The sequence below is a fragment of the Pelagibacterium sp. genome (assembly GCF_048264985.1).
Classification (GTDB): domain Bacteria; phylum Pseudomonadota; class Alphaproteobacteria; order Rhizobiales; family Devosiaceae; genus Pelagibacterium.
This window is the reverse complement of sequence record NZ_JBLXCL010000001.1, coordinates 618,549-1,076,709: the sequence shown is the minus strand read 5'-3', so window position 1 is coordinate 1,076,709 and position 458,161 is coordinate 618,549. Positions and strand designations below refer to the sequence as shown.

Genomic DNA, 458,161 nt, shown 5'->3' with positions numbered 1-458,161 from the left:
GCACGACCGGCGCGGACCGGCCGCCGATCTGATCATGGCTCTGCGCTTTTTTTCGCGCCTCCCGACCGGGCGAAAGCTGCATGCCGTGCCCGATCTCGATCGTATTAGCCGTATCCTGCCACTTGCCAGTTTACTGATCGGAATCGGGCCCGCCGGCGTACTGGTTCTGGGCGTTGCGGGCGGGATTTCGCCCCTGTTTGTGGCGATTGCCGCCGCGGCGTGCTCGGCTATCGTCACGGGTGCAATGAGCGAAGATGCTGCAGCGGATGCGGCTGACGGTTTGTTTGGGGGCAACACGGCCGAACGTCGGCTGGAAATCTTAAAGGACAGCCGGCACGGCACCTATGGCGTATTGACCATCGTGTTCATCGTGGGGCTGAAGGCAGCAGCGCTTTCGACACTCATCGTCCAGTCTGGAATGGCTGCAGCCATGATTTGGCTGGCAGTTGGCGTGATTGCACGGTCGGGCGGGCTTTACATCGCCATGGCCTTGCCGCCGGCCCGTAGCAGCGGAGCCTCGGCCACCGTGGGCCAGCTTTCGTGGAACGCTTTCACGCTCGGCCTCGTTTTCGCTCTCGCTATTGCTGCGGTTCTTTCAGTTCCGTTCGCAGGCCCGCTCGGACTAATCATTGGCGTCACTATTGCTGCGCTTGTCGCATTGGGATGGACACGTCTTTGTGACCGTCTGGTGAGCGGTCAAACTGGTGATCTCATCGGTGCATTGCAGGCACTGCTTGAAATTGCCCTATTGGCGACCTTTATGCGTATAGTCACCGGTTGAACCCTTTTGGATTTTTCATGCTGTTTGTTGCCTTCGCAATCCTGATCGTGATCGGCCTTGCCGTCGCCATCAGCGCTGATGCCGGTGCAGTTATCGGATTGACCCAAGCCCAGACTGCAAGCGCCATTCCCCTGGTCGTTATAGCCACTCTGGTCGCAAGCGCCGTAGTCGGCCGCAGACACAAACTTGGAGAAATCGTATCTGGCTTTGTCATCTGGATCGCCATAGGCGGCATTCTTGTGCTCGGTTACACTTATCGCAGCGATGTCGAGCGTATGGGACAACGCGTATTCGGCGCTCTGCAGCCCGGAGCGGCCATCGTTGATCCGCAAACCGGAAACGTCCATGTTTCCCGCTCTTTCGGCGGAAGCTTCAGGGTCGATACAAGCATCAACGGAACCAAGTTGCCGATGATCTTTGATACCGGCGCCAGCGCCGTCGTACTATCGCATACCGACGCGATTGCAGCGGGAATCGACACGGACAGTCTGCGCTATACGATCCCTGTTCAGACGGCTAATGGCACCGGCACCGCCGCGCCCATCCGCATCGAACAGATGGCGGTCGGCAATATCGTGCGACGGAACATCAGGGCCTTTGTTGTTGAAGACAATGCCCTAGAGACATCACTTCTGGGCATGACATTTCTCGAAACGCTTTCGCGCTACACGGTCAGTCAGGATTCTCTGGAACTGCACGATTAGCAGTTGCGCCCGATCCAAAGGCTTCCGCCTCAGCGTCAAATACAACGCGCATGCGGGGGGCTGGTTCGCACGAAGCCCGTACGATAACTTGCGTATGATCCGGTAAGCCAAGGAAATAGCTATGGCCGAGACGAGCAAGTTCTGGGACAAAACCGCGGAAAAATATGCGCGCTTGCCAATCACGCATGAAGACGATTACCTGACGAAGCTAAAAGTAACTCAGTCCTATCTACAACCGGAAATGCGCTTACTCGAGTGTGGCTGCGGGACTGGCGGGACGGCGATCGCCCACGCGCCTCATGTCGCACACATCCAGGCGATCGATTTTTCAGAGAATATGCTGGAGAAGGCACGCCTGCGAGCCCGTGAGGCAGGTGCGTCAAACATCGCATTTGAATGCGCGGATATCACGCTAATTCCCAAGCCGAAGGTGCCTTACGACATGGTATTGGCCATGAGCGTCCTGCATCTGCTTAAAGATCCCGACGCGGTGATCGTCAAGATTTACGAGATGCTTGCTCCGGGTGGTTATTTTGTCTCCAGCACGGCGTGCCTCGGCGATAGCATGGGCTATTTCAAACTGCTGGCTCCGATCGGTCGCGCCGTGGGACTTTTGCCAATCCTCAAAGTCATGTCGACCGAAGACGTCACTGCCAAGATCGAGGCATCGGGGTTTGAAATCGCTCATCGCTGGAAGCCCGGTGCAGATCGGGCATTGTTCCTTGTGGCCCGGAAGCCGCAATAGACTGGCTTATGCCACCCGTACATCCAATGCAGCGCGATCAATCTGGGCAAATGCCGCTGCGATGACTTCGGGTCCTGCGCCAGGTTTACAGGCCTCCACACTCAGAATCTGTCGAAATCTGCGTGCACCAGGCAGCCCATTGGTTAATCCCAGCATGTGGCGCGTGATCTGATTGAGGCGAGCGCCCTTGCCTAACTCGACTTCCGCATAGTTCGTCATGGCCGCCTCGATGTCTTCAAGTTTCGGGCCGACGCGATCATCCTCGAAAAACCGCAAGTCGGCGTCAGCCAGTATCATCGGATCGTGATACGCGACCCGGCCAAGCATCACACCATCTGTATGGCGGAGATGCTCAATGCATTCTTCGACCGACTTGATACCGCCGTTGATGATCACAGGAAAGTCGCCAAGGCGCTGCTTCAAACGATACACACGGTCATAGTCCAGCGGCGGAATATCCCGATTTTCCTTAGGTGAAAGCCCCTTGAGCCAAGCCTTCCGAGCATGGACATACAAGGCGTCGATGCCCGAAGGGCGCACCGCGTCGACGAAGCGATTGAGATCTTCTTCGCTGTCCTGATCGTCAATCCCGATCCGGCATTTCACAGTAATTGGAGTGTCCGTGGCATCAGACATTACTGTCAGGCATTGAGCGACGAGATCGGGCTCAGCCATCAGGCATGCACCGAACTTTCCCGACTGAACCCTGTCGGAGGGACACCCCACGTTGAGATTGATTTCGTCGTAGCCGTACCGGTCGCAAATTCGGACAGCCTCCGCCAATTCAAATGGATCTGATCCACCAAGCTGGACAGCAACAGGATGCTCGCTTTCATCATACCCCAGCAGCCGCTCGGTATCACCGTGGACCAAAGCTGCACTGGTCACCATTTCCGTGAACAGCAGCGCACGTGACGACAACTGACGGTGAAGATACCGACAGTGGCGGTCTGTCCAGTCCATCATGGGGGCGATGGAGAATTTTCGTGCGTCGGTCAGCAATCGGAAGCCTTAAGTGTTTATTTTGAGGATCCGCTAGCACGGGTTTGGGTCTTATGCCAGACCGCGTTGCATGCAATGATGGGCGTTGATCCTGCCAGCATCAAGCCCCGGCTCGTCCATCTGTACCGGCGAGTTGGCTCAGGATGGGGCAATCGGGACGATCGTCGCCCGAGCAGCAATGGGCAAGATGTTTCAACGTGTCCGCCATTTCCTGCAATTCGGAAATCTTGTGTTCGAGTTCGGCGACATGGTCGATTGCAATGCGTTTCACGTCAGCGCTGGCGCGCGACCGATCTTGCCATAATCCGAGTAACGTGGCCGTTTCATCCATTGAAAACCCCAGGGTACGCGAGCGCTTTATGAAGCGCAGTGTATGGACATCGTTGGTGCCATAGACGCGATAATTGCTCTGTGTCCGATCAGCAGGACTGATCAGGCCAATGGATTCATAATAGCGGATCATCTTGGCCGACACGCCCGAGGCTGCTGCTGCTTGTCCGATGTTCATCAGTTTGGGCTCCCGTCCGATTGCAGATTAATGCTTCCCATCATGGCAATGTAGCAAACAGATGGGTTGAGACAACTGGAAACTAGAGCTCGAAAATTGCTTTCGTTCCGGCGTTACGAACCCGATCCACGCGCGCGCCGTCCCAGTGGAAATCGAAATGATCGCCCTGTACGGGAATACCGATCAGATCAGGCCAGAATACTCCGACGCATTGGCCCCCGGGTGCGCGTACGCTGCGATAGATGACGCCATTGCTGCCGCTGGCGCGCAAAGACGCGGCAAGCGCCTGCGACGGTTTGTAGTCATCGCTGATGTGGCATTCCGCAAGCCCACGAACATCATGAAGATCGATGTTGATCGCGTTGACCAGAACACGAAACTGGGACGTCCAACCTGGCGCTTCACCACTCGCGCTCATTGCAACCCCATGATGGTGCGCGACTTCACGAATGGCCACCTCTTCAGAGTTGCCCGCGCTATAAACGCCGTACGTGCCATCGGTAAATCGACCCGGCCTGTCGGCGCTGATATGCACGAAAGGCGCCATCAGCCAGCTCGCCCCCTGCCCGGCGACACGACGTTCAGGAGGAATAAGGTCGAGCCGGCCCAGATGCTCCCAGATGCGTGGATTGGTCTTTGCCTCCGAAGAAGCCAGAGCCTCCCAATCTGCCGGATCGGCAATATCCTCGAACAAATCGATAGGTGGATAGATTGTGCGGATGATCCGAAATGCCCGTCTCCAATCGACACTAGCAATCGGGAGGCTCACCAACAACCTCGTTCAGCATCAAGATAGCTGCGAACGCGAGCCAGAGCAAAAATGCTGCCCTCAGCCATAATATCTACAGGAGAGCGACCGCCGAATGCCGCGTTGGGCTTTTTGATCCAGCCATAACCGCGTGCGGGATCACTGAACAGATAGCGTAGCCCCTTGTGGATACCCATCAGTAATGACAATCGCGTCGCCAGGTCGCGATCGATGCGCCCTACATCGCCTGCCTTCCAGCGGGCATAGGTGCGCGTGGCCAGGCCGCCGAGAATGTCGCGTGACTGGGCATCGGACAATTCCCAACGATCGAACAAATTCACCACCGTCCGCGCCATTGCCGCAGCTTCAGGAGCCGTAATCTGAGGGAGTTCCGGCGCTGCCTTGGCTCTGGGAAGTTCATTCAACATGATTTCACTCCTTGGCACAAGCTAGGTATCTTTGTGCCAATTGGCAAGTCAAAGGACATGCTGACTTTTCGCCAGTCGTTGATGTCGCTAGATAAGGAGTTCCGAGGTAACTTCCAGGCTCCTGTCGTCCCGCACGGCGATATCGCCTTCAGGCCGATGCGCAGCCAGTGTCCGATCACGCTCATGGATCAGCGCCCTGACTTCATCGTCGTGGGCAGCAAGAACAGCCGTGAGCCAACGGTTGACCAGATAGGACGGTCGCGGCATGTGCACATCGAAGTTCTCAAGCAGTGCAATGGTGGGGCCCGCATCCAGCCAGTCGTCACCGACAACCCACTGATTGACCGTAAACAGCCGCTTGAGCTTACCGAAGGAGTCCACGCCCACAGCGACAAGGTGATGGATTGGGCCGGTCGTGCCCTGTGGACGCACAAAACAGTGGTAGTGCCCGTGCTCCATCTTCCCCTCCGGATCGTCTGCAGGATGGGAATGATAAAACCACTGCGCACCCGTTTGCGGATCGAAGACGTCATCCTTCGGATAGTGGGTCCAGACCGACACATCGGCAGCATCGCGAAGGGTCTCGGTCAATACCGTCAGGCCACCTTTGGCAAGAACGCTTTCACAAAAGGCAATTTCGCGTTGGGCCTGCCGCCGGGCGTCGCTCATCAGTTCACCGCGAGATCTGGCGCTTCAGTTGCACCTTGCGGCATCGCCGCAGGAGCGGGTGGCGGCGCAGCACGTTCAGGGGCGGCTTCCTGAGCCTGCGGCATGGGCGCGGGCGGCGGCGGGGGTGACGCCAACTGCACCGCTGGTTCCTCCGGCATTGCCGCAGGCGGCGGAGGAGGAGCGGCCTTGGGCGCGCCGGCAGCACAGGGCGCCGCTGTGACCGGAGCGCCGGCGGCGCAAGGGGCAGCAGCAACTGGGGCCCCGGCAGCACACGGCGCGCCCGCGGCGCAAGGTGCCACCGCAGGGCTTGCGGTGCCCGCTTCGCTTTGCGCTACCGGATTGGCCGCGCGCACAACGGGGTTCGAAATATGGTCGGCAGCAATCGCCACAGTGCCAAGGGCCAAAGCCGCACCAAACAGAATTGTGTTACGTCCGGTGGTCATTTCCTGGCAAATCCATCAAGTCCAAACAGAGGGCGAGCCCATATGCCGATGAATGATCCGGCAAAGGCGCATGCGAACCACAGCCAGCCATGCAGGCTGCCCGAAGCGATACCGGAAAACAGCGCTCCGATATTGCATCCAAACGACAGGCGGGCTCCGTAGCCCATCAGGATGCCACCCACGGCCGCGGCAATCAACGAGCCAAGCGGCAACTTTGCCTTGGGCGCGAACTTTCCAGCGAGAGCGGCTGCAAGCCCCGCGCCGAGGATTATCCCGAAATTCATGACGGATGTATTGTCTGTCAGAACTGACGAACCGAGCGCCTGAGCCTGCGCTGGCCATGTCCAAAACTCCCAGCTCGCCACGGGAATACCGACGGCATCAGCGACTTTGGCACCCCATAAGCCAAAGCCATATGTAATCGACCAGGGGTGACCAGCGACAAGCAAGGTTGCAATGTTGAGAATAGCGAGAACCAGACCCGCGCCAACGAGCGGCCAAGGGCCATAAAGCAGCCACGCCCAACCGGGCCGTTTTGGTGCAGGCTCAGGCTCAAGATCGCCATGCGTCCGTTTTTCGATAACGGCAGTGGCAATTGCAACCAGCGAGAGTGCGATGATAGTCAGACCGATGGCAGCAGGCAGCCCAAACTGGGCCCGCGCGTCAATTACACCCAGCGAGGGCGCCTGAAGCCAGAAAGGCAGATGTGCGGTACCGAGCAGCGCGCCGACGATGAAAAAGCCGAGCGTGACCAACATGCGCGCCGAGCCACCACCTACTGTAAACAGTGTGCCCGAGCCGCAACCGCCGCCCAACTGCATACCGAAGCCGAACATTGTCGCGCCAACAATGACCGAAACGCCAAATGGAGCCAGAGCGCCCACCAGGGGTTGCCCGCCCAAATTTCCTGCTGCGAGCAATGGCATCATGGCTAGCGTCGTAACGCCGATCATCAACATCTGGGCGCGCATGCCGCGCCCGCGTTTTTCGACCACCATGCGGCGCCAGCCGCCGGTAAAACCGAACGCGCCGTGATAAAGTGCAGCCCCAAGCCCACCGCCGATGGCAAACAACGACGCCTGGCGCATATCGACTAGATACCAGATTGCAATAAAGCCAATCAGCAACCCCAACCCTGTGACAAGGGCCGGCCCCCGATCGGAGACTGCAGGGGGGAGATAGGAATGGCGACCGAGAGCGACGTCAGACATGCCGTTCTTTCAATATAAGGAGCTTCTAAACAACACAGATGCCCCGGGTATCGGGGCACCTGCAGGCTCGGACTGGAGGTCGAGAGCTATTCCACCGGGCGCGACGGGTCGGCAGTCCATTCAGCCATGGAGCCGTCGTACATTGCAGCATTTTCGTTGCCGAGAATTTCGTGCAGTCCAAACCAGGCAACCGAAGCCCAGTGGCCCGTATTGCAGAAAACTATGCTGTTTTCATCGGAGGTCAAATCCACAGCTTCAAGCAGGGCGGCCACTGTATCGGGCTGAGCGAACCGAGCGTATTCTGCGCTATAGAACTGGGAGTGCGGAATGTTGACCGATCCGGGAATCGTACCAGCAGTGGCAACGACAGGGCTCTTGGACTGCCCCTCGAACTGCTCAACCGGACGCCCATCAACCAGTGCCGTGCCGTTTTCCAGCGCTGCAAGAACATCGTCGGTCGTGGCGATCAATTCAGGGTGCACCTCTGCGGCAAATTCCGCGGCTTCAGGCGCAGCAAGTTCGGCAACACGCTCGCCGCCGGCGGCGTCGAACTGACGCCAGCCGCCATCAAGTATCGAAACTTCATCGTGTCCGAGATATTTGAACGTCCAATAAACACGGGTTGCACCGCCGATTTCCGAGGAATCGGTCCCCCAAGGCACGATCACAACGTGGTCGTCATTATCGATACCCAGCGACCCTATAAGTGCGGCAACCTGATCCACGGGCGGGATCTGTCCTGGAACGCCCTGAACCTCAGTGCGCCAGCCGGCCGAGCCGTAAGGCGCGACGACGGAGTTGGCGAGGTAGGGCAATTCACCGAGGTCGGTACCCTCCACGTTGTCACGTATGTCGAGGATGACCAGATTATCGGCGCCCGCATTTTCAACCAGCCAATTGGCGTCGACCAGAGGCGTGATTTCCGATTGAGCAATGGCCGGCGCGGTCAAAGCTGCTGAAATGGCCAGTGCCGCTAGGGTCAGGCGCATGGATTGTCTCCTGTTATCTGCTCAGCGCATTATCTCTTTTTGGTCACTTGGGCGCGAGGGCTGCGCGATCAAAATATGTGGCGGAAGCAAAAAAGCCTGCTCGTAAATCGCCCGCGAAGAGCATGGAATTGCCGGCACCTTAATATTGCCATCGCCAAGGCGCTTGGCCGAATGAGATTGGACGGCTAGAGAGGTATCCTACACTTATTGCCCGGCCCCATGCTTACTCTTGTCTTTTCAGCGCTGCTGCCCATTGCTCTTATCATTACGCTCGGGCACCTGCTCAAGCGCTACGGTTTCTTGGGCGACGGGTTTTGGCCACAAGCCGAGCGACTGGCTTATTTCGTCCTGCTGCCTTTGCTATTTGCTCACGGACTCTACAAGGCCGATCTTTCAGAGGCCCCCATAGGCTTGATGGCTGCGGGGCTGATAGGGCCTGCTGTCATTGGCACTCTGGTTCTGCTGGGCTTTAACCATGCAGCCCGGTTCGATGGCCCCACCCTCACATCAGTCATTCAGGGGGGCATCCGGTTCAACAATTACGTCGGCGTCACGGCCGCCGTTGGGTTGCTCGGCGTGTCTGGGGCCGCATTGGCCGCAGTCGTTAATGCAATACTGGTTCCGACAGTCAACATTTTGTGTTCATTGGTCTTTGCCCGCTATGGAAACCGGCAGCCATCGGCTGTGGGCGTGATAAAGTCGATAGCGCTCAATCCCTTGATCCTGGGCTGCGTCGCGGGCGTTGTGCTACGGTTGACGGGAATTACTCTACCGGCTGGGATAGAAGGGTTCATGCAGGCAATGGGACAGGCTGCATTGCCCATCGGGTTGCTTTGTGTTGGGGCAGCACTCAATTGGGAAGCGCTCGGACGCGGCATGAGGCCGGCGCTTGTTGCTACAATCAGTCGTTTCTTGCTCATCCCGACCATAACGGCGGTTATCTGTCTTGCCGTCGGGCTGACAGGACCAGCAGCACTGGTGGTCCTGTTGATACAATGCCTACCCACGGCTTCATCCGCCTATGTCATGGCGCGACAATTGGGAGGCGACGCTCCGCTGATGGCAGGCATCATCGCGTTTCAGACGGTAGTCGGCGTTATCACCGTACCGGTCACACTGGTGTTCCTTGCGCCCCTTGTTGGAGCGGGGCTCTAGCGGACCGATCGATATCCACCCTGCAGACCGTCCTTTGAATAGACCACTTGCCAAAGATGAACCCAGCGGGCTCTGAAGATCGCGGCACAGCTGAGCAGATAGTAGCGCCACATGCGATAGAACCGAGTGTCATATGCGTCAGCGAGTTCAGGCCAGGCCGCCTCGAAATTCTTGTGCCAAGCCATCAGGGTCGGATCGTAGTCGGCACCGAAATTGTGCCAATCTTCCATGATGAGCTGTCCTTCCACCGCCGTGGCGACCTGTTTGGGCGATGGAAGCATACCGTTGGGAAAGATGTACTTTTCCAGCCACGGTTCCCCTGCCCGTCGCGTCAGGCTTCCGCCGATCGTGTGTAGCAGAAACAGTCCGTCGTCGGGCAGCAACTCGCTGATCTTGGAAAAATATGGCCGATAGTTCTTGTAACCAACATGTTCGAACATGCCGACGGAAACGATCCTGTCAAATTGCCCCTCCAGGTCGAGATAGTCCATAAGCCGGGTCTCGATCGGAAGGTCGCCGCGGTTATCGTTGGCGTAAGCCATCTGTTCTTTCGAAACTGTAATACCCAGCCCTGAAACGCCATACCGCTCAGCCGCAAATTTGAGCAAACCGCCCCACCCCGAGCCAATGTCGAGAATGCGCATCCCCTCCTTGAGTCCCACCTTGCGGCAGATCAGATCGAGCTTGGCATCCTGCGCTGCATCAAGTGTGTCGGCTTCGCGCCAATAGCCGCAGGAATAGATCATGCGCGGATCCAGCATTCGCCGGTAAAGATCATTGCCGATATCGTAGTGTTTCTCCCCCACTTCGCGCACATGCAGTCGTTGGGGATTGAGCACCATGCCCTTGATTGTCAAAAGCGCTAGCGCTGGGTCGAACTTAACGCGACTTTGCAATTGGCCGGTCAGGCAACGATACATGAACTGGTCGATCGCCTCACAGTCCCAAAGCCCGTCCATGTAGGCTTCCCCAAGGCCAAGCGTGCCTTGCGTCATAACGCGGCTAAACAGCCTGTCGTCATACACCTGGATATCCCAAGGTCGGGAACCGCCGACTTCGATATCAATCTGGGCAAGAAGATCGGTTATAAACGACTTGAACTTTGCCGACATGGCCACGCTCAATCAAATAACGAGACGCGCTACGGCGCCGGGGAACCCATCTACCTCACTAAAATTTGTCGAGATTGTCCAGTCCTTACCGCTCCCAGTCTTTGCGCATATCTGGCGGCGATTAACATCTGTTTTCATCGTCTGCCGTTTCCATGATGACTACCAATCCCGCAGCTCGATGACCGTCGACTGGCCCAATTACCTCGTTCAATATCATTGCGCGTCAGCGCCACGACATCTTCTCCCAAAAATGCGGCCGCACGCGACACTGGTTTTCAACACCGAGCCGAGGCACTCTGCCTCTTGAACTAACTTAAGAAAAATCCTGCCCGCGATGTCGGCATCGGCAAACCGGGCGCGTCCTCGCCATACAAGGGAGTTTGGCCATGCTCTATGCGATACTTTGCTACAACGATGAAGCTGCAGTGGGCGGCTGGTCAAAGGAACATGACGACAAGATCATGACCGACCTTCTTGCCGTACAGAAGCCCTTGGTCGAAGCGGGCAAGATGGGGCCGGTTGCCCGCCTGATGCCGACCACCGCGGCAACGACTTTGCGCAAGACGGCCGGCGAACCCATGGTTCTTGATGGTCCATTCGCAGAAACCAAGGAACAGTTTCTCGGTTTTTATGTCATCGACGCCGAGAGCCTCGAAGAGGTCGTGCAAGTCGTGCGCGACTTGGCAGAGGCCAATCCCGGCATGGGGTCTTACGAGATCCGGCCGGTCCGTGACTTTTTTCCTGGAGCACAGAAAAAGTGAATGACAAGGATGCCGACTGGATTGGCCTGACACTGTCCGGCGCCCGACCGCGTGCAGTTGCCGCGCTGTACAGGTATTTTCGCGACCTCGACAGTGCCGAGGAAGCCTTCCAGGAGGCATGTCTTCGCGCGCTGAAGTCTTGGCCGAAAAACGGGCCGCCACGCGACCCAGCGGCATGGCTCATCCTTGTCGGCCGGAATTCTGGCATCGACAGTCTCCGCCGCAAGGCACGTTTCACTGCTTTGCCTGACGAAGACAAGATTTCCGATACCTCGGACGCCGAAGCCGACATTGCCGACAGGATCGATGATTCCCATTATCGTGACGACATACTGCGCCTGTTGTTCGTGTGCTGTCATCCAGACCTGCCGGCCACCCAGCAGATCGCTCTAGCCCTGCGGATCGTGTGCGGACTGACGGTCAGACAGATCGCAAGGGCTTTTCTGGTCTCCGATGCGGCAATGGAACAGCGCATTACGCGCGCCAAAGCGCGCATTGCAAAATCAGGCGCTATTTTTGAAACACCCGATGCAGCAGATCGCGCTGACCGCGTGGGTTCGGTTGCGGCAATGATCTACCTCGTCTTCAACGAAGGCTACACATCGGGCGGAGACCGTGCCGAGACGCGCACAACATTTGCTCATGAGGCAATTAGGCTCGCGCGGCTCTTGCTCGGCCTTTTTCCGACCGAACCGGAGCTCATGGGGCTTCTTGCAATGTTGTTAATCCAGCAATCACGCGACGCGGCGCGTTTTGATACGGATGGCAACATTATCCTTCTTGACGACCAGGATCGTTCGCAATGGGATCGCCGGATGATTGAAGAAGGGTTGGCTCTTATCGATAAGGCGATGCGTCATCGTCGACCCGGCGTGTTTCAGGTTCAGGCTGCCATAGCGGCGCTACACGCGCAGGCTGGGGCGCCCGAGGAGACCGACTGGAGCGAAATCGAATTGCTCTACCGCGTTCTCGAGAGTCTGCAACCCTCTCCTGTTGTCACTCTCAATCGGGCTGTCGCTGTGTCCAAAACCGATGGCGCGCAAGCCGCCCTCGACCTCATCGACCCATTGGCCGATGCGCTGGGTGGTTACTTCTACTTCCATGGATTGCGTGGCGGCTTGCTCAAGGATCTCGGGCGCATAGAGGAAGCGCGCACTGCCTTTGGCATTGCTATTGCCCACGCCAACTCAACGGCGGAAGCCGTGCACATAAGGGCCCATCTGGATAAGCTGGACGGCCCACCTCCGCGGGCATGATTTTTTAGATCTCTTTGTCGGCAAGCCAAGCTGCATTCCGTCCTATGCGCACTGCACCCAAGGAGAACAGCATGTTTATCAGGACAACTCTTACGGCAATTGCCTTTGCGGCACTCGCCCTCGTTCCTGTCAGCGCTCAGGAGGCCACCATGGCAGAGACGTTCGATCCCATCCAGATCAGTACGAAAGTGCCAGTCCCCTCCGAAGACGGAACCGTCAATATTGACGGGCTGGAGATGCACTATCAGGTTCATGGCGAAGGAGAGCCACTATTGCTCATCCATGGCGGGCTCATGACAATCGAGGCGTGGGGACCGATCCTCCCCGCACTTGCGGAAAGCCGAAAGGTCTATGCGATCGAACTGGAGGGCCATGGCCGCACCGTCGATCTCGACCGTCCCTTGTCCATGCAGCAATTCGCCCAGGACGTATCCGGCTTCATCGCGCAGATGGATCTGGGTCCAATCGACATTATTGGATTTTCCATGGGCGGAGGCACCGCCATGGGCGTGGGAATCCTGCACCCGGAACTGGTCAAGAACCTTGTCATCATCTCGGCATCCCACCAGGCGGAATCAATCTGGGATTCGGTTCGCGCTGGCTGGCCCTACATGACGGCGGAAATGATGGAAGGTACGCCCATGCTCGCCGCCTATGAGGCCGTTGCACCGCAGCCCGAGCGTTTTGCTGGTGTTGTCGACAAAATTCGCGAGTTGATGATTGCGGACAAAGACAGCTGGACAGATCAGCAGATCGCATCCATTCCGGTGCCAGTCCTGATGATTATCGGTGATACCGATCTCATCCAGTTCGACAAGGCAGTTGAAATGTTCCGCCTGCTCGGTGGCCAGTCCTCGACGGGCGCGATGGGCCCCGAGCTCAATACTGCACGCCAGTTTGCCGTGATCCCGGGCGCTACGCACTACGACATCGTGTTCAAGACAGACGTACTGTTACCGCTGATCGACAGCTTTATCGCTGCGCAAAACAATTGATAAAGAGATTCAATTAGCTGAAGATCGGATTCCGATGTATTCTACTTTGAATCCGATCTTGTGCGTTAGGTGTTGAAATAGAACGGTTTTTGCAGGCCAGAGCCAGGGAGACCAACATGAACATTATCCCCTATCTCAACTTTGCTGGCGATTGCCGCGAAGCTATGAGCTTTTATCAATCTGTGCTTGGTGGCGACCTTGAATTGACCGCCCATAAGGACACGCCATCTTCAGCTCACGTTCCTGCCGAAATGCAGAACCAGATCATGCACGCTTCGCTCACCTGGCGCGATGGCACTTTGTTCGCTTCAGATGCGCCGATGGCGCAAGCCAATTCCTTTTCGGGCGTATATCTTTCTATTCATCCTGAATCCATCGCAGATGCGGAGCGCATGTTCACTGCGCTGAAGGAGGGGGGGAACGTCGAAATGCCATTGGAAGAAACTTTCTGGGCCAAGCGTTTCGGCATGCTCCATGACCGCTGGGGCGTAAAATGGATGTTCAACGTCGATTGAGGCGAACACGCCATGCGCAAAATCATATACTCGATGCAGATGTCGCTTGATGGCTTTATCGAGGACTCTGCTGGCGACTTCGGCTTCACCCGCCCGGACCCGGAAGTCCATGATTACATCAATACGCTCGAAGCCACGACCGACACGCATATCTATGGTCGCAGGCTCTTTGAGACGATGAACGGATTCTGGCCAACAGCCGCAGATGATGCCGAGGCGCCACCCGAAATACGCAACTACGCACGGATATGGAATGCGCTCGAGAAGCTGGTGTTTTCTCGCACGCTGAAGTCGGTAGAGGGGCGAGCCCGCCTTGCAACTGCTGATGTCGTCACCGAAGTTGCTGCCCTCAAGCAAAGTCCCGGCAAGAACATATCGGTCGGCGGAGCGAATTTGGCCCAGTCTTTTATCGAGAATGATCTTATCGATGAATACTGGGTCATTATCTACCCGGTACTGGTTGGAGGAGGAAAACAGATGTTCCCTCCCCTCGCCCGGAAACTAGCTCTTGAGTTGTTCGACAGCCGCAGGTTTGCATCGGGCGTGTCGGTGCTGCTCTATCGCCGCGATCGCCATTAGATAAGCAAAAACTTATCCGCCGTCCTTCCAGCGAATACGGTACAGGTCAAAGCGGCGGTCGCGCAGATTTCGCACTGCGCCTTGCGACCGCGCCCATTGCAACGTCGACACGTTGAGGTCCCCGACAACCACCATCTCCACGTTTTCACTTGCCTCTGCAGCGATGCCATCGCGTGCGAACGGCATATCCGATGGGGTGAAGATCGAGGAGTGCGCGTAGTTGATGTCGAGATTGTCCACATTGGCGAGGTTGCCGGTAATGCCAGAGGTTACGACGTAGCACTGGTTTTCAATGGTCCGTGCCTGGCAGCAATACTTGACGCGAAGATGCCCCTGCCGGGTGTCTGTGCAATAAGGCACGAACATGATGCGCGCACCTTGGTCAGCAAGGCGACGCGCCACCTCTGGAAACTCGCTGTCGTAGCAGATCATCACACCTATCGGGCCGCAATCGGTATCGATGACATCGACGGAGTCGCCACCGACAATGCCCCAATAGTCTCTTTCATCGGGTGTGGGATGCATCTTTTCCTGGGCGTGGACTGTGCCATCACGCAAGAAAATGTAGCAGACGTTCTGAATATCCTCGTCTTCAGTAATCGTGGGATGGGAACCGCCAATAATGTTGATGTTGTATTTGAGCGCCATCTGCTGCATGCGCTCGATGAACTGCGGCGTATATTCGGTAAGGCGCAGGATCGCTTCGTGAGGCGGCTGTTCGGGTTCGCTCGAAAGCAGCATGAGCGTAAAGAGCTCGGGGAATACAACGAAGTCCGATCCATAATCGGCAGCAACGTCCACGAAATACTGCATATGGGTAAAAAACGCGTCGGCGTCGACAAACCGGCGCGCCTCGAGCTGCACTGTTGTCACGCGAACCGTCTCACGGCTCCGCCTGTGAGCCGGACGCTGCTCATCTTCCTCGTCAAAACGCGGATTCCGCCAAACCATTAGCGCTGCATGCCCGCCCGATGCCTTATCGTCGGGGTGGTAATTGCGGAGCAGCAATTCCGGTTCAAAGCCGAGTTTCATCTGGAAACTCGCTACCGGATCCCGCACCTCCCGGTCGACAACGGCCTGAAAATACTGGCTGGCGCGCGGATAGTCCTTCTTGTTGCGCCGATAACCGGGCAGACGACCGCCAAAGGCGATACCCTTTAGCCAAAGTTCTTCGCAGAGCCGCTGCCGGGCTTCATAGAGACGGCGCCCGATACGGTTGCGCTGGCGCCCTGGATCCACGCAAACTTCGACGCCGTACAACCACTCGCCCTTGGCATTGTGCAATGAGCCATAGCCCGCACCGGTGATATTCTCCCAGGTGTGCTGTTTGAAAATCTGGCTTTCGGACAACTGCAATGTGGCTGCATAGCCAACGATATGACCGTCATAAACGGCGACGAACTGCCCTTCAGGAAAGGCGTTGATCTGCCCGCGGATCGTGCCGGGAAGATACGGCCCTTCTTCGGGATAGACCCGTTGAGTTAGCTTGATGATTGCGGGGATGTCGCGAATTTTGGCAGTCCGCACCTCAAGGAGCGGCTTGTCGGAGAGTTTTGGCACGGGGATGGGAACCTCGTTATCGGTCAAATCAACTGCTTTATGCCGGCAGCGCGTTGCCAGCTTATAACAGGACAACGCACTATCGCCACATTTGCTCCAGAGCTATTGCGTCTCTTGGGCAACCAGCGCGACCGCGCGAGCATAGAGCGCTGCTCCATCAATCCCGCTTGCAGCCGCTTCGGCGAACCAGTTGTCGATCGTCACCTGAGCTGCCGCCCGCCAGCGGGCAGTCTCCTCGGATCCGAGGGTCACGATGTTATTGCCCTTGGCCACCGCCTCATCGCGTGCGGCGATATCGTCGGCATCATTGGCAGCACCAAAACGGCCGGCCCATTCGACGCCGGAATTGGCATCGATGACGGCTTTGAGGTCATCTGGAAGCTGGTCATAACTTTCGCGGTTCATCACGAATGCAAATGTCTGAGTATAAAGGCCGTGATCACCTGAAAATTCCGTGTGGTTGGAAACGATCTCCCCGGTGCGAAGAGCAAGAGTTACCTGCCAAGGAATGGTTGCCGCATCAATCACGCCACGCGACAAGCTTTCCGGCACTTGAGGTACGGGCATCCCGATCGCCTCCGCACCCAGATCGCCCAGCATGGCCGAAATAACCCGCGAGCCACCGCGCACCTTGAGATCGGAAAGATCTTCGAGCGTTTCAATTGGCGTATTTGAGTGAAACACGCCGGGACCATGTGTATGGACAGCAATCAACTTCACATCGGCGAACTCGTCCATAGCATTTTCTTCGACAAAGCGCTGGAACGCCCGAGAAGTATCTTCGGCATTGGTGACCAGGAACGGCATTTCGAAAACTTCGGACTTTGGAAAGCGACCGGGCGTATAGCCGAGCACCGTCCAGATCAGGTCGACCACGCCATCTTGTGCCTGATCAAACAGATTAGCCGGCGCACCACCAAGGATCATGGAGGGATAATATTCAATCTCGATACGACCACCCGATTGCGCTTCGACAGTTTCGGCCCAGGGGATCAAACCCTCGCGCGGCACACTGTCGGTCATGGGCAGAAACTGGTGAAGCCTGAGCGTAAACTCTTGAGCCAGCGTAGATGAGATGAAGCCAGCGCCAAACAGCGCTGTTGTGAGCAGGGTTCTGGTGAACATGATTGTGCCCAAAATGCGCGGGACCAGCAAGGGTGCCTCTCACCCTGTGCGAGTTCGATCCCGCTCCGGGCGACATTGGTGTGGCCCGGGCACCGGTTCCCCCGGTGCCCGGCCTGATTAGCCGATCATTGGGCCGGGCTCAATCTCAGAATCTGCCCCGGATCGCCGTCGGTCACTAAATAGAGCGCGCCATCGGGCCCCTGCACCACATCACGGACGCGATGGGAGAAATCATCGCCAAACAGAAATTCGTCCCCCAGCACCTCTTCGCCGTCAAGATCGATGCGGATGAGGTCAGTCCCCGCAAGCGCGCCCATAAAGGCGTCGCCCTGCCAATCGGCAAACAGGTCGCCGTCATAGAATGCCAGTCCCGAGGGCGCCGGAGATGGCACCCAAGTACGTTCGGCTTCAACCAGATCACTTGGCAGGTCGGAAGGTGGATTGATGGGTTGGCCGGAATATTCGGTGCCTTCAGTCAGCAACGGCCACCCAAAGTTACCACCCTTTATGATTTTGTTGAGTTCGTCTCCCCCGCGCGGTCCGTGCTCGGCCACCCAAACCTCACCACTGCCCGGATGAAGCGCAGCGCCCTGCATGTTACGATGGCCATAACTCCAGATTTCTGGCAACGCGCCGTCAATGCCGACGAAGGGGTTGTCCTGTGGGACGCTGCCATCGGGCATGATGCGGATGACCTTGCCGAGATGGGAACCCAAATCCTGCGCCTGAACCCGGAACTGCGCATCGGAGCGCTCTCCTGTGGTGATGAACAGATACCCATCATTGTCGAATGTCAGCCTTGAGCCGAAATGCAGCGTAGAAGGCAATTTGGGCTGCTGGGAAAAGATCACATCGACATCCGTTATCTCCGACATATCCTCGCCCAAAACACCCCTGGCTACGGCAGTAGAGTTGGTGCCGGGTTCATTTCCAGCCTCTGCGTAACTAACATAAACATAGCCGTTTGATGCAAAATCGGGATCAATAGCCACATCGAGCAAGCCGCCTTGTCCCTCGAACACAACATCGGGCACTCCGGCAATCGGGTCTGAAATAGTTCCATCCGAGCGAATGTGCCGAAGATTGCCTGAGCGCTCGGTTACCAGCATGGTGTCGTCGGGCAAGAACACCATACCCCAGGGAAACTGCAGCCCTTCAACGACCGGGGTAAGCGTTACGGCACCTGACTCTGTCTCATAGTCTTGGGCAAGAGCTGGCGACACGAGTGTCGTTGAACACAACAGGGCGATTAGAGTCTTGGATGACATGGGCACACCTTCGGCCAGATGAATTGGACAAACGTTTAATGTTAAATGCAAACTTGTCTGCAACATTTTGGTTCGATCACGATGAATTCAGATCCGGATTAAGTCCGCGACTACGCCGGATATAAACAATATTTTCTCAACACTTTTCTGGCAGGGTTTTCGGCTTCTAATTGATTGTTGGTCCTTATGAAAATTTTAAATTCCAGTTTTTTAGCGCTTTCGGCTCTGATTATTTCAGCCCCGGCTTCATCACAAACTCTGACCCCCGGCGTCTTCCCCGGCGCTGATGTTGTCGCAATCGAGAGCGGTCGACTTGAAGCTGCACTTGCGGCGCTGCCGGCGCAGATCGAAGACACCATGGAGCGCTCGAATGTGCCCGGCATCGCTGTCGCCGTCGTTCACGAGGGCGAGGTTGTTTACGCCCAAGGGTTCGGCGTCCGCGAAGTCGGCACTGATGAAGCGATCACGCCAGAAACCGTCTTCATGGCGGCATCGCTGTCCAAATCCGTTTCTGCAACCATTGCGGCGATCGCTGTAGCAAACGATCAGATCTCGTGGGACGACATTGCCAGCGAGCACCTGCCCATGCTGCGGTTGAGCGACACTTACATCGCGGACAATGCGACGATCGGCGACTTTTTCGCGCATCGCACCGGCCTGCCGCACGCTGCAGGGGACAATCTCGAAGATCTCGGATTTGATCGCGCTTCAATTATTGAGCGCCTTGTCCAACTCGATCTGAACCGGTTTCGGCGTGACTATGCTTATGCCAATTTCGGAACGACCATCGGTGGCGAGGCCGTCGCCGCCGCGGCGGGATTGGCGTGGGAAGATCTTGCTCAGGCTTCCCTTTTCGAGCCGCTTGGAATGAATAGCTCCAGCTACCGGAATTCAGACTATCGCGCGGCGGAAAACCGCGCCGTACTTCACGCTATGGACACTGGTGAGCCTCAAGCATTGTTCGAGCGCGATCCCGACCAGCAGGCACCTGCCGGGGGCTTGTCATCGAACGTTCTCGACATGGCCAATTGGCTCAACCTGGTTTTGAAGCAAGGGACAGTTGCAGAAACAGAACTGTATGCGCCTGGCGACATGCTGCCGGCGATCCAGCCGCAGATTGTCGGCTCACCCAGCCCTATGGCCGGCGGCCGGACGGATGCGTATGGGTATGGCTTTAACGTCGGCGTCACACCGACCGGTCGCGTGATGCTTTCGCACTCGGGAGCGTTCGTGCTTGGTGCGGCCACGCGGTTTGTTATGCTACCGGGCGACGAACTCGGAATCGTGGTCCTGACCAATGCTGCCCCGGTCGGCGCTGCCGAAGCCATTGCTGCCGACTTTATCGACCACTACCAGTTTGGAGAAGCTTCGCGCGATTGGTACGAAGGGTTCAACGGCCTTATGGCGAATTACTTGACACCGGTCGGCAACCTGGTTGGTTTGCCTGAACCTCAGGACACGCCCGATATTGCTGACGCTGCTGCCTATACAGGCGTGTATGAAAACAGCTACTTCGGACCTCTGACAATCGCCGAAAGCGCCGATGGACTGGTTGCCGAGCTCGGTCCAGTGCCGATGCGCTTTCCGCTGGCTCCATGGTCAGAGGACGTCTTTGCCATCTCACCACGTAATGAAAACGCACCAGCGGATTCGCGTTCGTCGGTCACCTTCAGCGAAGACGCCGACGGCAACCGCACAGTGCGCATTGACTATCTCGATGGTGAGGGGCTCGCAACCTGGACCCAGGCTCAGTAGCCCGAGCCACCGCCGGTTCCGAACCACTTCTCGTAATCGGACACCAGCAGGTGGACAGGATCTACATCTTCCTCGATCTCGGAGAATCTGCCGATTGGATCGAGGAAGGTGTTGTCTGTGCGGTCATCATTGACGGTTGACACTTCACCGATCAAAACATCCCCACCTTCTCCCCAGAATTTGTGCCAATTGCCAGGCAGGAGCGTAACGCTTTCGCCTGGCGACAACTCGAGAATGCCGCCCGCTGGCAGCTTACGGCGCAGTCCATCGGTGAGCACGACAACCTCCCCGGAGGTATCGATACCCTCGCCCGTTCCGTCGTCATTGTAGAGCTGGAGCGCCAGTGTGGCCCCGCCGCGATTGATAATGTCCTCGGCTTTGATCGTGTGCCTGTGCATGGGTGAAATCTGATCATGACGCGAAATCATGATCTTTTCGGCATAGAGCATGCCATGGCCTTTGCCCAAATCTGCAGCGTCGCCGTTGCGGACGGTAAACAGAAACAGGCCCAACGCGTCAAAATCGCCCTGCCCATAATCGGTCACGTCCCAGCCAAGGCCCGACCGCAAGATCGTCTCTATATCGTCCCTTTTTTCCTTCATCTCGGACGGCGTCCAATAGGCAAAGGGCGGCAGGATGTAGCCGAACGACCGGATAAATTCATCCGCTTCGGAAATGATCTCATTAACGCGGGAACGCTTCATCCCGTGAACTCCATGACTCAATATGTTTCCGCCAAATGGCTGATCCGCAAACTGTTTTGGAGATCGTTAAGGCTCGGCGTCGCACCCCTGCGGGGCGCGAAGCTAAGCGTTGCCGGGCGCCCCGGCAAGAGGGTGATACAATTGTCCGAAAAATATCCAATGGGATCGACTTGCACAGTGACAAAGAAGGCACAGGCGTCTGTTTGCAACGTCAATTCAGGACCGTTTTTTCCCTGAGTCCAAATTGCGCTTACATTGGCAGCCGGAAGATCGTAATATTTGTGCGCGCGGGGCATAAAGTCGTTTTGTCCAAGCAAACGGTCGTTTTCATCCCGCCATTCGAACGTCAGAAATGCTCCGTTCCCAATCGCTTCTTTCCGCACGCGAACAAGTTCAGATGCAGATTCAAGTCCGAGCATAAAATCTTTTTTATGCAAGGACTTAGCAACGCCTCCCATGTCCACGGCGAACACATCAAGCGCAATATTGGCCGGCTTCGGTCCGTCATTTACGCCCTTGATGACGATATCGTCTCCATCGGGCACCGCGACAACGTTGATGGGAGCGAAGAAACGCCTGGCAAGATAGTGCAGCAGTTTCCACTGTCCGCCGTAGTCAAGACTCGACCAGCTTGCGACCGGCCATGTGTCGTTGACTTGCCAGTATAACGTGCCCATGCAGCGCGGCTTGGTCGACCGCCAAAATTCGATTGCAGTCTTTATCGCCAGCCCCTGCTGGATCTGGGACAAAAACACCATCTCCTCAAACCCCTTTGGAAAGCGGAAATAGCGGCACATCGTTTCGAGAATGCGGGCGTTGCCGCCCTCGTTGCGCTGGTGGGTTTCCATGACCGGCGAGGAGGGATTACGGTCATGGGCCTCAGTAAAACTCTCGATCACGTCCATTGATGTGAACGACTGAAATCCAAATTCAGAAGCGAAGCGCGGCTGAACAGTTCGATAGTGCTCGAAAGGTCTTGCCGAGTGCCATACGTCCCAGAAATGCATGTCGCCGCGCGTATCGATATGCCAGCCATCGGCAAAATCCATATAGCCTAAAGAGGGGGACGATGGCCAAAAGCGGCGCTCGGGATCCTCATCTTCGACGATATCGGCGAGGAGTTTGGACAATCGATCATAATTGGCCAGATGCCGGTCTCGGTTGGCGCGGGTTTCGGGATACCAGTTTAGAGAACCGATGACCTCGTTGTCCCCACACCAAAGGGCAATACAAGCATGATGGGACAGGCGCCTGACCTGCTGGGTAATCTCGGTTTGAACATCATCAAGAAATGCCCTGTCGGACGGGTAGGGCATGCACGAAAACATGAAGTCGTGCCAGACGAGCAACCCCATCTCGTCGCAGAGTTCATAGAACCAGTCCGGCTCGTACTGCCCCCCGCCCCATACGCGGAGCATATTGTAATTTGCGGCTTTGGCGCTTTGCAGCAGGTCTTCGACAGTTTCCTGGGTAATGCGCGATGGGATGGCATCGGCCGGTATCCAGTTGGCGCCCATCATCGTGATGTCGCGGCCATTGATGCGGCATTTGAAGCTGTGGTCGATCTCGTCCTTTTCCACGATCCATTCAAGCTTGCGCAACCCGATCTTGCGGGACGTTTGCTCGCCGTCCAGATCGGTCAAAAGGTCATAGAGCGACTGGCTACCCTGCCCTGCAGGCCACCATAGGTCCGGACTGTGGATTGACACTGTGTGCTCGATGAGGTTTTCGCCAGCGCGAACAGCGACGCTGCCGCCAACGACCTGTCCGTCAATCTTATGGGTTAGAGAAACCTCTCCGGAATCAAAGGCATGGATCCTGGTTCTGATCTTTAGATTCACCTTGCCGTCTTCGTGATATTGGTCGATTTGCACGCTCTCGGTGCGCGCCAGTGGGGTCCGACGCAACACCATCGTCCCGTAAACCCCAATCGGCATAAGGCAGATCCCCCAATCCCATCCGGCGTGGCAGGCCGTCTTGCGTACAAAATTGAGATGCGCGACCTTCTGATTCATTGCCGCATAGGGGATGGAAAAGGGGTGCGCATCAGCCCGCGCTTTTGCGACGTCCGGAACCGTAGCAAAGGCGATGGTGAGCGTGTTTTCGCCCTCCAATATTTTTCCAGTGACGTCGATATCGTAGCGGATAAATTGGTTCTGAGTTTCGGCGATCATTTCCCCGTTCAGGAAGACGCTGGCGATGCAGTCGACCTCAGACAACGTCAGCGTTAGATACCGATCGGTCATGTCCGCCGGAACAACAAACAGGCGCTCGAGCGTCCATGGAGTCTTGTAGACCCATGCGACAACATCCTCGTTTTGTCCGAAATAGGGATCAGGGATCTCGCCTGCTTCGAGCAACGCGGTATGAACATCGCCGGGAAGATTCATGGCGCCGGACCAGCCGCGCTCCGGTGCTGACAAGGAAAAGCGGCCGCCGAGCTCATACACTTTGTAATCGATTACGTCTTTCGATGCAGAGCGTGCTTGATCCATGACATTTCTCCTCCTAGGGCGTTCCGGGACTTGGCAGGTCGTGTACCGCCTTCTACTTTAGTTCGATGCCTGCCGAAAAGTGAAAACAGGCACAAGGAGCATCGCGCCGTGGCACACGATCCCAACGACAGCCCCCATCTCCCAATGCTGCCGCCAACTTATCCAGTGATGTTTCTCGTTGGCGCCATCGCGTGCGAGTTCGTCGTCCCGCTGCAGTTTCTCCAGCAACCGGCCTTGATGTCATGGTCAAGCCTTGTGGCACTGGTCTTGGTCACTTGTGGATTGAGCCTGGCAGTGTGGTCGGCCTTCACATTCAAGGTTGCAGGCACGCATGTGGAACCCATGCTGCCCACACTCAAGATCGTCACTGACGGGCCTTACCGGATCTCCCGCAACCCGATCTACCTGGGATTTCTTCTGATCTTTGGCGGCGTCTCTATCGGATTTTCACTGGAATGGGGACTGGTTGCTGTACCAATCCTCTTGTTCGTTCTCGACCGTGTGGTGGTGCAGCGCGAAGAAGCCTATCTCACCCGCAAATTCGGCGCCGAGTACACCGATTTTCTCGCCAGAACCCGCCGATGGATATGAAGGTTGCAGCTTATTGGGCAGCTTCTTCGTCGTTGAGGTTTAGGAACCCGCCTGATTGGCGCTCCCATAGCCTGGCATAATGTCCACCCCGCGCAAGCAGAGCGTCATGGGTGCCCTCTTCAACAATGCGGCCGTGATCGAGGATAACAAGGCGGTCCATGGCGGCGATGGTTGAAAGTCGGTGCGCAATGGCGATGACCGTCTTGCCATCCATAAGCTTGTCGAGCTGGCTCTGGATCGCAGCCTCGACCTCGCTATCAAGGGCTGAAGTGGCTTCATCGAGTACGAGAATTGGCGCATCCTTGAGCAGAACCCGGGCGATGGCAACACGCTGTCGCTGGCCGCCCGAAAGCTTGACCCCGCGCTCGCCCACCTGAGCGTCGTAGGCTGTGCGGCCACGACTATCTTTGAGATCCATGATGAAGTCGTGGGCCTCGGCACTTTTTGCTGCAGCAATCATTTCCGCTTCGGTCGCGCCCGCCTTGCCGAACAGAATGTTGGCCTTGACCGATCGATGCAGTAATGCCGTGTCCTGGGTGACAACGCCAATGTTGGCGCGCAGGGATTCCTGGGAAACTTTCGAGATGTCCTGCCCATCGATGGAGATGCTACCACTCTCGAGATCGTAGAAGCGCAGCAGCAAATTGACGAGGGTGGATTTACCGGCTCCGGAATGTCCCACCAACCCGATTTTTTCGCCAGGCCGAACGCTGAGATCAACCCCCTCGATGATACCCTTGTCGCGCCCATAGTGAAACTTGACGTTGTCGAACTTGATACCGGCGCCTTCGACTTTGATGGGCTTGGCGTCGGGGGCATCGGTCAGCTCGAGCGGTCGTGCAATCGTTTCCATGGCATTCTGGGCAACACCGAAATGGCGCATCATGCCATTGAGCTGCCCCATCAGCCGCCCTTGCATCATATTAAGCCGCAATACCAGGCTGAGGGTGAAGGCAATGGCGCCGACTGTGATGGCATTGGTGGTCCAGAGCTGGATAGCCAGCATGCCGAACGCGATAATCATCACAGTGCTGAGGAGCCCCATCGACGCCCGCATTCCCGTGACCAAACGCGCCAGCCGGGTCGCGGACTCGAGAAACCGTTCAAAGCCACGTTTCACATATGTATCGTTGTCCTCAGCATTCCCGAAGAGGCGCAATGTCTGAACGTTAGCGAAGCTGTCAGTGATGCGCCCGTTCAGCACAGAGGCATTTTCAGCATTCTCTGCGGCGCGGCTGCGCATGCGGGGCACGTAGTAGCGCGCCATCAGCAGAATGGTCGCAATCCAGATCACAACCAACGCAGCCATGCGCCAGTCGAGCTGCGCAAAAAGGAAAATCGTCGTGCCGGCAAAAATCGTCAATGCCCAGCCGATCTGAATAACGCTGGAGACGAAATCGTTGAGCGACTGGGCGGCCTGAGATACTTTTGTAACCAGCCGCCCCGCAAAATCATCGTTGAAGAACCGGATCGATTGGCGCGAAACATATGCGTAGGTCTGCCAGCGCACCATGGTATTGAAGCCGCGACCTATCGTTTGCTCTTCAACGAGCGCCTGCAACACAGGTGCAGCGAAACGCCCCACAACCACGACCACCAGCATGAGCGTAAGTTCGGTGCCATGCGTCGAGATTAGCCCGGACCAGCCCCCCGCAGAGTCTGTGCTCTCCAGGAGGTCGATGAGCCGCCCCATATAGAAAAAGAACAACGCCTCGAACAGCGACGTCAGGCCCGTAAAAAGCAGGACAGCAAGGTAAGGAGCCTTGGCCTGACGAATGTAGTACCAGAGGAACGCCCATATGGTGTCAGGCGGCTGGATGTCACCTTCATGCTCGAAGGGCTTGATCCATGTCTCAAATATTTTCGAGATTCGGGCAGGAAGGCTGAGGGTCTCTTGCGTCATGCACAATTAAATGGTGCCGACAGCAAATTATGTCAAGATATATCTTAGACACAATCTTCCATCGCCGCCAGCCTCCCCTTGTTCTGCGTTACTGTGCAGCGACCTCCTCAGCGTCCGCGTCGATAAAACCGCCAGACTGACGTGCCCATAGCCGGGCATAGGTGCCACCCGTTTCAACAAGCTCGGCGTGCGTGCCTTGTTCCACAACCCTACCCTCTTCGAGCACAACAAGCCTGTCCATGGCCGCAATCGTCGAGAGACGGTGGGCGATAGCAATGACGGTCTTGCCCTCCATCAGCATGTCGAGCTGACCCTGAATAGCTGCCTCAACCTCGGAGTCGAGCGCCGATGTGGCCTCGTCGAGCACGAGGATCGGAGCGTCCTTGAGTAAAACGCGGGCGATCGCGATGCGCTGGCGCTGACCGCCGGACAGCTTCACCCCACGCTCGCCCACATGGGCATCATAGCCTGTGCGGCCCTTGGCATCGACCAAGGTCAGGATGAAATCATGGGCTTCTGCTTGACGCGCGGCAGCGACCATTTCCTCATCGCTGGCGTCGGGCCGTCCATATTTGATGTTGTCGGCAACCGAACGATGCAAGAGCGATGTGTCCTGAGTGACGACACCAATGTTTGCCCGCAGCGAATCCTGAGCCACCGATGCCACGTCAGTGCCGTCGATCAGCACATGCCCGCTCTGGCGGTCATAGAAGCGCAAGAGAAGGTTGACGATCGTCGACTTGCCAGCCCCTGAACGCCCCACAAGACCAATCTTTTCCCCTGCCCGGATGTTCAAGTTCAGCCCTTCGATGACCTTTGAGGTCGTATCGTCGCCCTTCTTGCCATAGTTGAAGGCAACCTCGTCGAAAGCAATATCGCCCTTCACCCTACCCAGACGCGGCGCCTCCGGTTCATCAGCGACGATTGAGGGCAGTGACAGCGAATTGATCCCATCGCGCACGGTGCCAATGTTTTCAAACAGCGCAGACATTTCCCACATGATCCACTGGCTCATCCCCTGGAACCGCAGCACAATGGCAGCCGCCGCCGCAACAGCACCGGCGCTCACCATGTCGCCCAGCCAGAGCCAGATACCAACGAAACCCACTGCAAACAGCAGCAGCCCATTGAGAATGGTGATGGCCTGATTGAGGATCGTCACATAGCGCATTTGCCCATGAACGGTCTTGAGAAACTCGTCCATAGCCTCCTGAGCATATGTTTCCTCACGGCTTGAGTGTGAGAACAGTTTGACAGTCGCGATGTTGGTATAGCTGTCAACGATGCGGCCGGTCATCATCGAGCGGGCGTCCGCCTGAAGCTCTGAGATCTTACCCAGCTTGGGCACATAATGACGCAGCAGAAGGGCATAAGCGACAACCCAGACAATAAAGGGAAGCGCCAGCCACACGTTGTTCATGGCTGCCAGCACGACAGCGCCGATAAAATACACGATGACATAGTTCAAGACATCGAGCAGCTTCATCACAGTTTCGCGGACCGCCAATGCCGTCTGCATCACCTTTGTCGCGATACGACCGGCAAACTCGTCCTGGAAATAGCTCATGGACTGACGGATCAGATAGCGGTGTGCCATCCAGCGGATGCGCTGGGGGAAATTGCCCAGCAGCGTTTGGTGAATAATCAGGTTCGAGACAAGCACCAGCGCGGGCACGACCAGCAGCACGAACAGGCTCATCCAGAACAGCATTGGCCCTTCATCGGCAAGGAAGGTCTCCTTGTCCGCAGTTGAAAGCCAATCGATTACATTGCCCAAGAACCCGAACAGGGCGATCTCGGCCAGAGCAACGAGCGTGGACAACACTGCCATCGCGATCAAGGGCAGCTTTACGCCATCCATATAGTGCAGACAGAAAGCCAGCAGCGTCTTTGGCGGCTGAGCGGGCGCTTCCGGCGGGTAAGGATTGAGCAGTTTTTCAAACCAGAGAAACATCGGACAACCAAACGGGAAGAGATCCGGCATCACCGTTCGCACCTTCCCACATGCGCGAACGGAAATAGAGGCTAATAATTTAACAAGAGAAAACTTGATAAATTTATTTCGACATTCAGTCAAGCACGGGCGCTTCAGCAAGGACGTTGAAACACCCGCGAATCCGACAGCAAAATTTGCGCCGACCAAGAAGAGAAAGATAGCAGCCTTGGGGACGAGTCGCATGTACCTTCGATGACATTGAGCGCCCTCACACATATCCTTAACAAAGTGGAAATATTTTTCTCGACGCTAAGTGACTCTACCGACTCGACAATTTCAAGGTTCGCCGAGAGCGGCAAAAAATGCCTATGGACAAGAGTCATGCAACTGATTCAAAGTCTTAGCATCACGAAATTGATTGGGGCAGCCGCAGATATGCGGTTGATCGGGCATGGGTTCGGCGGAGACATCCGGCGTCAGCGATACGGGATTCGGAGGCGAAAGCATCCTGCAGCGTATCATTGCGACAAGCAATCTTCCGGCTCCTGTTGTCCTCGCCCTCATCGCCGCTGTTGTTTCCGCCGGCTTTTTCGTAGGCAATGACGCTCTCCGATCGCAAGCTGCACTCGAAGACAGAGTCCAACTGGTTGCAGCTCTTGCCGCTGCGCAGATCGAGCCCGGCCAGTTTTCGACCCAGCCCGCCAGCGCACCTGTCGTCTCGCCGGCACTGCCCGAAGGCACCGATATTGCTATCCTCTCGCGTAGCGGCAATGTGCTGTTCAGTTCGGCACCCGAAATTACCGGGATCGATGTACCGTTCTCACTGCCGACCGAAAGTTACATCCATACGATAACGCCGCTGCCCGCTGGCACCGAACATGTCGCAGTGTTCATGCCGCGACTATCAATTCTCGAAGACCTTGCCTGGAGGCATGGCTGGCTATTGGCCGCTTTGGCCCTGGGGATCATGCTGACGTTCAATGCTCGGAAACCAGCTTTGCGCGGGTCCTCGATGCTTCCGGCAATCGAAGCAGTTCCTTATGGTTTGGCACACTGGTCCGAAAATGGCCAACTGGTTTGCACCAATTCCGCCTTCGCCCGCCTCCTTCGGCTCGACACAGACGAAACGTCGCCCGGCACACTCTATTCAAAGATCAGCGAAGCGATCTCCGGCAAGATTTCAACCCGCCCTGTCCTCGATGCCAAGCGTCAGCGCGTTGTTGAAGTGGCGCGCGAAGACGGTACGGTCTTGATGCTCGATGACCGTCCCTGCCCTGCCGGTGGATTTGTCACAATTGTCACCGACATTACAGAGCGCAAGGCCGCAGACCACCTTCTCGCCTCGATCCGCGAAGAGCAACGCCTTCTTGCCAGGCGCTACCACGAAGAAAAGATCAAAGCTGAAGCATCTAGCCGGGCAAAGACCAGCTTTCTGGCCCATCTCTCACACGAGATTCGCACCCCCCTCAATCACATCATAGGTTTTGCTGACATGATCCGGATGGAAACGTTTGGGCCGTTGGGCGATGCCAAGTACAATTCCTATGTCGCAGACATAAAATGCGCCGGCGAAAACCTTCTGACCTCTTTCGCCGAAATCCTCGAATTCTCCGAACTCGAAGGTGGACGCAAAACGCTGAAGAAGGATCCCATCGCAATCGACGATCTGATGTCGGGCTGCGCCAAAAGGTTTGCGAGCCAGGCCAGCAAGGCCGGAATTAGGCTCGATGTCGCGCGGCAAACAAAGGGCTGGCTTTCGGCGGACCGAGATTATCTCGACCGCATGATGGGCAATCTTATTGAGAATGCGCTTCGCTTTACGCCATCTGGCGGCATGATCCGCGTAGCAGCTTGGCCGGCCGAAAGCGGCGTCGTACTCGAAGTGACCGACACGGGAATCGGCATGTCCAAAGACCAGATGAGCAAACTCTCCCAACCTTTCGTACTTCCTGACGCCGCATTCGCGCGGGACCATAACGGAATAGGGCTCGGCATCGCTTTGGCGCGTGCCATTGCCGAACAAAGTGGCGGGCGGCTGGCTATCGATTCACTCGAAGGTATCGGAACGACCGTCGCCATATCGTTGCCACTTACCCCTGCGGGCGAAGGCCACCTACCCTCTTCGATCAGCGTCGCCCAGGCAGCCTAGCCCCGCATTTTCGCATAGAATTGAGCTGCCGCGTCGCTGACCTCGGCCCGCATTGCGCCAATGTCGGCTTCCAGACGCGAAAAGTCAGGATAATTTGCGCGACGCGCTACAAGCTCACGGAACGCAGGGGTCCAACCATCGTCTTTGAGTGGATCGACAAGGCAAGCGCTCATCAACTGCAGAATCGTCGTGTAAATCGTTTGGATTTCGGCCAAGCGCTCGCCCTGCGCCAGTATCCCTGTTTCAGAAAGCCGAACCAGGACTTTGGCTGGTGGCGCCTGTGGCGTGTCCAGCAGTGCCCCTTCGAGCAGTTGCGCCGTCTGAGCTATGAATTCGAGATCGACCAATCCGCCGTCATGGAGTTTGAGGTCGAACGGGTGACGGGGCGGTCTTTCCTTGGCCATAAGGGCGCGCATTTCGAGCACGTCGTCAACGACCTTGGAGCGTTCCCTTGGTAACGCCAGGATTCGACCAATCTCGGCCTCAACGGTTTTGGCGAGACCGTGATCACTGATCGCCACACGGGCGCGGGTCAGCGCAAGGTGTTCCCAGGTCCAGGCTTCATCACTCTGGTAGGAGCGAAAACGTTTGAGGCTCGTGGCCAGCGGGCCTGAATTGCCGGACGGCCGTAACCGCATGTCAGCCTCATACAGCACCCCCTCCGCTGTGGGCGCTGAAATGGCAGCCACCAGTCGCTGAGTCAGGCGCGTAAAATAGGTGGCGACATCCAGCTCGCGCTCGCCATCCGACCCTTTTGTGCCCTCGGGCACATCATAGAGCAGGATGAAATCAAGATCCGACGTGAGGGTCATTTCCCGGCTTGCCATCTTGCCGAACCCCAACAATCCCACTCGTGCGCCGGGGATCGTTCCATGCCGCTGCGCAAAATTTTCGCGTACTGCTGTGAACAGACGCGCCAGCAGTGTTTCAGCCAAGGCTGTGAACTGACGTCCCGCCTGCTGGGCCGATAGTGCGCCACCAACCAGGCCCGCAGCGATGAGGAATTTCTGTTCCTGGCCGATGATGCGCGCACGATCGATCAAATCCTCAAAACTGCGCGCCTCGGACAAAAACGCATCCACGCTTGCAACAAGCGTTTCCGATGTCGCGACATCGCCCGCAAACGAGGGATCGATCAGCCCGTCGACCACGTGTGCGCGATGGATCACGGCTTCAGCGAGCCTTGGCGCCGAAGACATGAAATCGAGCAGGAGTTGGCGTAAGTGAGCATGATTGCGCAGCAGCGCAAACATCTGCACGCCCGCCGGCAAGCGCATCAGAAAATCGTTGAACCGAGTAAAAGCGATATCGGCATTTCCGCTATCGGCAAACGTCTTGAGCAGGCCTGGAATCAATTCGGTCAAATGCTCGCGTGCTTTCGCGGCTCGGGTCGCAGCATATCCGCCATAATGCCATTTTCGAATTGTTGCAGACACTGCGGCAGGATCCGAGAACCCCAGTTTTTCCAGGGTTTCCAACGTGTCGGGATCATCGTCCGATCCCGTAAATACCAGATTTCCAAGATCGCCCGAAAGGCTTTCCCCTTCGGAGAACAGCTCGGCGTAATAGTCCGACACCCGCGCCAGCGCCGCGCGATAGTCAGCCTCGAAGTCTTCGCGCGTGCGATACCCCATCAACAAGGCGATCTCGGCAACCCCGTCATCGGTCTCCGGCATCACGTGGGTCTGCTCGTCGCGCAGCATCTGAAGACGATTTTCCACGGCACGCAAAAACCAATAGGTTTCCTCAAGGTCGCGGGCAGCCTCGTCACTTATCCACTTACCTTCGACAAGGGCAGCAAGAGCCTGGACGGTGGGGCGCACACGGAGGTCAGGATCACGACCGCCAGCGATCAGTTGCTGAGTTTGCACGAAAAACTCGATCTCGCGGATGCCGCCGCGACCAAGTTTAACGTTGTGCCCAAGCACACGCTGTTCGCCAACTTTGCGATGGATGTTGATTTGGCGCTTCATGGCCTGAATATCCGCGATCATCGCGAAATCGAGATGTTTGCGCCAAATGAAGGGGGCCAGCTCCTTCAGAAATTGAGCACCCACTCCCAGATCTCCGGCACATGGGCGCGCCTTGATCCAAGCCGCGCGCTCCCAGTTCTGGCCCCGTGCTTCATAATAGCCTAGCGCCGCGTCAAACGAGATTGCCACCGGGGTTGAACCGGGGTCCGGACGCAGTCGCACATCTGTGCGAAACACGTATCCGTCGCCGGTGCGATCCTGCATGATCGAAACCAGCCTGCGAATAATCCGCACATAGAATTTGTTGTAATCGGCACCCTCGGGCAACACCGAAATCAGGGGGTCGTAAAAGGCAACGATGTCAATGTCCGATGAATAGTTCAGCTCCTGACCACCATGTTTGCCCAATGCGAATATCGCCAGGCCCGAGTTTGCTGCGCGCAAATCTTCATCAAGATTGGCCAATTTGCCTTCGCGCCCTGCCTCCGCCATGAGGAAATCGAGAGCCGCTTCAAGCGCCGCATCAGCGAGGTCCGACATGCAACGCGTCGTCTCGCGCGCCGTCCACACAGCGCCGATTTCAGCAATCGCTGATAATAGAGCCCCGCGGGCCTTGCCGATCCGCAGGCTGCGAGACAGTTCAACCTCTGTGTCGCAACCACCAGAAGCTTGCATGTCCGCGATCAGGTCGACGAAAGCAGTTTCCGGGTCTGCCAGCAACGCACCGGCAAACCATTTGGCGTGCCGCACAGCCAGGTCGCGCAGATAGGGCGCCGTGGCAAAGATCGGGACCAATGCATGCGAAGCTGCCTCGACAGCTTCGCGTTCAGCATCGTTCAACTCACCAAACAGCTCGACCGGCAAGATACCATCCGGTGCGTTGTCAAGAGCGCCCAATCTCTTCCACAAGGCCGTCATGACAATACCGCCTTATGGCACCGGAAACGTGATGACGGCTCTCGCGCCTGGCGTGTTGTCTTCGAACCGGACATCTCCCCCGTGAAGACGCACAACGGCCGAGACCAGGGCAAGACCCAAACCGGCACCTGGCTCCGTTCGGCTCGCTTCAAGGCGCGCAAATCGTTCAAAAACGCGCTTGCGGTCAGCCTCGGGAATACCTGGGCCTGTGTCGGCAACTTCAATGACGATCCTCCCCGCTTCGCGTCGGGCGGCAATCAGAATGCTGCCGCCGTCGGTATCCTGCCCATATTTTATGGCGTTTTCGACAAGATTTACAAGGGCTTGACCGATAAGTTCTCGGCTCGCATCGAACTTGATTCCGGGCTCGATCATCGTTTCGAGTACCATTCCGGCATCCTCGGCAACGGGGGTATAGAGTTCGGCCACATCGGCCACAACCTCGCTCAGATCGATGTTTGAGAACGCTCCGCTCGATGTGCCCGCTTCAGCCCGCGCGATCAGCAGCAGGGCGTTGAAGGTGCGTATGAGCTGATCGGATTCGGTTATTGTCGTCTCCAGCGCAATGCGCCGGGCTTCCGGATCGGGATTTCGCAAAGCCGCCTCGGCCTTGTTGCGCAATCGGGTCAGTGGCGTCTTGAGGTCGTGAGCGACATTGTCGGTCACCTCCTTTAGGCCCACCATCAGCCGCTCAATGCGTTCAAGCATAGCGTTCAGACTTGTGGCCACAGCGTCAAATTCATCATTGCGACCCGTCACGGGTACGCGCTCGGACAAATTGCCCGACATGATCTTGTTGGACGTGCCGGTAATGGCATCAATGCGCCGTAGCACATAGCGCGCAGTCAGCCCACCTGCCAGCACCGAAAGCACGATTATGCCAACGACACCGCCAAAGAATGTCCGCAGGATGATAGCGTTAAAGCCTCGGCGCTCACCCACGTCACGACCGATTATCAGCCTCAACCCGTTCGGCAGTTCGAGAGATTCCACCATGGCTGTTCCGCTCGTCGGTACAGCATCCTCCGGCCCCCCATAGATTTCGCGGCCGCGCTCATAACTGAGTTCGTAGCGTCCTGGCTCGGCAAGGACCACTGCAGGAAAATCGGTGACGTTGCCTGCGATCATGACGCCGGTTGGATCGCCCAGGTAATAGATCCCGGGGCCTGGCCGGTCTGCCAGGCGCTGCACGGCAAACGCGACGGCGCGCACGCCGGACTGGCTGGCCAGAAGCCGAATCTGGGCGATTTCCCGATCGACGCTGCGCATTTGCTCGCGCTGGATCTGGACGGCGCTCTGATAGGCAATCAAGCCAAGCAGGACGATGGCAAATCCGACAAAGATCGCGATGAACATCGCTGTGAGCCGAACCGTCGTCGTCCGCCACAAGGAACGCATCCGAGAGGGCTTGGGCGTGATGTCAGTCACGGATCATATATCCCGCGCCGCGCACGGTCTGGAGCAGTTGGCGCTGATGGCCCTTGTCCACCTTGCCGCGCAGGCGCGACATGTGCACATCGATGACATTGGTCTGTGGATCGAAGTGATAGTCCCAGACGTTTTCGAGCAACATCGTCCGTGTGACCACGCGACCGGCATTTTTCATTAGATACTCGAGCAAGCGAAACTCACGCGGCTGAAGGACGATAGCCTCACCTGCCCGCTCAACTTTGCGCGAGAGCCGATCGAGCGTCAGATCGCCCACCTGGTAGGACGTCGCGGCTTCACTCGGAGCGGAGCGTCGCGCCATGACCTCGATACGAGCCAGGAGTTCTGAGAAGGCGTAAGGCTTGACCAAGTAATCATCGCCGCCAGCCCGTAGCCCGGTAACGCGGTCGTCGACCTCACCGAGGGCCGACAGGATCAATACGGGCGTCTTGTCGTCCTCGGCACGCAGGGATTCGATGATTGAAAGTCCGTCCCGGCGGGGCAGCATCCGATCGACGATCAGAACATCATATTCCATTCCAGAAGCCATCGCGTACCCGGTCTCACCGTCGCTGGCATGATGGGTGACATGGCCACATTCATCGAGGGCCTGAATGAGATAGGACGCCGCCTCGCGGTCGTCTTCGATCAGCAATATCTTCACAGCGCGGCCCCAAAAAAGTGGGACCGGCCCCGAGGGGCCGATCCCGATGTCATTACTCTTCGATTTCGAGCGGGACGCCCACGAAGCGAACGATACCATCTCGCGAGACCCGCAGGGAAACTGCAGTCTTGCCTTCGCTACGGGCAGCGTCGATGGCCGCTTCGAAATCCTGCGGCGAGGATACAGCACCGCCATTTGCCTGCTCGATAACATCGCCGGGCAGCAAGCCACGAGACGCAGCGGTGCTGTCGTCTTCGATCGACTCGACCACAAGGCCCTCGCCGCCCTCATTGGGAATGACCGTCACACCGATCGATGAGCTTGTCGATTCCGGTGCGACCTCTTCCTCGGGTGCCTGGGGCGATGGAGCAGATTCTTCATCTTCTTCGAGACGATCGAGCGTAACCGAAATATCGAGTTCCTCACCGCCACGAATGACCCCCAGTTCCACATCGGAACCTGGCGACTGTTGCGAAATCAGCCGTGAGAGCTCACGGGCCGTATTCACGCCCTGCCCATTGACCGAGACGATGACGTCACCGGATTCGACACCTGCAGAGGCGGCTGGCGCCCCTTCGATGGGCTGTGTAACCAGCGCACCATTGGAATTGGCAAGTCCCAGTGCATCGGAAAGATCGTCATTGAGGTCCTGAAGCGAAACGCCAAGGAAGCCGCGGGTTACAAAGCCTGTGTCCTGAAGCTGAGAGATCACGCTCTGAGCCAATGCCGCCGGGATGGCAAATGCGATACCGACGTTGCCGCCGGATGGCGAGAAGATGGCAGTGTTGACGCCAACCACATGGCCCTGGGTATTGAACGACGGACCGCCCGAGTTGCCACGGTTCACAGCGGCGTCGATCTGCAGGAAGTCGTCGTAATAGGAAGCATTGATGTCACGACCACGCGCCGAAACGATACCTGCCGTCACGGTACCGCCAAGGCCGAAGGGATTGCCGACAGCAACCACCCAGTCGCCCACGCGAGCTTCCTCGCCGGCGAACTCGACAAACGGCAGATCGGAGCGTTCTTCGCGCACTTTGAGCAGCGCCAGATCGGTGCGCGGATCGGTCCCGATGATGTCAGCGGCCAGCTCGGTATCGTCTTCGAGCATGACTGTCACTTCGCTCGCGTCCTGAACGACGTGATTGTTGGTTACGATGTAGCCATCAGCCGAAATGATGAATCCTGATCCCACAGCCTGCATGAAGTCACGCGGACGGTTCGGACGATCCGGGTTGGGTGTGTTGAAGGGCTCTTCGAACTGATCAAAGAACCGACGAAGCGGGTGATCTTCTGGAAGGTCGGGGAACTCGAACTGGAAATTCGGGCCGCGCTGGACCTGTTGGACGGGCACTTCGGAACGCACCTGCACCGAGACGACCGCCGGCGAAACCGATTCAACGAGGTCGGCAAATCCGGACATGGGGGGAGAACCCACATCGGCGCCAACCTGCTGGGCAATGGCGGGTTGAGTGTTGACGATGCCGGCACCAAGCGTGCCCGCTGCAACAACCATAGCCATCGCGGATGCGGCGATCCACTTGCGCTTCGGCGTAGAAAGCATGTTTGCCATTGGATTAGATCCTCTCTGTTACAAGCAGTGCGAGCCTGCTTTTGGCATCTATCTAATACGTTCGGGCTTTCCGCACAGTTGCATGCGGATTAAATCTTGGTAATGGACGGGGCCGAAATGTGGCCCTAACCCCACACTGCCTGGCGCAGCATTTCGAGCGCCATCAGAGTCAAAATTGCCTTGAACCCGATGCGGAATACGCGCTCCGACACGCGATCCAGCATGCGGCTGCCCACCAATGTTCCAAGAATACCGGTGATGATCATGGCGATCGCCATCGGCAGGTATTGCGCGAAAGCAAAGCCAAACATCGTGAATATCGCGACCTTGGCGATATTATTGAGCGTCATCAGACTTGCTTGAGTGGCGATGAGTTGATGGCGATTGTCAAGCTTGCGCAGGAAGTTGGCGACCAACGGCCCCACCGCTCCCACGAACATGCCAACGCCCCCGATGAGCGCACCCGCAGCGAAATCGGCAATAGCGCCGCGGCCGGTCACGCGCGGCTGGGGAACCCAGACGCAATAGAGGATGAACATCCCGATTACGATCTGAAAGAGGGCCTCGGGGATCGAGACGGCAAGACTGCCTCCCAGCACGATACCCAAAACGCTTCCAGCCCCGAACCAAGCCATCAGGTGCCATTGGATATGGGCGCGCTGAACCACTGCCCGTCCAGCGTTAGAGCCAAGCTGGACAAGGCCATGAACCGGAATAATCACCGCCGGGGGAAAGAACAGTCCCAGCGTTGCCAGCATGGCCATTCCGCCGCCCAGGGAGAACATTGCCGTGATCATCGAAGTAAGAAAACTCACGGCGATCAGTGTCAGGGCGACCCACACGGAAAGGCCATCCGGCAATAGCTGCACTGTATCGATGGTCATGTACAAGGCTCCCTGCCCTTTGATGGCAGAGCTCGCAGACCAGAACAAGCGCGTCGACGCCAGGATTACCGCGCTGCGGGTATCCTAGCTCTTGCGCAATCTCTCCAGCGCCTTTTCCTCATCGGACGACAAACCGGACTTGCCCGTCACGGTCTGGCGGCGGCGAATGGCCCAGATGGCCAGAATGATCAGGCCGCCGGCAAGCAGGATCGGCGTTGCGACCCAGAGAAAGATCGTATGCCCTGCAAACACGGGGTTGAGCAGCACGAACTCGCCATAGCGCGCAACGACGAAATCATACACCTCTGTGTCGGTATCACCGGCAGTCAGCCTGTCACGGACCAGCACACGCAAATCGCGGGCCAGTTCTGCATCCGAGTCGTCGATAGACTGGTTCTGGCAGACAAGACAGCGCAGATTGGCGGAAATCGCGCGGGCGCGCTGCTCGAGCACTGGATTGTCCAGCACTTCGTCGGGTTGAACCGCACCAGCCGACATCGGAAAAGCCAGCGCCAGCACAGTAGCAATGATGAAAACGAACCGCTTCACTGCCCCGCTCCCGAGGGTTTTGCCGCAGACTTGGATTTTGTCGGCGCACCGATACGCATGCGCCGGTCGGCAAGGGAGAGGAAGCCTGCACCTGCCATGAGGATTGTACCCAGCCAGATCAGCAACACGAAGGGCTTGTGCCACAAACGCACGACGCGACCGTCGGCACCGAACCTTTCGCCGAACTGGATATACATTTGGCTCAATCCATACGTCTGGATGCCGGCTTCTGTGGTGGGCGTACCGCTCACCCCGTAAACGCGGCGCTCGGACGAGACCTCTCGATCCCTGCCCCATGGCGCATCAATGGTGAATGTACCGCGGTCGGCACTGTAGTTCGGCCCTTCGAAATGGGCCTCGCCGTCATAGGTGATCGAATAGCCCGCGATATCCAAGGTTTCACCGGCCTGCATGGATGTAACCAGTTCCGTCTGGAAGGCCGTGGCACAGACAATACCGATGACCGAAGCGCCGACGCCGAAATGCGCTATCGCCGTTGACCATGCGGTTTTTGGCAAGCCTTTCAAGCGCCCCCAGCTTTGCGCCCATTTGACACGGCCGATAGCCGCGCGCTCGGCCAGTTCGGCAATCGCGCCGACCATCACCCAGATACCGATACCCAGTCCGATCGGAGCCAGTGAAATCGGAAAGCCCAGGAACCCGAAAACGATAAGCGTCAGAACCAAAGTTACGATAATCGCGGCAAACAACCGCTGGCCGACGGCAACAAGATCCCCACGCTTCCATGCAAGGAAGGGCCCGAAAGGAATAAGCAGCAAGAGTGGGACCATCAGCGCACCGAAAGTCAGATCAAAGAACGGTGCGCCAACAGTTATGCGCGCGCCGGTAAGCGCTTCGAGCACCAGCGGATAAAGTGTGCCGATCAAAACCCCCGCAGTGGCAGCGGAGAGAAATAAATTGTTCAGGATAAGAGCACCTTCGCGGCTGATCGGCGCAAAAAGTCCTCCCTGTCGCAACGTCGATGCCCGCAAGGCAAAAAGCGTAAAGGCCCCGCCAATAAAGGCAGCCAACATGGCAAGGATGATAACGCCGCGCGTCTGATCGGATGCAAAAGTGTGAACCGACGTCAGGATGCCCGAGCGCACTAGAAATGTGCCAAGCAGACTGAGTGAGAAGGTGATGATTGCCAGAAATATCGTCCAGATCTTCAGCGCATTGCGCTTTTCCATGACGATTGCCGAATGGAGAAGCGCGGTTCCGGCTAGCCAGGGCATGAAGCTGGCATTTTCCACCGGATCCCAGAACCACCAGCCACCCCAGCCCAGTTCGTAATAGGCCCAGTAAGAGCCCATAGCGATACCGAGTGTGAGGAAGGACCAGCTTGCCAGCGTCCATGGACGCACCCAACGCGCCCAGGCGGCATCTATCCGTCCCGAAACGAGCGCAGCGACAGCAAACGAGAAACAGATCGAAAACCCGACATAGCCCAGATAGAGCATTGGGGGATGGATGGCGAGCCCGATATCCTGAAGCACGGGATTGAGTTCACTGCCATTAAACGGCGCCGGATCGAGGCGCCAGAACGGATTTGATGTGAACAGAACGAACCCTGAAAACGCAGCGACCATCAAACCCTGATTCGAGAGCACCAGAGTCTTGAGCTCGTTGGGCAAGTTGCGCCCAAACGCCGCCACTGCCGCGCCAAACAGGGTCAGCGTCAACACGAACAGCAGCATGGAGCCTTCATGGTTGCCCCAGGTACTGGTGACCTTGTAAAGCATAGGCTGGAGCGAATGGGAGTGTTGCTCAACCAGCCGCACTGAAAAATCGTCAACGACGAACGCCGAAACGAGAGCGGCAAAGGCCAGCCCGACAAGCGCGAATTGCAATATCGCTGCCTGCGAAACGAACCGTTGTGCCAGTTCGCTCCCGCGCCAGAAGGTAAAGCCTGCGCCCGCTTGGACAATGGCCAGAACGAAAGCCAGAACGAGGGCGAGATGTCCGAGTTCGATCGTCACTTGCGCTATCCTTCCTCGCCTTCCCACACGCCACGCTCGCGCAGGGAATCGGCCACTTCTCGCGGCATGTAGTTTTCGTCATGCTTGGCGAGCACATTGGTCGCCAGGAACGTGCCATCAGTCTGGACGCTGCCTTCAGCGACAACGCCCTGTCCCTCGCGGAACAGATCGGGCAGGATACCGTTGTAACGCGCTGTCATTTCTCCGGCACCGTCATGGACGACAAACAGATTGGCTTCCCCATCCTGTTGCCAACTTCCCTCGAGTACAAGTCCACCCAGACGGATGGGTGTCCCTGGCGAGACGCCGGCTTCAGCGATCTCGGTAGGAGAATAAAAGAACACGATCTGGTCGCGCAGCGCGGTCAGGATCAATCCTGCCGCCAGCGCCAGAATAACGCCGAGGCCAGCGATCACACCGATACGTTTTTGTTTGCGGGTCCAGGCCATAGCCTACTCCATCAATCCCATTTCGCGCCCGAAATCTTCGAGTGCCAATCTGTCCTGCCCCGAAAGTGCGGCAAGTCCGCGTTCGAGGTCGGCGCGCGCCGCATCCTCGCCATCGAGTTGTCTGCGCGACCGCACCAGCTGCATCCAGTCGGCTGCGGGACCGCCTTCGTCATAAAGACGCGCAGCCAGTCCATCGACCATGCCCCGGATCATCACATCCATTGTGGCATCCGGTTCGCTTTCTCCAAGCGTGCCGCTCTGCAACCCGGCTTGCGCTGCAACCAGCCCGGACCGTGCGGTATCCACCCACGCTTCCTCTCCGGTTGCAAGGCCCAACAAGTCCTGCCAAAGCGCCACGGCTTCATCGTATTGCCCCGACTGGGTCAATTCACCCGCCATGTAGAAGCGCGAGCGGATATGGATCGGGTCGGCCGCCATCGCGCTGCGCAAAAGGGTTATAGCTTCTTCATCGGCCTGCCCACCATTTGCCATGATCAAGGCTTCAGCAAGATTGGTTTCCCTGTCTGCCGTGGGAGCTTCAAGCGAGAGCACGCGGCGCCAGGCGTTGGCCGCCTCGGAAAACCGTCCTTGCTCCATATAGATGGGAGCGAGAACCAACCAGCCACGCACGTCGTTGGGGGTCTGCTCCAACTGCGCTTCGACTGTTGCAATAGCGGCATTGATGTCGGTTACAGACATTTGGACCGGAACTTCACGGCCCTCCAGAGGCGCTGCGGGCAGATCGGCGCGCCCGATCCAGGCGTAAACCCCAAGGCTAGTGATAGCGACGATCGGCAAGCTGGCCAACATTATGGCGCGCCCGCCAAAGCCACGCGCCTGACCGGTCGCTTCCTTTTCATGAAGGATCACCTCTCGCGCCAATTCGGCCCGGGCGGCAGTCGCCTCATCGCGGGAAAGCCGGCCGGCTTCCAGATCGCGGTCGATTCCATCGAGCTGGTGGCGGAAAAATGCCCGCGCGGCATCGGGGCTCTGGCCGGCTGCGGCAGTGCGCGGTGAGCCGCGCAGGGTCAATGCGAGGACACCAAGGCTCACCAGAACCAGCAATATAGCGAAAATCCAGAACAAGTGTGAGACTAACCCTTGAAAACCAATGAGATGCCGTTTCTATAGGCCAATCTCGTGCAGATTGCAGTCAACGATTGGGGCGCGCTTTGCCGCACCTCCATCTCGATTGCCACCTCAGAGCAAGGGCCGGACGTACGGACATGACCGAGCAAGCCAAAACAATTGCCGTGGTCGGCGCGTCCCCTTTTGCGTGGCTTTTAGCAGGGCTTTTAGCGTCTGACCATTCACGAGCAATTGTGCTGCTCAGTCCGCCGCCCAATCCATACGCCTTGCGCCCCCTGCCTTCGCTCTCAGTTGCCCCGGTAACACGGCCAGAAACATGGTCGATCGTTTCGGCGCACGCCAAGCCCGCACTAAGGCGCTTGGGCCGCATCGTTCCCAACATTGTTGAGCGGATCGACGTCCGCGTCTTGGCCCACTCGATCCAGGCCAGTATCGCACTTGGGCATATGCGCCATGTTGCCGAAGGCTTTCGCCAGCCGATCGATCCTATTGAGACAAGCCCTCATGGCACCAGCATGGGGCTGCGCGATGTCAGTCTGATCGATTCATCAGCCTTCTACCAGGCGGCACCGGCCTGGCTGGCCGCATCCAATGTCGCAGTACTCAATTCGGTGGACGGCCTCAAGATCAGACGTGATGGCACTGCGCGATTCGGGACAACCTCTATCGATCAGGTCATCCTGGCCGACGACAATGCAATTATCGAATGGCTCGATGCCGACGACATTAGCCAGTTCGCTCGTATCGAACACTGGAGCGGCGTCCAGACCGCATCCCAAAAGGCTGCGCGCTACCGCGCCGGCATCGATCTCGATACCGGAACCGTCTTTTCCCAAACAGGTGATGGTGTCATTCATGCCGCCGCTCGAAACGACGACGGAAAGGCGCTGCTCCGTATTGCCGATTGCTTGGCACTCGATAGTGCACCTCGCGTGGCAGCCAGAACCGAGTTTGCGCGCCTGTTTTCCCATGATGGCGCCCCGATGCTTGGCCCGACCCGGCGCGGCAAGATCTATGTTGTTGCCGGACTGGGGCCACTCGATTTGATTCTGGCGCCCCTGATCGCCGGAATCGTGTGCGAACGCGCAAGCGGCATCGAAGCCGAATGGGCAGCGGCCCATGGCGCCGATTTGCGGCAGCCACGCAGCGAAGTCGCAGAATTCCATCCCGGACTGGTGGCCGGAGAGGCACAATGAGTGAACTCAATCGCCTCGGCAACCAATTGCCCGCCGAATTTGCGCATCCGGTCGTCGATCGAACGCGATCAATTCGCTTCAAACTCAATGGCCGAAAGGTAGCGGGACTGGAAGGAGATACAGTTCTATCGGCTCTGCTCGCCAACGGAATCGTCGCGGCCGGCCATTACGGCAAAGATAGTATCGCGCTCGACGAGAACACGGCGCCGGCCGTTGTTGTCGAAGGCAACGAGGCCCGCGCTGATCTTGCCATGCCGATGGCAATCTGCCCGGCAGTAGACGGCGCATCCTTTCTCACGGTCGGGCCACGCCCAAATGCCACACGCACATTTGCCGCCCGTTTCCTGCCCCAGCGCAATGATACGCTCGGGCTCGACTACGATTCCGGATCGGCCGCCCCTGGCGGCTGGCTCGACACGGAAGCCAGCCGACGCATTTCCGCTGATGTCGCCATTGTGGGGGGCGGCGTTGCAGGACTTTCCGCCGCTCTTGCAGCCGCACAAAAGGGCTTGCGCGTCTGCCTCGTCGAAAAAGAGGCAACGCTTGGCGGACTTTCTATGTTTTTTGGAAAGTCGGAAGGAGAACCGGTCCCTGACGAAACAATCAGCGCGCTGGCCAGCCAGATCGGAGAATCGGGACTGATCACCCTCTCTTTGGGAACGCTGGCCTTCGACATCGCGAGCGGCACAATCGAGGCCATTCGCATCACAAAGACTGGGGCCCTGCCGCAACCTGAACGCCTGGCAATTACTGCAGAGACGATCATCCTGGCGACAGGCATGGTGGGCCGGATGCCCATTTTCCCTGGCAACAGGCTTCCCGGCGTTAGCGAAGCGAGCGCGGCTTGGCGGCTAGCGGCGCGCTACAATGTCTGGCCCGGTCAAAGCGCCCATATTCATTCGCTTACCAATGTCGGCTACCGCATGGCGTTGCTCGGTGCTGCAAGCGAGAAAGCCATCGCCCGAACCAGCGACCCGCGCATAGACCCACAAACGCGGTTCATCGAGTTTTGCAAAGCTTACGGGCATCGCCTTGGCTGGGGCATGGCAATAGGATCGGTTACGCCTGCCGGTCGTTCGGGGCTGGAGGTGAAACTTGCAAATGCTGACAACGGTGCGTCGGACGATCACGCAATAGCTTGCGATCGTCTTATCGTCTCGGGTGGCTGGCAGCCCGACCTCGATCTTTGGCTCAAAGCCTCCGGACCGGTTGAGTGGAATGAAGAAAGCCAGTCCATCGTCGCGGATGGTGCGGTCAATGGCGTGGTTCTTGCGGGAAGCGTTGCGGGCTATCTCAGCCTTGGGGGCTGCGTAGCCCATGGAAGAGCTGCGCTGGAATCGGCGCTGGATGGCCGACACCGCCAGGTCGACGATCCGCGCATCGACCCCGTGTTCGACACGCCCGACGGCCCCTTGCTTGTCTCGCCCCCTACAGATCAGAAATCGGCTTCGGCCTTTATCGCCCCCAGGGCATCGCGTGCGGTGCCAACACTGCAATCAAGTGGCTGGAGGCGCCAGTCTGCCAGCCAGCCGCCACTGGCTGGCCCCCTGACGACGCTGGATGTTGTTGGCGAGATCGTTTCGGAGGGCCTCGACCCCGCGCTGGTGCCAACTTTGTGTGCAGAACGCTGCATCCTGCCGCGTGCTCTGCAGAAGTCAGGCCTCCCAGCACCGTTCGCCGCCCATGTTCCAGAAGGCATCCCGCTCTATCTCGAGCATCGTTTTGGTCCCGACCAGATGCAATGGTCGCTGGATCAGGGCCAGACGCGGCGGCTCGACCCAGGCTGCCTGGTCTTTGCCAATACCGACGACCGCTCGCCGCTTGAAGCAGTTGGGGTCGTATTGGCTGACGATGGCGGAAAATTGCGCGCGCTGCTGCGCAACATGGGCATGAGCGCCGGTGACACCGTCTATATCCGCGACGGCCTGACAACGCTGGCGGCTCGGCTCGATCGCGTATTGTAGGCGCTAGCCTTGCGCAGTGCGGCGCTCCGCGCCGTCGCGTGCCCGGCGCAAAATTTCAGCATATTCGGCGTTGAACCGGATCTCGGCCATCTTGATCCCTGCGTCCAGTCGCTCGCGAGCCACTGGTTCGGCCGGCGCCGCACGGTACATGTCCAGCGCCCGTGTCACGAGCACTTCGACGGTTTGCCCTGTGTCAGACCAGGCCTGGTCGAGCAAGGCGTTGACGGCAAGAGAGTCGCGGCATTTGCGCACCGTCATCAATAGATAGAGTCCATTGAGCGCGGACAGCACCTGATCGGCATCCATTACGTCTTTACCGTCCCGTGGACGCCGCAATGCCTGGGTGACGTTGATGGTGATTTCCTTCATTGGGCGCTCAAGCCGCTCAGACAATCTGGCCGTCAACTCGGTCATTATCGTCCCCCATGGGGATCGTCTCTCGATCTCAAGATTGTAGTTGATCGCGCGCATGAGGCGGTGAAACCTGTCGATCGCCTTGCAGGAAAAGTCGATATCGGCGAACAGATTGGGTTGGCTGGCCAACCGACCGATCTGGCTTTGAGCGTGCCCCAGAACCGCCTCGACCAGCGCCCCATAACCGGCATTGGTGATACGGGCTTCTGTGTTGCCCGCGGCAATTGCGACTGCGGCCGCGATCACCCGGCTGGGATTGGCCATGTGCCCGACCATTGCCTGCATCCAGAGGGCACGGGTCAATGGGTTGGTGATTGAAATCGACTGCAAAGCCGTTGCCAGCGTCGCTTCATCGGAAATCGTCCCGACCGCCACCCCGAACTTTCCAGCCTGTACAAGAAGGGGGCGGCGGCGCATGGCCATGATGATCGGAGCGAGCCGTTCGCGCGCCTCTTCGCCGCCCATTTGTATCGTATTGCGGCGGTCGAGCTCGCGATCGTTCTTTTCGGCGATCGCGTTGACCTTCAATTTCTCAAGAAGTTCGGGAAGCAGCAGATCGAAGGCATCAAGCGGATCGGCCCCGGACCCGATTGAATCTTCAAGTCGCGCGGCCTCTTCGCCAAAAACATCGCGCGCCATCCACGTCCAGATCTTGCCGGCGGTGTCGCGATCGATAGCGCCGGCAAAGCCATGATAGACGGGAGGATCAACGATAACGCCGGACAGCGCTTCCAAAAATGCATGCCTGGCTGCATCGGCCTGTCCCCTGGCTGCGCCAGAGACAGTTATTTGGTCAGTTCCGCCGGGAAATGTATCGGGAAGAGCCATGAGATCCTGTAACCGCGGCGCTGCAAAACAAAGACTTAGCGGATTTTCGCGATTCAGCGAAATCCGAAATACACTTGGGCCGAAGGCAGAACTTACAACCCATCGGGTAAAAAAACCTTTCAAGACATGAAAAAGGGTGCCGCCCGTGGCGACACCCTCCAGTCATTCAAAATCATAACGTCGCCGGTTAGGCTGTAACGCCCCAGGCGCCATCCACTTCGCGGCAGGCCTGACCGGAGCGGGTGTAAGTCTGCCCGCTGACAGTTACACGGTGCGAGAACTCACGGCAGTCAAGGTTGTTGACGCGAACATAGGGGCCAACCGAGACCTGACCCGTCGCACCGCCCGCAGACCAGGTGCGGGGCGCACCGGGGCGGCCGAACTGGAGAGCGTAGAACTGGGCGTCGTTGGCTGCCGAGCGTTGAGCTGGTGTCAACTGGCCGAGAATGGAAGAGTCGATGTATTCGTAGCTGCCGGGATCAAGCCGCGCCTGCTGAATGGGCGTCGAGTCGGACGGTGCGGTCACCGACGGCTGCTGGGGCAGCGGATTTGTCAAAACGGTTGGCTGCGGCATCACCGTCTGGGAATTCTGGAAATTTGCGGTGCGGGTACACCCGGCAACCACCAGAGCCAGAGAAACAAGTGCAATCGCCCTCAACATCTTCATTGCGCAGTACCTTTCGTAGCGGCCCCATTGAGCCCTTTTAATGTCTATCTCAGCCATTACGGCCAAATTGCGGTTTGCCGCGCCCAGTTCAAGTCTGTTGCCGTGCCTGACGTGCGGCAGGGAGCTGAAGTGTTGCCCGAAGGCCACCCAGTTCCGAACGTGCAAGTGTCAGATTGCCCCCGTAAATATCGACGAGTTCCTTGACGATATCGAGTCCCAGCCCGCTGCCCGGCGTTTTTTCGTCCAATCTGACCCCTCGGCGCAACACTTGGTCGGCTTCAGCCTCAGTCAGACCCGGCCCATCGTCTTCAACGACGATCTCGACGCTCCGGTTCCCAGAAATCCCCGATTCTCGGGCCGAAAGGCGAACTTCCGAGCGGGCCCATTTGCAACCATTATCCAAGAGATTGCCCGCCATCTCTTCCAGATCGCCCTCATCGCCCCGAAACCATGGCACGCTGGAAGGCAGATCAATGGCAAGATCGCATTGCTTGTTGAGCTTGCCCATGACGCGGCCGAGCCGTTCGAGAATGGTCCGCGTGTCCGCCCTCTTGCCGACCACGCTCGAGCGCGCAGCTAGCCGCGCCTTGTCGAGATAGGTCGACACGATCCGACTCATATTGTCGATTTCCTCAAGCACGGCAGCGGCCAGCGGGGTCGCGCCACCATCCGCTTCATTACGCAATACGGCCAATGGCGTTTTCAGCCCGTGCGCCAGATTGCCGACCTGCGCGCGCGAACGTTCGACAATTTGCGTGTTGGAGCGCAACAGTTCATTGAGTTCATCGGCCAGCGGCGCGATTTCTTGAGGAAAACTACCTTCGACGCTGGGCTTTTCGCCTTCACGCACTGCCTCGATAGCCTCGCGCAACCGCTCGATAGGCTTTAGCGCAAAGCGGGCGATCATGCCGCTCATTGCGGCCAGGATCAGGCCGACCACGGCCAGGACAATTATCGCCTGTCCGCGAAATGCAGCAGCCCGCACTTCAACGTCGGAGTAGTTTCCAGTCACAGTAATCAGATAGCGGCCGAGATTTTCCAGTGTTACCCAACGCTGGACGGCCCGCAAAGTCTGGTCCCCGTAATCATCGGCGATCATTGCCGAACGCGAACCGGACTCGTTGAATACGCCGACGATGTCAGGCAGCACCGAGCCCACCATTGAGGGCGAAAAGTTCACCAGCGTGCCCGCTTCGTTGCGGATCTGCCAATACCAACCCGAGGTTGGGCGCGAAAATCGAGCATCTGCCAAACCGATTTCGTTTGCCGCCGCCGATTCGAGCTCGAGTGTCTGGCCTACCAGTGAAGAGATCTGGATATCGAGACTTTCGGTAAGGTCGCGATCCAGGGCCTGGGAGTAGAGCTCCGTCAGCAGAAACGCCGTCGCTACGAGCGCAACGATCAGCCAGCCGGCCGATAGCCAGAACAGCCGAAAGGCTATTGAACCCTTGTTCATCGGACCTGTGAGCGCCCGAGAGACAGGGCGGCAACCGGATTTGGGAGGATGCTGATCACGGCTCAATCCGCCAGGATCTGATAACCGAGCCCGCGGATGGTCTGGATCAGCTCTTCAGGCAATTTCTTGCGCAGCCGCCCCACGAACACTTCAATGGTGTTGGAATCGCGGTCGAAATCCTGGTCGTAAAGGTGTTCGGTCAGCTCTGTGCGCGAGATCACCTTGCCCTTGTGCATCATCAGATAGGCCAACAGTCGGAACTCATGGCTGGTCAGCTTAATCGCCTGCCCGTCCACAGTCACCCGGCCGGCCTTGGTGTCGAGCCGCACGGTGCCGGCGGTGATTTCGTTGGAGGCATGGCCCGCCGCCCGGCGCACGAGAGCGCGCAGCCGCGCAAGCACTTCTTCCATGTGGAAAGGCTTTGCCACGTAGTCATCAGCGCCCGCGTCGATGCCCTGCACCTTGTCGCTCCAGCGATCGCGCGCCGTCAATAGAAGAACCGGCATCATGCGGTTTTCCCGGCGCCAGGCCTCAAGCACCGAAATCCCGTCCATCCGCGGCAGTCCTATATCGAGCACAACTGCGTCATAGGGCTCGGTATCGCCCAGGAAGTGGCCTTCCTCGCCATCGGTCGCGCTGTCGCAGACATAGCCGGCGTCGGTCAGCGCTTCACAAATTTGCCTGTTGAGGTTTTCGTCGTCTTCGACAACAAGAATACGCATGGTCTCGCCCCGCCCGCGTTGGACTATTGTGCACTCAATGTCAGATTGCGCGCCTGCCCCGACGCCTCAAGCACTGCAAGCACATAGACCAGCGCCCCGCTCTGTTCGCAAACCTTGACGCTCAGCACTTCTGTCGAAGGGTCGATCCCTTCGCGCGAAAGCACTGCGGCTACCGGCTGGATGCGCCCCTCGGCAAGCGCCGATTGGATCGTGGAATTGTCCCAGCATGCTTCCTGTGCCACGGCAGGCACAACGCCTAGCGGGAGAGAAAGGCTAAGAGCCAGAGCCAGCGATGTGAGTCGGGACATGAATATGTTGGTCATATCCCGACTATTACCGTCACTTTGCTGAACTGCAAATGAATGCTTCGCCCAAAATGTGGCGAAATGGCCTAGACTTTGCCCAGATCGGCCTTCAGCCCGCGCCGCAGAAAAATCACTGCGAGGGCTTCCATAATCATTTGTGGCCCGGAATACTCGCCGAACATCGGAATGCCGAACCCAACGCTTTGCGCTATGCCGACAAGCAGCATCAGCGCGCCAATGATATAGGTCTTATGGCCGTCGAAAACGTTCATTTCTTCAATATCCTTTGTGGTTTGGGATGGTGGTTGCAGCGCAGTCGCAGCAAGGGACGCAGCGCGAATATCGGAGACCCGCCGCGTCCAACCGCGTCCGAAAGACGCCCAGCTTGAAAGGCGCTGCAGGAAACCGATCCGTTGGTCGCATAGTGCATCGATCAGCACGCGCGGGTCGCGCTCTGAGACAGCGGCGAGTGTAAGCGGCCCGACAAACCCATCCGGGGCTGTTCCCACCAATGCCTGCAGCACCCGGACAGCTCGATCTGGCCCTGAATTGACTGCATAATCGAACACAGCGAGATCCAGGCCAGCCGGCAGCGATCCGGCTTTGCATCGCTCCCAGTATAGCGCCTTGTAGATCGCCGCAGCCTCGGTACGACCGAGCGCGACAACCTCAGACTTTTCCAGTGCCCACCAAGGCGCGATGCCGCGCCAGCGAGCCAGGGTCTTTCGGGTTATTCCCATACTTGTTGCCCCACCCGGATCGGAGGGATGATCGGCATAGCCGCCCTCATGTTCGAGAATCTTGGCAAGGCAAAGCGTCCAGCGCGAAGCCGGCATGATGGTTCTCCTGAAATTGAAATCAGCCGTTGTCCGAAAACGACAACTCGATCCAGTCGCCGCCCCGCCTGACCAGCATCAAACTGTCATCGAAGGCGTCGAGCAGGCGATCGCCACCCAGCTTTAGGTTACCGGTTCCATCCTTGAACGTCAGAACATTGCCCGAAGTGCCTGTAACGATCAGAACAGCGCCGTCGAACCCGCCTGCAATGGTGTCGACCTCGTCAGCGGTGCCGCTTTCAGGTGCCGGCACCACATAGCCCGTTGCAGCGTTCAAGATGCCACCCGCAATGCCCGGAAAGCTCACCGCGCACCCTGCAAAGCTGGCGAACCCTACAAATCCAGTCGATGTCTCGAGCGTCATCGCAGTTTTGAAACTCGCCCCATCTTCGCTGACCTTGAAGGCAAAATCGTCACTGCCTGAAAGCCCGATTTCGGCGCGGCCCGACCAGCCTGCCTGAAAAATCACGGTCGCGCTGTCGCTCTGTGTTTCCTTGTTCAGCGTCAGCCTCACATTGCCATTGCCGCCTTCACCGGCAGGAATGGCTGTAAACAAAGCTGCTTCCGAACGCACGGCCAGTCTGTTGGTGCTATCGGCATCGGTGCCGATCCCGACCAAATTCAATCCATTGAAAAGCGGCACCCAGTTGGGGGGTTTGTAGACCACGGGCTGCGCGCCCGAGATGTCCCAGCCGAGCCAACCGTTTTCGGGTTGGACAAAACGCCAACCGCCGGCGCTCCAGGCCGCAATTTTACCGTCTTTCCCAGACCAGGCTCCCCCCGCCTCCGCCGCGATGCCGTAAGTTGCGCCGGGCTGCGGATCAGCCGGTGGTTCCGTCTGAGCCAAGGCTGCAAGCCGGATATGCACCAACGCGTCGAGCAACAGCAGCGCCTCATTATGCGTCACGTGCTTTTGCGCCTGTTCCGAAGCGATCAGCGGCAGATCCAGCCGTGCTGTAAGACTCATGGATACTCTCCCTTTGCGGCCAGTCCGGCGCCAAGCACCTGGCTCACCTGTTGAATTGTGAAGCTGAACGCAGTCGGCAGTGGGCCGAAATCGGCAATCTGATCCGCGCTCGGATAGATCCAGCGGGGTGCGGACACGGTTTCGGTCCGCACCACCGTTTCACTGCTGAAAATAGTGATCCGATAATGTTCGGGCGACACTGCAAGCGCGATGTCTCCATACGTCCAGCCATTGCCGCCCACCCTGCCTCGCCGAAACCAATTCAGTTCGATGTCGCCGGTCGCGCCATTGCGCACCGCATTGAGGTGAACCGGTGCCAGTGGCAGCGCCGCGCCAATATCGAGTTCGACAGTCATCGCTTCGCCCTCGGCATCACGTGGCCCGGCATAGGCAAGGAGCCTGCGCGTATCACCCAGCGCGCTTTGCGGCACAGGCAAGCGCACACAATCTGCATTCACGACCAGCACGCGGCGCCCCGCAGCAGCTTGGCCGACACGAGACCCTTCCTGCCCGCGCAGCAATCGGGTGAGCCGATAGCTCGACACGTCGATCAATTCAGCCTGCTCAAACCCGACAAGCTCCCAATGGCCAGCATCGGTCTCAACGGCCAACCTATTGCTTCCGGCCAGCACTGCCAGAGGTTCAACGGCAGCCAAATGGCCGCTATAGAGTTTCACCGAGACTGCGTTCGCGGCATCCCACAGTCCTGTCGCCCCCTCCGCCAGCGGCTGCGTCAGGACACCAAGTATTCCCGTCGATGTCAGCTTCGCCAACTCGGCGCCGGTTTCGGGGTCACGCAAGCTGATCGGCCCGGGCCAGGGGTCAGACATCGCCGCCGCGACAAGTTGTGTGCTGCCATCCGCCGCCGGCAGATGGGCTATCGTTATGACGGGCTGTGCGGCGATGGGCGGCTTCACTTGGGGCATCCGCCGTTCAATCCGGCTCACGACACCGTTCACTGTCCCGCCATGGGCAGACGCCGACACTTGCCGAACCCGTCCATCGCGTATGGCACCGACACGGAACGGCCCGTCCATCTGCCCTTCTATCGCCACCATGTCCCCAGCCTCGACCGCCAGCATCGATGGCGGCAAGCCAAATTCCAGTCCATCTTCGCCACGCCGCATGGCGCGCAACATGGCCTCAGCTGCGGCGGCGGCATGGGCCGGGTCGAGCACGAGCCCGGTTTCCGCGCCGCCATAGCGCTCGCCTCTAGGAGCCACGGCCAACGCCGTTGCCGTCTGGTAGTCGCGGTCCCTGTCGAAAAAGCTCAGCGTCAACCGCCCGGTTCGCTCGGCGGCGTCCCCCCGCTTGCGCGACAGCATGGGCCCCTGGTCCACGGCGACATCGGCCCGCGTCAACGCATTCACTTTGCGGAGATCGGCGGCGCGCCAGACAATGCCGCTCCTGCCGTCCCGTACCGCCAGCCCAAGGGTTTCGACCAATCCGACCGATGCATCGCGCAGGCTGGTGAGTGCCTCGATCCCCAGCCCATGAACGAGCGGCGCCCGCGTGTCGATCGACTCCACATTCACGCCGAAATCCCTAGCCATCGCGCCAAGGATCTCCCCGGCGCTCGCCGCTCCCAGCCGCCCGTTCAGCCAGTGACCGGTTTCGTAGTTTGCGGCGTCGGACCAGATTTCGGGCAGACCTGGAAACGCCGGATAGGGTCGCGCGTCCCAGCACCAAAGGTAGATGCGGGACGCATCGAGCATCGGCCCTCCGTACAGCTCCGACATGGGATTGTGCCCGCCTGCCGCATGCCAATACTGATGGCAGGCTCGCAACATCTGGCGCTGGATCAGGGGATCGGGCGTCCCGGACGAAAATGGTGGGCGTTTGTCTTCAGCGCTTTTGGGGTCGCCAAACGCATTGGGAGCGTTTGGCCCCTTGTCGACGGCTCCGCACCCCAATTCTGTGAACCAGATCGGCTTGGACCGTGGCACCCAACCTGTCGGTGCTGCACCACGCACACCATCGACACGGTTGTAGTGGCGTTCACCCCAGAAGCTCACCAAATCCTTGTAGCGCCAGATCCAGTCTTCATCGTGCGCGCCATCGGCAATTGGGCTTCGTACCTGCTCTGTCCGGTCCACATCGAAAGCGTAGAACCAGTCGAACCCTTCTCCACCTGCAATATTGGCCTTGAGATAATCGAGATCGTAAATCGAGCCAGCAATTGTAGCATCGGCATGTCCATCGCCGTCCCGCCAGTCGGCCATGGGCATGTAATTGTCGATCCCGATGGCATCGATATCGGGGGCGGCCCACAAGGGGTCGAGGTGAAATATCTTGTCACCAGGCGCGTTGGCGGGCTGGTAACCCGAATATTCAGACCAATCCGCCGCATACGTTATTTGGGTTGCCCCGCCGACGATTGCACGGACGTCGCCCGCCAGCGCGCGCAATGCATCAACGAAGGGAAACCGCGTCGCACCCGACCGCACCCAAGTCAGGTGTCGCATTTCCGAGCCGATCAGCATCGCGTCGACCCCGCCCGTCTGCTGGGCCAGCTCGGCATAGTGCAGGATCATATCGCGATAGCCATTGGCCATGAACGCGTTTACCTGGCTCGTCGCGGCGCTCGTGCCATCGGGCGAACCGGCAACACCCGGCGCCGGATGGCAGGTGATCCGCCCCCGCCAGGGATAGGCTGGCTGGCCCCCATCAAGCGTGTAAGGGTCGATCAGCCCATTGCCCTGCGGCACATCCATCATGACGAACGGATAAAGCGTCACCTTGATGCCGCGCGATTTCAGATCGGCAATCGCTGCCTTGACACTCGCATCCGATGGCGTGCCCCCATAGGCCGGGCCGCCATTGTGCTCGCTGACGCTGTTCACCCCGCCTCGCCCCCTGCCAGCAACCGACCAACTCGTGTCCCGCACTTGCTTTGCGGCGCTGTCGACGCGGGGTTCGACAATGCAATTGCCACATCGCAGATCTGTGCCAAACCAGGCGACCACCAGTCCGACATGTTCGAGATTGGGGCACAGCGCGGTCAACTCATCGATCGAGAGATCCCAATCGGATCGCGCGGCGCTAAGGTGACAGTTTTCCGCATCGGCCCGCCCCGGCCCCAGAATCCGCACCCGCGGCTCAGGGTCGTAGCCGAATTCGGTTGAGCCGGGGATCAGACAGACAGCACGGACGTCGCGCTCCAGGTCGCCGGCCGGACGGCAGATTTCCACCGACAGATTGGGGATGCGGTTTCCGAAAGGGGTCAGATCAAGCCGTTCGAAAACCAGGTAACATATCCCGCGATAGGCTGGCGTCGCGCCTTGGCGTTCAACGATCAACCCATCGCGTTTCTGGCTCTTCGTGCCACGATAAAAGCGGATATCGAGCCCATCAGTTTCAAGTAGCTTGCCATCGGCCCAGATGCGACCGAAATGGGCCACTTCGCCCTCGCAAAGCGCCAGCGCAAAGCTCGCTGCGATGATTTCCTGCTGCTCTCCCGATGCCCCGAACCCCTTGGATCCAGCGCTTTCGGTCGCTATCCGTTCAAGTTCGGTCGCCCAGATGATATTGCCCGAGACCCGGCTCCAACCATAGATGCGCGGTATCGCTCCGCCCTCGCTCGATCCAATCAGCCTGATATCGGAATGGCGTCGCGCTGGAGGTTTCTCGCCAAATATCTGCGCATCGATGGCGCTGCCGGCCAGTGCCCCCAACGCCCTGCCGATGGTCGCCCCGATCGGCCCGCCGATCGCGCCGCCAACCACTTGCCCGGCAAGGGAAAGTGCCAAAGTTGCCATGTGTTCGGTCTTTCAAATGGAAAAAACGTTGATCAGCGTCAGCGCTGGCGATTTCAAAGGCGTGCGGCTGTGCGCGGAATTGCACAGGACGAAACTGTCCCTCACGGAAACCCGAACGCACCGGCCACCCGGCGCGCCCAACTCTCGCCCAGCGCAACCTCGGCCACCCCGATATGTTCTTGTGCGTGCACGAAACGGTCCGGTCCGACCATGATCCCGCAGTGGCGCGCTGGCCGATGCCGCATGAGTCTGAACAGCACCACGTCACCCGCCTCCAGTGGTCCGTCCCGCGCCACCAAGTGTCGGAGCGCGGCCGTTTCCAGCGCATCGCCCGCACCAAGATCGCGCCAGTCGCTGCCATAGGCTGGCACCGGACCAGCCTCGTTGCCGTAAAGCTCACGCCAGATGCCGCGGATCAGCCCAAGGCAATCGGCCCCCGCGCCCCTTCGGCTTGCCTGATGTCGATAGGGCGTCCCGATCCAGGCCCGCGCCAACAGCGCGATGTCAGCGCCCGATCTCATCGCACCACAGCCCGGCCATCCAGCCGATCCTCGGTGCCCGGATAGCGCAACACGAAATCATTGCCCGGAATGTGCGGAAAGCCCTGGAAATTGATGCTATTGGCAAACTTGGCGCCACAGGTCGAAAACCGCTTGTCGCATCCCGCATAGACGGTCAGCGTGTCTCCGATCTCAACCCAATCAGCCACGGGACGGTCGAACCCGAGCGTCGCGCCATCGTGGCGCACAATCGTTTCCTCGATCCCTGCGCGCTTGCCTGTGTCCCAGCGTCCAATACCGTGGGTGAACCAGCCCGCGGCAAATTCCGTTAGCCCGCTCACCAAAACGCTTGTGGCGTCGGGTCTGCCTGAAACGATTGCGGTCGCGCGAAACGTGCCCGTTTCGACGTCTTTTGAGCACCGGCCATCACCCAGCCGTGCGTCGCACATATGCTGATAGAGCCGTCCACGCGGAACGTTCATTGCGTGTTGCCCGGACCGTAACTCGGCTCTGAACACGCCGTCCTCGCGGGTAATCTCGCCAACCGTATCCACCCGGATCAGCTCGCGCTGTGCAATCGACTTCCAGTTGACCCGCCAGCTCTCCACCCGCGCGCCGTCATAGCGGCCCAAAGCAATATCGTCCTCACTGATCGCATCGGAATGGAGCACCCCGAGAACTTCAGCGGTCTCGGCCTGCGCGCCAAGCTTCTGCACGGTCTCCCCGCCATCCAGACCATGCGCCGGATCGAAAATTGTGCCGGAAAATTCCAATCGACCATCATGATCGGTAAAGCCCAATTCAACGCCGTCGGCGCGCGTGATCCGCCAACACCAGCACAACGTTGTCGCGCCGCTTGCGATATGGCCAGCAAACGCCTCGCCAAATTGTCTCATTCGCCGATCACTTCAATAAGAGGAATGGAGGGGGCCAGAGCGGCGTCAAAGCCTGCCATTTCGACGTCGAGCCTGTCGGTGTCGAAGCGGACCGGAACGTCGAAACAAAACCCCGCGGTTACGATTGCGCCGGCCTCGGGCGCGCTCTCCAAGGTCACAGATCCGGTCAGCGGCTCCACAGCAAATGCCCCGACGCTCAATTCAGCGCCATCGATCGCAACGCGCACGCTCGCCGGCTCAGGCTTTGTGATGGGGCGCAGATATGGATCAAAACTCGCCCCGTAATGCTTGACCAACTGGAATGATCTGGTCTCACCGTCTCCGGTCCCGATCCTCTGGTCGCTGGCCATTGTCGTGCCCCCCTCAGGGCTTGAGGAGAAATCGACGGCATCGCGCCACAAGAAGGAATGAAATCGCCCACGGCGCTCCTGGAAAAATGCCAGAACCGTCAGCATATCGGCTCGGGATTTGATCCCGTACCCGGCATTGTAGCGCCGCCGAGCATGCGCCCATCGCAAGTTGCGTTCTTCACGCCCGGAAGCGAGTGTGACCACATCGGTCGCACGCTCGGGCCCACCTTGTGCCCCAAGGGCGATGTCGAGCGGAAACCGCACCTGATGAAATGCCATGCCTAGCTCCCCCGCGTTCCGCGCCGCACAGCGCGCAACAGCATGGCGCTCATTTCTGCTTCGGCCGCTGCAAAGCTGCGCGCGTCGCTGGCCGTGACGTTGAAATTTACAGTCACCGCCTGCCCGCCTCCCGCCGCGACGCCCAGTCGTCCATCGGCCCCGCGCGCAAGCGGCAGTATTGCCTCGGGCCCGGCTTCGCCTGCCAGCCCCCATTGCCCGGGCATGGGGAAATAGGTCGGGCTGGCCAAAACGCCACCCTTGGCGAATGGCTTGACGCTCGCCAGCGCCGGATTGAACCCGGAAAACAGGCTTGAAATGCCTCCCGAAACCATATCGCCCAGTGGTTTCAGCGCCGCCTTGAGCGCGATGTCAGCAAAACTCCGCCCGATATCGGCGAGCAGCGTGCGCAACGAGCGGCCCTCCATGATTGCCGCGCGCAGGCTGCGCGTCAGGGTTGTACCCACCGCATTGCCCAGATCGCCAATACGTTCGAGTTCAATCGAAACATCGCTCATTTCCGCATCGAAACTTTCGCCGAAAATCTCGGTCATTCTCTCTCTCCGTCTGGATGGAGCGCCATCAGCGCGTCCAGGTCATATCGCGCTAAAGCCGCCGCACCCTTGCGACCGGTAACCCCGTCATGCGCTGCCGCCAGTTCCCGCGGCGTCATTGCCCAGAAGGCGCCCGGCGGCAGCCGCATCACACCCAGCCCAAAGGCCATGACCTCGCTCCAGGGAAACCCGTTCATTCGGGTTCACCGAAGGTCGCCTTGAGCAGCCGCACGCAGATCTGTGCAGCGCCACGTAGTCCCCCTTCGATCGAGAGCCGCGCCAGGTCGTCGTCGGTTATCGCGTTGCCCGCCCCACGCAGGCCCGCTCCCAGGATCGCCGTCAGATCACGGGCCGAAACTCGTCCTTCGGCAAAGCGCTCGACCAGCCCATTCAAATCATCGGCCTGAAGGCGCCCTTCGAGTTCTGCCAGCGCGCCCAGGGTCAGGCACAGCGTCTTGCTCTCGCCGCCGATCTCAGCGTCGATTTCTCCGCGTTGCGGATTGGCCATGACATGGCTCCTTGTCGATTTTGGAAGTCGGACGACCTAGAGGGCTGTAAACGCAATTTCTCCGGCGCTTTCCAACGCCAGCTCGAACGTCACCTCGCCCCCATGATCGCCAGCGAATTCGAGCGCTACGATCTGGAACGGGCCTTGAACGGTCCCGAAGCCGGGCAATATCAACTGCCAGTTCCTGATTGTTCCGGCGAAAAACAGGGAACGCACCAGAGCGTCTGAGGTCTTGTCCTTAAATATGCCGGACCCGGACACAGACGCGCGCTTGATCCCCCCGCCCTCGAGCAATTCGCGCCAACGTCCGGCGCTTTCGGCGTCGGTCGTATCCACGCTCGCCGCGTTGAAGGCGAGTTGCTTGGTGCGTAAGCCAGCAACGGTCAAAAAGCTGCCGGCCCCTGTCTCGTCGAGCTTCAAAAGCATGTCCTTGCCGCTTTGGGCCGTCATCTCAATCGTCCTTTGGTTCGGAAAAAAGTCGCAACTCGACCGCCGCACGCGCCCGACCCGTTGCCAGATCGATGGCCGTGGCAGTTCGCACATGACGCCTATGGGTCAAGACATTGTTCTGGGGTGCCAGCATCCCCCTCACCGCAACTCGCTCGATCCTGTCCGCGATCTGCAGCGCTGCGGCACGCGAAGGTTGCGGGCTCCAGCAGTGAACGGTCAGTCGGTGTTCGAGGCCCGGCGTATCGTCACCGTCACGCGGCACCGCATCGTGGCGCAGTATTGTCACATAGGGCGGTCGTTTGCCCTTCGGCGGCGCATCGAAAATCGCACCGGCCCCGATCAGCACTGCCAGCGGCGCATCGTCGGCCCACGCTGAGACCAAGGCGTTTTGAACATCTTCCAAAGCCCGCATCTAGCCCACCATCGCCGTCTCAGAGCACAGGCAGGCGAGGTAGGCTCGCCGCCCGTTCAGATCTTCAGCCTCCACGATCTCCAAGGGCCGTCCGCGATAGACGATACGGTCGCCGGGTCCGATATCTTTTCGGAACCGCAGCACGACGGCATGGGTCGACGTGGCCGCACGCCCATCGCCCTCGCGCATGATCCGCGCCGAGCGCGAGCGCACCCGCGCCCAGACCGATGTGATTGGCAAAAACAGTGTTTCGTGCCCGCCGTCAGGCATGAGCGCCATATCGCGGCGTTGCAATTGCACCCGGTCTCGCAGCGTGCCGACCGGTGGCACCTCGCCCCTCACAGCCGCACCCGGCGATGGCTTGCGACCAGCCGCTCGAACCCGGCCGGCACCGGAGCCCCAGCCCCGCTCACCAGCACGGAATCGCGATTCTCGTACCAATACGCCGCGAGCGTTTTTAGCGCTTGGAGCAAATCGGCCGGCACGTTTTCGGGGTCTGTCGCGAACCCGGCCACATAGTCGATCTCGATCCCCATGCGCGCGCGCAAAACCGGCGCGCCGATGATGGCCCCTGGCAAAATGATCCTTGCGGGGTTGGCCTGCCCATCGGGCAAGACTTGATCGAGATCGATCTGGTGCTCATCACCCGCCGCGTCAAAGCATCGGATTTCACTCACTGCGATCATAGGAGACACCGGCAGCTTTATCGCACGGTCATCGGGCCATTGATCCAGCACCAGCCGCCAGGTCTGGGCGAGCAGCGCCTTGCCTACCAGGCTCTCGACATGAACGCGCGCCGCCACGATCAACGCCTCGATCAACCCATCTTCCGCCTCGTCCTCAACCCGCAAATGGGCCTTCATCTGCACAAGCGAAACCGGCTCCTGGGCGGGACCCGCCAGAAGGTATGATGTCATCTTTGTTCTCTTTGATGTGTTGTGTCGCGCCAACGGCAGCGACCTGCCTCTTCAGGAAAGCCGCTGCCGGAATGGATCAGGGTGTGGCGAGAACGGTGTTGGCCGAGAACCGGAGCGGAGCGTACTTTGGTACGTGAGCACCGGAAGCGCAGGTCAATGCCGGTCGCAGCCCGCCCTCATTCATTCCCCGAATTTGAGGAGCTTGATGGCGTCATAGTCCGCAATACCGCCGCCAACGCGCTTGGTTGTATAGAACAGCACGTAAGGCTTGGCCGAATAGGGATCGCGCAGGATGTTGACGCCCTGCCGGTCGACGATCAGATAGCCGCGCCGGAAATCGCCGAAGGCCACCGAGAGGCTGTCGGAGCCAATATCGGGCATGTCCTCGGCCTCGACCAGCGAAAAGCCCATGAGGCTGGCGCGCCCTTCGGGCGAGGCCGCCGGTTGCCAAAGATAATTGCCCTCGGCATCCTTGAGTTTGCGCATTGCCCCTTGAGTGCGCCGGTTCATGAGCCATGTCGCGTTCTGGCGGTAACCGGCCTTGAGCGCATAGACCAGATCGACAAGGGCGTCGGCCGGATCGCTGGCGCCGAAGCCGCCATCAGCGCCGGTCGCAATGGTGCCAAGCTTCTCCCAGGCCCAGTTTGCTTCATCGACAGTGTCGGCGGTCAAAAAGCCCGAAGGCTTGTTGACCCCGTCACCGAGAACGAACGCCGTCGTTTCCTGCTCGGCGAAGGCCGCGTTGACTTCCTCGGCAATCCACTGGCCCACATCCACCGCCGCGTCGTCCAGAAATGCCTGCGTCGCTGCGGGCATTGCGTAAAGTTCTGTCGTCGGAAATGTCAGCTCATCGATCACCTGGGTATTGGTCTGGGTGCGCGCTGCCGTCTCGCCGACCCAGCCGACCTGCGGACCCGTCACTGTGATAGGCTTTTTATAGACCGAAGAGGAAACTTGCCGTACGCCGCAGATTGCGCGCATGGGCGAAATCGCCGTAAGCAATTTGGCGATTTCGGTTTCGGTCTCCCCTGGCACCAGATAGCCGCCATCGGGGTTTGAGCCAACGGAAAGCGCCTTCTCCTCACCGCGCTTCACATAGGCCGAAAACGCATCCTTGTATTCGTCGCTGGCAACGGCCCTGCCCCCCTCGAGTGCGGGGCGAGCTTTGTCTACAGCCGCCTTCTCGAGAGCCGATTTGTGCCCGTCGAGCACGGTATTGAGCCGGTCGAGCTTGCCTTCGAGCAGGGCATCGGCGCTGCCACGCTTTTCGAGTTCGCCCAACCGCTGATCGTTGGTCGATTTGAACTCCTCGAAGGCGTTCATGAAATCGGCGAACAGGGCGTTCACATCGCCAGCAGGAAGCGCCGCCGCCTTGTTTTCAAGGCGCGGTTCGATAGATTTGGTCATCTCTGGTCCCTTAGTTTTTGAAAAGTGCTTTCGCCGCGCCAAGCGTTGCGGCCAGTTTGGCGTTACCGCCCGGCACCGACGAAATCCGTGCCGCCTCCATCATCGGAAATGTGACGATGGAAATCTCCCAAAGGTCCACGGCCCACAGCCGCCGCGTCCCCGTCTTGCCTTCGCGGGTGGCCCGCACGGCTCGAAACCCGATGGAAAGCCCGTCGATTGCCCGCTGTGCGATCAGCGCCCGCAGGCTCGCCGCCCGCGGCACCCCATCGAGCAGGCGCCCTGAAACCTTGAGCCCGAAACCGTCCTCGACGATCTCATCCCAAAGCCCGACAGGCTCCTTGGGGTCGTGCTGAAACAGCAGCCGCACTTTGGCTGGCACGCGGACACGCAGCGTGTCGCGGAACGCACCGGGCATCACGACGTCTCCACCCCCATCGACCCGACCGAACACCGATGCATAGCCCGAGAACCGCCCGTCAGCGTCGATAGTGACACTCATCGCGCCGCCTCCGGCTTGGCCTTTGCGGTCTTGGCGGGCCGTTTGGCCAGCGTTCCCGCAAGGTTCCAGGCGAACTGGCGAAACACTTGCGTGGCCTCGCCCGACCCATTCTTTGCAGTCTTTTTGGTCCCCATCAGTCCTTGTCCCTGAACAGTTTGTTGAGGTGCGCAATCTCGGTCACGAATGTGTTGAAGCGCCTGTTGGCGGTCGACACCTCCCTAAGCAGCTTGAACACCGCCACGCTTGCCCCGCCCGCCCATAGAAACAGCGCAAGATGCGCCAGATCCCCCTTGGCCAGAACCGTCGAAATGATCTCGTCCATATCCCTGCCTTTCCCTTGGCTCAGGCCCTGGGTCCGAACCCTAGCAACTCGCGCTTTTCGCCATCGCTGAGGAAGCTGGCATTGCCCACCCGCTCCCAATCCATCGCGCGGTCCGTGGCCAGCGCTTCGATCCCGTCGAAATCGGGCACCAGTTGCACCCCGCCAAAACCGGGCGACAGCCAATGGGTGAGCGATCCCACCACCCCCCGCACCAGCGGGATGATCGTTTGCCGCCACAGCGCCCGGCTGGCTTCGGCATAATTTGCGTAAGTGTTGTCCCCGGGGATCCCCAGCAGCATGGGCGGCACGCCAAAGGCCAGTGCGATTTCCCTTGCAGCCGCGTTCTTGGCATCGAGGAAGTCCATTTCCGCCGGTGTGAGCGCAATCGCCTTCCAGTCGAGCCCGCCTTCGAGCACCATTGGCCGCCCGGCATTGATTGCGCCGGCAAACCCGTCTTCCAGTTCACTCTTGAGCCTTTGGTACTGATCCTCGGTCAGATTGCCCGCCGCCGCATTGTAGACCAGCGCACCCGATGGCCGCGCCGCGTTTTCCAGCAGCGCCCTGTTCCATGCCGTAGCCGCATTGTGCGTCTCAAGGCTCGCCTGCGCAGCCTGCAACGGGGCCTGCCCGTAATGATCGTCCAGCGGATCGAACAGCGTCAGATGCAGAACCCTGCCCACCGGCCCATTGTCGAGCATCAGCTTGTGGGTCCGCCCGCCCGCCGTATAGGCGTAGCCAATCGGCCAGCCATCCTTGCCAGCGATCACTGCCATGCGGTCGGGCCGCAGCCCGTAAAGCCCCCTGACTTCCCCTTCAACGATCGCGGCGTCGAGATAGGCGTTGCCCGCCAGTTGGAGATAGGAAAAGACGCTTTCAAGCAGCCCCTTGCCGTCCTGGCGCGGATTGGGCCGCTCCAGAAGCGCAAGCAGAGGATGATCGGTTAACACCCTGTCCCCATCGCGCACCTCGAGCGGCACCCGCGCCGCGTTTTCCGCCACCATGCGCACACAGCGATAAACGATCGGGTTTTTAGCGAAACCCTCATTGGCCAGGGCCGCAAAACCCTTCTTGCCGCTCCCCCCAATCCCGAGCGGCGCAAGCTGAAACAGCGTGTGCGGCGCCACCGATTTCTGTTCAGCACCCACACGCGATCGCCCGCCCACAAGGCGCCCCAGCCAATCGGCCATTGTCTCATCCTTTTCTGAAGATTTGGGAGATCGCCGCAGCATCTCCATCATGCCAGAACTCTACCCCACCAGCGTGACGCGGGGATAAGTCAGTTCAAAAATCAAACCCGCACCCGAGGTACCGGCCCATTACGCAGCAACAATTCGGTCACCGCCCACACAAGCGCATCGAGCCGATCCGGCGAATGGCCCTCTGCCAATCCGTCCGGCCCGAAGGCGCACAATTCGTCTTCGAGCTCGGCAAACATACCGGCATGTTTCACCCGCCCCTGCGCATAAAGTGCGGCGACCGGCTCGGCGCGCACCCATTTGCCGCGATTGGCCCGCGCTTCGAGCACCGGCACGCTCGCATCGACCTGGTGCATGAGGTTCTTGACCAGATCGCCGCCCTGGTTCACCTCGGCGAGGATCGTATCTGCATTAAATTCGTGAAACGCGGTGATCGCCACTCGCGCCCAGCCGACAGGGGTTACACCCTGCACCGTCCGGTCGGCCAGAACCACAGCGTCATCGCCACATCGTCCCGCGACGATGATCCCGCAGGCATCGGAATTCTTGCCGCCGGTCACTGGAGGATCGACCGCCACGACGATCCGGGTCAGGCCTGGAACCTTGTCAATCCGCCCTGTCTCGATCTGGCTGCGGCTCCAGAGCGCGCCGGGCAATTCCTCGACCATCTCACCGTCGAGTTCCTGGCGGCCCAGCACTGTTTCATTGTATCGCGCAACGATCGCCTCGAGAAACGCCGGGGCCAGATTGTCCTTGTTGGCCCGTGTGGTCATTCGTGTCACGACAGTATTGGGATCGGCAAGCAGGCGCTTTAATAGCCGCGTCGGCTTGGGCGTCGTCGTTACCATCTGGCGCGGTCTGGCTCCGATACGCAGGCCAAACTGAAGCATGTCCCAGGCGGCTTCCGCTTTTGGCCATTTGGCCACCTCGTCACACCAGGCTGCAGCAAATTGAGGTCCGCGAAACCGCTCAGGGTCATTGGCAGGCAGCAGCCAGGCTTCAGCGCCATTTGGCCAGGCGAGGATTCCGCGCCCGGCATCAAACCGGGGACGTTCGGCATTGGGATGAACCGAAATAATTCCCGAAACGCCATCGACCATGATGGCGCGCGCCTCCGCCATGGTTTCACCCACCAATGCGATTGGGGAAACCGGCCGAGCACCGGACACAAGCTCGCGCACCCATTCGGCTCCGGCCCGTGTCTTGCCCGCACCGCGCCCGCCCAGCATCAACCATGTTGTCCAGTCGCCTTCGGGCGGGCGTTGCATCTGGTGGGCCCAAAGCGCCCAACATGTCTTGAAATTTTCGACATCTGAAGCTTCGAGCATACTGGCCCGTGCCAACATCGCCGCCTTGTGCGCTCGTGTAAGCGGGGGGAGTTCAGTCCTCGGTTTCAAGTCTTGAAATCCGGTCAGTGAGGCGTTCGCGAATGGCTTCCAGCTCGGGATCCATGCGAACCCTCTTCTTCTGGATCTTCTTTTCGGCAGCCTCCAGCGCTGTGATCTTGTCGATTGCCTTGGTCATGGACTCGAGCATGCGCATTTCGGTAGCACTCATAGGTTCCTCGCTCAGTTTGCGTTCGAGTTGGGTGATCTGCGCCTCAATCAGACCCAGCAGTCGGGCCAGCAGGCTCTGGCGCCGCTGCCGCCCGGTTCCCGGCTTGCGCAGCACCCAATGGTCTTTGCGGCGACGCGTGTTGAGCTGGTTGAGGGTAAGGCCATGCTCACTTGCAATCTCGGTCAACGGGATGTCCGATTGCTCATAATCGGCGCGCACGGCGTCCCAGTCCGGCTGTAGAGTTCCGCTCATCATCCGTTCCGACACTGTATTGGAAAAGTACGATGAGATCGCTGACCGCAGGGCAGTGTGGAGGGTCGCTGCCCCGGCCGCACCAATCTCACCGTGCCACAACATTAACCCACCGGCGTGACGCGGGGATAAGTTGTGTTGAACTCTTTTTTGCCAATGTGCATTAAAGAGGCGCAACATAATTGGAGTCATCAATGCGCACGTTCACGCTCGCCCTTCTCATCGCATCTGCCCCGATGGCGCCCGCCTTCGCTGACAACCATGATTGGCCGCAGGAGGGAGACCTCTCCATCGAGCAGGCCATGGAAATCGCCTATGGAGAGGGCATCGCCGTATTGCGAGAAGTTTCATTCGATGACGGTCGGTGGGAGATCGAAGGCCTTTCAAATGCTGGCGCAGAAATCGAGTTCGATATCAACGGCACGACCGGCGAGATTATCGGACGGCAATAGCGGCGGCCCGCAAGGGCACAAAGGTCCGCTGGTGCTGAGGCCAGGGCATAGCCTGCGGCAAGATCGTGGGGCGCTTCGCCAGTAAGGTCGAGCGCTCCATCAAGGATGCCACGGTCAAGCGCATCGCCAGTGTCAGGCAACCCTGATTTCTCATCGAGCACGCGGATGGCGATCTGGTTCTAAAATCCCGTTCTGAAATCGAGCGCTCCTATTCGCGACTATTGATGTAAGAAACTGCCTCGTGCGCGGACTGAATGTTCAACCCACAAAGGAATTGATCACCATGAACCGCGCCCTTGCCATTACCCTTTTTTCAACCCTTTCTCTCCCCGTCATGGCTCAAACCTCCGAGACCCTCGACATCGGCCGCGAACGCTCCGAGGCGTTTCTGTCCGGTCAACTCGATCTCATCTGGGAGGACATGACCGAGCAAATGCACGATGGGCTTGGGTCGCTCGAAGCGTTTTCCGATTTTCACCAGCAGGTCACCGCCCAGCTGGGCCAGGAAGCCACGATCCTTGACGAGGAGGCCACCACCCAGGATGGCTATTCGATCTACACGCGCATCGCCCAATGGTCGTCCAGCGACACGCCCATTGTCATGCAGTTCTCGTTTGATACCGAAGGCATGATCGCGGGCTTTTTCATCCAGCCCGAGCCACAGGCCGCGCCATCAGCGCATCTCGATTATCAAACGCCATCCGATCTGCGCCTGCCCTTCGATGGGCAATGGTATGTTTTCTGGGGCGGTCGCGACGTCGCCGACAATTACCATGCGGCCGATCCCGCGCAGCGTTTCGCCTATGATTTTTTGATTCAGGAAGAAGGCAAGTCCTACGAGGGCGCCCCCGACGTGCTGGAAAACTATTTCTGCTGGGGCCGAGAAATTCTCGCTCCCGCCGACGGTCAGGTCATTGCCATGGTCGACGACCTGCCCGACCAGCCAATTGGCGAGACCGACGCGGAAAACCCGGCCGGCAATCACGTGATCCTTGCCCTTGCTGACGGTGAGTACGCCTTTCTCGCGCACATGGCGGAAAGCTCGATACGCGTTCAGCGGGCCGACACTGTTGCAAAGGGCGACGTGCTCGGCCTGTGCGGAAATTCGGGAAACACATCCGAACCGCATCTGCATTTCCACCTTCAAACCACGCCCGACCTGATGGACGGCGAGGGCCTGCCCGCCCAGTTTCAAACCTACATGGCGGACGGGGAAGCTATCGAGAGCGGCGAACCTTTGCGTGGGCAATCGATCTCCAACGCTGAATAACGGCCGCCAACTTCAGCAACCCAAAATGGGCAAAAACTCGGCCATTTAAGGAACTTCCCGCCACACTCAAAGTTGTCCCTCCAGGACGTTTTGTTTTCTCGGAGGGGACAATGGCTGTTAGGCACCGCGGCTTTGGGTTTTGGGCGACACTGGCTATCGGGGTTGTTGTCCTCGTTTTCGGCGTTCCCATTCTGGCTGGCGGGGTTTGGCTCGCGGCGCTGGGGGGATCGTGGTATTACATCCTCGCCGGCATCGGCCTTGTGCTCACGGCTATGTTTCTGTTCCGCCGCTCGATGCTGGCCGTTTGGATTTATCTTCTGACCTTTGCCGGCACAGTCGCCTGGGCAGTCTGGGAGGCCGGCCTGGATGGCTGGGCGCAGGTCCCGCGTCTGGTCGCGCCAACGCTGGTTCTGGTTTTCGTGCTGGCGACAATTCCTGCGCTACGTGGCCGCTTGGCGCGCCCCGCCGGTGCCGTTGCCGCCGCACTGGTTGGTGGCTTGGCCCTTGCAGGATCCATTACGGTCCTGACGCTATCCCAGAACGGGACCGCGATCGCGCAGGATACGCCGCCGCAGGACGACGCAGAGCCCGCTTCAATCGAAGAAACCGACACACCCGTGACCGGGGATTTGCCTGAGCAACCCGGCCAAGTGCCAACAGGCCAGGTCCCAGCCGTGGAGCCAGGACCGGCCGGTGAAGATAATGACGCCTCCAACGTCGCTGACCAGCCCGCTCCTGCCTCGCAGATCGAAGATGCCGATAGCGCCTCGCCAACTACGCCCACCGGCGTCCAGGCGCGTGCTCCTCTTCCCACGATGGAGGTAGGAGAGAACTGGCCGGCCTATGGCGGCAATTATCACGGCACCCGCTATTCGCCGCTCACCCAGATCACCGCTGACAATGTGAGCGATCTGACACGCGTCTGGGAGTTCAATTCCGGCGACATGCCAGAAGGTGAAGGTGCCGACGTACCAGGATATTCGCCTGAAAATACACCGCTCAAGGTTGGCGACGATCTTTATCACTGCACGGCTATGGGCATGATGATCTCCATTGACGCAGCGACCGGGCTTGAAGAATGGCGCTACGACCCGGAAGTGCCCACCGACGCCATTCCCTATGGCGCCACCTGTCGCGGCGCCGCCTATTTCGAGGTCCCCGATGCCGCCCCCGATACCATGTGCGCTACGCGCATCCTCTGGGGTACGCTCGATGCACGGCTGATCGCAGTTGACGCGCGCACGGGACAACCCTGCCCGGATTTCGGCATGGCCGGCGAGGTCTATCTCGAAGCCGGTCTCGGGGATACGGTACCAGGCTGGTACGCCATCACCTCGCCCCCCACGATCGTACGCGGCATCGCCGTTATGGGTGCCCAGGTCAATGACGGCCAGGCAGAAGATGCCCCATCAGGCGTCGTGCGCGGCTATGATGCCGTCACGGGCGAGTTTGCTTGGGCGTGGGATCTGGAAAACCCCGACAGCCGCACAGCGCCGCCCGAAGGCGAAACCTATTCGCGCGGCACCCCCAACATGTGGACCATCGCTGCCGCCGATGAGGAACTTGGTCTCGTCTATCTCCCCTTGGGCAATTCCGCAGTCGATTATTACGGCTCGAACCGCTCGGACCTCGAGAACGAGTACGCGACGTCCATAGTGGCTGTCGACGTTACGACGGGCGACGACGTCTGGCACTTCCAGACAGTGCGCAATGACGTCTGGGACTACGATCTTGGCTCCCAGCCCGCACTCGTCGTTTCCCCCGGCGATCAGGGCGACGTCCCGGCGATCATCGTATCCTCCAAGCAGGGCGACATCTACGTGCTCGACCGCGCAACGGGGGAACCACTATTTGCTCCCGAAGAACGCGAAGTACCCCAGGGTGGGGTCGAACCCGACTATCTCTCGCCCACCCAGCCCTTCTCCAGCTACCACACGCTCGCCTTTGAGCCGCTCGAGGAAAAGGACATGTGGGGCATGACGCCGCTCGATCAGCTCTGGTGCCGCATTCAGTATCGCCAGGCTCACTACGAGGGCATCTACACGCCACCCACCACCGATCAGTACTGGATCCAGTATCCCGGCTACAATGGCGGGCAGGATTGGGGATCATTGGCCATCGACGAAGACCGCGGCATCATGATCGCCAATTACAACAACATGCCCAACCACAACCGGCTCATCCCGCGCGAAGAGGCCGACGAAATGGGCGTTCGCGCCATTTTCGAACCCGAATGGGAGCGAGGCGCCGGGGGCGAAGCCGGACCCCAGCTCGGATCGCCCTACGCCATCGAAGTGAATGCCGGCTGGCGCCAGCCGACGGGTCTGTTGTGCAGCGCCCCACCCTATGGCGGCATAAGGGCAATCGATCTGGAGACCGGCGAAACCCTGTGGGACAAACCCTTTGGCAGCGCCCGCAAGAATGGCCCTTGGGGCATCCCCTCAATGTTGCCGCTCGAGATTGGCACCCCCAACAATGGCGGTCCGATCGTCACCGCCGGCGGGTTGATCTTTATTGCCGCCACCACTGACGATCTGATCCGGGCCATCGATATCGAAACCGGGGAAACCGTATGGCAGGACACCCTGCCCGGCGGCGGGCAGACGACGCCCATCATCTATGAAGTCGCGGGCCGCGAATTCCTGGTTGTCGCTCCGGGCGGCCACCACTTCATGGAAACCCCGATTTCGGATGCCGTCATCGCCTGGGCTCTCCCCGAAACCGGTGAGGCCGTCGAGGGCGCCACAGGCGAGTGAGCCAACAGCGCCACCCGCATGATCTATGCGGGTGGCGTGCCGAATTCATCTCTGCAACCTGCGCCACCATCGCCACTTGACCGGCAGGTGCAAATCCGATTTGGCTTCACGCTCCGAAACCTCTTCAGGATCGTTTGCCCAAGATGCGTGGCCAGCTCGCACTGTTGCTCTCTTCCCGGCGCTGGGAGCAATTCATCATCGCCGTGATCATCGTCAACGCGATCACGCTGGGGCTGGAGACGTCACCGGAAGTGATGGCCGCCATCGGCCCGGTGCTGATGGGGCTCGATGCAATCATCCTGACCATCTTCGTCGTCGAAATCGTGCTTCGCCTTTATGCTCACGGGCTCAAATTCTTCCGTGATCCGTGGTCGATATTCGATTTTGCCATCGTATCGATTGCGCTGATACCGGCATCTGGCCCCTTCACGGTGCTGCGCGCGCTGCGCATCCTGCGTGTCTTACGGCTCATCTCGGTCGTGCCTTCGCTGCGCAAGGTCATTGGCGGGCTGGTCGCTTCCCTGCCCGGCATCGCGTCGATCTTTGTTCTGCTCATGCTGGTGTTTTATGTCTTCGCAGTCATGGCTACAAAACTTTACGCCGCCAGCTTTCCCGAATGGTTCGGTTCAATTCCGGCATCGTTTTACACGCTGTTCCAGGTGATGACGCTGGAAAGCTGGTCGATGGGTATCGTGCGTCCGGTCATGGAGGTTCATCCTACAGCCTGGATCTTCTTTGTGCCCTTCATCGGCGCAACGGCTTTCACTGTGCTCAACCTGTTTATCGGTGTCATCGTTTCGGCAATGCAGGAAGAACATGATTCCGAAGCCACTACGCAGCGTCAGGAGCTGCGCGGGGAAACCGAATTGGTTCTTGCCGAAGTCCGTGCCCTGCGCGCGGAGGTCGCAGAGATGCGCAAGGCCCAGAACCCGGGCGGCTGAGAGCTGGGAAATGGAAACTTTTCCACGTTCATCTAACCGTCATCCCGAAGTGACCTGACCGTCACACAAGACAAATAGCGTCCGCCTCGATCGAAACCCCATGGAGGCAACCATGTTTCGCCGGACGCTAATGTCTTCCCTCGCCATCGCTCTTTGTGCGACAACCGCCATCGCTCAGGATATTCCTCAGTCTGAAAGCGATTACTTCACAGCCGGCCAGGCGCTTATCGCTGCCCGTGCCGATAGCCAGCCCAACACAAACACCGCCAAGAACGTGATCCTGTTCGTTGTTGACGGCATGGGCGTTTCCACGAACTACGGCATCCGTCTCTATGACGGCCAGCAGCAGGGGCTTTTGGGCGAGGAGCATAACCTCCCCCACGACACATACCCAAACTCTGCAATCATTAAGACCTACAACATCAACGCTCAGACCCCCGATTCCGCACCGACAGCCGGCGCCATGAACTCAGGCGTCAAGCAGGTCTTCAACACCATCAACCTCGACGAAACAGCAATCCATGACGATTGCTCGAGCGAAGTTCCGCTCCGCCTGTTCTCCGAAATGGCTTCGGATGCCGGCAAGTCGGTTGGTGTTGTCTCCACGGCCCGCATCACCCATGCCACTGGCGCCGCCGTTTATGCCAAGACGGCAAACCGCAACTGGGAAAACCAGGCTCCAGAAGGCTGCACCGACATCGCGACTCAGCTGGTCGACCAGTTGGAAGCCGGCGTCATCGATATCGCCCTGGGTGGCGGTGCCCGTTCGTTCGCTCCGGAAGGCACGACCCTCGAGGTTGGCACCGGCAACCGCTCCGACGACGTCAATCTGGTCGAACGCGCGACCGGCTTCGGCGCTCAGTATGTGTTCGATGCCGAAACGCTTGCCGCTGCCGATCGCACCCAGCCGATCCTGGGCCTGTTCACCAATTCGGACATGAGCTACGAGCATGACCGTCCCGAAGGTGAACCTTCGATCGCCGATATGACCCGCGCCGCCATCGAGGCGATGGAAAGCAATGAAGACGGCTTCTACCTGATGGTCGAGCCGGGCCGCGTCGATCACGCCAGCCATGGCGGCAATGCCCACCGCACCTTCACCGACGGCGTTGCTTTCGCTGAAGCTCTTGCTCTTGCCGACGAAATGACCGACGACGAAGACACGCTCATCATCGTCACCGGTGACCATGAACACGCCATCGTCTTCAACGGCTATTGCGGTCGCGGCACCCCGATCACCGGCCTGTGCTACGACGTCGCCGCCGGTCAGGTCGAGCATTCCGATGAACTCGCCCTGGCTGCTGACGGCCTGCCCTACACCGTTGTCGGTTTCGGCAATGGCGCCGGCTCGATTCTCGTCGAGCAGGAAGACGGCACCTATTCGGGTTCGCGTCCTGAACTGACCCAGGAAGAAGCCCAGGATCCGGACTACCTCCAGCAGGCTCTCATTCCAGCCTCCTCGGAAAGCCACTCGGGCGTTGACGTCGGTCTTTGGTCCAAGGGCCCCTGGTCGCACCTGTTTGGTGGCACGATGGATCAGGAAACCATCTTCCATGTCATGAACTACGCTGCTTTCGGATCGGCCGAATAACAGCCCCGTTCACGCTTTTGGGAGGGGCCGGGTTTCCGGCCCCTTCTTCATTGCACTGTCATAAGGCCTGACACGTGACCTGCTAGATACGGTTGCGAACCGCTCACTTCTCACGGGCATAAGGAATCTCAGTCATGAACCGTCGCGGATTTTTTGCCACCGCATCCGGCGCCGTTCTCGCCGCCCCCTTGATCGTCACTCGCGCTTTTGCCGCCGAACCCCAGGTTCGCCTGCGTGAGCTCTACGAAAAAGACATGAGCTTCACCCCGTTTGCCGAACAACACGCTGGCGGGCGCGTCGCAATCGAAGGGTTCATGGCGCCGCCGCTGAAAGCAGATTCCAATTTCTACGTATTGACCAACGTGCCGATGGCGGTCTGCCCGTTCTGTTCTTCGGAAGCCGAATGGCCCAGCGACATTTTGGCTGTCTATGCCCAGCGGATCGTCGACACCATTCCGTTCAACGTTAAGATCGTTACCCGCGGTACCCTTGAACTGGGGACATACACCGATCCGGAATTGGGCTTTGTCAGTCGCGTTCGGCTCGTCGATGCCGTTCAGGAACGCGCCTGAGATGCGCCGGGCTGATGCAACCTGGAGTGCGCCTGCAGGCTGGCTCACAGATATGCCGGCGCTAACCCAACCCCCTGGGCCGATCCTTCCGCCGCGTTTCCCGGGCGAGGGCCGGATCACACGACCAGCTGGCCCTTCCGGGCATTCGCGGCGTCTGGATCGACACTCCGGTCAGGAAAAATCGCCGAATTCTTCAGTATCCAAACCCGCTTGAACCAATGACCCTCAGCCTTTCCGTCACCGCGCTTGAGGTCAGGGCACATTCGGGCCGACTCCTCCTTGCCGTGCCCGAATTTTTTCTTGTCCCAGGCACATGCCTGGGTGTGCGCGGCCCGTCGGGCGCCGGCAAATCGACCTTCCTCTTTTCCCTTGCAGGCCTTGTCGAAAACGCTTCGGGCGCAATCGCATGGGACACCACCGATCTGATGCTCCTTTCGGCCGAAACGCGCGCCAGATTCCGTCGCAATCACGTCGGCATGGTGTTTCAGGACTTTTTGCTGTTCGAGGAACTGTCTGCCGCCGCCAACGCCGCGCTACCCGGAGCCTATGCGTCCCGCGCCCGCCAGTCGGGCATCGCACAAACCGCCCAATCTGTCCTTGCCCGTCTTGGCATCACCCATGGCGCACGTACAGTCGAGAGCTTTTCGGGCGGCGAGCGCCAGCGCGTCGCCATCGCCCGCGCTCTTGCAGCAAATCCCGAGATCATCCTCGCGGACGAACCCACCGCCAGCCTAGATCGCAACACCGCGGACGGATTGATCGACGATCTCGTCACCCTCGCTCGTGACGAGGGCAAGACGCTGATCGCGGTCAGTCACGATCCCGCAGTCTACACGCGCATGGATCGGGTCATCGAGATAGTCGATGGCCGTATCGTTTCCGACGAGCTCAATCGATGAACCCGCTCGCGCCGCTGTTCCGCGCCATCGAGTGGATGCCGGTCGCCTGGCAGGACATTACCGCCCTCATCGTGCTGCTGGTGCCCGCCCTTGTCGTCGGGGCGCTTGTCCTTTTCGGTTTCCGCCCCTTTCCATTGGTCAGTGCAATGCTCTGGCGCTTCCGCTGGACCAATGTACTGTTCATCGCCCTGATCGCCGTTTCTGTCGGCATCGGGGTGGGGCTGATAGCCCAGGAGCGTGGCCTGCGCCAGGGCACTGCGCGCGCAGCCGATCCATTCGATCTCGTCGTTGCCGCGCCGGGTAGCGAGATCACCATGCTGTTCGCCGCTGTCTATCTCCAGCCTTCTGATGTCCCCCTGCTCTCGGGCGAAATCTACGACACCGTCGCCAATGCGCCCGACGTGTCGCTTGCCGCCCCCATCGCCTATGGCGACAGCTACAATGCCTTCCCCATTGTCGGCTCGACAGCCCAGTTCGTCACCCACATGTCCGGTACACTGGCGGAGGGCGAGATGTTTGTCGCCCACACCGATGCGGTCATCGGCGCGCGCGTGGACCTTTCTATCGGCGAGAGCTTCTCTCCGGCGCATGGCGTTGGCGATGTCGCTGAACATGACGCACATGGGAATTTCGACTACACGGTTTCGGGTCGCATGGCGCCCACCGGCAGTCCGTGGGATCGCGCCATTATCGTGCCGGTCGAAGCAGTTTGGGAGATCCACGGCCTTGCCAATGGCCACGCCCCCGAAAACGCCGACCAGCTCGGGCCGCCCTTCGATTCCGCTTACTTCCCGGGCACCCCGGCCATCCTGGTTTCAGCTGAACAGCTCTATGCCAATTATGCGCTACGCGCCCAGTTCACCACGTCGGAAACCATGGCCTTCTTTCCCGGCGCAGTTCTGGCCAGCCTGCACAGCCTGATGGGCGATGTGCGCCAGGTGATGAGCGTCATGGCGGTCGTCACCCAAATCCTCGTCACTGCCGGCGTTTTGACCGGACTTGTCATCCTCACGCGCCTGTTCGCCCGCCGCCTCGCCCTTCTGCGCGCGCTGGGCGCTCCGGCCCGGTTCGTCTTTTCGGTGGTTTGGTCCTATGCGGCCACGCTGATTGTTTTTGGCGCCATCGGCGGCGTCGCCGTGGGTTACGCCGCTTCGGCAATCATTTCCCGCGCGGTCACCGAGCGCACCGACATTTTGGTCAACGCCACCCTTGGCTGGCCGGAATTCCATCTCGTCGCGGCCTTCGTGAGCTTTACGGTGATCCTTGCACTCCTGCCCGCTTTCATCGCCTTGTCACGTCCCGTTGTTACCGATCTGCGCAGTTAAGATATAACATTTACCCTGGAGCACGATCATGATCCGCGCACTGTTTGTTTCCTTCACCCTCTTGGCAAGCCCGGCCATCGCGCAGGACGGCCATCGCGCAGACGACGAGCATGAACACGATGAGCACGTCGCCGAGGCCAGCGGCATCCGCGCCATTCACGCCTGGGCCAACGCCACCGACGCTTCGACAGCATTGGTCTATGTCGAGATCGAAAATGGCTCTGACACCACGGTGACGCTTATCGGCGCGGAAACCGAGATTGCAGCAAATGCCGAGATCGTCGGGCTCGAAAACACATCTGGCGAACTTCGGTACACCGCTATACCCGCCCTGCCGATCCCAGCTGGTGCAGGTATGGTGTTCGCCCCCAACGGTCTGGCCATTGCGCTGTCAGGCCTCTCGGGCGCTCTTGTGCAGGGCGATCATTTCGATCTCGAACTTGAATTCGAAGACATTCATCTCGACCTCGAAGTCGAAATCGAATCCGCATCGGCCACCCAGCACAGCCACGCCGGCCACAATCACTGAGATATCAAGGCGCCGATTTCATCGGTGAGGTCGGCGTCCTCCCAATCCACTGCCCCTTGCCGGCGCCAGAGTACAGTGCCTGTTTCATCAACCACCACGGTGCTCGGATACCCCAATATCGCGAACACGCTGCCGACATTGCCCTCGATCCGCTGATAGCTCGCGAGCGCCACCCCCAGATCGTCCATATAGTCTGCAATCCGCCCGTAGCCGGCAGTATCGACCGAAACCACCACCAGTTCCCCCGGTTCCAGCCCCTGCGCAAAAGTATCGAGCAGCGGCAATTCCTCAAGGCATGGCGCGCACCAGGTCGCCCAGAAATGCAGGATCGTCGGGCCGTCCACCAGATCGCCCAGCGCTGCTGTCTCCCCCGCCGCGTTGCGTACAGCGACCGTCGAAAGATCGACACCCGTCTCCTGTCCGGATGCAAGGCCCGGCACAAACGACAAACAGACGATCGGCAGAAATCGGAAAATGTTCATCTGCCTATCCTACCCCTTTACCGTTTCACCCAAGTGACAGCCGCCGCCATCGGCGCTATGTCGGGGACAAGACGCGATCCAGGGCTTTGTCATGCACGAAATCATCCGCTCCATCCTTTCCTCCTCGGTTTATGACGTTGCCGTCGAAACCCCGCTCGAAAAGATGGGTCCGCTGTCCGACAAGCTTTCCCGCCCGGTGTTTCTCAAGCGCGAAGACCTTCAGCCGGTCTTTTCCTTCAAGCTGCGCGGCGCCTACAACAAGCTCGCCTCGCTCACCGATGCCGAGCGCGAAAAAGGCGTAATTTGCGCCTCAGCGGGCAACCATGCGCAAGGGCTCGCCTATTGCGCCACCCGCATGGGCACCCGCTCGGTCATCGTCATGCCCACCACCACACCCTCGATCAAGGTCAGCGCGGTGCGGCGTCTTGGCGGCGAAGTTGTCATCTTCGGTGATACATTCGATGACGCCCGCATCCATGCGCTCAGTTTGTGCGACAGTGAAAACCTTACCTTCGTCCATCCCTATGACGACCCGCAGGTCATCGCCGGCCAGGGCACTATCGGCGTTGAAATCCTGCGCCAGCACGGCAGCCCCATCGCCGCGATCTACCTGCCCATCGGCGGCGGCGGTCTTGCGGCCGGGGTCGCGGCCTACGCCAAATTCCTACGCCCGGACATCAAGCTGATCGGTGTTGAACCGGAAGATGCCGCCTCGATGAAGGCCGCTTTGGCCGCGGGGCACCCCGTGCCGCTGAACGAGGTGGGCATCTTTGCCGATGGCGTGGCCGTCAAGCAGGCGGGCAACCACACATTCGACATCCTCAAGGATAGGCTCGATGAGATCGTCACAGTCTCCACAGACGAAATCTGCGCCGCCATCAAGGATGTATTTGAGCACACCCGCGCCATTGCCGAACCGGCTGGCGCCGTATCTCTGGCCGGACTGCGCAAGCACGCCCCGACCCTTGAAAACTCCGGTGCTGCTATTGCCATTTGTTCGGGCGCCAATATCAATTTCGACAGGTTGCGCCACGTTGCCGAACGGGCCGAGCTTGGTGAACGCGCCGAAGCCGTTCTTGCCGTCACCATTCCCGAGCGCCCCGGCGCCTATCGCGCCTTTATCGGCCTGTTGGGTGACCGAGCCATCACCGAGTTCAATTACCGCATAGCACCGGGCAATTCGGCCAATATCTTTGTCGGCATCGGGCTCAAGCGCGGCGAGGCCGAAAAGGCCGAGATTATTGCTCTGTTGCGCGAACACGGCCACACCGTCCTTGATCTGAGCGACAATGAAGTCGCCAAGCTCCACATCCGCTACATGGTCGGTGGGCGTGTCGAGGGCTTGCAGAACGAATTGCTCTACCGCTTCGAATTTCCCGAGCGCCCCGGCGCGCTGCTCAAGTTCCTCGAGGGCCTGGCGCCGGACTGGAACATTTCCCTGTTCCACTACCGCAATCACGGCTCCGACTATGGCCGCATCCTGATCGGCATCCAGGTGCCAGCCCTCGAGCGCGACGCGTTTGAGACCTATCTCGATGCGCTCGGCTACGCCCATTGGGACGAAAGCGAAAACCCAGCTTATTCGATGTTCCTGGCCGCCAGCCCTGCCCCGTTGTGAGCCGGAACGACTGCGCTGTTCGGACGCTGGCATGCACACGGCCAAGCATTTGACTTTTCTTTGCTTTGGGCCATGATAGCACCATGACGTGCATTTGGTTTGCTCATCATTGTCCAGGCAAAGGCCCTCTCCTCATAGGATGAGAGCCTGGCGTTGCTACCTGCCACTGAGCAAGAGCGGCGCCAGGTAAAACCCCTTCACCCCGATATCGCATTTCAAGAACGAAGCGCCACAACGCTGCGGGCTTTCCGCGCGTCGTCGCGATGTGTGAGCAATGACCTATAAGTACTCCTGCACCTTCCCCATCACCGGCGGTAACAAGCTCTCGCGCTTTCAGAGCTGGGCTGCCGAACACGCGCCCGACATCTCCGTCAACCTGCCTCCACAGGTTCCGATCAAGACAGAAGCCCTGACAGTGCGCGTAAAATCGGTTGAAGACCGGCGCAAACTGATTGAACGTCTGGCGGTCGCCCAGTTCTGACAAAAACACTGCATGGCGGGCCGGCCACGGCCCGCCCTTTGGCATGTAACCCGGATGGTTCCAGCGAAAGCCCAAGTCGATCGACAACAGCAGGCCATGGGCACCTATTTGCAACCTACTGTAGTGGCTTGATTTTTACCGGAAGTTAAAAGGCCAACGATTAGAAGGACGTGGGGGAACTCGTTCCAATTACAAAGATTGCCCATCATGTTCAGACGATCAAGGTCCGTGGCCAAGCAAACAGGCTTTGCAGCAAACTCAGACCAGATGGCGGATGCGCTGCTCCGGTCCCAAGCCCTCATCGAGTTTACTCTTGATGGAACCGTCGTTTCGGCCAACGCCAATTTTCTCTCACTCATGGGCTACAGCCTTGAAGAAATTGCCGGGAAACACCATTCGATCTTCGTTGATGCAGACTATGCAGGCACTTCGGATTACCAGACGTTCTGGAAACGGCTGAGAAGCGGCGAATATGAAAGCGCCGAATACAAGCGCATCGCCAAGGGCGGCCGCGAAGTCTGGATCCAGGCAAGCTACAATCCGGTGTTTGACGCTGAGGGCAACACGGTCGGCATCGTAAAATTCGCAACCGATGTCACCGCCCGCAAGGTGACCGGCGCAGACGCCCGGGGCCAGATTGCCGCCATCTCCAAGTCACAGGCCGTCATCGAGTTCGATCTTTCGGGCACCATCCTGAACGCTAACAGCAATTTCTGCGAAGCGCTTGGCTATCCGCTCGAAGAAATTTCGAGAAAGCACCATTCGATGTTTGTCACGCCACTCGAAGCGAAAAGCGCCGAGTACGCTCTTTTCTGGGATCGTCTCCGCGAGGGCAATTTCGACAGCGGCGAATACCGCCGCATCGGCAAAGGTGGACGCGAAGTCTGGATACAGGCCAGCTACAATCCTATCTTCGACCCCTCCGGGCGCCCATACAAAGTCGTCAAATACGCCACCGACATCACAGCACGCAAAAACGCTGTGGCGATGCTGGGCGACCAATTGGGCCAGATGGCTGATGGCAGCCTCATCGATACGCTTGAGACGGCGATGCCCGAGGAACTCGAGGCCGTCCGCGTCGCCGTAAAATCGACGATCGTCCAATTCTCCTCGATCGTCCGTCAGCTATCGGAAACCAGCACTGGCCTTCGCGATGCGACTTCGGAAATCGCCGTGGGGTCTCGTGATCTTGCCGAGCGCAGCGCGTCGCAAGCAAGTTCGGTTGCCGAAACCACAAGCGCGATTGAGGGCCTGACCCAGACAGTCAATGCCAATGCCCAGCGAGCAATCGATGTCAGCACCGGGGCGGAGAAGGCCACGGGCCTTGCTGCCGAGCTTGGCGAAGCCATGGATGAGGCCGATCTGGCAATGGGTGCGATCACCGCATCGTCGACAAAGATCGCAGACGTGATCAAGATGATTGACGACATCGCGTTTCAAACCAATCTTCTCGCCCTCAACGCTTCGGTCGAAGCTGCGCGTGCTGGCGATGCGGGCAAGGGTTTTGCCGTCGTCGCCGTCGAAGTCCGCCGGTTGGCGCAATCGGCGGCCTCTGCTTCCAACGATGTCAAAAAACTTGTCGAAACCTCCCAATCGGAGGTCAAGAAGGGCACAACGCTGGTTTCGCGGGCAAATGGTCAGGTTGGGCACCTCCTCGCCTCATTGCGCGAGAGTGCCCAATTGATCTCCGAGATTGCTGGAGCAACCAACGTTCAGGCCTCCGCGATCGCCGAAGTCAGCGCCGCCATTGGCCGGATCGATACAATGACCCGCAACAATGCGGCCTTGGCCGAACAGACGCGTTCGGCCAGCGATCGCACCGAAAACGAGGCGATGTCGCTCGACACCATCGTCAACCGCTTTACCTTGGAGCGTACGCCGCATCGGCCCGTCCGGCAGCGAATTGCCAGCTGAATGAAAAAAGGCCCGGACGAAACCGGGCCTTTTCTTTATCCTTCCTCGACAAGCCGCCTGAGCTTGCCAATTGCCGTTTCGGCGCTTTCCTCATATGCGATGGTGCCGAAGAACTGCCCCTGGCCATCGATCAGGAAAACCGAGGCCGTGTGGTTGACGTTATAGCCGCCGCCCTCGAGCGGTGCTTTTTCGGCGAGAACGCCCCAGGCCTCTGTCATCTTTTCGATCTCCTCGGGCTCCCCGGTGATGCCGGTGATCCGATCGGAGACCCAGCCCACATATTCGCCAAGCACTTCGGGCGTATCCCGCTCAGGATCGACGCTGACGAAATAGGCGTCCAGCTTATCGGCGTCATCGCCCAACTGAGCGTACCAATGCTGCATGTCACCGAGCGTTGTCGGGCACACGTCGGGGCAATGGGTAAATCCGAAAAATACCATGGCGGGCTTGCCCACAAACACCGACTGGTCGACCGGTGCGCCGGTATGGTCGACAAGCTGGTAGTCCCCGGCGCCATACTGGCCCTGTGGCGCAGCGGCCAGCTGGGTCGATGGAGTGGTTTGGGAATTGTTGTAGTAGAGCAGCCCTCCGGCCCCGACCGCTGCGACAGCGACCAGGGTCCAGAGAACAACACGCACAGTTCCGAGTGTCGAGTTGGCCATTTGGCTCAATGTCCCTCATGTTCCGAATGGCTCGTGGTCGACGCACCAAACGCCTGTACCGCCAGTTCGATTTCAATCGCTCCGGCCCGTTCGAACGTCAACGTCACCGGCACGGTTTGTCCTTCGACAAATGGCTCGGAAATGTTCATGAACATCAAATGCAGTCCGCCGGGCGCCAGCGTTACCGTCTCACCAGCCGGGATCTCGAGCCCTTCAGGCAGTTGCTGCATCTTCATAACGTCGTCGACAACAGCCATTTCGTGAATCTGCACGTCGGGGGAAAAAGATGACTCCGCCGAAACCAGCCTGTCGGCTTGGTCGCCTGTATTGGTGATTGCGACATATCCCCCTCCAACCGGGGCATTGGGCAAAGTAGCGCGGGTAAACGCGCTGGTCAGTTCCAGGTCGCCCAGCGTGACAGCCTCGCCGCCATGATGAGCATGGTCGGAGGTGTTGTTTTCGCCCAGGCTGACGACGGGTTCCCAGCCAAGCGCCACATCACCGCACATCTGTTCGACGGCAAACAGGATATCGGTTTCGGGCAGGTCATCGGCAAATGTGCCGGTAAATGCGAATTGTTCATGGCTGTCATCCGGCACCGATCCTCCGGACCAGGTGGTCTGGGCCACCTGCCCGTCGACGGACGGCATTTCAAGCACCCAGCCATCCTTGTCTTCGGCGGTCACATCGCCGAAGCCCTCGGGCAAGTTCACACGTACAGTGTCGGTCGGCGCGCCATCGCAACCATGTGGCAGCACCAGCACACCCCTGAACGACGCGCCAGGTGTCGATTGGGTATCTTCGAACGTCATATGAGCCAGGGCAGGCGTTGCAACGGCTATTATGGATGCAGCGGCAATCGCCGCGCGAGAAACAGAGCGGATCATCAGTGATCTCCGACAAGTAATGGTCTGAAAGAAGTTTATGCAGTTCAGGCCAGAACTGGCGGCGCGCGCGAATTTTTTGGCGAGTAGGCAGGATCGTCGCTGACGATCTCATCAATTGCGATCAAATCGGCGGTGATGAACTGCACGTAAGCCGGCTCTGCCACGCAGGGTGCGGGCGGAAGGTCTGCGACACCGGCCCGGCAGGCGTGACAGGGCGAGTGACCGCCACTCTCGTCGTCGGGTGCGCCCCCACAGAACGAGAGGTCCGCGACGGAGAACGACAGCCCGTCAACTGGCGTTTCCAGTGCGACCGGCTGATGCACGAACGCGAGAAAGACCAGCGCCAGAACGACCAGCGCCTTTACGATTTCTCCAACGATGTCGCGCGCAAGGCTCATGCCGTTGCCACCCAGACCGCTTCCTGTTTCGCCAGCGCTTTTACACGAAGCTGCGAAAATGCCAATGCGGCCAATTCGCATACTCCGGCGTCGCGTTTCCCAACCGCACTATAGCCGACCCAGTTAAGTCATACTTATTGACATTTTTCGGTTCGTCCTACCGTCCTCAGACTTGCGCTCACTTCCGCATCCGCCTTCAGCACCCAAAAATGTAAGCGATGACATCGCCAGATTACGGGCATTTGTCAAGATCACGACCAGACAACATTCGTGCTTTACATATAGTAATACTATATGCAATCTTTCGACCCGCGGCACGATTGAGGGGAGGCTTCAATCGGCGCCATCAGGAGGAAAATTCATGAAATTCGTAAAGCAGCTTGCGCTGGGCGTGAGCACACTCGCCCTTCTCGGATCCGCCGCCATGGCGCAGGAAGGCCTTGAAGGCATGACCATCGGCTTCTCCCAGATCGGTTCGGAATCGGGCTGGCGCGCCGCCGAAACTTCAGTAACCCGGCAGCAAGCCGAAGAATGGGGCGTGAATCTCCAATTCTCTGACGCCCAGCAGCGCCAGGAAAACCAGATCCGCGCCATCCGCTCGTTCGTCGCCCAGGGCGTCGATGCCATCCTTCTCGCGCCGGTTGTTGCGACGGGCTGGGAAGAAGTTCTGAGCGAAGCCAAAGACGCCGATATTCCTGTCGTCCTGCTCGATCGTGGTATCGAAGCGCCTGAAGACCTTTACCTTACCTCGGTTGCTTCCGATCAGGTCCTTGAAGGCCGCGTCGCTGGCGACTGGCTCGTCGAAACCGTCGGTGACGAGGACTGTCGCGTCGTCGAGTTGCAGGGCACGGTGGGTTCGTCCCCCGCCATCAACCGCAAGCAGGGCTTTGAAGAAGCCATCGCCGATCACGCCAATGTCGAAATCGTGCGTTCCCAGACCGGCGACTTCACCCGCGCACTCGGCAAGCAGGTGATGGAAGGATTCCTTCGCGCCGAAAATGGTGGCCAGGACATCTGCGCTCTCTACGCGCACAATGACGATATGGCCGTTGGCGCCATCCAGGCCATCAAGGAAGCCGGTTTGGCACCGGGCGAAGACATTCTCGTCGTCTCTATCGATGCCGTGCCCGACATCTTCACCGCCATTGCTGCCGGCGAAGCCAACGCCACCGTCGAGCTGACCCCAAACATGGCCGGCCCGGCATTCGAAGCGCTCGACGCCTATCTCAACGATGGCACTGAGCCCGAAAAATTTATCATCACCGAATCCAAGCTTTACACTTCGGACGATGATCCCGAAGGCGAAGCCGAACGTCGCCGCGACCTTGGCTATTGATCTGAACCGGGGGAGCGCCTTGCTCCCCCGCCTTCCCCTCTCCGGAGGCGAAGCAGAGGTCGGATAAGGTGCAGTGCGCTCGCTCCGACGTCCAAATTCCAAATTCGAGACCACCAATGGCCCAACCTGCCCCCATCCTCGCTGCCTCGGGAATCGAGAAGTCGTTTCTCGCCCACAAAGTGCTCGACGATGTCGGCATCGAATTGTTCCCCGGCGAGGTTCATGCCCTGCTTGGCGAGAACGGCGCGGGCAAATCGACCCTCATTAAAATTCTCACCGGCGCCTACAGCAATGATGCGGGCACCATCACGCTTGACGGCACCCCCATCCATCCGCGCGACACCCGCCACGCGCAGGAATTGGGCATCGGAACCGTCTATCAGGAGGTCAATCTCCTGCCCAACATGAGCGTTGCGGACAATCTTTACGTTGGTCGCCAGCCCATGAAGTGGGGCATGGTCGACACTGGAAAGATGCAGCGCGACGCGCGCAACCTGCTTGCCCGCTACGATCTCAAGATCGATCCGGGCGCCCAGCTCGACAGCTTTTCTGTCGCCGTCCAGCAGATCGTCGCCATCGCCCGTGCAGTCGACATATCAGGCAAAGTGCTCATCCTCGACGAGCCGACCGCCAGCCTCGACCAGCACGAGGTCGAAATTCTCTTTGAAATCGTCCGGCAGCTAAAAGCTCAGGGCATGGCGATCGTCTTCATCACCCACTTCCTCGATCAGGTCTATGACATCGCCGACCGCGTCACGGTGCTGCGCAATGGCAAGCGCATCGGCTCGCGGCCGATAGAGGAACTTGGTCGGATGGACCTTGTCACGATGATGCTCGGCGAGGCGCTCGAACACGAAGACGCTATGCGGATCGGGGTCACCCGAAAGCCCGGCGAACTCTACGCATCGTTCAAGAACTACTCCCTCACCGGGAAGGCAGCCCCGTTCGATCTCGATTTGCACAAGGGCGAGATCGTGGGCGTTGCGGGGCTGCTCGGCTCGGGCCGCACCGAAATGGCGCGCCTGCTGTTTGGCATCGATAAGCCCGACACCGGGCAGTTGACGGTGTCGGGCAAATCCGCATCCATACGCGAACCGCGCGATGCCATTGCGCTCAATTTCGCCTTCGCGCCAGAAGATCGCAAGCTGGACGGGATCGTTGGTGACCTCACTGTACGCGAAAACATCATCCTCGCGCTCCAGGCCCATCGTGGCTGGATCAAACCAATGGGCCGCGCGGAACAGGCCGAACTGGCAGACCGCTATATCGAGGCTCTCGATATCCGTTGCACCGGGCCCGAACAGCCGGTCAAGTTCCTCTCGGGCGGCAATCAGCAAAAAGTGGTTTTGGCCCGCTGGCTGGCGACCAATCCCAAACTGCTCATCCTTGATGAACCCACGCGCGGCATCGACGTTGGCGCTCACGCCGAGATTATCAAGATGATCAACCGCCTGTGTGACGAGGGCATGAGCCTGTTCGTCATCTCGTCCGAACTCGACGAGATCACTGCCTACTCCTCCCGCGTCCTCGTGCTGCGTGAACGCGCCATCGCCGGAGAGCTGACGGGTGAAGCGATCAACACAACAGCGATCATGGAAATGATCGCCAGCGAGCCGGAGGCACGGCCCCAATGACCCGTTCTATTTTCTCGGTCATCAAGCCGCAATTCATCGCGCTGGCGGCAATTCTGCTCATCAACTGGATCCTGTTTCCCGGATTTTTCAATCTGTTCATTCGCGACGGTCGCGTCTATGGCTCGCTGATCGATGTGCTCAATCGCGGCGCACCGGTCGCCATTCTGGCCATCGGCATGACAGCGGTCATTGCCACCCGCGGGGTCGACCTTTCCGTCGGCGCGGTCATGGCCATTGCGGGTGCGGTCGCCGCCACCATGGTTCAGGGCGATGGCAACGCGCTGATTATCGTCCTCGTCGCCGGTCTGGGCGTTGGCCTTCTTTGCGGGTTGTGGAATGGCGCCCTCGTCGCCGTGCTCGGCCTGCAACCGATCATCGCCACCCTGATCCTCATGGTCGCCGGGCGCGGCATTGCACAAACCATCACCGAAGGCTTCATCGTCACCTTCAACGATCCCGGCTTGATTTTTCTCGGCTCCGGTTCCGTCCTCGGCCTGCCCACGCCCATCATCATCATGCTGGTGCTGGCCGTCGTCACAACGCTTGTCATGCGACTTACCGCTCTTGGCCTGTTCATCGAATCCGTCGGCATTAACCGCTCCGCCTCGTCTTATGCCGGCCTGCGTGCGCGCTCGCTGCTCATCGGCGTTTATGCCTTTGCTGGGTTCTGCGCGGCCATTTCCGGTATCATCGCTGCAGCCGACATTCGCGGCGCCGATGCCAATAATGTCGGCCTTTGGCTCGAACTCGACGCAATTCTCGCTGTCGTGATCGGCGGTACTTCATTGATGGGTGGACGGTTCTCAATTCCAATGTCGGTTATCGGCGCGCTCATCATCCAGGCCATGAACACTGGTATTCTGGTCTCGGGCTTTCCGCCCGAATTCAATCTGCTGGTCAAGGCAGCGCTGATTATCATCATTCTGGTCGTGCAGTCCCCGTTGGCCGGCCGCATTTTTCATTTTGCCGCCCGCCCCCATAAAAAACGCTCTGAGGTCAGCTCCCGATGAACCCGCGTTACTGGCCGCTGATCGCCACAATCACCATCTTCATCCTAGCCTATGCGCTGGCCGTGATGCAGTTCCCTGCCCTGTTCTCCACGCGCGTTCTGGGCAATCTGCTGACCGATAACGCCTTCCTCGGCGTCGCGGCGGTCGGCATGACCTTTGTCATCCTCTCGGGCGGCATCGATCTGTCGGTCGGCTCGGTCATTGCCTTTTCGTCGGTCCTGATCGCTGTTCTTGTCACCCAGCTGGGCATTCACCCCCTACCCGCCTTTGCCATAACCTTGCTGGTCACGACCGCCTTTGGCGCGTCGATGGGCGCGATGATCCATTATCTCGAGGTGCCGCCATTCATTGTCACGCTCGCCGGCATGTTTCTGGCGCGTGGCCTCACCTTCCTGCTGACCCAGGACTCAATCTCGGTCAGCCATGATTTCTATACCTGGGTACGCCAGTTTTATTACGTCATGCCTGGCGGCGGCCGCCTGACCTTCAATGGCGGGCTGATGCTTGTGGTCTTTGCCATCGGCATCGTTGTCTGCCACCGCACGCGGTTCGGCGCCTATGTTTATGCACTGGGAGGCAACGCCCAGTCGGCAGCCCTGCTCGGCGTTCCCGTCGCTCGCACCACAATCGGCATCTACGCGGTTTCGAGCTTTCTCGCCGGCCTCTCCGGCGTTGTCTATTCGCTCTACACCTCTTCGGGGTATCCCTTGGCAGCCGTTGGCGTCGAACTTGATACCATCGCTGCAGTCGTCATCGGAGGCACGCTGCTTTCGGGCGGCTTCGGCTTCATGCTCGGTTCACTGGTCGGGGTCTTCATCCAGGGAATGATACAGACCTACATCGTTTTCGATGGCACGCTATCGAGTTGGTGGACCAAGATCGTCATTGGCGGCCTTTTGTTCGGCTTCATACTCCTTCAACGCGTCATCATTGCCGCATCCAAGCGCGACTGGCGCAAAAAGAAGGTGGCAACAGTCCGAGCCTAAACGCCGCCGTTCAGGGCATCATCGCCGCTTCGGCGAAAGCCGGGACTCCATGGGCGCCACAGCATCCACCGGGGACGCGGCAAATCCTGCCACTCTGGATGGCGCTGGTTCTGCGCCAGCCGGCATTTTCGCACCGTCTGGGTGCGTAGATGCAGCGCGACGCAGGTGTCTTTCCCCGGGGAGATGCAATGTCGGGTCAAGCGGCTGTTGCACTCTTCGGGCGTATCCTTGCTGGCTCATTTCCCAATGTGCGCAAATAGCTCTTGAAGGAGCAAGCGGTCAGTCGGTCGGCGCGCCCTTGCCTTTGCCACGCTCTGCGAGCGCGTCCGTACGCGCCCGCAACCCGTGCAGAATGTCGCCAAGGAAGCGTTTGACCACATCGAGTTCCTCGCCCGAATATTGCGCGAGCACGGTTTCATGGAGCGGTTGTGGCCCACGCGAAAAGGGCCGGAACCGTTCTTCCTGTGTCGTGGGGCCCAGCGAGAGCAATGTCACCCGACGATCCGTGGGGTGCTGGCTGCGCGTCAGATAACCTTCTGCTTCGAGCCTGTTGATCATGATGGCGGTCGCTCCGCTCGACATGCCCAGGTGCCTGGCCACGGCCGATGGCGTCGCCTCCTTGCCGTGGCTACGCACATACCCGATAGCCATCATGTCAGAGAGATTGAGACCCGCCGCCGCCGAGTAAGCGCGGTAAGCCCGGCTCATCTCATCTGTCAGGTCACGGACCAGGGCGTCGATGTCATCGTTCATGCAGCATTTCCATTTCAGAATACCTCTAATGCAAAGATACTATGTTGCAAAGCTAAATAGTTCGCCTTAGATAGCAGCCAATCATTGCACGATCAGGGTAGAACAATGGCGCAGGCAGCTCCACACAACGATGACAAAATCCAGTCCGAACTCACCAGTTCAGGCTCTGTCGCGCCGTTTCGATCCGAAATGTCCCGCGAGGTAACGCAGGCACCCCAACCTGCCGACACCGCATCCGAACCCGTGCCGCCACGCAGCCGACGCAAGGCGCGCCTTTTCGGCCTTGGCATTCTGGTTGCATTGGGTGCCTGCATTGCCTGGTATCCGCTCTCTGACCATCACGCACCCTATTCGGGGGGCGGGTCACTGGTTGGCGACGTCACCCAGATCGCGGCGCGGGTATCAGGTCCGGTCTCCCAGGTTCTGGTCACCGACAACTCCGAGGTTCGCGAGGGGCAGCCCCTATTCCATATCGATGAAACGACCTTCCTCATGGATGTGGCCCAGGCCAGCGCGCAGCTTGACCAGACAACGGCCTCGATTTCGTCGGCTGGCGCCGCTATTCCGACAGCGCGCGCCAAGGTCGAGCAGGCTGAAGTCGGCCTTGCCAACGCTCAGGAGACGCTCGATCGCACACTGCAATTGTTTGACCGCGAGCTGACCAGCACGGCCCAACTCTCCCAGGTTCAGGCCAATTTCGACACCGCCGAGCTTAACGTGACTGCTGCCCGAGCCGAACTCGAGCGCGTCACAGCCTCGGCCGGCCCACTCGACGACACCAATCCCAACATCCGTGCTGCGCAGGCCGGTTTGGAAAAGGCACGCTTTGGTCTCGACAATGCCACGGTGCGCGCGCCGGCCGATGGCTATGTCACCAACCTTTCGCTCACGCCGGGTCAGTTCGTGGGCGCAGGATCGCCAGTCATGACGTTTATCAGCGAAGGCCGCGACACTGTCATCGCCGACTATCGGGAAAACCAGTTGGTCAATGTCAGCCCTGGTGACAGGGCTATCGTCATCTTTGAGGCAGCCCCCGGTCGACAATTCGAAGGCACTGTGGACAGCATTGCCTGGGGCATCAGCAATGGCCGTGTCTCGAGCAATGGGCTGGCGCAATCGTCGACGGATAGCCGCTGGTTTCCTCCAGCCCGCAAGATCCCGGTCCGCATTGTCATCGACGATCCCGACGCCCTGCCCGCCAATGTCCGGCTCGGTTCGGAAGCCGGCGCGCTGATTGTCCCCGATCAGGGTCTCATTCCCGCAATCGCCCAGTCCCTGCTCGGCGTCCGCGGCATGATTTCCGGCTTTAACTAAGGCCATTGGCATGGAACAGCTTCCTCGCGTTGACCCGCTCGAAGATCCCTATCTGGCGCTGCGCACCGCGCTGACCGTCGCGTTGTGCATCCTGTTGGCCGAACCTATGGGCATTTCCCAGCCCATGATGCCCGTCGCCATCGGCATGAGCATGTTGTCGAACCAGCGCGGCGGATTGAATGTGCGCACTTTCGCGGGCCCACTGGCGCTGCCTGTCATCGCCATCGTATTCAGCTGGATCGCCGCCGTCACCGTTGGCGAACCCATGCTGTTTCTGGCCATCAACATCCTTCTGGCTGCGGGCGGTCTGGCGCTCATGCTGTTTCGCGGCTCGCGGGCGGGCATGTTGCTCACCGTCTTTCCGGCGATGATGTCCATGTCGGCGCTCTATAGCGAATACGCGCTTGCTGCCATTCGCGACAGCATGGTCATTGGCGGGGTGCTGGTCGGCGCCGGCGCCGTGCTCACCAACATCCTTTTTCCGCCAACCACGCGCCGCATCCATGTCGAAACGCCGCGACCGCTCAAATCCGATACGCCCATCGCAGAACTCGCCATTAGGATCGTCGTTTATTTAGCGACCCTGCTGGTGACCTTCTCGACCGGCAATATGAGCATGCTGATCGTACCGATCATGCTTGTCTTCATCTGTTCCGAGCCTGACAGGGGCGGCCGTATCGAGCAAATCGTGGATCGCGGCGGCGGCACCATTGTGGGCAGCGGCGTCGCAATCGTCGCGCTGGCCATCTACTATCTGGTTCCCCAGTTCGCCGTTCTGCTTTTGGTTTTGACCGCCATCACCTACTTCCTCATCGAAGGCATGACGTGGGGGCGCAACAGGCCGCAGTTCTATCAATATGTCTGCTCGGTCGCGCTTGTGATGGTCCTTTCCTCGGTCACCGGCACCAATTCTGCGTTCGAAGTGGTGTTTCAGCGCATAGTTCTGACAATGGGCATCATGCTTGCCGGCATTGCGCTGCTCTCACTGCTCGAGGCAATATTTGTCGCGCCAAAGCCCCGTCGCACCGCCAGCGCCGCTGTCTGAACTGCTTGTGCCGCGCTGTTGAAAACAACACGCAGTGCGGCCGCCAATCCCGGCCAAGTCTATAAAATCGAGACTCTGCGACAATTTGCGCTTAACTTTACGTTAAGGGGTCAAAACTTGAATGCCGGGCTATCACGGACATTAAGCAACCAGATGGCGCCCTAGAGCGGCGCAATGCCCCTTCATCCGATCCGTGCGTGCCTTGGCGCGTTGAGGGGAAAATGGATGTCGGACATCTATATTGTGGGCTTCGATGGGACCGAAGCTTCGGGCCGCGCTGCCGATCTCGCAGCCGACCTCGCCAGAACATCGGGTGCAACGCTGCATTTCGTGCTGGTGCTCGAATGGTCACCCTACAGTTTTCTAAGTCAGGAAGAGCTGGCCGAGCGGCATAAGAGACGCGAGGAAGAACTCCTGCGCGCCGCCAAAATTGTCGAGCCGGTCGCCGCCAAATACAGCGCCACTGGCCTAACCACGACCCATGAAGTGCGGTACGGCCACGCCGGCGAGATCATCGCGGGCATCGCCAGATCCTCGGGAGCCAAGCAGATCTTTGTCGGCCGCCAGGGCTCAAGAAAGCTCTCAGACCGCCTTCTCGGCGGACTGACCATGGCGCTCGTCCAGATCGCAACGGTACCGGTCACTGTGGTCCCGTAAGGGTCGCATCCAATCAGACTTCGCCCAGGCCGACGGCAAAACGGCATGGTGCGAAAGTTCAAGGGGACAAGAAATGAGAAATCTGTTTTTGGCACTGGCGCTGCTGCTGCCGCTGTTCGCGCTACCTGCATCTGGGCAGGAGGAAGAAAATGAAGGGGCCGCCGAAGTCGCCATCGAAGCTCAGGAGACCATCGAGCAAACAACCCGTACAGTCGACATGATCATCAACGACGCGATCTCCCCGTTTTCAAACGCGGTCGTCAGCGTCATTTTCTTTTCAGTGCCTATCGCTGGCGTGGACTTCCCGCTCATCGTTGGGTGGCTGGTCATCGCCGCGACCGTGTTCACCCTCTATTTCGGGTTTATCCAGTTCAGGGTTTTCGGCCACGCCATCGCCCTTGTGCGCGGTGATTACGCCGACCCCAACGACGCCGGCGAAGTTTCACACTTTCAGGCACTTGCAACGGCGCTGTCAGGCACAGTTGGCCTTGGCAACATAGCCGGAGTTGGAGTTGCCATTGCCGTCGGCGGACCCGGCGCGACCTTCTGGATGATCCTTGCTGGCCTTTTGGGAATGGCATCGAAATTCACCGAATGCACATTGGGCGTCAAATATCGCAATGAACTGCCAGACGGCCGCGTATCGGGCGGGCCGATGTACTATCTGTCCAGGGGACTGGCCGAGCGCGGCATGGGCGGGCTGGGCAAGTTCTTTGCAGTGTTCTTCGCCATCTGCTGCATCGGCGGCGCGCTTGGCGGCGGCAACATGTTCCAGGCGAACCAGTCGTTCCAGCAGCTCGTCAACATTTCTGGCGGCAATGATGCAAGCCCGCTGGCCGGCTATGGCTGGCTGTTCGGGCTGGTCATGGCCTTGATCGTTGGCGCCGTTATCATCGGCGGCATCAAGTCGATTGCCAAAGTCACCGAAAAGATTGTGCCCTTCATGGGGGTTCTCTATGTCGGCACGGCGCTCATCATCATCTTGATGAATATCGGCAGCATCGGCTGGGCATTCTCCCAGATCATAGGCGGGGCGTTCTCGCCAGAAGGTGTCGCTGGCGGCGCCATCGGCGCACTCATCCAGGGCTTTCGCCGGGCAGCGTTTTCCAACGAGGCCGGGATCGGTTCGGCGGCCATCGCCCACTCGGCGGTCCGCACGAAAGAACCTGCTACCGAAGGCATTGTCTCGCTGCTTGAGCCCTTCATCGATACCGTCGTGATCTGCACGATGACCGCGTTGGTCATCATCTTCACCGGCGCTCTCGATACCGGGCTTACAGGCGTGGACCTGACATCGGCAGCCTTTGGCGCGCAGTTCAGCTTCTTCCCCTATATTCTGGCGCTGGCCGTGCTGTTGTTTGCGTTTTCGACAATGCTCAGCTGGTCCTATTACGGCCTGAAATCGTGGACCTATCTGTTCGGCGAAGGCAAAACCAAGGAAAACACCTTCAAGATCATCTTCTGCGTCTTTGTCATCATCGGCGCCTCGATGAGCCTTGGCCCGGTCATCGACTTCTCGGATTCGATGATCTTTGCAATGGCACTGCCCAACGTCATCGGGCTGTACCTCCTGATGCCTGTCGTCAAACGCGAAGTGAACCAGTACTTCGCCAAGATCAAATCGGGCGAAATCAGGAAAATGAAGGGACACTAGAGGGGAACCTCACCACCCTGAGATGACATTTGCGGAAGGGCGAGGATAATTCTCGCCTTTCTCATTGCGGGCCGGATCTGGCAGGCGCTTCTGCAATGGGGTGGAAAGGAGACGGTCGGCTTATCGGGACAATGACTCCGGAAGCTGCACTCTGTTAGGCATCATCGTCGGATAACAGAGCTTCGATATCATCGAGCTGCGACTGCCAGTCCACCCCGTCATCAACGCCCCAAATCCGTAAGGTGAAGAGCCCTTCCACAGCCAGAAATGCGGTTCTCGCCGCTCGCGCCTCTCGTGACTGTCCCATTTCATTCAGGATCGAACGGTACCAGTCTGCTGTGTGCAGGCGGTTCTGAGGATTTTGCATGTAAGCGATCATAAGGCCGGCCATCTTTGCGTCGATGGCACCTTGTGACGAGCGCATTGCGGCAATGTAGCTGCGGACAAATTCCGTCGGAGTCGAGCTCCCGACATCGCGGACAAGGGCATCGAACTGGGTGGTCCACCGGTCGACAAGGCCCTTCACCAGGTCATCCTTGGACGCAAACGAATACTGGACGCCGCCCTTTGAAATCCCCGCCGCTTTGGCGAGGGCGTCAATCGTCAGCGCTTGCGGTCCCTCGGCATTCACGATGTCTTCTGCCATCGTCAAAAGGCTGTCGCGGCTGATTGTCGGTTTCCGTCCCATTCATTTTCCTTCACGCAAATCAAACATCGCGATTGAAATCCATACGTATGTATTTATATGGGGCGGGTCAATTTTCAATCAGGTGTGTCAATGTCCGCCCCATACCGTGACCCCAGGCGCTGGCTGGTACTTGTCGCCGTCATGCTCGCGTTTCTTCCTGTCGTTATCGACATGACTGTGCTGCACGTCGCTGTGCCTACTCTAACGCAATCCCTCGGCGCCTCCAGCACTGAGGTCCTGTGGATCATCGACATTTATCCCCTGCTGATGGCTGGGTTGCTTGTCCCGATGGGGACACTCGCCGACCGGATCGGCAACCGAAAAGTGATGCTGACGGGCCTCGTGATCTTTGGCGCCGCCTCCGTTCTTGCCGCCTTTTCGCAGAGTGCTGGGATGCTCATCGCTGCGCGCGTTCTGCTTGCGCTGGGCGGCGCGATGATCGTACCTTGTGTTTTGGGAACCATTCGCCGCACCTTTGAAGATGACGGTGAGCGCGCGATCGCACTGGGACTGTGGGGCACTGTTGGATCTGCGGGTGCTGCCGTGGGGCCGCTCGTTGGTGGTGGCCTTTTGGAACATTTCTGGTGGGGTTCGGTCTTCCTCATCAATGTTCCGATCATGCTGCTGGTTGCGCCGACGTGCTATTTCCTGTTGTCACGCAATGAGGTGACCTCGCCTGGCAAGTGGGCCCTCGGTCAGGCACTGCTGCTCATCGCGGGCATGATTTCCCTTGTCTACGCGACAAAGGCGGGGATTGGCGGCAGTCATTCTCCTTGGATAATCACGCTGATCGTCGCTTTCGGCGTGTTTTTGCTCTCGCTTTTCGCCAGAAAGCAGATTCTCTCGGACAATCCGATGCTCGACCTGTCCCTGTTCTCCCATCCGGCAATCGTCGCTGGCATCGTCATGGCCCTTGTTGCGACGGGCGCACTGGCGGGTGTCGAACTGACTCTCGCCCAGGAGCTGCAATACGTGATTGGCAAGTCGCCGCTCGAAGCCGGTATTTTCATGGTCCCGATCATGATTGCGGCTGCAATCGGTGGTCCCGTTGCTGGCGTCTTGTCCAACACATTTGGCCTGCGTCGCGTGGCATCACTGTCGCTGCTGATGGGCGCCGGTACATTGGCTTATCTTGGTAGCGCAGACTTCCATAATCCGGGACTGCTCGTACCGGCCGCCCTTGCGATGGCCGGTCTCACCCTCAGCATCGGACTGACCGCATCATCCATTGCCATCATGGGGTCTGTCCCGCCCGAGAAAGGCAGCGCTGCGGGGTCGTTGGAGGGAACAGGCTATGAACTGGGAACCGGCCTCGGCATCACCCTCTTCGGAGTGTTCATGGCCATGATTTTCAGCCGTGCGCTTGAAGTTCCCCCCGACCTTGCATTGCCGCTGGCGCAGCAGGCGGGCCGTTCAATCGGGGACACCTATCTGGTTGCAAACCAACTTCCTGCCGAACAGGGCGCTGCTCTCATAGCGGCAGGCAAGGCGGCCTTTAGCGCGGCACATGTCACCTTGTTGTCAACGGCGGCAGCAGTGATCGGCACCTTGGCCGTTGTTGTGTACTTCCTTTTAGGGAGCTATCGCCCAACAGAAAACTCTACCCATTGACCATGATATCCATTGCCGGGCAGCATCCGGGCCGCCCGGCATTGGCCCCATGGGACCGCCGACTGCTCGCCTATATTTTCGCGAATAACCGGGCTGTAAGTGGTAGCATTTGGGAACTTGCCGCGCCCTCACAGCCGACCGAAATGGGGGTCGGAACCAGCAATCCCGCCCTCTCTGCTACTCTTTTCTCAAGCACTGTTCAGATGCAGAATGTTCCCGTCGGGGTCCTTGAACCAGACCATCTTGAAATTACCTGAACTGTGGATTCCGTCTTTATAATCGACGCCCATTTCAGGATAGTGCTCGAAACTAATGCCCTTTTCGCGAAGCTGGGCGACGATTGCCTCGATATCATCGCCGCAATCCCAGACTACGGCGTTGGCCGCGTTGGTGCCGGCAAAGTCGGATGGATAGACGAGCAGGTGCGTGCTGCCCGTCTTGTAAACCAGAACGCCGCCCATGCCGTCCTCTTCCAGGGCAAGCCCGAGCGTTTCACTGTAGAACTTGCGCGCCACTTCAATGTCGGCGGTGGCTACGATGGCAGACGAATGCTTGTCCTTTAACTGCGCCATGATGGTTCTCCCTTAGCGATACACTTCAAGGACGCAACGCGTCATTGCGTTCCGACACCCAGCCAAGAAAAAAGGCGGGATCTCTCCCGCCTTTCAATATCTCTGTCGTCAAAGCGTAGCGCTTAGCGGGCCGCTTCGACCTCTTCAGTCGTCAGGACGCCGAAATCATTGCCCCACGAGTTGCGGATGTAGGTGCCAAGCTGGGCAACGTCTTCGTCGCTGAGCTGATTGCCGAAAGCGGGCATATAGCCAAAGCCATGGATCAGCGTGTTGGCAACGAAGCTGGCATCGGCCAGGTTTTCGTTACCGGCCAGCACTGCACCGGCGCCGCCCTGTCCGCCAGCGCCGTGGCAGCTGGCGCAGTTGGCGGCGAATTTCGGTGCGCCTGCATTGGCAACAGCGGCAACATCGGAATCGCTGGTGATCGCATCGGCAGAAGCCTCGTCGCCTTCAGCTTCCTTACCGGTGTTGGGATCTTCCCATTCCGCCGGCCCCGCTTCGCCGCCAGCTGCTGCATCGCTGCTGTTGCCTTCGACGACACCAAGTCCACCCCCGTCTTCACCATAGGTGAACATCAGGATCGAGCCAGGGTTGTGCAGCACCGAAGTGTTGAGACCCTCGCCGAACTTCTGGGCTGCCGAACCGAAAGCGTCGGTTGCGATGAACACAGTCTTGCCGTCCGGCGAAACGATGACGTCACGATACCGGTTCTGCGTGCTCAACCAGGCTTCCGGCAGACCGTCTGCTTCCTGGCCGTCCTCAGTCAGGTGCTGGACATAAAGCGTGCCATGCTTGAGCGTCGGGATGAGGACAGAGTTGTCCCATTCGGCAATACCGTCTTCTCCAGCGCCGTAATACAGAATGGAGGACGGGGCGACTGTGGGATCACAGATATAGCCACAGATCTGGCCGAACTCGTAACCGTCTTCGACAGTGAAGAACGTCGCGATCGGGTCGATCATGTCGCCCTCGAAATCGCTTTCCTTGAACTGCGGTACGGAATCGGGAATCGGCGTTGCGTTCCGGTCGACACCTTCGGGGCCTTCGCTCCAGTTGATATAGGTGTAGGCTTGATCGTCGATGAAACCGGCGACGCTGGGCCAGCCATAGTCGCCACCGGGCTGGATGATGTTAAACTCATCGTCACTGGCCGGGCCATGTTCGGCTTCGTAGAGCGTTCCGTCGGGACCGAAAGCGATACCCTGCGGGTTGCGGTGACCGTAGCTCAGGATGTGGCTCTTGACGCCATCGATCTCAGGATTGTCGTCGGGGATAGAACCATCGAGGTTAAGGCGAAGAACCTTGCCCGAATATGTACGCCAATCTTGGTTGTCGACTTCGTCCTGAGTCGGCAGAGCCTGGGCCAGGTTCGGACGCTGATAGTTACGGCCGAAGTTGGCGCCCTGCTCACCGATCGAATAATACAGCTTGCCATCAGGACCGATCACCACGCGACCGGCATTGTGGTCGTTCCAGGCCGGCAGCCCGTCGAGCACGATCGTCGGATCGACGAGTTGCTGGAGATTGCTGTCATAGCTGTAGCGCACGATCTGTGCAGAAGGATCGGGCTCTTCTTCTGTACCGTTGTTGATCGTATAGCCGATGAAGACGTAGTCGTTGCCGGTGCCTTCGAGCAGCTCGGGGTGCAGCGCCATGCCGAGCAGCCCTTCATGCTGAGGGCCGGTATAAACGTCTTCGAGCGTCAAAAGAAGCTGCTGTGCGCCGGTCGTGGGATCGACACGGGTGACTTCACCGCTGGTGCGCTCGGTCAGCCAGATCATGTCGTCGGGCCCCCAACGCATAGCCCAGGGATTGGACAATCCGGTTGTCAGTACACGCGAAGAAAAAAGCGAGCTATCACCGCTTTGAATTTCAACCGGCGTCACCTGCGCAGAAACCAAGCTTGTGGACAGCATGAGGGCCGCGGCAATCGCGCCTCCCATAAACGCTGTCGCAATCGGAGCCCGGCCCCCGCGTGCTTTATGTCGCGTTGCCATGAGCATTCTCCTATGAATTTTCTTGAAATCGTCTGTGAGGATACGACCGCTAATAGGCGGCGCAGATGCCCGCGCATACAACGTACAAGCGGGCGACAGGTTCCACTACAATCAAACTTTCATTATATCAAACAAATGTGGTGTGATCGGACGACCTTATCAACCGCAAGCTTCACGCACCGGCTGAAGGGCCGCTTCAATGCCTTCGAGCTGGAAGCTGACGGTCACTGAGCGCTGGGATTGTGGTGTCGCGCGCACCAACAATCGCTGAGTCTGCTGGAGCTGCCCGATAACTGCTTCTGCCGCCTGCGTTTCGAAAAAACCGATCGCCAGACGATCGGGCGCAAGATCGACCGATTGGCTGCGAGGGGGCTGGCGATCGTATTGAAGCGTGATCGTGGCGCTGTTCGATGTCGGGGTTCCCATAGCAGAACCAGCGAAGCTGAACTGAACGATGGTTTCGCCTTCCACGCACAGAACAGTCAAACGCGCCGGCGCGCGACCACCGGCCAGGGCGGGGATAAGCTGTTCTGATTCGAGTGTAGCGAACGGCACCTCGGTGCCTTCGATCTGGGACACTTCGATCCCGCTGACCCACAACCCCTGCTCGGCGTCACTCTCGGCATTGCCACCGGTGAACTGGCCCGACCGGAAGATCGAATCGTAACAGGAAAGCCGTTCGCTTGCCGGACCGATTGCCGCGCAGCGTTCGGGCGCCGTCTGGGCCAGCGCGGGCACCGCCGCAGCCGAAAATCCGGCTACCGCCACCAACGCCGCCAACCCAATTTTTATCATACGCCCTGTCTCCCGCAATATTTTCTCATTGTTGGGCAATGTGGTGGCCCCAAACGCTCAAGTCCATACATTTTCACGACATTGTTTGCTGGAGGTTGGCAGCGGGCATGCCCGCTCCTACATTGCTGGTTACGTCCCGCCCAAGAGGAGCCATTCATGCCGCACCATCCTGCCTACGAGTTGATCGCCGAGGAACAGATCGACGAGGTCAACGCCCTGGTGCGCCACTACCGGCACAAAAAGACCGGAGCCGAGATCCTCTCGCTCATCAACGATGACGAGAACAAGGTGTTCGGCGTGTCTTTTGCCACGCCGCCGCAAGATTCGACGGGCTTACCCCATATCCTTGAACATTCCGTCCTCTGCGGCTCGGAGAAATTCCCTGTCAAAAAGCCCTTCGTAGAAATGCTCAAGGGGTCATTGCACACATTCCTCAATGCCATGACCTTCCCGGACAAGACAGTGTATCCGGTGGCCAGCCAAAACCTTGCCGACTTCTATAATTTGACAGAAGTGTATCTGGATGCTGTGTTTTTTCCGCTACTCACGCGCGAAACCTTCCAGCAGGAAGGCTGGCACTACGAGGCTGAGACCTCCGATGACCCGCTGATTTTCAAGGGCGTCGTCTTCAACGAGATGAAGGGTGGCTTCTCATCTCCCGATCAGGTCAACTACGCATACGCGTTGCAATCACTTTTCCCCGATGCGGTCTATGCCAACTATAGTGGCGGCGATCCGCGGGTAATGCCCGATTTGACCTATGAACAGTTCAAGGACTTCCACACCCGCTATTATCATCCGTCGAACGCGCAGATCATTTTCTATGGCGATGATGATCCGCAAAAGCGCCTCGATCTTCTCGACGCTGTGCTTTCCCGATTTGAAAAGGGCGAGAAAGCTCAAGCACTTGCACCGCAGAAACGCTTCGACTCACCGCGCCGTTTTGAAAAAACGTACCCGGCTGACGATGCCAATAAGCGGTCATCATTTGTCACCCTCAACTGGATGCTCGACCCGACCGACGATGTCGAAGAACAGCTCGCGCGCACTGTTTTGCGCCGCGCACTTGTGGGCAACTCGGCGGCCCCGCTTCACAAGGCATTGATCGAATCCGGACTCGGCGAAGCCATAATTTCGTCAGCGATCGAGCTGTCGCAGCCGGTTCTCAATTTCGGACTTCGCGGCGCTGACGCAGACGATGCTGAAAAAATTGAAACCGTAATCCTGAACACCCTCGCCCATCTCGCCGAGCACGGCATTGATGAGGCGACGATCGAAGCCACTCTGAACTCGCTTGAATTTGAACTGCGCGAGCAGAATACCGGTGGCTATCCACGCGGAATTGCTTACTTTTTTGCCGCACTTGGCAATTGGCTCTATGGCCGCGATCCAATCGATGGACTGCGATTTGAATCGGCTTTGAGCAGTCTCAAGGCACGCATCGCTGCGGGGGAAAAGCCTATCGAACGGCTTATTCGCACCAACCTGCTCGACAACACTCACCGTTCCACGCTTGTCCTCCGGCCAGATCCCGAGCAGGCCGAGCGCGAAGAGGCTGCCGAACGCGCGCGGCTCGATGCAGCACGCGCGGCGATGAACGACAACGACATTGCTTTGGCCGTAGAAACCACCAAGAAACTCAAAGCTCTCCAAAACGCCGCCGACAAGCCCGAGGATCTTGCCAGGATCCCGACCCTTACAGTGTCTGATTTGCCGCGAGAGGGGATGAGTATCCCCACCGAGGAGGTTGCCGTCGAGGGCGTCCGCACACTCGTTCACGACATCGCCACCAACGGTATCGTCTACCTGGATCTCGGATTTGATCTCAAGACGCTACCCCGCGAACTCTTGGCGTACCTGCCGCTGTTTTCACGAGCGCTCAAACAAACTGGAACCACAAAAGCAGATTTCGTCGCGCTTACCCAGCGCGTCGGCCGTTCGACCGGGGGGATCGGAATTTCGCGGCTCAATTCCCCGATCCTCGACAGCGACGAGGCTGCATCATTCCTGCTGGTCCGGGCCAAGGCAACATCGGAGAAAACCGGAGAAATGCTTGATATCGTTCACGATATCCTCACCGATGCCCGCCTCGACAATCGAGACCGAATCCGCCAGATCGTCGCTGAAGACAAAGCCCGCGCCGAAGCCTCGTTGGTGCCCGCTGGACATCAATACGTCTTCAGCCGTCTACGCGCCTCGCTCCATGAATCCGATTGGCTGTCAGAACAGACCGGTGGCGTCACCCAATTGCTGTTCCTGCGTGAACTGGCGAAAAAGATCGAAGACGACTGGGCATCGGTCCACTCGGCACTCCATGAAATTCGAGGCCATCTCATCAACGCTAACGCGGCGATTGCCAATGTCACGATGGACGGCAGCGCCTGGCCCGGATTTGCTGACGAGCTGAAAACCTTCATTCAAAGACTGCCGCGTCATGATTTTGTCCGGGCCGACTGGTCGCCCCTGCCCAATCCCGCAAATGAGGGCCTGACCATTCCAGCCCAGGTCAACTACGTGGCAAAGGGCGTGAACCTAAAGGCCCTTGGCCATGAGCCGACCGGATCGCTCTCTGTGGTCACCAAATACCTCGGCACCACCTATCTTTGGGACAAGGTGCGGGTCGAAGGCGGCGCATATGGCGGGTTTGCAAGCTTCAACCCGCTTGCCGACACCTACGCGTTCGGCTCGTATCGTGATCCAAATCTTGTCGCAACGCTGGATGTCTACGATGCGGCTCCCGGATATCTGCGCAAGGGAGTTTCACAATCCGACATCGCACGGTCGATCATTGGTACCATCGGCGATCTGGACCCCTATCTTTTGCCCGATGCCAAAGGCTATACGGCTCTGGTCAGAACGCTGACAGGGGTCACCGAGGCCTACAGGCAAAAACGCCGCGAGCAGGTCCTTGCGACATCTGAAGCAGACTTTGCCAAGGCTGCCGATCTTCTCGACGAAGTTGCCCGCAACGGTCATGTCGTTGCAATGGGGTCGGAGAAAACGATCACTGCGGCCAACCGCGAGCGGAATGGCTTTCTTAGCGTGTCCAAAGTGATTTGAGCTGTGAGCATGAGTATTTTCGAGCAGACGAGATTTGATGATTTCGTCGCAGCGATGGCGGGAACCTCACTGGTCGATCAGTGGGAGTCCCACGTTGCCAAAGTTGGCGGCAAAGTATTCTTATTGCTGAGTACCGATAAAGGTGATCGGCGCATCACGTTCAAGTGCAGCGAGGATAGCTTCGAACTGCTCAGTACGCTCGACGGCGTGGAACAAGCGCCATATTTTGCCAAGCGAAAATGGGTTTCGGTCGCAGAAAGCGCCGAGCTTTCCGCGACCGAGGTAGAAGCCTATGTAAACAGATCGTACGAACTTGTGGCAGCCGGCCTGACGCGCAAGGCGCGTCAGGAGCTTGGCATAGGGGGCTAAGCCGCGGTTACACGCCAGACGATGTGTCCGACATCGTCCGCAACCAGCAACGCTCCGTCCTTGGCGACGCTCACGCCAACTGGGCGACCGTTGGAGTACTTCTCGTCGTCGGAAAGGAACCCACTCAGGATTTCAATGGGTTCGCTCGAAGGGTGTCCGTTTTCGAAAGGCACTAGAATTACCTTGTAACCAGAGAGCTTCGAGCGGTTCCAAGATCCGTGCTGTCCGATCACCATGCCAGCGGGAAGACCAGGCAGCGTATCGGCAGGAAGCCAGCACAAACCAAGGGACGCCGTATGGCCGCCAAGCGCGTAGTCCGGGGCTGTTGCCTTGGCAACGAGATCGGTCCGCTGCGGCTGCACTCGGTCATCCACGGTGTCGCCCCAATACGAGAACGGCCAGCCATAAAAGCCGCCATCCTTGACTGAAGTGAGATAATCGGGGGGCGTCTCATCGCCCAGCCCATCGCGCTCGTTCACGACGGTCCACAACTGTCCGCCAGCGGGCTCCCAGGCCATGCCGACAGGATTACGCAATCCGCCGGCAAATTCGCGGCTTTGACCCGTCGCCAGATCGAGTTCGACGATACAGGCTCGCCCCTCCTCGGTCTCAAAGCCTTCCTCGGCAATGTTGGAAAGTGAGCCGATGGCAACGTAGAGCTTGGTTCCGTCTGCGCTGGGAATGAGGTTTCGCGTCCAGTGACCGCCATCTTTCATCGTGAAGATGGTCTTTCCCTGAGCAGCTATGCTGGTCTGTCCCTCTTCGTACGGAAAGGCCACAACGCTGTTGGAATTGCCCACATATAGTATCGATCCGACAAGCGCCATGCCGAAGGGCTGGTGCTGGTTTTTGAGAAACACTTCTCGAACTTCGGGGACGCCATCACCGTCGGCATCGCGCAGCAGCGTGATTTGGTTGGCGTTGGGGAACGTCGCGCCGGCTCGCTTCATGGTGCGGTTCATGGCGTAGTCCATAAAGCCACTCACCTTGCGCGGGATGGTTGCGGATTCGGCGACAAGGACATCGCCGTTGGGGAGTGAATAGATCCAACGCGGGTGCTTGAGCTTTTCGGCAAAAACATCGGCTTTCAGGCCAGTCGCCGTCCTTGGCTTGGCGCCGCCGAGCCAGCCGCGCGCAGTCGGCATTTTCAACATTGGCACTGTACCTTGCGGCTTTGCTGCGGGAATGGCGGGCTTTTTCCCGAACTGCGGCGCATGCGTTTTAACGCGCATGTTCCACCACATATAGCCACCGCCAATAACGATGACCGCAAGCACCGCGATCACCAAAAAAAATGTCCAGACCGACATAAACCCTCCCCGGGGACGAGATTTCCAAAGGTGATCTATTGCGCGAACTCAGCAATGCAGGCAACCACGTCCCGAAATTTTCCTGCGTACCGTACGTTACGGTACGGTTTGCCTTTACACTGGATTGTCACCGCGTTAGAGATAGGTAACGGTTCCGCTGGCGTCCGAGGAGATGCAGGCAGGAACGGGCTCCGAGCCGACTTTTCTCATTTTCGCAGGTGAAATCATGCCCGCATATCGTTCTCGTACAACGACCCATGGCCGCAACATGGCCGGCGCTCGCGGCCTTTGGCGCGCCACTGGAATGAAAGATGGCGATTTCGGCAAGCCGATCATAGCCGTCGTCAATTCATTCACACAGTTCGTGCCCGGCCATGTGCATCTCAAAGATCTTGGACAGATGGTGGCGCGCGAAATCGAGCGCGCTGGCGGCGTTGCCAAGGAATTCAACACGATCGCCGTTGATGACGGAATCGCAATGGGCCATGATGGAATGCTCTATTCCCTGCCCAGCCGCGAAGTCATCGCCGATAGCGTTGAATACATGGTCAACGCGCATTGTGCTGACGCCATGGTCTGCATTTCCAACTGTGACAAGATCACTCCGGGCATGCTGAACGCAGCCATGCGGCTCAACATACCCGTCGTATTTGTCTCGGGTGGCCCGATGGAGGCCGGAAAGGTTGTTCACCGCGATAAATTGCAGGCGCTGGATCTTGTCGACGCTATGGTTGTCGCCGCTGACGAGAGCTACACCGACGAGGAAGTTGCCGCCATCGAAGAGGCTGCCTGCCCGACCTGCGGCTCATGCTCGGGCATGTTCACCGCTAACTCGATGAACTGTCTCACCGAGGCGCTGGGCTTATCTCTGCCCGGCAACGGCTCTACTCTGGCGACTCATGCCGACCGCAAGCGCTTGTTCCTCGAAGCTGGCCATCTCATCGTCGATTTGGCACGGCGCTATTATGAGCAGAACGAAGACAGCGTGCTGCCGCGTTCGATTGTTACCAAGCAAGCTTTCGAAAATGCCATGGCGCTCGACATTGCTATGGGTGGGTCGACCAACACTGTGCTTCATATTCTGGCTGCCGCCTACGAAGGCGAAGTCGATTTCACTATGGACGACATCGACGCGCTCTCGCGCAAGGTGCCAGTGTTGTGCAAGGTCGCCCCGGCAAAACAGGACGTTCACATGGAAGACGTCCATCGCGCCGGCGGCATCATGAGTATTCTCGGCCAACTTGATCGTGCTGAGTTGCTGCACCGTAATTTGCCGACAGTGCACAGCGCCACCCTCGGCGATGCTCTTGATCGCTGGGATATATCGAGAACCAATTCGGAAAGCGTGCGACAGTTTTTTATGGCGGCGCCTGGCGGCGTGCGAACAACGCAAGCCTTCTCAACCGAAAATCGTTGGGCCGAGCTTGATCTCGATCGCAAGGACGGTGTCATCCGCGCGGCTGAACATGCGTTTTCCAAGGATGGCGGGCTGGCCGTGCTCAAGGGAAACATTGCGCTTAACGGCTGCGTGGTCAAAACAGCGGGCGTTGATGAGTCCATCCTCAAGTTCACGGGTTCCGCTGTAGTCTATGAGAGCCAGGACGACGCCGTTTCGGGCATTCTGACGGGCAAAGTTAAGGAAGGCGATGTCGTCGTTATCCGCTACGAGGGCCCCAAAGGCGGCCCTGGTATGCAGGAAATGCTCTATCCGACCAGCTACCTAAAATCGAAGGGACTGGGCAAAGCTTGCGCGTTGCTGACCGACGGGCGATTTTCGGGCGGCACGTCCGGCCTGTCGATCGGCCATGTCTCTCCCGAGGCTGCACAAGGCGGCGCGATTGGGCTGGTTGAAGCTGGCGACAAGATCGAAATCGACATTCCCAACCGCACCATCAATCTATTGGTTGCCGACGCTGAAATGGAACGCCGCTGGGCAGCGATGGACGCCAAAGGCACTGACGGCTGGAGGCCAGAGGCGCCTCGGAAGCGGAAGGTGACAACAGCGCTCAAAGCCTATGCTGCTTTTGCATCTAGTGCAGATTTGGGTGCGGTTCGAATTCTTCCTGAATGACACGGTGCCGGCCGATTGGCCGGCACACCTCATACCGGCGTTGCGTGCATCCGACCCGGACAAGCAATGCCGGAAACTTTTGGCTCAATGCCGGACCATGCGCAGTCTCCCATCGGTATTTGGGGCTTGCATGACAAGGCAATTGAACTACGCTCAAGTTTAACTTCCCCGTTCCTGCCAGGCGTACTTCATGTCCAGTTCGACCGTAGGGCACCAGGACCGCCGCCTGTTCGCGATCGGCCTGGCGCTTGTCACCTACATCTTCTTCACGCTTTGCGACACGTTTGCAAAATGGATGGCGCTCTCGGGCATGCCCCCCACCCAGGTCGCATTCGGTCGCTACTTCGTGCAACTCGCCTTCATGGCAGGCGTATTGCTGCCGCGTACGGGCCTGGCTAGTTTCAAGACCCGCCGTCCGATTCTGCAAATTCTGCGCGGCTTCGGGCTGCTGGGCATGACCGCGTTCAATTTCTTCGCGCTGCTCTATCTGCCGCTCACAGTCACGTCTTCGATCATGTTCGGCATGCCGCTGCTCATCACTGCGCTGTCCGTGCCCTTTCTGGGCGAGCAGGTCGGATGGCGCCGCTGGATGGCCATTCTGGTCGGCTTTGTCGGCATCATCATTATCATTCAACCTTGGGACGCCAATTTCCATTGGGCGATCTTCCTGTCTTTGGGCAGCATATTGTCAGCGGGCTTCTATTTTATTCTGACACGCAAGCTGACGGAAACAGAAACAACCGCAAGCCTGCAGCTCTATGCGGGGTTGATTGGCACGGTTTGCCTGCTTCCATTCGCCCTGGCCAACTGGACGTGGCCGGATGGGCCGCTTGCCTGGATAATCTTCATGGGTGTCGGTCTGGCGGCGATGACAGGTCATCAGATATCGATCATCGCCCATCGCTACGCGCCAGCTTCGGTTCTCGCACCGTTCGCATATAGCCAAATCATCTGGATGACACTCTCGAGCTGGCTGATCTTCAGCCAACCGCCAACGCTGTGGCTGTTCGTTGGTGGCCCCATTGTCATCGGTTCGGGACTGTACATCTGGATGCGCGAGAGAACGCTCGCGAAGACCTCGGTCAGTCCGATTTCGCCGCCCGAAGCCGAACAGCGTACCGATGTAAATCCGGAGATTGCCGGTCGCGCTTGAAGCGCTGTTGCCAATTGACATCACTGTGAACGAAGTTTGCCAATGGACTTGGCGAGTCAAATTCTCTCGATTATAAAGCCAGTCCTTTCACTCGAACCCTTGGAGGCGTTGCATTGCTGAATCTCATCACGCCCTCAACGGGTAGCGCACCGGCTTTCCCTCGATAAAAGCCGCAGTGCCCGCCGGCCTCTCCGCACCGGAGACAACGGCTCTTTTCCAACTTTTGCGACACAGTCAACGGACGTCTCAGGCCGTCGGCTCATATGTTTGAAGGACCAGTGCGCCTGAACGCCTGGCACTCGTAATGATTTCAAAAAAGCAGTCTTCGCGGACCAACGTTTTCCGCACGGTTTTTCAGTTTGTAGGCAGATACTGGAAGCGCCAGCCGATGCGACTGGCAATGATCAGCGCTCTGATCGTTGCAGCCACTCTGGCAGATGTTCTGACCCCCTACTACGCCGGCCAGATCGTCGATGCCGTGGCATCGGGCGCGACCGGCGACGCCGCTTCGCTAAACAGTGCACTTGCGGCGTTCGGGATTCTAATTGCGCTCGGTCTTGGCGCCCTGATCCTGCGGTTTTTCTTCTTCCGCAGCATCATCACGTTCACGCTGGCGATGATGAAAGAGATCGTCGGCGAATCCTTTTTCCGGGTTCAGCGGTTCTCGACCGATTGGCACGCGAACACTTTCGCCGGTTCTACCGTCCGCAAGATGACGCGTGGCATGTGGGCAGTCGATCTGTTCAACGACACCATCTTGATGGCAATGTTGCCTTCGATCGTCATGCTGGTCGGGACCACCGTGTTGCTTGCCGTGTTCTGGCCCTTGATGGGCTTGGTGATCGGCATCGGCTCACTTATCTACATCGGGCTTACAGCCTTCATGACGGTAACTTATGTGGCTCCCGCAGCTTCGCTCTCCAATAGCTGGGACACGCGTACTGGCGGCGCTTTGGCGGACGCGGTGAGCTGCAATGCTGTGGTCAAGGCATTCGGCGCAGAGGACCGCGAAGAAAATCGGCTCGATTGGGTGCTCAACAAGTGGCGCAAGCGCACCGACCGCACATGGAATCGCGGCAACATCAACGGGACAGTGCAGGTAGCAACGCTACTGGTGCTACGTGCGGCCATTCTGGCGACGGGCCTGTTTCTCTGGCAGCAAGGCCTCGCCAGTGCCGGCGACATCGCGTTCGTTCTGACCTCGTTCTTCGTGCTCCAGGCCTATTTGCAGGATGTCGGCATGCATATCCGAAACCTCCAACGCTCCGTCAACGACATGGAAGAGTTGGTTGAAATGGACGCCCAGACGTTCGGGATCGCCGATGCGCCTAAAGCTGCTCCGATTGAAATCGGGAAAGGTGCGATCGCTTTCAACAGCGTCACTTTTCAATATGGGGGCCATACCAATCCGCTCTACAAAGACTTCTCGGTCGATATTTGCTCTGGCGAAAAAATCGGGCTGGTCGGGCATTCAGGTTCTGGCAAGACAACTTTCGTCAAGCTGATCCAGCGGCTGCACGATATCAATGAGGGCCGGATTTTGATCGATGGCCAGAACATTGCTGACCATACTCAGGCAAGTCTTCGTGGACAGATCGCGATCGTGCAGCAAGAACCGATCCTGTTTCACCGGACGCTAGCCGACAACATCGCTTATGCGCGGCCTGAGGCAACTCGCGCCGAGGTGATTGGGGCGGCCAGGATGGCCAACGCACATGACTTCATAACCACCCTTCCCAGGGGCTACGAGACCATGGTGGGTGAACGCGGCGTCAAACTGTCCGGCGGCGAACGCCAGCGGGTGGCCATTGCGCGTGCATTTCTGGCTGACAACCCGATCCTGATCCTGGACGAAGCGACATCGAGCCTGGATTCCGAGAGCGAGCTCCTCATCCAACAAGCCATCGAGCGCCTGATGACTGGTCGCACAACACTGGTGATCGCACACCGGCTTTCGACAGTCCGTGCACTCGACCGCATCCTGGTCTTTGACAAGGGCCAGATTGTTGAAGAAGGCGACCACATGGCGCTGATCCGCCGCGAAGGTGGCATCTACCGCCGGCTGTTCGAAAAACAGGCGCTGGAGCTGACCAAGGGGCTGGTTGCCTAAAATTGCCCGAACCGCTCGGTCTCCTCGTCGGGGCCGAGCGGCGCCGCTGCACCGACCGAGTTGAGGTGAGCGTCGATACTGGTGGAGACGCCGTCGGCGGCCGTGGCAAATTCCTCCGCCATGCCCCGGACAGGGCCAGCTCGACATGCTCACCGGTGGCGTGCAGGTCGTCGCAGCGGTTGGAAATCTCACACTCGCCTCGCCGCCGCAGTTTCCGGCAGCCCCAGGGGCGTGGCCTGGGTAACGGCACTCGATTCGGAGTACCGGTTCTACCGGCAGGCGCTCCATGGTGAACATGCGGATTTTTGCGGCGCCGGGCGTAGACGTTGGGGTCGTAGGCCGAGAAGGCAGTAGATTGCTGTCGGAAACATCGTTTGCGCCCCCGCTTTTTGCCGCTGCTCTGGCGCTTCCCACGGGATCTCTCCACGAATGCCATTGATCTGGGAGAGACAGGGCGGGACCCAATTTTTGGATACGGCTTGGTCCAGCTGCCCGACTGTTGAGGTGGGGAACAATAACAAAAGCCATCCCGAGCGTTCGCCGGGAGGGCATGTGCAATGACTAATGATCAAACGTCATCATCCCGCCAATCTTCATCTCCCCGATCGTCGTCGTCGAAGTCAAAGCTGCGGTCTTCGCACGTGATGCGAATATCAATAGGAGATTGCGCATGGCATGGCAGCGTCAGCAATGGACGCCGGTGAGCAGCGCAGTTGCAGTTACGAGGGCGCGGGTTTTCATCTCTACCGCCTTGGGTGTGGTTGGCCATCGGCGGTATACGAAGGAGCTAACGGATAAAATCTGTTCCTATTCCCCGACGTCACATTCGGATGAGAACCATTGCCTCAAAAATTGCGATGAGGTGCAATGTTGCGCCGGTCACTACGAAGGCATGCCAAAGCACGTTCTGAAAGGCGAGTTTTTCCCAAAGATGAAAAATTATACCCGCTGAATAGGCCACACCACCCGCGACCAGAAGCCAGATGGCCGTTGCAGGGAGCGCGGCTTCCAGAGCCTGAAAGGCCAGAATGCCGCTCCAGCCGATGGCAAGATAAAACGGGATGGCCAGCCGGCCGAAATGTTGCGGAATGAAAAGCTTGAGAGCAATGCCGATAAGTGCCGTGGCCCACACGAAGATCAGCAATTTGTCGGCTATCGGAACATCGCCCAACGCAATCAGCAAGGGGGTGTAGCTGCCGGCAATGAACAGGAAGATCGCCGCCTGATCTATCCGCGCCAGCCAGGCTTTTATCGGCCCCAAAGGGCACAGATTGAAAGCCATGGAAGCGCTCAGCAGCGAGACGAAGGAGGCGACATAGATGGCGACGGCGGCAATTTCGGCGCCAGTTGCATGGACGACCGCCAAGCTGATCAGGACGGTGCCGGCAATCACGGCGACCAACAGCCCTACGCCATGGACCACGCCGTCAGCGATCAGTTCGGCAAGTGTAAACGCTCGCCTGTGCCTCAGGACGTATGCCCTGGCGTTGCGACTTAACTTAGCGCGCATACCTGCCACCTCCTGGTGCGTTGGTTCTAGCCTGGCACCTCAAATATAATGTTTAGTGAGGCAGAATGGTGAAGCGGGCTCTGCGAATTTCCATGCGTGCATGCGCGCGCAGGCAGCAGTTCAGTGCACTCCCAGGGACTCGGTCGCTTCGCTCTCGTCTCCGACCGGGTTGGCGTCTTGCGGCAGAGCAGCGAAGCTAACGCAATTGCGACCAACCTTCTTTGATTCATAGAGCGCAATATCGGCCTGAGCGAACCATTGTATTGGCGAACGCAATCGCGGGTCGAATGGTGCGACGCCGAAGCTGGCCGTTACCGAAACAACCTTGCCTGAAAATCGGAAGCGCAATCCGCTGATTTCTTCACGCAGACGTTCAGCGCATTGACTGGCCTCATAGGCCATAGTTTCGGGCAAGAGCATACCAAACTCTTCTCCGCCCAACCGGCCTAGATGGTCTGTGGACCGAAGGCATTCGGCAGCCCTGTTGGCCACGGATTTTAGAACTTCATCGGCGATTTCGGCACCAAAAGCCGAGTTGACCCGATGAAAGCCATCCACATCGACGAAGACAAGTGTTGCGGGCCGATCGTAACGTAGCGCCCTTGCATATTCGCGATCAACTTCCGTCCTGAAGCTACTGCGCGTGAGGGCCCCGGTAAGATAGTCCACGTCGCTCGGTTGGTGCGAGACCAGTTCGGACATTACCAGTTTAGACAGATGGCTTGCCATCGCCATGTCTTGATCGTCAAACTGACGCGGTTTGCTGTCCATCATCGACAGCGTACCAATCACATAACCATCCGGGGTAACCAGTGGCATTCCAAGAAATGCCCCGACTGCCGCCCCACCAGGGCGGCACTCAAGTTCAGCGCAGCACGGGTCGGATTTCACGTCATATATGGATATCGGTTGCTTTAGAGAAATACAAAGCGCTGCAAGAGATTTGTTTCGCTCGACGCGCTTGTATTCAACCCCGGCTGCCGCAAGAACAATTTCCGCGCTCCGGTCGACAATTGAAATTGTCACAAACGGCGCAATGGCAATTCTCGCCAGTTCCAGAATGTGGTCGAAAGATTCGATAGGCGCGACTAGCGCAGCGGCAAGCCGATTGAGCGCAGCCAACCGCCCTTCTTCGCCCGTCGAAATGTCCATAACCATGGGACGTTCCTCTAGTCCTTGGGACAGGTTGGCAGACTACGCGAAAACTGACAACCTTCGGACATTCACTGGGTTGTATGGTTACCCGGTTCTGACTGTCACATCATTAACGGAGCGCTGCAAGCAGACCACTTGAGGCATGACCGTCCGCAATAAGCCCCGCCGCGCGCTGAAAGGCGATGATGCCCTGCCTGGTCTTGGAGCCAATGATGCCATCGGGCGTTCCTACGTTGAAGCCCCTGCGATTGAGTAGACCCTGTAGTTCCTCGCGCTGGGATCGGGTCAATCCGGCCTCGTTGGAAGGAAACGGACGAACAAACGGCCCAACGCCCAGAATGCGGTCTGCAAGATGTCCAACGGCCAGAGCATAATTGTCTGAATTGTTGTAGCGCTTGATGACATCAAAATTGGCGAGCAGCAGGAAGACTGGGCCGCCGCTACCGGAGGGCATAAAGATACGCCCCATATCTCCAGCTCTAGGGAAGGAGCGCCCCCCTGTCCTGCGGACGCCCATGCTCTCCCATTGGCCAAGGGTCTGGCGCCCCACGTCCCAAGCACGGCCGTAATCAAAGTTCGCCGGAAGCTGGACCTCGTAACCCCAGGTCTCACCATTGCGCCAGCCGTGGGAGTTCAGGTAATTGGCCGCTGAGGCCAACGCGTCGGGAACCGAGTTCCATATATCGCGCTTGCCATTCCCATTGTAATCGACAGCGTAGGCAACAAAACTGGATGGCATGAACTGGGTATGCCCCATGGCGCCAGCCCAGGAGCCTACCATTTGCGGTGCAGCCACGTGCCCAGCCTGCAAAATTTGCAGCGCGGTCAAAAGTTCGTTCTTAAAGAAGTCCCGGCGATAGTTCCCGTAGGTTAGCGTGGCCAGAGCATGAATGACATTATTGCCGCCCATGTAAGAGCCATAATTGGTTTCCATGCCCCAGATCGCCAAAACGATCTCGGACTGGATGCCGAAACGCTGTTGGGTTACGCCTAGTGTCTGTGCCCATTCGCCGCGCATGCGCTGACCGGTGGAAACGCGGGTGGACGATACGGCGTCAGCCACGTACTGGCCGGTAGTTTTCACCGATTCCGGCTGACTGCGCGTCAAACTCATAATGCGGTCAGACGGCGCGAAGCCGGAGAAAGCCTGCTCAAAAATTGCTCGGGAAACACCCCGTGACGACGCCTCAGGCCAAACTGAAGCGATGAAGTCCTGAACATTGGCAAATGCAGGGCGCGGCAGCAAAAGCGCAGCGCCTGCACCTAGCCCAAGCGCCATTGCACGGCGCCGAGACAGGACAGGCAAATCGAAAATAGAGGCGGTATTACGCATGGAGGGACCTTTTCCGCTTCCAATCGCAAGTCATCGTGCCACGCATTTGTGGCGACACGCTGTCCGCCCCCAAGATGACAGCATGTGAAGACCTGGCTACTGAATCAAACTCACTTCACCAGTTTGGCTCAAGGGGCTTAAGGTCGTGTTAAGCACGTTGGTTCACGTTGTCGCAGCACTTGAACCGTTGTTCACTCTCTCGTGAGGGCCGACATACCGCATAGCAGCTAGTTCAACTCAGGGCGCCCCGGTTGCGGACCGATATCACCTCTGGAGAAAGCTAACGGCGCCAGAACGCCGGGCTGAAAAGAACCAGTATTGCCAGGATTTCAAGGCGCCCCGCCAGCATCGCAAATATCAGTGCCCATTTTGCCAGCGGCTCCAGTGTCGAAAAATTACCGGCAGGTCCGATAATTTCGCCAAGGCCTGGCCCGACATTTGTAAGGGCAGTAAGCGCCCCGGTGAAGGCAGTCAGAATATCCAGTCCCGTAAAACCAAGCACCAGCGTGACTGCAAGGAGAAGCAGCAAGAACGCAGAGACGAAGTGATGCACTGACTTGATGGCTTGCCAGGGCACCTCTCGACCCTCGTAACGAACGACGAACAGGCCATGGGGATAGATCAGTTCCTTAAGCCCATTGCGCAGGGACTGAAAAATTATGATCAATCTATAAGTTTTTATGCCCCCGCTTGTTGAGCCGGCCGAGCCGCCAAGAAATGTCGCAAGCAAGAATACGGCGGTCACGAATGGCCCCAATAGCGTGTAGTCCAGGGACGCGAAGCCGGTTGTCGTTACGACCGAAACTATATTGAAGGCAGAATGGACAGCAAGCGCTCCGGGGTCCGCTGCCCAATTGCTCAGCGCCCCCAGGAACACAGCGAAACTCAAGATCGCCAGTATCGAGAGCAACACCGGAACCTGCGCCTCAAGGGCCGCAGAAAACCGGCCGGTCGTGACCGCACGCAATATGGCGATAAAGGGCAGCGCCCCGGCGATCATGAACACAGTGCCAACGATCAGGACGGGCAAGCCGAAGTATCCCATCGAAGCATCGTGAGTTGAATATCCTCCTGTCGAAACCGTTGCCATCGCGTGATTAATAGCATCGAAACTCGACATACCAGCAAGCCAGTACGCCAACGCACAGGCGAGCGACAGGCCAAGGTAAAGCCCCACCATGGACCATGAGAACTTTGTGAAACGCGCGAACGGTGAATCCGCCTGCGCGGAAGATTCGAGCTTATAGATCAGCATCCCTCCGACCCGAAGAAACGGCAAGAGCAGCAGCCCCATAGCGATGATACCAAGTCCGCCGAACCATTGCGTCATCGACCGCCAAAGCAGGAGTCCCGGAGGCATATCGTCAAGCCCGGAGAGAATTGTTGAGCCGGTTGTCGTAATCCCCGAGGTTGCCTCGAACACTGCATCGGTGAACCCGATCGAGAGCCCGGAGAGAAAAAGCGGCAAGGCTGCGACCACGGAGGTAGCCGCCCAGATCATATTTACCAGAAGGAAGCCGAACTTAAGACTGAAGGGCGGCATTTCCCGCCGCGTGGCCAAAACCAGGAAGCCGGAGGGCACTCCTGCGGCAAGCGCCGAGAAAAGAAAGGCCTGCCAGTCCGGGTTGCCGACCGATAGATCGGCCAACATCGGAACGAGCATCATGCCCGAGAGCACAAGCGTAAAAAATGCGGTGACGTACGCTGTCGCCCCAAGCATGTCCCTGCCCCTCCAGCGTGGCGGGAGACCGTTTACGCCCAAGTTTGTCAGAAATCAACGGCCTGAACGAGGACGCTTGCACCCGGCAGCGTCCCCAATACGCTAATCAAGAAAGATTACCAGCCAAACACAAACCCAAGACCGCTCTGCCCACCAGACTGGTCGACATGGGCGCTGGTACCCTCGCCGAACTGGAATAATCCATAGCTGTTGTTGCCACCATGCTGGTTAAGAGTGCCGTTGTGATTGTTGCCTTCCTGATGGACGACACCGAGATTACCGCCGCCGGCTTGGCTGAGGCCAGCTATGTTGTCGAACCCGCTTTGTGTGATCGATCCGCTCTGAATGCCGTTATAGAGCGCGTAGAGTCCAAGGCCGGTCTGCATCATCTGGCGCTGTTCGGCGTTTGCCGGATTGAGGTTGATCGAGAGTTGGCCAGCGACGGCGGGCGCCGATAAAGTTCCTAGCCCGATGACGAGCGCAAGGCCGGCGGCTTTGAGAGTTTTGATGTTGCGTCCCATAATTCTGCTCCTATGGTTCTTTTTTGCGCTGTCGCGCTTCCATGAGAGCCACTATGCAGCTTGCCAGCTGAACCGACATCGAAGGTGCCGTTTATCTGCGGTTAAGTTTGTTTGGACCTCGAATTCCCAGTCACATTGGAACCTGTGCGGCGCGTTGCTTGTTGTTGCTCATGAGGGGCCGCGCCACGCCGGGACGCTCCTGCCATTTTCGTTTTCCCATTCGCTCTTCAGAGGGGCCAAAAGGATTTGCCATGGACGACACCGAAACTCACGACCGATCCCAAAACCCACTCGTGATCGCGCTTGGCGCAGCCGCCGTCCTCGGTTGGGCAGCCTTTCTGATCTTGTGGTTCACATCATCGACGACGACGGGCGGGTTGCGCAACGAAGTCAATAGTTTGACCTCCGAACGCGATCAATTGGCCACTGATGTGCGCACTATGGAGGAATCGGGAACCACACTTGAAGAACTCGAATCTGAAATTGCAACACTGACAGACGAACGCAACCAGCTCTCAGAAGAACGCGAGGCCATTGTGGCCCAACGTGACGAGGCGCAAGCCGCGCTCGAAGGGGCCAATACCGAGCTCGATACAGTTCAGAGTGCTTTAGCCGAACGCGAAGGCAGGATCGAAGAATTGCAGAGCAATCTGTCCGAGGCCGAAGTTTCATTTTCAGAAGTGCAGGACCGCATTGCCCAAAGCACTGCAGAGCTTGCAGATGTTGGAAGTCGCGTACAGACGGCCCGGAGCGAAGAAGCGGAATTGCGCGAGATGGCCGCCCAATTGTCTCAGGAGGCAGCGGATGCGACGCGCACCTCTGCGGAACTGGAAAGCGAAGTGCAAGCTGCGCGCGAAGCCCAAGCGGCAGCCCAAAGCCAGCTAGCCGAACTTAGGGCCAGCCAGGCACAGTTCGAGGACCAGCGGGCATCTCTTGAAACTGTTGTGGCTGAACTTGAGGGGCAGCATGCCGAACTGGAGACCCAGATTGCCGATGCACAGGCTCAGCGCGACGATGTTCAGGCCCAACTGGAAACACTGACTGAAACACTTTCAGACCGCAGCAATCAACTAGAATCCCTCGAAACGGAAATCGCCTCACTTCAGGAGACCGGCGACGCCGCGGCCCAAGCACGTATTGCCGGCATCGTTCCGGGACGGTTCGTGGCGCAAGGCTCGGGCACGAACAGCCTGACATTCCTTTTCGGCGAGGATGGGTCATTTGCCGCGTGGTCGGGCGTTGTACTTGATGCCCGATCCGCCGAACCCTCAATGAGCGGCACATACACGGCTGGCGACGGCTCGCTGACTATTGAGAATATAGACGGCGGCGGGTCGGTCTCGACGCCTTTCGAATGCGATATCGAAGCTGGCGAAAGCGGGTTGTCTGTTGGTGGCGATTGCATTCTTTCAGGCCTGACAATGCGGCAAGTTCGATAACACAGCGACAAAGGGGCTCGCATTCGGAGCCCCTTTTCATCACCCATTTTTCCAGTGCACCATTACGTCCACTTGCCCTGTGGGCCGAGGCAGGTGTGCACCGCTCCGTCAACTTCGACTGTGAGAGCGATGTCATAGGCGGGCGCTTTGCTCACCGAGACACGCCCAAGGCTGATCGGCCCGGCTGTAGGTACTGAGAAGCCACCTCCCTGATTGATGGTCGAGCTGTTTGCTCCCCCCACTGTCTGTATGGACAAACGATAAGTCCCGTTGGCTGGCCCCTGCGCGTTATAGACAGCTTCCAGCGTCATGGCGTTAGCGGTTCCAGTAGAGATCACCTCGCATGGCACTGGGCGTGTAGACTCAGCGATTTCGTCGGTAGATCGCGCAAAGCTGGCGGTGCCAACAGCGGAAAGCGCGACTATGGTGCCAAGAAAAGAGAGCGTGTAAGCCCTGCGGCGATTGATAGTCATGAGCAGCGTCCTTTGCTTAAAGCCGGGTAGGTCTTAGAACCCACCCGGCAGGATGGGCAGCCATTCCGCAATCAGGGGCAAACCTGAACGAAGGCGGCCACATTGCGCGAACCGGTCTGGTTCACATTTGTGGAACACCCGTTACCGATCTGAACGCCGGCGGCGATGTTGCGATTGCCGTCCTGGGTTAAAACCGATGTGTGATCTGATCCAAACTGTCCGACGCCGGCCTGATTGCGATTGCCATTCTGCCATGTCTGGGCACTATTGCGATGGCCATCCTGACCTGCGGCAGCGACGTTTCGGTTTCCGTACTGCTGGCTGTTGACCGAGTTGCGCCATCCATTCTGATAGACGCCGATGGTGTTGCTCCAGCCAGACTGGCTTCCGCCCGTCGAATGCCCCCAGCCCCACTGATTAATGTGAATGTCATTGGCCATAGTGGGGGTGCTGATGGCGCCGAAGCTGGCTGCGAGGGTGGCCGCGATAATGAGCTTTTTAAGCATTGTTCCGTCTCCTGAATGAGCTGAGCGGGTGTTGCGCACCGCCGTTTGTCTCTTGCAGGATCAGGTTTAGTCACCCTGGCCGGAACCAGTAGTGAACTCGGCATTCAGAAATCGTTCATCGCGAAAATTGTCGAGCGCGAGCTACAAAAATTCAAGGTTGGCGAGCGGCAAGGTGCTGTCCAGTAAGGGATGTCTCCGCATTAGCCAGATCGGCAGGCGTACCTTGAAAAACAACATCGCCTCCTTCATGCCCCGCACCGGGTCCAAGATCTATGACCCAGTCCGCACGTGAAATTACATCGAGATTGTGTTCGATGACGATAACTGTGGACCCGTTCGCAACCAAACGATCGAACAGGCTAATCAGGACATCAACGTCATTCATATGCAGCCCTGTGGTCGGCTCATCCAGGACGTAGGTCTGGCCCTTGCGACCAAGTTCCGCTGCAAGTTTCAGGCGCTGGCGCTCACCACCTGATAATGTGGATAGGGGCTGGCCAAGCGTTAGATATGCCAGGCCAACATCGTTGAGGCCCTCTAGGATTCTGATGACAGAAGGTTCGGTGAAAAAGCCTAGCGCATCGGAAATGGCGAAGTCGTAGACGTCAGAAATTGTTTTGCCACGAAGGGTATAGGTGAGAACTTCTTCGGTGAAACGTTTGCCTTCGCAGGTCTCGCAGATAGTCACCATCGGATCGAGATGGGCAAGGTCGGTGTAGATCACGCCGAGACCGTTGCAGTCGGGACATGCACCTTTCGAATTTGCCGAAAAGAGCGACGCCTCGACGCCGTTTTCCTTGGCAAACGCCTTGCGAACCGTATCGAGAACTCCGGTGTAAGTTGCGGTATTTGAGCGACGCGAGCCTCGTGCAAGGTTCTGATCGATCACGATCGTATCGGGATGTGCCTTTGGCAGGCAACCTTGAATGAGCGATGATTTCCCCGAGCCGGCAACGCCGGTGACCACAGTGAGCACGCCAGTCGGGATATCGAGTGAAACGTTCCTGAGATTGTTTAAAGCGGCACCTTCAACAGAGATTTTGCCCTTGGGCTTTCTCACGTCGGTCTTGATGGGCTGGTGCTTGCTCAAGTGATTACCAGTGAGAGTTCCCGAGGACAGCAAGCCCTCAAAATTGCCTTGAAAAACCACCTCGCCCCCACCGGCCCCGGCGCTTGGGCCCATATCGACAACATGGTCGGCGATGGCGATCATATCGGGCTTATGCTCCACGATGAGTACCGTATTGCCCTTGTCGCGCAATTGCTGCATCAGGCCGGCCAGCCGACCGACATCGTGAGGATGAAGGCCCACACTCGGTTCATCGAACACATAAACCATGTCGGTTAGCCCCGACCCGAGATGGCGCACCATTTTAACGCGCTGGCTCTCTCCACCCGACAGCGTGGCACTTTCGCGGTCAAGCGAGAGATAGCCGAGTCCTATGGCGACAAGATTCTCAAGGCGGGCTGCCAGAGCATCGATCATCGGCGCCACAGAGGGGGCATCAAGCGCGCGAATGAAGACGGCGAGATCGGAAACCTGCATAGCCGAGCAATCGGCGATGCTGTTGCCTTCGATCCGACTGTCAAGTGCCGCACTGTTCAGACGTGCGCCGTTGCAGATTGGACAAATCCTGCGCGTAAAGATGCGTTCATATTCGGCCCGCACATGCGGCTGCAGACCTTCTGGGTCCTTGTCTCCGAGAGACTTTTTCAGCTTGGGAATAAGCCCCTGATATGTGAGATTGATCTTGTCGACCTTGATCTTGCGTGCGTCATCGAGTTCGAAAAGATCAAAGCGTTCCTTTTCGGTGTAGTCCTTGATCGGCTTGTCATTATCAAAGAGACCTGACCGCGCGTATGTAGCCCACCACCAGGAATCGACATCAAAGCCCCGCGCCAGCAAAGCCCCCTGGTTAAGCGATTTGTTCTCGTCTACGACGGCGCTCATATCCATGGCCGCGACCTGACCGATGCCTTCGCACTCTGGGCACATCCCACGCGGGTCGTTGAATGAGTAAAGTCCAGGTGCGCCGAGTTGAGGTTGGGCAATACGCGAAAATATAACCCGCAACATTTGCGCAGCGTCGGTGACAGTGGCGACCGTCGAGCGCGAATTGCCGCCGAGGCGTTGCTGATCCACAATAATTGCCGCCGATATATTGGCGAGTGAATCGGCATCCGGCTGCCCATAACGGGGCATGAATTGCTGCACGAAAGCGGGATATGTTTCGTTGATCAGCCGCTGGGATTCAGCGGCAATGGTGTCAAATACCAATGACGACTTCCCAGACCCGGACACTCCAGTAAACACGGTAATCTTGCGTTTCGGGATATCGAGAGAAACGTTTTTGAGATTGTTTTCGCGTGCGCCGCGGATTTCGATCGAACCGTACATGGGGCCCCACATGATGAGCGTCGTAACAGATGACGTTCCAGACCGCGCGAACCCGACAGGCCCGCTGCAAATTCAGAATACGACCGGAAGAGTCTCACCCGGCCTGCGACGAGTGCACCTTATTCCGTCGGCTCCCAGTCAACCCAGTCAACGATATGGCTTTCCCAGTCGGAAGTGTCGACTTGCTCTTCGGCGATTGTACGTCCCCGGATCGAAATGCCGGCAGCATGTACGGTCTGGGGATCTCCCGAGACCAGCGGGTGCCACCATGCCAACCCCCGTCCCTCCGCAATGCGCCGGTAAGCGCAACTTTTGGGAATCCAGGCGATCTCGCGCACTTTGTCCGGCGTGAGCTTTATACAATCGGGAACCTTAGCTTGTCGGTTCGGATAATCGGAACAGCCGCACGTCTCGCCGTCGAGCAGCTTACAGCGGACATTGGCCGGAAATATCTGGCCAGTGTCCTCATCTTCGAGTTTTAACAGGCAGCATTTACCACACCCGTCACACAGTGCCTCCCACTCTTCGGTAGACATCGCTTCAAGCGGCTTTTCATCCCAGAATGCCATCGGCGGCACAGACTCCACACTTTTAACCCAATTGGCAAAACCACATAAAATTGTGATGACCCATAGGGGCTTAACGCCATACAATAACAGTTGTTCGGGACCGAGCGCACCCGGGCGGGCATTCAAATCGACCCTAGAAACAAAAGGCCCAAGGTGCAGGACCCGTTTTACACAAAGCAGAAGCGCTCCAAAGGCAAGAACCGGTTGCTCGAGGCTGATGCCTGGCTCGATTCCTTCCTTTATGACGGGATGCGCTCGACTGGCCGTGTATATACCCGAATACAGGATTTTTTCTCGCTTTTTTCCGTGCGAGGCCTGCGCCGGCTTTTCGTCGAGCTTGCATCGGACGCATTGAGCTTTGGCGCAATGGGTGCCGTGCTGATGGTCGCGCTGGCGCTCTCGGCTATGGATGCGACAGCCTCGGGCGAATTCAACAGGGCCGAAGACTATTCGGTGATCTTTTTGGATCGCTATGGCAACGAAATTGGCCGACGCGGAATCCGATCCGACGATTCTGTTGCACTGGCTGAAATTCCAGACTTTCTCGTCAAGGCAACACTGGCAACCGAAGACAGGCGATTTTACGAGCATTTCGGCATCGACGTCTGGGGCACTGTGCGCGCTCTGCTCTCCAACGCCGAGGGCGATTCCGGCCTGCAGGGCGGCTCGTCGATTACCCAGCAGCTTGCCAAAAACCTGTTCCTGTCAAACGAGCGCACGTTGGAGCGCAAGATCAAGGAACTGTTCCTCGCGTTCTGGCTGGAAGCCAATTACAGCAAGGATGAAATCCTCAAGCTCTATCTCGACCGCGCCTATATGGGCGGCGGCAATTTCGGTGTCGTTGCGGCGGCCGAATACTATTTCGGCAAACCGGTGCAAGATGTGGATCTTGCGGAGTCCGCCATGCTGGCCGGACTATACAAGGCTCCCACGCGCTTCGCCCCGCATGTGGACATCGCGGCAGCGCGCGGGCGTGCAAACGTTGTACTATCGAACATGGTCAACGGGGGTTACCTTACCGAGGGCCAGGTGACAGCGGCACGGCGGCGTCCAGCAGAGCCGATTGATCGATCCGCCGAGATCAATTCACCCAATTACTTTCTCGACTGGGCATTTCTGGAAACCAAACGAATTGTAGGCGACAGCGCGGAAGTCGGATTTGTGGTGAGAACCACTATTGATCCCGATTTGCAGGTCCATGCCGAAGACGCCATCATCTCAGTGTTGCGTGAGCAGGGCGCAGTCTACAATGTGAGCCAAGGCGCGCTGGTTGCTATGGAACACAATGGCGCGGTACGTGCCATGGTGGGGGGCACCGATTATGGCCAGAGCCAGTTCAACCGGGCCGTTGCTCCCAACCGGCAACCTGGATCGGCGTTCAAGCCATTCGTATATGCAACCGCTTTCGAAATGCTTGGACTCAACCCGCGCAGCCCTATTTCTGACTCCCCGATTTGTATCGGCAACTGGTGTCCGCAGAACTACGGCCGGTCTTTCAGGGGTTCGACAACAATACGCACTGCTATGGCTGCATCGATCAATAGTGTGCCGGTTCGCCTTTCAACCCAAACTGGGCGTGAGCCGATTGCAGAGATGGCCCACCGACTGGGCATCCGAAACGAATTTCCGGTAACCCGTTCGCTTGCACTGGGCGTAGCCTCGGTAAGTGCGCTGGACATGGCATCTGCCTATGCGGTGTTTGCCAATGGTGGTTACCAAGCGACAGGCTTCGGAATCACTCGCATCACGACATTACGCGGCGAAGTAATCTATGAAGCCGACCCAGACCATAACCGCGTGCGGCTTCTTGATGAGCAGATTGTCTTGTCGATGAACGACATCCTGAACGCCGTTAATTATGGTGGGACCGGCGGGCGAGCTGTGGTCGAAGGCGTTCCCAGCGCAGGCAAAACTGGAACGACGAGCTCCTATCGCGATGCCTGGTACGTCGGATACACCGGTAATTACGTTGCCTCGGTCTGGTACGGAAATGACAATTACACGGCAATGAACAACCTGACGGGCGGCAATCTTCCAGCCATGAGCTGGCAGAAGTTCATGGCCTACGCCCATTCCAATATCGAGGTGAAGCCGGTGTTCGGTGTGGATATGGAGCCGCGGCCATTCATCATTGCCGATGCAGATGGCAGCGAAGACGGCCAGCAGCTACCGGAACGGGCGCCAACTCTTGCACCGGCTGCAGCAATCAAGCTGCTTGATCTCTCCGAGCAAATGCGCGATTCACTTGCAGCCGCTGGGTATGGCACCATCGATCAGGCCGCAACGCCTGTTGCCGGCGCAATTGAGAGTCTGTGACGTCTTGGGATTGATTTTCCGACTGTTGGTTGGTCTTACGGTTGCCCTCTCGGTAGGGTTTGGCACAAGCTATTACGCGCTTAGTGACGGGCGGCTTTTTGCTGCCGTCCGCGTAGGGGTTTGGGCCGCTTGGCCCGACGTAGGACAACCAACGCCCAACCCTTACAACCGGGCTTATCTGGCACGTACCGGCCACCTTCAGCTTGGATATGCAGAGGGCCTCCAGTTTACTGCGTCCACCGACGATGCAGGCAGTCCATTGGACGCGAGATGTCAGTATCGCGTGGTTGGCAAAGTTCCCGGTGCAAGCTTCTGGACACTTGTTGCGACCGACCTCAACGGCGTTAATATCGCAACTTCACCCGAGTTACCTGCATTGCAGAGCGAACGCGTTGCCCGATGGGGCGACGGGGGCCTCGACGCAACGATTGGAGCTACATTGGGACCGGGAAACTGGCTGGAGATTGGTGGCACCGGGCCCTTTAAGCTCGCCCTCACACTTTATGATGCCGTCGTTTTTTCCGGCGCCAACACCACAATCGAGGCCATGCCAGCCATCAATAAGGTATCGTGCCAATGATCCGCCTGTTGTTTTGGATCTTGGGTGGTGTGGTTTTGGGGGGCCTAATTCATCTCGTCGTCATCCTTACGCTACCCGATGCGGCCGTACGCGACGTGTGGCATAGACTAGAAGCGCTGGCCCCGCTCGAAACTGTTGTCGTTTTGAGCGATCTCGCTCCAGGAGACGACAATCCAATGGGGCTCGATCCTGAACTGCTCTATGGCCTCTGCAGGCTGGAGTTAGGCGACGGGCCGGGCATTGTGAATGGTGAACTGCCCTTGGCGTTTTGGTCGGTCGCTGTATTCAATCGCGATGGGCACGTGATCTATGCAACGACCAACCGATCTGGATCCGGCAACTTGTTGGACATGGGCCTTTTCAACCCCGCTCAGACACGTCTGTTGGCCGAACAACGCTTTGAGATCGATGAGGGATTGCTGATCGTCGAGGCCCAGGGAAATGACGTCTTGGTGGTCGTGCGCCTGGCTCCGCCTCATCCGGCGATGAGGGCGCGTTACCGAGAACAACTCGCGCAGTTGAGCTGCTCAACCATTCGCTAGGGTTACTTTCGCACCAGCGGTTCTGGCGTAAATGGTGCTGTTTCATATCGCGAAGATATCGCGCTGTCCTTGAACACCAGCCCTGCCCCACCCGCAAGGCAGAAATCTCCAGCCCGTGCCCGGGAAACATATGGCTGCAATCGCGCAAGCTCTGCATCGACCACACGGGCTTCTTCGTGGGGCGTTTCGACAAGGAGCCGCTCAAGCGCAACGGAGTAAGACTGATACCGATACGTCAGAGCGCGCGTGAACCAGTCGATCTTCTGATCATTTTCCCATTTACGCGCGGCAACCTGACCTGAAGCGTCGGCTGCGGCCAGCTCTACATTGGACGCAGCGATCGCCCGCTGGCGGTCCACCTCAATGACAGCACAGATCGCGGCGAAGGTGGCAGGTATAGTCGCGATATCGATGCTGATATCATTCGAGACCTTGCGGTAACGGACACGCGACGACTGATATTGGGTACTACGTAGGGTCGAATAATAACGATCAGCTATGAACTGGACGTCGAGATTCGAGGCAATGCGGGTGCGTTGTAACTCCACAGCCGTATCGTAAAACCAGTCATGAGCGTGTGGCGCCACAAGAAAACGCCAGACGCGATCATGCATCTCCCGTTCCTGATCGGTACGGTTGAAGCTGGAGACAGGCTCGCCGTTTGCTGCAGCACGCGCATCGCCCAGCGCCGGCATGACGCGGTCATGGAGCACAGATGGAGCCGCCCGACCGAAATCGCCCGTAGGGCGAGCGCATCCCGACAGCAACAAACACGCTGCGGCTGCGAGTGCGCCGCCAACCAACCAGTCTTTCAAAGTCTTCAGCCCTTGCGGGTTCGCCTGATCTTGGGTGCCGGGCCGGGATTAATCCCGCCTGCCCCGCGGTCATAGCGAACGCCCGTAAACAATATGACCTGTCCGCGTTGTCCACCGGGCGTAGCCGGTGCCGAACAGGCGCCTTTGGGGCTGAATTTTACCAGCATACCCATAATTGGCCTCTTGGTGCGCCCGGTCCTCCGCTTGCCCCAGCCGGCACCATGCCGCCCCGGATCCGGACATATGCCATTAAGACTTCGTCAAGGTTAACAGTCCGCTAACGAATCTCAGTCAATAGTGCAGAACAACACGAGTGGACCCGGGGGACGAGTCGACCAAATGATCGGCTTTCAGCCATATGAGACATTTCAGCTGCTGATCGAAACCGGCGGCGTGGAGCGAGCCAATACATTGTTGGTCGCCGCCTGCGATGCCTATGCGCGACGCAGTCGCCCACTAGCAGCTGAGGCTGAGCAGTTCGAAACATTGGCTAAACGCCTGTTTCCGACAGCCGCACCGACAGCGCGTACCAAGGCAGCGGGAATCCTCGCGAGCGCCCAGCACCTTACGCCGGCGCTCGAGATCCTTGTCTACGACAATCTTGGTACCGGCCTCATTGCCCACCTTGAGCGTGCGCAAACCCTTTCCGACGATGTGATGGTACGTCTGATAGACAAGGGCAATGCGGACGTAATCGCGGCAATCGCAAGGCGCCCTGCACTATCCAACGCTATTTTGGCCCGTCTGTTTCCGATTAATAGCCGTAAAGTGTACCGGGCGCTTGCCTCAAACGAAACCATCGCCCCTCGTGGCGCCTATCTAAATGCTCTGACCCGATCAGCTGAGATGGACCACGAGGTCGCTGCTATTCTGGCCTGCCGGGAAGATTTTGACGCAGCGCTTCTGACCAACGTGTTTTTCGACTTGCCTGAAGAGGGCAGACTTAACGTCCTGCGCGCCTACGCGCGACGCACGCTGCCTCAAGCGCCAATGATGCGAACATTCGAGCAAATCTCTGTGGCGACTAATGAGTTTACCGGCGCCCTGATGAAGCTGTTCTCGGAAAACCGGCGCCCCAAAATAACGCGGCTCCTGAGCCAGATCACCGGCCTGAGTGAGCTGCGCTGTGCGGAAATCGCCCACGATACGAGCGGCGCTGCACTGTTCGTTGTACTGCGCGCCTTTGGATGTACGTCCTATGATGGGTTAAAGGTACTTATCCATGCAACCAGCCACGACGCCGACCGCTCCAAGACTCTGGCCAGCTTTGCACGGTTATTTGATGAGATAAGTGTTCCGGCAATGGTCTATTTGATGAGTGCCTGGCGCGGTGATGTGCTTCCGGCTGAACTTACCAAGCCGGAATACGCAAGTTTCGTTGAACCGAGTCGGCGTACGCAACAAGCCAGGCCCTTGCGAACGGGAACCGTTGGCGATCAGGCAATCGAAGCCTTGGAAAAAATGCAATCAACGCGCCGCGCCAGCTAGACGACTTCAAGTCCCAAATCATCGCTGCGACAATCGACGGAAAGGACCCATAGGTCTTGATCGAAGTCGATTTCGCGTGTGATCCGTTCTTTTACCGTCAATGGATCAGAACGCGCAAAACGCTTATGAAAAACCCGGTCGTCTGGAAGCGGATCCATGGCTGCGCCGGGGGCTGGCGTAAACAGCGAGACAGTGCCATCGAGATGGTCGACTTCGATCCAAATCTGCCCCGCAATTGCGTCCCCTCGACGTGAAACAACACAGAAATTCCCAGTGTTGTTGTGGCGTCGCACAAAAGCGGCACACCAGATGTCTGACCTAAGTTGCTGCATGGACGGTGGGCTACAGGAAAGCTCCGGCTTCGACCAGCATCTGACGAAGCACAGGACTGACTTCGCCAGTCGGTCGATAGTTGTTGAATATCTGGAACTGGCGAATTGCTCGCGCGGTCGCCTCATCGGCAACGCCATTGACAGACCCCTGCAAGAAGCCAAGCCGGCTCAACCCGCGCTGAATATCACTCACGAGATCGCCATCGAGTACGGCAGGAATACTAGGGTCAGCAGCGACGACTTGGGACGTTGAGGCCGTAACATCGGATGAAATATCAGCGACTGTCTGACGTTCGACACTATCGGCCGCCGTGGGCGCTGTTTCCTGCATCTGGGCAAGCAAAGGCGCAATGTCGTCGGTTTGCGGAGTCGCGGCAACGGGCTGGGATATCTGTGAAGTTTGCAATGGCGCCTCCTTCACGGCCTTTATGACCTGCGGCGTTGCTGCTCCAGTGCGCGGAAGATTGAAACGCGCTTCGAAGTCGCGGATAGCGTCGGCAGTCCTGGGGCCATAATATCCGTCGACAGCACCATCGAAAAATCCCAGAGCTTTGAGCTTTTCCTGCAGATCAGCAATATCCTGGTTGCCAATTGCTGGCACGGTGGGTTCTGGCGTTGTCGGAACCGGTACTGCGGACTGCGTGGTGAGCGCCGGCGCAGGCGCTTCAGCGGACTCTGAAGGTGCTGCGTTTGGGCGCTGCGGGATCGCTTCAGGCTGCACCACCACAGGTTCGATTGAAACAGGCAGAGGAGTACTCGCCGATCCCGAAACGAACATGGGCGCGGGATGCCGGGTATCCTGCATGAACAACGCATTGGTTGCGGCCATCAACGTGAGCCCCGAGATAAGCACAAGGCCGGTCGAAGCCATGGGCGAACGGGCAAAACGCAATGCCGTCCATGAGAGGGCCTGACCGATCATGCTGGCAGCGCCAGCCCCGAGGGCAAGCGGAATTTGTGCAATACCGGCGTTCATTTTGCTACGCTTCTTCTTTCGTCTTGGAGCCATTTGTCTTCGTCGCTATCGCGCTTGGTCGTATAAAGATGTTCAATGGTCGCCGAGCCCTTCCCGGCGCCCAGCGGGCCTTCGAGCGGCAGAAGGACGCTGATCGTCGTTCCAGAGCCTTGTTCTGACACCACGTCGAGGCGCCCGCCGTGGAGGCTTACCAGCCCTTTAACGATCGAGAGCCCCAGCCCGGTACCTTCGTATCGACGAGCGAGGCTATCCTGAGCCTGCAAGAACGGCTCGCCGATACGTTCAATGGTTTCAGGGCGCATACCGATGCCGGTATCGGTGACCGCAATGGCCAGCATCTTGCCCTGACGTTTCATCGCAAGCGAAACGGAGCCGCCTTCATGACTGAACTTAACGGCGTTTGAGAGAAGGTTTAGCAGAATTTGCCGACACGCGCGTTCATCCCCCATGATCTGAGGGAGTTTCTCGGGTACCGTAGTTTGAATGGTAACGGTGCGCTCGCGCGCCAGATTCTCAACCATCTGGACACATGGCTCAACGAGCGCGTGTGGCGCAAACAGTTCAGCATGGACCTCAAACTTGCCCGCCTCGATCTTGGACATATCGAGCAGCATATTGACGACATCCAGCAAATGATGGCCGCTGCGGCTGATATGCCCCGCATATTCGGCATGCGTCGGGGACAACTCGCCGCCAATGCCTTCCGACATCATATCTGAAAAGCCCACTATGGCATTAAGAGGCGTGCGCAATTCATGACCGATTGTCGCGAGGAAACGCGATTTTGCCTCCGAGGCATCCTCTGCCTGTTTGCGGGCGACTTCGACTTCATGCTCTGCTTCCTTGCGTACGCTAATGTCGCGCAGGACGGCTAGAACGTCATTCGAAGAAGCTGCCTCGTCATCATTTTCCAGTGGTGCAAGAGCGAACTCAACCCAGATATAATGCGCGCCTGCGCCGGGCTCGGCATCGTCGCGTCGCAGACGCAGTTCGATGGTGCGTGCCGTGGTACCATTCGATGCGTCGGAAATAGCTTTGCGGTATGCAGGACGGTCCATGACATGGACGCGCTCAAAAAGTCCTGCACCATCAAGCTCGAACGTACGGCAGCCCAGCAGATTGCCCGCTGAACGTGAAATAAAGACCGGACCGCCATCTGCCCCATAGCGTACGACAGCTCCAAGAATGTTCTCGGCAAGCACAGCGAACGCTCGTGTTTGAGACACCGGCGACTCTGAGGAAATAATATCAAGGCGCGTCGCTGTAACCGCCGCAACGACACCGAATACAGCGATGGCAACAAACCCAAAAGGTTGCGCCGTGCCCTGTAAAGCCGATGACACCGCATCGCCAGAAAAAAGGCTTACGCATAGAATCAGAACGGGAAGAGACCACGCCAGGGTTCGGAAACGCCCTTCCCCCAGGATCTGCGCATAGAGTGAGGCCATCAATCCTAGGGCCAACCCGAGGTCGATAGCTGCCGGATCGGCAACCGTCAAAATTGCCCCAACAACGCCGAGCGCCAGTGAATGCACTACAATTGTAGGTTCATAATCACCGCGCAGAAATAACGCGCCGGAAAGGGCGATAGGGCCAGATACTATAGCCGTCGCGATCAACGGGCCGACGTGTCCGCCGATAAGCATGGCAATGGACAACACCATTGCCAAGCCAAGCCCGGCCAACATCGCTACTGTGTTAAGCGCAAGGACACGACGCAGCACGCTATTGCGCTGCCCGCGCCCAACCGGGCTGGGCGACTTGTGAGAGGCAATAGTGAAATCCGCAAAGGGGTTACGCATGAAACGCTCAACTCGTATTGCCGCGATACGCTGCGGCGTTGCTTCGGGGCGGCGCCCTTTGGCTGGCCCACACTTCCATTCAAGCCCTAAGACACCATTAAGTCGAAACGGCTGAGACAGGCTCAGGCCGGAATCAATGAACGTTCGGGGCAGGTTTCTGGGGGTAGCGTAAACAGAGTCTTGCTTAACGGCCCGCTGTCGAAGCCGGCGACATTTGCATAAAATGCAATTTAAATTTTAGGCGAGTTTGCCAAAAATGCTTCACGTCAGAACTCTAGATTTCACCTCGACGCTGTCCACATGTCCCGGACGACGAGGTTTGAGTAATGTTTTTGGTTCGATCCGCTTTTTGGCTATCCGCCGCTTTTATCGTCATGGCGCCCAGCGCTGGTATGGATGTCGGTGCTTCGGCACGTGCGACAGGTCAAAATCTGGCGAGCCAAGGCGCACAGGCTGTCAGCCAAACTCTGATGCCAGAAGATTGCGGCAGCCTCGAATGCACTGTGGGACGAACCGTACTCGCTCAGATAACGCTGCCTCAGGCCGGCGTAGACGTTGAACCGACAGCTCACGGAATCTTCCCCCCGCCCCGCCCGGACTGGGCATATTGAGTGACTGCCCCTTTCAATCTCCCCGATCAGGGGCTAAGTAGCGGGCATGAACACGACAGCCGCTTTTGACGAAATCGCAGACAATTTGTCTTTCCTTGACGACTGGGAAGATCGGTATCGCTACATCATCGAACTTGGTGGGTCGCTTGCGCCGCTTACTGACGAAGAGCACAGCGCAGACAACAAAGTACATGGCTGCGCTTCGCAAGTGTGGTTGGTAACCGAAAGTGAGCCTGGCGAGGAGGGAACGATTCTGACCTTCCGCGGCGATTCCGATGCCATGATCGTACGCGGGCTGGTTGCCATCGTACTGGCTCTCTACTCGGGACGTACGGCGGCCGATATCGTGGCGACCGATGCCTTGCCCATACTGGATTCGATCGGCCTGCGAGAACACCTTTCCACGCAGAGATCGAACGGTCTCTCAGCTATGGTTTCGCGCCTGCGCGCAGATGCGCAGGTAGCTGTGCAGGCCTAGCCGATTTCTACCGGTCGCGCGCCCTCGTCGAGCCAATTGCGAGTTGCAGCCGTATCTTTGCCCAAAGCGCTAGCGGTCAAACCTAACTGGGTTGCCAGCGCCTCAAGGCCGATGCGCAACACCAGTTTGGCGCTACGTCTTGGCCAGCCACGTTCGCGTTCGATTTCCTGAAGACCTTTTTCGTAGCCGCAAACATCAATTACAACATCCATGCACTCGCCCGGTACAGTGCTGTAAAACTCTGCAAGTTGGCGTCGGGCATCGAGCGCCATATCGCCAACATCATCGGCATGCCTGCGCTTCCCTCTATCCACCCGCGGCCCGTAATTCATTGTGGTGCGCGCGCGTAATTGGCTACGCTCGAAAAGTGTCGACAAACGCGACGCAGCCTCAAGGTGGTGCACGTCGAGGAATGCGGCCTCTCCGTTCCGGCTGCGGGCTAACTGCCCGAATTGAACATCAGCAGCGAACATGAGCGCCCTCACCGGTCAAAGTTTCAAGCGAGCACGGCACGCGCCGAGCGCTGTCGATCTGCATTTCGAGTTCCTGAAGCCAAGAATCATAGTCTCCCCCATCCTCGCGCAGATCCTCAATCTGGCGGCAGGCATAAGCAACTGTTGTCCTGTCGCGTCCAAAAAACGCGCCAACCTGCGTCATGGTCAACCCCAGGAGTACGTGGCAAAGGTACATCGCAGCTTGCCTTGAACTGGCAGTGCGCAGGCACAGGCGCGAAGGTGCAACGAAGTCTTCATAGCTGACGCCAGTCTCAAGTGATACTTTATGAACTACGAGCCTGCAGTTGCGCCGTTGGGTTTCCGATAGCTTTCGACCCTCGGAGCGCTCGGTTCTTTCCATCCAGATCGTCATCGAACCACCTTCTCATCAATAGGATATAATTCCTATATCTGAACTGCGGCAATGCGGGGATAAGTGCTGACCGAACTTCGCGCGTAGAGCGAGCGTGCAAACAAAAAAGGGCCGCTGACGCGGCCCTTACGCAATAATCTAAAAAAAAACTTTATCCGGCCTTGCGACCAAGGCCATTGTCTTTGGCCAATTTGGACCGTGTAGCGGAGTAAGAGGGAGCGACCATCGGATAGTCGGCAGGAAGGCCCCACTTTTCCCGATATTCTTCGGGAGAAAGGTTGTAATGCGTACGCAGGTGGCGCTTGAGTGACTTAAATTTCTTTCCGTCTTCCAAGCAGACAATGTAATCGGACGTCACCGACTTGCGCACTGGCACTGCAGGCTTTTTCTCTTCGACAGGAGCGGCAGCTTCTTCCGCGCCAAGCAGGCGAAGTGCTGCATGAACCTCCGAAATCAATTTCGGAAGATCTGTAGGGCTGATGGCGTTGTGGCTGACATAGGCAGCGACAATCTCTGTACTGTATTCCACAAGGTCCAGCTCGACCCTGTTCTCGGCGGTCGCCGGAGCGGTCATCGAAAATCCCTTCTGCATAATGGGAGCTATTTGTTGGGGCGGGCTAATTCCCGGGGGAACCCCATATCTCTGGAATTAAAGTCGTTCTTCTAACTTTGCAACCGTCGAACAACAACTTGGCGAAATTTAGGGTGAATTATTCTTTACTTGCCAAACCGCCCGATTTTTCCAGATCATCGACCACAAACTGTTTCGTCGGACGGTAGCCCGCGATATAGGATGCGCGCGCCAAAAGATGAGCGGAAATCGGCGCTGTCAGCATGAAAAAAACGAAGCCAAGCAGGGCACGCAAAATCACGGCGCCATCAAAACTCACCAATGCTATCGCCAGAAGGGTAAGTCCGGAGCCAACTGTGCCAGCCTTCGAGCCGGAATGCATGCGCGTATACAAGTCTGGCAGGCGCACGATACCCAATGCAGCGACAAGGCTGAACAGCGCGCCGACAATCACCATAACGCCAGCAAAATAATAGAGACCCTCGACGATCATTTGCGACTCTCCTCGAGGTGATCTTCCCGCGCGGCAGCGTCAATCTGCCAGCGCTGAAGAATAAATCGTGCAAATGCCACAGTCGATAGAAAACCAATCAAGCCCAGCGCAATCGCAATATCGAGATAAAGCATGAACCCCGTGCGCAATGCGATTGCAGCTATATAGCCGATAACAACCGCAATCAGCATATCGAGCCCGAGAACGCGGTCCGGCAGGCTAGGCCCGACGACAATCCGATAGATCGTTACCAGAAGTGCAGCGGTCAGAAGACCGAGCGAGATCGTAGTCGCCAGATGGAGAAATTCAGGACCAGACATCATTCAAACACCTCGATGATCCGAGCCTCGAACCCGCTCTTAATGGAAGCGATAACATCCTCGCGGTCATGCATTTCTAGGACGTGGATATAAAGTGTGGAACGGTCATCAGACACATCAACACTCAGCGTACCAGGCGTCAGAGTGATCAGGTTCGCCAGAAGTGTGATCTGAACTTCGCTGGCGACGGTGAGAGGGTAGGCAATAATCCCCGGCGACAGCCGCTTTTCCATGCGTGGCGACAGAACCAGCACAGCCACCCGCAGGGCCGACAACGCAAGCTCGTAAAAGAACAGCGCCGCTAACGATACGACCCTAACGAAGCGACGCATCATGTGGGGTCTGTCCACACGATCCCGGATGAACAGGACAGCCAGAGCACCGATCAGACCCCCGAGCAAGAGGTTGAGCAAAGTAAAGCTGCCAGTGACCGCGGCCCAGACCAGCGATAGCGTTATAACCAGAAATGCAAAGCTCATGGCTGGGGCACCTGTGCAAACACGGCGTCGACATAGCGGGTGGGCGAGAGGATATCATGGGCCCCACTGCCGGCAGCATTAAACAGCCAGTCGGGGAAGAGACCGAACACTATGATGATCGCAAACAAAATTGTCGTGGGCACCAAGCCCATAGCGACTTCCCGACGGGTCAGTGATCGCAAATCCTGGTTGGCCTGCTCGGAGCGCTCGCCCTCATGGCCGTTGCGCCAGAAGATGTGCGCCCAAAGACGGCTGGCAGCAATCAACGTCAGGAACGAATTGAACAAGACGGCAAACACGAGCCACCAGTTTTCAATCCTCACTGCCCCTTCAACCAATAAGATCTTTGGCCAAATGCCCAGGAATGGCGGCAAACCGGAAATTGTAAAAACCATGATGATGAAGAGAATGGACATTGGCGCACTTGCGCCGTAGATGCCGCCCATCTTGCGAATATCGCTGGTGCCATTCATGCGCTCGATTAGACCCGCCAGGAGGTAGAAGGCCGTGACCGCGAGCATTGAGTGAAAGGCATAAAAAATCGCGCCAGCGATACCGTGCGTGGTGCCCATCGCAAATCCAGCGAAAATTGCGCCGATACCGCCGATTACCATAAAGCCAACTGCACGGCGCAAATTGGTCTGCGCCATTGCACCCAATGGACCAAGAATGAGCGTGGCGAACGCCACTACGGCAATCACTGTCTGGATCTGTGCATACCCCTCTGGCAATGCCATGGCCAGCACGCGGATGGCTGCGTAAGCGCCAACCTTGGTGAGCAAGCCGCCGAAGATCGCGGAAACCGAAACGGCGGGGGTGTGATAGGAGGCGGGCAGCCACGCGTTTCCAGGAAAAGCTGCAGCTTTCACGCCGAAAGCGAAAAGGAACAGGACGGAGACCGTCACCAGCGGACCGATGGGCAAATCGGCCCCCTTGGCCACCAGATCGGCAAAATTGAGCGTGCCTGTCAGCCCGTAGAGATAGGCGATCGCGACAAGAAAGAAGGTGGTCGCGAGGAAATTCAGAAAACCATATTTGATGGCACCGTCGAGCTGGAGCTTGCGCCCCCCAAGGATCATCATCCCGAACGACGAGATCAACATCACCTCAAACCACACATAGAGGTTGAAGATGTCGCCAGTCAAAAACGAACCACTGACCCCGCAAAGCAAGAGCAGCAGCATCGGATAGAACCCGAAGCGATGCCCGCGATCCGTCAATTCAACCTGCGCGTAGAACGCTACAACAAGCGCGGCGATCGATGCGGCAAGGGAAAAGAGCGCGCTGGTCATATCAGCGGCAAACGTGATGCCGAAGGGCGGCAACCATTTGCCCATAGTCATGGCGACCGGGCCGCTCTCGAACACGCGCAGCAGCAAGTAGATATTGGAAACCATGATCGCGACGATCACGGCAGCGGTGAAAGCCAGCTGAACGTGCCGCTGGCTGCGCAGCATGACAAGCAGGCCGGCACCAAAAAGTGCCAGCGCTACCGGCCAAACGACAATCCAGTCGGCTGCAGGCGTGGCCCCATCGATCATTGCTGTGGGCAGTTCGAGCGAGTCGTATGATGTACCGGCTGTCGCCATTATTGTCTGTATTCCCTAGTAACTCAGGGGAGGCCGAGGCGCATTTTCTGGCTCGGCGACGCGCATGTTGTCGGTATTGTCGGCATCGAGTTCCTGATAGGCGCGGTAACCGAGAACCAACAGAAACGAGAACAGGGCAAATCCAATAACGATTGCCGTCAGGATAAGCGCCTGTGGAAGTGGGTTGGCAGACCCTTCTAGCGGGAAGTACTCACCCGCTGGAACGATAGGCGGCACTTCGGCCGTCAGCCGGCCGATAGTGAAAATCAGCAGATTGACGCCATTGCCGAGGATCGCCACGCCAAGAAGCATGCGGATTATCGCCTTGGACAGCAGCAGATAGGCCGCCGCCGTAAAAAACAGGCCGATCAAGCCAGCGAGCGCAACTTCCATCAGTCGTCTCCCTCATCGCCTTCATCGCCTTCGAGCGCCAACGCTATTGTCCCCACCGCGCCGACAACCACCGCATAAACGCCGATGTCAAAGATCAATGGCGTGGATAGAGCAATCTCTGTGCCCTCAAACTCGAAAATCCACCACAGGCCCGTCAAAAACGGAACACCGGCGGCCAGCGACATAAAGCCTGCAATCGCGGCGAGCACCACGCCCAGCCCTGCAAGAGCGATTGGGTGCACGCGAAGTGCACGTCGACACGCGTCAACCCCTGCGGCGATACCATAAATTGCGATACCTGAGGCGCCGATCAATCCGCCGATAAAACCACCGCCGGGCTCATTGTGCCCCCGCAGCAGGACGAAAACAGAAAACACCAGCATCAGCGCAGTGAGGACGGGTGCGGCCGTTCTAAAGATTACCGTGTTCATTGCGAACTCCCTGCCTTGCGCCTGCGCCCTGCCCTTGCGCCCTGAGTGCCACTGTTCGAGGCGCGCAGACGGATCAGCGCGAGTATGGCTAGTCCCGCAGCCATGACCACGGAAACTTCACCGAGCGTATCAATCGCACGGTAGTCGACCAGGATGACATTGACGATGTTGCGACCATGCGCGATCGGGGTGCTGGTAGCCCTGAACAGTTCGGTCAGGCTCAGGTCCAGATCGGTCTGTAGCACCACCAGCAGCAATATCGCGATGCCAAGGCCGACGGCCAGTGCGACCACGCCGTCTCGGAGTGCGGTTTCAAGATCACGACTATCGGCTTCATCGAGATGCAGACGGGTCATTACCAGTGCAAGAATGATGACAGTCAATGTCTCCACCATGAACTGCGTAAAGCTCAGATCTGGCGCACCGAACAACATGAATATGACGGCGACCGCAAACCCTTGAATGCCAAGGGCAACGATGGCTGTCAGCCGCGTCCGTGCGACAAGAACCGCAATAAGGCCGATGGCAGCGATCCCAATGGCGCCCCATTCATAGAATGTGAGCTGGGGCCAGGCTGGAATCGGCGGCAGGCTGTCTGTGACCAGCAACGGAGCAAATATGCCGATAGCCAGCACAGTGAACATCAAAAGCAAATACCATTCGAGGCGGCCGTGGTGGAGAACACGCGTTATTCGATCGGCAAAACGAACCAGACCGAACATGAATGCGTCAAAGCCCATATCGAATGTCCAGCCGATGGCTTCACCCGTGCGCCGCAAGGTCGAACGGACGGCATCGGCCTTCCAGAACAATACCCCGCCGAGAACCCACGTCGCTATCGAGGCCCAAACTGCAGGATTGGCCAGATCGAACGCGAGATGAATATGGGCCTCGACTGCCGCATTGTAGATGGCCCCACCAGCCGGATCGAGAACGACGTGGTTCAGCCAGTCGGTAAACAGTCCGGCAGAAACACCAAGCACAGCAAGTACAACGGGGCCTATGTACAGGCTGAGCGATCCCTCGTGCGGCGTATGTGGCGTCGGGCGCAGATCGCCCAAGAAAGGCTTGAATGCGATCAGGAGCCCAACAACCATCATCAACGCATTGCCAATAATAAGCACGGCAAGGAACAGCAAATCCGGCCACAATCCCGATGTCAGAGCTAGATACATTTCTTCCTTGGCAAGAAAGCCTATGGCGATTGGAAAGCCGGCCATGGAAAAACCCGCCAGCACGGCGGCAATGAAAGTGATCGGCATCGCTTCGCGCAGACCGCCAAGCACAGTTATATCGCGCGTGCCCGTACCATGGTCGATTGTCCCGGCAATCATAAACAGCGCACCCTTGAACAGCGAGTGGGCGCACAGATACAGCAACGCACCGAGAATGGCTTCCTTGGTACCAAAACCAATGAGCATCACCAGCAAACCGAGCGAGCCGAGCGTGGTATATGCCAGCATCTGCTTGAGATCGGTCTGGCGCACAGCCAGCGCGCCGCCCATCAACAGCGTTGCACCACCAAACAGGGTCAAAATCCAGAACCACGGCTCGGTATCACCAAGGATCGGCGTCATTCGAGCCAGCAGGTAGACACCGGCCTTCACCATAGTCGCCGAGTGCAGATAGGCAGAAACCGGAGTTGGCGCTTCCATGGCGTTGGGGAGCCAGAAATGCAGTGGCACCTGGGCCGACTTTGCGAATGCGCCAGCTACAACCAACAGCATGGCAACAAGATATAGCGCGCTTTCTTGAGCTGCGCCGGCCGTCGTCAACATGCCTGTCAACGAGTTCTGGCCGGTGATAAGTGTCAGCAGAATCAGTCCCGCCAACAGGGCAAGGCCGCCGCCGCCGGTAACAACCAACGCCTGAATGGCTGCGCGTCGCGCAGCCTGACGTGAGTGATCAAAGCCGATCAGTAGGAATGACGTTATTGAGGTCAATTCCCAGAACACAAAAAGTGTGAACACATTATCGGCCAAGACCAGACCGAGCATCGACCCCATGAACATCAGGATGTACGAAAAGAAGCGTCCCTGATGGGGATGGCCAGCAAGATACCCGCCGGAATAGATGACGATAAACGTGCCGATGCCAGAAATGAGCAGACCAAAGATCAGGCTCAATCCATCGACAAAAAATGAGAATGAAATGCCATAGGCCGGAATCCAATCCAGCCCCACCCTGATAACCGAAAAGTCGGCAATCTGACCGATGAAGGATATGAAGGTAGCGAAGATAGCGGCGGGCACTACGGCTAAGATCCAGCCGGCTGCGGGCCCAGCAAAAGTCTTGATCCACGGCGCAAAAACGGCCGCAAAGAATGGAGCGATCGCGATCAGCGCAACAATCACGTCAAGACTTGGTCCCAAGCGAGCCCCCGAACTTCATTTCGTTCTCCATCAACAGCCCGATTGCGGTTGAAAGGAATCAATGGTGCAAACAGTACGCATCCCCGCGCCAACCTCAACAAAAACCGGCTACCGGGAACACAATATTGACCCCGGCAGTTGTGATAACCACATTGCCATCAGCTAATAGTCTGAGTGCACAACCGTCAGGAGTGGCGCAAGATGAACGACACGCAAAAGATATCCAATAGCGAATGGCGCGATAAATTGACGCCCGAACAGTATCACGTGACACGAGAACATGGCACTGAACGCGCTTTTTCTCATGACTATAATGTCGAGAAACGTGACGGCATTTACCACTGTGTATGCTGCGACGCCCCCCTGTTTACATCCGATACCAAGTATGACTCCGGCTCAGGTTGGCCCAGTTTCTTCCAGCCCGTATCCGAGCATGCCATCAAGGAAATTGACGATAGAAGTCATTTCATGCGTCGGACTGAAATCCGATGCGCCAAGTGCGATGCGCATGTTGGACATGTGTTTCCAGATGGTCCTGCTCCGACAGGCCTGCGCTACTGCACCAATGGGCTTGCGCTGGATTTCAAGCCCGAAGAATAGTTGCCCAAATTCCGAATCCTTTTTGCCCAGCCTTCCAGGGACAGACCATGACTGACACAGCGCCTCCCGTTGCCGCGCAACGCCCCCACTCGGACACGCGGCATGGGGTAACTCGCACCGACCCGTTCAATTGGCTGCGGGCAGACAACTGGCGTGAGGTCATGGCCGATCCCGAAGTTCTGCCTGGCGATATTCGGACATATCTCGAAGCCGAAAACACTTGGTATGAAAACGGTTTCGGCAAGCCCACCGAGGCACTTCGCGAAAAGATTTACGCTGAAATTCGTGGACGAATTAAGGAAGACGACAGTTCGGTCCCTGCTCCGGATGGCCCGTTTGCCTATGCGTCGCGGACGCGCGAAGGCGACCAATACCCCCTTATAGTGCGCACGCCCCGCGAAGGCGGTACTGAAGCGGTTTTGCTCGATTGCAATCTCGAAGCTGGCGAGGGATATTTCGGTTTTGGTGGCGCCGAACATTCGCCCTGCCACACGCTGATGGCCTGGGCCGCAGACCGCAATGGATCCGAATATTATACAATTTTCATCCGTGATCTCGATACAGGCAAAGATCGAGACGAACGTATAGAAAAATCGGGAAGTGGCGCGGTTTGGGCCAATGACTCATCGCGATTCTACTATGTAGAACTCGATGAGAACCATCGCCCCTACCGTGTCCGGGAGCATCGGCTCGGGACCAGCCAAGCCGACGATACTGTGATTTACGAAGAAAAAGACGCTGGCTTCTTCGTCGGCGTCGGCATGACGCAGTCGCGCCGGTACTTCACCATTTCAGCTCACGATCACCAAACGTCAGAAGTCTGGCTGATTGACGCCGAAAAAGGCGGTGAGCCTTTCTGCGTGGAAAAGCGGCACGAAAACACCGAATATTCGATCGAAGAGCGCGACGGCATCCTTTACATTTTGACCAATGACGATGAAGCCGAAGACTTCAAGATCGTAACGGCTCCGGTGGATGCACCGGGCGTCGACAATTGGGCAGATCTAGTTCCCCATGAAGCCGGACGGCTTATCCTTGATATTGAGGTGATCGCCAATCATTTGGTCAGGCTTGAGCGCAAGGATGGGCTGCCACGGATCGTGGTGCGCGATCTACGCAATGGACAAGAACAGACCATATCATTTCCCGAAGAAGCCTATTCCTTGGGGCTTGTTTCCGGATATGAATTTGAAACCTCGACCATTCGCTTTTCCTACTCCTCTCCAACAACGCCAGCGCAAATTTTCGATCTCAGCCTTGAAAGCGGCGAGCGGGCGCTGCGCAAGCAGCAAGAGGTGCCGTCAGGACACAATCCTGAGCTCTATGAGACGCGGCGGATTTTTGCAAAAGCGGCTGATGGTGAAGATGTTCCTGTCACACTTCTCTACCGCAAGGGTCTGAAATTCGATGGCAGCGCCCCTGCTCTGCTTTATGGCTATGGCGCCTATGGTCATTCAATACCCGCCGGATTTTCTGTCTCGACCCTTTCATTGGTCGACCGAGGATTTGTCCATGCTATCGCTCACGTAAGAGGCGGAATGGACAAGGGTTATCGCTGGTACAAGAACGGTCGTGCTGCCGACAAGACCAACACCTTTTCCGATTTCATCGCAGCCGCTGAAATGCTCATCGAAAAAGGCTACGCCTCCAAGGGCCAGATCGTGGCCGAAGGGGGGTCTGCGGGCGGCATGTTAATGGGGGCAATTGCCAATATGAGGCCCGAACTCTGGGCGGGAGTCATGGCCATCGTTCCGTTTGTCGACGTGCTCAATACGATGCTCGACGATACCTTGCCGCTGACACCGCCTGAGTGGCCGGAGTGGGGAAACCCCATCACCTCGGAAGATGACTACAAACGCATCGCCGCCTATTCCCCTTACGATAATGTCGAGGCAAAGGACTATCCGCCCATATTGGCACTTGCGGGATTGACCGACCCCCGCGTCACTTATTGGGAACCCGCCAAATGGGTAGCTAAACTGCGTGCAACCAAGACCGACCAGAAACCATTGTACCTGCGCACCAATATGGACGCCGGCCATGGCGGAGCCTCTGGGCGCTTCGAGCGCATCAAAGAAACCGCAATTACATATGCCTTTGCGCTCGAATGCGTCCAATTGGCATAAGTTTTCCCCCCGAGCCGTTGCACCGGTGTCACGCCATCGGTATATAAGAAGTATTAGCTTGGTAAATTAGCCAGGCGCGAGATTTTCAGAACCCTTTAAGGAGGCCCTCCAATGAGCTTTTCACTTCCCGACCTGCCTTATGCCTATGATGCACTTGGCCCATACATGTCGGCTGAAACACTTGAGTTTCATCATGACAAGCACCATCAGGCCTATGTGACCAATGGCAACAAATTGCTAGAAGGCTCGGGCCTTGAAGGCAAGAGCCTGGAAGACATCGTCAGGGAAAGCTTCGGCAAGAATCAGCCGCTTTTCAACAATGCCGGCCAGCATTTCAATCACATCCATTTCTGGAAGTGGATGAAGCCGAATGGTGGCGGCAAATCCCTCCCGGGCAAGCTGCAGGCCGCTGTTGATTCTGACCTCGGTGGGTTCGATAAATTCCGTGACGACTTTCTGGCGGCCGGCGCCGGTCAGTTCGGTTCGGGCTGGGCATGGCTCACGCTCAAAGACGGCAAGCTTACTGTGACCAAGACTGCCAATGGCGAGAACCCGCTGGTCCATGGCGGCACACCGCTTCTGGGCGTGGATGTGTGGGAACACTCCTACTACATCGACTACCGCAACGCGCGTCCGAAATACCTCGAGGCCTGGTTCGACAACCTCGTGAACTGGGATTACGTTGCAGAGCTCCACGAGGCTGCATCGTAATTTAAGCGATTTAGAACAACAACATATGGCCCGCCTGTCCACAGGCGGGCCATATGCTTTAAGGTTACTTGAACTGACATCTTCCGGCTGGCACCAACGCGTGTTAAGGCTTGGGTAACCATTGACGTTACCCGCAAATGAGCCGCCCGTGTTGCCAGTCCCTACCGTTGCCGTCCTTTCCAACAGCCCGGCATTGGCATCTGTTCTGGCTGCAACCTTGCGACGCGGGAGCCGCTGGCGGGTTAGAGAGTTCTCAGACCATCGCGCGTTGGCCGATTATATGCGCATTGCGCCCCTGGCGCTGCTGGTCACCGACTTTGATCTCGACCGGGTTACGGCAGCGGACGTTGCGCTCTCGATCCGCAATGGAGACGACCTTGCCTCTCGGCATGTGCAGATCATCGCCTTAAGCCGCAAGGTGGACGCGGGCATGCGACGCAAGTGCGTACAAGCAGGCATAGACGAGGTGATCGTCAAGCCGATGAGCCCGGTATACCTTGAGGAACGGATTGCAGCGCGGTTGGCCGATGGGACGACAACCTATGTCAGCGCCGAGCCCTATTATGTCGGACCGGAACGGCGAAACCGGGTATCTCTGGATGATACCCGTACAATTCCTGTTGAGAGACGCGGCGAAAACATTGTCTCGTTTCTCGCCCATAAGGCAATGCGCGAGCAGCAGCCGGATCAGCCAGTCGCTTAGTCGCGTCGGCTAGACTGCGCGCTGCCCTAAACCAGGCGGGTCAGCCGGTTCCAAAGATCATCGAACGTTTCCGATATCTGGATGAGAGCATCGATATTACCATGCCCGACTGCGGCAACGTCGCCGGCGAACCCCCTCACCACCTCATAAGCCCTGCTCTGGTTGAGAAGACCGACGGGTCGGCTGCTTTGCGCACCACCTGCTGCAACCCAGGCTGAATATAGCGCAGCGATAGTCTCGATGCCGCCAGGCAAACCAATCATCGCCTGACCGGATTTCACTATACGCGCCACCGCAGCCGCCTCGGTCTCTTCCACAATGATTTCAACGCCTTGAGGCACATCAAGCCGTCGAGCCACAGGGCCGGTTGCGACTGTAACCCGGCCGCCACTGGCAAGAGCAGATTCAACCAGTGTCCGGGGCCATTGCCCGTTGCGCGCGATGCAATGGAGATGAGCATTGTTGCGGGCAATGGTTGCGCCTGCCTGGCGATAGAGTGCCTGGTGGGCGGTTACGCCAGTATCGGCGAACACAGCAACGGCGCTGAGCTTTGCCATGCGGCTAACGCCCCCTGGTGAGCGTGCCAAGCACGCTGCGGACGAAGGAATCGCCGGCACGGCGGGCCACAGTTCGAGCAAAGCTGCTCAGCGCGGCTTCCATCGGCGTTTGGCGGGTCGAACGTCTCGCGACTTTCTTGGCTTGTGCCGCTTCGAGCTTTTCCAGCTCGGCTTCGCGCGCGGCAATCTCGGCCTCGCGCAGCGCATCGGCAGCACGGGCATCAAGAAGCTCATAGGCAGATTCACGATCTATATTAGTGTCGTAAACGCCTGCCACTGGGCTACCCGCAACCACTATTGCGCGCTCGTCAGGCGTGATTGGTGCCATGCGAGAGGATGGCGGCCGGATAAGCGTGCGACCAACGATCGAGGGAATACCTTTGTCTTCGAGCACGGAGACCAGAGCCTCGCCTGTGCCCAACTGCGTAATGACTTCGGCTGTGTCGAAAGCTGGATTCGGACGGAACGTCTCGGCGGCGATCCTTACGGCTTTCTGTTCCTTGGGCGTGTAGGCACGCAAGGCGTGTTGGATGCGGTTGCCCAGCTGCGAGAGAACACCTTCGGGCACGTCGGCAGGATTCTGCGTAACAAAATAGATGCCAACCCCTTTTGAACGCACGAGTTTGACCACCTGCTCGATCTTGTCGAGCAACACCTTGGGCGCTTCGTCGAAAAGCAGGTGGGCTTCGTCGAAAAAGAACACAAGCTTTGGTTTGTCGGGATTGCCAACTTCGGGGAGGTGTTCAAACAGCTCGGACAGCAACCAGAGCAGGAACATCGCGTAGAGCCTGGGTGCGCGCATAAGGTCGTCGGCGGCAAGGATCGAGATGTAGCCGCGCCCCTGCGTGTCGGTGCGCATCAGGTCTGAAATCTTGAGAGCTGGTTCGCCGAAAAAGTTCTCAGCGCCCTGTTGTTCTAGCACAAGCAGGGCGCGCTGAATGGCGCCGACGGAGGCCGTCGAGATGTTGCCGTAGAGGGCAGAGAGCTCGGCACGTCGCTCTGAAACATGCGCGAGCAGAGCACGCAAGTCTTTGAAATCAAGAAGTAAAAGACCCTCATCATCCGCCAGCTTGAAGGTTGCGTTGAGGATCCCTTCTTGTGTGGCATTGAGGTCGAGCATGCGCGAGAGCAGCAGCGGTCCCATTTCGGAAACAGTGGTGCGGACCGGGTGGCCCTGGCGACCGAAAAGGTCCCAGAAAATCGTCGGAAAGCCCTCGAAAGCGTAGTCGGAAAAGCCAATCTTTTCGGCGCGTTCAGCCAAAAAGTCCTTGGGTTCCCCAGGCTTTGCCAACCCTGCAACATCGCCTTTGACATCCGCGCAGAACACGGGAACGCCGGCGCGAGAGAACCCTTCTGCAAGTATCTGAAGGGTAACGGTTTTTCCCGTTCCGGTCGCCCCAGTTATCAGGCCGTGGCGATTGCCGTAACCGAGATGGAGGTATTCGGGCCGGGTGCTTGTTCCCAGATAAACGGCGTCGTCGACGAGCATAGGCAGGGTCCGATTCAACAGCGGGACTCTTCTATAACGGGCTGCGAGTGCGCACCGCAAGGATTCACTATTGCGCGTAAAAACTATGGAGTTGAGTGAAATTTACCCCTTAGTTGCCGAAACGGGAGTGAATAATGAAAACCAGCCGGCGCAAATTTTTAGCAGCGACACTTATCCCCACCCTCTCAGGTTCGATTATGATGCGAGCCGGGAAGGCCCAGACTATCGCGTCCTCCCCTTCTGCCGGGACCGACATGACCGATGCTTTGCAGTCGGCGATCGATAGCGCAGCAAATACAGGTCACTTGTCGCTGCCGGCGGGACAATTCGCCACCCGCGGCCTGCGTCTGCCTTCTCGGTTCATGCTCTCAGGCGTACCCGGCGCCACCGAGCTGATCCATTTGGGCGATGATCCCCTGCTCGGTGCGGAGGACGAAAGCGACATTGTTGTGAGCGGGCTCTCGCTCGACGGCAGCGGGGCTGGTGGCGAACTCTGGCACCGCGGGCTTGTCCATTTTTCCAAATGCGAGAACGTCACCATCCGTGACTGCGCGATTGCCAACACCGGCCTTAACGGGATTTCCCTGCTCGGCACCTCTGGACGCGTCGACAACTGCCAGATCAGCGGTAGCGCTTACACGGGGCTGTTTATCTACGATGGAGCCGGTGTCTTCGTGAGCGGCAACACAATATCGCGCTGCCACAATGGGGGGATAAGGGTTTGGCGCGGGGAAGCCGGCGCTGACGGGACGATCATCTCGGGCAACAGGATCAACGCTATCGACTGGGCAGACGGGGGCAATGGTCAGAACGGGAACGGCATCAACATCTTCAGGGCCGATGAGGTCATCGTGTCGGACAACCATATCTCCGACTGCGCATTTTCGGCCATAAGGCTCAACGCGACAAACAACACCCAGATTTCAGGCAATGTTTGTGTTGCGAGCGGTGAAGTCGCCGTCTTTTCCGAGTTCTCCTTCACCGGCTCAATCATCTCCGGCAACATTATCGACGGCGCAGCTGCCGGCATATCGATGACCAATTTCAACGATGGCGGCCGGCTGGCGGTCTGCACCGGCAATATCGTGCGCAACCTCTACGCGCGATCCGAAACCAACCCTGATCTCGATGCGCCTTACGGCATTGCGGCGGAGGCCGATGCGATCATCTCCGACAACGTTGTCGAAAATGTTCCCGGAACCGGGATAACCGCAGGATGGGGGCCCTTCCTGCGGGACGTCACGATCAATGGCAACCTTGTCCGAGACATCGACGTAGGGATTGCAGTAAGCGTGGCCGAAGGGGCCGGCACGGCGACTGTCACAGGCAACACGATCATCGGCGCTCGCCGACAGGCCATGGTTGGCGCAGCCTGGCATGAAACGGTTTCCAACGACCTGGCTGCCGAAGCCGAACGCTTTCCGCTGATCGTGATGGACGGCAACCGCTCACTTTAATCTCAACACATGCGAAGCGAGCCGAGCTATGTCGTTCATCGCCAGTGATTGCGCCGGAGCGCAGTTCTAGAGTTTGAGGCGGGCAGCTTCGGTGGCCTCGATATACCCTACTTCGTGACCGGCCCAGTTCCGCTGGTCCTGGCGCGCGCGCGTTTGAAGGATTTTGGTCTGCTCTGGCGTTGGGCTGGCAATTTCAAGCAGCAAGGCGGCAGCCATAGCGGTTGCGGCTGGAACGCTGCCGTCATCGCATTTTAGCGCAAACCCGATGCCGCTATCGACCAGCGCCCCGCAGTAGATTCCGTCGGCACCGAATTTGAGCATTAAACGACCATCGAATGCCGCCATGGCCTCAGAATCAAATGTGCCCGTCCCGCCGACGAGAAATGCGTGGCTCGTGGCTGCGGCAAAGATTTCCCGAGCCGCAGCCGCTGTCTGCTCGCTCAAACCGGTACCGCTGGCCATGCGGGCAAAGCCTCGGGCGATTGCATGAATGGGTGCCGCCCAGGTGGGAATGGAGCACCCATCAGTCCCGCATCTGGATTCGGTTAGCGGATAGTCAAGAACCTCTTCGACAGCCTGCCTGACGCGCTGCTGAACCGGGTGCATCCGGGTGGAATACCCCTTTGTATCCTCGCCGAGCGCGCGGGCGACGGCAAGCATGCCCGAATGTTTGCCTGAACATGCGTTGTGCAGAGTACTGGGTTTGCCGCCCTGAGCGAATAGTGCCTTTCGCGCTGCAGGGTCGATCGGGGGATGGGCGCCGCACTCAAGAGCAGTCTCATCGAGATCGATTGCGGCCAACATCGAAGCTGCAAGTTCGGCATGCGCCGGTTCGCCATTATGAGAAGCACAACTTAGCGCAATTGCCGGGCCGGCAAGGCCGTAGCGAACATTGGCGCCAGTGGCAAAAATCGGCAGCGCTTGCATGGACTTGATTGCCGAGCGTGGAAAGACGTCTGCAGCGACGTCCCCAATGGACGCCAAGATATTACCCTCTGCGTCCGAAACACAGATGGCGCCGCGATGACGGTTTTCGATCCAGTTTCCACGCAATGTGTGCGCCAGAACAGGATTGGCTGTCATAAAAAACCCCACGAAATGATGGTCCGGGTGGACCGCAGCTCGCGGGGAAAGTCAAGTGAGGAGGTCAGAGAGAAAGCGTCAGCGCGGCGTAAGATATCGGGAGTTCACCCAACCCTTGATCGTATCACGCTCTACCAGACACCAATCTGAAGAGCGCTCAACCTGAATGCAGCGCTCGACCCAGACATGTTCGTGTGGGCTGAGATAACCGACCTTCCGGGAGTACGAAGCGGGCCAGCGCCGGACGTTGAGATGGTCCCAGGCAGCGACACCGGTAATCTGTGCCAGGGTGTCCACCTGATAGCCACGCGCCTGGACCGGCGGCGCGAAAATTCCCGATGCAATAACAAGAACAAGGCCGCCGACCATGGCCGGAAGAGCAAGACGAGACGAGAGTGACATTTACAATCCCCAAAAGCGCATATCGCGAGGTTCAACTTATGTTTGTATTTTTCGGGTAAAGCTGTTGAACGCACGCTGATTTGACTATTCAGCCGCTGTTCAGCACCATAGACAGCTATTCACTTGAGATAACGACATTGGGGGATGTCGCTGCGTTGCGTAATATGTGCCGAGGAGGTACTTTATGTCGGCCACACGATTGCTTGTTCTTGCCTTTGTCCGTGCCCACAAACGAGCACATGGCTATTTGATAGGGCAAGAACTCTTGGCCTGGAGTGCTGATCAATGGGCAAACACGAAGACCGGCTCTATTTATCATGCGTTGCGACAACTTTCCAAAGACGGGTTTCTTGACGAGATCGAAATACCCGCCTCAGAGTCCACGCTGGCGCGCACCGACTATGCGATTACCGAGTTGGGCGACGCCGAATTTTACAAGATGATGGAAAAGGCCCTGGCTATACCCCAGCCGCGACCCGACATGTTATGCGCCGGCATTGTGCTCATGTCCGCGCTGCCGCGAGCGAAAGTTCTCGAGCTTTTGAAAACGCGCCTGGAAACGCTGGCTGGACAGAAGCAGGAAGCCAATGCTGCAACTGAGGGGGTATCGTTTACCGGCGCCGAGGCGCTGCCCCGGCACGTCGAAGTGCTTCTGCATTTCTGGACATACCACTCGGAGTACAGCCACAAATGGGCTGCGCAGTTGATCGAAAAGATCGAAGCAGGCAATTACGTCTTTGCTGACGAAGACCCTCTGGCATTTGGTGTGCCCGGAGGAAATCTGGTCATTCCGTAAGTCCTCGACCATGCGGGCGGCCATCGCGCGTGGCCACCTGCTCCATAAAGGCATCGATTGCGCGTGTGGCGCGGTTGCGGCAGGCCGTTTCGCCTTCAGCATAGCTGGCACTAATCCTGTCGATCGCCTGCGCCGGCCGGATCGGCGGCCACATCCGGATTTTCCAATCCTTTTCGAAAATCGTCCTCACCCGAAATCCACGATACTCGAACTCGGCCATACCCATCCTCCGCTCTGGGTTGTCGTATTCGTACGCCATCAGGTTTGCATGGCGCCAATATGACGCTTGCGGGCGGCGCTGGCTGCCGCGTCATTGAAGCGTCCTTTGCAACCCAAAAGCAGCCTGGCGGAAAAAGGTTGCCGGTGGCATTTGCGAATTGATCGAAAGCAATCGGATCAATTGAGCGTGGGACGCCTGGCAAGCCCGCCGGTAAAGGTGTTGATGATGTCGGCCAACTGCTCAGGCGTTTCGACGCATGGCATGTGTCCGGCTCCCTTGATGACTTCAAACCGCGAACCTGGGATCGATTTGGCAAGCTCGGCGACGATTTCGGGCGGGGTTGAGCCATCATGTTCGCCCACAATGCAAATCGAGGGAACACCGATCTGGCGTGCCTTTTCACGCAGATCCGCATCGCGAAGGGCTGCGCATGTCGCGATGTAGCCACCAACGGGCTGACGTTCGAGCATCGTGCGATACCCGGAAAGCTCTGCGCCGCGCTCGGAACGAAACGCCGACGTGAACCAGTTGGGCATCACGGTTTCACTCAACGCGGCAATTCCATTGGCCTCAACAGTTGCGATGCGATGATTCCAACTGTCAGGCGTTCCGAGCCGTGCGGCTGTATCGCAAAGCACGAGTGCCGACACCAGATCGCGCCGGTCGATATAGAGCTGCTGAGCGATCAGCCCGCCAACCGACAAGCCACATATGATGGCCGATCCAAGCCCGGCATGGTCCATGATCGCGGCGAGATCCTCGGCGTGACGTTCTATTGTTACAGGGCCCTCACCGGTCTCTGACAAGCCATGGCCGCGCTTGTCATAGGTCAGAATCGTGAACTTGCCGACCAGCCTGACAATAACATCGCGCCAGATCCGAAAATCGGTGCCGAGCGCGTTGGCGAACACCAGTACCGGCCCATTTTCAGGGCCGCCGATGACCTGATAATGAAGGACGGCGTCGTCGATTTTGACAAACTGCATGAGGCACTCCGCTTTGGTGTTCATCCTAAAGGGATTCGAAAGATGAACCCAAGGCGTCATGTTTGGACGGCTCCAGCCCCAACATTGCCACAATAGCTCACGAGAACGTGGCGGCCTTCGGTTGCGGCGGACCTCCCCGCTACGGGGGCGGGATCGGTCTGCACCTTTGAGCCCCCAATCTCAGCAGGCCGATCCTTTTTATTGGGGGTGTGCCCACCCGCAACGCAGCGGCCGGGCATCAACCGATGCTATGCGAAAAAATCGCGATCCTCGTCGGCAAGATAGGCCTGTGCCTTCTCGGGTATGAGGTCCACGCCCATGCCAGGACGATCTGAAACCAGCATGTGTCCATCGGAGACGACAGGATCGGGCAAGCCCTCGACAATGTCATACCACCATGCCGGATCGCCGATCGTATATTCAAAGGCTATGAAATTGTCAGGCAATGTGGCGCAGACCTGAACCAGTGCGCCCAGCCCAAGCAACCCGTTTGCCGTACCATGGGGCGCCATCATAATGCCGTGCAGATCGGCAAACTCGGCGATCCATTTCAGCTCGGCAATGCCGCCGACATCGGCGGGGTCCGGCCCCACGACATGGACGGCATGCTGCTCAATCAAGTCTTTGAAATTGTGCCTCAGATAGATCTGCTCACCAGTGTGGATCGGAGTGGCTGAAGCGCGCGTGAGTTCCCTGTAGCTGCCAGCATCGACCCAAGGGGTGTAGTCGCCCGAGAGCAGATCTTCGATCCACAGCAGGCAATAGGGCTCGAGCCGACGGGCCAGCTTAATGGCATCGGCGAGCATCCATCCGGGACCGCAGTCAAGCGCGAGACCGACCTTGTCCCCGGTCACCTGCTTCATTGCAGCCACGCATTCGACCACATGGTTGATGCCTCTTTCGGTCACCGGTCCACGATCGAGGGCGCCATGCAACGGGCTGGGCGTCGGATTTCCGTAGTAGAAATCGGGGATCGAGCGCTTCATGTCCGAGTGAAAGCCGATTGGCTGCTTGATGATCGTGAAGCCTTCCCGGCTCTGCATCATCTTTTCGATATCGGCAGCGTAATCTTCAGGCTCGTGTCCGGCCATCGGAAACCGGACAGCACCATTATAGACCCGCACAGTGTCACGGACCTTTCCGCCCAGGAGTCGATGCACCGGCAAGCCTGCAGCTTTTCCGGCAAGATCCCAGAGCGCCATCTCGATAACGCTGACGGCACTCCCCCACGGTTTGAACCCTCCGCGCTGGCGGATCTTGCGCATGACGCGCTCAACCAGCCTCGGATCTTCGCCAAGCAGCGCGTCGCGCAGAGCAAGAATATGAGGCTTGAGATAGGGTTTCCAGGTTTCGGCCTGTGCATATCCTGAAACGCCCTCATCGGTGACAATTCTCACTACCGGGCTCCTGCCGATGATTGCACATCGCAGGTCTACGATCTTCATGCTTCCTCCCAAGGGCCTTTATTCAGGCATATCCAGATTTATCGATTCCGCCGCCGCCAGAGCAGCCAGGCGAATTTCCTCCATGCGGCTGGGTTCGGCTCCAGCCAGAAAGGGCACACTCAGAGCGCCGACAAGCTGGCCGCTCCGCTTTTTGACCGGCACTGCGTAGGCGTGAATTGAAGGCGCATTTTCGCCTTTGTCCTGAGCCCAGCCCAGCCTACGAATGCGGCCAAGCTCGGTGCGTAACCTCTTGGGGTCGGTCAAGGTTTTTGCGGTGAAGGCGGCCAGAGGCTTTCCCAGCCAATAGTCGAGCGCATCGGGTTCAAGATAGGCGAGCAGGAGCTTGCTGGCTGCTCCGGCATGAATGGGCATGCGCTGCCCGGCAGCCACGGTAAGCGCGTATTCGCGCCGCCCCTGTGCAGCGGCGAGAACAAGAATGCCAGCATCATCGAGAACACTGAGCTTGACCCCTTCGCCAAGCTCACTGGCCAGCCGGTCAAGATGCGGCTGGCAGATGCTGACAAGATCAAGCTCGCTGGCACGGGAGGCGACGTGGGACGCGAAGGTAAGGAGCCGGCGCCCCAAATGGTAGATGCCCGCATCGTCGCGGCGAACCATCTCGTGATGCTGGAGTGTGTTGACGATCCGATACACTGTGGTGCGCGGGAGGCCCAACTCGGCGGTCAATTCACGGATGTTCATACCGGCCGGTCGCTGCTCGATCGCTGTGAGCACCTCCATCATCCGATCGATTACCGGAATTGTGTGTTTGCTGGAAGCTTCCTCGACCGCTGCGACCATGCGCGACATTCTCCAGTTGACAATTACATGTCTCTCTCTAGCATATAAAATTGAACTGACAAAGTTCAAATCTGAATAATTCATACACAGCTTCGCAGCCTCCGGGAGGAGCAACGCGAAGTGTTGCAGGCACAGACGACGATCGCATGCCTGTCGATCCGCCCACCAACATTTGCCGGGGAGGCAAACTTTCATGCTGACAGTCAGTCGCATTACCCACATTGCCATCAAAGTCACAGATGTCGAAGCGACGCTTGGCTTTTATGTCGGAAAACTGGGCTTTGAAGAAATGTTCCGGCTCGAGCGGGATGGCCGACTTTGGATTATCTACCTTCGGCTGACCGACACGCAGTATCTTGAGATCTTTCCCGAAGGCGAGGGGGACCGCGCGCCGGGCGCCGAGGCAACAGGATACAACCACATGTGCCTTGAAGTTCCCGACATCAACCAGGCAGCCAAGGAACTTGCAGCTGCGGGGGTTGAACTCTTCCGACCAGTGGTCCAGGGCGCCGATGGAAACCACCAAGCATGGATTCAAGACCCGGACGGGCACCGGATCGAGCTTATGGAAATGTCACCGGAAGGCATGCAGGCTGAGGTAATTGCACGGCGGGGTCGATAGACACCATGGCCCGGATTACATATCTCACAGCCATCGATTTCGGCTCCGGAAGCATCGCCGAACTGCCATCGGCCGTTGCCAGCAACAAAATGGTTCGCCCCCTCATCGTGTCGGATCAAGGACTAGTGGCCACTGGGCTCGTCAAACGGATTGCCGATCAATTGCCCAACGCAACCCAATTTCTTGATACGCCGTCCAACCCCACCGAGTCTGCAGTGCTGGCCGCTCTCGCCACCTACAAGGCCAACGATTGTGACGGCATCATTGCGCTGGGCGGCGGATCGCCGATAGATCTCGCCAAAGGCGTGGCCCTGCTGGCGACACACCCCGAGCCGCTCGAACAATACGCAGCAATATATGGCGGGATCGAACGGATTACTGCGGATGTCGCACCTATCATCGCCATCCCGACCACCGCCGGAACCGGCGCCGAGGTGGGCCGGGCGGCATTGCTGACATTGCATGACGGACGCAAGCTTGGCTTCATCAGCCCGCATCTGATTCCGCGCCAAGCCATCTGCGACCCTGACCTCACACTCGGCCTGCCACCCGGCCTGACTGCAGCGACCGGCCTCGACGCCCTGTCCCATTGCATCGAAACCTACTGCTCACCGCGCTTCAATCCAGTGGCCGAAGCCATTGCCCTCGATGGCGCCGGGCGCATCTGGAGGAATTTGCTGACAGCGTTTACGGACGGAGGCGATCTTCCGGCCCGCACCGAATTGATGCTCGGCGCGCTCCAGGGCGGACTTTCATTCCAGAAGGGCCTCGGGGCCGTCCATGCGCTGAGCCACGCGCTGGGTGGACTGGCAGAGCCCAAGCTCCACCATGGCACACTCAACGCACTGCTAATGCCGGTCGTCGTGCGATTCAACAGCGACGCAGTCGGCGAAAAGATGCACAACCTCAAACGCGCCATGGGCCTGGATGAAAAGGAAGACCTTGCGCAAGCGCTTAACAATTTGAACATGAAACTGGGCATCACCAAAGGCTTGCATGCTCTGGGCGTGCAACGCTCGCAATTCGACTGGATTATCGAGCGTGCAATGGCTGACCACAGCCACGCAACCAACCCACGCGCAGCAACGCCGGACGATTACAGGACCATGCTGGAGGCTGTTTTCGAGTCCCAGCCCCAGGAGACCGGAAAATGAAGATTACGGCCGTCAAAACGTTCGTGGCCAACGTGCAGCGCACCAATTTTGTTTTCGTCAAGATCTATACGGATGACGGGATCGATGGGGTCGGCGAGGCGACGCTTGAATGGAAAACACTGACCATAGTTGCCGCACTTGAAGAACTGGAACGCGTCCTTGTCGGCAGAGACCCATTTGCTACCGACGCGCTCATCGAAGAGATGCACCGGGACAGCTATTGGCGGACGGGGGCCGTTTTTCGCACGGCGCTAGGCGCTATCGACGCTGCCCTGCTAGACATCAAGGGCAAGGCGCTTAACGTTCCTGCCTATCAATTGCTGGGCGGACAGCATCGTGACCGCGTGAAGTGCTATGCCAACCATTGGTATTTCGGCGCGACCACCCCGGACCAATATGCAATAGCGGCAAAAAAGGCCGTAGCGATGGGATACCAGGCCCTCAAATGGGATCCGTTCGAAGCTGCAGATCTTGAGATGACCCGCGCCGAACGCGGAAAAACCATCGATATCGTTGCGGCAGTGCGCGAAGCTGTCGGCCCCGATATTGACCTCATGCTTGACGTCCATGGCCGCCTCAACGTGCCAACGGCCATCGCCATGTGCAGGGCGCTGGAGCCCTACGACCTCGCCTGGATCGAAGAACCGACTCCGCCAGAAAATATAGATGCCCTTGCCCAGGTTCGCCGTGCCAGCCCGGTTCCGATTGCTGCCGGTGAACGTTGGTACGAGCCGGCGCGCTTTCTCGAGGCGCTACAGAAAGAAGCCGTCGACATCTTGCAGCCAGACGTATCCCACGCCGGGGGCCTGGCGGAAACCAAACGCATCGCTCACATGGCACATGCCAGCCTGATACCGGTCGCGCCCCACAATCCGGTGGGTCCGGTGATGAATGCAATGACGCTTCATACAGCCATCGCCATACCCAACTTCATGCTTTTCGAAACAGTTTCCATCGATGTGCCATGGCGGAAGGCACTGGTGCGCGAAACACTCGTCTTTGAAAACGGAATGCTGCTGGCGCCAACCGCGCCGGGGCTGGGCGTCGAGTTGATTGAAGACGCATGTGCCCAGTTTCCCTACGCCCCAACTAATGTTCCTTTGTTCGACGGCACTATCAACACCGCCGGAATCGCAAGCGGTTCGGCGACATTGGGCAAAGCGCAAAACTGAACACCCCTCCCCGCTTTTCGGCGCTGTTGACAAGCGGGGAATTTTTGACCCATAGTTATCAATAGAACTGGTTAAATTCATATTTGAACTGATAAAATTGACTGTCTTGGAGGGCAGTCGCGCCGTGGAGGAGTCGAAAACCGGTTCAATCCTGTTCAAACCAAACATCGCCACGAGGCGATCTGGATGGCTCGATGACGAGCTTAACTGGCGGCATTTGACGCCCAGGGAGGAGATTATGAAGCACTTGAAAAACACTGCCGTGTTCGCGGCAACCGTATCGACGCTGGCCTTGGTGGCAGGCACGGCGACAGCCGGCACCGTCAAATGGTGGTCGCCCAATTTTCACGCACCTCGGGCCGTCGAACTCATTGAACAGTTTGAGGCTGAGCACCCCGACATCGACATCGTCGTCGAGGAAACGACCTCTGATGGCCTGACTCAGCGGGTAATCACCGCTCTGCAATCAGGCTCACCCCCCGACATCATCGATGTCCAGCATGGCTGGGTCGTGGGCTACGCACAGAATGGGCTGGTCTTGCCGCTCGGAGACATCGTCAACGATCCGGACGATTTCATTCCAGCAGCTCTCGATTATGTCCGTTTGAACGACGAAATCTATGCCCTCCCCTTCCGCGCCGAGGGTCTTGGCGTTATTTTCAATCGCGGCCATTTCGAAGCGGCCGGCCTTGACCCAGAAAACCCGCCACAGACATGGCCGGAACTCGTCGATGCCGCGCTCGCTCTGACCGGTGACGGCCAGTATGGCTTTGCTATCACCGGCGGCGGGGAAGTCGGCAACACGATTTTCCGTTCGCTTCCCTTCATCTGGATGAACGGCGGCTCGATCATTTCAGAAGATGGGACCGAAGCGACCGTCAATCAGCCAGAAGCAGTCGAAGCTGTGAAGTTCTACACCGACATGCTCACCGAGCATGGCGTATCCCCTTCTTCGACGCTTGAAAATGACGGCACCGCCAACCGTCGCCTGTTCATTGCGGAAGCGGTATCGATGTATCAGGCCGGTCAATTCGACATGGCCTCGATTGCCTCTGAAAATCCAGATATCGACCTGGGCGTAATGGCCATGCCCCATCCAGAAGGCGCGGACACATCCGCCATTCTGGGGGGCTGGAGCTTCATCGTGCCGACCGATGCTGCAAACCCTGAGGAAGCAAAGCTGTTCATCGAGTGGATGGCCCGCCCGGAGAACATGGGGGTCTATACCGATACGTTCCCGGCACGTCAGTCGGCCATGGAAATGGAACGCTTCCAGGATCCTTCGCTGGCGGTTTACGGCTCCGTGCTGCCATTTACGCGCCCCGTACCGAACCATCCGGCCTGGGTACAGATCTCTCAGGCGTATTTCGATGGCATTCAGCGCATTCTAATCGGCCAGCAGGACGTTCAGGCCGCCATGGATGATGCTGCACTCGATATCCAGGACCTTCTGGACCAGTACTGATAACCTCCTCAGGAGCGCCGACCGGCTGAAAGGCCGGCCGGCGCCTCACTCCCCTCAATTCTGGAGCGTGTCGCCATGGGACGGATATCCCCGGGACTGTTGTTTGCGCTGCCTGCGCTGATCGTACTTTCCATGCTAATAGCCTACCCGGTCATGTATACGGGCCTGCTCAGCGTGTCCGATCCGCAGGGTAATTTCGTCGGCATCGAAAACTTCCAGCGTGTTCTCGGCGCGCGAACCACCCCCCTTGCGTTTACCAACACCTTGTGGTGGGTCGGCGGGTCAGTCGTCCTGCAGGTCGTGCTTGGCACCGCAACGGCAATTCTGCTCAACGAGAAGTTTTTTGGCCGCGGCTTGCTGCGCTCGATTGCCGTTATTCCCTGGGTCGTGCCGGGCATCGTCGCCGCACTGACATGGGCATGGATGTTCCACACCGAGTTCGGCATCATAAATTACATGCTGACGGCACCGGGGATCATCGAGGAGCCTGTCGGCTGGTTGACCAACCCTGGCACAGTCATGCCCGCGATGATCGCGATCAATGTCTGGAAACTGTTTCCGTTCGTTTCCATCATGGTGCTGGCGGGCCTGCAATCGATCCCCAAGGATCTCTATGAAGCCGCCCGTGTTGATGGCGCTACGTTTCTCGACGAAACCTGGCACATCACCCTGCCCCAAGTGCGTCCGGTTATCGTTGCCGTCACGCTCCTGCTGGTGATCTGGGCGCTCAACCACATCACAACGATTTACGCCATAACCAAAGGTGGACCAGCCAACCTGACACTGATCACGCCGATCCAGATCTTCCGTCTGGCCTTCGAGTCGGTCCAGTTCAATCAGGCAGCGGCCCTCTCCGTGCTGTTCTTCATCGCCGTGATGGCGATCGTGCTCACCTACATCAAATTGTCATCGGCAAAAGAGGAGACAGCACGGTGAGACGGTCAAAAGCGGGCCTCGCCCTGATCTATGTTAGCGCTGCTCTGGTTGCCGCAGTTTGCCTGTTTCCGTTCCTGTGGATGTGGACATCCTCAATCAAGGAACTGCGCGAACTCTACACAATTCCACCTGTGTGGTTTCCCAGCATGCCGACGCTGGAGAACTATCGCACCGTTCTGTTCGAATCTAACGTGCCACGTTACTTTCTGAACAGCCTGATCATATCGATAGGCTCGACGGCTTTGGCGCTATTCATCGCCATTTTCGCTGCTTACGGGTTCGCCCGTTTCAAGTTTCGCGGCAAGAGCTATTACCAGTCCTTCATCCTGATCGGCCAGCTGCTGCCAACCGCAGCCATCATCGTGCCCCTGTTTGTTACGCTGCGCACGCTGGGACTGGTGAACACCTATCTGGGGCTGATCCTTGTCTACATGATCATCACCCTGCCGCTGGCTGTGTGGATGCTTACGAGCTATTTCCGCGCCATTCCTGTCGAACTCGAAGAAGCGGCCATCATCGATGGGTCTTCGCGCATAGGCGTGCTCTTTAGAATTACACTGCCCCTCTCGGTTCCGGGGATCATCGCCGTGCTTGTCTATTCGTTCGTCACGACCTGGAACGAGTTCATTTTCGCTCTGACCTTTGCGACAGATTCCTCTGTCAAGACACTGCCGATCGGGCTTGCCGAGTTCACAACTGAATTCAACACCGACTGGGGCGCCGTTATGGCCGCGTCGATGATCATGACAGTGCCTATCGCGGTCCTCTTTCTTTCGATGCAGCGCCTGTTCATCGGCGGCATGACCGCCGGCGCAACGAAAGGCTGAGGCCGCACCATCCAAGATCAAGGAGTCCAAACATGATTGCAACAACAGCTCACGGCATTCCCAAACTGGGCCTTGGCACATTCGGACGTACCGGTGAAGCGGGGATCGCGGCGCTTCTTGCGGCGCTGGAGATCGGATATCGCCATATCGATACCGCGCAAAGCTACGATACTGAATCGAGCGTCGGGGAAGCCGTGCGGCGGTCAGGCATTCCGCGCTCCGATGTCTTCATCACCACAAAGGTTGCCGATACCAATCTGGCCCGCGCGGATTTCATGCCCAGCGTGGAGCGGAGCCTGGAAATCCTCGGCGTCGACACTATCGACCTGCTGCTTATTCATTGGCCCTCCGAGAAGGATGCTGTCCCTTTCGAAGACTACATGGGCGCCCTGGCGGAAACACGCGACAAGGGTATGGCAAAAAGGATCGGCGTTTCAAATTTTCCGATAGCGCTGCTCGACAAGGCGCAAACGCTCCTTGGAACGGATGCGTTGAGCACCAACCAGGTCGAGCTGCACCCTTTCCTGCAGTCCCCCAAGCTCTCCACATACGCCAGGGCAAAGGGCCTAACGCTTACAGCCTACATGCCGCTTGCGAAAGGAAAGGTGAGCGAGGAACCAGTACTGACCGGAATCGCTGACAAACACGGCGTGCAGGCGGGTGCCGTTTCGCTGGCCTTTCTGATGGCCGAGGGACACGTGGTTATTCCAGCATCGTCCAACAGCGAGCGCCTGCGCCAGAACATGGCCGCAGCGACGCTGACCCTGGACGCCGACGATATAGCAGCCATTCGCGCGCTCGATCGCGGCGAGCGGATGATCGATCCCGAAAAGGCACCTGCCTGGGACGACTAAAGCCACCTCAACTCACTCAAACGCGACATACGGGAACTGACAATGGGTACGGTATCGATAAGGGATGCTCGCAAGTCATACGGCGCTGTGGAGATTCTTCATGGTGTTTCGCTTGATATTGCCGACGGGGAATTCGTCATTCTTGTCGGCCCTTCAGGATGCGGAAAATCCACGCTTTTGCGCATGATCGCCGGCCTGGAGGACATTTCGGGTGGGACGATCTCGATTTCCGATCGGGTGGTCAACGACTTGGCGCCCAAGCAACGCGATATCGCGATGGTCTTTCAAAGCTATGCGCTTTATCCGCACAAAACTGTCGCTCAGAACATGGGGTTTTCACTTCATCTGGCCCGCACGCCCAAGGAAGAAATAGAGCGACGCGTCAACGATGCAGCACGCATCCTTGGCCTGGAAAGCTTGCTTGACCGGTATCCGCGTCAACTTTCGGGTGGACAGCGGCAGCGAGTTGCTATGGGGCGCGCCATCGTGCGCGATCCACAGGTTTTCCTGTTCGACGAGCCGCTTTCAAATCTCGATGCCAAGCTTCGCGTCGCAATGCGCACCGAAATCAAGGCGCTGCACCAGAGGCTGGGCACGACCACAATCTATGTAACGCACGACCAGATCGAAGCCATGACAATGGCTGATCGGATTGTGGTGATGCATGACGGCATCGTCGAGCAGATCGGCTCGCCGCTGGAGCTTTATGATGAGCCGGTGAACTTGTTCGTCGCCGAATTCATCGGCTCTCCGGCCATGAACATCGTTGATGGCCGTATCGAGAATGGCCAATTCAGTGCCTCGGACGGAACGCAGATACCGCTCGGCTCTACGCGCGGCGCGGCTGAAGGACAGCCTGTCAAGCTCGGCGTCAGGCCCGAAGATATGTTTCTCGACGACGGGGGGATCGCGGGCTCGATCGTCACTATCGAACCGACCGGATCGGAAACCCACGTAACGCTGACGATCGCCGGCGCGACAATGAGCGGGGTGTTTCGCGAGCGCATCGCCAGCCGGCCGGGCAGCGATCTACGAGTGCGGTTCAATCCCGATCGCCTGCATCTTTTCGATGCGGAAACCGGAATGCGGCTGACCAAATGAGAATGACATGACAGCGATCTATCCCGACCTGAAGGGCAAGGCGGTTCTCGTAACCGGCGGTGCAAGCGGTATCGGCGAAGCAATTGTGCGCGCCTTCGCCAACCAAGGGGCGCGTGTGGGCTTTTTCGACATCGCAAGCGATGCCGGCGAGAGCCTACAGGCCGAATTGACACGCGCCGGGCAGTCTGTGCGTTTCGTCAAGGTCGATGTCACCGACATTGAAGCGCTTCGCGGCGGGATTGCCGAACTCAGGTCCGAACTGGGCCCATTGTCGATCCTCATCAACAACGCCGCCCGCGACGATCGCCACCCTGCATTGGACGTGACGCCGGACGATTTCGACTCTTTGATCGCCATCAATTTCCGCCATCAGTTCTTCGTTTCCCAGGCCGTGATCGATGACATGCGCCAGCTCGGCGGCGGCGCGATCATCTGCATGAGTTCGATCTCGTGGCTGGCGGGATTTGGCGGCATGCCGCTCTACACAGCTGCAAAGGCCGGAATACTTGGCTTGGTAAAATCGCTGGCCCGCGATTTCGGGGTCGACAATATCCGGGTCAATGCAATTTCTCCCGGCTGGATCATGACGGAGCGGCAACTCGACAAGTGGCTGACGCCCGAAGCCGACGCAATGCGCGAAGAGCGGCAGGCCATCAAACGCAGGCTGGTTCCCGACGACATCGCGCGTCTTGCATTGTTTTTGTGCTCCGAGGACGCATCGGCAATTACCGGACAAAACCACATAGCGGATGGCGGATGGATATGACGCCATCAGGCCTACAACCTTAGAAAGGCACCCCGTGCAATCACCATCGGACATCAAGGACATTACGCGTCCTGAACGCCATATTTGCGACGCCCTTGCAGCAATCGGGTCGGCCACAGCGAGCAGCGAATTATCGTTCATGGGTATTCGCAACCCACACATGCGCGGGCCAAAAGCATTGCGGGAAGGATTTGCCGTCGCCGGTCCAGCGCTCACGCTCCAATGCATGCCCAAACGCGAGGACATTTATGGCGCTGGGGAATACGATAATCCCGAATTACAGCTACATCGCCACGTTCTTTACCCCGCGCAGGCCGGCGATATGGTGGTCGTGGACGCTCGCGCCGACATGGAAAGCGGCATATTTGGCGAGATGATGCTTACTTTCCTGGCGGGTCGGGGTGGAGCGGGCGTTGTTGTGGATGGCTGCATTCGCGACTCGGCCAAGGCCAAGGAACTTGACCTGGGAATCTGGGTAAACGGGGTCACCCCCAACTACCATGCCCAAACCAACATCATTCCATTTGCCGTCAACGTGCCCGTTGCATGCGGAAATGTGCTGGTCATGCCCGGCGACATCATTATCGCAGATGACGACGGGGTCGTTGCCGTTCCTGTCGCCATGGCCGAAGAGCTGATTGAACGCTGCAGCCATCACGTCGAATGGGAAGAGTTTTCGCGCTTCAAACTGTCCGAGGGCGGCGATCTGCGCAGGTATTATCCCCTGACACCAGACGCCGATGACGAATACCGCGCCTGGAAAGCAGAGCAAGACGCCAAGGGTTGACCTTACAACACCGGAGATTGCGCATGTATAGCAATATGAATAGTTCGACTCACCCCATGGCCGCGCCAGAGATAGCCGTTCCTGCCCTGCCCGAGGATGAGCGCGTCTGGGTACCGCAAGCGCAAGGCGTATGGTTCCGGCCCCTTATGCTCAACACCATGCAGGGCCAATGGTGCAACCTCCTGCGTGTTCGACGCTCGGGCATTCTCTCGCGACACCTTCACCCCAATCCGGTGCATGGCTACGTCATAAAGGGGAAATGGCACTATCTTGAACATGACTGGGTGGCAGAGACGGGCTCTTACGTTTTCGAACCACCGGGCGAAATCCATACACTTGTCGTTCCCGAAGACTGCGAGGAAATGATCACGTTCTTCAATATCACTGGGTCGATGATCTATCTCGATGCCGAGAACCGCCACACGGGCTATGAAGACGTTTTTACGAAAATCGACATGTGTCGCGCTCACTATGAAACTGTGGGACTGGGCGGCGAATACGTCGACCAGTTTGTACGTTGAGCGCGATTGCGGCTGACCCGACCAGTTTTGCATGGGCCAATTCCTGGTTCGCCGATCGCAGCGTTCTTATCGTCGGCGGCAGCTCGGGGATTGGCGCGGCGATTGCGCGCGGCTTTCTGAGTGCCTGCGCAAAGGTTACCATCACCGGGGTCACCGATGACGAAATCGGGGCGGTCACCGCTAACCCTGAGTTGCGAGGCGCCACCGCCCTCACGCTCGACGTTCGTGATATAGATGCAGTTGAGGCTACAATCGGCAGTATTGAAAAGCTCGACTGCCTGGTCAATTGCGCCGGTATCATCCGAAGAGGGGAAGAACTCGATCCGTCTGTTTTTGCCCAGGTCATCGATATCAATTTGACCGGCACTATGCGGTGCTGTGCTGCTGCACGGCCCGCTTTGACCAATTCCGCCTCCCCCGCCATCCTCAATATTGCATCAATGCTGTCTTATTTCGGCGGCGGGCTGGTGCCTGGCTATTCGGCGAGCAAGGGGGGCATCGTTCAGCTGACCAAGTCGCTGGCGATCGCCTATGCGCCAGATACCATCCGGGTCAACGCCCTAGCCCCTGGCTGGATCGCCACCCCGCTCACCAAGGGTCTGCGCGACGATCCCGACCGCTCGCGCACCATCCTCGAACGTACACCCTTGGGACGATGGGGGCAGCCAAACGATGTTGCCAGCGCCGCATTGTTCCTGTGCTCTCCGGCCGCCGCGTTCATTACCGGGTCGGTCGTCAATGTCGATGGCGGCTATGCCGCCATGTAGGCAAAACGCCAAGGAATAAGTAATGCATCAAGCTGAACCCACGCTCGAGGAACTCGTTTCACAGCAAACGAGTCTGGTTCTTGAACGTTTCGACTACGCAGTGGCCTGGGCCATCGGCGCCCATATGCGCGACACCGCCGTAAAACAAGGTCTTCCGATTGCCATTGAGATATCTCACGGCAATGCACCTGTTTTTCTGGCGCTCATGGAAGGGGCGACTCCGGACAATATTGATTGGGTGCGGCGCAAACGGGCTGTTGCCATACGATTTCATCAGAGCTCACTCTATATGCGTATTCAATCGCAACAGAATAGCTGGGACTTTTCGAAGCGATTTCGATTGCCTGAGCAGGACTATGTCGCCAGTGGCGGCAGTATTCCCATCAGCGTGAGGGGGGCCGGGGTAATCGGGGCGGCGACAGTCAGCGGCTTGACTGATGTGCGCGACCACCAGCTAGTGGCTGAAGCACTAGGCGCAATAAGAGACGAACAAGCGCGACCCTAACTCCTTGGTATAATGCTTCTTTTCTGGCCGGAGGACCCCGGCTCGGTCACGCGGCCAATCAAGAGCGCCAAGACAGCGGATGGCGCCGAATTGCTGGAGTTGGACTCTATCCGAATACCTGATACACCTGCCAGACTCTGGTATGGGGAATTGGATACATATGGCCCGCAATTTCTTGGTGGTGGATCCCGAAGAGGACATGAATGTTCTCAAGGGACTTGCATCGCCTGTGAGGATCAAGATCCTCAAACTGCTGCATGAGCAGGGCTCTCAGAACATCAACGATATCGCGCGCATACTCGAATTGCCGCAATCGACGGTCTCGGCAAACGTCTCGATACTCGAAGAGGCAGATCTGATACGCTCCGACGTCCTGAAAGCCCGCAAGGGCAATCAGAAAATCTGCCATTCCAATTTCGATGAGATTCTTGTCGCGTTCAAAGACGACGTGGTTGCCGCTCCAAATGGCCATATCGAAGTGGCTATGCCGCTCGGCCTTTACACCAATTGCGAGGTCGTTGCCCCGTGCGGACTGTGCACGCCCGATGGTGTTGCCGGGCTGCTCGACGTCCCCGACACATTTCTGGACCCCGAACGCATGCGAGCGGGGCTAGTGTGGTTCACGCGCGGACATGTCGAGTATCAGTTTCCAAACAACGCCATTTTGTCCAAAAGCGAAATCGAGGCCATAGAATTTTCCATGGAACTGTCCTCGGAAGTGCCTGGCACCAGTGCCGACTGGCCCTCCGACATTACAGTTTGGGTCAACGGCATCGAGATCGGCACCTGGACATCGCCGGGGGACTATGGCGACAAACGGGGGGTCTATACGCCTGACTGGTGGAAGCTCAAAGGCTCCCAGTACGGCAAACTCAAGACGTTTCGCGTCAATGGAACCGGTAGCTTTGTAGATGGCGTCAAGATTTCCAAGATCAAGCTTGCCGACCTCGACATCGCCGCCCACCACTCGATCCGCCTGCGCATAGGTATTCGCGAGGATGCACGGCACCCTGGCGGCATCAACATCTTTGGCCGTGGATTTGGCAATTACGACCAGGACATCGTCATGCGTATTCACAAGGCCTAGCAAGTCAATCCAATCTTCGGTTGCAAAAGAGCGCCGACAGCGTTGACAAGCGCATCCATTGCTATCATCTTTTCCGATATAAATCCGAATATCGGAATGTTTGGGAGGATGGACATGAAGGCGACGGCAACCGCGCACCGCGATTTTACGATCAGCAAGATCGACAAGCGCATCTACGGGGCCTTCCTTGAGCATTTGGGGCGGGCCATTTATTCGGGCATTTATGAACCCGACCACCCCACTGCGGACAGCGACGGGATGCGCAAAGACGTGATCGACCTCGTCAAGGAGCTCGACGTGCCGGTTGTGCGCTATCCCGGCGGCAACTTCGTTTCGGCCTATAACTGGGAAGACGGCATCGGCCCCAAAGAGGATCGACCCGTTCGGCTCGATCTGGCCTGGCACACCTCCGAGAGCAATGAAGTCGGCGTTCACGAATTTGCCGATTGGTGCACCAGCGTGGGCACCGAGATGATGCTTGCGGTCAATCTGGGTTCACGCGGGCTCGATGCTGCACGCAATTTCGTTGAATACGTCAATCACCCAGGCGGCAGTTATTGGAGCGATCTGCGCCGCAAGAATGGCCGGGAAGAACCCTGGGACGTCAAACTCTGGTGCCTGGGCAACGAGATGGACGGCCCCTGGCAGATCGGTCACAAGGACGCCGCTGAATACGGCAAACTGGCCGCCGAAACCGCAAAGGCCATTCGGGCTTTCGATTCAAGCCTAGAACTGGTGGTGTGCGGATCGAGCCATTCGGGCATGCCCAGCTACCCCGATTGGGAGGCTACGGTTCTTGAGCACACCTATGACGTTGTCGACTACATCTCCTTGCACATGTACTTCGCCAACCATGAGAAAAAGACCGACAATTACCTATCGCTGACCCATAAGCTCGAGGCTTACATCGATACTGTCGCTGGGGTCATACAGTTCGTGAAGGCCAAGCGGCGCTCCAAGAAAGATGTCTACATCTCATTTGACGAGTGGAATGTGTGGTATCACTCGAACCAACAAGACCGGGAAATTCTGGACGGCAACAATGGCTGGCCGCACGCCCCTGCCCTGCTTGAAGACATCTATAATTTTGAAGACGTTTTGCAGGTCGGCCTGATTATCAACACGTTCATTCGCCGCTCCAATGTGGTCAAGATCGCCTGCATCGCGCAGCTCGTGAACGTCATTGCACCGATCATGACGGAACGGGGCGGGCCGGCCTGGCGCCAGACCATCTATTATCCCTATTATTTCGCCTCACGCTTCGGGCGCGGGACCGCGCTCGAACTCGCGGTTCGCTGCCCCACTTATGACAGCGAGCATTATTCGGAGGTTCCCTATGCCGACGTGGCCGCAGTTCACACCGATGATGACGGCGTAACCGTGTTTGTGGTGAGCCGGCATCCCGACACTGAAATCGAACTCGACATCGACATGCTCGGCTTCGACCAGCTGCAGGTGATCGACCACCAGATTCTTGCCCACGGCGATTTACAGGCGACCAATACCAGCGAACGACAGGACGCTGTGGCCCCCAAGGCAGGAAGCGGCGCGAAATTCGCGAACGGCCGGCTCTCGGTCACGCTGCCAGCATATTCGTACCAGATGATCCGGCTCGCGCGTTGAGCGACGATGGGTGCTTGCAAAAACACCGCCGGACCGACGAACCTAGGCTGCATGTATATCTGATTATCGGGTTCATATCAGATACCATGTTGACAGATAGGACGACTACGCTAGCATGAAATCGGGAGCGCGGAGGAGCGCTTCCTCATCAAGGGAGGAGACTATGGATAGCTGGAAGATGCTTTTGGCATCTGCTGGGCTTATAGCCAGTATGGTGCCGATGCAGGCAGTGGCGCAGGAGAGTGCGCCACCGATGCAGGACTTACCCCGCGAACAGACCCTGATCATTCAAAACCCGGAACCGGCGGCAGCCAACCCATCGATGTTCAACATCTGGATTCCGGGCAGCGGCGGCAATGTTTCCAATGGGCTGCATCAGCTCATGATGGATACGCTCTGGTACATCGATCCGGATGAAGGACTGGACGGCGCCCTTTACAGCAGCCTTGCCAGCGAACCATGGCAATACAACGAGGATTTCACGGAAATGACCGTGAACCTTCGTGAAGGCATCTATTGGAGCGACGGCGAAGAGTTCACTGCCGACGACGTCGTCTTCACCGTCGAAACCCAGATTGCGACGCCAGGCATGACCTGGAGCGCCACGCTAGAAAACAATGTTGCGAATGTGGAAGCCGTCGACGACCACACCGTCAAATTTACACTCAACAATCCCAATTCGCGCTTCCACTCGACGTTCTCGGTGCGTTGGCAAGGGGCATGGATCATGCCCGAGCACGTGTTTTCCGAAGTCGATGATGTGATGTCTTACGACTTCAATCCGCCTGTCGGCCTTGGTCCCTACACCTTGCATTCGTTCGACCCGAACGGGGCCTGGTACATCTGGGAAAAGCGTGAAGACTGGGATCGCACGACGATGGCCGAATATGGCGAACCCGGCCCGCAATACGTTATCTATCGCAGCATTCCGTCGACTGATAATCGGCTCATCGAGATGGTCAACGGCAATCTCGACATGATCCACGATCTCACGCCCGAGGGCATGTTCTCGTTGGTCGAACAGTCAGAGACTGCGCGCGGCTGGTTCCCGGGGTTCCCATACGCTCATCCCGACCCCACGCTGCCAATGGTCATCTTCAACAATCAGAACGAGATGTTCCAGGACAAGCGCGTCCGCTGGGCTCTGGCTCTGATGCTTGATGCCCGCCAGATCGCGATCGCTTCGTATCGCGGCGCAGCAACGCTTTCGGCAATCGCCGTACCGCCCACTGGCACGCATCCATCCGATTATCACGGCCCCATGCAGGACTGGCTGCAGAGCTATGAGCTCGATCTGGGCAATGGCGAGACCATCCAGCCCTACGACCCCGATATTGGAAGCCAGATCGCGCAGATGGTTTCTAGTCAGTTCGAGGGCGTGCCGACTGAACCCGATGCGATCAAGGCTGCATTTGGTCATGGCTGGTGGAGGCAGGACGTAGAAGCGGCTGGGAAGCTGCTCGAAAGCGCAGGCTTCACTCAGCAGGGCAACCAGTGGATGATGCCGAATGGGGAGCCATTCTCGTTCACAATCAGGACGTTCCCCGAAGGGGTGATCAATCGCATGGGTACAATGATCGCTCAGCAGTGGAGCCAAGCTGGCGTTAACGTGACCGCTGAGGCCGATCCGCAGATGTTCCCGCAGACCCTGCCTCTGGGCGATTTCGAGGCTGCGACAGCATGGTCGATTGAAACATGGGGCGGCGACCCGGATCTCAGCTTTTTCATCGACTCCTGGCATTCCGACTACGTGGCCGATCCCGGTGAGCGTCAGCCAGCACGGAACTGGCAGCGCTGGACCAATGATGAGCTGGATTCGATTATCGAACAGATCCGCGTCACCGAGTTTACCTCCGAGGAAAACCTCGAACTCGGACGCGACTTTGTCGAGTTGATGGTCGAGGAAATGCCGATCATTCCAGTCATGGCATTCAACGTCTTTTCTGCCTACGACACCCGGTATTGGACGGGATTCCCGACGGCCGAAGAACGGCCCTATGCCAACATCGTGAACAACTGGGCAAACTCGAGGTACATCCTCACCCAGCTGACACCGACAAGCGCCGAATAAACGCGCCGTGACGCCCGGCTTGTCCGGGCGTCATCCCCGACCCTTCCAACAGAACGAACGGGCCGATGAAGGGCTATCTAACTTTCGTATTCAAGCGGCTCCTGCAACTTGCAGCCGCGGTTTTCGCGGGCACGTCGCTGGCTTTTTTCATCGCCAAGCTCAGCCCAATCAGCGCCGTCGAAAATATCGTGGCGCGCGTAACCAACCTATCGAGCATGAGCCCAACAGCCATAGCCTCGCTGCGTGCGACGTATGAAGAACTGTTCGGCGTCAACGTTCCACTGTTGGAACAGTATCTCAGTTTCTGGGGTCGACTGGCCACTGGCGATTTCGGGCCTTCGCTCATCGCCTATCCAACGCCGGCGATGGATCTCATCATGCTTGCCTTGCCGTGGACGGCTGGCCTGCTGATGGTTTCGATCGTCTTTACGTTTATTGTCGGCAATATCCTGGGCGGGCTGGCTGGCTATTATCAGAATTCGCGCGTTCTCAAGGGCGTTGGCATCGTGGCCATCGGCATCCAGCCGATCCCTTATTACATCGTCGCGTTTCTCATGGTCATCATATTTGGTTATCTGTGGCCGGTGCTGCCGATCAGTGGCGGCTTTGCCATGAACGTGCGCCCAGGCTGGTCCCTTCCCTACATCATGTCCGTGCTCCACCATGCCATCCTGCCGTCTCTGTCGCTTGTGCTGACAGGACTTGGACTGTGGTTCTTGGGCATGCGTTCGCTGGTCTCCAACATCATCACTGAAGACTACGTGACCTATGCCGAACTGGGCGGGGTCAAACAGGGTCGGATCGTTTCGGCCTATGTGATGCGCAACGCCGTCGTGCCTCAGCTCACAGCGCTGGCCATGGCGCTGGGGCAGATTTTCTCGGGCACGATCATCACCGAGCAAGTGTTTTCATATCCGGGTTTAGGCACGCTGCTTATTCGTGCGGTCAATGGCGGCGATACAACCCTGGTGCTGGCGGTATCGTGCATTTCGGTCATCGCTGTAGCGACGGCCATTTTCGTCATCGACCTCATCCATCCGTTCCTCGATCCACGCGTGAGGGTGAGCTGAGCCATGTTGTCCGTATTCAAAGACCTCATCCGCTACAATATCGAGTTTGCTATCGGGGTCTTCCTCGTTGGCCTGATTACAGTCTTTGCGCTTCTGAGCTTTTTCTCGCCCTACCCGCCAAACGAAATCTACGTTGTGTTTCCCGATCAGCCGCCGAGCCCTGAATTCTGGTTCGGTACCAATTCTCGTGGCCAGGACATGTTCTGGAACCTCAGCTTTGCCTTTCGCAACACGCTGACCTTCGGTCTGATCGTTGCGGTGCTGAGCCGCATCATCTCGATCACCGTGGGGCTGCTGGCCGGATATATGGGTGGTTGGGTCGACAGGGTACTGATGTTTTTCAGCGACATCTTCGTGGCCATCCCCATCTTCCCGATTCTGATCCTGTTCTATTTCGTTTTCCGGGGCGATCTGACTACATATTCCCTGGCTCTTGTCATGGCCGCACTTGGCTGGCCCTTCGATGCGCGGCTCATCCGATCGGTTGCACTTGGACTGAGACATCGCGAGTTTACCCGCCACGCGGTTTTCGCCGGCATGGCACCGGCGCGGATAATGTTCCAGGAGCACCTGCCCTACGTGATGCCGATCGTCTTTTCCACGGCAATGGCCAACATGATCTGGTCGATCGGGTTCGAAGTCACGCTCGGCGTTCTGGGCTTCACAAACATCAACAATCCTACGATCGGAACGACGCTCTACTGGGCCAACAATCACTCGGCCATGGTCGTGGGCACATGGTGGTGGATCATCGTACCCGTCATCCTGATCGTTCTCACATTCCTCGGGCTGTTTCTGCTGGCTGTCTCGATGAACGAATATATCGACCCCAGATCACGTCTGCGGCGCATGGGAGGCCAATGATGGACACGGCAAAACCCGTTCTCACCGTCAAGAACCTCAAAGCCTATTATCAGATGGCCTATTTCGGCATCGACCGGGAGGTGCGTGCTGTCGACGACATCACGCTTACCATCCGCGAGAACGAAGTTTATGGCATCGCTGGAGAGAGTTCGTCGGGCAAGACTTCGCTGATCAAGACGTTCGCGGCAGCGATCCGACCACCACTGCGGATCGTTGACGGGTCGATGTCATTCACCTTCGGTGACAAGGTGATCGATCCCTATACGGCAAGCAAAGCTGAAGTGGACGCTATCCGCTGGAAGAACCTGTCCTATATCATGCAAGGCTCCATGAGCCTTCTCAATCCGGTCCGGCGTATCAAGCACTCGTTCCACGATTTCGCTTTTCGTCCCATGGGGCTGCCCAAGAAAGAGTTCTGGGCGGCTGTGGAGGCGCACCTGGAGCGGCTCGGTCTGCCGGCAAACGTTCTTTCCGCCTATCCGCACCAGCTTTCGGGCGGCATGCGCCAGCGCGTCATCATTGCCCTAGCCACCGTGTGCCGACCCAATTTCATCATCGCTGACGAGCCGACGACGGCCCTTGACGTGGTCGTTCAAAAAGACGTGCTTGCAATGATCCGCAATGTGCAACGCGAGATGAGGTCATCGGTTGTGTTTGTGACCCATGACATGGGTGTCCACGCCAATATCGCCGATCGCATCGGCATCATCTATGCAGGGCGACTGGTCGAGGAGGGCCCGACAAGCGTGCTGTTCAAGGCGCCCAAACACCCCTACACCGCCCATCTTGTAGGTAGTCTTCCGCGGATCGGTGACACAACGCAAAAGGTATCGCTTGAAGGGCGGCCGCCCAATCTGGCGTCGCCACCGCAGGGTTGCCGTTTTCATCCGCGCTGCCCAATGGCCATCGACAAGTGCAAGAAAGACATTCCTCCGCTTGAGACCGTCGGGAATGACCATCGATCGGCGTGCTGGCGCAGCGACGAGGTTGGTCCACCCGAAACTCTGGCCAGCCAGCATCCTGGAGGAACGGCATGAGCGCGCTGTTGAATGTCTCAGGGGCGTCGAAACAGTTTGCCATGGGCGGGCTGTTCTCGCGCGATGTGGTCAATGCCGTGGTCGACGTGAGTCTGACCTTGTCGGCCGATACGCCCGAGATTTTCACGATCATCGGCGAGTCTGGATCGGGCAAAACCACACTGGCGCGCATGATCCTCGGACTTGAAACGCCAAGTTCGGGCGAGATCGCCTTCGACGGGCACCCGGTTTCGGACAGTCTGTCCCGCAGCGACCGCCTTGCGTTCATGAAACGCGTGCAGCCAGTGTTCCAAAATCCGTTCGAAGCGTTCAATCCACTCAAACAGGTGGATCGCTACCTGCGTTCGACGGCCAAAACACTGCTGGGTGTTACCGACGCCAAGGAAATCGAAGCGGCAATGGATGCCGCCCTGCAAAAAGTCGGCCTGAGCCTCAAGGAAATTGCCGGTCGCTATGCCCATGAGCTCTCGGGAGGGCAGTTGCAGCGTGTGGCCATCGCTCGGGCGCTGATCCCCGAACCGGCATTGCTGATTGCCGACGAGCCGGTTTCGATGGTCGACGCGTCCTTGCGGATGTCGATCGTCAATCTCCTGCGTGATCTGCGCGACAAATTCGGGGTTTCGGTCATCTACATTACCCACGACCTTGCGACTGCGTACTATATTTCAGACCGCATCATGATCATGCAAAAAGGGCATGTCGTGGAGATGGGGCCGGCCAAGCCCATTCTCGAGCAGCCAGAGCATCCTTATTCGCAATTGCTCAAGGCCTCCGTGCTCTCGACCCAGGATGCGGGCCAAGGCATATTGCAGCCAGCGGATCGATCGATCGTCCAGGCAGCCTGGGAAAAGCCCGCGAGCGGCAAGCTGGTTCCACGCGAAGGCGGCAGGCTGGTTCGGGTCGGATAGACCCGATCAGCGGCGCTCGGCGCCGTCAACAGTCGCGTCATTGCAACCGTTCAGGCCCACCTCAGACATCGAAGGCTTCGGCGTTGCGCTCGATAACGATGGGCAAGGATTTGAGCATTTCGCGCAAATGGTGTCGCATAGCGGTCTCGGCAGCGTCTGGAGACCCGTCGGCGATGGCCTGAACCAGTGCGCGATGCTGTGCCACGATCGTCTCCGCCGGGGTTGCTGAAGACATCGAAAGATAACGAACCCGGTCCATTTGCGCCTTCAGGTCTTCGACAAGCCGCCACCCCCGCGCGCAATCGACCATACGGGCGATCTGGTGATGAAGCGCGTCGTCGAGCGCCAGAAACTTGATATGGTCGGGGTGTTCGCCGCACAATGCCTAGCTCAATGCAAGACAATCTTGAATTTGCGACGTCGAAGGCGACTTTATACCCATCGTAAGACGCGTCAGCCAACAGCCATGGGAGACTCGATATGCTGCAGACCTGGCGATGGTTCGGGCCAAAAGATCTCGCCAAAATCGAGGATCTGCTTCAAGCTGGCGTCGAAGGCGTGGTGTCGGCTCTGCACCACATTCCCAATGGCACAGTTTGGACACCTGAAGAGATCGCACGGCGGCAGTCCGAGATCTCTCGTCGCAGCGACGGCACCCGGTCTGGGCTGAAATGGGAGGTGGTGGAAAGCCTGCCTGTTTCGGAAGATATCAAGCAGCAAACGGGCGATTGGCGTAAGCATATTGCCAACTACAAGACCAGCCTGGAGAACCTTGCTGCCGCCGGTATCGAGACGATCTGTTACAACTTCATGCCGATCCTGGATTGGACACGCACCGATCTCAACTGGCGAGTTGGCCATGGTGGTACTTGTATGCGGTTCGATATCATTGACTTTGCAGCCTTTGATATCTTCCTTCTGGAACGTTCCAATGCAGCTTCAGACTATGAGTCCGAAATCGCTGCATATGCCCATGACCGGTTCGCCGCGATGTCCGAGGCGCACAAAATCAACCTCGTTACCAACATCATTACCGGGCTGCCCGGTGCGACCGAGCATTTGACGCTGGAGGACGTGCGCCAACGACTGGCCGCGTACGATAATATCTCCGCTGAGCGGCTGCGTGCCCATTTGGTTGCCTTTCTCGCAGAGGTGGTGCCGACCGCAGAGCGGCTCGGTATGCGGATGTGCTGCCATCCCGACGACCCCCCTTTCGGGCTTATGGGATTACCGCGGGTCATGTCGACACTCGAAGACTACCGTGCGGTTCTCTCAGCCGTGGACAGCCCCGCCAACGGAGCGACACTGTGCTCTGGGTCATTGGGCGCGCGCCCGGACAACGACCTTCCCGCAATCATGAAAGCGCTGGCCCCGAAAGTGCATTTCATTCATTTGCGCAACGTAAAGCGCGACGATGGCGCAATCGCCGGATCGTTCTTTGAGGACGAGCATCTGGCCGGCGATACCGACATGGTCGCGCTGATCGCCGCCATCATGACCGAGGAGGCCCGGCGCAAGGCCGAAGGGCGCGCCGACCACCAGATCCCCATGCGCCCCGATCACGGCCAGGACATTCTCGACGACCTCGGCCGCAAGGCGCAGCCCGGTTATCCGACCATTGGCCGCCTCAAGGGGTTGGCGGAACTGCGCGGCGTAATGCGCGCCTTCGGCCATCCCGAGTTCGGGTTGAAGAAGAATGGCGCTCATGACTGAGCCCAGGCTCCCTCCCGACCGTCTTTCTCCGACCGACCCTAATGTAAGAGAAATTGCAAACTGCAGTCCGCGGCGGAGCGACGGTATCGGCTTGGAGCAGTAACGCCAGACGCGGCCGGTTACACACCGAGCGCCCTTCGGGATGCAATAGCGAGCGCTACGATAAGGTCCTCGGGGATAGGTTTGGCCGCTGAGAATGTGACACCGGTCTTGGTCGGTTTGAGTCCCGCTGCGGCGATGGCCTCGGCATGCGACTCGATTGCGCTTTTGCTAACGTACAAGCCGCACTGCTTGCTGAACGCAGCATATCCCGCGACAACCAAACCCTCTGCACCAAACCCTGGCATGTCGTACTTGATGACCTCTTCGAGGTCGGGGAGAGCTTGCGCAAGCCGGGCGCGTAAAAGAGCAAGCAACGGCCTGAGCGCTTCCGGTGCGGCAGCGATATAGGCATCGTGGTCGACAATCTTTGTCATGCTTTAATTATTGGCAATCGGAGACACGGGTGGCCGGACAATCTCACTGGAACTGCTTTTTGCAGCGCAGCGCGATGATCTCAGATTGCCCGGAGACGCTACAATGGCATCATTGGGCGAAGGCAGGTGTCAACGACCTGGCTGGATGTTGGCTGGGGCGGCAGGATTCGAACCTGCGAATGTCGATACCAAAAACCGATGCCTTACCACTTGGCGACGCCCCAAAGCGCGTTGGTTCCTACACCGTTTGCACTGGACCCGCAACACCTCGCGCACACGGGGTTCGCTTCCGGCACAAAATTTTCTGTCCAAGCCTTGCATAGCTTCAGCCGGGCGCAAACGGAGACGAAAAATGCTGCAAGAGCGGTTGTGATCAGGCTTGAACCGGGCCCGGACGCATTATATAAGGCGCCGGACGTTGCTCGCTCGATCATTTCGGCGGGCCACGAACCTATCGGAGTATAGCGCAGCCTGGTAGCGCACCTCGTTCGGGACGAGGGGGTCGGGTGTTCGAATCACCCTACTCCGACCAATAAAGCCGGAACCTTTGGGTTTCGGCTTTTCCTTTTTGCACTCCCTAGTTCAGCGCATTGGCCGTCTTATCGAGTTCTTCATCGATGGCGGCTGGGCTGTCGATTGCTGTTGTCGCGGCCTCGTCGGGACCCGTGATGAGACGGGAACCCTTGCTGTAGGTGAGCCAGTGCCAGAGCCAATTGACCAGGACATTGATGCGGTTCTTAAAGCCGACGAGATAGGCGATATGGACAACACCCCATAGCATCCATGCCGGAAAGCCGGTGACTTCGAGCTTGCCGAACTTGCCCACAGCAGCTGACCGTCCGATGGTCGCCATGCTGCCCCAATCACGATATCGAAACGGGCCCTGGGCGCATTGCCCCTGTTGCTGCCGGATGATGGCCTCGGCAACGTACTGGCCCTGCTGTTTTGCGACGGGTGCCAGAGCTGGCAGCGGCTTGCCATCCTCACCCTCAACTGAAGCTGCGTCCCCGATGACGAAAACGCCGGGCAAATCGTCAAGCGTGAGGTCGGGCGCGACGGGTACTGTGCCATTCTTGTTGGTTTTGACGCCGAGCCATTTTCCCACCGGCGTGGCCTCCACCCCTGCGCACCAGAATATATTTGAAGTTTCAAAGACCTGATCTCCGGCGAGGACACCATCTTCGTTGATGCGTTCGACTGGGGATTTTGTGTAGACCTCAACACCGAGATCGGTCAGCTTGCGCTCGGTATAGGCCCCCAGATGGGCCGGATAGGCGTTTAGAAGCGTATCGACAGCCTCGACAAGGATTACGCGGGTATCCTTGGGATTAATATTGGTGAAGTCTTTGGCCAATGTCGCCTTGGCGAGCCCGGCCAGAGCGCCTGCGGTTTCGACGCCGGTGGGGCCGCCGCCGATGATGACGAAAGTCATCAGGCGTTTTCGCAGGTCTGGATTTTCGGTGGTCTCGGCACGCTCGAAGGCCAAAAGGACGCGGCGTCGAATGTTAAGCGCGTCGTCGATGGATTTGAGCGCCGGGGCAAAGGGCGCCCATTCGTCCTCCTTACCGAAATAAGTGAAGGATGATCCGGTCGCCATGATCAGGTGGCTATATCCAATTTCATCACCACCTACGGCGCGAACGCAGCGGCGCTCCGTATCGATGTCCTCGACCTCTTCCATGAGGATTTCAACGGATCCGCCCTTACCGGGCGCCAGTACGGCGCGAATAGGGACCGCAATTTCGGCCGGTGACAGCGCTGCTGTTGCGACCTGATAAAGAAGCGGCTGAAACAGATGATGATTGCGTTTGTCGATGATGGTGAACGGCACGCCCGCCCGCGCGAGCGCTTTTGCTGCACTCAAACCGCCGAAACCGGCCCCCACGATTACGACGCGCTTCTCGTCTGTCATCCGTTCTTGCTCTCGTCCTTGTGATAGATCTCATGGGCGCCACGTTCGGCTGCATCTTTCTGCCGCGGCGTGGCTTTGGTTGATCTGAACGCCCCGTAGGCGATGACGAGGCCGAGTATGACGGCGCCGCCGAGGACCGCGAACAGCCAGGGGAAGGTCTCCATTACGCTCTCCTTTGGAAGTTGAAATCTGGATGGAGAACGCAGGTCACGCTTGCGAGTTGCAAAAACAAAGGGCCGGTCTAAGACCGGCCCTTCAAATATTCCAACAAGGTCACAAGGCCTTATTTGCGCTGGAGCATGGCCCAGCCACCGACGACGGTCAGTGCGGCAAAGACCATCTTGACGATGTCCCAGACGATAAAGGGCTGAACGGCGCCCTGGAATGCCGAAACCACGGCATTTGACTGATCGATCCAGGTGGCCTGCCCGGCCATGGTGAGCAACCAGGCAAAGCCGAGCACAAACATTACCGCGTTGCCGGCCAGCATGGCGGTAAAGCCTGTAAAGACGTTGCGCATGGCGCCCCGGTCGGCGAGCCAGCCGATGATGGCGGCCATGGCCAAAAAGCCGATCAAAAAGCCGCCAGTGGGGCCAAACAAATACGGCGCGCCAGCAAAGGCGCCGGCAAATACGGGGATACCGGCGGCACCCTGAGCGAGATACAGGCCGACAGTGGCGGTGGCCATGCGGAAGCCGAAGGCGCCAGCGATCATCGCGATGGCCATCGACTGAAGGGTGACAGGCACCGGCCAGACAGGCACATTGACCTTGGCGGCCATGGTGATCAGCACCGAGCCGAGAAAAGCGACAGCGACCGCAGAAACGATGCGCGCGCCCTGCGACTTGGGCTGATAAAGTCCCAGAAGCGTGTTCGAAGTGGCAAAAGTCGTGGCCATAACTTGTCCCTTTGCGTTAAAGCCGAAGCAGAGACCATCGTTCTAACCACACATGGCACCGCGCGCAATGCCCGCAAGTTCAGCCTCCCCACCCTATGACCGCTCATTTGACGCTCGTGTCGGCGAAGCCGTTGATGTCGCAACGGGAGTTGTACGTGTTACGGCCCCCAATGCCAGCGCGTACACGTTTACCGGCACCAACAGTTTTATCGTGGGAAAAAGTGACCTCGCAGTCGTCGATCCTGGCCCCGACGACGAGAAGCACCTGCACGCACTGCTCAAAACTATAGGCGGGCGCACGGTTGTCGCCGTGATTCTCACCCATACTCATCGCGATCACAGCGGACTGGCACGAAAGCTGATAGCCGAAACCGGGGCGCCCTTGTGGTCAAACGGCCCCCACCGACTGTCGCGGCCGCTCAAACCGTTCGAATTCAACCCTTTCGGTCGCGCGGGCGATTTCACGCTCAGCCCCGACCGCCACCTTTCCGACGGCGATCGGATCGAGATCGATGGGAAGAACTTTCGTGTTGTGGCGACGCCGGGCCATTGTGCCAACCACCTAGCTTTTGCAGCGGAGGGGCAAGATTTCGTCCTGATGGGCGATCATGTCATGGGATGGAACTCGACCGTCGTGGCGACACCCGACGGGAACCTTGGCGACTACCTGGCGTCGCTGGAAAAGGTCATTGCCCTGCCCCAATCCCGATATCTGCCGGGTCATGGCGGCGAAATCGTCGATGGCCGTGCTTATGCCCGCGCACTCAAGGCACACCGACTGATGCGAAACGGACAATTGCTCGAGGTGGTGCGGCGCGGACCCACGACGCTTTCGGCAGCGACGCGAGCGGTTTATCCCGGCTTATCGGGAAAATTCGCTATGGCCGGAAAGCAGACGCTGCTCTCACACGCCGAATATCTTGCGCAGCGAGAAGAGATCGAACTGGGACGCTCGTTATTGGGCATCAGGCTCCTGCCCCGGCTCTAATTCTACCTGAGGCACGGGCGGGTCGTCGGTCTCTGTCTGGGCCATGTTGTTGCGAATATAGGTCGAGACCCTATCGTCAAGCGCGAGCAGAAAGTCCTCGATGGCGCGGCCATTGTCGCCAAGATCGTGATAGACCTGATTGAGAGAAGCCGCCCGTAGATCGATTAGCGCCCCGATGGGATTGGGCGACACGCGGAAGGCGATCTCGTTTTCAAATCCCAGCAACGAATAGCGAATCGCATTGAGCTGACCCACGCTGGTCTGGGTGGGGGGCGTTGATGCGATGATCTCCCATCCATTGGAACGAGCCAGCGATTGGCCCAATGTGAACAGCATTTCGGGTGGGATCTGATAGATGCGGGTAATCAGATTTGGAAAGTTGGCCAATATCGTTTCGGGATCGATATCGGTCTCGATGGGGCGCGCCTCGACAAGTTGCGGCGGATCAAACAATGCCGTCGTCACATCGGCGGTGGAGGGATAGATTTCGCTCAGGGCAAACGCCACACCGGCCGGAACGAGACAGACAAGGCCAAGCCCAAAACCGAGAGTTGCTGGCCCCCACCCCCTGTCTCCACTAAACCACAGCCCGATATAGGCAGTGATGCCCGTGAGCAATGCCAATGCGGCGCAAACGGTCCCGATGATCAGGCTGATGCCGAATACATCGGGTGTGATCTGACCGAAAAAATGCAACCCCATCGAAATTACAATCAAGGCACCGGCAAACAATGCCAGCCGTCTTGCCCAGATCGCCAGTTTCGACGTGCGGACGAGAATGCGCATTTTCAGGGAAAAAGCCGTGAACGCGACCAGGCCGCATCCGTGTCCGGACGCGAGAACAACATCCGATCATGGAGCCGGAAGGCGCCATCTTTCCAAAATTCAATCGCTAGCGGTTTAACGCGAAATCCTGACCAGTGGGCGGGGCGTTCGATGTCTCCTTCGCCGAAGCTGTCAGTCAAATCCTCAACGCGTTTGGCAAGGAAATCCCGGCTTTCAAGCGGGCGAGACTGATCGGACGCATGGGCGCCAATGCGCGACTGGACAGGACGAGAGGCGAAATATGCGTCAGCTTCTGAGGCGGATACCTGCTCAACGCGCCCCCGAACCCGGACCTGGCGGCGCAGGCTCTTCCAATGAAAGAGCAGCGCAGCTTTGGGCTGCGCAAGCAATTCGCGCCCCTTGGCCGATTCGAAATTGGTGAAAAAGACAAACCCGGCGTCCGAAAAGCCGTTAAGCAGCACCATACGCAGATCGGGCATGCCATTTTCGTCAACGCTGGCAACCGCCATGGCGTTAGGATCGTTGGGTTCGGTCCCACGGGCTTCTTCAAGCCAGAGAGGAAACACCTGGAAAGGGTCGATGGCGCCATCATAGGCATCGTCGAACAGCAGATCAGTAATCGAAGCCGTCACGGCAAAATCCATCCCGTCTGGACATTATGAGGGGTCGTGGCCATATAGAACGCAAAGCTGCGGTGCTTCAATGCCCCGCAAATCGTGGATCGAAAGGATGTGGCGCTGCCGGATGTCAAACCCGAGCGCCGTTTCAAGGTGTAACAAAGCGAATGCGCGACCCCTATACAGTGCTCGGCGTGCCAAAGAGCGCCAGTGAAAAGGAGATCAAGAGCGCCTACCGCAAGCTGGCCAAGACCTTTCACCCGGATCAAAATCCGGACGACAAGACGGCGCATGAAAAATTCGCCGAGGCAACGGCCGCCTATGATTTCCTGTCGGACAAGACCAAACGCGGGCAATTCGACCGCGGGGAAATCGATGCGGATGGCAATCCCAAGTTTTCAGGCTTCGGCGGATTTGATCCGTCGGGCGCGCGCGGGGGACGTCCCGGTGCGGGCGCTGGCGCGGGCGGCTTTAATGCCGAGGACATTCTCAAGGAATTCATGAGCGGGTTCGGTGGCACGCGCCGCGGCCCAGGTGGCAGCCCGTTCGGGGCTGGTGCCGGTCCGGGCGCTGGTGGCGCGAACTGGGATCCGTTCACTGGCGGCGCGACTGGCGCTGCCGGATCTGCCAAGGGCGATGATGTTGTCATCAATCTGGCAGTTTCACTTGAAGATGCCCACAAAGGCGGTTCTGTGCCGGTCACTTTGCCATCGGGCAAGACTGTCTCGGTCAAGCTTCCTTCACCGCTTGAAGAAGGCCAGCAGGTGCGTTTGCGCGGACAGGGCCGGCCGTCGCCGCTGACAGGTCAGCCCGGCGATGCACTGGTGACGGTCAAGTTCGCCAAGCACAAGCATTTTCGAAAAGACGGACACGATCTGCGCGTCGACGTACCAATCGCACTCTATGAGGCCGTGCTTGGCGCAAAGGTCCGTGTACCCACACTCGACGGCGCCGTCGAATTGAACTTGCCGCCCGGACCCGACACGTCCAAGGCCATGCGGCTCAAAGGCAAAGGCCTGTTCGGCAAGGGCGATCTGTATGTCAACTTGAGGATCGTTTTGCCCAAGGGTGGCGACCCCGATCTCGAAAGCCTCATGCGGTTCTGGAAAGACCAGAAGCCCTACAAGGTCAGAGACTAGTCAAAAAGCCCGGAGTTTACTCCGGGTTTTTTTCGCTTTGTTGTGTGCCTGGCGGAAGCGTAACCCAATGATGCCGGCGGATATCATAGACCGAATCCTGCGGGGCGGGGAAATCTGGATCGCCAAGACAGCCGATGGCGATCATAACAATATCGTCCGTTGCTTCCTCAGTGTGAAAAACCGTAGAGCCGCAGACCGGGCAAAAGTTGAACCGAAATTGCGCCCCAGCATCGCCCGTCCGGACAAACTGGGTTGCCTCTCCCCTGACTTCGAACGGGGCTGGCCAGGCTCCCAATGTGGCAAAGACGCTGCCAGTCCGGCTTTGGCAGGCAAGACAATGGCATATGCCATTGCCCAAACACTCCCCCTCAACGGTGATCGAGAGCTGGCCGCATGTGCAAGACGCTGTGCGTGACGCCATGGCCGTTTCCTTTAGCTCCTTGGCGCGGATGCGCGTTCCAACCTGTCGTTGATAGCCTCACCCAGACCAACATGCGGTATCGGCGCAACGGCGATCGATTGTGCCCCGGATGCGTCGAGACGGGCAAGATAGCAGAACAGGTTTCGCGCCGCTTCACGCAGATCGGCTGTCTCTGAGAGATTGAGCGTTGGACCAGAATGGGCTGGGGGTGCGCCAAATGCGAGAAAGGCCTCGTTTAATGCGGGCGTTGAAACGTTAAGGCGCACGGCAGCGTTTGGGGCGTAATGGCTTTTGAGCATGCCGGGGGCCTTGATGGCAGCATTGGGCTCCGCAATTGCGATTCCATGGCCAAGGGCAGCTTCGATATCATCGCGCGCAAGGGCGCCGGCGCGAAGCTGGGTGATAGTTTCGCCATCGACCGCGATGATTGTGGATTCCAGACCGCTTTGGCAGGGACCGCCATCAAGCACCGGTACCTTGCCGCCAAAGCCGGCGCGCACGTGGTCGGCGGTTGTGGGTGATAGCTTGCCTGACGGGTTAGCCGATGGGGCGGCGACAGGGCGCCCGAGCGCAGCGATAAGTTCACGCGCCATGGGATGGGCCGGGACACGCAAACCGACGGTGTCGAGCCCCGCCGTCACCAAATCGGAAAGACCGGCCCCCCGTCTCAGGGGAACAACCAAGGTCAGTGGCCCCGGCCAGAAGGCAGCAGCGATCGATCGAGCGCGCTCGGAAAAAATCCCATAGCGCTCGGCCATTTCCATATCGGCGCAGTGGCAGATAAGCGGGTTGAACCTGGGCCGGCCCTTGGTCTCGTAGATTTTCAACACAGCGTCGGACCTGGTGGCGTCCGCACCCAGGCCATAAACCGTTTCCGTCGCAAACGCGCACAACCCTCCGTCTCGCAGCACGGCTGCGGCGTCGGCAATGGTCAATGGGTCGGTGCGTGCTGGCGTCATCGACGTTGTTTGACAAGCGCCCGGTGCCGCGTCAAGAAGGAGGGGACAGCCGAGGCCCTTATGACGACCCTTCTCATCAGCCAGACCAACGGTTCCGCACACGCGACACCGGCGGGCCATGCCGAACGGCAGGAGCGGATCGAAGCCGCTACAAAAGCGCTTACCCATCCTCGTTTCGATCCCTTGCGGCGTGAAGCGGCCGGGCCGGGCGATCTCGAGTTGGCCGAACTCGTTCACAGCCCGATGGTCATGGATACGATCCGCACCACCCGCCCCGCCGAAGGGATCGGGCAGATCGATGCTGACACGTTCGTTTCGGCAAAGAGCCTGGATGCATCGGCCACAGCCCTTGGCGGCGTTTTGAGGGGTATTGAGGCCGTTATTCTCGGTGAAGCCCAAAATGCTTTCATTCTGGCGCGCCCACCCGGGCACCATGCCGAACGCGACCGTTCGATGGGCTTCTGCCTCGTCAACACAATCGCCATAGCAGCCCGCCAGGCACAAAGGCTCTATGGCGCTGAGCGGGTGGCGATCATCGATTTCGATGTACATCACGGCAACGGCACCCAGGATATCTTTTCAGACGACGCTTCAGTCTTTTACGCCTCATCACACCAAATGCCGCTGTATCCGGGCACTGGGGCGCCCCACGAGCGGGGCGTGGGCAATATCGTAAACGCGGCGCTACTCGCCGGAAGCGGCGGAGCGGAAATGCGAGCGGCCTATAAAGAGCAGATCCTGCCGGCGCTCGATAATTTCGCCCCGGACCTCATACTGGTTTCGGCAGGCTTTGATGCCGAGCGGCGCGACCCGCTGGCCCAACTGGAATGGGTGGGCCACGATTTTGCCTGGCTCACGGGAAAGTTGATGGACATTGCCGAACGGCGCTGCTCAAACCGTTTGGTCTCGATGCTCGAAGGCGGCTACGATCTTGGTGGGCTTGCCTCGGGGGTGTCGGCGCATGTAGGCATGCTGCTGACCGGCGAAGCCGGACCCGATTATGACGATTGAAGACGAAGGGGCAGTTATGACCGAAATCGCCGAAATGAGCTTTGAAGCTGCGCTTGACGAGCTGGAAAAGATCGTAGCGCAACTTGAAGGCGGCAAGGCGCCCCTGCAGGAATCAATCGCGATCTACGAGCGCGGCGAAGCGCTCAAGCGCCATTGTGAAGCGCTGCTCAAGCAGGCTGAAGCGCGGATCGAAAAGATCACGCTTGCTAAAGACGGCAGCCCGGTTGGCGTCGAGCCACTGGATCAATAGATCCCCGTTCTAAAGTGCGGATCGACAAGAAAAAGATTCAAACTTTTCCCGTCCGCGCATGGATATCGAGTGTTTGATCGTGCGGTCGACGAGGAGGACTGTGCATCTTTTCCTCACCGCACAATGCGTCTTGGTTGGTCGTGCGGTCGAACCGGAAAAGTCTGTAACTTTTCCCGACCGCACAGTGAGTTTTGGTTGGTCGTGCGGTTGAGCCGGAAAAGTCTGTAGCTTTTCCTGACCGCGCTCCGGAATAGAAAGTACTCGCCGTGCTGGGAAAAGTACGCATCGTTCTCTGGGCCATTGTGGCGCTTGTAGCGGTTTCGGCCACGGTCATCTATTTGACCAAGCCAATCCAACCTTCGGGCGCGATGTTTGGCGGGCCATTCGAAATGGTTGCGACTTCGACCGGGGAAACGTTCACCCAGGACGATCTGATCGGCACGCCGACACTCATGTTTTTTGGGTTCACCCACTGCCCTGATGTTTGCCCGAACACGCTTTACGAGACACAGGTCTGGAAGGAGCGGCTGGGACTTGCAGATTCCGACCTGCGGGTGCTGTTTGTGACAGTGGACCCCTCGCGCGACACGCTCGACGTCATGCGAGAGTATCTTTCCCCCCTTGATGGGGTGGTCGGGCTTGTGGGCAACGAGGCCCAGACAGACGAGATCAAGCGCTCATATGGCGTCTTCTCCGAGCAGGTCGAAGAAGACGGCTCGAGCCAGTATTCTGTCAACCACACGGCGTCGGTATTCATGATCGACGACGAAGGCAATTTCTTTGGCACAATCACCTATCAGGAAGACACGCAAACCGCGCTCGACAAGGTAAAGCGTCTCATCGAGACATGAGCCGGGCCCGGCTTGATATTGCGCTTGAGCAGCGCGGGCTTGCCCAATCTCGGGCACGGGCTCGTGATGCGATATTACGCGGGACCGTAACTGTGAACGGGGTCCCCGCCCAAAAGCCAAGCCAGCAAGTCAGCCAAGCCGACGAGATCGTGCTCGACGATCCGGCATCGCTTTATGTTTCGCGCGCCGCTCTCAAACTCGTCAAAGGCCTGGACGATAGCGGTTTTGAGCCCCAAGGCAAAATTTGTCTCGATCTTGGAGCCTCAACTGGTGGGTTCAGCCAGGTGCTGGTCAAGCGTGGCGCGCGGCGCGTGTATGCCGTCGATGTCGGTCACGGGCAATTGCACGAGACGGTATCCGCGATGGACGCCGTGGTTTCGCTCGAAGGGGTCAATGCCCGCGATCTGACAACCGAACTCATCCCAGAACCGATCGATTTTCTGGTGTCCGACGTCAGCTTTGTATCGCTCACAAAAATCCTGGATGCCCCCGCAGCGCTGTGTATACCCGGCGCCCATGCCATCCTGCTCATCAAGCCACAGTTTGAAGTTGGCCGCGAAAACATCGGCAAGGGCGGTCTTGTGGTGCCGGGCCCCCATGTCGGGGCGGCAGTAGAGGCCGTGAGAGCCCATATGGACCGGCTGGGTTGGAATCGCGCAGGGCTTTGGCCCTCACCGATCAGGGGCGGCGATGGCAACAACGAGTTTCTTGCGGCGTTCGAGCGGCGCTGAACATCGCGCTTGCCAGCCAGTCGTTTAGCCAGAAATGGTGATGCCGAACGCCTCCAGCCCGACATAGCGACGCGACCGCGAGGACATGGGCTTGATGGTCGTTATGCCGAGATCACGCAAGATCTGTGCGCCCAGCCCCACTTCGCGCCATTCAGCGTCGCGATGACGGGCTGAACCGTGGTCTTCGCGCTCGGCGGCGGCCGCCGCCTTGTCATAGGCGACGCCGGCATTGCCTTCGCGCAGATAAACAAGTACGCCGCCGGTTTCCGAAAGCGCGGTGATCGAGCTATTGAGCTTTTTGGCTCCGCCGAAAACATCGGTGACGATATCTTCGCGCTGCAGGCGCACATGGACCGGTTCGCCCTGCTCCAGCTCACCGAACACCAAAGCAAGGTGCTGGACGCGATCAAAAGGCGTCGAATAGGCATAAGCCAAGGCCGGGCCGGCGACCGTCTCAATTTCAAAGGTTGCTACGCGCTCAACAAGTTTCTCGCGGCGCTGGCGGTAGGCGATGAGATCGGCAACTGAAATCAGCGGCAAAGCGTGCGTTTCGGCAAAATCTGCGACCTGCTGACCGCGCGTGACTGTGCCGTCATCATTGACCAGCTCGCAGATCACACCAACATCCGGCAACTCGGCGAGCTTGCACAGATCGACTGCGGCCTCTGTGTGCCCAGAGCGCATAAGGACACCGCCGCGCCTGGCGATGAGCGGAAAAATGTGACCGGGGCGGGAGAAATCCTCGGCGGCGACATTCCCATTGGTCAGCGCACGCACTGTTGCTGTGCGGTCATCGGCGGAGATGCCAGTGGTCGTACCGTGCTTGAAATCGATGGTGACGGTAAAGGCCGTGGAATGCGCGGAATCGTTGGAGGCGACCATCGGGTCAAGGCGCAGCTTCTGAGCGCGTTCGCCGGTGATCGGCGCGCAGACGATGCCAGATGTGTGTCGGACGATAAAAGCCATCTGCTCGGGCGTGATCGTCGAGGCAGCGGCGATGATGTCGCCCTCACCTTCCCTGTCGTGATCGTCGATGACCACGACCATCTGCCCGCGCTTCATTGCCTCAAGTGCGACTTGGACACGCCGATCGGATTCAGACACCATTACAGATCGTTCCTTCCAAATCCGATACCGCCTTCACGGCCGGTCTGACCCCGATGGCGCAGCATATGATCGGCAAGGACACATGCCATCATGGCTTCTCCGATCGGCACGGCGCGTATACCCACACACGGGTCGTGACGGCCCTTGGTTATGATATCGGCGTCTTGATTATCGGTGGTGACCGTCTGGCGCGGGGTCAGGATCGAACTTGTCGGTTTGACAGCAAAACGCGCAACAATAGGATCGCCATTGGATATGCCGCCCAGGATTCCACCTGCCCGGTTGGACAGGAACTTGGGCAGCGGGCGTTCTGAGCGCATCTGGTCGGCATTTTCCTCGCCGGTCAATTCAGCTGCATTCATGCCCTCGCCGATTTCGACGCCTTTTACAGCGTTGATCGACATAAAAGCCGAGGCGATATCAGCCGAGAGCTTTCCGTAGATCGGCGCGCCCCAACCCGCCGGAACGCCTTCTGCGACCACTTCTATAATTGCACCGACCGACGAGCCGGACTTGCGGATACCATCAAGATATGTGGCCCAGTTTTGCGCGGCCTCCGGGTCGGCACAAAAGAATGGGTTTTGGTCGACCTGATCCCAATCGAAATTGGCATAGTCGATCTTGTGGGGACCGATCTGGACAAGCGAGGCGCGAATAGTGACGCCGGGGATGACCAACTTTGCCACCGCTCCGGCAGCAACACGGGCCGCCGTCTCGCGGGCGGAAGACCGTCCGCCACCGCGATAGTCGCGGATACCGTACTTCTGGAAATAGGTGTAGTCGGCGTGTCCGGGGCGAAACTTGTCGCGGATGTCGCCGTAGTCCTTAGAGCGCTGATCGGTATTTTCGATCATCAGAGAGATTGGTGTGCCGGTCGTACGCAAACCGTCGGTTCGCTCATCCTCAAAAACGCCTGAGAGGATTTTCACCGCGTCGGCCTCGCGGCGCTGGGTTGTGTAACGCGATTGACCCGGCTTGCGACGATCGAGATCGCGCTGGATCAATTCGGCGCTGATCGGAAGATCGGGTGGCACGCCGTCAACAACGACCCCGAGCGCAGGACCGTGACTTTCGCCCCAGGTGGTGAAGCGGAAGAGATGGCCAAAAGTATTGTCGCTCATGGGATGCCCCTGCAAATGGTGATGGTGTTCTAGGCAGCGGCGGGGGGGCGGTCAATCGTCCGATGGGATTAGCGCGCGTGTCTAGGCGAAAGGATTTCGCCGCGCATGGAGCCGATCGCGAGTTCGAAATTGTCGGCAATGCGGCGCGCCCGGATCATAAATTCGTTGGTAATTTCGGCGGTGAAGATTTCGCCGGCAGTTTGCTCGAACAACAACAACCAGCGATCAAAATGCTCAGCCTGGATGGGCAGACGCAAATGGGGATTGAGCGGGCGGCCGGAATAGCGGCCGGTGCGCAGCATGATCGAGGACCAGAAATCGGTAATCTGGGCGATGTGTTCGTCCCAATCATGGACGGCGCGATTGAAAACCGGCCCGAGGATGTCGTCCTCGCGTGCACGGGCATAAAATACAGCGACCAGCCGGGAAATGTCGGGGTCGGTGATATCGGGATGTGCCGGGCCTGGGCGGGTCAGCGGATTGTCGTCGCTCACTGGAGCTACCACGTCTTTTTTGCTGCGTGCAGGGTCATCTGCCCGGCGGAAAAATGGGCGACGACGCCCTGGGGTGGCGCCCAATTGAGAACTTCGCCGCGCCCAACGCCTTCGACAAGATGGCGCAACACACGCAGGACGCCGCCATGAGCGACGATTACCGAATGATGAGTCAGTTCCTGAGCGAAATCGAGGAGACGGTCGGCAAGATCTTGATAGTTCTCGCCGCCTTCGGGGCGGAAATCCCAGTATGTCGCGTCGCGCTGGCCGGGCGCTATAGCTTCTCGCTCGCGCGCGATTTCCTCATGCAGCAAGCCTTCGAATTTGCCAAAGGAAATTTCGATCAAGCGTTCATCATAAATGATCTCGGGGAGCGGGATGTCAAAAGCTGCACGCATGCGCTCCATCGTCTCGCTGGCGCGGCTCAGGGGCGAGGCATACCATTTGAACTTTGCCGGATCGCTTCCAGCCTCTTCGAGAAGGAAGCGCAACAAAGGACCATTGGAATCGGCCTGACGGCGTCCAGTTTCATTGAGCGGAATATCGCGGCTGCCCTGATAGCGGCGTTCACGGTTCCAATCGGTTTCGCCGTGGCGCGCGAAGTAAAAATCGGGCCAGGTGACTTGGTGCATGGAAACATCAATCATTCAAGAATTTAAGGAGCGCGCAGTTTAGCGCGCTCCTGTGACAATGCTATTGTCCCGCAGGGGCATCTTTGGGCATGGCCTTCATGCCAATGATGTTATAGCCGGAATCGACGTAATGGATCTCTCCGGTGACGCCGCTCGACAGATCAGACAGCATGTAGAGCGCCGAGTTGCCAACCTCGTCGATGGTAACGTTTTTGCGCAGTGGCGCGTTTTCCTCGTTCCATTTCAGCATTTCGCGCAGATCGGAAATGCCTGAGGCCGCCAAGGTCTTGATCGGGCCGGCCGAAATGGCGTTAACGCGGATCTTTTGCGGACCGAGGTCGGAAGCGAGGTAGCGCACGGAGGCTTCGAGAGCGGCCTTTGCAACGCCCATGACGTTGTAATTGGGCAATACTTTTTCCGCACCGTAGTAGGTCAGAGTCAGAATCGAGCCACCATCATCCATCAACGCTTCGGCGCGCTTGGCCAGAGCGGTGAGCGAGAACACCGATATGTTCATGGTCAGAGCAAAATTGCCCGGTGTAGTGTCCACATAGCGGCCCTCAAGCTCTTCCTTGTTCGAAAAGCCGATAGCGTGGACAAGGAAGTCGAGCTTGCCCCACTTGGATTTGAGGACATTGAACACGGCGTCCATGGCATCGGGATCGGTGACATCGCACGGCAGAACCAGATCGGAACCAAATTCCGCGGCGATCGGTTCGACGCGACGGTGTAGCGCCTCGCCCTGATAGGTGAAGGCCATTTCCGCGCCCTGTGCGTGCAGCGCCTTGGCAATGCCGTAGGCGATAGAGCGGTTGTTGGCGACGCCCATAATGAGCCCGCGCTTGCCTTCCATCAAACCAGCCATTGTGTTCTCCGATGATCGTTTCGTTGTTGGAGGTTTTGGCACAGGGGATGGGAACGGGCAAGGTGGGAAGCGGGTTGGTCCGGTAGCCAATCCCCTCCCTGACATGCAATAGCTGCGCCCACGCTTTTAGAAAGATGTTTGAGATGCCCCTTTCCAGAGACCAGATCGTTCCAGCACTCATCCAACTTCTCGGAGAGAACGGCGTTGTTTCCGAGACCGGGGAGATGGCCGGATATATCTCGGAGCCGCGCCGACGCTTCCACAAGCAGGCAATGGCCGTGGCGCTGCCACGGACTGTGGCTGAAGTGCAGGCGGTGATGGAGTGGGCCAACGAAATCGGGGTACATATCGTCCCGCAAGCGGGCAATACAGGGCTTGTGGGTGGCCAGGTACCCGTGTTTGGCGATGAGGTAATCGTTTCGATTTCGCGGCTCAAGGGCGTGCGGAACGTCGATGCGGCAGCCGGCCATATGACGCTCGATGCGGGTACAACACTGCAGGAAGCCCATGAGATTGCCGAGGAAGCGGGGATGATGTTCCCACTCTACATCGCTTCGCAAGGATCGGCGCGGATCGGGGGCGTTCTCGGGTCAAACGCTGGCGGTGTGCAAGTGCTGTCCTATGGCAATGCGCGCGAACTTTGCCTCGGGGTCGAAGCTGTCATGGCGGACGGGTCGATCTACAAGGGCCTCAGCGCATTACGCAAAGACAATACCGGCTATGATCTGAAGGATCTTCTGGTCGGATCGGAAGGTACACTGGGGATTATCACAGCTGCAACGCTCAAGCTGCTTCCAAAGCCCGATGCGCATGAAACCGCGCTGCTAAACGTTGAAAGTCCGGCAGCGGCGCTGGAGTTATTCACGCTGATGCGAGCTCGGGCCGGCAACACGCTGACCGCTTTCGAGTTGATGCCGCGTATCGGCTTTGATTTTCAACTCAAGCACAAGATGATTTCTCACGACCCCAGCGCCGCAATCTCGGATTGGTATGTGCTTGCAGAAATCTCAGTGCCAAAAGGGGGCCAAACCGGCGGGCTGTCCCAAGCGGTTGAAGCTGCCTACGAAACGGGGTTGGTGAGCAATGGCGTAATTGCGGAAACACTGAGCCAGCGTGAGATGATGTGGGCGGCGCGCGAGCAGATGAGCGAAGTGCAATCGCGAGAGGGTGCCTCGATCAAGCACGACGTATCGGTGCCGGTGGCCGCAGTGCCCGAACTGATAGCGCGGGGAAGCATGGCTGCGCGAAAGGTCGTAGACGGCATCCGGCCAGTGCCGTTCGGGCACCTTGGGGACGGCAACATTCATTTCAACTTTTCCCAGCCCGAAGATGCAGATGGCAAGGCCTTCATGGCCGGGGCGGACGCTGTGCACAATGTCGTTTATTCTGTTGTACGCGAACTGGGCGGTTCTGTTTCCGCCGAGCATGGCATTGGCCAGCTCAAGACGGGATTGCTCCGGCAGGTCAAGGATCCGGTGGCGTTGAAGATGATGAAAGCCATCAAATCGGCGCTCGATCCAAAGGGGATTCTCAATCCAGGCAAGGTTCTGGGGTAGAAAATATGTCAGCAATACCTAGATTGGGGACACATTTAACGGACAGCGCCTTGCCATGCTTCTCGATATTGCTTTTCTCGACGATTCCACGCGCCCTAGGGCGCCCAAGCTCGAAAACCTAACGCCCCAACAGCGGGCGCCAGGTCGGCACCTCAAGATGATCCACGACCATCTGCGCCAAAATGTTACCGTCCTGCGCAACATGATCAATGAAGTGATGGCGGGCGAGAAGTCCGTCGAGGAGGTCGCGGCCGAAGCCGAAGCGCTGACGATGGTGACCAATTATCGGCAGTTCGGAAATTTGTGCGGGCAGCATTGCCAGACCGTGCACATGCATCACTCGATCGAGGACGCGCACATCTTCCCTGCCCTTTCGGAAAAGGGCGCGGCGTGGAAAAAGGTTACCGATCGGCTCCAGGAAGAGCACGAAATCGTTCATGCGCTGCTGGTCAAGCTCATCGCTGCCCTCAACACATTGGTGCGCGACCCCAGCCCGACGAATTTCGCAGACGCGCGTGAAATCAACGATGCGCTGGAACGCGTGCTGCTTTCCCATCTCGGCTATGAAGAAGACGAAATTGGCGACGCCCTGGGATATTTCGAGATTGGCGTCTAGATAAGCCCCTCACGGATCAAGCTCTCGCCGGTCGCCACGAAAGACGCATCGGCCGGGGTGAGCTTGCGGTCAAGCAGACGCATGGCAGCCGAGGCATCGAGGCGTTTGAGGACGCCAAGTTCACCCAGATTGGAGCGAACGTCCTTGTCAAAAAGCGCGTAAACCCGAACCACCCAATCGGGCAGTTCCAGCTTTGGAATCTTCTTGGCATAAGCGGGGAACGCTTCCCGCAAGATTTCGGCGACGTCTTTAAAGTACATGGTGCTATGGGCCATGGGGAAGCGGTGCCCCCCCGCTTCGTTCGAAACCATGGCCGCCAGATGGGCTTCAGCGACATCGCGAACATCGACGACGGCAAGGGGAATGCGCGGCGCTGCCGGGACCGAACCGTTCAGAAGCCGCTGCACCAGCGTGACCGATGTGCCAGGATCTTCATCGAGCAGCGGGCCAAAAATGCCCGAAGGATTTATGGCTGCCATATCCTTTTCGCGGCCTGCTTCACGCATGATCTCCCAAGCGCGACGCTCGGCGCGGGTCTTGGACTCGGTGTAGGGATTAACGCCCCTTCCCTCAAGATTGGTCCAGTCATTGGCGGTAAAGGGTGCAGAACGCGTCCTGTCGTGGCCGTAGGCAATGGCTGCCATAGACGAGGTGAGCACTATGCGTTCGACTTTCGCCGCCAACGCAGCGTTGAGCGCGCGCTCGGTGCCCTGAACAGCGGGACGGATCAGGTCGTCCTTATCATCTGGCATTTGCAGCACAAAGGGAGAGGCTGTGTGCTGGAGGTAGCGCACACCGTCCATAGCATCTTGCCAACCCACGTCGCTTTCGAGATCGAGCGCGACAAATTCCAGGCGATCGACCTCGGCTCCGGCTTTTGACAGTGTGGCGCGGACTTTATCGGCCCGCGAAAGATTGCGCACGCTGCCGCGCACGATATAACCGGCATTGAGCAATTGGAGAGCGAGATGGCCACCCAGGAAGCCGGAAATGCCGGTGAGAAGAACGCGGTCGGTCATGGTGATTATCCGATAGATTGGAAAAGCTGAACGATATATACGTTATTCGTTCAAAACGTTCAATGGAGTCTGTTGATTTTGTCCAAGCTTTCGCCAAGAGTTTTGGAAAAGCGGCGCCGAATCCTCGATGCGGCCCGTGACGTCATGCTCAGAAGCGGGCTGCGAGGGACCACCATGGAGGCAATTGCGCGCGAGGCGAGCATTGCCAAGCCAACGCTGTATGCTCAGTATTCCGACAAGGATGCGCTGTTTGAAGCACTGATCGATGATCTGGTCAGCGAAAAAAGCGCCAAATTTACCGAAGCCTTCAAGACCGACGCACCGCTCGACGAGCGGGTAGCCAACGGGTTGGCGGAAATGTTCGGGACAATCGCCGACATGCTGCAAGGCTCTCCCCATGCTGCCGAATTGATCAGCGAACCGCACAGGCTTGGTCAGAAGTTCAAGCGCGTAGACGACGCCGTGACTGAAACCCTGGCGCGCGCGTTTAGCGAGGCCAGCATCAAGGAAGGCCGTTACCTCGCCAAAGTGCTGCTTGCATCTAGCACGGGCATCCTGGGCAAGTTCGACAATGGCGAAGCCGTGCGTGACGCTATCAAGGTCTTGTGCAAGCGCGTGATCGCCGGATCAAATCCCACAGCGTAAATTTTGAAATGCATCCAGGACTGGTCGGGCACCCCCTGATTGGCTGCCGCAAATCGGTCAATTGTGTCAGGCCACAAGGCCGGTGTCGCTGCCATCATCGGGTTCGAACGAACCGGCAAGTTCAGACGCGCCTTCGACCACGGCCTCGGCAGCAGCGCGCGCTGCGTCGATCGACTGGAATATCCTGCCATCGAGCGGAAACACCCCCAGCTTGACAGCCATGAACCTGAAGTCCTGGCCATTGGGGACAACGACCCCCTGAGGTTCACCGGCAACTGAAATAACGATTGGCTTGGTCATGATCGAAAAACTCTGCGTAACGCGATGCCGCCCAGCGCCTGAGCGGTGCTAACAGTCTAATGTGAGGGTCTTGTGACGGGCGGTGGGCTGAAAGCCGCTATACGCGCCACATCCAGAAGCGACACATGAGACTGGTACGTTTGAGATTAAATCGTACGCAGGTGGCCTCGGACGCGGTCAGGCGGGTCCATACAGTTTGTGTTTTCATGTTGCCGTTCTCCAGCCTGACCTCGGGGCACCGCATCTGGTGCCACGAGAGATAAATAACAAGACTTGACGAAAAAATCGAGTGCGATTGTGCCAAAAGGAAACGTCGGCACGAAATTTCCTGCCTCAAGAACGAAAAAACGGGGAACCGGTTCCGGTCGAAAATGTCAAAAAAGATCGAGTTGCTTCGACTTTTTTGTCTTGACTGTCATGGACTTGTCGCCGTTGGCACCGTCGAGCGTATCACTGACAGGCTCGATGAGATCGGGGCCTTCATTGGCAGCGGAATTAACCCGCGTGGAAACAGGGTGTGCGGCCATTTCACCCTCCGGTTGGGGCACAACGAAGGGTGCAACTTCTGCGAATCGGGTGCCTTTGGAGTCGAGCCAGGCGTCAATCTGGTTGCCGCGCATCAGGGCGGGCATGCGATCATGAATATAGGCAACATCGGGGCCGGCAGGCACGGTAATGGTGGCGACCGTGTCCACTTCCTCGCCTTCGGGGCCCATCCAGCTTGTGTAGAGCGCTGCCAAGGCCAATGGCTGACCGTCGTTGAGGGTGATATAATAGGGCTGTTTCTTGCCGTTTGGCAGTGTCTTCCATTCGTAATAGCCCGAGGCGGGCAAGATACAGCGCTTATGTTTCACCGAGTCGCGGAAAGCGGGTTTGGTTGCCATGGTTTCAGCACGGGCGTTGACAAGCAAAGGAAATTCGCGCGGATCCTTGACCCAGCCGGGCACCAATCCCCAACGTGCGAGCTTTGCAGTCCGGCGCATAGCGTCATCGACCCAGATGGCGATGACGGGTTGGGTAGGCGCAATGTTGTAGCGCGGCACAGACTGAATTAGATTGTCGGTAGCAAATATCTGGCGCATCGCCTCATCCGGTAAAGTAACCGCGTATCGACCACACATGAGACTATCCTCTTCGTTCCCGCCCATTATAGCGATGACGGTCCGCACATGAAGCCCGACGCATGCTCCATCGGGCTCTTCAATGGCGATCAGGTTCTCTTGATCCAACGCGCCTATGCCCCATTTCTAGGTTTATGGACGTTTCCGGGCGGTCGGATGGAGCCGGGCGAAACACCCCTAGATTGCATCCAGCGCGAATTGTTCGAGGAGACACGACTGCTCGTGTCCAACCCTATACAGGTGCTTGTCGAGACTGTCGGCGAAGGCGACAAAACCTACACGCTTGCAGTTTTCGCTGCGCAGTGCCCACTGGCGGCGCCCGTGACCAGCCACGAAATCAGCGATTGGGACTGGATACATGTCGATGAGGTGCAATCGTATCGCACCACCGAGCATCTTTCGGAAATTGTTCATACCTGCGCGCAATATCTCGGACTGGCAGGCATAGAGCGATGAAAGTGCTTGTGCGATTGGGCGTTTTGGCGATGCTCGCGACCCCGACATCGGCCCTGGCTGTGGACCCTCCCTATCAGGGCCAGATGGAGCGATTGTCGGAAATTCTCGGCTCACTCTATATGCTCGCCCCACTCTGTGGCGATCAGGTAACCGATTGGCGCGGACAGATGGCCGAACTGATCGAATTGGACGAGCCTGACGATGATCGTCGTGCGCGGCTGGCCGGTGCATTCAACGCCGGATATGAAGCCTATGCGCGGTTCTATCGGACCTGCACACCGTCCGCAGAAGTGGCGATAAGACGGCTTTTGACGGAAGGTGATTCGCTGGCGCGCGATATCCATCAGCGCTATGCTGAATAGCGATTGGACCCTATGACGACCTGAAGGGCATGACCGAGCCCGGTCGTCGGGCGATATTTCGCCGAAGCGCTCCAATTTGATCCAGCGCGTTAACCAATTGGTCATTTCCTCTTAGCAGCGCCGCAAAGGCATGTTACTAGCGCACATGACCACGCGCACGACATTTCCGTTCCCGACCGAATCCGCCGCCATCGAGGCCGAGCAGGAAGAACGCCAGATTGCACTTCAGTATCTGGCCGAAGCCTGGAATTCGGCCGATACCGACGGAATCGATACAGAAGCTTTGGCCCACGCGGCGCTGTTTGCAGCAATCGCTACGCTCGTGCGCGAATATGGCGAAGAGGCAGTGGCCAAGTTGATCGGGAACGTTCCCGAAAGAATCAGCAATGGCGAATACACGCTCGACAGGGTCTTGCAGTAGCCCCAACGTTCTATTGTGCCGAAGGCTCTCTGTCGTCGAGATAAAGAAGCCTTTCAAGCGTGCCCGGCTCGATCCAAGTCAGTGAATCGTCGGGCAGTCCCAGCAGTCGATCGATAGCAATCCCCTGCATCTGGATCATTCGATACAGTCGATCAAAGGCCGGGCCGTTCTCACCCCTGTCACGCTCGGCCATGGCTGCGGATACGGCATCATAGGCTGCAGCGTTGATCTGGAGCATGATTTCGACGCAGCTCTCGGGGTCGGCGACATCAAAGACTTTTTCCTCAACGCCCTCGGCAATAACCCGTGACAGGGCCGGAGCAATCGTGGCCGTCACCGCACGACGAACGCGATCGAACAACACGACATTGCCAGGCTGAAACACAGCGTCGAAGGATTTGCCAATCTCAACAGCGGTTTCGGACTTGTGCATGCGCAACTGGCGGAGAATACGGTTGAGGCGTGTAAACGGGTCGAGCCATGGGTCTTCAAGGATGGGGACGATGGTCCCCATAGCATGTTGGGCCACCTGTTCGGCCAGCGCAGCAAGCAGCGCCTCCTTGGACGCGAAATGATGATAAAATCCGCCTTTGGAGACACCTGCCATGGCCATGACGTCGCCAATTGTCGTCACGGCATAGCCCTTTTGCGCAAAAAGCGTTTGCGCGCAATCGAGTAGCTGCGCCCGGCGCGCCTCTGGCGAAAGATTTTTGCGGCGCGCCTGCATCGTCGATGTGTTCATTGAAAACCGACCGTCGGTTTGTACGTCTTCGATCCTGCCATCAAGTTCTGTTCAGGTCCAGAGGAACTGCAGCTTGATCCTGCCGAAGAGAGGCCTCGAGAGCGTGGGCTGGCAGTCGGGTTCTTGCGTCCGATCAGCGGGTAGCCACTGGCTGACCCTTGATATCTCGAAGCCAAAGCTGTCCGCATGCCGCGGCAATGTCGCGGCCCTGGGTATCGCGAACGACGACTGGAACGCCCGCACGTTCAAGTCCATGGCGAAAAACGCTAAGCGCATAATCATTGGTCCGCCCCAGCCTAACGCCATCGACAGGGTTCCAGCGCATAAGGTTGATGCGCGCAGGCCGGCCAGCAAACATGTCGCACAGCCTTTCAAGATCGGCGCTGGTGTCGTTGATCCCAGCCAGTACCAGATAGACGAAGGTGACAATGCGGTTATGGCGCTCGGCCCAAGCAAGTGCGCGGGAGACGACCTCTGCGATATCATGTTTTTTGGCGCCAGGAATAAGCTGCGCGCGTGTTTGTTGGGTCGTGGCGTGAAGCGAGATCGTCAGGTTGAGCTTAAGGTGCTCCTCGCGCAAGGCCTTGAGCGCCTTTGGTATCCCGATTGTTGAAATCGTCATACCAGATGCCGGCAAAGCCAGCCCTGCCCTGTCGCGCAGAATACGAATGGCTTTGAGGACATTTTCATAATTGTTGAGGGGTTCGCCGATGCCCATGAACACCACGCGGTTAGCTCTTGGACCCAACCGAACGACCTGTTCGACGATTTCGCCAGCAGTAAGATTGCGCTTAAGGCCCGCCTGTCCCGAAGCACAGAAGCGGCAAGCGAATGCGCACCCCACCTGCGAAGAGACGCAGGCCGTGTAGCCGTCGCGGCGGCGGATAAGGACAGTTTCAATTGAATAGCCGTCTGGAAGCGCGAACAAGTGCTTTTCCGAGCGGTTGCCGCGCTCACGCGATTTCGGGGTCAGTCGCCTTAACTCGAAACCGTGTTCATTGCCCCAATGCCGGAGCTGTTTGGGCAGATTGGCATGGGGTGAGAACAGCGCGCTGTAAGGCATTGTGGCTGCACCCGGCAGCCGCGCAAATGTGGCGCTGTCGAGGTCAAGCGCAAAGGGGCGGATTGAGGCGCGCACGAGTGCGCCCGCTGTTCTGGCAGAAACGGCAGAGGACATAGCAATATCAGTTCTGTTTTGTCTGGGCAGCACTACGGATCAATGCTGAGCACACATTAATAACCTCCGCGTCGGTTATTATCAAGTGGAGAATATCTGGCGATGCTGAGCAGGCATTGTGGCGCCTGCTCGAACTGTCGCCGCCACAGCAAGACTCTGCTATTCAGTGTCCGCGTTCAGATGCTTCTCGAAAAAGAAGTCGGGATAGGGATCATCGTTGAAGCGCCCGATTTCAGTCCAGCCGGACCTGCGATACATAGCGATCGCTTCCGGGAGCGCGCGGTTGGTATCCAGTCGTAACCGATCGATTCCGAGCGATTTAGCGGTCAGCTCTACAGCGGCCATCAAACGGTTGGCCAGCCCAAGTCCGCGGGCCGACGGAGCGATCCAAAGGCGTTTGATTTCGGCATACTCCTTTTCGGTACCCTTGAGGCCCACACAGCCAATGGGCAGTCCATCCGATAGTGCCAGTATAAAAGCGCCGCGCGGGCGGGTCATGTCCATGACGTCCGGATCGGCCGAGCGTTTGACATCGAACCCAGTCTCCAACCGGCGCGCCAACTCTTCATAATACTGATGCAAACAATAGATGGCCCGGTCGTCTCGCGGATCGACCTCCGTCAAAATCACGCGCTCGCGCCCCAGCGCTGACGCGACAAGATCCATGGCCGCAAGCAGCGTATCCGGGCGCGGATGCCTGGCCAGCACAGCCTCGGCGCGCGCGTTGGACATATCCTCATAGGCGCGGAATTCGCCTTGTCCCGCAGGGGTGAGGACCAGAAGCCGACGCCGACCATCTTGCGGGTCGGGGCGTGTTTCAATCAGCCCCTCATCTTCAAGTCCGCGCAGCAAGCGACTCATCAGGCCGGAATCAAGGCCGAGATAATCACGCAACTGGGTGATGTTGGATCGGCCGTGACCTATAGCGTTGAGTACACGTGCAGAGCCGAGCGGGCGACCGCGTCCGAGAAAGGAATCATCGAGTGCGCCGACTTCTGAAGTAACGGCGCGGGAAAAACGGCGAAATCGGGCAATCGGATCGAGTGACATATTACCTGACTTACGTCAGCTAAATGAAATCGTCAATCGAATCGGTGTTCCGGATAGAGCACGATGAGAACGGCCCTGGTTTGGTCAGCAACAAACCTATTGAGTGCGCCCTGCCTGGCAATCAGCCACTGCATCGACGCGCCTTGAATGACCGATTGGATGAGCGAAGCCGCCATGTCTGGATCATGCGGCGTCGCTGGTAAACGCTCACGAATTGCCGCAAGCACGAGGCTGTTGCGCTCGCGCGCGAGCCGGTTGAGATCGTCGTCAACGACATCGTTCCATTCGAGGAGCAGATAACCGGCGAAATCATCCCCGGCCCCTAGTCCCTCGATCAGATCGACCAACAACGACCAGAGCGCGTCCAGCCCGATATCCCGAGAAGCACCGGCAAAATACTCACGCACCTCCTCAGTTGACCGCTGCATTACCTGGAAATGAAGATTTTTCTTGTCGGTGAACCGCTGAATGAGCGCAGCGCGAGAAATTCCGACAGCTTTGGCGACATCGGTAAGTGTGAAGCTCGACGGCCCCTTGGTCAGCAATACCTTTTGGGCCGCAGCCAGAATCGTATCGTCGGAATGGAGCTTGGGTCTGGGCATCGGGCCGTCCGGAACACGTGTCCCTTTCGATGGCAGAGAGTGAACAGGTTTGGCAAGGCCCTAGTCTGCCGCGCCCGGCTCAGGCACGAAAACGGTGATGGCTTTTGGGCGAATTTCGAAATGCGCTGGGGTTTGCGTGATGATGTCGCCATCGACATTCACATCCATGGGCCGCTCGGTCCGCAGTTCAAACGCAACACATTTTTCGGTGCGCACTTCCCGCCATGCTCCATGCGTACCGCGTCTGAAGGCGCCAAGCATCGTTACCAATTGCCAGACATCGCCGGCTTCAAGGCTGTAAAGGTCGAGCGTTCCATCGTCGATCGTGGCATCGGCTTCGACAACCGTTCCACCGCCATAGTAGCGCCCATTGCCAACGGCAACTTGAAGCGTCTTCACCAGTGACGTGCCTGAGGCGCTGACGATTTCAGCCTCAAACGGGCGTGCCGTCGACGCGATCTTGAGGGCCGTCATTGCATAGCCCAGCTTGCCCCAGCGCCTCTTGGTGCCTTTGTCGAGCTTGTTGGCCAATTGGGCGGACAGGCCAACGCTCGCAACGTTAAAGAACGGGCGGCCATTGACGAGGCCGACATCGATGGTCCGGGTGTGGCCGACGGCTATGATGTTGGCCGCCGTGGTGAAATTTTCCGGAATGTGAAGCGTCCGGGCCAAGTCATTGGCCGTGCCCATAGGAATAATCCCCATAGGCAGGCCCGTTTCCAAGATGGCGGGCGCTGCTGCGTTCATTGTGCCATCGCCGCCGCACACAATGACAAGATCCACTTCGTGACGGCGACGGGCGATGTCGGCAGCCAGTTCGTCAGGCGTTTCAAATCGTTCGATGATAACGTCAAGGCCCAAGAACCGAAGTCGCCTGGCAATAGGTTCGACGGCCTCGCTGCCGCGTCGCGCGTTTGGATTGACCAGCATCAGAGCGCGGCGAATCTTTGGCGGAGCGGCATTCATGGTGGCACTTTCGGCAATTCGTCGATCGGAAACAATCGGTGCTGTTCTTAGCGGCCCTTATACGGTGATTTTGCGGCGGCTACCTTACCGATTGCTCATGTCGACCATTCGAGAACGATCTTGCCAGCCCCGCCCTGGATGGCCGATTGGAAGGCGTTGTCGAATTCGGCCGCCGGGAACCTGTTGGTGATGACCGGCCGGATATCCAGTCCGGACTGGAGCATGGCCAGCATCTTGTGCCAGGTTTCGAACATTTCCCGCCCATAGATGCCTTTAATGGTGATCATTTTCAGCACCATCTTGGCGAAGTCATATTCGAAGGGCGTGGACGGCAACCCGAGCAGTGCGATCTTGCCACCCATGACCAGGTGTTCGGTCAGCGTTGCCATGGCAGCAGGAGCGCCGCTCATCTCAAAGCCAACATCAAACCCCTCGTTCATGCCAAGCGATCTCGCCACGGCACGCAGGTCTTGTGATGTATTGACAGTAACGACGCCCGGTGCAGTTTTTTTTGCCAATTCGAGCCGGTTATCATTTGGATCGGTAATGACCACATGGCGGGCGCCCACATGTTTGGCCACAGCAGCGCTCATGATGCCAATCGGTCCTGCGCCGGTAATCAGGACATCTTCACCGACCAGATCGAATGCGAGCGCCGTATGAACCGCGTTGCCGAGCGGATCGAGGATAGACGCAAGCTCATCGTCAACGGCGTCTGGAAGCGGGACGATGTTGAATGCGGGAATTTTGACGAACTCGGCAAAAGCCCCCGGCAGATTTACGCCGACGCCCTTGGTTTCAGGATCGAGGTGAAAGCGTCCGGCGCGGCTGGCACGAGATTTGAAGCCAATGACATGGCCCTCACCCGAAACGCGCTGGCCGATCTCGAGATGTGTCACATTGGCGCCGAGTTCAGCAATGGTGCCCGAATATTCGTGGCCCACGGTCATGGGGACTGGCACGGCGCCTTGCGCCCAGCGATCCCATTTGTAGATGTGCAAATCGGTGCCGCAGATACCGGTCTTGGTGACTTTGACGAGGACGTCATCGGGCCCGATTTCAGGCACCGGCACATCTTCCATCCAAAGGCCCGGCTCAGCCTTTGCCTTGACGAGGGCTTTCATGGTGCGGGTCATTTAGATGGCTCCGAGGTCTTTTCCAGCGCTGATGAAGGCGTCGATTGCAAAGGAAATGTTATCGTCAGTCAGCCCCGCGGACATTTGGGTCCGGATACGGGCCTTTCCTTTGGGGACGACCGGGAATGAAAAAGCGGAAACCAGAACACCCTTGTTCTGCAGGGCCTTGGCCATCCCCTGTGCCTTGACCGCATCGTGGAGCATGACGGGGATGATCGGAGTTTCACCGGGCACAAGATCAAACCCTGCTTCGGCAAGCGCTGAACGGAAGCGTTTGGTATGGCGATCAAGCGTTGCGCGGCGGTCGTCGGCCTTTTCGGCAATTTCGATGGCTTTGATTGCACCAGCTGCAACCGAAGGCGGCAGGGCATTGGAGAAAAGATAGGGCCGGGCACGCTGGCGGAGAAGTTCAATAACGGGCTGGGGTCCAGCGATAAAGCCACCCATTGCACCGCCGAGAGTCTTGCCAAAAGTGCCCGAGATGACATCGACACGGTTACCCGCACCCGTGAGCGCCGGCGTCCCCCTGCCCTTTTCGCCCAAATGACCCGTGGCATGACATTCGTCGATCAGCACGGCTGCTTTAAATTCCTCGGCGAGATCGCAGATTTCAGGCAATTTCGCTATGTAGCCATCCATCGAAAAGACGCCATCGGTGACGATAAGCTTGAAGCGCGCGCCATCATCCTCGGCGGCCTGCAGCTGGAGCCGCAGATCGTCCATATCGGAAGTGTGGAACCGGTGGCGACGGGCCTTTGACAACCGGACCCCATCGATAATGGAAGCGTGATTGAGGGTGTCGGAAATTACTGCATCGTCCGGCCCGAGCAGTGTTTCGAAAATACCGCCATTGGCATCGAAACATGAGCCGAAAAGGATTGCGTCATCTTTTTCGAGATAATTTGCGACCGATTGTTCAAGCTCTTTGTGCAGCTCATGGGTGCCGCAGATGAAGCGGACCGACGCCATGCCTGAGCCGTATTTCTCCAGCGCCTTGACACTCGCTTCTACCACTTCGGGATCGTTGGCGAGACCGAGATAATTATTGGCGCAGAGATTGACCATCGCCCGGCCGCCAACGGTCACTTCACCCTGTTGTGCTGACCCGATGACCATTTCGGACTTGAAAAGCCCTTCATCCCGAATATCGTCGAGAGCCTGACTCAAGTGCTGGGCAAAACCGTCCATCATGATAACAACTCCTCTTTGTCGGAGACACATTCCGATATATTGGAATTTTCGTCAATGGATATTAGTCGGGAGAACGTTTCCGCCCGCTCAGCGTTGCGCAGCAATCAGTTGAACAGCACCACAAGCCAGCCGCTGACGAGAGCGTTGGAGGTGTTGGAAATGGCATGAGGAACATCGGCCGCGTAACGCGCCACTTCCCCGGCAGTCAGTGCAGTGGTGGTTTCGCCGCTGGTGATGGCAAAGCCTTCGCTGAGCGCAGTGAAATGTTCGCGGGTCCGCGGAGCATGTGGCGCACTGACCAAAGCGCCACCGGGTTCAATTTCGACCTGATACCATTCGGTCTTGCCGGCCAGCGATGGTGGGGACAGAATTTTAAGCCGACACGCCCCATCGGGCGATGCAATGAGCGGAACGTGATCGGCAGGGACGATGTCGATCAGCGCCGATTTGCGCGCAACCGCATCGCCGGAAACAAGGTCGGAAAATTCTATATTGAGCGCCTGGGTCAAGCTCCACACCACAGCGAATGTAGGATTGGTTTCGCTGCGCTCGATCTGGCTGAGCATCGACCGGGAAACGCCGGAGAGCTTTGCAAGCTGCTCGAGTGTCAAATGCCGGACCTTGCGGGCAGTTTGAATAACAGGGCCGATTTGTGGTGGGGTCGTGTCGCTCATAAAACCACGCTTTTAAAGAGGAAACGCAGGGGCGGCAACATACGGAAGCGACCGGGAATCGTCCGAAACTTCGCCTTGTGCGCGTAATGAAGACGATCTGGGCAGATTGGATTCGTATCTTCAGTCATAAAGCAGTGTTTTTTTCGATTTTCCTACGCCAAATCCGCTCAATATCTCCTAGACCTTCGAGGGAACTGCCCTAGTTTCGGAGCATTGGAATTCCATAACTGCCCGTTCAAGGCCAGAGGAGATGTTGCGTTCATGCCGGCACCCCACACTTCCCCATTCGCTGCGTTTTCGGACCGCCCACTCAAGACTGACACCCCGTTGCGCGAAGCGATTACGTCAGCCTATCGGCTGCCGGAGCCCCAGATCCTGCCGGGCTTGATCGAAGCCGCGGCGGTCGCGCCGCAGCAGGCAAAATCGATACGCGCGACTGCAGAAAAGGCTGTACGCGGCATCCGTGCCAAAGGCATTGGCGCTGGGGTGGAAGGGCTCATGCACGAATACGCGCTTTCGAGCCAGGAGGGCGTAGCGTTGATGTGCCTGGCCGAAGCCTTGCTGCGCACTCCAGACAATTCAACCCGTGATCTTCTGATCGCGGACAAGATAGCGCCGGGCAGCTGGCAGAAGCACCTTGGGCTGGATCGCTCGGTGTTCGTCAACGCCGCGACGTGGGGCTTGGTGGTAACCGGAAAGCTGGTCACGCCCGTCGATGAGCCGGGACTCTCCCGCGCCCTTTCCAGGCTGGTATCACGCTCTGGCGAGCCGGTGATCCGTGCCGGCGTCAAGATGGCGATGCGTATGCTCGGCGAGCAATTTGTCGCCGGCCAGACCATCAAGGAGGCCGTCAAGAACGCACGAACTTGGGAGGCCAAGGGTTTCGGCTATTCCTACGACATGCTGGGAGAAGCTGCGACCACCGCGCGCGACGCGGAACAGTACATGGCCGAATATGTCGGCGCTATTCACGCCATCGGCAAAGCGTCCGCAGGCAAAGGCCCTTATGCAGGACCGGGCATTTCCATCAAGCTTTCGGCATTGCATCCGCGCTATACCCGCAGCAAATACGATCGCGTGACGAGCGAGCTGCTGCCAAGGCTCAAAGAACTGGCAGCGCTGGCAAAATCCTACGATATCGGGCTCAATATTGATGCCGAGGAAATGGACAGGCTCGAACTGTCTCTCGACCTGCTTGAAGCATTGGCAACAGATCCGGAATTCGACGGCTGGAACGGCATCGGGTTTGTGGTCCAGGCTTACTCCAAGCGCTGCCCGTTCGTTCTGGACTGGATCATCGATCTGGCAAAGCGGTCGGGCCATCGCATCATGGTACGACTGGTCAAAGGCGCTTATTGGGATACCGAAATCAAGCGCGCCCAGATCGACGGTCTCGAAGACTTTCCGGTGTTCACGCGCAAGGTCCACACGGATGTAAGCTATATCGCTTGTGCCAAAAAATTGCTTGGCGCGAGAGATTTGGTCTTTCCGCAGTTTGCTACGCACAACGCCCAGACGATGGCCACAATTCACGAACTGGCTGGACCCGATTTCGAAATCGGCAGTTATGAATTCCAGTGCCTGCACGGCATGGGTGAACCGCTTTACGAACAGGTGGTCCCAAAAGACAAGCTCAATCGCCCCTGCCGCATTTACGCACCCGTAGGGAGCCATGAAACACTGTTGGCCTATCTTGTGCGCAGGCTTCTGGAAAACGGCGCCAATTCGAGCTTTGTCAACCAGATCGCCGACGAGGATGTGCCCATCGACCGGCTGATTGCCGACCCAGTAGAGGTTGCGCGCCAGATTTCTCCGGTTGGCGCACCCCATGATCAAATCGATCTGCCCAAGGAGATCCTGGCGGCCGGAAGACACAATTCGCGCGGGATCGACCTATCCAATGAGCAGACACTACGGGCACTCCACAAGAGCTTAAAAACCGGCGCCGAGCGGACATGGACGGCGCGAACAGCAGATGCCAAGGGCGACACAAGTCAGGTTCTCAATCCGGCCGATCATCGTGACATCGTCGGCGAAGTGATGGCACCTTCGGTTGCACAGATCGATGCCATGATGGCGCGGGCGCAACGCGCGGCAGGAAGCTGGGCGGAAACCCCACCAGCCGACCGCGCGGCAATGCTGATGCGCGCTGCGGGGGCGATGGAAAGCCAGATGGAAAACTTTATGTCGCTGGCCATGCGCGAGGCGGGCAAAACAGCAGCCAACGCGATAGCCGAAGTGCGCGAGGCCGTTGATTTTCTTCGCTATTATGGCAGGCAGGTCAAAGAGAGTTTTTCCAACGAAAGCCATGTTGCACTGGGCCCTGTGGTTTGCATTTCCCCTTGGAATTTTCCGCTGGCAATTTTTACCGGGCAGATGTCGGCAGCATTGGTGGCAGGAAATCCCGTGATCGCCAAGCCGGCAGAGGAAACGCCGCTCATCGCCCAGTTGGCGGTGGATCTGATGCACGCGGCGGGTGTGCCCGACGATGTCCTGCAATTTGCACCAGGCGACGGAAAGATCGGAGCCGCGCTGGTGGCCCACGAAGCGACGTGCGGCGTGATGTTTACCGGATCCACAGAAGTTGCCCGGCTGATTCAGAAACAACTGTCGGGGCGGACATTGATCAATGGTACGCCGATCCCGCTTGTCGCTGAAACCGGCGGGCAGAACGCGCTGGTTGTCGATTCATCGGCGTTGACAGAACAGGTTGTGATCGATGTGATCACATCGGCGTTCGACAGTGCCGGACAGCGTTGCTCTGCGTTGCGGCTACTCTGCTTGCAGGGCGATATTGCCGACAAAACGCTCGAAATGCTCAAAGGCGCAATGGCGCAGCTCGCTATTGGCAATCCCGACAGGCTGACTGTGGACGTGGGACCGGTCATCACTGCGCAAGCGCGGGACGGTATCAACGCCCATATCGAACGGATGGGTGAAAAGGGGTGTCCGATCACCCAGCTCGAGCTGCCCGAATGTGCGCAGCAGGGGACGTTTGTTCCTCCCACGCTGATTGAGCTCGACGACATTTCAGAACTCGGGCATGAGGTTTTCGGGCCGGTTCTGCATGTTGTGCGGTTCAAGCGCAAGAGCCTCGACGGCCTGCTTGAGAAGATAAATGCACTTGGATATGGGCTGACATTCGGGCTTCACACCCGTATCGACACAACGATTGCTGAAGTTGCCTCCAAGATCGAAGTGGGCAACATCTACATCAACCGCAATCAGGTTGGCGCCGTCGTCGGCGTGCAACCGTTTGGCGGGCACGGGCTTTCCGGCACCGGCCCAAAAGCCGGCGGACCGCTCTATCTTCGGCGATTGGTTCAGACGACCAGCCAGACCGTCTGGGGTCTCCCGAGTCGCCAGGCCGGCCCAACACTCGTGACATTGGCCGAATGGTTGCGCGAGAACAGCCGCGACGATCTTGCCGATGCCACCCTGCGTTATGCCAACCACCCTGCCATCAACGCCTTTTCCGAACTTGATGGGCCCGTTGGTGAACGCAACACCTACCAGACCAAGCCCAAGGGCAAGGTGCTGCTCAGCGCCCGGACGCTGACGGGACTGGTTCACGGTTTGGCGGCCGGCCTTGCGGCAGGCAACCATATCCTCGTCAAGGCGTCGGGCGACCTGGGATCGGTGATCCGTGACCTGCCTGAAGATATCGGCCAGCGTGTCGAAATCGTGCATGAAGTTGCGCCCGGAGCAGCGCGAGCCATCCTCGTGGAAGGCGAGGCACAGGCTGTGACAGCAATGAGCGACGCAGTTGCTCAATGGGACGGACCCATCGTAACCGTACAGGGCGCATCGTCACAGGCGCTCGATGACGGCGAAGCTGTTTTTGCCATCGATCTGTTGATCGATGAGGTCTCGACGAGTGTCAACACAGCAGCTGCAGGCGGCAATGCCTCGCTGATGGCGCTGGCCTGACAACAGCTTAACCCAGCACGCCATTACACCTCTCCCCACCGGGGAGAGGTGCATGGATTTAGAGCTGTGCGGCGAGAGTTTCCTGGAAACGAATGGGCTGACCCTGAGCCGGGGTGACGAGCTGGCCCTCCCACATCACGGTGTTGCCGCGGATAATGGTGCCCACGGGCCACCCTTTGACCGAGACGCCATCATAGGGCGTCCAACCCGCCTTGGACGCCACCCAGTCATTGGAGATGGTTTCGGAGCGGTTCATGTCCACTATGGTGAGGTCAGCATCATAACCGACGGCAACCCTGCCCTTGCAGGCTAGATTGAACAGACGATTGGGCCCGTGGCTGGTCATATCGACGAAGCGCTGCAGGCTGAGGCGTCCGGCATTGACATGATCGAGCATAACGGGAACCAAGGTCTGAACACCAGTCATTCCCGAGGGAGAACCGGGATAGGGCTTTTCCTTTTCCTCGCGGGTATGGGGCGCATGATCGGAACCAAGGATGTCGGCAACACCATTGGCGACGCCTTGCCAGATGCCCTCACGATGCTCGGCATCGCGAACCGGAGGGTTCATCTGAGCATAGGTGCCCAGCTTTTCGTAAGCTGTTTCATCGAGCGTGAGGTGGTGCGGGGTCACTTCGACCGAAGCGACGTCCTTGTGCTCGGCAAGATAGGCAATTTCCTGTTTTGTCGAGATATGCAGGACGTGAATGCGCTTTCCGGTCTTGCGCGCTATGCGCACCAGCCGTTCAGTACATTGGAGCGCGGCCTGCGGATCACGCCAGACAGGATGGGATGATGGATCGCCTTCGACACGCAGGCTCTTGCGATCTTCAAGCCGATATTCGTCCTCGGAGTGAAACGCTGCGCGGCGCGAAATTACAGACAGGATCGCTTCTACGCCGTCGTCGTCAGCAACTAGCAGCGAGCCGGTGGACGAGCCCATGAACACCTTGACGCCAGCGCAACCCGGCAGCCGTTCGAGTTCAGGAAGATCGGCAACGTTCTCGCGCGTGCCCCCGATATAGAACGCAAAATCACAATGCATGCGATTGGTGGCGCGGGCGATCTTGTCCTCGAAGGTTTCGCGGGTGGTGGTGAGTGGATTGGTGTTGGGCATCTCGAAGACACCGGTAACCCCGCCCATGACCGCCGAGAGCGAACCTGACTGCAGATCTTCCTTGTGATCGAGACCAGGCTCGCGGAAATGGACCTGCGTGTCGATAACGCCGGGGAGAATTGTCAGCCCTGTGCAGTCGACATCATTGTCGGCGGTATCGGAAGAAAGAGACCCTATCGCGGCGATGCGCCCCTTGATGATCCCGATATCGGCGCTACCTATGCCATCGTGGTTGGCCAGCGTGCCGCCCCTGAAAATCGTATCGAAGTGGCGACTCATGGCATACCTCCGGCTCGACGCTCGCAACTGAGATCGGGTTTAACGGATGGCACCAGAGCAAGGCAAGGGCAGCATATGACAATAGAAAAGCGCGTCGACCGGGTCGCCTTCAAGATTTCCGGCCCCGATGCAACCCATCTCATGCATGACGTTCTGACTCCCCCTGTGCTCGAGGACGGTAAAGCGCGCTGGTTTGCTCTGCTCGCGCCGCAAGGCAAAATACTGGCCGAGGGTTTGATCGGATGGGCGGAAGACGCTCATTGGCTCGATGTTCCCGCAGCCGTTGCCGAAAATTTCTTCAAGCGCATGAAGATGTATCGCCTGCGCGCCAAGATCGATATCGAGCCATTGGCGGAGACGCATAGGGTTGGATGGTCAGCTCAGTCACCTACCAGCGGAATCGCGCATCCCGACTCGCGCGCCGAGCTATTGGGATATCGCGTCATCGCACCACTTGCCGATGCTGCCGCATGGGTCGTGGGGACCGGGCAAGCAGAAGCTCGCATCAATGCAGGGATCGCCGAGATGGGCCCCGATTTCGATGGCGAGGACGCGTTTCCCCACGACATCGGCATGGATCATCTGGGCGGCGTCGATTTCAAAAAGGGCTGTTATGTCGGCCAGGAAGTTGTGTCGCGCATGCAGCACCGCGGCACAGCCCGGCGGCGACCAGTCATCGTATCTGGCCTTACCACGGGCAAACGTGGCGATGCCGTGATGATCGGTGGCAAAAGCGTGGGCACAATTGGCACCGTAGTCGAGGGAAAGGCTGTTGCTATCGCGCGGATCGACAAAATCACAGCCCCTGGGGCAGCAAGCATCGGTGAAACCCCCGTCTCGCTTGCTCTACCCGATTGGGCGCGCTACGATTTTGCCACGCCGGGCGGCGATTCCAAAGACGACTAGATATTTCGCCGTTTCGTTGAAAGGCGGAATTAGCTGGTCATTGTTTAATCGGCTTCGAGGGCAGGTGCATACCATTTGTCTGCGAAGCGCTCTTGAAAGGCAGGACCGAGGGCAATGGCACGCGCACAATCCCGCGCTTGGCAGCGCATGCTTTCGGGGCGTCGCCTCGATTTACTGGACCCCTCCCCCATTGATGTTGAACTGTCCGACATTGCCCACGGGCTCGCGCGGGTTGCGCGGTGGAACGGGCAGACCAAGGGCGATTATGCATTTTCTGTAGCCCAGCATTCGGTGCTTGTGCTCGAAATCGCTTCTGCGATGGATCCGGAAATCGATGACAAAGGGCGGCTATACGCCCTGCTCCATGACGCTCCGGAATATGTGATGGGCGACATCATTTCACCCTTCAAGGCCGCGATGGGCGGCAATTACCGTGACGTCGAGGCACGGCTGCTTGGCGCCATCCACGTCCGTTTCGGTCTGCCAGCCATCGCCTCGACGGCCCTGACCAAACTTATTAAGCGGGCCGACCGCGAGGCGGCTTTTTTCGAGGCAGTCAATCTTGCTGGGTTTGCGCCCGACGAGGCACGGAAATTTTTTGGCGAACCGACCCTGGCCGGGTTCGATCTGCCTGGCTTTGACAGGCTTATCCGGCCATGGCCAACCCAGCAGGCACATGACCATTTCGTCGACGTGTTCGAGAGCCTTAGCGTTTGACGCGAAGCTCCCTAACTGACTGTATTGATTAAAATTTTAATCTCATTTTACCTGTTAACCCTAAGCAGGACGAGGCTTTGCGTTAACGGTTAAGAAAGGTTGATAAAGCGTTAAGACGCCGTTAGTGGAGAACCGTCCATGCGCTTTGACAGACAGCATCACCGCCCCCGCAGGTCCATTGCATTGCGCTATCGGGCCGGCGTTGCGATTGCACTGTTTCTAGCAGGAATTTTCGGAGCCGGACTGGCCAGCACCAGTACTGCACGCGCCGACGGACTGGTCTCAAGTGCGCCGCCACCGCTTTCAACTCTCGTGAAATTTTCCGATCGACAGTACGAAATCGCCTATGCGGAGTCGGTTTCACTCGAGCCGATTGCATCGGCCATCGTACGCAAAGTTGGCTTCGGGCATGTTTGGGACGTCAACATCGCGACCACCTCAAGCGGCACCTATTCGAGCGACGGGCTGGTTTCACCCCACGTCCTCTATCCGGGAATTTCCGTCAATCGTGTACGCGAAGAACACCGACATTCCCACGAGCACAGCCCATGGCCCGAAGGCTCGAGCTTCATGATCCTTTCGGCAGGCCGCAATCCGGCAAATGGCAACCTGGTCTTCAACAGCGTTTCGGACAATGGTGTGCGCTCGTGCTCGACGCGCGGATCTTTCGTATCGTGCTACCGGACTTACTAGCCCTACCAGTCAGCCGAAGCGCCAGCCGGGCTTGAATTTATAGAAGATGTGAAGCCCGACCTGGGCCAGCTTGTCCATGTTACGCGCCCAGGCGGGGCGGACATAGGTGGCGTGATAATGCGTCGCGTCGGCGACTTCGGTCAGGTAGATTTCCTCATTGAGCACTTCTTGGGTAATTGACTGCGCCTGATCCCAAGCCGCAACTTCCGATGTGCGGTTGACGTTGGTTTTGCCGTCACAGGCAAAGGAGAACTGGCAGGCGTTGCGGCGATGCTGGTTCTGATAAACCACGCCGCAAATCGTGTCCGGGTAGTTGGGATGTTCAACGCGGTTCATGATAACCTGCGCGACGGCCACCTGGCCACGATAGCTTTCGCCCCGCGCTTCAAAGTAAATGCCTGTCGCCATGCACCACTGTTCACGCTCGGAATAGCTATCACTAATGGTAAAGTCGGTGGCCGGTGTGTTGGCGCGACCATAAGCCAGGGTATCAGGAATACCGACCGGTCGCGGGGTATTGGGATCCTGTCCGGCGCCGCCCGATAGAGCATCGATAGCGGCAAGACCGGCCGAGCTGACCATTTCAGGATCAATAGAGGCAACCGAAATACGGGGCCCCTCTTCATCGACGGCTTCGCCTTCGGCGACCATGACCGACGATTGCTGGGTGACATAGGGATCGCCAGCCGAGCGCGCGGATGCAATCGAAAGCCGAACTGCGTCAAATGTCTGAGCAAAGGCAACGAGGTTAAGCTCGGGACGCGCCCTGTCGGTCTTATCGGTCCTGTTGGGACCCGAGAACGTTGTTGTTTGAAAGAGTGAAGCCACCGTGCCCGAGATGACCGGCTGATCACCTTCGAAGCTAAGTGAAGCTGCTGCTACGGGCGGAAATTCGGTAGCCGGATCGACAGCGCGAAAACCGCCTGTACCCGGAACCGCAAAACCGTAGGCGACTACGCTGAGTGTCAGCGCCCCAACAGCTTTCAATACTCTACGCGAGGCACGTGCCGGGGTGGCACGCGCCGGGGAGATCCCATACGCCATACTAACGCTTTTCTACGCCACAACACTGACCCGCCGGCACTGAACCGAACACCGGAATCATCGATGAAAAATACGCCATCGTTCCGGTGCCGATCGATCAGTTGGGGCTGCGATGCACAAGTGCAACACCATACCGATCAAATGCCGACAATCTCGATGATCGTTGATTAGGGTTATGAAGGGGTAAACACCGGCAAATTGGCACGGAAAAGTTCACATTGCGGCGCTGGCAGGGCTTTATGGCGGAACGATTATGGTTAACGCGCGTCGTCTGACTGTGCCAGAACCATACGTGCCACCGGCACACGGTAGGGCGAACAGCTCACATAATCGATGTCGAGGCCGGCAAAAAAGCGCAAAGAATTTGTTTCGCCGGCGTGTTCGCCACAAATGCCGACTTTTAGTTGAGGATTGACCGCCCTGCCCCGCTCAATGGCGATACGGATCAGTTCACCCACACCACGCTGGTCGATTGTGACGAATGGGTCGACATCATAGAGGCCGCGGCGATGATAGCTCGCGAGAAATGCCGGGGCGTCATCTCGTGAAATCCCATAAGTGGTCTGGGTGAGATCATTTGTACCAAACGAGATGAAATCAACTTCCCTGGCGATGTCTCCTGCCCGCAGACATGCGCGCGGCAGCTCGATCATTGTGCCAAACGCCAGATTGGCGCCCCGCTGGAAGACTGGCGAATTGCCCACGAGGTCCATGATACGCGACTTGACCCAAGCAACTTCGCGAGCCGAGGTCACGAAGGGCACCATGATCTCGAGATTGACCGGCAAATCCTGATTGTCCATCGCCGCTTCCACCCCGGCTACAAGCGCGCGCACCTGCATGGCAAGGATTTCGGGATAGGTAATGACCAACCTCACACCCCGATGGCCGAGCATGGGATTGACTTCATCGAGCCGTCGCAATCGCGCCTTGAGCGCTTTTAGCGACAATCCAAGCGCCTGGGCGGTGTCTTCAATGTCGTCTTCACTGCGGGGCAGGAACTCATGCAGGGGCGGATCGAACAGGCGCACATTGACCGGCTTGTTCTGCATGGTCTGAAACAATTGCGCATAGTCTGCAGCCTGATAGTCGACCAGGCCATCGAGCGCAGTCGCCCGGTCCTGCTCGTTCTCGGAAAGGATCAGACGGCGCAGGGCGCGCATGCGCTCGCCGGAGAAAAACATGTGCTCCGAGCGCGCCAGTCCGATCCCTTCGGCGCCAAAACTCAGCGCGGTACGCGCGGCATCTACGGTTTCGGCATTGGTCCGAACGGCAATGGTGCGGGAATCGTCGGCCCAATCCAACAGGCGCGACAATGCACCACCGATGTGGGGCCGCGAGAGCGGCAGCGCGCCATCGTAAATAGTGCCCTCCGATCCATCAATGGTAATGCGCTGGCCGGCACTGAATGACCTGTCACCGATTTTGCAGATGCCGTTTTCGGCATCGATCTGAAGAGTGCGCAATCCCGCGATGCAGGGCTTTCCGGTTATGCGCGCAACAACTGCAGCATGGCTGGTCATGCCACCACGCGCGGTAACGAAGCCGGTTGCCGCCTTCATGCCCTCAATGTCCCCTGGTCCGGTTTCCATGACCACAAGGATGCAATGACGTCCACGTGCACGGCACCGCGCCGCATCGTCGGGGGTAAAAACGATTTCCCCACTGGCCGCACCCGGCGACACGCCCAGACCTGACGCTATCGCAGTAGCGCTGTGATCGTCAGTGAGGCGCGGGTGGAGCAGTTGGGGTAGCTGCGCGGGGTTGAAGCGCCTCACCGCTTCAGCGGGCAACCAGACCCTTGCATCGACACGCTCGACTGAAGCTTCGAGTTGGGCCCCGGCGCTGACCTGGACGGGCCGAGCCGAAACGAGCCGGGTCGTGTCGCCCTCTATCGACACGACACAGGCCATATGCTGGCCCGACGCAGCATCGACGGTCGCGATCAATTTTGCGGCACTGGCGGGCAGTTTGGGCAAAGGCTCGCCGGCCAATGGAACTGGGCCGATGCGGCCGGTCGTTGTATTGCGCGAGAGGAAATGTTCGATCCGACCGCTGACAGTGGCCTGAACGATTACGATTTGACTTTCACGGGCCTCGCGTTCGGCTTCGCTGGCCCAGCCAGCAAGCGCTGGACCGTAGCTGGCGAAGGCAGCGTTGATGGCTTTGCCCATGGCGCGCTGAGGATCGACGGCCTCAAGTTCATTCGAGGGCGCTGCAAGGCCGGTCCGCGCGGCTTCAAGGCCGGTGATGTGGCGGGGCGCTGAGGTGCGAACAACGAGTTCAGGAGGCGTCTTGCCCGGCGTAACCAACTTGAAGAGCGTCGTTACCCAAACCTTGCGCAATGTGTCGGTGCCGGTCTTGCGTTCGGCCTGCAAGGCGTCCCAGGCAACGCGTGTGATGGCAATGGTCGGCGCCACGACAAGCCCGGCATCGGCGACAACATGGAGCCAGCGCGCCTTGCCGACCAGCAGACGCAGCTGTGCGCGGCTCAACGAGGGTTTCCCCTGAGCCGGTGCAATCGCAAACATCTGCTGGGAAGGCGCAACCAATAGAAAAACCCCAACTGAATCGGTGCCATATTGCCTGTGTGCCGGGATTCCGGCAACAGCGCTGGCCCAGTGACTTTTGCCGCGCTCTCGAAACACACAAGCGCATGGCAACATGGCTTGACTTGGGCAGGGACAGAACGCATGTGATGACCATGACCGACAAGCCCAGCCTCGACATACTTTTGTGCGCGCCGCGCGGATTCTGCGCCGGTGTGGATCGAGCCATCCAAATCGTCGATTTGGCGCTCAAGAAGTATGGTGCACCCGTCTATGTGCGCCATGAGATCGTCCACAACAAGTTTGTGGTGGATGGATTGCGCGCCAAAGGCGCAGTATTTGTTGAAGAGCTGGAGGAAATTCCCGAGGGCACCGACGCCCCGGTGATTTTTTCCGCGCATGGCGTGGCCAAATCGGTGCCTGCCGAAGCTAAGCATCGCAATATGTTCTTTCTCGACGCCACCTGCCCTCTGGTGACCAAGGTACATGTGGAAGCCCAGCGCCATGCCGAAGGCGGTCACGACATCGTACTCATCGGACACAGGGGGCATCCCGAGGTAATTGGCACGATGGGGCAATTGGCGCCGGGCAAGATCACGCTGATCGAAACCGTCGAGGATGCTGAAACTTTTGCACCGCGCGATCCCGACAATCTAGCACTTGTCACGCAAACCACTCTGTCGGTGGACGATACAAGCGCCATGGTGATGGTCCTTAAAAGCCGATTTCCAAACATCTCGGTGCCGGCCAAGGAAGACATCTGTTACGCGACGACCAACCGGCAGGAGGCTGTCAAAGCCGTTGCTCCAAAAGTCGATGCAATGATCGTCGTGGGCGCTCCCAATTCCTCCAATTCGATGCGGCTCGTAGAGGTCGGCGAGCGCGCAGGATGCAAGGTTTCAGTTCTCGTGCAACGCGCCAGGGATATCGATTGGGATCAGTTTAGCGATATTGCCTCGCTTGGGATCACAGCTGGCGCTTCGGCGCCTGAATCGCTGGTCGAAGAAGTGATAGAGGCCTTCGCCGAGCGCTTTACCGTCAATGTCGAGATTGCTGTGACGGCCGAAGAGAACATTGCATTCAACATACCTCGCGTTTTGCGCCAACTTGAAGAGGCATCGGGGCATTGAGCGAAGACGCTGTCGTTATCCACACCGACGGGGCCTGTTCAGGCAATCCCGGACCGGGCGGCTGGGGTGCGGTGCTCGAGTACAACGGCACGGTCAAAGAACTCAAGGGCGGGATGGCCCAGACCACCAACAACCAGATGGAGCTGACAGCGGCCATCCAAGCGCTTAACGCGCTCAAGCGACCTTGCTCCGTGGAGATCCATACCGACAGCCAATACGTCAAGAACGGCATTCAAGGCTGGTTGCACGGTTGGAAGCGCAATGGGTGGAAAACGGCCGCGAAAAAACCGGTCAAAAACGTAGAACTGTGGCAGGCGCTGGACGAAGCTACAAAGCGTCACACCATCAGCTGGCACTGGGTGAAGGGCCATGCGGGACATGACCTGAACGAACGCGCAGACCGGCTGGCCAATGAGGGCATGGCACCATTCAAAGGGCGTTAGGTCAGTTTGCAAATCAATGCGCAGCGGGCTTTTCTTTTCTGAACATACCCATGACTGGCGCTATGATGTGTTCGGCGACGGGAATGAGGACGAAACCGAGCACTACGCCCAATATGCCGTAAAGCGCGGCTTCGGTGAACCAGTGGATGGCGCCCGAAATCGCGGGAATTATGCCTTCGACGGCATGGGCGATGTCGAGAATGAAGTGTTCAGGCAGATCGAAGCCCATGCCGGCAAGGCCGTGAACGATAATGCCACCACCGACCCACAGCATTGCGGCGGTGCCGACGATCGATAGCGTCTGCATGAAGCCCGGCATGGCCTTAACGATGAAACGGCCAGAGGCACGACCGAACCCTGTACGCGCATTCTGAGCAAGGTATAGGCCAAAATCATCAGCTTTGACGATCAATGCCACGCCCCCATAGACCACTGCGGTGATGCCGATAGCGACGATGAGCAGGACCAGCGCCTGATTGACGACGCTCCCGACAGGTATGGCGGAAAGCGCTATGGTCATAATCTCGGCCGAGAGAATAAAATCTGTCTTGATTGCGCCAGCGACCTTCTCTTGCTCCAAAAGCTCAGCATTGTTGGCCGAAGGTTCGACCTTTTCTTCATGGCTATGGGCCTTATGCGGGGCAATCATCGCAAAAAGCTTTTCGGCGCCTTCATAGCAAAGATAGCTACCGCCGAGCATGAGCAAGGGATTGATGAGCCAAGGCAGAAAGGCCGAAAGCAGCAGCGCTGCCGGCAACAGGAAAATAAGTTTGTTCTTGATCGAGCCAAGCGCGATCTTGCCCACAATCGGCAATTCACGCTCAGCTGAAAAGCCATGGATGTAGCGCGGCGTTACTGCAGCGTCATCAATCACGGCACCGGCTGCCTTGGCCCCTGCCTTCATCGCTTGTCCAGCGATATCGTCCAGCGAAGCCGCGGCAACTTTGGCGAGCGCGGCAACATCATCGAGAAGGGCAAGTAGGCCGACGCTCATTAAACAGATCCTATATGTGTTGCCTGGATAACAGCTCGGACCGGATCGTGGTTCCCTAGCCCGATACTTTCGAGAAATCTGCCACCTGGCGCATCGTATCGCGCAGGGAGGCCAGAAGACTTAACCGGTTCGCGCGCACTGCTGAATCGGAATCGTTCACCAAAACCTTTTCAAAGAATGCATCGAGGGGGGTTCGCAACCCAGCAAGGACGGAGACAGCTCCCGCATAGTCATCGTTCTCAAGTGTTGCGGTCACAGCAGGGCGGCCCTGATCTATTGCATTGGCCAAGGCTTGCTCCTCGGACATCGACAAGAGCGCTGCCTCGACAGCGCCGGCATATGCGCGATTGTCCTTCTTTTCCTCGGCGGCGAGAATGTTTGCGGCGCGCTTATAGCCGGCCAGCAACGCCTTGCCGTCCTCCGCGTCCAGGAGTGAGCCTAGAGCGTTTACGCGCGCAGCAATCTGGAGAAGATCGTCGCTATCGGCTGAAATCACTGCATCGACGAGATCGTGGCGGGCACCAAAATCGCGCAGCGAAACTTTCAGACGGTCGTGGAAGAATGAAAGCAGATCCTCATCGGAAACGAACCGGTTGAGGGAAACCCGCAATCTGTTGTCCACGATCAGCCTGATGACCCCCAACGCCGCGCGGCGCAGGGCATATGGGTCTTTCGAGCCTGTGGGCTTTTCATCGATGGCCCAAAAACCTGTAAGGATATCGAGCTTGTCGGCCAACGCGACTGCGATGGATACAGGTTCGCCAGGCACCCGATCAGATGGCCCGAGCGGCTTATAGTGCTCTTCGATAGCCGTAGCGACCTGAGGCTTTTCACCCTGCGCCAGCGCATAATAGCGGCCCATCAGACCCTGGAGTTCAGGGAATTCGCCGACCATGCCGGTGGGTAGATCGGCCTTGGAGAGCTGCGCCGCGCGTTTAGCATCTTCGACATCGGCACCTACAAGCGGCGCGATTTCGGCAGCAAGTTTTTCGATGCGGGCAACGCGTTCGGCCTGGGTTCCGAGCTTGGCGTGGAAGACGACATTTTCCAGCTTTGGCAGATTATCGGCCAACGGGGTTTCGAGATCGGTTTCGTAGAAGAAAATCGCATCGGACAAACGGGCGCGTATGACGCGCTCATTGCCCGCAATGATTGTCTTGCCGTCGTCCTCAGCGATAAGGTTTGAGGTCAGGATGAATTTGTTAGCCAGCCTACCGGTTGCAGCGTCGCGCAGGCAGAAGCATTTCTGGTTGGCGCGGATAGTGGCGATGATCGCTTCCTCAGGCACTTTGAGAAACGCCTGGTCGAACGAACCCATCATAACGACCGGCCATTCCACGAGTCCGGCAACTTCTTCGAGCAGCCCTTCGTCAACAATCAGCTCCAGTCCCTGGGCGAAGGCGAGCTGTTCGGCATCGGTCTTGATGATCTGTTTGCGGCGGTCGATGTCGAGGACAACCTTCGCCTTTTCCAGGGACTGCACGTAATCGTCGAAGCGCCGCACCCTGATTGGTTCGGGCGCCATGAAACGGTGCCCATAGGTGGTGTTGCCCGAGGTGATTGTTCCCACATCAAAGGTAATCACATCGGGCTCTTCGCCTTCGGGGCCGAATGTTGCGGTAATGGCACGCAGCGGGCGCACCCATTCGAGGCGCCCGGTGCCCCAGCGCATCGGCTTGCCCCACGGGAAGGCCTTGACCATTGCCGGCAGAATATCATTCAGGATTTCAATGGCAGGCGCGCCCTTTTTCTCGATCACCGCAACGTAGAAATCACCCTTTTTGGGATCGGACTGCACCTTGGCTTCATCGATATTGGAAAGCCCAGCACCGCGCAGAAATCCTTCAAGCGCCTGCTGCGGAGCGCCAACCTTGGGGCCTTTGCGCTCCTCGCGCGTATCAGGAGAAGCGGCGGGCAGACCGGTCACTGTCAACGCCAGGCGGCGCGGTGTAGCGAACGCGCCTGCGCTTTCATAGACCAGCCCCTTTTCGACAAGCGCATCGGTGACGGACTTCTTGAGATCCTCGGCGGCCCGACGCTGAAGACGTGCGGGGATTTCCTCGGAAAAGAGCTCAAGAAGCAATTCGGGCATGGTCGGGGCGCCTTGGAAACAGGTGTTTTATGCGGGTCGAACGGGTAGCAGGGGTGCGCGGAAAAGTCCAATATTTGTCTGATGCGCCAACTCGATGGGTCAGACGCGCTGCGTCGCGTTCACCGGCGACCAACGCGACGTGCGCTATGAGCGCTCAAATGCTGGCGCTCAAGACTATGCGGACCAAAACTCCAAGGTCGCCTACCAGGCGCGCGAGGTGCAAAACTCAGGAACGCCAAAGAGGATGTCGCGTTCAACGGTTTCGGGAATATTCGCCAAAGCGGCACGCGCGGCTTCGGCATGACGCTCGGCCTTGGCCATTGTCTGGGTCAACGCATTGTGGCGCGCAAAAATGGCAAGAATGTCTGCCAGCTCGGCCTCGCCGGATTCGGCGTTTCCAAGTGCCTTTTCGATGGTCTTGCGTTCAACTTCGCTGCCTGCCTGCAGAGCAAGAATGACCGGCAACGTCATTTTGCCTTCCCGCAGATCGTCGCCGGTATTTTTACCGAGCGCGCCTTGGGCGCCGCCGTAATCAAGTACGTCATCGACAAGTTGGAAGGCCATGCCAAGTTCGCGCCCATAGGCGGCCAGAGCGGTCCGCTCGGCACTGTCGGCACCACCCGCCATAGCACCCACTTCGGTGGCTGCCTCGAACAGCGTTGCCGTCTTGGCGTTAATGATCGTTTCGTAATCATCGGGCGTTGTGGAAAGATCCCCTGCCTTGGCAAGCTGGAACACTTCACCTTCAGCAATGATCGCGGCGGCGCGTGAAAGCACGCCAAGCGCGTCGATATCGCGCGATTCAACCATCATCAGGAAGGCCTGGCCCAACAGGAAGTCGCCAACCAGAACGGAGGCCTGATTACCCCAGATCGTTCGGGCGGCTGGCCGGCCACGGCGCATATCGCTTTCGTCCACGACATCATCGTGAAGCAGCGTTGCGTTATGCATGAATTCGACGGCCGCTGCGAAGCGTATTTCATTCCCACCTGTCCGCCCGAACAGCGCAGATGCAGCAAGCGTAAGCATGGGACGCAAGCGTTTGCCGCCTGCATCGATCAAATGGTTGGCCACTTCGGGAACCATATCGACAGGGCTGTCGGAACGCGACAGGATAAGGCGGTTCACCGCCTCCATGCCGTCTCCGGTTGCAGCCATCAAATCATCGATTACCGCCGAGGCATCGACAAGAGTTCTCGGCGCCAGATTTTCAACCGCCATTGGCGTTCAAACTCCCCAAAGAGGGCATTGCCCTCCCGATACAGTGCTTTTAAAGGCCATCAGGTTCCGCAAAAAAAGAACTCCGCGCCAACTTGTTAATTACCGCGCTTCCGAACGGCACAAGAAATACCCACTTATTACCGAAACGCTCTATTGTCAGCCCCGTGCCGAACAAGTGGGTTCCACTTTGGCCCGAACATCATCCAGGACCTTGTGCCAATGTCGGTAAACCAGCCGCCCGAATTTGTAAAACGCCAAGAGCAGCGCGCCGACGCCTTTCTGGGCGGCAAATTGTCCATTGCCCAGCCTGAAAAAGGATTTCGAGCAGGACTTGATTCTGTACTTTTAGGCGCCAGCCTGCCTCTTGGGACCAAACACCTGCTCGATTTGGGTGCCGGAGCGGGCGTAGCGGCGCTGTGCGGGCTGGCCCATGACAAAGGCCTTGAGGCAACACTGGTGGAAAACAATGCGGAAATGGCGATGCTGGCCTCTGCCAATGTCCATGCCAACGGTTTCGCCGACCGCGTAACGATAGTGAAGATCAGTGCTACGGCCACAGGGGCCGAGCGCAAGGCGCTGGGTCTGGGCACTGACAAATTTGATGTGGTGATCGCCAATCCACCTTTCTTTGATGCCGGCACGCATGCGCCCGATCCCGCCCGGGCGGCGGCCCGGCACACCGATGGGGAGGTTTCAGGCTGGGTGCGCACTGCGGTTTCCTGCGCCCATGCTCGCGGGGAAGTGATCTTCATTCATCTTGCCCAGGCGTTACCGCAACTGCTCGCAGCTTTCGATTCACGGATGGGTGCGATCAGCGTCCTTCCTGTTGCCCCGCGTCCCGGAAAAGCGGCAACACGGGTACTGGTGCGCGGTCGCAAGGGCAGCAAGGCGCCAATGCGTTTGTTACCGCCCCTGGTCGTGCACAGTGAAACAGGCAGCGCATTTGCTGAACCCGTGCGCTCGATCTTGATGGGCGAGGCGCGAGTGGACTGGCACGACGGCAAATAAGTACCTAAATGGGGGGTGAATACGTCAATCGTTCAACAGCCCAACCGGGAGGCATCAATGACCGCTTTTTCCAACGGCCAGATCGAAACTCCCAAAAAGCCTTGGTACAAGAAGATCCTTGGCAATGGCGGCATCGTGGTTCCCGTCGTGCGGTTGCAGGGCGTAATTGCGTCCGACCCCAGGCCAGGCAGGCTTAACATAGCCTCGGTCGCTCCGCTGCTGGACAAGGCATTCAAGATTAAGAAAGCGCCTGTTGTGGCGATTGTCGTCAACTCGCCAGGCGGCTCTCCCGTCCAATCGAGACTCATTGCTCAGCGGATCCGACAGCTTGCCGATCAGCATGACAGGAAAGTGCTGGTTTTTGTCGAGGATGCGGCGGCATCTGGCGGGTATTTCATCGCCACCGCCGGCGACGAGATCATCGCAGACCCGTCCTCGCTGGTGGGATCGATCGGGGTCATTATGGCCAGCTTCGGGTTTGTCGAGGCGATTGCCAAGCTCGGCATCGACCGGCGGCTCTATACTGCGGGCAAAAACAAATCGACGCTTGACCCGTTCCTGCCCGAAAAACCCGACGATATCGAGCGCATCAAACAGCTTGAACTCGATATACACGAGGTGTTTATCGACTATGTCAAATCGCGGCGCGCCAGCAAGATCAAAGTGCCCGACGACGAGGTTTACACTGGCGAGTTCTGGACAGCCAAACGCGGCGTGGCAATGGGGCTTGTTGATAGTCTTGGCGACCTGCATGGCACGCTGCGGGAGCGGTTTGGCAAGGATGTGACGATCAAATCGATTGCGCCCAAGAAAGGATTGCTGCAATTGCCCAAACTTGGGTTGTCGGCGGGTACCGATATCGCCGGAGACGTAATGGCTAGAATTGAAGACCGGGGAATCTGGTCGCGGCTGGGATTGTAACAATGGGCATACCGACACTCGTCACCATTCTGCTGGCGCTGCTTATCGGCATCGGACTGCGCTCCATCGTGCGCGACTGGCGCAAGAAATTTGCCGATGACGACACAAGAGCCGAAACACAGCGCAAGGCCCAGATCCAGCGCAACAAGCAAGAAGTGAAATCGGGTGGCGTTGTTACGCTGGAGCGCGGCGAGGATGGGGTCTATCGGCCGGGCAAGGACTAGCCCGTCGCGCTTGACCTTGGATGGCGGCACAATTACGGTCGCGCCGCTTTCAACAACGGTCTCATCCGGAACCCATATGCCAGATTTGCACAAGCCACACATGGACCCTAGAAATTCGTTTCAGGGACTGATCCTGACTTTGCAGAATTTCTGGGCCGATCAGGGCTGCGTGATCCTGCAGCCTTACGACATGCAGATGGGCGCGGGAACGTTCCATACAGCGACCACCTTGCGTGCGCTGGGACCCAAGCCCTGGCACGCAGCTTATGTGCAGCCTTCGCGCCGTCCCACCGATGGGCGCTATGGCGAGAACCCCAACCGCCTGCAGCACTACTATCAGTTCCAGGTGATCCTCAAACCCTCGCCCTCCAATATTCAGGATCTCTACCTCCAATCGCTCGCCGCCATCGGCCTGGACGCGAAACTGCACGATATGCGCTTTGTCGAGGACGACTGGGAAAGCCCGACCCTTGGTGCCTGGGGACTGGGCTGGGAATGCTGGTGTGATGGCATGGAAGTGAGCCAGTTCACCTATTTCCAGCAGGTGGCGGGCTTTGAATGTTCTCCGGTTCCGGGAGAAATCACTTACGGGCTGGAGCGACTGGCGATGTATGTCCAGGGCGTCGAAAATGTTTACGATCTCAACTTCAATGGGCGCGAGGGCGACCAGAAGGTGACGTATGGCGAAGTCTTTCTGCAAAACGAGCAGGAATTTTCAAAATACAATTTTGAGGCTGCGAATACCGAGATATTGTTTCGTCACTTCAAGGACGCCGAAGACGAGTGCAAGGCCATCCTTGCCGCCGGTCAGGATGGCGAGCGCCAAACCATGGCTGTCCCGGCCTATGAGCAAGTCATCAAGGCGAGCCATTGCTTCAATCTTCTAGATGCGCGCGGCGTGATTTCCGTCACCGAGCGTCAAAGTTACATCCTGCGCATCCGCGAATTGGCCAAGGCCTGTGGCGCAGCATGGTTGCAGACTGCCGGCGGCGGAGCGGCCTGAAGCCGACAAGTTATTGATATTGCCCATAAATGGTGACACTCTTGCCACGAACGGTTGGCGAGAGGGAAGCGACTATGGAGTGGATAATTCTGGTGCTGGTCGTGGCCGTTGTCGGCTACGCCATCTATGTCTACAACACGCTGGTGCGGAACCGGCAGTTGGTACAGGAGGGTTGGTCGGGCATCGATGTGCAACTCAAGCGCCGCGCCGATCTCATCCCCAACATGCTCGAAACGGTTAAAGGCTATATGGCCCATGAGCGCGAGACGCTGCAGGCTGTGACCGAGGCGCGCGCGGCCGTACAAGCGGCACAAAACGCTTCGCCGGCCGAACGCGGTCAGGCGGAGGGCATTCTTTCCGGCGCTCTGGGCCGATTGTTTGCCGTTGCCGAGGCCTATCCAGACCTCAAGGCGAACACCAATTTCATCGAATTTCAGAATGCGCTGCAGACAGTAGAAGACGAGATCCAACTTTCGCGTCGCTACTACAACGGCGCTGTTCGCAACCTCAATATTGCAGTGGAATCGTTTCCTTCCAACATCGTTGCCGGGGCCTTCAAGTTTGAAAAGGCTGAGTATTTCGAACTTGAGAACGAAATCGATCGCGCAGTGCCACAGGTCAAGTTTCAATAGATCCGATGCTCCGCCTTCTCCTTGTCCTGTTTATGGTGATTGGCTCAGGTTCGGCCTGGGCACGGGAGGAAATCCGCGCGTTCAACGCAATCTTCGACGTGCACGCAGATACCTCGGTCACGATCACCGAACAGATCACAGTCAATGCCGAAGGCAACGAGATACGCCGCGGTTTGTTTCGCGACATCCCTACCCTACTTCAAACGCCCGATGGACGGACCATCCGGTTGCCGCTGGACGTTTTGTCGGTGACCCGAAACGGGGAGAATGAGCCTTACTCACTTGACGGCATTTCGGGCGGACAACGAATAAGGATCGGGTCTGCCGACGCCCTTCTGGGCATTGGGGAACAGCGGTATGAAATCGTCTATCGGATGGATCGCGCGGCGCGCCTGTTCGACGAACATGACGAGTTTTACTGGAACGCTACAGGAAATTACTGGAGTTTCCCGATCCTGCGCGCCAGGGCGCTGGTGACCTTGCCCGAAGGGGCGCAAATCACAGAGCTCAACGCCTATACAGGACAAACCGGTCTGAACGGCGCAGGCGCCGCGATTGAACAGATCGATGATCGCAGCGCAAGGTTTACGGTTACGCGCGCGTTGGGGCCAGGCGAAGGGCTGACCGTGTCGGTCTCGTTTGCCAAGGGTGTGCTCACGCCACCTCAAGGTGCCGATGCGGTAGCCTTCTGGTTCTCGGACTATCGTGACTATGTCGTTCCGCTCGCCATGATACTGATCGTGGTCGCGTACAACGCCCTAGCCTGGGGAGCTGTGGGGCGCGATCCCGCCAAAGGCGTTATCTTTCCCCGCTTCCATCCTCCAGCGGGCTATTCGCCGGCCATTGTTCACTACATTCACACAATGGGGTGGAGCAAATCGGGATGGACGGCGTTTTCAGCGGCCCTGATTTCATTGGCCACCAAGGGGCTGCTCGAGATCGAAAAGAAGGGCAAGAAAAACATCCTGATCGTGACCGGAAAACAGCCTGAGAGCCCACTGCCGCCCGGTGAAGCAGTGATCTATGGTGACCTGAAATCAATGAGCCCTGTGACGATCGACAAGACCAGCGGTCCAAAGCTGAGCAAGACCAAGACCAAATTTCTGTCTGCCCTGGAATCTGAGAACCGTAAGGTTTATTTCAATAACCACACCCTCTACATCGTTTTCGGCGTGCTGATCGGCCTTGGCGCTCTCGTGATCATGGTCCTTACGGGCGTTTTGCAGCCACTTTTTGTTTTCTTTGCCGCGTTTGGCGCCGTGTTTCTGTCAATTTTTGGCACTGCCGCGCGCTCGTTTTGGCAAGGCGAAGGGATCGGCCGGTTCTTCGGGCTCGCCATCATGGGCATCTTCGTAGCCAATGGTGGCGCGTTCGCTTTGGACATGTTCGACCTGGCAAATATCGACTTCCCGTTTATCGCGGCGGTTACAATCATCGCCGTGACGCTGGTGTTTGCAGTTCTGATGCGCGCCCCCACCGTGCACGGGCGCAAGGTGATGGACGAGATTGACGGGTTCAGGATGTATCTTGAAACCGCCGAGAAAGAGCGGCTCAATTTCCAGGAAGAGCCCGAGATGAGCGTATCCCGGTTCGAAGCCATCCTGCCCTATGCTATGGCGCTTGGCGTGGAAAAACCGTGGTCCTCTCGGTTCGAAAATGATCTGGCGCGCCATGCCGTCAAGGATACTCAAACCGACTATGAGCCGCATTGGTACAGAGGTGGCAACTTTTCATCGGGCAATTTCGCGCGCGCCATGGGCGGGGTCGCGACAGGGCTGAGTGCCGCTATGATCTCGTCGCAGCCACAAGCTTCCAGCTCCTCCGGCTCCAGCGGCGGCGGGTTTTCCGGCGGCGGCGGCGGTGGTGGTGGCGGCGGTGGCTGGTGAGGGATTATTGCCCGAGCAGCGGGGTGGCAGCAACCCAATAGCCCGAGAACCGCTCGCGAAGGTCGTGAGCGGCCTGATGGGCGGCGGCGGCGCTGCCATAGAGGCCAAAGCAGGTTGCGCCCGAGCCTGACATGCGCGCTGTCACACAACCTGGTGTCTCGGATATTGCTTCAACAATCATTGAAATTGCCGGGACCAGGGCAGCAGCAGGCGCTTCCAGATCATTGCGGGTATCGGCAAGCCAGAGCGAAAGCAGCGCCGCGCGGTCCAGTGGGGCGGGAAGCTCGGGCATGGGGGCGTTTTGCTTTTGGGTCAAACGCTTGAAGACTTCAGGCGTGGACACCTGCTCAAGCGGATTGACCAGAACAAGGTGCATTAGGGGGAAGGTTGCGAGCGGAGCGAGGTTCTCACCTATGCCGGTGACTTCGCAAGGCTGGCTCAAAAGGCACATGGGAACGTCCGCACCAAGCGACGTTGCCAATGCAAAGATGTCGGCGCTTGCGACAGGGTTTTGGCTGATGCGGGCAAGAATGCGCAGTACGGCTGCAGCATCAGCCGAACCACCACCAAGACCGGCGGCGATAGGCAGGTGCTTTTCAAGATGGATCTCGATACCTTCGGGCAAATGATTGGGAAACCGCGCCCGGAACTTTTCGAGCGCGCGAATGACCAAATTGGAACGCCCATTCGGCAAATCGCTGGCGAAGGGGCCCGAGACATGAAGTCTGTCCTGACGCGCCGGCGCTGCCGAAACCAGATCGGCCAGCTCGGTGAATACGCAAAGCGTATGAAGGAGATGAAAGCCATCATCCCGTCGCCCCACGACGTGGAGCGCCAGATTGACCTTTGCGGGGGCAGGTTCGGAAACCGGCATCAGTCCCCGATAGGCGCGCTGGGGTCCAGACCGTTTAGCAGCTTTGGCGTGGCGCGTTCGGTCACTGTGCCTTCTTCGTCGACATCGATTGCGATCCGCCACTGGAACATAGCTTCACGCTCGCGCCCTGCCACCCAGTAGACGTCACCGAGATGATCATTCACCTCGGGATCGGCAGGCAGAAGATTGACGGCATCTTCGAGCACCTCGACTGCTTCGTCGATGCGGCCAAGCTTGTAGAATGCCCAACCCAGACTATCGACGATGTAACCGTTACGCGGCGAGAGGGCGACAGCCTGTTCGATCATTTCGAGCGCCTCCTCGAGGTTCTTGCCCTGATCGACCCAAGTGTAACCAAGATAATTGAGCACGTCCGGGTGATTGGGGCGCAGCTCGAGCGCTTTCAGGAAATCAGCCTCTGCCAGATCCCACTGCTTAGCGCGCTCGTAGGAGATGCCGCGCACGTAGTAAAACCGCCAATCATTGGGACGGGCCGGATCGAGCCTGTCGATGACCTCGGAATAAGCATCGGCAGCTTCTTCCCAGCGCTCGGCATAGCGCAGGGTATCGCCAAGTATCCCATACACTTCCTGACTATCGGGATTGGAAACTGCGATGTTCTGCAGGCGCGAAATCGCTGTTTCGCGATCGCCTCGAAGGTCTATGTTCTCGGCAAGACGGATCAACGCATTGATGCGTAGCGGAGAACTGTGAGGCACCGTCTCAAGAATCGTGTCTGCTTGGTTGTAGCGGCCGGCACTCGCCAAGAGCTCTCCGAGCGAGATGGAAATGATCGCAGCATCAGGATCGAGATAATTGGCAAGCTGGAGAAAGCCAACTCCCAGTTCTATCGAGCCGTCGCGTGCCAGTGCTGTACCCAGTCCATGCAACATTTCGGCCGCGCCGGACTGAACCGACCCTGCAAACAGGCCGGGTTTCCTGCCGTTGGCAATAGGGTCGCGCAGCGAATCGACGACCGGATGCTCAACCCCCTGTTCGGCAAATGTATCCAGTACGGCCTGAGCTTCCTCGAAGCGGCCGGCATTGCCGAGCATGCGGATATAGGCCTCGGCAATGCGCGGAACGAGCGGATCGAGCTCGTACGCCTCCCGCGCAAGAGCGATTGCCCTGTCACGCTCGCCACCGACATCGGCAAGAATTGCGCGGTGGAAAATGATGAACTCGTCAAAGCCCCCCTGCCCCACCTGGCTCAGGATGGAATTGGCGGCGGACATATCGCCCTCGCCGACCTTTGACCAAGCGCGCGTAACAGCAGCGATTATGCCAACCAGGGACGCGTCTGGAATGCGCGAGAGCATCTGATCGGCAGAGGCATAGCGGCGCTGCTTTAGAGCCACCGAGCCGAGCACGAGATAAGCCAGTTCGTCTTCGGGGTTAAGGTCGATAACGTGCTGGGCCATCGTTGCGGCTTCAGAAATATTGCCCGCAAGCAAATAGGCGAGGAAGGCCTGGCCCGAATAGACAGGGTTGTCCCAATCGCTCTCAGCAGCCTGCATGAACAGGGAAGCGGCGCGGCTTGCATCCAGAGCTTCAAGAGCAGCAAGACCAGCAAGGTAACTGCCCACGGTGCTGGAAGCGCGCATCGGAAGGATGTCCTGCTGCGCAACCGATGATGAGAGTGGAACGCCAGCGCAGAGCGCGGCAACGATCAGGGTATGGATCGGCCGTTTAATCAGCTTTAGCACGATTGTTCCCGAACTCCTCGCTTGTAGGCCGGACGCCAGCCTATCATTTCCGATAGCCAAGCGCGGCAATCCTGTCGATTGTTGGGCGCATAGGTTAACGAGACCTTTTCACGCAAATGCTCCTGCGCTGCAAGCCTTGAAGGCTCACGTCGATTTCACATTCCCGAATAGTTGGGACCGCTGCCGCCCTCGGGCGGCACCCAAGTGATGTTCTGGGCAGGATCCTTGATATCGCAGGTTTTGCAATGAACGCAATTTTGGGCGTTGATCCTGAAAACAGGGTCGGCGCCGTCCTGGACAATCTCATAAACTCCTGCCGGGCAATAGAGCGGAGCTGGCTCGCCGTATTTGGGAAGATTTTCGCGAATCGGCACCTCGGGATCGTCCAATCGCAAATGGACGGGCTGATCTTCGTCATGGGCGATATTGGCGCGATAGACCGATTCGGTGCGTGAAAATGCCGTTTTGCCGTCCGGGCGCGCATAGTCGATCGGCGTCACTGCCGAGATTGGCTTGAGGCGCGCAAAATCGGGCTTATCAGAAACCAACCCGCCCAGCGGGGAAAGTTTGGCAAGGCTCGACACCCACATGTCGGCCCCGGCTAACCCAACCCCGAGAATCGTCCCCAGCTTGCTCCACAGAGGTTTGACTGCGCGTACCGGATATAGATCATCGCGAATGCCGGACGACAATACAGCCTCGTCGAGCGTGGCAATTTCATCATTTGCACGGTTGTCTGCAATGGCTGCAGCGACTTCCGCGGCGGCGGCGATGCCCGAACGAATGGCATTATGGATAGCCTTGAGCCGTGGCACATTCATGAATCCCGCAGCGCATCCGATCAGCGCGCCGCCGGGGAATGCCAGCTTGGGTATCGATTGCCAGCCTCCCGAGGTCAGCGCGCGCGCGCCGTATGAAATGCAGGTCGCGCCATCGAGCAGTTTGGCGATTTCGGGGTGCTGTTTGAAGCGCTGGAATTCGCCGTAGGGTGAGAACGTCGGGTTCTCATAGTCCAGATGGGCGACCAGCCCAATATAGATCTTATTGTCCTGAGCGTGGTAACAGAAGCCACCGCCACTTGTGGAATTGCCAAGCGGGTGACCCATGAAGTGGGTCACTTTTCCCGGTTCATGCATCGCCGGATCGACTTCCCAAATTTCCTTGATGCCAAGCCCGTACTTCTGGGGTGCCCGGCCCTCGTCAAGCCCGAATTTGGCAATCAGGCGCTTGGAGAGCGAGCCGCGGGCGCCCTCGGCAATCAACGTATATTTTGCGCGCAGCTCGATGCCGGGGGTAAATGTGGGCTTGTGGCTGCCATCTCGGGCTATGCCCATATCGCCAGTGACGATACCGAGGATTTCGCCGTTCTCACCTGTTATCAGATCGGCGGCGGCAGTGCCGGGGAAAATGTCGATGCCCATTGCCTCTGCCTGTTCCGCCAGCCAGCGGCACAGATCGCCCAGCGAAATGATGACTCCGCCCTTCGTTTTCATAATCGGTGGTATCAGGGCGTGCGGAAATGGCAGGGCGGACTTTTCTGTAAGATAGACGAAGCTATCTTTAGCAACGTCAGGGCCAACCGGTGCACCTTTTTCCCGCCAATCTGGAATGAGCGCATCAAGGCCGGTCGGATCCATGACGGCGCCGGAAAGTATGTGTCCGCCTATATCGGCGGATTTCTCGAGGACGACGATTTCAAGATCGGGAGATTTCTGTTTCAACGCTATGGCCGCCGAAAGGCCAGCGGGCCCGGCACCGACGATCACCACGCCGGTTTCCATTATCTCGCGTTCAATCGCATCGGCCATCGGTCATTCCCATGTGAGGTGGAAGCACAGGTCGGGGTGTGACATAACAAAAATCAACATGACAAATCGACAGCTAAATCGCGAAGAAATTTTGGCCACGCTCGACTGGTACGTCGCTGCGGGTGTCGATATTGCGATTGGCGAGACACCGATCGACCGTTTTGCGCAGTCAGCTATAAAGCCCGCCCAAGCCCAGCGGCGCGCTGTGCCATCGATCGTTCCGCAAGCCGCACAGCGCCCGGCGCCTCCACTGCCGGTTGCCGGTGGACCTGCAGATGCGGACCCTAGTGAAGCACGGTCAATGGCATCAAGCGCGACCAGCCTTGAGCAATTGCGCGGCATGCTCGAGACCTTCGACGGCTGCGGACTCAAATTGCGGGCGACCAATCTGGTCTTCGCTGACGGCAATCCCGATGCCGAAATCATGCTGGTCGGAGAAGCTCCCGGTCGCGAAGAAGATCTTCAGGGCAATCCGTTTGTTGGCCGTTCAGGACAATTACTGGACCGAATGCTGGGCGCTATCGGGCTGGATCGAACCCAGGTTTATATCGCCAACACAGTACCCTGGCGCCCGCCAGGCAATCGTGCGCCCTCGCCATCAGAAGTGGCGGTCTGCCTGCCATTCCTGTACCGACAGATCGAGCTGGTAGCACCCAAGGTACTCATCGCTCTCGGTGGTGCTTCTGCTTCGACATTGTTTGAAACGGACACGGGCATAACGCGTTTGCGAGGGCAGTGGCGCGATCTTGAGGTCGGCACTCACTCGATGCGTGCGGTGGCAACTTTGCATCCGGCCTATCTGCTGCGCCAACCGGCTGCAAAACGTCTGGCATGGGCCGATCTGCTATCGGTCAAGGCGGCGATGGGCCTTTAGCGATAGGATATTTCAAGTGGGCAAACGTATCGTTTTCACCGGTGGTAGCGGGAAGGCCGGCCGCCATGTCGTCCCCTATCTTCTCGACAAGGGACACGAAGTGTTCAACATCGACCTGCAACCGCTCGATCTTCCGGGCGTCAATACGCTGAGTGCCGATTTGACCAATAGCGGCGAAGCGTTCAATGCACTCTCCATGCATTTCGGATTCGAAGGACTTGGCAGCGGTACCGGCCCTGCCCCGGTCGATGCCGTCGTTCATTTTGCTGCGGTGCCGCGCATATTGCTCAAGCCCGACAATGTGACGTTTCAGGCAAACGCTGTATCGACCTACAACGTGATCGAAGCGGCAGTGAAGCTGGGCATCAGGAAAATCATCATCGCGTCGAGCGAGACGACCTATGGCGTTTGCTTTGCCGAGGGCGACAAGGACTACCACTGCTTTCCACTGGAAGAAGACTACGACGTCGATCCGATGGACAGTTATGGGTTATCCAAGGTGGTCAACGAAAAGACAGCGCGCGCCTTTGCCATGCGCTCGGGCGCCGACATTTATGCTTTGCGAATCGGCAATGTCATCGAGCCGCATGAATATCCAAAATTTGCCGATTTTCTCGCCAACCCTGCTTCACGCAAACGCAATGCCTGGAGCTATATCGATGCACGCGACCTTGGACAGATCGTTGATCTGTGTATCGCCAAGGACGGCCTGGGCTTTGAGGTCTTCAACGCCGTCAACGACACGATAACCGCCAGTGAACCCAGTGCCGAGTTTCTCGCAAAATGGGCACCTGCGACGCCCATCGCACGAGAGATGGGGACAGAGGAAGCCCCGATCTCGAACCGCAAGATTCGCGACGTTCTGGGCTTCGTCGAACAACACAATTGGCGCAAATACCTCAAACAATAGCGCCGGTACGACCAAACTCGCCGCTTGTAACTTCGAACATTACGTAATACATGAAGTTACAAGATGCCCCTCTCGATTGGAGGGTCGAAGTGCGATTGAGGCCAAACCAATGACTTACGACGTCATCATCATCGGCGGCAGCTATGCCGGCATGTCCGCTGCTTTTCCGCTGCTGCGCGCCCGGCGCCGTGTCCTGATTGTTGATGGTGGCAAGCGCCGCAACCGGTTTGCCAGCCATTCGCATGGTTTTTTGACCCAGGACGGGGTCGCGCCAGATGTCATCGCTGCACAGGCCGGCGTACAACTTGCTGCCTATCCAACCCTGACCTGGCTGGAGGGCAACGCAATGGACGCAAATAGACGGGATGATGGGTTTACAGTGACGCTGGAGGATGGACGTGACTTCTCCTCGAGACGGCTGATCCTTGCCCATGGAATAACCGACAACCTGCCCGAGATTTCAGGCCTGCAGGAGCGCTGGGGACAAAGCGTATTTCACTGCCCCTATTGTCACGGCTACGAACTGAACCAGGGCAAGATCGGCGTGATCGGGGTGGCCCCGATGTCCATGCACCAAGCACTGATGCTGCCCGATTGGGGACAAGTCACCTTTCTGCCAAATGGAACGTTTGAACCCGATGCCGCGGCGCTGGCCCAACTTGATGCTCGTGGCACGGCACTGGAAACCACCAGGATCGCCGAAGTCACTGGAAAAGCCGACGTCCGGTTGGTTGATGGCCGTTTGTTGTCGTTTGACGGGCTCTTTGTTGCATCGATCGTTTCCCCATCCAGCCCAATTGCCGAACGTTTGGGTTGCGCTTTTGACGATTTACCCAATGGGCGCCAGATCGTCACTGACGACATGCAGCACACCGGCGTTCGCCATGTTTTCGCCTGCGGCGACGCGGCGCGCGCAGCAGGGTCGGTGCCACTGGCGGTTGGTGATGGTACTATGGCGGGCACCGCGTGCCACAAGTCTTTGATGTTCGACTAATGTGATCGTCAGGCCGGACTGGATACTTTGCGCATTTTGGCACGATCAAGACCAAGCATGTGCTCGCGATAGATGATGAAGATACCGGCGGCGGTTACAATGCTACCGCCGATCAACATTTCCAGCGTTGGCACTTCGCCGAAGATCAGAAAGCCGATGGCGATCGAAAGAATCATCGACGAATATTCGAATGGCGCCACTGTGGTCAGTTCGGCGTGCCGATAGCTTTCAGTGAGAAGGATTTGTCCCACCCCACCGCTAATGCCAGCGGCGATGAGAATCAGAGATTCCTCAAAGCTCAGTGGCACCCAGCCGAACGGAATTGAGGCAAGACCTATCACAGTGCTGACCAGTGAAAAATAAATTACGATCGTCGCGCTGCGCTCCGTCTTGACCAGATTGCGCACCGTGAGCATCGCCGTAGCCGAGACCATACAGGCAGCAAATGCAGCGAGAGCGCCGACAGCCTGAGGACCAAGCGTTCCCGTGCCGCTGGAGAGAAAGGTCAGGCGTGGCCACATAATAATGATCACACCGACCAGCCCCACCACAACAGCACTCCAGCGAAACAGCCTGATCTTTTCGCGCAGGAAAACCGCCGAGAATATGACGATGAACAGTGGCGTCGCATAATTGATTGTTGTCGCTTCGGGCAGCGGCAGGCGTGTCAGGCCGAAAAAGATCAGGATCATCCCCGTCGTGCCCAAAATTCCGCGAAAGATATGCGAGCCGAGGCGGGTGGTCTTGAACCCCTCAATCAACTGCCCACGAAAGCCCAGGATAAGAAAAACCGGAACCAAAGCGAAGGCAGAGCGGAAGAAAATCAACTGGCCGACGGGAACGCCTTCTGCCCCCTTTACAATGGCGCTCATTGCAACAAATACAAAAACCGAAGCGATTTTTAGCCCGATGCCCAGCATGACGTTGCGGCGCGGCGCTGGCGATGTGGTGGGCGTGGATACGGGCAGAGCAGGATTGGACACCAGATAGCGCTTTCGGAGAGGGATATGATGCCGCACAGGCAGGATGTCGGAAGCCTATCGCTAGCCCCGAATCCAAGCGCTGACAAGCTAGCGAAGATTTTTTCGGCACTTGCCGAAACGAATTGCAATCCGGTCACGTTTGCGCTGTAGGCAGACCAAGAGTAACGCGCTAACCTGCCTTTCAAACAAGAGTGCCATCCAAGGTCCCATATGTCGCAAGTGGTCAAAATCTCCGCCCTTTTGATGTCTTCCGCTCTGCTGATGATAGCGGGGGGAATGCACGGCCTCATCCTGCCGGTTCGCGGTGCCGAGGAAGGGTTTTCGCTTCTTGCGCTCGGTCTGATCGGCACGGGTTGGTCCATCGGGTTTATTTCCGGTTCAATTTCCGTACCGCACCTGGTGCGGCGCGTGGGCCATATACGGGCCTATGCAGTCATGGCGGCAGTTGCCTGCATGACCATTCTGCTTAACCTTATTTTTGTTCACGACATCGCGTGGATCCTGCTGCGCATTTTTTCAGGGTTCTGCTTTGCCGGCGCTGCAATGGTTGTCGAAAGCTGGCTGAATGAAGTTTCGGACAATGAGAGCCGGGGAACAACGTTCTCGATCTACGTCAGTGTCACGCTGTTCGCATCGACTGCAGGACAGATGATAATCGCTGTAACCGGGGTGGCCGGATATATTCCGTTCGTTCTCGCCGCCATCGCTTATATCGCTGCAGTATTGCCCACTGCCGTAACCCGCACACCACAGCCGGCGCCATTGCAGACTGTCAGCCTCGACGTGCGCACGCTCTTCAAAACGTCGCCCATTGCCGTCGTCGCTGCCTTTTCTGTCGGGATGGCAAACGGGGCTTTCGGCACGCTGGCGCCGGTCTACGGTATCGAGCGCGGGTTCTCGACGGCGACAATCGCGTATTTGATAAGCCTTGCGATTTTTGCAGGTGCCATTGCCCAAGTGCCACTTGGGCGGCTGTCCGATCGAATTGACCGCCGCAAGGTGATGATGGGAGTAGCGTTGATCGGATCGACCGCAGGTATATTCACCATCGCTTTCAATCCCGGTGAAAACGCACTGCTCTACGGGCTGTTCGCGATGTATGGGCTCGCTGCCTATTCGCTTTATGCTATTGCCGTAGCGCACGCCAACGACTTTGCCGACGAAGGCAGTTTCGCCAAGGTGGCTTCGGGCATGTTGCTCGTTTTGGGCTCGGGCCAGATGCTGGGGCCGGTTGTTGCTTCCCTGACAATGCAATGGTTGGGGCCCGCAGCGTTGTTTTTGGTGCCAGTGGCCTTTCACGGGGCACTTGCAGCGACAGCGTTCTTCAGGATGCGTATCCGCGACGCGGCGCCAGCAGAAGACCGGGCGCCCTTCCAGCCCATGCCGTCCGAGCGCCTGGTGACTGGTGAAACGCTGAATCTCGATCCGCGCTCAGAGGAGAACGGTTTCGAACTTGATGATGATATTGGCGAAACGCCAGCCGACGGCGCCGAGCCCCAGCAAGGTTAAAACATGTTTCCCTACAAGATCGATGACAGCCATCCCTTTGTCCCAGTCACGTTCGCAATTCTTGCCGTTTCCGACACGCGGACGCTTGAAACCGACACTTCGGGCGCGCTGCTCAAGGAAATGATCGAGCACGCGGGTCACCGGGTGCTTGACCGCACTGTTGTGAAAGACGACAGGAAGGCGATAGCAGAACAAGTCACTGCGTGGACTGCCCAAGACACAATCGACGTCGTGATCACGACCGGGGGCACGGGATTTTCAGGACGAGACGTTACGCCCGAGGCTGTCGAGCCGCTGTTTGATAAACGCATGGACGGGTTCTCCGTGCTGTTTCATCAATATTCGGCCACAACCATTGGAACATCATCGATCCAGTCACGCGCCACTGCAGGACTGGTGGGGACTACTTTCGTCTTTTGCCTGCCTGGATCGCGCGGCGCATGCAGGGATGCCTGGGAAGCAATTCTGAAATACCAGTTCGACAGCCGCCACATGCCTTGCAACTTCATTGAAGTCATGCCCCGACTGACTGAACGCTAGCGCCCAAAAAAGAATCCGTTCTTGTTTCGTTCCATTTCTTTCGTTAGAGTTAATGGAACGGACGGGCCACGATTCGGCTTGTTCCTGTATCTTTACGATGGGAGCGCTGGCCGTGGCCGAAATGGGAAACAGTGCAAGTCGCAGCGAAGCCAGACGGCGGCTGTTCGGCACACGCGATGTGGACCTATTGAGCCGTCCTATGCTGGAGACGCCCAAACTGCGTGGCCGCGGGGCGGCCAGCAATGAAAGCGGGCGTTTTGAGCCCCACAAGCGCGAAATGTTCGCCGATGGCTGGGAGCCTGAACCCGATGAAGGGTTCGAAACGCGCGAACATATAGAGCGTGCCAAGTCGATCATCACGAAAAACGTCTCCCCCGACATAGGGTTCGATCGATCAATCAATCCCTATCGGGGCTGCGAACACGGATGTTCTTATTGCTTCGCGAGGCCGACCCACGCCTATCTCGGCCATTCGGCCGGCGTCGATTTCGAGCGCGATATTTATGTGAAGGTCAATGCGGCCGAATTGCTGCGGGCTGAGCTTTCCAATCCGCGCTACAAGGCAAAACCCATCGCCATCGGCACCAATACCGACCCCTATCAGCCGCTCGAACGCAAATACAAGATCATGCGTTCGGTGCTCAAGGTGCTGCTCGAAGCCAGGCATCCGGTGACGATCGTCACCAAATCCGCGCTGATCGTGCGCGATCTCGACATCCTGACAAAGCTCAATAAGCTCGGTCTGGTTTCCGTTGGCATTTCGGTGACCTCTATGGACCATAAGCTGTCGCGTTTCATGGAGCCCAGGGCGTCTACGCCGTCGCGGCGGCTCGAAGCCATCAAGCTACTTTCGGAATCTGGCATCCCAACGCGCATTATGGCGGCGCCGATGATTCCGGCGGTAAACGATCACGAACTTGAACGCATTCTTGATGCCGGCAAGGCTCAGGGGGCCAGCACCGCCTCAATGATACTTTTACGTCTGCCCGGCGAAGTGCGCGACATTTTCCGGGAATGGCTGCTCAAGACCTACCCGGACAAGGTCAAGCATGTGATGAATCTCGTACGCGATTATCGTGGCGGACATGACAATGACCCACGGTTTGGGTCCCGGTTCACCGGTGAGGGTCCTTATGCCGTGCTCATGCAACAGCGATTTGACAAGGCAATTTCCCGGCTTGGACTTGAGGAAGATGCAATGCCTTTGCGAACCGATCTGTTTGCTCACCCGCAAAAGGAAACGGCGCAGCTTAGCTTGTTCTGATTGGAGGGCGGCGTGGGCACGAACGCCGGCACTTTGATGGCGTTGAGCTGAGCATTTTCTATTTTCAATTGAACGAGGAGATGTTGCGTGACAGATGCGGCAGCACTTGCGCAGGAGTTCTGGTGTCGGATGAACACCAATCAATGGTCCCTCGCCGCTGAACTGTTTGCTGACAACATCGAGATCGTTTGGCCGCAATCGGGTGAGGTAATAAGTTCGGCCGAGGACTTCGTCGCCCTAAACGCAGCCTATCCCGCCAATGGTAAATGGCAGTTTTCAATTAAACGCTTGATTGGCGCCGGCGAGCGCGCGGTCACTGAGACCGCAATATCCGACGGGACCACTAATGCCTTCGCCGTATCGATCTTTGAATGCGCTGATGATCGCATCGTGAAAATAACCGAATATTGGCCCGAGCCTTACGATGCGCCGGATTGGCGGCGAGCATGGGTATCGGCCCGGACTGATTGAATGACCTTTATCGGACGCTGAAAATCAGATTGGTTTGTCCAATGGCCAGATCTGATTCGAAAATAAACACCATAGTTAGTGCGCCCAGCTACGCGCTGGAAGCTGCCGCACTTGCTGCAGGCAGCACTATGGTAGCAGGCATCGACGAGGCAGGCCGGGGGCCACTGGCTGGCCCGGTCGTCGCAGCTGCCGTGGTTCTGAACCGACAGACAATACCGGTCGGGCTCAACGATTCCAAAAAACTGACTGAAGAAAAGCGCGAAGCTCTGTTTGCCCAGATCATGGCGACAGCGCATGTCGGATTTTGTGCAGCCCCGGTCGAACTTATCGACAGGCTCAACATTCGCGGGGCAACGTTGTGGGCCATGTGCCAGGCGCTTGATGCCCTGCCCGTCCGCTCAGACCTTGCGCTGGTCGACGGCCGCGATGTGCCCGAGGGCCTTTCCTGCTCCGGGCAATTCGTGATTGGAGGCGACGGAAAATCGCTTTCAATCGCTGCAGCATCGATTGTGGCCAAGGTGGTGCGCGACCGAATGTGCCAGGTTATGGATAACGGACTACCCCACTACCGTTTCGGTCAGCACAAAGGGTATGGCACTGCACTGCATCTTGAAGCGCTTGCCACTCATGGACCGTGCGATCTGCATCGGATGAGCTTTGCTCCAGTACGCGCTGCGCAGCGCTAATAGACGTCGCTAACCTCCTGTTAACCCTAACATTTAGGCGGCGCTTAACCCTAACGCGGTACAAATGGCGTGTTAGTTTTGCGTTAGGGTTATCAGTATGTTGCGTACAGGTTCAGCGGCGCGGATGCGCGCGCCGGAGGCTTTTGAAGGCCACCTCCCCATCGACACAATATTAGTCGGTGACTGCATCGCGCATATGAATGCGCTTCCCGAAGCCTCGGTCGATCTCATCTTCGCAGATCCCCCATACAACCTTCAGCTCGAAGACGGGCTGACCCGGCCCGACCAATCAAAAGTCGATGCGGTCGATGACGAGTGGGACAAGTTTGAGAGCTTTGCCCATTACGACAATTTCACCCGCGCCTGGATGGCAGCAGCCCGCCGGATACTCAAGCCTAATGGCGCGATCTGGGTGATTGGCTCGTACCATAATATATTCCGGGTTGGCGCTGCACTTCAGGATCTCGGATTCTGGATGCTCAATGACGTCGTGTGGCGCAAGGCAAATCCGATGCCCAACTTCAGAGGAACGCGGTTCACCAATGCGCATGAGACGCTTATCTGGGCTTCGCGCAGCCAGAAAAGCCGACCCACCTTCAATTATGAAGCGCTGAAGCTTTCCAATGACGATACTCAAATGCGTTCGGACTGGCTGTTTCCGATCTGCACAGGCGGCGAACGCCTCAAAGACGCAAACGATGAGAAGGTCCATCCTACCCAAAAGCCGGAAGCTCTGCTTTATCGCGTGCTGATGGCAACAACAAAGCCGGGGGACGTCGTACTCGATCCCTTCTTCGGCACAGGAACTACGGGCGCCGTCGCCAAGAAGTTGGGCCGTCATTTCATCGGCATCGAGCGCGAAAACGCCTACATAAATGCAGCTTTGAAACGCATTGCCGCCATCAAACCGCACGATTTAGCTGCCATTGAAACGACCGTACCCAAGCGGTCTGCCCCGCGCATCCCATTCGGCTCACTAATCGAGCAAGGATTGATTGCACCGGGTACGAAACTTTTCGGTGCCGGGCGGCGTTACTCTGCCGTGGTTCGTGCTGACGGTTCACTGGTCAGCGACGACAAAAGTGGTTCGATCCACCGTGTCGGCGCTCTCGTGCAAGGCTTTGAAGCCTGCAATGGCTGGACCTTTTGGCACTATGAGGATGGCTCCAAGCTGATGCCCCTCGACACCCTTCGCGAGGACGTTCGAACTCGCATGTACAAGCTTTCTGCCTGATTTCGACCTCCAATCAGTCAGGCATTCTCGCCCCCGGTCTCCACCGGGGGCTTTTTTTTGCCAAAACTGCCCTCGACCCGCTGGTTGCGAAATTTAAAATGTTCACGCATTGTTCTTGAATAATTGCAGGATCGATTCAAGGGAGATGGTAATGATTGGCGGAAGTTGTTGCTGCGGGGCAGTCCGATTTACTCTGTTGGCGGAGCCGACCATGATGGGGACTTGCCACTGCACGCGTTGCCGCAAGGTAGGCGCCAGTGTCCTTGTGTTTGTCAGGAAAGAGGACCTGGAATGGATTCAAGGTCGCGACAAGGTTGAACTGTATGCACCGACACCACCCTATAAGTACGGGCGTTGTTTCTGTGGCATATGCGGAACGTCGCTTGGCGAAATCCTCTCACAGGACGAGAGCTTTCCCATCGCGGCAAATACCCTTGATAGCGAAATCGAGGTCAGAAACAGTTTTCACGAGTTTGTTTGTGAAAAGCCGGCCTGGTACGGGATCTGCGACGAGGCGAAACAGTATGATGGCCATCCGGTGTAGCGCTTAGCCGGGGCTATTTCATCGCCCCGGCCGCCTTGAGCATTTTTTTGAAAACGCTGGGCAGTGCTTCATTATCGAGCGCAGCCATGCTGGCCCACCAGCCTTCGTCAAGCGGATGATCGCGCGTGATCGTCCAGACTTCGACGATGAGACGGAAATGGGTAAAGACATGCTCGATAGATCCAACACTTTTCCACTTCGCTTCAAAGGGAAAATCGGGCTCCGTCTCTTGAGAAGTCCATTCGCTGCCCGGAACTTCGGTCATCTTCGCCAGCAACCCTTTCGGCCCACGCTGGCGAAGGAAGATCTTGCCCTCCGGATGGAAAATAACGAAAGCATGACCGTAACGCGTGGGTCGGACCGCCTTCACCGGCGGAACCGGGAAGGCAAGCGGGCTGCCGGTTCTTGTCCCCTTGCAGCCAGTTTCCAGCGGGCACAAAAGGCAATTGGCGCGTCGCGGTGCACAGATCGTGGCCCCCAGATCCATCATGGCCTGCGCAAAGTCACCTGCCCGCTCTGGCACGGCGCTTTGCACAGTGGCCCGGACCAGGGGCTTTTCCTCACGGACCGGCTTGGGCAGCGCAATATAGCGGGACACGACACGATCTACATTGCCATCGACCACTGCGACAGGCTCGTCATGACAGATGGCGGCGATGGCCGCACTTGTGTAGTCACCGATGCCAGGCAATTCGCGCAGAGCAGCGGCAGTTCTCGGGAACACGCCGCCATGGTGTTCAACCACCGCAATAGCGCAAGCATGGAGATTTCGAGCGCGGGCGTAATAGCCAAGCCCGGCCCATTGGACGAGCACATCATCAAGGCGGGCTGCGGCGAGATTTTGGACAGTGGGCCAAAGCGCCGTGAAAGCAGCGAAATATTTCCGCACTGCGGCAATGGTCGTCTGCTGAAGCATGATCTCGCTCAGCCAAACAAAATAGGGATTGGGTAAGACCCCGCGCGCACGCTCAGCGGGCGGAACGCGCCAAGGAAGATCGCGCGCGTGACGATCATACCAACCGAGCACTGCATTGGCGTCAAGCGCTGCATCATCTGGATTTTCTTCGCTTATCTGCGCACCGCTCAATTTGATCTGAACTCTTGTTTTTGTCGCAGTTTCCAACCGGACACCTGGTTTCCCCCAGTCCTGAAAATGCGCGGCATGTTGCATGGAGGCTGTTTGAGCCATAATGAACACCTACAGAGCCAAAGGACATTGGCGCAAGCATGACCAGCAAAACTTCGACGCCAAAGCGCAGCAACCGCACTGTGCAATTGGGTGACATGATCGGCAAGACGCTCGATCCCGCATTGAAAAAGCGCGGATTTGCCGGTCGCGACCTGATCAGCCATTGGCAAACGATAGCACCCGCGCCGTGGGACAAGATTTCCATGCCTGACAAGCTGGTCTGGCCGCGCCGCGATCGACCCGACCCGGAGGGCGCGATCCTCCACCTCCGGTGTCTTGAGGGTCATGGGTTGGCGCTGACCCACGAAGCGCAAACCATAGCCTCGGCGGTAAACCGGTATTTCGGCTATTTGATCGTGGGGTCGGTACGCTTGTCGCCAATGCCGCTGATCGCAGAAAAACCGATACCGGCAAAATCAACGCAATTGCCGCTGGCAACGCTCGAGGCCATCAAGGCCCAGACAGGCGGTATCGAGGATGATGGGCTGCGCGAAGCCTTGCAAAAACTGGGGCGGGGTGTTTTGGCAAAACGCGATAGATAGCCGATCATTTGATGTTCGCTGGGGACAATGAAGCGGTTTATCGTCGGTTTCACCGGCATGTGAACGCCTTGCCCCCTTGCCGCCGGAATCGCCCGGTGTAGTGTGCGCTGGAATTTATTTAGCCATTAAGGAGCAAAACATTGTCGCTCAATCGCAGAAGCCTACTACTCGCCGGATCCAGCGTCGGGCTTGCCACTCTGATCTACGGGTGCAGTGAATCCAACGCTGAAGCCGAAGTCACCGCCAATGTCGTCACAGAAACCGCTCCGGAAGGCGATGTCGCGCTCTATGACGGATCGGCAATCGAACCGATAAATGGTGATGCGATCAACAATCCCCCACTCGCCGACCGGCCGATGGGCGGTGTGGACGCTGAGCTGACTGTCGTCGAGTACGTTTCCCCCACCTGCCCGCATTGCGCCGCCTTTCACATGACCGCGCTGCCCCAGCTCAAGGAAGAATATATCGACACCGGTCGCATCCGCTTTATAGCCCGCCCGTTCCGCCGCAACGTACTCGACCTTGCCATTTTCATGGTGGCCGAAGCCTCGGGCGAACAGTACAACGAAATTCTCAGCGCCTATATGGAAAGCCAGAATGTTTGGGCTGCCAGTGAAAATCCGCGCCAGGCGATCTTCGATATCGCCGAACAGTTCGGGTTTACACAGGAAAGGTTCGAGGAAGTCTTGACCGACCAGGAATTGTTGGCTGCTATCGAAGCGACCCGCGAGCAGGCACTCAATGAATTCGGACTGCAGGGCACACCGACATTCTATATCAACGGGGATAAGTTCGAGGGCACACCCGACTATGCAGGGCTTTCCGCCGAAATCGAGAACCGCCTCTAGTTCTGCTCCTTTGCGAGGCGCGGAATGAAATTTTCGCGCCTCAAGCTCCTGGGCTTCAAATCCTTTACCGATCCCGTTGAATTGGTTCTCGAACCCGGCATTACCGGGGTCGTCGGCCCCAATGGGTGTGGAAAATCCAATCTCGTTGAAGCACTGCGCTGGGTGATGGGCGAAAGTTCATACAAGGCCATGCGCGCGTCGGGCATGGATGACGTGATCTTTTCGGGTTCGGGCAATCGTCCAGCCCGAAATTCTGCAGAAGTTACTGTCGTACTCGACAATTCCGACCGCACGGCACCGCAGGCGTTCAATACTGCCGACACCATAGAAATTTCACGCCGCATCGAACGCGAGCAGGGATCGGTCTATCGCATCAATGGCCGCGACGTTCGCGCGCGCGACGTGCAGCTGATGTTTGCCGACGCTTCGACTGGTGCCCATTCCCCTGCCCTTGTACGGCAAGGCCAAATTGGCGAACTGATTGCCGCCAAGCCAACCCAGCGACGCGCATTGCTTGAAGAAGCAGCCGGTATTTCCGGTCTGCATTCTCGCCGCCATGAAGCCGAGTTACGGCTAAGGGCCGCAGAACAAAATCTTGAACGCGTCGACGACATTATCGCCCAGGTCGAAGTGCAGCTTGAAACGCTCAAACGGCAGGCTCGGCAAGCTACCCGCTATCGCGCGCTTTCGGGCGATATCAGGCGCGCCGAAGCAACGCTTTATCACATCCGCTGGGTCAAAACCCGTTATGCTGAAAAGGAAACAGAAGCTCAACAGGGACGCCTGATCAGCCAATTGGCCGACGCCTCCCACCTCGAACATCAGGCCAAAAAGCTAGTCGAGGCGATGGACGCCGAGATTCAGCCTTTGCGCGACGCCGATGCTGCAGCAGGCGCTGTACTGCAGCGCTTGACTATATTGCGGGGACAACTCGAGGAGGAATTACGGCGGGCCAATTCGAGACGCGCAGAACTTGATGACCGGCTCAAGCAGATCGACACCGATATCGAGCGCGAATCAGCGCTGATCGGCGATAGTGACGGGCTGATCGAAACTCTTGAAGCCGAGCGTCTGGAGTTGGCTGAGACTGCCGAAGCCGAGAGCGAAGCAAGCGAGATGGCCCGCGCCCAGGCAGACGAAGCGCGCGCTGCGCTCGACGAGGCGGAAGCTGCGGCACGCTCAGCCGCCGACGCTGTTGCGGCCATTCGTGCCCAACGGGCACAAGCCACCCGGGCCGCAGAAGAATCCAGCCAACGTGTCGGGCGGCTGCAATCACAGCAATCTGATCTCATGCGCGATGTCGCTGCACTTGAAGAGAGCCTGGCAGCCGACCACACGCTTGCGGAGCGACAAGCCAGGCTTGACGAAGTGCTGGAAGCATTTGCCATTGCCGAAGCCGAGGTCGAAACAGCTGAGCTCGAAACCGCCGAGGCCGTCGATGCGCTCGAAAGCGCCCAGCCACAACTGGCCGAGACAGAAGGCAAGCTTCATCGACTAGAGAGCGAGGCAGAGACACTTGCGCGAATTCTCAATGTCGATGGTGGATCACTCTGGCCGGCGATCGTGGATGCCCTACGTGTTGCGCCAGGCATGGAAACGGCACTTGGCGCAGCATTGGGCGATGATCTCGAAGCTTCAGACGACTCAGCGGCGCCGCTGTATTGGACGCAGAGTAAAGGGCCAGACGACCCAGCATTGCCCGAGGGCGTTCCAGCGCTATCGGTTCATGTTTCGGGGACGCCTTTGCTCAAACGGCGCCTCGACCAAATCGGCATCGTCTATAGCGCTGCCGAGGGCGAACGGCTCATGGCATTGCTCAAGCCAGGTCAACGTCTGGTCAGTGTCGACGGTGGACTCTGGCGCTGGGATGGTTTTGTAGCAAAGCCGGACGCCCCGAGCGCTGCAGCCCAACGACTGTCCCAACGCAACAGACTGGCTGACCTCGATAGCGAAATCACCAGTCTGCGCGCTGCGCGCAATGAAGCGCAGGCGAAAATATCGGGATTACGCACCCGGGTGGAAACGACGCGAGAAGCCGAAATTGCCCGCAGGGCCGCATGGCGAGAAGCCCAGCGGGGCATCGCCGCGGCCCAGGCCGGTGTCGACTCTGCGCACAAGAATTTGGCTGAGCTGACAGCGCGCCGTACCGCATTGGCAGAATCGCGCGTCCGAATCGAAGAAAGCCTGGCCGAAGCCGTCGCAATTGCCGAAGACGCGCAGGCAGCTCTCGAAGAGCTCGGAGCCGAAGGCGATGCCGTACGCGAGGCCGAAACCCGACAGCGCACGCTGGTCAATCTGCGCGAAGCTGCCGAACAGGCCCGCGTGCGGCTAGCAGGCTTTGAAAGCGCTTCGCAGATGCGCGCATCGCGGCTATCGCGGATTGCGCAGGAACTTGAAAGCTGGCAGCGGCGGCAGGCAGGAGCGCAAAGTCAGATTGAAACGCTAGAGCGGCGCAAGGGCGAAATCGCGATACAGATCTCCGACCTCAACGCGACTCCCGATGCTTTCGACATCAGGCGTGCCGAACTCGAAGACCAGATAGAAGATGCAGAATATGCCCGCAAGCGCGCATCGGACAAGCTCAACGAAGCTCAGGGCGCATTTCGCGAGGCAGACAAGGCAGCGCGTCTCGCCGCCGAAGGGCTCGCCGACACGCGCGCGGAAATGGCACGGGTCGAGGAGCGTCTCAAGGGCAACATCGCGTCTCGCCAGCAGATTGAACGCCAGATCGCAGAAATACTGGGAATTTCCGCTGACAAGACCGCCGAAGCGGCCGGAATCAAGCCCGAAGCTGCCCTGCCCGAAGAATCAGCAACCGAATCGCGCGTCGATCGGCTGAAAGCCGAGCGCGAGCGATTGGGTGGGGTCAATTTGATGGCCGAACAGGAAGCCCTGGAGGTCGAAGAGAAGCTGGACAAGATGGTAGCTGACCGCGAAGATCTCATCGCGGCGATCGCCAAACTCCGGACCGGAATTTCCAACCTCAACCGTGAGGGGCGCGCCCGGCTCAACGAGGCCTTTGAAAAGGTCAACAATCACTTCCGCGAGCTGTTCACCTCATTGTTCGGTGGGGGCACCGCAGAACTGACATTCGTTGAGAGCGACGATCCGCTGCAGGCGGGCCTGGAAATCATCGCCAAGCCGCCGGGGAAAAAGCCTCAAACTATGACACTGCTCTCAGGTGGAGAGCAGGCGCTGACGGCGATGAGCCTGATCTTTGCAGTGTTTCTGACCAACCCGGCCCCGATCTGCGTACTCGACGAGGTGGACGCGCCACTCGATGATGCCAATGTGGAGCGCTTCTGCAATCTCCTGGAATCGATGCGTCAGCGCACTGAGACACGGTTTGTTGTCATCACCCACAATCCAATTACCATGGCGCGCATGGACCGGCTGTTCGGCGTCACCATGCCCGAACGCGGAGTGAGCCAACTCGTTTCAGTCGACCTACGGACCGCAGAGACGTTTCTTGAAGCGAGCTGAAAGCAAGGACGCAAGTGACTTGACCGGTCCAATAGTCATGCCGGCTGCAAGGCCCAACCGCCAAGAGAATCCACCGGCGTGCCATCGTGTTACCATAATGGGCGCGTTGACGGGATGCCGCACCCTGACAACTATCGCCTAAGTATTTGAATTATTGGCCTTTTTTGACAACGCGCGCAGCTTGACACCTTGGGGCCCCGCAACTATGGTGCGCGCGACTTTGAAGGCACCCACTTGCCGGGTGTCCGGCTAGGCTGGAGCGGTGGTTTTGAAGTGACCAATTCCGACGACAAACCGGCCAAGGACGGGACTTCCCCGCGCCAATCGGAAACTTCCGAACTGGCGGCGCGGATCAGGAAAGCTCAGGACGCGCGTGCGGCCGCCGATGGCAGTCAGCAGGCATCCCGGCAGGGCGACATGTCGACGCTGGCGCGCGGTTTGCGTATTGGTGCCGAGTTTGTTGCGGCGATCCTTGTGGGCTCAGGTATTGGATACCTGATCGACATGTTTGCGGGGACAAGCCCATGGGCGCTGCTCATCACGTTCATGGTGGGTTTTGCCGCTGGAATTGTGAATGTCACTCGTGTAGTGGCAGAACTGAATACAGAAAAAACCGCATCGAACGATGCGGATAGTGTGGACTGAAGGGCGAGATAGGGGCTTTAGAACCTTGGCGAACGATCCGATTCACCAATTTGTCATCTATGACATCTTCACCTTCGGGACCATCGGCGGCGACGGCACCGAAGGGAGCGGCATAACGCTCTCTTTTACGAACTCATCGTTGTTCATGGTTTTGACCACGATCACGATCTGCGTGTATCTTATCCTGTCCACGCGTGGACGCGGGTTGGTTCCTAACCGCTGGCAGCTGACCAGCGAGATGGCCTACGAATTTGTGGCCAATATGGTGCGAAGTGGCGCCGGAACCGAAGGTATGAAGTTTTTCCCCTTCGTGTTCTCGCTGTTCACTTTCATCTTTATCGGGAACATGTTCGGCATGATCCCTTACTTCTACACCTTCACCAGCCAGATCATCGTGACCTTCGCGCTTGCCATGCTGGTTATGACCGTTGTTGTGGCCTATGGCTTCATCAAGAACGGGCCGAAATTCCTCAAGCTCTTCGTGCCTTCGGGCGTGCCGGGTTACATCGTTCCGATCGTGACGCCGATCGAGGTTATCTCGTTCCTCTCGCGTCCCATTTCGCTCTCGGTGCGTTTGTTCGGAAACATGCTGGCTGGCCACATTACACTTAAAGTGTTCACCGGCTTCGTTGTTTCGCTTGCGTCCCTCGGGGCCGTAGGCATCGCAGGTGCCGTGCTGCCGCTCATCATGGGCGTAGCAATCACAGCTCTCGAATTCATGGTGTCCGCGGTTCAGGCTTATGTCTTCGCCGTTCTGACCTCCATGTACCTCAACGATGCGATCCATCCTTCGCATTGATATCCACTAGACCTCGTTAAGTTCCAAAGCTTCGAAAGGATCACAAAATGGAAGCTGAAGCCGCAAAGTACATCGGTGCAGGCATTGCATGTTTCGGTATGGCCGGCGCCGCCATTGGCGTGGCCAACATCTTCGGGAGTTTCCTGTCGGGTGCCCTGCGCAACCCGTCGGCTGCCCCTAGCCAATCCGGCAACCTGATTTTCGGCTTCGCCGTGACCGAAGCTCTGGGCATCTTTTCGTTCCTGGTTGCCCTTCTGCTCCTGTTCGCGGTCTAATTGATCGTCGACAGCACATTTGAAGGCGGTCGGAGCACGCTTCGGCTGCCTTGCCATGTGTCGGCATTGGCCGGCACACCAGACTTTTCAATTGGCGGATAGCGCATGATTAGCCAGGTCCAGGCACAGGAAACAGCACTCGAAGAGGCCGTTGAGCCGCTCGAGGACCACATCATTTCGCTCGAAGATTCTCCCGACGGCGAAACCCATGAGGTCATCGGCGCAGATGGCGAAGCACACGTCTCTGGCGTGTTTCCTCCGTTCGATGCCACGACATACCCCTCTCAGCTCTTGTGGCTGGCCATTACCTTCGCCGCGCTTTATTTCGTCATGAAAAAGCTTGCGCTGCCCCGGATTGGCGAAATCCTTGAAGAACGCCGCGACCGGATCGAAGGCGATCTGGCCGAAGCCGAACGCCTGCGCCAGAAAACGGATCAGGCCATCGCGTCTTACGAGGCCGCACTGGCTGAAGCCCGTTCAAACGCACACACGATCGCCGAAGCGGCCCGTGCGGAGAATAAGACAAAGCTCGATACAGCTCGTACCAAGGTCGAAACCAACCTGGCCAAGAAAGTTGCATCTGCTGAAGAGCGGATTGCTGCAACCAAGGCAGAGGCAATGGGACACGTCGACGAGATCGCCGCAGACACCGCTCAGGCTGTCGTCGCTCAGCTGGTCGGCAAAGTGCCGGTTAAAGCTGCACGCGATGCCGTCGCCAAGGCCAGCAAGGAGTAGTCCGACATGGAACTCGATGCCACATTCTGGGCGTTTATCTCGCTGCTGATTTTCATTGGGATCGTGATCTACTTCAAGGTCCCGGGCATGATCACCAAGACGCTCGACACGCGCATTGCAAAGATCGAAGCCGATCTTGATGAAGCCAAGCGTCTGCGTGAGGAAGCACAGGCCCTTCTGGCGGAATATGAGCGCAAGCGCAAAGCCGCCGAAAGCGAAGCTGAAGAGATCGTCGCCGCCGCTCAGGAAGAAGCTGAGCGTATGACTGCGGAAGCCGAAGCTTCACTCGAAGACATGGTCGCCCGCCGCACCAAAGCTGTAGAAGACAAGATAGCCCAGGCCGAGGCCCAGGCCCTTGCTGATGTTCGCGCTCGGTCTGCCGACGTCGCCATCGAAGCCGCGCGGCTTATTCTTGCCGATCAGGTCAAGGACAGTGGCGGCGCATTGGTCGATCAGTCAATCAAAGACGTTGCAAGCCGGCTTAACTAGAGCCGATAGACAATGTCGAGTTTGCGGGCCCTACGGGGCCCGTTTTCACGTGAAGACAAGGGAACACCTCAGCATGACTATCGAACGCCTTAGTGCCGGCCCACGCATGAGCCAGGCCGTTAAACACGGCAACACTGTCTATCTCGCTGGACAAGTAGCAAAGGATGAATTCGCCACGATCGAAATCCAGACAGCGCAAGCCCTTGAGAAAATGGACGCGTTGCTTGCCGAAGCGGGAACGAGCAAGTCCAAGATTCTCTCGGTTCAGGTGTTGCTGACCAACATCGCCGACTTCTCGGCAATGAATTCGGTTTATGACAAATGGATAGACCCGGCCAATCCCCCGGCGCGCGCCTGTTATGAAGCGCGCCTGGCTTCACCGAATCTGCGGGTGGAAATCATCGCAGTGGCTGCTCTCGACTGAGTAAACCCGTAACCAGCGCATTCAAAAGCGGCCCTTGGATATTCTCCAGGGCCGCTTTTCTTTATGACCAGTCGACCCAGCGGCCATGGTAGTCGGTAAGACCTACGGTTTCTTTTTCTCCACCGGGCCAAACGGTTTGCTTGAGCACGGCCCCAGCGGGATGCCCCTCGGCTTCCATATACATCCAGACCAACGGCGCCTCCTGGGTCGCGACGGCACCCGCTGCTGCAAACGACTCGGCAATCCGCTCCTTTGTGGCATCGGGAAGGTATTGCCAAACGATGGTGTGGAAAAACACGCGTGCCACACCTGGCTTGGCGGTTTCTGCCAATTTGGCATCAACCCAATCGGCCGCATCCGCGCGATCTACTGCGTAGGGCCGTGATGCGGCAGCGGAAAGGGCTGCCGAGACCCGCCCGATGCGATTGTGCTGATCGGCCCAGATATAGGCAAGCTGTCGCTCGACACTCTCGGGCGTATGCGGATCCAGCGGATTACGATCGCAACCTTCCCGGCTGACAATCTCCAGCTCCGCTTCGAGCGGCGGAATATGGCCGCGCCACTCACTGTCGATATTGACCAATGCATTGCTCTCGCCCCATTCGCGGTCTTCGCCCAGAGCGTAATGATAGGTATCGAAAGCAAGATTAAGTCCTGCGCTGGCACCGATTTCGTAAAGCGCCAAACCCATCTTCAGCCTTTCGGCCAACCGCAAAGCCATGCCCAGCAGCGCTGAGGAGCGCATCACCTCATTGGTCTGGGGCGGGCTATCAAGAAAATCGTGAAGGAAGTCGTCGTGTTTTTCGATAGCTGTCGCGATAGCTTCCCAGAGCTGGTCCGGCTTTGCCTCAAGCGGCGGATACAAAGAGGCAAGTTCCCGCGCACGACCCGAGCGAACAAGGCCATGAAGCGCACCGGTAGCGCGCAACGCAATTGCATCAGCCCGGGCCGAATCGGGCCAGTTCAAAATTCGCGCGCCGAATCGAGACGAATCAGTGAGCCGCTCGGCGAGCAGATCACACAAATTGGCGGTGAATGGGGAGCCCAGACTTCGGCAGGCCTCGGCTTGAAACCGAAAGGTCTCAAGCACGTGGGGGTTCATATTCGACATTGACGCCCTCCGACTAGTACCGTCGAAGTTTAAGGGGTTTGGCGTGCCGATCAAAGGTGTTTTTGCCTCCCCACCGGTGGCGGGGAGGCCGATTGTTATTGCGCGGCCTGAAGCTTGTCAGCCGGTGCTGTCCATTTCAGCCTAGGCTGGCGGGCAGCACGGGTCTCATCAAGCCGTCGCAGCGGCGCCCGCATCGGCGCAGAAGTGAACCGTTCAGCATTGCCTGCACGCGCGTCTTCAGCAAGTTCACGCATCGTAGCTACAAAAACATCAAGGGTTTGGAGCGATTCGCTTTCGGTCGGTTCGATAAGCATGGCTCCATGTACGACCAGCGGGAAATACATGGTCATGGGATGAAAGCCCTCATCGATCATCGCTTTGGCGAAGTCGAGGGTCGACACTCCAGTTCCCTTTAAGAACTCGTCATCAAACAGCACTTCGTGCATGACAGGTTGGCCGTCGAAGGGCGCTGTGAACAGATCATCCAGACGCGCCTTGAGGTAGTTGGCATTGAGCACGGCATCGCGCGCTGCCTGGGCCAATCCATCTGCACCGTGACTGAGCATATAGGTCAGGGCACGGACATACATGCCCATTTGCCCGTGAAACGCTGTCAACCGCCCGAATGCCTGGCCGTCAGCATGTTCGACGAGATCGATCTTGTCGCCGTCCCTGCGCAGGAAGGGAACGGGCGCGAACGGCGCAAGCGCCTCGGAAAGCACAACGGGGCCGGAACCCGGCCCTCCCCCGCCGTGAGGCGTTGAGAACGTCTTGTGAAGGTTGATGTGCATGGCATCGATGCCGAGATCGCCGGGACGGACCACGCCCATGATCGCGTTGAAATTCGCGCCGTCACAATAGAAATATGCACCGGCTTCATGGACGGCAGCCGCGATCTCGATAATCTGCGACTCGAAAAGTCCGCAAGTGTTGGGATTTGTCAGCATGATCGCTGCAACGTCGTCGCTCAGCGCGGCCTTTACCGCTTCTACGTCGACAGTTCCGTTTTCATTGGCATCGATCGATTTAACCAAATAGCCGAGGAATGCCGCGGTTGCTGGGTTGGTACCGTGAGCGCTCTCTGGGACGAGCACGACCTTGCGGTGTCCCTGTCCTTTCGCCTCATGCGCCGCCTTGATAGCCATCATGCCGCACAGTTCGCCATGCGCACCAGCCTTGGGTGAAAGCGCGACCGCTGCGGTGTTGGTCAGCTCCATCAGCCAATGGCTGAGCTGCTCCATGACACCAAGCGCGCCCTTAACGGTGGACACAGGCTGCAGAGGATGAACGTCAGCAAAGCCGGGAAGCCGGGCCATCTTCTCATTGAGCCGGGGGTTGTGCTTCATCGTGCACGAGCCGAGCGGGTACATTCCTGAGTCGATCGAATAATTACGGCGCGACAGGCGAACATAATGGCGCATAGCTTCGGGCTCGGTCAGGCCGGGCAGATCAAGTTCACTCTTGCGGCGCAGACCGCCGAGCCGATCGTCTGAAACTTCGATGTCTGGAAGATCCACACCGGAATGATCGCGGTCGCCGATCTCAAAGAGCAATGGTTCTGCCGGAAGCAGGGCCGCTGGTCCCGCACTTGCTGCAGCGGTGCCAACGTTGGGTGCAGTTGGGCGCCCCTGGGTGTTCATGCTCATGCAATTTCTCCCTTCAAGGCATAGACAAGTGCGGAGATATCGGCGTCCGTAGTGAGTTCGGTTGCAGCCAGGATCATGAGATTTTCAACGTCCGGTTTTCCCGGCTCGAGACGGGAAACCGGCAGGCCGGCGAGAATACCTTTCGCAGCCAGCGCTTCAACCACGGGCGCGGCAGGTGAAGGCAGGCGCACTGTCATTTCGTTGAAAAATGTCTTGTTGAGCACAGAAATGCCGGCGCCTTCCAGCGCATCGGCGAGAGCTGCCGCCCGCGCATGGTTGAGCTTGGCAAGCCGTGTCAGCCCCCTCTCACCGAGAAGCGAAAGGTGAATGGTAAATGCAAGAGCGCACAGGCCAGCATTGGTGCAGATGTTCGATGTCGCCTTTTCGCGGCGTATATGTTGCTCACGAGTCGACAACGTCAAAACAAACCCGCGCTCTCCGTCCGCATCGACGGTTTCCCCGCACAAGCGGCCAGGCATCTGGCGCACAAACTTTTCGCGGCAAGCCAAAAGCCCAACATAAGGGCCACCAAATGTCAGCGGATTGCCCAGCGACTGCCCCTCGGCGACCACGATGTCGGCGCCAAGGGCTCCGGGCGCTTCAAGAAGCCCAAGCGAGATAATCTCAGTGACCACAACGATCAGCAGCGCGCCCTTTTCATGGGCCGCTTCGGCCAATGCTGAAACATTGCGCAGATGACCATAAAAATCTGGGGTCTGGATGACGATTGCAGCCGTGTCGTCGTCGATGCGGTCCACGATATCGCCCTGCCCTTCAGGTGAAGGCGAAAGGCATTCCAGGCCATCTTCTCCGGCAAGATAGGTCATAACCGTATCGCGATACTGCGGATGCAGACCGCCGGAGAGAAAAACCTTGTTCTTGCGCGTGATGCGGCGGGCCATCAGCACGGCCTCGGCCGTTGCTGTCGAGCCGTCATACATCGAGGCGTTGGCGACATCCATACCGGTCAGATTTGCGACCTGTGTCTGGAACTCGAAAAGCATCTGGAGGGTGCCCTGCGAGATTTCTGGCTGGTAGGGCGTGTATGCGGTGAGCCATTCCGAGCGCTGGATCAGATGATCGACCGTAGCCGGAACGTGGTGCCGGTAAGCGCCCGCCCCGACAAAGAAGGGCCCATCGCCGGCCGCATGGTTGGACTTGGCCAGCCCACGCATATGTGCCTCGACGGCAAATTCGGGCTGATGGTCCGGCAGATCCGGGCTAAACGTGCCGAGGACGGATTTGGGCACCGCGGCGAACAAATCATCGATAGAAGACGCACCGATGGTGGACAGCATATGCTGTCGATCGGCAGCGGAATGGGGGAGGTAGCGCATCGCGGCTCCGGTTCAGGGCGTTTCCAGAAAAGTTGCCGTTGAGCCATAAGGCGCAAGAGCGACAATCAAAAAGCGTTAGGCCGTGTGATCGGCGTAGGCGGCTTCATCCATAAGGGCTTCAAGTTCAGCATCATCGGAGAGCTCAAGCTTGAAAATCCAACCGGCTGCCGCCGGATCGGAATTGATGAGACCAGGTTCGTCGGACAGGGCGTCATTGACTTCGGTCACGGTGCCGGACACTGGAGCGTAAATCTCCGAAGCAGCCTTGACCGATTCAACGACTGCGACTTCGTCGCCCTTTTTGAACGTCGTACCGACTGTCGGCAGTTCGACAAAAACGATGTCGCCAAGCTGTTCCTGGGCGAAGGCGGAAATGCCTACAGTGCCTGTCTTGCCTTCGGCGCGGACGTATTCGTGATCTGTTGTGTAGCGTGTCGTCATTGTGAGGTTCCTTCTGGATCAGGCCGGTTTGCGATAATAGCGCTGGGGAACAAACGGCATTTTGGCGACGGTGCCAGCGATCGGCCTACCCCGCACCATAGCTGTTACATGTTCGCCTTCACGGGCGATTTCTGCGGGCACGTAGCCCATGGCAATCGAGGCTTGCGCAGTGGGCGCAAATGTCCCGGATGTGATCTTTCCGATAACGGTGCCACTGTTATCAACGAGTTCTGCACCTTCACGTACAGGCTGGCGGCCCTCGAAACGTATCCCGACACGCTTATCATCGGCACCTTCGGCCAGACGCTTCATGATAGCCTCGGCGCCAGTAAAACCGCCTTCGGTGCGTCGGCGCTTGCCAATGGCAAAGAGCAGGCCGGCCGATACCGGGTCGACACTATCGGTCATGTCGTGGCCGTAGAGGCACAATCCAGCTTCCAAGCGAAGGCTGTCGCGAGCGCCCAGCCCGGCCGGCTCGACCAGCGAATTGGCGATCAAAAGATCAAACAGGGCCGGTGCATGCTCGTTGGCGACCGAAAGCTCAAAGCCATCTTCGCCGGTATAGCCCGAGCGTGAAACATCGACGACAATGCCTCCGATCCGCGTCGGTCCTGCCTGCATAAAGCCAAGCTTTTCGGTAATGTCCGAGTGCTTGGCAAGAACTTCGGCGGCACGTGGCCCCTGCAACGCGATCAGCGCATGACCATCGCGGAGATCGAACGTCACATCAGCAGGCGCCCTGGTCTTGATAAACTCGAGATCGTGATGCTTGCGCGCAGCATTGACGACCATATACATCACACCATCAGGCTCCTGACCTTCGGCAGGTCGAGTGATGATGAGATCGTCTTCAATTCCGCCCTGATCGTTGAGAAGAACGGTATAGCGCATCTGTCCGGGTTGGAGGGAAACCAGATCGGCTGGCGTAATCGCTTCTAGCGCGGCAATAGTGGTTGCGTGATCAGGTCCGGTAATAACCACCTGCCCCATGTGGGAAACATCGAACAGGCTGGCCGCCTGTCTTGTGTGGTTATGCTCAGCTACGATCCCGGCATACTGGACTGGCAGCGCATAGCCGCCGAACTCCACTATCCTGCCGCCGACGGCGACGTGCCGTTCGTAAAGCGCCGTTCTAAGCAAATCGGTCTGGGCCTGGGGGGCCATATGAGTCTCTCCGGGTTACGCGATGGACGGCACCACACGACGACGCACAGTAATGCATCGTAACGTAGTGCCCCCTCTGTCGGTCAACCTGAGAGATTTCCCGGGCGGCTTGCTTGCCACAAAACCCGGCTACACCCGTCGGTGGGAAGCATGTGCTTCCGCTTTCCAGAGTTTTGGTCGGCACCAGCCTGTTCACACAGAACGCGCCCGACCTCTTTCGCCTGTCCCACTATCAAAAGGCGACATTCGCCTTATGGCAATAGTCCAGGCTCAGCGGTCCCTTGTGCCTGAGAGGTTCCGGGGCGGTTGCTCCTTCGGCGCCCTGACTCGAGGGCCAGGATCTCTTCCGCTGATGGCCGGACCATGTAAGAAAGTCCCGCCCTCGTCAATCTGCTAGTTATCAAAGCCCACGAAAATGGTTATCTGCTCGCCGCCCACATAAGGTATGGCGACATTTTCCACAGTCTTGCTGAATTCATTGGCGCTCGACGAACTGGCCGCGACCGGGACGTCATAACGCTCCGAAAAAACGGCAAGCCCATCGCGCTGTACCGCAAAGCGCAGTGGCATCGTGATGTTTCCGTCTCCCCCCGAGGGCCCGATGATGACCCGACCCACAGCCCCCATGCGCACAGTGATGATGCCATTGGACACAACACAATTGCGCGAAACTCTATCAAGGACGCCTTGATAACGCAGAGCGCTTGCATCGGACGTCCGATTGCCCGCATAGGTGCGATAGAACTCGGCACCTTCGAGAATGCGGATCGGCGGACATTCGGTTGCAATGGCCGGCAACGCGCCGCTGGCAGCTTGGGCCACCTGGGTCTGGCTGGCATTTACATTGGCGTAGCTGGCATCGTCGCTACCGCCAAACATCGACCCCATTGAACAGCCGGCGAGAAGAACAGCCATGGCCGTGCCCGCCGCCAAACGCAAAACCGAACCCACCATGATCCCCTTCACTCTCATTTGGCTCAAGCCTCCAGCGCTTCTAGCATGGCCGGCGCGCCCGAGCTGGTGACCTCGCCCGGCGCTCCTTCGACATTGACGCGTTCGACAACTCCGTCTCGGATCAGCAGCGAGGCGCGATTGAACCGCATCCCCAACCCTCCACCGGTCAAATCTCGTTCCAATCCCAGGGCATTGGCAAGTTCACCCAAACCGTCAGCAATAAATTCGATCTGCCCGAGCGCGCCGGTCGCTTCGGCCCAGGCTTTTACCACGTGATGATCGTTGACGGTGCCACACACGATTTTGTCGACCCCGGCGGCCATAAGCTTTTCGGCTGCTGCAATATAGCCGGGAAGATGGTTGAGGTGGCAGGTGGGCGTGAACGCACCGGGGACTGTGAAAAACACGACAGTTCCATTGCCCAATATATCGGCGCTTGTCGCATCAGCGACACCGCTTTCGGTGACGTGTTTTACCTGCACCGAAACAATTTTCTGGCCGGGTTGAATGGTCATGGGCGTCCTCACGCTAATATAGACAGACACAGGATGAATCGGGCGGGACTAAGGTTGACCGCTCATCGCATTGAAATCGGATCTCGACTTTCATAGGAGAATTCTCGACATCCGTCGAGGTTTGCGGGGAAGCTTTGGACGCTATTGGCCGAAGCTGCCGGCTCAATCCAGCAGCCGGGTGATCTCGAAGGGTCCGCTCTCGTTTTCGAAGGTGAAATGGGCCACGGCACCACGCAGTGTTTCGGGCCCTGAGCGGCCCAACAAGGCAAACGACAGCTGCCCCGGCGCAATGAGTTCAGGCTTGCCAAAAACGAGGGTGGTGTTGGCAATATCGGCAATCATCGAGGCATGGTCGAAGCCGGGATCGAGGAGGGCAACTGTGATCGCCTCGGTCGACATATCAAAACTTGCATCGCCCAATATGTCCGCGCCATCATGGGGTAGCGGAACATTGGCCAATGCTTGTCCGATCCGATGTTGGTTTGAGCTGTCTGGCATATCAAGCGCGGGGGCAAGCTCAAGACTGACATTTGCCGGTACACAGATATCAGAACAGATGCCCATCGTGATTTCGGCAACGAGAGAGGGGCTATTGTCGCTGACGGTGACCGCGAGCGGCAAGAGGACATGGCCGTAGAACGCATGATCGAGATAGCCGTCAGTGATTTCGCGCGTTGGATAGGGCCAGGCAATTTGTACGCTGTCGATACCACTGGATCGTGCAATATCGAAAATCAGAGGCAATCCTGTCTCGCCGGGCACACGCCAGTAGGTCTTGGTATCGGCGGGCATATCGATGTCCAGCCCCATCCACACGATGCCATCCGCATCAGGCACGCCGGATGAGACAAGGCGTACAGAAACGTCGGGGGCGACCTCCACCCAAGCGGTTTCTTCGGCAGCGCCCGTTGCGACGAGCGCAAAGGTCATGATGGTGGCGATCGCAAATTTCATGAGTAAAGTCATTAATCGAGAGCGCAGGAATGGGAAAGATACGTTTGATCATCGCTTCGTGATCGTTGGGGATTTGAAACCCAGCGGGAAGTCTTTACGTTCATAGAAGGGCGGGAATAGAAAGTGAGTTGATTATGGACACACTCAAAGGACAGTTCCTCGTCGCAACCCCCGATATAGGCGACGAACGGTTTGCCGAAGCCGTCATATATCTTGTCGCGCATGGCGATGATGGCGCCATGGGGCTGGTCGTCAATCAACCCATGGATGATCTCAACCTTTCCGACATTCTTGCCGAGATCGATCTCGACGACGAGGAAGATGCCATTCGCATCCCCGAAAGACTTCTGCGGCAAAGCGTATTCAAGGGCGGCCCCGTCGACGCCAGCCGGGGCTTCGTATTGCACACATCTGACTACTTCCGGGACGGCAACTCATTTGCAGTTGATGGCGAGGTTTGCCTGACCGCAACCCTGGATGTGTTACGGGCCATGATGTCGGGCAACGGTCCAGATGCAAGCCTGCTTGCGCTGGGCTATTGCGAATGGACCGCCGGACAACTTGAGGACGAGCTTCGCACTAATGGCTGGCTGACGGCAGCATCATCCAAAGAGCTGTTATTCTCGCTTCCGGCGAGCAAGAAATACGAGGCAGCGCTTGCCGCACTGGGAGTGACCCGCGCGACGTTGAGCCCTGTAGCCGGAAACGCCTAAACTTTATTAGTCGTTATTTTCCCGAAATCTGGGACTGTAGGCGTTTGAGAAGTTCGGGGCCTGGCATGGCAGCTCCGAACGCAAAACCTTGAGCGTAACGGCAATTGAGGCTTTTGAGCCGGGCAATTTCGTCTTCGGTTTCCACGCCTTCAGCAATCATCGCCAGATCGAGTTCCCGCGCCAAGCCAATCACTGAATTGATGATCGGAATTTGGGTCCGTGAGATGCCGCTATCATCCCGGATTTGTACGAATGACGCCGGCAGCTTGATAGTGTCGAAGGGAAATCTATGGAGATAAGAGAGCGAAGAATATCCTGTTCCAAAATCGTCCAGCGCCAAGCCCAACCCAAGCTCCTTGAAGGCCTCGAGCATGTAGACAGCGTGTTCGGGATTTCCCATTACCTGGCTTTCGGTAATTTCGAGCTTCATGTGCCCTGCAACCGATTTGTGCTGTGCGACAAGCGATTTCATGTCGTTTAGTAGCGTTTCGCTGGATAGTTGGGCCGCCGAAAGATTGACCGAAACAAAAAAGTCATCGGGCAACCGAACTGCAGCAATCCATTGGCGCGTCTGTTCAGCAGCCTCTTCGAAGGCTAGCCGTCCCAGCTTTTCGATCTGACCGGTACGTTCGGCAAGTGGAATAAACGCCGACGGGCTAACCTGACCGCGTTCTGGGTGATTCCAACGCATCAATGCCTCGGCCCCAACGATCTTATTGTCGTTCTGAATATCGACGATAGGTTGATAGAGAAGCTGCAGGTCACGCCGATCCAGCGCTTCCTTGAGATCATCTTCCATCGCCTGTGCGTAAACTGCGATCGAACGCGTGGCCGCCCGGAATGCCTCTATTCTGTCGCCGCCGTGCCGTTTTGCGTAGTGCATGGCAAGCTCGGCGTCGCGCAATACATCCTCAGCCTTGGCGGGCTTATTGTCATAAATTGTGATGCCAATGGAGGCTGTCAGCGTCATATCCCGATCGCCGAAGTTGAACGGATTACGCAGGGCCTTGCGCATCTGTTCGCCGATGTCGGCAATCTTTGAAGCAGATTGTTCAGAAAGCAAGACGACAGCAAACTGATCACCCGAAACGCGAGCGAGCGTATCGAGTGGCCGCAAAAGACGCGACAGGCGACGTGAGACGGCGAGTAACAACGAGTCGGCGGCCATGTGCCCGATCCGCTCATCGATATCGGTGAACTTGTCGAGGTCGATGAGAAAGACCGCCGGTTTGACCTCACTAAATTCGCGCGAGCGTAGGAGCGCCCGTTCGAGACGATCCAGAAAGAGCTGTCGGTTGGGAAGGCCGGTCAAACTGTCGTGAATTGCGTCGTGAAGCAGACGGTCGCGGCCAGCACGCTCATCGGTTACATCCTGCAGAGTGCCAACTATGCGGTTGACCTGCCCGTCGCCGCCCAAGACCGGTTTGACCCGCATGCGGAAGGCGCGATAGCTGCCATCGAACCCAGCGATACGCATATCGGAATTGACCTTTCCGCGTTTCAATTCGATCAGCGTATCAAGCGCGGTCCGAAACCGGTCGCGGTCCTCGGGATGAACACGATCGAGCCAGCGCTTTATGGCGCCGCGCAAGGCGCCCTTGCGTTCGCCGAGTCTGACGGCCAGTTCGTCGGAGACGTTCACACGATCTCGGTCGATGTTCCAGTCGAAGACAAAATCGCCCGAACCAGTCATGGCGAGTGCTCGACGTTCAACCTCGGAAAGCGCCCCAATCGAGACCTGCCCATCCGAAAAGGCATGTTGGACTGCTGTAAAGCCGAGCAACATAACGATCAGGACCAGTCCGCCAGCAATTGCCGACTGCGCAATATCGTTTGATACCTGCCCCGAAACGACCATCCAGGCGTAGGTCAGCCAGGCGAGATAGATCACCCATGTGGGCACGAGAAGAACCGCGCGATCGTACCCTCGGATCGAGAGGAGCAGAACGAGAAACAACCCAACCAGCCCGATCAGGGCCAGCGAGGTGCGAGCGATGCCTGCAGCGAGGGCCGGGTTGAAAAAGGCATAGATAAACAAGGCGAGGAACACGGCCGAAAGCCCAAGCGCAACATGAGTGAACCTGAAATGCCATCGGTGCAGATTGAGGTAGATAAACAGGAACGCAAAAAGTGTTGTCGCCAGGGCGGCCTCCGCCGCCGCCCGGAAGGGCTGGATAAGTGCGTTGGACACACCGATCAGCGGGCCAAATATGCCGAAATCGATAAGGAGATAAGCAAGAACTGCCCAAGCGAGAAGCGCCGTTGCCGGAAAAACCCCCCTGCCCTTGACCACGAACATGATGGACAGGAACACGGCGGCCAGGCTCGAAATGCCCAGAACAGTTCCGCGGAAGAGCGTGAAAGAGTTCTTGTAGTCACGATAGGCATCCGGCTCCCAGAGATACAGCTCTGGCAGTGTTCCAGACTGCAATTCGGCGACCAGCGTCACGGTAGCACCCGGATCGATCACAACGTCAAATACGTCAGCTTCCGCATCGGGCACCCGTTCGGGACGCAGTCCGTGGCTAGGGGTCAGCGCAGTAATGCGGGCAGAGCCAAGATCGGGATGAAACACGCCCGAACCGGGCAACCGGAAATAGGGCGCGACAAGCAACCGTTCGATCTGCACGTCACTCTCGTTGCGCAGTGCGAACACCGCCCAATTCGGATTTGCGCCTTCGGTGATCGAAACAATCTCAATGCGGCGGATGATGCCGTCTTCACCGGGCGCTGTACTGATCTGCACACGGCCATTCTCGCCAGGCAGAACGTCAAGCGCTGCTCCCAGATTAACTGCATTGATGCCTTCGGGGATCGTGACAACTTCAAAGGCCGCAGCCCGCCCGGTCAAACCAGCCAGTGCCGCAAACAGCACAACCAGAAAGACAAGAAAACGAGCGGACTTAAACGGCATTAATCAATGATCCTAATTCAGTATCAAGTGGTAGCGGGATTTGGCGCCGTTTGGCAATCAAGCGAACACGGCTTTCAACCGGCGAGATCCTCGTAATGCTCTTTGGTAAGCGCATACAGCATGTGATCTCTCCACTCTCCATTGATCTGAAGGTAGTTCTCGGCAATTCCAATTTCGCGGAACCCATTTCCCGACAGGACGCGACGTGAAGCGACATTGTCGGGCAGGCAGGCTGCCTCGATACGGTGGAGGTTCAAACTGTCGAACACAAAAGGCAAGATCAGGGCAACGCCGCGCGTCATAATGCCCTTTCCCGCAAATTGTTCGCCCATCCAGTAGCCCAATGTGGCGTTTTGAAAGGCACGGCGCCGAATATTTGACAACGTCATGCCGCCGACAAGGGTGGAACGGGCGCTGCTCTGGACAAAAATAAAGAGCGAAAACTCTGTGCCATACAGCGCATCGCGGCGATTGCGCCGCACGCGAGCAGCAAAACTACGTGCAGAAAGTTCAGTTTCGGACCAGCGTGGCTCGAAAGGCGTTAGGAAGGTTCGGCTATCCAGACGCAATTTGCGCCAGGCACTGTGGTCGGTTTGGCGCGGCGATCGCAGAACAAGGCCATCACCAGTAATCTCAGGCGTGGTCTGGCGAATGGCCGCAAATGTAAACATTGGGCCGCAGCCTTATTTGAAGCTGTCCAGGATGCGCGAATAGTCGGGGATACCCTTTACCGGGCCGATGCCTGCAATTGAGGGCTTTGCCTGGGAAAACATCTGTCCCGCAACATGGCAAACGCGATCGGCATCGATTCGATTGATACGATCGACGGTTTCCTGAAGCTCGATAGGACGTCCCCAGAGGATCTGTTGCCGTGCCAGTTGTCCAGCGCGCGAAGCCGGGCTTTCGAGCGACATCAAAAGACCCGCCCTGATCTGAGCACGAACGCGGCTGACTTCAGCGTCTGTAATGTCGCGGGTCGCCTTCTGGAGCTCCTCAAGCATGACGGGCAAGAGCTCTTCCACGTCGTCGGCCCCGGTTGCCGCGGCCACGCCAAACACGCCGCTATCTGCGAAAGCCCAATGGAAGGCATAGACAGAATAGCAAAGGCCCCGCCGTTCGCGCACTTCCTGAAAAAGGCGCGAACTCATGCCGCCGCCGAGAATCGATGAGAGTATCTGAGCAGCGTAAAAACCGTCGGAATTGTAAGGTCGACCCTCGAGGCCCAAAACAATATGGGCCTGCTCGTGGTCGGAAATTTCTCTGAATTCACCGCCGACATAGTTCGCCTTTTCAGGTATTGGCGCGCCGGTCCGCTTGAGATGGTGAAAGCGATCGTTGGCGAGATCGACAAGTTCGTCATGATTGACGTTACCTGCAGCAGAAATCACCATCTGGTCGCCCACATAGTGTTGATCCATATAGTTGCGAATGGTCTCGGCGCTAAAGCCACGCACCGAACCCTCAGTACCCAGAATCGTGCGCCCTATGGCCTGATCGGGAAACGCGGCTTCCTGAAACAGGTCGAAGACGTGATCATCAGGATTGTCATGGGTCGCCCCGATTTCCTGGCAGATGACGCGTTGCTCACGGGCCAACTCATTCTCATCGAAAACTGAATTTTGCAGAATATCGGCAAGAATATCGGCTGCCAGGCCCACATCGTCCTTGAGAACGCGGGCAAAATACCCAGTGTGCTCGATCGAGGTTGCCGCGTTGATGTCACCACCCACCGATTCGATAGCTTCAGCGATTTCCCGCGCAGAACGCCGACTCGTCCCCTTGAACGCCATATGTTCGAGCAAATGGGATACGCCGTGTTGTTGAGCTGTTTCACTGCGCGAACCGGACTTGACCCAGACCCCCAGCGCCGCACTTTCGAGATGCGGCATGGCATCGGTGATAACGGTCATTCCATTATCGAGGGTCGTTGTGCGTACGGTCAAAATCAATCCTCCCAGGCGCGTGTCTTGGCGCGGATAAACTCTTTCACTGCATTTTCGTCATTTGCCAGAACGGTGAACCGCTCTTCGCGTTCACCCAAATCTGCCATGTGAGCGGGTAGTTCAGGATGGCGGCTCGTAGCGGCCGCAACCGTTTCGGGAAATTTGGCCGGATGTGCTGTCGAGAGCGTAATCAGCGGCGTATGTCCGAAATTGTATCCCCGTGCAACAGCGACACCGACGGCCGTATGGGGGTCAATGAGGTAGTTCGAATGAGCCAGAACATCGGAAATAATGGTTTTTGTGGCCGTTTCATCGGCCATACCCGACCCAAACTCCTCGCGGATCGCATCCAAAGCGGACTCCGGGATGGAGAAACCTCCCGATTGGGCTAGGGATGCAAACAACCCTGCCGTCTTATCGCCATCACGATCCAGCGCTTCAAACAGCAGTCGCTCAAAATTGGATGACACTTCAATATCCATCGAGGGACTGACGGTCTGCGCAACACCACGCTTTTCATACCGGCCAAATTTCACGGCGCGGCGCAAGATGTCGTTCGAATTTGTGGCGATAACCAGCTTCTCGATAGGCAGGCCCATTTGCTTGGCAACGTAACCGGCAAAAATGTCGCCAAAATTGCCGGTAGGCACGACAAACGTTATCTTGCGATGCGGCGCACCGAGCGCAACTGCCGAGGTGAAATAGTAGACGACCTGAGCCGCGATACGACCCCAATTTATTGAGTTCACGCCACTGAGCTTGGCGCCGTCCCGAAAGCGAAAATCATTAAACATGGCTTTGACGTGGGCCTGGCAATCGTCGAATGTGCCATCGAGCGCAATGTTAAAGACGTTATCGTCGAGTACCGTCGTCATCTGACGACGCTGGATTTCAGAGGTTCTGCCCTTTGGGTGGATGATGAAGATGTCGGTGTTCTCGCGTCCGCGAAAAGCTTCGATTGCTGCCGAGCCGGTATCCCCCGAAGTGGCACCCACAATGGTCGCACGCTCACCGCGCTCACCCAGAATATGATCGATCACCCGTGCAAGAAACTGCATGGCGACGTCCTTGAATGCCAAGGTTGGCCCATGCCAGAGTTCGAGAACAAAGTGGCCTGGCTCAAGCTCAACCAGCGGCGCGACAGACGGGTGGTTGAAGCTCGAATAGGCGGATTTGATCATGGCTTTGAGTGCGCCCTGATCGATCTCGTCGCCAACGAACTTGGAAATCACGGCAAGTGCTACGTCCTGATATGGACGATTCCCAAAATTATGGATTTCTTCGGCAGTAAACTGCGGCCATTCGCTCGGGACGTAGAGCCCCCCATCCCGCGCCAGACCGGCCAGCACAACATCACAAAAACCGAGCGCGGGCGCCTGACCGCGCGTGCTGACATACTGCATTAGAGAAGCACCCTCCTAGACATCGGGACGCACCCTAATTGTCCTTGTCCTCGTGAGCAAGATTTCTAGGGCGCCGCTGACGCCACAACCAGAACCCCAGCATGATCGGCGTAATGGCGGCGAAAAGATACCAGGTGCCAGCATATTCGAGATGCCGGTTGGGAAACGCGATCTGGGTTTCCCCACCCTGTGGCAGAGCGCCAGGCGCTCCTTCTGTCATATCTACAGTTATTGGCGCGATCGGGCCGGTGTTATCTTCGAGAAAACGGGTCAACCGATCGGGGTTACGTACCCATTCCCGACGAGACTCCAAGTCCGGTTCGGGCGTAAAGCTGTTGGCCATTTCGGGACGGCGGGCAACCGCTTCAATGGTCATGCGCCCCTCTGGTGCATCACCGCCTGTAGCAAAGTCTTCGGCTGCCGCCTCGGGAACAAAGCCGCGGTTCACCCAGACGATGCCACCATCACCAAGTTCAAACGGCGCCATGACCCAGTAGCCCACCCCGCCATACCGCCCTACAGGGTCCGGCAGATTGGTGAAAACCAGCGCCGTAGCGGCATTGTCAAAAGTGCCGGTCAATTCAAAGCGGGAATAATCGAGAGTTCGGGGATCGATATCAGCCCAGACGCCTGCGGCGGGAAAGGGGCGCGGGTCAAGACTAAAACGCGCCTCCACATTTGCGAGAAGCGCGTCCTTCTCGCTTAGGCGTTCCACCTGCCAGGTGCCGAGCGTCACAAACAGCACCATCAGGCCCAGCATCAGCGCAACAAAGCTGATCTGCGCAAACCCCCAATAGGCGCTCCGCGGTTCGCCCTTGGCCACAAGAGCATCTTCGCTCTTTTTGGAATCGCTCAATCTGATCTCATTCCTTGTCATGGCCATCGCAGGTTGGGCGCGCCCCCCAGCACGTCGCCCGGGAGCCGCACCTCTCAACCGTCGTCGCGTTCACCAAGTTCGCCGCCGGGCCGAGCACCGGTCTTGTACTGCATGTTGATCATCACCCCCTTGAAGGGGCGCAGAAAGGCCACTGACAGCGCCAGCGTCATCGGCAACCAGATCGCCAGTTGAGCGACCGCTGGCCAGCCAAACATTGCGTCTGTAATAAGCCAACCGGCAACAACTATGGTGCCGACTGGAAACATCACCAAGACAGCCGGACCATCTCCGCTGTCAGCAAATGAGTAATCCAGCCCACAGGCATCGCATTTTTCGGCCACTGTCAGGTAGCCGTCAAAAAGATGGCCCTCGCCACAGCGCGGACAGCGGCCCTTGAGTCCGGTCGCGAGTGGGGAAGGCCCCTCAATATTATTCGTCATGATATACGCCGGGACCGCGAGTGCAGTCCCGGCCTTTCTAAAATCTAGTGGTGAACGATGGTCGCGCCCCAGGAACCCCAGACGTAAATCGAGGCAAAAAGGAACAACCATACCACGTCAACAAAGTGCCAATACCAAGCTGCAAATTCAAAGCCCAAATGCTGCTTGGGCGTGAACTGGCCGGCGTAGGCGCGGATCAGGCAAACAAGAAGGAATATGGTGCCGATGAAAACATGGAAGCCATGGAACCCGGTCGCCATGAAGAATGTGGCGCCATAAATGTTGCCAGAGAACGAGAAAGAAGCCTGGGTGTATTCAAGCACCTGGACGCACGAGAACAAGGCGCCAAGCAATACAGTCAGTACGAGCCCCCATTTCAAGCCCTCACGGTCGTTCTCCAGAAGCGCATGGTGCGCCCATGTTACCGTTGTTCCCGAAAGCAGCAGAACCAAAGTGTTAAACAGCGGCAAGTGCCACGGGTCGAACACTTCTACTCCCTGCGGAGGCCAAACACCGCCAGTAAAGGCGACACGACCGACCTGTGCGATTTCATCAGGATAGAAAGCTGCGTCGAAATACGCCCAGAACCAGGCGACGAAGAACATGACTTCAGACGCAATGAACAGGATCATCCCATAGCGATGATGAAGCTGTACGACCGGGGTGTGAAAGCCGGTATTGGCTTCCTTGATGACGTCAGCCCACCAGGAGGCCATCGTAAACAGGACGCCGACGAGGCCCGCGGCAAACAGCCAGGGCACGCCGCCGTGCATCCACATGATGCCACCGACGGCCATGAAGAAGGCCGAAAATGAGCCGATAAACGGCCACGGGCTCAAATCTACCAGGTGGTAGTCATGGTTCTTTGCATGGGCTGCCATGTTGGCTCTATCCCCCGTTAGGAATCGTGAAATGTGTAAGACAGCGTAATCTGGCGGATTGTACGCAATTCAGAGTTTTCGTCGAGATCAGGATCAATGAAATACGTTACAGGCATTTCGACCGTCTCATTGGGCGCGATGACCTGCTCGGTAAAGCAAAAACACTCGATCTTGTTGAAATAGATACCAGTGCTATCGGGCGTGACATTAAAGCTCGCCGTGGTTCTCAGCGGCTCATCGGTCAAATTGGTCGCTAGATAGGTCACTGTCGATATGGTGCCGATGGCGTTTGTCTCAACGCGTGCCGGCTCAACACTGAGGGGGATACCTCGGTCAATCGTCGCATCAAAGGCAACTGCCATTTCGCGTGCGATGACGCCCTTGACATTGCTTTGCGACACCTGTGTCGTGCCGCCATAGCCCGTAACCCGGCAAAACATGTCGTAAAGCGGCACTGCGGCAAACGACAGACCAAGCATGAATACTGCAACGCCGACGAGCCAAAGCAGCGTCTTTTTGTTGCCACCCGATTGAGGGCCGTGTTCGATCGATGCCATCGCCTAAAGCTCCCGCACCATGACTTCGGGACCAATGTTGATGATGGTGATGGCGTAAAAAATCGCCACAAGAACAACCAACGCGATGCCTATGGCGATTGAACGCTTGCGGCGGCGCTTGAGGAAAGCTTCCTTCTGCTGCTCGGTCAAGTTCTGCTCGACGGTCATTAAAATACTCCGAACCATCTAATCAGGCCAACGTCGGCCAGCAGAGCTACGAACAACACAAACAGATAGAACAAGGAATAGGTGAAAAGGACGCGGGCACGGCGCTTCATTTCCACGCCTTCTGAAAAACGAAGGCGAATCGCCAGAACAGAAAAAATGAACCCAAGGATCGTTGCGGCAATCGCATAGACCCACCCGACAAGACCTGTCAGCACGGGACCAAAACCGATAGCTGTGAGGAGGATCGTATAAACCACGATCTGGTTCTGCGTGGCGCGCTCCCCGGCAACATTGGGAAGCATGGGCACACCGGCGGCTTCGTAGTCACCTTTTTTGTAGAGCGCCAGCGCCCAGAAATGCGGCGGCGTCCAAAGAAAGATGATCATGAACAAGATCACAGCATCCCACGACACCGACCCAGTAACCGCCACCCAGCCGATCATAGGCGGGAAAGCGCCGGCAGCACCGCCGATAACGATATTCTGCGGCGTAGAGCGTTTGAGCCACATCGTATAAATGACGGCATAAAAGAAGATCGTGAACGCCAGAAGGCCAGCGGCAAGCCAATTGGTGGCAAGGCCGAGAGTGGCGACTGAAAAGCCGGACAGCGTTACACCAAAAACAAGGGCATTTTCAGCGCTCACCCGTCCCGAGGGCACTGGCCGATTAATGGTGCGGCTCATGATCGCGTCGATGTCGGCATCGTACCACATGTTCAGCGCGCCCGACGCACCGGCGCCGACAGCGATGCACAGGATAGCAATAAAACCGATAACAGGATTAATGCCGCCTGGCGCAACCAGCATACCCACGAAGCCCGTGAAAACGACGAGCTGCATTACCCGGGGCTTCAGGAGCTCCAGATAGTCTTCAACCTGCCCACCGAGGTGCACGGATTTGTTAGCGCTGCTGTCGTCTGCGTAAGCCAATGTGAGGTTCCGGCTCAGATATACATCAAAGTGCAACCCGGTTTCCCGGGTTGCTTAACGTTCGGTTCGGATCGTGCGTGCCTACTTGAAGCGCGGCAGCGTCTCGAACTGGTGGAATGGCGGAGGCGAGCTCAAAGTCCATTCCAGCGTGGTCGCCCCCTCACCCCATGGATTGTCAGCAGCTTTGCGCTTTTTGGCAAAGGCATCGAACACAGAGTAGAAGAATACCATCATGGCAGCCAAGGTTACCAAATAGCCCCAGGACGACACACTGTTCCACAGTTCATAGCTGTCGGGATAGTCGATATAACGGCGCGGCATACCGGCCAGACCCAGGAAATGTTGCGGGAAGAAGATCAGGTTCACACCGACGAACATGATCCAGAAGTGCAATTTCCCCAAGAACTCGCTGTACATCACACCGAACATTTTGGGGAACCAGTAGTACCAGCCCGCAAAGATGGTGAACACAGCACCCAGTGACAGAACGTAATGGAAGTGCGCAACGACGTAATAGGTATCGTGCAGCGCACGGTCAGCGCCAGCATTGGCGAGAACCACACCCGTAACACCACCTACTGTGAACAGGAAGATAAAGCCCACTGCCCACAGCATAGGCGTTGTGAACCGCATCGAGCCGCCCCACATGGTTGCAATCCACGAGAAGATCTTGATGCCCGTGGGCACCGCAATGATCATTGTCGCTGCAACGAAGTAGCGCTGCGTGTTCAGCGAAATGCCCGTCGTATACATGTGGTGTGCCCACACGATGAACCCGACTGCGCCGATCGCAACCATAGCCAGCACCATGCCCAGATAACCAAAAATGGGCTTGCGCGAGAAGGTCGAGATGATGTGGCTGATGATGCCAAAGCCCGGCAGGATCATGATGTACACTTCAGGGTGACCGAAGAACCAGAAAAGGTGCTGGTAGAGAATTGGATCACCACCGCCGGCCGGATCGAAGAACGCAGTGCCGAAGTTACGGTCAGTCAGCAACATGGTAATGGCACCCGCAAGCACCGGCAGAGCCAGAAGCAACAGGAACGCAGTAACCAGCACCGACCAGGCAAAAAGCGGCATCTTGAACATGGTCATGCCAGGGGCACGCATGTTCAGGATCGTGGTTATGAAATTGATGGCACCAAGGATCGAGGACGCACCGGCAAGGTGAAGCGACAAAATCGCATAGTCCATCGCAGGCCCGGGCTGACCCGTCGTTGAAAAGGGCGGATAGATAGTCCAGCCACCGCCAACGCCCATGGCGCCTGGAGGGCCTTCCATGAACAAGCTCATAAGAACGAGCAAAAATGCAGGAGGAAGGAGCCAGAACGAAATATTGTTCATGCGCGGGAACGCCATGTCCGGCGCACCGATCATGAGCGGCACAAAATAGTTGGCAAAGCCGCCGATAACAGCGGGCATGACCATGAAAAACACCATGATCAGACCGTGAGCGGTCGTGAACACGTTGAACATGTGCTTGCCGGCATCGATCGACGCATCACCGCCAACGCCATAGACCATCTGGGCAAGCCCAGGGAAAATCTGGATGCCCGGCTCAGCCAGTTCCCAGCGCATGAAGCCCGAAAGCGCGCCGCCGACGATGCCCGCCATGATCGCGAAGATCAAATACAGGATGCCGATATCTTTATGATTGGTCGAATAAACCCAGCGCTTCCAACCGGCGGGAGCTCCGTGAGCGTCGCTGGAATGAGCTGCTTCAGCTTGTGCCATGTTCTTACCTTCTAATTCGCTTGCCGCTTACTGGATCGACGCCATCAGCGCAGTGTTTGCATCGGCAAGGCTACCCTCGCCGGCTGCTGCCAGCCACGCGTCGTACTGATCCTGCTCGACCACACGCACAGCAATTGGCATGAATGCGTGATCCTTGCCGCACAATTCCGAACACTGACCGTAATAGATACCGGTCTCACGTGCATAGAACCATGTCTCATTGTTACGCCCGGTAACCGCGTCAACCTTAATACCGAAGGACGGCACAGCAAACGCATGCAGAACATCTGCCGCCGTCACAAGGACGCGAACTGTGGTATTGACCGGAACAATGAGTTCATTATCGACGGCAAGAAGACGGGGCTGCTCAGGCTTCTCCGCAGCGCGCTGCTCTTCGTTGAGCATGATCGACACGAAGTCGACGCCCTCTTCCATATATTCGTATCCCCAGTACCACTGGTAACCGGTGGCCTTGATCGTCAGCGCAGGCTCGGGAACGACAACGTCACCACCAAAAATCTGCGACCCAAGGTAGGTCCGCTCGCCATCAGGAATGGTCTGCTGGTCAGCAAGGACGCCGAATGAAGGGATCGCGATCACAAAGAGGATCAGAACGGGCACCGCCGTCCAGACCACCTCTATGAGCGTATTGTGCGTCACCTTGGATGGCGTGGGGTTGGCGCGCTGGTTGAAACGCACGATCACCACGATCAGAAGCGCCAGAACAACCAGGACAGTCCCGGTGATGACCCACATCAAAAGGTGGTCATGGAATGCCACAATGGAATCCATGATGGGCGTAACCGACGCCTGAAGGCCGAGCTGACCGGGAGCGGCTTGCCCGGCAATCTGGGCCGACGCGATGGTCGGAATCAGCGCAAAAAACAGCGCGACGAGTGAGGCTCTGACCAGACGGAAAGAAAATCCTGTCACCTGGACTTCTCCTGAACATAATTTTGTTGTTGCGCTCCCTAGCATGTCCGCTCCGCGCGGCAAATGCCGCACACTCCCGACTCATACTGAGGTGCCCGATTTTTCTCGATGCAGCTAAACCACATGTTTCCGAGCAAGGCAATTGGACTGCGGGTCACATTTCATGCGTCAAATCGCGCCAATCGCGCCTTGAGGCCGCCCCAGTTGTGGGATTTTTGCCCAGTTTGGCCCGGCCATGTTGACAAGGACCGCTGCCCTGCCCGACACATCACCAACCGACCCGCTCGCCGGGAAATGTCAGGAGACAATAGCTTTCATGCGCCATCTTGCCCCTCTTGCCGCCATCATGGCTTCGCTTTGCCTCGCCGGTCCAGCGGCCGCTCAAGGCGCCGTACGGTCCCAGCACGGCGACTGGCAAATGACCTGCGACCTCGTGCCCGGCGCGACTGACGAGCAATGCGCCCTGATCCAGAACGTGACTGCCGAGGATCAACCCAATGTTGCCCTTTCGGTAATTGCCCTCAAGACAGCCGACCAGGAGGCCCGCCTGCTGCGCGTACTCGCACCCCTCGGCGTATTGCTGCCCAATGGCCTAGGGCTCAACATTGATGGCGAAGACCTCGGACGCGTTGCATTCGTTCGATGCTTGCCGAATGGCTGTGTGGCCGAAGTGGTGATGGACGAGACTTTGATGGACCAACTCTCGGAAGGCGAGAACGCGATCTTTATCGTTTTCCGCACCCCTGAAGAAGGCATCGGCATCCCCGTTTCGCTCAACGGGTTCGAAGAAGGCTTCGCCGCCCTGCCCTGATAACTGCCCCGAGCCAGACAAGAAATTTCAGGCACAAAAAAGCCGGACCGCAAGCGGTCCGGCTGGGGCTAGGAAACAAGGCCAAAGGCAAAATCGACCTTGCTTCAGTCGGGCTCCACTCAAGCGGCTCAGCGTACTGGCAAAATACGCAAAGACCAGGAACCCGATCAGGGCTTCAGCAAGGGGTCACCGAAGCCATTCTGCTGAGCGCGCGTTGCGGCGCGCATCGAGAAGCTGGCCAGCGGCACCGCCGCCATGGCGCATCGCTTCCGCGATATCGTATCGTGTCAGACCCATATCGCTGAGCAATGAGGCGTCCATCTGCATCATTGAACGGAGGGTCGAGCGGCGCATACCAGCACCGGAACGGAATTTGAAATTGAACAGGGCCATGATCTTAACTCCATCACCCCATCCACTCTATCGTTTTGATAGAGTTTAATGGGAGGCTTGTGTCTGCACCCGGTAGATAGGGACTTGCCCTCCATTATTCAAACAAATAGATTTCATTCTCATGATCAATTTTTGTGATGGATTTGGCCATGGCCAGCCCGCTCGATCTGGACCAGTTACAGACTTTCTGCGCCATTGCCGACTGCAGCAGTTTCACCGAGGCCGCGCGACGCGTCTACAAGACGCAATCTGCAGTTTCAATGCAGATCAAGCGGCTTGAGGAGCGACTTGCTCAGCCGCTGTTTCTACGCGACGGACGCAAGGTGTCGCTGACGACTGAAGGTGAAGCGCTTTATGCACGCGCCCGGCGTATGCTCAAAATAAACGCTGAAATCATCGATATGTTCTCTAAGGATGACCTTGTCGGCAATATTCGGTTCGGCGTGCCTGACGATTATGCGGTCAAATTGCTGCCCGTCATTTTGTCGAGTTTTCAACGCACACATCCGCGTATAACCGTCGACGTACGCTGTCAGCCCTCCGAAGAGTTGCTGGCCGGAATGCGTTCGGGGCGCTACGACATTATCGTATTCACCCAAGGCACAATGCACGAATTCGGCGAGTTGTTTCGCACCGAAAAGATGCATTGGGTCGCCAGTCACGGCGGTAGAGCACTGGCCTCGGATCCATTACCCCTGGCTTGCGGTCCATCCTATTGCACCTGGCGAGCCGATGCAGTGGAAGCACTGAACCGTATCAATCGCGATTTCCGCGTGGCCTACACCTCATCGAACGCTACGGCGATTTCTTCGGCCGTGCTTTCGGACCTGGCTGTCGGCTTCTTGCCGGAAAGCGCGCTCCAGCCCGGCATGCGGGTGATCTCTCAAGACCAGGGCCTGCCGCGCCTCAATGACGCCCAAATTGCGTTGCTGCGCGCGTCGCACGCTTATGGCGGTATCTACGATGCGCTCGCTACACATATTGTCGAAAGCATGGGAAATCTGCCAGGCTCGTATTATGCGCGAGACGAGGCAGACAGCGCGGCCTCTGCTGCCCAATAGCCACGCTCCTCGAACCGGTCGCTGGCGGTGCCGCTCTCATCCTGCCGGGCACGCAACCTCACACGCATTGGATAGCTGAGAATGACCAAAGACTTTCCAGAGATCATGATCTCGGCCAGGGGGCTGAAACGCGTCTACAAGACGGGCAAATCCGAGATAAACGCGGTTCGTGGCGTTGACCTAACCGTCAGGCGCGGCGAAATCGTCGGCTTTCTCGGACCCAATGGCGCGGGCAAGACCACAACGCTGAAAATGCTTTGTACACTCCTCGAGCCAACAGATGGTACGGGCAGTGTCGCCGGTTGCGACCTGCGAACCGATTCAGAAAATGTGCGGCGACGCATAGGCTATGTCTCGCAATCAGGCAGCACACTGGGCGAGGCTCTGGCAGGCAACGAAATTGTCGACCACGCACGCCTCTACGGAATTGGCAAGAAAACGGCAACCGAGCGCGGCAAGGCATTGCTAAAAGCACTGGATCTTGAGGGCATTTGGGATCGAAAGTGCAATGCGCTTTCGGGCGGACAACGACGGCGCCTCGATATCGTCATGGGGCTAATCAACGAGCCGCTGCTCGTGTTTCTCGATGAACCGTCTACCGGTCTGGATCCGCAAAGCCGCGCAAATCTGTGGGGCCATATCAGCAAACTGCGCGACGAGATGGGCACTACGGTGTTTATCACCACACATTATATGGATGAAGCTGACAAGCTTTGCGACCGCATCCTGGTCATGGATCATGGAGAAATCGTTGCCGAGGGCACACAGGCCGAACTCAAAAAGAAGTTGTCAGGCGATATGGTGAGCATAACCATGGCCCGTGAGACAGATGTCGCTTCGGCAGCCGAACTGGCCGGTCAGCTGGAGGGCGCGGATACGCCCACCGTCCAAGACTGCACAGTGAGCCTCAATGTTCCCGACGGCGGAGCGGTGCTGCCGCGCCTTCTGCGGGATCTTGATCGCAAGGGCGTCGAGATCGTCGGCGTGGAACTCAAGCAACCGACACTGGACGACGTTTTTCTTGCGCTCACCGGGCGCTCGCTTCGTGAAGCGGCATAAACAAGGACATCGCAATGCGCTTTATCAGTGAGACCCTTGTAGTATTCCAGCGCCAGCTTCGCTTGTCGCTGGCCAATCCGACATGGATGGCGATATCGATCCTGCAACCCATTCTCTACCTTACGCTGTTTGGCCCGTTGCTACAGCAAGTTGCGCAGACGCCCGGCTTTCCTGCAGGTGACGCCTGGACTGTTTTCGTGCCCGGACTGCTCGTCCAGCTTGGCATTTTTGGCGCATCGTTCGTCGGCTTCGGGATTATCGCCGAATGGCGCTCGGGGGTCATCGACCGCATGCTTGTCACGCCTGCCAGTCGCTGGTCGTTGATCGGCGGGCGTGTTCTGCACGATACGCTTATGGTGATGGCCCAAGGGGCTATTCTGGTAACGGCAGCAACGCTGATGGGGCTACGGGTGCCGTTTGAAGTAATTTTGCTGGGTCTTGTGCTGGTTGGTCTATTGGGCGCTGCATTCTCGGCCATCTCGTATGGCGCCGCGCTGACTCTCAAGAGCGAAAATGCCTTTGCGCCACTGATCAACATGTTCGCCCTGCCGATTCTGCTGCTGTCAGGAATATTGCTTCCAATGACGCTGGCACCGGGATGGCTGCAGACTGCTTCCGACTTCAACCCCATCAAACACGTCGTTGAGGGGCTGCGTGCCGTGTATCGCGGTGAAATCTTCGCCCCGGAAACGCTGCTCGGCTTTGCGATTGCCCTTGTTTTCGTTGTGATTGGCGCCTGGTTCGGTGCACGGGTGTTCAAGGCACAGACAAAGTAGGGCCGACGAAATCCGAGCAACTACGAAACGATCACGGCATCGAAACCGCTCTCGCGCAATCTCTCACGAGCAAAGGGAATTGCTCCACTGCACGATTGCCGTGAAGCATTATACCGGCTTTGCTCCCGCCCCGCTCGTTATGCCGCGTGGCGGGCCATTCCATAGTCGGCAAAAACCCGACCAAGGTCGCCATCCCACTCGCCGTGATAGAGATCGAGAAGCCGCTCGGCTGGCGTCTTTCCGGTTTCGATAGTGTAGTCGAGTGGTTTGAGGAACACCGTTTCGTCGGCGCCTTCCCAATTGAGCTTGTTTCGCGCTTTGAGGCCGTGCCGCGCGATGACGAGGGCCTGTTTGGCAATGTCGAACAAGGTGCCGCTGCGGAATGGGGTCTTCAGTCCCAGTCGCGGCACCTCATCGCGTAGCGCCTGGCGCTCGGCATCGGTCCAATCCTTGACAAGGTCCCAGGCGGCATCGAGCGCCGTATCGTCGTAGAGCAAGCCGACCCAAAAGGCAGGCAGCGCGCAAATGCCTTGCCAAGGGGCGCCGTCGGCTCCGCGCATTTCAAGGAACTGCTTCATGCGCACTTCGGGGAAGAGGGTGGAAAGATGGTCTTCCCAGTCCTTTACCGTCGGCAGCTCGCCGGGCAGCTGAGGCAGCTTGCCGTCAAGAAATGCGCGGAAGCTCTCTCCCGCGCAATTGACGTATTCGTCGTTGCGGATGACAAAATACATTGGCACATCGAGTGCATAATCGACGTATCGCTCAAAGCTCATGCCATCTTCGAACGCGAACGGCATCATGCCAGTACGGTCCCTGTCGGTGTTGAGCCAAATGTTTGAGCGGAACGAGAGCAACCCGTTGGGCTTGCCTTCGAGGAAGGGCGAATTGGCGAACAAAGCCGTTGCAATAGGCTGCAGCGCAAGGCTGACTCGCATTTTCTTGACCATGTCGGCTTCCGATGAAAAGTCGAGGTTGACCTGCACCGTGGCCGAACGGAACATCATTGACGTTCCCAGCGTGCCCACTTTCTCCATGTAGGGCTTCATGATGCCATAGCGGCTCTTGGGCATGACGGGTATCTCGTCGAGCGTCCAGGTCGGTGTCACACCAATGCCGAGAAAGTCGATACCCATCGGATCGGTAAACTTGCGCAAGAGCTTGAGATGCTCATTGGCCTCGCTGCAGGTCTGATGAATCGTTTCGAGCGGGGCGCCGGACAGTTCGAACTGCCCGCCTGGCTCCAGAGATATGGCGCCGCCGCCCAATGGATTGTTGAGCCCGATTACCTTGTCGCGGTCATAATAGGGGAGCCATGCGGTTTCGGCTTGAACCTTGTCGAGAAGCGCGCCAATTCCATTTTCGCCCTCATAGGGGACAGGACGGTTGTCGTCGCGATAAAAAGTGAATTTCTCGTGCTCGGTCCCGATACGCCAGTCAGCCTTTGGCTTGTTGCCGCGCGAGATCGCTTCAATCAACTGGGTTTTGGATTCGATCGTGGGCGAAGCCTTGTCGGCCATGGAATACCTCAAACAATAGCGGCATGGTTGCATGCCGGAGCGGCGACAATAACCAGCGCTGATCTGAGATCAATACCCTTTATCGTCATCTTACGATAAATCTACCAATCGCCGGCTGCTGCCTGAATCAATGCCAGCGCGGCCACCGCAGCGGTGTCGGCGCGCAAGATTCTGGGCCCCAGACTGATCGGCACAACAAATTCGAGCCCAAGCAGGCGTTCACGCTCGTCATCAGAAAATCCACCCTCGGGTCCAATGAGCAGTCCCAAACGTTTTCCCTTGAGCCGCGAGATCGTATCCAATGGCGAGGCTAACGCCGCAGCTTCATCGCAAAAGATCAGAACACGGTCACCGTGGGTATCGGCCCATTGAGCCAACAGTGTGTCAAACTCTATCTCCGGCGCTATATCCGGAACGCTGAGAACTTCGCATTGCTGAGCAGCCTCAACAGCATGCGTCTTGAGCTTTTCGGGGTTGAGGCGGGCATTTTGAACGTAGCGCGTAATGACGGGCTGGATTATCCCCGCCCCCATTTCCGTAGCCTTTTGGATCTCATAATCGAGCCGCTTGATGGGCGCAAAACCGAACCAGAGATCGTTGGCCGGCGTCTGCTCGGATGTCTGTGCAATCAGTCGCAAGGAAACCAGTTTTTTTGCCACCTGCACGATTTCTGCAAGAAATGCGCCGTCTGTGCCGTTGAAAACAACACAATTGTCGCCCGGCGCGCGGCGCAACACGTTGATCAGATGGTTGGTCTGGACCTTGTCCAGGGCAATCTCTATCCCGCTTGAAAGCGGCATTTCCACGAAAAGGCGGGGCAGAGTCTTATGGGTGCGCGGCATGGGGCTGTTGACTTAGGCTTGTGAGCGGGTAGAGCCTCTTTGCCAGACAACGTTCCGGCAAAAAAGGCAAGTCATGCAGGATAACATTACGGGCACAGTCGCCGATGCTCCCAAAGGCAATTGGGTCGACCGCTATGCACCGTCTTTTGCCAAACCCTATTTGCGCATGTCGCGTCTCGACCGGCCCATTGGCTACCAATTGCTTTTCTGGCCGTGTGCCTATGCGCTTGGATTGGTCAGCATAGCAACCGGCACTGCGTTCAACTGGTGGCATCTCGTCTTATTCTTTCTCGGCGCCATTGCCATGCGCGGTGCAGGGTGCACGTTTAACGATATCGTTGATGGCGACATCGACGATAAGGTGGCGCGTACCCGCTCGCGTCCGATCCCATCAGGCCAGGTCACTGTCCGGCAGGCCGCTGTCTGGCTGGTGGCACAATCGCTGGTCGGGCTTGCCGTATTGATTCAGTTCAATGGGTTTTCGATCCTACTCGGAATCGCCTCCCTCGGGCTCGTGGCAATCTACCCGTTCATGAAGCGGATCACCTACTGGCCACAACTTTTTCTCGGACTGGCCTTCTCATGGGGTGCATTGCTGGGGTGGGCCACAGAGACCGGCACATTGGCATGGCCAGCCGTAGTCCTCTATTTCGGGTGTATCGCCTGGACCATAGGGTACGACACAATCTATGCACTCCAGGACGTCGAGGACGATGTACTGATCGGCGTCAAATCCACGGCGCGTCTGGCCGGCGAGAATGTCATTCCATTTGTTGCTGCATTTTACGGGCTGGCCGCTATCCTTTGGGGAACAGCGGCTTTCATGGCTGGCGCGGGACTTGTGTTTTTTGGCGTCTTTTTGGCGACGGCGGGGCTGCTTGCCTGGCAGGTCCTGACTATAGAACGCAAAAACGGCGCGCGGAGCCTGATGCTGTTCAAGTCCAATCACTGGCTCGGCGTTGCATTGACAGCAGCTTTTATCATCGAAGGGTTGACCTAGCCGACAAAAAACAGCCCCGCCGATTGTGGCGGGGCAGTACCTGCACTTGGAGGTCGCAGGATAGTCGATTATGCCTGTTTTTCACCCGGCTTGCGACGGCGGGCGAAGCGTGAGCGCCGCTCGGCCTCGACCGAAAGCATACGACGGCCATTCGAGTTACCAACCATCACGCCATCGATCTGCTGGGAATAAGCGACGAGCGCGCCATCCCCCGACCGAATATAGAGCGGAAGACGCAGCTTGCGGCCCCAGTTCTGCCATTCAGCGACGACGTTAGAGTTGCCCTCCTCTTCGAAGACCCGATAGTGGAGATCCTCATTTGAGTGAACCAGCTCGATGGCGCTGGACAGATTACCCTCGTCGGTGATGCGGGTGGAAACGGCGACGCCAATATATTCGGCAACCGGCACCTTGATCTTGACGGTTACGCCGCTCTTTTCGAGCTTGCGCCGAACGGTCACGGTCATCATGTCATCACGCCGTCCATTATCATTGGCAGCATTGTGAATCCGATGCCGCGGGTAGACCGCGCCCTGCAGAAGAGTCGATGGAAAACCATCAACGATCATGCCGAAAACCATAGTGAGCCTTCCTGTCAACTTCCGAGAGCTTTTTGTTTTTGGTGCTCTCTTTTCGTTGAAACCAATCTAGCGCGGCGCTCTCATCATCGGCTTAAAAAACGGGGTTAAGTTTCTCTTGTGTCAAAATGGGTTAGCGGAATCTCACCCTGTGTAAGAAGCGATTAACCGAGCCGCTTGCGCCTGCCCGATTATCAGCCTAACAAGGACCGCGAAGTGCCATCCGCGCCCGCGGGGAGCACGTTTGACACTGATCGGTTTGGGAGTGGGCATGCCCACCACTGTCCCCCAGGACATTAAAAACGACATCAAGCTGCTAAAATCTGCAGCAGTCCATGCAGGGATCATCGCGCTCGGTTTCTTCCGAACCGACATGCGCACCTGGACCAAAAATCTGACCTCCCCGGTTTCCGAAGCCGATATCGCTGTCGACAACTTCCTGTCCGGTGCGTTGCGCGCGGCCAGGCCGGACTATGGCTGGCTGAGCGAAGAAACCGCGGACTCCCCTGCTCGGCTCGATCACCAACGGGTCTTTATCGTCGATCCTATCGACGGAACACGCGGATATATACGCGGCGAAGACAGCTGGACGATATCTCTTGCCGTGGTCGAGAACGGCGTCGCCGTAGCCGGCGTGGTCTACGCGCCTGTGCGCGACGAAATGTATGTCGGCGGATTGGGGCTGGGCGCAACTTGCAACGATGTGCCCATCACTGCCGGACGAACAACGTCCAATGCGCCCCTCATCCCAGCGCCCGCAGCGGTATATAACGAATTGACCGCACTCGGGTTCGACTACACTAAAGGCCCTGCCTACCCTTCGCTGGCTTATCGACTGGTGCAGGTGGCCGCGGGCAAGCTTGATGCGGCAGTTGCCCGGCGCGGCGCGCAGGACTGGGACATTGCAGGTGCCGATATCATCCTTTCGGAGGCCGGAGCACGCCTTGAGGACGTATGCCTTGGCACGCCGCGCTACAACGGCACCGACACTCGCCACGCCGCGCTTGCCGCAACTGCTGACAATTCAGTATTATCGCCCTTGTGCGATGCCTTGCGCGTCGTCTATGGCTGCCCGCAACCCGATTCCGAAAATCCAGAACCACAGGCTTAAGCATGAGCGAAGCACCGGCCAAACAACTTCTCCATCTCGTCATCGGTGGAGAGATGTCAGCTCTTGAAGGCGTCGAGTTCAAAAACCTCGATGAAGTCGATATCGTCGGGGTCTACCCCAATTACGCATCGGCCTATGCCGTCTGGAAACAGAAGGCGCAGATGACCGTAGACAATGCCGAAATGCGCTACTTCATCGTGCACATGCACAAGCTTTTGGATCCGGCTCAATCGAGCTGATCCAAACCCAGGCTATTTCTCGCCAATGGAGCGTTGATAGGCCGCGAATGCGGCCTGCGCATCTGCGTAAGGCTCCTGCCTGTCGACGCTCCAATACGTCAAGTCCTCAATCGGAATGGGCGCATTGGTCATCGCACAACGCACGAACGTACCAGGCTTGACGACGACATAATCGGCATCAAGGTAGCGGATCGTAGCTTCTGACGGCGCAAAGCCGGAATCGAGAATATTCATGGGCAGGTTTCCTCTGCCTGTTTTCTAGCGAGCTTTGCGTCCGCGGTCAAAACAGACTTTCCTGCTCACCACTGCCCTCTTCGGACCTTGGCTTGCGCTTGGGGATTGATGGCGCTCCCGAAACTGTTGCAGCGATCGATCCCTGTGCTAGATCGATGTTTAGCGCATCACCCGGTTTGACGTCATCGGACGCACGGACAAGATTGCCGCAGGCATCGGTGACCAATGCAAAGCCTCTCGCCAAAACCTGATGGTAACTTACCGAGGAGAGCAGCTTTGAAAGCCCGTCAAGTCGCGCCCGACGGGTTTCCGCGATCCGAATGAAGGCTGGGTCCATGCGGCCGGACATCGCGTCGAGGTGACGACGTCCCTGTTCAATTGGCGTGGTCATGAGACCAAGGCGCAATCGGCTGGCGATTGGGGAGAAAGCAACGCGAGCTCGACCAGCACGCGTTTGCAGACCATGCCGGCCGCGCGTTGACGCGGCTTGCAATCTGTTGGCTGCAGCATCGAGCCGCTGGCGCAACAACCCAATTGCCAGTCTCCCAGCGACACGTTGGTGAGCCATTGCCTTTGTGTGCTGCGCCGCGCGCAGGCCAGAGGCGAGGCGGGCTGTGGCAAGATCGAGGCGCTGGCGCTGGGTGGAAACAAGGTCACCCGGGCGAGGCAATCCGCCACAAGCTGCGCGAAGGCGGTCCTTGAGATTGCCCGAGATACGACGTGCAGCAAGGCGTTGGCGGGCGCCTAAATCTTCAACATAAGCTATCAATTCACCGCGGACAGGCACAGCCATTTCGGCGGCACCGGTGGGCGTCGGAGCCCGGCGGTCGGCAACGTAGTCAACCAAGGTTATATCGGTCTCGTGGCCGACTGCGGATATGACCGGTATGTCGGAACGCGCAACGGCACGAACAACGCTCTCTTCGTTGAATCCCCACAGATCTTCGATCGAACCGCCGCCTCGCGCCACGATCAGCAGGTCGGGCCGCGGAATCGGCCCATCGGGCGAAAACGCATTAAAGCCATCGATGGCGGCGGTCACTTCAGAGGCACATGTATCGCCTTGAACGCGGACCGGCCAGATGATGACATGCGAAGGAAAACGATCATCGAGGCGATGAAGAATGTCGCGGATCACCGCTCCGGTGGGCGACGTCACCACACCAATGATCTGTGGCAGATAAGGTAGTTCCTTCTTGCGTTCAGGTGCAAACAAGCCCTCGGCAATGAATTTCTTCCTGCGCTCTTCCAGCAGCGCCATGAGCGCGCCAGCGCCCGCCGGTTCGATGTTTTCGATTACGATTTGATACTTTGATGAGCGCGGATAGGTTGTTAGTCGCCCAGTGGCAATAATCTCCAGCCCTTCCTGAGGCTTGAAGGCCAGGCGTGAATAACTGCCTTTCCAGACCACAGCATCCATAGCTGCAGAATCATCCTTGAGCGTGAAATAGCAATGGCCCGAGCTGTGCTGGCCGCGGAACCCGGAGATTTCACCACGCACGCGCACGTAACCGAACTGGTCCTCGACGGTACGCTTGACCGCCTGGGAGATTTCCGAAACCGTAAATTCGAAGGCGTTGGATTGATTGTCGCTCATGGTGTCGTTGGTGACCGAGCTTGGGATCGCCGTCAAGGGTGGCGAGTTGTCATCGCACATGATAGATGGGCGCAAAACTGAAGGCAAAGAGGGTGTGCCACATGCGGGTATTGCTGATCGGATCTGGCGGACGCGAACATGCCCTCGCCTGGAAGATGACCCAATCAGATAGGCTGGAAAAGCTGTTTGTCGCGCCCGGCAATGGTGGCACCCAATCAATCGCCGAGAATGTCGCGCTCGATGTGACCAACCATGCAGCCGTCGTCGACTTCGCAGTGCGAGAGCGGATAGACTTGGTCGTTGTGGGTCCTGAAGTACCATTGGTTGCGGGGATTGCCGACGATCTGCGCGCCGCTGGGCTCGCGGTTTTCGGACCCTCCAAGGTCGCCGCGCAACTTGAGGGATCCAAGTCCTTTACCAAGGCGCTCTGCGATGAAATGGGCATCCCTACAGCGGCTTACGCCCGGTTCGACGCGCTTGCGCCTGCTCTGGATTATCTCGATCAGCAAGGAGCTCCGATTGTCATCAAGGCCGATGGTCTCGCTGCAGGCAAGGGCGTTACCGTTGCTGAAACTCTCGAACAGGCCCGCGAGGCCGTGCGCGATTGCTTTTCAGGCACATTCGGTGCCGCCGGCGCCGAAGTGGTGATCGAAGAGTGTCTGGTTGGAGAAGAAGCGAGCCTGTTCGCAATCTGCGATGGAGAGCACACAGTTTTGTTGCCTGCCGCGCAGGATCACAAACGCGCCTTCGATAATGACAAGGGACCCAATACCGGCGGCATGGGCGCCTATGCTCCGGCTCCGGTGATGTCCGATGCGCTGATCGAGCGCGCTTATCGCGAAATCGTCGCCCCTGCGATTAAGGGGATGGCGGCGCGTGGGACTCCATTTTCAGGCGTTCTGTTTACGGGTCTGATGATAACCAAGGACGGCCCGAAACTCATCGAATTCAACACCCGCTTTGGCGATCCAGAATGCCAGGTTCTGATGATGATGCTTGAGAGCGATCTGCTCGACATTCTCGAAGGTACAGCCTTGGGCACCCTTTCAGGGGTCTCTCCGCGTTGGAAACGCGGTTTTGCCCTGACGGTCGTCCTGGCGGCCAATGGCTATCCGGGCAGCTACGACAAAAACACCGTTATTGAAGGTGCCGACGCCATCGACAGTGACACCGTAAAGATCTTCCACGCCGGCACGGTTCGGAACGGCGATACACTGTTGGCCAATGGTGGACGGGTTCTAAACGTGACGGCTCTCGGCGAAAGCGTCAGCGAAGCCCGAAGCCGCGCCTACGCCGCCGTCAAAGCTGTTGATTGGCCCGACGGCTTTTGCCGTAGCGACATCGGCTGGCGCGCACTCTAACGGCAATCACTTCTCAACCCTAAAGGGCTAGGCTAGGCTTTCGGAAGAACCGGAGGGCCCTTTGTCATGGGGACAATCAGCGATCCCAGAATCGGAATTGCTCTTGGCGGCGGAGCAGCTCGCGGACTGGCTCACATTCCCTTTATCGAGGCGATGGACGAATTGGGGCTTGTCCCCCAAAGGATCTCGGGCACATCGATTGGCGCTCTTATCGGATCGGGATGGGCTGCCGGACTGAAAGGCCGCGAAATCCGGGGCCTTTCATATGAAATGCTCGGAACGATGAACGGCTTGTTTGGGCGTCTTCTGTCTACGCAAGTACGGTCGATGGCCAAGATATTCCGTGAAGGCATCTCAATTCAACTCGACCCCGTACAGGTGGTCGATACCTTCACACCAGACGATATGCCAGACACGTTTAGTGGGCTGAAGATCCCCTTTACCTGCGTCGCTACCGATTTCAGGTCTTGGCACCAGGTGGCTTTTCATGAGGGTGCGCTAAAACCAGCCGTCGCGGCATCACTGGCGGTACCGAGCCTTTATCGGCCCGTTCATTACCACAAGACAGTTCTTGTCGATGGCGGCGTCGTCAATCCCTTGCCACTCGATCATGCCGCAGCAGACACCGACATTCTGGTGGGCATCGATGTCAATGGCGATCCTCATGCCTGGCCGGATGGCTATATCCCGACGATGCTCGATATCGGGTTCGGCTCGGCCCAGATCATGATGCATCAGTTGATCGCACACATGATAGCCGCCTATCCTCCCGACCTCTATTTCCGGCCACATCACGTCAATATCGGCGCCCATGAATATTGGCGCGTACGAGAAATCATAAAGGCAGGCGAAGCCGAGAAGGATCGCTTCAAGCGCGCCATCGCCGCTAAGATCGAAGGCTTTATCGCCGCTCAGAAAAAAACCGTCTGAGCATCTCGGCGGCCCGAGTAGCCGAAACGCCGCCGATCACTTCGGGTGCGTGATGACAGGTGGGCTGAGCAAAAAACCGCACGCCATTATCCACCGCGCCACCTTTGGGATCCTCGGCTGCGTAATAGACACGACGCAGCTTTGCATGGGCAATGGCCCCGGCGCACATGGTACACGGTTCAAGAGTGACGTATAGGTCACAATCGGCTAATCGCCCCGTCCCGTCCGCCATGAGCGCTGCGCGTATTGCGTTAAATTCGGCATGGGCGGTGGGATCATTGTTCGCGCGCATTGTATTGCGGCCCGTTGCCAGCACTTTGCCATCGCGCATGATGACCGCTCCGACCGGAACCTCTCCAGCGTCGGCAGCTTCGGTTGCGAGCGCGAAGGCGATTTCCATTGGATTGTCGGGCGTGTCCATCGTTTAGGGCTCATATCAGCTTTGGTGCTACATGTCCGCCCCGTTAGAGTGGTCGCAAAGGAGAATCAGCACAGATGGCAATTCGCCAACTCCCAGACGATCTGGTCAACAAGATTGCCGCCGGCGAAGTGGTCGAGCGGCCCGCCAGTGTCGTGAAAGAACTTGTTGAAAATGCGCTGGACGCTGGGGCCAAACGCATCGCGATTACGACAGCAGCTGGTGGCAAGAGCCTGATCCGCATCGAGGATGACGGCCATGGCATGGGTGAAGCCGATCTAACGTTGTCGGTAGAGCGTCACGCTACATCCAAACTCCCCAATGACGGTCTCGACGACATTCGCACGCTCGGGTTCCGGGGCGAGGCCCTGGCCTCAATCGGTTCGGTCTCCGATCTCTCGATTGCTTCGCGCACGCAGGATGCCGAAACTGGACTAAAAATCAGTCTCAAGCGCGGCGTCAAATCCGGACCAGTTCCCCATCCGATAAATCGCGGTACCGTTGTAGAGGTCAAGAACCTGTTTGCCGACATTCCGGCCCGGCTCAAATTCCTAAAGACCGATCGCGCGGAAACTGGCGCAATTACCGATGTCATCAAACGCCTGGCGATGGCCCATCGGGGGGTGCATTTTGTCCTGTCGGGCACCGACCGACAACCGATCAACTGGCCCGCGCAAACCGGCGAAAATGCGGTTCATGCAAGGCTTGCACAAATCATCGGCGCTGACTTTCCCGAAAACGCGCAACAGATCGGGTTTTCGCGCGGAGGTATCGTTGTAGGAGGGCTTGCCGGGTTACCGACATTTTCCCGTGCCAATACGCTCAACCAGTTCTATTTCGTCAATGGGCGATCGGTGCGGGACAAGGTTTTGCTGGGCGCTGTACGCGCCGCCTATGCCGACTTTCTCCACCGTGACAGATTCCCGGTCATTGCCCTTTTCGTCGCCATAGATCCGGGCGAGGTAGATGTGAACGTACACCCGACCAAGGCCGAACTCCGTTTTCGCGACCAGGGCGCCGTACGTGGTGCAGTCATACGGGCGATCGGAGAGGCGCTGGCTGCTGCGGGCTTTCGTGCGTCATCCAGCGTTGCCGGTTCGGCACTGGCCAGTTTCCGCACGCCCATCGCGCATGGCGGCTCAGAGCCGTCCAACACTTTTGCTGAACCGTCCGGCACATCGGCCGGATACACATCCCCCTCGCCCATGCTGGGGCAGCAGAGAACTCTCTCTCCAGATCTAGCCGCCGAGATCCGTCAGTTTGACGCTCCCAGCGCGCGGTACGAGATGAAGGAAACCGCGGCGGTTGAGCAGCAGGACTTCCCCCTCGGTGTTGCAAGAGCACAGGTGTTTGAGAACTACATCGTTGCCCAGAACGGTGACGCGCTCGTTCTGATCGATCAGCACGCCGCCCATGAGCGACTGGTTTACGAACGCTTCCGGACCCAACTGCGCAGCGGACCTGTTGCCAGTCAGCGACAGCTCATTCCCGTGGTTATCGATCTGCCCGAGGAAGATTGCGGGCGACTCGAAGACGCGGCTCCCGTGCTTGCAAAACTGGGGCTTTATCTTGAGCGGTTTGGTCCAGGCGCAGTGGCCATCAACGAGACTCCTGCCCTATTGGGACAAACCGACATCGAAGGACTTGTGCGCGACCTGGCAGATGGCTTGGCCGAATGGGACAATGTGGCCATTCTTGAAGAACGTATGGATGCGATTATTGCGCGTATGGCATGTCATGGGTCTGTTCGCTCGGGTCGACGCTTGCGCGCCGACGAGATGAACGCGCTCCTGCGCGAGATGGAGGCAACGCCTCATTCTGGCCAGTGCATTCACGGTCGTCCAACCTATATCGAAATGAAGAAGGGCGATCTTGAGCGCCTTTTCGGGCGGCGTTAAAGCCGGCTGCGACCCAGCCTAAATCAAACGTTTTTTGCAGTTGCGGAACCTGCCTTGTCGACTTCGGCCTGGGCAGAGATGAGTAGGCCTGCCGTTGCAGCAGCCAGCGTGACCAAAGCGCCCAGAATACCCAGGATAACGAGTGCCATTGTATCGGCTCCAGCTTGATTTCGGTAGGGGAGCAACCCACACGTCGCGGGCGCGGTTCCTGAAAAAAGGCTGGCGATGGCCAATTTGTGGCGAGTGTGTGGCAAAAGCCACTTTCCCCGCTATCATTCACAGTGTCGACGTCACTCGAGTTCAAGAAATGTAACAGCGGTCTCGGCATACTCGCGACGATCGACAATCCGTGTACCTTTAGGTGCAGCGATGGCGACGTCTTTGCGCTCTTCGAGAACGATAAGCGCATCGGGCGCGATCCAACCGCCGGCAACGGCGCTGGCAATGGCTTTCTCGCCCAGTCCCTGGCCGTAAGGAGGGTCGGCGAACACGAGTTCGGCGGGTTTGATCCGCTCAACAGGACCAAGATCTGTTGCATCACGCTTTAAGAGCTTGGTCTGGCCACCGACACCAAATGCTTCGATATGGCCGCGGATCAAGCCACGCGCCTCAATACCGGTGTCGATAAAAACGCAGTGCGCAGCACCACGCGATAGCGCTTCGAAACCGAGCGCGCCCGTGCCGGCAAATATATCCAGCACATACAATCCTTCAAAGTGAGGACCGATACGACTTCCAATAATGGAAAATACGGCTTCTCTGACACGATCGGAAGTCGGACGAATGTCGTCCGACTTCGGTGTTTCGAGTTGTTTGCCGCGGAACTTTCCTGCGACGATACGCATCTACCTATTTGTCCCCGTCCGGGCGCGGTCGACGCGGCCGATCGGGCCGCTGACCTGTCGAGGGTCTGGAATCTCGCCGCGGCGGACGTGGACCGCTTGGCTTTTCAGATCCAATTTCACGACGTGGTCCCTTTGCAAACGACTTGCCTCCAGGACGTGTCTGACCGCCAGGGCCCTTCGAGAAGGGGCGTTCCGGCCCTGCGCCTTCGCGGCGGGGCCCCTTGGAAAACGGCCGATCACCAGTCGCCCCCTCACGACGCGGGCCCTTGGAGAAAGGACGGTCGCCGCGCCCACCTTCATGACGGGGGCCCTTTGAAAAAGGACGATCGCCGCCAGCGCTATCGCCGCGAGGACCCTTTGAGTAGGGCCGTTCGTTTCCAGCACCTTCACGACGCGGGCCCTTGCTAAAGGGACGATCGCTGTCCGCGCCCTCGCGCCTCGGACCTTTGGTGAATGGGCGGTCGCTTCCACCCTCACGACGCGGTCCTTTGCTGAAGGGGCGCTCACCACCTGCCGACTCACGGCGCGGCGGACGATCCGCATCCTTACGGAACGGACGATCGCCGCCTTCAGCCCGGTCAAACCGACGTGGACGGTTATCTCCATTGCCAGTGTCGCGCGGGCCGTTGCCAAACGACTTTCCGCCCGAGCGTTGCGGGCGATCTCCAAAAGATCTCTCGCCGCGGTCAAAGCTTTTGCCGCCCGGACCTTCGCGTCTCGGTCGATCGGCAGCACCTGCCTCATCGCGTTTACCCCTGCGGTCACCGCCGGACGGAGTGAAGCTCTGCGATGGACGTCCATCATCAAAATGGACCGTACGAGGCGGCTCTTCGCGGCGCTCTGGTCGTTTGAAATCAGGGCGTTTGCGCAAGCCGCCAAAGCGATCGCGTTCAGTGGGCTGGCTTTCGCGCTGCGGCGAGCGACGGCGTGGCTGATTTGGCTCTTCAAGAACCGGAGAGTCAAAATCGGCACCGGCGCTTTCTGCCAGGCGCGCACCAAGCTGATCCTTGAGAATCCGGCTTTTGACTTTTTCGACCGATCCTGTCGGCAAATCCCCGAGCTGGAACGGGCCGTAGGAAAGCCGAATAAGACGGTTCACCTCAAGGCCAAGGGCGCCGAGCACATTGCGAACCTCGCGGTTTTTGCCCTCGCGCAGGCTCATGGTGATCCAGACATTGGCTCCACTGGTACTATCGAGCACTGCCTCAATAGGCCCGTAATCGACACCCTCAACCGAGATACCCTTGGCCAGCGTATCGAGCTTTTCCTGGGTAACCGACCCGAAGGCGCGGACACGGTAGCGCCGCACCCAGCCGGTTGCCGGCAGTTCAAGCGTGCGCTTGAGACCGCCATCGTTGGTCAGCAGCAGCAGGCCTTCTGTGTTGTAGTCGAGGCGGCCGACAGTGAGAACGCGCGGCAGACCGAGCTTTTCAAACTCGGAAAATACCGTTGCCCGGCCCTCGGGGTCCTTTTCAGTCACCATAAGGCCCGCTGGCTTATGATACAGCCAGAGCTGGGTGGCCTGCTTGCGGGCCAAAGGCTTGCCGTCGACAGCAATTGTATCGTTCTCGACAACATTGAACGCAGGTGTCTTGACCGCGCTGCCATTGACCGCAATGCGGCCAGCGGTAATCCAGGCTTCTGCATCGCGACGCGAACAGACACCTGCACGAGCGATGACCTTGGCGAGACGCTCGCCGGGTGGGGGTGGGGACTTCTCGCTCATTGGAGCGTCTTTCTTTCAATTTGGAGATATCAAAACAAAGCGAGGCCAACGGCCCCGCCCTGCGCAAATTCCTGTTGTATTCGTGCGATCAGCGCGACGCTGCAGCCCGCACATCGGGCGGGCAGCGCGGATCGGCCAAGCTCACCAAATCACCATTGGCCGCCTGACACATCGTTTGCTGGCCGCCGACTGTCTGAAAATACTGCTCAGGAGGCAGATAGATATTGCGCTCAGTCATTCCTTGCGCATTGCGATATGCGGCCATACGTGCAGCGAGCTGACGCGCCTCTGCTTCTGTCAACGGACGACCCGCGGTGGCGCCAGACGACAGGACACGGCCTGACCGCAGGGCGTCAAGATCAGCGGTGGTAAGTCCGCTCGCATCGATGGTGACTGCGTTTGAATCCTCAGGGATGACCGCTGCCGACTGGCTCGGCGGTGGCGGGGTTGCGCCCGAGGCCGGAAGCACCAGCGGGCTGCGTTCGCCCGACACAATGTCCTTTTCTTCCTGAGGCACAATGCCGACGCCTTGCAGCGTAGAACGCATCACTTCTCGCTCGAACGTCAGGGGATCTGTGAGCGCATTAGTGCCCTCGACCGTGGTGCATGCCGCAAGCGCGGAGGCCGCAGAGACGGCCAAAAATGTCAGACGCAACAGGCGCTTAGTCCTGCCCTTGCTGTTGATAGCTGTACCCATGAACGTCTCGACCACCCTGATGATCCGTAAGTTTGTGGCGTTATAGCCCATTGGCGGGCGTAAGGCCAGAATTTGACCGATTTACGATTTCGCTTCCGGCTCGGGCCGGGGACGGAGGACGTCGACGATCAGTAAGATAACCCCGGCGCTGATGGCCATGTCGGCCAAGTTGAACACATAGGGGAAAAAGCTCAACGCAAAAAAATCGGCGACCGCGCCATAAACGACCCGGTCGATGGCATTCGAGAGGGCCCCGCCAATTGCCAGGGCGATGCCGATACGCGTAAGCAGCGAGTCTTCCTTGACCCACCACCACGCCAATGCGACCACAGCCAAGGCCATGATAAGCAACAACATTTCCGGAGACACCCCGCCCATCAGTCCGTAGGAGATGCCGGTATTCCAGACAAGCGTGTAGTCGAAGAACGGGGCGACGTTGATAATTTCGCCGCCCGTCCAACCGGCAATATCGACCTGAAAGTATTTGTGCAGTCGGTCGAAAATCAGAACGTCCAACCCGAGGAAAAAACTCCACAGGACCGACGGTTTCATCAATACATTCATACGCTTAACCCTGCAGCAACCCGTTCTCGCATCGCCTGGGCGTCGCGGGGGGTCAAATCGGGATAATCGGCGTCAGAACCAACCTTTGAGGAGACCTTCCACGAGCGAGCGCACCGGGTTCCCTCTGCGCGGGCAAACACCACTTCGACCCCTGGGACCTCGTCCAACTTGAAGAATTGTTGGTCCGAAAAGCTATGGAGTTGAGTGGAAATTGCCGAGACAATACACAATTCTGCGAGATCCTGAGTCTCGACAGCTTCAGCAAGCGCAGAATCGGTAATGGCGACGACCGGAGCCGCTTCGAGCGACGACCCGATCACCTTGTTCTTGCGCTCGATTTCGAGCGCTCCGGTAACCACCCGACGCACCGCACGGATTTTTGCCCATTTTGCCGCCAGCGCGTCATCACGCCATTCGGACGGCACCTCGGGGAAGGTCCGGGTATGGACGCTTGAGGTGGCGCCAGGGTTACGCTCAAGCCAGATCTCTTCCATGGTGAAGACGAGCACCGGTGCGAGCCATGCGGTGAGGCAGGAATAGAGCTGATCGAGGACCGTTAGGGCGGCCTTGCGCTTTTCCGAGGACATCGGATCGCAATAGAGCGCATCCTTGCGGATGTCGAAGTAGAACGCAGAGAGTTCGAGGTTCATGAAGTTGGCGATGGTGTTGACCACGCGCTTGTAGTCATAGGCCTTGTAGCCCGCCCGCACTTCGCCATCGAGCACTGCGAGGCGGTGCAGGATGAGTTTTTCGAGCTCGGGCATGTCGGCATGATCAACCGCTTCCTCGGGCTTGTAATGGGCAAGGTTGCCCAGAAGCCAGCGGAAGGAATTGCGCATCTTGCGATACATCTCGACGGTGTTGGCGAGGATCTCGTCGCCAATGCGGTGATCTTCGGCGTAATCGATGGTCGCGGCCCAAAGGCGCAGGATGTCGGCGCCGAACTTCTTGATGATGTCCTGGGGGGCAATGGTGTTGCCCACGGACTTGCTCATCTTGAAGCCCTTGCTGTCCATGGTGAAGCCATGGGTCAGGACAGATTCATAGGGGGCAAAGCCGTTGGTGGCGCAGCTTTCGAGCAGCGAGGAATGGAACCAGCCGCGATGCTGGTCGGAGCCTTCGAGATACATGGATGCGGGGAATTTCAGATCCGGCCATTTTTCCCTGTTGCGTAGAACGAAGGCATGGGTCGAGCCCGAGTCAAACCAGACGTCGAGAATGTCGGTGACCTTGGTCCAGTTTTCCAGGTCTGCGAAATCATTGCCGAGGAAGCGCTGTTTGGCGTCTTCGGCAAACCAGGCGTCGGCGCCCTCTGCGTTGAAGGCGGCGATGATGCGGGCGTTGACAGCATCGTTTTTGAGGATTTCGCCGGTGTCAGAATTGATGAAAACGGTGATCGGCACACCCCAGGCGCGCTGGCGCGAGAGCACCCAATCGGGGCGATCGGCGATCATCGAGCGCAGGCGGTTCTGGCCGGCGGCGGGCACGAACTTTGTGGCGTCGATGGCGGTGAGAGCGCGGGTGCGCAAGGTGTCATCCGCTCCCTTGCCAAGGTCCTTGTCCATATAGACGAACCATTGGGGGGTGTTGCGGAAGATGATGGGTTTTTTGGAGCGCCATGAGTGGGGATACTGGTGCTTGAGACGGCCGCGCGCAAACAAGGTGTTCGCTGCAATCAAGGCGGTGATGACGCGCTGGTTGGCGTCGCCCTTCTTGCCCTTATCGTCAATGACGCGAGCAGCGCCGCCTTCGACATCGGGGCCGAACCCTGGGGCATCCTTGGTGTAGAAACCGGCATCATCGACGGTGAACGGGATGGAGGTGTCGATGCCCTTTGCGGCGATGGCGCGGCCCTCGGCCATCCAGATTTCAAAGTCGTCAGCACCGTGGCCGGGCGCTGTATGGACAAAGCCGGTGCCGGCATCGTCGGTGACGTGGTCGCCTGCCAAAAGAGGCACTGAGAATTCGTACCCGCCGGCCAGACCCCGCAATGGATGGTGCAAAGTCATTGCGGCCAATTGTTCGGCAGTCACATTGCCCAGCCGTTTTGCCGTCAGTTTTGCCTTCTTGAGGCATTCATCGACCAACTTGTCGGCAAAGATCAGTTTTTCGCCAGCCTGGGGGCCAAAGTCATTTTCAGCGCTCTCGATTTCGAACAGGCCATAGGCGATCTGATCGGAATACGAGACCGCACGGTTGCCCGGAATGGTCCAAGGCGTCGTCGTCCAGATGACGACCGATGCGTTTTCCAGCGCCTTGCTGTCAAGCATGGGCACGTCGCCAGCATCGCCAACCCATTCGGCTCCGAACTCACCTTCGACCTTGGCAACCGGAAACTTCACCCAGATCGCGTCGGATTCGTAATCCTGATATTCGATCTCGGCTTCGGCGAGCGCTGTGCGTTCGACGACCGACCACATGACGGGTTTGGAGCCGCGATAAAGCTGGCCGGAGGCGGCGACTTTCATCAGTTCGGACGCGATGGTGGCTTCGGCGTCGAAGCTCATGGTGAGATAGGGGTTGGCCCAATCGCCATTGATGCCGAGGCGCTTGAATTCTTCGCGCTGGACGTCGACCCAGTGCTCGGCAAAGGTACGGCATTCGGCGCGGAACTCGTTGACCGGCACTTCGTCCTTATTGCGGCCCTTGGCGCGGTATTGTTCTTCGATTTTCCATTCAATGGGCAGGCCGTGGCAGTCCCAGCCCGGCACATAGGCCGAGTTGTAGCCCAGCATCTGCATGGAGCGGGACACGAGATCCTTGAGGGTCTTGTTGAGCGCGTGGCCGATATGGATGTTGCCATTTGCGTAAGGAGGACCATCGTGGAGCGTAAATTTCTCACGATCGCGGCTCTGCTCGCGCTGCATCTTGTAGAGGTCCATCTCCTCCCAGCGCTTGAGCCATTCAGGCTCGCGCTGAGGCAGACCGGCTCGCATGGGGAAATCAGTCTGGGGCAGGAAAAGCGTATCTGAGTAGTCGCGCCCAGAATTGTCTTGATCTGGTGTCGCGCCTGTTTGCGTGTCGGTCATAAGAACTCGCGGAAATCTTGGGTCATGAGATCGGGACCGCTTTTAACAGCGGCGGCGTGGAATTGCCAATGGGTTTGGCGGCAGGGTCCTGAGAGGTGCCGGCCGTGGTGCGTGCTGCATTCCGGCACGGAACCGGGATGAAGCCACGAGCGTCACGTGGGACCCAAACTAGCCAATCGGCCCATTGAAATAGCCCAGGGCGGCGTCCAGGCTGGAAAGCGGACGCGCCTGGGCGGTGATAATTCGCGCTTTGTCGCTGTCTAAATCCATCTGCGCAATCAGGGCTTCAAGACCATCAAACTTCATCTGGCCGCGAATGAACCCAAGCAATGCAATTTCAAGGGCCTCGCCATAGATGGTCCTGTCGAAGTTGAAAATGAAGGCTTCGAAAGGGGGCTTGGTGTTATCGAACATTGGCTTGCCATAGGCAGCGACGCCATCAAAGACCTCACCATCAAGGCGGACTTTGACTGCATAGACGCCCTGGGCCAAACCGAATGTATCGGGGACCCCCATATTGGCTGTCGGGTAGCCAAGTTCGCGTCCGCGCTTGTCGCCTTCGACAACGACGCCGGAGAAAATGTGGTGGTAGCCCAAAAGAACATTGGCGGTTTCTACATCGCCAACGGCCAGCGCTTCGCGGATGCGCGAAGAGGAAACAGGGTGCGTGCCGTCATCAAGCATTGAACAGATTTCGACCGAAAAGCCATGCTCCTCGCCTTGAGCGACAAGGAAATCCGGCGTACCCGCCCTGCCCTTGCCGAACTGAAAATCGGCGCCGACCACAACCCCTGACACTTCAAGCGCATCGAGCAGGTAGCGCGCGACAAAATCGGGGGCCTCGACCGAGGCAAGATCGCGCGAGAATTCCATAAAGGCGACGGCATTGAAGCCCAGGGCTTCGACAAGGGCCGCTTTTTGATCGGCATAAGTGAGACGATAGAGAAAAGGCTGGGGCGCAAAGACATCGCGCGGGTGCGGCTCGAAGCTGAGCACGAGCGCGGGAACGCCTTTTTTCGCTGCCATGGCGCGGGCGGCCTCAAAAACCTGCTGATGCCCGCGATGGCACCCATCGAAATTGCCGATCGCAACCACACCGCCCCTTAGGGCGGACGGAACCGAAGAAAGGCCATCAAGTCGGGCGAAAGTAATGCCTGCGGTCATATCGTGAGGATCGTTTCGTCGTGCTGATCGAAGGCCAAGCACCTGGCCCTAAACCGCTCTGAAATGTTCAGTTGCGCGGAAATTGCATTTTTGTCGACGCGATTGCAAGGGCTGAGGATCAGCCTGAGGCACCAATATAGCGCCAGACCTGCGCGAGACGCGGTTTCGCGGTGGCAGGTTCGGCAAAATCGACAAGCGGATACGCGGCGAGCGCACGAAGCCGTTCCTCGGGTAAATGTTCGCGCCCGATGTCTCCAATGTAGATTTCCACCCCGGCATCAAGACAAGTATCGAGAAACGCTATGACCCGTTGTGCGAGCGCAAAATCGTAAAACAGATCGCCAACCAAAATGACTTCGACCATCGGGGCCGGGCCGTCGAGCGGATCGGCAAGAACGGTCTTGATGGTCACAGCATTCAGCGCTGCGTTGAGCCCGACAGCGACAAGGCCGTTTACGTCAATGTCGCATCCAGCAGTCTCGTGCGCACCGGCCATTGCAGCCGCAATGGCGACAAGGCCAGAGCCGGTTCCAAGGTCGAACACAGAGCGCCCTGAGACAAGTTCAGGATGGGCGCGCAAATGGACGGCAAGGGCCAACCCGCCCGGCCAACACCATGCCCAATAGGGCGGCACGCCATCAGGGGCCAATTGCCAGACCCCACTGTGCGGAACTGCAAGATGGAGCTTTATGGCTGGCAGGCCGGGGGCCAAAGCCACAGGAAGCTTTTCGGCGATAAAGCGCCTGGCCCTGGTTTCTCGAGCAATCCGCTTTTTCTCAAAAGGCGTCAATTGCTCCATTTTCCCGAGTTTTTTCTACCAGACTAGCCGTGGCATGAAGCCCACCATATTGGCGCGCGAGACCGAAACGAAATCGGAAACCCTCCGAGCGGGTGGGTTGTTGAACGCGTCGAGTTCGGCTGCGTGGATCGATCCCGTTATAAAAAGCAGGTCGATGCCGAACTGGGCCGCGCCCATGGCATCGGTGCGCACGGAGTCGCCAATGGCAATGATTTCGCTTTTCTCGAAGCGCTTGCCTGCGGCTTCGTCAGCCAAAACCTTGGTCTGCTCGTAGATAGGATTGTAGGGTTTACCGGCCATCATCACCCTGCCCCCGATATCCTCATAGGCATCGGCGAGCGCGCCACCACAGTAGACGATCCTGTCGCCTTCCTCGACGACCTTGTCGGGATTGGCGCAAATCAACGGCAGATTGCGTGACTTCCAGATAGCCATGCGGTCGCGATAATCATCGGGCGTGTCGTCATCGGTATCGAGATCGGTCACGACAACGGCCGTCGCCTCCTCGTCGGCACCGATCACGAGATCGAGTCCCTCGAACAGTATGTCATCGACCGACGGTCCGACGCGCGCGACAGTGCGGCCACGCCAGTTTTCGAGCAGAGCACGGGTAGCATCGCCCGAGGACACAAGCCCATCATAGGCGTCGCGCGGAATACCCATTTCGTCGAGCTGGGCAATGATCGAGCCCCCCGGCCGTGGGGCGTTGGTGATGAGCACGACACTGCCGCCGGCGGCGCGGAACTGGCTCAGCGCCTCAACAGCGCTCCAATGGGGAGAGACGCCATTGTGAACCACGCCCCAGACATCGGAGAGGATAGCGCCATAGCGGCCAACGAGGCTGGAAAGTCCTGGCGTGGGGCCGGAGAGAGGAGGCATGAAATATCCTTAATTCAAATTCGGTTATCGCGCCGCGGCCCGGCGCAGACTGTCGTCGCCTTCGTCGCGCAGATCGGGACGCAGCGGCCCGGCCTCTCCCATGACCGGCCCTCGCGCAAGCTTTATACCATCATCGAGCAAGGCGAGGATCTCGCCCTCGGTCTCAAGATCGGTGACAACGAGATTGATCCCGAAACGCTTAATATAATCATTGATGTCGGATGAATGAAAATCGGTCAGCGTGGCCGGTGATTTTAGGAACGCGGCGGCGGTGGTCTCAATGTAGCGCACACCCTTTTCGGCGAGCGATGCGAAATCGAGACGCAAGGTCGTCGCGTTACGCAGCGCGACCGATACGCCCTGCTGCACGAGACTGGCCAGGCCATCTGACTGGGGACGGGAAAGCGACGTCCAATCCTCATAGTCGAGAGCAAAAACGATGTCGGAATTGACTGCGCGATTGGCAGCGAGAAGGGTCAATGTCTGATCGAGCGCAGGCTTGTCGCCAAGACTGGCGGGGGATAGATCGATAAGTAACCGCACCGGGTCACCGCTCAGGCGCGCTCTGCGGACGATGCGAATGCCCTCCTCGGCGCAGATGCGGTCGATACGGCGCAGGACCACAGTGCCCTCGCCAGTCGGAATGGGCATGTATTCGGGCGGCTCTGCCAACCGGCCGCCATCGACATGCAGACGCGGCACCATGTCGAAGGCATGAATTTTACGCTGCGGCAGCGTAAGGATGGGGCGAGAATGGTGGACCAACCTGCCCTCGTCGAGCGCCCGCTTGACCTCGTCGAGCGCGATTGTCGGGGCCCGTCGGTGCTGGGGTTCGCCGATCGCGTCGAAATTTTCCTTGGGAGACGGCGCGTAGGCAGCCTGGGCAGTCTCGAGATCGGACACAGCCTCGGCGACCTGACGGACCACGGTGCCCAAAACACTCATGTCGGCTTCGATCATATCCAGACGCGGGCCCAGATCGAGATCGGCAAGCGCGTTGACCCGCTGACTGAGGACCTGGCCGGCCTTGGCATCGGTGGCCAGAAGGTGCCCCATCTCCTCCACGCCGCGTTCAAGGCGGGCAAAGGCGCGGCGGCGGGTCCTGCGCTCTTCGATTATGACACCGCCGAGCATGATGACCAGCGCCAAAAGCCCAGCTTCAATGGGTGTGAAGCCGAGGGCAAAATAGGCTGCTGCGCCAAGAGCGGCGCCGCAGATCCCAACAAAAATCAACACCAGATTATGCACCCGGCTCAATGCCCCCTGCGGGAATCAAATTCGGCTTTCATTTAAAGGTTTACCACTCCAGAGGGCGACTAAAAAGCGGGGCGCCAACCCTTTGTTTACCCTAATGGATCGATAGTGGGTCCGAAGAGTAGAACCCTCATCTGGCAAGGAGAAGCCGCCTGATGCGTGATGGAACCCCGTCGGACGCAGATGTAAATCTGTTGCTGATCGAGTGTTCGCCCGAGCGGGCGCGCGCCACCATGTCGGCCATTTTTGGCCAATGGGGTAATGGCATCACGCTTGTGCATTGCACGAGCGGCCAACAGGCGTTGCGTAATCTCAAGGAGAAACGTTTCGACGTTCTGCTGGTGGAAACCGGCAGTCTTGAAGGGCTGGCGCGCGATCAGGAAGCAGCGTTCGGCACCCTGGCCGGCGCATCGGCGGGTGCACTGATAATCGCGCTGTCCGATGGCGGATCGGTTTCGCTGGCGGTGGCAGCAATGCGGGCTGGCGCTCACGATTATCTCTCAATGCCGATCTCCGGTCCTGTTCTGGCGTCCCGGCTTGGCGAACTCGGCCAGCGGCACGGCAAGGCCCGCGCCATGGTTTGCGACGCGCTTGTCGAAAAGCATCCCGATTTCGAGGGCTTTGTCGGCACAACGCCGCAGATGCAGGCGATCTACGACCAGATCCTGAGAATTGCTCCCTCGGCGGCACCGGTTTTTATTACCGGGGAAAGCGGGACGGGCAAGGAAGTGACAGCCGAAGCGCTGCACAAGCGCAGCCCGCGGGCCAAGAAGCGCTTTATTGCTATCAATGCTGGTGCGATCCCGCGCGAACTTATGGAATCAGAAGTGTTCGGTGCCGTGAAAGGCTCCTACACGGGCGCCCATGAGGACCGCAAAGGGGCCATCGAAATGGCCGATGGCGGCACGCTGTTTCTCGATGAAGTCGGTGAGATGGACCTCGCGCTGCAATCGAAACTGCTACGGTTTCTGCAGACCGGAACGATCACGCGGGTCGGCGAATCCATTTCGCGGCCTGTCGATGTGCGTGTGATCTGTGCGACGAACCGAAACCCAATGCAGCTTGTCAGCGAAAAGAAGTTCCGCGAAGACCTGTTTTATCGCCTGCATGTTCTGCCCATCCATCTGCCGCCGCTCAGGCAGCGCCCCGGCGATATCATGCCTTTGGCACAGAGCTTTCTTGCCTCATTCGCCAAGGAAGAGGGCAAGGGCTTTATCGGGTTCGCACCCGATGTCGCAGATCTGTTCGTGGCGCGTGAATGGCCGGGCAACGTCCGCCAGCTTCAGAACCTGGTCAGGCGCATCGTCGTCATGTTCGATGGCGGGATGGTGACCTCCCAGATGGCGCTGGCTGCCGATATCGAATCACGCGATTCCTATGAGGTTACGGTGCTTCCCGGCGGCCCACTGCCCGATATCCTGCCCATGTGGCAGCAGGAACAAAAAATTATTGAGGATGCGCTTGGCGCCTATGGGGGCAATATTGCCCGCGCCGCAGCTGCGCTTGAGATCAGCCCGTCTACGATCTATCGCAAGCGGTTGGGCTGGGAGCGGGCCGGGGCCGCCTGAGCGACCTCGAATCCGGTTTGCCAAGACACGCAGTGACCTGGCCACAGGCAGGGTAAGGCTCAACGGTCCGGCGCGCCTATGGTCATTTCCACGACTACCGTGTCGCCCGCTGTAATGCCGCATTGTCTCCGCACAGCGTCCTTGAGGGGCAAAAGGTAATTGCCGTCCTTGGGAAACAGGGAGGTTGTAAAGGCAACGCCACTGATGATGGCCGATGCCGGGATAACGCCCCAACCATAGCTTACGCGCTTTGCAGCACTGCGGATCGCTTCCGAATGATGCTCAGGCACGCGCGCAAAAAAGAAGGGCGCTGGGCCGCGCCAATCGATAACGTCTGTCTCGAACACCATCTCAAGCATGGCGGCCCGTCAGTTGCCGTTGTATCCCTGCGCATAATAGAGCTGGATGTTGTCCAGTTCGACAAGGCCATTACGTGAAATCTCTACGGCGCCGATGTGGTCGACACTTTCGAACATTTCGAGATATGCGGTGGCCACCTGATCGGGCGCGGGCGTCCGTGCCACGATATAGGCATCCCAGCCTCGGTGGGCCTGCTTGTCGAAATTGAACTCGAGATTGCGCGGGTCGCCACCAAAACACGCGAGCGGCGCGCGCCCGGAAACCTGCGTATCAATATAGCCGCAATCGATCCAGTTGGTGCCGGCAACAAACAGTTGGGCCTGATTAAACGCTGCGCGTGCATCGAGCGCTTCACCGAGTTCTGTCCAGGGCAGCTGTAACGCCGTGGGATCCTCCCACTGACCCGGAAACACTGTACGCGCCCAGCCTGTCGCAGCGTGCGAAACGAGCAATGACAGAATGGCGAAGGTGGCGAGAGCCGATCCAAACAGCCAGGCGCGAACGTTCCGACCGTCACGGTTGGCCGCCCAGGCCCCCATAAGCATGAACAGCATCAAATAGCCCGGCGCCTGCCAGTGGAAATGGAACTGGGTGTCCGACCACAATGCGACGAGGGTAAAAAAGATGACCGGCGGCCAGCCGATATAGGCAAACAAAGCCGCCGCGCCCGGTTCGGCCCCACAAGGAAACTGACCACGCGGTCCGGCGGCCACGGCACGCGATCCGACATAGAGCGCCGGAAGCGCCAACCAGGGCACCATGTAGAGCAACTGCCCCCATATCATGCGGATAAAGCCGTCCCACCGCAGGCCAGATTCGGCCAGCGCCCTGCCCCCTTGAAAGCCGAAGGACACCCAGTCGTTTTGAGCGTTCCAGACAAGCACCGGAGAAAATATGGCAAATGCGATTATCAGCGCAAACCACGGGGCACGGTGCGCCAGCCAGCGCCGTTGGGTGGAGTTGGCAAGAATGAACAGACCAGTGCCCGCAACCAGGAATATCGCGTGATATTTTGAAAGCAATGTCAGCCCAAGGAAAAGCCCGGCAAGGCCCCAATAGAAAAAGGGCCGCTGCGCACCTTTGCCAAAGAAAATCTCGAGCAAGACACGCACTGTTGCGAGCCAGAAAAGCATCATCGGTGCATCCGGCTGCGTCCAGGAACCGATGGACAGTGAGAACAGCACGCAGGCATTGACGATAAGCGCTGCAAAAAAGCCGCCGAGCGGGGAGTGGATGCGCTTGACGATATCGAAAACCAGCCAGGTCGATATCGCAAACATCACGATGAATGGCATACGGACAACAACGAGATTGTCGGTGCCGGCCAGCTTCAAGGTTGCCCAGATTGTCCACAATGACATGGGCGGCTGGTCGAAATAGCTCAGATGAAACTGACGCGCCGAAGCCAGGTAATAGGCTTCGCCCGTGCCCCAGCCAACCAGAGCCGCTCCGATCACGCGCAGTATGAGCGTTACGAGAATAAGAACGAGGGTAGCCTGGCCCGGGGTAAACGGGCCGATACGATCAGGCGAGTTCATGGTTCACCGCCAGGTAAAGATGCGTGTGACGGCATAGTTGAAAACCACGCTCATCACCGCGCCCGCAATCCCTGCGATGATGAAATTGGCCATATGGGTTTCAAACAGCATGCTGGCCACCGAAACATTGGCAAGCGTGCCAAAACCACACACGAGATAGAAACTGAGCAGACCGATCCAAAACTTTCGGCCGCGCAGCTTCTTGTCGGCATAGGTCAACTCGTTGTTGAGCAGGTAATTGGTGGTCATGGCCACAAGAGTCGCCACAAGCTGACTGTTGGCGAAATTGAAATTGAGAACCTCAAAGGCCAAGGTGAGTACCGAGAGGTGAACCACAACGCCAGAGGCACCAACCAGCGAAAACAACAGGAAACTTGTGGGCAGGATGCCGCGTGAAATCTGAGACACGATGAGGCCAAGGAACTGGGCGACAACCAGCGCGCTCATCTTGCTTTCGCCAGCGAAGCGAGGCCGGAACGTGTAAGGGACTTCGGTGATAGTGAGCTTGCGCTTGAGCTGGCGATTGCCCGTTGCGACGATGTCTAGCAGAATCTTGAAGCCTTCGCGCGACAGGCGCGGCACGATTTCGTTGAACAGCGACCGGCGGAGAAGGAAAAAGCCGCTCATGGGGTCGGACAGCGCCTTGCCGGTGAGAATGCCGGACAACCGTGTTGCCAGTTCTGATCCTTTTTGACGGCTCGAGGAAAACCCCTCCTGCGAGCTGCCTTCTCCTGTGTAGCGCGAGCCAACCACAATATCTGCGCCTGCCCGCGCTTGTTCCAGCATCTTGGGCAGAATCGCTTCGTCGTGCTGGTGGTCGGCATCGATCACGGCGACAAATTCGGCGGCCGAGGAGGCCATGCCTTCTATGCAGGCCGATGACAGCCCGCGCCGCCCGACCCGGTGAATGCACCGAACGTAGGGCTTTTCCGTCGCGATCTGCTTGGCCAAGTCGGCAGTTCCATCGGGGCTGTTGTCATCGACAATGATGACTTCAAATTCCGTACCGGCCAGCGCCACTTCCAGTTTCTCGATCAGCGGGGCGATGTTATCGCGCTCATTGAATGTGGGGACGATGACCGAAAGCGTCGGTGTATTCCAGGACTGTGCGGTCATAGTTTCCAATTCTGTCATCGTCTGGTCTTTTTGTGCCCGCATGAACGCCACTCAGGCAAATCGCGCAAGGGCATAACAAGCTGCCGTCCGCGATGCAAAATTTTTGAGTGCGTCATTCTTGACTCCAACGTGCCGCCCTCCTATCTCCCCCACATACTGTTAGCACTCCCGCTACAAGAGTGCTAACAGTGGAGAAATTGCATCTCAACTTCACGTTCCAAAGGAGCGACTATGAGCTTCCGTCCCCTGCATGACCGCGTTGTGGTCCGCCGCGTCGACAGCGAGGAAAAGTCCGCTGGCGGCATCATTATCCCAGACACTGCCAAGGAAAAACCTTCCGAAGGCGTCATCGTTTCCGTTGGCCCGGGCGCCCGTGACGACAGCGGCAAGGTTGTCGCGCTCGACGTCAAGGCAGGCGATCGCGTGCTGTTCGGCAAGTGGAGCGGCACCGAAGTCAAGGTTAGCGGCGAAGACCTGCTGATCATGAAAGAGTCCGACATCATGGGCGTGATCGAAGGCTGATTTGGCGGCGCGCTGTCGCGTGGCACAACCGGCATCCGGTGACCCCGACAACGTTCCAACAGGCTTTCTCCCGTCCTTTTCACAGTTTTAATCGGAGCAAATTTACATGTCCGCCAAGGAAGTAAAATTCTCGACAGACGCCCGCGACAAGATGGTCCGCGGCGTCAACATCCTGGCCAATGCGGTCAAGGTGACGCTTGGCCCCAAGGGTCGCAACGTGGTCATCGAAAAGTCGTTCGGCGCCCCGCGCATCACCAAAGATGGCGTGACCGTTGCCAAGGAAATCGAACTTGAAGACAAGTTCGAGAACATGGGCGCACAGATGCTGCGCACAGTTGCCTCCAAGACCAACGACATCGCTGGTGACGGCACCACGACTTCGACAGTGCTCGCACAGTCGATCGTCAACGAAGGCGTCAAGGCCGTCGCTGCCGGCATGAACCCGATGGATCTCAAGCGCGGCATCGACCTGGCCGTCGTTGAAGTGATCTCGAACCTGGCCTCCAAGGCCGTCAAGATCTCCAACACAAGCGAAGTCGCTCAGGTTGGCACCATTTCGGCAAACGGCGAAAAAGCCATTGGCGAAATGATCGCTCACGCCATGCAGAAGGTCGGCAACGAAGGTGTTATCACCGTCGAGGAAGCCAAGACCGCAGAAACCGAACTCGATGTCGTTGAAGGCATGCAGTTCGACCGCGGCTACCTCTCGCCGTACTTCGTGACCAACACCGAAAAGATGGTCGCCCAGCTCGACGATCCGCTCATTCTGCTGCACGAAAAGAAGCTCTCGAACCTTCAGGCTCTGCTGCCCGTTCTCGAAAGCGTCGTTCAGTCCAACCGTCCGCTCCTCATCATCGCAGAAGACGTTGAAGGCGAAGCGCTTGCAACTCTCGTCGTCAACCGCCTGCGCGGTGGCCTCAAGGTTGCTGCTGTCAAGGCTCCTGGCTTCGGCGATCGCCGCAAGGCAATGCTCGAAGACATCGCTATCCTGACCGGCGGCCAGGTTATTTCCGAAGACCTCGGCATCAAGCTCGAGAACGTGACCACCGACATGCTGGGCACTGCCAAGCGCGTTGAGATCACCAAGGAAAACACAACCATCGTCGATGGTGCGGGCTCCAAGGAAGACATCGAAGGCCGCGTCAACCAGATCAAGGCACAGATCGAAGAAACCTCGTCTGACTACGACAAGGAAAAGCTTCAGGAACGCCTGGCCAAGCTGGCCGGTGGTGTTGCCGTGATCAAGGTCGGCGGTTCGACCGAAGTGGAAGTGAAAGAACGCAAGGACCGCGTCGACGACGCGCTCAATGCAACCCGCGCTGCCGTTGAAGAAGGCATCGTTGCCGGTGGTGGCGTTGCTCTGCTCCGCGCCTCGAACGCGCTGACCGTCAAGGGCGTAAACGCCGACCAGCAGGCCGGCATCGCCATCGTCAAGCGCGCTCTGCAGGAGCCGATCCGTCAGATCGCCAACAACGCAGGCGACGAAGGTTCGGTTGTTGTGGGCAAGATCCTCGACAATGGTTCGGACACGTTCGGCTATGACGCCCAGACCGGCGAATATGGCGACATGATCCAGATGGGCATCATCGATCCCGTCAAGGTCGTCCGTACAGCGCTCGAAGACGCTGCCTCGGTTGCAGGCCTTCTGGTCACCACCGAAGCCATGGTTGCCGAAATCCCCAAGGAAGCAGCTCCGGCAATGCCCGCCGGCGGCGGCATGGGCGGCATGGGCGGTATGGATTTCTAATCCATCGCTCCACGCGACAAGAATTGAGACCTCTCCAGGGTCTCGAACGGGAAGGGCAGCGTTTCGGCGCTGCCCTTTTCGTTTGGGCCCGTTCGATCGCTTCCTGCACGGCTTTGTCGGCGCCTGACAAAGCAGGCTTGCACGCCATGTGCGGGAAGGGCAGCGTTTCGGCGCTGCCCTTTCCGTTTGGGCCCGTTCGATCGCTTCCTGCACGGCTTTGTCGGCGCCTGACAAAGCAGGCTTGCACGCCATGTGCGGGATGGGCAGCGTTTCGGCGCTGCCCTTTTCGTTTCGACTTACGGAAAGAAGAGGAGCTTGATGGCGAGAAGGATCGAGACGACGATGACGAGGGGCCGGATGACCTTGGCGCCGTAGCGGATGCCGGTTATGGCACCGAGATAGCCGCCGACGATCTGGCCGCCGGCCATCACCAGAGCAATAGGCCAGATGACGTCGCCTGCGATGACAAAGAAGATCAGCGCTGCAAGGTTAGAGGTGACGTTGAGGATCTTGGTATGGGCCGAAGCGCGCGCTGCCGAGAGACCAAACAGGGCCACAAAGGCCAGCATGAAGAACGAGCCGGTTCCCGGACCGAACACACCGTCATAAAAACCGATCACCAAGGCGAAGGCCGGCACGAAGGTCGAAAATTTGAGGCGCGCGGCGCCATCGATATCCTTGATCGAGGGCGAGAAGGTGAAATAGAGCGCGACGGCGATCACAGCTATGGGGATCGCGATTTCAAGCGCAGAGGTATCGACCTGTTTGACGACAACCGCCCCGAGAAGCGAACCGGCAAAGGCGGCGACGATGGACGGAATAAGAGACAGGATCGAGACGTAGCCCTTGCGCCAATAGGTCCAGGCGGCCATCGTGGTGCCGACGATCGACTGGGCCTTGTTGGTGGCGATGGCGCCAAGCGGGGGCACGCCCGCCCAGAGCAGCGCGGGTACCGTGATCAGCCCGCCACCGCCGGCAACTGCATCCACAAACCCGGCGATAACGCCGACACCGCCGAGCGCGACAAGTAGCCAGATATCGTACACTGAAAGGTCAATCCCTAAACTGGCGCGGAACCGCGCATCGAACCGGCGCTTGCTTGCATGAAGCACACCGAATTGCAACTGGATCGATACTGGCCGGACAGTCTACTATATGCCAATTGGCGAACAATCTGTTGGCGTCAGGTGACTTTTTCAAAACAACACCATATTGCACAGTCCGGCCATCGCAAAACTTGGACCGGACGCAAAACGACATGAACGCGCTTCAAACCTATCTTCCGACAATTGGCCGTATCTTTCTGGCCCTGATCTTTATTCTTGCCGGCCTGGGCAAAATCCCGGCCATCGAGGGCAATGTTGGCTATATGGAAATGTTCGGGGTGCCGGGCATTCTGATCTGGCCGACCATCATTGTCGAAATCGTCGGCGGCGTCCTGCTGGCCGTTGGCTTCAAGGCCCGCTGGGCGGCGGCGGCACTGGGGGCCTTTACCCTGATTGCAGCGCTGATCTTTCACACCGATTTTTCCAACCAGATGGAAATGACGAGCTTTCTCAAAAATATCGCCATCACCGGCGGCATGCTCTACGTCATCGCCTTTGGTGCAGGCGCGCTGGCTATCGACAGCCGCAAGTAACGTCTCGACACACTCGAAACGAGAAAGGGCCGCAAGAGCGGCCCTTTTTTTAAAGCCGGAAGCGCGTGGCGCCGACAGCGTCGGCAAGCCGGTTGACGATGCCAAGCTTGCCCGCGTGCCACTCTGCATTACGGGCGACCAGCAGCAAAGACTCACTTTTGAGCATCACCCCGTCCTCGATAACGCGCAGGCCATTGGCCTTGAGGGTCGAGCCGGTCGTTGTGATGTCGACGATAAGATCGGCGGCGCCCGATGCCGGAGCAGCTTCGGTGGCACCAAGGCTTTCGACGATGCGATATTCTGCGATGCCATGTGCAGCGAAATGGCGACGGGTGAGATTGACGAACTTGGTGGCAATCTTGAGCCAGCGGCCATGTCGGGCCCGGAAATCAGCAGCTACATCTGAAAGGTCGTCCATTGTAGTGACATCGATCCAGCTATCTGGAACCGCTACCACTGCGTCGGCCCGGCCAAAACCAAGCCGTTTGGCGATCTCGACCTGTTGGGGGCCGGTTTCGGCGGTCTCGTGGATCAGATCCTCGCCGGTGATGCCGATATCGATGGTGCCGCGGATCAATTCCCTGGCGATTTCGGAGGCCGAGAGGAAACGGACGATAATTTCGGGCATCGCGGCCATTTCCCCAAGATAGGATCGCGCGCCGCCGGGACGTTCGATGGTCAGGCCGGCTTTTTCAAAGACCGCTATCGCTTCTTCCTGGATACGGCCCTTTGAAGGCAGAGCGAGCATGATCGAACTCATGAGCTGGCCTCCGCGTATCCAGTATGCGCACATTCGGCTTCAAGACGATCAACCCAGACAGCGCAACCGACGGCAGGGATATCTTCAGACGCGCCAAGGCGTCTGAGCAGACGATCATATTGCCCGCCCGAAACCAGCACCAGCCCCCCTGCCCCGGTCACCTCAAAGGTTACGCCGGTGTAATAATCGAGGCGCGGGGAAAACCCGGCGTCAAACAGGACAGAATTTGCTTTAAGCCCATCATAGAGCTGCTGGACGCGACGGTTGGCGCCTTCCAACGTTGCCGCGAGATCGATACCGGCGGACTTGCCGAGAGCACCGATCGATGCGAGCGCATTTTCGGCAGGACCGGAGATGGCGAGATAGCTGCGCAGCAGATCGATTGTCGTGCTGGGAACGCGTTGGGCTTCGAGCGCCTGCTTTTCAAGATAGCGGGCGGCGATTTCCTCTGGCGAGCGGCTTTCAGTGAGGCTGAGCCCGTTAGTGAGCATGAGTTCGCCGACCCAATCGGCGATATCGCCGGCCGGCAGACCGGCCGGACCGGGCATGGGGGGCCTGGGATCGGCGAGGCGGTCGAGCAGCGCTGTCATGGCCTCGGGGTGGCCGAAGCGGGCGCGCACGCGCGGGCGCCATACATCGGGCATGTCACAGCCGGCCAACACGGTTTCGAACAGATCGATATCGCCCACCCGAATATTGGGAGCTGAGACGCCATAGATATCGGTAACGGCGCGAGCAAATCCGATCACCTGATCGAGCGCTGCATCTGCATTGGGAAGCGCAAGAAGCTCCATCCCGCCCTGGTCGAACTGGGCGGGGCCATCGGTGCGCTGACGAAAGACCGGACCGAGATAGCCATAGGCTGCCGGTGTGGCTGCGCCATTGGCTATGTGTTCGATGGCGATGGGCAGCGTAAAATCAGGGCGCAGGCAGAATTCGGACCCGTCCATCCCCTGCGTGAGGATCATCCGCGCGCCCAGCTCCTCGCCAGCCAGATCGAAATAGGCAGCGGGGGAAACGAGAATGGGCGGCGCGGCAAGTGTTACGCCGGGCGCCGAAACCAGCGCATCCAAGGCTGAGCGGCGGGCGATCGCGGTCATCAGCCGTTCGCCTTCATCCAAGCGGCGACGGTCGGGATCTGTTTCACAAATTCGACCATTTCCCCGACCGGAACCGAATACTGGCCGGGGCGCTCGGTTTTCCAGGCTGCATTGTCGGTGATCGAAGCGGCGGCCTCAGCCCCTTCGGCCAGATCCTTGATCTGGACGACACCCTGTTCACGCTCATCGGCCCCCTGGATAATGACTGCAGGTGCGTTGCGCTTATCGGCATATTTCATCTGCTTGCCCATGTTCTTGGAGCTCCCAAGAAACAGCTCGGCACGGATGCCGGCGGCGCGCAGATCGGCGACCATCTTCTGATAATCGGCGATCCTTTCCTTTTCCATGACGGTGACGACGACGGGGCCGGTAACCGGGGCAGAATCGAGATTGCCGGTGAGTTTGAGGGCCGAAGCGAGGCGCGAGACGCCGATGGAAAAGCCGGTGGCCGGGGTCGCCTCATTACGGAAGCGCGAGACGAGGCCATCGTAACGGCCACCGCCGCCGACCGAACCGAACACGACGTCCTGGCCCTTTTCGTTCTGAACCGTGAAGGTCAACTCGATTTCGAACACTGGGCCGGTGTAGTATTCGAGGCCGCGGACGACGGAGGGGTCGATATCGATGCGATCGGGGCCGTAGCCTGCGGATGCAAACAGGGACGCCATGGCCTGAAGTTCTGCAAAGCCTTCAGCAAACGCCTGCGTTATCTTGAACTTTGAGAGGGCAGCGGTCTTGAACTCGGCATCGAGAAAGCCATCCGGCCCTGCGTCGTCTTCAAGATCGACAAGATCGTCAAGCCGCGCGGCGGCCATCATCTCAATGATCGCATCAGCCTGGTTCGCTTCGAGCTTTGCACCCTCTGTATAGTCGCCACTCTCATCCTTGCGCCCTTCGCCAAGCAGGAGGCGCACGCCTTCGGGACCGAATTTGTCGAGCTTGTCGATGGCGCGGAGGACAGTGAGCTTTTGCGCTTCGTCGGTGACACCGATGGCTTGCATCACACCATCAAGTACCTTGCGATTGTTCACCCGGACCACGTATTTGCCCTGCAAACCCAGAGCGTCCATCGTGTCGGCCATCATCATGCAGATTTCGGCGTCTGATTCCGGACCGGCGGCACCAACAGTGTCGGCGTCGAACTGCATGAACTGGCGGAAGCGGCCGGGGCCGGGCTTTTCGTTGCGGAATACCCAGCCCTGCCGGTAGGAGCGGAAGGGTTTTGGCAGATCCTGATAATTCTGGGCGAAATAGCGGGCGAGCGGGGCCGTCAGATCGTAGCGCAGGCTCATCCATTGCTCGTCATCGTCTTGCACCGAAAACACGCCTGCATTGGGCCGGTCCGTATCGGGGAGGAATTTGCCCAGTGTTTCGGTGTATTCGAAAAACGGTGTCTGGATGGGATCAAAACCGTAGCGCTCGTACACATGGCGGATTTTGGCGACCATCTGCTCGATGGCGGCGATATCCGCGGGTTCGGAGTCGACAAAACCGCGCGGCAGGCGCGGTTCGATGAGCGCTGAGTTCTTGGCCATGGATATAGTCCCTGAAGTCCCGAGATTACGGGGCTTTTTGCAATGTTGGCCGTTCCTAAACGATAAGCGGTTTCGAGACAAGGCAAGCGCTGCGTGTTGCCATATCGCCACACACAACCAACAAGCGCGACAAGCTGCCACATCAAGGGGTTGGCGATCACGGATTCGTTAGCTATCAATTCGTCGTCTTCAACACGAACCTCCAAGGGAGGCGTTCCTATGACAGCATTCGCAAACGTCCTCACCAGTGGTGTTGAAGCCCTCGGCCGGGCCACGTCCCGCCGTTTCAATCGCACCGGCGTCAAAGCCTGACGCCATCTGCTGCGATAAACGGGTCGCCCTTCGTGGCCTGATCTTCAAAAACACCCCCTGAACCAACCGATCCAGACGACAGCACAATTGCGTCCTGCCGCCCGGATTCCAACCCGACTCAACCTTTGGACGCGTTTCCGGGCGGGATAACTCGACTCGAGAAATGTCTCCAACAACATGGAGCCAGTGCGCCTCTGCGCGCCTGGGTGACGACGATGTCGCACGTAAACATGCAAGCCGAAGGCGCAATCCTTCGCGTCTCCCTTGATACGCTTGTTGCCGAACACGGCAAATGGCGCGTGGTAACAGCAGCTGTAAAAGCTATGGTCCGCGGCAGCAACAGGGTGCAAACAGTCCACCCGCAAGACCTGTCCAATGTCATCCGCGCGGACATCGGGCTGCCCTTAATCGTGGACCCGCCTAGTATGCCGACGGTGATGATGGTCTACGCACGGCCATAACCGTCGGCGCATTCACGGGACGCAAAATTGGCCTTCCCGCCTTTGTTGGAAAAGCGGGGAGGCTCATATTCATCAGGGACGAACAAATTTGGCGCGCTGGGCCTCTATCGGTGCACGGCAATGGCAGGTTTCGATATGGTCATTGACCATGCCCATGGCCTGCATAAACGCATAGCACGTGGTTGGGCCAACAAAGGAAAAACCACGTTTTTTCAAATCCTTGGACAGCCTTATGGAGTCCGGAGATGTGGCCTGGGCACTCAGCGTTTCCCAGGAATAATCGACTGGCCGATCTTCGGGACGCGGCTCAAAACTCCAGAAATAAGCGGCAAGGGTGCCGAACTCGTCGCGCAGAGCCTGCGCGCGGCGCGCATTGTTTATTGTCGAGACGATCTTGCCCCGGTGACGCACAATGCCCGCATCGGCCACAAGCCGCTCGATATCTGCGTCGTCGAACGCGGCGACCTTGTCGATATCGAAACCGGCGAAGGCTGCACGAAAGTTCTCGCGCTTGCGCAAGATGGTCAGCCAGGACAGTCCCGACTGAAACCCTTCAAGACAAAGTTTTTCGAACAGGCGCGTGTCATCGGTTACAGGAAAGCCCCATTCCGTATCGTGGTAGGCTTGATAAAATTGATCTTTGCCCGGCCAGGGGCAACGGATTGGCTCGATATCGCTCATGGAATCAACTCGCAAACGGTTGAGTAACTATAGGTGTGGGGCAAGTTTTAACCATCCCATTTGACTCAATCTTTGCCGGTTGCAGGCAGGATCGCTCCAGTTTTCAAGCTGGACACGAGATGCCAATGATCCGCCTCGCCCTTGCTTTCACTGCCCTGCTTATGATGGCCGCACCAATTCAGGCCGGCTCAGGCTATCGCGGCTATCTCAATGCGATGTTCGGGCCACCGCCGGGAATGGTTCTGACGCCGGACACGCCCCAGACCATGCTCGAGTACCAGACCGAGTATGTCAGCCACCCCATGTGGTTGCGCCAGGTCATCAGCTACAGGACCAGCGAGGCCCCGGGCACAGTCATCGTCGATACCCGCCAGCACTACTTGTTTCTGGTGATGCCGAACGGCAAGGCGATGCGATATGGAATCGGGGTTGCACGGACCGGGTTCGAATGGAGCGGTACGCACAGGGTGAGCGCCAAACGCGAATGGCCAAGCTGGACGCCGCCGGCGGAGATGCATGCCCGCCAGCCGGGATTGCCGCAATTCATGCCAGGAGGGCCGAACAATCCGATGGGCGCAAGGGCGCTGTATCTGGGTTCGACCCTCTATCGAATCCACGGCACCAATGAGCCGTGGAGCATCGGGCGGTCAGTCTCATCGGGCTGTATCCGCATGACCAATGAGGATGTGATCGATCTTTATGGCCGCGTCCCCGTCGGGGCCAAGGTGGTCGTGGTTTAGGCTCGGCAACCCAGGTCGCCGGGCCAAGAGCTCGCGTGTTCGATCCGAAGCGGATTGAGCGCTTACGGTTCAGGCCGCATGAGGGATGTTGAACCCCTTATCGGCATAGTCCTTGAGCTTGTTTCGAACCGTACGGATCGAAAGCCCGAGGATTGCGGCGGCGCGGGTGCGATTGCCGTTGGTTTGTCGCAGCGTGGCGAGAATCAGTGTTCTTTCCACTTCGGCGACCGGCAACCCGACCATAGCCTCCGCCAGTTTGGCGTTTGGAGCAAAGTCGTACACTGCACGTCCTTTCTGAGCCCCCATACGCTTGGCTAACGCGCTAAGGGTTATCCCTTATGGTTAACAAAGCCTTAAAATGGGCGATCACGAATTGCGCGCGGCCCGTCGAAGAGCCTGAAACCTGCATGGAGGAGGAGTGGTACCGTCGCCCCGAATTGAACGGGGGACCTCTAGATCCACAATCTAGCGCTCTAACCAACTGAGCTACGACGGCATGGTGACGGACATCGCGACGCTTGCGGCAGCGTCGTCCCGAAACGCGGCGGAACATAGGTCGAGATCGTATCAAAGACAAGGGCGCTTGTGCAGACAATTACAGGTTTTTTGATCACCGGCGAAGTTGCCCGCCTTAACCATTTCCAACCTTTGAACGCACAAGAATGGCGCTAGACATGGACCGGCTGGCGGAGTCCCTATATTTAAGGTTTCGTCAACCATCGCCCCGGACCGGGACGAGGCCCGACATACGGACATGACATGACGCTCGAGTGGACTAGCCAAGAACAGGCCCAAACCGTGACGCGGTACAGCGATGACCAGCGTCCGGCGTGGCTGTGGCCCGTCGATAGCGCACATGCGGCCTGGACAAACCGGGCTGCCGGACTGCTTGGCGCCAAGATCGAAGACGACTCACTGAAAACGCTGGATCCGGCCATGCCCGTGAAGGGCCAGATCGCCCGGATCGTGCGGCTTGGACTGATGGGACGTTCGACCCTGTCGCGCATGCAGTTCCTGGCCGGTCGCAAGCCGCTGTCTGCAACCTGCCATTGCACGCCGCTTCGGCTGGCCGATGACAGGCTCTACCTACTGGTGGTTGGTGTCGATCCGATCAGCGATGAGGTTATGGCCGCCGCTGGCGCAACCGCGCCTGACGCGGAAACCCATGAAAGCGAAGCGATTCCCGGACCGGTGATGGAAGCGCATCTGGCTGAAACGCCCCCTGCTCCTGAAGGCGAGACGCCCGAGCCTGCGGATGGTGTCGTCGCGGACAGAGAAATCGACGAAATCGAAGTCGATGGCCTTGCGGCGCTTGTCGACAAGCTGGCTGGCCATGAACACCTTTTCGACCCTCTCGATTCGGAAGACGACGCACCGTTTGATGGCGCGGTTCCAAGCCGTGACTTTGCCGGAATCGCGTTCGATGAGACCATCGAGGCGGCCGAAGGCGAAGATAGCTCGGATTGGGATGAGGAAGATCCATTGGCTGTCGAAGAAGCAGCGTTTGCTGCCGACGGGAGCCAGGAGGATGGGGCGGGCCGTACCGGGCTTTGGCAAATCACCGGTCGTGGACTGAACGTGACGCGCATCAGCTATGATGATGATGACGACCAATCGGCTGTCGAGGAGATGGTCGAGCACGATGACGATGAGCTTACGGATCCTGTAACGGACGATACCGAACGAACCACACGTTACAATTTTGACGAGCTTTCGCGCATCCTGACCGACAGAGTGAACCGGGACGACTCACCTGCACCGGCGCCCGTGCCTACGTCACCGCAACGATCGGGCGGGGAGCTTGTAGCGCTTAGCGAAGAAGCGCTTGTGCTCAATCGACTGCCGATCGGCATCCTTATTTTCCGGGACCAGGAAATCCTGTTTGCCAATCGCGCATTGGTCGATCTGACCGGTTATGAGAACGCGACGACGCTGCGCGGGCTTGGGCTTTCGGCGATCTTTCCCACTGTCGATGGCGGTGAACCGGCTGGGCCCGTGAGCCACCTGCTACGCCGGGATGGAGAAAAGATATCGGTCAATGCAAGGCTCAATGCCGTCACGTGGCAGGGCCGCCCCGGCTTTATGCTCTCGGCCAGAGCCAATGATATCGAGCCATTGCGAGAAGCCGAAGTCGGCCAGTTTGCGTCGCTGTGGTCCAAGGTCGCCAATTTCGAATTTGTCACTGCCGACCGCGCCGGGCTGATCGCAAGTTTTGAAGGGCGTGGGACCGACGGGCCGGGTGTCGACATCGGGACGCCGCTTACCAATCTGATCGCGCAGAGCGAGCATTCGGCGCTGCGGCAGTTTTTGAGCCTGCCGGCTCGCTATGCTGGTGGTGTTCGGCCCGCGGTCTCGCTCAAGGCGAAACGGGCCGGGCACATGCTTACTCTTTTCGCCGAGGGACGGGCCGGCATCGTATCGGGTTATTTCGGGCTGCTTGGACCAATCGATGGGAAAGCCGTTGCACCCGGCCCCCGCAGCGGCCTTCCCACGGCAACGCTAAGCCGGATAACGCGAGGTCTGCGGCGTCCGCTCAACACGATTTCTGGTTTTTCCGAACTGATTGCCTCGGAATCGTTCGGCCCATTGGCCAATCCACGCTATCTCGAATATGCGCGCGATATCCGCTCGGCGAGTGGGGAAATCGGCGACCTTGCCGACGAACTTGATGACTATGTGCGGCTCGCCGAGGGTGAACTGGCGCTCTCGCCAGCCGATGTCGATATCGGCACGCTTCTGGCCGAAAGCCTCGTGCGGGTGCGCGGGCCGGCGGGCAAAGCCCGCGTCTTGCTGCGCAGCGCGATAAGCGAGCGCCTCCCCTATGTTCGGGTCGATGCCGCAACGCTCAAACAGGCTGTGCTCAACATGCTGGCCAGCGCCATAAGCGAGGGCAGCCAAGGCTCCAAGGTGGTGCTGTCTGGACAAGTCGAGGATGACGGATCGGTGTCGATCCATGTGCGCGACGCCGCCAAGGCGCCCAATGCCCTTGCGGAACGCTTCATGGTGTTTCGCGACGGGGTGGCCGCAGACGGCAGCGAACGCAAGCCAACCCATTCGAGCATTGGGCTGACGCTGACCCGTTCGCTGGTAGCGGTCAATGCCTGTTCGCTCAGCCTCGCACCGGCAAGCGAGAGCGGAACATTGATGACACTGACCATCCCCTCGAGCCTCGTGGTGAAGGTATGACATTGTGCGTTCTTGACAAGCATGGGTCCTGTCGGCCTTAACTCGCTGCCATGAGCAAACTCGAACCAATCCTGAGGATGGAAAACGTCTCGCGCTTTTTTGGCAGCGTGGCAGCCCTCGATGGAGTGTCGTTCGACATCGCCGCTGGCGAAATCGTGTGTCTTGTGGGCCATTCAGGGTGCGGAAAATCGACTTTGCTGCGCACCATTTCTGGCGTCGACCACATTGATAGCGGAACGGTGGTTCTGGCCGGCAAGACTGTGAGTGGAGCTGAAGGGTTCGTCGAACCCGAAAATCGCAGCATCGGCTTCATGTTTCAGGATTACGCGCTGTTTCCGCATCTGACGGCACGCCAGAATATCGGGTTCGGCCTCAAGGGGATGAGCCGAAAGGACGTTGCGGCCCGAGTCGATGACATTCTCGATCGGCTGGGCATAAGCGCGTTGGCCGAGAGATATCCGCACATGCTCTCGGGTGGCGAGCAACAGCGCATTGCCCTTGCACGCGCCCTCGCGCCGCAACCGCGCATATTGCTTATGGACGAGCCGTTCTCCAATCTCGATCGGGGATTACGCGACACTATACGGCGCGAAACGCTGGCCCTGCTACGCCAACTGGGAACGACTGCGGTCATCGTGACCCATGATCCCGAAGAAGCGCTGGCTATCGGCGACAAGGTCGTCTTGATGCACAAGGGGCGGGTGATCGAAAGCGGCACCGGCGATGCCATTTACAGTTTCCCCCAGACGGCCTATGCGGCCGCCTTCTTTTCCCAGATCAACCGAATTCCTGCACGCCGCACGGGAGATTGGCTGGACAGTGCGCTTGGACGCTTCCCCGCACCATGCGGCAGCTCGGGCCAGGTCCAGTTGTTCATCCGCCCACAGGCGCTCACAGTGAGCGCGGATGGCGCAGATGCCAAAGTCTGTGCACGAATCTTGCTGGGCGAGCTTGAAGAAGTCACCCTGGAAGTTGCGGGTCTTGAAGATCCAATCGTGATGCGCACAAGCGCACGGCGCGGATTTGCCGTGGGGCAGGACATCAAGATCAGCGTCGACGCAAAGGACGTTCTGGTATTTGCGGCTGATGAGACCGCCCGATCGGCCCTGCCCCGCGTTCCGATGGCAGCGGAATAACAGCAAGAGATATCAATAGCTTAGAACGATTCTAAACTGGGCCTGAAATTTCTTGACTCAGTTGATCAGCTATGAGTAATGCCGGGTTGGGCGCGTTTTGGCCTTCGGCGCCCCTTGATGAAAACAAGCACCAAGGGATCAACCAATGACACGATTTCTGAAGACCCTCTCGGCAGCCAGCATCCTGGCGCTGGGCGCAGCCGCCCCCGCACTGACCCAAGAGGTCAACATCTATACAACACGTGAGCCGGGCCTGATCCAGCCGATCCTTGACGCCTTTACCGGAGAGACCGGCATCGCCGTCAATACTGTCTTTCTGCAGGACGGGCTGATCGAGCGGGTATCGGCCGAAGGCGAAAGCTCGCCTGCCGATATCCTGATGACAGTCGATTTCGGGGCTTTGATCGATCTGGTCGATGCTGGCCTGACCCAACCTGTCCAGTCCGACGTTCTCGACGCAGCTGTGCCGGAAGCCTTGCGCGATCCCGAAGGCAATTGGTTTGCCCTGTCTGGCCGGGCGCGTGTGCTCTATGCAGCAAAAGACCTCGATCTCGACAGCTTCACCTATGAGCAGCTCGACGACGAAGAGTGGCGCGGACGTCTTTGCATTCGCTCGGGCCAACATCCCTACAACACAGCGATGTTTGCTGCCTACATGGCGAAATATGGCGAAGAGGAAACGCGCACCTGGCTTGAAGGCATCAAGGCCAATCAGGCACGCGTTGCAGCAGGTGGCGACCGCGATGGCGCGCGCGACATTGCAGCGGGCATTTGCGATATCGCCATCGGCAATTCCTACTATGTGGGCCTGATGACATCAGGGGCTGGCGGTGAAGAACAGCAAGCATGGGCAGACGAAATGAAGGTTATCCTGCCGACATTTGAAAACGGCGGCACGCTGGTCAACATTTCAGGCGCCGGCCTGGCCGCGCATGCACCCAACCATGACCAGGCTGTCCAGCTTCTTGAGTACCTCGTCTCCGATGATGCCCAGAAGCTCTATGCAGAAGCCAATTTCGAGTATCCGGTTTCAGCTTCTGCCCAGGTTCATCCGATCATCGCCGCGTTTGGCGACCTTGAAGCCGACGATTTGTCACTGACCGAAGTGCTGCCGTTCCGCACCCGGGCCAGCGAGCTGATCGACGAAGTCAATTTCGACACTTTCGAAAACTAGGACATGCGCGGCGGGGTAACCCGCCGCGCCTTGGTTCATGGCAACGCTAGTCGCAAGCCGCCCTATGGGACGGCGTCGCATCAAAATTTCGCTTTGGGCCGCGATGGCATTTGCCGCCGCGGTTCTTGCGCTGTTGCCGGTAGCCACGATTGCCTTAACAGCGATAGCCGACACCGGTTCGCTCTGGTCTCACGTTCTCACACATATCCTGCCGCAAGCCACCTGGAACACAGCAATCCTGCTGCTGGGCACCGGCGTAATCGCGACCTGCGTGGGCACGGGCGCGGCGTGGCTGGTATCGGCCTATGATTTCCGCGGGCGGGGCGTGCTCGAATGGGCGCTGCTGCTGCCTCTGGCCGTGCCGACATACATCATGGCCTATGCCTATCTCGACGTGCTTAGCCCCCTCGGTCCCATTCAGGGCGCGATCCGTTGGGTGCTGGGATATTCCAGCCCGCGCGATTTCAGGCTGCCCGATATCAGATCGATGTGGGGCGCCATACTGGTTTTCGGGTTTGTGCTTTACCCGTATGTGTATCTCACGACACGGGCGATGTTTCTGACCCAGGCGGCAAACCTTGTTGAAGTCTCCCGCACGCTGGGAGTCAGCCGTAGCGGGATCTTTTGGCGCGTGGCACTGCCACTGGCGCGTCCTGCGATTGCCGTTGGTGTATCGCTTGTGCTGATGGAAGCCCTCAACGATGTGGGTGCCGCGCAGTTTCTTGGCATCCGCACGCTGACGGCATCCGTCTATACCACCTGGATCGTTCGCACTGATCTGGCGGGCGCCGCCCAGATTGCTATAGCCATGCTGGCCGTGGTCATTGCGCTAATCGTTTTCGAACGCTGGGCACGCCGCAACCAGCGTTTTGCCGCCAGCGCCCAACGCGCCCGGCCCATGCCACCACGGAGGCTTAGCGGTCTCAAGGGTGCAAGTGCATTTGCTCTGGGCTTTTTGCCGATCCTTATCGGGTTTATGGGACCGGCCATCTATCTGGTTCTCGAAGCGATAAAGCGCATCGAATTTGCCGGGTTCTCGCCGGCACTGATACGCGCGACGATCAATACGGTTTCGGTTTCCGCAATCGCAACTGTTGTCGTTCTGGTATTTGGCTTCGCGATTGCTTACGCGGCGCGGCTGGAGCCCGGGCACAAGACCTCGATTGCGGCGCGCATTGCAACACTGGGATATGCTGTGCCAGGAACGGTTCTGGCCATCGGCATCCTGATTCCCGTCGCCGCGTTCGATCGGACGCTGGACGGGTTGATGCGCGAGTGGACCGGAATTTCCACGGGGCTTCTGCTTTTGGGCTCGGGCGGCGCGCTGATCTATGCTTATACAACGCGATTCCTGGCGATATCGGCCGGCGGGATCGAAGCGGGGCTAAGCCGCATACCCACTTCATATGACCACGCCGCACGCACGCTGGGCCAAAGCGCCACCGGCACGTTGTTCAAGGTTCATCTGCCGCTTTCTCGAACCACACTGACCGCAGCCGGACTGTTGGTGTTCGTCGACTGCATGAAGGAATTACCGGCAACGCTTTTGTTGCGGCCACTCAATTTCGAGAGCCTGGCAACGTTGCTTTATGGCGAGGCGGCGCGTGGCACCTACGAAGATGCCGCGCTGGCAGCGCTGATTATCGTGGTGATCGGAATCCTGCCGGTTGTGCTTCTGGCGCGAACCGGACGGGGCGACCACTAGCGCTATCGAGCGCCTTTCGGCTGACGCCCGAAATGCTCCAGATCGACATCCATAACGCTCACAACCGGCTTAAGATTTGGGCTTGGCCGGGGCTTTGCGGGTTGCCGGTTTTTTGGTCGCCACTGTTTTGACAGTGCCGGCTTCAGGCGTTGCCGCAGCTTTAGCAGCGGGCTTGCGCGCAGGCTTGGCGGGCATTGCGACAGCTCCCGCAGAGCCCACCACACCCGCGTCGGGTGTTCCCTCCGTAACAGGGTTGGCCGGCTTTGCAGACTTTGCCGATTTGGCGGCAGCCGGCTTGGTTTTCGTCGCGACGCCGGCCAGAAGCGGGCGACCCTCTTCATCGAAGCGATGGAAGAGTTCGCCTTTGGGCGAGAAGCTGATCTGGGCGCCCGATTTGTAAGGTGTCTTGCCATCCTGACGAACGATTACAGCCTCGGGCTCGCCGATATCGACATAGATGTAGCTGTCCGAGCCGAGATCCTCGGAATAAATGACCTTACCCGACCAGGCGCCCTTTCCTGCAGGCACGATTTCCATGTGCTCGGGCCGTACGCCAACCGTGGCAGCCTTGTAACCTTCTGCGTTCTTGCCGGTTAAAAAGTTCATCTTGGGCGAACCGATGAAGCCGGCAACAAACAGGGACTGGGGTTGGTCGTAGAGCTCCATTGGCGTGCCGACCTGCATCACCACACCATCCTTAAGCACGACGATCCTGTCCGCCAGGGTCATTGCTTCGACCTGGTCGTGGGTGACATAGACCATTGTGGTACCGGGCAGGGATTCCTTGAGCTTGGCAATCTCCATACGGGTCGCGACGCGCAGGGCGGCATCGAGGTTGGAGAGCGGTTCGTCGAACAGGAAGACCTGCGGGTTGCGCACGATGGCGCGCCCGATGGCGACGCGTTGGCGCTGGCCGCCCGAAAGCGCCTTGGGGAGACGTTCGAGATAGGGGCCGAGTTGCAGCATTTCGGCTGCGGCCTCGACCTTCTTTTTGATTTCGTCCTTCGGCGTACGGGTCAGCTTTAGCGAATAGGCCATGTTGTCGAACACACTCATATGCGGATAGAGCGCATAAGACTGGAACACCATGGCTATGCCACGTTTGGAGGGGGCAACATCGTTGACGACCCGGCCACCGATTTCGAGCTGGCCGGAGGTAATGGTTTCAAGACCGGAAATCGTGCGCAGCAGTGTCGACTTACCGCAACCCGAAGGACCCACGAAGACAACGAACTCACCGGACTTGATATCGAGATTGATATCCTTGAGCACTTCGACATTGCCGTAGCGCTTGTAGAGATTGGAAATCTTCAGGTCAGCCATCGTTCCTCCCCTGGACAGTTCCTGTCCTAGACTATGCGTCCAATATAGGCCCCGAACGGGCCGAAACTCAATCGACTGCCCTCCAACTGGGCATCGGCACCCGGCGCGCCCGCATCTTCGAGCGCCATGCCCTCCGGGACGTCGAGCGTGACAGGCTCGGAGCTCATATTGAAGGCACAGAACAGCTTGTCCTCTCCCACAGCACGGGCGAAGGCGAGAACCGTCTCTGGCGTTGCCGCAACCAACTCAAGGTCACCTTTGACCAAAACCGGGTGTTCGCGCCGAAAACGCAAGATGGCGCGATAGAGCGAGAGAATCGAATTTGCAACATTGTCCTGCTGGTCGACAGCGTAGGGCAGATGCTGGGCCGGCACCGGAAGCCAGGGACGATTGGCTGTCGAAAACCCGCCATTGCGAACGTGCGACTGCCAGACCATAGGCGTACGGCAACCATCCCTGCCCTTGAACTCGGGCCAGAACTCGATGCCGTAGGGATCGACAAGATCGTCATAGGCAATTTCCGCTTCGGTCAGCCCAAGCTCTTCGCCCTGATAGATGCAAACGGAGCCGCGCATCGTCAGAAGCAACAGCGCGGCCTGGCGGGTCAGGCGATCCTCAAAACCGTGCGGCGCCCAGCGACTGACATGGCGGACGACGTCATGATTGGAAAAGGCGAGACAGATCCAACCTTCAGGCGCCTTTTCCTGAGTCAGCCTCAGCGCATCGCGGAAATGGCCCGCAGCATAGTCGCCCCCGAGGTAATCGAATGTGTAGCACATGTGCAGCTTGTCGGTGCCCGAGGTGTATTGGGCCATGACTTCAAGCTGGTGCTGGGCGTCGCCGATCTCACCGACGGCGGTGGTGCCGGGATATTCGTTGAGCAGCGCGCGAACGCGCTTGAGGAAGGCAATGTTTTCAGGCTGGCTCTTATCGTAGAGGTGTTCCTGGAGATTGTAGGGATTGACGGCGGGCGCTGTGGAGGCGTTGAAATCCTCGGGCTTGACCGGCGGATTGTTTTCCAGCCCCACTGAGTGGAAATAGAAGTTGACGGTATCGAGACGGAAGCCATCCACGCCACGCTCGAGCCAGAAGCGCATTTCGCCAAGCAGCGCATCCTGAACAGCTGGGTTGTGAAAGTTCAGATCCGGCTGAGAGGTCAGAAAATTGTGCAGGTAATACTGCATGCGCCGACCATCCCAGTGCCATGCAGAGCCTCCAAAGATCGAGAGCCAGTTGTTGGGCGGACTGCCATCGGGTTTTGGGTCGGCCCAGACATACCAATCGGCGCGTTCATTGGTGCGCGAAAGGCGACTTTCAGCAAACCAGGGATGGCGGTCCGATGAATGCGAAATCACCTGATCGATGATGACCTTGAGACCTAGCGAATGAGCTTTTTCCAGCAGCCGGTCGAAATCTTCAAGCGAGCCGAAGGTGGGATCGATATCACGATAGTTCGAGACGTCGTAGCCGAAATCCTTCATGGGCGACGTAAACACGGGGGACAGCCAGATGGCGTCGACTCCCAGATCGGCAACGTATTCCAGCCGCGACGTGATCCCGACGAGATCGCCGATGCCGTCAGTGTTGTTGTCCTGAAACGAGCGTGGGTAGATCTGATAGATCACCGCACCGCGCCACCAGTCCCGGGCTGCGGAAGATGTGTCTTCGGGATGCACGAACTGACGTGACTCGGTCGCAAAATAACTCATCGCCGAGTGAACTCCCCTAAGCGAGATCACGGCATGGGTTTTCCCATGTCCGCGAATGTAAAACCCTGTTTTCAAAGTGCCCGCAGGGACACGCCAAACGCCCTTAATACTTGTATCCAAAACGTTTTGGCTTAGAATCCTTACGCTGGCGCCACGGTTGGCGTCAACCGGCTCTTGCATTGTCCGACGCAATATTGTGCAAGAGGCGACAATGCCCTGTCAGGCTGAATTCGCTGACCGCCGCTAATGCACCAAGCCGGACCGGCTCGTGAGCTTTTTGGCGCAATTTGCCGGTGTGCGCTTTCGCATGTAATCGCAGCGCGCGGTCGCGTGAAACTGGCAATGTGGGCGACGGGGCGAAGACAGGATAAGGCGCTTGGGTGGGGAGCCCTAAAAAGACCATGACGACAGGCTCGAACCGGTCACGCAAGCATGCCGGAACGCTGAACAGGAACGTCACGATCAAGGATCTGGCGACCGAGCTGGGCGTTTCGATCACCACGATTTCGCGAGCGCTCAACGGTTATACCGATGTGGGCGAAAAGACCCGCAAGAAGGTTACCGATGCAGCCCGTCGGCTTGGCTACACGCCCAACCGAAACGCGCAACGGCTCGTAACGCAGCGCAGTCATTCGATCGCCTGGGTCCAATCGGACGACGACAACAAATTCGTCGACCCTCATTTCGTTGAAGTGATGGCCGGTGTTTTGCGTGAAGCGAGGAACGATCACTACGACATCGTCATGACCAGCGAGACACCCGAGCGCCAATTGGCCGCCTATGAACGCTATGTCAGTGACGGGAGCGTCGACGGGTTTATCGTCGACCTGCCCCGTCCCAACGACCCGCGCATAAATTTCCTGCTCGAAGCCAATGTGCCGTTTGTCGTGCATGGCCGCGAAGAGCGGCAGGAGCGTTATGGTTGGGTGGACGTCGACAATTACGGCAATTTCTACAATCTGACCAAACTGATCCTGGCCAATGGGCACAAGCGTATTGCCTTTATCAATGGTGACGAGCGCTTTCTGTATGCGTCGACCCGGCGCCAGGCAGTCTATGATGCGGTGCGCGATCTCGGGCATTCTCCCGACACTGTGACCTATCTCGAGGGCACGCACCCAATGGTGGGCGCTGGCTTCCAGCTTACCGAACTGGCCCTCGCCGACCCATCGGTAACGGCATTTCTGTATTCATCGATCCTGCTGGCGACCGAAGGGCTAACTGCGGTTTCCCGCGCCGGGCGCATCCCTGGACAAGACGTCATGATTGCCTCGATGAATGACGAGCTGCAGTACCTGAATCTCGGACTGGTCGAGGGCCAGATTACTTACGTCCACTCATCATTGCGGGCCGCCGGTCGCGCGTTGGTGGCCGAGGTGATCAGGCAATGCGAGCGCAAGAAAACGAGCGGTACGCTTATCCCTTCCCTTTTCGATCTCGGCGACGGGGTCTCCGGTGACGCTATCGCCGGCCGTGTTCACTTCGCATAAAAAAAGGCCGCCCTGGTGGCGGCCTTTTTGCTCTATGATTGTGTCTTCAGCCGCCTTTGACCGACCCGGCCAGCAGGCCGCGGACGAAATAGCGCTGCAGCGAGAAAAACACGATCAGCGGAACAACGATCGAAACGAACGCGCCAGCTGTCAGGATTTCCCAATTGTCGCCGCGCGAACCGAGCAGCTCACGCAGACGCGCAGTAAGGACAATCTGGCTCTCGTTGTTGCCCAGGAAGACAGTTGCCACCAACAGATCATTCCAGGTCCAAAGGAACTGGAAGATGGCGAAGGACGCCAACGCTGGAAATGAGAGTGGCAAGACCATCGTCGTGAAGATCTGGAAATGGGAGGCCCCGTCCATACGGGCGCTCTCCATGATCTCACGAGGCAATCCGGCCATGTAGTTGCGCAGCAGATAGATGGCTAGAGGAAGACCGAACCCGGTATGGGCAAGCCATATCCCCAAATATGTCTTGGACTGCCCCCCGGTGATCCCTGCGATACCATTATACATGCGCAGGAGTGGGATCAGCGACATCTGAAGCGGCACGACCAGCAGACCGACCACAAGCGCGACAATGAGCCCGCGCATTGGAAACTGCATCCACGCCAAGGCATAAGCCGCAAAAGCGGCAATCAGTATCGGGATGATCGTTGCGGGTATTGTCACTGTGAACGAGTTGATGAAACTGCGACCGATGCCGTTCGATGTCAGCACTTCGGCGTAGTTTTCCAGCGTGAAGGTGGGGGGAATGCCCGTTACCGCAAAAATACGCGCCCGGTCATGATCGAACGGGGTTTCGGAAACCCATTCATAGCTGCCATCACCATTGACCGTGATCTGGCCACCGATGCGCATCTCAAGCGTTTCGCCGACTTCGGCCTCGCCCGGGTTGTTGATCGATGAGCCGAAGCGCACGATGGTCCGGCTGTCACCTTCGGGCAAAAGATTACCACGGATGACGTATTGGTCGCCCTCCTGCACCTGATCGACCGCAGTTGGCAGTGCCAGAGCCTCGTTGCCCTCGGACGTAACCAGTGCTTCCCACCAGCCGGAAATGCGCAATTGGTCCTTGTCACGAACCGAAGAAATAAGCAGACCGGCAGTAGGCACAGTCCAGACAATAACGAGAAACAAGAGTGCGAGCTGGGCGACAATCTTGCCGACCGAAAGGCGTGCGAGCCAAGACGAACCACTCTGGGCTACAGTGCGTTCACCAGGCATAGCTTGCGTGATCGTGGCCATTAGCGGGTTGCCTCCTCACGGTTTGCCTGGCGAATGTTCCAGATCATTATAGGAATGACGGCGAGCATGATGCAGATGGCGATCGTCGAAGCGCGGCCAGAATCGCCGCCGCCCCTGAACATCCAGTCAAACATCAAATTGGCCAGAACCTGTGTGCTCCATTGGCCATTGGTCATGGCCAAAACAATATCGAAAACCTTCAGCACCACGATGGTGATCGTCGTCCAGACCACGAGAATTGTGGGAAAGATCTGCGGGATCATGATGTCAAAGAAAATGCGGACATCGCTGGCGCCGTCGATCCGAGCCGCTTCGAGCGTTTCCTCTGGAATACCGCGCAGGGCAGCGGAGAGAATGACCATTGCAAAGCCGGTCTGAATCCAGACCAGGATGAACATCAAAAGCAGCGAGTTCCAGAACGGAATGGTAATCCAGGCCTGCGGCGTGCCGCCGAACATCTGCACAATGGCGTTGAGAATGCCGATCTGATCTGCATCGGGCCCCCGAAAATCATAAACAAACTTCCAGATGACCGAAGCGCCAACAAACGAGATGGCCATCGGCATGAAGATCAGCGATTTGGCGACATTTCCCCACCATATGCGGTCTGCCAGAACCGCAACAATAAGCCCGAACGCAGTCGATAGCGTGGGGACGACGATGAGCCAGAGCAGGTTGTTGAAAACCGATTGGCGGAAACCTGAATCGTTGAAGGCCCAGACATAATTGAACAGGCCAACGAAGTTCGAGCCGGTGCGATCAAAAAAAGTTAGCCGAAGCGTTTCGACGACGGGAAACAGAAGGTACACGCCCATAAAGAACAGGGCGGGAAACAGGAAAAGCCACGGACGAATTGCAGTTCGCCTTCGGTCCTGGGTCGCCGAAGCAACCCCATCGCCCGCCGTGCTGGTGCCGAGAGAGCGGTCCAATATCCAGTTCGATCCCCAGAAATAGGCCAGACAGGCAGCGACACCGCCGACGACGGCCAAGAGCGCACCCAAAAACTGTTGTACCATCCAACCCCTCCCCCGAGCGCTTGCGCCGGGTAGCTTGTCTAATTCGAAAGCCCGGCGCCAGAGGCGCCGGGCCAACTCAAGCCTTGATTAGTCCAGAGCGTCCCAGGATGCCTGGATCTCATCGGCAACCGACTGGGCATCCTCACCACCCAGGAAATTGACCATGCCTGTCCAGAACGACCCTGCACCCACAGCGCCGGGCATCAGATCGGATGCGTCGAACCTGAAAGTATCGGCAGCGAGAAGGATCTCGGTCTGTGCACGGGCTGCATCAGACGCGTAAGCGTCGAGGCTGACACCGGTGTGCGGTGTGAGCATGCCGGCGCGGCCCATCCAGATCTCGTTGGCCTCTACGGTCTTGAGATAATCGATGAAGGCGTGCGCCGCATCGTTCTCATTGGTGATGGCGAAGAGTGTGCCAGCGCCAAGAACCGGGTTGCCCAGATCCTTTTCGGCATAGGACGGGAAGTAGAAGAAGTCAGCGTCCACGCCCATCTCAGTGCCTTCAGGGAAGAAAGATGGGATGAAAGATGCCTGGTGATGCATGTAGCAGCGCGGCGGAACCGAGAAGAGTCCGGCAGGGCTGTCACGGAAATCAGTGGATGCAGCGGCAGCCCGGCCGCCATCAACCCAATCATCCTGTGTGAACGTGCCAAACGCTTCGATCGCTTCAACGACCTCGGGTGCGTTGAAGGGCATTTCGTTGGACACCCACTGGTCATAGACCGAAGGCTCATGCAAGCGCAGCATCAGGTCTTCGACCCAGTCGGTGGCGGGCCAGCCTGTAGCAGCCCCTGACCCCAGACCAACGCACCAGGGCGTGCCGCCATCAGCGACGATCTGTTCGGACAACGCAAGAAGATCTTCCATGGACTCGGGAACGTCATATCCCATGTCGGCAAAATTGTCCGGCACGTACCAGACCAGCGATTTCACATCGACCTTGTAAAAGAATCCATAGAGATGGTCTTCGCCACCCTGATCGGCATAGGTACCAAGATCGACCCAGGACTGTCCGGCGGCGTAGTTGTCGAGAACCCATTGTCCGGTGTCATCGCTGAGCGGTGCAAGGTAGCCGCGCGATGCGAGATCGGCTGCAAGACCGGGCTGAGGAAAGACGGCGATGTTTGGCGCCGATCCGGCCTGCGTATCGATGACGATCTGCTGTTCGAAGCTGTCGGAACCCGAATACTGGACGTTCGCGCCAGTTGCCTCTTCAAAGGGCGCGATGACGGCTTCGAAATGCTCCTGATCCTCGGTCAGCCAAGGACCGAATACGGTCAATGTCTGCCCCGAAAGGTCCATCGCTGCGATGTCTTCCATCGTGACGGCGGACGCTCCTGACGCTGAGGCGAGCAGAAGGGCAGAGGCCGAAATTCCGGCCAAAAGAGTTTTGTGCATGTAGTCCTCCCATAGCACATTAAGGCGCAATTTACGGCGCCCATTCGCCGAATACGACATTCCAAAACGTTTTGGCAACCAAAACGTTTTTGCCGCCCCTTTTAGCAGTATGGGCTTTGTCGTGCGGCCATTCGAGGGTTGCACAAAGCCATTGGTTTGCCAAGCGGGTAACACCGGATTGCAAAGGCCGACACCAGGCCAGATCCGCCTCCGCTCGTAACTCATTTACGGTTCAGAGCACCGGGAAAACCGCCGTTGCGCCAGAGCGCCGCCGGAGCCGATAGGTGCGTCCCTGTCCGGGAGATCTCTAGGCGACCTGGGTGCGATTGGCGCCGGTGAGAAGGGTTTGGAAGGCGCGATAGGACGATTTTGGCGTGCGCTTCTGGGTCTTGTAGTCGACATGAACCAACCCGAAGCGCTTGTTGTAGCCTTCGGCCCATTCATAATTGTCGAGCAGCGACCAACCGAAATAGCCGCGCACATCGGCCCCGCGCCTTTGGGCGGCAAGCACGGCGCCTAAATGACCGTCGTAATAGGCCACGCGGCGCTCATCCTCGATACCTTCGACTTCGGCCATACCGTTTTCAGTCACGTAGAGCGGCAGGTTGGTGTAGTCGGCCGCAATGCGTGTGAGGATTTCTTCAAGGCCCTCGGGAAAGATTTCCCAGCCGATATCGGTTTTTTCGAGTGGGCCATCAACTTTGCGTAGCGGGAAGGCTCCACGTTCGGGAGCATGTTCGTACAGGCCCCGTGTGTAATAATTGACGCCGAACCAATCGATGGGTGTTGAAACCACCAACATGTCGTCGGCGAAGTCATCGGGCATGTGCGGCGAGAAATGGGCGAGAACATCCGCGGGGTATTTGCCCTTGAACAGGCCGTCGAGGTACCAGCGATTGAAGATACCATCCCATAGGCGTGCGGCGCCCATGTCCTCGGGCTTGGCGCTGGCGCCCTGCGCGACTTCGAAATTACAGACGATACCGAGATTCTTGCCGCCTTCGGCGCGCATGGCGTTGATGGCCGTACCATGAGCAAGCAGAACGTGGTGGGAGGCTCGCGCCGCAGCGCGAATATCGCGATAGCCGGGGGCGTGAGCACCGAGCATATGGGAGAGGAATGCTACGCACCATGGCTCATTGATAGTGGCCGTGGCCACAAGCCGGTCGCCGAATCTCTTCTGGATCATCACTGCATAGTCGGCGAACCAGCCGGCAATATCGCGATTGAGCCAGCCGCCCCTGTCCTGCAGCGTACTGGGCAGATCCCAGTGATAGAGCGTTGCAAAGGGTTTCAGCCCCCGCTCGAGCATGCCGTCAATGAGGCGATCATAGAAATCGACGCCCTTTTGATTGACCGCACCGGCACCCTCGGGGATCAGACGTGGCCAGGCGAACGAAAAGCGATAGGCATCGAAGCCGCCATTGGCCAGCAAGTCCAGGTCCTCGGGCCAACGATTGTAGTGATCGCAGGCAATCTTGCCGGTTTCGCCGTTGTGGACATTGCCGGGGGTCGTCGAAAATGTATCCCAGATCGATGAGCCGCGGCCATCTGTCTGGCCACCTTCGATCTGATAGGCGGCCGTTGCCGCGCCAAACAGGAAATCGTCGCCGAATTCGGCGCGTTTATGACTAAACATGTTCGGCTCTCCGCCCAGAGTTCGATTTTTGTAATCGGTTACATTATGATTAGCAGCGTTTTGCCGTTTTGTCATCATGGGGCGCATCGCGCTGGTTCAAACGATTTCTGCGCGGGTGAACTTGGCAGCTATTTGCTCTGCGATGGCAATAAATGCCCGGGCTTCCGGGCCTTCTCCACCCGCAACTGCTGGCGTCCCTGCATCGGCGCCTTCGCGGATCGACATGACCAGCGGGATCTCGCCAAGGAAGGGAATGCCCATCTCGGCGGCAGCATTTTTTGCGCCACCATGGCCAAAGATGTTGTAGCGATTGCCGGTATCGGGAGCGATAAAATAGCTCATGTTTTCCACGATGCCGAGCACTGGCACTTTGGTCCGCCTAAGCATGTCGATAGCTTTTTGGGCATCGATCAGTGCCAGATCCTGCGGTGTGGAGATGATGATCGCTCCAGCCAGTTCAACCTGCTGAACCAGTGAAATCTGGATATCGCCGGTACCGGGCGGCAGATCGACAACGAGGACGTCGAGCTGTCCCCAATCGGTTTCGCGCAGCAATTGACGCAGCGCCGAGGTTGCCATGGGCCCGCGCCAGACCACCGCCTGCGTGCCGGTAAGCATTGGGCCGATGGACATGGCCTTGAGGCCATGGACCTCAAAAGGCTTGAAGATGCCATCGTCCCGCACCGCGGGTTTGCCTTCGATACCAAGAAGTTTGGGGAGGGAGGGACCATAAAGATCGGCATCAAGAATACCGACTTTCAGTCCCTGCCGCACAAGTCCGAGTGCTATGTTGACCGCACAGGTAGATTTGCCGACACCGCCTTTGCCCGACCCGACGGCAAGGATGTGCTTGATGCCGGGGACTGCGGTTTTGGGCGGAGGCCCGGGGCGCGAAGATGCGCTTTTGGGAGCGGCCTGCGCCGGCGCTTTGTCACCAGTGAGCGAAACCATGACCTTACGGCCGTCGGCTGCCTGCTGCGCGGCCTGTTCAGCAGCTGTGCGGGCCGGTGCGAATGCCTTTTCCATACCCGGAGATACCGAGATGGCGAAAGCAACGGCGCCCTTGGTCACAATGATATCGGACAGACCCGGGAACTCGGCAAGCGAAGACCCGCCAGGCACCTCGATGGTGCCCAGCGCGTCCTGGATCTTTTTGCGTACGATATCTTCGGTCAAGTCAGTCTCAGAGGATCGACTGCCCCGTGGATTTCCAATCCTTGACGAAAGCGTCGAGGCCTTTGTCGGTCAGGGGGTGGTCAGCAAGCTTCTTGAGCACACCCGGCGGAATTGTCGCCACATCCGAGCCGGCAAGAGCGGCATCGGAAACGTGGTTGGGCGAACGGATCGAAGCGGCCAAAATCTGGGTATCGAAACCGTAATTGTCGTAGATCACCCGGATGTCGGCAATCAACTGCATGCCATCGAGGTTGATGTCATCGAGACGGCCCAGGAACGGCGAGATGTAAGTCGCGCCGACCTTTGCGGCGAGCAGCGCCTGATTGGCCGAAAAGCAAAGCGTGACATTGGTCTTGACGCCCTTGTCGGTCAACGACTTGCAAGCCTTCAAGCCAGCCAGCGTCAGCGGCAGTTTGATGACGACGTTATCGGCGATCTTACCCAGCACGTCAGCTTCGGCCATCATGCCATCATAATCGGTAGCGGCGACTTCTGCGGACACGGGCAGGCCCGGCAGCAGATCGCAGATTTCCTTGACCACTTCCTTGAAATCGCGGCCCGATTTGGCCACCAGCGATGGATTGGTGGTGACGCCGTCGAGCAGACCTGCTTCGTGCAGTTCGCGGATTTCGCTAATGTCGGCGGTGTCGACGAAGAACTTCATTTTCTCCCCCTTGGGATAATACTTTGGTCTAATGACCAAGGTGTAACATGGAATGGTTGTGCCGCAACAATGGCCTTTCGAGTGCCAGGCGTTATCGTGTCGCACCAACTATGGCATCGGCGAGGCGCTGAATGCGTTCGTCAGCCAGGCCAGCGATGTTTATGCGGCTGTCATCCAACATATAGACAGCATTTTCGGCTTTTAAATGGTCAACAGTCTCAACGCTCAGTCCCAGAAGCGAAAACATGCCGCGATGTTCGGCAACGAAATCGAAATCGGAACTGTTCGAGCGCGAACGGATAGCATCCGCAAGGGCTTGGCGATTGGCGATCATGCGGTTGCGCATGGCCTCCAGCTCTGCCTTCCACTCAGCACGCAACTCGGCGTCTTCGAGGATGATGCGGACGATTTCAGCGCCGTGATCGGGCGGCTGAGAATAGGCGCCGCGAATGACGTTGAGCATCTGGGAGTTAGCGATATCGGCCTGGGCTGCATCCTTGCCCACCACGATGGCGCAACCGACGCGCTCACGGTATATGCCGAAATTCTTCGAACAGCTCGTCGCGCAGACGAACTCCTCGATTTCGGCAGCTAGCGCACGCAGACCATAAGCATCTTCGTCCAACCCATCGCCAAAGCCCTGATAGGCCATGTCGACCAGCGGAAATGCGCCAGTGCGCTTGAGCGAAGCGATGACCTGGTGCCACTGATCATGGTCGAGGTTGGCGCCTGTCGGATTGTGGCAGCAGCCATGAAGCAAGACGACATCGTTTTTGCCCAGCGTATCGAGCTTGGCCAACATATCGTCGAACCGGACCTTGCGAGTCTCTGGATCGAAATAGGGGTAAGCCGCGACCTTAAAGCCTGCCTGTTCGGCCATAGGCTTGTGGTTGGGCCATGACGGGTCGGAAATCCAGACCGTCGCGTCGGGATTGGCGCGCTTCAAAAGGGTCAACAGCACCCAAAGGGCGCCAGTGCCGCCGGGCGCCTGAGCGGCGCGAACGCGATCGTCTGACACCGCGCCGTCGAGCGCGAGATCAACCATGGCTTTAGCAAAGCCCTTGTTGCCGGCAACCCCGATATAGGATTTGGTTTTCGAGTCCGAAACAACGCGGGCTTCGGCTTTTTTTACCGCGGTCATGATGGGCGTATTGCCCCCGTCGTCCTTGTAGACGCCGATACCGAGGTCGATCTTGGCTGGCCGATCGTCGGCTGCAATCTCGGCCATCAGTGCAAAAATCTTGTCCTGGGGTGCCTTGGAAAGGGTCTCGAACATTCTCGCTCTCGAGCTTGGATAGGGAAAAGGCGCGCGGTCTTTATAGTTTCCCCCGACGCTAATGCAATGGCCGGTGGCATCGAGACGGCGGAATGGTTTTGCGAAAAACAGCCAAACCTAGAACTGGCACCCGATCGGAGCGTCGCGGAAAAGCCATTACCGCAAGCCATGATGAAGACGGCGGCGGTCCTCCCAGAATTCGCAATTGCTATCGGGCGCGCTGCCTCGAGGTAAACTTGCGCAACACATGCAATGGACCGGCTATGTGTTCGTCACAAACACATCATAGCGCGTGGTCTTCCCCGAAATCTGGTGGCTGGGTTTTCTCAGCCCAGCGATGGGCGCCGCGCGTTGCGGCCATTTCAGGACAACGCGGTTCGTGGCTGCCGCCAACGCCGCCGCCATCAGCTCATGCGCATCGGGATCGGCACCCACGACATCGCGCAGATCGCGCATCTGCTTTTTGACCAACGCCGATTTGGTCCGTTCCGGGTGCATGGGATCGACCAGCACCACCTGGGGCGAAAGCGTGGGCAGAATGATACGGGAATCGCCCAGCACGAGCTTCATCCGGCCGATGATAGCGGCGAGATCGTCGCTATGCGCGCTCGCCAACGCCATGGCCCGGTCAAGGGCCGCATGGACCTGCGGGCTCCGCTCTATCAAGGTAACTTCAGCACCGAGTGAGGCGAGGAAGAACGCGTCGCGCCCCATTCCTGCTGTTGCATCGACGACGGTGGGCAGCGCCCCCTTGGCCATGCCGCATGCCCTTGGCAATGGCTGCCCCCTGCCCTCGCCACTTCGCAGGCGGAAGCCGACGGCGCCGCCGACAAAGTCGATAACGATCGGCGATGAGGCTGGGTCGGCGTCTGGCATCTGCGGGTCCAATTGTATAAAGGGAGATAGCCTCCCACCCCGCCAGAGACAAGAGACGTTGACGGGACGCGTCGAGACGCAGACATTGAACTTTCCTTATGTATCGCCTTCAGGTTCCCCCATGCCCATCATCAATCGTGTTGCCGAATTCCACGCCGATATCGCAGCGTGGCGCCAGCATCTGCACGCCAATCCCGAACTCCTTTACGATGTCCACGAGACCGCAGGGTTCGTGGTCGAGCAGCTCAAGGCATTTGGCGTTGATGAAGTTGTGACCGGCATCGGTCGCACCGGAGTGGTTGGCGTCATTCGAGGCAAAGGCGCTTCGGATCGGGTTATTGGGTTGCGCGCCGACATGGACGCACTGCCGATCACCGAACGCACGGGCAAGCCTTATGCGTCGGCCAACACCGGCAAAATGCATGCCTGCGGCCATGACGGCCACACAGCAATGCTGCTAGGCGCCGCGCGCTATCTTGCCGAGACACGGAACTTCGATGGCACCGTTATCGTCATCTTCCAACCTGCCGAAGAAGGTGGCGGCGGTGGGCGCCTTATGGTTGAAGACGGGCTGATGGAACGTTTCGAAATTGCCCAGGTCTTCGGCATGCACAACATGCCCGGTATACCGCTTGGAGAATTTGCCATTCGACCCGGCGGGATCATGGCAGGAACCGATCAGTTCGCTATCGATATCGAAGGCCATGGCGGCCACGCCGCAATGCCGCATCTGGCAGTTGATCCCGTCATCGTGTCCGCGCACATCATATCGGGGCTGCAGACGCTGGTATCGCGGTCTGTCGACCCGATCCGCTCGGCAGTGCTTTCTGTTACGACAGTCAACGCAGGCACCGCTTACAATGTCATACCGCGCACCGCACGGCTAACTGGCACAGTGCGCACGCTGGACGAGGACGTCCGGACCCAGATGGAAGAGGGTATCAAGCGGCTCGCACCGCAGCTTGCGCAGGCTTTCGGCGCCACCGCGACGGTCAAATGGATGCGGGGATACCCGGTCACGGTCAACGCTCCAGAACAGACGGTTTTTGCCGCCGATGTGGCGCGCGAGATCGCCGGAGAGGATCGGGTGAACGATGGCGTCGATCCGACAATGGGCGGCGAGGATTTCGCCTACATGCTCAACGCGCGACCCGGCTCCTATATATTCTTGGGCAATGGCGACAGCGCCGACCTGCACACCGATACCTATGATTTTAATGATGAAGCCATCGATCTGGGCGTGAGCTATTGGGTGCGGCTGGCGGAAAGGGCACTGGCGGCGCGGTAGGGAGCATGTCGATGCCCGCGGCATTGCTCACCGCATTGACCCTTGCCATCGCTGGCGTCGGCGCCTACGCGATGAGCACGCTCGGCATTCCGGGTGGAATGCTGATGGGCGGCGCTCTTGCCGTGTCGATTGCGGCACTCTCAGGGTTTCAAGCGGCCGTGCCCAACGGGCTGCGCAACGTGCTTTTCATTTGCGTTGGGCTCTCGATGGGCGCAAGCGTCGCGCCCGATACCCTGCAATTGATCGGCCAATGGCCCATAACGCTCGCCGCTCTTGCGATTGAGCTTGTTGTTATTGTCCTTGTGTGCGGCATTGTCTTGCGTCGCCTTTTCAAGTTCGACACGGGCACAGCCTATCTTTCATCGTTCCCTGGTCATTTGTCGTTTATTATGGCGCTGGCATCGACAGGTGTCGGCAACCCCCGCCAGATTGTTATCATTCAGGTGCAACGGGTGATGTTTCTGACCCTGTTCGCCCCTATCGGCGCACTGTTTCTGCCGGTCGGCGCGTTCTCTGGCGCAAGCACACAGGCCATGGACTTGACGACGCTCGCCATGGTTGCGGCTGGCTGCACTTTTGTCGGCTGGGTGTTCACGCGTCTCAAAATGCCCGCCGGCTATGTACTCGGCTCGATGGGGTTTGCGACGGTGATGAAGCTGACCGGTCATTTCGATGGCGCCTTGCCCCAAATCCTCGTGGATTTGACCTTTGTGGGGATGGGCGCACTGATCGGGTCGCGCTTTGCAGGCATGACGCGCGCCGAGTTCATGCAGGCGGCGCTCGGCGGCACTGTTGCCACTGCCATCACCGTGGGGCTGACGACGCTCTTTGCGCTGGCGGCAGGTGTTTTCGTTTCAATGCCAATCGGCCAGATCTGGCTTGGGCTTTCCCCCGGCGGGCTGGAATCGATGGGCGCGTTGGGCATCGCCCTTGGCTATGACACAGCTTTTATCGCCGCTCATCATGTGGCGCGTCTGCTGATGCTGACCATAGCCATTCCGCTTGTGGTCATGCTGGTCAAGGGTCGTCAGCCCTTGACCGAGCCTTCCGACAGCCCCGACACCAGATAGCGCTGGGCAATCAGGAAAACCACTGTAATGGGGATGCCTGACAGGATGGCGGCGGCTGCAAAATCGCCCCATCGATATTCGAACTCGCTGAGATAGAAGCGTGATCCTGTGGCCAGGGTCAGATTTCCTTCCGACCGCAAAAGGATCGAAGCGATTGGGTAGTCGTTGACGACCCCGATAAACACCAGAACGAACACCACGGCCATAATTGGCACTGCCAGCGGAAGGAAGACAAAGCGAAAAGTTTGCCAGGGCGTTGCCCCGTCGATCGCCGCTGCTTTGTCCAGCGCGGGATCGACACTGTCGAAATAGCCCTTGATCGTCCAGATATGCATCATGACGCCGGAGAGATAGACCAGTACCAGAGAGGTGTGGCTATCGAGCCCGATGATGGGCGAGATGCCGCCCATCGTGTCGAAGATGGCGTAGAGCGCGACAAGAGCCAATGTCGTGGGGAACATCTGAATGATCAGCAAGGAATCGAGAAACGCCATGCGGCCGCGGAACTGGATACGGCTGAGGGCATAAGCCGATATCGTCGCAATCGCCAAAGCGCCGCTGGCTGAAATGACGCCCAGCTTTATCGAATTCCACATCCAGAGCAGCACCGGATACGGCGGCTGAACGACGGTGCCGTTGGCGCGCGTGTATTCAAGCCCGAGCGCCAAATACCAGTGTTCGAGCGTGGGATTGGTGGGGATCAGGGTGCCGACGGAAAAATTGCCTTCCCGGAACGAGATGGAAACCACCATGAGGAAGGGAAACATGATGATGGCGATGAACCCGATCATGAAGGCATGGGCGGCAAGTTTTTTGAAACGGAGGGCGCGCTTGTTTTCCACGATCATAGGACTGCCCCTTTTTGCGCGCGCCGCATGGCGACAAAATTGGCGTAGGCGATAAGCGTCACGACGAGGAAGATGATGAGGGTAATGGCGCCGGCCAAACCAAATTGCTGGCCTGAATCCATAAAGGCCATCCGAAAAGTGAAAGACCCCAAGATATCGGTCTGACCGGCAGGGATGACCGTCCCTGGAATGTCTGGGCCACCTGTGGTCAGCAGCAGGATCAGCACGATATTGTTGAAATTGAACGCAAAGGTCGCCAGCAACAGTGGCAGGAAGGGTGGCAGGATCTGTGGCAGCGTTATTGTGAAAAACACCCTTAAGGCCCCTGCCCCTTCAAGGATGGCTGCTTTTTTTTGTTCCTGGGGTACGGCCTGCAGAAAGCCCATGCCCAACAGCATCATATAGGGATATCCCAGCCACACATTGACGATGAGCAGCATCGCCCGCGCCAGAAAACCATCGGTAAACCAGGCAGGACGTATGCCGAACAGGGCGTTGAGGATCAGATTGATCTCGCCAAAATTCTGATTGAACAGTCCGCGAAATACGAGGATCGAAATGAACGCGGGCACAGCGTAGGGCAAGATCAACAGGATGCGGTAGGCCGCCCGAAAACGCATATGCTCCCATTGCAAAATGGTGGCGAGAAACAAGCCGAGCGAGAAGCACAGGATCGTCGAGCCGACGGCAAAGCCAACCGTCCAGATGAATATGCCGACGAGTGGCCCGCGAATACCCTGCGACTGGAAGATGCGCTCGAAATTGTCTGTGCCAATGAAAACGCGCCAGCCTGGGGTAACGCGGGTTCCGTCTTCCCTGAGATAAAATCCGATATCCTGATCCGGCGTCAGGATTTCGCCTGTTTGGGTATTGCTGAGCTTTTCGTCTTCAACCAACTCATATTCGGGCTGAACATAGGCAAATTCGCGCAAGCCAGAGGCACGCAGCACCGTCTGGTCGGGAAGCGTCACTTCGACTTGCGACAGTGGATCGCGCAAGGCAACAACGTCGCGCATTTCGAGCGTTGTCTGGGGCGCGCTATCAACAGGCTCGGCTGCAAGACTTGCCGGTTCCCCATCGAGCGCTGTGGCTTCAGAAAGGAAACCAGCCTCCCCTTGCGGGAGAAAGACGCGGTACTGATCTCCTTCGGACACCAGAGCGAATGGACGGCGCGTTTCCTCGTCAATGATGCGGCTGGACAGAAGGACGTTCTGGGCGCGTTCGAAAGTCAGGAGATTGAAGGACGAGTAATTGGTGAAGCCCAGATAGATCGTATAGAGCACAGGAAAGAGGATGAAGAGCAGAACCGCAGCCGCACCGGGAAAGATGAAACGCGCAAAATAGAACTGCCGGAAGCCATAGATGGCGAAAAAGGCCAAAGCGACAATGACAAGACAGGCACCGAACAGCGCCTGGCCGACCGCATAAACCACCCATGCGGCGAACAGGATGGCCAGCGAAACCAGCGCGACTAGCGTCTTGGCCAATAGATCGCGCCAAAGCGGACCGCGATCGGCAAGCTGGGCTGCCATTGCAACCGACATCGCCCGTTCCTCCCACCTGGAAACTTTTCAGCTTCGCGTGCTCAAAACAGAACAGGGCAGCTCGCGCCACCCTGTTCCATTGCGCGCCTATTCGCCCAAAATGCGGGCAGCGGCATCGTTGAGAGCCTGCTCGACCGAAGTGGCGCCTGAAGTGATATTGCCCAGCGCCGGTTCCATGGCCGACCAGAACGCGCCCATCTCTGGATTGGACGGCATCGGCACGCCCACTTCTGCGTTGGCGAGAGTCTGAACGATCTTGTCATCGTCTTCAGCAGCGCCGACCGAAATGTCGGTGGGGACGCCGAGGGCCCCGTCGGCATTCCAGAGCGCTATGTTCTCATCGGTCAAAAGATAGTTCTCGATGAACTCGACAGCCAGATCCTGATTGGGCGATGCCGCGTTGAGCGCCAGTGCCTGCACGCCCAGGAACGGACGGCTGGGCGCGCCGGCCACCGCCGGGAGCGGGGCAACGCCGATCTCAAGACCAGCGTCCTGATATCCGCCCCAAGACCATGGGCCATTGATAATCATGGCGACTTCGCCATTGGCGAACGCGCCTTCCATGACGCCATAATCGACACCGCGCGGCATGGTGCCGGACTCGATAAGCTCGGCCAGCACTTCACCGCCTTGAATGGCGCCGTCGGTGTTCACGCCGGTCTGGCTCCCATCATAGCTGCCATCGACCATTTCGAAGGCATAACCGCCATTGGCCGCAAGCATCGGAAAGGTGAAATACGTGTCGTTATAAGCCCACATGATGGGGGTCACACCATCTGGAAGATCCATCGTTGCGATGTCTTCAAAGTTCTGTGGCGGGCTATTGACGAGATTGCGGTTGTAAACCAGCCCGATCGCCTCGACGGCAACAGGATAACCCCAAATGCGGTTATCGAAGGTTACAGCGTCCCAAGCGCTTTCAAGATTAGCCTCAACTGTTCCAGCGCTTGGCGAAACGGGAGCAATAAGACCACCCGCTGCCCATTCGCCGAGCCTGTCGTGTGCCCACAGGACAATGTCGGGGCCATCGCCGGTTGCTGCGGCCTGCTGGAACCGATCGGTCAGCGGATCGACGTTTTCAACGATGACGCGGATACCGAGATCGGCTTCGAACTGTTCGCCGATTTCGGTGATGAGATCTGGGGCGCGATCGTCCTGCCAGATAACAATGGCGCCATCTTCAAACGCCTGGCTCATCGATGTGGAAGCGGCGAGCGCAAACAATGCACCGGCGACGCTGAAAGCCGTTCTGTTCATATTGTGTCCTCCCTGACACGACGATGCCCGATGCCGCTCCTCGGCAGCCTGCCGGACGTTACGCACAGCTCACCCTTTTGACAGGGTCAGCGAGATAGCGGCCGGATCGAACCCGGCACCGCATTCGATAATGGCAAAGCCATTGCCCTCCAGCTTGAGCGATGCGCCATCAAGCACCGCACCGTTGGAGACGCCAGTCAGCGCTGCCAGGTGCGGCAGTCCATCGATCGACAGTGCGCCGGGCTTTGCTGAAAGATTGAAGACGCAAACCAGGCCATCCTGGCCATTGTATCGCGAAAAGCCCAGAATCGGCGCCATGGCGTCGTGAAACACAATCTCGCCGTCGATCAGCGCGGGGTTTTCGCGGCGATATTTCAGAATCGCGCGATAATAGTGCAGCAACGAGTCCGGGTCTGCCTCAAGCGCCGCAACATTGCGCTTGAGATGCGGGCCCTTAACGGGCAACCACGGCTTGACCTCGGAGAACCCGCCATTGACCTCGTCGGTCCAGGGCATTGGCGTTCGGCAACCGTCTCGCCCCTTGTTGTCCGGCCAAAAGCGCAGACCCGGAGGATCGGTCAGTTCGGCATATTCAAGCTCTGCCTCGGGCAATCCGAGTTCTTCACCCTGATAGATGCAAGCCGAACCCTTGAGTGTCAAAAGCAACGCTGCACAGAGCCGGCCCAGGGTGCGGGGCGTGACGGCATGCCCCTCCCAACGGGAAATATGCCGGTTCACATCATGGTTGGAAAAACTCCAGCACGGCCAGCCATCGGGAGCGCCATGGAAGAATTTTTCGACGCGTGAGCGGAAATGCTGGGGCGTGAAATTGGGGCCGAGCATGTCAAACGAATAGCACATGTGCAAAAGGTCATCGCCGGCAGTATAGGCCGCCATGATCTCGATGGCCTTGTGGGCTTCTCCCACTTCACCGACCGTTGTCGTTCCGGGAAATTCATCGAGCAACATGCGCACACGCCTGAGGAAATCGATGTTTTCCGGCCGGTTCTTTGAGAACTCATGCAATTGCATGCCGTAGGGATCTGCCTCGAGCGGGGTTTCCTCTTCCCGCTGCGCCGGCGGATTTGAGCGCAGCTTCTGGTCATGAAAATAGTAGTTCACTGTATCGAAGCGGAAGCCATCGACACCGCGCTCGAGCCAAAACCGCATGGTGGACAATACGGCGTCCTGAACCTCGGGATTGTGAAAATTCAAGTCAGGCTGCGCGATTAGAAAATTGTGCAAATAGTACTGGCGACGCGTGCCGTTCCATTCCCAGGCCGGACCTCCAAAGACCGAGGGCCAGTTGTTGGGCGGGGTTCCATCTTCATTGGGATCAACCCAGACATACCAATCCGAGCGCGGATTGGTACGCGAGGATTTGGATTCAATGAACCATGGATGCTTGTCGGAGGTGTGACTGACCACCTGATCGATAATGACTTTCAGTCCAAGCTCATGAGCCTTTTCGATTAGCGCATCGAAATCGGCGAGTGCACCGAACAGCGGGTCAATATCGGTGTAGTTCGAGACATCGTACCCCATGTCGGCCATGGGCGAGGTGAAGATCGGAGAGAGCCAGATCGCGTCCACACCGAGCGATGCGACGTGCTCAAGCCTATCGAGAATTCCACGCAGGTCGCCGATGCCGTCGCCATTGCTATCCTGAAAGGAGCGCGGGTAAATCTGGTAGATCACCCCGCCGCGCCACCAATCCGACATTACAATCCTCCTCACTCATTCGTCTCACCCCATTAATTCAAACCGGTTTAGATATTCTGTCAACTGAGAATTTTGCGCAGCGGGCGATGATTGACACATCATTTTCAAACCGCTTTAAGTTGACATGAGTACAGCGATATCGCTTTGAGGACCATCGCTTGAGGGGGAGGCTCGGGTGACGACATTACGAGAATTGGCCACCCATTTGGGCCTGTCGCCGGCCACAGTAAGCCGCGCACTCAACGGATTTCCCGAGGTGGGCGAAAAGACCCGCATTCGCGTCGTAGAAGCGGCCAAGGCGCTCAACTATCGTCCAAATACCAACGCGCGGCGGTTGGCTACCGGCAAATCCGGCATGGTCGGCATCATCTTCAGCGCCGCACGCAACCTGCTGGTCGACCCCCATTTCGTCGAGTATCTCGCGGGACTGTCCATGGGGCTCGCCGAGCGTGAGCTGGATTTGATCCTGCGCCACGCGGCGCCGGGCGCGCAGCTGTCTGCCTATCAACGCCTGATCGCCTCGGGAGCCGTGGATGGCCTTATCGTATCGGCGCCGGAAGTTGGCGATGCACGGGTCGAAATGCTGACTGAGCGCGATTTTCCTTTCGTCGTCCACGGCCAGGTGGGCGAAGACGTTCCCTACGGATTTTATGACATCGACAATCACGGCGCCTTTTCACGGGCCACCGAACTGTTCATTGCGCTGGGGCACAGGAGAATTGCGCTGCTGAACGGGTCGTCAGGGCTGGCCTTTGCCGTGCAGCGCGAGGCTGCGTTCCGCACAACGCTTGCCGCACAGGGCATCCACGTTCCCGCGCGGTTCGTTTCCCATTCCGACATGAGCGAAGATGCAGGGTATCACCAAGCAGCCAAATGGCTTTCTGGTCTGCATGGTTTGCCGCCCACTGCATTTTTGTGTTCCTCGACGCTGATGGCTATCGGGGTTATGCGGGCCGCGGGCGAAGCGGGGCTGGAAATTGGCAAGGACGTCTCGATTATCGCACATGATGACGTTCTCCCCCATCTGCGCTCGGAACATTTTTCGACACCGCTGACTGTAACCCGCGTGCCGATCCGGGAGGCGGGATTTGCCCTTGCTGAAATGATTTACAAGCGGATCAATGGCGCCACGCCAAAGAGCCTCCAAAAAACGGCAAATGTGGATTTGATCGTGCGCAATTCAACGGGAGCTGCGCCTCAAGATGGAGACCGATCATGGTGAACCCACCACCGGTTCAACACAGCCCTGACCCGATACTTTCAATCGATCGGCTTGAAAAGAACTACGGCGCCGTCGACGTTCTCAAATCGATTTCGCTTTCGATCCAGGCAGGGGAGTTCCTCGTTCTTGTCGGGCCTTCGGGCTGTGGAAAGTCGACCCTGCTTAATTGCATTGCCGGACTTGAGGAGACCAGCGGGGGTACAATCTCCATTGGCGGGCGGGACGTAACCGAAGTCCCACCACGCGACAGGGACATCGCCATGGTGTTCCAGAGCTATGCGCTCTATCCCACCATGACCGTGGCTGAAAACATCGCGTTCGGCATGAAAATCCGCAAGGTCGAGCGGGCCGAGCAGGATCGCAAGATCACCGATGTTGCGCGGCTGCTGCAGATCGAGCACCTGCTCGACCGTCGGCCGGCGCATCTTTCGGGCGGGCAGCGCCAGCGGGTCGCCATGGGGCGGGCGCTTGTGCGCGAACCTAAACTGTTCCTATTCGATGAACCTCTGTCCAACCTCGATGCCAAGCTGCGCGTCGAAATGCGCGCCGAAATCAAGGCACTGCATCAACGGCTGGGCGCGTCGATCGTTTATGTCACCCATGACCAGATTGAAGCGATGACGCTGGGCACACGCATCGTCGTACTCAAGGATGGTATTATCCAGCAGTTCGGCACACCTGCAGACATCTACTCCACACCGGCCAATGTTTTCGTCGCCGATTTCATGGGTTCACCGCCCATGAACCTGATACCGGCGACGGTCGCGCTCAAAGATCGGAATGCATCAATCATATTTGGCAGTGGAGCCGACGCGGTTACGATCAGCGCCGTCAATCCGCCGTCAGCACTTGGCGACTATGATGGCAAACAGGTGATTGTCGGCATGCGGCCCGAAGATTTTGCAGTGACAAAGGATGGCCAAGCCGATCTGACATTGCGGGCGGACATGAGCGAGCATGCAGGCTCGGACACTTTCACGACCTTTGCCCTTGCTGGCAAGGCTCTCATGGCTCGACTGCCGGGCAAGTCGCGCATCGCTGTCGGCGACGCGGTTCAGTTGAGCGTCGACACGTCCCAGACGTGTTATTTCGATCCTGAAACAACACGTCGCATCGCCTAGGGACACGATAATGCCTCATATCCTGCGCGCAGCCGACCGCCCCAAGGACGCTCCAAAGACAATCAAGTTCGAGGGCGCGCCTTACGGTGCAGACATCTCATTTTTTGCAGTTGTTTCAGAGCCAGGAAAGAGTGTCGGGCTGCATGTCCATCCCTACACCGAAACCTGGATCGTGCAGGAAGGGCGTGTGCGCTTTCGCGCCGGGCATGAAACAATCGAGGCAGGCCCGGGCGATATCATGGTTGTCGAACCCGAGACAGCGCACGGGTTCGACAACATTGGTGATGGCATGCTCAAGATGATGTGCATCCATGACGGGTCGCGCATCGTCCAGACGTTTCTCGATCCAAGCAACGCTTAGAATAACGCCGGACGCAGCAGGACAGGGTTACGTCAGGCCTGGTCGTCCAGACCGGCGTCCGGCACGTTCTTGCGAATGGATTCGATGGCGCTCTGCGCCGATGCCTTGGCTTTATACCCCTCGGAGGCAAACATCACTTCACCGTTGGAAGCGCGGAACCGGAACCGGAATTCGCCAGCCTTGTCCTTGTAGATTTCGAACTTGTACATTTCATGCTCCCTCGATGACCAGCGGCGAGATATTGAATGCTCGACCGCGCATTTTCTCAACCCGGTCACAATTGCCCAAAACAATTAGACAGGCAAGCCGGGGAACTTCCGTGGCATTGACGGTATTATTCAAACTTCCGACGGCAACGCTGGACGAGGCAAAATAAATATGCACCAATGGAATATGCGTCGGGAAGGTCGCACACCGTCATCGCACGAAGAAGGCGTATGAGCGAAGCAAAGTATTTTGACGAAATGCTCAATGCGGACGGATCTGTCCGCGAACCTTACCGCATATTGGGTGAGTGGCTGGAGGGCCAGCCCAAGCAGGCACTCAGACAATTGTCGCAAGACGCGGAAATGATTTTCCGCCGACTCGGCATTACTTTTGCGGTCTATGGCGCTACCGAGTCGACCGAGCGACTGATCCCTTTCGACGTCATCCCCCGGGTCATCGCTGCTCAGGAATGGCGCCGGCTGGAAAAGGGCATCGAACAGCGCGTCAAAGCGCTCAACATGTTTCTTTGGGATCTCTATCACGGCCAGGATATTATCCGCGCCGGACGCGTGCCTGAAAAACTCATCGTCCAGAACGAGGCATTTTGCCCGCAGATGATGGGGCTCAATCCGCCCAAGGGCATCTATTCGCACATTATCGGCGTGGACATCGTGCGGACCGGACCCGATGACTTCTACGTGCTTGAAGACAATTTGCGCACACCTTCGGGGGTCTCCTACATGTTGGAGGACCGCGAGGCTATGATGCACCTGGTTCCAGACCTGTTTCACAAGCTTAAGGTCGCTCCTGTCGAGACCTATCCCGAGAATCTGCGGCGCACCATGGAAAGCGTTGCGCCGGACAATTGCACGGGCAACCCCAATCTCGTCGTATTGACGCCGGGCATCTACAATTCGGCCTATTTCGAACACTCATTTCTCGCCGACCAGATGGGCGCCACGCTTTGCGAAGGGCAAGACCTGTTCGTGGATGGCGGCAAGGTCTATATGCGGACCACTCTCGGCCCGCAGCGTGTCGATGTGATCTACAGGCGTATCGATGACGATTACATCGACCCCCTGACGTTCAAAGCGGATTCGATGCTCGGTGTTCCGGGCCTGTTTGACGCCTATCGCGCCGGGACCGTGACTCTGATCAATGCGCCCGGAACGGGGATCGCCGATGACAAGGCGGTCTATACATTTCTGCCCCAGATCATCGAATTCTATCTTGGTGAAAAGCCGATCCTCAAAAACGTACCCACCTACAACTGTTCGAATGACAGCGAGCGTGCGTATGTGCTCGAGAACCTTGAGCAGCTTGTGGTCAAGGAGGTGCATGGTTCGGGCGGCTACGGCATGCTGGTCGGGCCGGCCTCAACCAAAAAGCAGCGCGCCGAGTTTTCCGAAAAGATCAAGGCGCGGCCCGACAACTATATCGTTCAGCCAACACTGGCGCTTTCGACCTGCCCGACCTTCGTCAACAAGGGCATTGCGCCGCGCCACGTCGATTTGCGGCCCTTCGTGCTTGTGGGCGACAAGATCAGGATTACACCGGGCGGGCTGACCCGTGTCGCCCTCAAGCAAGGGTCTCTTGTGGTCAACTCCTCGCAAGGGGGCGGCACCAAGGACACGTGGGTGCTCGAAGAATGATGCTCGGACGGTCTGCCGCAAACCTTTTCTGGATGTCGCGCTATGTGGAGCGCGCCGAGAACATGGCCCGGCTGCTCGAAGTGGGCTATCGCATGAGCCTGACCGAACGCAGCGAAGATGGCTCAAGCGAATATCTGCTCTCAATGCTTCAGGCTGCAGAGGCCGAAGACGCTTTCATGCTAAAACATGAAACTGTCGACGTCGCCAGCGTTGCCCATTTCATGCTGTTCGACACCGACAATCCCTCATCGGTCAAATCGTGCCTTTTCAACGCGCGAACCAACGCAAAGTCGGTCCGCACAGAGATCACCACAGACATGTGGGAGAGCCTTAATGGCACATGGCTGGAGTTCGAACAGGTTCAACCCAGATATGTGCTTGGCAACAGGCTTCCGAGCTTTCTGCAATCGGTAAAACAAAGCTCGAACCAGTTTCGCGGCGCCCTTCTCGGGACCTTGATGCGCACAGATGGCTTTGCTTTCGCTCAGACCGGCGGGTTCATCGAGAGGGCCGACAACACTGCACGCATTCTGGATGTGAAATATTACGTGCTTCTGCCGCGCACATCGATGGTCGGCGGCGATGTCGATATCCAGCAATGGACGATGATCCTGCGCGCGGCTTCGGCCCATCGGGCCTACCGCCACATCTATCATGACCGCTACAAAGCGTTGAACATCGCCGACTTTCTGATCTTCAGAAAAGAGATGCCAAGGTCGCTCGCCTTTTGTTGCACATCGGTGACAGCAATGCTGGGCATGCTCGAACAGATTTACGGTGAGCCTTCGGGCTGTCACGACGAGGCAATCAAGATGGCCCAGTTCCTGACTGCCGGGGATATGAGCAAGGTCTTCGACCAGGGCCTGCACGAATATCTGACCGGGTTCATGGCGGCCAACAACCAGCTCACCAACGCAATTTCGGAGAGCTACAATTTCTACTGAGGGAGGCGGCCGCATGCGCATTTCGATACGCCACGAATTCCGCTTTGCGGCGAGCGAGGGCCTAGCACATGCTGTCCAGCACCTGCTCTTGACTCCGCGTGACACTGCCTCGCAAACCATTGTCGAGTGGTCAATCAAGATGGCTGGCATCGATGCTGCGGCCAGTTTCACTGACGCGTTCGGCAATTCCGCTCATCTTGTCAGCCAGCATCGGCCCGAGGACGATTTGTTCATTGCCGTTTCCGGCATTGTGGAAACAGATGATACCAATGGCGTTCTTGGACGGGTGTCGGGCGAGTCCAACCTCTCGCTGTTCAAACGGTTCACGGCGCAGACGCGGCCGAACGGCAATCTCGTGAACCGAATGAAGACGCATGCCAAAGCCGGCATGAGCCGGGTCGAGATATTGCATTGGCTCATGACCCGGCTGCATGAGGCACGCGAAACTACACCGGAAGATGAGGACGACACGCCAGATATCGTGGCAGAGGACCACGCCCATGTTTTCGTAGCCGCGGCGCGCGGCATGGACATCCCGGCACGGTTTATCACCGGCTATGTGCTGGGCGATGACGATGAACCGGCACGGCTACATGCCTGGGCGGAAGCTTGGGATGACGGGCTGGGATGGATTGGCTTCGATCCATCAGTCAATCTGTGCCCGACACCGGCTTATGTGAGAATTGCCTGCGGCCTGGACGCTGAATCCACCGCTCCGGTTCGACTGGCGCCCGCGTTGGAGCGACAGGCAGCAGACACAATCCGAGTGACCCAGGTGATGATGAACCAGCAGCAACAGCAGCAGTCAGGCGCCTAAGAGCAATAGCCAGCCGGTGATGGTGAAAAGCGAAAGCACAGTCGAAAGCAGGATTGTGTTAGCGGCCACATCCGTCGCGCGGTTGTAGAACGTCGCGAAGATATAGACGTTGATGCCGGCCGGCATTGCAGCAAGCAGCACACCATACCGGGCCATATGCGGGTCCACCCCTAGAACCGGCACCATCAGTACCCAGGCGATTGCCGGATGGACGATCAACTGCATGGCGCTGGTCATCAGGGCCTGGACCCAGGTCTCCCCCAGCTTGTATTCATTGAGCGCCCCGCCAAGGCCGAACAGGGCGACGGGCATAACCGTGCCGGCCAGCAGAAGCGTGACGTCGTCGGCGACGCCCGAAAGCTCCAGGCCCAGGAGGTTGGCAGCGAGACCGAGCGCTATGCCGATCAGGATGGGATTTGTCAGCGATTTCTTGAGCCCCTGAAACAGCGCCGTGGACACCTTGCCACCATCCCGGCGGGCCAGCTCCATGATGAACATGCTAAGGGTCATCAATATGGGCGCATGCAGCCCGATGATCGAATAGACAATAGGCATTGCCTCGTCACCGTAGGCACGCTGCATGATCGGGATGCCGACGAGAACCGTGTTGGTAAACATCGCCGAAAAGCCCACCGACACCGCCTCCCCCGGCCGCCGCCGGAAGAGCTTCAACGCCGCCAGAGCGCCGAGCGCGAGCACCGATACAGCGCCAACATAGTATGGCCCGATGATCGCTGGATTGAACGCGGTGGAAAAATCGACATCGATCATCGCCCTGAACAGCAGGCAAGGCGTGGCAAAATTGTTTACATAGGCAATCAGCCCGCCAACGCCGGCACGCGGATAAAATCGGATCCGAACCGCGAGGTAGCCGAGCCCGATCAGGACAAAGACCGGGGCAATGACATTGAGAACGGAAAACATACTGAGGGCTTTGACAAGGCTGGACAAAACTAAAAGACATGGAATGAGCGGATGCGTCAATCTTTACGCCTCGGGTCGATTGATGCACGTTCAGGTCGCATCATGCAGGGAGGCGCAGCCATGGCGAGCTACATTCTGGCGATAGATCAAGGCACGACATCGAGCCGGGCTTTGATATTCGACACCTCGATGAAGGTCGTTGGACAGGGCCAAAAAGAGTTCCGGCAGCACTTCCCCCAAAGTGGCTGGGTAGAGCACGATCCGGAGGACATCTGGGATTCGGTCGTTTTTTCCATCCGCACTGCGCTCAAGCGGGCCGGCCTGTCCGGTCGGGATATCGCCGCCATCGGGATCACCAATCAGCGTGAGACCACGCTGGTGTGGGACCGGGACACCGGCACGCCAATTCACAAGGCCATTGTGTGGCAGGATCGGCGCACCGCCGAGATCTGCAATCAGCTGAAAAATGACGGCTTGGAGGCGCTGATCACAGGAAAGACGGGCCTACTGCTCGATCCCTACTTCTCGGGAACAAAGGTGAAATGGTTACTCGATACCGTCGAGGGCGCACGAAAGCGGGCCGAGGCTGGCGCGTTGGCGTTTGGGACGATCGACACCTATCTGATCTGGCGACTGACAGGCGGTGCTGTGCACGCGACTGACGCGACAAATGCCAGCCGCACGTTGTTGTTTAACATCGAGAAGGGCACTTGGGACGACGAATTGCTGGCCTTGCTGGATGTTCCTGCCGCTATCCTGCCCGAAGTCCATGATTGCGATGGCGATTTCGGGATAACCGATCCCGACCTGCTCGGCGCACCGATCCCGATCCGGGGCGTGGCGGGCGACCAGCACGCTGCAATGATCGGCCAGGCCTGTTTTGAACCCGGCATGATCAAATCGACCTACGGGACCGGATGCTTTGCCGTGTTGAACACTGGCGAAACGCTTGTGCGCTCGCAAAACCGGTTGCTGACGACAATCGCATATCGTCTGGGCGGGAAGACGACATATGCACTGGAAGGTTCGATCTTTGTGGCTGGCGCCGCGGTGCAATGGCTGCGCGATGGACTAAAAATCATCGGTAAAGCCTCGGATTCCGGGCGACTGGCGCTCGGTGCAGATGACAATCAGAACGTTTACCTGGTTCCCGCTTTTGTCGGTCTTGGTGCCCCCTATTGGGACGCTGAAGCACGCGGAGCCATGTTCGGGTTGACCCGAAACACCGGTCCGGAGGAATTCGCAAGGGCAGCGCTCGAGGCCGTCTGCTACCAGACAGCAGACCTTCTTGACGCCATGCACAAGGATTGGAATGCGCACGGCGCCGCAACCGTGCTGCGCGTCGACGGCGGCATGGTGAACTCCGATTATACAATGCAGTTTCTCGCCGACATTCTCGATGCTCCTGTCGACCGGCCACATATGCTGGAGACAACTGTGCTGGGTGCGGGCTGGCTGGCGGGACAGGCCATGGGCCTTTTGCCCGACCGGACAGCCTTTTCCAAGAGCTGGGCGCTGGAGCACCAGTTCGTTCCCGAAATGGATGACGCGCAGCGCAACGCCAAACTGAGCGGTTGGCGGGACGCAGTCAGCCGGACACTGACGGCACGTTAGTGTGCCAATGTTCGCGAAGGGTCGGCCGAAAAAAAGACTTCTCAATCGAGCCTGACTGCTTTCCAATCGAGGGCCGCATCGCATAGAGTGCGCCGTGGACTGAGCGGAGGGTGCATTTGTTCGCTAGCCTAATCGAGCCCTATGGCGCGCTGATCGTGGGCGTAGTCATCGTGGGTCTCTTTATCGCCTTTGCCCGGGAGTGGCGCTCGCCGGAGGTGAGCGCGGCCATCGCGGTTTCCGTTCTCATTCTTCTCAATATCGTTTCAGTCGATGACCTGCTCGGCGTACTGTCCAACAGTGCCCCAGCCACTATTGCTGGCATGTTCGTGATCTCGGCCGCACTGGTGCGAACCGGCGCGCTTGAGAGCTTTGCAGGCTGGGCAACAGCCGGCGCCAAGAAACACCCCTATCGCAGTCTGTTGTCCTTTCTTGTGGCCATCGCCGTGATGTCGGCCTTCATGAACAACACACCGCTCGTGATGATGATGATTCCGGTTGCCGTGGCCATGGCACGGTCCATGGATACGCCAGCTTCGAAACTTCTCATCCCCGTGTCGTTTTCCGCCATTCTGGGCGGAACCTGCACCCTGATCGGAACCTCGACAAACATCCTGGTCGACAGCGTCGCGCAAAGAAGCGGCCTTGAGCCGTTCCATATTTTCGAGATGGCACCTGTTGGTATCGCCATCGCCGTAGCCGGCATTGTAACGATGTTGCTGGCGCGCGGGCTGCTGCCCGACAGGACAACCGTTTCCTCAATCTCACATTCTGAATCGAGCAAGAAGTTCGTGCTTGAAGCGGTGATCGAGGACAACTCTCCCCACGTTGGCAAGAAAGCGCGCGAAGTTGCTGCTTTCAACCGCTCCGACCGTCAGCTGATCGACGTTTTGCGGGCAAGTTTCTCATTGCGCCGGCACATCCATGACGTCGTGTTGCAGCCCGGCGATGTGGTGGTGCTGCGCACCTCGGTGGCCGAACTGCTCTCGATGAAGGAGGAAGGCGATCTCAACATCCCAGAGTCTGAGCACATGCAGTCTCTGGGCAGTCGTTCATCGTCCATAGTGGAAGTGCTGATGGGCCCGAGCTCGGGCATTTTGGGCAAAACGCTCAAGCATCTGCGCCTGCGACGTCGCTATGGCGTGTACCCCCTCGCCCTGCATAGACGCGGCGCCAACCTCGCCGAGCGGTTTGAAACCGCTCCGATCGAAGTTGGCGATACGCTGTTGATCGAAGGCGCGCCCGAAGATTTGCGCCGCATGGTGGAAGACTATGATCTGGTCAATGTCTCCGAGCCAGCCGAACGCGGCTTCCGTCGGGCGCGCGCGCCAATTGCCATCGGTGTGCTTATCGCAGTGGTGGTCGGCGCAGCGCTGGGGTTGATGCCGATTGCCGGTCTTGCCGTGATCGGGGCCGCCACCGTGCTCGCAACGCGATGCGTGGAACCAGACGAAGCCGTCCAGGCTGTTGACTGGCGAATTCTGGGCCTGATCATTGCCATGCTTGGCGTTGGCGTAGGCATGGAAAACGTGGGGCTGGTCGAAAGCATCGTGCAGGTGTTCACACCCTATCTGGCACTGCTTTCGCCGCTGTTTGCACTCGGCGTCGTCTACATTCTGTCTTCTATCCTCACAGAAATCGTCACCAACAACGCCGTTGCCGTGATCGTCACGCCAGTGGCCATCGGTCTGGCCCTGAGCTTGGGAGTCGACCCGCGTCCTTTCGTTGCCGCTGTAATGTTTGCAGCCAGCGCCAGCTTTCTGACACCGATCGGCTATCAGACCAACACGCTCGTCTACAGCGCCGGCGGATACAAGTTCTTCGACTTCGTGCGCATCGGCGCCGTTATGAACGTTGTGGTTTTCTTTATCGCAATGATCATGATCCCCATCGTCTGGCCGTTCTAGAGTTCGGAACCCGGAGGCTCCAAGCACGTTCCCACCGAAGATTTTCGGGGGATTGATCTATGGAAAATTTTCTGACGCTGGGGGGTAATCCGACCCATGACGCGTTCGGCACCATCGCCATAAGGCTGCTTGTCGCTGCGGTTCTCGGTGCGCTTATCGGGCTCGAGCGCGAAGTCAAAAAACACTCGGCCGGGCTCAGGACGCATATGCTGGTATCGACTGCGGCGGCCACGTTCACCATCATGACGTTCGAAATCTATCATGAGATGGTCGATCTTAATGCGGACAACATCGCCCGGCTCGACCCCATTCGCGTAATCGAAGCGGTAACGGCGGGCGTAGCCTTTCTGGCCGCGGGTGCAATCATCCGGTCCGGCACCGACATAAAGGGGCTTACAACCGGCGCGGGGCTATGGATGGCCGGGGCCATAGGGGTTGCCGCCGGCGCCGGCTTTTTCTCGGTCGCCGTCATGGCGACGGTTCTGGTTCTGGTCATTACAGTCGCGCTCCGCCCCTTTGAAAAGCGCTTTTTGGAAAAGAAGGATGACCTCTAGCCTGCCATGGAACCGTCGGCGCGATCCGCTCCTTTCTCTCTAGCGAGAAAGGAGCGTCAAATGCCCGCCAAATCCAAAGCCCAGCAGAAAGCCGCCGGTGCAGCTCTCGCTGCGAAACGTGGCGAGATGCCAAAAAAGGACCTCAAAGGTGCTTCGCGCGAGATGGTCGACTCGATGACCGAAAAGGAACTTGAAGATTTCGCGTCGACCAAACGTGAGGATCTGCCTGACAAGAAGGACTGAGCTGGTCGCTACCCCAACACCGTTTGCCGTGGGGTGAGGTTCTAAGCGCTCAAATACCTAAAATTTAGATCAAATGCATGCTGTAGGTTTGCAATCGGTTTTACCACGTAGGTGTAGTGTTGTGCGCAATTGGGGGTACGCGCTGGTCCGACTCAGATGCACTTCATACCCGTAGGTGCAAAGCAGACAGCCACGGAGAAGCCCAATGCCGACAGCATACCTATTGGCAAAAGACCGCATTGAGCAGGCGCGTGTCATGCTGGCAAACGATGTCTGGTTCGATGCGGATATGGACCGCCTTCTGGGCGTGGCGATCGCCAGGCTGGACGACCTGGATGCGCGGTTATCCGACGATGTGGTCATCATGACGCCAAAACCGTCCGAGGTCTCGGCCCGCATGCGGTTGATGCCCTGGCTGGACAAAAGGTAGACGCCAATCATTGACGGCGCCGGAACCAGACGGGCTGCCCGAAATTTGCTAGAAAGCGTGTATATCGAAAGACGAGTGATTCTTTCTCGGCGCGCGCTCAAACGCTTTTGACAGGGGATTCCGATCGGCACCGCACCGCACGACACTGTCCTAAACAAGGCAGCCATCCGCTGGAGCCTGTCCAAGTTGACCCAGGTGGCGGAAACGCCCGAAACCTGGACATACAAGGTTCAGCGGGACGACAATAGCTTGGCTGCTCTACGCATTTACAAGCCTGGCGCATCGGACCCCGAACGGGCCGGCGACCTGCTTGAATGGTATCGTGGAGACGGTGCCATTCGTCATTTCGGCACAGCCGAAAATGCGATTCTGACCGAGTGGGCGGAGGGACGGATGCTGTCCGAACCTGCCTTGGATGGGAAGGATGCACAAGCAACTGCAGCCATAGCCAACCTTGTGGGCATGCTCCATGTTGTCCGCCCCGACGAGCCGGAAAACCTTGTCTCGCTTCGCACCTATCTGAGCGATTTCTTTGCAGCCGATGTGAGGATATGGCCCGACACTGCACGTGACCTTTACGCGCGTTCAGTGGGCATCGCTTACGCGACCCTCGACAAACCCGCCGCGGAGATCCCGCTGCATGGCGCCGTGCATCACGATCGCATCGTGCTGGCGGAACGGGGCTGGATTGCACGGTCGCCAATCGGGCTGTGGGGCGACCCGGCCTATGATCTGGCCGCCAGCTTTCTGCATCCCTGGGGCAAGGTGAAGCTTGCCGCCGATCCGATCCGGATCAATGCGATGGCCGACGTTTTTGCTGCCAAGCTCGGTCACAAGCGCAAACGCATCCTTGCCTTCGCGGCAATCTACGCCGCCAACTCGGCCTGCCAGGCTCTCGCTGCTGGCGAATCCATCAACTGGCACCTCGCCGTTCTGCCCAATCTGCTCGCGGTTTACGACCTCGCCTAGGCGCAAAGCGCTTGGGCCCACCACTCGGACAACCTTGTTCCGTTTCCTCGAGATTTTTGAAATTTGTCCTTTTGAGCGGCAAGTCGGGCCGAAGCCTTAACGTCATTGCTGGATAGCGCAGCCGGCAACGGGCGCAGCGAGCTGATGACAACCTTCTGAAGCTGAGCGATCTTCTGTTCAAGCCGCTCGGAGTTCATATCTTGCGACAAGCTTCAATGGACTAAGAAGAAGTGGTGCCCAGGGACGGAATTGAACCGCCGACACGCGGATTTTCAATCCGCTGCTCTACCAACTGAGCTACCTGGGCATCTGTTCGGGACTAATCAAAGCCCCATGTTGGTGGCCGGGTTATAGGCAGTCCGGGCCGGGCTGTCCAGCACTCCGAGACGAATTTTGTGAGTGGACAACACTTTTTCTCAAACCTTTGTCGCCACACCCAAAAAGAGTAGCCGAAGCGAGCGATCCGACGAGCTAAAGCCTCAATCCTCGTCCATCTGAATTGGCGTGTCCGCCTCGTCCTCATCCGCGGACGACTTGGCACCAGGGATTACATAATTGCCCTTGAGCCAGCGGTTAAGATCGACATCAGCGCAGCGCACCGAACAAAACGGATGGTATTGCTGAATCGACGGCTTACTACAGATCGGGCAAGGCTTTGGCGTGCGCAGACGCGTTACGTTGTCGGGCATTATCAGACCCCTGGCAGTGTCGTCGCGTTAAGCCAGTTGAACTGGACGGGATACCCCTCCCCGGTCAAGAGGCCAACGGTTTCGAAAAGAGGCAACCCTACAACTGCTGAATACGAGCCGCTCAGCTTGACCGCGAAGGCTCCGGCGATCCCCTGAATGGCATAGCCACCAGCCTTGCCATTCCATTCTCCGCTGGCCAGATAGGCCTCAATTTCCTTGTTGGATAATCGCTTGAAGCGGATGCGGGTTTCAACGAGCCGCTCGCGCGCTTGACCCGATGCTGAGAGCACGCAGACACCGGTAAAAACCCGATGCGCACGACCCGAAAGGAGCCGCAAGCAATTTGCGGCCTCATCCATCGTCTCTGTCTTGGGCAGAACGCGGCGCCCGACCGCCACAACGGTATCGGCAGCCAGGATCACCGATTCGGCTGCCATACCGCCTTGACGTGCCTTGTTACGCACCGCTACGGCCTTGGCATGGGCAAGACGCTGCGCCAGCCGACGCGGCAGCTCACCCTTCTCAGGCGTTTCGTCGACATGCGCAGGAATCAGATGGTCGGGTTCAATGCCGATCTGATTGAGAAGCGCGAGCCGACGCGGCGACGCCGAAGCGAGAATGAGATCGGGGCGTCTGCTGGACACTATCGGCTCACGAGGCAGGTTTACTTGAAGCGGTAGGTAATGCGGCCCTTGGTCAAATCATAGGGCGTCATCTCCACGAGCACCTTGTCGCCGGCCAGAACGCGGATACGGTTCTTGCGCATGCGCCCGGCTGTGTGGGCGATGATCTCATGTTCATTCTCGAGCTTTACGCGAAAAGTCGCGTTGGGAAGCAATTCGGTGACAACGCCCGGAAATTCGAGCACTTCTTCCTTTGCCATTCTTTCTCCTGATATTGCCCCAATGAGGATCGCGAATGCGGACTGAGGCCTTCCAAAGGCCCACACTCAACTGCGGGGCGCGATTTGGCGCGCAAACTAAACGCAAACGCGAATAATTGAAAGGCCCTGATTCAGGCCTGCTTTTTGGCCCTGTAGAGCATGGGTTCAAGGGCCGTGCATAACTTGCGATCCATGGTGTCGCGCAGTTCGCGATAGGCACCCAGAATCACGTCCCGACTGCCTTCCAGTTCCGATGGATCAGCTGGCGACCAATGCTCCATGACGGCGGCCTCCAATCCCCGCTCTGCCACTGCCTTTTTCGCGTCGTCAGCCAGTGTGACGATAATATCGAAATTGGATGCCACGAGCTCATCCATCGTGTGGGGGGTGTGGACCGACATGTCGATCCCGATCTCCTCCATGACCTCGTGCACGAAATGATCGACCTTGCCCGAGCGGACACCGGCGGAGCGGGCAACCAGACGACCGGGGAAATGCTTGCGAGCCAGTGCCGCAGCAATCGGTGAGCGGACGGAATTCATAGAACACACGAAGAGGATGGTCGGAAGCTGGCTTTCCTGCTCGGTGACCCGAGCGGCGTATGGCTGAACGGCGCAGATGAGAGTGAAAAGCCGGCGGGCAGTCTCAAGGTCCATCACCAGCTTGTTGTTCAGGCGCTCGATCAGCAGCTCGGCTGCCTGGTTATGAAGACCACGTCGCCCCATATCCACGGCTTCGATCTGAAACGTAGAGGCCGAACGGATCGCCTCGTAGTAACTTTCGCGGATGCGGAAGTAATCGCGGATCAGGCTTCGGAACGGAGTGAGTGAAAGATAGTGAGCGGCAATGGGACTGAAGGTCTCGGGATGACGGACGTCGAGCACGATATGGTTATGAATGATCGACAAATGCAGCGCATATGGTCCTTTGGCCGCGACGCGCGCAGGATAAAAGCGGTTAGAATCGACAATATCGTAAATGGCAACGCGCCATTCGTGAACTTCGTCAGGATCCACGGAAGTGATAGTTGTCGGGTCGAGCGTAACCGTTACGATCCTGTCTTTATCGGGATCGAAGGGTCGCTTCTCCATCAGCGGTTCAGCCTTATGGAAACCGATTTTCCATGCGCTTCGAGTCCCTCGGTTTCCGCCAGCGTCACCGTGGCCTCCGCCAGCTCGGCAAGGGCGCTCGACGTGCAACCCAGGATCGAGGTCCGCTTGACAAAATCGAGCACGCCCAGTCCAGAGGCAAACCGCGCCGAACGCGCCGTAGGCAACACATGGTTGGAGCCGCCCACATAATCGCCGATCGATTCGGGCGTGTTGTGGCCGACAAAGATCGCTCCGGCGTTTCGGATCCTGTCGATCCACGGCTCGGGCGCATCGAGCGCCAACTCGACATGTTCGGACGCAATTCGGTTTGCCAGGGGCATGGCCTCATCAAGACTGCCCACTGTAATGATCGCCCCGAACTCCTCCCAGCCCTGACGGGCATTGTCGGGCGCGCGCAGCATTGCCAACTGCCTTTCGACCTCTGCTTCGACGGCGCGCGCCAAAGCGGGATCGGTGGTCATCAGGATCGATTGTGCCCCTGCCCCGTGCTCGGCCTGCGCCAAGAGATCGGCAGCAACCCATGAGGGATTGGCCGACCCATCAGCGATGATGAGCACTTCTGAGGGACCGGCAATCATGTCGATGCCCACAGTTCCAAACACCTGACGCTTGGCAGCAGCCACATAGGCGTTGCCAGGACCGGTGATCTTGGCAACCGGAGCAATGGTTTGTGTACCGAACGCCAGTGCGGCAATCGCCTGTGCGCCGCCGACACGGTAAATTTCAGTCACACCAGCAATTTTTGCTGCAGCGAGAATGGCGGGATTGACCACGCCGTTTGGCGTTGGCACCACCATTGCCAACCGCTCAACACCAGCCACCTTTGCAGGTATGGCATTCATAAGCACCGAGGAGGGGTAAGATGCGAGCCCGCCGGGGACATAGAGCCCGGCCGCTTCAACCGCGGTCCAACGGCTCCCCAACGTCACACCGATCTCATCTGTATAGATGTGATCCTGGGGCATCTGTTTTTGGTGATGGGCAGTAATGCGCCTGTGCGCCAGAACAAGCGCATCGCGAATCTGGGGTGCTACGGCTTCATAGGCGGTTTCGATTTCGTCGTCGGAAAACCGCATTGTCTGCGGCGTGAGTTCCAGTCCGTCGAATTTCCGCGTGAGCTCGATCAGCGCAGCGTCGCCGCGGGCGCGAACATCGGCAATGATTGTCGCGACAGTGGAGCCAACCTCGAGCGAGGCTTCGCGCTTGGAGCCGAGAAGAGTTTCGAAAGCCTGCGCGAAATTCGGCTCTGCGCTTGAAAGAAAAACAGTCATGGTGTGGCTGATCGCGTCCCGGTCAGTCGACGTCGTGTTTTGGCTGGGCTTTGGCGGCCCATACACCGCCGAGATCGCGAAGACGGGCTTCGAGACACTCGACATCGAGGCGCACCCTGCCACCGCCGGCAAAGGTAAGCAAGACCTGGCCAGCAGGGGCATCGGAAGGTTCAAATGTTACAGCGAGCAACTCGAGAACACCCTCTTTGGAGTTGAGGTCAAACCCTTCTGCATGCGCTGAGGTGACGTGATCGAAATGCAGCCCGGCGCGCTTGCGTTGGCCGCGCTTGTCTCCCGTCTCCCAAGCGTATCGATTGATGAGCAGCACGAAACGCCGATCATTTTTCGAATATCCCATATCGCCCACACGGACGACAGCGTCCTGGACATGGGCGGAAACGATCTCGAGGTCTTCGCTGTCGAGCGCCAAAAGCTTGAGGTCGGTCATGGCTGCCTTGGATAGAGGATCGGTTGAGGTCATGGCCAACATCTGGGCATTTGCTGCCCAAAGTGCAAGCGCATTCTGCCGCTGGTGCTTAACCGGCGATCCGCTCGATCTCCGCCCCGCAACGCGAAAGCTTGTTCTCAAGGCGTTCAAAACCGCGATCGAGATGATAGATGCGGTTGACCACGGTTTCGCCCCGCGCCGCCAGCCCGGCTATGACCAGCGAGACAGAAGCTCGCAAATCGGTCGCCATGACCTGAGCGCCTTTGAGTTCGGGCACGCCGGTCACTGTCGCGACCTGACCATCCACATGGATGTTGGCGCCAAAGCGCGCCAGCTCGGCAACATGCATGAAACGGTTCTCGAAAATCGTTTCCTTGATCACCGACACACCACTTGAGCGCGCCATGAGCGCCATGAACTGAGCTTGCAGGTCAGTCGGAAATCCCGGGAACGGTTCAGTCTCCACATCGACGGACAGGATCGCATCGCCACTGCGCTTGATCCGTACGCCACCAGACTCGGGAGTCACATCGACACCAGTGCGCGCGAGCACGTCGAGCGCGGACTGGAGCAGTTCGGCCCGTGCGTTGCGCAGAAACACTTCCCCGCCGGTCATCGCGGCAGCAAAGGCATAGGTACCCGTTTCAATGCGATCAGGAACGACTTCGTGGATAGCGCCGCCAAGCTTTTCAACGCCTTCAATGACCAGACGGCCGGTGCCGATACCGGAAATCTTCGCGCCCATAGCGACAAGACATTCGGCAAGATTGGTCACTTCCGGTTCAAGCGCAGCGTTTTCGATAATCGTGGTGCCTTCGGCCAGTGTCGCTGCCATCATCACCACATGGGTGGCGCCAACCGAAACCTTGGGGAAATTGACTGTAGCGCCTTTCAAGCGGCCGCCAGGAGCGCGCGCCAGCACATAGCCTGCATCGATTTCGATTTCGGCACCAAGCTGACGCAAGCCATCGAGATAAAAATCGACGGGCCGCGTTCCGATGGCACAGCCGCCCGGCAGGGAAACCTTGGCCCGTCCCTCACGCGCCAGGAGTGGGCCGATCACCCAGAAACTGGCGCGCATCGTCGAAACCAGCTCGTAGGGCGCAGTCGTATCGACGATATCTGAGGCCGTGAATGTAATCCGCTGACCGCCCATCTCGGTATCGCCGCGCCGCCGACCATGTACGGCGATATCAACACCGTGATTTTCGAGAATGCGCTCAAGCTGCTTGACGTCCGCAAGACGCGGCACGTTGACGAGAACCAAAGGCTCTTCGGTCAGAAGCGAGGCGATCATCAGGGGCAGCGCCGCGTTCTTGGCGCCCGAGATATGAATTTCGCCATTGAGCTGATTGCCACCCACGATGCGGATGCGGTCCATACGGCACTCCTTGAACAGGGAATTTTGCGCGAATCGTCCTCGAAAAGCCGATGCGAAGGTTAAAGCTGTTGGTAACGCAGCCCGGAACAGGCTGCAACAAACGGCGGGATCAGTTGTCTTTTTTGCCAGCTGGCGGATGTATCGAGGCGTCAGCCTCCTTCTCTTGTTCCGATCCACCGGCAGGCGCTGTGCGCGCTTTGGCTTGCGCTTTGCGGCGGCGCAAATTTTCCCGCAGCTTTGCGGCCAATCTTTGGTCACGATCAGAATTGGACATGGGCTGGACCCTGACGAACGACATTGGCGTTCTAGTGGCAGTTTTTTGCCCTTGCGTCCACACAAGGCCTGTGGCAGTAGAGGCCCGCATTCAGATGGCTCCGGCCATTGAAGCCCGGCGCTGCTGTAGCTCAGTGGTAGAGCACTCCCTTGGTAAGGGAGAGGCCGACAGTTCAATCCTGTCCAGCAGCACCATTTCTCTCCGATAAGTTCCGGCATTTCGCCTTTCAAGCAACGTTGATGCTTTCCCGCGCGTTATCGGGAAAAGGAGAGTTTTTATGGTTAGATTGAGTGTCGCCTTCATTGCCCTGCTTGCGGTTCCACAGGCCATGGCACAAGTGGTGACGCCGGTGACCCCCGTCGCCGCCGAAGTGACCGTGGTTCCCGGCGAGATCGAGGCTCCGCCGCCAGGAGCGGACGATCTGGATGAACCGGTCCCGGACAATCCTTATTACGATGACCGCTCGACTGCGGCTGCTGTCATTGAATCGTTCTATAATGCGATTAGCCGCTCGGAATATCTGAGGGCATGGTCCTACTTCGCTCACGCTGATAGTGCCGATCAGCAGGCCGATTTCGAAGCGTTTGCAGCAGGCTATCAGGACACAGCATCCGTACAGCTTGTAGTCGGGCCAGAAATCACCGAAGGCGCCGCCGGAACGATATATTATACGATTGCAGCTGCCATTGAGGCGACCAGGACCGATGGCTCTACAGAGAGTTTTGCAGGGTGCTACACGCTCCGACTGTCCCAGCCCGCAATACAGGCCGCGCCACCGTTTGAGCCGATGGCCATTACCGAAGGCGAGTTGAGCACCGCCGAAGGCAAACTTGAAGACATACTTCCAGGAAGCTGCGAGGCCCCCTAAACAGCTCCCATGTCCCGATTCTGCGACAGTTGAGCAACACAGCACCCCTCGCATGCCTGGCGCGACATCAGCACAGTTGAGACCGGTCGCGATTTGCAGTTGACTAGAGCACTCGTGTGTAAGGTTTTGTCGATGCGCGTCTCTTTAGCAGTCATGGCTGGTGTCCTGGGGCTTGGGTATACGGCCCCGGCGTCTGCGCATGGCTTTTCCAATATCGAAGCTATCAACAGATGTGACGCCTATATCGAGAGCGCCATCAAGCCCGAGGTCAGCGCGAGCTTCAAGGAACGTTACAAGATCACCTGCTATTTCGGGCTGATCGACCCCCTGATCCATGAAGACCATGAGGGCGTATGCTTACGCACTTCCAGCGCGTTTCCGGGCAGAGCCGGTGAATTGGCCGAGTTGATGTGCATGGGCACCTACAGGGCTTACCTCGAAGAGAACGCGACTGCCCAGTAGAGGTCGCGGAACCGTGAGCCGGTTCTGACCGTTGAAGACTCCGTGTCCTTGCATGGAGAACCGCTATGGCCAATTTCAGCTTGTCTAACGGGGTTGAAAAGCCCGTCAAATCCCAGCTTCGCGAACTCAGACATCAACTAAATTCGATTTCGAAAAGCCTTGCCGATCATGGCCTGGATTTCGAGGATCTTGCCGACGAAGCCGAGGATTTCGTTCACGGGGCGCGCAAAAATGCCCGCCGCGCCGCAAAACATGCCCGCAAAGATATCGACGTCCTTTCACGCGCAGCGCACAAGGCGCCGGCCAGCGCGGGCGCCGTTCTGATCGTCGCGGCAGCTGTCGGATTCGGATTGGGCTACCTTCTACACATCGCCCAGGACAACTGATGTAGCTATTTGCCCCGACGCATGGCATCGGCAAGTGCAGCACCGAACGCGCCTTGCGTCGGCTCTTCTGGCCTTGTGGGCTTCTTCGGCCGTGGGGCACCGCCCCCGGTGCGCTCGGGGCGGTCGTTGCTGCGGTCCGGCGTTGCGTCTCGGCGCATCGAGAGGCTTATCCGCTTTCTCTTAGCGTCAACGTCCAGCACCTTGACCTTGACGACATCGCCGGCCTTGACCACTTCATGGGCGTCCTTGATGAAGCGATCAGCGAGTTGGGAGACGTGGACCAGGCCATCCTGATGGACCCCAATATCGACGAAGGCGCCAAACGCAGCGACGTTGGTTACCGTTCCCTCAAGCATCATTCCCGGTTTGAGATCCGAAATCTCCTCTACTCCGTCGGCAAACGTCGCCGTCTTGAACTCCGGACGCGGATCGCGTCCGGGTTTTTCCAATTCGGCAAGAATGTCGCGCACCGTTGGAAGACCGAATGTGTCATCGACAAAGCTTCGCGGATCGAGCTTTTTTAGCGCAGCGCTATCGCCCATCAACTGGCGGATGTCGCGGCCGCAAGCCGAAACGATCTTTCTTGCAACACCATAGGCTTCGGGGTGCACCGAGGATGCATCGAGGGGTTCTGCACCGTCGCGAATACGCAAGAAGCCTGCAGCCTGCTCGAACGCCTTGGGGCCAAGTCGAGCAACTGCAAGCAGATCCTTGCGCGCCGCAAATGCACCATTGAGATCTCGGTGCGCGACAATGGCTTCGGCGAGCGAGGTGCCAAGCCCTGAAACCCGCGCGAGCAACGGGGCAGAGGCGGTATTGAGATCAACGCCAACTGCGTTCACGGCGTCTTCCACCACCGCATCGAGCGATTTAGCCAACCGATACTGATCAACATCATGCTGGTATTGCCCGACCCCGATCGATTTTGGTTCGATCTTGACCAGTTCGGCCAGCGGATCCTGCAGGCGGCGGGCAATCGAAACCGCGCCCCGCAGCGAAACATCAAGGCCGGGCAGCTCGTTTGAAGCGGTCTCAGACGCGGAATAGACCGAAGCACCAGCTTCGCTGACCACCACCTTGAGCGGCTTGGGCGCCGGGATCATCGTTAGCATGTCGGCCACCAGTCGCTCGGTTTCACGGCTGGCCGTGCCGTTTCCGATGGCGATGAGATCGACTTTGTGGCGGGCGACCAGCGCCATCAACACGGCAAGGCTGCCCTGAACGTCGTTGCGCGGTTGGAACGGGTAGATGGTTGCAGTATCGAGAACTTTGCCTGTTGCATCCACAATGGCCACCTTCACTCCGGTGCGAATACCGGGATCGAGTCCCATCGTGGCTCGGTTACCGGCTGGCGCAGCCAAGAGCAAATCTTTGAGGTTGCGTGCAAACACAGCGATGGCCTCATCTTCGGAACGCTCGCGCAGCCGCCCCATCAGGTCGACCGACAAATGCAACCAGAGTTTGACCCGCCAACTCCAACGCGCCACATCCATAAGCCATTGGTCGGCAAGCCCGCCATCAGCGCGGATTGCAAAATGGGCAGCGACCATGGTTTCAGCTGGCTTGTATTTGCCTTCGGCGTCCGCGTCGATTTCGAGATCGACGGACAGCACGTCTTCATTGCGGCCACGCAGCATCGCCAGCGCCCTATGGCTGGGCACCTTGGACCAGGCTTCAGCGTGGTCAAAATAATCGGAGAACTTGGCGCCCTGCTCCTGCTTACCCTCAATCACACGGGCGCGCAGGATCGCCTTACGCTCCATATAATCACGCAGTTTGCCGATCAGATCGGCATCTTCTGCAAAGCGTTCGGCGAGAATGTCGCGTGCACCCTCAAGCGCGGCTTTGGCGTCGGCGACGTCGTCGGAAAGATAATTTGACGCCTCGGCACTTGGATCAAGTCTGCGATTGTCAAACAGCGCGTTGGCCAGCGGCTCAAGACCGCGTTCGCGCGCGATCTCTGCCTTGGTGCGGCGCTTGGGTTTGTAGGGTAGATAGATGTCTTCAAGCTCGGATTTGGTCATGACGCGGGCGATTTGCGTGGCGAGTTCGTTGGTCAGCCTGCCCTGAGAGTCGATAGACTGCACGATTGCCGCCCGGCGTGCCTCGAGTTCGCGAAGATAGCCCAGGCGCGTTTCCAGCGTCCGCAATTGGGCATCGTCCAGCCCGCCGGTGACTTCTTTGCGGTAACGAGCAACGAAGGGGACAGTCGCACCGCCATCGAGAAGATCTACGGCCGCTTTGACCTGTTCGGGGCGGGCCGAGATTTCAGTTGCGATAAGTCCGGCGATGGCTTTTGCGATGTCGGTCATGGGAACCTGGAACTGATCAAAAGATTGCCGGACATTAGGCGGCGATCTTTTCCCGTGCAAAGGATCAATCGTCGCGTCCACAACATGAAAAGGACTGGTTCCGAGCAATCTTGTGGCTAGTTGGCAACACTGGCTCAAGCACAGCATCGCATCACCGCTCCGTGACCGAGCAGCGCCTTTATCGCGCCACTATTGGCAAGGTAACCCATGGGCCATGATCCGTTACCTACCAATCATAATGCTCGCCTTTGGCCTATTACTGGTGTCGACCTCGTTTGCGTCCGCGCGAACGCTGGACCACCTGCCTGTCGAACAGGGGCAAACATGTGAGGTTAAGGGTGCCAAGGCTGAGGCCGGAACAAGCGTCCCTGCCAAGATGACCCGTTGCTGGAAGCAATTCGGGTTGGGCATTTTAGTGCCCGGTTGTCAGTTTCATGCCCAATTGGTGCGCATTGATCAACCGCCTGTACCCGAATTCTCGTCGAGCTGGCCTCTGCCTCTCGACCCGACGGTCAACGAGGGCGTCGCGCCGCTGCTCGACATCCCCCCGCCACGCGCCTGAGGGCTGGCACCACCAATAGATTGAATTTTTGATTGGCGCGCGCCTTGCGCCGCAATAACCGTGAGATATTGAAATGTCTGAACTCATCCTGTCCCGGCGCGGCTTCATGGCCGGCGCTTCAAGCCTCTTGGCGCTGACTGCAGCGGGTTGCGCGACCACCACGCCCCCGAAAACCAAAATCCAACTGCCACCGCCGATCTCACCCGAGGTCGTCGCAATGTACGCAGCACGGCCCGACGAGAAGTTCCCCATTCCCGCCGTAGACCTGCGCTATCTCGATCAAAAATACTATCGTCAGCGCGTGCCCTATCCCACTACCGAAAAAGTGGGCACGGTAATCGTGGATACGCCAAATTTCTATCTCTACCACGTTGAAGAGGGCGGCACGGCCATGCGCTATGGCGCCGGCCTCGGGCGCGCCGGTTTCGAGTGGTCAGGACGTGGCCATATCGCTTACGCGCGCGAGTGGCCCGTCTGGACGCCCCCTTCGGAAATGGTCGATCGCCAGCCGGAACTGGAAAAGTGGCGCAATGGCCAGCCTCCCGGCCTCGATAACCCGCTTGGTGCGCGTTCGCTTTATATCCATGAGGGAAATCGCGATACAATTTATCGCGTGCATGGCACAGGCGAGACCTGGACCATTGGCCAGGCTGTCTCTTCAGGCTGCGTACGTCTGCTGCATCAGGATATCATCCACCTCGCGGACAATGTTCGGTTCGGATCGACAATCGTGGTGCTCTAGAGCCGATCGGCTTTATATTTAGCCTTTAACGAAGAAGCGCGCCCTGTCTGCGGGGCGCCCTTCTTGCATCTTCTTTGTCGCAATCGATTAGTTGCGGATCGGAACAATCCGAATTTCGACGCGACGGTTCTGAGCGCGCCCGGCTTCCGTCGAGTTGTCGGCAATCGGATTGGCCATGCCGCGCCCTTCGACAAAGAAGCGGCGCGGATCGACGCCATACTGGGCCAGAAGGCGCTGCACAGAGGTGGCGCGCTGCTGGGAGAGCGTAAGATTATAGCTCGAGGACCCCGTGGAGTCGGTATAGCCGATGATATCGACAAGGGTCTGGTTGTACTCCTGAAGGACAAGAGCAACAGAGCGCAACGTGTTCTGGAACCCCGGCTGGATGTCCGACTGGTTTACGCCAAAGGTAATGTTGGATGGCATGTTGAGGACGATGTTGTCCCCCACGCGGGTAACCGAAATGCCGCTGCCTTGCAGCTGAGAGCGAAGCTGAGCTTCATGCTGGTCCATGTAGTTGCCCACAGCACCGCCGGCCAGCGCGCCAACGCCTGCACCGATCAAAGCACCAATCCGGCTATCGCCCATGGCGGAGCCAATCAACGCGCCACCGATAGCGCCGCCGCCCGCACCCACCAGGGCACCGCCCGCGGTGTTGGAAATCTTGGATTCCCCTGTGTAGGGATTGGTGGAACAGCCAGCGAGCAAAAGTGCTGCGAGGGCTGTGAAGGCAATTGCCGTTTTTTTCATAATGAGCTCACCGCTTTGTGATTATTGCCGCGATCATTGCTGGCCGATTGCGGCAGGAACGTGATTGTGGCCGAAACGTAGCCACCACTGTTCTAGGCTGTTTTTGCGCGCCTGTCAGTCCCGGACGTCGGCATACGCGCATCGGTTCGGAATGCTGACAGCCGCTCATAGAGTTCGGCAACTTCAAATGAAAGATCGCGCCCCGCTTCGCCGGCCTGGATGACAAAGCCTGCGTTTTCCTGTGTCAATCTGTCGAGCTGCACGATTGCCGCGTTGATCTCGCTCAGGGATGACGCTTGATGGCCCGATGCTTCCGAGAATGTCCGCATATGCTCGGAAATTAATCCGACCTGCTGGACGATGCCAGACAATGCTGTTCCTGTACGCCGGACGAGCCCGACTCCATTTTCCACTTCCTTGCCCGAGGTCGAAACCAACGCGGCGACATCGCGTGCAGCCTGGGCGCTGCGCTGTGCCAGCGACCGCACTTCGGTCGCAACAACGGCAAATCCCCTTCCCGCTTCCCCTGCACGAGCGGCTTCGACCGCTGCGTTCAGCGCCAAAAGATTGGTCTGCAAGGCGATATCGTCGATAACCGAGATGATCGACGATATCCTGGTGGACGATTGCTCGATCCGATGCATTGCCTCGACAGCCTCTTCAACAACCACGCCACCATTCTGGGCGGCACTGTTTGCACCTTTGGCAAGATCGGCTGCAGCGCCCGTACCCGCGGCTGTTTCGTTGACATTAGCCGTCACTTCATGAAGCGCGGCGGAGGATTGTTCAATGGCTGAAGCCTGCCGTGCCATGCGGTCGCTCAGATCATGCGCCGAGCCGGCAACGGCGCCGGCATTGCGCGCAATCGTATCCACTGAAGCCCTGATGCCGACCACAGCCTGTTCAAGACTGGCTGCAGCGACATTGAAGTCTTCTCCCAACGTCGCAAAATCGCCGGGGAAGGCTTCTTCAATACGCGTATCGAGATGGCCCGCTGCAAGCTCACCCAAGGCGTATCCCGTTTTGGCAAGCACGTCTTGCTGCACCCTGGCTTGTTGCTCAGCCGTCTTGCGCCCCTCTTCGATCCGCCCCTCAAGGGCAGCAAAATAGCTAGAGACCGCAAGATCGACATCAATCATGACGGCCTTGACCATGTCGGCCAGGCTCGCAGCCATCTCCTGGGTTGCGGCAACCAGCTCTTCAGGTTTGCGTTTCCGGAAGCGGGGCGCGTTTTCGGTCATCCAGTCGGTCATCACGCCCTTGATGAGGGCTTCGACAACCATGCCGTATCCACCGATGTACCATTTGGGCTCAAGTCCGATCTGGGCATGACGATTGCCGATGCGCTGACTCGCCTCATAATAAGAGGCATCGAGCTGGCCGGTGGAGATAGCCCGCCAGTGCGCAGACTGACGGGACTTGGCAGTGTCCATTTGCGGGCGGCCGGAAAAAAAGCTCGCCACGGTGCTCGTCGCTTCGATCTTGTCGTAAAACCTGTCGAGTGCGGGCTCAAGGTGCTTGAGTATATAAGGGCTTATGTTGGCCAAGCGTTCGGAGGCAGCATTGTCGAACCCGATAAAGTCGAGGCGATCAGCAATGGGATTGGTCGTCAGAGAAGCGCGGGAATGGCTCATGAAAAATGCAATCGGCTATAAGAAACTGCCCTGAACTATAGGTCCAGCCAGTTAACGATGCCTTTGGAGCCAGGGCCGTGTTTCGCGGCATTGGGTCGCGCCACCGCAGTGGGGGTGTAACAACTATTAACTGTATGAACTGGCGATGAAGTCCGATTGAAGCGTGTCATGCGACAATAATGGCGAGATTTTGCAATGACATCCCGCCCCACGATTTGTTAGAGATCATATGGCCCGCAGGATTGGGGCTTAGAAACGACAAAGACGTTGCCAAAATCAAGGCACGCCAGATTGCTAAGAATAAGCGCCGCCGCACCCTTGTCCGGTGACGCCATTGGAGTAGGCCTCATGGACTATCGCGGCATCTTCGAAGATGCGATCGACGCCCTTCGAGTTGAAAAGCGCTACCGCGTTTTTGCCGACATCGAACGTATTGCCGGTCATTTCCCTCGTGCTCTCTTCCGCGACGGCGCGGACAACGCACGGGAAATTACCATCTGGTGTTCAAACGATTATCTGGGCATGGGCCAACACCCAGCAGTGATCGGCACCATGCAGGAAACAGCCGGCCGGCTCGGCGCGGGCGCCGGTGGAACACGCAATATCTCGGGCACCAATCGTCCCCTTGTCGAACTTGAAAGGTCGCTGGCCGATCTGCACCGGAAAGAGGCCGCACTGGTCTTCACTTCGGGTTTCGTTTCCAACGAAGCCACGATTTCGACAGTGGCCAGGCTGATTCCCGATTGCCTGATCCTCTCCGACCAGCTCAATCATGCATCCATGATTCAGGGCGTGCGGCAGTCGGGCATGGAAAAAAAGATCTTCCGCCACAACGATCTTGCCCATCTGCGCGAATTGCTCGCAGCTGCGGGCAAGCAACGCCCGAAGCTGATTGTCTTTGAATCTGTCTATTCAATGGATGGTGACGTCGCGCCGATCGAGGCAATTGCCGACCTGGCCGATGAATTCAACGCCATGACCTATATCGACGAGGTCCATGCCGTTGGCATGTACGGCCCGCGCGGCGGCGGCATCTGCGAGCGCGACGGACTGATGGATCGGATAGACATCATCGAAGGTACTCTGGCCAAGGGCTTTGGCGTGATGGGTGGTTACATCACGAGCAACAAGGCCATTGTCGATTCCGTGCGGTCCTACGCGCCCGAGTTTATTTTCACCACGGCACTGCCGCCTGCACTTTGTGCGGCAGCACGCACCTCGATCGAGCACCTCAAGGTATCGACTGTCGAACGCGAGGGCCAGCAGCGGCAAACTGGCCGCGTCAAACGGGTGCTGGCCGAAGCCGGCCTGCCGGTTCTGCCAACCGATACCCATATCGTTCCGCTGATCGTCGGCGATGCCCGCTTGTGCAAGGCGGCAAGTGACATGCTGATGGACAGGCATAACATCTATATCCAGCCCATCAATTATCCGACGGTGCCCAAAGGCACCGAGCGGCTGCGCATTACACCGACGCCCTATCACACTGACGACATGATTGCCGAGCTGTGCGACGCGCTGATCTCAGTCTGGCAGCAGCTCGATCTCCCGCGCGATTTCGATATGTCGAAACTCATGGAAAACAAGCTGGTCGTTGGTGACCTGACGCTTCCAACGGTCGGGGGATAGATTCATTTGCCGTAGGCGGCAGCCGTGGCGCATGTGAGAATGGTCTAGCGTGAGAACCAGCTTTCCATGCCGCCCATGGAATTTGCTCCCATGGCCATGATGTCGGTCAGTCGTGTTGTGGATTCATAGCTTGATATGGCTGCGGACAGAAGATTTTCGCTGATCCCAGCCGCAAGCCTTTCATCGGCGCTCATCGACGAATAGATGGCGATGATATTGCGGGAAAAGGCGGTTGGGTCCCCACTTCGGGCTGCGTCCTTGTAGGACTCCGAGAGCGCCAAATTGGCACGGAGCCGGATCTCGGATTTGGCAGCGTGCTCTTCCTCTGGTGAGAATGAGCCTTCACGATTGAGCGCCATGGCTGAAACTGCGCGGGAACCGAATTCACCGAGGTCAATGAAGTGGCCCGGACGCTTTTTGTCGAAGGTCGCCCGCGTACCCGCCTCGTCTGCCGCAGCATAGCGTTGGTCGAGAATGTTGCGAAGGTTTCCGACCAGCGAGCCAGCAAATTCGCCTTCGATGTCCCCCGAAGAGCGGGAGGCCAGCCAGGCAGCCACCGGGTCACCATCAATTTTCGAAGGGAATTTGGCAGGGTCGCTATTGAGAGCGATCAGGGCCTTATCGATTGCATTGCGCGCTGCCTGCCAGGCCGGTTCGGCCTTTTGCTCGGCGCTCAGCCCGTCGAAATGATCGGCAGCAGCTTTGTAAAGCGCCCGAAAGTCTCCAGTGACATCGCTGACACCGGCAGGGCCCGAGAGCGCCAGCGACAATCGGCGTTCCATTTCAAGTTCGGCGGCTTTGCGTTCGTCGCATGTGAAAAGGCCGTCATCGGTCTTTGCGATTGCAAACAGCTCGCGCTGACTCAGACTGCTCATGTCGAGCGCAATTTTGCCGTCCTCAAGAGGATTTTGACGTCCCGCCTCGGACAATAATGTATTGAGCGTTTCGCGCACCGCCGCGACGACGGTTGCAAATTTGACCTCTACGCTCGCGGCACGCGCCGCGTCGGACAAGGTTACGATTGTCGCCTGGTCGTTGCCACGCTGATCACCGGACTTTGACGCTGGCGCATTGGCACCGCCGCCGTAAGCTTGAGTTGCCGGGAGAGCGTAGAATCCCTTTCCACCATAGCTTGTGACCTGCATCACACTTTTCTCCGTTGGAACCGATCGGGTTACATGGAGCAAGTTTCATGCCTAGATTTTTCTCATTATATTACAAGTACTTAACTAAGCCACTCCTGATGATGGCCGGTCAATTTTGCCGGGTTAGTGCAAAAATTGACCGGTCAGCGTTCAGCTATTGCAAGCTAAAATTGGTTGGGCCGTGCGGGAACTGGCCACCTGAGGTTTCCGGGACGTCGTCACCCACTGTATCCAGCGCGAAATTACGGGCCCAAACCGCGCCCTGCTCCATCAGGAAGAACCCGAGATGAATACTCTCGGCTGAATAGGGAACGTCCAGTACAACACTGCGCTCAGTCCAGTCAGTATCACCCCTAAGGGCGCCGTCTTCAGTGCGGCGCAGCATGTTGTCGAAACGCAGATATCTGCCGCCGCCGCGGGGATCGATACGCATCCAGAGCGTTCCAGCCGTCGCGCCGAGGGTTTTGAGCTCAGCCTTCAACATCAAACGTTTCCCGCGAAACGATTGCGCTGAAAACGATTGCATGAGCACGCCGGTGTGATCTTTCGGAATTTTTGCACCCGCGCGTGAAGCAATCATGGCGACACCAGTCTGATCCGGCGCGATGCCCATGCAGTAGAGTTCATGACTTGAATGGGAAGCCGCAAACCAGCCCTCTGGCATCTGAAGATCTGGTCGTGCTTGTCGTAAACCGCGAGCCGACAACACGTTCCAATCTGCATAGCCTAACTGGCGCGCGACGAGATCGAGGCACTGGCCATGAGACAATTCATGGCCATGTTCGGCCAAAGCGTTTCGGAGCGATTTCGCCATGGTTTTTGGTGCTGGCGTTTCCAACATGATCTGATCCTTGCTGGGCAAGAAACTTTGTCAGCGCTCGCGTTACCGACAGTCTGCCCAAAAAGGTCAAACCACGGGTCCAATGTGTGCATTCACCAGCCCTTGAGGGCGCGAGCGGCGGGCTGCACAAACCTTCGTCAATCTGGCATTACACGCGTGACGCTGTCAATCGATCAGGGCATGGCTGGTTGGGCTTGTTCGAAATGAGCCAGCTGGTCATCAAACGCCTTGATGAATGCCGGCCGTGATGTGGCGCGCTCGACATAGGCACTAAGGTTGGCGAAGTTATCAAGAGCGCCGCGCTTCAGAGGTATACGCAAGACGTCCGCCATCAAAATATCGGCGATTGTAAAGCGCGATGCCGCCAGCCAGTGGCTCTCGCCCAGCGCCGCCGAGAGCTTTTCGACGCGTGCGCTCAACCAGCCGGACAGGGGGTTATCGCTCTGTCCGGGACGATCGATGAACCACCATGGGACGCTCACCATTTCTATCGAGTTCAGCGCTGCGATGACCCACTGGAGGGTATCAGCCTCACCCTGAGGATTTCGGGGCATAAGCTTTTCGCTCTTTCATCCCAGATGCAGCAGGATCGCACCGCTTTCAAACAGCGTGATCTCATCGTCTTGTATGAATGGGATTTGTCCGAAGGGCTGACGCTCCAAGTGCTCAGCATCACGATGGTGGAATGGGGTCGTGACAACCCGATAGTCCAGCCCGGCCTCTTCGAGTGCCCAGCGTATCCTGAGATCGCGCACGAACCCGCGTGGACCTTCCGGCACCCAATCATAGGTGGTGAGAACAACCTGACTGGTCATCGCTTACACCTAGCGATCGAGGATCGGCACGAATCCGCCGAACACCCGTCGGCTTTCGTCGATGCCTACGCCATCATTTTGCAGCAGTGGATCTTCCATCATCTTGGGCCAGGCACCATCGCGAACCTGCTTGGACGGCCATTCAATCCATCCCAAGACTACCGTTTCATCATTCTTGGCAGCGACTGCCTTTTTGAAATCGGTTACCTTGCCATCAGGTACCTCGTCGCCCCATGCATCGACACTGCGCACGGCGCCGTGTGCCAGAAACAGAGCCGAAAGCTTGTTTGCATAGTCAATGTAGGATTGGCGCGCGCTGTTGGGGACAGCGATAATCGAGCCCTCCAGATAGCCAGTCTCTCCCTTTCCGTGGCGTTCAGCAACGACGTCAAACCCGCCATAGATCATGCGTGCGCCGTCGAACGGCATCTTGGCGCCCATCTCCGCCATGGCGGGGTCGTTCGCCATTTTTTCGTTCGCCGCAGCCGCAGCCGCAGCATCGGGGTAAAACTGAAACGAATAAACGATCTCTTCGTCCGGCTTTGCAGCGACTGCCCGGTAGAAATCGGTCACCTTGCCTCGCGACACATCATCGCCCCAGCTTTCGAGCATTCGCGTTACGCCAAGCCCCTTGAAATAGCCAACCGATTCTTCTGCAAACGCCTGATATGCCTTCTTGTTAGCCACCGGCACTGCGGCGACAAACCCCATCACATAGGTCATTGAAACACTCCCTTCGACGATGGCCAGCATTGACTTTTATGTTGATATCAACCTATCTAAGGAATGTCAAATTCGATTCGACCAGTGCCGTACGAGGCAACGCTTCATGTTCGCGATCATTGCTTATGCCTCGCTGCACAGCGCGCGGCGCGCGCACTTGCCCGACGCTTCGATGATGCAATGCGACCGACAGGGCTGACCAATGGTCAGTTTTCATTGCTAATGGGACTGAACAGACCTGAGGCGCCTTCGATCAGTGCGCTGGCGGCACTTCTGGCGATGGACCGAACGACGCTTACCGCCAATCTAAAGCCGCTTGAACGCCGCAAGTTTGTGGCTCTTGAAGTCGACTCCAACGACCGGCGTGGACGGCGGGTTCGCCTGACCGACCTGGGCCTGGACGCTCTGGCTGCGGCGCTACCGGTCTGGGAGCGCACACACGCCGAGCTTGACGTTCATCTGACCCGGATCGGCGCGCCGGATATGGCGCGCCATTTATGGGCGATAACCGAGCAGCATCACCCGAAACACACTTAGCTGGTCAGGACTATACGGATCAGGTCGGCAGTATTGCGGGCACCGAGCTTTTCCATCACCCGCGCTCGGTGGACTTCGATAGTGCGGGGCGAAATGCCGAGCTCACGGCCGGCCTCCTTGTTGGATTGACCATTGGTGAGCAATTGCAGGACTTCACGTTCGCGCGGGGTCAGTTGCGAAAAACCGCGGATCTCGACTTCGCGCTGGCCGTCACGGCAAGGTTTGAAATGAACATCGCGCCGCAGCGTCTCCCGAACGGCGCGGACGAACCGCTCCGAATCCACGGGTTTGACGAATACATCGCTTGCCCCGGCGCGCATGGCTTCCACCGTTCCATCGACCAATGGGCGGTCGGCCAACATGAACACGGGAATGCCCGAACGCATGTCTTTTATCCGGCGCAGCGCCGGCAGCATGTCCTCGCCATCAAGGTCGAAATTGAGGATCACAACATCTGGCCGCCGCTGACCAAAACGCGCAATAAAGTCGTCGCTATTGCGCGAAATGACCGTTTGGAAGCCTTCAAGACGAAACAAGACATCAAGCCCTTCACATGTGGGCTGATCGCTGTCGACGATATGGACCAGCCGGTCACGATTGAGAAACGGCCGATAGGAAATTTCCGAATTCACTGCTCTCTCCAATTCTTTCGGGATGCGTCATGTCCATCACGCACAACGCCCTCCTCTCCCATTGAGCTTAAAAGGCAACTCTCGCCAGCCTTGGCCGGCGCTACATCGCTGGGGCGTCTGTGCGGCCCCGTACCCGACCGACCAAAGACTTGATTTGGCCACACCAGGCCGCGTTCTGGTGTTCTCCACCTCGCACCGCCAGATCCCATACTTTGCGACCGAATCCAGGCACGTTCCCTGCAACTGCCTCCGCCTCCACCCGGAGCAATCAACGACCCGCCCACTCTGTAGTGGCGTCAAATCGGCTTGCTGTTGCAAACATGAGTTGCAAGCCGAGTTTGCTATAGGGCGCGGGCTCTGCCGGTCGGTCTCTGCCCTATCGCTCACTACGTACATATAGGACTATAATCTTATAACAGTTTGAGCAATAGGATAAACTACGTATAGAGGACAAGTATCCTTGCCGCGCAAAAGCAAAGGCCCGCTCGATTGAGCGGGCCTTTCCAACGGTTTGCAGCTTTGAGCAGTTACCTAATTCTTGGCTTTCAAAATATCGCGGATTTCGGACAGAAGAACCTCCTCGCGCGGCGGCGCTGCGGGCTCGGCGGGTTTTTCCTCTTCCTTTTGTTCGCGCCGTAACATGTTGATGCCCTTGACCAGCATGAACAGCGCAAACGCAACTATGGCGAATTTCACCACTGCATTGATGAACAGTCCGATGTTGAGCGTGGCCACGCCGGCAGCTTGGGCCACGGCCAGGGATGGCACTGCAACGCCATCGGGATTGGAAAGCACGATAAACAGGTTGGTAAAGTCCACTCCACCGAGGAGCAAGCCGATAACCGGCATGAATATGTCATCAACGAGCGACGACACTATTGTGCCGAAGGCTCCGCCAATAATGATACCTACGGCCATGTCGACCATATTGCCCTTGACGGCAAATTCCTTGAATTCCTTGACGAATGACATCCGGGTGTCTCCTGTCGTTGCTCCCCGCCCCGCGCGGCCATTCAAAGCTAGCCCCGATTCCCTCGCCATGTCCATTGGAATGACTTGACATTTCAGCCACGCAAGGGCCACCACAACACAGTTCGGCGGGGTTAGGAGCATTGCATGCCCGAGAGCACAGATCCCCAGCAGCTTGCCTACGATACCCGCATTAACGGGGCGATCGATCACCTTCCCTATGGCCTTGCCATATTCGATGCCGAGCTGCGACTGGCTTCAGCGAACACTCAATACCGCGCGGGCATGGAGTTGCCGCAATCGCTGACACTTGCAGGCACGCTGCTCGACGAAATCTTGTTGTTCATGGCGCGACGGGGCGATTTGGGGCCGGGTACGCCCCAAGTTGTAGCCGACCAACGACGGCGCCTGATAACTTCAGAACCCACAACACTGACCCAACGCACCAACATCTCGGGCCATCAGCTGGAAATACACACAGCGCGACTCCCCGACGGTGGACTGCTGATCTCCTATTCGGACGTTACCGACAGGGCCCGCGCTGAAACGGCCCTGGAACAGGTCAATCACACGCTCGAAGAACGGGTGAATGATCGCACCAGAGCCCTTACGCTTCTTAACGCCGAACTCGAGAAGGCTCGTGCCAAGGCGGACGCTGCCAACCACGAAAAAACCCGGTTCCTTGCGGCGGCAAGCCACGATCTGCTGCAACCGCTCAATGCAGCCCGTCTTTACACATCCACGCTGTTCGAGCGCACGCGCGGAACGCCCATGGCCGAATTAGCATCCTCTATAGATGCCTCCCTCAATGCTGTCGAAGACATCATGTCGACGCTGCTTGACATTTCACGCATGGATTCGGGCGCACTGAAGGTTACGCGCACCAATATCGACATTCTCGACCTGCTGAGGAAAATCGAGATCGAGTTTCAGCCGCTCGCTGCCGAAAAGGACATTTCGCTGCGGGTCGTTGGGGCTTCATTTACTGTCAGATCGGACCGGATGCTTCTTGCCCGGGTGATCCAGAATCTGGTCTCCAATGCCATTAAATATACCCGGCCCGGCGGCAGCGTTCTTGTCGGTTGCCGCCGCCGCGGCGAGACTGTCCGTCTCGATGTTATCGACACCGGCATCGGCATCGACCGCCATCAGCATCAGTTGATTTTTACCGAGTTTTCCCGCCTAGAGCAGGGCGCACGCATTGCGCCGGGACTGGGTTTGGGCCTGTCCATCGTGCAGCGCATTCTTGCAGCGCTCGACCACGCGATGGAAATCGAGAGCACCGTAGGGCAAGGTTCGCGGTTTTCAATCTCGGTGCCGCTTATCGCTATGGCGCCGCGCCAACCGGTACAGGCCGACGCCGCGCCCACGCGCGCCAACACCCTGCTCGATGGACTTCATGTCTTGTGCGTAGATAATGAACGATCGATCCTTGATGCCATGTCGGGCTTACTTCAGAATTGGGGCTGCGAAGTCCGCACAGCGACTTCGCTGAAGGAAATAGCGCAATTGGGAATGCTCGAGGGTTGGGTACCCGACCTCGTTCTGATGGACTACCACCTCGACCAGACCTCTGGCCTTGACGCTATAGAATGGCTCAAGCAGATCGTTGGCGGGCATCTGCCCACGGTTTTGGTCACTGCCGATCAAACACCGGCTGTCCGGAAGTTGGCGGAAACCAGAGGCACACCGGTTCTGAACAAGCCGGTGAAGCCAGCGGCACTGCGAGCACTGCTCTCGCAAATGAGCAAACAGCTTTAATCCATGCCCCCTAGTCCGTCGCGTTGGACCCGGAGATGCAGCGATCTGGCGCATGCTATCGCTGGAGGCGATGGCGCGGCATCCAGAGTCATTTCTGACCGGATATGAAGACGAAAGCGCCATTCCGCCCGAGCAATACACCGAAGCCATAAGAGCCGGTGCTGTGGTGCTTGTCGCTCAAGGCGATCAAGGGGGCGGCTTTCCTGCGGATTGTCGGCAAGTACGGCTCAATCCACGGTCTTTATGTCCGCCCGGATGCACTGCCTGCAGGATTGGCAGACGCTCTATTGAGTGGATTGATGAACCTGGCGCTGGAGGGCAGGTGCGACTGCGTGGAACTTGGCGTTTTCAGCGACAATTTGGCTGCACCAATCTCTATCAAAAGCATGGCTTGTTCTGACGTTGTCCGTACCGGTTGGAGAGAGGAAAAAACTGGACCAAGCTTGCTAGGCTCAATCAGTCCGGGGCGAGGCCCTTGATCATTGCTTGAAGGCAGTTTTCCCATTCTGCTCTATCGCCGCCCGCTTCTATGTCCAACGAGGCCGCGTCAAACGCCGCAGATATCATTGCAGTTAGTGGCTCAAGTGCCAGAGCCCGGATCGCTCCAGCCTTGATAGCGTTAGCAAGGCCCTCACGCAGCGTGGCTGCACTGTGGCACATGTCTATCGCCTTCGCCTCAGCATGGCCAAGCACGGCCGGGCCGTCCAGCAACAACAGCCGCGTGCGCCCCGGAACAGCCATCGCATCGAGATAGGCTTGCCCACCCGCCATCAGCGCTTCCATAGCTGAAGTGCCCGCGGGGGCGGATTGCACAATATCGTGGGCGACCGCGGTGGCCTCAGAATTCACGACAGCAGCGAAAAGTTCGCGCTTGTCCGCAAAGTGATGATAGAGCGCGCCACGCGTCACGCCCGCTTTGGACGCGATTTCAGGCGTACTAATTTCCCCATAGGGACTTTCGACAAAAAGCATGCGCCCCGCATCGATCAACGCTGAACGCGTGGCTTCTGAACGGTCCTTGTTTGACCGGCGTGACGAACCTTCTTGCATACATGCAGCCTGTATGTTAATTCCTACTTACATACAGACAGTATGTCTCCTTTAAACGAAAGGAAACCCCGTGCGCCCCACCAGCTTCTACCCAGTCGTCATGACCGATAACGTCGCGACATCAGCTGCCTTTTATGTCGAGCATTTCGATTTCCGCGTCCTGTTCGACAGTGACTGGTATGTTCACCTGCAATCGAGCAGCAACCCAGCTTTCAACTTTGCCGTGCTGGACAAGTCCCACCACACGGTTCCACACGCGCACCGCGGCCAGACAGGTGGCCTACTGCTTAGCTTTGAAGTCGACGACGTCGATGCCGAATACGATCGCCTGAAAGCTGCAGGCGCAACAGTTCTCCAAGACATTCGTGATGAAGATTTCGGCCAGCGCCATTTCATCGTCAGCGACCCCAACGGGACCATGATCGATGTCATCAAGCCCATTCCGCCCAGCGCGGAATTTGCATCCCAGTATGCTCAGGACGCTCTGCCTCAGTGAATGACAATAACACCAGCTGGCCCCGCCAAACACTGGGGCCAGTCTATTTTTTCCAATACGACAGCAATATCAGGCTTGCTGATCCTCCACGAGCTGGGCGAACTGCCCCTGCTCGATCTTGGCGGCGGCGATCACCGCCTGGGTGCGGCTATCGACATTGAGCTTTTGCAAGATTGCCGAAACATGGGCCTTGACCGTGGCTTCGGAGATTGAAAGCTCATAGGCTATCTGCTTGTTCATCAGACCGTCCGAAAGCATCATGAGCACCCTGATCTGCTGGGGAGTCAGCGTTGCAAGGCGCGTAAGCACCTCTGTCTGCTCATCATGCCCGTCAAGTGAGACCCCTTCAGGCACCCACAATCCGCCAGCAAGAATAGTATCGATCGACTCCCGGATTCGGGCAGCGCTTTCCGACTTGGACAGAAAGCCCGATGCGCCCAGATCAAAACAGCGACGGATGACCGACGTATCTTCAACAGCGGAAACGATCATTACCGGCACTTCAGGGAACTGCGCGCGCAAGAGGAGAAGGCCCGAGAAGCCCCTCACGCCTGGCATGTTCAGATCGAGCAAAACAAGATCGCAATCGCGATTGGTTTCGAGCGCCGCGCTCAATCCTTCGATATCACCAGCCTCCTCGAACATCATACCGCCATCCCGGCCCTCGAGCGTCTGGCGCAGAGCGGCCCGGAAAAGGGGGTGATCGTCGACGATGATAATACGGTGGCTCATTGGGGCGCTGGACCTCGCCGGGGCAGGAACGATACTGGAGACCTTCTAGCCTCCAAGAGTAAACACAATGGAGATAATGCTAAATTCGAGCTGCGAATCAAGCATATGTCGGTCTTTTACGCGTATTGAGCCTTCGATGTGAGGCTTCGACCTCATTTTCCGCCAGCAAGCCGACCCTCTTAAATGATGTCGCCCCGACCATCGGGGTCTTGCGGCTCAGCCAGCATGCCTTCGATGATCTGTTCGACCCGCGCCAACTCAGCTAGCGATTTTTCGATGGCCGAACGGCGTTGCTGGAGAAGGTGGCGCTGGTGATGAACCTTGTCTAGCGCACGGCGCAGATGATCATACGAGCCGTCCCGCAAATCATAGGTGTCGAGATATTCCTGAATTTCGCGGAGCGTCAGCCCGACCTGTTTGCCATCAAGGATAATGCGAAGCCGCAAGCGGTCACGGTTGGTATAAAGGCGCTTGTTGCCTACCCTGCGAGGCCGCAACATGCCCTTGTCTTCGTAAAAGCGCAGGGTCCGGTGCGTAATCGAGAACGCATCGGCGAGCTCTGCAATCGTATAGATTGCCGGGCCCTCGCTCTGGCGCGTCGCGCGGTCCTTGCGGGCTGGTCCACTCATATTGATGACTTGCTGCTGTCTTATCGCTGTTCGGCTCAAGCTCAAACATCACCATGAACTGAGACCTCGCGCAATCCATGCGTAAAAATAGCAATGAGATCAATGCGACATGCAATCACGGTTAACGCGATGTTTACCATAAGAAGACGAAAGTCAGGATAGGCGATTCCATCGTCAGAAACGGCACGGTCGACGTGCCGTCGGGAGCCTGTCGGAAAGCAATATGGCGCGAACGAACCCACATCACGACTGGGATGAGCCGCAAACCAATCTTCGCCGGTCCAATGGGGCGGAATGGGAAAGCTTGCGAAACGAATTGGTAGCGCTGCTCGATCAGGTCGAAGACCAGGTCGCGACAAGCCAGGCCACCAAGGATAGCCCGCAGCCGGCGGCCCAGCCGCGCCCTGCCCTGCATCAGCCTGATCGTCATTCGGAAGCGTTGCGCAGCGTACGACAGGCTGTAAGCCGTCTTGCAGACCGGTCACCCGAGGACCGACCGGTAATGCGCGAAAGCGTTGTCGACGCCATCAATCAGATCCGAGCGCGCCAGACGGGCGGCGCTGCATCCGTTGCACCCAACCCCGCTCCCGCAAATGTCGCGACGGCTAGCGCGCCACGCTCAGAGCTTGCCGACTTCGCCAGATCGCTCGACGCGATTGGCGAAAAGATTGCTGGCTTCGAGGATCGCATCGGGCAGCGCATTGAATCGCTTGGGGAAAACTCCAACATTGCCGGGCAGATCGACCAGCTCAGCGAAGTTATCGAAATGCTTGCCGGCGCCGTAGGTGAGACCGGGCAGATCAAACGTATCGAAGCCCAGATCGGCAATCTTGCCGAACTGATCACATCGGACCGCAACTCGGGGGGGAATTTGACCTCCCAGCGGATCGAAGAGCTGACCTCGACCATCGAAAAACTCGTCACGCACCAACTTCAGACTAGCGAACGCGACAGCCAGCAGGCTGCTCTGGCCGACGATCGTCAGATCCAGGCGATGGCAATGATCGAGCAGAGCGTACGCTCCATTTATGATCGCATCGACACTCTTGAAGCGAGCCAGTCGCGCCCTTCGGACGATATCGAGCGCCTGAGCCGGGATATGGCTGCGCTGACAGAGGCCGTGAGCAAACCGACCGAGCCGACCAGCCTTCTCGAAAAAATCGACGCCATTAGCGCACGCATTTCCACTATCGAAGCGCCCTCACGCGACGATGCTGCAATGCTCGCCGAAAGCGTCACGATGTTGCGCGACGTTATTGCCGAGACCATCGAGCCGCGCTTTAGCCAGCTTGAACAGCGCATTGAAACGATGACCGCCCCGGCAGAGGCGCCAGCAATCGATGCCATCGAAGCGCAATTGCGCCAGATTGCCCGTCGCGTCGACGAAACCGGCGCGCAACTCAAGGCAATGGCCGAGCTGGAAAGTGGCGAAGCGCCGGCGGGTCCCGACCTTGAAGCCCTGGCCGACATGATTGCCAGCAAGACCCAGAACGCGCCGATCGCGAGCGCCCCGGACGCGGACGGCGTCGAAAAGGCCGATCTTGCGGCCCTTGAAGATCGCCTTGCTTCGTTGTTTTCGCGGAGCGTCGAGAGTGGCGCGGAGGCCAGCAATCTGTCAGGCGTACGCAATTCGATTGCGCAGGTCGACAACCGTATTGCCCGGCTGGAAGCCATGCTGAACAGCAAACCAGCAACCACTACGACCAACGAACCGGAAACAACGCATACTGCCGCCCCAACTCCTGATATTCCACGTCGCAAGCCTGAAGACGCGATGCCGGTTGATCCGGCCACCGGCGCGTCGCGGCGCGTCCTGGGCCAGGGCGCTGTCGATACCGACGAAGCGCCAAAGGAGATCGTGGACATTGCCGAACCCAATACCGGTTTCGCGCTCGACACAGCGGCAATCGATCGTCCGGCCAAGCCGAAATCGAGCCTTACAGAAGCCCAAAGTCGTTTTGAAACTACCCCGGCTCCTGCTGCAGCTCCGGCAACAGCAAATGCAACCCCGACTGTCTCGAATGCCACGCGAGCTAGTTTCATCGAGGCTGCACGCCGTTCGGCCCGCCAGCCAGCAGCCGATGAGATCGATGAGCCGAAATCCCTGATCGGGCGGGCTCTGGCGCGCTTCCAGCGGGAAGAGACCGAAAGCTCCGACGAGCCTGTGTCCGAGGCCACACCTGTTCTTGAGTCTTCCGAACCAGTCGTTGAACCACGCCATGAAGACGAAGACGTCGATGGCCACGAGGCCGCAGCGCCGAGCTTTTTTGCTCGCAATCGGCGCGCATTGTTGCTCGGCACCGCCGTTATTGCAGTAATTGCCTTGGCGACACCTCTGGTTTTGGGACGCATCATGCCGTCAGGCTCTGCACCGCAGAACGCGGAAAGCGCCCAGGTCGTCGAACCACAGGCACCGGCCCAAGAAGGCGCCCCAGCCGCGGACGTGAGCGCCACCGACGCTGCCCCGGCAGCTGCAGGTCCTGAAGACTCGGCAGCACCCGCCATTTCAGAAGAACCAACCGAGACAGATACAGCATCTGCCGATGATCTGATGTCAAACGTTCGGGTCATCGAGCAACAACCGCGCCTTTCCGCAGCGATGGTGGATTCGGACGCGTTGACGGCAATCCCGACAATTGACCCGATGACGACGGCTTCGATCGGTGCGGCGAGCGGATACGCAGCGCCTTCCGATACAGCAACTCTGCCCGCCATCACCGCACCTGCAGCGATTGAGCCCGTAGCATTGAGGGACGCCGCAGACGAAGGTGACCGTTTCGCACAGTTCGAGGTTGGAGCCATCCTCACCGAAGGCACAGTCGTCGAACAAGATTTCGGAGATGCGGCAGCCTGGTATGAACGCTCCGCGGCTCAGGGCTTTGCCCCCGCACAATACCGACTCGGCAGCCTCTACGAGGGCGGCCGCGGTGTCGAGCGCGACCTTGACATGGCGCGTCTGTGGTACCAGCGCGCTGCGGAAGCAGGAAACCGCATGTCCATGCACAACCTTGCGTCGCTCTACGCTGGCGGTGAGCTGGCCGATCAGGATTTTGCCGCCGCGGCACATTGGTTTGAAGAGGCCGCCAGTCGTGGCTTGACCGACAGCCAGTTCAATCTGGGCATGCTTTATGCGCGTGGTCTCGGCGTCGATCAGGATTTCGAAAAATCCTACATCTGGTTCTCGCTTGCAGCTCGCTCGGGCGACGAAGATGCGGCCAATTCGCGCGACGATGTTTCCCGCTCGCTCGAGGCCGACGCCATTCAGCGCCTCGACGCTACCCTGGCTGCATGGACACCCGTCGAAATCGATATTGCTGCCAATTTCGCGCCGATCGGTACCTGGGACGACGAATTCGATCCCGGTCCCTCAATCACCAACCGTGATGTGATCATGCGTGTGCAGGTGCTGCTTGGAAAACTCGGTTACGACGTTGGCTCGCCCGACGGCATTCCCGGCCCCAAAACCAGCGAAGCTGTTGTTGCATTCGAGCGCGCAACCGGTATGAACGAAAGCGGCTCGATAAATCCGCGCCTGTTGGCCGTCCTAGGCAGCCAGCCGGTCTAGATTTATCTGGGCCACAGATCCGTGGAACCTAATCTTCTATTTTAGGTGCGCGTCGTTACACTATCTCCACAGGCAGCGCCTATTGACGCCCTGTGTTCCCTGCCTTTGATTGGGCCCGGCCGTGCTGATCTATTTGCCCATCGCAGAAATGTCTGTGAACCTGTTCTTCCTTGTGGGGATCGGGGCCGCCATCGGATTTCTATCGGGTCTGTTTGGGGTTGGCGGCGGGTTCTTGCTGACGCCCCTTTTGATCTTCTCGGGCGTTCCTGCGCCGGTGGCGGTTGCCTCTGTTACAGGGCAGGTTGTGGCAGCCTCGACGTCGGGTGCGTTGTCGTATTGGCGACGCGGCGGCATCGATCTGACATTGGCCATGTTCCTTGTCAGCGGTGGCGTGTTCGGTGCCGGCGTCGGCGTCTGGATTTTCGATCTCTTGCGCTCTTTCGGTCAACTCGATCTGGCCATTTCGTTCGGATACCTGATCTTTCTTGGTTCAATCGGCTCGCTGATGCTGATCGAGGCCATCCGCTCGCTCATCCGCTCGCGTCGCGCCGGACCGCCACCGCGCCGCATGCCGGGTCAACACAACTGGGCTCACGGTCTGCCGCTGCGCTTCCGCTTCAAGCGCTCCAAGCTATATATTTCTGTAATTCCGGTCATCGGCATCGGATTTCTGATCGGCATTGTGGGGTCGCTGCTGGGCATTGGCGGGGGGTTCATTCTCGTGCCAGCACTGGTTTATCTGTTGCGCATCCCTGGCTCGGTGGTTATCGGCACCTCGTTGTTGCATGTGCTGGCCGTTATGGCAGCAACCTGCGTCCTGCACGCCTATCAGAGCCAGAGCGTTGATATCCTACTGGCGTTTTGTCTGATGGTGGGCAGCGTTGCAGGCGCTCAATTCGGCGCGTCTGCGGGTCAATATCTGCGGGGCGACCAATTGCGGTTCCTGCTCGCTTTGATCGTTCTTGGGGTGGCGATACGGTTTGCGCTTTCGCTGCTTTTGTCGCCTGCCGATCCCTTTTCGACATCGGTGCTCGGCTTCGGAGAAGGCTTGTGATCGCGGCGCGCTTCCTCCTCTCCCTTCTGGTGGTGCTTGCGGCACTCCCCGCCGCGCATGCCCAAGGTCTTGTGTTCGGCACTTCAGACCCGACGATTTCGATCCATTCAAATTTCGCGGGCGAAACCATAACGCTTTTCGGCAATATCGAACCGAGTCCGGACGGTTCCCGTCCCCAAGGCGTATTCGATGTCATCTTCATCATTCGCGGGCCGGTCGAGGATCGCGTTGTGCGCCGCAAGTCGCGCCAATTCGGCATTATGCTCAACGCCGACCATGCACTGTTTTCGGGCCTGCCATCATTTTACCGTCTGCTTTCGAGCCGACCGATCGAAACGATTCTCGATCCCGAAGTCATCGCGCAACGCAACCTGACTGTAGAATCCCAAATTGCCGCTGCGATGGAAGAAACGACGGGAAATGTCGCGCTGTTCGAAAGTGAACTTGTGCGACTGATGGGCAATGCCAATCTGTTTCGGACCGATGGACGCGGTGTCAGCTTTCTTTCGCCTACCTTTTTCTCCACGCGTGTCGTACTACCGGCGAACGTGCCGAACGGCATATTTTTGGCTCAAGCCCTTGTCGTGCAAAACGGCGAGATCGTTGCCCAGAGTGCACAGCATTTCTTCGTGCAAAAGTCGGGGTTCGAGCGGTTCGTCGGTGAGGCTGCGGTGAGCCAGCCGTTGCTCTATGGTTTGGCAACAGTGCTCTTGGCGCTGGTTACCGGTTGGCTTGGCGGCGTATTGTTCCGTCGCTAAGGCTTAGCCCATTACCAGGCGCTGACGGCTAACCGGATATACCCTGTCTCGCCCAAGCATCATCACTTCGAGCCTGGACTGGTCGAAGAGCCCGGCAAAGGCCGGCGACAATACATTGAGACTTCCTGTGGACGCACCATAAGCGGGAAGGATCATCAAATGCTCATCCCATGCAAAACATGGGCGCCTTGACGATCTGCCATTCATCGATACGCGCGCTGCCGGGTGGAGATGCCCGGAGATCAGCCCGGGATTGCCAGCTTGAGGTTCATGGCGCAATGCACAGCCAGAAATCGCCAGCTCGTTACAGCACGTTCCCCCCAGTTCGTGAGGCGCTGGGTCGTGATTGCCAGCAATCCAGACCCATTCGAGCTGACCGACCATTTCTGCAAGTCGCTGACGGTCTTCACCCAGAAGTGTCGTGGTTCCCTCGTCCCGATGAAAACTGTCACCCAACGCAAAGACGCGCTTTGCTCCAATCAGGGCGATGTCGCGTTCGAGCCGCTTGAGAGTCATCGCCGTATCGTAAGGTGGCAGCAGCTGACCAGAACGAGCGAAACTTGAGAGTTTCTCAAGGTGAAGATCGGCTACCAGCAGGGCCTCAAGCTCGGGCCAATACAGCGCGCCGGAAGACAGCGGAACAAAGATGTTGCCCGCAAACCGGATCGTTTCGCGTTCATCCTTGCCGCTGGCGGGCTGTGCCTGAGCCAAAGTCTATCCCTGGTTGGTCGGAACGTCGGTGCCGATCGCCTCTGCAATCAGATCTTCGGCTGCTTCGCGCAGAACCGCTTCTCGCGCTTCCCCGAAGACCGGTTCCTTGCCGATATCGAGCAATACAGGTACCGCAAGAGGCGAGATTCGGTCCAGTCGCTTGTGTTTGATGTGTCGTCGGATGCGACGCAGCGCCTGTCCCAGCCTTTCGATATCGAGCAGGCCGCGGGCAGCATCGCGCCTCGTAGCCTCGATTAGGATGTGGTGTGGCTCGTGCTGATAAAGCACATCATAGATGATGTCCGAGCTGACGGTGAGCTGACGCCCGGACTTTTCCTTGCCCGGATGTCGACGCTCGATCAGGCCGGAGATAATGGCACAGTTTCGGAATGTGCGCTTCATTAGCGCGGATTCGTCGAGCCAGGCTTCAAGATCATCGCCCAGCATATCCTCGTCGAACAACTGGTCGAGCGACAACCTGCCTGAAGAAATCAACGCACCCAGATCCGATGCGCACCATATGGCCAGCGCGTAATCGGACGCGACAAACCCAAGGGGCTGTGCTCGTGCCCGCTCAAGTCGTCGGGTCAACAGCATCCCCAAGGTCTGATGTGCCAGTCGCCCCTCGAAGGGATAGCACACAAGATAGTGCTTATCAGCACGCGGGAACGTCTCGACCAGCAGGCTGTCGCTGTCGGGCAGCACAGAGGCATAGTTTTGCAGATCCAGCCATTCGCGCACCTGATCGGGCAAAATTCGCCAGCCTTGGGGGTTGGCGAGGATCTTGCGGACTTTGTCGGCAAGAAACGTCGAAAGCGGAAAGCGCCCGCCCATGTAGGAGGGAATTTTGGGGTTGTCGGAAAACGAGCGCGACACATAGGCCTCGGTTTCAACAACACCCTCAAAGGCAACGATCTCACCGCCGAACATGAAGGTATCTCCACGTACCAGCTGATCTATGAAATACTCTTCGATCTCGCCAAGCACCCTGCCACCGCGCCCGATCGGTCCGGTCGTCGCCCCTTTGCGCACCCCACGGGCGCGGACCAACCGTACCTTGAGCATCGGCTCTTCGACGATCGTACCGACGTTAAGACGGTATTGCTGGGCAATCTGCGGGTTAGCGATCCGCCACAACCCCTCGGAGGTCTTGCGCAGTTTGGCGAAACGTTCATAGGCTTTCAGCGCATATCCACCCGTTGAGACAAACTCGAGCACGCGGCCGAATTTTTCCCGACTGAGGTCTTTGTAGGGCCAGGCTGAGGTAATCTCGGCAAAGATGGCGCTCTCATCAAGCGATTCGGCGCATGCCAGACCCAGGATGTGCTGCGCAAGAACGTCCAGCCCGCCTTCAAGCGGGTTTTCACTGTCCTGCGCTCCTTCAGCGACGGCTTCAAGCGCAGCTTCACACTCTAGAACCTCGAAGCGGTTGGCGGGCACGAACATGGCCTTGGAGGGTTCATCGAGCCGATGGTTGGCACGCCCGATCCGCTGAAGCATGCGCGAAGCGCCCTTGGGGGCGCCAACCTGCACAACAAGATCGACGTCACCCCAGTCAATGCCCAGATCCAGCGTCGAGGTACATACGACTGCGCGCAGCATACCCGAGACCATTGCGCTTTCCACCTTGCGCCGCTGTTCGACCGAGAGCGAGCCATGATGGAGTGCAATGGGCAGGCCATCATCATTGATCGCCCAAAGGTTCTGAAACAGCATCTCGGCCTGAGATCGGGTATTGACGAACAGTAAAGTCGTGCCATGCGCCTTGATCGTCTCATAAAGGTCGGGAACTGCGTACGCAGCCGAATGACCAGCCCAAGGCAAGCGCTCCTGGCTATTGAGTATCGACAATTTCGGTGGGGCACCACCCGGCGCATTGAGCAAGACGGCGGGATTGGGCGCAACAGGCGCGGCGATCCATTCGCGCAAGATGTCGGGTTGCGCAACGGTCGCCGAAAGCGCAGTGAGTTTCACAGTCGGCGACAATCGCGCGAGCCTGGCGACACCGAGACTGAGCAGATCGCCGCGCTTGGACGTGACGAGCGCATGGAGTTCATCGAGCACGATCCGCCGCAAGCCGGAAAACAGTCGGGCGCTGTCAGGGTGGCTGAGAAGCAGCGCCAACTGCTCGGGCGTGGTCATCAGGATATGGGGCGGATCGAAACGCTGTCGCTGGCGCCGGGCCGCTGGCGTGTCGCCAGTTCGGGTTTCGACCTTGATCTTGAGGCCCATTTCGCGGACCGGGTCGCCAAGGTTGCGGGCAACGTCGACCGCGAGCGCCTTGAGCGGAGAAATGTAGAGCGTGTGCAGTCCATCGACAGGTCTTGCGATGAGATCTTCGATTGACGGAAGGAAACCGGCCAATGTCTTGCCGGCCCCGGTCGGAGCAATCAACAGAACCGAATTTCCGGCGCGCTCGGCCTCCAGAACGGCCAACTGATGCGGCCGCGCATGCCAGCCCTTGGAGGCGAACCAGTCGGCTACGATAGGCGAAAGCGCTGTCACGATGTCGGTAGCTCTTTAATTGGCCATTGTCGGCGCCTATGTGGCATCATGAGCAGAATCGATGGACCCGATAGACCGATGCCCGAGAGTATGGACAACCGCGACACAAATCAAAGACCAAGCTGGCTGGAAGCGTTTCTGGGCGGCACACCGGGACGAGTGGCTGTCCGGTTGATTCTCATGAGCCTGGTCGTGGGCTTTTTGATGTCGATCTTCGGAATCAGTCCCGATGCGATTTTCCGGTCGATTCAAAACTTCATCAATTCGATCTTTGACAATGGCTTCGAAGTCTTCCGCGACGGCTTCGCTTATATGCTGACGGGCGCGGTGATCGTCCTGCCGCTCTGGTTCTTGGGGCGCCTGATGGCTGCGGGAAGACGGCGCTAAGCGATAGCTGGTTGAGCAGAACAGTGGCGGCGATTAAGATGGTGCAGGGCATTTGATTTGCCCTGCCCAGTTTAAAGCGATGCAAGGTCTTGCCCATGTCTCCCGTCATTTTCATCACCGGTGCCACGTCCGGCTTCGGCGCAGCAACGGCGCGTCTTTTCGCAAAGAACGGCTGGAAGGTGATTGCGACGGGCCGCCGGCGTGAACGGCTCGCCGAACTTGAGGCCGAGTTTCCGGAAATCGTCCACTGCATAGAAATGGACCTGACTGACAGAGCCTCTATCAAGCATGCCGTCGCGTCCATCCCCGAAAACTTCAAGCCAGTCACCTGCCTGTTCAACAATGGCGGACTTGCGCTGGGCACCGGGGCCATTCCAGAAATCGATACCGGTCAATGGCAGACGATGATTGACACCAACATTGTCGGGCTGCTGCATACAACCGTCGAAGTCCTGCCGCTGATCAAGCAGGTGGGGCGCGGTTCCTCAATCATAAATGTCGGCTCTATCGCCGGGCGCTTTGCCTACACCGGGGGCAATGTTTATGGGGCGACCAAGGCTTTCGTGCATCAGTTCTCGATGAATCTGCGCACTGATACCATGGGATCCGGCATTCGTGTAACGTCGCTGGAACCGGGCCATGCCAAATCGGAATTCACCGCAGTGCGCACAGGTGGCGACTTCGAGGCCAATGAAAAAATGTATGCAGACAACGAGCCGCTCTTGCCCGAGGACATTGCCAATACAGTTTGGTGGCTCGCGAACCTGCCAGCACATGTAAACGTCAATTCCATAGAGATCATGCCTGTCTGCCAGGTCCCCACACGGCCAGTTCTGCTCAAAAAGCGTGACTTTGAGAGTTAGAACGGGGTACGTGGAATCGGATAGCGTTGCGTTTCCTGCCTCTTCCGGTTCCTGTCCATGACTGCAGCTGTCCACCCCTTCAAGGTTCAACATCGCGATGTGTGGGCGATCGCCATCCCCGCCTCGGTAGCGTTTATTACCGAGCCGGTAGCAGGCATAATCGATACAGCTGTCATCGGGCAGTTGGGGGATGCAGGCTTGCTAGGCGGGCTTTCGCTTGGCGCTGCAGCGTTCAGCGTGGTGTTTGCGCTGGCCTTTTTCCTGCGCTTCGGCACAGCGGGGCTGACCGCACAAGCAATCGGCGCGCGCGACCCGCTTGACGGATTGCTGCATATGGCACGGGCGATGCTGGCGGCGGCCGGTCTCAGCGTTATTCTTCTGGCGCTGTCCTACCCCATCTATCTCGGCTTTTCCGTGGCGCTGGCACCACCCGCCGACGCGGCGGGCGCATTCGCCGATTACATGGGCGTGCGCATGTGGTCGGTGCCATTCGTACTGGTCAATTATGTCCTGCTCGGCTGGTTTTATGGGCGCGCCGATGCCCGCACCGGCATGTGGCTGCAAATCCTCATCAATGTCATCAACATCGCCCTCAGTGTCCTGTTCGTTCAGGGATTGGGTCTTGGTGTTCCCGGCGTCGCCTGGGCCACTGTCATCGGGCAGGCTGTCGCCGCTGTTGCCGGGGCCATCATTGCCATGCGGCATTACGGCGGGATGGGTGCCATCCTGGCCAACACAACGCTTCCTGCCCTGCTCGATATAACCGCGATCAAACGCATGATCGGGCTCAGTCGCGACCTGATAATCCGTTCGGCAGCACTCATGGGCGCTTTTGCCTACTTCGCGGCGCAGGGCGCGCGCATGGGCGAGATCGAATTGGCTTCCAACGCGATTCTTTTGCAATTGTTCTCGGTCTCGGCGTTCTTTCTGGACGGGATCGCTACGGCATCCGAGCAATTGTGCGGCAAGGCGGTCGGCGCCCGATGGCGACCGGCATTCGAGCGCGCCACCAGGCTCACGCTGGGCTGGGGGCTGCTGATTGCCGGGACGCTTAGTGTATTGCTTTTGAGCTTTGGCTGGCTGGCGATCGACTTGATGACCACCAATATTGAGGTGCGCGAAATGGCGCGCGTCTATCTTGTCATGGCGGCACTTACACCGCTTACGGGCATGCCGGCCTTTGTATATGACGGGGTGATGATCGGTGCGACGCTGAACGTTACCATGCGCAACGGTATGATCGTCTCACTGCTTGTCTATCTGGCCGCAGCCATGGTCCTGCAGCCAATATTGGGCCTTTGGGGATTGTGGATCGCGCTTCATGTTCTGCTGCTCGTGCGTGCTGGCATCTATGCAGTTGCAATCGAAAATCGGAAGACCGAAATTTTCGGCTAAAGCGTTATGCGACCCTCGGCCCAGTCGGTTACGGCCGCCCCTGAAAGCGCGGAAACACCGGCAAGACCGCGTTCGGAAACCGTCTGAGACAGACCAGATTTGATCTCTTCGATCATATCGAGCCCGCCATACACCAGCGCGGAATAGAGCTGGATGACATTGGCTCCAGCTTCGAATTTTGCAATGGCGCTTTGGGCTGAATGGATTCCGCCCACACCGACAAGAGGAAAGTCCGGGCCTAGCCGCAGGCGCATCTGCGCCAGGCGCCGTGTTGCCAGATTAAACAGTGGCTTTCCCGACAGTCCGCCGATTTCATCTGCATTTTCCAGCCCCGCTACAGCGTCGCGTGAAAGCGTCGTGTTGGAAACGATCAGCCCATCGATGCCACTTTCAAGTATTGTCCTGGCAATCGCGTCCATTTCAGCCTCCCCAAGATCCGGCGCGATCTTGAGCAGTATCGGTGTCTGACGCGGCTGCGCGGCGCGGGTTTCCACAAGAGCTGCCAGCAGACGCCTGAGCGCGTCTTCAGCCTGAAGACTGCGCAGGCCCGGCGTATTTGGTGACGAAATATTGGCCGTCAGGTAATCGGCCAGTGGTGAAAACCTCGTCACTCCGACCACGTAGTCGGCAACGAAGTCCTCACTATCCTTGTTGGCCCCGATATTGATGCCAACTGTCTGGCCGGGCTTGCGGCCCTTGAGCCGTTCAAAGGCAAATTCATGCCCTTCATTGTTGAAACCAAGTCGGTTGATCACGCCCATCGCTTCAGGAATGCGGAACACTCTTGGCGTGGGATTGCCTTTTTGCGCGCGCGGCGTCAGAGTTCCCACTTCCACGAAACCGAACCCCGCCTTGGCAAGTGGGCCGAACACTTCAGCATTCTTGTCGAATCCAGGCGCCATCCCTACGGGATTGGGCAAATCCAACCCGCAAAAACTGGTCGCAAGGTTTGCTGGCGTGGGGTTGCCTGCCGGGACAAGGCCGAACTTGAGCGCATTGATTGTTGCCCTGTGTGCGGTTTCGGCGTCCATGCGCATCAGCACGTCCTGACCAAACTTCTGCACAGCGGCATTACGCATAAAATCTGAAATCCCCATCACGCAATCTCCGGCAAATCGAAACCGCCATCAGGACGGGCAACAAGATCGCGCTCGGCGACAACCGCCGCCATGGGCAATGGCGCATAAAGATGAGGAAAGAGCTGTCCGCCGCGCGAAGGCTCCCAGACAAGATCAATCCCAATCAACTCGGGATCAATCGTTGCCAGAACCAACCCACTGGCGCCACGATAGTGTTTTGCGAGCGTTTCGACCAGCTGAGCCGCCGTGGAAAAGTGAATGTAACCATCGGCAATATCGACCGGCGTACCCACCAGTTGTCCCGCTGCGCGTGCCCGCGCCCAGTCATCAGTCGAGGCGATTTTATAGATCGGTTCAGCCATGTAATCTCCTGTCGCGATTGGTCTAACGCTCCAGGATCAGCCTGCCAAGCATGGAAAAATTCTTTACAAGAGACTAACAGCGTAATAGGACTAGTTTCCATAATATAGGGATATTATTCCTTTTTGTGGAAACTGAACGTCCATGTTGTCTCATCGCGCCATATGGGAAGCTCTCGATAGCCTTGCCGACCGACACAACCTGTCGGCATCGGGTCTTGCCAAGCTGGCAGGACTGGATGCAACAGCATTCAATCCCTCAAAGCGTGTCAGCAAGGATGGGCGCGAGCGCTGGCCGTCGACGGAATCTGTAGCCAAGGTGCTCGAAGCCACAAGCGAAACATTCGACACGCTGCTCTCGGGCGGTCTTTCCTACAACCAGAATGCCGGGACCGGACGCGCCGTACCGCTTCTGGGTTTCGCACAGGCCGGTTCGGGCGGCTATTTCGATGCTTCGGGCTTCCCGGCCGGACAGGGCTGGGACGAGGTCCGCTTTCCAGGGCTTGGCGATGGCACTGCCTATGCGCTCGAGGTCACCGGAGAATCCATGCAGCCGCTTTATCGTGACGGAGACTACATCATCGTCTCGCCGACCGAGCAGCTTCGGCGCGGCGATCGCGTCGTAGCGCGCACCCAGGAAGGCGAAGTGATGGCCAAGATCCTGCACCGGCGCACCGAAAAACAGATCGAGCTTCATTCGATTAACCCCGACCATCCGCCGCGTATTTTCAAGCCCGATGAAATCGACTGGATCGCCCGCATCTTGTGGGCCAGCCAGTAGTCAAGCGTCCGACTGGCGGCCGGACACTCTGTGGCATCGGCCGATTGTCGGCGTGCGATCCATTTGAAGGCCGTAACCGGTGATATCGATACGGTCCTCGTGGGCGGCAACTATGGAATATGAGGTTTGGTCGGGAGTTCGACCATGCGCCTGAAGCTGCCGAAGTGCTGGTTGCCGATGGCGGCGCGGTTATCGCCGTCGGACGCAGTCGCTATCCGGTTTATCGAGCTGATATTTATCATCATGAGGGCAGCGGCCCGGCTCAGCGCAATATCGCGCGGGTCGGCGAGATCGGCTTCAAAGCGGATGCAGAGATCGCGATAGCGATGCATCAGATCTGCTGCGCGCGGGTCAACATCGAATCGGGCCTGCATACGGGCGATAGTCGCTTGCAGCTCGGTGAGGCCCGGAGCGATCCCCATGATGGTTCAGCCTTGCGCGGCCAGTTGACCGTTCAGTGCCTTCTCGATCAGCTTTCGCGTGTTCTCGATGCCATACAGCGCGGCGAATGAGCCGAAACGAGGTCCGCGTTCCTGACCGATCAACACCTGGTAGAGCATCTGGAAGAAGGCACCTGAAACCCCTGGACCGCCATTGGGACCAAGACGCTTGTGGTCCTGATAACGCTCGATCTCTCGGGCGACATCGAGGGCAGCGTTCTGAATGGCTTCGCCGTCCGCATCGACGGGGAGGGTTGCCAGGGTCTCCGATAGATCCTCGAGCGCCTTGCGCTCGATATCGTCGGGCGCGCGATAGGATTTTTGAACAAAATCCTCGAAGTAGCTCATGGCGTAACCAACCAGCGCATCCAGATGAGGATGCGTTTGCGGTGTCACGCCCGGCGCATACGCCGAAATGTACCCCCACATGACCTCACGGCTTTCGGGGTTGGACGCCGTGGCAAGGTTGAGCAAGAGCGCAAAGCTGACCGGCATGTCGTATGCTGGGGGCTTTGTTGAGTGAATGTGAAATGTCGGGTTTTCCAGCAACTGTGCGGCATCTTCGCCCTGGGCCTTGGCGGCGAAAGTGTAATACTCGTCCACGGCCTTGGGGATGACATCGAAATAGAGACGCTTGGCTGTTCTTGGCTTCTGGAACATAAACAGAGACAGGCTTTCCGAGGAGGCATAGGTCAGCCATTCGTCAATGGTGATGCCGTTACCCTTGGACTTGGAAATCTTCTGGCCGTCTTCATCAAGAAAGAGTTCATAGACATAGTGCTCGGGCGGAGTGCCGCCCAAGATCGCGCAAATCTTGTCGTAGATAATTTGATTGGTCTGGTGATCCTTGCCAAACATTTCAAAATCGACGCCCAGCGCTGCCCAGCGCATTCCGAAATCGGGCTTCCATTGCAGCTTCACATTGCCACCGGTCACCGGAACAGTGACGTCGCGCCCATCTTCATCGGCAAAGGTGACGGTGCCGTCCTTGGCATTGACTTCCTTCATCGGAACGTAAAGCACACGCCCCGAAATTGGTGAAATGGGCAGAATGGGCGAATATGTGGCCTGACGCTCAGCACCGAGCGTGGGAAGCATGACACCCATGATATCGTCATAGCGCTCGAGAGCACGCAGCAGCATGGTGTCGAACTTGCCCGACTTGTAATAATCGGTCGCACTGGCAAACTCGTAGTCAAAGCCGAACGCATCCAGAAAGCGCCTCAGCATGGCGTTGTTGTGCTCACCAAAACTGGAAAATTCATTGGTCCAGGGATCGGGTACGGCGGTCAGCGGCATCTGGAGATAAGGTTCCAGCGCCTCCTTGGACGGCACGTTGTCGGGGATCTTGCGCATCCCGTCCATGTCGTCGGAAAAACAGATCAGCCGCGTCTTAATCGCATCGCCGGTCAATAACCGGAATGCCGTGCGCACCATGGTTGTGCGCATGACTTCGCCGAAGGTGCCGATATGGGGTTTCCCGGAGGGCCCGTAACCGGTCTCAAATATCACTTCGTCCTTGCCCAGCTTTTCGGCACGACGCACGACTTTTCGGGCTTCCTCGAACGGCCAGGCACGGGCGTTGGGTGCAGCGGCGATTGCCGAAGGATCGAGAGGGGGCAGGGTCTGGGACACGTTCGCCCATCCTTTTCTCAAACTGGGAAAATTCAAGCCGCGGTGTTGCACCAACCGCCCCCAAAGGTCAATGCCGACGACCACTGCCCCTTGCGCCCGCGCGCCGCACTTTCTAGATTTGGCTCCCCACCCAAAAGGCTTCAGGTGATTTCATGCAGTTTTCAGCAACCGACGCTCTCGTCCATGTGATGGTGATGGCCGCGGTGTCCGATAAGGACGTATCCGACCGCGAAATGGATCGGTTCGCAGCGCTTATCAGCCGATGGCCGGTGTTCGAAAATTTCGATATCGAGCGCCTTCCGGAAGTCGCCTCGAGTTGCGTTGACACGATCAACAAAGCGGGTCTGGACGCACTGCTCGACCAGATCGCGCAGACCCTAGAACCTCGACTTCAGGAGACCGCCTACGCTATTGCAGTCGAAATCGTTACTGTCGATCTCAAGCTCAATCAGGAAGAGCTGCGCATGCTCGAAATGATCCGCGATGCGTTCTCGATTGATCGTTTGACAACGGCGGCGATCGAAACATCGGCCCGCATCCGGCACCGCCGGCTCTAGCGCAATCGGGTCTCAGTAAAAGCTAACAGGGAACCAGCGCAGGTAAATCTCGTCGATCCGGCCTTCACGCTGCAAGCGGGTCAAAGCCCAGTTGATCGCAACCCGCACATTGTCGAGTCCGGCAGGGACTGCAACAGCCAACCCTGCCCCGAACAGATCGGGGCGGAAATAGGCGTCTCCGGCAAAAGCGCAGCAATCCGCATTCTCGTTGAGCCAGAAGGAGGCGCGCGCAGCGTCTCCAAAAAATGCATCTGCCTCGCCCGAGGCAACAGCTTCGAGCGCGTCGAATTCGCTGGCATAAGAGACGATCTCCGCGCGTTCAAGCATTCGCAACGCCAAATCCGCATGCGCAGACCCTTCGCGCGTTGCAATCGTTCCGGTCACCGAAAGTGGATCGAAGGCCGGTGTGATGGGCTTTTTCGTCACGAAGCGGGCCGGCAATTGCAGATAGATGCGCGAGAAGTCGAACCGCTCACCGGCATCGCCTGCGATATCGAGCCCGGCAATCAGTGCATCTCCCTGATTGTCGGCTAGCGCCTCCTGCACGCGGCTCCAAGGCCATGCCTGAATGGTGCAGCGCGCTTCCAAGCGCGCGCAAATGGCATCGGCCAAATCAATGTTGAAACCAGCTAGCCGCCCTGTGTCATCGGCATAATTGAAAGGCGGAAAATCGGCAGTTGTCAGAAACCGCAAGGCAGGAACGGCGATCGGATCGATCATGTCGTCGCGGGCGCTCGGATCGACATGAACGGGCAGGTTCTGCGCTGACGCGAAGCCGGTTCCATTTCCAAAAACGATTGCGGCAAGCAAGACCGCCCTGAGCGCTGAAATCGCCAATTTCAATGACCTATACAAATTTGATTATTTTAGTGGTCGACCGAAGAAACACTTGCTAATCTCCGGCTTGGGGGTGGGGCATATGAACGTTGTGCGTCGGTTTGACAATGTCGAACTTGCTCAGGCGTTGGCTGCGAAGCCGGGAGATGACCGTCATGTAGCTGATGCAATTTTTGATCGTGCTCATCGTATCGGTGCCGATCCCATAGAGGTTCTGGCAGCGCTGGACCAGACCGATCGTGAACGGCCCTACAGACAAGCTGCTGCTATACTCGGTGTTCCATACCGGACAGACATTACACCTTTCCTGCTGCCATTCGATGCCAATGTGAATGTCGATCGCTTCTCTGGAATGCGTTCTATCCGGGGACGGTTTGCGGGGAAAGAAACAGTGTTCCTCTCTCCGGGGTTTACCCATCTTGAAGGACTGGCCGCGCGCGTCAACGAAGATTCCAGCCTGCGTCGAAGGTTATGCATAGTTTCGCCGGCAACGCTCGATAGCGCTATTGCACAGATCAACCCCGAGCCGCTTGCGTCAAATGCCCTGCAGTGTCTGGCGCGCCGTTTTCCAATCGCCAGCGCCCATCTCGATCTCCCTATGAGCGTAAGGGTGGGTTTTGTGGCGGCTATAGCAGTGTGCACATTGCTTGCTGCCCTGCCCGTTTTCGACATCTTGTCGCCTTTGCTTGCGGTCTTCGCTCTGACACTGGCTGTGCCGTCGGCTTTTCGCATATGGGCGGCCTTCACCTTCAACGGCAATGAAGCGCTCAAACCCGAACGTCTTCTCGAGGACCAAGATCTCCCGGTCTACACTGTGCTCGTTCCCTTGCGTGACGAAGCCCATATGGTGCCTCAGATCACCCGGGCGCTCCAAGCGCTCGATTACCCACCGGAAAAACTGGACATCAAATTTGTTGTCGAGAATGCGAGTCCGATAACTGTGCGCGCAGCCCAATCGCAATTGGGCGACCTGCGTTTTTCGCTGATCGTGGTTCCCCGTTTTCGGCCCTTCACCAAACCCAAGGCGCTCAACTACGCGCTTCCACTGGCTCGTGGCGCGCACGTCGTTGTTTTCGACGCTGAAGACATCCCGGACCCCGGCCAGTTGCGCGCCGCAGCCAGTCTTTTTGCGCAGGATGAAACGCTTGAATGCCTGCAGGGCGAGCTTGTTATTTCCGAAAAATCGCGCGGCTGGATAGCCAACCTGTTTGCAGCTGAATACGCGGGACATTTCGGCGTGTTACTGCCGGCCATAGGTCGGGCGGGCTTTCCCGTACCCCTTGGGGGCACCTCGAATCACTTCCGGACTGAGACGTTGCGAAACATCGGGGCCTGGGATGCCTTCAACGTTACCGAGGATGCCGATCTTGGCATACGTATGGCCAGACTTGGCCTGCGCGTGGAAAGCCTTGCGACGGTAACGCTAGAGGAGGCCCCCGAGACGGCTTTGGTCTGGATCCGTCAGCGCTCGCGGTGGGTAAAGGGCTGGATGCAGACGCTGCTTGTCCATTCGGCACGCCCGACAAAATTACTGAGCGACCTGGGGTGGGCCAACCTCATGGCCTTTTACATATTCGTCGGCGGCATGGTGCTTTCCCAGTCGGTGCACGGGATATTTCTTGTCATCACGCTCGCCAGCCTGGTCCACGATCTAGTCGTGTTCGGTGGCACCAATATCTGGATGGTATTTAGCCTCTGCACCTTGCTCTTTGGATATGCTGGCGCGGTCGTCATCAGTCTCATCGGTCTTGAAAGGATCGATCGCAACAACATAGCTCCGTGGCTGTTTGCCCTCCCCGCCTATTGGATGATGGCGTGGTGCTCGGTGATGATCGCTGCTTATGAGCTGATTTTTCGCCCCTATCATTGGTCCAAGACGCGACACAAGGGTGGGCCCGTTCCAAATCAGTAGCCAGGTCGCGGTGTATGCAAACTGCACATAAGCAAACCTCCCAATAGCGGAGCTGCTCTCGCACCCTCACAATGAGTGAGTGCTGCAGGGAGCGATGCGGGTGAACAAGACCAAACCGGCCGACGCACCGGGTTTCAAAAAACAGGCGTCACCCAAAATGCATCACCGGGCCAATTTGCTGGCCGCAGCCGGAACCGTCGCTCTGGTCATTTCGCTTCTAGGGCCCGCGCTGGAGATCTTCAGGGGGTTCGCCCGGCTCGCAGGGAACTAGACAGCGAGCGACGCGCCCAAACTATCGCCGATTGGACGGTGCGGGCCAGCTTCCAGAGCGACGGCGTCTGCTTGATCTTTCGCTTGACCAACCGTGCGCCGCGCAACATCGGTGCACCAGCCTGACCAAGTACGGAAACCGGAAGCACGATATCGTACACTGAGTGGCGATGCGTCCAATCTGTTTTGTAGTCGAAGTCACCCAGCCCCATATCAAGGCTGGTTATCCCATCTGCACGCAGTTCATCGACCAACGCAGAAAGGGTAACACCCATAAGCGAATAGCGCGATGCGTCGCCATAGTCAGTCGAGTTTATGTATTGCGAGTAATGCGTTGGCCCGTAAGTGCCGACGCTCGTGGCCACGATGGCCTCTCCCGCATACAAAGCGTGTAAGCTCATTGCCGGCCTGGACTGTCCCAGCCCGTTCAGGGCTAACTGCCGAAACATTTGCTTGAACGTGGCGCGCTCGAAGATGTTTTCGACCCCCATCTGCACAAAACGCCGCCCCCGCTGGTCGAGAAAGACCTCTAGCATGGTGTCGACCTCGTCGGGTGTCTGGGCGCGATGTAGCCTGACTGTACCAAAGCCTTCATTGAGCCGACGCTGGGAGCGGCGGATATTGGTGCGCCGCTTGTGAGGCAAGGATTTTTCGATAAACGGCGCGTCACCCGGCTCAAGGGCGTTGAAGTAGAAATTGTCGGGCGAAGGATTGCCACCAAGCTCTGCTAGAGGATTTGCATGCTGGCCAACCTTGGCCGCTACACAATGAAAATTGACGATGTCGGCTGGAAGCAGCGCCAAATAAGCGCGCATCGCCTTGGACGTTAGAAGATGTCCATATTGCGGATCGAACACGGGCGCATCGCCGTTAGATATCTCCATTCCGATAAGTTGGGCGACCCGCAGACCGAATTTACGCGTGATCTCGAATGGAAACAGCGCAATGGGGCGATCGTGATCCATGATCGTCAAAATCGAGAACCGCGTGTGTTCTTTAAACCCAGCTTCGAGATAGGCCTTGATCCAATCAATATTCTGATAGGGGTTGTAGGCGCCGATATCCTGCAGATTGCGCCATACTGGTTCGGCCTTCGCGATTGAATCGTGAATGATTACCTGTGGTGACCGGTTTGTCGTCGCAAGATCGCCGATATCTGTTGCCGCTGTCATGGATTGGGCCGTCCGTTGCCTGGTATACGCGCTATTGTTGGCGCTGCGACCTTGTCGGCAAATTCTTGGGAAAGCCTGAACCGGCACACATCTTGTCCGGTTGAGTGCCGGGAAACCTGCGTAATGGTAAAGGGGCACTTATCATCAATGCGGAAAATGGCCCGGACACTTGGCCCGGACCATTGAACGGTCAGAGTACTTCGACCAATTCGACCTCGAACACCAGGTCCTTGCCCGCAAGCGGATGGTTTGCATCGACGGTGATTGCATCATCGGCGGTATCGACAACAGTAAGGACCATTGTCTGGCCATCATTGCCAGTCGCCTGAAGCCGGGCGCCAACAGACGTGTCTACGCCATCAGGAATCTGGGTACGCGGCACGCTCTGCACCCCTTCGGGGCGATGAGCGCCATAGGCTGCGTCGGCAGGAATGGTCACAGTTTCCTTGGCGCCGACATCCATGCCCTGAACCTGTTCATCCAAGCCCTTGATAATCTGGCCGGAGCCGAGCTGAAATTCGAGGGGATCGCGGCCATCTGAGGAATCGAACTGGGTGCCGTCAGTGAGCCGTCCAGTGTAATGGATGCGCACAGTATCCCCGTGCTTTGCCTGGGTCATGCTGTGTCCTTTTTCACTTGTGTTTGCTCAGGATCCGTCGCCGCGCGCGCTCAAGGCGGTCATAAAGACAGATCCGGCGAAGGTCCGCCGAGTATTTCCCGCGAACCGCTGCCCCAATGTAGGCATGAGGCACGAGATGTAAACCGCGTGGGCCACGATTGGCTCCATGCTGTTTATGGCCTCCAACTCCACGCCCCGGTTCCCAGGGCAGGTGCGGCCCGTTGCAGGTCCAGATGACTGCGTGAAAAGCTCAGTGGTGTACGAATGCCTGGCACGCCTTCAGGCGTGATCCTGAGTCCACGCTCGTCGACCTGGGGCTCTGAGAGCGCCTCTGCCACTGTGTTGATGGGTCCACAAGGAACCCCGACACTTTCCAACGCCGCGATCAGTTCGGCCTTGCGCTGTGTCGCTGTCGCCACCGCCAGCATACCGCAGACAATTTTGCGATTGGCTACGCGGTCGGCATTGGTCGCCGCCCGTGGGTCAACCGCCAGAGCCGGGATATTGAGCACAGAACACAAAGCGGCAAACTGCCTGTCATTGCCGCAGGCGACAATCAGGTGCCCATCGGAGACGGGAAACACCTGATAGGGAACGATGTTCGGGTGCGCGTTGCCCATCCGGGTCGGGCTGTTTCCCGAAACGAGGAAGTTCATTGCCTGATTGGCGAGAACCGCGACTCCCACGTCAAGGAGCGACAGATCGATATGCTGGCCCTTGCCCGAGCGCTCACGTTCGGCCAAGGCAGCCTGGACACCGATTACGCCATAAAGGCCGGTGAACACATCGATCCAGGCGACGCCGACCTTCTGTGGCTCACCCAAAGGATCACCGGTCAGATCCATGACACCGCTCATGCCCTGGATAAGAAAGTCGTAGCCGGGCTGGCGGGCTCTTGGGCCTGTCTGGCCGAACCCGGTGATCGAGACATAGACCAATCGCGGATTGAGTTTCGCCAGGCTCGAATAGTCAAGGCCATACCGATCAAGTCCACCAACCTTGAAGTTTTCGACAAGCACATCGGCATCGGCGATCAGCGCCTTGAGCTGTTCAAGGTCCGCTGCGTCATGAAAATCGCAGACTACCGAGCGCTTCGAGCGGTTCGTTGCATGGAAGTAGGCTGCGACCTTTTCGGTTCCGCCCCGACCATCATCGCGGTCGACAAAAGGCGGTCCCCAACGGCGTGTATCATCGCCTTCCGGGCTTTCGACTTTGACGACGTCAGCACCAAGATCGGCCAGTGTCTGGCCCAGCCAGGGGCCGGCTAGAATCCGTGCCAACTCCACCACCCGCAGTCCGGCCAGCGGCGTTTCGCCCAGCATCAGAAGAACGCCTGCAGTCCGGTTTGCGCCCGCCCTAGAATCAGCGCGTGAACATCATGGGTGCCCTCATAGGTATTGACCGTTTCAAGATTCTGGGCGTGCCGCATGACGTGATATTCTATCTGGATGCCATTGCCGCCGTGCATGTCGCGCGCCAGTCGGGCAACATCGAGCGCCTTGCCGCAATTGTTGCGCTTGACGATTGAAATCATTTCTGGCGCAAACCGCCCCTCATCCATGAGCCTGCCCACGCGCAAAGATGCCTGAAGACCGAGGGCAATCTCGGTCTGCATGTCGGCCAGCTTTTTCTGAAACAGCTGCGTTGCTGCCAGCGGCCGGTCAAACTGTTTGCGATCCAGGCCATATTGGCGTGCCCGGTGCCAGCAATCCTCGGCCGCCCCCATGACCCCCCAGGAGATGCCATAACGTGCACGGTTGAGACAGCCGAACGGCCCGCTCATGCCCTCGACATTGGGCAGCAGAGCATCCTCTCCAACTTCCACACCTTCAAGAACGATTTCTCCGGTGACCGATGCGCGCAAAGAGAGCTTGCCGCCAATCTTGGGCGCGGACAGCCCCTTCATGCCATTTTCAAGCACAAAGCCACGCACCTTGCCGCCATGTTCGACACTTTTCGCCCAAACTATGAAGACATTTGCGATCGGAGAATTGGATATCCAGGTCTTGGACCCATGCAAGCGGTAGCCGCCGTCGATCTTTTCGGCGCGGGTTTTCATGCCGCCCGGATCAGAGCCGGCATCGGGTTCGGTCAGCCCGAAACAGCCAATCCACTCGCCGCTCGCCAGCTTTGGAAGGTATTTTTTCTTTTGATCTTCAGAGCCATAGGCAAGGATCGGATACATGACCAAAGATGATTGCACGCTCATCATCGAGCGATATCCAGAATCGACACGTTCGACTTCTCGCGCAATCAAGCCGTAGGCGACATAAGACGCGCCCAGCCCACCATACTCCTCAGGCACCGTAGCACCCAAAAGTCCCGCCGCGCCGAAATCTGCGAAGATCGTCGGATCGACACGTTCATCGAGATAGTCATCGGCGACGCGCGGCGCCAGCTTATCGGCTGCAAAGGCAGCGGCGGATTGACCGATCATGCGCTCTTCCGAGGAAAGCTGCTCATCAAGAAGAAACGGATCCGACCAATTGAAGCTGTTGCGGTCTTGGCTTTCGGTCATGATTTCTCCACGGACATATCGATTTTGGGCATCATAACCATGGACTTTCGCCGGCGAAAATCCTATTTCGTCTTAAGTTGATGTATAAAGTGCATAGATAATGGGCCGCCAACGCCGCTATCTTCCTTCAATTGCCCAGCTCGCCGCATTCGAGGCCGTTCAAAGAACCGGCTCCACCACCGCGGCAGCCAAGGCCCTCGATCTCTCACAGGGCACGATTTCGCGCCTGGTTGCTTCGCTCGAAGCGCAATTGGGGCGTCCCCTGTTCCTGCGCCAAAACAAGCGGTTGCTGCCGACACCTGCGGGCATCGACTATGCACGTGACATTGCGGCAGCCCTCGATGCGATCGAGCGGGCTTCAATGCGAACAGCCGCCGACCTGGGAGGTGGCGCGTTGTCGCTTGCCGTTCTTCCCGCGTTCGGCACCCGTTGGCTCGCCCCACGACTTGGTGGATTTCTTGCAACCCATCCGGGCGTTACGATCAATCTCTCAACCCGCATCCGTCCCATCGATTTTGCAGCTGAACGATTCGATGCGATGATCTATTTTGGAGCAGGAGACGCCGTAGATGCCGGTCACATGCGTTTGTTTGACGAACGCGTAACAGCATGCGCGGCGCCGGGCCTGCTTGATCGGCAACCGATTTCGTCCCCCGATGAATTGGCCGGGCTACAGCTTTTTCAACTCGAAACCCGCCCATTGGCTTGGAACGCATGGTTCATGGGCCAGGGCACACAGGCCCTTCCCGTCTCAGGGATGATGTTCGACCAGTTTGCATTGATGATCGAGGCAGCCATTGCAGGGCTGGGGGTCGCACTCTTGCCTCACTACATAGCGCTGGGCGAGATTGCCGCCGACAGACTGCAGCCGGTGCTTGAGCCAGCTGTTGCCGGCACCGGATCATACTGGCTTGCCTGGCCGCCAGCCCGTGAAACCTACCGCCCTCTCATCGCTTTTCGTGACTGGTTGATGTCAGAAGCTCCGAGCGAGAGTTGATACGGCAGAGTTCCGCGTCTAGCCAAAAAATCCCGACAATGGCCCGACGACAAGGCCACGAACATAAGGGCCTATCCCGGCCAGGATTGCCAGTGCCAGGACGATACTGATCGGCATTCGAAACCGATGCACCGCGCTTGCGATCGATGGCCCCAGTCCCATCCAGAGGTGACCGGCGCTCAATGGCAGGATTGGAATCAAATTGATGATCACAAACGCCAGCGAGGCTCCCGCAGTCACTTCGAGAAGGCCAATGACCGTTACGCCAGCCGACCCTCCTCCCAGTACTGAATAGGCAAGCGGTCGCAACTGCCAGCAACACCACCCAAGCGCGATGGTGCCAAGCAGTGCCAGGGCAGTAACAAGGAGTGGACCGAATCGTTTTGCAATCATAACGCCGGGATCGAGCGTAACGGGACGCACCCAACCAAGCTGCGTCGCTATCATGACAAGCGCACCGATCGGGTCTGTTTGCGAAAACGGGTTCAAACCAAGCCGACCGTCATATTGCGGCCCGCGATCCCCCAGAAGCCGCGCCCCAAGCGCGAGAAAAACGCCATGAGCCGTCAGCACTACGATTGCTGCGAAAAGCTGATAGACAAGGCGCTGAAATGACAGATCGGGAAGAAAATTCACTTGCTGATTCCGTAGCTTGACTGTCACCGGCCCTTTGCTGACGGTCAATAAGAGACGGGTAACCATCGCAGCAAACATGAATGCAGATCAAGGTCTGGAAAAGTATCGAGAGCAGTGCGATACTCTCCCGGTCATGACAGGTCCGGATTGAACCGCCAGCCCAAGCTTGCTGTCAAATCCCACCATTTTTTTGCGGCAACGTCGTTTGCGAAGGACAGGAGCGTACTCCTGTCAGCGCTTCCATGACCGACGATACTATCAGGGAGAATAAAGTGACCGACACGGTGAACACCTACAGACGACAACAGGAGGCTCCCGGCTTCGGCCTGAAACTCCTGTTGTCGGGTACCACCCTTACGCTGGCTGCCCTTCTGGGTACTACAGCCTCAGCGCAGGACTACACGACTGCCGAACAGATTGCCCGCGGCGAAGCTGCGTATGCCCAGCAGTGCTCAAGCTGCCATGGCCAGGACATTGTGCAATCGCTCCAAGGCTATCCGGACGCCTCGCTGTTCTTCAATTTCATCTCTACGGCGATGCCAGCCAATGCGCCGGGCAGCCTGCCAGAGCAACAATATGCCGACATCGTGGCTTATCTCCTTTCGGAAAACGGCTACCCCGTAGGCACCGAGGAACTGCCGGCAGACCCCGAACTTCTTGCGCAAATCGACCCGCGCAGCATCGAAGCCGCGCCGGCTGACGATGCCCCCGCAGCAGCCGAGCCAGCCGCCGAGGCGACACCGGAAGCGACAGCGCCTGTCGCAGCCGAAGTTCCGCCGTCGGTGGTCACGTTGGTTTCCGACGCAGAGCGCGATTATACACCGGTCACCGACGAAATGCTGATCGATCCAGATCCGGCAGACTGGCTGCAGTGGCGCCGCACAGTGGACAATTGGGGCCACAGCCCACTCGATCAGATCAATCGCGATACTGTCGAAGATCTCGAAGTCGCCTGGAGCTGGGCTCTGGGCGAAGTCGGGCAACAGGAAGTCGTGCCGATCATCCATGATGGCATCATGTTCGTTGCCACCAACAACAACTATGTCGAGGCCCTAGACGCAGTGACCGGCGACCTTATCTGGTCGTATGCCCACAGCCGACCGGAGTTTGAAGGCGGCTATCACAACAACCAGGCGATGCGTCAGAAAAACTCTGTCGCGTTGTATGGTGACAACGTCATCGTAACCACTGTCGATGCCAAGCTCATTGCGCTGAACGCCCTGACCGGACAGGTCGAATGGGAAGTTCAGGTCAATGACTGGGAAAAGGGCTACAGCTTTACCGCCGGCCCCCTGATCGCCGATGGCAAGATCTTCACCGGAACTTCGGGTTGTTCGATCGTTGGCACCGTTGGCGGTTGCTACATCACAGCACATGATGCAACCAACGGCGAAGAGCTCTGGCGCTTCAATACTCTGGCCGATGACAGCAATCCTGCGTTCGAGGAAAGCTGGGGCGGCGTCCCTCAGGAAAACCGCTGGGGCGCAACCCCTTGGGCGACCGGGTCTTATGATCCCGAGTTGAACATGGTTTTCTACGGCACAGGCATGCCAATCCCGTACGCGGAAATTACCCGCGGCACAGGGGATAACGATGTTCTCTACACCAACTCCACTCTGGCCATTGATGCCGATACAGGCGAGCTGGTCTGGTACTTCCAGCACCTGCCGCGCGACAACTGGGATCTGGATTCCCCGTTCGAACGCATGATCATCGACGCTGAAGTCGATGGCGAAATGCGCAAGATGATCGTCACCACACCGGGCAAGAACGGCATCACGTTCGGGCTTGATGCGGCAACAGGCGAATTCATCTGGGCCACTGAAACGATCTATCAAAACGTCGTTTCCGATATCGACCAGGAGACCGGACGTGTTACCGCCAATGTCGATATCATCCCAACCGAGTTTGGTGAATCGATCACCTTCTGTCCGGCTATTCCGGGCGGTCGTCTCTGGCAGGCCACAGCCTACAGCCCCGATACGGGCCTGTTCTACCTCCCTGCGGCAAACACTTGCCAGACCAGCGCTCCGCGCGAATTCGGCGAAGCTGCACCCGGCACGTCAATGGGCTTCTTCCAGTCGTTCGGCACCAGCCTGGCTCCGGATGCAACCGGCGTCGGCGCACTGCATGCTCTTAACGCTGTCGACGGCGTCGACGGATTTGACGTGCAGCAGGGTCCGCGTTTCACCTCCTCGATCCTGGCAACCTCGGGTGGCCTGATCTTCGTCGGTGACGCTGACCGCTACATCAAGGCAATGAACGACGAGACCGGCGAAGTTGTATGGCAGCAGCGTCTGCAGGCACCGATCGGCGGCACACCTGTGACCTATGAGGTCGATGGCGTGCAGTATCTCGTTATCGCTGCCGGTCAGAGCAACCAGACCCATGCTGACCTGACACCGGGCCTTGCAGCGCCTCGTTTGGGCGGCAACTCGATCCACGTGTTCCGTCTGCCCTCACAGGACTGACGATCGCGTTGAATTGTTATGGGGCCCCGGGGAAACTGTTTTCCCGGGGCCCTGCTTTTGTTCCGCCAGACATAGCGCTGAGAGGTGAACCATGAATAATGTTGTAGCTACTGCCGTTTCGCGGTCTCGCCACTGGCCCAAAGCCGCCCTGGCATTTGCCTTGGGGCTCGCCAGTGCAGGTTCGGCAGCTGGACAGGTCAGCAACAATGTCGACCGCTCACTCCTCGAGTCCTGGCGGCTGACAACAGGTAACATCATCCGCTTCTGCCAATATGATGGCTCCCCGACGCAAGCATTCGACCGCGCACTGGCTGAAGCTGCTGCGCAACAATTGCTGGTCAATGCAGAGTTCACTGTGCTTGGTGCAAATTACGGTATCGGGGGCGAATATGCTGCCGAAGATCTCTTTGTCAGCCTCACCAATGATTGCGACGTCATGCTAGGCATGGGGCTGGCTGCAAACATGTACCCCGTCGAGTTCATTTCGACGCGTCCCTATGTTGGATTCAGTTATGTTTTGGCCGTTGCGGACGAAACAATCGATGGACTGGGTGACATTGAAGGCGGCAACAGGGTCGGCGCTCCAGTCGGCTCGTTCGGATTTGCCGCACTGAGCCGCTATATTGCGACCCTGCCCGCCGAGCAGCGCCTTGTTGCTCTGCCGTATGGTGAAACAGACCTGATGGTCACGCGCCTTCTTGATGGAACAATCTCAGGCATGGTGCTGTATGGCCCGACGCTGGCCAAGTTTGAGAATGAGAACCCAATCGCCGGAGACATTTTCATACGCCCGCTGGCAGATCAAATTGGCGCCAATATCGAAATCGGCGGCTTGCTCTTGTCGCGCAACGGCTATTTGCGGACACTGCTGGACGAGGCCATCACCGTTATGGTCGAAGATGGCACCGTTGCTGCGCTTCTGGCTGATACCGGCATGGACACCATCCCCACTCAGCCGGGTGGGCTCCAGTAGGTTATTCAATCACCAGCAAAGACCTTTGCCCCTGGCGGCCTCTCGCCGCCAGAGCCAGCGTTCTCTTTTGCACTAGCGCAAATTACCCCATGCATCGGCGGGCGCGGCCGCGGCTTCCGTCATAGAGCCTGCTACGGGTACCGTAGCTGTCAGCCCAAGTTGCTCGGCACCCAAAGCGCCGGATGCAGCAATGAGGGAATAGGCCGCGATGGTTCTTTGCGCCTGAGCCGATATCAACATTTCCTCGGCACCGGCGACCGAGGCCCTGGCGTTGAGCACATCGAGGGTCGTGGATTGGCCAAGCTCATTTTGTTCGATTGTCGCGTTCAGAGCGATGCGTCCGGCGGCAACCGCAGCCGTTGCCGCTTCGATCTGGGCGGTAGCCGCTTGCATTCCGGCCCAGCCCTGACGCACAGCTTCAACAATCTGGTCTCGCGTCGCCATCCCTTCGAGTTGAGACTGCATCTGGCCGATGTTTGCCTGCTCAACAGCCGGATCGCGTGTCGGGGTATAAATCGGCACGCTCAGGCGCAGCGAAATCGAAGCGCTCGGCTGCACAGTGCCGCCAGTCCAACCTCCGGCGCCTAGGCTCCCGCTCAGAGACAGGTTTGGGCCAAAATCAGCCAGCGTCTGCTCATAGCCAAACTGCGCAGCGCGCAGCTGCGCGGCTGTCGCCAGTAGCGCCGGGTGCGCTTGTATCGCCCTTGCCAAACCGTCCTCAAGGCTGGACGGCAGTAATGCTGCATACCCGTACTGCGCGTTGAGTGTCCCGGGTGCCTTGCCAACGTGGCGTTGATAATTGGATTCGGCAACACGCAGCGAATTGACGGCACCGGCTGCCGCGGCCCGGGAACTGGCCAGGGAAGCTTCCGCCTGGGACACATCGAGCTGTGTACCCTCACCAACCTCCAGCCGATCGCGAGCGGACTGCAGCTGCGCTGCAACAAAGCCCACAGTGTCCTGACGGATTGCTGCGACGCGCCGGTTGGTCAACACATCGACGTAAGCCTGAGCAACCGACAACAGCACGTTCTGTTCGGCATTTTTTGCCCCATACACAGCCGCGTCGTACTGAGCGACGGCAGCCGAAATTGCCGCATCGGAAGCATTGTTGTCGAACAACGTCTGATTATAGCCCAGCCCGATACTGTCGCTCGCGCTCCAATCATCGGTGAGGCCGCTCCAGGAGGCGCCCAATGTCGCCTCTGCAGCAATGCTGGGCAAGCGGGCGCCTTCGGCGGACCGAATGCCCTGCTGCGCAGAACGAACAGACAAGAACGCAGCGGCAATCTGCGGATTGTTCTCATACGCGTACGCCATGGCGTCAGAAAGGCTCTCTGCCCAAGCAGGTGTGGTCAGGGTCAATGCGCTCGCCAGCGCAAAACAGCGAATGAAGGATCGTTTTGCCATGGGGTCGGCCTCTTTGAACTGGAAGTGTAGAGCCTCCCCGCCTTGAGCGGCGAGGAGGCGTTTGGCGATCAATGGGTCGCTGTATGTCCGTGTTCGTCCGGCGCTCGCGGCAGGAAACGGCCGATCCATTTCCCAAAGCTTTCGACGTAGGTCAGCATCACGGGCACAACGAGCAAGGTCAGCAATGTCGAGCTGATCAGGCCACCGATTACCGCATGGGCCATCGGTGCGTTTGCCTCGCTACCTGGATGCAACGCCAGGGCGAGCGGCAACATGCCGAAAATCATTGCAAGCGTGGTCATGATGATGGGCCGAAACCGTGTGCTGCCTGCTTCGAGCAACGCTTCTTGGAGGCGCAGACCGGCTCTCACATGCTGATTGGTGTTATCGACAAGCAAGATGGCATTTTTCACCACAAGCCCCATCAACATGATGAACCCGATCATCGAGGTCATATTGAGCGTCGATCCACCGACCAGCAGGCCGCCCATCACGCCGATCAGCGAAAGTGGCAGAGCCGTCATGATGGCGATCGGTTGCAGGAAGCTGCCGAACTGGCTGGCCAGCACAAGATAGATAAACACAACTGCCAGAATCAACGCCGCTCCCATGCTCGAAGTCGTGTCGGCGAGCATTTCCGCATCGCCGCCCTGCGTCACAGTCACTCCATTTGGCAGATCCAGCCCGGCAATGGCCGCGTCAATATCAGCCACGACGTCCCCAAGAACCCTATCGGCAACATTGGCGCTCACAGTGATTTGGCGCGCAAGGCCTTCACGCTCGATTTCGCTCGGGCCGGTTGTCTGGTCGATACGTGCCACTTGCCCCAGAGGAACCGATATCGCAGTGTCGCCACCGGCGCGCTGCGCCACGGGTAGATCGGCCAGACTGTCGATGTCGGACCTCATGCCTTCGGGCAACCGAACCATCACGTCTATGCGGTCGCTGTTGTCATTGGTCCATTCGCTTGCCACTTCGCCGGCAATCATGACACGCATGGCACCGCCAACCTGCTGAGCGGAGATACCAAGATCGCTGGCAGCCTGTCTGTCCATGATGATATCGAGCATTGGCTGAGACTGCTGCGTACTCAGAGTTACATCGATAGTACCGGGCACCAAGGCAACGGCATCGGCCACCATCTGCGCGCCCTGAGCCATCCCTTCGATGTTGCCACCACTAATATTGAGCATGATCGGAGCCATGCCACTGGACATACCGCCACCTGCAGTCGCCGTTAGCTTGACCCCAGGGATGACAACAGTCTCTTGACGGATCTGTTCAACGATTTCGACATCCGAAAGCGCACGTTCACTTGGGTCGACAAGATTGACAGTGATTGCTGCGATATTCTCGCCGCTGGCCATTCCGGAATTGATGTTTGTATAGGTGCTTTCCACACCACCGATTTCACGCACGATGGCATCGATCTGACGCGCCTTTACCGCCGTGTAGTCCTGCGAAGAACCGACAGGCGTTTCCAACTCGACATTGACAAGGCTTGCGTCGCTGGCGGCCATGAATTCGGCGCCCACCAGAGGAAGAAGCGCAAAACTGGACGCAAAAATACCCAACGCCGCCAACAGCGTTGTCAGGCGATGGCGCAAACTCCAGCCGAGCATCTTTTTATAGCGACGACCGAGCGCTTCAAATCCGCGTTCGAACTTGGCAATCATCCGCCCGAATGGCCCACGTTTGGCATCGGGCTGGGCGTCAGGATCATACCAGACGCTCGACATCATGGGATCGAGGGTAAAACTGACAAAAAGCGAAATCAGGACGGCAACCGACACGGTAACGCCGAACTGAAGGAAGAACTGCCCGATAATACCGTCCATGAAAGCCAGCGGCAGAAAGACAGCGCAGATCGAAAGCGTCGTTGCCAACACTGCGAGCCCGATTTCGTTGGTACCGTCAAGCGCTGCCTGAAAGTGGCTCTTGCCCATGTGCAAATGTCGGGTGATGTTTTCACGCACCACGATCGCATCGTCGATAAGGATGCCGATCGACAGGGTGAGCGCCAGCATGGACATCATGTTAAGCGAGAAACCCAACATGGAGATAACCGCCAAAGTGCCCAGAATCGCGATTGGCAACGTCATGCCGGTGATGACCGTCGAGCGCCAGGAATTGAGAAACAAGAACACGATTGCTATGGCAAGCAGCGCGCCCTCGAGCAGAGTAGCCTCTAGTGTGTGATAATTGGATTCGATCTGTTCGGCGTTGTCTTGCAGCACCTCGATCCGGGCACCGCCAAGCACATTGCCTTCGTTGAGTTCTGCGACACGAGCATGAATCTCGTGAGCGATTTCGACGGTATTACCGCCATCCACCTTGGAAATATTAATGGCCAGCGCCTGATTTCCGTTCTGTAGCGCGACGCCGTCGAGCTCGGATTGCCCAAGCATGATGTCGGCGACATCACCCAACAAAATTGCCTGATCACCCTGACGCGCGACCACGATATCAGCGAAGTCTTCAACAGCGTCCAGTTCTGTATTGAGTTGAACCGTCTGGACGTTCAACCCGTTCACCACTGTGCCGGACGGTATGGTCATGTTGTCGTTTGCAAAGGCTGCGACAACTTCCGAAACACCAATTCCATAAGCGTTGAGCCGGTCCGGATCGATAAGAATATCCACCTGCTGCTCGACAGAGCCCACCACAGTTGCACTACCTACGCCGTCGACGTTGGTCATCGCCGGTGCCACGACGTCGTTGGCAAGGCGGGTCAGTTGTACCATTGACTGACCGCCACCGCTGAGCGCCAAGGAAATCATCGGACTAGCCGTAGGATCGAAGCGCAGCACCTGGGGCTGATCGGCGCCGTCGGGGAGCGTCACGGCTGCCAGCCGGTCGCGCACCTCCTGAGCCGCCTGCATGCTGTCGGATTCGAGCGTAAATTGCACAATCACCATTGAATGGCCCTGGCTCGACGTCGACCAGACCGTATCAATTCCGGCCAAGGTGTTGACCGCTTCCTCGATAACTTCCGAAATTTCTCTCTCAACTGCTTCCGGCGCAGCGCCGGTATAAGGCGTCAGAACGGCAACAACCGGGAATTCGATATCGGGAAACTGCTCGATCGACATGGAGCGAAAGGCGTTTATGCCGAACACGAGAATTGCGACCATGATCATGGTCGCAAAGACTGGATGTCGGACACTAATCTTGGTGAGAAACATACTTACAGGTCTCCCACGACAACAGTCTGACCAGCTTCAAGACCTGAAAGCGGCAGGGAAACGACGACATCGCCAGCGCCGATCCCTTCTGAAATCTCGACCATTCCGAGCCGACTCCAATAGCGCTCAACTCCGACCTGCTGGCGCACAAGCTCGCCATTGACAACAGCGAGCACGTAACGACCTTCATCGCTCCCCTGCAAAGCACCTTGGGGCACAGCGATGGTCGCCTCGGACAGCTCCGTCACGATTCGGCCTGATACAAACATGCCGCCGCGAAGCCGAGCATCAGGATTATCGAGCCCCAAGTGCACAACCACAGACCGCGTGCCCTGTTCAGCGATGGGATTGATGCGTTCGACCGTTGCTTCAAGATCGGGTCCATCCAACCCCTGGACCTGAAGGCTTGCCACTTGCCCTAATTCGATCACTGCCGATCGCGCCAGAGGCACCATTGCGTCAACAGTGAGCCTGCTCAGATCAACGAGTGAAACGACGGGAGCACCCTGCCCGACCACTTGTCCCGGCTCGACCATGCGGCCGGAAATGGTGCCCGAAAAGGGCGCGCGAATAACCGTGCGTTCGATATTGGTGTGAACCTGTTCCACCTGCGATTGCAGCGAAGCAATGCTGGCTTCAAGTCCATCCACTTCGGCAATCGCGCCATCGAGAGTTGCCTGGGGTGAAAGGCCGCGGTCTGCAAGAGAACGCGTTCGATCGAGCATCTGTCGCGCAGCATCAAGCTGAATTTGCGTTGAACTCAGTGTGGCTTGCTGCTGGCGTAATTGCAGTTCGAGATCTGTTGCATCGATTTCAACGAACACATCTCCCTGTTCAACCCTGTCTCCTGACTGAACGTGAACCTCGATGGCTATTCCGGCTACTTGAGCCGAGATATCGGCACGCCGGGCTGGGCGGACCGAACCGGTAAAAGCGATTACCGTTGAAAGGTCTTGTGGTGCGACCTCATAGACTTCGCTGCCATTAAGCATCATTGCGCGAGGTTCGGCCGTCACTGGCTCAGCGGAAACGTCCTGCGCTTGCGATTGCTCGAGAACGCCACTCAAGGCGAGGCCGCCCCCAGCAAGAAGGAGAAGCGCAATAGCTGCACCAGCCCAACGGCGACGCTTGGGCTTGATGGCATTCTGGGTAGCCGATTGAGTGTGCTCGTTCATAATCCAACACTGACGCGAGTAAAAACAGGCGGCATGAGTCGGCGAAGAGGATTGCAGCAACATTGCAAGTCTGAAACGAACTGCGCAATGTTGCCGCAACCCAACCCTGTCAGATCAACATGGGCAAGGATCCAAATGCATGCGCATTCTATTGGTCGAAGACGAAGACGAGATGGCCGAGCTCCTACGGTCGGCCCTGGTGCGTCATTCGATCATCGTTGACCATGCATCCAGCCTGGAAATCGCACTAGAAGCGTCACTGAGCCACAACCATGACGCCGTGCTGCTCGATCGAAAGTTGCCCGATGGGGACGGTCTCTCCCTTATCCCGCAACTGCGCAAACAAAGTCCGGCAATGCCGATCATAGTCCTCTCCGCTCTTGGCTCACTCGACAACAGGGTGACCGGACTCGATGAAGGTGCTGACGACTATCTGGCCAAACCCTTTTCTGTCGATGAGTTGATGGCACGCCTTCGTGCCGTTCTGCGCCGTCCAGCACAGATGCGATCGGAAACGCTGGCGCTTGGCGATCTGGTTTTTGAACCCGAACACAGCACGGTCCGCATCAAGGGCAAGCCGATAAATTTGCCAAGACGCGAGCTGCTCGCGCTTGAAGCGCTTATCACGCGAGCCGGACGTACAGTGTCTCGCGACACGCTTGAACAGGCAGTCTATGGCTTCGACGACGACATCGCTTCGAACGCACTGGATGCTCATCTATCACGCCTACGACGGAAACTTGTCGCGGCGCGGGTCGAGATCCATGCAATCCGTGGCATTGGCTATCTCTTGAGAGAAGTGTAATGATGTTTGATCGCTGGAATTCGCTGCAGGCGAGACTGACACGCAAGCTGGTGATATTTCAGGTTCTTGCGCTTTTCGCCTTTGCACTGATCGCATCGGTTCCAATTTCTCGTCTTGCATCGGGCGTCGTGCTGGACGACCGCGTGATCTCGGTCATCGCAGAAGCGGCAACGCTCGAAGATGGAGAGCTTGTTCTCAATGAGACCGATGGGCTGGCCCTGATCAAAGCGAGGTATCCGACCTTCTGGTACTACGTGCGATCGATTGACGGACAAACAGCGAGCGATGGCTCCATACCGCCAGATTTTCTTCCCGCCCTGAACAGTCTGGCCTACATTTCATTCGGAGAATTTGGCAGCGAAGCGTTTCCCGAACTGGCTTCACTGATCATACGTCAGTCAGATTCCGAAGTCGGACGCCTCCACATTGCCTCGGGCGGCGGGCCGCGCTTTAGCTGGCTCTCGTTCAGCCTCTTTTTCACCAACAAGTATTTTGTGTTGTTCTCGGCTGCGCTCTCGATGGTACTCATCGTCGCCATCCCGCTGACACTGCGCCGTGAATTGCGCGGCCTCGACAAGCTTGCAAAGGATGCGACCCGCATCGATGTCGATCAGCGCGGCATGCGCCTGTCGATTGAGGACGTGCCTCTGGAAATGCAACCGCTGGTCTCCGCCTTCAATGATGCCTTAGTTCGGCTCGACGATGGGATCGAAAGACGACATCGATTCATGGCGGATGCGGCGCATGAATTGCGCACACCAATTGCGATATTGCAGACACGTGTCGATTTGCTGACACCGTCTGCCGAACGGACGCAGCTGATGCTGGACGTCGCGCGGCTTTCCAACCTGGCTGACCAACTGCTCGACTTGCAACGGATCGATGTGGGCCACACCCGGTTTGAACCAATCGATCTCGTCAAACTCGGCGCCGATGCGACCGCGGACATGGCGCCTCTTGTCATCGCATCCGAAGATGAGATCGCGTTCGATACCGACACTGGTTCGGTCATCGTGCTCGGTGACAGAGCTGCACTGACGCGCGCGGTCACCAACCTCATTCAGAATGCCATTGCACACGCCGGCAAATCGACCAAGATCAATGTGCTCGTCAAAAGCGATGGCACGCTGAGCGTCAACGATAACGGCGAGGGCATAGACCTCGGACAGCGGGCGAAGATTTTCGAGCCATTTTACCGTATCAAGCCCGGCAGCCGCGGCGCTGGGCTCGGGCTAAATCTCGTTCAACAAATCGTTTTGAGGCACAAAGGTACGGTAAAGGTCGATCAATCGCCACAGGGCGGCGCGGGCTTTACGATTTCTCTGCCGCTTGCGAAGACCTAGACCACCGCAGCGACGCGGCCATAGCGCACGAAAAAGCCGGGTTCCGAAGAACCCGGCTAAGAACGCCAATACCGATCGATTAGATCAGGCCGGCGCGCTGGCAGTCGTTGAGCGTAATCGTCTTGAGCGAGATGCCCGAGGCGACCGACTGAGCGTGGCGCGGAGCGTGGTCGAAACGATCCGATGCACTCATCGAATCGAGGTCTTCGCAATAGCTGACAACATAGGGCAAGCCATCGGTCGGCACTGCGACACCACCGACGGTGGCCTGGGCAAAGGCCGCCGTGGGAACAGCAAAAAGCGTGAGGGCGGCAACGAGCGTTGTAGTTTTTTTGAACATTTTTTGGAGTCTCCATTTATTTTTACCGCAGCCCATCGGGCTGTGATCAGGTGACCCTATGCGGCTCACATTGCCCCAACATTGCGTCTGAACCCAACCAACGCGATTGAACACCCGAATTCAAGCTGACAGTCTTTATCGACAGCCGCGCCCGAGCAGCGCGATGCATGGGACCAGGCCGGCAGCAATCATGATCAGAAATTTGGAGGCACACCGGGCGGAAAAATGGAGCGGGTGAAGGGAATCGAACCCTCGTCGTAAGCTTGGGAAGCTTCTGCTCTACCATTGAGCTACACCCGCGCGATCCACGCTGGATTGAGTGACTTTTTGCTGCAAATCGCGACGAGCGTCAAGTGAGGTGGAATGCGCAGAGCGCGCGTCATAAATCGTTTCTCAAAAAGTTTATCTTGCCGCTATTCCAATTCTTTTTGCGCGTATTCCGGTCCAGAAACGTGCAACTCAATGATGTTTCAGCAGCAAATGCGGCAAAAAATCGGCACCGCGCTGTTGATATCGCAGCGCCGCGCGTCTATTATCTTAAATCAACATTCTATCGCTACACGATGACCGGCCAGCTTCGATCTCGATTCTGGTTCGGTGTCTTTTTGTGTTCAACAATTATAAAACGAATACACTAGGATATTTACAGTCTTCGCGTGCGAACTTCCAACAGGAGACACATGGCAGTCAAGTTAACAGTACGAAACGTCTTCAAGGTCTTCGGGGAAAAATCCGACACCGCTCTTGAGCTGCTCGAACAGGGCAAAACCAAAGAGGACATCCTTGAACAGACGGGCGCCACTGTGGGCGTGCAGGATGCGAGTTTCGATGTGGACGAAGGCGAGATCTTCGTCGTCATGGGGCTCTCGGGTTCCGGTAAATCAACCTTGGTGCGCATGCTCAATGGGCTGATCCCGCCCACTTCCGGCTCGATCATGATCGATGGCGAAGACGTGGCCAACTGTTCAAAAGACCAGCTTCGCCGCATCCGTCGCGAGAAGATCACTATGGTGTTTCAGCACTTCGCGCTGTTTCCCCATTGGACTGTGGCTGAGAATGCCGGCTATGGGCTGAAGGTCAAAGGGACCAAACCAGCCGAGCGCCGCGAACGGGCACTCAAGTCGCTGGATCAGGTCGGGCTGGCTGCCTGGGCCGATAGCCTGCCATCGGAACTCTCTGGTGGCATGCAGCAGCGTGTCGGGCTTGCCCGGGGACTTGCGACGGGCCCTGAAGTCCTGCTGATGGACGAACCGTTTGGCGCCCTTGATCCGTTGATCCGGCGGGAAATGCAGGACGAACTGCTCGTGCTGCAAAAAACGCTTAAAAAGACAATCGTCTTCATCACCCACGATCTCAACGAAGCGCTGCTTCTTGGCGACAAGATTGCCATCATGAAGGACGGCCGTTTCGTGCAAGTGGGCACGGCGCAGGAAATCGTTTCGAACCCGGCCGACGAGTATGTCGCAGCGTTTGTTGCCGACATCGATCGGGGCCGGGTGTTTACCGCCGAGGACGTTTCCAACGATCCGGCATCGGTCAGGTTGGGCACCGACAATGCCGAAGACGCCATGCGAACCATGGAAGACCTCAATCTCAATGCCCTTTACGTCGTTGACGAAAAGGACGTGGTCGCGGGCATCGTCACTTATCAGGATCTGGCAGCGGCCACACTCGACAACGGCATGCCTAATCCAGTGCTCGAGGATGTCATGCTGACAGAGTATCCCACAGCCGATGCGGATCAGCAGCTCAACGAACTTTACGGGTCCGCAAGCGCCGGCTTGCCCATTGCCGTCACCGACGACAAGGATCGCCTTGTTGGCGTCGTGGAGCCTCAGGATGTGTTTGCCCAGCTATCGGGAGACGCCGAAGAGGCCGAAGCGGAGCCTCCTGCACCCGGCTCTGAACCCAAGACAGAAAAGGAGGCCACGCATGTTTAGTCCTGGCGATCTCCTCATCATTCCATTCGACGACTGGATCAACGATTTTGTACGTGGCTGGCTGGTGCCCAATTTTCGGCCGGCATTCCGAGCCGCCCAAGTGCCGATCACGCTTGTTCTCAGAGCACTCGATGATTTCTTCAACTTCCTGCCTATGCTGCTGACAACTGGCGTGTTCGCTCTGGCTGCATGGAAGTGGGCCGGACGTGGGATTGCAATATTCACGCTGATCGGCTTTGCATTCATCGACATGATCGGCCTTTGGCCGGAAACGATGACGACGCTTGCCATGATCGTTACTTCGGTACTGTTCTGTGCCGTGATCGGCATCCCAGTGGGGATCCTTGCCGCACGCAGTGACATGACCTGGAAGATCGTGCGTCCGATCCTCGATATCATGCAGACCATTCCGTCCTTTGTATATCTGGTGCCAATCGTCATGCTGTTTGGCGTAGGTATGGCGCCCGGCATTATCGCAACGATCATTTTCGCGCTGCCACCGATTATTCGGTTGACCAATCTGGGCATTCGAAACGTACGTGGCGATTTGATCGAGGCGGCTCAGGCATTTGGTTCGACAGGGTGGCAGATGCTGGTCGATCTTCAGATCCCGCTTGCCCTGCGCACTATCATGGCGGGCCTCAACCAGACACTGATGCTGGCACTCTCGATGGTGGTGATTGCCGCCCTGATCGGTGCTGGTGGTCTGGGTCTGGTGGTCAACACCGGGCTGGGCCGGCTTGACGTTGGCGGTGCGACTGCCGGTGGCGTCGGGATTGTCATACTGGCCATCGTTCTTGACCGCATCACGCAGGGCCTTGGCGAAAAGAACGCGGGCAACACTGTTTCCCTGCGCCAGGTTCTCTCCAACATTATTCGCTTCAGGGGCACCCAGCCTTTGGGCGAGCCAAAGAAGGCGGGTTAATCCGCCCACTCCATGACGCGGCGGCAAGCTCTGTCGCCGTTTCAATCGCCTGTGCTCAATTGCCCAGGCTTTCCGCATGGCGGGTTTGCCCCGTCCATCTGAAGACCAAAAAAGAGGAGACAGAAACATCATGTTCAGTCTCAAAAATACTATCGTCGCTTTGTCCACAGCTGCCCTTTTGGGCACGGCACCGGTTGCCGCGATCGCCCAAGACAACCCTGGCGAAGGCGTGACTGTTAATATGGCCCAGGCCACTTGGGACACCGGTTGGTTCCACGCTGAAATCTATCGTCAGCTGCTGACCGAACTGGGCTACGAAGTTCCCCAGATCACCACGCTGGACAACCCCCCGTTCTACCAGTCGGTAGCACAGGGCGATATGGACCTCTGGGTCAACGGCTGGTTCCCTCTCCACAACACCTATGAAGACACTTACAGCCAGGGTGCCGAGCTTGTGGGCGCTGTCGCCGAAGGCGGCGCACTTGAAGGTTATCTCGTCAACTCTTCGGCCATCGAAGAATTCGGCATTACCTCGCTTGAGGATTTCAAGCGTGATGACGTCAAGGCCGCGTTCGACCGCAACGGCGATGGCATGGCCGACATGGTCGCTTGCCCTCCGGGTTGGGGCTGCGAGATCAACATCGAGCATCACCTCGACGCCTATGACCTGCGCGATCACATCAACCCGATCAAGGCTGGATATGCAGCATCGATGGCAGACGCTGTCGCTGCCTACGATTCAGGCGAGAACATCCTGTTTTACACATGGACTCCGAACTGGACAGTCAATGAGCTGGTCCCAGGCGAAGACGTGATGTGGATCGAAGTTCCCGAGGTTGATCTGCCGGACATGGGTCTTGCTGACGCCGCCATCATCGATGGCGTTGAAGGCTGTGTGAACGACCCCTGCACGCTGGGTTTCCCAGCCAATGACATCGTTCCAGTCGTCAATTCCGCATTCCTGGGTGAAAACCCCGCCGTTGGTGCTCTGCTTGAAGCCGTGGAAATTCCGCTCGGCGACATCTTTGCCCAGAACGCAGCGATGAATGAAGGCGATGACGATATCGAAGCCCAGGCTGCTCAGTGGATCGAAGACAATCGCGACGACGTCGACGGTTGGCTCGAAACCGCTCGCTCAGCTTCGTAAGCAAAACGTCAGCCCACAATTAGAGGCCGGGGTTCGCCCCGGCCTTTTTTTTTTTTGCGTGCAAGCAGTGATGCTCTAGGGATAAGCGCGGAAGTGCTTTGAAAGCTTAAGACTTTGGGCCTGATAGTTCGAGCCCAGCGCCGAGCCGTAGAGCGATTTTGGCCGCTCGGCCATACGCTCATAGATCAGCCTTCCTATCGTCTGGCCATGGCCCAACAGAAATGGAACTTCTCTGCTGCGCACTTCAAGAACGGCCCGCGAACCAGTTCCCCCTGCCGCAGAGTGCCCAAAACCCGGATCAAAGAATCCAGCATAGTGAACGCGGAATTCGCCCACCAGCGGATCGAAAGGCACCATTTCAGCGGCGTAGTCAGGCGGAACATGCACGCTTTCTCTGGAAACGAGAATATAGAACTCGTCGGGATCGAGGATCAGCTCGGCCGAACCGCGATTAAACAGCGGATCCCAGTAATCAAGAACATCGAGTGCGTTCTTTTTGTCGACATCGACAACTGCTGTATGCCGCTTGGAGCGGAACCCAATCAAACCGTTGCGCCCCTCGCCAACCAGATCGATCGAGAGCGACACACCTTCACCGACGTCCATGTTCGGATCGAAAACTAATGTTTGTTCTGCATGCAGCGCCTTGTGACCCGCTACGTCCAGCCGTGCATCACCAACACGAAAGCGCATCTGCGAAAGCCGCGAACCCGTCCGAACCAGCACAGGGAAAGTGCGGGGCGAAATCTCGAGATAGAGTGCGCCCCTGTATCCTGCCGGCACAATATCGAAGCTACGCGCTGCATCTGAAATTACGCGTGTGAAGATATCGAGCCGGCCGGTTGACGATTTGGGATTGGCTGAGGCGCTGACCTCTTCGGGCAAATCGAGGCTTTCCAGCAGAGGCACTATGTAGACGCACCCACGCTCAAGCACAGCGCCCTTTGTCAGGTCGATCTCGTGGAGCTTCAATGTTTCGATGCGCTCAGTCACAGTTTTTCCTGGACCTGGCAAGAAGCTCGAACGGACCCGGATTGCCGTTTCACCGAGCCGTAAATCCAGACTCGCGGGCTGGATCTGGTCGGCATCGTATGGCCGACCGGCGCTGATCGCCCCGGCAACGGACAGGTTCTCAATTAGCCGGGTTGAAAATACCCCGGCCGGCCAAATGTCGCTCATATCCATCTCAGCCTTATGCAAACCCTTTGGAGAGGCTTAGCAATTGAGACGATTGACGCCAAGAGTCATTTGGGAGTAACTCAGTGCTGACTGCTCTTATCGCGCAGTTGGTGGTGATTTGGCCGGTCCGATTGCAGACCACCTAAAATTCTCTGCTAAAGTGACCAGTAAAGCCGGCCGCATCGCGCGCCGGTTTTTTCGTTTTGAGGTAACCCTATGTCGGACAAATCCAGCAATCCCCTCTTCGATCCAAAGCGGCGCAATGCGCAGACGATGATGGTGCATGGCGGCATGGAGCGTTCCCAACACGGTGAAACGTCCGAAGCGATTTTTTTCAATTCAGGTTATGTCTACCCCACATCGGAAGGGGCGGAAGCGCGCTTTAAAGGTGAAGAACCGGGTCACATCTATTCGCGCTTTTCCAACCCTACAGTGGAAATGTTCCAGCAGCGCGCGGCCCTGCTCGAGGGCGCCGAAGCGGCGCGGGCAACAGCTACAGGCATGGCTGCCGTGACAACGGCCGTCATGAGCCAGCTGCGCGCCGGCGACCACGTTGTTGCTGCCCGAGCGCTTTTCGGCGGATGCCGGTATGTCGTGGAAACGTTCATGCCGCGTTGGGGGGTGGAATCGACACTTGTGGACGGCCGCGATCCCGAAAATTTTGCCCGGGCCATGCAGCCCAATACAAAGGTCGTTTTCGTCGAAACCCCAACCAATCCGACGCTCGAACTCGTGGACCTCAAAGCGGTCGCCGAGATTGCGCACGCCCATAACGCTGTATTGATCGTCGACAATGTCTTTGCGACGCCCATTTGGCAAAAGCCATTGGAGCTGGGTGCCGATATCGTTACGTATTCGGCCACCAAGCATATTGATGGCCAAGGCCGCGCCATGGGCGGGTTGATCCTGGGAAGCAAGGCGCTGATCGAGGCGGAGGTCCATACGATCATACGTCAGACCGGCCCTTCCATCTCGCCCTTCAACGCCTGGGTATTGCTGAAGGGACTTGAGACCCTTTCATTGCGGGTAAAGGCGATGACCGAGAATGCAGAAAAAGTCGCTGACTTTTTGGCCGGGCATCCCAAGATCGAGTCTATTTCGTACCCCTTCCATCCAAGTCACCCGCAATATGAACTGGCGAAGCGGCAAATGGCAGCTGGCTCTACGCTCGTGGCGCTAACGCCTAAGGGTGGAAAGGAGGCAGCATTCGCCTTGGCGGACGCGTTGGCGATCATTGGGATTTCCAACAATCTCGGCGATGCCAAATCGATAATTTCCCACCCGGCCACGACCACTCACCAGCGGTTTACTGCGGAAGAAAAGGTGGAGATGGACATCACCGATGGTTTACTTCGACTGTCGGTGGGGCTCGAAGATGCGGATGATCTGATCGCCGACCTTTCGTTCGGACTCGATCAGGTCTAGTCTCACACTCACTTCAGACGACAGGGCGTAGCGCAGCCGGGCATGGATTTCCGCACAATCTTTTCGGCAATCGGCGCGCTCACGGCAGCGCTTGGTTTTGCCATGCTGCTGCCAGCTCTTGCCGACCTGGTGGTGGGCAATGAAGACTGGCTGGTGTTTCTCACGGCATCGCTCATCACGATGATCTTTGGCGCAGGATTATGGGCATCCTCGACCGGTCACAAATCCGAACTCAATCTTCGTCAAGCATTCCTGATGACGGTATCGATCTGGGTCGTGCTCACTCTTTTTGGCGCCCTGCCGCTCTATATGTCCAATCTGGGCTTGAGCTTCACTGACGCCATGTTCGAGGCCATGTCGGGGATCACGACGACGGGTTCAACCGTCATCACCACGCTGGACACCACAGCGCCGGGGATATTGTTATGGCGAGGATTGCTGCAGTGGTTCGGCGGGTTGGGCGTTGTGGTCATGGCCATTGCCGTCCTGCCCATGTTGCGGGTGGGGGGCATGCAGATGTTTCGCGCCGAGGCATTTGAAACGCCAGACAAGATTCTACCCGCCGCCGCGCAGATCGCCACCGCAATGGTCATCGTCTATTGCATTCTCACCTTCGCTTGCGCCGTGGCCTACTGGATGGCTGGGATGGAGGCGTTTGATGCTATCACCCACTCGTTGTCGACTGTAGCAACAGGCGGATTTTCCACCCGCGATGCATCGCTTGGAGCGTTCCCCCAGCCGGCCATCCACTATGTATCGGTGGTATTCATGATCCTGGGGGCCCTGCCCTTCGTTCTCTATATCGGCATGTTGCAGGGCTCGTTCCGCCAGTTGTTCCGGGATTCTCAAGTTCGCCTGTTTCTCTACCTCATCGGCCTTGCCACGCTAATCATCGTATTCGTTCAGGTGGGCGCTGACATTTCGCGCGGAGAAGAAGCTTTCCGTCATGGACTGTTTTCGGTGGTTTCGATCATGACGGGAAGCGGCTTCGGGGTGGTCGACTTTTCGAACTGGGGGCCGCTGGCGATATCGCTGTTCTTTGTCATCATGTTCATCGGCGGTTGCACGGGGTCGACATCGTGCGGCATCAAGATTTTCCGCTTCCAGGTTCTGGCTCGCGATCTCTACCAGCACATACGCGAAATCGTTTTTCCTTCGCTGGTATACGTCAAGCGCTACAATGGGCGACCTCTGCCCGACACGGTTTCCACATCCGTGCAGAGTTTTGTCTTCATCTATTTCTCTAGCTTTCTGCTGCTCGCTGTCTTGCTATCATTGTCCGGCCTGGAGCCGCTGGATGCTCTGGGCGCAGCAGCCACTGCCATTTCCAATGTCGGCCCTGCGCTGAGTCCCCAATTGGGACCGGCAGGAACATTTGCTGATGTTTCGGACCTGACGAAATGGCTGCTGACCATCGGGATGCTGGTCGGAAGGCTCGAAGTGCTCATGGTGCTGGTACTGTTCACACCACGTTTCTGGCGCGCCTGAACCTTTTATTCCGCAGGTTCGGTGGGCGGAGCACGATGTTGCCGACCTGATAACATCTCTCGCATTGTCAGCGCATTGGGCGTCAGGAACAACCATTGCAGCAGAGCCTTGATATCGGCGCCAATGGCCAGTACGGCCGGCACGAGAAACAGGACCAGCAGTGTCGCCAGCGTCAGTCCGGACACAATCGTCAAAGCCATTGGAACAAGCATCTGGGCCACAAGGCTCGTCTCGAACAAAAGTGGCAGCAGCCCGCCGATTGTTGTGAGCGAGGTAAGCAACACCGCGCGCAAGCGGTCCTTGGATGCACCGATCGCGGCATCTCTTAGCCCCTCGCCCTGCGCCCGGCGTTCATTCATTCTCGTAATCAGGACTATGGAAGAATTGACGAGAATACCTGCCAGCCCCAGCATGCCCATCATCGAAATTATGGTCAGGCTGTGCCCCAGCAGATAATGTCCCCAAACCGCTCCTGCGACGCCGAACGGGATGATCACCATGACGGCAATCGGGGTAAAATAGGCGGCGAATATCCAAGCGATGATGATGTACATAACGGCGAGCGCGACCATCATCCCGGTCCCCAAATCTGCAAAAGCCGCGTTTTGCTCGGCCTGCCTCCCACCGAACTCATAAGAGATCCCATAGCGATTGACGATAGCTGGCAGATAGTCCGCCTCTAGTCGAGCGAGTATATCCGCATGGTCCACACCTTCAGATACCGAAGCGCGAACGGAAACTGCAGTACGTCCCTCTTCGCGCGCGATGAAGGCAAAGCCCTGCTGTTCTGAAAACGTTACAATCGAGGAAAGGGGCACGTATGTCCCTTCAGCCGCGCGGACCCACATGTCGCGTAGCGCTGAAGATCCTTCGGCATCGACAGTCCGAACCAGACGAACTGTGATCTCGTCTTCGTTCGATGCGATGGTTGCCACGTTGCGTCCCTGGAACGCGCTTCGGATCTGCGACCCCAAACCTGCCAGATCGAACCCCAACGCCGTACCGCGGGCATTGAGGGACATGACGAGTTCGGGGCTCCCGTAAAACAACGTGTCGAAGGCACTATCGACTTCTTCAAAACCTTCCAGCACGTCCTTGAGATCTTCGGCCGCCAGCTTCAGGGTCGCAGCGTCGCTCCCCACAAAGCGCACATCCACGGCCGAGCCCTGTGGCCCGCCGCGGTATTGTCTGACGCTGATGCTCTCCACACCGGCCACGGCGGGCAAACTTTCGTTGATGGCCGTTGTGATGGTTTCGGTGCGAACCGAACGCGCCTCCGAGGGTGTGAGATACACGTCGAAATTGGCCCGTCCGTCTTCAAGTTCGAGACTTGCATATGTGGTGACGATCAATTGCTCACCATCCGGAGAAAGGCCGGCTTCGACTTCAGCCACCGCATCCTCGATTTTCTGGATTGTGGCAGCCATATCCGACTGGGGCGTTCCAGCCTGGAATTGAGCGGAGATATTAAAGCTCTCGCCCTCGGCCGATGGGAAAAATTCAAACCGCAATGCGCCCGACCCATAAACGCCCAGGGCGCCTATTGTTATCGAGAGTGCTATGGCTGCCGTGGCATAGCGCCATGAATAGCTTATCGACGCCACGCGTCCAAAAATCTTGTCTCGAAAAGCGTCAAACCCCTTGTCGAAGGTCCGTCTGAAGCGCCCGGCCTGCTTGCGCTCACGCGGCAGCGCATGAGCCAAATGACCGGGCAGAATGAAAAAGCACTCAATCAGCGATGCTATCAGAACAGCAACGACGACAACGGGCAATGGCGACACGATTTGACCCACGACATCGCCGACGAGCCAGATCGGAGCGAAGGCGGCTATTGTCGTCAGAGCCGATGCTATGACGGGGGGCGCCATTGCGCTGGCTGCGCGGATGGCGGCTTCGGTTCGTGACAATCCTTGTCGGTACAGCGTCGCTGTATGCTCACCCACCACAATTGCATCGTCAACGATGATGCCAAGCACCATCATGAGCGCGAACATGGAGATCATGTCGAGTGTGAGTCCCATCAGATACATCGCGCCGAGCGTGCCCATGATGGCGATCGGGATACCCGTGGCTACCCAGATGGCAATCCGGCCATCAAGGAAGAGAAACAACACGACCAACACCAGCAAGAAGCCGGCTACGCCATTGGATATCAGCAATCCGAGCCGCTGATTGACCTGATCGGCAGCCGCATCGAAAACGACAGCTTGCAGCGATTGCGGCAGAGTGGGCTGCAATTCGTCAACATAGGCTTGGACAGCTTCGAATGTGGTGACAGTATCGGCGCTTGCCGCGCGTGAGACCTGTAGTTTAATGGCCGGCTCGCCCCGCATGTAACCAAGCGGGGTATCGGGATCGAATGTATCCGTAATCGTTGCGACATCGCCAAACGTCAGGCTTTGGCCATTGGAAGACGACAATAATTCAGTCTGAGCGATCTCTCTGGCCGACAAGGTGTTGGCGGCGGCGCGTATCTGTGCGTCGAAGTCACCGCTTAGCGAGCCGGAAGGCTGATCGTTGAAATTGGGTGTAAGCGCGGCTGAAAGATCATCGAGCGTCAAACCCAGCTGACGCAATTTCGCATCATCGACCTCGATGACGATTTGGCGATCCCTGTATCCAGTAAATTCCACACGATCCACACCGGAGGCCAGCAATCCATCGCGAATTTCGCGCGCGTAGCGGCGCAGGGCCTCTTCGGGGAATGGGCCGGATATGGCTATGGCGGCGACAGGATCGAAAAAACGCGGCGCCGAGACGTTTGGCGCTTGAGCACCATCTGGCAGGCCTGTCACCGAAGATACAGCTGTCTGAACCAGCCGCTCAGCGGTTTGCATTTCAATGTTGCGCTCGAAATTGAGGCTGATCGAGCCGCGTCCTTCGCGAGCGAACGAGCTCATGGCTGTTACACCATCAATGCCCTGAACCGCAGGTTCGATGAGCAAAAGCACATTGCGCTCGACATCTTCTGCGGTAGCGCCCGGCCAACTCACAGAGACTTCGACCGAGCGAATTTCGGTGTTCGGCATCAACTGGCGGTTGAGGTTATCCACCCCCCACCAGCCAAAGAGAACGAACAGGATCATGAAGAGATTTGCGGCATTCCGGTGCCGTACGAATGCGGCGATGACCCCGGTAGAGGCCTGTATTGAGGGGCGCATTGTCAGGCTCCCGGTCCGCGACCGGAACCGCCGCCCGCTCCTGGCGCCGTGTCGGGTTGCTCTTCACCCTCGACCTGCACCGCAACCCCCTCGCCAGCTTGGGAAAGCCGCGTCGTGATTATGCGTTCACCTTCGGGGATGTCGGCTGCAATAATGACCTGAGCGCCTTGCCGGTCACGTATGTTGACATCAATCGCGGCCATGCGGCCATCTCGGATGACATAGAGATGATTGTCGTCATAAAGCGCGGTTTCAGGTACAAGGAGCGTGTTTTCATGGGCAACCCCTTCCACTTCGACGCTAACGAACGTACCCGGGCGCAATAGGTCGGCTTGATCGCTATCGAGCTCGGCATAGAGCGTGACGCCACCTGTGGAAGCGTCAATCTGAGGCGCAATCCGCGCAATCCGGCCGGCAATCAGTTCGCCACTGTTGCCGATGGTGCGAGACACTTCAACCGTACGATCAAATAACCCGTCACCGCGCAGGAGCGCATAATTGGCGTCCGAAACCATAAAGCTCACTTCAAGAGCACTGCTTTCGTAAATCGAAGCAATGGCCTCGTTGGCCCCGACATATGCCGAAGCCGTCACATTGCGCGCAGTAACAACGCCGGTGAACGGCGCTTTGATCTCGGTATTGGCCAAATCCCGTTCCGCTGACTCCAGAGCGTATCGTGCCTGCTCGATGGCAGCGCGCTGGCGTTGGATTTGCGCATTCAATGTCACAAGATTGGATTGACGCTGATCGAGTGCCTGCTGCCGTTCGGAAACCGTAAGCGCGCGCGTATCGACAGTCTGCTGGGTAGCAGCCCCGCTCGCCAACAAAGACCGGGCGCGCTCAAGATCGGTTTGAGCGGAGGCCAGCGCATCCTGAGCTGCGGTAATCGCGCTCTGTTCGAGCGCATAGGCTTCCTGCGCTTCGGTGAGCGAAAGTTCGGCATCAGCTACTGTTGCCCTGGCGCCCACAGCTGCCCCCTCATAGGCAAACGGATCAATGCGGGCCAGTATTTCACCCTCCTGGACCTGCGAGCCCACGGCTAAAGCTTGTGAAATCTCAAGCACTCTGCCAGCAACGAGCGACCGCAGATCAATTGTCCGCGCAGAAGCAACCTCGCCATAGGCCGAAATCGGCGAACTGTGGCTTGAATATACCGGGTCGATGACTTCGACTGTGAAGGTCCGTTCGCGGTTCATCCGTTGGGGCGCCTCGGGTCGCTGGGCAACCCAACTCAGCGCCCAATACACTGCTAGCGCGAGTATGAGCGCCGCGAGCGCGAGACGCGCAACGGCAGACATCAGACCAAACCTCGGGCGGTGCGCCTCCGGACCTGGCCGATTTCGTGTCTCTTCAGACGAAGCGATATAGCCTGAGCCGGTTAGGTTTTCCAAAGGCGTTTTCCTTGCCCAACGAGGCGTATTGCGGCCGAGCTGGCCGAGGCGGATCCATATTCTAAATTTTTAGCTGCCTCGCCAGACTGTTACAAATGAACTTTTGGAAAGGCCAGTAGGGCGTGGATCGATTAATAGCCTTCTGATCATGAAAAAAGGCGGCCCCGAGGCCGCCCTTTCAAAACGCCGGTTTTGATCAATCAAAACTGATTGGGGTTGAAGTGGTAGTGGGTAGAGCAGAACTCGCAGACGACCTCGATCTGCCCATCAACAACCATGTCTGCCCGATCTTCGGGTGTAAAATCATTGATCATCTGCTCGACACGTTCAGCCGAACAAGAGCAGCGCTCAACCAGCAACTGAGGTTCGAACACCCGCACACCGGTTTCATGATACAGCCGGAACAAGAGACGTTCGGCCGACAGGCCAGGATCTGCAAGTTCGGCATCACTCAAGGTGTCGAGCAATGCCTTTGCTTCCGTCCAGTGATCATCCTCGACAAAGTCGGGGTCGGCCATATCATCATTATCAAAATCACCGTCCCCAGGAAGATCGGGCATTGTTGCCCCGCCATGTTCTGGCAAATGCTGCAGCAGCACGCCACCAGCACGCCAGGATGAGCGCGACTGGCCGCGCTCAGAGTGCTCGGCAACAGCAAGCCTTACGCGCGTTGGGATCTGCTCGGACTGCATAAAATAGGTGTGCGCCACATCTTCAAGGCTCTCGCCTTCAAGGGCGACGATCCCCTGATAGCGATCCATGTGAACGCCCTGATCGACAGTAAGCGCAAGAACACCCTTGCCCAAGAGGTCTTGTGGCTTTGTGGTGCCAGCCTTTTCCAGCGCTGCCAGAGCGTCTTCATCAAAGCGCGCGTAGGCACGCAGACCATCTGGCGTGTCAAAATCGACCACCAACAGGCTAACCGGACCGTCAGTGCGCGACTGAAGGATGAACCGCCCCTCGAACTTGAGCGACGAGCCGATCAACGCCGCCAGCGTCACCGCCTCGCCCAGAAGGCGTGCAACGGGCTCAGGATAACCGTGCCGAGAGATCATTGTGTCGAGCTGGATGCCCAAACGTACAACGCGTCCCCGGCTGTCGAGATTTTCGAGCGTAAAGGGAACGGCAACATCGTCCCCGCTCTCGGGCCGATCCAGCCCGAATTGTTCGAGAGAGCTCTCGCTCATTGCGTGTTCCTTAATCCGCCTAAAGCGTATCGATCCCGAAGGCCCAACAGAGAATGGCCTTCTGGATATGCAGGCGGTTTTCAGCTTCGTCGAATACGACCGATTGGGGCCCGTCGATCACTTCATCGGTGACCTCGTCGCCGCGGTGAGCAGGCAGGCAGTGCATAAAGAGCGCATCGGTCGCGGCTTGGGAAAACAATCTGGTGTTGACCTGATACGGTTTCAAGATGCGCCGGCGCTCGCCCTCGTCGGTATCGCCCATAGAAACCCAAGTGTCCGTGATGACCAGATCGGCATCGGCGATCGCCGTATGGGGATCTGTGCCAAGGCTGACCGCCTCTCCAACTTCGGCGATGTCGGACAGCAGCCCCTGATCTGGCCAGTATTGTTTTGGACAGGCGATAGCGAGCGTGTTGCCGAAGAGCGCCGTTGCATGCACCCAGGATGCCAGGACATTGTTGGAATCCCCAATCCAGGCAACCTTGCGGCCCTCGAGCAGTCCACGGTTCTCTTCAAAGGTCTGAATATCGGCCATGACCTGGCAAGGATGGCTTCGCCGGGTCAGACCGTTGATCACGGGAATTGACGAGGCGCCAGCCAGATCGAGCAAATCATCATGGCTGAGGATACGGATCATTATGGCATCGACATAGCGGCTCATCACGCGCGCCGTATCTTCAATGGTTTCCTCGCGGGCGAGTTGCATTTCCTGGCCAGTCAGCATCAAGGTCTGGCCGCCGAGCTGGCGCATGCCCACATCGAAGGAAACCCGCGTACGGGTCGACTGGCGTTCAAAGATCATTGCCAGAACTTTGTCCTCGAGCAGCCCCGGACGTTCGCCTGCCTTGAGGCGTTTTTTTAGCTCATGGGCAAAATCGAGGATTGAACGCAGTTGCTCGTAGGAAAAATCCTTGAGGTCGAGAAAGTGTCTCGCGGTCATAGTCAGCTATCCTGAAAAAGCGAAAAGGTGCTGCGGCCCTATTGGGCTGCGCTGGCATGTTCGGCGTCGAGTTCGGCAAAGGCCGCGGCGATAATCCCGATGGCTTCTTTGATCTCGTCTTCATTGACGATAAGCGGCGGCAATAGACGCAGCACGTTGTCGCTCGCGGCCACAGTCAGCAGCTTGTGATCTCGCAGACGCGCCACAAAATCACGAACGGGCGGTGCGATCTTGATACCGGCGATCAACCCTTTGCCACGCACTTCGACAATGTGGTTGGGAAATTTCTGCATGAGCTGATGAAGCTCATGGGCAAGCGTCTTGCCCATGGCATCGACATGCTCGATGAAGCCCGGCGCCAGAACCCTGTCGAGCACCGCGTTGCCCACAGCGCAGGCCAAGGGGTTTCCACCATAGGTTGAACCGTGCGTACCCGGCACCATGCTTTCAGCGATCGGTCCTTTGGCAAGGCACGCCCCGAGGGGGAAACCGCCGCCTATAGCCTTGGCCACCGTCATGATGTCGGGGGCTGCGCCTGACCATTCATGGGCGAAGAACTTACCGGTACGGCCATAGCCGCATTGGACTTCATCATAGATCAAAAGGAGCCCATGCTTGTCGCAAAGGGCGCGCAAGCCCTTGAGATAAGCGTCGGAAAATGCTGTCACGCCTCCCTCGCCCTGCACTGGCTCTATAAGGATCGCAGCGGTCTTGTCGTCGATCAACGCTTCGACTGCAGCCAAATCACCTGGATTTGTGTGCTTGTAGCCGGGCATAGGACCGAAGCCCTCTGTGTAGGCCGGATTGCCTGCAGCGGCTATGGTCGCAATTGTGCGGCCATGGAAAGAGCCGGAAAAGCCGATAATGTCGACCCTGTCCTTTTCGCCCCTTGCCCAGAAATAGTGGCGCGCTGTCTTTATGGCGCACTCGAGCGCTTCAGCACCCGAATTGGTGAAGAACACTTTATCGGCAAAGGTCGCATCTACCAGTCGCTGAGCGAGCTTTTCCTGCTCCGGAATGGTGAATATGTTCGAGGTGTGCCAGATTTTGTCGGCCTGAGCCTTGAGTGCGTCGACAACGTGCCTGTCACCATAGCCGAGCGCGTTGACTGCAATACCAGCGGCGAAATCGAGATAGGGGGTGCCCTCTTCGGTGAACAATCGCATGCCTTCGCCCCGCACAAAGGCGAGTTCGGACCGGGCATACGTGCCATAGAGCGCAGACATTGTTCTTAGCCTTCTCGTTACAAATAAAGATCGGGAGCCGTGTCCCTGAAAATGAAAAACGCGCTCGGTGTCCCAAGCACGCATGACCAGTTTGCTTATGCTGGGCGCAAGCCCAAAAGTCAATCGAGCGCCCGGTTTCCCGGCCTTTGGGGGCTTGACTCATCGTTGCCACAATGGTGGTTCATGTCTTCGCGCGAAACATGGTTGTGCGAACAATGCAACAGCCACGACCTATTGCCACCAGCATGTAAAATTGAGGTGGGATAAACCGGGGAAAGTCGGTTGCGGCCCTTGCCACCGATTTTCCCGCCCGTGTAGTATGAGGCCATTGGGAACACGACATCTCGTGTGGCAGACCCCATCACCATACGACAGTTAGTATGCCGGCGGTCAATCTCATTGGTCCGCACAAGAATAGACTCTATTTAAAATACGGCCTGGAGCATAATCGATGAGCTGGACGGACGAGCGCGTAGCACTCCTGAAAAAACTTTGGATGGAAGGCCTCAGCGCAAGCCAGATTGCCGCGGAACTGAGCGGCGGTGTCACACGCAACGCCGTGATCGGCAAGGTCCACAGGCTGAAATTGTCGGCGCGCGCCAAGCCGGCCAGCGTTGCACCGCGCGCCAAGGCGCCGCGCCCGACCGCGCCGCGCAGGCCATCGGCAAGTTCCTCGGGATCTCCACGTGGCACCGCTTCTGCCGCAGCCAGCGCCGTCAGCCAGCGTCGGACAACAATTGCGCCGACAATGGGGGCCACCGCACTCAAGATGGACACCGAGCTTGAAGCAGAAATGGTGGTTGAAGCCAGCACCAAGGCGGAATTGTTCATTCCGGTGGAAGAGCGCATTTCACTGCTCCAGCTCACCGAAAAAACCTGCAAATGGCCGATCGGCGATCCGGTGAGCACGGAATTCCACTTCTGCGGACGGGAGTCCGATGAAGGCAAGCCCTATTGCGACTTCCATTCGCGGCGCGCCTACCATCAGATCGACCGCAAGAAACGCTAGATTTCGACTTCGCAATATTTTTAAAGCCCCGGCCCGTTCCGGGGCTTTTTTGTATCTCCATCGCCACGACATCACTAGCGCGAAGGCGGTTGGTGCATTGGAAGACTGCGCGCTTCGTCCGCCCGTCGTGAGAGCCAGATCGATCAGAGCTTCCAGACTTGCTGTATCGAGGGCATCGCCATGCGATCCTGTCGCCACCATGATGTGACGAAGGGCGACGATCCTTGCGCGGTCTCAGCCTCGCATTTGATGAGCAGCAAAGTCGCTCGCTTGAGCGCGGGAAGAAGATGGTCATGCGGCATGAATTCTTGACGGCCACAATTGGGCAGCGTTTAATCAGCCCTCATGGGGGCAAATGGCCGGTTTTCGAGCGCAGGGAGATGGCGCAATGAAGCTTCTGCTCGCCGTAGATATTGCCGATCGCCTCGGCGACATCCTCGCCAGCCGTGCACCTTTTGACATCGAAACCGAAGCCCGGGCTCTTGTGGAACGCCATCCAGAAGCCCATGTGCGACTGGACGATGTCGTTTCAACTATGTTGCACGAATTACAGCGCCAATCTGATTGTATGGAATTGCGACGATGACAGGTCGCGATATCGACAAACTGCAGGAGACCGAAGATGGACGATGGCGACGACAAGCGCGAACGCAGCTTCACCGAGGAGATCGAAATTGCCGGTCACCAGCTCATTGAACGGATCAAGGAGCTGATAGCCGAAGGCAACGTCCGCACGCTGCGCATCAAAACAGGAAACGGCGACGTCTTTCTCGAAATACCACTCACAGCCGGCGCAATTGCCGGGGGTGTAGTCACCCTCGCGGCGCCCTGGTTAGCGGCTATCGGAGCCATTGCGGCGCTAACAACCCGCGTAAAGATCGAAATCGTCCGCAATGACAACGAAAAGCCTGACGAGGGGGACTAAGTTTACGTGATCGTCAAGTGGCCTCTCGCCACTCAGGTAACGGAAACACGCGGTCATAGACGAGATTAAAGATGAACGCGTAGACCATATAAAACAGGGCGAGCGAAAAATCCATGATGAGCGCCTGCAGCAAGGAAATGCCCAGATACAAGGCTATAAAGGGCATCAGGATCATCAACAACCCAAGCTCGAAGAGCACGGCATGAGCTATGCGGAGCGGTAATGACTTGAGGGTCGTGCCAAGCTTGCGCTTCATGATCGCGTCAAAGCCGAAATTGAAAATGTAGTTCCATGCCATCGCGAGCGTCGCGGAGACGATACCAAGCACCCCCATCTGATGCATCGGTATCGAGAAGACCAGAGCACCAATCGGAATTACGAGAATAAGGCCGATGATTTCGAAACAAAGTGCGTGGCGGAAACGATCCCAGACTGTACGCATGACAGGAAACTCCTTGCTGAAAAGCTCGGGTCGTCCCGAAATTGGTACCCTTGGCGGGGAGGTCGTCCTCAACGAGGGCTATTTAAGAGTCCGGAACGGAAAGTCAAGTTCGGCCTCAGAACCGAGATCGCACTTTCGCGAAACCGGACGACAGGATGCCCCTGCCCCCGGCACACGTTTTGTCTTCATCCCAGAAACGACGCAGTTGAGCCCTCTTCGCAATTCAAAATCTGCGACGGTCAATACCCCTTGATTTGGCCGCATCGACGGCGTGGTGCGATCAGCGCTTCGCACCGCGATATGCATGGCAGTCAGGGCAGGCAGCAATATGTCTTGAAGGGCAATTTCGCGACGCCAGATTTTCGGCTGGAAGTGATGCTCCATCTCGACAAATCCGCGGAATCGGGGGCAGTGTCGCGGAATGAACACTTCTTTTCTCACTCTGTTAAGCGTCGGCCTCGGTGGCGGACTTGGAGCTGTTCTTCGCCATTTCGTTTCGAGCGCAATTGCGCGGCAGCTTGGGCATGGAGTGTTTGGTACGCTGGCGGTTAATGTGACAGGCTGCCTGCTTATCGGATTGCTCGCCGGTTTTTTTATAGCGCCAGGAGAGGTGCCCGCGGTGTCGACCCCGTTATGGCTTTTGCTGGTGGTGGGCGTGTGCGGGGGCTACACGACGGTTTCAAGTTTTTCATTGCAGACGCTGACGTTGCTGCGTGAGGGTCATGGCGGCCCCGCACTGATCAATATCGGTGCATCATTGTTGTTGTGCTTTTCCGCTACGGCCATCGGCTTTGTATTGATCTATTCGCGCGGCGCCATGCCATGAGCGAAAAGCGTTTGATTTTCGCAATCGCCGCCGGCGGGATGATGGGCAGTATGGTCCGATATGGATTGTCACTCCTTTCGCTTGCCGCGATCCCCGACTGGACGATTGCTGGAACACTGGTGGCCAACATCGCCGGCTCTCTGCTTATCGGTCTAATAGCCGCCTGGTCGGTCCGCAGGCTGCCTTCGCCTATTTTGAACGGATTTCTAGTCACCGGGTTTTGCGGCGGGTTCACAACATTTTCGGCCTTTTCTCTTGAGGCTCTTCTTCTGGCGGGATCCGGGGCATGGTCGGTCGCGCTGGGCTATGTCGCGTCCTCGATCGTCAGCTGGCTGATGGCAGTTTGGCTCGGCTGGCACGCGGGCCTGGCACTGTTTGTCGCGAAAGAGCCAACCGCCCACACCAAATCTTAAACGGCGCGCTGCAATAAACCCTCAAGGTCGACGAAATTTTTGGGGGATGGATTCATGCTCAGCCGTATCAACGCTATGGGCGTTCTGTTTGCCATTGCCGCGCTGATGGCACTGGCGCTGGCGGCGGGCCTAGCGCTTTACGCCATTGTGGAGAATCCCAACTCCAACAGTTATGCGCTTCTGGCTGAAGCGTTCCTCAATGGGCGGCTCGACACCACAACTTGTTTCGATGGCGATTGCGCGCGGTTCGAAGACAAGATTTTCGTGATGTTCCCGCCCGTACCGGCGATCATTGCCCTGCCCTTCGTAGCGCTTTTCGGGATCAATTTCTCCGGATTTGTGTTTCTGGCTGCCGTAGCCTTCGCGGTATCGGTCTGGCTGTGGTGGCAGATTTTTGAAGGGCTCAAGCTGGACCGCGATGTGGCGATCTGGCTGCTGCTGGGGCTGGCTTTTGCAACCCCGCTTTACTTCGTGACCATACGCGGCGACGGCATCTGGTTTTTTGCCCAGTCTATCGGGTTCATGTTCACATCGCTGGCTATTCACCAGATGGTGCGCGGGGGATGCCTGATCCTTGCTGGTGCGTGTATCGGCGCTGCATTTTTGTGCCGGCAAATGGCAGTATTCTATCTGCCTTTCCTGTTTGCGTTGTCACTGGATCGGTTTGAGCCGCTGATCAGCTTTTCACGCCAGCACATCATTCGGGTGCTCAAGCTCGGCCTGCCGGCGGGCGTCGCTGTACTGATTTATCTAACCTATAATTATCTGAGGTTCGGCGATCCGATGCAGACCGGCTACCCTTACATGATCGGGGCCGATATCGCCGAGGGCGGATCGATGATCAATTACCGACTGGCCGAGCACGGGCTTTGGTCATCGGCCTATGTGCTGTTCAACGCGCTTTATATGTTCGTCCAAGGCTTCCACATGGACTTTGGCGGAAATTCCATGGTCGACCCTGTGGCTCTTGATCCGTCGGGCACAGCGCTTCTAGCGGCCAGCCCATTCGTATTGTTCGCGTTTTTTGCACCAATGCGCCGCCCGGTGCTGATTGGGATTGCGACGATCTTGGTCATTGCAGTGCCGACGCTGTTTTACCACTCCAACGGATACTCCCAGTACAATGTGCAGCGCTATGCTCTCGACTGGTTGCCCATCGTTTTCTATATGTTGGCGCTGGCACTCGCCGATAAGGATATCCGTGGGCTTGCACTGTTAGTGACGTTTGGCATCGGCCTTAATCTGGTAACCATGGCATTTCTGGCGCTCGGGCTGACAGCCTAAGCTCATTCAGCCGCCCAAGCGCCAAATTGGGCATGATGCAGTCGGGCATATGCGCCAGATTTGGCGACCAGGTCGTCGTGAGCGCCCTCTTCGACAATTCGACCATCGGCAATGACCGCTATGCGGTCGGCATTGCGGATCGTAGCCAGCCGGTGGGCGATAACCAAGGTCGTCCGACCTTCCGAGAGTGCTGCAAGCGCCCGCTGAATCTGCATTTCGGTTTCTGTATCCAGGGCCGAAGTTGCTTCATCGAGAATGAGGATAGGCGGATTCTTCAAAAATATCCGCGCGATGGCCAAACGTTGTTTTTGCCCACCGGACAGTTTGACCCCGCGTTCTCCGATCATTGTATCCAGACCCTCGGGCAACTGTGCGATAACACTATCGAACTGCGCGCTGCGGGCAGCCGCCATGACTTCCTCATCCGTCGCACCCAGTCGTCCATAAGCGATGTTGTCGCGGATGGATGTGCCGAACATGAACACGTCCTGCTGCACAATGCCGATTTGACTGCGCAGAGAATCCTGGGTCATGTCGCGGATGTCGATACCGTCAATTGTAATGGCGCCGGCATCGATTTCATAAAAACGCGGCAGCAGAGAGCAAATCGTTGTCTTGCCTGCACCGGACGGGCCAACAAGCGCTATGGTTTCACCTGCCTTCACGCTGAGCGTAATGTCGCTCAGGATCGGGCGTGTGTCCGAATAGGCAAAATTGACATTGTCGAAAACAATATCGCCTCGCAGCCCCGAAACGACCTTGGCGCTTGGGCCGTCAACGATATCTGGCTCGGTGTCCATCAGATCAGTGAAACGCCTGAAGCCGGCGATGCCCTTGGGGTAGCTTTCGATGACCGAGATGATCTTGTCGATCGGCCTGAACAGCACCGTTATGAGCAGTAAGAAACCAACGAACTGGCCGTAGGTCATTTCTCCATACATGACGAGAGCCGTGCCAGCGAGCATGACCATCAACTGCACCAGGCTCTTGGCCATGTAGGACATCGAGATCGATGCCGTCATGATCTTATAGGCCTTTAGCTTTGTGGTCCGGTAGCTCTGGTTGTCGCCCTCGAACAGTTTGCGCTCATGATGTTCGTTGGCGAATGCGCGCACAGCACGGACGCCGCCGATGGATTCTTCGATACGCTGATTAAAATCGCCGACCCGACCATAAAGGTTCTTCCAGGTCGTGGTCATGGCGCTCCCGTACTTGAAAATCAGGAATGCGGCGACAGGGACGATAAACAGTGTGATTGCTGCGAGCTTGAGATTCATCATCGCCATGAGCACAAAGGCCCCAATGAACGTCATGATCGCTATGAACACGTCCTCGGGCCCGTGGTGCGCGATCTCACCGACCTCTTCGAGGTCCTTGGTGACATGGGTAATCAGATGTCCGGTTTTCTTGTTGTCGAAATAGCGGAAAGAAAGCTTGTGAAGGTGATCGAACGCCTGGCGGCGCATGTCGGTCTCAATACCAATGCCAAGTGCGTGGCCCCAATAGTTGACGATTGAGAGCAGGCCGGCATTGAAAATATAAACGATGAGCAACGCGCCAGCGGCGACAAAAATCCAGAACCAGCTTTGGCTTGGCAGCAACTGATCGACATAGAGTTGGACGACGACCGGAAAACTCAACTCGAGCAGACCGACAATCACGGCGCAGCCGAAATCGAGGAAAAAGAGCCCCTTATAGGGCGCGTAATAGGAGAAAAATCGGCGCAACATAGTCGGATCGCTTTCAATACCGCCCGGACCTAGCGCGCTCAAACTGGACTCGTCAAGTCAAGTTTTACGCATGGTCCAGCTCTCGGGTCGTGGTGACCCGAAAGCTCAGATATTTGTGTCCGACAAAGTTTACAACCGCCCCAATGGCAATTCCAGAACCATGAGCAAAGGCTTCGGGCATAAAGCTCCAGCCCAAAACCGGGAGTATATGGTCAAGCAGGAGCAAAGACACTGCCATCACCACCACCGCCCCGATCGCATTGACAGCGAGAAACAAGGTGGCCTGCAAACCAAGCGGCTGCGCGGAGTTGGGAAAGACATATGCGCGGTAAAGTGTGAATCCAGCGCTCATGCCGATAAGATAGGCGACAAAAACGGCGGCAGGAAACGGCACAACCAGTGACAGTGGAAACCGCACCAGCCAATTGACGGCCGCCGCGAGGCCGCCAAGCAACAGGAAGCGCACTATCTGGGGCAGCTTGAGGAACATTTTGGGGCTCATATGCCGATCCAGGCGAGGAAAAACCCGAGCGCAAGGCCGGCAGCGAGCATAAGGCTCTTGGGATCCTTCATGGCGAAGGCGACTGGATCGTCATTGAGTTCGCCCCTGAAACTGAGCATCCATATCCGGCCGATCCACAGAAACAGAGCAGCAGGCATGAGCCAGAGCCAGACAGAGTCTGAGTAAAAGTCAGCAGCGAGCGCGTCCTGGGTCAAATACAAGACCAGGATCAAAACCGAACCGATGCCGCTCGACACACCCATTGCCATTATGAAGGGCGCATCAGTGGTGAAATAGCCTCGCCCGCTGATCTTGCCCGCTCCGCCATTGTCGGTCAGTCGCTGGACCTCGGTGTTGCGCTTGGCAAAGGACAGCGACGCAAAAAGGAACATCGAAAAGACGAGCAGCCAGGGCGAAGCCATTACGCCGACGGCAACGATTCCGAGCACCAGCCGCAATGTGAACAGGACAGCAAGCGTAAACGCATCAAGGATTGGCTTGCGCTTGATCCCCATCGAGTAAGCCACCGTCAGGCCCAGATACACTGACAGTGTTGTCACGACCAGTGGATTGACCAGAGCGCCGATCGCAAAGGCAACCACCATGGCAACAGGCATGACGGCGAGTGCATGTACTATCGATATGCGGCCAGCGGCGAGTGGACGGTTGCGTTTGGACCAATGACGCCTATCATCGGCGATGTCCCAGAGATCGTTGAGCAAATAGGTCGAAGACGCAAGAATACCCAGGGCGAGAAACGCCAGTGACGCGCTGGCCCAGGCCGACAGGTCGAGCATGTGGCCGCCGAGCATAAGCGGCACGAAAACCAGAGCATTCTTTGCCCATTGATGCAGACGCGCTTCCTTGATCCAGTCCTTAAGCCGCGATGGGCGAGAAATAACGTGCTCAATCCGGGTCAATCGGGCTGCATCGCGCGCTACACCGCGCGCTGTCTCGACAAGCACGCCGGCCTTCGCGTGTTTCCAGACAGCGAGATCGGCCTTGCTGTCTCCAGCATAGACGAATCCTTCGGGAAACAGATCGGCCAGTTTGCGCGCCTTTGTAGCTCCCTTGAGATTGGTGATGCCGTCCGAAGCAATTGTCTTGTCGATAAAGGGAAATCGGTGCGCCATCCGGATGGCCAGAAGGTTATCGGCGGCAGTGGCGAGAACGATCTGGCGTCCTTTGGCCCTTTCTGCCTGCGCATAGGCAACGATGCTATCGTTGAGCGGGATGTCGTCGACCTGCAGCGTAACGCGCTGAGCGAGTTGCTGTTTGAGATGCGCCTTCCCCTTGAGCATCCACAAAATGAGCGAAAAAAGGCCGAACGGGTTCTGCTTGAGATAAGCGAACACTGTCTCGTGGAGGAGATCTGTGCGGATTAATGTGTTGTCGAGATCGAGGACGAGCGGGAGAAGGTCCTCATTGCTCAACACATTCTCGGCATGAGCCTGTTTGACCGCATTTGCTGAATTGGGCATCGCACCTGCTCGCTTTACGAAGTTCGCTCCGTTATCGCGGGCGCGAGGCATTGGCGCAAAACAAACAGACAATAAGCGTTAATTAGGCCACACATGTTAATCGGTCAAATGCGCGACAAAATTTACGCTTTGTCGAATTTTCTCAATGAAACACAAATCAAATCAATTAGATTGTAAAGAAATCGGCGCACCGCACCAGGCATGAGCCACACGCCGCGTATGCAACGAATTAGAGCGCGACGAATTTTTCGTCGAACGCATAGCCCGCACCGCGCACCGTGCGGATCGGGTCCTTTACACGGCCTTTATTGATTGCCTTGCGCAGACGCCCCACATGAACGTCTACAGTACGCTCGTCGACATAGACATCGGTTCCCCAAACGCCATCCAGAAGTTGCTCGCGCGAATAGACGCGGCCGGGGTTGCCCATGAGATATTCGAGCAGGCGGTACTCGGTGGGGCCGAGATGGACTTCCTTACCCGATCTGCGAACGCGATGAGTCGTGCGATCAAGTTCAATATCGCCAGCTTTAAGGATCGCAGCGATCAGTTGCGGGTTAGAGCGGCGCAGCAGAGCGTTGATACGCGCCATAAGCTCTGGCAGCGAAAACGGCTTGACCACATAGTCATCGGCGCCGGTCGCCAATCCACGCACTCGCTCCTCTTCCTCGCCGCGCGCGGTGAGCATGATGATAGGGATGCGGGCCGTATCCGTGCGTGCGCGTATGCGGCGGCAGATTTCGATGCCTGAAGTACCCGGCAGCATCCAGTCGAGCAGAATGATATCGGGGGTATTTTCGGCGATGCGCAGCATTGCCTCTTCGGAATCTTCGGCTGTCGCGACAGCGAAGTCTTCAGCTTCGAGATTATAGCGCAGAAGTTCGACGAGATCGGCCTCGTCTTCGATAACAAGAACCTGCGGTGTCATAGGCTAGCCTTTGATCTGCTCACGCCTGAAATCCTCGACGTCGGATGTCAGCGATTGTCCGGTCGCAAGGAAATAGGCCTGCTCGGCAATGTTGGTTGAATGGTCCCCTACCCGTTCGAGGTTCTTCCCGCAGAACAGGAGGTGCGTACACATGGTAATGTTGCGCGGATCTTCCATCATGTAGGTGAGGAGCTCGCGGAAGAGCGAAACGTAAAGAGCGTCCACGTCTGTATCACGCTCGACGACGTCGACCGCCATATCCTTGTCGCGGGCAGCAAAGGCATCTAAGGCAAGCTTGACCTGGCGCTGGACCAATTCGCCCATATGGCGCAGCCCGTTCTTGAACTGGCTCGACATGGTTATGCCTTCGAACTGGGTCGAACGACGGGCTGTAGATTTTGCCATATCCCCGATGCGCTCGAGATCGTTTGCAACGTGGATCGAAGCAATAACCAGACGCAGGTCCTGCGCCATGGGCTGTCGACGGGCAATGATCGAGACCGCCATCTCGTCGATCTGAGCCTGCATTGCGTCGACCTTCTTGTCGGCAGCAACTGTTGCCAGGGCAAGTTCGGCGTCCGAGCGGATCAGGGCGTCGGTGGCGTTTGAAATGGCCTTCTCAACCAATCCGCCCATTTCGGAAATCGAGCGTGCGAGTTCGATCAACTCGTCTTCGTAGGAGGTGACAATGTGTTCGTTTGAATTGGGCATCGCTTTCATCCTCTTGTCGCATTCGCGACCCGAAAAACCGGGTCCACTTTAATGTGCAAACGCCTTAACCGATGCGGCCGGTAATATAATCCTGTGTACGCTTCTCACGCGGATTGGTGAAAATTTCTTCTGTCGGTCCTTCTTCGATGAGCTTGCCAAGATGAAAGAACGCCGTCTTTTGCGACACACGGGCCGCCTGCTGCATCGAGTGCGTGACGATGACGATCGTGTAGTTGGTGCGCAGTTCGTCAATCAATTCCTCGATGATGGCGGTCGCTATCGGGTCCAGCGCCGAGCAGGGTTCGTCCATCAGAATGACTTCGGGACCGACCGCCATAGCGCGTGCGATGCAAAGACGCTGCTGCTGACCACCAGAAAGACCGGTGCCAGGCTGATGCAGGCGATCCTTGACCTCTTCAAACAGTCCCGCTTTTTGCAGTGAGGTGACAACGATCTCTTCGAGGTCGGATTTGTTATGCGCCAGGCCGTGGATTTTGGGACCGTAGGCTACGTTCTCGAAAATCGATTTCGGAAACGGATTGGGCTTCTGGAAAACCATCCCGATCCGGGCACGCAATTCCACGACGTCGAGGTTAGGGTCATAAAGGTTGTCATCGTCAAGGGAGATGTTGCCGGTGACCTTGCAGCCCTCGATAGTATCGTTCATGCGGTTGATACAGCGCAGGAATGTCGACTTCCCGCAGCCCGAGGGACCGATAAAAGCCGACACCGACTTCTCCGGTATATCGATCGACACATCGAACAGGGCCTGTTTGTCGCCGTAGAACACCGACATATCGTTGGCCTTAAGCCTTGACGGATGCGCGTGGGGATCGGGCGTCCGCACCGTTTTGTGGACAGGGGTTGCCGATGCCTGAGGATTGGTCGCTGACATTTCGCGCGCGCTCCTTGCACTAAGAATACCGGTCATTTGTTGCGCTCCAAGCGGGTACGCAGGAATATTGCGATGGCGTTAAGCAAGATCATGAATCCGAGCAGAACCATGATGGCGGCCGAAGTGCGCGCCTCAAAGAAATTCCGGTTTTCATTGCCCTGCCAAAGGTAGATCTGAACCGGCAGGGCGCTGGCCTGATCGAACGGGGTCGAAGGTATGGACGCAACGAAGGCATTCATTCCGATCAGCAACAGCGGCGCAGTCTCGCCCAGCGCCTGAGCTATGCCGATGATGGTCGCTGTCAGTATGCTCGGAAAGGTGATCGGCAGAACATGGTGAAACACCATCTGAGTGCGCGAAGCGCCCAGCCCCAAGGCTGCCTGGCGAAGCGATGGCGAGACCTGACGCAGCGCGGAACGGGTTGCGATGATGATTGTAGGCAGCGTCATCAGGGTGAGAACCAAACCACCGACGATCGGAGCCGAGATCGGCAAGCGGAAGTAATTGATGAAAACCGCAGCGCCAAGCAGGCCGAAAACAATCGACGGTACTGCTGCCAGATTGTTGATATTGACTTCGATGAGGTCGGTAAATCTGTTCTTGGGCGCGAACTCTTCGAGGTAGATTGCGCTCGATACACCGATGGGAACGGCAAGAACAATCACCACCAGCATCATGTAGAGCGAACCGACGAACGCCCCGGCCAGTCCGGCCGACGCCGGCGCCGTACGCGAGTCCGTGTTGGTAAAAATGTGCCAGGCAAAATCCATAGTGATGATGCCATCCGCCCGGAACCGATCTGCAATTGCGCGGGTGATCGCTGACAATTGCTGGCGCGCGTCGGGCAGATCGCGGTCGATTGTGCCCTTGAGCCAGTTGTCTGTATCGGCCGAACCAAGAAGTGAGACACTGACTGTCTGGCCGAGCAAGTCTGGATTGTCCTGATACATCTGGCGCAGCTTCAGACCGGCATTGTTATCGACCAATTGGCGTATGTCGGAGGCTTCAGCATCAAGTGCTGGCAGCTTCTCACGCACCCCCTGCTCGATCAGCGCGTTCCAGTTGACCCCGGCCAGCGCACGTCGCCAGTCGAGATAGGCTGCTTCATATTCAGCAACAGATTCAAAGTCGGACCTGAGCGGGGCGGGACCGGCCGATACAAAATCTTCAGCGAAGGTTACATCGAGATGGAGCGTCGCCTGGGTAAAGGCGGGCGCTCCCTTGGTCATCACCTGCCAGAACAGAGTTCCGACAAGTCCGAGCGCAATCAGGACTGCTCCTATTCCAGCAGCCCTGAAAATGGCTTCAGAACGATGGCGGCCCGCGAGGCCTTTGCGGATACGGGCGCGACGCTGGTCGGCAGTGTCGGCATCCGATGAAAGGGCGTGATCGGTCATGTCAGTCGTACTGCTCCCGGAACCGGCGCACTATGGTCAGAGCGGCCACGTTGAGAATAAGGGTCAGAACAAAGAGCGTTAGGCCCAAAGCAAAGGCGACGAGCGATTGCGGGCCGGCAAAGTCAGAGTCGCCGGTCAACTGATTGACGATGGTAACCGTGACGGTGGAAGTCGGCTCGAACGGATTAAAGCGCAATATTGGGCTGTTACCGGCGGCAAGCACAACGATCATGGTTTCGCCGATGGCTCGCGAGATAGCCAAGAGAAATGCACCCACGATGCCGGGAAGCGCGGCTGGGAGGATCACCTTGCGGATGGTCTCCGACTTGGTGGCGCCAAGCCCAAACGAACCATCGCGCAGCGATTGGGGCACTTGTCGCAAGATGTCGTCAGACAGCGAGGAAATAAATGGAATGATCATGATGCCCATAACCAGCCCCGCAGTTGCTGCGCTTGTGGCGCGGATATCGAAGCCAATGACAGACCCAAAACCGGCAAGCAGCGGCCCCACTGTCACAAGAGCGAAGAACCCATAAACGATAGTGGGGATACCCGCGAGAATTTCGATGATGGGCTTAACAACATTGCGCAGTCGCGGGTCGGCATATTGGGAAAGATAGATCGCCGCCATCAATCCAACCGGCAGCGCCACAACCATGGCAATAGTCGCCACCATGATCGTCCCCCAGAGCAGCGGGATCAAACCGTATTCGCCGGCGCCGCCTGTACCTGTCGTGGAAAAGCGCGGATTCCAAACGGTGCCGAAGAAGAAATCGAGCGGATTGATGAAGCTGAAAAACCGGATCGCCTCAACCAACAATGACGCTACGATGCCGACTGTTGTCAGAATGGCAACGCCCGAGCAGGCAAGCAGCAAAACTGTGATGGCACGCTCGACCTGATTGCGGGCACGCAGGCCAGGCACTATGCCCCGACGCGCATAAAGCAGAGCCGCGATACCGATGACCGCCGCCGCGAGAATGACAATTAGGAAGCTGTATAGCTGGAACTGGCCAAGGGCGCGCGCCGCTTCTGCTTCGAAGGGCTGCGGTTCGCCAATGATGCCATATCCCGATGCAAGGGCGCGGATGCGGCCTATGGCATTGTTGAGCTGACTGGGCTCGAGCGCTGCGGCAATGTCGGCGGGGATCTGCGAATGCACGAATGCCTCGGTGACGCCGGGACCGAACAACCCCCAGAGACCGAGAACCAGGGTAGCCGGGATGACAACCCAGAGCGCCATGCGCAAGCCGTGGTAGATCGGACGGGAATGCAGGCGACGGCCCGAAGCATCAGCAACCGCGCGACTTCTGGACCACCCCACCTGATAGGCTAGCCCCAACAGGACAAGAAGGGTTGCTGCGATGACGAAGCTGTTCATTCCCGGACCTTTGGAAACCGCACCTGAAATAAGAGCGGCAGAAGCGCATGAGCGCTCCTGCCGACTTTTTAGAACCGATTACTCGGCTTCTGCCTGTGCACCTTCGTTGAAGTCGGCAACGATCTGAGCGCGCATCTCGGCTTCAAGCGGGATGAGGCCAGCTTCTTCAAGACGGCCACCCGAACCGGCGATACCGTCGGAAAGGAAGAACTCAACATACTCGGAAAGGCCCGGGATCACGTCGACATGAGCGCCCTTCACATAGAACTGGAGTGGGCGCGACACTGGGTATTCACCGGCAAGAATAGTTGCCGCAGTGGGCTCTACGCCGGAGACCGTTGCAACCTTGAGTGTGTCGGTGTTCTGCTCGTAGAACGACAGGCCAAACACTCCGACAGTGTCTGTGTTGGACTGCAGGCGAGCAAGCGTTTCGGTGTAATCGCCAGCAATTTCCACGACAACGTCCTGACGGAAAGCAACACAGGCTTCTTCATCTTCAACGCCGGCTTCTTCACAACCCGGGATAACGACGCGCTCTTCGAACACTTCGCGGGTGCCGTGATTGCCAGCCGGGATGGCAAGGGCAATTGGCTGATCGGGCAGAGAGGCGTCGATTTCGGCCCAGCTTGTGTAGGGATTGTCGACCAATTCGCCATCAACCATGACCTGAGCAGCCAGGGCATTGAAGACGTGGATAGGCTCGAGAGCGAAGTCACCCTTGTCTGCATTGACGGCGAACACGATACCATCGAAGCCGATTACGATTTCGCGGATGTCGTCAACACCGGCAGCGGCACAAGCTTCAACTTCGGCAGCACGAATTTTGCGCGATGCATTGGCGATATCGATGGTGTTTTCACCAACGCCTTCACAGAACTGACGCAGGCCACCCGAAGAACCACCCGAGCCGACGACGGGCGTGTTGAATTCCGGGAATGCAGCGCCGAATTCTTCGGCAACGATCGAGGCGAACGGCAGGACCGTGGACGAACCGGCGATCTGGATAGTGTCGCGGCTCTGAGCCTGGGCAGCAGTTGCGCCGAAAGCTGCAACCACCGCGAGAGCGGCGCTGGCGTAAAGTGCGGTCTTCATGATTCTGATCTTCCTTCGTGTCAGAAGCGTCCGGGCATTTGCCCCTGGGTTTTGATGAAACCAGACATGTGTCTTTGCGGCTTCATCTCGAAAACAGGGGCAACCTAGGGCCGTCAGCTAAAGGTTCTATGTCTTTTCAATGACACTTGGATGACATCGTAACTCTTTGATTTAAAAGAGAGAAAGACGACACTCCCTGTGGGAAACGGCTCTTGAATGACATTTGTGACGATAGAGTTTCAGCGCGGCAGAAGAATTTCCACGCGGGTGCCCTCGCCCAGTTTGGAGCGGATCGACAGCAGGCCATGGTGGCGGGCAACAATGTGTTTGACGATCGCCAGCCCTAGCCCCGTGCCCTTCTTTTTGCGATTGGCTTCCGCATCTCCGCGATAGAACCGCTCGGTCAGACGGGGCACATGCTCTTCAGCGATACCGGCGCCAAAGTCAGTGACCGTGATTGCATGATGAGCGCCTGAACGGCTAGCGCCGGCGATCAGCGCGATCTCCACCTTACCGCCACCACCGCCATATTTGATGGCATTGTCGGCCAGGTTTTCGACCACCTCAAACAACTCCTGGCGATCGCCAATGATTGTCACAGGGGCGTCGGGCACTTTGAGATCCAGCACCAATTCAGCTGCTTCTATTTTCGGCTCTAGACTTTCGGCGACCTCGCGCAGCAACAAGTTGAGATTGACTTCTGTGGTCGGCTTGACGTGCTGGCGCAACTCGATACGCGAAAGGGACAGCAGATCATCGATCAGTCCAGACATCCGTTCGGACTGGCTGCGCATGATACCAAGAAACCTGCTGCGCGCCGCCTCATCCTTGGCAGCAGGGCCTTGCAACGTATCGATGAAACCCATCAGCGATGTCAAAGGGGTCCGCAATTCGTGACTGGCATTGGCGATGAAATCGCCACGCATACGGTCAGTTCGCTTTTGCTCTGTGAAATCGTAGAGCGTGATGGCAACAAAGTTACGATCTTCGCTTGGTCGATAGGGCACGACCGAGGCCCGGTACCATGTTTCATTGGGCACTGGCAGGTGTAGTTCCGTGCCCTGCGCGGCGCCCGACGTTATAGCGGCATCGATGGCTTCGACAAGATCAGGATCGCGCAGAGTAAAGGCAAGGGGGTCACCAACCCTGGCGCGCGGGAACCGTTTGAGAGCTGCCGGGTTGCGGTAGATCAGCACTGCCCGTTCATTGATGATCAAGCAGGGCTCAGTCAGAATGTCGGAGAAATCTTCAACAGCGATGTCTATGCCGGCCAGAGCATTTAACTGCTGGTTATCGGCATCCGAACTGTATGAGGCCCGCGTTGCAATGGCATTGATAGCGACAATCGCCACAATAACAAGACCCGCATCGATCGGCGCCAAGCGACCGAAAGCGGCCAGTGCCAAGACAATAGAAACGGCTCCAGCGCCGACCATAAACTGCGAGGCCATGGCGATTGGCCGGTCCTTCGCGGGTGGCGTCTTCACTGTGTGTCCTGCACTCATTGCAAGTGAATCATCAATCATGACAATGGCCATATCGCGCATGCATGACAATGGCATGATAACGCGGACCCCGCCAATTGTGACGTTTGGTTCATACATTGCCTGAAAGGATTTGATCGAAATGGACGACTTCGACCTCGACACAATCGAACTCGACGAGAAAATCAAGCAACAAGCGCTGACCAGCGGCGGCTATCCTTATGACAAAAAGCTCAGCGACAAGGATTACGAGAAACACCTAAGGTCGTTGCAGATTGAATTGGTAAAGCTCCAGCGCCATCTGGCGGAAACTGGAGAGCGTGTGCTCGCCCTTTTCGAGGGACGCGATTCAGCAGGCAAGGGTGGAACGATTAAGCGGTTTCTCGAAAATCTGAACCCTCGTAATGCACGCACAGTCGCCCTGCCCGTCCCCTCAGACCGGGAACGCACCCAGTGGTACTTCCAGCGCTATGTTACGCACCTGCCGGCCGGCGGTGAAATCGTTCTTTTCGACCGCTCATGGTACAACCGGGCCGTCGTTGAGCCGGTCATGGGTTTTTGTACGCCATCACAGACCGAAAGCTTTCTGCACGAAGCGCCACCCTTCGAGCGCATGATTACCGAAGAAGGCATCCATTTCTTCAAATTCTGGCTGGAAATCGGGCGCGAAATGCAACTCAAGCGATTCCATGACCGCCAGCATGATCCGCTCAAAGTCTGGAAGCTGTCTCCTGTCGACCTCAAGGCATTGGATAAGTGGGACGAATACACCAAGGCACGAAATAAAATGTTTGTGGCAACCGATACACCCGACACGCCCTGGACGATGATCCGTGCAAATGACAAAAAACGCGCCAGGATCGCAGCCATCCAGTCGGTTCTTTGGCCGATCGACTACAAGGACAAGGATTTCTCTGCGATCGGCGAAATAGACCACAAGATCGTCATGTCTCCCGAAGGCTTTCTCGCCAAGCCCAGATAGGCTATTGCGGGGAAAACGGGAGGACGCGCGTGAGCCGCATAGCAGTTTCCATTGGCGAAGCCATGATCGAGATGAGCGGAGGCGAGAACCGCACTTACAGGCAGGGTTTTGCTGGTGATACACTCAACACCGCCTACTATCTCAACGTGCTGCTCGATGAGAGCTGGACCGTTCGTTATGCAACAGCGGTCGGCGACGACCTATACTCGCGCGAAATGACCGACTTTATCGCTCGGACTGGTATCGATACCCGCGCCATCCGCACGATCAAGGGCAAGCGTGCAGGCCTCTACATGATCCATCAGGCCGATGGCGACCGCCATTTCACCTATTGGCGCGATACCTCGGCTGCAAAGCTGCTTGCCGATGATGCCAACGCGCTCGAAGCGGCCCTTGACGATGCAGGCCTGATTTATTTCTCCGGCATCACTCTGGCCATCCTTTCGCCCGATGCCCGGAGTCGGCTAATTGCAGCGATTGGCAAGCGGCGTGCAGCCGGAGTGCTTGTTGCATTCGACCCCAATATCCGACCTGCATTGTGGCCCGACCGCCAAAGTGTTGTCGATGCGCTTAGCCAAGCAGCAAATGTGTCGAGCATTCTCCTGCCCACCCATGATGACGAAGTCCCTTATTTCGGAGACGCCGACGATGAAGCGACGGCCAAGCGCTATGTCGCTGCGGGGTGCTCCGAGGTGGTCGTGAAAAATGGCGCCGAGCCGGCCCTGGTGGTGACGCGCGAAGGCAAGTGGCGCGTTGGCGCAAACAAAATCGATACGGTCGTCGATGCGACGGGTGCCGGAGACAGTTTCAACAGCGGCTATCTCGCCGCTCGCTTGGCTGGCGCCAGCCCCGAAGATGCCGCGCGTGCCGGACATGCTACGGCGTCGGTTGTGATCGGGCATCACGGCGCACTGATCCCCAAGGAAGCACTTGCCTAGCACACGCCGCAGAAGGCAGGGTTTTGAGCGGTCTGACTGCTTCATGCGACCGCCCGGTCGAACCGAAAAAGTGTCCAACTTTTTCTGCCCGCGCAAATGCGTCTTAAGTGGTCGCGCGGTCGAACCGAAAAAAGTGTCCAACTTTTTCTGCCCGCGCTCCTAGTGCTTTGATCCCTTGTCGAAGCCGCGACGGATGGCGCGGAGACCGAAGAAAACCGCGATCAACGCAACAGGCGAGACAACTGAAATCGCTAAGGCCTTGTCTATGCCGGTCGCTTCGAGCGGGCCGGCAAGGGCGTATCCCAAAATACCAATAAGATAATAGGTTATGGCGATAGTCGACAGACCTTCGACGGTGTGCTGGAGCCGGAATTGGCTGCGCGCCGTTTCAGCAATCGTTTCGAGAACCGATTTGTTTTGGATCTGCATGTCGAGGCTGATGCGTACATTGAGAAGCTCGACGGCCCGCTCAAGCTTTTCAAGCAGCACGGCAAGTCTCTTGTCCATGGCCTCGCAGGTTGCCAGGGCAGGTTCGACCCGGTTTCCGATGAAGCTCGAGAGCGAAGACCCTTGCCCGAGTGTTGTTTCGCGCAACTTCTCAAGCCGATTGCGCAAGATTGCACCATAGGCATAAGCAGCAGCAAAACGATAATTGAGCTGCTCGGAAATCTGGCCGGACCGCACTGCAAGAGCATGAAGGCTTTTTAATCGGTCCTGTACGGCATCGGTGGTTTCGACAGCCGAAAGGTCGGTCATCACTTCGGTCAGCCCCATTTCTACGGCCCGCAGGTCCGGGCCCGTCTGGCGCGCCAGAGGAAGTGCCAGGAGCGCCATAGTACGGTAGGTTTCTATCTCGAGAATGCGACGCAGGGTTATGGCACGGCGCAAGGGCGAAAGCTTGCCGGCGGCAAACTCAAAACGAATGAACTTGTCCTTGTCGGGCACAAAATCTGTCGCCAGCTGCGCATTGGAATGTTCAACGGCGACGAGACACAGGCTGGTTGGACTGAACGAAGGAAACACCCGATCGGGCAATTCCGGTTCATCCATCAGATCCACCCGCATCGCACCGACAAGTTCGACCTCGCCGACGGCATCAAGCCCGATATCGGTGGGCCAATTTTCTGTATCAACCAGCCCTGCATACCAGGTGATCGTGATAAATTCGGTATGAAATTCCCAGGTCACCACCCGTTCGGGCGTCGTGAACTGATATTGGCGGCTCCCATCGTCATCCATGGCATAGCCAGCATTCACCGCATACTCGCGGAACTCCCGCATGGCTTTTTTCATGCCGCCCGATCGATTGGGGACCGTAAGAACCAATCGTCGCACACGCATATTGGGCGCGACGAGTTCAACGGGACGCGCATGCAGTTCCGCCAGAACTGCTTCGCGGTAGGGGTGATCAGCTATAGGTGCCGCGCACATTGATTACCGAGCCTTCTTACTGCACGACCACAGCCTACGCTCGCTGCAGCCCCTTACCCATGCATCTTTGGTGGGATGCGCGCTTTTGCCCTAATTTCCCCGGATCCAGCCTAGCCAAAGTTCTATCAATAGGCCTTGCCTTCGCGCTCTTTCATATAGGCCAACTCGTCAGCGCTCGAAGGTCTACCGAGAGCCGCATTGCGCAATGGAAAACGCCCGAAGCGCGCGATAATGTCGTGATGCTCAACGGCATATGTCAAAAAGTCGTCGTTTTCCAACGTGCGGAACAGCCTTACGGACTCCTCTTGTATCACAAGCGATTCCGAGTGTTGGAACGGCATATAGAGAAAGAGCTTTTCGTGGACCGAAAACGCTGAATCAAGGCCATTCGTGACCACTTCCTGGGCCAGAGCCAGGGCCATCGTATCGGATGCGAATGCATCGGCACTGCCACGATTGAGTTGGCGCGAAAGTTGATCGAGCAGGATGATCTCGGCCAATCGGCCCTTTGGTGTTTCGCGCCAGGCCCAAAGCTCCGAGCGCGCGGCCCTCGCATGGACATCGCCCAATCTCGCCGCGCAACGGGCATCGAACTCGGCGCCGCCCGAATACCAATCCTTAGGTCCATGTTCGACGAACCAGAACTCGATAACATTGCTGGCCTGCATGAACATGTCTCCAATCTCGTTTTGTTCGCATTTGTGGGTTTCGCTGCAGCTTCTCCGCGTCAATACTGGCGGGGAACTGATTCTTGTTTGCTTTTCGGAGTGTGTCTCACAAATGGTCGCTTGGTCCAGCCAGCAGGATGAGGCCCTCAAAGCCGTTGCCACATGGCTCAAGGACGAGAACGGGCCCCAGGTATTCCGCCTGTTCGGCTGGGCGGGAACCGGCAAATCGACCCTGGCCCGCCATCTGGCCAAGGACGTAAAAACAGTGAAATACGCTGCCTTTACCGGCAAGGCCGCACTTGTCATGCGCAAACGCGGCTGCAAGGGCGCATCGACCATCCACTCGCTGATTTACACGCGGATTTCCGAGAAGGAAGGCGAGCCGCGTTTTGTGCTTGACCCGGAATCGGCTGCAGCCGATGCCGACCTCATCGTCATCGACGAGGTGTCGATGGTCGATGAAGTTCTGGGCACAGATTTGCTGTCGTTCGGCACGAAGGTGCTGGTGCTTGGCGATCCGTTTCAGCTTCCACCAGTTCAAGGTGAGGGCTTTTTCACTGCCCGCGATCCTGACGTCATGCTGACCGAAATTCATCGCCAGGCGGCGGACAACCCAATCGTCAGGCTCTCACTCGACATTCGTGAGGGCCGTTGGCTGGACTATGGGACCTATGGCGAAAGCAAAGTAGTGTCACGGCGCGATGTCGATCAGTCCGAAGTGCTTGACGCCGACCAGGTACTCGTCGGGCGCAACAAGACACGGTTGGACTACAATAACCGCATAAGGGAATTGAAGGGGCTGCCAACCGACATACCCGTGAAAGGAGACCGGCTGGTCTGCCTCCGGAACAACCCACAGAAAAAGCTGTTGAACGGGCAGATATGGACGCTCAATTCCATAAAGAAGCGAGCCGGTGGCACTCTGGAGATGACAATCGATCCCGAAGAGGCCGACAGGACCTCGGTGCAAACCAAGGTGCGGGCACATCAGAGCTTTTTCACCGGCGAGGACACCGAGATGAGCTGGCAGCTGCGCCGCCAATATGATGAATTTACCTATGGTTATTGCCTGACGGTTCACAAATCACAGGGCAGCCAGTGGGACAGCGTCTATCTGTTCGATGAGAGCTTCGTATTTCGCGATGAAGCCCGGCGCTGGCTCTACACAGGGATCACACGCGCCGCCGAACGCATAACCGTCGTGCGCTAGGGCCGCACTCACTTTGCCGCATTGCCCCGCTCTCGATCGAGCAGCACCGCGCCAGCCCCATGGGCGGCGAGTTCGTCGTCGGCATTGCGCAGGGGACAGGTCTCGACCGAAAGGCATCCGCAGCCGATGCAGCCGCCAAGCCGGTCACGCAATTGGGTAAGCCGCTCAATCCGCGCCTGGAGCCTGTCGCGCCACTGGGCAGCCAACCCATTCCAGTCGGCTGCCTTTGGGGTTCGATTGTTGGGCAGCGTGGCGAGAGTGGTCTTGATTTCGCGCAACGGAATGCCCGCCTCGAGCCCGATGCGGATAATCGCGATGCGGCGCAGCACCGACCGCCGGTAGCGGCGATGGTTGGCACGAGTCCGCCACCCCCCGATCAGCCCCTCCGCTTCATAAAAATGGATCGTCGATACGGCGACCCCACTGCGGGCGGCCACCTGGCCCACCGACAGATCTGACTTCGGGACTGCGGACATTTCCGGCAATTATCTCTTGACCTCAACTATACTTGAGGTCTTATCAAAAGAGCCGTCTTGCAATCAAGAGGGCCTTGAAATGTCAGTTCCAGCCGCCACCCGGCCATTGCGCCGCACCATCCTTCGATTTGCCACCTTCGTCGCCCGGTTAAAGGGACGACTGCGCGGCCGGCCCAAACATATCCAGGCCGTTCCAGAAACCCCATATCTGCGTCGGGATATCGGCCTGCCGCCTGCCACCGGACGGCAGTATACTCCGTTTCCTCACTGATCGTACTCAGGCCGCCCCTTCGCCCTTTACGCCGATGATCTTTTCTGCCTCGGGGTTGAGGCCCGACGATTGACGGCGCGGTTTGGTCAGCGGGGTGGGTTTGGGCGCACCGCTATTGCTTTGCAGCCGATCGGCGCCGGCCATAAAGCCCCCCGCGATCTGCATTTCGAAACGCTCGGCATCGCGCTGGCGCACATCGGCAACGATTTCGGCAGCCTCATCGGCATCCACCCCGAGTGCCATGAGGGCCTCGGCACCAAAGAGCAATGCGGATTCCAGCGTTTCGCGCACCTGATAGTCGACCCCCAGCCGCACCAGTTCGAGCGCATGTTCGCGGTCAAACGCGCGGACATAGAGCTTGGCGAGCGGGTATTCGGCTTTAACGTGTTCGGCGATCAGATTGGCGGCGCCCGGCTTGTCCACACACACCAAAATCGCGGTCGCCGAACCGGCGCCGGCAGCGTGCAGGATTTCCGGCCGCGTGCCATCGCCATAGTAGACCTTGAAGCCGAAATTACCCGCTGCCTTGATCATCTCGACGTCGCTGTCGATAATCGCCACATCGACGCCCCTTGCCAGAAGCGGCTGGCTGACAATCTGGGAAAACCTGCCAAAGCCAATAATGAGCACGGTTCCGGCCAATCCATCCGCCACGTCTACACCATCGAGATCAGGTGCCTGGCGCGGCATGATGCGATTCATACCAATGATGGCTATTGGGGTGAGGACCATCGAAACGATGACTGTGGCGGTCAAAATCGCGTTCATTTCCGCATCGAGAATTCCGACGCCCAAAGCTGCCGAAAACAGGACAAAGGCAAATTCTCCACCTTGTGCCATGAGAACGGAGCGTTCCAGCGCCTCGGCATGGCTGGAGCGCAACAATCGGGCAATTGCATAAATGCCGGCGAACTTGACGGCCATGTAGGCGATCACAGCCATGATAATAAAGGGATAGTTGTTTGCGATCACACCGAGATCGAGCGACATGCCTACGGCGATGAAGAACAATCCAAGCAGAATGCCTCGGAACGGTTCAATGTCTGCTTCCAGCTGGTGGCGAAAAGTGGATTCCGAAAGAAGGACACCGGCCAGGAACGCGCCCATGGCCATCGACAAACCACTCATATTCATGGCCAGCGCGGCGCCAAGCACGACGAGCAGAGCGGCGGCGGTCATTACCTCACGGGCGTGGGCGTTGGCCAGAATGCGAAACAAGGGGTTGAGAAGAAATCGTCCCACTAGAATCAAACCAACAAGCGCCCCAAGCGCAATGGCGATGTCGACAAAACGCTGACCTAGCGTGACAGTTTCTGCCTGTGGCGCGATGAAGGTGACAAGCGCCAGAAGCGGAACAATAGCGAGGTCTTCAAGAAGAAGCACCGAGACCATTTTCTGTCCCGCCGGGCTGGCAATTTCGCCACGCTCCTCAAGCACCTGAAAAACAATAGCGGTCGAGGTAAGCACGAAACCGAGCCCAGCAATAAGCGCAACTGTCGACGGCAGGCCCATAAGGATCCCGGCTCCGGTCATCAGCGCCGCACATGTTGCCACCTGTAATACGCCCAAGCCAAATATCTGTTTGCGCAAGCTCCAAAGTCGCCGCGGCTGCATCTCAAGCCCGATGATGAAGAGAAACATGACAACGCCAAGTTCGGCGGTGTGCAGGATCGTGTCCGGATGGGTGATCAGGCCGAACCCGAATGGGCCTATGGCCAGCCCGGCGGCCAAATACCCTAGAACTGAGCCCATCCCGAGACGTTTGAAAATGGGGACGGCGATGACCCCCGCCGCCAAGATTCCGACGACCGGAAGCAGATCGAACCCTTGTGCCGCTTCGCCCGCCATACTGTTCCCCGAATAAAAAGATTGTCGGATTACGCTAGGACAGAGCGAGGGATGCGACAAGATGCTTGACTGCATCGTAATGGTGTATTAGTTATGTAGCACACTACATGGAAGCACACATGACCCAGTGGCGCGATGACCAACCAATATTCTTGCAAATCCGGCAAAGGATGATCGAAATGATCCTCAACGGGGCGATCAACGAGGGCGACCCTCTGCCCTCTGTCCGACAAGTGGCAACCGAGCTTTCGGTCAATCCGCTGACGGTAACCAAATCATATCAGTCACTGGTCGACATGGGCACGGTGGAGAAACGCCGCGGTCTCGGCATGTACGTCACAGAGGGCGCGCGATCTGCCCTGTTGACGCATGAAAAAGACAAATTTCTTAAAGACGACTGGCCGGCTATTGCTGCACGCATTGCCGCTCTTGGGCTATCCGCCAGCGAATTGCTCGAGCATGGAGACGAGAAATGACCGTTGAAACACCAATCGTTTCCGCGCGCGGATTGCGCAAGAAATTCGGGAAGAGCGAAATCCTGCATGGGCTAGATTTCGATATTCCCGCCGGACGCATCTACGGACTGGTCGGGCACAATGGCGCCGGCAAGACGACGACGCTGAATGCTCTTCTCGGCCTGACGCAGTGCGAAGGCAAGATCGAGGTGCTCGGGCTGGACCCTTTTGCCAACCGTGCCGCCTTGATGAACGACGTGGCCTTTATTTCCGACGTAGCATCGCTGCCCCGGTTCTTGCGGGTCCGTGAACTTTTCGCCCTCTTGAGCAACATCCACCCCAATTTCTCGCAGGACAAGGCGCGTGACTTTCTATCGGGCACGGATATCAAGCCGGAAGCCAAGATCAAGAATCTATCCAAGGGGATGATTGCCCAACTTCATCTGGCTGTGGTCATGGCGATCGATGCCAAGCTATTGGTCCTCGATGAACCTACGCTGGGACTGGATATCACCTATCGCAAACGGTTCTATAGGCGCCTGCTCGAAGACTACATGACCGAAGAGCGTACACTCTTGATCACCACACATCAGGTGGATGAAATCGAGTTCATGCTTTCCGACATCATGTTTATCCGGGACGGAGACCTCATCGTCCATATGCAGATGGAAACCGTCAATACGCGCTATAGCCAATTGGTCATTTCTGACCCTGCAAATATCGAGGCCGCAAATGCCTTGAAACCAGTGTTCACCGAAAGCCGGTTTGGACAGACTGTCATGGTCTTCGACGGTGTCGATCGCGATACGCTCAACCCATTGGGCCAGATTTCCACGCCCAGCCTTTCTGATCTTTTCGTCGCGCTTATGCAGCGTGAAACACATAATGCCGGAGCTGCATGATGCGTGCTTTCATTGCGCTTATCAAACGCGAATACCTTGAACACCGGGGAGCCTTCATCTACGGGCCGATCCTGCTGCTTGCGCTTGGAACACTCGCAGCAATCTATGCGATCTTCGGAACCGATTTCAGGGGCGAATTCAGCGGTTCGCTGCCCACAGTCTTGCGATTTTATGAGACTGCCTTTGCGCTAAGCGCCGTTGGCTGGCTGGCTTATCTGATCATCATGCTGTTCTTTTACTATGGCGATGCCTTCTCGGCAGACAGCCGCAGCAATTCAATGCTGTTCTGGAAGTCGATGCCACAGAGCGACCTCAAGATTTTCGGATCCAAAGTGGCCGCTTCACTGACCGTGTTTCCCGTTGCCATCCTGGCTGCACTCGCCATGAGCGGCATTATTGCCTATCTGCCGACTGTTATCGCCAGTAATTTCCTGGGCGGGTTTGCGCCACCAACGATCGTCGAGACACTGAACGCCTGGCTCAACATCATGGCGTCGGCGATCGTGCTCTTTGCGATCTCGCTACTTTGGTACCTGCCCTTTCTGGCATGGGTCGGTCTGCTCGGCACGATATTTAAGCGCTGGGCCATACCACTAGCGTTTCTCATACCGGCGGTCATCGGCCTGTTTGAGCGCGTCGTGATGCGCAACATCACAGAGGAAGGCGCCTTCTGGTCCTTCATCAGCAAGCGCTTCGAGCTGAGCTTCGACGGTCTCGATTTCGAGGGGTATTGGCTAACTGGGCAGCCCTGGAACGGGTTGGAACTGGCGACGCTGATGTTGACGGGCATCGATTGGATACAAGTGATTGGCGGGGTGGTGGTTGCGGGACTTCTGGTCTACGCAGCAAGCGAATACCGCAGGCGCTTCATTTTGACCTGATCCCCTGGAGGGCCGCCCTATCCGGCGGCCCTTTTTTCATCTCACGCCATTGTCGGCATCGCAAACTGAGCACCTTCTTTTAGTCCCGACGGCCAACGTGCTGTCACGGTCTTCGTGCGGGTCCAGAACCTGATCGAATCTGTGCCGTGCTGGTTGAGATCGCCGAATGCAGATGCCTTCCAGCCACCGAAGGAATGATACGCAAGCGGGGTGGGAATGGGCACGTTGATCCCCACCATGCCGATATTGATGCGCGACGCAAAATCGCGAGCCGTATCGCCATCGCGTGTGAAAATAGACACGCCGTTGCCGTAAGCATGTTTCATTGGCAGCGACAAGGCCTCCTCATAAGTCGAGGCGCGTAGCACACAGAGCACGGGACCGAAAATCTCCTCGTGGTAAATGTCCATCTCTGCGGTCACACGGTCGAACAGCGTGCCGCCGATGAAATAGCCGTCCTCATAACCCTGAAGTGAAAAACCTCGTCCATCGACGACAAGATCCGCACCCTGACGCTGCCCGCTGTCGATGAGCCCAAGGATACGCACTTGCGCGGCCTTGGCGATGACCGGCCCAAGGTCTGTGGTCGCGTCGGTATAGGGACCGATTTTCAGACTCTCAACGCGGGGCGCCAGCGCGGCGACCAGCCGGTCTGCAGTTTCCTCGCCAACAGGCACAGCGACGGATACCGCCATACAGCGCTCTCCCGCCGAGCCATAGCCGGCCCCAATCAACGCATCGGCGGCCTTTTCGATATCGGCGTCGGGCATGACGATCATATGGTTCTTAGCGCCGCCGAACGCCTGCACCCGCTTGCCGTGTGCGGCAGCGGTTGCATAGATGTGCCGGGCAATTGGCGTCGAACCGACAAAGCTCACCCCGGCAATTTCATCATGGGCCAGAATGGCATCCACGGACGTCTTGTCACCATTGACGACGTTGAGAATTCCGGCGGGCAATCCGGCCTCAACCATCAGTTCGGCCAACCGCATAGGGACCG

At 58.0% G+C, this 458,161-nt stretch carries 438 protein-coding genes, 6 tRNA genes, 2 pseudogenes and 3 riboswitches (2 of these 449 only partly in view); of the genes and pseudogenes, 195 read left to right on the top strand and 251 right to left on the bottom strand.

Annotation, left to right across the window (positions count from 1 at the left end; genetic code table 11):
- From ACN0TA_RS05340 to ACN0TA_RS05330, 3 genes are all read left to right on the top strand, one after another.
- Positions 1–781 carry the 3' portion of an adenosylcobinamide-GDP ribazoletransferase gene (locus ACN0TA_RS05340; RefSeq protein ID WP_417580548.1) on the top strand. The gene continues 50 nt to the left of window position 1, outside the view, so the window shows 781 of its 831 coding nt (coding positions 51–831); the start codon falls outside the window, past its left edge; its stop codon occupies positions 779–781.
- 17 nt (positions 782–798) lie between these two features.
- Complete coding sequence (locus ACN0TA_RS05335; RefSeq protein ID WP_417580546.1) at positions 799–1,485, top strand: retropepsin-like aspartic protease family protein; 687 nt, start codon at positions 799–801, stop codon at positions 1,483–1,485.
- Positions 1,486–1,606: 121 nt separating this feature from the next.
- Entirely contained in the window at positions 1,607–2,230 is a 624-nt protein-coding gene (locus ACN0TA_RS05330; RefSeq protein ID WP_417580544.1) for a class I SAM-dependent methyltransferase, read from the top strand.
- A 6-nt stretch (positions 2,231–2,236) separates the two neighbouring features.
- Here the strand turns inward: ACN0TA_RS05330 and dusA are convergent, their stop codons facing one another.
- The 8 genes from dusA to ACN0TA_RS05290 form a co-directional block, all read right to left on the bottom strand.
- Positions 2,237–3,229 carry a tRNA dihydrouridine(20/20a) synthase DusA gene (gene dusA, locus ACN0TA_RS05325; protein ID WP_417582060.1) on the bottom strand — a complete coding sequence of 331 codons (993 nt, stop codon included), beginning with the start codon at positions 3,227–3,229 and terminating at the stop codon, positions 2,237–2,239.
- A 103-nt stretch (positions 3,230–3,332) separates the two neighbouring features.
- Positions 3,333–3,740: a Cu(I)-responsive transcriptional regulator gene (gene cueR / locus ACN0TA_RS05320; protein WP_417580542.1), complete on the bottom strand. Its 408-nt coding sequence runs from the start codon at positions 3,738–3,740 to the stop codon at positions 3,333–3,335.
- An 82-nt stretch (positions 3,741–3,822) separates the two neighbouring features.
- Positions 3,823–4,515, bottom strand: a complete 693-nt coding sequence (locus tag ACN0TA_RS05315; protein WP_417580540.1) for an RES family NAD+ phosphorylase — start codon at positions 4,513–4,515, stop codon at positions 3,823–3,825.
- Positions 4,506–4,916, bottom strand: a complete 411-nt coding sequence (locus ACN0TA_RS05310; protein WP_417580538.1) for an MbcA/ParS/Xre antitoxin family protein — start codon at positions 4,914–4,916, stop codon at positions 4,506–4,508. The genes ACN0TA_RS05315 and ACN0TA_RS05310 overlap by 10 nt, the downstream gene beginning before the upstream one ends.
- 87 nt (positions 4,917–5,003) lie before the next feature.
- The gene (locus tag ACN0TA_RS05305; protein ID WP_417580536.1) at positions 5,004–5,585 is read right to left on the bottom strand and encodes a DUF6969 family protein; all 582 of its coding nucleotides are present in this window, start codon (positions 5,583–5,585) and stop codon (positions 5,004–5,006) included.
- Positions 5,585–6,028, bottom strand: coding sequence for a hypothetical protein (locus ACN0TA_RS05300; RefSeq protein WP_417580534.1), 444 nt, complete (start codon positions 6,026–6,028; stop codon positions 5,585–5,587). The genes ACN0TA_RS05305 and ACN0TA_RS05300 overlap by 1 nt, the downstream gene beginning before the upstream one ends.
- Positions 6,025–7,239: a YeeE/YedE family protein gene (locus tag ACN0TA_RS05295; protein WP_417580532.1), complete on the bottom strand. Its 1,215-nt coding sequence runs from the start codon at positions 7,237–7,239 to the stop codon at positions 6,025–6,027. The genes ACN0TA_RS05300 and ACN0TA_RS05295 overlap by 4 nt, the downstream gene beginning before the upstream one ends.
- 86 nt (positions 7,240–7,325) lie before the next feature.
- On the bottom strand, positions 7,326–8,228 hold the full coding sequence (locus ACN0TA_RS05290) for a sulfurtransferase (RefSeq protein ID WP_417580530.1): 903 nt from the start codon (positions 8,226–8,228) through the stop codon (positions 7,326–7,328).
- Between the two features lie 219 nt (positions 8,229–8,447).
- Here ACN0TA_RS05290 and ACN0TA_RS05285 point away from each other — a divergent pair, with 219 nt between their 5' ends.
- Positions 8,448–9,383 carry an AEC family transporter gene (locus tag ACN0TA_RS05285; RefSeq protein ID WP_417580528.1) on the top strand — a complete coding sequence of 312 codons (936 nt, stop codon included), beginning with the start codon at positions 8,448–8,450 and terminating at the stop codon, positions 9,381–9,383.
- Here ACN0TA_RS05285 and cfa read toward each other — a convergent pair.
- Positions 9,380–10,495 carry a cyclopropane fatty acyl phospholipid synthase gene (gene cfa, locus ACN0TA_RS05280; protein ID WP_417580526.1) on the bottom strand — a complete coding sequence of 372 codons (1,116 nt, stop codon included), beginning with the start codon at positions 10,493–10,495 and terminating at the stop codon, positions 9,380–9,382. The two genes, ACN0TA_RS05285 and cfa, sit on opposite strands and share 4 nt — an antisense overlap.
- Positions 10,496–10,881: 386 nt before the next feature.
- Here cfa and ACN0TA_RS05275 point away from each other — a divergent pair, with 386 nt between their 5' ends.
- The 5 genes from ACN0TA_RS05275 (at position 10,882) to ACN0TA_RS05255 (ending at position 14,601) form a co-directional block, all read left to right on the top strand.
- Positions 10,882–11,256: a YciI family protein gene (locus ACN0TA_RS05275; RefSeq protein ID WP_417580524.1), complete on the top strand. Its 375-nt coding sequence runs from the start codon at positions 10,882–10,884 to the stop codon at positions 11,254–11,256.
- Positions 11,253–12,512 carry an RNA polymerase sigma factor gene (locus tag ACN0TA_RS05270; protein ID WP_417580522.1) on the top strand — a complete coding sequence of 420 codons (1,260 nt, stop codon included), beginning with the start codon at positions 11,253–11,255 and terminating at the stop codon, positions 12,510–12,512. Before ACN0TA_RS05275 ends, ACN0TA_RS05270 begins: the two co-directional genes overlap by 4 nt.
- 71 nt (positions 12,513–12,583) lie before the next feature.
- Positions 12,584–13,507, top strand: coding sequence for an alpha/beta fold hydrolase (locus tag ACN0TA_RS05265; protein WP_417580520.1), 924 nt, complete (start codon positions 12,584–12,586; stop codon positions 13,505–13,507).
- A gap of 116 nt (positions 13,508–13,623) precedes the next feature.
- Positions 13,624–14,022: a VOC family protein gene (locus tag ACN0TA_RS05260; protein ID WP_417580518.1), complete on the top strand. Its 399-nt coding sequence runs from the start codon at positions 13,624–13,626 to the stop codon at positions 14,020–14,022.
- A 12-nt stretch (positions 14,023–14,034) separates the two neighbouring features.
- Positions 14,035–14,601: a dihydrofolate reductase family protein gene (locus ACN0TA_RS05255; RefSeq protein ID WP_417580517.1), complete on the top strand. Its 567-nt coding sequence runs from the start codon at positions 14,035–14,037 to the stop codon at positions 14,599–14,601.
- A gap of 12 nt (positions 14,602–14,613) precedes the next feature.
- On the opposite strand, the gene ACN0TA_RS05250 is transcribed toward ACN0TA_RS05255, so the two are convergent.
- The 3 genes from ACN0TA_RS05250 to ACN0TA_RS05240 form a co-directional block, all read right to left on the bottom strand.
- Positions 14,614–16,188 carry a GNAT family N-acetyltransferase gene (locus ACN0TA_RS05250; protein ID WP_417580515.1) on the bottom strand — a complete coding sequence of 525 codons (1,575 nt, stop codon included), beginning with the start codon at positions 16,186–16,188 and terminating at the stop codon, positions 14,614–14,616.
- 75 nt (positions 16,189–16,263) lie between these two features.
- Positions 16,264–17,286, bottom strand: a complete 1,023-nt coding sequence (locus ACN0TA_RS05245) for a TRAP transporter substrate-binding protein (protein ID WP_417580513.1) — start codon at positions 17,284–17,286, stop codon at positions 16,264–16,266.
- Positions 17,287–17,411: 125 nt separating this feature from the next.
- Positions 17,412–18,554 (bottom strand): PQQ-dependent sugar dehydrogenase, encoded by a 1,143-nt coding sequence (locus ACN0TA_RS05240; protein ID WP_417580511.1) that lies wholly within the window; start codon positions 18,552–18,554, stop codon positions 17,412–17,414.
- Between the two features lie 186 nt (positions 18,555–18,740).
- Here ACN0TA_RS05240 and ACN0TA_RS05235 point away from each other — a divergent pair, with 186 nt between their 5' ends.
- Complete coding sequence (locus ACN0TA_RS05235) at positions 18,741–20,309, top strand: serine hydrolase (protein WP_417580509.1); 1,569 nt, start codon at positions 18,741–18,743, stop codon at positions 20,307–20,309.
- On the opposite strand, the gene ACN0TA_RS05230 is transcribed toward ACN0TA_RS05235, so the two are convergent.
- A complete protein-coding gene (locus ACN0TA_RS05230) occupies positions 20,303–21,013 on the bottom strand; it encodes a D-lyxose/D-mannose family sugar isomerase (RefSeq protein WP_417580507.1) in 711 nt (236 codons plus the stop codon). The two genes, ACN0TA_RS05235 and ACN0TA_RS05230, sit on opposite strands and share 7 nt — an antisense overlap.
- A gap of 17 nt (positions 21,014–21,030) precedes the next feature.
- Complete coding sequence (locus tag ACN0TA_RS05225; RefSeq protein WP_417580505.1) at positions 21,031–23,508, bottom strand: beta-mannosidase; 2,478 nt, start codon at positions 23,506–23,508, stop codon at positions 21,031–21,033.
- Between the two features lie 108 nt (positions 23,509–23,616).
- On the opposite strand from ACN0TA_RS05225, the gene ACN0TA_RS05220 reads away from it, so the two are divergent.
- The gene (locus tag ACN0TA_RS05220; RefSeq protein ID WP_417580503.1) at positions 23,617–24,099 is read left to right on the top strand and encodes a methyltransferase family protein; all 483 of its coding nucleotides are present in this window, start codon (positions 23,617–23,619) and stop codon (positions 24,097–24,099) included.
- A 10-nt stretch (positions 24,100–24,109) separates the two neighbouring features.
- Here the strand turns inward: ACN0TA_RS05220 and ACN0TA_RS05215 are convergent, their stop codons facing one another.
- Both ACN0TA_RS05215 and ACN0TA_RS05210 read right to left on the bottom strand, forming a co-directional pair.
- The gene (locus tag ACN0TA_RS05215) at positions 24,110–26,002 is read right to left on the bottom strand and encodes an ABC transporter ATP-binding protein (protein WP_417580501.1); all 1,893 of its coding nucleotides are present in this window, start codon (positions 26,000–26,002) and stop codon (positions 24,110–24,112) included.
- Between the two features lie 88 nt (positions 26,003–26,090).
- On the bottom strand, positions 26,091–27,956 hold the full coding sequence (locus ACN0TA_RS05210) for an ABC transporter ATP-binding protein (RefSeq protein WP_417580499.1): 1,866 nt from the start codon (positions 27,954–27,956) through the stop codon (positions 26,091–26,093).
- A 433-nt stretch (positions 27,957–28,389) separates the two neighbouring features.
- On the opposite strand from ACN0TA_RS05210, the gene ACN0TA_RS05205 reads away from it, so the two are divergent.
- The gene (locus ACN0TA_RS05205) at positions 28,390–30,087 is read left to right on the top strand and encodes an ATP-binding protein (RefSeq protein WP_417580497.1); all 1,698 of its coding nucleotides are present in this window, start codon (positions 28,390–28,392) and stop codon (positions 30,085–30,087) included.
- Here ACN0TA_RS05205 and ACN0TA_RS05200 read toward each other — a convergent pair.
- From ACN0TA_RS05200 to ccmI, 9 genes are all read right to left on the bottom strand, one after another.
- Positions 30,084–32,978, bottom strand: coding sequence for a bifunctional [glutamine synthetase] adenylyltransferase/[glutamine synthetase]-adenylyl-L-tyrosine phosphorylase (locus tag ACN0TA_RS05200; protein WP_417580495.1), 2,895 nt, complete (start codon positions 32,976–32,978; stop codon positions 30,084–30,086). The two genes, ACN0TA_RS05205 and ACN0TA_RS05200, sit on opposite strands and share 4 nt — an antisense overlap.
- Positions 32,979–32,990: 12 nt before the next feature.
- Complete coding sequence (locus ACN0TA_RS05195; RefSeq protein WP_417580493.1) at positions 32,991–34,406, bottom strand: HAMP domain-containing sensor histidine kinase; 1,416 nt, start codon at positions 34,404–34,406, stop codon at positions 32,991–32,993.
- Positions 34,399–35,070 carry a winged helix-turn-helix domain-containing protein gene (locus ACN0TA_RS05190; protein ID WP_417580491.1) on the bottom strand — a complete coding sequence of 224 codons (672 nt, stop codon included), beginning with the start codon at positions 35,068–35,070 and terminating at the stop codon, positions 34,399–34,401. The genes ACN0TA_RS05195 and ACN0TA_RS05190 overlap by 8 nt, the downstream gene beginning before the upstream one ends.
- Positions 35,071–35,122: 52 nt before the next feature.
- Positions 35,123–36,643, bottom strand: coding sequence for a Do family serine endopeptidase (locus ACN0TA_RS05185; RefSeq protein ID WP_417580489.1), 1,521 nt, complete (start codon positions 36,641–36,643; stop codon positions 35,123–35,125).
- A gap of 125 nt (positions 36,644–36,768) precedes the next feature.
- Complete coding sequence (locus tag ACN0TA_RS05180; protein WP_417580487.1) at positions 36,769–37,527, bottom strand: sulfite exporter TauE/SafE family protein; 759 nt, start codon at positions 37,525–37,527, stop codon at positions 36,769–36,771.
- An 84-nt stretch (positions 37,528–37,611) separates the two neighbouring features.
- Complete coding sequence (locus ACN0TA_RS05175) at positions 37,612–38,025, bottom strand: cytochrome c-type biogenesis protein CcmH (protein WP_417582058.1); 414 nt, start codon at positions 38,023–38,025, stop codon at positions 37,612–37,614.
- Between the two features lie 47 nt (positions 38,026–38,072).
- Entirely contained in the window at positions 38,073–40,055 is a 1,983-nt protein-coding gene (locus ACN0TA_RS05170) for a heme lyase CcmF/NrfE family subunit (RefSeq protein WP_417580485.1), read from the bottom strand.
- A 5-nt stretch (positions 40,056–40,060) separates the two neighbouring features.
- Positions 40,061–40,504: a cytochrome c maturation protein CcmE gene (gene ccmE, locus ACN0TA_RS05165; protein ID WP_417580483.1), complete on the bottom strand. Its 444-nt coding sequence runs from the start codon at positions 40,502–40,504 to the stop codon at positions 40,061–40,063.
- A gap of 3 nt (positions 40,505–40,507) precedes the next feature.
- The gene (ccmI, locus tag ACN0TA_RS05160; RefSeq protein WP_417580481.1) at positions 40,508–41,590 is read right to left on the bottom strand and encodes a c-type cytochrome biogenesis protein CcmI; all 1,083 of its coding nucleotides are present in this window, start codon (positions 41,588–41,590) and stop codon (positions 40,508–40,510) included.
- Positions 41,591–41,730: 140 nt separating this feature from the next.
- On the opposite strand from ccmI, the gene ACN0TA_RS05155 reads away from it, so the two are divergent.
- Positions 41,731–42,789, top strand: a complete 1,059-nt coding sequence (locus ACN0TA_RS05155) for a hypothetical protein (protein WP_417580479.1) — start codon at positions 41,731–41,733, stop codon at positions 42,787–42,789.
- Positions 42,786–44,753: an FAD-dependent oxidoreductase gene (locus tag ACN0TA_RS05150; protein ID WP_417580477.1), complete on the top strand. Its 1,968-nt coding sequence runs from the start codon at positions 42,786–42,788 to the stop codon at positions 44,751–44,753. Before ACN0TA_RS05155 ends, ACN0TA_RS05150 begins: the two co-directional genes overlap by 4 nt.
- A gap of 3 nt (positions 44,754–44,756) precedes the next feature.
- Here the strand turns inward: ACN0TA_RS05150 and ACN0TA_RS05145 are convergent, their stop codons facing one another.
- The 25 genes from ACN0TA_RS05145 to ACN0TA_RS05025 all read right to left on the bottom strand — a co-directional run bounded on the left by ACN0TA_RS05145 (position 44,757) and on the right by ACN0TA_RS05025 (position 64,907).
- Positions 44,757–45,995 (bottom strand): hypothetical protein, encoded by a 1,239-nt coding sequence (locus tag ACN0TA_RS05145; RefSeq protein ID WP_417580475.1) that lies wholly within the window; start codon positions 45,993–45,995, stop codon positions 44,757–44,759.
- 187 nt (positions 45,996–46,182) lie between these two features.
- Entirely contained in the window at positions 46,183–46,662 is a 480-nt protein-coding gene (locus ACN0TA_RS05140; protein ID WP_417580473.1) for a hypothetical protein, read from the bottom strand.
- An 88-nt stretch (positions 46,663–46,750) separates the two neighbouring features.
- The gene (locus ACN0TA_RS05135; protein WP_417580471.1) at positions 46,751–48,118 is read right to left on the bottom strand and encodes an ATP-binding protein; all 1,368 of its coding nucleotides are present in this window, start codon (positions 48,116–48,118) and stop codon (positions 46,751–46,753) included.
- Positions 48,119–48,180: 62 nt separating this feature from the next.
- On the bottom strand, positions 48,181–48,840 hold the full coding sequence (locus tag ACN0TA_RS05130) for a response regulator transcription factor (protein WP_417580469.1): 660 nt from the start codon (positions 48,838–48,840) through the stop codon (positions 48,181–48,183).
- 23 nt (positions 48,841–48,863) lie between these two features.
- Positions 48,864–49,148, bottom strand: a complete 285-nt coding sequence (locus tag ACN0TA_RS05125) for a hypothetical protein (protein WP_417580467.1) — start codon at positions 49,146–49,148, stop codon at positions 48,864–48,866.
- An 83-nt stretch (positions 49,149–49,231) separates the two neighbouring features.
- Positions 49,232–49,981: a glycoside hydrolase family 108 protein gene (locus tag ACN0TA_RS05120; protein ID WP_417580465.1), complete on the bottom strand. Its 750-nt coding sequence runs from the start codon at positions 49,979–49,981 to the stop codon at positions 49,232–49,234.
- 22 nt (positions 49,982–50,003) lie between these two features.
- Entirely contained in the window at positions 50,004–50,948 is a 945-nt protein-coding gene (locus ACN0TA_RS05115; RefSeq protein WP_417580463.1) for a DUF2793 domain-containing protein, read from the bottom strand.
- Positions 50,945–54,706 carry a baseplate multidomain protein megatron gene (locus ACN0TA_RS05110; protein WP_417580461.1) on the bottom strand — a complete coding sequence of 1,254 codons (3,762 nt, stop codon included), beginning with the start codon at positions 54,704–54,706 and terminating at the stop codon, positions 50,945–50,947. Before ACN0TA_RS05110 ends, ACN0TA_RS05115 begins: the two co-directional genes overlap by 4 nt.
- A 101-nt stretch (positions 54,707–54,807) precedes the next feature.
- Positions 54,808–55,227 carry an NlpC/P60 family protein gene (locus ACN0TA_RS05105; protein WP_417580459.1) on the bottom strand — a complete coding sequence of 140 codons (420 nt, stop codon included), beginning with the start codon at positions 55,225–55,227 and terminating at the stop codon, positions 54,808–54,810.
- Positions 55,224–56,102 carry a DUF2163 domain-containing protein gene (locus ACN0TA_RS05100; protein WP_417580457.1) on the bottom strand — a complete coding sequence of 293 codons (879 nt, stop codon included), beginning with the start codon at positions 56,100–56,102 and terminating at the stop codon, positions 55,224–55,226. The genes ACN0TA_RS05105 and ACN0TA_RS05100 overlap by 4 nt, the downstream gene beginning before the upstream one ends.
- A complete protein-coding gene (locus ACN0TA_RS05095; protein WP_417580455.1) occupies positions 56,099–56,731 on the bottom strand; it encodes a TIGR02217 family protein in 633 nt (210 codons plus the stop codon). Before ACN0TA_RS05095 ends, ACN0TA_RS05100 begins: the two co-directional genes overlap by 4 nt.
- Before the next feature lie 2 nt (positions 56,732–56,733).
- A complete protein-coding gene (locus ACN0TA_RS05090) occupies positions 56,734–57,282 on the bottom strand; it encodes a phage tail tape measure protein (RefSeq protein ID WP_417580453.1) in 549 nt (182 codons plus the stop codon).
- A complete protein-coding gene (locus tag ACN0TA_RS05085) occupies positions 57,279–57,479 on the bottom strand; it encodes a rcc01693 family protein (protein ID WP_417580451.1) in 201 nt (66 codons plus the stop codon). Before ACN0TA_RS05085 ends, ACN0TA_RS05090 begins: the two co-directional genes overlap by 4 nt.
- Complete coding sequence (locus ACN0TA_RS05080; RefSeq protein ID WP_417580449.1) at positions 57,476–57,790, bottom strand: gene transfer agent family protein; 315 nt, start codon at positions 57,788–57,790, stop codon at positions 57,476–57,478. The genes ACN0TA_RS05085 and ACN0TA_RS05080 overlap by 4 nt, the downstream gene beginning before the upstream one ends.
- Positions 57,791–57,826: 36 nt before the next feature.
- Entirely contained in the window at positions 57,827–58,240 is a 414-nt protein-coding gene (locus ACN0TA_RS05075; protein WP_417580447.1) for a phage major tail protein, TP901-1 family, read from the bottom strand.
- Position 58,241: 1 nt separating this feature from the next.
- Complete coding sequence (locus ACN0TA_RS05070) at positions 58,242–58,652, bottom strand: DUF3168 domain-containing protein (RefSeq protein ID WP_417580445.1); 411 nt, start codon at positions 58,650–58,652, stop codon at positions 58,242–58,244.
- Positions 58,653–58,982, bottom strand: coding sequence for a phage head closure protein (locus tag ACN0TA_RS05065; protein WP_417580443.1), 330 nt, complete (start codon positions 58,980–58,982; stop codon positions 58,653–58,655).
- Between the two features lie 8 nt (positions 58,983–58,990).
- Positions 58,991–59,569 carry a head-tail connector protein gene (locus tag ACN0TA_RS05060; RefSeq protein ID WP_417580441.1) on the bottom strand — a complete coding sequence of 193 codons (579 nt, stop codon included), beginning with the start codon at positions 59,567–59,569 and terminating at the stop codon, positions 58,991–58,993.
- Between the two features lie 180 nt (positions 59,570–59,749).
- Positions 59,750–60,976, bottom strand: coding sequence for a phage major capsid protein (locus tag ACN0TA_RS05055; RefSeq protein WP_417580439.1), 1,227 nt, complete (start codon positions 60,974–60,976; stop codon positions 59,750–59,752).
- Between the two features lie 10 nt (positions 60,977–60,986).
- On the bottom strand, positions 60,987–61,475 hold the full coding sequence (locus ACN0TA_RS05050; RefSeq protein WP_417580437.1) for an HK97 family phage prohead protease: 489 nt from the start codon (positions 61,473–61,475) through the stop codon (positions 60,987–60,989).
- Positions 61,472–61,609: a hypothetical protein gene (locus ACN0TA_RS05045; protein WP_417580435.1), complete on the bottom strand. Its 138-nt coding sequence runs from the start codon at positions 61,607–61,609 to the stop codon at positions 61,472–61,474. The genes ACN0TA_RS05050 and ACN0TA_RS05045 overlap by 4 nt, the downstream gene beginning before the upstream one ends.
- The gene (locus ACN0TA_RS05040) at positions 61,609–61,797 is read right to left on the bottom strand and encodes a hypothetical protein (RefSeq protein WP_417580433.1); all 189 of its coding nucleotides are present in this window, start codon (positions 61,795–61,797) and stop codon (positions 61,609–61,611) included. Before ACN0TA_RS05040 ends, ACN0TA_RS05045 begins: the two co-directional genes overlap by 1 nt.
- 20 nt (positions 61,798–61,817) lie before the next feature.
- Complete coding sequence (locus ACN0TA_RS05035; protein ID WP_417580431.1) at positions 61,818–62,984, bottom strand: phage portal protein; 1,167 nt, start codon at positions 62,982–62,984, stop codon at positions 61,818–61,820.
- Between the two features lie 101 nt (positions 62,985–63,085).
- The gene (locus ACN0TA_RS05030; RefSeq protein ID WP_417580429.1) at positions 63,086–64,321 is read right to left on the bottom strand and encodes a DNA-packaging protein; all 1,236 of its coding nucleotides are present in this window, start codon (positions 64,319–64,321) and stop codon (positions 63,086–63,088) included.
- Between the two features lie 52 nt (positions 64,322–64,373).
- Positions 64,374–64,907 carry a hypothetical protein gene (locus tag ACN0TA_RS05025; RefSeq protein WP_417580427.1) on the bottom strand — a complete coding sequence of 178 codons (534 nt, stop codon included), beginning with the start codon at positions 64,905–64,907 and terminating at the stop codon, positions 64,374–64,376.
- A gap of 89 nt (positions 64,908–64,996) precedes the next feature.
- On the opposite strand from ACN0TA_RS05025, the gene ACN0TA_RS05020 reads away from it, so the two are divergent.
- From ACN0TA_RS05020 to ACN0TA_RS04980, 9 genes are all read left to right on the top strand, one after another.
- Entirely contained in the window at positions 64,997–65,254 is a 258-nt protein-coding gene (locus tag ACN0TA_RS05020) for a PepSY domain-containing protein (RefSeq protein WP_417580425.1), read from the top strand.
- A 283-nt stretch (positions 65,255–65,537) separates the two neighbouring features.
- Positions 65,538–66,524, top strand: coding sequence for a peptidoglycan DD-metalloendopeptidase family protein (locus tag ACN0TA_RS05015; RefSeq protein WP_417580423.1), 987 nt, complete (start codon positions 65,538–65,540; stop codon positions 66,522–66,524).
- Between the two features lie 110 nt (positions 66,525–66,634).
- Positions 66,635–69,280, top strand: a complete 2,646-nt coding sequence (locus ACN0TA_RS05010; RefSeq protein WP_417580421.1) for a PQQ-binding-like beta-propeller repeat protein — start codon at positions 66,635–66,637, stop codon at positions 69,278–69,280.
- 143 nt (positions 69,281–69,423) lie between these two features.
- On the top strand, positions 69,424–70,221 hold the full coding sequence (locus ACN0TA_RS05005) for an ion transporter (protein WP_417580419.1): 798 nt from the start codon (positions 69,424–69,426) through the stop codon (positions 70,219–70,221).
- Between the two features lie 112 nt (positions 70,222–70,333).
- Positions 70,334–71,812 (top strand): alkaline phosphatase, encoded by a 1,479-nt coding sequence (locus ACN0TA_RS05000; protein WP_417580417.1) that lies wholly within the window; start codon positions 70,334–70,336, stop codon positions 71,810–71,812.
- Between the two features lie 134 nt (positions 71,813–71,946).
- Positions 71,947–72,384: a hypothetical protein gene (locus ACN0TA_RS04995; RefSeq protein WP_417580415.1), complete on the top strand. Its 438-nt coding sequence runs from the start codon at positions 71,947–71,949 to the stop codon at positions 72,382–72,384.
- 218 nt (positions 72,385–72,602) lie between these two features.
- Positions 72,603–73,283, top strand: a complete 681-nt coding sequence (locus ACN0TA_RS04990; protein WP_417580413.1) for an ABC transporter ATP-binding protein — start codon at positions 72,603–72,605, stop codon at positions 73,281–73,283.
- Positions 73,280–74,608: an ABC transporter permease gene (locus ACN0TA_RS04985; RefSeq protein ID WP_417580411.1), complete on the top strand. Its 1,329-nt coding sequence runs from the start codon at positions 73,280–73,282 to the stop codon at positions 74,606–74,608. The genes ACN0TA_RS04990 and ACN0TA_RS04985 overlap by 4 nt, the downstream gene beginning before the upstream one ends.
- A gap of 28 nt (positions 74,609–74,636) precedes the next feature.
- Positions 74,637–75,137: a copper chaperone PCu(A)C gene (locus ACN0TA_RS04980; RefSeq protein WP_417580409.1), complete on the top strand. Its 501-nt coding sequence runs from the start codon at positions 74,637–74,639 to the stop codon at positions 75,135–75,137.
- Here ACN0TA_RS04980 and ACN0TA_RS04975 read toward each other — a convergent pair.
- On the bottom strand, positions 75,131–75,619 hold the full coding sequence (locus ACN0TA_RS04975; protein ID WP_417580407.1) for a TlpA family protein disulfide reductase: 489 nt from the start codon (positions 75,617–75,619) through the stop codon (positions 75,131–75,133). The genes ACN0TA_RS04980 and ACN0TA_RS04975 overlap by 7 nt on opposite strands.
- A 91-nt stretch (positions 75,620–75,710) precedes the next feature.
- On the opposite strand from ACN0TA_RS04975, the gene ilvA reads away from it, so the two are divergent.
- From ilvA to ACN0TA_RS04960, 3 genes are all read left to right on the top strand, one after another.
- Complete coding sequence (gene ilvA, locus ACN0TA_RS04970) at positions 75,711–77,237, top strand: threonine ammonia-lyase, biosynthetic (RefSeq protein ID WP_417580405.1); 1,527 nt, start codon at positions 75,711–75,713, stop codon at positions 77,235–77,237.
- Positions 77,238–77,511: 274 nt separating this feature from the next.
- Positions 77,512–77,718, top strand: coding sequence for a hypothetical protein (locus tag ACN0TA_RS04965; protein ID WP_417580403.1), 207 nt, complete (start codon positions 77,512–77,514; stop codon positions 77,716–77,718).
- A gap of 228 nt (positions 77,719–77,946) precedes the next feature.
- Entirely contained in the window at positions 77,947–79,632 is a 1,686-nt protein-coding gene (locus ACN0TA_RS04960; protein WP_417580401.1) for a methyl-accepting chemotaxis protein, read from the top strand.
- A gap of 35 nt (positions 79,633–79,667) precedes the next feature.
- Here the strand turns inward: ACN0TA_RS04960 and ACN0TA_RS04955 are convergent, their stop codons facing one another.
- Genes ACN0TA_RS04955 through ACN0TA_RS04945 form a run of 3 tightly spaced genes read right to left on the bottom strand, consistent with a single transcriptional unit; the run spans position 79,668 to position 81,579 of the window.
- A complete protein-coding gene (locus tag ACN0TA_RS04955) occupies positions 79,668–80,294 on the bottom strand; it encodes an SCO family protein (protein WP_417580399.1) in 627 nt (208 codons plus the stop codon).
- 5 nt (positions 80,295–80,299) lie between these two features.
- Positions 80,300–81,181 (bottom strand): copper chaperone PCu(A)C, encoded by an 882-nt coding sequence (locus ACN0TA_RS04950; protein ID WP_417580397.1) that lies wholly within the window; start codon positions 81,179–81,181, stop codon positions 80,300–80,302.
- A gap of 44 nt (positions 81,182–81,225) precedes the next feature.
- Positions 81,226–81,579, bottom strand: coding sequence for a hypothetical protein (locus ACN0TA_RS04945; RefSeq protein ID WP_417580395.1), 354 nt, complete (start codon positions 81,577–81,579; stop codon positions 81,226–81,228).
- Positions 81,580–81,940: 361 nt separating this feature from the next.
- Between ACN0TA_RS04945 and ytfQ the strand changes: the two genes are divergently transcribed.
- From ytfQ to yjfF, 4 genes are all read left to right on the top strand, one after another.
- Positions 81,941–82,915, top strand: a complete 975-nt coding sequence (ytfQ, locus tag ACN0TA_RS04940; RefSeq protein ID WP_417580393.1) for a galactofuranose ABC transporter, galactofuranose-binding protein YtfQ — start codon at positions 81,941–81,943, stop codon at positions 82,913–82,915.
- 116 nt (positions 82,916–83,031) lie between these two features.
- A complete protein-coding gene (locus ACN0TA_RS04935; protein ID WP_417580391.1) occupies positions 83,032–84,549 on the top strand; it encodes a sugar ABC transporter ATP-binding protein in 1,518 nt (505 codons plus the stop codon).
- Positions 84,546–85,559 (top strand): ABC transporter permease, encoded by a 1,014-nt coding sequence (locus ACN0TA_RS04930; protein ID WP_417580389.1) that lies wholly within the window; start codon positions 84,546–84,548, stop codon positions 85,557–85,559. The genes ACN0TA_RS04935 and ACN0TA_RS04930 overlap by 4 nt, the downstream gene beginning before the upstream one ends.
- Complete coding sequence (yjfF, locus tag ACN0TA_RS04925; RefSeq protein WP_417580387.1) at positions 85,556–86,545, top strand: galactofuranose ABC transporter, permease protein YjfF; 990 nt, start codon at positions 85,556–85,558, stop codon at positions 86,543–86,545. Before ACN0TA_RS04930 ends, yjfF begins: the two co-directional genes overlap by 4 nt.
- A gap of 279 nt (positions 86,546–86,824) precedes the next feature.
- Here the strand turns inward: yjfF and ACN0TA_RS04920 are convergent, their stop codons facing one another.
- Positions 86,825–87,298 (bottom strand): MarR family winged helix-turn-helix transcriptional regulator, encoded by a 474-nt coding sequence (locus ACN0TA_RS04920; protein WP_417580386.1) that lies wholly within the window; start codon positions 87,296–87,298, stop codon positions 86,825–86,827.
- Positions 87,299–87,403: 105 nt separating this feature from the next.
- Between ACN0TA_RS04920 and ACN0TA_RS04915 the strand changes: the two genes are divergently transcribed.
- The 4 genes from ACN0TA_RS04915 (at position 87,404) to ACN0TA_RS04900 (ending at position 91,968) form a co-directional block, all read left to right on the top strand.
- Positions 87,404–88,612 (top strand): HlyD family secretion protein, encoded by a 1,209-nt coding sequence (locus ACN0TA_RS04915; RefSeq protein WP_417580384.1) that lies wholly within the window; start codon positions 87,404–87,406, stop codon positions 88,610–88,612.
- 10 nt (positions 88,613–88,622) lie between these two features.
- Positions 88,623–89,657 carry an FUSC family protein gene (locus tag ACN0TA_RS04910; protein WP_417580382.1) on the top strand — a complete coding sequence of 345 codons (1,035 nt, stop codon included), beginning with the start codon at positions 88,623–88,625 and terminating at the stop codon, positions 89,655–89,657.
- A gap of 225 nt (positions 89,658–89,882) precedes the next feature.
- Complete coding sequence (locus tag ACN0TA_RS04905) at positions 89,883–90,314, top strand: universal stress protein (RefSeq protein WP_417580380.1); 432 nt, start codon at positions 89,883–89,885, stop codon at positions 90,312–90,314.
- A 73-nt stretch (positions 90,315–90,387) separates the two neighbouring features.
- Entirely contained in the window at positions 90,388–91,968 is a 1,581-nt protein-coding gene (locus tag ACN0TA_RS04900; RefSeq protein ID WP_417580378.1) for an alanine/glycine:cation symporter family protein, read from the top strand.
- A 154-nt stretch (positions 91,969–92,122) separates the two neighbouring features.
- On the opposite strand, the gene ACN0TA_RS04895 is transcribed toward ACN0TA_RS04900, so the two are convergent.
- Positions 92,123–92,656 (bottom strand): TetR/AcrR family transcriptional regulator, encoded by a 534-nt coding sequence (locus ACN0TA_RS04895; protein WP_417580376.1) that lies wholly within the window; start codon positions 92,654–92,656, stop codon positions 92,123–92,125.
- Between the two features lie 90 nt (positions 92,657–92,746).
- Here ACN0TA_RS04895 and ACN0TA_RS04890 point away from each other — a divergent pair, with 90 nt between their 5' ends.
- Entirely contained in the window at positions 92,747–94,267 is a 1,521-nt protein-coding gene (locus ACN0TA_RS04890) for an MFS transporter (protein ID WP_417580374.1), read from the top strand.
- A 188-nt stretch (positions 94,268–94,455) separates the two neighbouring features.
- On the opposite strand, the gene ACN0TA_RS04885 is transcribed toward ACN0TA_RS04890, so the two are convergent.
- From ACN0TA_RS04885 to ACN0TA_RS04875, 3 genes are all read right to left on the bottom strand, one after another.
- Positions 94,456–94,839, bottom strand: coding sequence for a VOC family protein (locus ACN0TA_RS04885; RefSeq protein WP_417580372.1), 384 nt, complete (start codon positions 94,837–94,839; stop codon positions 94,456–94,458).
- A gap of 122 nt (positions 94,840–94,961) precedes the next feature.
- Positions 94,962–96,836 carry a glucose/sorbosone family PQQ-dependent dehydrogenase gene (locus tag ACN0TA_RS04880; RefSeq protein ID WP_417580370.1) on the bottom strand — a complete coding sequence of 625 codons (1,875 nt, stop codon included), beginning with the start codon at positions 96,834–96,836 and terminating at the stop codon, positions 94,962–94,964.
- Positions 96,837–96,995: 159 nt separating this feature from the next.
- Positions 96,996–97,631 carry a type VI secretion system-associated protein TagO gene (locus tag ACN0TA_RS04875; RefSeq protein WP_417580368.1) on the bottom strand — a complete coding sequence of 212 codons (636 nt, stop codon included), beginning with the start codon at positions 97,629–97,631 and terminating at the stop codon, positions 96,996–96,998.
- Between the two features lie 156 nt (positions 97,632–97,787).
- On the opposite strand from ACN0TA_RS04875, the gene ACN0TA_RS04870 reads away from it, so the two are divergent.
- Positions 97,788–100,691 carry an insulinase family protein gene (locus tag ACN0TA_RS04870; protein ID WP_417580366.1) on the top strand — a complete coding sequence of 968 codons (2,904 nt, stop codon included), beginning with the start codon at positions 97,788–97,790 and terminating at the stop codon, positions 100,689–100,691.
- A 9-nt stretch (positions 100,692–100,700) separates the two neighbouring features.
- Positions 100,701–101,060, top strand: a complete 360-nt coding sequence (locus tag ACN0TA_RS04865; RefSeq protein ID WP_417580364.1) for an MmcQ/YjbR family DNA-binding protein — start codon at positions 100,701–100,703, stop codon at positions 101,058–101,060.
- Here ACN0TA_RS04865 and ACN0TA_RS04860 read toward each other — a convergent pair.
- Positions 101,057–102,370: a PQQ-dependent sugar dehydrogenase gene (locus tag ACN0TA_RS04860; RefSeq protein ID WP_417580362.1), complete on the bottom strand. Its 1,314-nt coding sequence runs from the start codon at positions 102,368–102,370 to the stop codon at positions 101,057–101,059. The genes ACN0TA_RS04865 and ACN0TA_RS04860 overlap by 4 nt on opposite strands.
- A 226-nt stretch (positions 102,371–102,596) precedes the next feature.
- Here ACN0TA_RS04860 and ilvD point away from each other — a divergent pair, with 226 nt between their 5' ends.
- From ilvD to ACN0TA_RS04845, 3 genes are all read left to right on the top strand, one after another.
- Positions 102,597–104,441: a dihydroxy-acid dehydratase gene (gene ilvD / locus ACN0TA_RS04855; protein ID WP_417580360.1), complete on the top strand. Its 1,845-nt coding sequence runs from the start codon at positions 102,597–102,599 to the stop codon at positions 104,439–104,441.
- A gap of 190 nt (positions 104,442–104,631) precedes the next feature.
- Positions 104,632–105,594 (top strand): DMT family transporter, encoded by a 963-nt coding sequence (locus tag ACN0TA_RS04850; protein ID WP_417580358.1) that lies wholly within the window; start codon positions 104,632–104,634, stop codon positions 105,592–105,594.
- A gap of 304 nt (positions 105,595–105,898) precedes the next feature.
- Complete coding sequence (locus ACN0TA_RS04845) at positions 105,899–107,704, top strand: ABC transporter ATP-binding protein (protein WP_417580356.1); 1,806 nt, start codon at positions 105,899–105,901, stop codon at positions 107,702–107,704.
- Here the strand turns inward: ACN0TA_RS04845 and ACN0TA_RS04840 are convergent.
- The 6 genes from ACN0TA_RS04840 to ACN0TA_RS04815 all read right to left on the bottom strand — a co-directional run bounded on the left by ACN0TA_RS04840 (position 107,701) and on the right by ACN0TA_RS04815 (position 113,943).
- Positions 107,701–107,826, bottom strand: coding sequence for a hypothetical protein (locus ACN0TA_RS04840; protein WP_417580354.1), 126 nt, complete (start codon positions 107,824–107,826; stop codon positions 107,701–107,703). The two genes, ACN0TA_RS04845 and ACN0TA_RS04840, sit on opposite strands and share 4 nt — an antisense overlap.
- 698 nt (positions 107,827–108,524) lie before the next feature.
- Positions 108,525–109,214 carry a PAQR family membrane homeostasis protein TrhA gene (gene trhA / locus ACN0TA_RS04835; protein ID WP_417580352.1) on the bottom strand — a complete coding sequence of 230 codons (690 nt, stop codon included), beginning with the start codon at positions 109,212–109,214 and terminating at the stop codon, positions 108,525–108,527.
- Positions 109,215–109,334: 120 nt separating this feature from the next.
- A complete protein-coding gene (locus ACN0TA_RS04830) occupies positions 109,335–110,372 on the bottom strand; it encodes a diguanylate cyclase (RefSeq protein ID WP_417580350.1) in 1,038 nt (345 codons plus the stop codon).
- A 106-nt stretch (positions 110,373–110,478) separates the two neighbouring features.
- Positions 110,479–111,702, bottom strand: a complete 1,224-nt coding sequence (locus ACN0TA_RS04825; protein ID WP_417580348.1) for a lytic murein transglycosylase — start codon at positions 111,700–111,702, stop codon at positions 110,479–110,481.
- Between the two features lie 280 nt (positions 111,703–111,982).
- The gene (locus ACN0TA_RS04820) at positions 111,983–113,422 is read right to left on the bottom strand and encodes a TrkH family potassium uptake protein (RefSeq protein WP_417580346.1); all 1,440 of its coding nucleotides are present in this window, start codon (positions 113,420–113,422) and stop codon (positions 111,983–111,985) included.
- Positions 113,423–113,538: 116 nt separating this feature from the next.
- On the bottom strand, positions 113,539–113,943 hold the full coding sequence (locus tag ACN0TA_RS04815; protein WP_417580344.1) for a curlin: 405 nt from the start codon (positions 113,941–113,943) through the stop codon (positions 113,539–113,541).
- Positions 113,944–114,194: 251 nt separating this feature from the next.
- Between ACN0TA_RS04815 and ACN0TA_RS04810 the strand changes: the two genes are divergently transcribed.
- Positions 114,195–115,382 (top strand): hypothetical protein, encoded by a 1,188-nt coding sequence (locus ACN0TA_RS04810; protein WP_417580342.1) that lies wholly within the window; start codon positions 114,195–114,197, stop codon positions 115,380–115,382.
- 62 nt (positions 115,383–115,444) lie between these two features.
- Here the strand turns inward: ACN0TA_RS04810 and csgH are convergent, their stop codons facing one another.
- The 4 genes from csgH to ACN0TA_RS04790 all read right to left on the bottom strand — a co-directional run bounded on the left by csgH (position 115,445) and on the right by ACN0TA_RS04790 (position 119,328).
- Positions 115,445–115,855 carry a curli-like amyloid fiber formation chaperone CsgH gene (csgH, locus tag ACN0TA_RS04805; RefSeq protein WP_417580340.1) on the bottom strand — a complete coding sequence of 137 codons (411 nt, stop codon included), beginning with the start codon at positions 115,853–115,855 and terminating at the stop codon, positions 115,445–115,447.
- A 71-nt stretch (positions 115,856–115,926) separates the two neighbouring features.
- Positions 115,927–116,361, bottom strand: coding sequence for a curlin (locus ACN0TA_RS04800; RefSeq protein WP_417580338.1), 435 nt, complete (start codon positions 116,359–116,361; stop codon positions 115,927–115,929).
- Between the two features lie 151 nt (positions 116,362–116,512).
- Positions 116,513–118,771, bottom strand: a complete 2,259-nt coding sequence (locus ACN0TA_RS04795; protein ID WP_417580336.1) for an ATP-binding cassette domain-containing protein — start codon at positions 118,769–118,771, stop codon at positions 116,513–116,515.
- Positions 118,772–118,878: 107 nt separating this feature from the next.
- Complete coding sequence (locus ACN0TA_RS04790; protein WP_417580334.1) at positions 118,879–119,328, bottom strand: YcgN family cysteine cluster protein; 450 nt, start codon at positions 119,326–119,328, stop codon at positions 118,879–118,881.
- A gap of 153 nt (positions 119,329–119,481) precedes the next feature.
- Here ACN0TA_RS04790 and ACN0TA_RS04785 point away from each other — a divergent pair, with 153 nt between their 5' ends.
- The 3 genes from ACN0TA_RS04785 to ACN0TA_RS04775 are packed head-to-tail and all read left to right on the top strand — an operon-like array spanning position 119,482 to position 122,766.
- Entirely contained in the window at positions 119,482–121,644 is a 2,163-nt protein-coding gene (locus ACN0TA_RS04785) for a transglycosylase domain-containing protein (protein ID WP_417580332.1), read from the top strand.
- 4 nt (positions 121,645–121,648) lie between these two features.
- Positions 121,649–122,224: a DUF1214 domain-containing protein gene (locus tag ACN0TA_RS04780; protein WP_417580330.1), complete on the top strand. Its 576-nt coding sequence runs from the start codon at positions 121,649–121,651 to the stop codon at positions 122,222–122,224.
- Positions 122,221–122,766, top strand: a complete 546-nt coding sequence (locus tag ACN0TA_RS04775; RefSeq protein WP_417580328.1) for a hypothetical protein — start codon at positions 122,221–122,223, stop codon at positions 122,764–122,766. Before ACN0TA_RS04780 ends, ACN0TA_RS04775 begins: the two co-directional genes overlap by 4 nt.
- A 2-nt stretch (positions 122,767–122,768) precedes the next feature.
- Here the strand turns inward: ACN0TA_RS04775 and ACN0TA_RS04770 are convergent, their stop codons facing one another.
- Positions 122,769–123,581 (bottom strand): hypothetical protein, encoded by an 813-nt coding sequence (locus ACN0TA_RS04770; protein ID WP_417580326.1) that lies wholly within the window; start codon positions 123,579–123,581, stop codon positions 122,769–122,771.
- A gap of 339 nt (positions 123,582–123,920) precedes the next feature.
- Here ACN0TA_RS04770 and ACN0TA_RS04765 point away from each other — a divergent pair, with 339 nt between their 5' ends.
- Positions 123,921–125,069 (top strand): DUF2336 domain-containing protein, encoded by a 1,149-nt coding sequence (locus ACN0TA_RS04765; protein ID WP_417580324.1) that lies wholly within the window; start codon positions 123,921–123,923, stop codon positions 125,067–125,069.
- Here the strand turns inward: ACN0TA_RS04765 and ACN0TA_RS04760 are convergent.
- From ACN0TA_RS04760 to ACN0TA_RS04750, 3 genes are read right to left on the bottom strand one after another with little or no spacing between them, the layout of a single operon-like run.
- On the bottom strand, positions 125,066–125,401 hold the full coding sequence (locus tag ACN0TA_RS04760) for a DUF1491 family protein (RefSeq protein ID WP_417580322.1): 336 nt from the start codon (positions 125,399–125,401) through the stop codon (positions 125,066–125,068). The genes ACN0TA_RS04765 and ACN0TA_RS04760 overlap by 4 nt on opposite strands.
- Before the next feature lie 10 nt (positions 125,402–125,411).
- On the bottom strand, positions 125,412–126,377 hold the full coding sequence (locus ACN0TA_RS04755; protein WP_417580320.1) for a peptidoglycan-binding protein: 966 nt from the start codon (positions 126,375–126,377) through the stop codon (positions 125,412–125,414).
- Positions 126,374–128,179, bottom strand: coding sequence for an ATP-binding protein (locus ACN0TA_RS04750; RefSeq protein WP_417580318.1), 1,806 nt, complete (start codon positions 128,177–128,179; stop codon positions 126,374–126,376). Before ACN0TA_RS04750 ends, ACN0TA_RS04755 begins: the two co-directional genes overlap by 4 nt.
- Before the next feature lie 657 nt (positions 128,180–128,836).
- On the opposite strand from ACN0TA_RS04750, the gene ACN0TA_RS04745 reads away from it, so the two are divergent.
- Positions 128,837–129,268 (top strand): SufE family protein, encoded by a 432-nt coding sequence (locus ACN0TA_RS04745; protein ID WP_417580316.1) that lies wholly within the window; start codon positions 128,837–128,839, stop codon positions 129,266–129,268.
- On the opposite strand, the gene ACN0TA_RS04740 is transcribed toward ACN0TA_RS04745, so the two are convergent.
- The 10 genes from ACN0TA_RS04740 to ACN0TA_RS04695 all read right to left on the bottom strand — a co-directional run bounded on the left by ACN0TA_RS04740 (position 129,265) and on the right by ACN0TA_RS04695 (position 136,783).
- Positions 129,265–129,741, bottom strand: a complete 477-nt coding sequence (locus tag ACN0TA_RS04740; protein WP_417580314.1) for a DUF6456 domain-containing protein — start codon at positions 129,739–129,741, stop codon at positions 129,265–129,267. The genes ACN0TA_RS04745 and ACN0TA_RS04740 overlap by 4 nt on opposite strands.
- A complete protein-coding gene (locus ACN0TA_RS04735; RefSeq protein WP_417580312.1) occupies positions 129,728–130,135 on the bottom strand; it encodes a helix-turn-helix domain-containing protein in 408 nt (135 codons plus the stop codon). The genes ACN0TA_RS04740 and ACN0TA_RS04735 overlap by 14 nt, the downstream gene beginning before the upstream one ends.
- A gap of 151 nt (positions 130,136–130,286) precedes the next feature.
- On the bottom strand, positions 130,287–130,709 hold the full coding sequence (locus ACN0TA_RS04730) for a MucR family transcriptional regulator (RefSeq protein WP_417580310.1): 423 nt from the start codon (positions 130,707–130,709) through the stop codon (positions 130,287–130,289).
- A gap of 136 nt (positions 130,710–130,845) precedes the next feature.
- Positions 130,846–131,199 (bottom strand): monovalent cation/H(+) antiporter subunit G, encoded by a 354-nt coding sequence (gene mnhG / locus ACN0TA_RS04725; RefSeq protein WP_417580308.1) that lies wholly within the window; start codon positions 131,197–131,199, stop codon positions 130,846–130,848.
- Entirely contained in the window at positions 131,196–131,522 is a 327-nt protein-coding gene (locus ACN0TA_RS04720) for a cation:proton antiporter (protein ID WP_417580306.1), read from the bottom strand. Before ACN0TA_RS04720 ends, mnhG begins: the two co-directional genes overlap by 4 nt.
- Complete coding sequence (locus ACN0TA_RS04715; RefSeq protein ID WP_417580304.1) at positions 131,519–131,998, bottom strand: Na+/H+ antiporter subunit E; 480 nt, start codon at positions 131,996–131,998, stop codon at positions 131,519–131,521. The genes ACN0TA_RS04720 and ACN0TA_RS04715 overlap by 4 nt, the downstream gene beginning before the upstream one ends.
- Positions 131,995–133,587: a proton-conducting transporter membrane subunit gene (locus ACN0TA_RS04710; protein ID WP_417580302.1), complete on the bottom strand. Its 1,593-nt coding sequence runs from the start codon at positions 133,585–133,587 to the stop codon at positions 131,995–131,997. The genes ACN0TA_RS04715 and ACN0TA_RS04710 overlap by 4 nt, the downstream gene beginning before the upstream one ends.
- Positions 133,588–133,602: 15 nt before the next feature.
- A complete protein-coding gene (locus tag ACN0TA_RS04705; RefSeq protein WP_014129809.1) occupies positions 133,603–133,980 on the bottom strand; it encodes a Na+/H+ antiporter subunit C in 378 nt (125 codons plus the stop codon).
- Positions 133,980–134,411 carry a Na+/H+ antiporter subunit B gene (locus ACN0TA_RS04700; protein WP_417580299.1) on the bottom strand — a complete coding sequence of 144 codons (432 nt, stop codon included), beginning with the start codon at positions 134,409–134,411 and terminating at the stop codon, positions 133,980–133,982. The genes ACN0TA_RS04705 and ACN0TA_RS04700 overlap by 1 nt, the downstream gene beginning before the upstream one ends.
- Entirely contained in the window at positions 134,408–136,783 is a 2,376-nt protein-coding gene (locus ACN0TA_RS04695; RefSeq protein WP_417580297.1) for a putative monovalent cation/H+ antiporter subunit A, read from the bottom strand. Before ACN0TA_RS04695 ends, ACN0TA_RS04700 begins: the two co-directional genes overlap by 4 nt.
- A 201-nt stretch (positions 136,784–136,984) precedes the next feature.
- On the opposite strand from ACN0TA_RS04695, the gene msrB reads away from it, so the two are divergent.
- The 4 genes from msrB (at position 136,985) to ACN0TA_RS04675 (ending at position 140,923) form a co-directional block, all read left to right on the top strand.
- On the top strand, positions 136,985–137,383 hold the full coding sequence (gene msrB, locus ACN0TA_RS04690; RefSeq protein WP_417580295.1) for a peptide-methionine (R)-S-oxide reductase MsrB: 399 nt from the start codon (positions 136,985–136,987) through the stop codon (positions 137,381–137,383).
- Positions 137,384–137,430: 47 nt separating this feature from the next.
- Positions 137,431–139,509 carry a S9 family peptidase gene (locus ACN0TA_RS04685; protein WP_417580293.1) on the top strand — a complete coding sequence of 693 codons (2,079 nt, stop codon included), beginning with the start codon at positions 137,431–137,433 and terminating at the stop codon, positions 139,507–139,509.
- A gap of 111 nt (positions 139,510–139,620) precedes the next feature.
- Positions 139,621–140,220, top strand: a complete 600-nt coding sequence (locus ACN0TA_RS04680; RefSeq protein ID WP_417580291.1) for a superoxide dismutase — start codon at positions 139,621–139,623, stop codon at positions 140,218–140,220.
- Positions 140,221–140,368: 148 nt separating this feature from the next.
- The gene (locus tag ACN0TA_RS04675) at positions 140,369–140,923 is read left to right on the top strand and encodes a response regulator (protein WP_417580289.1); all 555 of its coding nucleotides are present in this window, start codon (positions 140,369–140,371) and stop codon (positions 140,921–140,923) included.
- A gap of 26 nt (positions 140,924–140,949) precedes the next feature.
- Here ACN0TA_RS04675 and ACN0TA_RS04670 read toward each other — a convergent pair whose 3' ends face one another.
- Positions 140,950–141,480 (bottom strand): hypothetical protein, encoded by a 531-nt coding sequence (locus tag ACN0TA_RS04670; RefSeq protein ID WP_417580287.1) that lies wholly within the window; start codon positions 141,478–141,480, stop codon positions 140,950–140,952.
- 4 nt (positions 141,481–141,484) lie between these two features.
- A complete protein-coding gene (locus ACN0TA_RS04665; protein WP_417580285.1) occupies positions 141,485–142,969 on the bottom strand; it encodes a helicase HerA-like C-terminal domain-containing protein in 1,485 nt (494 codons plus the stop codon).
- A 134-nt stretch (positions 142,970–143,103) separates the two neighbouring features.
- Between ACN0TA_RS04665 and ACN0TA_RS04660 the strand changes: the two genes are divergently transcribed.
- Positions 143,104–144,426 carry a TIGR03808 family TAT-translocated repetitive protein gene (locus ACN0TA_RS04660; protein ID WP_417580283.1) on the top strand — a complete coding sequence of 441 codons (1,323 nt, stop codon included), beginning with the start codon at positions 143,104–143,106 and terminating at the stop codon, positions 144,424–144,426.
- Positions 144,427–144,492: 66 nt separating this feature from the next.
- Here ACN0TA_RS04660 and ACN0TA_RS04655 read toward each other — a convergent pair whose 3' ends face one another.
- On the bottom strand, positions 144,493–145,509 hold the full coding sequence (locus ACN0TA_RS04655) for an asparaginase (RefSeq protein ID WP_417580281.1): 1,017 nt from the start codon (positions 145,507–145,509) through the stop codon (positions 144,493–144,495).
- Positions 145,510–145,587: 78 nt separating this feature from the next.
- Positions 145,588–145,911 (bottom strand): SH3 domain-containing protein, encoded by a 324-nt coding sequence (locus ACN0TA_RS04650; RefSeq protein ID WP_417580279.1) that lies wholly within the window; start codon positions 145,909–145,911, stop codon positions 145,588–145,590.
- A 184-nt stretch (positions 145,912–146,095) separates the two neighbouring features.
- On the opposite strand from ACN0TA_RS04650, the gene ACN0TA_RS04645 reads away from it, so the two are divergent.
- Positions 146,096–146,707, top strand: coding sequence for a PadR family transcriptional regulator (locus ACN0TA_RS04645; RefSeq protein WP_417580277.1), 612 nt, complete (start codon positions 146,096–146,098; stop codon positions 146,705–146,707).
- Here ACN0TA_RS04645 and ACN0TA_RS04640 read toward each other — a convergent pair.
- From ACN0TA_RS04640 to ACN0TA_RS04625, 4 genes are all read right to left on the bottom strand, one after another.
- Complete coding sequence (locus ACN0TA_RS04640; protein WP_417580275.1) at positions 146,697–146,927, bottom strand: hypothetical protein; 231 nt, start codon at positions 146,925–146,927, stop codon at positions 146,697–146,699. The two genes, ACN0TA_RS04645 and ACN0TA_RS04640, sit on opposite strands and share 11 nt — an antisense overlap.
- Positions 146,928–147,103: 176 nt before the next feature.
- Positions 147,104–147,913, bottom strand: coding sequence for a 3-oxoadipate enol-lactonase (pcaD, locus tag ACN0TA_RS04635; RefSeq protein WP_417580273.1), 810 nt, complete (start codon positions 147,911–147,913; stop codon positions 147,104–147,106).
- Positions 147,914–148,161: 248 nt separating this feature from the next.
- A complete protein-coding gene (locus ACN0TA_RS04630) occupies positions 148,162–149,358 on the bottom strand; it encodes a mandelate racemase/muconate lactonizing enzyme family protein (protein ID WP_417580271.1) in 1,197 nt (398 codons plus the stop codon).
- 18 nt (positions 149,359–149,376) lie between these two features.
- A complete protein-coding gene (locus ACN0TA_RS04625; RefSeq protein ID WP_417580269.1) occupies positions 149,377–150,159 on the bottom strand; it encodes an IclR family transcriptional regulator in 783 nt (260 codons plus the stop codon).
- Between the two features lie 193 nt (positions 150,160–150,352).
- Between ACN0TA_RS04625 and ACN0TA_RS04620 the strand changes: the two genes are divergently transcribed.
- The 20 genes from ACN0TA_RS04620 to ACN0TA_RS04525 all read left to right on the top strand — a co-directional run bounded on the left by ACN0TA_RS04620 (position 150,353) and on the right by ACN0TA_RS04525 (position 170,296).
- The gene (locus ACN0TA_RS04620; RefSeq protein ID WP_417580267.1) at positions 150,353–150,781 is read left to right on the top strand and encodes a VOC family protein; all 429 of its coding nucleotides are present in this window, start codon (positions 150,353–150,355) and stop codon (positions 150,779–150,781) included.
- Positions 150,782–150,786: 5 nt separating this feature from the next.
- Positions 150,787–151,935 carry an iron-containing alcohol dehydrogenase gene (locus ACN0TA_RS04615; RefSeq protein ID WP_417580265.1) on the top strand — a complete coding sequence of 383 codons (1,149 nt, stop codon included), beginning with the start codon at positions 150,787–150,789 and terminating at the stop codon, positions 151,933–151,935.
- On the top strand, positions 151,932–153,107 hold the full coding sequence (locus ACN0TA_RS04610) for a mandelate racemase/muconate lactonizing enzyme family protein (RefSeq protein WP_417580263.1): 1,176 nt from the start codon (positions 151,932–151,934) through the stop codon (positions 153,105–153,107). Before ACN0TA_RS04615 ends, ACN0TA_RS04610 begins: the two co-directional genes overlap by 4 nt.
- A gap of 238 nt (positions 153,108–153,345) precedes the next feature.
- Positions 153,346–154,572 carry an ABC transporter substrate-binding protein gene (locus ACN0TA_RS04605; protein WP_417580261.1) on the top strand — a complete coding sequence of 409 codons (1,227 nt, stop codon included), beginning with the start codon at positions 153,346–153,348 and terminating at the stop codon, positions 154,570–154,572.
- Between the two features lie 75 nt (positions 154,573–154,647).
- Positions 154,648–155,508: a carbohydrate ABC transporter permease gene (locus tag ACN0TA_RS04600; protein ID WP_417580259.1), complete on the top strand. Its 861-nt coding sequence runs from the start codon at positions 154,648–154,650 to the stop codon at positions 155,506–155,508.
- Complete coding sequence (locus ACN0TA_RS04595; RefSeq protein ID WP_417580257.1) at positions 155,505–156,335, top strand: carbohydrate ABC transporter permease; 831 nt, start codon at positions 155,505–155,507, stop codon at positions 156,333–156,335. Before ACN0TA_RS04600 ends, ACN0TA_RS04595 begins: the two co-directional genes overlap by 4 nt.
- A 32-nt stretch (positions 156,336–156,367) precedes the next feature.
- Positions 156,368–157,189, top strand: coding sequence for an aldo/keto reductase (locus ACN0TA_RS04590; RefSeq protein WP_417580255.1), 822 nt, complete (start codon positions 156,368–156,370; stop codon positions 157,187–157,189).
- A gap of 42 nt (positions 157,190–157,231) precedes the next feature.
- The gene (locus tag ACN0TA_RS04585; RefSeq protein WP_417580253.1) at positions 157,232–158,290 is read left to right on the top strand and encodes an ABC transporter ATP-binding protein; all 1,059 of its coding nucleotides are present in this window, start codon (positions 157,232–157,234) and stop codon (positions 158,288–158,290) included.
- 7 nt (positions 158,291–158,297) lie between these two features.
- Entirely contained in the window at positions 158,298–159,056 is a 759-nt protein-coding gene (locus ACN0TA_RS04580) for an SDR family NAD(P)-dependent oxidoreductase (RefSeq protein WP_417580251.1), read from the top strand.
- A gap of 34 nt (positions 159,057–159,090) precedes the next feature.
- Positions 159,091–159,843, top strand: coding sequence for a ribonuclease activity regulator RraA (locus ACN0TA_RS04575; RefSeq protein WP_417580249.1), 753 nt, complete (start codon positions 159,091–159,093; stop codon positions 159,841–159,843).
- Positions 159,844–159,866: 23 nt separating this feature from the next.
- Complete coding sequence (locus tag ACN0TA_RS04570; protein WP_417580247.1) at positions 159,867–160,364, top strand: 2,4'-dihydroxyacetophenone dioxygenase family protein; 498 nt, start codon at positions 159,867–159,869, stop codon at positions 160,362–160,364.
- The gene (locus ACN0TA_RS04565; protein ID WP_417580245.1) at positions 160,361–161,131 is read left to right on the top strand and encodes an SDR family NAD(P)-dependent oxidoreductase; all 771 of its coding nucleotides are present in this window, start codon (positions 160,361–160,363) and stop codon (positions 161,129–161,131) included. Before ACN0TA_RS04570 ends, ACN0TA_RS04565 begins: the two co-directional genes overlap by 4 nt.
- 22 nt (positions 161,132–161,153) lie before the next feature.
- Positions 161,154–161,636, top strand: a complete 483-nt coding sequence (locus ACN0TA_RS04560; protein WP_417580243.1) for a heme-degrading domain-containing protein — start codon at positions 161,154–161,156, stop codon at positions 161,634–161,636.
- 160 nt (positions 161,637–161,796) lie between these two features.
- Positions 161,797–162,723 carry an ArsR/SmtB family transcription factor gene (locus tag ACN0TA_RS04555; protein ID WP_417580241.1) on the top strand — a complete coding sequence of 309 codons (927 nt, stop codon included), beginning with the start codon at positions 161,797–161,799 and terminating at the stop codon, positions 162,721–162,723.
- Between the two features lie 114 nt (positions 162,724–162,837).
- Positions 162,838–164,346: an alpha-N-arabinofuranosidase gene (locus ACN0TA_RS04550; protein WP_417580239.1), complete on the top strand. Its 1,509-nt coding sequence runs from the start codon at positions 162,838–162,840 to the stop codon at positions 164,344–164,346.
- 163 nt (positions 164,347–164,509) lie between these two features.
- A complete protein-coding gene (locus ACN0TA_RS04545) occupies positions 164,510–166,417 on the top strand; it encodes an ABC transporter substrate-binding protein (protein WP_417580237.1) in 1,908 nt (635 codons plus the stop codon).
- Positions 166,418–166,482: 65 nt separating this feature from the next.
- Positions 166,483–167,487: an ABC transporter permease gene (locus ACN0TA_RS04540; RefSeq protein WP_417580235.1), complete on the top strand. Its 1,005-nt coding sequence runs from the start codon at positions 166,483–166,485 to the stop codon at positions 167,485–167,487.
- A gap of 3 nt (positions 167,488–167,490) precedes the next feature.
- Positions 167,491–168,351: an ABC transporter permease gene (locus tag ACN0TA_RS04535; RefSeq protein ID WP_417580233.1), complete on the top strand. Its 861-nt coding sequence runs from the start codon at positions 167,491–167,493 to the stop codon at positions 168,349–168,351.
- Positions 168,348–169,388, top strand: a complete 1,041-nt coding sequence (locus ACN0TA_RS04530; protein WP_417580231.1) for an ABC transporter ATP-binding protein — start codon at positions 168,348–168,350, stop codon at positions 169,386–169,388. The genes ACN0TA_RS04535 and ACN0TA_RS04530 overlap by 4 nt, the downstream gene beginning before the upstream one ends.
- Positions 169,385–170,296, top strand: coding sequence for an ABC transporter ATP-binding protein (locus ACN0TA_RS04525; RefSeq protein ID WP_417580229.1), 912 nt, complete (start codon positions 169,385–169,387; stop codon positions 170,294–170,296). Before ACN0TA_RS04530 ends, ACN0TA_RS04525 begins: the two co-directional genes overlap by 4 nt.
- A gap of 61 nt (positions 170,297–170,357) precedes the next feature.
- Here ACN0TA_RS04525 and ACN0TA_RS04520 read toward each other — a convergent pair whose 3' ends face one another.
- A complete protein-coding gene (locus ACN0TA_RS04520; protein ID WP_417580227.1) occupies positions 170,358–170,678 on the bottom strand; it encodes an FCD domain-containing protein in 321 nt (106 codons plus the stop codon).
- Positions 170,679–170,776: 98 nt separating this feature from the next.
- Between ACN0TA_RS04520 and uxuA the strand changes: the two genes are divergently transcribed.
- Complete coding sequence (uxuA, locus tag ACN0TA_RS04515) at positions 170,777–172,009, top strand: mannonate dehydratase (protein WP_417580225.1); 1,233 nt, start codon at positions 170,777–170,779, stop codon at positions 172,007–172,009.
- Positions 172,010–172,128: 119 nt separating this feature from the next.
- Here uxuA and ACN0TA_RS04510 read toward each other — a convergent pair whose 3' ends face one another.
- Together ACN0TA_RS04510 and ACN0TA_RS04505 are read right to left on the bottom strand one after the other, a co-directional pair.
- Positions 172,129–172,485 carry an iron chaperone gene (locus tag ACN0TA_RS04510; protein ID WP_417580223.1) on the bottom strand — a complete coding sequence of 119 codons (357 nt, stop codon included), beginning with the start codon at positions 172,483–172,485 and terminating at the stop codon, positions 172,129–172,131.
- 149 nt (positions 172,486–172,634) lie between these two features.
- Positions 172,635–172,709: transfer RNA gene (locus tag ACN0TA_RS04505), tRNA-Gln, on the bottom strand.
- A 231-nt stretch (positions 172,710–172,940) separates the two neighbouring features.
- Here ACN0TA_RS04505 and ACN0TA_RS04500 point away from each other — a divergent pair.
- Positions 172,941–173,017, top strand: a tRNA-Pro gene (locus tag ACN0TA_RS04500).
- Between the two features lie 45 nt (positions 173,018–173,062).
- On the opposite strand, the gene ACN0TA_RS04495 is transcribed toward ACN0TA_RS04500, so the two are convergent.
- The 3 genes from ACN0TA_RS04495 to ACN0TA_RS04485 all read right to left on the bottom strand — a co-directional run bounded on the left by ACN0TA_RS04495 (position 173,063) and on the right by ACN0TA_RS04485 (position 175,295).
- Positions 173,063–174,397 (bottom strand): NAD(P)/FAD-dependent oxidoreductase, encoded by a 1,335-nt coding sequence (locus ACN0TA_RS04495; RefSeq protein ID WP_417580221.1) that lies wholly within the window; start codon positions 174,395–174,397, stop codon positions 173,063–173,065.
- Positions 174,394–174,561: a hypothetical protein gene (locus ACN0TA_RS04490; RefSeq protein WP_417580219.1), complete on the bottom strand. Its 168-nt coding sequence runs from the start codon at positions 174,559–174,561 to the stop codon at positions 174,394–174,396. Before ACN0TA_RS04490 ends, ACN0TA_RS04495 begins: the two co-directional genes overlap by 4 nt.
- Positions 174,562–174,680: 119 nt before the next feature.
- Positions 174,681–175,295, bottom strand: a complete 615-nt coding sequence (locus ACN0TA_RS04485) for a biotin transporter BioY (RefSeq protein ID WP_417580217.1) — start codon at positions 175,293–175,295, stop codon at positions 174,681–174,683.
- Between the two features lie 67 nt (positions 175,296–175,362).
- Here ACN0TA_RS04485 and ACN0TA_RS04480 point away from each other — a divergent pair, with 67 nt between their 5' ends.
- Complete coding sequence (locus ACN0TA_RS04480) at positions 175,363–176,283, top strand: MBL fold metallo-hydrolase (protein WP_417580215.1); 921 nt, start codon at positions 175,363–175,365, stop codon at positions 176,281–176,283.
- Here the strand turns inward: ACN0TA_RS04480 and ACN0TA_RS04475 are convergent.
- A complete protein-coding gene (locus ACN0TA_RS04475) occupies positions 176,251–177,069 on the bottom strand; it encodes a DUF1499 domain-containing protein (RefSeq protein ID WP_417580213.1) in 819 nt (272 codons plus the stop codon). The genes ACN0TA_RS04480 and ACN0TA_RS04475 overlap by 33 nt on opposite strands.
- A 2-nt stretch (positions 177,070–177,071) precedes the next feature.
- On the bottom strand, positions 177,072–177,713 hold the full coding sequence (gene pdxH, locus ACN0TA_RS04470) for a pyridoxamine 5'-phosphate oxidase (RefSeq protein WP_417580211.1): 642 nt from the start codon (positions 177,711–177,713) through the stop codon (positions 177,072–177,074).
- Between the two features lie 140 nt (positions 177,714–177,853).
- Between pdxH and ACN0TA_RS04465 the strand changes: the two genes are divergently transcribed.
- Entirely contained in the window at positions 177,854–178,825 is a 972-nt protein-coding gene (locus ACN0TA_RS04465; protein ID WP_417580209.1) for a DnaJ C-terminal domain-containing protein, read from the top strand.
- Positions 178,826–178,841: 16 nt separating this feature from the next.
- Here ACN0TA_RS04465 and ACN0TA_RS04460 read toward each other — a convergent pair whose 3' ends face one another.
- Together ACN0TA_RS04460 and ACN0TA_RS04455 are read right to left on the bottom strand one after the other, a co-directional pair.
- A complete protein-coding gene (locus tag ACN0TA_RS04460; protein WP_417580207.1) occupies positions 178,842–179,246 on the bottom strand; it encodes a GFA family protein in 405 nt (134 codons plus the stop codon).
- A gap of 11 nt (positions 179,247–179,257) precedes the next feature.
- Complete coding sequence (locus ACN0TA_RS04455; protein WP_417580205.1) at positions 179,258–180,205, bottom strand: L-threonylcarbamoyladenylate synthase; 948 nt, start codon at positions 180,203–180,205, stop codon at positions 179,258–179,260.
- A gap of 60 nt (positions 180,206–180,265) precedes the next feature.
- Here ACN0TA_RS04455 and ACN0TA_RS04450 point away from each other — a divergent pair, with 60 nt between their 5' ends.
- The 4 genes from ACN0TA_RS04450 (at position 180,266) to ACN0TA_RS04435 (ending at position 183,048) form a co-directional block, all read left to right on the top strand.
- Positions 180,266–181,216, top strand: a complete 951-nt coding sequence (locus ACN0TA_RS04450) for a histone deacetylase family protein (RefSeq protein WP_417580203.1) — start codon at positions 180,266–180,268, stop codon at positions 181,214–181,216.
- Between the two features lie 16 nt (positions 181,217–181,232).
- Positions 181,233–181,466 (top strand): exodeoxyribonuclease VII small subunit, encoded by a 234-nt coding sequence (locus tag ACN0TA_RS04445; RefSeq protein ID WP_417582056.1) that lies wholly within the window; start codon positions 181,233–181,235, stop codon positions 181,464–181,466.
- 266 nt (positions 181,467–181,732) lie between these two features.
- Entirely contained in the window at positions 181,733–182,317 is a 585-nt protein-coding gene (locus ACN0TA_RS04440; protein WP_417580201.1) for an SCO family protein, read from the top strand.
- The gene (locus tag ACN0TA_RS04435) at positions 182,314–183,048 is read left to right on the top strand and encodes a TlyA family RNA methyltransferase (protein WP_417580199.1); all 735 of its coding nucleotides are present in this window, start codon (positions 182,314–182,316) and stop codon (positions 183,046–183,048) included. Before ACN0TA_RS04440 ends, ACN0TA_RS04435 begins: the two co-directional genes overlap by 4 nt.
- Before the next feature lie 24 nt (positions 183,049–183,072).
- Here the strand turns inward: ACN0TA_RS04435 and ribB are convergent, their stop codons facing one another.
- The 5 genes from ribB to fabI form a co-directional block, all read right to left on the bottom strand.
- Positions 183,073–184,152: a 3,4-dihydroxy-2-butanone-4-phosphate synthase gene (gene ribB / locus ACN0TA_RS04430; RefSeq protein ID WP_417582054.1), complete on the bottom strand. Its 1,080-nt coding sequence runs from the start codon at positions 184,150–184,152 to the stop codon at positions 183,073–183,075.
- Between the two features lie 2 nt (positions 184,153–184,154).
- Positions 184,155–185,276, bottom strand: a complete 1,122-nt coding sequence (aroC, locus tag ACN0TA_RS04425) for a chorismate synthase (protein WP_417580197.1) — start codon at positions 185,274–185,276, stop codon at positions 184,155–184,157.
- Positions 185,277–185,344: 68 nt separating this feature from the next.
- Positions 185,345–185,770, bottom strand: a complete 426-nt coding sequence (locus ACN0TA_RS04420; RefSeq protein WP_417580195.1) for a group III truncated hemoglobin — start codon at positions 185,768–185,770, stop codon at positions 185,345–185,347.
- A 5-nt stretch (positions 185,771–185,775) separates the two neighbouring features.
- Complete coding sequence (locus ACN0TA_RS04415; protein ID WP_417580193.1) at positions 185,776–186,402, bottom strand: histidine phosphatase family protein; 627 nt, start codon at positions 186,400–186,402, stop codon at positions 185,776–185,778.
- A 61-nt stretch (positions 186,403–186,463) separates the two neighbouring features.
- Positions 186,464–187,267 (bottom strand): enoyl-ACP reductase FabI, encoded by an 804-nt coding sequence (gene fabI, locus ACN0TA_RS04410; RefSeq protein ID WP_417580191.1) that lies wholly within the window; start codon positions 187,265–187,267, stop codon positions 186,464–186,466.
- A 143-nt stretch (positions 187,268–187,410) separates the two neighbouring features.
- Between fabI and ACN0TA_RS04405 the strand changes: the two genes are divergently transcribed.
- Both ACN0TA_RS04405 and ACN0TA_RS04400 read left to right on the top strand, forming a co-directional pair.
- The gene (locus ACN0TA_RS04405; protein ID WP_417580189.1) at positions 187,411–188,823 is read left to right on the top strand and encodes an FAD-binding oxidoreductase; all 1,413 of its coding nucleotides are present in this window, start codon (positions 187,411–187,413) and stop codon (positions 188,821–188,823) included.
- Positions 188,824–188,878: 55 nt separating this feature from the next.
- Positions 188,879–189,439 carry a hemerythrin domain-containing protein gene (locus ACN0TA_RS04400; RefSeq protein ID WP_417580187.1) on the top strand — a complete coding sequence of 187 codons (561 nt, stop codon included), beginning with the start codon at positions 188,879–188,881 and terminating at the stop codon, positions 189,437–189,439.
- On the opposite strand, the gene ACN0TA_RS04395 is transcribed toward ACN0TA_RS04400, so the two are convergent.
- Positions 189,436–190,458 (bottom strand): SDR family oxidoreductase, encoded by a 1,023-nt coding sequence (locus tag ACN0TA_RS04395; protein WP_417580185.1) that lies wholly within the window; start codon positions 190,456–190,458, stop codon positions 189,436–189,438. The two genes, ACN0TA_RS04400 and ACN0TA_RS04395, sit on opposite strands and share 4 nt — an antisense overlap.
- Before the next feature lie 78 nt (positions 190,459–190,536).
- Here ACN0TA_RS04395 and ACN0TA_RS04390 point away from each other — a divergent pair, with 78 nt between their 5' ends.
- A complete protein-coding gene (locus ACN0TA_RS04390) occupies positions 190,537–191,103 on the top strand; it encodes a TetR/AcrR family transcriptional regulator (protein WP_417580183.1) in 567 nt (188 codons plus the stop codon).
- Between the two features lie 66 nt (positions 191,104–191,169).
- Here ACN0TA_RS04390 and ACN0TA_RS04385 read toward each other — a convergent pair whose 3' ends face one another.
- The gene (locus tag ACN0TA_RS04385) at positions 191,170–191,403 is read right to left on the bottom strand and encodes a hypothetical protein (RefSeq protein ID WP_417580181.1); all 234 of its coding nucleotides are present in this window, start codon (positions 191,401–191,403) and stop codon (positions 191,170–191,172) included.
- A 374-nt stretch (positions 191,404–191,777) separates the two neighbouring features.
- Positions 191,778–192,524 carry an SOS response-associated peptidase gene (locus tag ACN0TA_RS04380; RefSeq protein ID WP_417580179.1) on the bottom strand — a complete coding sequence of 249 codons (747 nt, stop codon included), beginning with the start codon at positions 192,522–192,524 and terminating at the stop codon, positions 191,778–191,780.
- Between the two features lie 48 nt (positions 192,525–192,572).
- Here ACN0TA_RS04380 and ACN0TA_RS04375 point away from each other — a divergent pair, with 48 nt between their 5' ends.
- The 3 genes from ACN0TA_RS04375 to ACN0TA_RS04365 all read left to right on the top strand — a co-directional run bounded on the left by ACN0TA_RS04375 (position 192,573) and on the right by ACN0TA_RS04365 (position 193,763).
- Positions 192,573–192,980: an NUDIX domain-containing protein gene (locus tag ACN0TA_RS04375; protein WP_417580177.1), complete on the top strand. Its 408-nt coding sequence runs from the start codon at positions 192,573–192,575 to the stop codon at positions 192,978–192,980.
- A complete protein-coding gene (locus ACN0TA_RS04370; protein WP_417580175.1) occupies positions 192,977–193,342 on the top strand; it encodes a TIGR02301 family protein in 366 nt (121 codons plus the stop codon). The genes ACN0TA_RS04375 and ACN0TA_RS04370 overlap by 4 nt, the downstream gene beginning before the upstream one ends.
- Before the next feature lie 145 nt (positions 193,343–193,487).
- Entirely contained in the window at positions 193,488–193,763 is a 276-nt protein-coding gene (locus ACN0TA_RS04365; RefSeq protein ID WP_417580173.1) for a hypothetical protein, read from the top strand.
- A gap of 10 nt (positions 193,764–193,773) precedes the next feature.
- Here the strand turns inward: ACN0TA_RS04365 and ACN0TA_RS04360 are convergent, their stop codons facing one another.
- The 8 genes from ACN0TA_RS04360 to ACN0TA_RS04325 form a co-directional block, all read right to left on the bottom strand.
- Positions 193,774–194,505, bottom strand: a complete 732-nt coding sequence (locus tag ACN0TA_RS04360) for a TetR/AcrR family transcriptional regulator (protein WP_417580171.1) — start codon at positions 194,503–194,505, stop codon at positions 193,774–193,776.
- A 133-nt stretch (positions 194,506–194,638) separates the two neighbouring features.
- A complete protein-coding gene (gene rlmN, locus ACN0TA_RS04355; protein ID WP_417580169.1) occupies positions 194,639–195,682 on the bottom strand; it encodes a 23S rRNA (adenine(2503)-C(2))-methyltransferase RlmN in 1,044 nt (347 codons plus the stop codon).
- Between the two features lie 159 nt (positions 195,683–195,841).
- Positions 195,842–196,732 carry a bifunctional helix-turn-helix transcriptional regulator/GNAT family N-acetyltransferase gene (locus tag ACN0TA_RS04350; RefSeq protein ID WP_417580167.1) on the bottom strand — a complete coding sequence of 297 codons (891 nt, stop codon included), beginning with the start codon at positions 196,730–196,732 and terminating at the stop codon, positions 195,842–195,844.
- A gap of 32 nt (positions 196,733–196,764) precedes the next feature.
- Positions 196,765–197,334 carry a TetR/AcrR family transcriptional regulator gene (locus ACN0TA_RS04345; protein ID WP_417580165.1) on the bottom strand — a complete coding sequence of 190 codons (570 nt, stop codon included), beginning with the start codon at positions 197,332–197,334 and terminating at the stop codon, positions 196,765–196,767.
- Between the two features lie 60 nt (positions 197,335–197,394).
- Positions 197,395–198,300, bottom strand: coding sequence for a lipid kinase (locus ACN0TA_RS04340; protein WP_417580163.1), 906 nt, complete (start codon positions 198,298–198,300; stop codon positions 197,395–197,397).
- A 95-nt stretch (positions 198,301–198,395) separates the two neighbouring features.
- Positions 198,396–199,436 (bottom strand): L-threonine 3-dehydrogenase, encoded by a 1,041-nt coding sequence (gene tdh / locus ACN0TA_RS04335; protein WP_417580161.1) that lies wholly within the window; start codon positions 199,434–199,436, stop codon positions 198,396–198,398.
- A complete protein-coding gene (locus ACN0TA_RS04330) occupies positions 199,437–200,627 on the bottom strand; it encodes a glycine C-acetyltransferase (protein ID WP_417580159.1) in 1,191 nt (396 codons plus the stop codon). It abuts the gene before it with no gap.
- Between the two features lie 104 nt (positions 200,628–200,731).
- Positions 200,732–201,301 (bottom strand): helix-turn-helix domain-containing protein, encoded by a 570-nt coding sequence (locus ACN0TA_RS04325; protein WP_417580157.1) that lies wholly within the window; start codon positions 201,299–201,301, stop codon positions 200,732–200,734.
- Between the two features lie 261 nt (positions 201,302–201,562).
- On the opposite strand from ACN0TA_RS04325, the gene putA reads away from it, so the two are divergent.
- Positions 201,563–205,231 carry a trifunctional transcriptional regulator/proline dehydrogenase/L-glutamate gamma-semialdehyde dehydrogenase gene (gene putA, locus ACN0TA_RS04320; protein ID WP_417580155.1) on the top strand — a complete coding sequence of 1,223 codons (3,669 nt, stop codon included), beginning with the start codon at positions 201,563–201,565 and terminating at the stop codon, positions 205,229–205,231.
- A 58-nt stretch (positions 205,232–205,289) separates the two neighbouring features.
- On the opposite strand, the gene ACN0TA_RS04315 is transcribed toward putA, so the two are convergent.
- The gene (locus tag ACN0TA_RS04315; protein ID WP_417580153.1) at positions 205,290–206,627 is read right to left on the bottom strand and encodes a dihydroorotase; all 1,338 of its coding nucleotides are present in this window, start codon (positions 206,625–206,627) and stop codon (positions 205,290–205,292) included.
- A gap of 75 nt (positions 206,628–206,702) precedes the next feature.
- On the opposite strand from ACN0TA_RS04315, the gene ACN0TA_RS04310 reads away from it, so the two are divergent.
- From ACN0TA_RS04310 to ACN0TA_RS04300, 3 genes are all read left to right on the top strand, one after another.
- Entirely contained in the window at positions 206,703–207,533 is an 831-nt protein-coding gene (locus ACN0TA_RS04310; RefSeq protein ID WP_417580151.1) for a YgfZ/GcvT domain-containing protein, read from the top strand.
- Positions 207,534–207,647: 114 nt separating this feature from the next.
- Positions 207,648–208,250 (top strand): hydrolase, encoded by a 603-nt coding sequence (locus ACN0TA_RS04305; RefSeq protein WP_417580149.1) that lies wholly within the window; start codon positions 207,648–207,650, stop codon positions 208,248–208,250.
- Between the two features lie 138 nt (positions 208,251–208,388).
- Positions 208,389–208,943, top strand: a complete 555-nt coding sequence (locus ACN0TA_RS04300; protein WP_417580147.1) for a hypothetical protein — start codon at positions 208,389–208,391, stop codon at positions 208,941–208,943.
- A 9-nt stretch (positions 208,944–208,952) separates the two neighbouring features.
- On the opposite strand, the gene ACN0TA_RS04295 is transcribed toward ACN0TA_RS04300, so the two are convergent.
- Together ACN0TA_RS04295 and ACN0TA_RS04290 are read right to left on the bottom strand one after the other, a co-directional pair.
- Positions 208,953–209,987, bottom strand: a complete 1,035-nt coding sequence (locus tag ACN0TA_RS04295; RefSeq protein ID WP_417580145.1) for a cell wall hydrolase — start codon at positions 209,985–209,987, stop codon at positions 208,953–208,955.
- A gap of 257 nt (positions 209,988–210,244) precedes the next feature.
- Complete coding sequence (locus ACN0TA_RS04290; RefSeq protein ID WP_417580143.1) at positions 210,245–212,482, bottom strand: putative PEP-binding protein; 2,238 nt, start codon at positions 212,480–212,482, stop codon at positions 210,245–210,247.
- Between the two features lie 209 nt (positions 212,483–212,691).
- Here ACN0TA_RS04290 and ispH point away from each other — a divergent pair, with 209 nt between their 5' ends.
- A complete protein-coding gene (gene ispH / locus ACN0TA_RS04285; RefSeq protein ID WP_417580141.1) occupies positions 212,692–213,666 on the top strand; it encodes a 4-hydroxy-3-methylbut-2-enyl diphosphate reductase in 975 nt (324 codons plus the stop codon).
- On the top strand, positions 213,663–214,109 hold the full coding sequence (gene rnhA / locus ACN0TA_RS04280; RefSeq protein ID WP_417580139.1) for a ribonuclease HI: 447 nt from the start codon (positions 213,663–213,665) through the stop codon (positions 214,107–214,109). The genes ispH and rnhA overlap by 4 nt, the downstream gene beginning before the upstream one ends.
- Positions 214,110–214,122: 13 nt before the next feature.
- Here rnhA and ACN0TA_RS04275 read toward each other — a convergent pair whose 3' ends face one another.
- The 3 genes from ACN0TA_RS04275 to ACN0TA_RS04265 all read right to left on the bottom strand — a co-directional run bounded on the left by ACN0TA_RS04275 (position 214,123) and on the right by ACN0TA_RS04265 (position 218,416).
- Positions 214,123–215,103: a DUF808 domain-containing protein gene (locus ACN0TA_RS04275; RefSeq protein ID WP_417580137.1), complete on the bottom strand. Its 981-nt coding sequence runs from the start codon at positions 215,101–215,103 to the stop codon at positions 214,123–214,125.
- Between the two features lie 55 nt (positions 215,104–215,158).
- A complete protein-coding gene (gene glyS, locus ACN0TA_RS04270) occupies positions 215,159–217,195 on the bottom strand; it encodes a glycine--tRNA ligase subunit beta (protein ID WP_417580135.1) in 2,037 nt (678 codons plus the stop codon).
- Between the two features lie 201 nt (positions 217,196–217,396).
- Entirely contained in the window at positions 217,397–218,416 is a 1,020-nt protein-coding gene (locus ACN0TA_RS04265; RefSeq protein WP_417580133.1) for a polyprenyl synthetase family protein, read from the bottom strand.
- 219 nt (positions 218,417–218,635) lie between these two features.
- On the opposite strand from ACN0TA_RS04265, the gene ACN0TA_RS04260 reads away from it, so the two are divergent.
- The 6 genes from ACN0TA_RS04260 (at position 218,636) to ACN0TA_RS04235 (ending at position 224,090) form a co-directional block, all read left to right on the top strand.
- Entirely contained in the window at positions 218,636–219,424 is a 789-nt protein-coding gene (locus tag ACN0TA_RS04260) for a tRNA1(Val) (adenine(37)-N6)-methyltransferase (protein ID WP_417580131.1), read from the top strand.
- Between the two features lie 57 nt (positions 219,425–219,481).
- A complete protein-coding gene (locus tag ACN0TA_RS04255; RefSeq protein ID WP_417580129.1) occupies positions 219,482–220,345 on the top strand; it encodes a S49 family peptidase in 864 nt (287 codons plus the stop codon).
- A gap of 2 nt (positions 220,346–220,347) precedes the next feature.
- Positions 220,348–220,569 (top strand): hypothetical protein, encoded by a 222-nt coding sequence (locus tag ACN0TA_RS04250; protein ID WP_417580127.1) that lies wholly within the window; start codon positions 220,348–220,350, stop codon positions 220,567–220,569.
- A gap of 100 nt (positions 220,570–220,669) precedes the next feature.
- Positions 220,670–221,572, top strand: coding sequence for a glycine--tRNA ligase subunit alpha (locus tag ACN0TA_RS04245; protein ID WP_417580125.1), 903 nt, complete (start codon positions 220,670–220,672; stop codon positions 221,570–221,572).
- Between the two features lie 74 nt (positions 221,573–221,646).
- Positions 221,647–222,204: a LemA family protein gene (locus ACN0TA_RS04240; RefSeq protein ID WP_417580123.1), complete on the top strand. Its 558-nt coding sequence runs from the start codon at positions 221,647–221,649 to the stop codon at positions 222,202–222,204.
- 5 nt (positions 222,205–222,209) lie between these two features.
- The gene (locus ACN0TA_RS04235; protein ID WP_417580121.1) at positions 222,210–224,090 is read left to right on the top strand and encodes a DUF2207 domain-containing protein; all 1,881 of its coding nucleotides are present in this window, start codon (positions 222,210–222,212) and stop codon (positions 224,088–224,090) included.
- 4 nt (positions 224,091–224,094) lie between these two features.
- On the opposite strand, the gene ACN0TA_RS04230 is transcribed toward ACN0TA_RS04235, so the two are convergent.
- From ACN0TA_RS04230 to ACN0TA_RS04220, 3 genes are all read right to left on the bottom strand, one after another.
- A complete protein-coding gene (locus ACN0TA_RS04230) occupies positions 224,095–224,964 on the bottom strand; it encodes a 4-(cytidine 5'-diphospho)-2-C-methyl-D-erythritol kinase (RefSeq protein WP_417580119.1) in 870 nt (289 codons plus the stop codon).
- Entirely contained in the window at positions 224,964–226,670 is a 1,707-nt protein-coding gene (locus ACN0TA_RS04225; RefSeq protein WP_417580117.1) for a tetratricopeptide repeat protein, read from the bottom strand. Before ACN0TA_RS04225 ends, ACN0TA_RS04230 begins: the two co-directional genes overlap by 1 nt.
- A gap of 155 nt (positions 226,671–226,825) precedes the next feature.
- Positions 226,826–228,478, bottom strand: a complete 1,653-nt coding sequence (locus ACN0TA_RS04220; protein WP_417580115.1) for a 4Fe-4S dicluster domain-containing protein — start codon at positions 228,476–228,478, stop codon at positions 226,826–226,828.
- Positions 228,479–228,536: 58 nt separating this feature from the next.
- On the opposite strand from ACN0TA_RS04220, the gene ACN0TA_RS04215 reads away from it, so the two are divergent.
- The 3 genes from ACN0TA_RS04215 (at position 228,537) to ACN0TA_RS04205 (ending at position 231,256) form a co-directional block, all read left to right on the top strand.
- Positions 228,537–229,352 carry a uracil-DNA glycosylase gene (locus ACN0TA_RS04215; protein WP_417580113.1) on the top strand — a complete coding sequence of 272 codons (816 nt, stop codon included), beginning with the start codon at positions 228,537–228,539 and terminating at the stop codon, positions 229,350–229,352.
- 16 nt (positions 229,353–229,368) lie between these two features.
- Positions 229,369–230,262 carry an NAD-dependent epimerase/dehydratase family protein gene (locus ACN0TA_RS04210; RefSeq protein WP_417580112.1) on the top strand — a complete coding sequence of 298 codons (894 nt, stop codon included), beginning with the start codon at positions 229,369–229,371 and terminating at the stop codon, positions 230,260–230,262.
- Between the two features lie 109 nt (positions 230,263–230,371).
- Positions 230,372–231,256, top strand: a complete 885-nt coding sequence (locus ACN0TA_RS04205; RefSeq protein WP_417580111.1) for an NAD(P)/FAD-dependent oxidoreductase — start codon at positions 230,372–230,374, stop codon at positions 231,254–231,256.
- 8 nt (positions 231,257–231,264) lie between these two features.
- On the opposite strand, the gene ACN0TA_RS04200 is transcribed toward ACN0TA_RS04205, so the two are convergent.
- Complete coding sequence (locus tag ACN0TA_RS04200) at positions 231,265–232,176, bottom strand: DMT family transporter (RefSeq protein WP_417582052.1); 912 nt, start codon at positions 232,174–232,176, stop codon at positions 231,265–231,267.
- Between the two features lie 273 nt (positions 232,177–232,449).
- Between ACN0TA_RS04200 and ACN0TA_RS04195 the strand changes: the two genes are divergently transcribed.
- From ACN0TA_RS04195 to ACN0TA_RS04165, 7 genes are all read left to right on the top strand, one after another.
- Positions 232,450–233,748 carry an MFS transporter gene (locus ACN0TA_RS04195; RefSeq protein WP_417580110.1) on the top strand — a complete coding sequence of 433 codons (1,299 nt, stop codon included), beginning with the start codon at positions 232,450–232,452 and terminating at the stop codon, positions 233,746–233,748.
- 3 nt (positions 233,749–233,751) lie between these two features.
- Complete coding sequence (gene moaB / locus ACN0TA_RS04190) at positions 233,752–234,288, top strand: molybdenum cofactor biosynthesis protein B (RefSeq protein ID WP_417580109.1); 537 nt, start codon at positions 233,752–233,754, stop codon at positions 234,286–234,288.
- A 121-nt stretch (positions 234,289–234,409) separates the two neighbouring features.
- Positions 234,410–235,552, top strand: coding sequence for a PA0069 family radical SAM protein (locus tag ACN0TA_RS04185; protein ID WP_417582050.1), 1,143 nt, complete (start codon positions 234,410–234,412; stop codon positions 235,550–235,552).
- A gap of 87 nt (positions 235,553–235,639) precedes the next feature.
- On the top strand, positions 235,640–236,023 hold the full coding sequence (locus tag ACN0TA_RS04180; RefSeq protein ID WP_417580107.1) for a nuclear transport factor 2 family protein: 384 nt from the start codon (positions 235,640–235,642) through the stop codon (positions 236,021–236,023).
- Between the two features lie 41 nt (positions 236,024–236,064).
- Positions 236,065–236,709: a ribonuclease HII gene (locus tag ACN0TA_RS04175; RefSeq protein ID WP_417580106.1), complete on the top strand. Its 645-nt coding sequence runs from the start codon at positions 236,065–236,067 to the stop codon at positions 236,707–236,709.
- A gap of 91 nt (positions 236,710–236,800) precedes the next feature.
- Positions 236,801–237,943: a site-specific DNA-methyltransferase gene (locus ACN0TA_RS04170; protein ID WP_417582048.1), complete on the top strand. Its 1,143-nt coding sequence runs from the start codon at positions 236,801–236,803 to the stop codon at positions 237,941–237,943.
- Between the two features lie 211 nt (positions 237,944–238,154).
- Positions 238,155–238,487 carry a GFA family protein gene (locus ACN0TA_RS04165; protein ID WP_417580104.1) on the top strand — a complete coding sequence of 111 codons (333 nt, stop codon included), beginning with the start codon at positions 238,155–238,157 and terminating at the stop codon, positions 238,485–238,487.
- 13 nt (positions 238,488–238,500) lie between these two features.
- On the opposite strand, the gene ACN0TA_RS04160 is transcribed toward ACN0TA_RS04165, so the two are convergent.
- Entirely contained in the window at positions 238,501–239,574 is a 1,074-nt protein-coding gene (locus ACN0TA_RS04160; protein ID WP_417580102.1) for an A/G-specific adenine glycosylase, read from the bottom strand.
- 140 nt (positions 239,575–239,714) lie between these two features.
- Here ACN0TA_RS04160 and ACN0TA_RS04155 point away from each other — a divergent pair, with 140 nt between their 5' ends.
- The 9 genes from ACN0TA_RS04155 (at position 239,715) to ACN0TA_RS04115 (ending at position 247,916) form a co-directional block, all read left to right on the top strand.
- Positions 239,715–240,218 (top strand): DUF721 domain-containing protein, encoded by a 504-nt coding sequence (locus tag ACN0TA_RS04155; protein ID WP_417580100.1) that lies wholly within the window; start codon positions 239,715–239,717, stop codon positions 240,216–240,218.
- Positions 240,219–240,358: 140 nt separating this feature from the next.
- Positions 240,359–241,066, top strand: a complete 708-nt coding sequence (locus tag ACN0TA_RS04150; protein ID WP_417580098.1) for a DsbA family protein — start codon at positions 240,359–240,361, stop codon at positions 241,064–241,066.
- A gap of 24 nt (positions 241,067–241,090) precedes the next feature.
- Positions 241,091–244,549: an AAA family ATPase gene (locus ACN0TA_RS04145; RefSeq protein WP_417580096.1), complete on the top strand. Its 3,459-nt coding sequence runs from the start codon at positions 241,091–241,093 to the stop codon at positions 244,547–244,549.
- Positions 244,550–244,738: 189 nt separating this feature from the next.
- Positions 244,739–245,194 carry an AtpZ/AtpI family protein gene (locus tag ACN0TA_RS04140; protein WP_417580094.1) on the top strand — a complete coding sequence of 152 codons (456 nt, stop codon included), beginning with the start codon at positions 244,739–244,741 and terminating at the stop codon, positions 245,192–245,194.
- A gap of 25 nt (positions 245,195–245,219) precedes the next feature.
- Positions 245,220–245,993, top strand: a complete 774-nt coding sequence (locus tag ACN0TA_RS04135) for a F0F1 ATP synthase subunit A (RefSeq protein ID WP_417580092.1) — start codon at positions 245,220–245,222, stop codon at positions 245,991–245,993.
- 47 nt (positions 245,994–246,040) lie between these two features.
- The gene (locus ACN0TA_RS04130; RefSeq protein WP_090593351.1) at positions 246,041–246,268 is read left to right on the top strand and encodes a F0F1 ATP synthase subunit C; all 228 of its coding nucleotides are present in this window, start codon (positions 246,041–246,043) and stop codon (positions 246,266–246,268) included.
- Between the two features lie 105 nt (positions 246,269–246,373).
- Positions 246,374–247,003: a F0F1 ATP synthase subunit B gene (locus tag ACN0TA_RS04125; protein ID WP_417580090.1), complete on the top strand. Its 630-nt coding sequence runs from the start codon at positions 246,374–246,376 to the stop codon at positions 247,001–247,003.
- Positions 247,004–247,009: 6 nt separating this feature from the next.
- Positions 247,010–247,492 carry an ATP F0F1 synthase subunit B gene (locus ACN0TA_RS04120; RefSeq protein ID WP_417580088.1) on the top strand — a complete coding sequence of 161 codons (483 nt, stop codon included), beginning with the start codon at positions 247,010–247,012 and terminating at the stop codon, positions 247,490–247,492.
- A gap of 73 nt (positions 247,493–247,565) precedes the next feature.
- Positions 247,566–247,916, top strand: coding sequence for a RidA family protein (locus ACN0TA_RS04115; protein WP_417580086.1), 351 nt, complete (start codon positions 247,566–247,568; stop codon positions 247,914–247,916).
- A 61-nt stretch (positions 247,917–247,977) separates the two neighbouring features.
- Here the strand turns inward: ACN0TA_RS04115 and ACN0TA_RS04110 are convergent, their stop codons facing one another.
- The 8 genes from ACN0TA_RS04110 to ACN0TA_RS04075 all read right to left on the bottom strand — a co-directional run bounded on the left by ACN0TA_RS04110 (position 247,978) and on the right by ACN0TA_RS04075 (position 256,038).
- A complete protein-coding gene (locus ACN0TA_RS04110; protein ID WP_417580084.1) occupies positions 247,978–249,027 on the bottom strand; it encodes a DUF2332 domain-containing protein in 1,050 nt (349 codons plus the stop codon).
- Positions 249,028–249,122: 95 nt separating this feature from the next.
- Complete coding sequence (gcvPB, locus tag ACN0TA_RS04105; RefSeq protein WP_417580082.1) at positions 249,123–250,673, bottom strand: aminomethyl-transferring glycine dehydrogenase subunit GcvPB; 1,551 nt, start codon at positions 250,671–250,673, stop codon at positions 249,123–249,125.
- Positions 250,670–252,010: an aminomethyl-transferring glycine dehydrogenase subunit GcvPA gene (gene gcvPA, locus ACN0TA_RS04100; protein ID WP_417580080.1), complete on the bottom strand. Its 1,341-nt coding sequence runs from the start codon at positions 252,008–252,010 to the stop codon at positions 250,670–250,672. The genes gcvPB and gcvPA overlap by 4 nt, the downstream gene beginning before the upstream one ends.
- 75 nt (positions 252,011–252,085) lie before the next feature.
- Entirely contained in the window at positions 252,086–252,451 is a 366-nt protein-coding gene (gcvH, locus tag ACN0TA_RS04095) for a glycine cleavage system protein GcvH (RefSeq protein WP_417580078.1), read from the bottom strand.
- A gap of 18 nt (positions 252,452–252,469) precedes the next feature.
- Positions 252,470–253,615: a glycine cleavage system aminomethyltransferase GcvT gene (gene gcvT, locus ACN0TA_RS04090; RefSeq protein WP_417580076.1), complete on the bottom strand. Its 1,146-nt coding sequence runs from the start codon at positions 253,613–253,615 to the stop codon at positions 252,470–252,472.
- Between the two features lie 66 nt (positions 253,616–253,681).
- Positions 253,682–253,794, bottom strand: a riboswitch (glycine riboswitch).
- A gap of 85 nt (positions 253,795–253,879) precedes the next feature.
- Positions 253,880–253,974, bottom strand: a riboswitch (glycine riboswitch).
- A 34-nt stretch (positions 253,975–254,008) separates the two neighbouring features.
- Complete coding sequence (locus tag ACN0TA_RS04085; RefSeq protein WP_417580074.1) at positions 254,009–254,587, bottom strand: hypothetical protein; 579 nt, start codon at positions 254,585–254,587, stop codon at positions 254,009–254,011.
- Between the two features lie 5 nt (positions 254,588–254,592).
- Positions 254,593–255,084 (bottom strand): peroxiredoxin, encoded by a 492-nt coding sequence (locus ACN0TA_RS04080; protein ID WP_417580072.1) that lies wholly within the window; start codon positions 255,082–255,084, stop codon positions 254,593–254,595.
- Between the two features lie 162 nt (positions 255,085–255,246).
- Complete coding sequence (locus tag ACN0TA_RS04075) at positions 255,247–256,038, bottom strand: protein-disulfide reductase DsbD domain-containing protein (RefSeq protein WP_417580070.1); 792 nt, start codon at positions 256,036–256,038, stop codon at positions 255,247–255,249.
- Positions 256,039–256,172: 134 nt separating this feature from the next.
- On the opposite strand from ACN0TA_RS04075, the gene ACN0TA_RS04070 reads away from it, so the two are divergent.
- Positions 256,173–256,751, top strand: a complete 579-nt coding sequence (locus ACN0TA_RS04070) for a YqgE/AlgH family protein (protein WP_417580068.1) — start codon at positions 256,173–256,175, stop codon at positions 256,749–256,751.
- Between the two features lie 13 nt (positions 256,752–256,764).
- Here ACN0TA_RS04070 and ACN0TA_RS04065 read toward each other — a convergent pair whose 3' ends face one another.
- The 12 genes from ACN0TA_RS04065 to coxB all read right to left on the bottom strand — a co-directional run bounded on the left by ACN0TA_RS04065 (position 256,765) and on the right by coxB (position 269,533).
- The gene (locus ACN0TA_RS04065) at positions 256,765–259,665 is read right to left on the bottom strand and encodes an EAL domain-containing protein (protein WP_417580066.1); all 2,901 of its coding nucleotides are present in this window, start codon (positions 259,663–259,665) and stop codon (positions 256,765–256,767) included.
- A gap of 74 nt (positions 259,666–259,739) precedes the next feature.
- Positions 259,740–260,336: a GNAT family N-acetyltransferase gene (locus tag ACN0TA_RS04060; protein ID WP_417580064.1), complete on the bottom strand. Its 597-nt coding sequence runs from the start codon at positions 260,334–260,336 to the stop codon at positions 259,740–259,742.
- A gap of 12 nt (positions 260,337–260,348) precedes the next feature.
- Complete coding sequence (locus tag ACN0TA_RS04055; RefSeq protein WP_417580062.1) at positions 260,349–261,608, bottom strand: M16 family metallopeptidase; 1,260 nt, start codon at positions 261,606–261,608, stop codon at positions 260,349–260,351.
- A gap of 2 nt (positions 261,609–261,610) precedes the next feature.
- On the bottom strand, positions 261,611–263,011 hold the full coding sequence (gene thrC, locus ACN0TA_RS04050; protein ID WP_417580060.1) for a threonine synthase: 1,401 nt from the start codon (positions 263,009–263,011) through the stop codon (positions 261,611–261,613).
- Positions 263,012–263,045: 34 nt separating this feature from the next.
- Complete coding sequence (locus ACN0TA_RS04045; RefSeq protein WP_417580058.1) at positions 263,046–263,867, bottom strand: SURF1 family protein; 822 nt, start codon at positions 263,865–263,867, stop codon at positions 263,046–263,048.
- A gap of 74 nt (positions 263,868–263,941) precedes the next feature.
- Positions 263,942–264,328, bottom strand: a complete 387-nt coding sequence (locus tag ACN0TA_RS04040; RefSeq protein ID WP_417580056.1) for a DUF983 domain-containing protein — start codon at positions 264,326–264,328, stop codon at positions 263,942–263,944.
- A gap of 44 nt (positions 264,329–264,372) precedes the next feature.
- Positions 264,373–265,209, bottom strand: a complete 837-nt coding sequence (locus tag ACN0TA_RS04035; RefSeq protein WP_417580054.1) for a cytochrome c oxidase subunit 3 — start codon at positions 265,207–265,209, stop codon at positions 264,373–264,375.
- A gap of 17 nt (positions 265,210–265,226) precedes the next feature.
- Positions 265,227–265,766 carry a cytochrome c oxidase assembly protein gene (locus ACN0TA_RS04030; RefSeq protein WP_417580052.1) on the bottom strand — a complete coding sequence of 180 codons (540 nt, stop codon included), beginning with the start codon at positions 265,764–265,766 and terminating at the stop codon, positions 265,227–265,229.
- Between the two features lie 3 nt (positions 265,767–265,769).
- The gene (locus ACN0TA_RS04025; RefSeq protein WP_417580050.1) at positions 265,770–265,934 is read right to left on the bottom strand and encodes a hypothetical protein; all 165 of its coding nucleotides are present in this window, start codon (positions 265,932–265,934) and stop codon (positions 265,770–265,772) included.
- Positions 265,934–266,863, bottom strand: a complete 930-nt coding sequence (locus tag ACN0TA_RS04020) for a heme o synthase (protein ID WP_417580048.1) — start codon at positions 266,861–266,863, stop codon at positions 265,934–265,936. Before ACN0TA_RS04020 ends, ACN0TA_RS04025 begins: the two co-directional genes overlap by 1 nt.
- Positions 266,864–266,944: 81 nt before the next feature.
- A complete protein-coding gene (gene ctaD / locus ACN0TA_RS04015) occupies positions 266,945–268,600 on the bottom strand; it encodes a cytochrome c oxidase subunit I (protein ID WP_417580046.1) in 1,656 nt (551 codons plus the stop codon).
- Positions 268,601–268,627: 27 nt separating this feature from the next.
- Positions 268,628–269,533, bottom strand: a complete 906-nt coding sequence (coxB, locus tag ACN0TA_RS04010; protein ID WP_417580044.1) for a cytochrome c oxidase subunit II — start codon at positions 269,531–269,533, stop codon at positions 268,628–268,630.
- 316 nt (positions 269,534–269,849) lie between these two features.
- Here coxB and ACN0TA_RS04005 point away from each other — a divergent pair, with 316 nt between their 5' ends.
- On the top strand, positions 269,850–270,344 hold the full coding sequence (locus ACN0TA_RS04005; RefSeq protein WP_417580042.1) for an invasion associated locus B family protein: 495 nt from the start codon (positions 269,850–269,852) through the stop codon (positions 270,342–270,344).
- 186 nt (positions 270,345–270,530) lie between these two features.
- Here the strand turns inward: ACN0TA_RS04005 and ACN0TA_RS04000 are convergent, their stop codons facing one another.
- A complete protein-coding gene (locus tag ACN0TA_RS04000; RefSeq protein WP_417580040.1) occupies positions 270,531–270,737 on the bottom strand; it encodes a DUF1127 domain-containing protein in 207 nt (68 codons plus the stop codon).
- Positions 270,738–270,886: 149 nt separating this feature from the next.
- Here ACN0TA_RS04000 and ACN0TA_RS03995 point away from each other — a divergent pair, with 149 nt between their 5' ends.
- From ACN0TA_RS03995 to ACN0TA_RS03985, 3 genes are all read left to right on the top strand, one after another.
- Positions 270,887–271,798, top strand: coding sequence for a LysR family transcriptional regulator (locus ACN0TA_RS03995; protein ID WP_417580038.1), 912 nt, complete (start codon positions 270,887–270,889; stop codon positions 271,796–271,798).
- Positions 271,799–271,879: 81 nt separating this feature from the next.
- Positions 271,880–272,857 (top strand): ATP-binding cassette domain-containing protein, encoded by a 978-nt coding sequence (locus ACN0TA_RS03990; protein ID WP_417580036.1) that lies wholly within the window; start codon positions 271,880–271,882, stop codon positions 272,855–272,857.
- Positions 272,858–272,871: 14 nt separating this feature from the next.
- Positions 272,872–273,633 (top strand): ABC transporter permease, encoded by a 762-nt coding sequence (locus ACN0TA_RS03985; protein ID WP_417580034.1) that lies wholly within the window; start codon positions 272,872–272,874, stop codon positions 273,631–273,633.
- Positions 273,634–273,770: 137 nt separating this feature from the next.
- Here ACN0TA_RS03985 and ACN0TA_RS03980 read toward each other — a convergent pair whose 3' ends face one another.
- Together ACN0TA_RS03980 and ACN0TA_RS03975 are read right to left on the bottom strand one after the other, a co-directional pair.
- The gene (locus ACN0TA_RS03980; protein ID WP_417580032.1) at positions 273,771–275,150 is read right to left on the bottom strand and encodes a glutamate--cysteine ligase; all 1,380 of its coding nucleotides are present in this window, start codon (positions 275,148–275,150) and stop codon (positions 273,771–273,773) included.
- A gap of 101 nt (positions 275,151–275,251) precedes the next feature.
- Positions 275,252–275,992 carry a 16S rRNA (uracil(1498)-N(3))-methyltransferase gene (locus ACN0TA_RS03975; RefSeq protein WP_417580030.1) on the bottom strand — a complete coding sequence of 247 codons (741 nt, stop codon included), beginning with the start codon at positions 275,990–275,992 and terminating at the stop codon, positions 275,252–275,254.
- A gap of 73 nt (positions 275,993–276,065) precedes the next feature.
- Here ACN0TA_RS03975 and ubiA point away from each other — a divergent pair, with 73 nt between their 5' ends.
- Positions 276,066–276,992 carry a 4-hydroxybenzoate octaprenyltransferase gene (gene ubiA / locus ACN0TA_RS03970; RefSeq protein ID WP_417580028.1) on the top strand — a complete coding sequence of 309 codons (927 nt, stop codon included), beginning with the start codon at positions 276,066–276,068 and terminating at the stop codon, positions 276,990–276,992.
- Between the two features lie 68 nt (positions 276,993–277,060).
- Here ubiA and ACN0TA_RS03965 read toward each other — a convergent pair whose 3' ends face one another.
- On the bottom strand, positions 277,061–277,573 hold the full coding sequence (locus ACN0TA_RS03965) for a DUF6101 family protein (RefSeq protein WP_417580026.1): 513 nt from the start codon (positions 277,571–277,573) through the stop codon (positions 277,061–277,063).
- A gap of 268 nt (positions 277,574–277,841) precedes the next feature.
- On the opposite strand from ACN0TA_RS03965, the gene ACN0TA_RS03960 reads away from it, so the two are divergent.
- Both ACN0TA_RS03960 and ACN0TA_RS03955 read left to right on the top strand, forming a co-directional pair.
- A complete protein-coding gene (locus ACN0TA_RS03960) occupies positions 277,842–278,681 on the top strand; it encodes a 3'(2'),5'-bisphosphate nucleotidase CysQ (protein WP_417580024.1) in 840 nt (279 codons plus the stop codon).
- 2 nt (positions 278,682–278,683) lie between these two features.
- On the top strand, positions 278,684–278,920 hold the full coding sequence (locus ACN0TA_RS03955) for a DUF4170 domain-containing protein (protein WP_417580022.1): 237 nt from the start codon (positions 278,684–278,686) through the stop codon (positions 278,918–278,920).
- Between the two features lie 12 nt (positions 278,921–278,932).
- Here the strand turns inward: ACN0TA_RS03955 and ACN0TA_RS03950 are convergent, their stop codons facing one another.
- Positions 278,933–279,154, bottom strand: coding sequence for a DUF2093 domain-containing protein (locus tag ACN0TA_RS03950; protein WP_417580020.1), 222 nt, complete (start codon positions 279,152–279,154; stop codon positions 278,933–278,935).
- A gap of 46 nt (positions 279,155–279,200) precedes the next feature.
- Positions 279,201–280,751, bottom strand: a complete 1,551-nt coding sequence (gene xseA, locus ACN0TA_RS03945) for an exodeoxyribonuclease VII large subunit (protein WP_417580018.1) — start codon at positions 280,749–280,751, stop codon at positions 279,201–279,203.
- A 101-nt stretch (positions 280,752–280,852) separates the two neighbouring features.
- Between xseA and purD the strand changes: the two genes are divergently transcribed.
- The gene (purD, locus tag ACN0TA_RS03940; protein ID WP_417580016.1) at positions 280,853–282,112 is read left to right on the top strand and encodes a phosphoribosylamine--glycine ligase; all 1,260 of its coding nucleotides are present in this window, start codon (positions 280,853–280,855) and stop codon (positions 282,110–282,112) included.
- Between the two features lie 66 nt (positions 282,113–282,178).
- Entirely contained in the window at positions 282,179–283,042 is an 864-nt protein-coding gene (locus ACN0TA_RS03935; protein WP_417580014.1) for a patatin-like phospholipase family protein, read from the top strand.
- On the opposite strand, the gene ACN0TA_RS03930 is transcribed toward ACN0TA_RS03935, so the two are convergent.
- A complete protein-coding gene (locus tag ACN0TA_RS03930) occupies positions 283,014–283,463 on the bottom strand; it encodes a nucleoside deaminase (RefSeq protein WP_417580012.1) in 450 nt (149 codons plus the stop codon). The genes ACN0TA_RS03935 and ACN0TA_RS03930 overlap by 29 nt on opposite strands.
- A 74-nt stretch (positions 283,464–283,537) precedes the next feature.
- Between ACN0TA_RS03930 and mutL the strand changes: the two genes are divergently transcribed.
- Positions 283,538–285,358 (top strand): DNA mismatch repair endonuclease MutL, encoded by a 1,821-nt coding sequence (gene mutL, locus ACN0TA_RS03925; RefSeq protein WP_417580010.1) that lies wholly within the window; start codon positions 283,538–283,540, stop codon positions 285,356–285,358.
- 23 nt (positions 285,359–285,381) lie between these two features.
- On the opposite strand, the gene ACN0TA_RS03920 is transcribed toward mutL, so the two are convergent.
- From ACN0TA_RS03920 to ACN0TA_RS03875, 10 genes are all read right to left on the bottom strand, one after another.
- Positions 285,382–285,507: a hypothetical protein gene (locus ACN0TA_RS03920; RefSeq protein WP_417580008.1), complete on the bottom strand. Its 126-nt coding sequence runs from the start codon at positions 285,505–285,507 to the stop codon at positions 285,382–285,384.
- A 141-nt stretch (positions 285,508–285,648) separates the two neighbouring features.
- Entirely contained in the window at positions 285,649–286,203 is a 555-nt protein-coding gene (gene rsmD, locus ACN0TA_RS03915) for a 16S rRNA (guanine(966)-N(2))-methyltransferase RsmD (protein WP_417580006.1), read from the bottom strand.
- A 4-nt stretch (positions 286,204–286,207) separates the two neighbouring features.
- Positions 286,208–287,929 (bottom strand): pseudouridine synthase, encoded by a 1,722-nt coding sequence (locus ACN0TA_RS03910; RefSeq protein WP_417580004.1) that lies wholly within the window; start codon positions 287,927–287,929, stop codon positions 286,208–286,210.
- Positions 287,930–288,017: 88 nt separating this feature from the next.
- A complete protein-coding gene (locus ACN0TA_RS03905) occupies positions 288,018–288,626 on the bottom strand; it encodes a hypothetical protein (RefSeq protein WP_417580002.1) in 609 nt (202 codons plus the stop codon).
- An 81-nt stretch (positions 288,627–288,707) separates the two neighbouring features.
- Positions 288,708–289,178 (bottom strand): signal peptidase II, encoded by a 471-nt coding sequence (lspA, locus tag ACN0TA_RS03900; RefSeq protein ID WP_417580000.1) that lies wholly within the window; start codon positions 289,176–289,178, stop codon positions 288,708–288,710.
- 8 nt (positions 289,179–289,186) lie between these two features.
- Positions 289,187–292,219, bottom strand: coding sequence for an isoleucine--tRNA ligase (gene ileS, locus ACN0TA_RS03895; protein WP_417579998.1), 3,033 nt, complete (start codon positions 292,217–292,219; stop codon positions 289,187–289,189).
- Between the two features lie 168 nt (positions 292,220–292,387).
- Positions 292,388–293,383, bottom strand: a complete 996-nt coding sequence (locus ACN0TA_RS03890; protein WP_417579996.1) for a bifunctional riboflavin kinase/FAD synthetase — start codon at positions 293,381–293,383, stop codon at positions 292,388–292,390.
- A 118-nt stretch (positions 293,384–293,501) separates the two neighbouring features.
- Positions 293,502–294,182, bottom strand: a complete 681-nt coding sequence (locus ACN0TA_RS03885) for a class I SAM-dependent methyltransferase (RefSeq protein ID WP_417579994.1) — start codon at positions 294,180–294,182, stop codon at positions 293,502–293,504.
- Positions 294,183–294,197: 15 nt separating this feature from the next.
- Positions 294,198–295,061, bottom strand: coding sequence for a TIGR01459 family HAD-type hydrolase (locus ACN0TA_RS03880; RefSeq protein ID WP_417579992.1), 864 nt, complete (start codon positions 295,059–295,061; stop codon positions 294,198–294,200).
- A gap of 24 nt (positions 295,062–295,085) precedes the next feature.
- Entirely contained in the window at positions 295,086–296,297 is a 1,212-nt protein-coding gene (locus tag ACN0TA_RS03875; protein WP_417579990.1) for an EAL domain-containing protein, read from the bottom strand.
- A gap of 173 nt (positions 296,298–296,470) precedes the next feature.
- Here ACN0TA_RS03875 and ACN0TA_RS03870 point away from each other — a divergent pair, with 173 nt between their 5' ends.
- A complete protein-coding gene (locus ACN0TA_RS03870; protein ID WP_417579988.1) occupies positions 296,471–297,883 on the top strand; it encodes a sigma-54 dependent transcriptional regulator in 1,413 nt (470 codons plus the stop codon).
- Between the two features lie 59 nt (positions 297,884–297,942).
- Here the strand turns inward: ACN0TA_RS03870 and ACN0TA_RS03865 are convergent, their stop codons facing one another.
- The 3 genes from ACN0TA_RS03865 to ACN0TA_RS03855 are packed head-to-tail and all read right to left on the bottom strand — an operon-like array spanning position 297,943 to position 300,915.
- Positions 297,943–298,242, bottom strand: coding sequence for a DUF1905 domain-containing protein (locus ACN0TA_RS03865; RefSeq protein WP_417579986.1), 300 nt, complete (start codon positions 298,240–298,242; stop codon positions 297,943–297,945).
- A 9-nt stretch (positions 298,243–298,251) separates the two neighbouring features.
- Complete coding sequence (locus tag ACN0TA_RS03860; protein WP_417579984.1) at positions 298,252–299,781, bottom strand: glycosyltransferase family 39 protein; 1,530 nt, start codon at positions 299,779–299,781, stop codon at positions 298,252–298,254.
- Between the two features lie 3 nt (positions 299,782–299,784).
- On the bottom strand, positions 299,785–300,915 hold the full coding sequence (locus ACN0TA_RS03855) for a glycosyltransferase (protein WP_417579982.1): 1,131 nt from the start codon (positions 300,913–300,915) through the stop codon (positions 299,785–299,787).
- Positions 300,916–301,128: 213 nt separating this feature from the next.
- Here ACN0TA_RS03855 and ACN0TA_RS03850 point away from each other — a divergent pair, with 213 nt between their 5' ends.
- Together ACN0TA_RS03850 and groL are read left to right on the top strand one after the other, a co-directional pair.
- Positions 301,129–301,419, top strand: a complete 291-nt coding sequence (locus ACN0TA_RS03850; protein WP_417579980.1) for a co-chaperone GroES — start codon at positions 301,129–301,131, stop codon at positions 301,417–301,419.
- A 106-nt stretch (positions 301,420–301,525) separates the two neighbouring features.
- Positions 301,526–303,166 carry a chaperonin GroEL gene (gene groL / locus ACN0TA_RS03845; protein ID WP_417579978.1) on the top strand — a complete coding sequence of 547 codons (1,641 nt, stop codon included), beginning with the start codon at positions 301,526–301,528 and terminating at the stop codon, positions 303,164–303,166.
- A gap of 296 nt (positions 303,167–303,462) precedes the next feature.
- Here the strand turns inward: groL and ACN0TA_RS03840 are convergent, their stop codons facing one another.
- On the bottom strand, positions 303,463–304,278 hold the full coding sequence (locus ACN0TA_RS03840) for a TSUP family transporter (protein WP_417579976.1): 816 nt from the start codon (positions 304,276–304,278) through the stop codon (positions 303,463–303,465).
- Between the two features lie 146 nt (positions 304,279–304,424).
- Between ACN0TA_RS03840 and ACN0TA_RS03835 the strand changes: the two genes are divergently transcribed.
- The gene (locus ACN0TA_RS03835) at positions 304,425–304,805 is read left to right on the top strand and encodes a DoxX family protein (protein ID WP_417579974.1); all 381 of its coding nucleotides are present in this window, start codon (positions 304,425–304,427) and stop codon (positions 304,803–304,805) included.
- Between the two features lie 49 nt (positions 304,806–304,854).
- Here the strand turns inward: ACN0TA_RS03835 and hisG are convergent, their stop codons facing one another.
- From hisG to hisS, 3 genes are read right to left on the bottom strand one after another with little or no spacing between them, the layout of a single operon-like run.
- Entirely contained in the window at positions 304,855–305,565 is a 711-nt protein-coding gene (gene hisG, locus ACN0TA_RS03830; protein WP_417579972.1) for an ATP phosphoribosyltransferase, read from the bottom strand.
- The gene (locus ACN0TA_RS03825; RefSeq protein WP_417579970.1) at positions 305,562–306,665 is read right to left on the bottom strand and encodes an ATP phosphoribosyltransferase regulatory subunit; all 1,104 of its coding nucleotides are present in this window, start codon (positions 306,663–306,665) and stop codon (positions 305,562–305,564) included. Before ACN0TA_RS03825 ends, hisG begins: the two co-directional genes overlap by 4 nt.
- Complete coding sequence (hisS, locus tag ACN0TA_RS03820; RefSeq protein ID WP_417579969.1) at positions 306,665–308,200, bottom strand: histidine--tRNA ligase; 1,536 nt, start codon at positions 308,198–308,200, stop codon at positions 306,665–306,667. The genes ACN0TA_RS03825 and hisS overlap by 1 nt, the downstream gene beginning before the upstream one ends.
- 527 nt (positions 308,201–308,727) lie before the next feature.
- Here hisS and ACN0TA_RS03815 point away from each other — a divergent pair.
- Positions 308,728–308,973, top strand: coding sequence for a hypothetical protein (locus ACN0TA_RS03815; RefSeq protein ID WP_417579967.1), 246 nt, complete (start codon positions 308,728–308,730; stop codon positions 308,971–308,973).
- A gap of 72 nt (positions 308,974–309,045) precedes the next feature.
- Here ACN0TA_RS03815 and ACN0TA_RS03810 read toward each other — a convergent pair whose 3' ends face one another.
- A complete protein-coding gene (locus ACN0TA_RS03810) occupies positions 309,046–309,654 on the bottom strand; it encodes a DNA-3-methyladenine glycosylase I (protein WP_417579965.1) in 609 nt (202 codons plus the stop codon).
- A gap of 119 nt (positions 309,655–309,773) precedes the next feature.
- On the opposite strand from ACN0TA_RS03810, the gene ACN0TA_RS03805 reads away from it, so the two are divergent.
- On the top strand, positions 309,774–310,394 hold the full coding sequence (locus ACN0TA_RS03805) for a L,D-transpeptidase (protein ID WP_417579963.1): 621 nt from the start codon (positions 309,774–309,776) through the stop codon (positions 310,392–310,394).
- A 69-nt stretch (positions 310,395–310,463) separates the two neighbouring features.
- On the opposite strand, the gene ACN0TA_RS03800 is transcribed toward ACN0TA_RS03805, so the two are convergent.
- Together ACN0TA_RS03800 and ACN0TA_RS03795 are read right to left on the bottom strand one after the other, a co-directional pair.
- Positions 310,464–310,676: a helix-turn-helix domain-containing protein gene (locus ACN0TA_RS03800; protein WP_417579961.1), complete on the bottom strand. Its 213-nt coding sequence runs from the start codon at positions 310,674–310,676 to the stop codon at positions 310,464–310,466.
- Between the two features lie 137 nt (positions 310,677–310,813).
- Positions 310,814–310,890, bottom strand: a tRNA-His gene (locus ACN0TA_RS03795).
- A 263-nt stretch (positions 310,891–311,153) separates the two neighbouring features.
- Here ACN0TA_RS03795 and ACN0TA_RS03790 point away from each other — a divergent pair.
- From ACN0TA_RS03790 to ACN0TA_RS03775, 4 genes are all read left to right on the top strand, one after another.
- On the top strand, positions 311,154–313,580 hold the full coding sequence (locus tag ACN0TA_RS03790; RefSeq protein ID WP_417579959.1) for a PAS domain-containing sensor histidine kinase: 2,427 nt from the start codon (positions 311,154–311,156) through the stop codon (positions 313,578–313,580).
- Between the two features lie 50 nt (positions 313,581–313,630).
- Positions 313,631–314,716: an ABC transporter ATP-binding protein gene (locus ACN0TA_RS03785; RefSeq protein WP_417579957.1), complete on the top strand. Its 1,086-nt coding sequence runs from the start codon at positions 313,631–313,633 to the stop codon at positions 314,714–314,716.
- 145 nt (positions 314,717–314,861) lie between these two features.
- Positions 314,862–315,890: an extracellular solute-binding protein gene (locus ACN0TA_RS03780; protein WP_417579955.1), complete on the top strand. Its 1,029-nt coding sequence runs from the start codon at positions 314,862–314,864 to the stop codon at positions 315,888–315,890.
- Positions 315,891–315,993: 103 nt separating this feature from the next.
- Positions 315,994–317,595 (top strand): ABC transporter permease, encoded by a 1,602-nt coding sequence (locus ACN0TA_RS03775; RefSeq protein WP_417579953.1) that lies wholly within the window; start codon positions 315,994–315,996, stop codon positions 317,593–317,595.
- A 327-nt stretch (positions 317,596–317,922) separates the two neighbouring features.
- On the opposite strand, the pseudogene ACN0TA_RS03770 reads toward ACN0TA_RS03775, so the two are convergent.
- Positions 317,923–318,918: pseudogene (locus ACN0TA_RS03770) on the bottom strand (ABC transporter ATP-binding protein); the annotation flags it as partial.
- Between the two features lie 26 nt (positions 318,919–318,944).
- Positions 318,945–320,627 carry an alpha-glucosidase family protein gene (locus tag ACN0TA_RS03765; RefSeq protein ID WP_417579951.1) on the bottom strand — a complete coding sequence of 561 codons (1,683 nt, stop codon included), beginning with the start codon at positions 320,625–320,627 and terminating at the stop codon, positions 318,945–318,947.
- Between the two features lie 401 nt (positions 320,628–321,028).
- Between ACN0TA_RS03765 and ACN0TA_RS03760 the strand changes: the two genes are divergently transcribed.
- Entirely contained in the window at positions 321,029–322,117 is a 1,089-nt protein-coding gene (locus tag ACN0TA_RS03760; RefSeq protein WP_417579949.1) for a LacI family DNA-binding transcriptional regulator, read from the top strand.
- A 46-nt stretch (positions 322,118–322,163) separates the two neighbouring features.
- Here ACN0TA_RS03760 and ACN0TA_RS03755 read toward each other — a convergent pair whose 3' ends face one another.
- The 8 genes from ACN0TA_RS03755 to ACN0TA_RS03720 form a co-directional block, all read right to left on the bottom strand.
- Positions 322,164–323,366: an ABC transporter permease subunit gene (locus tag ACN0TA_RS03755; RefSeq protein WP_417579947.1), complete on the bottom strand. Its 1,203-nt coding sequence runs from the start codon at positions 323,364–323,366 to the stop codon at positions 322,164–322,166.
- On the bottom strand, positions 323,366–324,382 hold the full coding sequence (locus ACN0TA_RS03750; protein WP_417579945.1) for a carbohydrate ABC transporter permease: 1,017 nt from the start codon (positions 324,380–324,382) through the stop codon (positions 323,366–323,368). Before ACN0TA_RS03750 ends, ACN0TA_RS03755 begins: the two co-directional genes overlap by 1 nt.
- An 87-nt stretch (positions 324,383–324,469) precedes the next feature.
- Positions 324,470–325,783, bottom strand: a complete 1,314-nt coding sequence (locus ACN0TA_RS03745; RefSeq protein WP_417579943.1) for an ABC transporter substrate-binding protein — start codon at positions 325,781–325,783, stop codon at positions 324,470–324,472.
- A gap of 307 nt (positions 325,784–326,090) precedes the next feature.
- A complete protein-coding gene (locus tag ACN0TA_RS03740; RefSeq protein WP_417579941.1) occupies positions 326,091–327,422 on the bottom strand; it encodes a GH1 family beta-glucosidase in 1,332 nt (443 codons plus the stop codon).
- A 96-nt stretch (positions 327,423–327,518) separates the two neighbouring features.
- Positions 327,519–328,598 (bottom strand): Mrp/NBP35 family ATP-binding protein, encoded by a 1,080-nt coding sequence (locus ACN0TA_RS03735; RefSeq protein ID WP_417579939.1) that lies wholly within the window; start codon positions 328,596–328,598, stop codon positions 327,519–327,521.
- 7 nt (positions 328,599–328,605) lie between these two features.
- Complete coding sequence (fsa, locus tag ACN0TA_RS03730; RefSeq protein ID WP_417579937.1) at positions 328,606–329,262, bottom strand: fructose-6-phosphate aldolase; 657 nt, start codon at positions 329,260–329,262, stop codon at positions 328,606–328,608.
- A 91-nt stretch (positions 329,263–329,353) separates the two neighbouring features.
- Positions 329,354–330,538, bottom strand: coding sequence for an aromatic amino acid transaminase (locus ACN0TA_RS03725; protein WP_417579935.1), 1,185 nt, complete (start codon positions 330,536–330,538; stop codon positions 329,354–329,356).
- A 261-nt stretch (positions 330,539–330,799) separates the two neighbouring features.
- Positions 330,800–331,414, bottom strand: coding sequence for a class I SAM-dependent methyltransferase (locus ACN0TA_RS03720; protein WP_417579933.1), 615 nt, complete (start codon positions 331,412–331,414; stop codon positions 330,800–330,802).
- Positions 331,415–331,535: 121 nt separating this feature from the next.
- Here ACN0TA_RS03720 and ACN0TA_RS03715 point away from each other — a divergent pair, with 121 nt between their 5' ends.
- Together ACN0TA_RS03715 and ACN0TA_RS03710 are read left to right on the top strand one after the other, a co-directional pair.
- Complete coding sequence (locus ACN0TA_RS03715; RefSeq protein WP_417579931.1) at positions 331,536–332,702, top strand: M20 aminoacylase family protein; 1,167 nt, start codon at positions 331,536–331,538, stop codon at positions 332,700–332,702.
- An 11-nt stretch (positions 332,703–332,713) separates the two neighbouring features.
- Positions 332,714–333,772, top strand: a complete 1,059-nt coding sequence (locus ACN0TA_RS03710; RefSeq protein WP_417579929.1) for an AbrB family transcriptional regulator — start codon at positions 332,714–332,716, stop codon at positions 333,770–333,772.
- Here ACN0TA_RS03710 and malG read toward each other — a convergent pair.
- The 4 genes from malG to ACN0TA_RS03690 form a co-directional block, all read right to left on the bottom strand.
- The gene (malG, locus tag ACN0TA_RS03705; protein ID WP_417579927.1) at positions 333,730–334,620 is read right to left on the bottom strand and encodes a maltose ABC transporter permease MalG; all 891 of its coding nucleotides are present in this window, start codon (positions 334,618–334,620) and stop codon (positions 333,730–333,732) included. The genes ACN0TA_RS03710 and malG overlap by 43 nt on opposite strands.
- Positions 334,617–336,164 carry a maltose ABC transporter permease MalF gene (malF, locus tag ACN0TA_RS03700; protein ID WP_417579925.1) on the bottom strand — a complete coding sequence of 516 codons (1,548 nt, stop codon included), beginning with the start codon at positions 336,162–336,164 and terminating at the stop codon, positions 334,617–334,619. Before malF ends, malG begins: the two co-directional genes overlap by 4 nt.
- Before the next feature lie 87 nt (positions 336,165–336,251).
- On the bottom strand, positions 336,252–337,421 hold the full coding sequence (malE, locus tag ACN0TA_RS03695; RefSeq protein ID WP_417579923.1) for a maltose/maltodextrin ABC transporter substrate-binding protein MalE: 1,170 nt from the start codon (positions 337,419–337,421) through the stop codon (positions 336,252–336,254).
- Positions 337,422–337,490: 69 nt separating this feature from the next.
- Complete coding sequence (locus ACN0TA_RS03690; protein ID WP_417579921.1) at positions 337,491–339,143, bottom strand: alpha-amylase family glycosyl hydrolase; 1,653 nt, start codon at positions 339,141–339,143, stop codon at positions 337,491–337,493.
- 175 nt (positions 339,144–339,318) lie between these two features.
- Between ACN0TA_RS03690 and ACN0TA_RS03685 the strand changes: the two genes are divergently transcribed.
- Genes ACN0TA_RS03685 through ACN0TA_RS03675 form a run of 3 tightly spaced genes read left to right on the top strand, consistent with a single transcriptional unit; the run spans position 339,319 to position 341,847 of the window.
- Positions 339,319–340,365 carry a substrate-binding domain-containing protein gene (locus ACN0TA_RS03685; RefSeq protein WP_417579919.1) on the top strand — a complete coding sequence of 349 codons (1,047 nt, stop codon included), beginning with the start codon at positions 339,319–339,321 and terminating at the stop codon, positions 340,363–340,365.
- Complete coding sequence (locus ACN0TA_RS03680; RefSeq protein WP_417579917.1) at positions 340,359–341,486, top strand: ABC transporter ATP-binding protein; 1,128 nt, start codon at positions 340,359–340,361, stop codon at positions 341,484–341,486. The genes ACN0TA_RS03685 and ACN0TA_RS03680 overlap by 7 nt, the downstream gene beginning before the upstream one ends.
- Before the next feature lie 10 nt (positions 341,487–341,496).
- A complete protein-coding gene (locus ACN0TA_RS03675) occupies positions 341,497–341,847 on the top strand; it encodes a cupin domain-containing protein (RefSeq protein WP_417579915.1) in 351 nt (116 codons plus the stop codon).
- Between the two features lie 32 nt (positions 341,848–341,879).
- Here ACN0TA_RS03675 and ACN0TA_RS03670 read toward each other — a convergent pair whose 3' ends face one another.
- Positions 341,880–342,056, bottom strand: a complete 177-nt coding sequence (locus tag ACN0TA_RS03670) for a YegP family protein (RefSeq protein WP_417579913.1) — start codon at positions 342,054–342,056, stop codon at positions 341,880–341,882.
- Positions 342,057–342,284: 228 nt separating this feature from the next.
- On the opposite strand from ACN0TA_RS03670, the gene ACN0TA_RS03665 reads away from it, so the two are divergent.
- The 3 genes from ACN0TA_RS03665 to ACN0TA_RS03655 are packed head-to-tail and all read left to right on the top strand — an operon-like array spanning position 342,285 to position 345,467.
- Complete coding sequence (locus tag ACN0TA_RS03665; RefSeq protein WP_417579911.1) at positions 342,285–343,706, top strand: circularly permuted type 2 ATP-grasp protein; 1,422 nt, start codon at positions 342,285–342,287, stop codon at positions 343,704–343,706.
- The gene (locus ACN0TA_RS03660; RefSeq protein ID WP_417579909.1) at positions 343,703–344,650 is read left to right on the top strand and encodes an alpha-E domain-containing protein; all 948 of its coding nucleotides are present in this window, start codon (positions 343,703–343,705) and stop codon (positions 344,648–344,650) included. Before ACN0TA_RS03665 ends, ACN0TA_RS03660 begins: the two co-directional genes overlap by 4 nt.
- A 13-nt stretch (positions 344,651–344,663) precedes the next feature.
- Positions 344,664–345,467, top strand: a complete 804-nt coding sequence (locus tag ACN0TA_RS03655; protein ID WP_417579907.1) for a transglutaminase family protein — start codon at positions 344,664–344,666, stop codon at positions 345,465–345,467.
- Here ACN0TA_RS03655 and ACN0TA_RS03650 read toward each other — a convergent pair.
- A complete protein-coding gene (locus tag ACN0TA_RS03650) occupies positions 345,456–346,391 on the bottom strand; it encodes an AEC family transporter (RefSeq protein ID WP_417579905.1) in 936 nt (311 codons plus the stop codon). The two genes, ACN0TA_RS03655 and ACN0TA_RS03650, sit on opposite strands and share 12 nt — an antisense overlap.
- A 120-nt stretch (positions 346,392–346,511) precedes the next feature.
- Here ACN0TA_RS03650 and glpK point away from each other — a divergent pair, with 120 nt between their 5' ends.
- From glpK to ACN0TA_RS03620, 6 genes are all read left to right on the top strand, one after another.
- On the top strand, positions 346,512–348,005 hold the full coding sequence (glpK, locus tag ACN0TA_RS03645; protein WP_417579903.1) for a glycerol kinase GlpK: 1,494 nt from the start codon (positions 346,512–346,514) through the stop codon (positions 348,003–348,005).
- 116 nt (positions 348,006–348,121) lie between these two features.
- On the top strand, positions 348,122–349,909 hold the full coding sequence (locus ACN0TA_RS03640; RefSeq protein WP_417579901.1) for an SLC13 family permease: 1,788 nt from the start codon (positions 348,122–348,124) through the stop codon (positions 349,907–349,909).
- Between the two features lie 59 nt (positions 349,910–349,968).
- A complete protein-coding gene (locus ACN0TA_RS03635) occupies positions 349,969–350,463 on the top strand; it encodes an MgtC/SapB family protein (protein ID WP_417579899.1) in 495 nt (164 codons plus the stop codon).
- 60 nt (positions 350,464–350,523) lie between these two features.
- Positions 350,524–350,706 (top strand): DUF3008 family protein, encoded by a 183-nt coding sequence (locus ACN0TA_RS03630; RefSeq protein WP_417579897.1) that lies wholly within the window; start codon positions 350,524–350,526, stop codon positions 350,704–350,706.
- 205 nt (positions 350,707–350,911) lie between these two features.
- On the top strand, positions 350,912–351,136 hold the full coding sequence (locus tag ACN0TA_RS03625) for a hypothetical protein (protein ID WP_417579895.1): 225 nt from the start codon (positions 350,912–350,914) through the stop codon (positions 351,134–351,136).
- Positions 351,137–351,253: 117 nt separating this feature from the next.
- Positions 351,254–352,105, top strand: coding sequence for an aminoglycoside phosphotransferase family protein (locus ACN0TA_RS03620; protein ID WP_417582046.1), 852 nt, complete (start codon positions 351,254–351,256; stop codon positions 352,103–352,105).
- A 231-nt stretch (positions 352,106–352,336) separates the two neighbouring features.
- Here the strand turns inward: ACN0TA_RS03620 and ACN0TA_RS03615 are convergent.
- From ACN0TA_RS03615 to murA, 8 genes are all read right to left on the bottom strand, one after another.
- Positions 352,337–352,412 (bottom strand) — tRNA-Phe (locus ACN0TA_RS03615).
- A 172-nt stretch (positions 352,413–352,584) separates the two neighbouring features.
- Entirely contained in the window at positions 352,585–352,794 is a 210-nt protein-coding gene (gene yacG, locus ACN0TA_RS03610) for a DNA gyrase inhibitor YacG (protein WP_417579893.1), read from the bottom strand.
- A 2-nt stretch (positions 352,795–352,796) separates the two neighbouring features.
- Entirely contained in the window at positions 352,797–353,438 is a 642-nt protein-coding gene (locus ACN0TA_RS03605; RefSeq protein WP_417579891.1) for a Maf-like protein, read from the bottom strand.
- Between the two features lie 20 nt (positions 353,439–353,458).
- Entirely contained in the window at positions 353,459–353,677 is a 219-nt protein-coding gene (gene infA / locus ACN0TA_RS03600) for a translation initiation factor IF-1 (protein ID WP_004435948.1), read from the bottom strand.
- A 131-nt stretch (positions 353,678–353,808) separates the two neighbouring features.
- Positions 353,809–354,768: a UPF0262 family protein gene (locus ACN0TA_RS03595; protein WP_417579889.1), complete on the bottom strand. Its 960-nt coding sequence runs from the start codon at positions 354,766–354,768 to the stop codon at positions 353,809–353,811.
- Complete coding sequence (gene hisD, locus ACN0TA_RS03590) at positions 354,768–356,060, bottom strand: histidinol dehydrogenase (protein ID WP_417579887.1); 1,293 nt, start codon at positions 356,058–356,060, stop codon at positions 354,768–354,770. The genes ACN0TA_RS03595 and hisD overlap by 1 nt, the downstream gene beginning before the upstream one ends.
- A gap of 22 nt (positions 356,061–356,082) precedes the next feature.
- Positions 356,083–356,541, bottom strand: coding sequence for a DUF2948 family protein (locus ACN0TA_RS03585; protein WP_417579885.1), 459 nt, complete (start codon positions 356,539–356,541; stop codon positions 356,083–356,085).
- 55 nt (positions 356,542–356,596) lie between these two features.
- Positions 356,597–357,889, bottom strand: coding sequence for a UDP-N-acetylglucosamine 1-carboxyvinyltransferase (gene murA, locus ACN0TA_RS03580; protein ID WP_417579883.1), 1,293 nt, complete (start codon positions 357,887–357,889; stop codon positions 356,597–356,599).
- 393 nt (positions 357,890–358,282) lie between these two features.
- On the opposite strand from murA, the gene ACN0TA_RS03575 reads away from it, so the two are divergent.
- The 4 genes from ACN0TA_RS03575 to ACN0TA_RS03560 all read left to right on the top strand — a co-directional run bounded on the left by ACN0TA_RS03575 (position 358,283) and on the right by ACN0TA_RS03560 (position 359,879).
- Positions 358,283–358,357, top strand: a tRNA-Thr gene (locus ACN0TA_RS03575).
- Between the two features lie 83 nt (positions 358,358–358,440).
- Positions 358,441–359,031, top strand: coding sequence for a hypothetical protein (locus ACN0TA_RS03570; protein WP_417579881.1), 591 nt, complete (start codon positions 358,441–358,443; stop codon positions 359,029–359,031).
- A 132-nt stretch (positions 359,032–359,163) separates the two neighbouring features.
- A complete protein-coding gene (locus tag ACN0TA_RS03565; RefSeq protein WP_417579879.1) occupies positions 359,164–359,493 on the top strand; it encodes a hypothetical protein in 330 nt (109 codons plus the stop codon).
- Between the two features lie 65 nt (positions 359,494–359,558).
- Positions 359,559–359,879, top strand: coding sequence for a hypothetical protein (locus tag ACN0TA_RS03560; protein ID WP_417579877.1), 321 nt, complete (start codon positions 359,559–359,561; stop codon positions 359,877–359,879).
- A gap of 5 nt (positions 359,880–359,884) precedes the next feature.
- Here the strand turns inward: ACN0TA_RS03560 and ACN0TA_RS03555 are convergent, their stop codons facing one another.
- Positions 359,885–362,191, bottom strand: coding sequence for a Tex family protein (locus ACN0TA_RS03555; protein ID WP_417579875.1), 2,307 nt, complete (start codon positions 362,189–362,191; stop codon positions 359,885–359,887).
- A 214-nt stretch (positions 362,192–362,405) separates the two neighbouring features.
- Here ACN0TA_RS03555 and ACN0TA_RS03550 point away from each other — a divergent pair, with 214 nt between their 5' ends.
- Together ACN0TA_RS03550 and ACN0TA_RS03545 are read left to right on the top strand one after the other, a co-directional pair.
- A complete protein-coding gene (locus tag ACN0TA_RS03550) occupies positions 362,406–362,753 on the top strand; it encodes a hypothetical protein (RefSeq protein ID WP_417579873.1) in 348 nt (115 codons plus the stop codon).
- A gap of 73 nt (positions 362,754–362,826) precedes the next feature.
- Complete coding sequence (locus ACN0TA_RS03545) at positions 362,827–363,495, top strand: L,D-transpeptidase (protein ID WP_417579871.1); 669 nt, start codon at positions 362,827–362,829, stop codon at positions 363,493–363,495.
- An 87-nt stretch (positions 363,496–363,582) separates the two neighbouring features.
- On the opposite strand, the gene ACN0TA_RS03540 is transcribed toward ACN0TA_RS03545, so the two are convergent.
- Complete coding sequence (locus ACN0TA_RS03540; protein WP_417582044.1) at positions 363,583–364,248, bottom strand: OmpA family protein; 666 nt, start codon at positions 364,246–364,248, stop codon at positions 363,583–363,585.
- A gap of 89 nt (positions 364,249–364,337) precedes the next feature.
- Complete coding sequence (locus tag ACN0TA_RS03535) at positions 364,338–365,879, bottom strand: methyl-accepting chemotaxis protein (RefSeq protein WP_417579869.1); 1,542 nt, start codon at positions 365,877–365,879, stop codon at positions 364,338–364,340.
- Positions 365,880–366,227: 348 nt separating this feature from the next.
- Between ACN0TA_RS03535 and hemA the strand changes: the two genes are divergently transcribed.
- Complete coding sequence (hemA, locus tag ACN0TA_RS03530) at positions 366,228–367,508, top strand: 5-aminolevulinate synthase (RefSeq protein ID WP_417579867.1); 1,281 nt, start codon at positions 366,228–366,230, stop codon at positions 367,506–367,508.
- A 44-nt stretch (positions 367,509–367,552) separates the two neighbouring features.
- On the opposite strand, the gene ACN0TA_RS03525 is transcribed toward hemA, so the two are convergent.
- From ACN0TA_RS03525 to ACN0TA_RS03510, 4 genes and pseudogenes are all read right to left on the bottom strand, one after another.
- A complete protein-coding gene (locus ACN0TA_RS03525) occupies positions 367,553–368,656 on the bottom strand; it encodes a hypothetical protein (RefSeq protein WP_417579865.1) in 1,104 nt (367 codons plus the stop codon).
- A 151-nt stretch (positions 368,657–368,807) separates the two neighbouring features.
- Positions 368,808–369,467 (bottom strand): glyoxalase superfamily protein, encoded by a 660-nt coding sequence (locus tag ACN0TA_RS03520; protein ID WP_417582042.1) that lies wholly within the window; start codon positions 369,465–369,467, stop codon positions 368,808–368,810.
- A gap of 200 nt (positions 369,468–369,667) precedes the next feature.
- A pseudogene (locus ACN0TA_RS03515) lies at positions 369,668–370,309 on the bottom strand (glutathione S-transferase family protein).
- Positions 370,310–370,318: 9 nt separating this feature from the next.
- Complete coding sequence (locus ACN0TA_RS03510; RefSeq protein ID WP_417579863.1) at positions 370,319–371,032, bottom strand: DUF1428 domain-containing protein; 714 nt, start codon at positions 371,030–371,032, stop codon at positions 370,319–370,321.
- Positions 371,033–371,095: 63 nt separating this feature from the next.
- On the opposite strand from ACN0TA_RS03510, the gene ACN0TA_RS03505 reads away from it, so the two are divergent.
- Entirely contained in the window at positions 371,096–371,569 is a 474-nt protein-coding gene (locus tag ACN0TA_RS03505) for a MarR family winged helix-turn-helix transcriptional regulator (protein WP_417579861.1), read from the top strand.
- Here the strand turns inward: ACN0TA_RS03505 and ACN0TA_RS03500 are convergent.
- Both ACN0TA_RS03500 and mscL read right to left on the bottom strand, forming a co-directional pair.
- Positions 371,566–372,201: a response regulator transcription factor gene (locus ACN0TA_RS03500; protein ID WP_417579859.1), complete on the bottom strand. Its 636-nt coding sequence runs from the start codon at positions 372,199–372,201 to the stop codon at positions 371,566–371,568. The two genes, ACN0TA_RS03505 and ACN0TA_RS03500, sit on opposite strands and share 4 nt — an antisense overlap.
- A gap of 531 nt (positions 372,202–372,732) precedes the next feature.
- On the bottom strand, positions 372,733–373,173 hold the full coding sequence (mscL, locus tag ACN0TA_RS03495; RefSeq protein ID WP_417579857.1) for a large conductance mechanosensitive channel protein MscL: 441 nt from the start codon (positions 373,171–373,173) through the stop codon (positions 372,733–372,735).
- Between the two features lie 144 nt (positions 373,174–373,317).
- On the opposite strand from mscL, the gene ACN0TA_RS03490 reads away from it, so the two are divergent.
- Complete coding sequence (locus tag ACN0TA_RS03490) at positions 373,318–374,931, top strand: NahK/ErcS family hybrid sensor histidine kinase/response regulator (protein WP_417579855.1); 1,614 nt, start codon at positions 373,318–373,320, stop codon at positions 374,929–374,931.
- Positions 374,932–375,089: 158 nt separating this feature from the next.
- On the top strand, positions 375,090–375,410 hold the full coding sequence (locus tag ACN0TA_RS03485; RefSeq protein WP_417579853.1) for a GNAT family N-acetyltransferase: 321 nt from the start codon (positions 375,090–375,092) through the stop codon (positions 375,408–375,410).
- Here the strand turns inward: ACN0TA_RS03485 and ACN0TA_RS03480 are convergent.
- A complete protein-coding gene (locus ACN0TA_RS03480; protein ID WP_417579851.1) occupies positions 375,388–375,981 on the bottom strand; it encodes a TetR/AcrR family transcriptional regulator in 594 nt (197 codons plus the stop codon). The genes ACN0TA_RS03485 and ACN0TA_RS03480 overlap by 23 nt on opposite strands.
- A gap of 70 nt (positions 375,982–376,051) precedes the next feature.
- Here ACN0TA_RS03480 and ACN0TA_RS03475 point away from each other — a divergent pair, with 70 nt between their 5' ends.
- Positions 376,052–376,477, top strand: a complete 426-nt coding sequence (locus tag ACN0TA_RS03475) for a VOC family protein (protein WP_417579849.1) — start codon at positions 376,052–376,054, stop codon at positions 376,475–376,477.
- A gap of 69 nt (positions 376,478–376,546) precedes the next feature.
- Here the strand turns inward: ACN0TA_RS03475 and ACN0TA_RS03470 are convergent, their stop codons facing one another.
- Both ACN0TA_RS03470 and ACN0TA_RS03465 read right to left on the bottom strand, forming a co-directional pair.
- On the bottom strand, positions 376,547–377,209 hold the full coding sequence (locus tag ACN0TA_RS03470; RefSeq protein ID WP_417579847.1) for a response regulator: 663 nt from the start codon (positions 377,207–377,209) through the stop codon (positions 376,547–376,549).
- Positions 377,210–377,388: 179 nt separating this feature from the next.
- Positions 377,389–377,838: a MerR family transcriptional regulator gene (locus tag ACN0TA_RS03465; RefSeq protein WP_417579845.1), complete on the bottom strand. Its 450-nt coding sequence runs from the start codon at positions 377,836–377,838 to the stop codon at positions 377,389–377,391.
- Positions 377,839–378,061: 223 nt separating this feature from the next.
- Here ACN0TA_RS03465 and ACN0TA_RS03460 point away from each other — a divergent pair, with 223 nt between their 5' ends.
- From ACN0TA_RS03460 to ACN0TA_RS03450, 3 genes are all read left to right on the top strand, one after another.
- Positions 378,062–381,403 carry a peptidoglycan-binding protein gene (locus ACN0TA_RS03460; protein WP_417579843.1) on the top strand — a complete coding sequence of 1,114 codons (3,342 nt, stop codon included), beginning with the start codon at positions 378,062–378,064 and terminating at the stop codon, positions 381,401–381,403.
- Positions 381,404–381,524: 121 nt separating this feature from the next.
- Complete coding sequence (locus ACN0TA_RS03455; protein WP_417579841.1) at positions 381,525–382,457, top strand: sulfite exporter TauE/SafE family protein; 933 nt, start codon at positions 381,525–381,527, stop codon at positions 382,455–382,457.
- On the top strand, positions 382,454–383,215 hold the full coding sequence (locus ACN0TA_RS03450) for a TIGR02186 family protein (RefSeq protein WP_417579839.1): 762 nt from the start codon (positions 382,454–382,456) through the stop codon (positions 383,213–383,215). Before ACN0TA_RS03455 ends, ACN0TA_RS03450 begins: the two co-directional genes overlap by 4 nt.
- A 3-nt stretch (positions 383,216–383,218) precedes the next feature.
- Here ACN0TA_RS03450 and pdeM read toward each other — a convergent pair whose 3' ends face one another.
- A complete protein-coding gene (gene pdeM, locus ACN0TA_RS03445; RefSeq protein ID WP_417579837.1) occupies positions 383,219–383,926 on the bottom strand; it encodes a ligase-associated DNA damage response endonuclease PdeM in 708 nt (235 codons plus the stop codon).
- A 3-nt stretch (positions 383,927–383,929) separates the two neighbouring features.
- Positions 383,930–386,431, bottom strand: coding sequence for a ligase-associated DNA damage response DEXH box helicase (locus ACN0TA_RS03440; RefSeq protein ID WP_417579835.1), 2,502 nt, complete (start codon positions 386,429–386,431; stop codon positions 383,930–383,932).
- A 90-nt stretch (positions 386,432–386,521) separates the two neighbouring features.
- Here ACN0TA_RS03440 and ACN0TA_RS03435 point away from each other — a divergent pair, with 90 nt between their 5' ends.
- From ACN0TA_RS03435 to ACN0TA_RS03425, 3 genes are all read left to right on the top strand, one after another.
- Positions 386,522–386,818: a DUF6460 domain-containing protein gene (locus tag ACN0TA_RS03435; RefSeq protein ID WP_417579833.1), complete on the top strand. Its 297-nt coding sequence runs from the start codon at positions 386,522–386,524 to the stop codon at positions 386,816–386,818.
- 95 nt (positions 386,819–386,913) lie between these two features.
- Positions 386,914–387,681 carry an SDR family NAD(P)-dependent oxidoreductase gene (locus ACN0TA_RS03430; RefSeq protein ID WP_417579831.1) on the top strand — a complete coding sequence of 256 codons (768 nt, stop codon included), beginning with the start codon at positions 386,914–386,916 and terminating at the stop codon, positions 387,679–387,681.
- 57 nt (positions 387,682–387,738) lie between these two features.
- Positions 387,739–389,076 (top strand): MATE family efflux transporter, encoded by a 1,338-nt coding sequence (locus tag ACN0TA_RS03425; protein ID WP_417579829.1) that lies wholly within the window; start codon positions 387,739–387,741, stop codon positions 389,074–389,076.
- On the opposite strand, the gene ACN0TA_RS03420 is transcribed toward ACN0TA_RS03425, so the two are convergent.
- Both ACN0TA_RS03420 and ACN0TA_RS03415 read right to left on the bottom strand, forming a co-directional pair.
- Positions 389,073–390,173, bottom strand: coding sequence for a quinone-dependent dihydroorotate dehydrogenase (locus ACN0TA_RS03420; protein WP_417579827.1), 1,101 nt, complete (start codon positions 390,171–390,173; stop codon positions 389,073–389,075). The genes ACN0TA_RS03425 and ACN0TA_RS03420 overlap by 4 nt on opposite strands.
- Entirely contained in the window at positions 390,173–390,517 is a 345-nt protein-coding gene (locus tag ACN0TA_RS03415) for a DUF952 domain-containing protein (RefSeq protein WP_417579825.1), read from the bottom strand. The genes ACN0TA_RS03420 and ACN0TA_RS03415 overlap by 1 nt, the downstream gene beginning before the upstream one ends.
- Positions 390,518–390,659: 142 nt before the next feature.
- Here ACN0TA_RS03415 and ACN0TA_RS03410 point away from each other — a divergent pair, with 142 nt between their 5' ends.
- The gene (locus ACN0TA_RS03410; protein ID WP_417579823.1) at positions 390,660–391,295 is read left to right on the top strand and encodes a S24 family peptidase; all 636 of its coding nucleotides are present in this window, start codon (positions 390,660–390,662) and stop codon (positions 391,293–391,295) included.
- Between the two features lie 110 nt (positions 391,296–391,405).
- Here ACN0TA_RS03410 and ACN0TA_RS03405 read toward each other — a convergent pair whose 3' ends face one another.
- Both ACN0TA_RS03405 and ACN0TA_RS03400 read right to left on the bottom strand, forming a co-directional pair.
- On the bottom strand, positions 391,406–391,717 hold the full coding sequence (locus ACN0TA_RS03405; RefSeq protein WP_417579821.1) for a hypothetical protein: 312 nt from the start codon (positions 391,715–391,717) through the stop codon (positions 391,406–391,408).
- A 6-nt stretch (positions 391,718–391,723) separates the two neighbouring features.
- Positions 391,724–393,370, bottom strand: a complete 1,647-nt coding sequence (locus tag ACN0TA_RS03400) for a lysine--tRNA ligase (RefSeq protein ID WP_417579819.1) — start codon at positions 393,368–393,370, stop codon at positions 391,724–391,726.
- 152 nt (positions 393,371–393,522) lie between these two features.
- Here ACN0TA_RS03400 and ACN0TA_RS03395 point away from each other — a divergent pair, with 152 nt between their 5' ends.
- Positions 393,523–393,927, top strand: a complete 405-nt coding sequence (locus ACN0TA_RS03395; RefSeq protein WP_417579817.1) for a tellurite resistance TerB family protein — start codon at positions 393,523–393,525, stop codon at positions 393,925–393,927.
- Between the two features lie 12 nt (positions 393,928–393,939).
- Here the strand turns inward: ACN0TA_RS03395 and ACN0TA_RS03390 are convergent, their stop codons facing one another.
- A complete protein-coding gene (locus ACN0TA_RS03390; protein WP_417579815.1) occupies positions 393,940–394,764 on the bottom strand; it encodes a transporter substrate-binding domain-containing protein in 825 nt (274 codons plus the stop codon).
- An 82-nt stretch (positions 394,765–394,846) separates the two neighbouring features.
- On the opposite strand from ACN0TA_RS03390, the gene ACN0TA_RS03385 reads away from it, so the two are divergent.
- A complete protein-coding gene (locus ACN0TA_RS03385) occupies positions 394,847–396,676 on the top strand; it encodes a glycosyltransferase (RefSeq protein ID WP_417579813.1) in 1,830 nt (609 codons plus the stop codon).
- A gap of 239 nt (positions 396,677–396,915) precedes the next feature.
- Here ACN0TA_RS03385 and ACN0TA_RS03380 read toward each other — a convergent pair whose 3' ends face one another.
- The 4 genes from ACN0TA_RS03380 to ACN0TA_RS03365 form a co-directional block, all read right to left on the bottom strand.
- Entirely contained in the window at positions 396,916–398,118 is a 1,203-nt protein-coding gene (locus tag ACN0TA_RS03380) for a GNAT family N-acetyltransferase (RefSeq protein WP_417579811.1), read from the bottom strand.
- A 190-nt stretch (positions 398,119–398,308) separates the two neighbouring features.
- Complete coding sequence (locus tag ACN0TA_RS03375; RefSeq protein ID WP_417579809.1) at positions 398,309–398,737, bottom strand: FKBP-type peptidyl-prolyl cis-trans isomerase; 429 nt, start codon at positions 398,735–398,737, stop codon at positions 398,309–398,311.
- A gap of 173 nt (positions 398,738–398,910) precedes the next feature.
- Positions 398,911–400,059 (bottom strand): CaiB/BaiF CoA transferase family protein, encoded by a 1,149-nt coding sequence (locus tag ACN0TA_RS03370; protein ID WP_417579807.1) that lies wholly within the window; start codon positions 400,057–400,059, stop codon positions 398,911–398,913.
- On the bottom strand, positions 400,059–401,255 hold the full coding sequence (locus ACN0TA_RS03365) for an acyl-CoA dehydrogenase (protein ID WP_417579805.1): 1,197 nt from the start codon (positions 401,253–401,255) through the stop codon (positions 400,059–400,061). The genes ACN0TA_RS03370 and ACN0TA_RS03365 overlap by 1 nt, the downstream gene beginning before the upstream one ends.
- A gap of 100 nt (positions 401,256–401,355) precedes the next feature.
- Between ACN0TA_RS03365 and ACN0TA_RS03360 the strand changes: the two genes are divergently transcribed.
- Positions 401,356–402,252, top strand: a complete 897-nt coding sequence (locus tag ACN0TA_RS03360; RefSeq protein ID WP_417579803.1) for a LysR family transcriptional regulator — start codon at positions 401,356–401,358, stop codon at positions 402,250–402,252.
- 18 nt (positions 402,253–402,270) lie between these two features.
- Here the strand turns inward: ACN0TA_RS03360 and ACN0TA_RS03355 are convergent, their stop codons facing one another.
- Positions 402,271–402,888, bottom strand: a complete 618-nt coding sequence (locus ACN0TA_RS03355) for a hypothetical protein (protein ID WP_417579800.1) — start codon at positions 402,886–402,888, stop codon at positions 402,271–402,273.
- A gap of 272 nt (positions 402,889–403,160) precedes the next feature.
- Here ACN0TA_RS03355 and ACN0TA_RS03350 point away from each other — a divergent pair, with 272 nt between their 5' ends.
- Both ACN0TA_RS03350 and ACN0TA_RS03345 read left to right on the top strand, forming a co-directional pair.
- The gene (locus ACN0TA_RS03350) at positions 403,161–405,359 is read left to right on the top strand and encodes a PQQ-binding-like beta-propeller repeat protein (protein WP_417579798.1); all 2,199 of its coding nucleotides are present in this window, start codon (positions 403,161–403,163) and stop codon (positions 405,357–405,359) included.
- 91 nt (positions 405,360–405,450) lie between these two features.
- On the top strand, positions 405,451–406,332 hold the full coding sequence (locus ACN0TA_RS03345) for a hypothetical protein (RefSeq protein WP_417579796.1): 882 nt from the start codon (positions 405,451–405,453) through the stop codon (positions 406,330–406,332).
- 72 nt (positions 406,333–406,404) lie between these two features.
- On the opposite strand, the gene ACN0TA_RS03340 is transcribed toward ACN0TA_RS03345, so the two are convergent.
- The 3 genes from ACN0TA_RS03340 to ACN0TA_RS03330 all read right to left on the bottom strand — a co-directional run bounded on the left by ACN0TA_RS03340 (position 406,405) and on the right by ACN0TA_RS03330 (position 412,102).
- Complete coding sequence (locus tag ACN0TA_RS03340; RefSeq protein WP_417579794.1) at positions 406,405–407,742, bottom strand: TolC family protein; 1,338 nt, start codon at positions 407,740–407,742, stop codon at positions 406,405–406,407.
- A gap of 68 nt (positions 407,743–407,810) precedes the next feature.
- Positions 407,811–410,927, bottom strand: coding sequence for an efflux RND transporter permease subunit (locus ACN0TA_RS03335; RefSeq protein WP_417579792.1), 3,117 nt, complete (start codon positions 410,925–410,927; stop codon positions 407,811–407,813).
- A gap of 2 nt (positions 410,928–410,929) precedes the next feature.
- On the bottom strand, positions 410,930–412,102 hold the full coding sequence (locus ACN0TA_RS03330) for an efflux RND transporter periplasmic adaptor subunit (RefSeq protein WP_417579790.1): 1,173 nt from the start codon (positions 412,100–412,102) through the stop codon (positions 410,930–410,932).
- Between the two features lie 139 nt (positions 412,103–412,241).
- Here ACN0TA_RS03330 and ACN0TA_RS03325 point away from each other — a divergent pair, with 139 nt between their 5' ends.
- Both ACN0TA_RS03325 and ACN0TA_RS03320 read left to right on the top strand, forming a co-directional pair.
- Positions 412,242–412,907: a response regulator transcription factor gene (locus tag ACN0TA_RS03325; protein WP_417579788.1), complete on the top strand. Its 666-nt coding sequence runs from the start codon at positions 412,242–412,244 to the stop codon at positions 412,905–412,907.
- A complete protein-coding gene (locus ACN0TA_RS03320) occupies positions 412,907–414,250 on the top strand; it encodes a sensor histidine kinase (RefSeq protein WP_417579785.1) in 1,344 nt (447 codons plus the stop codon). Before ACN0TA_RS03325 ends, ACN0TA_RS03320 begins: the two co-directional genes overlap by 1 nt.
- A gap of 79 nt (positions 414,251–414,329) precedes the next feature.
- On the opposite strand, the gene ACN0TA_RS03315 is transcribed toward ACN0TA_RS03320, so the two are convergent.
- Positions 414,330–414,590 carry a hypothetical protein gene (locus ACN0TA_RS03315; protein WP_417579783.1) on the bottom strand — a complete coding sequence of 87 codons (261 nt, stop codon included), beginning with the start codon at positions 414,588–414,590 and terminating at the stop codon, positions 414,330–414,332.
- A gap of 226 nt (positions 414,591–414,816) precedes the next feature.
- A tRNA-Gly gene (locus ACN0TA_RS03310) sits at positions 414,817–414,890 on the bottom strand.
- A gap of 380 nt (positions 414,891–415,270) precedes the next feature.
- On the opposite strand from ACN0TA_RS03310, the gene ACN0TA_RS03305 reads away from it, so the two are divergent.
- The 3 genes from ACN0TA_RS03305 (at position 415,271) to proX (ending at position 418,602) form a co-directional block, all read left to right on the top strand.
- Positions 415,271–416,530 carry a quaternary amine ABC transporter ATP-binding protein gene (locus ACN0TA_RS03305; protein WP_417579781.1) on the top strand — a complete coding sequence of 420 codons (1,260 nt, stop codon included), beginning with the start codon at positions 415,271–415,273 and terminating at the stop codon, positions 416,528–416,530.
- The gene (locus ACN0TA_RS03300; protein ID WP_417579779.1) at positions 416,523–417,455 is read left to right on the top strand and encodes an ABC transporter permease; all 933 of its coding nucleotides are present in this window, start codon (positions 416,523–416,525) and stop codon (positions 417,453–417,455) included. Before ACN0TA_RS03305 ends, ACN0TA_RS03300 begins: the two co-directional genes overlap by 8 nt.
- A gap of 130 nt (positions 417,456–417,585) precedes the next feature.
- Complete coding sequence (proX, locus tag ACN0TA_RS03295; protein WP_417579777.1) at positions 417,586–418,602, top strand: glycine betaine/L-proline ABC transporter substrate-binding protein ProX; 1,017 nt, start codon at positions 417,586–417,588, stop codon at positions 418,600–418,602.
- 75 nt (positions 418,603–418,677) lie between these two features.
- Here proX and ACN0TA_RS03290 read toward each other — a convergent pair whose 3' ends face one another.
- The gene (locus ACN0TA_RS03290) at positions 418,678–419,781 is read right to left on the bottom strand and encodes a 2'-deoxycytidine 5'-triphosphate deaminase (RefSeq protein WP_417579775.1); all 1,104 of its coding nucleotides are present in this window, start codon (positions 419,779–419,781) and stop codon (positions 418,678–418,680) included.
- 100 nt (positions 419,782–419,881) lie between these two features.
- Positions 419,882–419,961: riboswitch (SAM riboswitch) on the top strand.
- Between the two features lie 36 nt (positions 419,962–419,997).
- Between ACN0TA_RS03290 and metZ the strand changes: the two genes are divergently transcribed.
- Entirely contained in the window at positions 419,998–421,206 is a 1,209-nt protein-coding gene (metZ, locus tag ACN0TA_RS03285; protein ID WP_417579773.1) for an O-succinylhomoserine sulfhydrylase, read from the top strand.
- Between the two features lie 42 nt (positions 421,207–421,248).
- Entirely contained in the window at positions 421,249–422,694 is a 1,446-nt protein-coding gene (locus ACN0TA_RS03280) for a TrkH family potassium uptake protein (protein ID WP_417579771.1), read from the top strand.
- 5 nt (positions 422,695–422,699) lie between these two features.
- Here ACN0TA_RS03280 and ACN0TA_RS03275 read toward each other — a convergent pair whose 3' ends face one another.
- The 5 genes from ACN0TA_RS03275 to ACN0TA_RS03255 all read right to left on the bottom strand — a co-directional run bounded on the left by ACN0TA_RS03275 (position 422,700) and on the right by ACN0TA_RS03255 (position 430,599).
- Positions 422,700–425,855 carry an efflux RND transporter permease subunit gene (locus ACN0TA_RS03275; RefSeq protein ID WP_417579769.1) on the bottom strand — a complete coding sequence of 1,052 codons (3,156 nt, stop codon included), beginning with the start codon at positions 425,853–425,855 and terminating at the stop codon, positions 422,700–422,702.
- Positions 425,856–425,857: 2 nt separating this feature from the next.
- A complete protein-coding gene (locus ACN0TA_RS03270) occupies positions 425,858–427,153 on the bottom strand; it encodes an efflux RND transporter periplasmic adaptor subunit (protein ID WP_417579767.1) in 1,296 nt (431 codons plus the stop codon).
- A gap of 293 nt (positions 427,154–427,446) precedes the next feature.
- Positions 427,447–428,433 carry an Hsp33 family molecular chaperone gene (locus tag ACN0TA_RS03265; protein ID WP_417579765.1) on the bottom strand — a complete coding sequence of 329 codons (987 nt, stop codon included), beginning with the start codon at positions 428,431–428,433 and terminating at the stop codon, positions 427,447–427,449.
- A gap of 19 nt (positions 428,434–428,452) precedes the next feature.
- Positions 428,453–429,379 (bottom strand): ornithine carbamoyltransferase, encoded by a 927-nt coding sequence (gene argF / locus ACN0TA_RS03260; RefSeq protein ID WP_417582040.1) that lies wholly within the window; start codon positions 429,377–429,379, stop codon positions 428,453–428,455.
- Positions 429,380–429,411: 32 nt separating this feature from the next.
- Positions 429,412–430,599, bottom strand: coding sequence for an aspartate aminotransferase family protein (locus ACN0TA_RS03255; RefSeq protein ID WP_417579763.1), 1,188 nt, complete (start codon positions 430,597–430,599; stop codon positions 429,412–429,414).
- A 451-nt stretch (positions 430,600–431,050) separates the two neighbouring features.
- Here ACN0TA_RS03255 and ACN0TA_RS03250 point away from each other — a divergent pair, with 451 nt between their 5' ends.
- The 3 genes from ACN0TA_RS03250 (at position 431,051) to ACN0TA_RS03240 (ending at position 432,533) form a co-directional block, all read left to right on the top strand.
- Positions 431,051–431,608 (top strand): GcrA family cell cycle regulator, encoded by a 558-nt coding sequence (locus ACN0TA_RS03250; RefSeq protein ID WP_417579761.1) that lies wholly within the window; start codon positions 431,051–431,053, stop codon positions 431,606–431,608.
- Positions 431,609–431,996: 388 nt separating this feature from the next.
- Positions 431,997–432,194 (top strand): hypothetical protein, encoded by a 198-nt coding sequence (locus ACN0TA_RS03245; protein ID WP_417579759.1) that lies wholly within the window; start codon positions 431,997–431,999, stop codon positions 432,192–432,194.
- A gap of 36 nt (positions 432,195–432,230) precedes the next feature.
- Positions 432,231–432,533, top strand: a complete 303-nt coding sequence (locus tag ACN0TA_RS03240; protein WP_417579757.1) for a DUF4342 domain-containing protein — start codon at positions 432,231–432,233, stop codon at positions 432,531–432,533.
- 13 nt (positions 432,534–432,546) lie between these two features.
- Here the strand turns inward: ACN0TA_RS03240 and ACN0TA_RS03235 are convergent, their stop codons facing one another.
- Complete coding sequence (locus tag ACN0TA_RS03235) at positions 432,547–432,975, bottom strand: PACE efflux transporter (RefSeq protein WP_417579755.1); 429 nt, start codon at positions 432,973–432,975, stop codon at positions 432,547–432,549.
- Positions 432,976–433,396: 421 nt separating this feature from the next.
- Here ACN0TA_RS03235 and ACN0TA_RS03230 point away from each other — a divergent pair, with 421 nt between their 5' ends.
- From ACN0TA_RS03230 to ACN0TA_RS03220, 3 genes are read left to right on the top strand one after another with little or no spacing between them, the layout of a single operon-like run.
- Positions 433,397–433,801, top strand: a complete 405-nt coding sequence (locus ACN0TA_RS03230) for a fluoride efflux transporter FluC (RefSeq protein ID WP_417579753.1) — start codon at positions 433,397–433,399, stop codon at positions 433,799–433,801.
- Positions 433,798–434,214, top strand: coding sequence for a fluoride efflux transporter FluC (locus tag ACN0TA_RS03225; protein WP_417579751.1), 417 nt, complete (start codon positions 433,798–433,800; stop codon positions 434,212–434,214). The genes ACN0TA_RS03230 and ACN0TA_RS03225 overlap by 4 nt, the downstream gene beginning before the upstream one ends.
- Positions 434,215–434,268: 54 nt before the next feature.
- Positions 434,269–435,498, top strand: a complete 1,230-nt coding sequence (locus ACN0TA_RS03220) for a hypothetical protein (RefSeq protein WP_417579749.1) — start codon at positions 434,269–434,271, stop codon at positions 435,496–435,498.
- Positions 435,499–435,500: 2 nt separating this feature from the next.
- Here ACN0TA_RS03220 and ACN0TA_RS03215 read toward each other — a convergent pair whose 3' ends face one another.
- From ACN0TA_RS03215 to ACN0TA_RS03170, 10 genes are all read right to left on the bottom strand, one after another.
- Positions 435,501–437,228 (bottom strand): ABC transporter ATP-binding protein, encoded by a 1,728-nt coding sequence (locus tag ACN0TA_RS03215; protein ID WP_417582037.1) that lies wholly within the window; start codon positions 437,226–437,228, stop codon positions 435,501–435,503.
- Between the two features lie 64 nt (positions 437,229–437,292).
- A complete protein-coding gene (locus tag ACN0TA_RS03210) occupies positions 437,293–437,730 on the bottom strand; it encodes a GtrA family protein (RefSeq protein WP_417579747.1) in 438 nt (145 codons plus the stop codon).
- Entirely contained in the window at positions 437,727–439,211 is a 1,485-nt protein-coding gene (locus ACN0TA_RS03205; protein WP_417579745.1) for a UbiA family prenyltransferase, read from the bottom strand. The genes ACN0TA_RS03210 and ACN0TA_RS03205 overlap by 4 nt, the downstream gene beginning before the upstream one ends.
- A 229-nt stretch (positions 439,212–439,440) precedes the next feature.
- Positions 439,441–440,139 carry a phosphate regulon transcriptional regulator PhoB gene (phoB, locus tag ACN0TA_RS03200; protein ID WP_417579743.1) on the bottom strand — a complete coding sequence of 233 codons (699 nt, stop codon included), beginning with the start codon at positions 440,137–440,139 and terminating at the stop codon, positions 439,441–439,443.
- A gap of 3 nt (positions 440,140–440,142) precedes the next feature.
- The gene (phoU, locus tag ACN0TA_RS03195; RefSeq protein ID WP_417579741.1) at positions 440,143–440,850 is read right to left on the bottom strand and encodes a phosphate signaling complex protein PhoU; all 708 of its coding nucleotides are present in this window, start codon (positions 440,848–440,850) and stop codon (positions 440,143–440,145) included.
- Between the two features lie 64 nt (positions 440,851–440,914).
- Positions 440,915–441,745 (bottom strand): phosphate ABC transporter ATP-binding protein PstB, encoded by an 831-nt coding sequence (gene pstB, locus ACN0TA_RS03190; RefSeq protein ID WP_417582035.1) that lies wholly within the window; start codon positions 441,743–441,745, stop codon positions 440,915–440,917.
- 32 nt (positions 441,746–441,777) lie between these two features.
- Entirely contained in the window at positions 441,778–443,142 is a 1,365-nt protein-coding gene (gene pstA / locus ACN0TA_RS03185; RefSeq protein WP_417579739.1) for a phosphate ABC transporter permease PstA, read from the bottom strand.
- A 1-nt stretch (position 443,143) separates the two neighbouring features.
- Positions 443,144–444,523: a phosphate ABC transporter permease subunit PstC gene (gene pstC, locus ACN0TA_RS03180; protein ID WP_417579737.1), complete on the bottom strand. Its 1,380-nt coding sequence runs from the start codon at positions 444,521–444,523 to the stop codon at positions 443,144–443,146.
- Positions 444,524–444,601: 78 nt separating this feature from the next.
- Entirely contained in the window at positions 444,602–445,615 is a 1,014-nt protein-coding gene (locus tag ACN0TA_RS03175) for a substrate-binding domain-containing protein (protein ID WP_417579735.1), read from the bottom strand.
- 239 nt (positions 445,616–445,854) lie between these two features.
- Entirely contained in the window at positions 445,855–447,102 is a 1,248-nt protein-coding gene (locus ACN0TA_RS03170; RefSeq protein WP_417579733.1) for an ATP-binding protein, read from the bottom strand.
- A 139-nt stretch (positions 447,103–447,241) separates the two neighbouring features.
- On the opposite strand from ACN0TA_RS03170, the gene ppk2 reads away from it, so the two are divergent.
- Together ppk2 and ACN0TA_RS03160 are read left to right on the top strand one after the other, a co-directional pair.
- Entirely contained in the window at positions 447,242–448,081 is an 840-nt protein-coding gene (gene ppk2 / locus ACN0TA_RS03165; protein ID WP_417579731.1) for a polyphosphate kinase 2, read from the top strand.
- A gap of 29 nt (positions 448,082–448,110) precedes the next feature.
- Positions 448,111–449,019: a sugar kinase gene (locus ACN0TA_RS03160; RefSeq protein WP_417579729.1), complete on the top strand. Its 909-nt coding sequence runs from the start codon at positions 448,111–448,113 to the stop codon at positions 449,017–449,019.
- A gap of 159 nt (positions 449,020–449,178) precedes the next feature.
- Here ACN0TA_RS03160 and ACN0TA_RS03155 read toward each other — a convergent pair whose 3' ends face one another.
- Together ACN0TA_RS03155 and ACN0TA_RS03150 are read right to left on the bottom strand one after the other, a co-directional pair.
- Positions 449,179–450,450, bottom strand: coding sequence for a DUF3422 family protein (locus tag ACN0TA_RS03155; protein WP_417579727.1), 1,272 nt, complete (start codon positions 450,448–450,450; stop codon positions 449,179–449,181).
- A 125-nt stretch (positions 450,451–450,575) separates the two neighbouring features.
- On the bottom strand, positions 450,576–451,118 hold the full coding sequence (locus ACN0TA_RS03150; protein WP_417579725.1) for a DUF924 family protein: 543 nt from the start codon (positions 451,116–451,118) through the stop codon (positions 450,576–450,578).
- A gap of 112 nt (positions 451,119–451,230) precedes the next feature.
- On the opposite strand from ACN0TA_RS03150, the gene ACN0TA_RS03145 reads away from it, so the two are divergent.
- Positions 451,231–452,328, top strand: coding sequence for an ATP-dependent DNA helicase (locus ACN0TA_RS03145; protein WP_417579723.1), 1,098 nt, complete (start codon positions 451,231–451,233; stop codon positions 452,326–452,328).
- Between the two features lie 8 nt (positions 452,329–452,336).
- Here the strand turns inward: ACN0TA_RS03145 and soxR are convergent, their stop codons facing one another.
- Positions 452,337–452,804: a redox-sensitive transcriptional activator SoxR gene (gene soxR, locus ACN0TA_RS03140; protein ID WP_417579721.1), complete on the bottom strand. Its 468-nt coding sequence runs from the start codon at positions 452,802–452,804 to the stop codon at positions 452,337–452,339.
- Positions 452,805–453,081: 277 nt separating this feature from the next.
- Positions 453,082–454,923, bottom strand: coding sequence for a monovalent cation:proton antiporter-2 (CPA2) family protein (locus ACN0TA_RS03135; RefSeq protein ID WP_417579719.1), 1,842 nt, complete (start codon positions 454,921–454,923; stop codon positions 453,082–453,084).
- 119 nt (positions 454,924–455,042) lie between these two features.
- Here ACN0TA_RS03135 and ACN0TA_RS03130 point away from each other — a divergent pair, with 119 nt between their 5' ends.
- From ACN0TA_RS03130 to ACN0TA_RS03120, 3 genes are read left to right on the top strand one after another with little or no spacing between them, the layout of a single operon-like run.
- Positions 455,043–455,399 carry a GntR family transcriptional regulator gene (locus tag ACN0TA_RS03130; protein ID WP_417579717.1) on the top strand — a complete coding sequence of 119 codons (357 nt, stop codon included), beginning with the start codon at positions 455,043–455,045 and terminating at the stop codon, positions 455,397–455,399.
- Positions 455,396–456,280, top strand: coding sequence for an ABC transporter ATP-binding protein (locus ACN0TA_RS03125; protein ID WP_417579715.1), 885 nt, complete (start codon positions 455,396–455,398; stop codon positions 456,278–456,280). The genes ACN0TA_RS03130 and ACN0TA_RS03125 overlap by 4 nt, the downstream gene beginning before the upstream one ends.
- On the top strand, positions 456,280–457,161 hold the full coding sequence (locus ACN0TA_RS03120) for a hypothetical protein (RefSeq protein WP_417579713.1): 882 nt from the start codon (positions 456,280–456,282) through the stop codon (positions 457,159–457,161). Before ACN0TA_RS03125 ends, ACN0TA_RS03120 begins: the two co-directional genes overlap by 1 nt.
- 41 nt (positions 457,162–457,202) lie before the next feature.
- On the opposite strand, the gene ACN0TA_RS03115 is transcribed toward ACN0TA_RS03120, so the two are convergent.
- On the bottom strand, positions 457,203–458,161 hold the 3' portion of the coding sequence (locus tag ACN0TA_RS03115) for a CoA-acylating methylmalonate-semialdehyde dehydrogenase (protein WP_417579711.1). Its footprint extends 538 nt past the window's final position; the window shows 959 of its 1,497 coding nt (coding positions 539–1,497); the start codon falls outside the window, past its right edge; it ends in the stop codon at positions 457,203–457,205.

Bases quoted from the DNA above. Each gene is read 5' to 3' on its own strand.
- ACN0TA_RS05335 (WP_417580546.1), top strand. From the start codon at position 799: ATGCTGTTTGTTGCCTTCGCAATCCTGATCGTGATCGGCCTTGCCGTC.
- ACN0TA_RS05330 (WP_417580544.1), top strand. From the start codon at position 1,607: ATGGCCGAGACGAGCAAGTTCTGGGACAAAACCGCGGAAAAATATGCG.
- cueR (WP_417580542.1), bottom strand. From the start codon at position 3,740: ATGAACATCGGACAAGCAGCAGCAGCCTCGGGCGTGTCGGCCAAGATG.
- ACN0TA_RS05310 (WP_417580538.1), bottom strand. From the start codon at position 4,916: ATGTTGAATGAACTTCCCAGAGCCAAGGCAGCGCCGGAACTCCCTCAG.
- ACN0TA_RS05305 (WP_417580536.1), bottom strand. From the start codon at position 5,585: ATGAGCGACGCCCGGCGGCAGGCCCAACGCGAAATTGCCTTTTGTGAA.
- ACN0TA_RS05300 (WP_417580534.1), bottom strand. From the start codon at position 6,028: ATGACCACCGGACGTAACACAATTCTGTTTGGTGCGGCTTTGGCCCTT.
- ACN0TA_RS05295 (WP_417580532.1), bottom strand. From the start codon at position 7,239: ATGTCTGACGTCGCTCTCGGTCGCCATTCCTATCTCCCCCCTGCAGTC.
- ACN0TA_RS05290 (WP_417580530.1), bottom strand. From the start codon at position 8,228: ATGCGCCTGACCCTAGCGGCACTGGCCATTTCAGCAGCTTTGACCGCG.
- ACN0TA_RS05285 (WP_417580528.1), top strand. From the start codon at position 8,448: ATGCTTACTCTTGTCTTTTCAGCGCTGCTGCCCATTGCTCTTATCATT.
- cfa (WP_417580526.1), bottom strand. From the start codon at position 10,495: ATGTCGGCAAAGTTCAAGTCGTTTATAACCGATCTTCTTGCCCAGATT.
- ACN0TA_RS05275 (WP_417580524.1), top strand. From the start codon at position 10,882: ATGCTCTATGCGATACTTTGCTACAACGATGAAGCTGCAGTGGGCGGC.
- ACN0TA_RS05265 (WP_417580520.1), top strand. From the start codon at position 12,584: ATGTTTATCAGGACAACTCTTACGGCAATTGCCTTTGCGGCACTCGCC.
- ACN0TA_RS05260 (WP_417580518.1), top strand. From the start codon at position 13,624: ATGAACATTATCCCCTATCTCAACTTTGCTGGCGATTGCCGCGAAGCT.
- ACN0TA_RS05255 (WP_417580517.1), top strand. From the start codon at position 14,035: ATGCGCAAAATCATATACTCGATGCAGATGTCGCTTGATGGCTTTATC.
- ACN0TA_RS05245 (WP_417580513.1), bottom strand. From the start codon at position 17,286: ATGTTCACCAGAACCCTGCTCACAACAGCGCTGTTTGGCGCTGGCTTC.
- ACN0TA_RS05240 (WP_417580511.1), bottom strand. From the start codon at position 18,554: ATGTCATCCAAGACTCTAATCGCCCTGTTGTGTTCAACGACACTCGTG.
- ACN0TA_RS05235 (WP_417580509.1), top strand. From the start codon at position 18,741: ATGAAAATTTTAAATTCCAGTTTTTTAGCGCTTTCGGCTCTGATTATT.
- ACN0TA_RS05230 (WP_417580507.1), bottom strand. From the start codon at position 21,013: ATGAAGCGTTCCCGCGTTAATGAGATCATTTCCGAAGCGGATGAATTT.
- ACN0TA_RS05225 (WP_417580505.1), bottom strand. From the start codon at position 23,508: ATGGATCAAGCACGCTCTGCATCGAAAGACGTAATCGATTACAAAGTG.
- ACN0TA_RS05215 (WP_417580501.1), bottom strand. From the start codon at position 26,002: ATGACGCAAGAGACCCTCAGCCTTCCTGCCCGAATCTCGAAAATATTT.
- ACN0TA_RS05210 (WP_417580499.1), bottom strand. From the start codon at position 27,956: ATGTTTCTCTGGTTTGAAAAACTGCTCAATCCTTACCCGCCGGAAGCG.
- ACN0TA_RS05205 (WP_417580497.1), top strand. From the start codon at position 28,390: ATGGGTTCGGCGGAGACATCCGGCGTCAGCGATACGGGATTCGGAGGC.
- ACN0TA_RS05200 (WP_417580495.1), bottom strand. From the start codon at position 32,978: ATGACGGCCTTGTGGAAGAGATTGGGCGCTCTTGACAACGCACCGGAT.
- ACN0TA_RS05185 (WP_417580489.1), bottom strand. From the start codon at position 36,643: ATGGCAAACATGCTTTCTACGCCGAAGCGCAAGTGGATCGCCGCATCC.
- ACN0TA_RS05180 (WP_417580487.1), bottom strand. From the start codon at position 37,527: ATGACCATCGATACAGTGCAGCTATTGCCGGATGGCCTTTCCGTGTGG.
- ACN0TA_RS05175 (WP_417582058.1), bottom strand. From the start codon at position 38,025: ATGTCGGCTGGTGCGGTTCAACCCGACGAAGTGCTGGACAATCCAGTG.
- ccmE (WP_417580483.1), bottom strand. From the start codon at position 40,504: ATGGCCTGGACCCGCAAACAAAAACGTATCGGTGTGATCGCTGGCCTC.
- ACN0TA_RS05155 (WP_417580479.1), top strand. From the start codon at position 41,731: ATGACCGAGCAAGCCAAAACAATTGCCGTGGTCGGCGCGTCCCCTTTT.
- ACN0TA_RS05150 (WP_417580477.1), top strand. From the start codon at position 42,786: ATGAGTGAACTCAATCGCCTCGGCAACCAATTGCCCGCCGAATTTGCG.
- ACN0TA_RS05145 (WP_417580475.1), bottom strand. From the start codon at position 45,995: ATGGCTCTTCCCGATACATTTCCCGGCGGAACTGACCAAATAACTGTC.
- ACN0TA_RS05140 (WP_417580473.1), bottom strand. From the start codon at position 46,662: ATGAAGATGTTGAGGGCGATTGCACTTGTTTCTCTGGCTCTGGTGGTT.
- ACN0TA_RS05135 (WP_417580471.1), bottom strand. From the start codon at position 48,118: ATGAACAAGGGTTCAATAGCCTTTCGGCTGTTCTGGCTATCGGCCGGC.
- ACN0TA_RS05130 (WP_417580469.1), bottom strand. From the start codon at position 48,840: ATGCGTATTCTTGTTGTCGAAGACGACGAAAACCTCAACAGGCAAATT.
- ACN0TA_RS05125 (WP_417580467.1), bottom strand. From the start codon at position 49,148: ATGTCCCGACTCACATCGCTGGCTCTGGCTCTTAGCCTTTCTCTCCCG.
- ACN0TA_RS05120 (WP_417580465.1), bottom strand. From the start codon at position 49,981: ATGCCGGCTTCGCGCTGGACGCTTTGCCTTGCCAAGATTCTCGAACAT.
- ACN0TA_RS05115 (WP_417580463.1), bottom strand. From the start codon at position 50,948: ATGAGTCTTACAGCACGGCTGGATCTGCCGCTGATCGCTTCGGAACAG.
- ACN0TA_RS05110 (WP_417580461.1), bottom strand. From the start codon at position 54,706: ATGGCAACTTTGGCACTTTCCCTTGCCGGGCAAGTGGTTGGCGGCGCG.
- ACN0TA_RS05105 (WP_417580459.1), bottom strand. From the start codon at position 55,227: ATGAGATCGGGCGCTGACATCGCGCTGTTGGCGCGGGCCTGGATCGGG.
- ACN0TA_RS05100 (WP_417580457.1), bottom strand. From the start codon at position 56,102: ATGAGACAATTTGGCGAGGCGTTTGCTGGCCATATCGCAAGCGGCGCG.
- ACN0TA_RS05095 (WP_417580455.1), bottom strand. From the start codon at position 56,731: ATGGCATTTCATCAGGTGCGGTTTCCGCTCGACATCGCCCTTGGGGCA.
- ACN0TA_RS05090 (WP_417580453.1), bottom strand. From the start codon at position 57,282: ATGACCGAGATTTTCGGCGAAAGTTTCGATGCGGAAATGAGCGATGTT.
- ACN0TA_RS05085 (WP_417580451.1), bottom strand. From the start codon at position 57,479: ATGAACGGGTTTCCCTGGAGCGAGGTCATGGCCTTTGGGCTGGGTGTG.
- ACN0TA_RS05080 (WP_417580449.1), bottom strand. From the start codon at position 57,790: ATGGCCAATCCGCAACGCGGAGAAATCGACGCTGAGATCGGCGGCGAG.
- ACN0TA_RS05075 (WP_417580447.1), bottom strand. From the start codon at position 58,240: ATGACGGCCCAAAGCGGCAAGGACATGCTTTTGAAGCTCGACGAGACA.
- ACN0TA_RS05070 (WP_417580445.1), bottom strand. From the start codon at position 58,652: ATGCGGGCTTTGGAAGATGTTCAAAACGCCTTGGTCTCAGCGTGGGCC.
- ACN0TA_RS05060 (WP_417580441.1), bottom strand. From the start codon at position 59,569: ATGACATCATACCTTCTGGCGGGTCCCGCCCAGGAGCCGGTTTCGCTT.
- ACN0TA_RS05055 (WP_417580439.1), bottom strand. From the start codon at position 60,976: ATGACCAAATCTATCGAACCGCGCCTTGAAAACAAGGCGGCGGCGCTT.
- ACN0TA_RS05050 (WP_417580437.1), bottom strand. From the start codon at position 61,475: ATGAGTGTCACTATCGACGCTGACGGGCGGTTCTCGGGCTATGCATCG.
- ACN0TA_RS05045 (WP_417580435.1), bottom strand. From the start codon at position 61,609: ATGGGGACCAAAAAGACTGCAAAGAATGGGTCGGGCGAGGCCACGCAA.
- ACN0TA_RS05040 (WP_417580433.1), bottom strand. From the start codon at position 61,797: ATGGACGAGATCATTTCGACGGTTCTGGCCAAGGGGGATCTGGCGCAT.
- ACN0TA_RS05035 (WP_417580431.1), bottom strand. From the start codon at position 62,984: ATGGCCGATTGGCTGGGGCGCCTTGTGGGCGGGCGATCGCGTGTGGGT.
- ACN0TA_RS05030 (WP_417580429.1), bottom strand. From the start codon at position 64,321: ATGCTCGAAGCTTCAGATGTCGAAAATTTCAAGACATGTTGGGCGCTT.
- ACN0TA_RS05025 (WP_417580427.1), bottom strand. From the start codon at position 64,907: ATGTTGTGGCACGGTGAGATTGGTGCGGCCGGGGCAGCGACCCTCCAC.
- ACN0TA_RS05020 (WP_417580425.1), top strand. From the start codon at position 64,997: ATGCGCACGTTCACGCTCGCCCTTCTCATCGCATCTGCCCCGATGGCG.
- ACN0TA_RS05015 (WP_417580423.1), top strand. From the start codon at position 65,538: ATGAACCGCGCCCTTGCCATTACCCTTTTTTCAACCCTTTCTCTCCCC.
- ACN0TA_RS05010 (WP_417580421.1), top strand. From the start codon at position 66,635: ATGGCTGTTAGGCACCGCGGCTTTGGGTTTTGGGCGACACTGGCTATC.
- ACN0TA_RS05005 (WP_417580419.1), top strand. From the start codon at position 69,424: ATGCGTGGCCAGCTCGCACTGTTGCTCTCTTCCCGGCGCTGGGAGCAA.
- ACN0TA_RS05000 (WP_417580417.1), top strand. From the start codon at position 70,334: ATGTTTCGCCGGACGCTAATGTCTTCCCTCGCCATCGCTCTTTGTGCG.
- ACN0TA_RS04995 (WP_417580415.1), top strand. From the start codon at position 71,947: ATGAACCGTCGCGGATTTTTTGCCACCGCATCCGGCGCCGTTCTCGCC.
- ACN0TA_RS04990 (WP_417580413.1), top strand. From the start codon at position 72,603: ATGACCCTCAGCCTTTCCGTCACCGCGCTTGAGGTCAGGGCACATTCG.
- ACN0TA_RS04985 (WP_417580411.1), top strand. From the start codon at position 73,280: ATGAACCCGCTCGCGCCGCTGTTCCGCGCCATCGAGTGGATGCCGGTC.
- ACN0TA_RS04980 (WP_417580409.1), top strand. From the start codon at position 74,637: ATGATCCGCGCACTGTTTGTTTCCTTCACCCTCTTGGCAAGCCCGGCC.
- ACN0TA_RS04975 (WP_417580407.1), bottom strand. From the start codon at position 75,619: ATGAACATTTTCCGATTTCTGCCGATCGTCTGTTTGTCGTTTGTGCCG.
- ilvA (WP_417580405.1), top strand. From the start codon at position 75,711: ATGCACGAAATCATCCGCTCCATCCTTTCCTCCTCGGTTTATGACGTT.
- ACN0TA_RS04965 (WP_417580403.1), top strand. From the start codon at position 77,512: ATGACCTATAAGTACTCCTGCACCTTCCCCATCACCGGCGGTAACAAG.
- ACN0TA_RS04955 (WP_417580399.1), bottom strand. From the start codon at position 80,294: ATGGCCAACTCGACACTCGGAACTGTGCGTGTTGTTCTCTGGACCCTG.
- ACN0TA_RS04950 (WP_417580397.1), bottom strand. From the start codon at position 81,181: ATGATCCGCTCTGTTTCTCGCGCGGCGATTGCCGCTGCATCCATAATA.
- ACN0TA_RS04945 (WP_417580395.1), bottom strand. From the start codon at position 81,579: ATGAGCCTTGCGCGCGACATCGTTGGAGAAATCGTAAAGGCGCTGGTC.
- ytfQ (WP_417580393.1), top strand. From the start codon at position 81,941: ATGAAATTCGTAAAGCAGCTTGCGCTGGGCGTGAGCACACTCGCCCTT.
- ACN0TA_RS04935 (WP_417580391.1), top strand. From the start codon at position 83,032: ATGGCCCAACCTGCCCCCATCCTCGCTGCCTCGGGAATCGAGAAGTCG.
- ACN0TA_RS04930 (WP_417580389.1), top strand. From the start codon at position 84,546: ATGACCCGTTCTATTTTCTCGGTCATCAAGCCGCAATTCATCGCGCTG.
- yjfF (WP_417580387.1), top strand. From the start codon at position 85,556: ATGAACCCGCGTTACTGGCCGCTGATCGCCACAATCACCATCTTCATC.
- ACN0TA_RS04920 (WP_417580386.1), bottom strand. From the start codon at position 87,298: ATGAACGATGACATCGACGCCCTGGTCCGTGACCTGACAGATGAGATG.
- ACN0TA_RS04915 (WP_417580384.1), top strand. From the start codon at position 87,404: ATGGCGCAGGCAGCTCCACACAACGATGACAAAATCCAGTCCGAACTC.
- ACN0TA_RS04910 (WP_417580382.1), top strand. From the start codon at position 88,623: ATGGAACAGCTTCCTCGCGTTGACCCGCTCGAAGATCCCTATCTGGCG.
- ACN0TA_RS04905 (WP_417580380.1), top strand. From the start codon at position 89,883: ATGTCGGACATCTATATTGTGGGCTTCGATGGGACCGAAGCTTCGGGC.
- ACN0TA_RS04900 (WP_417580378.1), top strand. From the start codon at position 90,388: ATGAGAAATCTGTTTTTGGCACTGGCGCTGCTGCTGCCGCTGTTCGCG.
- ACN0TA_RS04895 (WP_417580376.1), bottom strand. From the start codon at position 92,656: ATGGGACGGAAACCGACAATCAGCCGCGACAGCCTTTTGACGATGGCA.
- ACN0TA_RS04890 (WP_417580374.1), top strand. From the start codon at position 92,747: ATGTCCGCCCCATACCGTGACCCCAGGCGCTGGCTGGTACTTGTCGCC.
- ACN0TA_RS04885 (WP_417580372.1), bottom strand. From the start codon at position 94,839: ATGGCGCAGTTAAAGGACAAGCATTCGTCTGCCATCGTAGCCACCGCC.
- ACN0TA_RS04880 (WP_417580370.1), bottom strand. From the start codon at position 96,836: ATGGCAACGCGACATAAAGCACGCGGGGGCCGGGCTCCGATTGCGACA.
- ACN0TA_RS04875 (WP_417580368.1), bottom strand. From the start codon at position 97,631: ATGATAAAAATTGGGTTGGCGGCGTTGGTGGCGGTAGCCGGATTTTCG.
- ACN0TA_RS04870 (WP_417580366.1), top strand. From the start codon at position 97,788: ATGCCGCACCATCCTGCCTACGAGTTGATCGCCGAGGAACAGATCGAC.
- ACN0TA_RS04865 (WP_417580364.1), top strand. From the start codon at position 100,701: ATGAGTATTTTCGAGCAGACGAGATTTGATGATTTCGTCGCAGCGATG.
- ACN0TA_RS04860 (WP_417580362.1), bottom strand. From the start codon at position 102,370: ATGTCGGTCTGGACATTTTTTTTGGTGATCGCGGTGCTTGCGGTCATC.
- ilvD (WP_417580360.1), top strand. From the start codon at position 102,597: ATGCCCGCATATCGTTCTCGTACAACGACCCATGGCCGCAACATGGCC.
- ACN0TA_RS04850 (WP_417580358.1), top strand. From the start codon at position 104,632: ATGTCCAGTTCGACCGTAGGGCACCAGGACCGCCGCCTGTTCGCGATC.
- ACN0TA_RS04845 (WP_417580356.1), top strand. From the start codon at position 105,899: ATGATTTCAAAAAAGCAGTCTTCGCGGACCAACGTTTTCCGCACGGTT.
- ACN0TA_RS04840 (WP_417580354.1), bottom strand. From the start codon at position 107,826: ATGGCGGAGGAATTTGCCACGGCCGCCGACGGCGTCTCCACCAGTATC.
- trhA (WP_417580352.1), bottom strand. From the start codon at position 109,214: ATGCGCGCTAAGTTAAGTCGCAACGCCAGGGCATACGTCCTGAGGCAC.
- ACN0TA_RS04830 (WP_417580350.1), bottom strand. From the start codon at position 110,372: ATGGTTATGGACATTTCGACGGGCGAAGAAGGGCGGTTGGCTGCGCTC.
- ACN0TA_RS04825 (WP_417580348.1), bottom strand. From the start codon at position 111,702: ATGCGTAATACCGCCTCTATTTTCGATTTGCCTGTCCTGTCTCGGCGC.
- ACN0TA_RS04820 (WP_417580346.1), bottom strand. From the start codon at position 113,422: ATGCTTGGGGCGACAGCGTACGTCACCGCATTTTTTACGCTTGTGCTC.
- ACN0TA_RS04815 (WP_417580344.1), bottom strand. From the start codon at position 113,943: ATGGGACGCAACATCAAAACTCTCAAAGCCGCCGGCCTTGCGCTCGTC.
- ACN0TA_RS04810 (WP_417580342.1), top strand. From the start codon at position 114,195: ATGGACGACACCGAAACTCACGACCGATCCCAAAACCCACTCGTGATC.
- csgH (WP_417580340.1), bottom strand. From the start codon at position 115,855: ATGACTATCAATCGCCGCAGGGCTTACACGCTCTCTTTTCTTGGCACC.
- ACN0TA_RS04800 (WP_417580338.1), bottom strand. From the start codon at position 116,361: ATGCTTAAAAAGCTCATTATCGCGGCCACCCTCGCAGCCAGCTTCGGC.
- ACN0TA_RS04795 (WP_417580336.1), bottom strand. From the start codon at position 118,771: ATGTGGGGCCCCATGTACGGTTCGATCGAAATCCGCGGCGCACGCGAA.
- ACN0TA_RS04790 (WP_417580334.1), bottom strand. From the start codon at position 119,328: ATGGCATTCTGGGATGAAAAGCCGCTTGAAGCGATGTCTACCGAAGAG.
- ACN0TA_RS04775 (WP_417580328.1), top strand. From the start codon at position 122,221: ATGATCCGCCTGTTGTTTTGGATCTTGGGTGGTGTGGTTTTGGGGGGC.
- ACN0TA_RS04765 (WP_417580324.1), top strand. From the start codon at position 123,921: ATGATCGGCTTTCAGCCATATGAGACATTTCAGCTGCTGATCGAAACC.
- ACN0TA_RS04760 (WP_417580322.1), bottom strand. From the start codon at position 125,401: ATGCAGCAACTTAGGTCAGACATCTGGTGTGCCGCTTTTGTGCGACGC.
- ACN0TA_RS04755 (WP_417580320.1), bottom strand. From the start codon at position 126,377: ATGAACGCCGGTATTGCACAAATTCCGCTTGCCCTCGGGGCTGGCGCT.
- ACN0TA_RS04750 (WP_417580318.1), bottom strand. From the start codon at position 128,179: ATGCGTAACCCCTTTGCGGATTTCACTATTGCCTCTCACAAGTCGCCC.
- ACN0TA_RS04745 (WP_417580316.1), top strand. From the start codon at position 128,837: ATGAACACGACAGCCGCTTTTGACGAAATCGCAGACAATTTGTCTTTC.
- ACN0TA_RS04740 (WP_417580314.1), bottom strand. From the start codon at position 129,741: ATGTTCGCTGCTGATGTTCAATTCGGGCAGTTAGCCCGCAGCCGGAAC.
- ACN0TA_RS04735 (WP_417580312.1), bottom strand. From the start codon at position 130,135: ATGACGATCTGGATGGAAAGAACCGAGCGCTCCGAGGGTCGAAAGCTA.
- ACN0TA_RS04730 (WP_417580310.1), bottom strand. From the start codon at position 130,709: ATGACCGCTCCGGCGACCGCCGAGAACAGGGTCGAGCTGGACCTTGTG.
- mnhG (WP_417580308.1), bottom strand. From the start codon at position 131,199: ATGATCGTCGAGGGTCTCTATTATTTTGCTGGCGTTATGGTGATTGTC.
- ACN0TA_RS04720 (WP_417580306.1), bottom strand. From the start codon at position 131,522: ATGATGTCTGGTCCTGAATTTCTCCATCTGGCGACTACGATCTCGCTC.
- ACN0TA_RS04715 (WP_417580304.1), bottom strand. From the start codon at position 131,998: ATGAGCTTTGCATTTCTGGTTATAACGCTATCGCTGGTCTGGGCCGCG.
- ACN0TA_RS04710 (WP_417580302.1), bottom strand. From the start codon at position 133,587: ATGGCGACAGCCGGTACATCATACGACTCGCTCGAACTGCCCACAGCA.
- ACN0TA_RS04705 (WP_014129809.1), bottom strand. From the start codon at position 133,980: ATGGAAGTTGCGCTCGCTGGCTTGATCGGCCTGTTTTTTACGGCGGCG.
- ACN0TA_RS04700 (WP_417580299.1), bottom strand. From the start codon at position 134,411: ATGAACACGGTAATCTTTAGAACGGCCGCACCCGTCCTCACTGCGCTG.
- msrB (WP_417580295.1), top strand. From the start codon at position 136,985: ATGAACGACACGCAAAAGATATCCAATAGCGAATGGCGCGATAAATTG.
- ACN0TA_RS04685 (WP_417580293.1), top strand. From the start codon at position 137,431: ATGACTGACACAGCGCCTCCCGTTGCCGCGCAACGCCCCCACTCGGAC.
- ACN0TA_RS04680 (WP_417580291.1), top strand. From the start codon at position 139,621: ATGAGCTTTTCACTTCCCGACCTGCCTTATGCCTATGATGCACTTGGC.
- ACN0TA_RS04670 (WP_417580287.1), bottom strand. From the start codon at position 141,480: ATGGCAAAGCTCAGCGCCGTTGCTGTGTTCGCCGATACTGGCGTAACC.
- ACN0TA_RS04665 (WP_417580285.1), bottom strand. From the start codon at position 142,969: ATGCTCGTCGACGACGCCGTTTATCTGGGAACAAGCACCCGGCCCGAA.
- ACN0TA_RS04660 (WP_417580283.1), top strand. From the start codon at position 143,104: ATGAAAACCAGCCGGCGCAAATTTTTAGCAGCGACACTTATCCCCACC.
- ACN0TA_RS04655 (WP_417580281.1), bottom strand. From the start codon at position 145,509: ATGACAGCCAATCCTGTTCTGGCGCACACATTGCGTGGAAACTGGATC.
- ACN0TA_RS04650 (WP_417580279.1), bottom strand. From the start codon at position 145,911: ATGTCACTCTCGTCTCGTCTTGCTCTTCCGGCCATGGTCGGCGGCCTT.
- ACN0TA_RS04645 (WP_417580277.1), top strand. From the start codon at position 146,096: ATGTCGGCCACACGATTGCTTGTTCTTGCCTTTGTCCGTGCCCACAAA.
- ACN0TA_RS04640 (WP_417580275.1), bottom strand. From the start codon at position 146,927: ATGGCCGAGTTCGAGTATCGTGGATTTCGGGTGAGGACGATTTTCGAA.
- pcaD (WP_417580273.1), bottom strand. From the start codon at position 147,913: ATGCAGTTTGTCAAAATCGACGACGCCGTCCTTCATTATCAGGTCATC.
- ACN0TA_RS04630 (WP_417580271.1), bottom strand. From the start codon at position 149,358: ATGAAGATCGTAGACCTGCGATGTGCAATCATCGGCAGGAGCCCGGTA.
- ACN0TA_RS04625 (WP_417580269.1), bottom strand. From the start codon at position 150,159: ATGGTCGCAGCGGTCGAGGAAGCTTCCAGCAAACACACAATTCCGGTA.
- ACN0TA_RS04620 (WP_417580267.1), top strand. From the start codon at position 150,353: ATGCTGACAGTCAGTCGCATTACCCACATTGCCATCAAAGTCACAGAT.
- ACN0TA_RS04615 (WP_417580265.1), top strand. From the start codon at position 150,787: ATGGCCCGGATTACATATCTCACAGCCATCGATTTCGGCTCCGGAAGC.
- ACN0TA_RS04610 (WP_417580263.1), top strand. From the start codon at position 151,932: ATGAAGATTACGGCCGTCAAAACGTTCGTGGCCAACGTGCAGCGCACC.
- ACN0TA_RS04605 (WP_417580261.1), top strand. From the start codon at position 153,346: ATGAAGCACTTGAAAAACACTGCCGTGTTCGCGGCAACCGTATCGACG.
- ACN0TA_RS04600 (WP_417580259.1), top strand. From the start codon at position 154,648: ATGGGACGGATATCCCCGGGACTGTTGTTTGCGCTGCCTGCGCTGATC.
- ACN0TA_RS04590 (WP_417580255.1), top strand. From the start codon at position 156,368: ATGATTGCAACAACAGCTCACGGCATTCCCAAACTGGGCCTTGGCACA.
- ACN0TA_RS04585 (WP_417580253.1), top strand. From the start codon at position 157,232: ATGGGTACGGTATCGATAAGGGATGCTCGCAAGTCATACGGCGCTGTG.
- ACN0TA_RS04580 (WP_417580251.1), top strand. From the start codon at position 158,298: ATGACAGCGATCTATCCCGACCTGAAGGGCAAGGCGGTTCTCGTAACC.
- ACN0TA_RS04570 (WP_417580247.1), top strand. From the start codon at position 159,867: ATGTATAGCAATATGAATAGTTCGACTCACCCCATGGCCGCGCCAGAG.
- ACN0TA_RS04560 (WP_417580243.1), top strand. From the start codon at position 161,154: ATGCATCAAGCTGAACCCACGCTCGAGGAACTCGTTTCACAGCAAACG.
- ACN0TA_RS04555 (WP_417580241.1), top strand. From the start codon at position 161,797: ATGGCCCGCAATTTCTTGGTGGTGGATCCCGAAGAGGACATGAATGTT.
- ACN0TA_RS04550 (WP_417580239.1), top strand. From the start codon at position 162,838: ATGAAGGCGACGGCAACCGCGCACCGCGATTTTACGATCAGCAAGATC.
- ACN0TA_RS04545 (WP_417580237.1), top strand. From the start codon at position 164,510: ATGGATAGCTGGAAGATGCTTTTGGCATCTGCTGGGCTTATAGCCAGT.
- ACN0TA_RS04540 (WP_417580235.1), top strand. From the start codon at position 166,483: ATGAAGGGCTATCTAACTTTCGTATTCAAGCGGCTCCTGCAACTTGCA.
- ACN0TA_RS04535 (WP_417580233.1), top strand. From the start codon at position 167,491: ATGTTGTCCGTATTCAAAGACCTCATCCGCTACAATATCGAGTTTGCT.
- ACN0TA_RS04530 (WP_417580231.1), top strand. From the start codon at position 168,348: ATGATGGACACGGCAAAACCCGTTCTCACCGTCAAGAACCTCAAAGCC.
- ACN0TA_RS04525 (WP_417580229.1), top strand. From the start codon at position 169,385: ATGAGCGCGCTGTTGAATGTCTCAGGGGCGTCGAAACAGTTTGCCATG.
- uxuA (WP_417580225.1), top strand. From the start codon at position 170,777: ATGCTGCAGACCTGGCGATGGTTCGGGCCAAAAGATCTCGCCAAAATC.
- ACN0TA_RS04510 (WP_417580223.1), bottom strand. From the start codon at position 172,485: ATGACAAAGATTGTCGACCACGATGCCTATATCGCTGCCGCACCGGAA.
- ACN0TA_RS04495 (WP_417580221.1), bottom strand. From the start codon at position 174,397: ATGACAGACGAGAAGCGCGTCGTAATCGTGGGGGCCGGTTTCGGCGGT.
- ACN0TA_RS04490 (WP_417580219.1), bottom strand. From the start codon at position 174,561: ATGGAGACCTTCCCCTGGCTGTTCGCGGTCCTCGGCGGCGCCGTCATA.
- ACN0TA_RS04485 (WP_417580217.1), bottom strand. From the start codon at position 175,295: ATGGCCACGACTTTTGCCACTTCGAACACGCTTCTGGGACTTTATCAG.
- ACN0TA_RS04480 (WP_417580215.1), top strand. From the start codon at position 175,363: ATGCCCGCAAGTTCAGCCTCCCCACCCTATGACCGCTCATTTGACGCT.
- ACN0TA_RS04475 (WP_417580213.1), bottom strand. From the start codon at position 177,069: ATGCGCATTCTCGTCCGCACGTCGAAACTGGCGATCTGGGCAAGACGG.
- pdxH (WP_417580211.1), bottom strand. From the start codon at position 177,713: ATGGATTTTGCCGTGACGGCTTCGATTACTGATCTGCTGTTCGACGAT.
- ACN0TA_RS04465 (WP_417580209.1), top strand. From the start codon at position 177,854: ATGCGCGACCCCTATACAGTGCTCGGCGTGCCAAAGAGCGCCAGTGAA.
- ACN0TA_RS04460 (WP_417580207.1), bottom strand. From the start codon at position 179,246: ATGGCGTCACGCACAGCGTCTTGCACATGCGGCCAGCTCTCGATCACC.
- ACN0TA_RS04455 (WP_417580205.1), bottom strand. From the start codon at position 180,205: ATGACGCCAGCACGCACCGACCCATTGACCATTGCCGACGCCGCAGCC.
- ACN0TA_RS04450 (WP_417580203.1), top strand. From the start codon at position 180,266: ATGACGACCCTTCTCATCAGCCAGACCAACGGTTCCGCACACGCGACA.
- ACN0TA_RS04445 (WP_417582056.1), top strand. From the start codon at position 181,233: ATGACCGAAATCGCCGAAATGAGCTTTGAAGCTGCGCTTGACGAGCTG.
- ACN0TA_RS04435 (WP_417580199.1), top strand. From the start codon at position 182,314: ATGAGCCGGGCCCGGCTTGATATTGCGCTTGAGCAGCGCGGGCTTGCC.
- aroC (WP_417580197.1), bottom strand. From the start codon at position 185,276: ATGAGCGACAATACTTTTGGCCATCTCTTCCGCTTCACCACCTGGGGC.
- ACN0TA_RS04415 (WP_417580193.1), bottom strand. From the start codon at position 186,402: ATGCACCAAGTCACCTGGCCCGATTTTTACTTCGCGCGCCACGGCGAA.
- fabI (WP_417580191.1), bottom strand. From the start codon at position 187,267: ATGGCTGGTTTGATGGAAGGCAAGCGCGGGCTCATTATGGGCGTCGCC.
- ACN0TA_RS04405 (WP_417580189.1), top strand. From the start codon at position 187,411: ATGCCCCTTTCCAGAGACCAGATCGTTCCAGCACTCATCCAACTTCTC.
- ACN0TA_RS04400 (WP_417580187.1), top strand. From the start codon at position 188,879: ATGCTTCTCGATATTGCTTTTCTCGACGATTCCACGCGCCCTAGGGCG.
- ACN0TA_RS04395 (WP_417580185.1), bottom strand. From the start codon at position 190,458: ATGACCGACCGCGTTCTTCTCACCGGCATTTCCGGCTTCCTGGGTGGC.
- ACN0TA_RS04385 (WP_417580181.1), bottom strand. From the start codon at position 191,403: ATGACCAAGCCAATCGTTATTTCAGTTGCCGGTGAACCTCAGGGGGTC.
- ACN0TA_RS04380 (WP_417580179.1), bottom strand. From the start codon at position 192,524: ATGTGTGGTCGATACGCGGTTACTTTACCGGATGAGGCGATGCGCCAG.
- ACN0TA_RS04375 (WP_417580177.1), top strand. From the start codon at position 192,573: ATGAAGCCCGACGCATGCTCCATCGGGCTCTTCAATGGCGATCAGGTT.
- ACN0TA_RS04370 (WP_417580175.1), top strand. From the start codon at position 192,977: ATGAAAGTGCTTGTGCGATTGGGCGTTTTGGCGATGCTCGCGACCCCG.
- ACN0TA_RS04365 (WP_417580173.1), top strand. From the start codon at position 193,488: ATGACCACGCGCACGACATTTCCGTTCCCGACCGAATCCGCCGCCATC.
- ACN0TA_RS04360 (WP_417580171.1), bottom strand. From the start codon at position 194,505: ATGAACACATCGACGATGCAGGCGCGCCGCAAAAATCTTTCGCCAGAG.
- rlmN (WP_417580169.1), bottom strand. From the start codon at position 195,682: ATGTCCTCTGCCGTTTCTGCCAGAACAGCGGGCGCACTCGTGCGCGCC.
- ACN0TA_RS04350 (WP_417580167.1), bottom strand. From the start codon at position 196,732: ATGTCACTCGATCCGATTGCCCGATTTCGCCGTTTTTCCCGCGCCGTT.
- ACN0TA_RS04345 (WP_417580165.1), bottom strand. From the start codon at position 197,334: ATGCCCAGACCCAAGCTCCATTCCGACGATACGATTCTGGCTGCGGCC.
- ACN0TA_RS04340 (WP_417580163.1), bottom strand. From the start codon at position 198,300: ATGAATGCCGCTCCGCCAAAGATTCGCCGCGCTCTGATGCTGGTCAAT.
- tdh (WP_417580161.1), bottom strand. From the start codon at position 199,436: ATGACCCGCACCATGAAAGCCCTCGTCAAGGCAAAGGCTGAGCCGGGC.
- ACN0TA_RS04330 (WP_417580159.1), bottom strand. From the start codon at position 200,627: ATGATGGACGGTTTTGCCCAGCACTTGAGTCAGGCTCTCGACGATATT.
- ACN0TA_RS04325 (WP_417580157.1), bottom strand. From the start codon at position 201,301: ATGAGCGACACGACCCCACCACAAATCGGCCCTGTTATTCAAACTGCC.
- putA (WP_417580155.1), top strand. From the start codon at position 201,563: ATGCCGGCACCCCACACTTCCCCATTCGCTGCGTTTTCGGACCGCCCA.
- ACN0TA_RS04315 (WP_417580153.1), bottom strand. From the start codon at position 206,627: ATGAGTCGCCACTTCGATACGATTTTCAGGGGCGGCACGCTGGCCAAC.
- ACN0TA_RS04310 (WP_417580151.1), top strand. From the start codon at position 206,703: ATGACAATAGAAAAGCGCGTCGACCGGGTCGCCTTCAAGATTTCCGGC.
- ACN0TA_RS04305 (WP_417580149.1), top strand. From the start codon at position 207,648: ATGGCACGCGCACAATCCCGCGCTTGGCAGCGCATGCTTTCGGGGCGT.
- ACN0TA_RS04300 (WP_417580147.1), top strand. From the start codon at position 208,389: ATGCGCTTTGACAGACAGCATCACCGCCCCCGCAGGTCCATTGCATTG.
- ACN0TA_RS04295 (WP_417580145.1), bottom strand. From the start codon at position 209,987: ATGGCGTATGGGATCTCCCCGGCGCGTGCCACCCCGGCACGTGCCTCG.
- ispH (WP_417580141.1), top strand. From the start codon at position 212,692: ATGACCGACAAGCCCAGCCTCGACATACTTTTGTGCGCGCCGCGCGGA.
- ACN0TA_RS04275 (WP_417580137.1), bottom strand. From the start codon at position 215,103: ATGAGCGTCGGCCTACTTGCCCTTCTCGATGATGTTGCCGCGCTCGCC.
- glyS (WP_417580135.1), bottom strand. From the start codon at position 217,195: ATGCCCGAATTGCTTCTTGAGCTCTTTTCCGAGGAAATCCCCGCACGT.
- ACN0TA_RS04265 (WP_417580133.1), bottom strand. From the start codon at position 218,416: ATGGCGGTTGAAAATCTGGCGCCGAGAACTCTTGTCGATGCCTCGGCG.
- ACN0TA_RS04260 (WP_417580131.1), top strand. From the start codon at position 218,636: ATGTCGGTAAACCAGCCGCCCGAATTTGTAAAACGCCAAGAGCAGCGC.
- ACN0TA_RS04255 (WP_417580129.1), top strand. From the start codon at position 219,482: ATGACCGCTTTTTCCAACGGCCAGATCGAAACTCCCAAAAAGCCTTGG.
- ACN0TA_RS04250 (WP_417580127.1), top strand. From the start codon at position 220,348: ATGGGCATACCGACACTCGTCACCATTCTGCTGGCGCTGCTTATCGGC.
- ACN0TA_RS04245 (WP_417580125.1), top strand. From the start codon at position 220,670: ATGGACCCTAGAAATTCGTTTCAGGGACTGATCCTGACTTTGCAGAAT.
- ACN0TA_RS04240 (WP_417580123.1), top strand. From the start codon at position 221,647: ATGGAGTGGATAATTCTGGTGCTGGTCGTGGCCGTTGTCGGCTACGCC.
- ACN0TA_RS04235 (WP_417580121.1), top strand. From the start codon at position 222,210: ATGCTCCGCCTTCTCCTTGTCCTGTTTATGGTGATTGGCTCAGGTTCG.
- ACN0TA_RS04230 (WP_417580119.1), bottom strand. From the start codon at position 224,964: ATGCCGGTTTCCGAACCTGCCCCCGCAAAGGTCAATCTGGCGCTCCAC.
- ACN0TA_RS04220 (WP_417580115.1), bottom strand. From the start codon at position 228,478: ATGGCCGATGCGATTGAACGCGAGATAATGGAAACCGGCGTGGTGATC.
- ACN0TA_RS04215 (WP_417580113.1), top strand. From the start codon at position 228,537: ATGACAAATCGACAGCTAAATCGCGAAGAAATTTTGGCCACGCTCGAC.
- ACN0TA_RS04205 (WP_417580111.1), top strand. From the start codon at position 230,372: ATGACTTACGACGTCATCATCATCGGCGGCAGCTATGCCGGCATGTCC.
- ACN0TA_RS04200 (WP_417582052.1), bottom strand. From the start codon at position 232,176: ATGCTGGGCATCGGGCTAAAAATCGCTTCGGTTTTTGTATTTGTTGCA.
- ACN0TA_RS04195 (WP_417580110.1), top strand. From the start codon at position 232,450: ATGTCGCAAGTGGTCAAAATCTCCGCCCTTTTGATGTCTTCCGCTCTG.
- moaB (WP_417580109.1), top strand. From the start codon at position 233,752: ATGTTTCCCTACAAGATCGATGACAGCCATCCCTTTGTCCCAGTCACG.
- ACN0TA_RS04185 (WP_417582050.1), top strand. From the start codon at position 234,410: ATGGGAAACAGTGCAAGTCGCAGCGAAGCCAGACGGCGGCTGTTCGGC.
- ACN0TA_RS04175 (WP_417580106.1), top strand. From the start codon at position 236,065: ATGGCCAGATCTGATTCGAAAATAAACACCATAGTTAGTGCGCCCAGC.
- ACN0TA_RS04165 (WP_417580104.1), top strand. From the start codon at position 238,155: ATGATGGGGACTTGCCACTGCACGCGTTGCCGCAAGGTAGGCGCCAGT.
- ACN0TA_RS04155 (WP_417580100.1), top strand. From the start codon at position 239,715: ATGACCAGCAAAACTTCGACGCCAAAGCGCAGCAACCGCACTGTGCAA.
- ACN0TA_RS04145 (WP_417580096.1), top strand. From the start codon at position 241,091: ATGAAATTTTCGCGCCTCAAGCTCCTGGGCTTCAAATCCTTTACCGAT.
- ACN0TA_RS04130 (WP_090593351.1), top strand. From the start codon at position 246,041: ATGGAAGCTGAAGCCGCAAAGTACATCGGTGCAGGCATTGCATGTTTC.
- ACN0TA_RS04125 (WP_417580090.1), top strand. From the start codon at position 246,374: ATGATTAGCCAGGTCCAGGCACAGGAAACAGCACTCGAAGAGGCCGTT.
- ACN0TA_RS04120 (WP_417580088.1), top strand. From the start codon at position 247,010: ATGGAACTCGATGCCACATTCTGGGCGTTTATCTCGCTGCTGATTTTC.
- ACN0TA_RS04115 (WP_417580086.1), top strand. From the start codon at position 247,566: ATGACTATCGAACGCCTTAGTGCCGGCCCACGCATGAGCCAGGCCGTT.
- ACN0TA_RS04110 (WP_417580084.1), bottom strand. From the start codon at position 249,027: ATGTCGAATATGAACCCCCACGTGCTTGAGACCTTTCGGTTTCAAGCC.
- gcvPB (WP_417580082.1), bottom strand. From the start codon at position 250,673: ATGAGCATGAACACCCAGGGGCGCCCAACTGCACCCAACGTTGGCACC.
- gcvPA (WP_417580080.1), bottom strand. From the start codon at position 252,010: ATGCGCTACCTCCCCCATTCCGCTGCCGATCGACAGCATATGCTGTCC.
- gcvH (WP_417580078.1), bottom strand. From the start codon at position 252,451: ATGACGACACGCTACACAACAGATCACGAATACGTCCGCGCCGAAGGC.
- gcvT (WP_417580076.1), bottom strand. From the start codon at position 253,615: ATGGCCCCCCAGGCCCAGACCGATTTGCTTAGAACGGCGCTTTACGAA.
- ACN0TA_RS04085 (WP_417580074.1), bottom strand. From the start codon at position 254,587: ATGAGAGTGAAGGGGATCATGGTGGGTTCGGTTTTGCGTTTGGCGGCG.
- ACN0TA_RS04080 (WP_417580072.1), bottom strand. From the start codon at position 255,084: ATGACCATTCAACCCGGCCAGAAAATTGTTTCGGTGCAGGTAAAACAC.
- ACN0TA_RS04075 (WP_417580070.1), bottom strand. From the start codon at position 256,038: ATGAAATTTGCGATCGCCACCATCATGACCTTTGCGCTCGTCGCAACG.
- ACN0TA_RS04070 (WP_417580068.1), top strand. From the start codon at position 256,173: ATGGACACACTCAAAGGACAGTTCCTCGTCGCAACCCCCGATATAGGC.
- ACN0TA_RS04065 (WP_417580066.1), bottom strand. From the start codon at position 259,665: ATGCCGTTTAAGTCCGCTCGTTTTCTTGTCTTTCTGGTTGTGCTGTTT.
- ACN0TA_RS04060 (WP_417580064.1), bottom strand. From the start codon at position 260,336: ATGTTTACATTTGCGGCCATTCGCCAGACCACGCCTGAGATTACTGGT.
- thrC (WP_417580060.1), bottom strand. From the start codon at position 263,011: ATGCAGTATGTCAGCACGCGCGGTCAGGCGCCCGCGCTCGGTTTTTGT.
- ACN0TA_RS04040 (WP_417580056.1), bottom strand. From the start codon at position 264,328: ATGACGAATAATATTGAGGGGCCTTCCCCACTCGCGACCGGACTCAAG.
- ACN0TA_RS04035 (WP_417580054.1), bottom strand. From the start codon at position 265,209: ATGGCAGCCCATGCAAAGAACCATGACTACCACCTGGTAGATTTGAGC.
- ACN0TA_RS04030 (WP_417580052.1), bottom strand. From the start codon at position 265,766: ATGGCATCGATCGAACACGGCCCTCAATCGGGTGGCAACAAAAAGACG.
- ACN0TA_RS04025 (WP_417580050.1), bottom strand. From the start codon at position 265,934: ATGACCGTCGAGCAGAACTTGACCGAGCAGCAGAAGGAAGCTTTCCTC.
- ctaD (WP_417580046.1), bottom strand. From the start codon at position 268,600: ATGGCACAAGCTGAAGCAGCTCATTCCAGCGACGCTCACGGAGCTCCC.
- ACN0TA_RS04005 (WP_417580042.1), top strand. From the start codon at position 269,850: ATGCGCCATCTTGCCCCTCTTGCCGCCATCATGGCTTCGCTTTGCCTC.
- ACN0TA_RS04000 (WP_417580040.1), bottom strand. From the start codon at position 270,737: ATGGCCCTGTTCAATTTCAAATTCCGTTCCGGTGCTGGTATGCGCCGC.
- ACN0TA_RS03995 (WP_417580038.1), top strand. From the start codon at position 270,887: ATGGCCAGCCCGCTCGATCTGGACCAGTTACAGACTTTCTGCGCCATT.
- ACN0TA_RS03990 (WP_417580036.1), top strand. From the start codon at position 271,880: ATGACCAAAGACTTTCCAGAGATCATGATCTCGGCCAGGGGGCTGAAA.
- ACN0TA_RS03985 (WP_417580034.1), top strand. From the start codon at position 272,872: ATGCGCTTTATCAGTGAGACCCTTGTAGTATTCCAGCGCCAGCTTCGC.
- ACN0TA_RS03980 (WP_417580032.1), bottom strand. From the start codon at position 275,150: ATGGCCGACAAGGCTTCGCCCACGATCGAATCCAAAACCCAGTTGATT.
- ACN0TA_RS03975 (WP_417580030.1), bottom strand. From the start codon at position 275,992: ATGCCGCGCACCCATAAGACTCTGCCCCGCCTTTTCGTGGAAATGCCG.
- ubiA (WP_417580028.1), top strand. From the start codon at position 276,066: ATGCAGGATAACATTACGGGCACAGTCGCCGATGCTCCCAAAGGCAAT.
- ACN0TA_RS03965 (WP_417580026.1), bottom strand. From the start codon at position 277,573: ATGGTTTTCGGCATGATCGTTGATGGTTTTCCATCGACTCTTCTGCAG.
- ACN0TA_RS03960 (WP_417580024.1), top strand. From the start codon at position 277,842: ATGCCCACCACTGTCCCCCAGGACATTAAAAACGACATCAAGCTGCTA.
- ACN0TA_RS03955 (WP_417580022.1), top strand. From the start codon at position 278,684: ATGAGCGAAGCACCGGCCAAACAACTTCTCCATCTCGTCATCGGTGGA.
- ACN0TA_RS03950 (WP_417580020.1), bottom strand. From the start codon at position 279,154: ATGAATATTCTCGATTCCGGCTTTGCGCCGTCAGAAGCTACGATCCGC.
- xseA (WP_417580018.1), bottom strand. From the start codon at position 280,751: ATGAGCGACAATCAATCCAACGCCTTCGAATTTACGGTTTCGGAAATC.
- purD (WP_417580016.1), top strand. From the start codon at position 280,853: ATGCGGGTATTGCTGATCGGATCTGGCGGACGCGAACATGCCCTCGCC.
- ACN0TA_RS03935 (WP_417580014.1), top strand. From the start codon at position 282,179: ATGGGGACAATCAGCGATCCCAGAATCGGAATTGCTCTTGGCGGCGGA.
- ACN0TA_RS03930 (WP_417580012.1), bottom strand. From the start codon at position 283,463: ATGGACACGCCCGACAATCCAATGGAAATCGCCTTCGCGCTCGCAACC.
- mutL (WP_417580010.1), top strand. From the start codon at position 283,538: ATGGCAATTCGCCAACTCCCAGACGATCTGGTCAACAAGATTGCCGCC.
- ACN0TA_RS03920 (WP_417580008.1), bottom strand. From the start codon at position 285,507: ATGGCACTCGTTATCCTGGGTATTCTGGGCGCTTTGGTCACGCTGGCT.
- rsmD (WP_417580006.1), bottom strand. From the start codon at position 286,203: ATGCGTATCGTCGCAGGAAAGTTCCGCGGCAAACAACTCGAAACACCG.
- ACN0TA_RS03910 (WP_417580004.1), bottom strand. From the start codon at position 287,929: ATGAGCGAGAAGTCCCCACCCCCACCCGGCGAGCGTCTCGCCAAGGTC.
- ACN0TA_RS03905 (WP_417580002.1), bottom strand. From the start codon at position 288,626: ATGGGTACAGCTATCAACAGCAAGGGCAGGACTAAGCGCCTGTTGCGT.
- lspA (WP_417580000.1), bottom strand. From the start codon at position 289,178: ATGAAACCGTCGGTCCTGTGGAGTTTTTTCCTCGGGTTGGACGTTCTG.
- ileS (WP_417579998.1), bottom strand. From the start codon at position 292,219: ATGACCGACACGCAAACAGGCGCGACACCAGATCAAGACAATTCTGGG.
- ACN0TA_RS03890 (WP_417579996.1), bottom strand. From the start codon at position 293,383: ATGACCGCAGGCATTACTTTCGCCCGACTTGATGGCCTTTCTTCGGTT.
- ACN0TA_RS03885 (WP_417579994.1), bottom strand. From the start codon at position 294,182: ATGGAGCAATTGACGCCTTTTGAGAAAAAGCGGATTGCTCGAGAAACC.
- ACN0TA_RS03880 (WP_417579992.1), bottom strand. From the start codon at position 295,061: ATGCCTCCTCTCTCCGGCCCCACGCCAGGACTTTCCAGCCTCGTTGGC.
- ACN0TA_RS03870 (WP_417579988.1), top strand. From the start codon at position 296,471: ATGCGTGATGGAACCCCGTCGGACGCAGATGTAAATCTGTTGCTGATC.
- ACN0TA_RS03865 (WP_417579986.1), bottom strand. From the start codon at position 298,242: ATGCTTGAGATGGTGTTCGAGACAGACGTTATCGATTGGCGCGGCCCA.
- ACN0TA_RS03860 (WP_417579984.1), bottom strand. From the start codon at position 299,781: ATGAACTCGCCTGATCGTATCGGCCCGTTTACCCCGGGCCAGGCTACC.
- ACN0TA_RS03855 (WP_417579982.1), bottom strand. From the start codon at position 300,915: ATGACAGAATTGGAAACTATGACCGCACAGTCCTGGAATACACCGACG.
- ACN0TA_RS03850 (WP_417579980.1), top strand. From the start codon at position 301,129: ATGAGCTTCCGTCCCCTGCATGACCGCGTTGTGGTCCGCCGCGTCGAC.
- groL (WP_417579978.1), top strand. From the start codon at position 301,526: ATGTCCGCCAAGGAAGTAAAATTCTCGACAGACGCCCGCGACAAGATG.
- ACN0TA_RS03835 (WP_417579974.1), top strand. From the start codon at position 304,425: ATGAACGCGCTTCAAACCTATCTTCCGACAATTGGCCGTATCTTTCTG.
- hisG (WP_417579972.1), bottom strand. From the start codon at position 305,565: ATGAGTTCGATCATGCTCGCTCTGCCTTCAAAGGGCCGTATCCAGGAA.
- ACN0TA_RS03825 (WP_417579970.1), bottom strand. From the start codon at position 306,665: ATGACCGCGATCGCCCGCCGCTCAGCCTTGGATGCGCTGGTTTCGGCG.
- hisS (WP_417579969.1), bottom strand. From the start codon at position 308,200: ATGGCCAAGAACTCAGCGCTCATCGAACCGCGCCTGCCGCGCGGTTTT.
- ACN0TA_RS03815 (WP_417579967.1), top strand. From the start codon at position 308,728: ATGTCGCACGTAAACATGCAAGCCGAAGGCGCAATCCTTCGCGTCTCC.
- ACN0TA_RS03810 (WP_417579965.1), bottom strand. From the start codon at position 309,654: ATGAGCGATATCGAGCCAATCCGTTGCCCCTGGCCGGGCAAAGATCAA.
- ACN0TA_RS03805 (WP_417579963.1), top strand. From the start codon at position 309,774: ATGCCAATGATCCGCCTCGCCCTTGCTTTCACTGCCCTGCTTATGATG.
- ACN0TA_RS03790 (WP_417579959.1), top strand. From the start codon at position 311,154: ATGACGCTCGAGTGGACTAGCCAAGAACAGGCCCAAACCGTGACGCGG.
- ACN0TA_RS03785 (WP_417579957.1), top strand. From the start codon at position 313,631: ATGAGCAAACTCGAACCAATCCTGAGGATGGAAAACGTCTCGCGCTTT.
- ACN0TA_RS03780 (WP_417579955.1), top strand. From the start codon at position 314,862: ATGACACGATTTCTGAAGACCCTCTCGGCAGCCAGCATCCTGGCGCTG.
- ACN0TA_RS03775 (WP_417579953.1), top strand. From the start codon at position 315,994: ATGGCATTTGCCGCCGCGGTTCTTGCGCTGTTGCCGGTAGCCACGATT.
- ACN0TA_RS03765 (WP_417579951.1), bottom strand. From the start codon at position 320,627: ATGAGTTATTTTGCGACCGAGTCACGTCAGTTCGTGCATCCCGAAGAC.
- ACN0TA_RS03760 (WP_417579949.1), top strand. From the start codon at position 321,029: ATGACGACAGGCTCGAACCGGTCACGCAAGCATGCCGGAACGCTGAAC.
- ACN0TA_RS03755 (WP_417579947.1), bottom strand. From the start codon at position 323,366: ATGGCCACGATCACGCAAGCTATGCCTGGTGAACGCACTGTAGCCCAG.
- ACN0TA_RS03750 (WP_417579945.1), bottom strand. From the start codon at position 324,382: ATGGTACAACAGTTTTTGGGTGCGCTCTTGGCCGTCGTCGGCGGTGTC.
- ACN0TA_RS03745 (WP_417579943.1), bottom strand. From the start codon at position 325,783: ATGCACAAAACTCTTTTGGCCGGAATTTCGGCCTCTGCCCTTCTGCTC.
- ACN0TA_RS03740 (WP_417579941.1), bottom strand. From the start codon at position 327,422: ATGTTTAGTCATAAACGCGCCGAATTCGGCGACGATTTCCTGTTTGGC.
- fsa (WP_417579937.1), bottom strand. From the start codon at position 329,262: ATGAAGTTCTTCGTCGACACCGCCGACATTAGCGAAATCCGCGAACTG.
- ACN0TA_RS03725 (WP_417579935.1), bottom strand. From the start codon at position 330,538: ATGTTCGAGACCCTTTCCAAGGCACCCCAGGACAAGATTTTTGCACTG.
- ACN0TA_RS03720 (WP_417579933.1), bottom strand. From the start codon at position 331,414: ATGCCAGACGCCGACCCAGCCTCATCGCCGATCGTTATCGACTTTGTC.
- ACN0TA_RS03715 (WP_417579931.1), top strand. From the start codon at position 331,536: ATGCCCATCATCAATCGTGTTGCCGAATTCCACGCCGATATCGCAGCG.
- ACN0TA_RS03710 (WP_417579929.1), top strand. From the start codon at position 332,714: ATGCCCGCGGCATTGCTCACCGCATTGACCCTTGCCATCGCTGGCGTC.
- malG (WP_417579927.1), bottom strand. From the start codon at position 334,620: ATGATCGTGGAAAACAAGCGCGCCCTCCGTTTCAAAAAACTTGCCGCC.
- malF (WP_417579925.1), bottom strand. From the start codon at position 336,164: ATGTCGGTTGCAATGGCAGCCCAGCTTGCCGATCGCGGTCCGCTTTGG.
- malE (WP_417579923.1), bottom strand. From the start codon at position 337,421: ATGAACAGAACGGCTTTCAGCGTCGCCGGTGCATTGTTTGCGCTCGCC.
- ACN0TA_RS03690 (WP_417579921.1), bottom strand. From the start codon at position 339,143: ATGTCGGATTGGTGGCGCGGCGGGGTGATCTACCAGATTTACCCGCGC.
- ACN0TA_RS03680 (WP_417579917.1), top strand. From the start codon at position 340,359: ATGGTGAACCCACCACCGGTTCAACACAGCCCTGACCCGATACTTTCA.
- ACN0TA_RS03675 (WP_417579915.1), top strand. From the start codon at position 341,497: ATGCCTCATATCCTGCGCGCAGCCGACCGCCCCAAGGACGCTCCAAAG.
- ACN0TA_RS03670 (WP_417579913.1), bottom strand. From the start codon at position 342,056: ATGTACAAGTTCGAAATCTACAAGGACAAGGCTGGCGAATTCCGGTTC.
- ACN0TA_RS03665 (WP_417579911.1), top strand. From the start codon at position 342,285: ATGAGCGAAGCAAAGTATTTTGACGAAATGCTCAATGCGGACGGATCT.
- ACN0TA_RS03660 (WP_417579909.1), top strand. From the start codon at position 343,703: ATGATGCTCGGACGGTCTGCCGCAAACCTTTTCTGGATGTCGCGCTAT.
- ACN0TA_RS03655 (WP_417579907.1), top strand. From the start codon at position 344,664: ATGCGCATTTCGATACGCCACGAATTCCGCTTTGCGGCGAGCGAGGGC.
- ACN0TA_RS03650 (WP_417579905.1), bottom strand. From the start codon at position 346,391: ATGTTTTCCGTTCTCAATGTCATTGCCCCGGTCTTTGTCCTGATCGGG.
- glpK (WP_417579903.1), top strand. From the start codon at position 346,512: ATGGCGAGCTACATTCTGGCGATAGATCAAGGCACGACATCGAGCCGG.
- ACN0TA_RS03635 (WP_417579899.1), top strand. From the start codon at position 349,969: ATGGAAAATTTTCTGACGCTGGGGGGTAATCCGACCCATGACGCGTTC.
- ACN0TA_RS03630 (WP_417579897.1), top strand. From the start codon at position 350,524: ATGCCCGCCAAATCCAAAGCCCAGCAGAAAGCCGCCGGTGCAGCTCTC.
- ACN0TA_RS03625 (WP_417579895.1), top strand. From the start codon at position 350,912: ATGCCGACAGCATACCTATTGGCAAAAGACCGCATTGAGCAGGCGCGT.
- yacG (WP_417579893.1), bottom strand. From the start codon at position 352,794: ATGCCCGACAACGTAACGCGTCTGCGCACGCCAAAGCCTTGCCCGATC.
- infA (WP_004435948.1), bottom strand. From the start codon at position 353,677: ATGGCAAAGGAAGAAGTGCTCGAATTTCCGGGCGTTGTCACCGAATTG.
- ACN0TA_RS03595 (WP_417579889.1), bottom strand. From the start codon at position 354,768: ATGGAGAAGCGACCCTTCGATCCCGATAAAGACAGGATCGTAACGGTT.
- hisD (WP_417579887.1), bottom strand. From the start codon at position 356,060: ATGACTGTTTTTCTTTCAAGCGCAGAGCCGAATTTCGCGCAGGCTTTC.
- ACN0TA_RS03585 (WP_417579885.1), bottom strand. From the start codon at position 356,541: ATGACCTCAACCGATCCTCTATCCAAGGCAGCCATGACCGACCTCAAG.
- murA (WP_417579883.1), bottom strand. From the start codon at position 357,889: ATGGACCGCATCCGCATCGTGGGTGGCAATCAGCTCAATGGCGAAATT.
- ACN0TA_RS03570 (WP_417579881.1), top strand. From the start codon at position 358,441: ATGGTTAGATTGAGTGTCGCCTTCATTGCCCTGCTTGCGGTTCCACAG.
- ACN0TA_RS03565 (WP_417579879.1), top strand. From the start codon at position 359,164: ATGCGCGTCTCTTTAGCAGTCATGGCTGGTGTCCTGGGGCTTGGGTAT.
- ACN0TA_RS03560 (WP_417579877.1), top strand. From the start codon at position 359,559: ATGGCCAATTTCAGCTTGTCTAACGGGGTTGAAAAGCCCGTCAAATCC.
- ACN0TA_RS03555 (WP_417579875.1), bottom strand. From the start codon at position 362,191: ATGACCGACATCGCAAAAGCCATCGCCGGACTTATCGCAACTGAAATC.
- ACN0TA_RS03550 (WP_417579873.1), top strand. From the start codon at position 362,406: ATGATCCGTTACCTACCAATCATAATGCTCGCCTTTGGCCTATTACTG.
- ACN0TA_RS03545 (WP_417579871.1), top strand. From the start codon at position 362,827: ATGTCTGAACTCATCCTGTCCCGGCGCGGCTTCATGGCCGGCGCTTCA.
- ACN0TA_RS03535 (WP_417579869.1), bottom strand. From the start codon at position 365,879: ATGAGCCATTCCCGCGCTTCTCTGACGACCAATCCCATTGCTGATCGC.
- hemA (WP_417579867.1), top strand. From the start codon at position 366,228: ATGGACTATCGCGGCATCTTCGAAGATGCGATCGACGCCCTTCGAGTT.
- ACN0TA_RS03520 (WP_417582042.1), bottom strand. From the start codon at position 369,467: ATGGCGAAATCGCTCCGAAACGCTTTGGCCGAACATGGCCATGAATTG.
- ACN0TA_RS03510 (WP_417579863.1), bottom strand. From the start codon at position 371,032: ATGACCTATGTGATGGGGTTTGTCGCCGCAGTGCCGGTGGCTAACAAG.
- ACN0TA_RS03505 (WP_417579861.1), top strand. From the start codon at position 371,096: ATGTCAAATTCGATTCGACCAGTGCCGTACGAGGCAACGCTTCATGTT.
- mscL (WP_417579857.1), bottom strand. From the start codon at position 373,173: ATGTCATTCGTCAAGGAATTCAAGGAATTTGCCGTCAAGGGCAATATG.
- ACN0TA_RS03490 (WP_417579855.1), top strand. From the start codon at position 373,318: ATGCCCGAGAGCACAGATCCCCAGCAGCTTGCCTACGATACCCGCATT.
- ACN0TA_RS03480 (WP_417579851.1), bottom strand. From the start codon at position 375,981: ATGCAAGAAGGTTCGTCACGCCGGTCAAACAAGGACCGTTCAGAAGCC.
- ACN0TA_RS03470 (WP_417579847.1), bottom strand. From the start codon at position 377,209: ATGAGCCACCGTATTATCATCGTCGACGATCACCCCCTTTTCCGGGCC.
- ACN0TA_RS03465 (WP_417579845.1), bottom strand. From the start codon at position 377,838: ATGAGTGGACCAGCCCGCAAGGACCGCGCGACGCGCCAGAGCGAGGGC.
- ACN0TA_RS03460 (WP_417579843.1), top strand. From the start codon at position 378,062: ATGGCGCGAACGAACCCACATCACGACTGGGATGAGCCGCAAACCAAT.
- ACN0TA_RS03435 (WP_417579833.1), top strand. From the start codon at position 386,522: ATGGACAACCGCGACACAAATCAAAGACCAAGCTGGCTGGAAGCGTTT.
- ACN0TA_RS03430 (WP_417579831.1), top strand. From the start codon at position 386,914: ATGTCTCCCGTCATTTTCATCACCGGTGCCACGTCCGGCTTCGGCGCA.
- ACN0TA_RS03425 (WP_417579829.1), top strand. From the start codon at position 387,739: ATGACTGCAGCTGTCCACCCCTTCAAGGTTCAACATCGCGATGTGTGG.
- ACN0TA_RS03420 (WP_417579827.1), bottom strand. From the start codon at position 390,173: ATGGGGATTTCAGATTTTATGCGTAATGCCGCTGTGCAGAAGTTTGGT.
- ACN0TA_RS03415 (WP_417579825.1), bottom strand. From the start codon at position 390,517: ATGGCTGAACCGATCTATAAAATCGCCTCGACTGATGACTGGGCGCGG.
- ACN0TA_RS03410 (WP_417579823.1), top strand. From the start codon at position 390,660: ATGTTGTCTCATCGCGCCATATGGGAAGCTCTCGATAGCCTTGCCGAC.
- ACN0TA_RS03405 (WP_417579821.1), bottom strand. From the start codon at position 391,717: ATGGGGATCGCTCCGGGCCTCACCGAGCTGCAAGCGACTATCGCCCGT.
- ACN0TA_RS03395 (WP_417579817.1), top strand. From the start codon at position 393,523: ATGCAGTTTTCAGCAACCGACGCTCTCGTCCATGTGATGGTGATGGCC.
- ACN0TA_RS03385 (WP_417579813.1), top strand. From the start codon at position 394,847: ATGAACGTTGTGCGTCGGTTTGACAATGTCGAACTTGCTCAGGCGTTG.
- ACN0TA_RS03380 (WP_417579811.1), bottom strand. From the start codon at position 398,118: ATGACAGCGGCAACAGATATCGGCGATCTTGCGACGACAAACCGGTCA.
- ACN0TA_RS03375 (WP_417579809.1), bottom strand. From the start codon at position 398,737: ATGACCCAGGCAAAGCACGGGGATACTGTGCGCATCCATTACACTGGA.
- ACN0TA_RS03370 (WP_417579807.1), bottom strand. From the start codon at position 400,059: ATGCTGGGCGAAACGCCGCTGGCCGGACTGCGGGTGGTGGAGTTGGCA.
- ACN0TA_RS03365 (WP_417579805.1), bottom strand. From the start codon at position 401,255: ATGACCGAAAGCCAAGACCGCAACAGCTTCAATTGGTCGGATCCGTTT.
- ACN0TA_RS03360 (WP_417579803.1), top strand. From the start codon at position 401,356: ATGGGCCGCCAACGCCGCTATCTTCCTTCAATTGCCCAGCTCGCCGCA.
- ACN0TA_RS03345 (WP_417579796.1), top strand. From the start codon at position 405,451: ATGAATAATGTTGTAGCTACTGCCGTTTCGCGGTCTCGCCACTGGCCC.
- ACN0TA_RS03340 (WP_417579794.1), bottom strand. From the start codon at position 407,742: ATGGCAAAACGATCCTTCATTCGCTGTTTTGCGCTGGCGAGCGCATTG.
- ACN0TA_RS03335 (WP_417579792.1), bottom strand. From the start codon at position 410,927: ATGTTTCTCACCAAGATTAGTGTCCGACATCCAGTCTTTGCGACCATG.
- ACN0TA_RS03330 (WP_417579790.1), bottom strand. From the start codon at position 412,102: ATGAACGAGCACACTCAATCGGCTACCCAGAATGCCATCAAGCCCAAG.
- ACN0TA_RS03325 (WP_417579788.1), top strand. From the start codon at position 412,242: ATGCGCATTCTATTGGTCGAAGACGAAGACGAGATGGCCGAGCTCCTA.
- ACN0TA_RS03320 (WP_417579785.1), top strand. From the start codon at position 412,907: ATGATGTTTGATCGCTGGAATTCGCTGCAGGCGAGACTGACACGCAAG.
- ACN0TA_RS03315 (WP_417579783.1), bottom strand. From the start codon at position 414,590: ATGTTCAAAAAAACTACAACGCTCGTTGCCGCCCTCACGCTTTTTGCT.
- ACN0TA_RS03305 (WP_417579781.1), top strand. From the start codon at position 415,271: ATGGCAGTCAAGTTAACAGTACGAAACGTCTTCAAGGTCTTCGGGGAA.
- ACN0TA_RS03300 (WP_417579779.1), top strand. From the start codon at position 416,523: ATGTTTAGTCCTGGCGATCTCCTCATCATTCCATTCGACGACTGGATC.
- proX (WP_417579777.1), top strand. From the start codon at position 417,586: ATGTTCAGTCTCAAAAATACTATCGTCGCTTTGTCCACAGCTGCCCTT.
- ACN0TA_RS03290 (WP_417579775.1), bottom strand. From the start codon at position 419,781: ATGAGCGACATTTGGCCGGCCGGGGTATTTTCAACCCGGCTAATTGAG.
- metZ (WP_417579773.1), top strand. From the start codon at position 419,998: ATGTCGGACAAATCCAGCAATCCCCTCTTCGATCCAAAGCGGCGCAAT.
- ACN0TA_RS03280 (WP_417579771.1), top strand. From the start codon at position 421,249: ATGGATTTCCGCACAATCTTTTCGGCAATCGGCGCGCTCACGGCAGCG.
- ACN0TA_RS03275 (WP_417579769.1), bottom strand. From the start codon at position 425,855: ATGCGCCCCTCAATACAGGCCTCTACCGGGGTCATCGCCGCATTCGTA.
- ACN0TA_RS03270 (WP_417579767.1), bottom strand. From the start codon at position 427,153: ATGTCTGCCGTTGCGCGTCTCGCGCTCGCGGCGCTCATACTCGCGCTA.
- ACN0TA_RS03265 (WP_417579765.1), bottom strand. From the start codon at position 428,433: ATGAGCGAGAGCTCTCTCGAACAATTCGGGCTGGATCGGCCCGAGAGC.
- ACN0TA_RS03255 (WP_417579763.1), bottom strand. From the start codon at position 430,599: ATGTCTGCGCTCTATGGCACGTATGCCCGGTCCGAACTCGCCTTTGTG.
- ACN0TA_RS03250 (WP_417579761.1), top strand. From the start codon at position 431,051: ATGAGCTGGACGGACGAGCGCGTAGCACTCCTGAAAAAACTTTGGATG.
- ACN0TA_RS03245 (WP_417579759.1), top strand. From the start codon at position 431,997: ATGAAGCTTCTGCTCGCCGTAGATATTGCCGATCGCCTCGGCGACATC.
- ACN0TA_RS03240 (WP_417579757.1), top strand. From the start codon at position 432,231: ATGGACGATGGCGACGACAAGCGCGAACGCAGCTTCACCGAGGAGATC.
- ACN0TA_RS03235 (WP_417579755.1), bottom strand. From the start codon at position 432,975: ATGCGTACAGTCTGGGATCGTTTCCGCCACGCACTTTGTTTCGAAATC.
- ACN0TA_RS03230 (WP_417579753.1), top strand. From the start codon at position 433,397: ATGAACACTTCTTTTCTCACTCTGTTAAGCGTCGGCCTCGGTGGCGGA.
- ACN0TA_RS03225 (WP_417579751.1), top strand. From the start codon at position 433,798: ATGAGCGAAAAGCGTTTGATTTTCGCAATCGCCGCCGGCGGGATGATG.
- ACN0TA_RS03220 (WP_417579749.1), top strand. From the start codon at position 434,269: ATGCTCAGCCGTATCAACGCTATGGGCGTTCTGTTTGCCATTGCCGCG.
- ACN0TA_RS03215 (WP_417582037.1), bottom strand. From the start codon at position 437,228: ATGTTGCGCCGATTTTTCTCCTATTACGCGCCCTATAAGGGGCTCTTT.
- ACN0TA_RS03210 (WP_417579747.1), bottom strand. From the start codon at position 437,730: ATGAGCCCCAAAATGTTCCTCAAGCTGCCCCAGATAGTGCGCTTCCTG.
- ACN0TA_RS03205 (WP_417579745.1), bottom strand. From the start codon at position 439,211: ATGCCCAATTCAGCAAATGCGGTCAAACAGGCTCATGCCGAGAATGTG.
- phoB (WP_417579743.1), bottom strand. From the start codon at position 440,139: ATGACACCGCAGGTTCTTGTTATCGAAGACGAGGCCGATCTCGTCGAA.
- phoU (WP_417579741.1), bottom strand. From the start codon at position 440,850: ATGCCCAATTCAAACGAACACATTGTCACCTCCTACGAAGACGAGTTG.
- pstB (WP_417582035.1), bottom strand. From the start codon at position 441,745: ATGTCAGCGACCAATCCTCAGGCATCGGCAACCCCTGTCCACAAAACG.
- pstA (WP_417579739.1), bottom strand. From the start codon at position 443,142: ATGACCGATCACGCCCTTTCATCGGATGCCGACACTGCCGACCAGCGT.
- pstC (WP_417579737.1), bottom strand. From the start codon at position 444,523: ATGAACAGCTTCGTCATCGCAGCAACCCTTCTTGTCCTGTTGGGGCTA.
- ACN0TA_RS03175 (WP_417579735.1), bottom strand. From the start codon at position 445,615: ATGAAGACCGCACTTTACGCCAGCGCCGCTCTCGCGGTGGTTGCAGCT.
- ppk2 (WP_417579731.1), top strand. From the start codon at position 447,242: ATGGACGACTTCGACCTCGACACAATCGAACTCGACGAGAAAATCAAG.
- ACN0TA_RS03155 (WP_417579727.1), bottom strand. From the start codon at position 450,450: ATGTGCGCGGCACCTATAGCTGATCACCCCTACCGCGAAGCAGTTCTG.
- ACN0TA_RS03150 (WP_417579725.1), bottom strand. From the start codon at position 451,118: ATGCAGGCCAGCAATGTTATCGAGTTCTGGTTCGTCGAACATGGACCT.
- ACN0TA_RS03145 (WP_417579723.1), top strand. From the start codon at position 451,231: ATGGTCGCTTGGTCCAGCCAGCAGGATGAGGCCCTCAAAGCCGTTGCC.
- soxR (WP_417579721.1), bottom strand. From the start codon at position 452,804: ATGTCCGCAGTCCCGAAGTCAGATCTGTCGGTGGGCCAGGTGGCCGCC.
- ACN0TA_RS03135 (WP_417579719.1), bottom strand. From the start codon at position 454,923: ATGGCGGGCGAAGCGGCACAAGGGTTCGATCTGCTTCCGGTCGTCGGA.
- ACN0TA_RS03130 (WP_417579717.1), top strand. From the start codon at position 455,043: ATGACCCAGTGGCGCGATGACCAACCAATATTCTTGCAAATCCGGCAA.
- ACN0TA_RS03125 (WP_417579715.1), top strand. From the start codon at position 455,396: ATGACCGTTGAAACACCAATCGTTTCCGCGCGCGGATTGCGCAAGAAA.
- ACN0TA_RS03120 (WP_417579713.1), top strand. From the start codon at position 456,280: ATGCGTGCTTTCATTGCGCTTATCAAACGCGAATACCTTGAACACCGG.